Source organism: Danxiaibacter flavus (genome assembly GCF_041060425.1).
In the GTDB taxonomy this organism is placed as follows: domain Bacteria; phylum Bacteroidota; class Bacteroidia; order Chitinophagales; family Chitinophagaceae; genus Danxiaibacter; species Danxiaibacter flavus.
In genome coordinates, this window is the sequence record NZ_JAULBC010000001.1 from 567,485 (window position 1) to 1,028,857 (window position 461,373).

Sequence of the window (461,373 nt, forward strand, 5' to 3'; positions counted from 1 at the left end):
AAATATTACAGCGGTTTTTCAGCAGAGCGTGAAACGTATGATGGCTTATTCAAGCATTGCACAAGCAGGTTTTATGTTATTCGCTCTGTTTAGCCTGAACGATGTTGCCAAGGAAGGATTGCTGTTATATGCAGCAGCTTATAGTCTTGCTTCAATCGGCATATTCGCGATAATGGTCAAGATGAAGGACCACACGTTTGAGGGTTATAACGGCTTGAGTAAAACTCAACCAGTACTGGCCGCAACAAACACAATCTTTCTTTTATCGCTTGCAGGTATTCCTTTAACAGCTGGTTTCTTTGCAAAATATTACATGCTTGCTTCTGTTATGAAAACAAGCGGTTATTTGTGGCTGGTGATTGTAGGCGTTGTTTTCGCTGCAGTGAGCGTTTATTATTATTTCCGTGTAATACAGGCTATGTATTTCAAAGACGGAGAAGCAACTATAACAGAAGAAGTTTCAAAAGGATTTAAAGTAGGCATAATTGTTCTTGCCGGCTTGATTATATTGTTTGGAATATTACCGCAATCGCTGTTGCAATGGTTCTATTTTTAACCACAAAAAAAAATTAAGAAAGGCTGCATCATCGATGTGGCCTTTTTATTAACCCAAAGCTCAAAACCCTTAGCCCGAAAGATGAACCTCGAGAAGTACGACTTGCTTTCCAATGAAAGCAGACGCTCTTATGAATTTTTCAGCGAAGGCCCCAAAGGTCCGATTAAGAAGGTTGTTATGTTCCAGGAAATCTCCGGATACTTATATAATCTCGCTTTTGGAGATTGGGATGATGAAAATGAGTGCATAAACGATTCGGTGCGAACAAACAACCTGGATCGGGATAAAGTACTCGCCTCGGTTGCTTCTGCAGTTCTTGATTTTATAAGCTTTCACAAGGATGCATTGATCTTTGCAAAAGGCAGCACGCCTGAAAAGAACAGATTATACCAAATGAGTATTCGAAGGCATTGGCCGGAGATTAGCCGGTTGTTTGATATTGTTGGCTTTTGCCGCAATCGATGGGAAGATTTCCAGTCAGGAAGGAATTATGAAGCCTTTCTCATAAAACTTAAATAGAAATTGTAAATTCGAAAACAGAAGAAACGATTATGACATCTATCGCAATGAAAAAGAATAAGACTTCAAATATAATTGTTACAAAAAAGATGAAAGACTACAGTCAGGATGCAGTCTTTAAGAAAAAAGCTGATGAGGCCGCCGCATTTCTCACAAAAAATGGGATGCCCAGGAATTTCGCCAGAAAGAGTAAATAATAATTTAATGTGCTAATAAGATTGGAAGAACAGCTCAGAAAATATTCATGAGCTGTTTTTATTTGGTAAGCTCACCTTCTGCACTGAAAAATCTCCCTTCATCTTTTTTTATTCTATTCCATTGCCAAGAATGTTATCTTTAAGGCAGCCATTGCAGCAAGCCTAAGCGAAGCAATTCCAAATATTCGTTATGACATTAAGCGATTCGTTTTCTCTCGCATACAGGACAGTTCGCAGCAACAAGTTGCGCACAGGGATAACTGTTGCTATTATCGCATTTGGAATTATGGCCTTAATCGGGATTATTACGGCCATAGATGCCATGAATGGCAGCCTGCGCGAGAGTTTCTCCACAATGGGAGCAAATGGTTTTAGTATCGCCTATAAAGAACGTTTTCGTTTTGACGATAACAGGGAAGTCAGGAAGGAAAAACGCGGAAAAAAACAAAAGAAATCAAATTTAGATAAGCCTATTCAATTGTCAGAAGCTGAAGCTTTTAAGGCTTCTTTCAAAATGCCCGGGCTGGTAACCATACAGTTAAATGGAATGGGGGGAAATGAGATCCGGTACAAAGACAAGAAAACCAATCCAAATGTAAATATTCGCGGAGGTGATGAAAACTTTCTCCAGGTAAATGGTTTTACGGTTGAAGCAGGCCGAAATCTCAACAAACTGGATGTAGAAAGCGGCCGGAATGTTTGCCTGGTAGGTAGCGACGTTGCTTCAAAACTATTTGGATCTAACAATGCGGCTCGTGGCGTGGATAAAATAATTGTTGTGGGAGCCGTGCCTTACCGGGTAATCGGCGTGCTTAAAAGCAAGGGTTCCAGTGCTTTGATGAGAGCCGACAACGTGATTATTACCTCTTACAACAATGTCAGAAGGCTCCAAAATTCATCCCCTTCTTTTATATTGGGAATTATGGCTGGTGACGTGCAGCAAATGGACTTAACTGTGTCTGAGAGTACAGCGCTTTTCAGGTCTATTCGCAAACTTCATCCCACCGAGGAAGATAATTTTGTGATTGAAAAAAGTGACAAGCTTGCAGCTACTTTTATCGGACTCCTGGGCAGTATTCAGGGAGCTGCAGGAGCAATCGGTCTGATCACACTGATCGGAGCTGCAATTGGATTGATGAATATTATGCTGGTTGCAGTAAATGAACGCACCAGAGAAGTGGGGCTCATTAAAGCAATAGGAGGGAAGCGTAAAAATATCCGCGCACAGTTTTTGTTTGAATCCACCATTATTAGCCTTGCGGGCGCTTTGTTCGGTATCATCCTCGGCGTATTGGTAGGTAACCTGTTTTCAATGTTTTTGGGCACCGGCTTCGTCGTTCCCTGGGCCTGGGTGGTTTTGGGTATCGTAATATGCAGCGGTGTAGGACTACTCGCCGGATTATGGCCCGCTATCAAAGCTTCAAGATTAAACCCGATCGTGGCCCTTCGATACGAATAGACAGCCAGGTAGTAAGTACGAATTACGAAGTACGAAGTACCCAATTTTCGTCATGTGCACAGGGCCGGGTCAACATTCTAAACAAGTACGATTTACGAAGTACGAAGTACTCAATTTAATCAGGCTTACTATTCATATCCGGTACCTGTACATCCGCACATCTACATATTCGCACATTCGCTCATTCGCACATTTGCTCATTCGCACATTCCCTAATTCCTCATCATCAACTGATAAAAGAAGATCATTCTTTGTAAATCGGCAAAAGGTAATCTTTCGTCGACACCATGGTACCCTTGGGGATCAATGGCTGGAAGAAAGCGTATGGTTGCATCCGTTACTGGCTCATAAAAACGCGAATCGGTCGCGCCAATCATAAGAAATGGAGTCGGTACAATATTATCAAGAATTTTATAAGCAGACGCTATCGCCTTTTTATAAGCTTCGCTCTCTAAAGAAGTTGGTTTGCCAGGTTCCGAGGCAAACTGTCCTCGGTTTAAATGTATTCTATCGTCGTTGATAGCCGTCTTTATAAATGCCTCCACACTGGCAGATGTTTCGCCTGGCATAATTCTGCAGTTAACAGTAGCTTTTGCAAAAGAGGGAATTACATTGTCTTTCATACCCGCTGAAAGAATTGTGGGAACGATGGTTGTATGTATTGATGCATTGGTTCCTTTTGTTTTTTCAAACTGACTTACAAGCATAGGCTCGAAAAGCCAGCGATTGGCAAGCGCCATGCGTGTTGTGAAATTAAGCCCCGGGCCAATTTTATCCAACATAACATTTGTGGGCTCAGCGAATCGTACTTTAGTAGGATGCTGTTTAAGCCTGTTTAAGGCTGCAATAAGAATGTCAATCGCCGTTTCCTTTTCAGGCATCGACGAATGTCCGCCAGCCTTTTCAACAGACAGCTCGAATGTCGCGTATCCTTTTTCCGTTACTCCCAGTAACGCAATCGGTCTGTTAAGTTCTTTAAAATTTTCCTTTGTTATAATACCGCCTTCATCCAGTACCAGTGCTGCTTTTATATTGCGTTCTTTAAACCATTGAACAATCTTTTGGGCACCATATATGCCCCCAAGTTCCTCATCATGTCCGAAGCAGAGATAAATATCCCTCTCTGGTTGATAGTTTTGTGTCAGCAATACCTGAACAGCTTCCATCAATGCAATCACTGAACATTTGTCATCGGTAGCTCCTCTTCCCCAAACAGCACTGTCTTTTATAGTACCTGCGAATGGTTCTACATGCCACAAATGAGCAGATGAGTCTTCAACAGGAACCACATCCGTATGTGCGAGAAAAAGGTAGGGGGCAAGTTGACTGTTTTTTCCTTTCCAATGATAGATGTAGCTAAAGCTGTCTATGACTGTTTTCTGTAGTTTTTGCTGAATGACCGGATAAGCAGAATCGAGGAATGATCTGAATGCAAAAAACGAACTGCTGTCTTTTGGGTGATCACCGGCAAGCGACACCGTTTTAATACGGATCGCATTACTTAAATGGACTATAGCCATATTATCCAATGCCGGTACCTGCGCTGCTGAAGTTGCCGGAATTTGCCGGGAGTAAATAAAGGTCTTTGTGAGAACGAAAGCGAAAAGCAATATTATGATGACAATCAGGGATAAAAAGAATCTTTTGATCATTCGGAGGGCGGTTATTTATGAACAAAATATTAATAAAACAGAAAAATAATCAGAAAAAATAAAATAGCGGGAAATACTAATCTATATCACATCATAAGCCAGCGCCTTTCGTAAGAATTGGCGCAGAACATAATGGTCATAAGGGTTTTATGAAAAAGCATTTTTGTATAATTGACAATAAAAAATAAGGGGATGCTTGTTTGGATTGAATAAAATTTCTACTTTAGGTGGCTTATTTGAAAATTTATAGAGAAATACTTGTTTTTTTAAAACGATTTTTTCTTAGAATTGCCAAACATTTTCTAAACCATTAGTTTTATTTAAAATTTAAAATTCATTGCATCATGGCAGAAACAAGACCGACTGCAACAGCAGCAGTAGCAAAGAGCGCACAAACATCTGTTCAACCAAAAAGAAGCGGTAACTCGATTTCGTGGATTGCACCCTTGACATGTATTATTCTTGGATACATTATCTGGCGTTTTGTTATTGGTAATCCGGCAAACTTTACTAAACCAGATCCAGCTGGTGGATTCTGGCCTAAACACGAAGGTCCTATCGGAACTTTCACTAAAATGTATCTTGGTGGTATCATCGTGCCTATCCTGATCGGTACATTCTTAACTGTAGTATGTTTCGTTATTGAAAGATTCCTTACAGTAACTAAAGCTACAGGTACCGGTAACATTGCTGAGTTCATCCGCAAAGTACAGTTCCACCTTGCAAACAAAGATGTTGACAAAGCTTTAGCTGAGTGCGACAAACAAAAAGGTTCTGTAGGCAATGTAATGAAAGCTGGCTTACGCAAATACAAAGAAATGATCGGTAACACTGAGTTGGATACTGAACAGAAAGTATTAAGCATCCAGAAAGAAATTGAAGAAGCAACAGCTCTTGAATTACCAATGTTGGAAAAGAACCTGGTGTTCTTATCTACTATCGCATCAGTAGCAACCTTGTTAGGTCTGTTAGGTACGGTAATGGGTATGATCCGTTCATTCTCTGCTTTGGGTGAAAGCGGTGGTGGTGAAGCTGCTCAGGCGTTATCTCAAGGTATCTCTGAGGCCCTTTATAACACTGCATTAGGTATCGGTACTTCTGCTATTGCGATCATTTGCTATAACATATTCACTACCAAAATCGATGGTATCACATTTGGTATTGATGAGTCTGGTTTTACTTTAACTCAAAGCTTTGCTGCTAACTACAAATAGTAGTGGCCGGCTTATGGAAAGTTGAAGTAATTGCATCTATTAAAAGAACAGACTTAAAAATTGTATAATGGCCAGACCTAAAATTGCTCGAAAGAGCACTTCGGTAGATATGACGGCTATGTGTGACGTGGCTTTTCTTTTGTTGTCCTTCTTTATCCTGACAACTAAATTTAAACCGTCTGAAGCCGTTCCGGTGAACACACCAAGCTCAGTGGCAGCTAAAGTTGCTCCTGAAAAGGACCTGGTTATGATTTCTCTGAATAAAGATGGTAAAGTGTTTCTTTCTGTAGGGGACGGTAAAGAGGACCTGGTAAAGAAACAAACCATTTTGGAAACAGTTAATCAGAACAGAAACCTTGGCCTTACGCCTGCTGAGATCTCAGCTTTAGTAAAGGCTCCTTTTATCGGTGTTCCTCTTGCTCAGTTAAAACAGCAGGCGGCACTGGATACTAAACAAATGACAGGTGAGGCGCTCCCCGGTATTACCGTAAAAGACAGTACCAACAATGAAATGATGGACTGGATGAGCGCAGTTGCTTCTGCCTATGCAGGTGCTTCTAAGAACAACTTCAACCTGTTACTGAAAGGTGATAATGTTGCAAAGTATCCTGCTTTCAAGAACATTATCGCTTCTTTCAAGAAAAATGATTTCTTTAAATTCCAGATGGTTACCAATCCGGAAAGCGTTCCATCAGGCTCAGAATTGTGGAAAGCTAACCAGAAAGGTATTAAACAGGAAGACCTGTAACACGGAACAATATTTTTAAAATTAAAACCTATTTGCCATGGCAGAAATGGATACCTCGTCAGGTGGTGGTCATAAGAAAGGCCCGGGCGTCAAAAAAGGTAAAAAACTTTCAACCAGGGTTGACCTTACACCGATGGTGGACTTAGGGTTCCTGTTGATCACGTTCTTTATTTTTACTACCACGATGAGTCAACCGACGGCAATGAAGTTGTTCCTGCCAAAGGACACTGATAAGCCAGAGGAACAAAACAAAGCCAAAGAATCAGGCGCATTGACTATAATGCTGGGTGCTAGAGATCACGTATATTATTACGAGGGTATTTTAGATCCGGCTGGGGCTAACTTTAAATCCGCAAACTTCAAAGAAATCCGTAATGTGATCATCAATAAAAAGAAGGCCACAGATGAGAAAGACTTTGTAGTGGTTATTAAACCAAGCGAAGAAAGTACCTACAAAAACGTAATTGATATTCTGGATGAAATGGCCATCAACGTAGTAAAAAAATACGCATTGGTTGATATTTCACCGGCTGAAGCTCAATTCGTGAAATTGTCTGATCAAAGCAACCAATAAAAATCTACCGGATTTTTATGGAAAAAATCTGAATGAGCATCATATTTAAAAAACATTCTCAAAATGGATGTAAACAAAATTTTAAGCGCCGATTTTTTGGATATACTCTTCGACGGTAGAAACAAAGAATATGGTGCATACGAACTGCGCAAAACCTACAATAAGCGTATTGTAACAGCTGTGATAGGTATGCTTGCCTTGTGTTTGTTGTTGTTTTTAGGCTCCTTGCTGGCGAACGCAACAAAAAAGAAAACAGAGGCAAAGATCATTGTACAGGACGTTGAATTGGCAGACGTGCGTGAGGAGAAGAAGCCAGATGTGCCGCCTCCACCACCACCTCCTAAAGTTGAACCTCCTAAAGTTGAGATCACCAAGTTTACTCCTCCCAAAATCGTAAAAGACGAAGAGGTTAAACCTGAAGAAGAAATCAAAGAACAGGAAAAACTGGAAGACACCAGAATTGGTACCATTAACCAGGAAGGTATTAAAGCCGACGTAGTTGCACCTCCGGTTGAGGAAAAAGGTACTGGTGTGGTTGAAGCTCCCAAAGCAAAAGAAGAAGATTACGACAAGGAGTTTAAAACTGTACAAATTCAGGCTAAATTCCCTGGTGGAAATGAGGCATGGACTAAATATTTAACTCGTAACCTGCGTGCAGATGTTGCGGTTGAAAATGGTGCCCCAACAGGTCGTTATACAGTTGTAGTTTCTTTCCTTGTGGACAAAGAAGGTAACATTTCTGAAGTAAAAGCAGAAAACGATCCTGGTTACGGTACTGCTGATGAAGCTACGCGCGTAATTAAAAGAGGTCCTAAATGGGTTCCTGCAGAACAAAATGGTAGAAAAGTAATTTATCGTCAGAGACAAAGTGTAACATTCGAAGTATCTGAAGGTTAATCATAATTTTATCTTACTTGAAAAAGTCCCTGGCAGTCACTGTCAGGGACTTTTTCTTTTACAGAACGGCAAACTCGTAATACTTTTGAGTTTAAACTATCGGGAGGAACGGCATATCTCAGTGTTTTTCCGCATGTTTCTCTACGTTAATGATAAATTGAACAGAATGCTAGGAAAACTACAAGGATGGTCAGACACAATAGCCGCACTTGCGACTCCGCAGGGTATTGGCGCTATTGGTGTAATAAGAGTAAGTGGTAAGGAGGCAATAAATATTGTAAATGACTTGTTTCCGTCAAAGGATCTGGAAAAGCAACCCTCTCATACACTTCATGTGGGTTATTTGAAAGATGGCGATAAAACCATTGATGAAGTGGTGATTTCTCTGTTCGTGGCGCCAAAATCATATACAGGCGAAAATGTTATCGAAATATCCTGTCACGGTTCTCACTATGTTCAACAGCAAATAATGCACGCGCTGAGCAATCATGGAGCAAGACTGGCCAAGCCGGGGGAATTTACGCAAAGAGCTTTCTTAAACGGAAAGCTGGATCTGGCTCAGGCCGAGGCCGTAGCAGACTTAATTGCAAGTAATACCGAAGCCAGCAAGAGAACTGCTCTAAAGCATATGCGCGGAGGATTTAGCGGTATTCTAAAAGAGTTGCGTGACCAGTTGATCAAGTTCTCAGCGCTGATAGAATTGGAATTGGATTTTTCGCAAGAAGATGTTGAGTTTGCCGACAGAATAGGACTACTGACTCTTCTTGAAAGCATCGAAAAACAGGTAACGCAATTACTGCAGTCATTTGCCTTAGGTAATGTGATTAAAAATGGCGTGCAGGTGGCAATCATAGGAAAACCCAATGCTGGTAAGTCGACTCTGTTAAATACGCTTTTAAATGAGGAAAGAGCAATTGTCAGCGACATTGCCGGAACGACGCGTGATACGATTGAAGAGACATTGAACATTGATGGCATTCTTTTCCGCCTGATAGACACAGCGGGAATACGGGAACATACAAGTGACATTATCGAAAGTATTGGTGTGGAACGCAGTCTCGAAAAGATGCGCGAGGCGGATGTAGTTGTTTATTTGTTTGATGTTAACGAGACATCGCCAGAAGATCTGAAAAGCATTGTGGAGGAGTTTGAAAATAAGCATATAAAATATCTTCTTATAGGCAACAAAGCCGATTTGCAACCCCTGGAAACCTATGCCTCAAAATTCAATGAGATCCCACGTATTATTTTTATTTCTGCAAGAGAAAATCGTGGTATTGACTCCCTAAAACGCCAGCTGTTTGTTCATGCCATCGGCAATAATAATTTGATGGATGATACGGTGGTTACAAACGCCCGTCACGTAGAGGCACTTGAAAAGATCAGGCAATCGTTACAGGATATTATTGAGGGATTGAATAATAAAATTCCAGGGGATTTGCTTGCGCTGGACATCAGGCGTTGTTTGCATTATTTAGGTGAGATTACAGGTGAGATAACGAATGAGGATCAGCTGGATTATATATTTAGTAAGTTTTGTATTGGAAAGTAATACTTTTTAGATACAGTGTAGATCGTTAGTGATAATTATCATTTACCGTGAGAATAAACCCATATTATATTTGAAATAAATTAATATATATGGATACAAAGGGAGAGATTCTTATTTATAAAGCTCCTGATGGCGAAGCCAGGTTAGATGTTAGGCTTGAAGATGAGACAGTTTGGCTCACCCAGTCACAAATGGTGGATTTATTTGAAAGAGACAGAACAGTTATCACAAAGCATATCAATAATATATTTAAAGAAGGAGAGCTTGTAGAAAAAAGCAATGTGCATTTTTTGCACATTGCAAATTCGGACAGACCGGTTAAGTTATACAATCTCGATGTTATCATTTCCGTCGGCTATCGCATAAAATCACAGCGCGGTACACAATTCCGCATCTGGGCTAATAAAATTCTTAAAGATTACCTGGTAAAAGGGTATTCAGTAAATGAAAAGAGACTACAGGAACAATCACGCCAATTAGAAGAACTTAAGCATACCGTAAAGTTGCTGGCTAATGTAATGGCAAATAAAGATCTTAACTCCGATGAAGCCACCGGCCTATTGAACGTAATTACCGATTACACGTATGCACTTGATGTATTGGATAAGTATGATCATCAAATTCTGGAAATCCGCGACACTACATCAAGGGAGTTATTTAAGATAACCTACGCCGAGGCAATAAAAGCCATAAATGGTCTGCGCGATAAATTTGGAGGAAGCACTCTTTTCGGAAACGAGAAAGATGAAAGTTTTCAAAGTTCATTAGGGGCTATTTATCAAACTTTCGACGGAAATGACGTATATCCAAGCATCGAAGAAAAGGCTGCAAATCTGTTATACTTCGTGGTGAAGAATCATTCTTTTTCTGATGGAAATAAACGTATTGCCGCATTCCTCTTTGTCTGGTTTCTAGAGAAAAATAAAATTCTTTACGGCGCCGATGGCTCGAAACGGATTGGTGACAATGCCCTTGTTGCACTAACGCTAATGATAGCAGAAAGTAAACCTGATCAAAAAGATATGATAGTAAAAGTGGTTGTCAACTTGATCAATCAAAAAAACTAAATCACAGCATTACATAGGTTGGATAATAAACCAAAATAGCCGGCTCGCACCGGCTATTTTCCTTTGCATCATAACCATTCTACATTTTCTAATTCCAACCACCACCCAATGCCTGGTAAATATTCACCATCGCATTTAGTTGTTGTTTTTTTGTTTCTATCAGCTCAAACTTCGATTCCAGTGCGTCGCGCTGGGTCATTAATACTTCCATGTAATCCGCGCGGGCAGATTTAAACAGATCATTGGAAATATCGATAGACTGCGTAAGTGCCAGCACTTGTTTTGACTTCAGGTCATAACTCTTTGCAAGGTTGTCCATTTTATTCATCTGATTAACAACCTCAACATAAGCATTCAGGATTGTTCGCTCATAGTTGTAAACCGCCTGGACCTGTTTAGCATTGGCGTTAAAATAAGACGCTTTTATTGCGTTTCTGTTTATCAAAGGAGAAAGCAGCTCACCTGCGAGTGAATAGATCAACGAAGCAGGTGTTGTAAATAAATAGGCCGGATTAAATGCCTGATAGCCAACTGATGCGGATATGGCCAGCTGCGGATAAAATTTCGCTTTTGCCACTTTTACATCCAGCTTTAATGCAGCCAGCTCTTGTTCCGCCTGTCGAATGTCAGGGCGATTGGTGAGCAGTTGAGAAGGGATACCCGCCTGAATTACTCCCGGCATTCCATTTTCAAAAGCCTTATCATCTCTGTCAATATGCTGCGGATATCTGCCTAAGAGAAAATTGATGCGGTTTTCCGTTTCGGTGATCTGCTGACGAATCCCGAATTGAAGGCTGCGTGTATTTAAAACTTCTGCCTCAAATTTTCGCACTGCAAGTTCTGTAACCCGTGTAGCCTCCTTCTGTGCCTTTACTATTTGCAGCGCATTATTTTGAATGTCAATATTCTTATTTACGATTTCAAGCTGGTTGTCAAGGGCGAGTAATTCGTAGTAAGAATTGGCAATTTCAGCGATCAGATTGGTGATTACGAAATTGCGGCCTTCGATTGTTGCCAGGTACCTGTTTACAGCAGCTTTTTTTGCATTGTGAAGCTTGTGCCATATATCTGCCTCCCATGTTGCATAGGCGGCAATTTGAAGATCCGGCATTGGGTCAGGCATTTCTTTTCCTTCTTTGATATCGGTATTCGCCTCCATCGCACCAATGTTCGTGTATCTGCCTGCTTTATCTACGCCTGCACCTACTTTTACACCCACAAAAGGCAGGTATTCACCTTTTCGTGCTTTTATTTCGTTACGTGCTATTTCGATTTCCTGCAAAGCGATGCTAAGCTCCTGGTTGTTTTTTAAAGCGGTATCGATCAGTGCATCAAGATATTTATCTGTAAAATATTCCTTCCATTTCACCACCGATTTCGCCGCAGAATCCTGCGATGCGGTAAAATATCCGGGAACTGTTTTGTTCTCAGTTTTGCTGGTCACAGCCGGTATTTTACAAGCCACATAGGTTAGTGAAATAAAAATGATCCCCGTATATAAATACAACTTGTTTTTACTCATGATTTCCATTTTTAGCCTGTAATAAATTTTCCCTTTCTGATTTGAAAAGAAAGAATTTGCGTTTCTTTTTCTTTTTGCCGGTATTGTGCATGAAGTCCTCTGTTAAAGGAACTTCATCTTCATCTCTGATGAGATGACGGCCTTCAGCCATCTTGCCAAATATGTAGTATAGCCCCGGAACTACAATTACTCCGAAAACAGTTCCAAGCAACATACCTCCGGCAGAAGATGCACCGATAGTACGGTTACCTATGGCACCCGGTCCGGTTGCAAAAAGCAAAGGAATTAACCCGGCTATGAATGCAAAAGATGTCATCAGGATAGGACGGAAACGTACTTTGGCGCCTTCAATTGCTGCCTCAGCTATAGTGGCCCCCTGCTGATGCTTTTGCACGGCGAATTCCACAATCAACACAGCGTTCTTGCCCAGCAATCCAACAAGCATTACAAGACCTACCTGCGCATAGATGTCATTTGATAAACCCATTAGCTTAATCAATAGAAATGCGCCAAAGACACCTACAGGTAATGAAAGAATAACGGCCAGTGGGATGATGAAGCTTTCATATTGTGCTGCAAGAACCATGTACACAAATGCCAGTACGATAAGGAAGATGTACAATGCTTCATTGCCGCGTCCCACTTCATCTTTAGAAAGACCGAGCCAATCTATGCCATAACCACGCGGCAGGGATTTGGCAACTTCCTGAATGGCTTCAATGGCTTCACCGCTACTGTAACCAGGCGCCGGAGCTCCATTAATAGCAGAAGATGTGTACATATTGTAACGCGTGATCTCATTCAGGCCCTGGCCCTTTTTAATTTTCATAAAGGCCGAGTAGGGAACCATTTCATCCCTGTTGTTTTTCACGTAAAGCTTTAAAACGTCATCGGGTAACTGCCTGTATTCAGGTGCGGCCTGAACATATACTTTAAAGAAGTTTCCGAACCTGATAAATCCAAGTTCATAGGTACTGCCTATCAGGATAGAAAGATTGTCCAGCGCTTTTCCGACAGAAACACCTTTTTGCATCGCTGCCTGGTTATCTATCTCCAACTCATACTGCGGATAATTAGATGCAAAAAAGGTAAAGAGCCCGGTAAGTTCCTTGCGCTTTTTAAGCGCAGCCATAAACTCATCGTTTACTTTGCCGAATTCCTTGTAATCTCCTGAGTTTGTTTTATCCAGCAAACGAAGCGAGAACCCGCCAGCTGCTCCATAACCTGGTACGGCTGGCGGCTGGAAAAACTCGATAGCCGCGCCTGGAATGTCTTTGGATTTTTCTTCCAGCTCTTCAATTATTTCAACGGCAGAATGCTTGCGCTCTGACCAGTCTTTTAAGTTGATAAGACATGTACCGGCATTGGAACCACGGCCCTCGGTAAGAACTTCATAGCCCGCCAAAGAAGAAACCGACTGGACGCCTTCCACACCTTTGGCAATTTGCTGCAATTTTTTTGCAATATCATTGGTCCTTTCCAGCGTAGATCCCGGAGGCGTCTGAACAATTGCATAGATCATTCCCTGGTCCTCATTGGGAATAAAGCCAGACGGCAGTGTTTTAGACGTGGCCCAGATCCCTGCACAAAAGGCAAAGAGCAATCCGAATGTAACAACCCTGCGGCTTACGATCACCCTTAGAAGAGAAGCATATTTTCCTGTTACTTTATCAAACCAGTTATTAAATCCATCAATTAGCCTGTTCATAACCGTTTTCTTCCTGGGCTGCCCATGCGTATTTTTCAGGATCATGGCACAGAGCACCGGTGTTAACGTAAGTGCAACGAACCCGGAAATTACAATGGATGTTGCCATAGTAATAGAGAACTGCCTGTAAAACACACCTACGGGGCCGGTCATAAATGCAACCGGAATAAACACAGCAGTCATCAAAAGCGTGATAGCAATAATGGCCCCGCTTATTTCTTTAAGCACTTTCTTTACCGCTTTGTACGGTGAAAGATGTTCTTCTGCCATTTTGGTGTGCACTGCCTCTACTACAACAATGGCATTATCCACCACAATGCCGATTGCCAGTACGAGCGCAAACAAAGTGATCAGGTTGATGGTAAGGCCGAACATTTGCATAAACACAAATGCGCCAATCAACGATACAGGCACCGCAAGCGTTGGAATAAGTGTGGAGCGCCAGTCGCCAAGAAATATAAAAACTACCAAAGCCACCAAAATAAAGGCCTCAGCGAGCGTGTGAATTACTTTTTCTATTGAGGCATCAAGAAAACTTGATACATCATAACTGATCTGGTAATCCATCCCCGGAGGGAAAGAACTTGCTTTAATTTCTTCCAGCTTAGCCTTTACCTCCTTAATAACATCACTGGCATTGCTGCCATAGGTTTGCTTTAATGTAATGGCTGCAGACGGATGGCCGTCCATGTTGGAGTAGATATCGTAAAACTCACTTCCTAACTCTACATCGGCAATGTCTTTCAGGTAAAGCATTTCACCATTTGCTTTCGCCCTGATAATTACATTCTGATATTGATCCGGCGTATTATACCTTCCCTGGTAGGTTAACACATATTCAAGCGATTGTGACCGCTTACCGGTAGCCTGGCCTATTCTCCCCGGCGAACCTATCACACTTTGCTGGGCAAGAGCTTCCATTACCTCGTCTGTAGAGACATTATAAGCCCTCATCCTGTCTGGCTTCAACCAGATACGCATGGCATACTGGCGGCTACCGAGAATTTTGGCGCTACCTACGCCATTGAGGCGACTGATCTCAGGAATAATATTTACACCGGCAAAGTTGTAAAGGAACTTTTCATCTGCCTTTGGGTCTTTGCTGTAAAGATTCACATACATCAACATGTTTGGAGAAGTATAACTTACTACCAAACCCTCGCGTTGTACCAGTTCCGGCAGTCTGTTCGTTACCTGCTCTATACGGGTCTTGATATTAACCATTGCCTGGTTGGGGTCTGTACCCAGATCAAATACAATCTGTATAGTAGCTTCACCTGCACTTGTTGCATCAGAAGTCATGTACTTCATTCCCGGGGTGCCATTGATGGCTTTTTCCATCGGGATAAGCACTGAATTTACCAACACGTTAGCGCTGGCGCCCGGGTAAGCCACGTTTACAACAACCATCGGCGGTGCAATGGAAGGAAACTGTGATACGGGCAGTGTTTTTATAGCCAGGACCCCCATAAAGATTATCACCACGGATAATACAATGGCAAGAACCGGCCGTTTTATAAACTTATTAAACATTGTTTTTCGTTTTAAATTCTCAAATTATTCGGCCGGTACTTTCAGGCTGGCAATTACTTTTCCAGGCTGTTCAAAATCGTAAGAGATCTTATCATTTTCTTTTACTTTACGTAAACCTTCCAGAAGAATTTTATCGTTTTCTTCCAGACCTTTGGATACCACATATAAGTCCTCCATTTCCGCTGCTACAGTTATTTCCTGCGTTTTTACTTTGTTGTCTTTGTCAATTACATACACGTATTTCTTGTCGAGCGTTTCGAAAGTTGCTTTCTGTGGAATGATCAGAGAGTTCTTTATTGGTACAAGCATTTGAATATTACCTGTTTCGCCATGTCGCAGTAAGCCATCAGGATTGGGGAAAGTTGCTCTGAAAGGAATGTTTCCCGTTTCATTATCAAAATCGGCTTCAATGGTTTCTACGTTACCGGTATGATTGAAGAGTTTATTATTCGCCATCAGCAAGCTTACTGATTGATTGTTGTTATGGGCTTTGGATTTATAATCAAGGTACTCTGCTTCTGGAACGTTGAAATACACCCACATTTTGCTGTTGTCAGAAAGTGTAGTCAAAAGATCTCCTTCTCCCAAAAGACTACCAACCCTTACCTGGAAACGATCGACAATACCATCGAAGGGCGCCCTTATTTCTGTAAACTGAAGATGGACCTGGTTAAGAGAAGATTCTGCTTTGGCTTTGGCAAGCTTGGCTTTGGCCATTGCCAGCTCATTCTGCGAAACGATATTTTTATCTGCCAGCGACTTTGTGTTCTGTACTTCGATCTCTGCAAAATTTACCTCTGCCTGCGCCTTTTCTAATTCTGCCTGGTACAGGTTAGGCATAATTTGAAATAAGAGCTGCCCTTTTTTTACGAATTGACCTTCATCAACAAATATCTTTTGTAAATAACCGCGTTCCTGCGCCCTCAATTCTATATGATGGATTGCATGGATCTGGCATACATAATTACTAACGATTGAAGTGTCCATTTTTGCAGGAGTCGTTACAAGGAATTTTGTTTGTTCTTCCTTTTCTTCAACCGGCTTGTTTTTACAGCTTGTATTGCACAACAAGGCGCACAAGCCCGCGAGCATGAGAATTTTGTTCATGGTGTTTTATGGATTATTGATTCAGATTTTCCTGATATTTCTTTTGAATAGTGCATAGCATGCCTTAACCTCAGGTCATTAAAAAAATGGAGGCAAGACAATGAATAAGAATTGAAAAATGTGTAGACGATTGACAGTCTACGTGCATTTAAAAAATCAAATTCTTATAACGCGATGTATGATAAACTTGTAGCTGGAAACGTAAGAAAAGTGTTCACAAAATGGCAGCGGGTTTTCAAGAGAAGACAGTATGTGGCTCTGTATGTGAGCAAGTAAGAAAGTATTTGAATAGTAATTGTTGTCTAAGAGTTTCCGCAAAGGCTCTGATTCATCATCATCTTCAATCTCAATAGCCTTTATCCGCTCATACATTTTTTTTGCATTGGGAGAAGCTATGCCGTCAATATATGTATCGTCGCTTTGTTTAGAAGCAAGATCATTTTGTAGAGAATTACTGAAGCCGGTTTTAAGCGCATACGAAGAGTGATGGCCATGCAACAGTGCATATCCACCAACCACAATAAAACACAGTGAAAGCCATAATCTAAATAACCATTTCATGATCTCGCTTCAAAAATAATATGAAGTTGAATAAACAGGTGCAATTAGAAATTGTTAAATGTGGTTAGCATATTAGTCAATGTCCAGTTGGCCCGGTGATTTTCTGTTTAAAGTGAGGGTTGGTATTTACTCGTTCAACACACCCGATAAAGGTTCTCTGCAGCTACAAAAAAATAAAGCTTTCCTTAACTGGAAAGCCATCGTGTTACATTGCCAGTTCAATCAAATCATTTCGTTGATGATTTGTGTATGACGGCAAGAGTCGTAAAGTTAACGGTATGCATGTAACCTGCAAACTATTTTTTTTGAATCAAAATATGCAACATCAAATCATGGCGAAGTTGATCACCTGTTTGTTGTCGGCTGCTCCATAGCTTATTGTAAATATTCTCTTTACATCTTTGGTCAGATTTAGTCGTTCTGCATGCGTCAATAAAAAACATCCAAGTGTTTTTAGATAGAAGCTTTGTTTGAAGATGCCGCTGATCTTATTGTACGAATGATCAAGACGGTCAAAAGACGTGTGTTGAGCGATGTTATTGTTCCAGTCAATGATGCCGTTTATAAAATCTGTCAATGCATCAAACAGTCCGGGATTGCTCCTGATCACGCCTTCGAAGCTGTCACCAAATGTCCAGTTGGACGAATTGGTTTCAAACGCTGAAAGGTTGTCAGGATTGCCTTTTTCATCTATAACCGAAGCAATAATGTCTGCGTATTGACCCCGGTCTAATTCGTGATTTTGTATAAAAGTCTTCCATGCACCGGCGTATGTGTTTTGACGTTCCTGTTTGCTTGCCCTAAGAACGAAATCCGGCAAATAACTCATTGAAGCCGCCATGGCAAAGCAGAATGTATCTATGTTAATATTACTCCAGCCGATTATATCAATTTGCTGGAGGATCAATTTCAAGGTGTTATCGGGAAAGATCAATTTGTGTTCTATCCATACTTCCTGTCCAATAATTTCAGAGCCTGCGTATTTATTTGCAAACGCGTTTGCATCTTCCTGTTTCATTATACTCCACAGCACTGCTGTATCCAGGTAAGATTTAAAATCGTTCAGCGACATTTTGTTGTCTTTCTGAATCATATTCAGTGTCAGGCTAAAATCAAATTCATCGGCTGTAGGAATAACCTGTTTTGAGAAATTTGCCATAGTGCCGCATAATTCGCCCATCCAGGACCCCTGTGCTTTGCCGAGCGACCATGTATAGCCGGCTGTATTATCAATAAGGACCTGTTTGTTTTGTGTGAGATTTGTGCGGATAAAGCGCTTCCTTGTTGAGTAATCTTTGCTTGAAATAATTGACATGTTAAACAACTTCAGGCCAAATCCGAAAGATCTTTCCACGACAAGCTTTTGCTCGTTTAAATAAGTATTCAATATGAACGGAATTGTGTTTTTCCGCATGTCCTGTAACAGGTTACCTGTCCTGAAACGCAAAAGATCTTTATGATAGTTTTTTAGCACTGCTGTTGGTAATGAAACGGATAGCAACTCCGTATTTTCTTCTATTCTGCTGTATTCAACTTTAAAAGAAAAAGTGATGTTCGCAAGTGCAATCTTCTGGAGATTTCCTTTGATATCTTTTTCAAAATCGTGTAGTTTGCTGACAAGCAACTGAAGATTTTCAGGAATATTCTGCAGTCCGAACAGACCCAGCAATTTTGCTATCAAAACTTTTTTTGTCGGATCGGCTGATGCACTTTCTATGTTCGCGATCACCTGTTCGACTTCGGTTGCAGTACTCGCGGTAAGTGACTGTATTACTTTATTGTACAGATCAAACAGCTGCGTTTGAAGAACATCCGGCTGCGCAAAACTTATTCCTATGGAAGCTCCAATATTTCCGGATGCTACAGAACTTTTGGCTTTTCTAACGGAAACAAGGCAATTGTCTTTGTCAATCTTTTTGATGAAATAAAAGAAATCATCCTTGATACTTACATTGAATGCCGCGGTAAGTTGTGGGCCGATATTGATATCCAGCGTAAGTGGTGTCTTTAACTGATTGGTCAATGCACTGAGGCTTTGAGAAAAAATATTGCTCCAGCTAACAGACAAGCCGGCATTTAATGTTCCATTCACCAGCAGTGCCAGTGCATTATTTACTTCAAGATTCTCTACATCTTCAAAACGAAAAATGGTTTTGAAATGGCTGATATCAAAAAGAAAAGCTTTGTTGATAGATTCTGTATTGTTGTGTCCGCTGTAATACAAATGCTTTGCTCCACCTGTAACAGAGAAGTCTGCATTAAAACCAAGGTTTTCCAACGATACCTGGCCAGAAGCCTTGGCCGTTATTGCACCTCTGTATTTAAGATAAGCAGTATTTGCCGTGTCAAATGTTATTGGTTTGTCCTTAGTAGCCAGGAAATTGTCTTCGTCATTATCATTCTCGTCATTAAACAGTTTAACATCCAGTGATGCATTTGCGCCTATAGAGAATACCACATCACCGGTTTCGATGGGATACGATTTTCCGGCAGATAATGGGGCCGGATTGTCGTTTGCCATCAGATCCTTATCTTTCAAAAGTTTTGTGGTAAGTAATAATTCTCCCGTAGGTATAAACAGTTCGCTTAAATTCTCCATAACAGCAGGTCTTTGTTGATGAATGATTGTACTCCTAATATCAAAAGATTACCTCAATAATACAATGGATATTTTATTGAACCCTATACAAACTAGTGAATAGTGAATGGTCAATGGTGAAGGGCACAAACTGGTTGATTAAATGTATGTTGCTGTGGTTATTATTATCCCTGGTCGTAACTTCTTATACGCCCTTATATGCCTTCGATACAACTGGTGAACAGTGAATGGTCAATGGTGAAGGGTGCAAACTGGTAGATTAAATCTATGCTGTACTAGTTATTAATATCCTCTGGCGTAATTTCTTATACGCCCTTATATCCCTTATACGGTTCAAAAAACTTCGCTTCGATCAGATCTTGATCCTGCGCTTTAAATCAGTTGTTAATTGCCGAAACATTTGGCCGCAGCCGATCTCTAACTTATATGGTTTAAATTTCAAACTGTCTTCTTGAAAATTACCTTCATGTTAAAAATGAGGAAGAAGATACGAAAATCGGCAATGCCTGCACATCATATTCAATGTACATTCAAACCTTTAAGCCATTACTGAGGAAGAATGAATGATTGCTTGTCCCGGAAACATAAAGGTGGACACGTTAGGTTGCTACTGATTGAGAAATTTCCATGCACCAAATGGGAGGATTGCCGGAATGATGGCTGCCAAATAAGCATACTATACCTGATCATTCAATATTTAAAACAACACTTATGAAGCGATTGTTTCAATCACTTGCTTTTCTTGTCCTGATGGGATCATCAACTTCTGCAATGTCTCAGCAAAAACTAGGCAGTGAAACGGCAGCAGAAAAAACCGAACGTATGAAATGGTGGACCGACGCACGTTTCGGTATGTTTATTCACTGGGGATTGTATGCATTGCCTGCCAGGCACGAATGGGTTAAGAACCGTGAACGTATTACGAATGAAACTTACCAGAAATATTTTGATCAGTTTGATCCGGATCATTTTGAACCTAAGAAATGGGCAAAAGAGGCAAAGGCTGCCGGCATGAAGTACGCAGTGCTCACAACAAAACATCATGAAGGCTTTTGTTTGTTTGATAGCAAGTATACCGATTATAAATCCACAAAAACTGCAGCTAAAAGAGATCTCGTAAAAGAATACGTGGATGCATTCAGAGCCGAAGGAATTAAAATTGGATTCTATTATTCTTTGATTGACTGGCACCATCCTGATTTTCCGATTGACCGTGTTCATCCGCAACGTCCGCTTAAGGATAGCGATACTGCCTATGAGCGCCTGAACAAAGGAAAAGATATGGCAAAATATCGCCAGTATTTGTATAACCAGGTTACGGAACTTTTAACCAACTATGGTAAGGTTGATATTTTGTGGCTTGATTTTTCTTATCCCGGTAAATATGGTAAAGGAAAAGACGATTGGGGATCTATTGATCTGTTGAAACAAATCAGAAAACTTCAACCGGGAATTATTGTAGATAACCGTTTGGACTTAAATGATTACGAAGATGGTTACGACTTTGTTACTCCTGAACAGGTGAGTACCAAAGAACTTGAGAAATATAAAGGAAAGACATGGGAAACCTGCCAGACGTTTTCCGGTTCATGGGGATATTATCGCGATGAACACTCCTGGAAAACACACAGACAATTGCTCGACCTGTTGATTACATCTACGGCCAATGGTGGAAACCTGATTTTAAATGTCGGTCCTACAGCGCGTGGTGAATTTGATTATCGTGCAAATAATGCGTTAGACAGTCTGAGTTATTGGATGCACGGAAATGATCAATCAATTTACAACTGCACTTTCGCGCCTGATACTTACAAGGCTCCGGCAGGCAGCAAGCTAACATACAACGTTGCCACAAAGAAACTCTACGTGCACCTGTTTGAATATCCGCTGTACAGCTCAGTTACACTGGAAGGGTATAAGGGCAAGATAAAATATGCGCAGTTTTTACATGATAATTCTGAACTGCTGTATAAAGAGCAGGGGGATGATATTATTGTAACCGTTCCGGCTCAAAAACCGCCTTATGAAATTCCGGTAATTGAGTTGTCTTTGAATTAAATAAGAGGGGACCACAAAGTCACGAAGTACACAAAGCAGCACAAAGAGAATGATCGCAATTTTTAAAAAGCTTTGTGAAATGCGTAGCATCTTTTCTTTAAAGACTACAAAGGCAAAGGTATTCAATAAGAAAGTCCAGTCAGCTGGATATTTTACGAAAAAGCCTTAGTGCTGCTTTATGTACTTTGTGACTTAGTGATTCAAAAAGGTTCTTAGCTGATATTGCGTTCTGGAAATTTTTAAGCATCTCAATAACTTCTGCTGCATAATACCCCTGTTTTTGTTTAACTTGTACAATCAAAACTGCATTATGAAGAAGATTGCTTTGTTTGCCTTTATTAGTTTTTTGATCTGCTCTTCAGCTTACCCGCAAAACATGGTAGCAGCCGCAAAAGGCTTTATCAGTACACTTACGAAAGAACAACAAGCCAAGACCATTTATCCATTTGATATCGATGAAAGATATAATTTTCATTTTTTTCCGATTGAGGACAGGAAAGGGATTTCCTTTAATGAACTGAATGAACAACAACAAAAAGCCGCATTCGATCTGCTGAAAACCTGTTTGAGTGAAGGCTCAATGAAAAAGGTAAAACAGATCATGCAGATGGAAGTGTTGTTGAAGGCTATTGAAAAAAGAAAACCTGAAGATCATTTCCGGGATCCGGGAAAATACAATGTAACCATCTTTGGCATTCCAGGTGACAGTACAATTTGGGGTTGGCGTTTTGAAGGTCATCATATTTGCTATAATTTTTCAGCTAACAAAAAAGAGCTGGTTGGTGGTACTCCCGGCTTCTTTGGTGCGAACCCGGGCATAGTTTTAGATGGTCCATCCAAAGGATTGGAAGTTTTAAAAGATGAGACCAATGAAGGATTTGATTTGTTACATGCGCTAACTGGCACACAATTGAAGACTGCGTTAATTGATTCTGTTGCTCCAAAAGAGATCATCACTTTTATTAACAGGAAAGCGATGATCGAACATCCTGCAGGAATATCATATAGTGGCATGACCGTTAAACAGCAGCAGCAATTTTTACAACTGATCAGGCTGTATGTAAACCGTTATACAAAGATCTTTGCCGATGATATGCTGAAGACCATCCAGCAGGCAGGTTTGGAGAATCTTAAATTTGCCTGGGCCGGATCTCAGCAAAAGGTATTTGGTAACCCTTACTATTATCGCATCCAGGGACCCACTATTATAATTGAATACGACAACACCCAAAACAATGCGAACCACGTTCATACGATAGTGCGTGATCTTAAAAATGATTTCGGCGGAGATCTTTTGCTGCAACATTATAAAGAATCACATCAATCAAATTAGAAAAGACGTATAACAAAATTGCTGGCGCGTAGTCTTGCTAAACAAAAACTGATGTATGAGATTGTTATTATTGGCAATTGCCGTAGGCATAAATATAATTTCGTTCTCTCAGACGCGCAGCGGCAACATAAATGCAACCCCGTTATCTGTGTCCAAAAGCAGCGACTTTGAAGTCAACGGAAAAGGAGATAATAATGAGTGGGATAAATGCGCGTGGAATGTGATAACAAAACTGGATAGCGGCGGACAGGCTTACAATACGAAATTTAAAATGCTGTATAGCGAGAAAGGCATTTATGTTTTGTTTAAAGGTGCAGATGATCATATCACCACCAGCTCAACCAAAGATTTTGACGCACTGTTTAAAGGAGATGTTTTCGAAGTATTCTTCCAAACAGATACTGCAACTTCCATCTATCTCGAATACGAAATCAATCACCTGAACAAAGAACTTGTTTTGCTGGTGCCTAACTTTAACGGCAGGGCTTTCGGATGGCAGCCTTTTGCTTATGTCAACAATCGAAAAGTTCAAAAAGCTGTTTCAATAGAAGGCGGTAAAGCAGAGGTTAACACCGCCATAACCGGCTGGGCGGCGGAAGTATTTTTTCCTTATGCTTTATTTAGCCCCTTATTAAATGTGCCTCCAAAAGCCGGTACTGTTTGGCGTGCTAATTTTTACCGACTTGATTATGATAGCGGCCAAATGATCAAATGGGCATGGTCGCCTATTGAGAAAAATTTTCATGAATACAAAAAATTCGGCACCATCATCTTTAAATAAAAAAGCACTATCGTTAACTCCGATAGTGCTTCCGTTTGCTTCAATCATTATCAATTATCAACTGTCCCCGCCTGAATGACTTCTGTCGGGCAGGAATTTTCAATTGAACAACTATTTCAGCGGCTTAACCATTATATCTTTAAAATATACTTTGCTTTTTGGATCGTGGCCCTGTAAAGCAAATGTTCCGTTTGAGATCAATCTGCCTTTCATTCCTTCAGGACGTTCCGGATTTTCAGGCTCAGTATAATCAACAACTGTTTTGTCGTTTATTTTAATGATAACATGTTTGCCTTCTACCTTAATGTATTCTTCGTACCATACGCTGTCTTTTACATACACATCTTTTACATCCTGAATGGCATATAAGCTACCGGTTCTTCTCCAGTCAGTGTGCGAGTTGTTCACCTGTACTTCGTAACCTTTTGCAGGCCATCCGGATTCCTGGTATTCTGTATGAAAATAAATACCGGAATTAGAACCAGGCATGGTCATCACCTTAGCTTTAAATTCAAAATTTTTAAAATCGTGATTGTTTACATCGCCTTCATAAAATAAGTGAGCAGTTTTACCATTTACGACTATAGCTCCGTCTTCAACTTTGAAGGTTTCGGCATTTTTCCCAACTTTCCATCCGTTCAGGGTTTTTCCGTCGAACAATGATTTCCAACCACCACGGCGGGCAAATGCATGCGTACTGGTGGCGCAGATAAGCAAGGTTAGTGCAATCGTGAAGAGAGAAGTGAAGCGTTTCATATTTTTTTGGTAATTAGTGAAAAAACGATTTTGCAAGCATGAATGTAGTGGTTTTTAATGCACAAATGGCCCTTTTCTTTTAAAAAAATAATGTATATTGATAGGGCCGCGAAAAAATAACAGAACCAAAATCACTATCCTTGTTTATGGCAGGAAATTTGGCGGTGATCTGGATTATTATTTCGGTAAATCACTCATAAAGTATAGTTATGTTAGCTGTAGGAACCAGGGCGCCTGAATTCACACTGCATTCTACGCCCGATCAAAAAGTGTCTCTTAGTGAATTAAAAGGAAAGAAAGTAATACTTGCTTTTTATCCTGCAGACTGGAGTCCGGTATGTGGAGATCAGATGGCATTGTATAATGAAACGTTGAAACTGTTTCATAAACACAATGCTGAAGTTGTTGGTATTTCAGTTGATGGTAAATGGTGTCATGCTGCTTTCAGGGAAAATCGCAAACTGCATTTCTCTCTGTTGGCAGACTTTGAGCCCAAGGGTGCTGTTTCCAGAATGTATGAAGCTTATGATGAAACAAAGGGATCTTCGCTGCGCGCTTTGTATGTATTGGATGAGGACGGCGTTATCCGCTGGAACTATCTTTCTCCTACCGGCGTTAATCCCGGGGCCGACGGCATTCTCGATGCGTTGGAAGAATTAGATAACGCAAAAATCAAACAATAGTATGGCACTAAAACCAGCAGTTGGTGAGAACGATCATGTCCAGGGAAATGAAGACGCCTCTGTCGAACTTGTGGAATATGGAGATTACGAATGTCCACATTGTGGAAGAGCTTACCCTATTATTAAGAACATTCAGGAAAAAATGGGCGATAAGCTGAAATTTGTTTTCAGGAATTTTCCGCTGGCAGAAATTCATCCCAATGCCATTACAGCCGCAATTGCAACAGAAGCCGCTGCATTACAGGGTAAGTTCTGGGAAATGCACGATATAGTTTTTGAGCACCAGAAATCATTGTCAGTCGAGCGCTTATTGGATTATGCAGCGGAACTGGGACTGGATATGCACCGGTTTTCAAAAGATTTTTCGGACAAACAATCGCTGGCTAAAGTGGAGGAAGATTTTGAAAGTGGAATACGAAGCGGCGTAAACGGCACACCCTCTTTTTTTATCAACGGAAATAAATACGAAGGAGACTGGAGCGAGGAAATGTTGTTGGAGGTGTTGGTGGAAAAAACGAAGTGATGTTAAGTACGAAGTACGATTTACGAAGTACGAAATGGGCTGTCTGGCGAAGGAGAGCTGTGTGATGTAAGATGTTAGATGTACGGTGTACGATGTGAGGATGGACTGACTTGCGAGGGTGAGCTGAGTATAATGTACGATGTTAGATGTACGATGTTAGATGTACGGTGTACGATGTTAAGTACTAAGTATGATTTACGAAGTACGAAATGGACTGTCTGGCGAGGGTGAGCTGTTTGATGTACGATGTTTGATGTAAGATGTACGATGTAAGTGCCAAGTACGAAATGAGTTGTCTTACGAGGATGAGTTTCCTGATGTACGGTGTACGATATGGAATGTATGTGATGTGCAATATGCATAAAGGCAGGGATATGGGATGGGGATTGAAACCTGACACCCGAAACCTGATACCTCAAATCTAATGCCTCTAGCTGAAAGCTAATAGCTGATAGCTCGCAGCTTTTAGCTCACAGCTTATAGCTGTTAACAAATATGGAATTTCGCCGAATTCATGCACGCATTTGTTTGGCTGCGCTTAACTTGTGAAGATAACTTTTGAATAGTTAATAAAATTGAACACATGGAATATAGAAAACTAGGAACGTCAGATTTGGAAGTGTCGGCTATTACCTTTGGTGCCTGGGCCGCAGGAGGTTGGATGTGGGGTGGAACGGAAAGAAAAGACGCAGTGGAAGCCATCAGGGCGTCGTACGATCTGGGAGTAACTTCGATAGATACAGCACCGATTTATGGACAGGGGTTAAGCGAAGAAATAGTAGGGGAAGCAATTAAGGAATTGCCAAGGGATAAAGTGCAAATCCTGACCAAGTTCGGCATGCGTTGGGATCTCGCTAAAGGCGATTTTGGCTTTGCCAGCAAAAACAATGACGGTACAGAAATAAACATTTATAAATACGCCGGCAAAGAAAGCATTATAAAAGAATGCGAAGACAGTTTACGAAGACTCGGCACTGATTATATTGATCTTTACCAGATACACTGGCCCGATTCAACCACGCCCATCCAGGAAACGATGGAAGCGGTTGCGCAGTTAATTAAACAAGGCAAGGTCCGTTATGCCGGAGTATGCAATTACAATGTGGCTCAAATGAAAGAGGCTGCAAAATATATTGATCTTGTTTCTGACCAGGTGCCATATAGTATGGTAAAGCGTGATATTGAAAAAGAATTGGTTCCGTATTGCCTGGATCACGACAAATCAATATTGGCGTACAGCCCATTGGAGAGAGGTTTGTTGACAGGCAAAATGGCGCCTGGTTACAAATTCTCAGAAGGCGATCACCGTGCATCATTGTATTTTTTCACTGACGAAAATTTGAAAAGAACAAATGCATTCCTCAAAAAAATTCAACCATTAGCGGAAGAGAAAGATGCCACCGTTGGTCAGTTGGTTCTTCGCTGGACCATAGAACAACCGGGAATTACCATAGGTCTTGTTGGCGCGCGCAATGCAGAACAGGCCATTCAAAATGCAGAAGCTATAAAGATCGATCTTACCAACGATGAGATCGATATTATTAATGACGCGTTGGATGAATTAGAACTGGTTAAGTAGTCTATCTCTCATCGAAATAAAAAAAGCACAGAATTAACTACTCTGTGCTTTTTGCGTTATTTGGAACTATGTTGAGTTATATATTTCAACTCAACTTAAGCCTTTAGTCTCAATCATTGTCAGTTCAAGTCGTATAGTTAAGCAGGCATCGTCAACTTTGGGAGATGTCTCCTATCGTCGACATGACGATCCAGGCTTATCAGAAAAAGTAGTCTCAGTAGCACCAGTAACAAGTGCATAATAATGTGCAAGTCTGGAACCGCATCGTCACGACGATGGGAGAGGTCTCCCGAATATCGATCTGATCGTTACACTTAATAAGCGTTGGATATCGACAACTCAAAGCTAAATGACCTATCATTGCCAATTTTCCCCGCCTGAATGACTTCCGTCGGGCAGGAACTCTCCATTCTCCATTACTCAAAAACTTCCACCACCTTAGTATTAGGCACACTCGCATTGCGAATAGCGATATTTCTGATAGTTGTTGAGGCAAACTCTTCAAAAGCTTGTTTGCTTATGGGATCATCGCCGACCATTGCTGGGTATCCTTTGTCGCCACCTTCGCGTATGCTTTGTACGATAGGAATTTGGCCAAGGAAAGCCAGGTCATATTCATCAGCCAGTTTCTTGCCGCCCTCTTTGCCGAAAATGTAATATTTGTTTTCAGGCAATTCAGCAGGGGTAAAGTAGCTCATGTTTTCTACCAGTCCGATGATTGGCACATTGATCTGCGCCTGCCCGAACATCGCAATTCCTTTTTTAGCATCGGCCAGTGCAACATCCTGCGGTGTAGTTACAATTACCACACCCGTTACAGGTACTGTTTGCATTAACGTAAGATGTATATCACCCGTTCCGGGAGGCATGTCGATCACCAGGTAGTCCAGCTCACCCCATTCAACATCTGTAACAAATTGCCTGATAGCGCTGCTGGCCATAGGGCCGCGCCATACCACAGCATTTTTTTCATCTACCAGCAAGCCAATACTCATCAATTTGATGCCGAAGCGATCCAGTGGAATTATAAAGCCTTTTCCGTTAACATCTTTCATCATGGGTCTTTCGCCACGAACGCCAAACATCATCGGTACACTTGGTCCGTAAATGTCGGCATCCATAAGTCCAACTTTTGCGCCACCCTGGGCAAACGCAAGTGCCAGGTTTGCAGCCACGGTGCTTTTTCCAACGCCACCTTTACCACTTACCACTGCGATAATATTTTTTACGCCGGGCAGTATTTGGGCTACATCTTTTCTTGTAGTGTTTGTATTGGAAGTGAAGTTTACATGAACGTTGGCCTGTTTGTTTACCAATAGTTTAACGGCATTTACACAAGCCCTTTGTATCATGTCTTTCAGCGGGCAGGCCGGCGTTGTTAGAACAACAGTAAAAGAAACATCGTCACCACTTATCTTAATGTCTTTCACCATGTTAAGTGTTACTATGTCCTTTCCGAGATCAGGTTCCTCTACGTTGCTGAGTGCCTTAAGAATGTCAGATTCAGTCATCACACATATTTTTGTTAAAAAAGAAAATCCCGGACAAAGTTAACTGCTCAGGAGGTTATTTTGTTGTTATGTAGGCAAAGTAATTGCGTATTTAGTAAATTGTAGTGCCAATTGGTTGTTCTAAAAAGGTATTTTGAATGAGGAAATTTTTACAATACTGCCTGGTCCTTTTAGCAATATTATTTTCTGCAAAATCATTTTCTCAAAGCGCGCAGAAAGATTCTGTTGTCCAGTTGTTTGGTATAGTTATGACAGCCGATAGCTTGCAGGCGATTCCTGCAGCGAGTGTTATCGTGGAAGGAAAGGGCAGGGGCACACTAACCAATGAACAAGGGGTATTCTCCATAGTTGTATTAAAGGGGGATAAGATCAGGTTTTCCTGTGTCGGATTTAAAGATCAGGTAGTTGTTATTCCGAGGTCACTGGAAGGCGATCAGCATAGTATGATCAAATTAATGATCAATGATACGGCGTATCTGCCTGCTACGATCTTAAAGCCAAGGCCTACAAGAGAACAATTTGAACGGGATTTTGTGTCAACACCGGTTCCGGACGACCAGATTGAAATAGCCCGTCAGAATCTTGACGAACAAAAACGCCGCGTCTTGATGGCAACATTACCGCCTGATGGCCGTGAAGCGATCAACATGCAATTCCGCCAGCAGGCAGCTAAATATTATTATCAGGGTCAACAACCACCAATCAACCTGTTTAACCCCGCCGCCTGGGCAGACTTCATTAAGGCATGGAAGCGAGGGGATTTTAAGAAGAAAGACTATTAGGAGCTGAGAGCTTAAAGCCTAAAGCTTAAAACTAAGTTTTGTGGCACACTCAAATTATTTCATTCGATATAGCATAAATAGGTTATGAAATAATATCCATTTGGAGGAGTATTTAAAATTAGATCTTAGGCTGCGACATTATTAAAAAACAAGAAACATTATCCGGAAACAGTACTGGCTTTAAGCTTTGGGCTTTAGGCTTTGAGCTTAACAACCTCATACACCGGGCTAAACAAATAAATCAACCCGGTTTTTAGTTCCTCACACCTGTAACGTTTACGCAATTTATCACCGCGGCGAAATATCCTGCCATCATTTGTTTTAAAAAGATCGCCTTCGGACAGGTCTTCAATAAGCGTTATGCCATCTTTGTGTGGATCGTATTTTCTCAGCACGCGCATCAGATCTTCTTCGGCGCAACTGCTTGCAGCCGGGTTATGCAAAGATTTTTTTAGCGCCAGCGTAATATCATGCGGAAAAATATCTTTTAAAATAAAGTCTGCGAGCAAACTGCTGTAAATCGTCTTCCACTCCTTACCGTGCGCGGCGACCTTATGCTTGTATTGTTCATAAGTGAGTAAATGCGCCAGTTCATGAAGAAGAGTAATAAGGAAGGCGTATTTATTCAGATTACTGTTTACACTGATTCGATGATTTTTTCCGTGAACCGCATTCCGGTAGTCCCCCAAGACACTTTTTCGTGCACGCGTAACAGTAAGGTGCACCTGGTATTTGTGGAGGTAATCCACAACAAGATCAAAAGTTCCGTCCGGGATAAATGCGGCCAGTGCCTGCATTGGATGCTCAGTTGCCGCCATGCGTGTTTTTCTTGTTAAGAGAAGAAGTGCTTTTCACCTCTATTGCCGTGTAAATAATATAAAGTGCCATGCATATGAGTATGCCTGCGATGTTTTTTTGCTGTCCCATCAAAAAAAGATAGATAATAACTGCGGCAGCAATTACAAACAGTTTCATTACCATGGCGCCCATAACGCTGCGAACGAATGCGTTAGGATTGGGATCTTTCAGGGCTTTTGCATGCATAAATGAGGAAACTATAGTGAGCAGGAACAACAGTATATTTCCTCCCAGCACAACATTTGTGTCAATGCTTTTTTGGGCAAGGGTAGATTTGAAAATAATGCAAATAGCGGTAACAATAATGAAAATCAGGATAGCTGGAACCGGGATAGAAACGCTTCTTTCTTGCTTAGTGTTCATATTATTTTTTCTTTGACGTGTCCTTAACCACTTTATAAAATGTAGCGGCCAATATCAGCAAAGGTAAAATCCAGATCAATAAGGGAGTCTTCAGATTCCATTTTTCATCCAGCCATTTTCCGGCATACAAAGCAAGGGCGAGGCTAATTAATAATTGAAAGCCTAAACCAAGATATCTTAATAAAAGTGAATAATTACTTTGCTTTTGCTTGTCGTTCATTGGTTTCATACGTTATCTCAACCACCTGCGTGCCACTGCTCATGGAACATTTTCCGTTAAAGTAAACTGTAGGTTCTATAGAGATTTTCTGCGCGTTAATGTTGCCGTACAATTCAGCTTTTTCACGCATGTTCAACAAATCCCCTACAGTTATGTTCCCATTGATCTTTCCTGTGGTATCAACCTGCTGGGCAGTAATATTGCCCTCTACATAACCTTCAGGTCCGATCACAACTTTTGCACTGCTGGAAATATTGCCGATAAGTGTGCCGTCAATACGGATATCGGCGTCTGTAATAACTTCTCCGGTAATTTTAAGACCTGCGGCAATAATGCTGGTATTGCCAGAAACGGAACCCGCTCCGTTCAATTTTTGTTTGGGGCTAAACATAAAAAATGGATTTTTAGTCGTTGGATATTTCCGGTTTTGGAATATTCAATGTTGTCGTGTCGCGATTCAAGGTTGTTGAACCTCCGAGCACTTTTTTAATATTATCCAGGTATTGGTCTTTTTGTTGCAGTGCCTGTTCAAGAGAGTCCGTTCTTATTTTTAGCTCCTGCAATTCTTTCCTTCCCTGAAGAGAACCATATCCAGGTACGTAGTATTTTAACGGGGTTAAGGTTAGCAAGGCCACGGTTAAACCAACCAGTAAAACAAAAACAGAACAAAGGCCAATATAAACGCTCATCCTGGAAAGTTTAAATGTTGTAACCTCTTCATAGGTGTCATCATTCATAACAACCAATCTGTACCGATTTCTTAATCGCCTGAAACTCGTATTTTCTGTTTCCTTACTCATTTTTTTAACCGAAGCGTGGTAAAGGTAAAAAACTAAATACATCCTTACTACCCTGACGGAAAATTACTTGTATTTTTAAAAATAAAATAATCAGCTTTGCAGTTATTGCGGTAACTGTTCAACAATGCAAAGGCGAGGAAATTGAATAGGCTGCCTGATGATCCCGAAGCGTTGAATATAGCTGATTTTTAATACATAAGTACACAACCCTGATTAACTTTGTTGTAAGTTTCCGGATATTCTTAGTAATAATAAGGCTATGTTCCGGCAAAGCAACGCTCATAAAGACATTTGCATGAATAGCAGAATACTAAAATTGTTATGTTGTATAGTTTTCACATTTGTTACCGGTATCACTTTTGCCCAGCCATATTCTTCAATTGACCTTGATAAGCAGAAACCTAAGAAATATGAAAACAGGAAGCTTGCTTCAGAAAAAACGAGCGAGCAGAAATATACTTTCACCAGGAGGGTTTTCCAAAATACATTTTCTCATTTCAACTACTATTTCAACGCAAATAATAACCTGACTGATCTTGTCTCAAATGCAAAAGCGGCTTTCAAAGACGATTTTACCCAGCCTGTTATACCTTTTTATAACTATTCTCTCGATGTAACCGCACAGGACAAACGCAACATAGATTCTATAATGTACCATTGCACAGCGGGAATTTTGTTGCACGATTTACGAACAAACTGGGTGGATAATTTATATATGCTCATTGGGAAGGCTTATTTTTTTAGCAAGCGGTTCGATTCGGCGATGGCAACTTTTAGTTATATCAACTATGCATTCGCTCCTAAAGATGAAGGATATGATATTCCGATAGGAAGCAACGAGAGTAATACCAACGGTGAATTTACGGTAGCGACAAAAGAGAAGAAAAATATTATAGCCCATAAACCCAGCCGCAATGAGGCATTATTGTGGATGACCAGGACGCTGATTGACAGTGGTGAAACAAGTGGGGCCAGCGGACTTATTCAAATATTGAGAAATGACCCCAATTTTCCGTCCCGCCTGAAAACAAGCCTCAACGAAGTAATTGCTTATTGGTTCTATACTGACAAGAGGTATGATAGTGCGGCTTTTTATCTAACCAAGGCACTCGACAATGCTTCGGGAAAGTTGGAAAGAGCCAGGTGGGAGTTTCTGATAGGCCAGCTATATGAGCGTGCGGCAAACAATGAACAGGCAATAAAATGGTATGGTAAATCTGCATCGACTACGCCCGATCCGATTATGGAAGTGTACGCTACATTAAATTCTGTAAAGCTCAATAAAGCTGAAGGTGCTGATGTGGCCCAGGAGAAAATTAACAGCCTGACTAAACTGGCCAAAAAGGAAAAATATTATTTCTATCGTGATATCATTTACTATGTAGCAGCCCAGGCAGAGCTGGAAAGAGCCAGCAAAAAAGGCGCAATGCAGTTTTTGGAGAAAAGTGTAAAGTACGCGGAGCCATCATCTCCACAAAAAAGCCTGTCATTTCTGCTGGCAGCTGATATTAGCTATGGCAGCAAGCAATTTGATCTCGCAAATGCATTGTACGACAGTATAGATGTAAATAACCTATTAAAACCCGAAGATAAAGACAGGGTGGAGGCCCGGAAAGGTGCTCTGCGTATAATAAATGAAAATGACCACATTGTAAAACGGGAAGACAGTCTGCAAAATGTTGCTCGTATGCCTGCGGCAGAACGCGATGCTGTGATAAACAAAATAGTTAAACAGCAGCGTAAAGCTTTAGGAATAAAAGAACAATCATCCGGCGGAGAAAACAGCAATCCTGCCGTTCAGCAGAATGCCAACGCAGGGACCTTATTTAATGCAGACAACAAAAGTGAATGGTATTTTAATAATAATTCATTGCGGTCCAGCGGTTTTACCGAGTTCAAGCAAAAATGGGGGGACAGGCCGAATGTTGATAACTGGCGCAGGGCATCGGATCTGAACAAAATCTCATCGCTGAGAAAAGAAACGGCAATTTCAGATAGTGCGAATCTTGAAAGGGCGACAGGCGACTCCGCAAAAGAAGAGGAGGTGAGTTATGAGTCGTTGCTGAATAGTCTTCCGCTTACTCCGGATAAAATTCAGAAATCGAATGACGCCATTGCAAAAGCGCTGTTTACAATAGGAAAAACTTTCCAGGATAAACTGGAAGAATATCCCGATGCCATTCATAATTACGAAACGCTGAATCATCGTTTTGCAACTTATCCTAACAAAGAAGAAACACTCTTCAACTTATATTATTGCTACAATAAAATAGGGCAGAAGTATAGCGCCGATTCCTCGAGACAGGCGCTTGAACGGGAATATAAGGACAGCAAATTTGTAGAATCGCTCAACAAACCTGCCGAAGTTGTGAGTGAGACGAGCAACAAAAATCCTGCAACAAAAAAATACGATGACATTTACCGGTTGTTCATAGAAGGCGATTTTGAAAGAGCCGAGGCAGAAAAGCGGGCGGCAGACAGTGTTTACGGTAAAACTTATTGGTCTCCTCAATTATTGTATATAGAAGCGGTATACCATGTGTCGCGTAGAGAAGATAGTTCTGCGATACACAATTTGAATGATTTGGTGGACAATTACGCGTCATCTCCCCTGGCGGATAAAGCCCGGACAATGATTGATGTACTGGGCCGCAGATCACAGATCGAAGACTATCTTACCAACCTTAACATCAAAAGAAATGAGGATGAAGGATCGCAGGTAGTGAATCTTGAAGAATCCAAAGTGGTTAAGAAAGTTGAGATTCCAAAGGCGGATTCCATCGTTACCAAACCTGCAGAAAAACCTGTTGCAATTAAAATAGATACCGTTAAAACAGCGCCTGTTCCCACGGAAAAACACTTTACATTTAATGTGAATGATAAGCAGTTTGTGTTGCTGCTATTAGATAAAGTAGCGCCTGTATTTGTTAATGAGGCAAAAAATGCATTTACAAGGTTTAACAGGGATAAATACAGCGGCGAAAAATTGGAAATAACTTCTGTTAAGCTGGATGACCGCTTTAATCTAATGCTGATCGGGCCATTCTCTGATGCAGCGGTTGCCATGGATTATGTAGATAAAACGCGACCGTTTACACAAGGAAGGATCTTGCCCTGGCTCACGCCTGATAAGTATAGTTATATGATGATCAGCCAGTCCAATCTCGATCTGCTGAATGAAAATAAAGATGTTGAAGGCTATCGCAAGGTGTTGCAGGCCGCTATCCCGAATAAATTCTAGTGAAGCTTAAAGCCTAAAGCTCAAGCTTAAAACTGACCGTTGCGAAGGCATTTCACGCGGCGGACGCAACGAGGCGGCGCAGCAGCGATAAAAAGCTTAAAGCCTAAAGCTCAAAGCTTAAACCTGACCATTGCGGAGACATTTCACGCGGCGGACGCAACGAGGCAGCGACGCAGCGGCGATAAAGAGCTTAAAGCCTAAAGCCCAAAGCCTAAAACTGATGGTTCGCGCGAGTTAGAATTGTTTCACGCAGTAAAACGCAAGGGAGCGGCGACTCATCGGTTAAAAATTATTACGCAAAGGGACAACAGTTACCGGCTTTGTGTTTGCACCGTTTAATTACTCGCTTAGATTAGTTCTGGGCTTTACGCTTTAGGCTTTAAGCTGGCATTCCCTCCGCGCCGCCGCTTCTCCGCGTCCGCTGCGTGAAACCAACTTCGCTACAATCAGTTTTAGGCTTTACGCTTTAGGCTTTAAGCTGGCATTCCCTCCGCGCCGCCGCTTCTCCGCGTCCGCTGCGTGAAACCAACTTCGCTACAATCAGTTTTACGCTTTGGGCTTTAGGCTTTAAGCTTGTTCTTTACCTGTAATCCCCTATCTTCGCTTCTCAAATTTTTATTCAATGAACCTTCACGAATATCAAGCTAAAGAGTTACTGAAGAAATACAATGTCCCTGTACAGGATGGCATTGCAGTAGAATCTGTTATGGCCGCGGAAGAAGCGTATCGCCAGATAAAAACTCAAACAAATAACAATTTTGCAGTTGTAAAGGCGCAGATTCATGCTGGCGGCCGTGGTAAAGGAAAAATTCAGGAAACCGGCGTTAATGGAGTGAAGGTGGGTAAAAGCATGGAAGAGATCAGTGACTTTGCCAAAGGCATTTTGGGCGGTACACTGGTTACCATTCAGACTGGTCCTGCCGGTAAAAAAGTAAACAAAGTGCTTGTTGCACAGGATGTTTACTATCCAGGTCCAAATCAAGTAAAAGAATTTTATTTATCTATATTATTAGACAGGAGCAAAGGCCAGAACGTTATCATGTACAGCACCGAAGGTGGTATGGACATTGAGGAAGTTGCACACAACACTCCTGACAAAATATTTAAAGAGTGGGTTCACCCATCAGGTGGATTGTTACCATTCCAGGCTAAGAAAATTGCGTTCAACCTGGGACTTACCGGTGAAGCATTTAAAAACTGCACAAAATTCGTTACCAACCTGTACAACGCATATGTTGGATTAGAGTGCAGCATGCTTGAAATCAACCCGCTGTTCAAGACAAGTGATGACAAGATCATTGCTGTTGACTGTAAAATGAACCTGGATGAAAACGCTTTGATGCGTCATCCGGACCTGGCAGCTTTAAGAGATATCACTGAAGAAGATCCTACAGAAGTAGAAGCAGGCCGTTATAATCTGAACTTTGTTAAGCTGGACGGTAACGTAGGCTGTATGGTTAACGGTGCCGGATTGGCGATGGCTACCATGGATATGATCAAATTAAGTGGCGGTGAGCCTGCAAACTTCCTGGACGTAGGCGGTACTGCAAATGCCCAGACAGTTGAAGCTGGTTTCCGCATCATCATGAAAGACCCGAATGTAAAAGCTATCCTTATCAACATCTTCGGCGGTATCGTACGTTGCGACCGTGTTGCTGCGGGTGTTATTGAAGCTTACAACAAACTTGGAAACATTAATATTCCAATCATTGTTCGTCTGCAAGGAACCAACGCGGAAGAAGCTAAGAAGCTGATCGATGAAAGCGGCCTGAAGGTACAGTCAGCGATCCAGTTAAGTGAAGCGGCTGAATTGGTTAAAGCAGCCGTAGCATAATTTATAGCAAAACGTTTTTTATACAAAGCTCCTGGAAATCTCCGGGAGCTTTTTTATTTATCGTAAAAAAATAACCCGCTCTCCGGTTATTTAAGAAATCCTTTATATCAGCTAGCATAGTTTTTGCGTTCTGGTGTCAATCGCAAACTTATCCTTGAATACATGAAAAAAATACTGATCGCTGGTTTGGTTGTAGTCCTTTCGTCATTTACTTTCCTGAGCAATAAACCTGTACCTGAAAAAGCTGAAGCAAAGGCAGCGTTTGAATTAATCAATGCAATGCGTCATAATCCCCGTGCATTTTCAAAAGCACTCGGTGTAAGCCTGAACAATGTTAAAGCAATGCCAGCCCTTGTGTGGAACGATACGCTGGCTAAAGTTGCAGAGGCCAAGGCGATTGATATGTGTTCAAGAAATTATTTCGGGCATGTAAACCCGGAAGGCTTCGGCATGAATTATTACATTAACAAAGCTGGCTACAAGTTAAATGCTTACTGGCTGAAACAAAAATCAGCAAACTACTTCGAGTCGATCCAGGCCGGAGCCTCTAACGGAGAAGATGCCGTAGGCTACCTGGTCGTCGATGAAAATATCCCAAGTCTTGGTCACAGAAAACATCTGCTCGGAATTGGTGACTGGAATGCATCTTTGACAGACATCGGTATAGGCTTCGTTAAAAACCCCAACCCAAACTCGATGTATAAATCGTTTATGTGCGTGCTTATTGCGAGACATGAATAGGGAAACTGATTAAGTACGAATTACGAAGTACGAAGTACCTGGTTCGAACAGGTCTGTTTTTATTGGACGGCACAAATAGAGGGAGTGATTAAGTATGTGTTACGAAGTACGAAGTACCTGGTTCGAACAGGTCTGTTTTTATTGGACGGCACAAATAGACAGAGTAATTAAGTACGAGTTACGAAGTACGAAGTACCTGGTTCGAGCAGGCTCTATTTTCTTTGGACGGCATAAATAGAGGGAGTGATTAAGTACGAGTTACGAAGTACGAAGTACCTGGTTCGAACAGGTCTGTTTTTATTGGACGGCACAAATAGAGGGAGTGATTAAGTACGAATTACGAAGTACGAAGTACCTGGTTCGAACAGGTCTGTTTTTATTGGATGGCATAAATAGAGGGAGTGATTAAGTACGAGTTACGAAGTACGAAGTACCTGGTTCGAGCAGGCTCTATTTTCTTTGGACGGCATAAATAGAGGGAGTTATTAAGTACGAGTTACGAAGTACGAAGTACTCCTGGTTCAACACCGTCATTTTTTTTTCAACATCTTCCTTTCGATTCAGTTATCTTAAGATGTTGAAAAGAAATTAACCAGCTCAAGATTGAGTACTTCGTACTTCGTACTTTGTAATTCGTACTTCTTACTTGCCCCGGCCTTCCTTACATTTGTTATCTAAACATTCAGGCCATGAATCAAACGATTGCAGTAATAGGAGCCGGAACAATGGGGAATGGTATTGCGCACGTTTTTGCACAGGCAGGTTTCCAGGTTTCCTTAATAGATCTGAATCACGACCAGCTTACAAAGGCGCTGGCTCAAATACAGAAAAACTTTGACAGGCAAATAAGTAAAGGCACTGCTACCGAAGAGCAGAAAAAACATTCTCTTTCAAATATCAGTATTCATACCAACCTGATATCAGGAATTGGAAATGCAGGATTAATCATCGAAGCAGCCACAGAAAATACGGACACAAAGCTGGAGATTTTCAAAAAGTTGGATGCAATAGCGGCGACGGATGCAATTCTCGCGTCTAATACATCATCCATTTCTATTACAAAAATTGCCGCCGCAACTTCACGTCCTCAGCAGGTGATTGGAATGCATTTTATGAACCCGGTTCCGGTAATGAAGCTGGTAGAAATCATCAACGGGTATGCAACTTCTGCAGAAGTTACCAAAACAATAACTGAACTCACCCTTCAATTGAATAAGGTTCCCTGTGTTGTAAACGACTATCCCGGCTTTATTGCCAACAGGATACTTATGCCGATGATTAATGAAGCTATATATAGCTTGTATGAGGGCGTGGCTGGTGTTGAAGAGATTGATACTGTCATGAAGCTCGGTATGGCACATCCAATGGGACCGCTGCAATTAGCTGATTTTATTGGTTTGGACGTCTGCCACAGTATTTTGAAAGTGCTGCAGGATGGTTTTGGCAATCCTAAATATGCGCCTTGCCCACTCCTCGTTAATATGGTAACTGCCGGAAAGCTTGGCGTAAAAAATGGTGAAGGATTTTACAGTTATTCATCGGGAAGCAAGGAACTGGTTGTGAGCGACAGGTTTAGGAAAGCGGCAAAGTGAATGGTGAACGGTGAAGAGTGAATGGTGAATAGTGAATAGTGAAAGACAGCAGCAGTTATACTTATTTCAAAAAGTGACAATTGCGGAAAGGGTAGGGACTCTCTGTGAAACTCAGTGTCTCCTCCGTGCCCCGCCGTGTAACCACTCTCACACAAAACAGCAGAAAACCATAAAACGCAATGATACAAAAACGTACAACGTATAACGTACAACTCATCACTGTTTTACCTCTCCTACATCAATCCCCCTCAAATCCTTCAGTATTTTAACCAGCTCGCCCAAACGGCTTTTTGGGGCGTTGATTTTAATTGAGCAAAAAAGCTGCATCTCCTGTTCAATCACTTCGCAGTTAAATGCCTTGACCCAACGCATTACTTCGTTCATCTGGGTGTAATCAAAGCTGATCTGAAGCTTAACGGTCACCGGTTTAGGTACAATCGGCATCAGCTGAAGCGCCATGGTGGTAGCTGTTTTGTACGCATTGATCAAACCCGGAACACCCAGTAGTGTACCACCAAAATAGCGCACAACAACAACGAGTACATTGGTTAAACCCTTACTGTCGATTTGCCCGAGAATAGGTTTCCCCGCGGTTCCTGACGGCTCCCCGTCATCACTTGACCGAAAGTTGTTATTATCCAGTCCCAGCCTGTATGCGAAGCAATGGTGCACCGCTTTGGGATGTTCTTTTTTTAGTGCCTGTAATTTTTCTTTGAAATCGTTAGTGGTTTCAATAGGATACGCGTAGGCAATAAAACGGCTGCCCCTGTCTTTAAATTCAGCCATTGAAGGCTGGCTGATCGTATTGTAAAATTCCTGTTCGCTCATTTAAATTATCGTGTTTTCCGGAAAGTTGCAGCTCTAAATTTTTGGCTATTTCCTGAAGTAATCAATCCGGTCATTGAAGACCTGTTCCGTAAAAACATGGTGCCCTGTCACAGCCGGAGCCGGCAGTCCTGTCTCTACAAATAAATGCTCATTTGTAATAATACGCGTTTCATCCCAATACCCCTCATCAATAAAAGATTGCAGCAATTTGGCACCGCCTTCCACAAGAATGCTTTGAATATTTAATTGATAGCATGCTGTAACGATCTGGTGTACCAGGCTACTGTCATTGCTAACCCGGTAGTATGCAACTTCATCATTTTGCAGGCTGTTTGCTTTGCTGTTTACTTCCAATGAATGCATGTGTAAATTAAAAATGATGGTGTGTTGTTTTTTGTTATAAATGTTTAAAGATTCCGGCAGCCTAAGGTCCATATCAATAACCATACGAATAGGTTGCACATCATTCCAAAACCGATTATTCAGCGAAGGGTTATCCAGCAACGCGGTATTTGTACCAACGAGAATTGCAGCTTCTTCACTTCTCCATTTATGCACTTTCCTGTTTGAATAGTCATTTGAAATAAGCAATCTTTCCGCAGACTCTGAAGCAATTTTACCGTTCATGCTTTGCGCCCATTTTAATACAATATAGGGACGATGCTGGGTGTGGAAGGTAAAGAAACGCTTATTCAGATCAAGACAAGCTTTTTCCTTAACGCCGGTGATTACCTGAATGCCTGCTTTTTCTAATTTCTCAATCCCTTTTCCATTTACTTCATTAAAAGGGTCGCGGCATCCCACTACAACAACTGGAATATTGTTCCTGATGATAAGATCAGCACACGGTGGTGTTTTACCATAATGTGCGCAAGGCTCCAGGGATACATAAAGGGTAGATCCGTTAATCAGGTGCACATCCTCCCTTGCAACGCTGTTTATGCAATTAACTTCTGCATGCGCCTGGCCATAAAGCTGATGGTATCCTTCACCAATGATCCTGTCATTGTGTACGAGTACAGAACCCACCATTGGGTTAGGCGCTACATGACCCGCGCCAAGCCTGGCCAGTTCAATGCAGCGGAGCATGTATTTGTCGTGTTGCGTCATTCGTTTACAGAAAATGGACATGATATGCCTTATCGGCTGTATCAATTTGCAAATGTAACAGAAATGGTGCTATCATTGCAGTATGACTGTCCAGAATGCTTATTTGCAGCAGGTTACAACGCTCTCCACAGTGTACGAACAAAGAGAGGCTGCAACCATTGCCGGCTGGGTGATGGAAAATGTCACCGGCATGAGGCGTGTAGACCGGCTTATTCACAAGGACCGGCTGTTAACTGCAGCCGAGCTTGACCAATTGAATTCTTACACTCAAAGATTATTGCAGCATGAGCCCGTACAATATGTGTTGAACGAAGCGTGGTTTGCAGGGATGAAATTTTATGTGGACAACAATGTGCTGATCCCTAGACCGGAAACAGAAGAACTGGTCGAATGGATTCTGCAGTATGTAGCAGCCACTCATGGACCTGAAACCAGAGTATCAATAATTGACATAGGAACAGGCAGTGGTTGCATACCCGTTTCTTTAAAAAATGAACTGCCTTTCTCAACTGTTTATGCCGTGGATGTATCTGAAGGGGCATTAACGGTGGCCCGTAAGAATGCAGACTCCCTGAACACTGCTATCGTTTTTTTGCAACAGGATATTCTTGAAGTAGATCTATGGCAAAATATTCCGGAGGCAGATATCATTGTAAGCAATCCTCCTTATATAAAAGAAAGTGAAGCAGAGCAGATGCATAAAAATGTATTGCAGCATGAACCGCATCTGGCATTGTTTGTGCCAAATGAAGACGCGCTGATCTTTTACAGGAAAATTGCTGATATGGCTTTGCAGAGGCTAAAACCTCAAGGTGCGCTGTTTTTTGAGATCAATGAAGCGCTGGGCAGGGAGGTTTGTGAAATGTTGACACAGAAGGGATTCACCAAAGTTGAGCTAAGGAAGGATCTGCAACAAAAAGACAGAATGGTAACGGCTTTGTTGCCACTTAGAAACTAAAATGATCAGGAATGAAAATAATTGGATTAATCGGAGGCATTAGTTGGATCTCAACCGTAGAATATTATAAACTTATTAATGAAGGGATAAACCAGGAGCTGGGCGGATTAAATTTTTCAAACTGCATTATTTATTCGTTTAATTATGCTGATATAAAGCGTAACAATGATAAAAATGACTGGGAAAGCACATTGAACATGCTGAGTTCGGCTGCGCTGCACCTGCAAAATTCGGGGGCTGACTGTATATTGCTTTGTGCGAATACAATGCACATGATAGCAGATGCTCTGCAGGAAAGAATCGATGTGCCGCTTATCCATATAGCTGATGAAACAGCAAAAGTGATTGAACAATGCGGTTTAAAAAGAGTTATATTGTTAGGGACGAAGTTTACAATGGAGAATAGCTTTTTTAAAGACAGGCTATTACAAAAAGGGATTGAAGCAATAGTACCAAACGATGAAGACAGGGCATTTATACATTATACAATTTTTGAAGAATTGGGGCGGGGATTGCAGAAAGAGGAAACCAAAGAAAAATACCTGTCTGTTATTAACGAAATGATAGGCAAAGGTGCAGAGGGCGTAATATTGGGTTGTACCGAAATTCCTTTATTAATAAAGAAAGAGGATGTGGATGTTCCGGTATTTGATACAACTGCAATACACGCAGATGCCGCTGTGAGATTCTCATTAGGGAAAGGTTGAACAGAATAGCCGGACTCGTGTTATTGCTATACAAAGCGCTTGCTAAAATGATTATTTTGCAATAAAATCAAGGTGCATGTTTTCAGTTAAGGTCACCCGTTGCATCACGAAGGTGTTCTTTTTATTCACCGCGTTTTTATTAACGCTGCAGGTTTATTCACAAAAGAAACAAAAAGAAAAACCAAAGGAAAAACAGCCGCAGGTAAACTTTGTAGATACTTCATTAGCCAACAAACATTTGAGTGATACCGTAAAAGAACAGTTAGCGGATACTATTTTGCCGAAGATTGCCAATAAACTCGAAACATACTCACTCGAGTTAAGCAGGTATTCCAACTTCTTTAAAAGACGCGTCGACACCATGCAGATATCTTCGGCACTCCCCTCCATGGAAAAAGCAATGTTTTTCTTTAAGGGAAGGCTCGAAAAGAATGATGCTCAGATGAATCTGCGAACATTGAATACCTATACCATATTGTTACAGGAGGCTTTGCAGGAACTAACTCACTGGGAAGGCGTTCTGGAGGATTATGGAGATAGACTTAATAAGAGCAATAGTGCAGTGCAGCATATTCTTGTGGATCCTTACCTGCATACAGAACTGGATGATACTGCCTTAAATTCTCAAATTAAAAGTTTGATAAAACGCGCGGTACAAATTGATTCCTTGCAGTTAATTACGCTGGCAAAGGTTAACAAGTGGCGCAATAGAATATCTGTCAACAGTCTGCTTGCAACAGATATGCTAGCCGATCTTGGCTATCGCACCATTAATGCAAAGGCGGCGATGTGGGGCAGGGAACAACCCGCGCTGTATAATGCGCGGGCAACAGATTATAAACAAACATTGTGGCAAAGTATTCTTGTTACGGGAAAGCGTTCCTTCAAAGTGCAGGCTATTTACATTATGATGACCTGGGATCAAAGGGCCATCAATCTTTTCATTTTTGGAGTTTTCACTATCTGGTGTTTCATTAATTACAGAAAGGTCAAAAGATCTGATGCTGCATTGGACGAACTTGCTCCGCTGCATTTTATGAATCGTTCCGTATTGCTATCCTGTATTGTTGCAGTATTATGTATTACACCTTACTTGTATGCGAACCCGCCGATGGTATATATGCACTTCAATGAGTTGGTGCGGACCTTAGGTGTTAGTATCTTGTTGTGGCCCTATCTTACCCGAACCTGCAAACGGTACTGGAGTATCATGTTCGTCATATGGACATGTTTTGCAATCGATGATCTTTTCCTGGAAACATCTTTTGGTGAACGCTGGTTGTTGCTGCTTCTCCCTCTTGCAGGAGGTATAATAGCTGCCATAATCCTGCGTAAAAAACCGAAGCTGTTTTCCGGTTTGGAAGAGTCCCCGGTAACCAGGTCTCTCGCAATCTTTACTGTTTTTTTCTGTTTAGTTTCCGTTTTGTTTAATGTCTTTGGAAGAATAACCCTTGCCAAACTGTTTGGCATGTCTGCCGTTCAGGGATTTGTGTATGCAATGACGTTAAAGGCGTTCAGCAGTATTATACTTGAAGCTGTTTACCTGCAATCCGAAGCGTATAAGAATAGCAGCTTTTCTGCTTTTTTAAATTATGATGAGCTTAAAATAAAACTGCGAAGAATGTTGTGGGTTGTCACAACAATACTTTGGCTGATTGCCCTGACCAAAAGCCTTACCATTTATGATTTTCTGCTGAGAACTGTGGAGCAATTCTTTAATAAAAAGCGCAGTATTGGTAATATGCAGTTCAGCTTTATGAGTGTGGCCATTTTTGTTTTCGTTATCTGGATATCAACGATTATATCCCAGTTCATCAGTTTCTTTTTTGGTTCCAAAATGTCAGAAAATACCAATAAAAGAAGCAATATGGGTTCCGTTATGTTGTTGGTAAGACTTGCTGTGTGGGCAATAGGTTTCCTGATAGCTATTGCAGCAGCGGGTATTCCACTGGATAAAATTTCTTTGATGATCGGCGCACTCGGAGTGGGTATCGGTTTTGGCCTGCAGAACATTGTAAACAACCTGGTGTCAGGTATCATATTGGCTTTTGAACGGCCGATACAGGTGGGAGACCTCATTGAAGTAGGCGGGAAAACCGGAACCGTAAAAGAGATTGGCGTGCGCTCCAGCAAAATAAGTAATTATGAAGGAGCTGATATTATCGTTCCTAACGGGGATCTATTGTCGCAGCACTTAATCAACTGGACATTACACAACAGGAACAGGCGTATTGAAATTGTAGTTGGAATTTCCTATTCCGCTGATCTCAGGAAAGCGAAAGAAATCATCGAAAACATTCTGCGGGATGAAGCGAACGTAATGCAGGTGCCGGCTCCCCTGGTTTGGGTAAATAATTTTGGTGACAATTCTGTTGATTTCAGGATCTTATTTTGGACCTATGATCTTGGTGACGCCGGAACGTTGCGCAGTGACATGATGATATTGATATTTGAAAACTTTGCAAAAGAGGGTATTGAGATCCCGTATCCCCAAAGGGATATTTATATAAAGAATATGGATGAGGCTTTGTTGAAGATGAAAGAAAAAGAAGGAGTGAATGGTGAATAGTGAATTGTGAATAGTCAATAGTGAAAGTTATAAGCTCGCAACAATTTAGAAGATCAAAATTTCAGATTTCAAATTTCAAATCCAAATCTTTGATCCTTTTTCATTCTTTTAAGCATCATTTGATCTCCATTAGGGAGTGGTTGCGCACAAATACAGGAGCGTGGAATAATGAATTGCAAAGGAAACTGCTGACGATAGGTTCATCGCAACTTGACTTGTATACCGGGCAACTATCTGTGGCATCGATAGAAGGTTTTGTGACAAATTTTCTTCAACAAAAAAATCTTTTGGATAAACAGGCTTATAAGAACTGGATCTATGAAGAGTCCGATTATAAAATGATTTCCCTGCCTGATGACTCAAACTGGACATTGCGTTTTCTTGATGAGGAGCAATTTGCTCACCTTCATCCTTCAAGATATTCGCTGAATACTATTCGCGTAAAAGCCAATGTGCTTAAGAGTTGTCTTTGCGTGTTGCTGTTTGAGAAGGAGGATGAAATTAATAATGCCGTCATTAATCACTATCGTAAAAAATATTTGCAATTGCCTCCGGTTAATGAAAAGTTTACTCATGCAGAAATAGAAAAAGTATTGCGCCTTCTTGCCGCTGCATAACATGTCTGCGACAAGGCCTTCAATTACCGTTGGATCTTTTGTGTAACTTACCGTTTTATTGCGTATTTATGGACGATAAATCTTTGTTCAGGAAGGTGAAAGTGTTACAGGTGATTAGCGAAACGGGCGACACAAAAACATTTGTACTTAAACCTCTTGATTGGCAACCGGATTATAAAGCAGGTCAGTTTATTACATTTGTCTTTTTGCACAGAGGTAAAGAGTTCCGGAGATCATATTCCTTCTCATCGTCACCGTTGCTGAATGAACCGTTGAGTGTAACTATCAAGCGGGTTGAGAACGGCGAATTTTCCAGGTTTATGTTGTCCCATGTAAAGGAAGGCGACGAGCTGATCACTTCCGGTGTCTCAGGATATTTTCAATTGCCTGAGGATTTAACCAACATTGGGCAACTAATATTTTTTGCTGCAGGTAGCGGTATTACGCCTGAATATTCTTTGATAAAGACAGCTTTGGCAACAACCTCGCTACCGGTCACTTTAATTTATAGCAACAAGTCCGTTACCGACACCATTTTTTTTGAAGAGATCATTCGTTTGCAGGAACAATATTCCGGGCGTCTACACACCGAGTTTCTTTACAGTACCAATATTGATATTAAACACCGGAGACTAAGCAACTGGTTGCTTCCCCAATTGTTGTATCCTTCCCTAAAAGTCCCTTTGCAACGCTGTATGTTCTATTTGTGCGGTCCTTTCGATTATATGCAAATGATCACCATTACTTTACTCACTGAAGGTGTAGATGCAAAGAACATTAAAAAGGAAAATTTCAATACGTTGCAGCCGGTAAGAAAAGCAACGCCGCCCGATAAAGAACCACACAAGGTTGCTATTCATATCAACGGCAATGATTATTCATTAACTGTTCAATATCCTGATTCCATACTTGCGCAGGCAAAGAAAGAAGGAATAGAACTGCCTTACAGTTGCGAAGCCGGCCGGTGCGGAAGCTGTTCGGCTACCTGCATAAAAGGAAAAGTCTGGATGGCTTATAACGAAGTGTTACTCGACGATGAAATAGCCAAAGGCCGTGTTCTCACCTGCCAGGGATTTCCCGTTTGGGGAGATGTGGAGTTGGAGTTCTGAAGCTGTTAGCTGTGGGCTATTAGCTATTAGCTGCCAGGAAGGGTATCAGGTATCAGGTGTCAGGTGTCAGGTTTGAGGCGTAAGGCATAAGATAAAAGCCTGGCAGTGTGATATATCCCGGTGGATAATAAGATTAAAAAATCAACGTCACTAAATCAACATCAGCTATTCATTAGTCGTTAATTACTATATGCGATATTAAACTTTCTTTTTATGCCTTATACCTCACACCTTAAACCTGATACCTTATACCTGACGCCTGATACCTCACCGCATTGTTCTATCTTCGCCGCCATATTAGGAAAGAAAAATGAAGCAAAAGCCTATTCATCCTGCATTAGAGCCATTTCTTGAAGGTAAAGTTCTGCTGATTAACAAGCCTTTAGACTGGACGTCTTTTGATGCAGTAAAAAAAATCAGAATACTTACACGCATTTCTAAAATAGGACACGCCGGCACGCTTGATCCGTTGGCTACAGGATTATTGATCATCTGTACGGGAAAGTTTACTAAAAAGATCAATGAATACATGGGGATGGAAAAGGAGTACACCGGCACGTTTACGCTGGGAGCTGTAACACCAACCTATGATCTTGAAAGCGAACCTGAGAATGAGCAGGACACAAGCCACTTAACTGCTGATATGATCAGGAACGCGACCGCAGCATTTACCGGAGAAATAATGCAGGTTCCCCCAATCCATTCTGCTATAAAAAAGGATGGCAAGCCGGTATATATAATGGCGCGTAAAGGGCATGACGTTGTGCTGGAGCCAAGACCAATTACCATTCACTCCTTCGAAATTACCCATATTGAAATGCCTGTTGTTCATTTCAGAGTGAGATGTTCTACAGGTACCTACATACGTAGTCTTGCAAATGATTTTGGAAAGGCATTAGGAGTAGGGGGGCATTTGAGCAAACTCTGCAGAACCCGCATTGGTGAATTTTTACTGGAAGATGCCATTTCGCTTGATGAATTCGAACAGGAGGTCATCAATATCAAAAAAAGTTACGACGAGCCCAATCCCTCAGAAGTAGCTGAAAATTTTTAATACTTTAATCTATCCGCATAAAAAAGCCTCCTGCTGTAAAAACCGGAGGCCTTTTTTATTTTAGAACTTATCTATTTAAGCTGTTCAATCCAGGATACCTGCTCAAAATTAGGTACTTCGTACCCGCCTGAATGTATTCATAACGGGCAGGCTTCGTAAATCGTACTTGTTCCGGTTTCTCCTTCTACTTGATCTCGTACCCCGCAAGCTCAGATGTAATCGTAATATCTGCTGTGCCGAGAGAATCGATCAGATCCTGGTATTGGCTCAGGTCTTGTCCGAGTGCCTCCAGTTGATCAAACAGCGCTTTTAATGTGCCAGTCGTTACTTTGGTATCAATCTTAATGATACCTACACCCTGGGCAACATATACATCATAGGTTAAAAGCGTAATGGTCTGCAAAACCACAGTGAAACCTGCAGTTACCTGTGAGTGAATTACGTTGGTATAAGTTTTACCCTGAACATCTTTTGTAATGTTTTTTTCCAGGATCTTACCATTAAATGTCAGCGGCAAGCCAGATATGTTTCCCCCGCTATAAGTCCAGGTGTACCCGGCATTTTGTTTGGTGTTGGTGTAAAGAATTTCCAGTGTGTTTGCTCCCAACGCGGTGTCACTTATGTCAGAAAGCAGGTACATATTGCCATCGCCATCAGTGCGCATATAACTTTCAGAAGCACTTCCTGTTCCGTCGAGTGAGCCGCTGAAAATATCATAAGTATGACCGTTGAAATCTTTTGTATTTCCGGTTGCCCTCAGCGTATCAGCGCTGGTGGTGTCAGAATCAGTGCTGGTTGATTTATAAGCCCAGTAAGAATCTTTTGTTGCCGGTTGAAAACTGGTGTCTTTGCTGGTTGGCGGATTGGTTGTAGTGTCTGGTCCGCCGCCCGGAGTGGGGCCTGAGCCGTTGCTAACTTCTTTCTGACAACTGATGAAAAGCAACGATGCAAATAATGAAGCAGTAAGTAGTTTATACATGGATTTAAGATGAATTAACCGTTAAAACAAAAGTAAATTATTCTACGTAATATCACCCTTAAGATTTAAGATACGCAAAACGCATTTCCCGCTGCTTTTAGATGCCATATTGTAATAATACGAAACAAAATCTGCTTACATTTATCCATACAAACAGCCATCAATATGAAAATATCAAAACTAATGCCTTGCTTAGGCCTGCTGCTGCTCATGTTCGGTAGCTCCTATGCCCAATCTAACGGAAAAGTGATTGAGGAAAAACGCTTGAAAAGTTCGGTTCTCGGAAAGGATGTACGTTATACTATTTATCTGCCGGCAGATTATGACCGTTCCAGCCGCACTTATCCCGTAGTTTACCTTTTACATGGTTATACGGACGATAACACCGGATGGTTGCAATTTGGGGAAATAAACCGGTACGCAGATAAAGCTATTTCCGAGGGAACCATTCCTCCGATGATTATTGTAATGCCAAATGGTGATTCGAGCTTCTACATCAATTCTTATGATGGTAAAGAAAAGTATGAGGATTTTTTTATCAATGAATTTATGCCTGCAATTGAAAAAGAATATAGAATTAAAGCAGAAAAAAGATATCGGGGTTTAGCCGGTCTTTCGATGGGAGGTTACGGTACATTGATTTATTCCCTGAAACATCCTGAATTGTTTGCGGCGGCTGCCCCATTCAGTGCAGCGGTCTGGGATGATTCTACAATCGCAAAAATGCCGCAGGAAAACTGGGACAGAACTATGGGGCAGCTTTTTGGAAGGAATCTCAAAGGATCTGACAGGTTGGGTAAAGCGTGGCATGACAATTCTCCCCTTAAAATCGTAGATACAAAAACTGCAGATGAGTTAAAACAGGTGCGTTACTGGATTGATTGCGGTGATGATGACTTTCTTACAAGAGGCAACTGTTTGCTCCATATAGCACTCACTGAAAAACGTGTACCTCATGAATACCGCGTTCGTGATGGCGGCCACACATGGACATATTGGAGAACAGGGATAACAGACGCTTTGCAATTCATAGGACAAAGTTTTCATCAGTAAAAAGCTTAAAGCTTAAAGCCCAAAGCCCAAAGCCTAAAGCCTAAAGCCCAAAGCTTAAAGCCTAAAGCCTAAAGCCTAAAGCCTAAAGCTTAAAACTTAGGCGAACGGATGATCTCTGGTAAATTAGTATAATTATCCTGGTGTTTTTTTTCAGTTTTAGGCTTTAAGCTTTGAGCTTTCAGCTTTGCTTCGAAAACTATACCTTCATAAAAAAAATAATATGAACTTCATTTCCTATTGGTGGCTCCTGGTTGTGCTGATTATCGTATTCAGCGGCCTGTTTACAGTAACACAGGGCACCGTCGCTGTTATTACCCGGTTGGGTAAATATCAGCGGATCCTTAGACCCGGTCTTAACTTTAAAATCCCGCTCATTGAGCAGATATACAGGCGCATCAGTATCCAAAACCGTTCTGTGGAGCTTGAGTTTCAGGCGGTTACACAGGACCAGGCAAATGTTTACTTTAAAAGTATGTTGCTGTATGCGGTAATGAATGCTGAGGAAGAAACCATAAAAAAAGTAGCCTTCAAATTTATCAGTGATAAGGACCTTATGCAGGCGCTTGTGCGTACCATCGAGGGGAATATCAGGTCATTTGTAGCAACAAAACGTCAGGCTGAAATTCTTGGTCTTAGAAAAGAAATTGTGGAAAGTGTTAAGCTTGAAGTGGATCATGTACTGGAAGATTGGGGCTATCATCTGCTTGATTTGCAGATCAATGACATTACGTTTGATAAGCAGATCATGGACAGCATGAGCAAAGTTGTAGCAAGTAACAACCTGAAAGCTGCAGCAGAAAACGAGGGCCAGGCGTTATTGATCACCAAAACAAAAGCTGCAGAAGCGGAGGGTAATGCCATAAAAATTGCCGCGGAAGCAGAGAGGGAGGCAGCAAGACTCCGCGGACAGGGGGTTGCGTTGTTCCGCGCGGAGGTAGCACACGGTATGACACAGGCTGCTGAGCAAATGAAACAAGCCAACCTGGATACCAATGTGATCCTTTTCAGCATGTGGACAGAAGCCGTAAAGAATTTTGCCGAAGCCGGCAAAGGCAATATCATCTTCCTTGACGGAAGCAGTGAAGGTATGCAACGAACCATGAAACAGATCATGGCTCTAATGCAGATGGATAAGCAATAGCTATCAGCTGTCAGCTATTAGCTTTCAGCTTATCGATCCGGGTTTGAAAAATTATCGTTTTGCGCCAGTCTTTTTATAAGGCTGGCGTATTTTTTTGCATTTTATGGATAAACAGGGCTGAAAAGCTGCCAAATCTTTGTAAAATCTTTGATAAAATCAGCGCTGCCCGTAATTTATTCACAGGGTGCGCGTTGTTTTGCAATAGAACATACTTTAGCTTTTTTAAACCAACCAACAATGGGTATTTTACTACAGATTGACAGTGCTAAAATGATAAATGCGGCAGCAGCTGCAGTCCAGGCCCCTGAAAAAATGAACCTGTGGAGCTTACTGGATAAAGGGGGATGGTTGATGTATCCGCTGTATTTTTTGTTTGCTGCAACCATTTTCGTGTTTTTTGAACGTTTTATAGCTATAAACAAGGCATCTAAAATTGATGGCAATTTCATGAGCATTATCCGGGATAACATTATCACCGGAAATATTTCTGCTGCCAGAAGTCTTGCGCGCAACAATTCGAGTCCTGTTGCCCGGATGATCGATAAAGGCATTCAGCGCATTGGCAAGCCCATTGATGCAATTGAGAAAAGCATGGAAAATGTCGGCAAGCTGGAAATGTATAAAATGGAGCGTAATCTTTCCATTTTGTCATTGATAGCAGGCGTTGCACCAATGTTCGGATTCCTTGGTACCATTATCGGGATGGTTCAGCTGTTTTACAATATCAATAGCACCGGTAACTTCGAACTAAGCGTTATTGCAGGTGGTATATATGTAAAGATGATCACTTCTGCCAGTGGGCTTATTACAGGTTTGATTGCTTATGTGGCACATAATTTCCTTACCACCCAGGTTGATAAAACTGCCAACAGAATGGAAGCCGCCAGTGCCGAATTCATTGATATTTTGCAGGAGCCGACAAGGTAATTTATCCATTTAACCAGTACTCGAAACAAATAAGTTGCAGGAATGAACATAAGAAGAAGATTAAGGTCAAACACAGAAATGCACACGGGAGCATTAAACGATATATTATTTATATTGTTGCTATTCTTTCTTATTGTATCAACACTGGCCAATCCTAATGTGATTAAGGTGAACAATCCTTCCGGTAAAAAAGATACCAAGGCCAAACAAAATATTGTTGTTTCAATCGATAAAGAACAAAAGATCTACATAGGTCAAAAACCGGTGGATATTAACCTGCTGGACACATTGCTGAAGCAGGAGGTGATGAAAGCAAAAGCTACCATTGATACACCATCTGTAGTAATCAACGCGGATACTATTTCTTATTATGGCGAAGTCTTCCGGATCATGCAGGCTGCTAAACGGGCAGGCGCAAAAGTGGTTGCCAACGTTAAATAGGCTGAACCGACGCGATATAACTACTGATGTGACAGCCGAAAAATATTAACCGGTTTATTGCATACAACTTTTTTAAATTCGCATTGCGTTGCTGTGATCAACCAAATTGGAACAGGCTAAACGTACCGTGAAATGCGATCGGCACACCTTTGGTATCTGTTTATTTCCGGAAAGACAGCATGGACTTCCCTTACAAATTTTAGAAAGCATTATGTCAAAAGCGATAAAAATACTGTGGCGGATATTCTTCATTGGAGTAGGAGCGGTGATACTCATCGTTCTCCTGGCTAACTGGGGCGTATTCGGAAAAATGCCTTCCATCGAAGAACTTGAAAACCCTTCGGCATCGCTTGCCAGCCAGGTATATGCCGATGACGGTACACTGATGGGAAAGTATTACCTCGAAGACAGGGTAAATGTGAAATACAAGGATATCAGTCCTAATATCATTCACGCCTTAGTAGCTACGGAGGACGAACGTTTTTATGAGCACAGCGGTATTGATATGCGTTCACTGGGGCGCGCTGTAACTTCTCTCGGGCGCGACGGTGGAGCAAGTACTATTACCATGCAGACTGCCAAAAACCTGTTTACCGAGAACTGGGACACCCGCAATTTTCTGCTTCGTGTATTGCAGAAAGTAAAGGAGTGTATTATAGCAGTTAAACTGGAAAGAAATTTTACCAAAGAAGAAATTGTAACGCTTTACCTGAACACTGTTGCCTTTAGTGACAATGTATTCGGGATAAGAAATGCGGCTAAGACTTTTTTCCAGAAAGAGCCTGACAGGGTTAGTGTGGAAGAAGCTGCCGTTTTGATCGGCATGCTAAAAGGCGCTACGATATACAACCCTAAGCGCAACCCGAAACTAGCGCTTGACAGAAGGAACACTGTACTTAATCAAATGGTGAGAAACAATTTCCTGGCAAGCAGTGAGGCAGATGTTTTAAAAAGAAAACCAATTGAGCTGAATTATAAGAAGCTTGATGAAACCGCCGGTCTGGCACCATATTTTAGAATGGTGCTTGGCGAAGAAATGAAAAGATGGTGTAAGGAGCACAAGAATCCAACAACCGGTGAGTCTTACAACTTATATAAGGATGGTTTAAAGATCTACACCACGCTTAGTCCGCGTATGCAACTATATGCAGAAGAAGCAGTAGGTAAGCATATCAGCTACATGCAGAAGATCCTGAATTCACAGGATAACATAAAAAATGGCTCTGTGTGGAAAGGATACGAAAATGTTGTAGAGGCTGCTATGAAACAGAGCGATCGCTGGAAGAACATGAAGAAAGATGGCGTCAGCGAAGCGGATATAAAAAAGTCATTTCATGCTAAAGTCCCCATGAAGGTTTTTGCATGGAACAACAAACGTGAAAAAGATACTGTGATGACGCCTTATGATAGTATTAAATATTCACGCCAGATGTTGCAGGCCGGCTTTATGGCAATGGATCCGATGAGTGGTGAAGTAAAGGCCTGGGTAGGTGGTATCGACTTTAAAACCTACAAATATGACCACGTAAATGTAAATACAAAAAGGCAGGTGGGTTCAACCATTAAGCCATTGTTGTATAGCCTGGCGATAGAAGATGCCGGGTTCACGCCTAATACACCGGTTGATGATATTCAGCAAAGCTTCGGTACTTACGGAATGGTTCCCGCCACCGGCGCATCGTGTACTGGCGAAACCATGCCGATGGCCCAGGCATTGGCTATGTCTCGCAACTGTGCTACAGCATACATTATGAAACAACTTGGCCCTAAAGGAAATGACGGAGCCAAGCGGTTTGCTGACTTTTTGAAGAACTGCAATATCTCATCCAAAATAGAGCCTTATCCTTCTATCGCATTGGGTAGTGCTGAAATATCATTGATTGAAATGATGCAGGCCTATAGCATGTTCCCGGGCCTGGGCTTTAATGTAAAGCCGATGTACATTACCCGCATCGAAGATCGTAATGGTAATGTGTTACAGACCTTCCTTCCTCAACGCAAAGAGGTGATCAGTGATGTTACGGCCTATTCTGTTATCAGCATGATGCAGGGTGTAATGAAATATGGAACCGGCCGCCGTATGTGGAGCTATGGCATTGATGCCGATGTTGCTGGCAAAACCGGTACTACAAACGATAACAGTGATGCCTGGTTCATGGGCTATACACCGCAGTTGCTTTGCGGCGTATGGACCGGTTGTGATGACAGATTCATCCGTTTTAACAGCACATCAGTTGGTCAGGGTTCTTCTGTGGCATTACCCATCTGGGCTTACTTCTTTGATAAATGTGTAAGTGATAAAAACATTGTTCTTGATAATAACGCTCATTTTGTCAAACCTGAAGTAATGAGCAACGATATTATCTACGACTGGATCAACAATGTACCTGTTCAGTTAGGAGCAGAAGGCGCAGACGTAGGTAATGGCAGCCGTGCCGATTATGGTGACATTCCTGCGGATGCAAAACCGGAAGAAATAGCACCGGAAAGCGAAATCATTCCAGACACTAACAAACAAAAGCCTGTACGCAAGGAGCAACAGAATCCACCGGCTGCGCCCGTCACCCCGGGCCAGCACCCGACGCCAAAAGCGGTAATGCCAAAGAAACAATAATATTAAACCACGGAGACAGTGCGACACAAAGCTTCACAGCGATGCTTTGTGTCGTTTTGTTTCTGTGGTTTTTAGTTTAAATCTCCGCGTTGGAGGAATGTTGTAAGTAAACTTACATTTCGTGTCGTCGTGACTCTGTGGTTTTGAAAACCATCGTCGTGTCTCTCCGTGTCATTGTGCCTCCGTGGTTTAAAACGGTAGGTTGATCCCTAATTGGAACGCATAGTTATTCCTGTTAATCGTGCGTCCATTCGCGTCTTTTATCAGGAATTCTTTATTCCGCCACGTGAAGTCACTCAACTGCATCCATCCGTTGTTTTCCAGCCTGGCAGGATCCTTCCATTTAATACCAAAATCAAGGCGGATCAGAAAATAGGTGAAGTCAAATCGAAGACCGGTTCCAAGACCGATCGCAATATCTTTTCCCAGCCTGCTAATATCAAATTCAGAACTAGGCAACGCTGAGTCTTTTTTAATATTCCACACGTTACCTACGTCAGCAAATAGGGCGCTACCTACTTTTACGCCGGCTATCGTCATCAATTGAAAGCGATACTCCATGTTCGCTTCCAACTGCATGTCGCCGTAGCGGTCGCGGTAAGTTGCGCTCGTATCACTCGCCAAAGACGATCCAAGTCCCAGTTGCCGCAATGTCCAGGCACGCATACTGTTTGGTCCGCCGCCGACAAACTGCTTGTAAAAAGGAAGTGTTTGTCCAAGAGCGCTGTTGCCATAATTGTAGCCAATGCCCGCAAATGCGCGGAACGCAAGGGATGTGCTGTTATGTAATGGTATATTTTTCCGGTACTCGGCTTCGCCCTTGATATATTGGAATATGTTTTTTTGCAGCCCCGGAAACCGGCCAAAAATGGCGCCGGCTTCTTCTACGGCGAACCGCAGATAGTTGGTGTTTTTCTTGTTTTTGCCGGGGAAAGTGGTAGTAGCACTCAATGTCATGCTGATCACATTGCCGGTATTGAATGCTGTTTTTAGGAAAGGGTTGGTATGAATGGCTTCTTTCAATCCATTAAGAGAGTCAAGTCCGTAAAACTCCAGGTTCACCGGTTTAAACTGCCACAATATTTTCTTGCGCGTCACCCATTCATAGCCAAAACCTGTTACGAATGAGCGCAACCTGAAAAAGTCGGTACGTTCTGAATATGCTGCATTTAATCCCACAATGGTCTTAACTCCATCAAGGCGTCCAACTCTTTTAGGTTTGATAGGAGAAATAAATCTTGGTATGCTGTAATTATGCCCGAATGAAGTATAAAATGTTTGCAGCGGCGGCCTATCCTTTTCAAGCGTAAACTCTATCCCTGTACGTACGTTAGTGAAAGATTGAATGGCTCTCTTCCATACGTTACGGTCACGGTATGTAACATTCAATGCCAGGCCGAATAGGTTGCCGGAGCTGAGGAAGTCGCCAGTATTGCGGCTTGTCTCAACATCAAAAGTCACGTTTTGCTTGGGATATGGCACAAGGAACAAGTGCATGTCAACCGTATCGGCACGAAGTACGGGACGGGCATCAACCTGCCGCCATGCGCCAATTTGCGAAAGATTATTGATGGTCTTAAAATATAAATTTTCGTTATATGGGCTACCGCGGCGCATATAGGTATGTTCACGTAATGGTTTAACTACAAACTTGCCATCCTTGTCAAGCATATAGTAATTGTTGAATGTGGATGAGTACCGCTGAACCCGGAATGACTCGTGTGCGTTTATAAGACTGTCAAATATGTCAAACGATGAAGTTTCCGGATAATAATAAATATCGCCTATATAGTATTTCCTTAATGCGGATGAATCAACCAGCGAAGAGTCTGCATTTCGCCTTTCCATGATGCTTACTGTTGCCTTCGGGTTTTCCTGTCTTTTCTTAAGTGCATTTGCAGCAAGTTCCGCCTGTAAAAACGGGTCAGTTGTTATTTGCAGCAAGCTGACATCAGTTGTGTCGACTTCCGCGATTACATTGTCTCTCGACATCTTCAGATAACCTCTAACCTTAAATGTGTCCACTATGCGATCCAGTTCGCCCGCTATCACCTGCTTTGCAAAATGAGTAGCACCTGGTTTGATCAGTGATTGTTTTGCACCGTTTTGGGTGAGTTGTTGCAATGAAGTATCCGCAAAATTGTAGGCAACAGAGTCAAGAATTGTTGCTTTTCCCGGGTCTATGGTCATAGTGATATAAGCCCGTTGCTGATTATTATGTTTCTTGATATAAAAAGTGTCTGAAAAAGAAGGATAATAATATCCCTGTGATTTTAGGTATCCTCTCATCAGGTTCTTCGACCTTCCAATATTGACCGTATCAAACGTCGGTGGATTGCGAAGCCTGTAGAAGAGCACCAACTGCTGAACTTTGCGCGTGGATAAGCTGTCATCCCAATAATTGGGTAATTCGGCCTGGAGCTTTTTCTTGTCCTCGTGCGTAATATTGGTTTTTTTTATGATAACCTTATTTTCGTAGACGAAGGGTTTGTTCGGGAATTCCTGCTTTCCGCACGCGGAAAGAATGCAAACCATTATCAGAAAAAGTACCGGTATATTTGCTGGTTTGCTGCTCAAATTCATGATTATGATTAGTAAAAACGAGATCAAATATATTCAAAGTTTATACCATAAAAAAAATCGCGACATTGAAAACACGTTTATCGCAGAAGGTGCAAAAATCGTGGATGAAATATTGCAACAGTCATATCATGTAAAGAAAATTTTTGCAACAGAAGGATGGAGTAACGCCGATCTGAAACAAACAGCATTTGCGCAAATAGCAGAACACGAGTTACAAAAGATTTCACAGCTTCAAACCCCTAACCATGTGTTGGCTCTGGTGGAGAAAAAGAAGTTGCCGGAGAGTCCTGACTTAAACAACAAACTCACGCTGGTTTTAGACGGCATCCAGGATCCGGGTAATTTAGGAACGATTATCCGCATTGCTGATTGGTTTAATATCACACAGATTGTCGCCGCCCCTGATACGGTAGATGTATATAATAGTAAGGTAATACAATCCACGATGGCCAGCTTTATGCGGGTGAATGTGTGGTATAAGGATCTTCCGGGTTTCCTGGCCGGTTGTAAACTTCCGGTTTACGGAGCCATGCTTGACGGAGAAAATGTGTATTCAAAAAAAATTAAGGAAGGGTTGTTGGTGATAGGCAATGAATCAAAGGGGATAAGGACAGAAATTCAATCTTTCATTCAACATAAATTGACCATTCCGAAAATTGGCGCGGCTGAATCTTTAAATGCTGCCGTTGCAACCGGAATAATATTGTCACACATTTTGTAACCAAATGAAACAGGCCGGATAAGCATCCGGCCTGTTTTTTAATTTCTTTTAAAGCGCTATTCTTTGATTTCTCCTTTGTTGGCTTTTTCTTTCATTTTGTCATCAGCATAAACGCCAATTTCCACCCTGCGGTTTTTTACGCGGTTGGCTTCACTATCGTTCGGAAACTTGGGCTGTGTTTCGCCATACCATTTTTTGATAAGTCTGGCCGTATCAACGCCCTGAGTAGCGAGATAGTCGGCTACAGATTCGGCTCTCTTTTTAGACAGGTCCATATTAAAATCATCAGGACCTGTATCATCGGTATGACCTTCCAGCAAAATTTTGGTGTCGGGATATTTGTTGAATACGCCCGCTACTTTAGTAAGATCCTGTTTTGCGCTGTCGCTTAAATTAGCTGAGTTGATTTTGAATAGTAAGCCAGAATTAAAAGTCAGGTTGATGCCTTCTCCCACTCTTTCTACTTCAGCGTTGGGTACTGCTTGTTTCAATTCTTTGGATTGCTTGTCCATATCCTTGCCAATAAAATAACCAGCCGTTCCGCCAACAGCCGCGCCCACAAGTGCACCTACAACGCTGTTCTTTGCCACCAATGCGCCAATGGCCGCACCGCCCGCAGCGCCAATTCCAGTGCCTTTCTGCGTATTATTCATGCTTTTGCAACTGCCTAAAACAATGATGGTTATTGGAATGCTCCAGAATATTTTTTTCATATTTGATGTTTTATTATTTACAAATCATTGCAGCAAAAAAATCAAGCTGCATATTTTTCATGCCAAGTTCGTTTGCTTTATTCAGCTCTTTGCAGATAAGCGATTTATCATTCGAACTCATCTTGGATGCAAGTTCATTTGCATTGGTTGTATTGTATTTGCCCTGCATCTGTCTTATTCGCGTGTTGGTTCTGATCTGGTACATGGATACATCATTTTTCCCAAGAGAAACTGCGGTGTCATAGTTGGTAAAAGCCTCATCATAGTTTTTTTCTTTTGCATATATATCGCCCTTCAGAACGTAGAAGTCCGGGTTCTTGCTGTCAAGTTGTATGGCAGTTGCTACATTGTTCTTTGCATCTTCAAACATGCCATCCTGAAGATCCATATTAGCCATGTCTGCAAACATGGTGGCCCTGGCTTTTACATTTTTATTTTTGGCTGTCAGTTCTGTCACTTTTTGCAGATCGGCTTTGGCTTCATCCTCCTGGCCAAGTTTTCTATAAGCATAACTTCTGTTGTAGTATGCCATTACATTGGTGCTTTTACTTACAGTGATAGCGTTGGAAGAAGCTTCAACTGCTTCGTTATAGCGTTGCAGCCCGTTTAGGGCTCTGGCTTTTCCAACCTGTCCCTGTTCTTTGGCGTCCTTGGTGGTACAGTTGGCCAGCACATCGGTGAATATGGTAAGGGCATCATCGAACCTGGTGCTATCGAGCAGTTGGTTGCCTTTCTTTACCTTGTCGTAGCATTTGTTTGACATGGTAAATAACTGCGCGGATACCATCAGCGGGGCCATAAAAAAGAAAAAGATAACTGGTAGAGGTTTTGGTTTCATGAATGAAGGTTTTATTGCTATCAGTATTAACAAGTTGAGCCCTTGTTTGTTTTGGCGGAGAAAGAAAAAAAGAAGCCAAAGTACGAAGTACAGAATATAAGTACGAAGTACGAATTACGAAGTACGAATGTGCAACTGCGAAATTTTAATGAGGCAGGATGATGGTGCGGTTAATATCCAAGGATAAGATCGATTTATTCGAATTAAATTTCTATTGATATTAACTGTGCTGCTGGAAAGAGAAGCAGGTAGGAAATACGACATTTTTGAAGGATGTGCTGGCTCGCGTGTAGATCTGTCCTACACTTTCAAAGTGTAGGACAGATCTACCCGGGGAAGTACACGTCGACCAAATTCCAGAATTCTCCCGTATCCTTGCCCGTAGGGCATTAAGCTCAATAGAAATAAATGATTAGCTTAATATTATTGTCCGTAGGACATTAACAGTATTAGTTCTCTCTACCTGAACTGAATCGCCTTCACCGGCGAAATGTTCTTTACAAAAAGCGTTGGTAACAGCAACGATAAATGCAGACAAACAAGGTTGCAATACACACCAGCAACACCTGCCACCAGATAATATCAACCGGCGCGGAACGGACATAATATGCACTTTCATCCAATTTTATAAAGCCGGTGTATTGTTGCAGCAAACAAATGCCCAGGCCAAAAAGCAACCCAATGCCAATGCCTCTCACGGCAATAATAGCCGAGTTATAAAGTGTAAATCTGTCCTACACTTTCAAAGTGTAGGACAGATTTACACGGGAAATACACGTCGGCCAGATTCCAGAATTCTCCCGTATCCTTGCCCGTAGGGCATTAAGCTCAATAGAAATAAATGATTAGCTTAATATTATTGTCCGTAGGACATTAACAGTATTAGTTCTCTTTACCTGAACTGAATCGCCTTCACCGGCGAAATATTCTTTACAAAAAGCGTTGGTAACAGCAACGATAAAATGCAGACAAACAGGGTTGCAATACACACCAGCAACACCTGCCACCAGATAATATCAACCGGCGCGGAACGGACATAATATGCACTTTCATCCAATTTTATAAAGCCGGTGTATTGCTGAAGCAGGCAAATGCCCAGGCCAAAAAGCAACCCAATGCCAATGCCTCTCATGGCAATAATAGCCGAGTTATAAAGGAATATTTTCTGAATGGTCCAATCTCTTGCGCCCACCGCTTTTAAAACGCCGATCATCCTTGTTCTCTCCAGCACAAGGATCAACAAGCAGGTGATAAGATTAATAATGGCCACAACGGACATTACTGTAAATATTACATCCCTGTTTACGTCCTGTATATTCAGCCAGTCAAAAATATTGGGGTAGATCTCCTTAATTGTTTTACTGATCCAGGCATCCGGTAGCTTGTTAAACAACATGGAATTTACTGTGTCCAGCTTTTTGTAATCTTTTATAAAGATCTCATAGCCGCCGATCTCGTCAGGCTGCCAGTTGTTAATCCGTCTTATCAAACGGATATCTGCCAGCGCAAAAAGTTTGTCGTACTCTTCAATGCCACTTTTAAATATGCCACTTACTACAAGCTTTCTAAATGTGCTTTTACCCTCGGAGGGAGAAATAAAATGCACGATAACCGAATCACCCATTTTAATCTGTAATTCGTTAGCAATTGGTTGGGATATAATAATATTCCGGCTATACAGACTATCACCGAAATTCAACCACCAGCCTTCCTGCATAAACGATTCAAAATTGGTGGAATCGTATGCCTGGTCAATTCCCTTTATCAGCACTCCTTCAATTTCCTTGTTCTTTTCAATTACGGCAGACTTTGTTGCAAAAGGCTGAACGGACCGGATCTCGGGTATTTGTTTTAAGATATGAATAACGGAGTCATTTTCTTTGAGGGCCGTCTCCTCAGCAACAATGGCCTTGGCAGGCTCATACTGCTGAACACGGATATGTCCCCAGAAATTAAACACCTTGCCGCTTACTTTTTGCTGAAAGCCATTCACAAAAGCCAGTGTAATGATCATAGCGGCGACGCTCAGCGCTGTGGCTGCTGTTGCCAGTTTTATTATAAATGCTGAAAATGACTTCTGGCCCTTAAATGCTATGCGGTTTGCTATAAATGAGGCAATGTTCATAAAGGGTAAAAGTAATGAAATGGGCGGATGTGCAAATGTGTAAATGTGCGGATGTGCGAATGTGCAAATTTGCGAATTTGAGAGAATTGACAATTGACAGGTGATAATTGAAAATGAAAGTGCGAAGCGGGTTTCTTACACCTCATGCGAAATCTGCATACCTGCTTCATAATGCGTAAAGCTGATCGCATATTGACCACCAGGATTACCGGACGTTGAAGTGAGTGACACAACGGACGATGATAGTAGCAGTGCTGCTGATGAATAAGAAAAAATGAAGATTTGATCTATCTACGGGATGAGGTTTTGTATGATTGTTGCATACAAATAACCACTCAATTGGCGTTGATTATAATTATATTAGCGGCATGAACGCCCTGCAGTCTTTTACTGCCTGGCTTGTTGCTGGCAGCAGGAAGCTGCAGTATGTTAAAAATCTTGAGATGAAAACAGTAAGAAAGTTAGCAGTATTGTTGATATTCTTTTTGCCATTTGCAGGTAAAGCTCAGTTAAGGGATAGTACTTATATGCCCAATGTGCGGGGGATAAAACTTTTTGTGACCGGCGATCAAATGACATATCCCATTATGAGCCTGGGAGCGTTGAATACACTTGAATTGCATTTTGATGATGCCGATAACTATGTGAAAAATTTCAGCTACACATACCAGCTTTGTAACGCGGATTGGAAACCGGTGACGCTTGGCGCGCTGGATTTTATTCAGGGTTTTACGCAAAACAGGATAAGTGAGTACAGGCAATCTTCCATCGCCAAGGTTCCTTATGTACACTATGTAGCCCGCCTGCCGGAAAGAAGTTGTGTGCCTACCAAAAGCGGCAACTATATTTTAAAGGTTTTTTTGAATGGAGATACAACAAAACTGGCTTTTACAAGGCGCCTGCTGATCTTTGAAACTTTAACGGCAGTCTCGTCGCAGATAGTGCAACCTTACAATAGCGACCTGTTTCAGACGCATCAGAAGATCCAGTTTTTTGTTGATAAATCCAGGCTGAACCTCATAAATCCGCTGGACCAGCTAAAAGTGGTAGTGATGCAAAACTATCGTTGGGACAACGCGTCGTATATGTCGCAGCCTACCTTTATGCGCAATAATCTTTTTGAATACAGCAACGAAACAAATTGTGTTTTTCCGGCAGGGAAGGAATTTCGCTGGGTTGACCTGAGGAGTTTTCGCTTTCAGAGCGAACGTATTAACAGTGTAGATAAAAATGCGACACCCTTTTCTGTAGTGTTGAAACCGGATGGCGACAGGGCTCAGTCAAGATTTCTTACCTATCGCGACCTGAATGGATTTTGGGAAATCAGCACGTCCGATCTGATAAATCCGTGGTGGCAGGGAGATTATGCTAACGTTCGTTTTATCTACCGGCCAACGAGCGGTCAACCATATGATGGAAAGGATGTGTATATCATTGGACAGTTCACCAGCTATAAATTAAATGATTCAACAAAAATGACATTTAACGCGGCCGATGGCGTATATGAAAAAACTATGTTATTAAAACAGGGCTACTATACATACACTTACGCAACAGCCAACACTGCGGACAAAAATAAGGTGGCGGATGTTTCGTTAACAGATGGTAATTATTGGGAAACAGAAAACGATTATACTGTACTCGTTTATTTTAGAGACCTGAGCGGAAGACATGACAGGTTGATTTGTGTTTCAACGATCAACTCAAAGGCTACACGGGTTGGTTTTTAGCTATCAAAGCATCATTAGAAGGTACACAGTGTTGTTAAAAGTTTTATTTGATTGATGTGAAAAGCCCTGAAAATCAGGTGTAGCGCGGGATTTGTAAAATAATTTTTAGCGCGAACAAAAAAAAATGAAAAAAAACGGATGAAAAAAGTGCCAACCCTTATCTTTGCGCCGGCAGGTCTTACACGACCAGCTCCTGCTGAACCCTCCCAGGGCAGGAATGCAGCAAGAGTAGGCGGTTGTAGCGGTGCGATGTAATCAGCCTGCCATTTTTTCCCCTTTCTTAAGAAGGGGTTTGTTCTTTCATAGCAGATGAGATCATATTGATCATATTCATTGCCTAAAGGCGTTAAAACTAACTATCATGAAATTTTTTATCGACACGGGTAATCTCTCTCAAATTCAAGAAGCTCACGATCTGGGTATATTAGACGGTGTTACTACCAACCCATCTTTAATGGCAAAAGAAGGCATTAAAGGTGAAGAAGCTATTACTAATCACTATAAGGCTATTTGCGATATAGTTGATGGCGATGTAAGTGCTGAGGTGCTTTCTACTGATTTCAATTCTATTATTGAAGAAGGTAAAAAACTGGCTGCGATCCATCCGAACATTGTTGTTAAAGTTCCGATGATCAAAGACGGCGTTAAAGCTATCAAATGGTTTACTGATAACGGTATCAAAACAAACTGTACACTGGTATTCTCTGCTGGTCAGGCAATCCTGGCTGCAAAAGCGGGCGCTAAATATGTTTCTCCATTTGTTGGCCGTATTGACGACAGTGGTTGGGACGGTATGGAACTGATCGGTCAGATTTCACACATTTACCAGTTACAGGGCTTTACTACGCAAATCCTGGCGGCATCTATCCGTAGCGCTTTGCACATTGTGAAAGCAGCTGAGCTGGGTGCAAATGTTTGTACTTGTCCATTAGAGTCAATCTTAGGATTATTAAAACATCCGTTGACTGATATCGGTCTTGCAAAATTCCTGGAAGACGCAAAAAAATTATAATCAAAACAAATTTGTTATAGTAAGAAGACGCCCGTTGATCGGGCGTTTTTTTATTCCAGCTATTAGCTGTCAGCTATTAGCTTTTGGATTCGAGGCAAGAGTTAATCGTTAGTTGTCAATGAAGTATCGTGTTGGCATGCTCTGTGGTTCTCCTTGTGTTCTCTGTACGCCTCTGTAACTGTATTTAATTTGTTTATAAAAAGCTGCCCACGTCGTAGGATAATGTTTTATTTTTAGTCATGCATTTACTTAATGCACCCTGTATGAATAAGGTTACGGTACCGGATTTATGTTACTTAATACCTACATACCAGCTCCACAATTAAGACCATTCATTAAATCTTTCCTGGTTATTGAAAGTTCTGATGATCTGGTGAACAGAATATTGCCCGGTACTTCAATGGCTATTGCTTTTCGTTATAAAGGACAGGTGAATTATTTGAAGGATGATGCATATGATCATCTACCTGTTTCAACCATTACAGGGTTAAGAAAATCAGTCCGGTTAATTAACTATCAAAAAGATTCAGCAAACATTATCGTCGTGTTTAAAGAAGCAGGTGCAAGTGCTTTTTTCAGAGAGCCACTGAATGAACTGTTTGAAGAAAGTATTTCGTTGGATAATTTGATTCCGCGACAGGAAATTCTGGATATAGAGGATCGGTTAGCGACCGCATTCGATACGCCACAACGGATTGCCATTGTTGAAGCTTTTTTATCGTCAAAATTGAAAGCGCAGGAGACTGATAAACTCGTGCAGACTGCTGTAGAAAAGATTTACAATACTGCAGGAATTATCAGGATGAAAGAACTAGCTGATATTCTCTACATCAGTAAAGATGCTTTTGAAAAGCGATTCAGGAAAACTGTAGGCGCTTCGCCAAAACTCTTTTCTTCTGTTGTAAGAATGAACGCTGCAATTCATCACCACAAGCCTATACATACTATGCTTGATATTGCACTCGATGCCGGTTATTACGATCAGGCGCATTTTAATAAAGCGTTTAAGCTTTTCACCGGACAAACACCGCTAGACTTTTTCAAATCTCCTCCTTCCTGGTAAATCACTGATTTTTTACAATGATCCGGTTCTCTTGTTTTTGATCTTTGTTCAAGAATACAAGACAATCAGTGTACTGCCAATCGTTGTGATTCAAATATTCGTTTCTTAAGATTTTAAGAAGATGAACTTTGTTAACAATGTTGGATCTAATCTCTGTGCAACTCAGTGCCTTCTTCGTGCATCTCTGTGTAACTGTATTTTTAAACAATCATTAAATAATTCATTATGAAAGAATTTATGTTGTTGGTAAGAGTGCCATTAAGTTACTCATCTGAATTAGCAAAAGCAGTCGGTCCGAAATGGGACAAAGTTCTTGAAAACTGGAAAGCAAATGATGTTTATGTCACAAGCTTCCCTTTTCCTCCTGAAGGCTTCTCTATTACCGGTATCGAGCGGACTATTAAGAAAGAATGGATAATTGCAGACGATCGGAAAGTTGTGAGTGCTATTGTCCTCCGCGCGGCCACATTTGAAGCTGCGTTGGAATTAGCTAAAGATTGCCCTATTCTTGATCATGACGGATCAGTTGAGGTAAGAGAAATAATGCCAAGAGTAGTGACGGTTAAAAATTGAACCGACTTAATTGGTTTTGTACATTTTCTTTTTAAGTTTCGGATGCAAGATGAAGATGTCCCTAATGGAGGAGGTTTCGTTCGATTTCAGACAGAAATTGTTCGTTTGCGGACATCTTTTTAAGACAAACTTCCTCAACTTCCTTATCCCTATTGTGTTATAATATTGGCATAAGCCTTGAGGATTTATAATACAGCCAGTTATTTTGGTAGTGCTACACTCGTCGCATTTGTCCCAACACCTACGTGACTTTGTGCTTTCCAAACTGAAGAATTATGCTCAAAAACTATTTTACAATTGCCTGGCGCAATATTGTGAAGAATAAGACATTTAGCCTGATCAATATTGTAGGTCTCGCCGTAAGCATGTCCGTCTGTTTTTTAATCATGCTCATCATTGCCGATCAAAAAGGATATGACCAGTTTCATGCTAACAGAGACCGTATTTATAGAATTGAAACGGCCGGTAAAAATGGCAATGAAATGAAAACAGCCACATCGGCAATGCCATTGGCTGATGCATTGCAAAAGGATTATACGGGTATAGAGGCCAGTGCGAGATTGGTCAAAAACATAGGTGGAGATGTTTTGTATAAAGATAAAATAGCATCCGGCGGCGGTTATTTTGCTGATGGCAACCTGTTTAAAGTAATGGATTTTAAATTAAAGCAGGGAGATGTTCAGTCTGCACTGGAAAATCCGTATTCGATGGTCATATCAGAAGAAATGGCTGCCCAGTTGTTTCCAAATGAAAATCCTTTAGGCAAAACGATAAAATTTAATGATACCGGCATTAACCCGGGCGGCCCTGAAACCGGCAATAAAGAAACTCCTTACGGAACGTTTAACATAACCGGCGTATTAGCTTCAAATCCTGGCAAAACAACTTTGCCATTTAAGCTGCTGGCTTCATTAAGTACGCTGAATGGCCTGGCAAGAGATTCTATCTTAAATTATGCATCAAATGACTGGAACAATGTGTGGGCAAACTATACATATGTTTTATTGCAAAAGGGGCGGTCTAAGGCAGATCTGCAAAATACTCTCGACCGCATTTCCCAAAGACAATATCCTAAAGGAAACGACAATCAGTTTGCGTATAAGGCAAGGTCGATAACAGATATTACCCCAGGCGATTTAATCAGCAATCCTACAAATACTGCGGTGCCTAAAATGGTGCTGATTGTTCTAAGTGTTTTGTGCACGATAGTAATGCTTTCTGCCTGTCTCAATTATACCAATCTTTCTATCGCCAGGTTGTTGACAAGAGCTAAGGAGGTAGGTGTACGTAAAGTTTCGGGTGCCACACGTAAGCAGATATTTACACAGTTTATAACAGAAGCTGTTGTTGTTGCATTGGTGTCATTGGTTCTTTCGTTGTTTATTCTGCTACTGCTGCAGCAATTGTTCTCCGGCTTATGGCTTAACACGATCTTCAATATTTCATTTAACCACAGTCCGAAGCTTTACCTGGCATTTATCGGCTTTAGTATTTTGGTTGGGATTATTGCAGGATTATTGCCTTCTATTTATGTATCACTGTTTAAGCCGGCAGATATCTTTAAAAAATTAAACAACATTGTTCTTTTCAAGCGCCTCACGCTGCGAAAAGTACTGCTGACTATTCAGTTTTGTGTTTCCTTAATTTTCATCATAACCACAAGTCTGATTTATCTGCAGGGCAAGCATGTGCTGAATTTTGATTATGGATTTAATAAAGAGAATGTCGTAAATATTAAACTATTTAAAAGCGGGAATTACAGCAGGTTTGCGCAGGCGGTTTCAGCCGAAAAGAATATTCTTACTGTTTCGGCATGTGCTTCTTTGCCTTCTGCCGGCGCTCAGAATTCGACGATTGTGTACAAAAGTGAGAACCTCAAGGATAGCATAAGGTCAAATTATTTAGATATTGATGCCGGTTGTCTGAATGTGTGGGGACTGCAATTGATTGCAGGTAAAAACCTTCCAGCTATTCCAACCGAAGCGACAGATCACTATGTACTGATCAATGAAAAAATGGTGAGTGATTTTGGCTATGCGTCTGCTCAGCAGGCAGTCGGTAATCATATGTTGCTTGATGGTAACGATGTAGAAATTGTTGGCGTTGTAAAAGATTTTCAGTTTTTAGATGTGAGCCGGGCAATTGCGCCGCTCATGCTGCGTAATCGTCAGGGTCAGTTTGGTTATGCGACGGTACGGATCAGCGGTAGCAATATTCCATCCTCGGTTGCTTTTCTTCAAAGCGCATGGAAAAAAGTAAATCCGGACACGAAATTTGAATACCAGTTTTTTGATGAGCAATTGTCGGCTACATATTCTCTGCTTGGCGATGCTGCGTCTATAATTAGCATGTTGTCTTTCCTGGCCGTATTGATTTCCTGCATGGGATTATTGGGCATGGCAACCTATACGGCCGAAACACGGCAAAAAGAAATAGGCATCCGCAAAGTGCTTGGCTCCAGCGTTACGCAAGTGATTGTGTTGCTGTCAAAAAGTTATTTGATCTTGCTTGCCATTGCTGTGGTAATCGCAGTTCCTATTGCTTTTATAATAAATACTGTGTGGTTGCAGGCATTTGCGTCAAGAGTAACAATAAGCCCCTTGTTGTTGCTGATAAATGTTCTGTTGTTAACTGTAATTAGTTTGGCTATCGTTTTATCGCAGGCATGGCGCGTGTCCGTAGCAAACCCAGTGAAAAGTTTGAGAACGGAATAAAGCTGCGGTTGCAGTCTTGTTTTTCACCGGTCGGCAGCGTTATATTTTAAGTACGAAGTACGATTTACGAAGTACCTGGTCGATGTATGATGTACGGTGTTAGATGTACGATATAGGAGAATTCGTTTACTTCTCGTAGTCTCTTATGTTGATAGATTGATTAGCGCTCGAATCGCTATCCATTAAATCAGCGATCTCCAAATCAGCCATCGGACATCACACATCCGGCTTCCGTCAAATCAGCGATCCTCAAATCAGACATCAGACATCAACCACATCTGCCTCACCAGGCATTTGCATATCCGCACATTCACACATCTGCATATTTGCACATTCACACATTTGCACATTCTCATTATCTTCGCACGCTATGACACAAGAACAAATCAAAGTTTTAAGGGACCGCGTTAGTGTCCTAAGGAGGTTTCTTTGACGTCAATAACCGCACTCAAAAAGTAGAGAACGACCGTCAGCTTTCAGTTTCGCCCGGCTTTTGGGACGACAACACCCGGGCTACCGGGATTATGAAAGAGATAAAAATCAATGAATATTGGCTGAAGCTTTATAAAGAAGTTGAAACGGCAGTAGAGGATTTTGCCGTGCTGTTCGATTTCTGGAAGGGAGGAGATGCTACGGAAGACGAAACCAAACAGTCTTATGACCGTGCTTTGCAGTTAATAGAAGATGCTGAATTCAAGAGTACATTGAATAAGCCGGAAGACGAGCTTCCTGCCGTTCTGCAGATCAACCCGGGCGCCGGTGGTACCGAAAGCCAGGATTGGGCAGAAATGTTGCTGCGTATGTACCGCATGTATGGCGACAAGCAAGGCTGGAAAGTTACCGAACTGGACTACCAGGAAGGTGATGGGGCAGGTATAAAAACCGCAACGTTGCAGTTTGATGGTCCTTTTGCTTATGGCTTCCTCAAAGCAGAGAGTGGGGTTCACCGCCTGGTTCGTATTTCTCCGTTCGACAGCAACGCCCGCAGGCATACCTCTTTCGCCAGTGTGTTTGTATATCCATTGATTGATGACAGCATCGAAATAGAGGTAAACAACGCCGATCTGGAATGGGAATTCTATCGCAGTGGCGGTAAAGGCGGACAGAACGTAAACAAGGTGGAAACAGCGGTGCGTTTAAAACACATCCCCAGCGGAATTATTGTTGAATGTCAGCAGAGCCGTACACAAGGGGAGAACAGGGAACTGGCGCTAAAGATGCTGAAAAGCCGCTTGTATGAAGAAGAATTGCGCAGGAGGGAAGAGGCCAAGAATGCGACCAACGCCAACAAGAAGAAAATAGAGTGGGGCAGCCAGATCCGCAGTTATGTTTTCCATCCTTACAAAATGATCAAGGATCATAGAACCGATTTTGAAGTGGGTAATGTTCAACCGGTGATGGATGGCGAGCTGGATGGGTTTATAAAGGCATACTTGATGGCTAATGTTGAGAGTAATTGACAATTGAAAATGGATAATTGAAAATGAAGGAGGATTTGCGAATGAGGAGATGTGCAAATATGCGAATGAGTGGGAGAGATGTCTGATTTATTGATCCCTGATTTGAACGAGGAAACTGGTAGGGAAAAGATTTTTTGAAAAAGTTTCAAAAAAGTTTTGTTTCGAAAAAACAATTCCCCTTATATTTGCACTCCCAAACGATACAGCGGTAACGTTGAAAACGGAAAAAGGGAAGAATAAATAACTGGTTAATAGCTAATTAAATATTCTAAAAAGTTCTTGGATCGGTAGTTCAGTTGGTTAGAATGCCGCCCTGTCACGGCGGAGGTCGCGGGTTCGAGTCCCGTCCGGTCCGCAAAGAGCCTCACAGAAATGTGAGGCTTTTTCGTTATCCTAAACCTCAAACCCTTCTCCCATGTTTTACGTCTACATTATCCGAAGCGAAATTGATAATTCGTTCTACAAAGGTTACTCTGAAAATCCAGCCCAGAGACTTATTCAACACAATAACAAAGAATCACATTATACCTCTTCAAAAGTTCCATGGAGACTAGTGTATGTTGAATTGATGTCGTCCAAACGGGAGGCATTGATCAGAGAGAGAAATCTGAAGAAAGCAACCCGTGAAAGATTACGAGCTTTAATTGCGGGTCCTAAAAATATTGTCGGGCAATTTCTATAATTGTAAGAATGCCCCAACAGTACTGTTGGGACGGTCCTCCCCACAATACTGTGGGGACTCACAGAAATGTGAGGCTTTTTCATGTAATAGTATTACCCTTCAAACCCAACCCCATGTTTTACATCTACATTATCCAAAGCGAAATTGATAATTCGTTCTACAAAGGTTACTCTGAAAATCCAGCCCAGAGACTTATTCAACACAATAACAAAGAATCACATTATACCTCTTCAAAAGTTCCATGGAGACTAGTGTATGTTGAATTGATGTCGTCCAAACGGGAGGCATTGATCAGAGAGAGAAATCTGAAGAAAGCAACCCGTGAAAGATTACGAGCTTTAATTGCGGGTCCTAAAAATATTGTCGGGCAATTTCTGTGATTGTAAGAATGCCCCCACAGTACTGTTGGGACGGTCCTCCCCACAATACTGTGGGGACTCACAGAAATGTGAGGCTTTTTCATGTAATAGTATTACCCTTCAAACCCAACCCCATGTTTTACATCTACATTATCCAAAGCGAAATTGATAATTCGTTCTACAAAGGTTATTCTGAAAATCCAGCCCAGAGACTTATTCAACACAATAACAAAGAATCACATTATACCTCTTCAAAAGTTCCATGGAGACTAGTGTATGTTGAATTGATGCCGTCCAAACGGGAGGCATTGATCAGAGAGAGAAATCTGAAGAAAGCAACCCGTGAAAGATTACGAGCTTTAATCGTGGGTCCTAAAAATATTGTCGGGCAATTTCTGTGATTGTAAGAATGCCCCCAACAGCATTGTTGGAACGGTCCTCCCCACAATACTGTGGGGACTCACAGAAATGTGGGGCTTTTTCGTGTAATATTATTACCCTTTAAACCCAGCCCCATGTTTAACGTCTACATTATCCAAAGCGAGATTGATAATTCGTTCTACAAAGGTTATTCTGAAAATCCAGCCCAGAGACTTACTCAACACAATAACAAAGAATCACATTATACCTCTTCAAAAGTTCCATGGAGACTAGTGTATGTTGAATTGATGTCGTCCAAACGGGAGGCATTGATCAGAGAGAGAAATCTGAAGAAAGCAACCCTTGAAAGATTACGAACTTTAATCGTGGGTCCTAAAAATATTGTCGGGCAATTTCTATGATTGTAAGAATGCCCCCAACAGCATTGTTGGGACGGTCCTCCCCACAATACTGTGGGGACTCACAGAAATGTGGGGCTTTTTCGTGTCTGTTATTATCTTTTAAATCGGATCAAGTTGAAAATCTGGGATCAAGTCAAATTTATGTCTCCAAACCTGCAATAATGGAATAATGTGTCACCAAGCCGGGTCGTATCACTGGCCGGTGTAATTGTAAAAGGTGTTATGAACTTAAGCTCTACAAAATCATCCTTTTTATGTGGAGGAGTACAGCTAACAATAATAAGTGCGATAACCGCTATCAAATACTTTGTCATGAACAACTTTTAAAGCTGGGTTGTTAAGCTTCTACTTTACAACAAAAGTATATGTGGCTTCTTTCTCGTAATTATATTCATCGTTAAAAGCGGGGGGATTATAAATACTTCCAACTTTTGTATGTTGTTCATACAGACAAAAATTGGTATTGCCGTCATTGATTATATTCCAGATGTTATTTAGATAGGCAATTTTCTTGCCTCCTTTATCAGACGGGCCGAGATGGATATTCTCAAGTCCTACTCCTTTACCAAGGAGTCCATACAAAAAACTTATTGCATGAATACCCCTTTTCTTTGGAACAATCTTTATCCGTAGTTTATAATGGCTATCCTGGTATACATATCTAACAAAGCCCCAAGAGCCAGCGTTTACGATCTTACCGACCTCATTAAAAATATTAAAATCGTTTATGTTCCAAAGTTGGTCAGTAATACACTTACTTGAATCAACCAATTCACGAAAAATTACTGTTTCATTAAAATCAAAATTTTCCAGCCTGTAGTATTTTCCACTCAAAATGTCCTTCACAGAATCTGAAAAGTTTGCTCCGAGCGTTAATGTGTCGCCAAGCTGAATTGTGTCACTTGCCGGTGTAATAGTAAAAGGCGTTATGAATTTAAGCTCTATAAAATGATCTTTCTTGTGCGGTGGAGTACAGCCAACGGTAATCAGTGCGGCAATTGTAATAAAATACTTTGTCATAAACAAGTTTTAAGGCTGCGTTTGCAGCTTTGAATAGTTAGTACCGATAAGAAGATACAAGTTGGTTAACCTGTGTGGACTGCACGTTTCCATTATTTGACAAAACAGCTGATCTAAAATCCTGTACGGATGACACAGAAATTGTCATTCCATTATACAATTGCCTGATGGTAAAATTTGAAGCATTGTCTATCACTCCTGTTGCCAATGGCTCTCCGTTATCCATCATATCGTGAAACATACCTGCTGGAATCCATCCACGTGAGGTGTTATCACTATTGAGAATAAAATCAACATTGTCAACAGGTGTTTCGAATTCCAATTGTTTAGTAAAGGCATCAGCACTTGAATTCCAATTTAACGCTCTATATTTTCTCGCTGCATATGTATTTCCAATAAAATATGCCCAAGCTTCCGATATGGCTATCCTTCCGGATCCGCTTGTCGTTTTTTCACCATATCCATTATTAAGGACAACATAGGTAATGTATTTATTCCAGAAGTCTGTTCCTGCCTGGCGGTAGTGCACACTGTGAGCCAGTTCATGAAATAGTACATTGTTTACTTCCTGACTGCTTTGTGTTAATCCGTTACTGGTAGTATACCTATATGTAACATCGGGCAAAATACTTTGTACTATTTTCTTTATTTCTGTAGTGACCTGAAAGCGTGCATTTGAGAAAAACCTGTCGACGACTTGTGTAACCAATGACGGCGCTCCTATATATCCTAACATTGGGGTAGAGGCATTGTTTGTAACAGCAGATGAAAGCCAGATGGAAAGACGAGCCGGTGGAACGGCTATGCCATCTGCCTGGCAATATTGATACATATCCCAAAGACTATTCATTGCAGAGGCGCCAGCCCAAGTCATAGCCTCAGTGCTACCAGCGTTGCTGTTATAGCTGAACGTATATGAAATATTTTCCATGCCGGTTGAACTGTACAGGCCGATGTTCTTTTTTATTGGGAAGACGTACTGCCATACTTTTAAAGCGCCGTTAATGCCCCTTACTGATGCAGCGCCGCTTTTCATCTTAACCAATACTGTAGCCTTTTTACGATAGCTTCTATTAACCTGAAAACGTCCGTTTGCATCTGTAGTTGTATTAACCAGGTTGAACCAACGGCGAGTTTTTACGGTTACTCCACGCAATGGTAAATCCATTCCTATAGTATTATCCTGTACTCTTATAATTCCCGCCGGTTTGTACTTTCTGCTATTTGTAATTACTTCTTGTGTTAATGTTTCGTCCTCATTACCTGTTATACGCATAGCTTCATTATACAAATCGAACGGGCTTATGCCAGCATGTTTCAAATTTTCGGTTGCCTTGCGTATGGCGCTGTTAACCTTTCTATAGTTAAGTCCGCAATCATATGGCATTCCACTAGCATCATAACACGGGCCAGTATATCTATCCCATGGATTCGGATCAGGCTCCCACGGATCAGCGTCCTGCGTATCACCGTCATAAGTATCTGTGTTTTCTTCTGTAAATAAATACAGATCTGCCAGCTTAGTAACCATTATGCCATTGGGTAATGGTTCGTCTATAGGCAAAACGGTATATAAGTAGGTTGGTTGGTCAGCAGGTATTGCAGGATCCTGGTACCAGTCGCCCAGATATTCGATTTCAGAGTCAAACGGCACATCCGAGAGTTCGTATCCCAATAATTCTAGCCTTGTTACATCTTCGGTAGAAGCGGGTTTAAAGCGCAGGTATTTGTGCGTTGCAGTAATTACGCTATTTGCGACGACTGCATTTGTTCTGGAGCCATTTGATTTTGATTGAAGGCTAACAACTGCGCGACGAATATTTTCAACTGTGTATGGATTCTCCATTTTATTACCTAAGATGGTTGCAGTACCTGCATTAGATGGCTCTTGGGTAACAGAGGCATGGTCGGGTTGTGGGATTTGCTCATTTGACATTTTGTTACAGCTATTTATCATTGCTGTAAATAGCAACAGTGCAGCGATCCTCACCAGTGAAGTTTTGGGAGTCATGTTTAAGGATTTAAAGATTAAGCATGGAAGGTAGAGAGGCGAATTTTTATTTGGTTGTCGAGCCAATCAAAAAAATAGCCCGAAAAATGTGCCTTGCGAAGGTGTTATATTAATAATTTCCGGTGGTTCGTGTATGCAATAATATCATCTATTCATTTTAGACAAAAAATCGCTTTCGTTATTGTTCTGGATGTTTGGCAGGGGATGTCGAATTAATGATGAAGCGATGTTAATCCCAATATATGTAGGTCTTGTAAAGCATGTTATATCTGGCCGTTTCAAAGGCAGCTTTTAGTTGGCAGCAGTAAAAATGACAAAGAGAGAGGCGGAATAATGCTTGTCAAAGGCAGCTAGAGCTAGTAGAAGAAAGATCGACTAACATTGATGACGGATTGCAAATGTTACTCAGAAAATCGTGTTCACAGACTTATTCAACACAATAACAAAGAATCACATTATACCTCTTCAAAAGTTCCATGGGGACTAGTAATTTCTCAAAAAAAATTTTTGAGAAATGAATATTAATTGTCAAATTTACAATTGAATGCTTGCCGGTTGTGTTTTGCGCTGCAAAATTTTCGATTTGCTGGCTGTAGCTTTTATGCGCATTGATTTTTGATGCATTCTTTAAAACGAGCTGTTGTGTGGGCTTATTCACTTCATGTTTAATGGCGAAGGGTAATTGGATACAATTAGGCAGAACATGCAAAGCACTGCGAAGGCTTGATGGGGGAGCAACAGATTTGGAGACGTGATAGCGAAATTTTATAGCACAGTGTTAAACATTCGCAGTTTTGTTGTTCTACTGGTTCGGCTTATGCGAGACATTTATACAAGCCTGAATATTCTGCAGAATGATTCCGCGAATTTTCATTCTGCGGTTAAAATTTATATTGATGCACTTGAGTGGGGAGTATCGGTTTGATAAAATCAGGCACAAGCTGGTGATCACGTAATATTTTAAACCAAACACATAGCATATATATGAAAAGGCTACTCTTTTATATTTTCGCTTTGCTTTATTGTGCAGGAGCCCTGCATGCACAGGATGTTATTCAACAGGCTCCAACAGGCTTTGATACACTGCGTGCAAATATTTCGCATGGAACAATAGACACTATCACCTACGATTCCAAAACGGTTGGTGTTAAGCGCAGGGCAATTATTTATACGCCTCCCGGCTTTTCAAAAAAAAATAAATATCCTGTGTTGTACCTGTTGCATGGCATAGGTGGCGATGAGAAAGAATGGCTGAATGGCGGCACGCCGCAAATAATACTGGATAATCTTTATGCAGAGGGTAAGATAGAACCCATGATTGTAGTAATGCCCAATGGACGCGCCATGAAAGACGACCGTGCCGTTGGCAATATTTTCGATAAAGACAAAGTGGAAGCATTCACCACTTTTGAAAAAGATCTGCTGCACGATCTGATACCGTATATTCAAAAGAAATATCCCGTATTTACAGACCGCGAGCACCGCGCTATTGCGGGCCTGTCTATGGGGGGCGGGCAATCGTTGAATTTTGGATTGGGTAACCTGGACGTATTTGCGTGGATAGGCGGTTTTTCTTCTGCGCCCAATACCAAACCTCCGCAGGAGTTATTACCTGATGCAGAAGCCGCCAAACAAAAATTGAAGCTGCTCTTTATATCCTGTGGAGCGAGTGATGGCTTGATCAATTTCAGCAAGCGTACGCATGATTATTTGCAAAAGAATAGTGTACCGCACATATACTATGTAGAGCCTGGTGTACACGATTTCAAAGTATGGAAGAATGGCTTGTATATGTTTTCCCAACTCATCTTTAAACCTGTTGATACATCAACCTTTTCCAAATATCCTGTCGTAGGTGCGCCTGCCGCAACCAATGTGCGTAATGCAAAATACCCGCAGATATTACCGGACAGTCGCGTTATCTTCCGCATTAAAGCGCCGGAAGCCAAAAATGTGCAGGTTGATCTGGGTAGGAAATATGATATGGTAAAAGATACAGGTGACACCTGGACGGTAACAACAGATTCCATCAGTGAAGGCTTTCACTATTATTCACTACTTATTGACGGCATTGCTGTTGCAGACCCTGCCAGCGAAACCTTTTACGGGATGGGGCGCATGGCCAGTGGCATTGAAATACCCTTTGCCGGTGGCGCTTATTATGCACTGCGCGATGTACCACATGGCGATATACGTATAAAGAAATATTTTTCAAAAGTTACCAATTCATGGCGGCAACTGTATATATACACGCCTCCCGGTTATGACTCTGCGATAAACAATAAGTATCCTGTACTCTATATTTTGCATGGCGGTGGAGAAGATGAACGTGGATGGGCTACGCAGGGCAAGACAGACCTGATACTGGACAATCTTATTGCTGCAAAGAAAGCAACCCCTATGATTATTGTAATGCCCGACGCAAATATTGGAATGGGAGGCTTTAACGCAAACGGCATCGAAACCTCATTGAAAATTTTTGAGAGGGAAATGAAAGAAAGCCTGATTCCTTTTGTGGAGAAAAATTTCCGTGCATTGCAAGATGCTAAAAGCAGGGCATTGGCAGGACTATCGCTGGGAGGTATGCACACACTTTATACCGGCATTAAGAATACCGATATGTTTTCTTACCTCGGTGTGTTCAGTTCGGGATGGATTATACCAATGATGAGCACACTTGCTGATGCTCAATATGCATTCATAAAAGATAATGCAGATAAAATCAATGGTAATCTAAAACAACTTTGGATTGCCATGGGAGGCAAAGAAGACATTGCCTATAAAAATTGCCAGTTGATGTTGGGCAGGCTGAAAGACCTTAATATCAAATATACGTACAGCGAATATCCCGGAGGTCACACATGGCCTGTTTGGCGCAACAACCTGTACAATTTTGCGCCTCTGTTGTTCAGATAAACCTTGTGCTATGAAATAAAATACATGTACTTGATTATAAAAGAAACACATTTTACGATAAGCGGGCAGACTCAGCTGTCTAAGATTGACAGTTAGATGTTTTAGAAATAATTCCGAAAAAGCCAACCATGATTCGAATCTATTCTCCACTATTGATCCCGGTTGTATCCTTTATCAAATGGACCGGACAGAGCCTGTTTTATTTTTTTAGATCGATAGCTGGGCTGTTCTTTCTTTCATCAATGTTTAGCGTTGCGCATGCACAAACAGCGCATAACCCTATCATATTCGCGGATGTTCCGGATATGTCCATGATTCGCGTGAACAATACTTACTACATGAGTAGTACGACGATGCACATGAGTCCCGGCGTGCCCATAATGAAATCAAAAGATCTTGTCAACTGGCATATTGTTTCTTACGCCTGTAATGTTTTGGACGGCACTGATGAATTAAACCTTGAAAACGGTAAAACTGCTTATGGAAAAGGTTCCTGGGCCAGCAGTCTGCGTTTTCATAATGGTACTTTTTATGTCAGCACGTTCTCCGGCACTACCGGTAAAACCTATATTTTTTCAACAAAAAATATTGAAAAAGGGCCCTGGCAGAAAGTTAGTTTCAAACCGGTTCTGCATGATCACTCTCTTTTTTTCGACGATGATGGCAGGGTGTATATGGTATATGGCAGTGGCAGGATAATGCTTGCAGAGCTGGCAGATGACCTCTCCGGTATTAAGCCCGGTACAACAAGCCAGACACTTATAGAGAATGCAAGTAAACCAGCAGGCTCTAATATAGGGCTCCCGGCGGAAGGCTCGCAGTTGTTTAAAGTCAACGGGAAATATTACCTCTTCAACATTTGCTGGCCTAAGGGTGGTATGCGCACTGTAACCATACACCGGGCAAACAACCTCGCGGGGCCATGGGAAGGAAGGGTGGCTCTGCAGGACCGGGGAATTGCGCAGGGCGGACTGATAAGTACCCAGACTGGAGAGTGGTATGCTTATCTGTTCCGCGATTTTGGATCGGTAGGACGTATTCCTTACCTGGTACCTGTAAATTGGATAGATGGTTGGCCTGTCCTGGGCATCGATGGTATTGTGCCGGATACACTTCCTCTGCCTGCCAGCCATGGCCTTAATCCGGGTATTGTCATCTCCGATGAGTTTAGCCGTAACGCTTCTAAAGCAACACTGCCGGCCGCCTGGCAATGGAATCATAATCCGGACAATGAACACTGGTCGCTGTCTCAAAGGCCAGGTTTTTTACGACTTACTACCAGCAGGGTTGATACTTCTGTGCTTCTGACCCGGAATACGCTAACGCAACGCACCTACGGGCCGGCATGCACAGGCGAGACAGCTATCGATATCTCCAACATGAAGGACGGCGACTGCGCAGGCCTTATACTGTTGCAAAAAAAATTCGGATGGGTAGGGGTAAAAGCAGAAAATGGGAAAAAGAATATCGTTATGGTTAGTGCTGAATCAGGAGATCCCAAAGAGATTGCACGTGTGCCTCTCGAACAACAAACAATTTGGCTAAAGGCGACATGCAATTTTGAAAACCAGGAAGACCGGGCCCTGTTCTATTACAGCACGGATGGTAAAGCGTGGAAGGCCATCGGTCAGCCGCTTCATATGTCCTATACATTGCCTCATTTTATGGGGTACAGGTTCGGCCTTTTCAATTATGCAACAGATCAGCCGGGAGGTTATGTGGATTTTGATTTTTTTCATACGTTTCACGGTATTTCAGAAAAGTAATTAACTGCGCTTTGCTCAAAATGTAAACATTATATTTGTCGCAACATAACCTACAATTATGGCACAACAAACTACACACCTGGGCGAAAAAATAAAGCGCGTAAGAGAAATGATGGGAGTGAAACAAGATGCCCTGGCAATAGAACTGGGTGACGATTGGAATCAGAAAAAAGTATCGATGCTGGAAGCCAAAGCTGAAATAGATCCCGCATTGTTAGAACAGGTTGCAAACGCTCTTAAAGTACCCAAAGAAGTAATAGAGAATTTTGATACGGAAAAGGTGTTTAATGTTTTTTCCAACCACAACACCTATAACGATGCCTCTTTCATCGTAAATGGAACTAATAATTATGCGGCCAATGACTATTTGGATAAAATAATTGAGTTGCATAAAGAGAAAGAAGCATTATTTGAAAGAATGCTGAAAGAAAAAGATGAGATGATTGCGAGGTTAGAACGGATGATGGAAAATAAATAGTCCTGATAGAGGAATACATACAGATCTACAAATAGACATCCCACTATGCGCCTTTAAAAATCGTATGATGCATAAGACTTGTTGTAAGTTTTACCATCACCATCGTTGTCATTATTGATGCCAATACTTTTTTGCGCATAATCGCATTTTATTATTTTTGGCAAATATTAATTATGAACAGAAATACCTGTCCTCCGCCGGCAGAATTTTAATTCTTCTTCCCATCATCAAAGAAGAGAACGTGTAGCGGTGATATCTCATCGGCACGTTATACTATGCTTTAAATTTTCAACTTTTTTAATTGCGGTTAAATTTTGCTTCCTTAGAAATGGAGTTCATTCTTTATGAAAAAATCATATTTTCTATTGCATACTGCTGTGCTATTTCTTGGGCTTTCTCCCGTGTTTGGTAAAATTATCTCGCTTAATGAGGGATTGCTTACCTGGTACAGAGTATGTTTCTCTGCGGTTATTCTGTTTCTAGTTTTGAAGCTATTTAAGGTAAATACCCTTATCAGTTTTCGGGAGAAGTTTGATATTGCAAAAATTGGAATGCTCCTTACCTTATCCTGGGTATTCTTTTATGCGGGTATCAAATACTCCAACATTTCTATTGGCGTGGTTTGTTATTGCGCGGCGAGTTTCATTACGGCTGTATTAGAGCCTTTGATTAATAGACAAAAATTCAGGTTGTCGGAGTTTTTGTTGAGTGCCTTAACAATAGTAGGTATTGGTTTGATTTTCCATTTCGACACCTCTTACCGGTTGGGAATTGCATTGGGTGTGATTTCCCCAATATTTTATGCGCTTTATTCGATTTACAACAAACGGCTGGCCGGACGCTATGACAGTAAACTCATCAGCTATTATCAAATGGTTGGAGGAACGGTTGGTTTGGGAATTTTGCTCCCGGTTTACCTGTTTTTCTTTCCTACAGAAACCGTTATTCCCGATTTGAAGAATACTGTTTATCTGCTTTTATTATCATTGTTCTGCACGGTGCTTGTTTATGTTTGTCTTACAGAAGCACTTAAAAAGATCTCAGCATTTACGGCAAATCTTAGTATGAACCTGGAACCGGTTTATGCGATTATTGTGGCGTTTTTATTCTTTGGAGAAAGCAAAGAAGTGAACTTTTCATTTTATGCCGGATTGTTTTTTATAGTTCTTTCCGTTGTTTTGCAAACGCTTATTTCTGCCCGGAAGGTCAAATAAAAGTTGCAAAGAAGGCACAGGTTTTACGCTTGTGCTTTCTTTGCAGTTCATGTGGGATTATGCTTTCGTTTCAAGCTTTTTGATTCAATGAAGATGTTAACCTGGAATGGCTATTGTTTGTTTAGAAAAGGCTGTGAGCTCGCGAATAGTGAATCAACTTCAATCTAGGAGCAGGTCTGTCATCGATTTTAATCTATAAATCTTTTGTAATATTTTGATTTTAAATCTTCGCATTGTACCTTATCAAAAAACTCTTATGAACAAAAGCATCTTAGGTTACGCCCTAGCCCTAATTGTGACCCTGAGTAGTACAAGTTGTAAAAAACTAATAGATTTTGTAAATCATCCGCCTAGTCAGGCCGGCACTAGCGGGTGTAAGGTTGTTAGTACAACGGAAATGGTTAGGTTTTACATCTTTGAGAATGGCGCCGCTTGTGGCTATGGGCCTGATTGTGTTAAAGACATTGTCGCGCTACCGGTTGTTTATAAAGTTTATTACAATGCACAGGGAAATCCCGACAGTATAACATGGAAGCCATTTGGGGTAGATACTGTGGCTCAGGCCCAGCCTCAAAATCACGGTGGCTTTAGAAACCGGTATTTTAAGTACGACGCGCAGGGAAGACTCATTGCCTATGTAACGAAAGGCAGTTATAGTACCGCTCCCATTAGTTCTTTAAATTGGGAAAATTATACATATCCTGATGCGCATACGATGAAAGTTAATGGCACCGGAACGATTAAGTTAGATGATTCAATGCGGGTAATTTCTGATGTCACTAGAACATTTGAGTATGATAGTAATGGCAACTTAGAACTCAACCCTGCTAATGAGTTCCAAAGCAACGAGTATATGTCTCAAGTCTGGGGTGACAATCAGCGCCTGACTTATTCTTTAGATAAAAAAACACCAAGGCAGCTTAATTGGGTGTTTATGTTTATAGACCGGGATTTTAGTAAGAACGCTTCCAATGAATTATGGTTCAATTTTAATTCAAACGGCTATCCGGAGGAAATGGATGGAGACGGACCTAATGCAAATTATCTGCCCGGTTACCAAGAAATACTTTTTGGCGCTTATTCAAATATTTTGTCTTACGAGGAACTTATGGGCCATCATAGTATTCAATATGCATGCACAGAAACGCCTCCTTCAAAGAAGTAAGAACAATGTTTCTGACAACTGATTTTGTTAAACCCACCTCTTTATACAGGTGGGTTTATTTTTATAATTGCATGTGTTGCTGGACGTATCCTTTGCCCAGATTAATATCAGACAATCATCTATAAACCGCTACAAAGCGAGAAGCAAATATGTTTTATGAACAGGCATATCGTATGTGTAAACTGGAATATACACTGGCAAAAAATTAAATCTTTTCCCCAAAAAAAGACCTCACCTATAAAGATGAGGCCAACTCTAAATCATATTTCCTAAATCCTTTTTTGTTTGATCGCTTTACTGCTTAACTATTTTCTTTGTTTCTTTTATTGATCCAATTTGCGTTTGTACCAAGTAAACCCCTGCAATATAAATGAAAGAGGAAAAATGCAAATTAAAATTTAAGCCCAACATAAAAATGTCAGGCTTCACCAAACTGACTGCCGGGAGATAAACTGCAAGTTGTATTTTTCCGTAACAAAGAATATAGTGCAGTCGCCACGCAAAGCTGTCGCTAAGCCCAAACTGCTGTACCAGTTCAATTTAACAAGACGCTCTCTTTACAATAATCACTACGTATTTTCAAAACTCAGTACCTCTACTTAGAAAAGCCCGTGCCGGTGCGGATAGTTTTGCTGCATAATAAAACTACTATGATCAGAAAAAAATCAACACGACTTATGCTGGCTATGTCGTGCATAACTATTCTGCTTCTTTCTGCTGCCTGTAGAAAGCACAATGACCTTGAAACAAATAAAAGCCCGTATCAGAATTTTCCGTCAAGCCCTATACCCGATGAGCTCGAAGACGTCTTATGGTTTTGGGGCGGTCTGGGCCCTATTGAATATTATGACCGCGATGGACATGAGGTAGGCAACGGCACCGAATCTGCCCGCCAGTATAGTTTTACAGAAGTAGGAGGACAGGGTAGATTGGAATTCACCCAATACCTTGGACTGCGTAATGCCTCTGATTGCGTAACAGAGATTTATACAACGAAGAAGGCGACTGTGAAATTTGAAGGCAATGATAAGTTCACCTTCTATCCCGTGGAAGGCAATTTTAAGACAGTGAAGAAAGGGTATTCAGATAACGGCACTACCACACGCAAAGCTGAAGGCGATGATCTGAAAGCAGAAACGTATTTGTGGGAAGTAAAAAGCTTTGATGGTCTTCCGCTGCTTTATATCTACAATGAAACTGACGTCGCTAAGCTCGATCCCGTCTTTGTGTACGATTTTACGAGATAAAATTTCTTGCAATCAAATTAGTATAACATGAAAAAGATTATTTTCCTGCTTGTTATTGCCTTGCCTGTTGCAGGCTTTGCGCAATCAGGACTGCTAAGTAAACTCAAGCAAAAAGTAAAAGACCGTATAGAGCAGCGCACCGATGAAGGGATGGATAAAGCCATCGATAAAACGGAAGAGGGCGTAAAGAAAACAACAACTGCAAAATCGAAAGACGCGAACAAAGACGAACCAACAGCAACAACAGAGGCAACATCCACAGACCCGCAGTCATCATTTGCAAGTTATTCGCATTACGATTTTATTCCGGGCGATAATATTGTGTATGCAGAAGATTTCTCTCAGGATGTGATTGGCGAGTTTCCATTGAAGTGGGCCACTAGCAGCCGTGGCGAAACCGTTACCATCAAAGGAACTGAAGGGAAATGGCTGCGCATGTTTCAAAATGGATTGTTTCTTTCACCTTACATTAAAAACCTTCCTGAAAATTTTACCGCCGAGTTTGATCTTGTATCTCAATGTTAGTGAAGCCACGGAGAGTGATGTTTTTCCTGAAATAGATGTATTCCTGCTGAATGACGCTGCGGGTGATGAAAAAGGGAAAAACTTTTTCAGCTCGCAATCGGGGATCAGCGGTAATTTGAGATAACATATTAATAAATTTTGGTAGCATACCGGTAATTTCGGGCGGACTACAGTTAGAAAACAGGGTTGTTTAAGTTTTACCGCTTTTAGATAGATGCTTAGCGCTATGCCTGACGTAATCAGCGGCTGAACCGAGTCGCTCCAAAGGTAAAGCCACTCATTTTTTTGCACACTGGCATTTGTTTGTAAAAGTCACTATTCACATGGATCACAGGATTTGCATATAATCTGGTATATAGTTTCGTTGTTCCCGAAAGTATAGAATCAGAAGCATTTTCGAGCGCAAGAGCTACAACTAAAACAGAGTCAGACTGCCATGTGTTTTCGAATTTCCAATAATCATACTGATTATTTCTATAATAAACAGAATTGTAAGATGTTGCCGGCATGTGTTGATAGTATATATATTTTGACGCTGCCTGATAAGAGTCAAGGAAATAAACAGGATATCCTTTTGCTTTTTCTTTTATTTGAGCAGTTCGCATTTCATTGCCGTGCAGTTCCCCGTTAAGGCCTATTTTATCACTAACAAAATCCCAGATAAAAGCCGCGCGTATCAACAATATTAATCCCAATGAAAGCGGAAATAATTTATATAAGATTCTTTCAAGCTTATAATTTTTATCCAGGTAGTTATGTAATAACAGCATCCCGGGGATCAGTGCGATAGATGTCCAGTAAGGTTCTATGCGTCCTTTAAACGACGAAAGAAAAAAGAAACCTAATGTGCCCAATACGATATACTTCAAAGTACGTAACCATACGTCACCGGTTGCTTGCCGTTTGTATGCGGCAAGTAAAACCATCCAGCCAGTCAAAGGTCCAAATATAAACAGTTGCCCAAGCATGTAATCGGTCGTGTAAGATAAATGATAGTCCTTCGGATAACGTTCTATAAGATGATATACAAGAGAAGGAAATCCGTACTTGTATTGCCAATACAGATGAGGAAGAAATAATACCAACCCCAACAAGGATGCTATCCAAAATTTCTTATCGGCCAGCAACTGAAAATTTGCCAGTACAGTAAAACCTATAAGCAATATGCCGTGATATTTGCTATACATTAAAGCAGCCATGCAAATACCCAGAAGAAAAGTATTTCGCCATGTTTTACTTTGCAAAAACGAGCGGTATACCCATAAAAACAGCGTAGAAAATAAAACCAGGAAAACATCCGGAACTGCTAATACGGCTCCAATTTGTATGAGCCCGGTCGACAGTATTAAAATAATCAGCCTGTTAGGCTGGTAGCTTTTTTGTAAAGCGTACATTACCATCGTACAAACAAAAAAGGCAAGTACGGAAAACAAACGTATCCCGAGTGTCCTGTGAAAAATGAAACTTCCTAGTTTTATCATTAAAGCTACCATTGGCGGATGGTCATAATATCCCCAATCCAAATGTTGTGAATACATCCAGTAATAGGCTTCATCATCAAGTAATTCAGTAAATCCTGCCTGTATCAGATTCAACACCATTAAGGAGACCATCACGATAATATAAGTACGTTTTTCTTTCATTTTCTCGCGTCCAATGAAAAAAGAACGTAATGATTGAAGTTTTTTATCGATGTTTAGTTCTAACACAGCGTTTGGTGATTCCTTTTTGAGCGCTTTGATTCCTTTAAAGATAACTTGTTCCAACTACTTTTTATAACTGTAATTATCACCATTGCATGCCCCGCGTATTTGGCCAGCGGGTTTTCGATAAGTGATCTGCAAGATTCCGGTTCACGGATTATAAACCAATTAAAAATATTGATTAAAAAGCCGGCTGCATATTAACTATCCCACCCTCAAAAGCATTCCAAATAGAAGCGATTTTAAGAGAAAATATACTTTTGTAATGCTAACGTTGAGCTGAATAAAACAGAATAAAGTATGGCGTTTTTGCCAATCAATTATAAACTTCTGAAAATCTGCAAGATACATGGCCGTTGACACAAAAAAACTCACAGTATTGTTGGCCTTTTGTGTCATGTCATTATACGATGGTATCGCTTTTTAAGGTAAGCAGCGATTAATGGCATTTGCAACGAAATTTTCTTCTCGCAAGACCGTCCGCTAAATCTCCTCCCAAACCTTGTAAGACAGGCAGAGACTTTGCATGCAAAATTAAAGAAGCTTAATTTCAATAAAATTTAAGATTATAGCATTCTCTCCTCCTACAACTCACTCCTCTGCATATGCTTCATCGCCACATATTCCGATGGCGTCATACTAAATTGCCTGTGAAAATCACGGCCAAAGTTTGATTGATGTGCATAGCCAACAAGGTCCGCCACTTCATAAATTTTGTAATCTTTTTCTGCAAGCAATGCTGCGGCTTTTTTTAACCGGGCCAGGTTAATCAGCTCATTGGGTGACATATTTGAAAGCCCCTTTATTTTCCTGTACAATGTCGCTTTGCTCATATGCATCAGCTTTGCGAGTTGTTCAACATCAAGGCTGGTATTCTCAATATTCTGCAGAATGATATCATTTAAATGATCGAGGAAATGTTCATCTGCTTTTGAATAGGCGATGCTTTTTATGTGGGCTAATGGAGATTTGGCAAAATACTCTCTTATCTTGTTCCTGTTGTTTAAAAGACTTTGGATCTGTGCCTGCAAATGATGTTGGGAGAAGGGTTTTTCGATATATGCATCGGCGCCCAGTTCCAGTCCTTCGATCTTTGATTGCAGTGTATTTCTTGCGGTGAGCAGAATTACGGGTGTATGACTGAATTCAAAGCTGGTTTTTATTTTCTTACACAGATCAAAGCCATCCATCACCGGCATCATTACATCACTTATTACCAGTTGAATATTTTCAGCCTCCAGGATCCGCAACGCTTCTTTGCCATTATGCGCTTTGGTAACGGTATACTGATCGTTTAGTTCTTTAGCTATGAAATCAAGGATCTCTTTATGGTCCTCAACAAGCAGTATAGTTGGTTTTGTTGATGTTGTATGCGCTTCTTTGTATTGCTCAGCTACGGCTTCTTCTTTGTCTTCATTTACTTCTTCGTATAACTGGAATTCTTTTTCCTGGTGAATGGGCAACACCAGCACAAACAGGTTTTGCAAAGCATCTGTTATGTTAAGGCTTAGCGTGCCGTTATGTAATTCCGCAAGCGAACGCGATAGGGGCAAACCGATCCCTGTTCCCGGTTGCTTTTCCGTCTCTTTCATTCGATAGAACGGTTCGAATATTTTTTCTTTCATCTCTGCAGGAATAATGAAGCCGTCATTTTTTACCTCAATACTAAAGTGTGTGTCCTCGCTGTTGAAAGGCATTAGACGTAAGTGTACAGTTGTATCAGCATACTTAATGGCATTGTTTAACAGATTGCTGATGATCTTGGTGAACGCTTCTTTGTCGATATATGCATGAAGGTGAATACCCGGTAATTGTAATTTGAATGACAGCTCTTTTTGTTCGGCAGCAGGACGAAAGCGGCTGAATATTTCTTCCAGCATTTCAGATATGTCTGCCTTGACAAAGCTTAAGCTAAATCCGTTGGTTTCAGTTTTCCGAAAATCAAGCAGTTGATTCGTTAGATCAACAAGCCGGTTGGTATTCTTTTCCATAATCTTCAGGTTTTCTTTTATTTCCGGTAAGTGGGTTGCTTTTTCAATTGTTTTTTCAAGTGGCAATTTTATCAGCGTAAGAGGTGTTCTTATTTCGTGCGCCACATTGGTAAAGAACTCAATTTTGGCGTGATAGATTTCTTTTTCTTTTTCATTCTCCAGCAATTCAATTTTTCTCCTGTTCTTTTCTTCAACTTTTTTATGGTAGTTTCTAAGCAATACAAAGGCAAGGAGTGTTCCACTCAGAAAATAAATTAAATAAGCCCAGTCGCTAGCCCACCATGGTGGCAATATTTCTATTTGGAGTATTGTGGGAACGTCGTTCCAGATTCCACTGCTATTGGACGCCTTTACTTTAAATGTATATTTTCCTGGTGACAGCTTTGTGAAATAAACTTTGCGGTTCGTTTTTAAATATACCCAGTCTTTGTCAAGTCCTTCCATTTTGTAAGCATATTCAGCCATTTCCGGCGCCGTATAACTTAATGCTGCAAAGTCAAAACTAAACGATGACTGATCGTGCTGTAAGATGATCTTGTTTGTATAAGAGACAGATTTTTTTAATGGTGAATTGTTTTTGTTTACCGGCAGTTCTTTATTAAATACCTGTATGCCTGTTAAGTAAACAGTGGGGACGTAGGTGTTTCTCGTAAAGTCGGCAGGATTAAAGCAGATCAAGCCTTTTAATGACCCGAAATATAATTTTCCACTTTTATCCTTATAAGCTGAATTGTAATTGAACTGGTCTGTGAGTAACCCGTTTGCCTTTGTATAGATCTTCACGGCTTCAGTAATCGGATCAAAACATACCAATCCTTTAGATGTGGTGATCCACAAATCTCCTTTGTTATCTTCCAGTATGGAATAAGTGACATTGCTTGGTAAGCCATTTGCCGTGCTGTATCTTTTAAAATTATTTTTGTCCATATTGTACCGGCAAAAGCCATTCTCGGTAGTGATCCAGATGATGTGGCGGCTGTCTTCAAATATATTATTGATGGTATTGTTGCTCAGGCTGGCATCATCATTCAAATTGTATCTGAACATGCCATTTTTTTTGGTTGCCGTATTATAGTAATAAAGACCTTCTCTGTAAGTGCCAGCCCAGATGGTGCCATTCTTATCTTCCAGAATGGTTTGCACCAGAGATATGTCAGGTACTTGCGGCACCGGCATAAAGCCACTATCCGTCATGTTATAAGTAAATAACCCTCTGGCAGTGCCGACAAGAATCTCTCCATTGTTTTTTTTATAAAAGCATTCTATAAAGTTGCTCTTAAAAGTATTGTGTTGCGTATCTGCGTTATAATGCTTGATCACCTGCCGGCTTTTTATACGCATGATGTCAAGCCCATGTTCGAATGTGCCTATAAATAATGTGTCGCCCAATGCAAGCAAACCATGAATATTCGAGTGAGAAATGCTGCCGGAGCCTGAAGGTTTGTAGGTTTGAAAAATGCCGGTTTTAATATCAAGTCTGTTGAGTCCGGCATCTTCGGTGCCAATCCACAAATGGCCATAGTTGTCAGCGCAGATTTCGCGCACAGACGTTCCACTGATGGAACTTGTACCGAACTGCGGAAAATATTTTTGAAAGAAAGTGTACTGTTTAGGCAGATAGTTGATACCGCCGAAATAAGTTCCGCACCAGGTGCCGCCTTCTTTATCTTTTAACAGTGTGTAAGTAGCATTGTCGCTTAATGAAGAAGGATTATTGTACTCTTTGATAAGATGCCTGCACTTTTTTGTTTTTACATTGTAAACGTATAAGCCGGATTCTGTCGCGGTCCAAAACTCGTCATCATTACTTTGTATAAAGTCTCTTGCAAAAATTTCGGTGTTATCGTCATTGTATGTAAACACATCTTCATAGATCAATGTTTTTGTGTTAAACATTTTTACTCCCTGCGTTGATGTGCCAATGAGGATCATATTTTTGCCGAATGGTCTTATTTTTTCAATCCATTTTGCTTTAGGTATTTTTGAATGCGAAAAGACATCGTAGCTGTCAAAGCTCCTATGGGTCGCGTTATAAGCCATAATGCTTCCTGTAACATTCGCAATCCAAAGCCTGCCATCAGGTGCAATGCACAATGATCCCGCGTCAATGCCTGGCTTGTCAAACGCTGTCAGCGATTTAGTTAGGATGTTATATTCATACAGTACCAGGCCGGCAATAAACCAAAGGTGCTGATTGTCGTCCATAACAATATCTCTTACTTCCATTTCCGGTACATGAGCAATACGATTGAAGTCCTCACTGGATGGGTTATATCTGAACAAGCCGCGATCGGTACCCACCCACAGGTTCTCGTTTTTGTCTTCATAAAGTGAATGTATAAAGTTGCTGCCAATGCTCAGGGAATCACGGGGTATATTCCGGAAAATCTTAAATGAGTAGCCATCAAACCTGTTGAGGCCGTCTTTTGTTCCAAACCACATGAAGCCTTTTTTATCCTGCAGGCTGCAGATAACAGAGTTGTTGGACAGGCCATGCTCTACCTGGTAATGCCTGAAATAAAACGATTGTGCATCAAGCACCTTTGACATAAGCACGCACAGTAGTATGGTTACTATCTTTTTCAATGACTTTCAATCATGGATGAACTTACAACTATCCCGGAATATTCAGGCGTATTTTTTATAAGTGGTGACTAATATTGTTGTCAACATCGAAATTGAATCAGTTTGATAAACTTGTGATACGTAATGATAAATGCCTTGCTTATGGATGAACGTACTTTGTAGCCGGGTTCTTATAGCCGTAAATCCGAATGGTTGCTGCTGCAAGAAACTATCACCATTACATCATCAAACTGATTGACTGCCATGAAAGTTATTAAACACTTTTTGAAGGCAATGTTATATGCATTCCCTTCACAGGCAATGAGAAAAGCGACATTGCTTCCCCTCATTCTTATCTCCTCATTTGGTTCCGTTTTTAGCCAGACAACAACTAAAGTTTCGGGCACCGTTGCAGATAGTAGCGGAAGTGTTCTTTCAAATGTAACCGTAACAGAGAAAGGTTCATCCACAAGGGCTGAGACAGCAGTTAACGGAGCATTTACCATTAGCATAAGTAACCCTAACGCCGTGCTTGTTTTCTCATTACTTGGCTATGCGCCAAAGGAAGTAAGCGTAGCAGGGCAAACGATGATCAACGTTTCACTGCAACAGGTTTCAAATAGCCTGCAGGATGTAGTAGTTGTAGGTTATGGAACGCAGAAAAAGTCGAGTCTCACAGGTGCTGTTTCAGTTGTAAGGCCTGAAGAAATTCAAAAGCGGCAGGCCACTACCGTTGGGGAAGCGTTACAGGGGCTTGCCACCGGCGTAAATGTACGGGGAGGAGGGCAACCAGGATCAGAAGCAAGCATCCAGATCCGCGGGCTGAAAAACATGTCTAACGCAAATCCACTCTATGTTATTGATGGCATGATCACCACTGCCAACCGCGATTTTAATCCGGATGATATTGAAAGCCTGCAAATATTAAAAGATGCATCTGCTGCTGCTATCTATGGTTCGCGTGCGGCAAACGGCGTAATCATTATCACGACTAAAAAAGGAAAGTCAGGGCCAATGCGCATTGATTTTTCCGGTAAGGCGAGCGTGCAACAAACGCCAAAATATAGCCTCACTGCAACCCCTGCTTTTGTTAAGCTGAATGATACTGCATATTCCAATGCTGGCATTCCGCAATCAAACTGGCAAAAACATAATCTAAATAACAATACTGACTGGCAGGATGCTGCTTTTCAAACCGGAAACATGCAGGACTATAACCTGAGCTTTTCAGGAGGAGGGAACAGTGGTAGTTACCTGGTGTCTGCAAACTATTTTGACAACAAAGGAACAGTGATCAGTACAGGATTTAAGCGCATTGGCCTGCGTGTGAACACCCAGGGGACGAAGGGTATTTTTAGTATCGGAGAAAATGTAGCCATTACCAACGCGCAATCAGATGAAATGAGTGGTAACCCATATGTTGATGTTGTGCGCATGCTTCCAACTATTTCTATTTATAATCCAAATAATCCCGGTGGATATGGTTATGGCAATGAAGACAGCGCCCGCACGTTCGGTACCAATCCGGTTGCACATGCTGATCTCGAAGATCAAAAGAATGAGAACTTCAGGGTGAGAGGCAATGTATGGTCCGAGTTAAAATTTCTTCCTTATCTGAAATACAGGCTTAACCTTGGTTATGAAACCAGCAACGATCACTATAACTATTTTAGAAAAAAAGGAAGCTGGACATTGAACCAGCCCGATGATCCCTCCATTGCGAACGAGAACCGTGCAAGGTTTCAGTCATCTCTGATCGAAAACACGTTGAACTTTAATAAAACCTTTGGAAAACACAGTGTGGCGGCAGTTGTGGGGCAGACTTATCAGCATGACTATTACGAGCAGATCTGGGGCAACAAACGCAATATGTTATATAACCCCACCACCAATACCTACTATAAAGTGCTGGATCAGGGTAATACGCCAACTACCGGCGGTTATATTAATGAGGCAGTCTTGCTTTCTTACCTGGGTCGTGTAGAATATAGTTATGATGATAAGTATTTGTTGAACGGCGTAATAAGACGCGATGGCACTTCCCGTCTTGGTGCGGCGAATCGCTGGGGTAACTTTCCTTCTGTTTCAGCCGCATGGCGCATAAGCCGTGAGAAATTTTTTAACGTGTCGTGGATTGATGATCTTAAGCTGCGCGCAAGCTACGGTACACTTGGTAGCAGTAACATCGGTTACTGGGATTATATACCTGTTATTAATACAAACTCCACAATGGTGGTTGGTACAGATCAGCATCTGGAAGCCGGCGCTACACAGGTAAAACTTGTAAACTCAGACCTGCGTTGGGAACAGCTCGTTCAACAGAACTACGGATTTGACGCGGTGTTTTTGCAAAACCGGTTAAGTGTAACTGCGGAATATTTTATTGCCGAAACAAAGGATGTATTAACGCCAATGCCTATACTGCTCACTACTGGCAATGACGGAGGTAACCCCTATGTAAATGCGGTAACGCTCAGAAACAAAGGCTTCGAGTTTTCTGCAACATATCGTGAAAACAGAACGCCGGTTAAATACTTTGGAACTGTTAATGTTACAACGCTTCGCAATAAAGTCTCCGACCTTGGCTATAACAGGAGCCGTTTGTTTGATGGTAATACAGTAACTGCGATTGGCAATCCGATTGGTATGTGGTATCTGCTACAAACCGATGGACTATTTCAAAATCAGGCGGAAATTGATGCTTATAAAAACAAGGACGGCAAAGTAATTCAGCCGGATGCAAAGCCCGGCGATATACGCTTTTTAGACAATAACGGCGATGGACAGATAACCAACGATGACAAGGCCATTGTTGGAAGTCCGTGGCCCAAATGGGAGATGGGGCTTAACCTGGGGGTTTCCTACAAAAACTTTGATCTTACAATGAACTGGTTCGGTTCTTTCGGAGCCAAGGTGTACAACGGATATCACAGCGTGGTTGACAGGTTTGATGACAATTCGAATTACAGGAGTGATGTAAGTCCATGGTCTCCAACAAACACGAATACAAGTTTTCCAAGAATTGTATATGCTACCACACTCAATTCAAGGGGTGACACAGAAAGATGGCTTGAAGATGGAAGTTTCTTCCGAATGAAATACATCAGTCTTGGTTATACAATTCCTGCAAGGGCGCTTAAAACGATCGGCTTCTCAAGTGCACAGATCTCGTTGTCTGCTCAGAACCTGATTACGTTTACAAAGTACCAGGGATTAGATCCGGAGTTTGTGAATACCAACATTTTTCAGAAAGGGTTCGACAATTTCGCTTTTCCTAACCTAAAAACATATACCGTGAGTTTACAATTTGGATTCTAGTGGTGGTAAGAATGTGTCCTACACTTTTGGACACATTCTTACCAATTTGAAATCTAACGGTAACGGTTTTATGTAAGTAGAGTCGCGATGCATCGCATTTCTACAATTCAAAACGACAATTATTATGAAAAATATGCTCACCAAAATAACATGTTCCTTTATTGCGCTTTCCGCGGTATTGATTTCATGTAAAAAGGATACACTGAATATTGATAATCCCAATACACTCACCGCAACACAATTCTGGAAGACCGAAGCAGATGCTCAATCGGGGCTAAATGCAGCGTACACAATGTTTTATAAGCCAGGTATCTGGAGCAGATGGATCTATTTCAGGCTTGATCTTACTTCTGATGAAGGCTGGAGCCAAAGTCCATGGATTGAGCTCGGTGACTGGACCCGTTTTCAATATGTAAATTATGATTTTTGGGAAGGAAATGTAAACACGTTCAGGGATACTTATAAAGCTGTGTTCAGATGTAACCAGGTACTTGATAACATTGAAAATATTCCCTTTGCTGATAACAACAAGAAAGAGCAGATAAAGGCGCAGGCGAAATTTTTACGCGCATTGCATTATTACTATGCGGCGTTGCTTTGGGAAAATGTTCCGTTGGTTTTGGTTACATCTAAAGCTGATGATATGCCCCAGCAAAATACTTTGCAGGAAGTGTGGGCCCAGGTAGAAAAAGATCTTACAGAGGCAGCGCAGGCATTACCGGCGAAATGGGATGATGCAAGTGTGGGCCGCCCAACAAAAGGAGCTGTTATGGGTTTTCTTGCAAGAACCTACATGCAGCAGCATAAGTGGACAGAGGCAAAAAATGCATTGGATTATTTTTTTACAGGTGATGGGCGTGGCATGTATAGTTTGGTCCCCAGCTTTAAAGACAACTTTACACACTACAATGAAAACAACAGCGAGTCTGTATTTGAAATACAATTCTCTGATGCAAATATAGGTGGTGGCGATGGTGATGATCCCAACCAGGGAATGGGTAACAACCGTGAACAGTTCTTTGCACCGCGCGGAATAGGCTGGTCAGACGGACAGGCGAGACACTGGATGGTCGACGAATTTAAAAAGGAAAAAACAATTGATGGTAAGCTTGATCCGCGTTTACAAAGTACATTGTTCTATAAAGAAATTACCCAGGATTTTGGTGATAAGATCTATGGTCGCGACTGGCAGTGGGGAGATGATGAAGCCTGGTTCAGAAAGTACCAGCGCGATTATTACCGCACTACAGAGGATTATTATGCACAGGTAAATAACCGGTTGATCCGCTATGCAGATATTTTGTTGTTGTATGCTGAAGTGTTGAACGAACTGGGACAAACGGCCAGTGCATATCAATATGTTGATCAGGTGCGTGCGCGTGCAACGTTAAACAAGCTTGAAGTTACACATCCTGAAATAGGAAATGATAAGGCCAAATTTAAAGAACGCCTGAAAATGGAACGAGAGCTTGAACTATGCGGTGAAAGTGTGCGTTGGGCAGATCTGAAACGTTGGGGTGATCTTGATAGCCAGGCTGCGGTGGATAAAGTGGCGCAGCGTGATCCTGATTTTAAAAACTTTGTTGTTGGTAAGCATATAAGGTTGCCTCTTCCGCAGCAGGAAGTAAATAATAATACGAACCTTAAACAAAACCCCGGTTATTGATCAAAGAAATTAAGCGCCTGTAATAAGGCGCTTATTATCGCTCATTTTAAAACTACGTGAATGAAATTGCTGAAATTTTCTTTGGTTGTTTTGGTTGGATATTGCCTGTTACAAAGTTGTGCATCGCACAAAAAGCAAGAAGAAAGTAAACGCGATATCTGGACCGGAAAAACGGCAGAAGACTGGTATAAAAAACAAGGATGGCTTGTGGGCGCCAATTTTATTCCGAGCAATGCTATTAATCAGCTCGAGATGTGGCAGGCCGAAACTTTCGATACTGCAACCATTGACAAGGAATTATCATGGGCAGAAAGTTTGGGAATGAATACTGTTCGTGTTTTTTTACATGACCTGCTGTATGCGCAGGATTCAGCAGGCTTTATTCAAAGAATCAACACATTCCTTCAAATAGCAAACAGGCATAAGATCAAGCCATTGTTTGTATTATTTGATTCTTGTTGGGATCCTTTTCCAAAACTGGGGAAGCAGAGAGAGCCAAAGCCTTTTGTACATAATTCGGGATGGGTGCAAAGTCCGGGTTACGATGCATTGAAAGATTCTGCTCAGTATCCCCGGCTTGAAAAGTATGTGAAAGGAATAGTGAGCCACTTTGCTGGCGATGACCGCATTCTTGGATGGGACATTTGGAATGAGCCTGACAATCCTACGGGAGCATCTTATGGCAAGGTAGATCTTCCTAATAAGGTGCATTATGTGTTACCCCTGCTTAAAAAAGCTTTCGAATGGGCTCGTCAGGGCAATCCTTCGCAACCACTTACCTCTGGAATTTGGGTTGGCAACTGGGTGGCGCAAGACAGTATGAAGCCCATTGAAAAATTGCAGATCGAAGAATCAGATGTTATCTCATTTCACAACTATGATGATCCCGGTACATTTGAGCAAAAAATCCTCCAGTTACAACGTTACGGTAAACCCATTTTGTGCACTGAATATATGGCAAGGCCAAACGGCAGTACTTTTCAGGGCTTTCTTCCCGTTGCAAAAAAATACAACGTGGCCATGTATAACTGGGGCTTTGTAAATGGCAAAACGCAAACTATTTATCCCTGGGATAGTTGGACAAAAAGGTACACAGCCGAGCCTCCCTTATGGTTTCATGATATATTTAAAAAAGATGGTACACCTTATCGCACACAAGAAACAGATTCGATAAAATTGCTTATCGGAAAAAAGTAAATGAGTTAATGTAAGTCGTACAATGGACTGCTTCCAGGCGACAAACTGATTTAAGAATAAGCGATAGATCTGTATTTAGCAGTTTTTACTTTTGACTTTACCTGGCTTATGTTAAAGAATATCATTTTTACTGTTGCTCTTATTGCAAGTGTTCAGCATGTAACATCTCAAAAGATCAATAACCCGGTGCTGCCAGGTGTTGCGGATGCTGGTGTAATAAAATTCAACGGCGAATATTATGTTGGAGGTGTTTTTACCAAAGGCAGTTTTTACAGATCGAAAGATTTGGTAAACTGGAGCGGACCGCAGCATGTGTTCAGTATGAATAATGATTGGGCGACCAAATTCGGGATCGGTGATGAGCAGATCCATGCCAATGACATTAACTATATCAACGGCCTGTTTCACATGTACTGGTCAGTAAACTATTGGGGAAAGGACAGAAATGTGATCCATATCGGGCATGCTGTTTCACCAAATATTACAGGCCCTTTTGCTGAGCCCGACAAAACTAGCTGGCTTGATAACCGCATAGATCCAAAACTTTTTATAGACGATGACGGGAAGCTTTATTTATACATGGTAAAGTTTACTGAGGGGAATACAATATGGGTACGGCCAATGAAAGATCCGCAGACATTTGAAGGCGAACCAAGTTATGTCTTCTCTTCCTTACCCAATACCTGGGAGACTTTAGATAACAGGGTGGAAGAAGGGCCATGGGTCATGAAATACAGAAACCGTTATTACCTCATGTATAACACCAACCATACAGCAACTGAATGGGGTAATTACGCATTAGGCGTTGCTGAAGCGGCTTCTCCACTGGGATTTAATCATGGAAATAAATATCCATATCCTGTAGTACAATCCAATCAGTGGGATCTCGATGAAAAGTATGTTGATCTACTGAAGTTTCAGAATAACGGCGACTACCTCTATGTTACAGAAAAGCCTGGTGAAAAATGGAACGGTAAAAATTTTAATGCAGCTGACTGGCAGAGCGGAAAAGCTGGTTTTGGCAACCTTGTTATACCCAATTCAACCACCCGGAAGGTACAGACGCTCTGGCAGTCAGACAATTTATGGATAAGGAAAACATTTGTCTTTAATATGTCCGCTGCAGGTAATTTGGCCTTGCGCATACACCACGACGGACCTACGAAAGTATATATTAACGGACAGGCGATTTATGAGAGTGACAGCAACAATTATGCAATGATCCCGCTTGATCAAAACACAAAACAATCTTTGAATAATGGCGAGAATGTACTGGCGATTAGTTGTATTAAAGGAAGGCATTCTGCTTTTTTGGATGTATCTCTTTTTGATATGAAGGGTGATGTTACTGACGATATTTTAATAACACCCGGTCAGCCAAATATTGTTCACGGTCCGAATGGCTTCGATTGGTGGCTGGTTTATATGGCAAACAAAAACAAAGAGCGGAGAGGGCAATTTATTAACCAGGTACATTTCTTTGATAAAACGATGTATGTGGACGGGGTTACCTCCGGCAATACAATAGGTTATCATGCGGCGCCGTCAATGCCTACGTTTGGCGATTTGTTTGATGATAGCCTTTCGTTGCGAAAAAAATGGCAGGTGGAATCGGGTAGCTGGCAGATAATGGGCGGCGAATTGCAGCAACTGAATAACACATCGTCTCGTAGTTTTATTAAAAGTACTGCGGCTGTCAATTATTTATTTGAAGTAAATATTAAAATAGGGGGGGGTAATTCTGCAAAGGTCGGAATTTATGCCTATTACAAGAGTAAACAAGATTGGCTCAAAATATCATTGAATCGGCAAACAATGTCATGTCAGTATGAACTGATGCAAAATGGTAAAAGTCAGACGCGATCTTTTTCGCTTCCAAAAGGTTTTAATTTCAAGGCTTATCATAAAATAAGCTCGTATAAAAATGCAGCGGGTTTTACGGTTAGGATAGATGATCTTCCTGCACCCGGCAGTGATGTTATAAAAACCGGATTTGCACAAGCGGGATTGCCCGGCATCTTTACAGAAAATGCAAAAGCATTTTTTGATGGCATTATCTACACCATAGGTTGGGATGAGTTTGATGGGACAATAACAGGCTGGCAATCAACTACGAAAGGGAAAAATAGCTGGAGTGTTTCTTCACAAGGGTTGAATCAATCGAACGCAACTGGAGAACAGAAAGTTTTTAAAGGCGACAATCTTTTGGCTTATGACTTTAATGTTCAGATAAAAAACAATTCGGATCAGGGAAGCGCTGGTATGTATGCGATGTATGCAGGTGAAGGCGATTATATTAAGGCGGGTTTTGATTATCAAAGAAAATCGCTTGTTATATCCGGCATGATAAATAATAAGGCGATTGAGGAAAAAGTCATCAGTCTTGAAACTATGCAACCTGTATATGCAGACATGACCTACAGCGATTTTCTTGAAAAGCATTTTTCCTTTAAAGTACCCGTGTATCTAAATGCACTAAAACTCAATAAGAATGGCTATTTGAAAAAGGATACACTCATAGATAAGATATACGATAAGGTGGATATCTGGTATCATGATCACGACAAATGGCTTCCATTAAAATACAAATTGGCGGAATCGGATCATCCCTTATTTGATAAAATAGTATTTGATCAGATCAAAGCAGATGAGCTGAAGTTTACGAACAAACAGGCAAGTGACCATAACATTTATATTTATAAGTTGTGGGCAAACGAAGTGTTTAAGCAATCATATAATTTAAGAGTTGTAAAGATGGGTACACGTATTTTGTTTTTTGTAGATGGCAAACATGTATACGAATTAAAACAAACAATGCCGGCATCGGGAGTTGGATTATATACCAATAATTCAACAGCGAGTTTTAACGGAATTACGCTGCATGATTTGAAATAACTTCAACTATTGAATGGGTTCCTTTGAATAAGATGCGTTTAGAACCCTGGGAGACAATAATTGCAGTTGAATTTCCAATGAACAAATCCCTTCGGGCAATGTCATTAAGTTAAGGACATTTAATGCTCCAGCGGAGCTTCCTGTTTGTAGAAAATCAGGATTTTAATATCATCCGACTCCAGCGGAGTCTCCTGTAAAGCTTGACAGGTAGCTCCTAACGGAGCTTGAACGATCTATTTTTTTTCTTTCTACAAACGGGATGCTCTTACGGAGCAACACCTGCGAATCATCCTTGACTTAATGACATTGCCCTTCGGGATTGCATGGGAATAGCTCACTATTCTTGATTAAATTAAATTGCCTAACGTTACTATTGTCGATAGTTTTTATCAATGCAAACATTGTCCAACATGAAATTAAAAGCTGTTCTATTGATTGCCATTATAGCAATCAATACAGGCGCATTTTCCCAGTCGCAAACAATAATCAACTGGAATCAACAAGTGCTTATTAATAACATTCCTGTTTTCACAGATTCAGGTAAGGTTTCTGAAGCTGGCGGTACCAATGGAAGAAAGCATGGCTTGTACGGATCGCAATATGCACGCTTGTTGCATCTTACAAATGGTAAGTGGCTTGCTGCTTACACAGTCTCAAGAAACAATGGTTATGCAAAAGATCCGGACGGTGGCCTTGAGCTTGAAGTTGCCCAAAGCGGTGACAATGGTCAGCATTGGGAGCCGGTCGCAGTTATTACAGATCATGGTCGCGATCTTGATAATGCGGAAATGATACAGAGCAAAGATGGATCGATCCTGCTCGCCTGCCGTTCCGTTAGATGGCAGGAGTCTTATCTTTTACCCGTATACAAAAGCAGCGATGCAGGCAAAACATGGAGACGGATTAGCATAATTGACAAAAACGAAGGCAAGCGGGGTGAGTTGGGTAAACCGGATAAAGGCGTTTATGAACCACATTTGTACTTGCTGGATAATGGTAAATTATCAGTGATGTATGCCAACGAAATTCATGTCACAGAAAATCCCTCTTACAGCCAGATCATTTCTCAGAAGATATCTGATGATGGCGGCGCTACCTGGGGCAAAGAGATTTGGGTTGCGTATGAAAAAGGTCATAATGCTTCCAGGCCAGGAATGCCTGTCTGGACAAAAATGAAGAATGGAAAATTTATAGTGGTCTATGAAATTTGTGGTCCTGAAAAATGCAATATTTATTACAAGATCAGTAACGACGGCATCAACTGGCCGGAAGGATTGGGCAATGTTATTCCTGACCAGCTGGGCGGACCTTATATTTTAAGTTGCTCAAATGGTAGCCTGATCGTTACATCTAACTCAAGCAATATGTCAGTAAGCGATGATTATGGGGTGCATTGGCGCAAAGTTCAAAGCGCCTGGCCTAAAACGCTTTGGCCTTCTCTGTACGAATTTGATGAAATGAAGGTTGGGGCTGTTAATTCCGTTCCAAGGACAGAGGGCGGTAATAATATACAGGTTAGATTTGGAGAGATAGCACAGAGCAAGTAATCCGCAGTTCGGGATGTTCCGCAGGGTATTCCGAACTACAGATAAATAGGGATGTTAATCCCGTTAAATGTTGATGTGCGATTAAAGTAAAAATGACCGTAAGTCCTGATAAAGAAATTGGAAATCCATTTAGTCTCTGGTTCGACATGTGATGCGCTAAAATACCGAATAGCCTGTGCTTCTTGCGTTAACTCCAAATGTTCTAGCTTTACATCCGAAAACGCAATAAAATCTCTCACTCATGGATCGCAGATCAACACTTGGGCAAAACGGTTCGTTCCTGCAAATATTGACGGTTTGTTTTAACGAAAAACAAAGGGCCGATCTGCTGTTCGATGATAATGGTCTCACCAGGGCGAGCGGATATATACGGTTGATCAACGGCACCGCCAACGCGCCATATCTGGAAATGGAGGATGGTCAAAAGATCAGCATAAGGAGCATAGTTGCCGTGAACGGAACGTTTTCTGATAACTATTGTGAATGTTAATGAGGGCATTCAACCAATAACTTTTTGCACACGTTAATGCTCCGGTCAATTGGCCATTGGGATGTATTACGGCACATAAACAGCTTTCCACAGTCAGTTCATTACCCGAAAGATCAGCAAATAAATCAGGGGACAAACGATACGTCCGTTCACTACTTTGTAGCGATGGATGGCCCTGGCAATTTGCTATTTATTGTTCCGAATAGCATGCCATAGTAGTAAGGTGGAAAATACCTTATGTCGCTATTGATTAATAGTCAATTTGATTTATAGTTCGACATGCGCTACGCCAAAAGGTCGAACAGCTTTAGGGATTAAATAACATGATCCCTTGGGAGCATCATTAACTTTGGAATATTTACATGTGCGGGTTGCCGTATAATAAATTGAACAGCATCCACGATATCTGCCGTGGTTAATGGTTCTTTGATATTCATGCTGTCTTTGGGATGCACAGGCCAATTCTTATGTAATTCGGTTACCACTAAGCCGGGTTCAATACATGATACACGAACTGCCGTGCCAGCTAATTCCATGCGAAGCGCTTCTGACAATGCTTCCATTGCAAACTTCGAAGCAGCATATGCTCCTGCAGTGGGCCTCACCTTTGTTCCAAGTACACTGCTGAAATTAATAACGTGTCCCAAACCTTGTTTTTTGAATATTTTCAAAAAAGCGTACGTTAATCTGAAGGTGGCTTCTACATTCAGGCGGATCATTGCGACCATTTTCTCGATATCAATTTCTTCAATAGAGCCAACTTCAATAGAGCCGGCACAGTTGAACAAGTAATGACACTCACCATACTTCTCCATTATATGTTTTTCAAGATCATGCTGAAATTCAGGCAACATAATGTCGCCTGCGATAATGTCAACATTCTCTGATTTTAAAGCATTCAGGCGATCGATCCGGCGTGCAGTAACAACCAGCTGATAGGCATCATCATTTTTAAGTGATTCTGCAATTGCATGCCCGATACCGCTACTAGCACCCGTGATAAGGCATATCTTTTTTGACCTCGTCATATAGTTTTTTGAATTTGCTTTAGTGTAAAGAACTTAACAAAGATTGACGGAAGATAACAAGATTAAGTCACGTTTTCCTTCTCAGCATTCTTCGCTGGCCAGGAACTTTCATTCAAAATATACTCAAAAGCTTTGTTGTATTAATCAGGTGCTTTATAGATCTCACCGATTCGTTCAGGATGCTATATGCCGGAATTTTTTTTGAAAATCAAAGCGCATTGCTAATGTGGCACAACCCATAAATGGACCGGCATTCAACTGTCAACGTTATTTATATTAGCCAGGTTGCTTTACTGCCGTGCCCCAGGTGTAAACTCTTTTTATTGAAGGATTTTTTTTCAGGTTGGCCACGGCCACATCTGTTATTTTAGTTTTATTTAAGTTAACGGCTTCGAGGTGCTTAAGTAATTCGAGATTATTACTCACATCATCTGTAACCGGGTTATTTTCTATCCGTAATTTTTCAAGATTAACGAATGACTTTAAAATGTGCAGATCGCTATCCGTAAAGTTATTGCCGGACAGGTTTAGCCAGATAACATTTTTGGCCAACGCCATCAGATCGTTGCTGATCTCTGACATTTTCACGCCCGAATTGGCCGGAAGTGTAATGTCCAGCATCACCGGCTTATTTAACATCAACCTTACCATTAATCCTTTTGTTCTTAAGCGCGCCATCGCCAAAGTGTCTGTCTGCATTGGGATATCAGGATTGACAGCCTGAGTACTCATTTCGTCGTTACTGGTTCCATTATCAGGTTGATGAAAGCCCAGGTAGGTGCCTACCTGCATTTGTATAGAGTCCGGGTTTTTTAACTGTGCCATCGTTTTACCTTCCACTGCACCGGCCTTCTCTATCCACCATTTAATTATCTCGATCTCATTTTTTGAAAGCGGTGGTTTGCCGTCTGCGGGCATATAATCTTTGTGCTCAGGATCGAGGGTGACACGCTTATATAGTTCGCTTTCGGCTAATTTTCCGGGAACGATCGCCGGGCCACTCTTGCCACCCTTTAATAATGCTTGCAGGTTATCGACCGATAATTTTCCCTTCCGTTTGCCACCCTGGTGACACTGGGCACATTTATTCTGTAATATAGGCTCGACAACATCTTCAAATATCATGGCGCTTTGAACGCTTGCCGGCTTTTCACGCACCTGCTGCATTAGTGTACGCATACTGATGTACTCGTTACCGTGCGTAAGGCTTGCGCCCTGATGACCACTATAGCTCATAAGCGCTATAAGACTGATCAGTAAAACGGAGAATAGTTTTCGCGGAATGTGTACCTCAAGCATCACTTTTTCCGTAGACAAATAATATAACACACCTGAAATAATTGCAAGGGCAATACCAGACAACTTATGGTTGATTAATACAGTCTTGTCATAATCGCCGGATATGGATAATATGTAACCCAATAAACAGGCTAGCACTGCTGATACAAATCCAATAAATAATGTTACTGATACGGCTGGCTTTAAATTCTCGTATTTTTTCCTGTAGGATAAAAGGTTGAGAATTGCTGCCAGTATTATAAAACCAATTGGCAGATGCACAACAAGCGGATGCAAATGGCCCGAAAATGTAGTGATGTTGCCTAGCGTCATATCAATGTGGTTCAGTTAAGAGTTGTCGATTTCAAACGTTATAAAATATAATTGTCGCAAAAGCTCTGTGGTACTCTGTGTCTTCTCTGGCTGTTTCTCCGTGTAACAAATTTCCTGCTCGAACTTTCCATGAATCTCTGTTATAGTATCAACTTAATATATCCTTTACAACTTTTCCCTCCACATCTGTAAGTCTGAAACGCCTGCCCTGAAATTTGTAGGTAAGCCGTTCATGATCTATACCCATGAGGTGCAGGAGTGTGGCCTGGAAATCGTGTACATGCACCGGGTCTTTTATAATGTTATAGCTAAAGTCATCCGTTTCGCCATAGGTTACACCAGGCTTAACTCCCGCGCCCGCCATCCACATGGTAAAACAACGCGGATGGTGGTCACGGCCGTAATCATTTGGTGTAAGCTTGCCTTGTGAATACACGGTACGGCCAAATTCGCCGCCCCATATCACCAGTGTATCTTCCAATAACCCCCGTTGTTTAAGATCTTTAATTAGCGCCGCGGTCGCCTGGTCTGTTGCCTTACATTGCGCTGCTATGCCTGATGGAAGACTGGTGTGCTGATCCCAGCCCTGGTGATACAGCTGCACAAATTTTACGTCTTTTTCCAACAGCTTACGTGCAAGTAAACAGTTGGCTGCATAGGTGCCGGAATCCCTGCTATCCGGGCCGTACATTTCAAATATCTCGTTTGGTTCATCTGCTGTGCTCAACACGTCCGGTACGGAGGTTTGCATACGATAGGCCATCTCATATTGCGCTATACGGGCATCCACTTCCGGATCGCCGTAAGCAGCGTTTTGCAGCTGATTTAGTTTTGACAGATAATCCAGCATTTCTTTACGGTCCTCACCATCGTATCCATCAGGGTTATTGAGAAATAACACCGGATCTTTCCCCGCTCTAAACTGCACTCCCTGGAACTTAGATGGCAGGAAACCGTTACCCCATAGCCGCGAATAAAGCGGCTGATCTTTCTGTCCGTTTTTGGAAACAAGCACAATAAAAGTTGGCAGGTTATTGTTATCAGACCCAAGCCCATAACTTACCCAGGATCCAATGGAAGGCCTGCCGGGTAACTGATTACCCGTTTGAAAAAAAGTAATAGCAGGATCATGATTGATGGCCTCTGAATGCATCGATTTTACGATACATAGCTCATCAACAACTTCTGCTGTAAACGGCATCAACTCGCTCATCCATGTGCCGGTTTGGCCATGCTGGTTAAATTTATAGTATGATGGTACTACAGGTAATGCACTTTGATTGGCGCTCATACCGGTAAGCCGTTGCCCTTTCCGCACCGAATCCGGTAGGTTTTGACCCATCATTTTGGCAAGCATGGGTTTGTAATCGAAGGTTTCAAATTGCGATGGACCGCCGCTTTGAAACAAATAAACCACCCTTTTTGCTTTTGGTGCAAAGTGAGGCAAGGCCCTTAATATATCGGCCTCCAGGTCGCCGGTAGCAGCAACTTCCGCTTTGGAGGCGCCGCCAAATAAACTGTTGCCGAACAATGAACCCAGCGCCAACGCCCCAATACCTAATGAGGTCCTGGTTAAAAAATTCCTTCGGTCGAGCCTTTTATTGAGCTCGTTAAATTCTGGTGTATTGAGCCTAAACTCATCATCATGATGAAAATCAGACATACAATTATCTTTTAGTTAGTGATGCATCTGAATTAATGATAGTACTGGCAACCACCGAGTTGGCGGCAATCATAGAGCTATCCAGCGTTTTATCTGTTTTATATTGCCCTGCATTAAGCCAGCCGGCCTGCTTTTCAGGATGCAGCCTGAACTTTTTAAGCTCAGCCTGTTGCATGGTTAAGAGCAGATTTATTTCGTTTGGCATAGGCCTTCTCCCGGTAAGCTTACGGTAAGTTGTAATGATGGCTTCGCGGCTGTCGGGGATCCGGGTCATTTGCTCACCCATTACCTTGGCCGCTTCCACAAAGGTTGGATCATTAAGGGTTACCAATGCCTGAAGGGGCGTGTTGGTTTTTTGCCTCCGCATGATGCAGTAACTGCGTGCCGTGGCATCAAAGGTTGCCAATGTTGGGTTGGGCACCGAACGCTTAATGATCACGTATAAGCTGCGCCGGTAAACAGATCTGCCGGTGTCTGCGCTATACGTAGTATTGTTAATCTCCCAAAGGCCTTCAGGCTGATAGGGTTTCACACTTTTGCCGCCTATTTCTGCGTTAAGTAATCCACTTGCAAAAAGCGCATTGTCGCGGATCATTTCGGCCTGCATGCGATAAGCCGGGCCATGTGAAAGGAAACGGTTGTCTGGGTCTTTTTCTACGGACTTTTTGCTTGCGCGGGAATCCTGACGGTACGTGGCTGACATCACAATCATTTTATTGAGCTTCTTTACGTCCCAGCCCGATTCAATAAAGGTTGTAGCCAGCCAATCCAGCAGCTCGGGATGACTTGGCATTTCGCCCTGGTTGCCAAAATCCTCAGCAGTTTTTACTATACCCGTTCCGAAAAAGTTTTGCCAAAAACGGTTTACAGCAACCCTTGCAGCCAGTGGATTATTGGGGTTGGTTGCCCATTGTGCCAGGCCATACCTGTTTTTAGGCAAGTGTTTATCAAAAGGTAAAATAGCCTCCGGCGTATTTGGATAAACCTGCTCCCCGGGCATATCATAATTGCCCCGTTTTAGCAAGAATGTTTTTTTAGGTTGGGCCATTTCCCGCATCACCATTACTTCATCAATATTCTCTGTCGAATCTGATAGTTGGGTCCGCAATGCGGTTAATTTTTGTTCCTCGGATTGTACATTTGGGTCGATGGCTGAAACATAATAAGCCCTTAAATTATTTAAATCATCAGGCGATAATGCCGCTTTATTCTTGAATGTAATTTCCGACCAGTTTGCTTTTTGAGCTAATATCTTAATTTCATATGGAGTTAATGCCCGGTTATAAACGGTAATGTCATCAACCTTGCCATCCTTAAAGCCACGGCCACGCCACCAGGCGCCTATTTGCAGGCCCGGGCCGCCTCCGTTAAAGAGGATGTCTTTGGTAAGCTCATCCATCGTGGTCTCCATGGGTAATTCAAGGCCATCCATATATAATTTAAGACCGGCAGCCTTTGACGAACCATCGTAAGTAACAGTGAGCTGTATCCATTTATCGCGCGCTACATCATTAATACTCACTCTGGTAATAGCATTTGACGGGGCCGTATGCGCCATATTCAGCTCCAGTTTGTTGTTCTTCAAATAAAGATGGTATCCTTTAAAATTATACAAACGCTCGGCGGTGCTTTTATGAAAAATAACGCCCTCGGTAAGCTGCTTTGGAATGTTTACCCATAAGCCTATGGTAAAAGGCTGCGACCGCCTGAAAATGCCGGTCTTGTTCAGATCAAGCCAGGTGTCACCATTAAGTACAATGGCTTTGCCGCTACCCCGCTCCTCAAGCACTGCTTTATCTCCCGGTTGACCGGTTTCGCGTTTCATTGAGGCTATATCTTTGGGATTAATGCTATTGACCAGGCTTCCTTTATCAAAGGTGTAAAAAGCCTGTATACCGGTACGCGGAACTTTATCTTCAGATAGTTTTTTGTAGCCTCCGTCATTCATCCATTTATCAAAGCCTATGGTAGCGTTGCGTTCGGTTGCAGCAAGTTTTTTAAGCTCATTGTTGATGTTGTTATTGATGAACAGGAGGAGCTTTTCTTTTTCTGCAGTCGGCAGCAGCAATGTTGGTGTAGGCAGGGCGTCGTCAAAAGAGATCTGGCCGGCTTCTTTTATATTGTTGAAAAAACTGAACAGCTCATAGTAATTCTTCTGGGATATCGGATCGAATTTATGATCGTGACATTTAGCGCATCCTACAGACATGCCCAGTATTGCATTGCCAAACGTATTTGTTCTGTCTACAACATATTCGGTTTGGAATTCCTCCTCAATAATACCTCCCTCCATGTTTTGCGGATGGTTGCGATTAAACGCTGTGGCTATTATCATATCGCGGGTTGGGTGGGGCATCAGATCGCCGGCCAGTTGCCATTGGATAAACTTATCATAGCTCATATTGGTATTGAAGGCCTTGATTACCCAGTCGCGGTACGGTGACATGTCTCTGACCCTGTCAACAGTATATCCATGTGAATCGGCATATCTCGCGACATCCAGCCAGTCAACTGCCATTTTTTCTCCATAGTGTTGGGATGCGAGCAATCTGTCGACCTGTTTTTCATAAGCATTAGGAGCATTGTCATTTACAAAATTATCTATCTCGGACAGGGTAGGCGGTAGCCCTGTAAGATCAAGTGTAACACGGCGCAGCAGTAATTCCTTGTCTGCTTCTTTTGACGGTTCCAGCTTTTGCTGTTTTAACCTGGCTAATACAAAATTATCGATGGGGTTGATTATAATGCCATCTGCTTCCGGTATCTCAGGCTTTACGGGTTTTACAAAAGCCCAATGGGGTTTGTAAACCGCACCATCTTCAATCCATTTGATCAGCACCGCTTTTTCCTGTGCTGTAAGGGTATGGTGCGATTCGGGTGAAGGCATCATATACTTCGGATCATTTGACAAGATACGGTGAAAAACTTCGCTGCCTTCTAAGTTTCCGGGATCTATTGCCACTTTGCCCGGGTCCTCCGGTAAACTGCCATAAGCGAACTTGTCGATATCCAACCGCAGACCTGCCTGTTGTTTAGCTTTATCGGGCCCATGGCAGGCAAAACATTTATCAGACAGAATAGGTTTTACGTCCATGTTATAATCTGGTGAAGCAGGTAAAGCATTGTATGCTTCCTTTACATCAGGAAGTAAATCAATGGCTGTTGAATAATGGTAGAAGCCGGCAAACAACAATAAGGCAACAAGCAATATAGATATAAGCCTTCTCATGAAGCAATGTTCTTGTTTATAATTTAATTTATTACATATTGCGCAAATACCCCTGATATAGTGTATTGCTAATCAAAATCTATCCTGTTGCCAACGCGTAAAGCAGGAAAACTCCTGTGCTAAAGGTGAAAAATCTGTCCTGAATTCTTATGGCAAAAAGCTCAGCAGATTGCCTGCTAAACTATATGTTCTTATGTATAAACATACGAAAAGTTTACAATTGCAATTCAATGCCGTTTAGTTATGCAAGCATTGCCAACTTTAGGAGATTGTTCCTGAGGTGTCGATGAAGGATTTGAAGCTTAATTCATTGCCGTCTGCTTTAGCTGACGGGAAACGAAACTAATTGAATATGGCTTTAGCCCGCAATCCATTTTTTAGGCTAAAGCCCGGTTTAAAAGATAAGCCACTGTCCGTCAGCTAAAGCATAATGTCGTTTAGTTAAGATGCTTTAGTGGTGTTGCTCCGTAGGAGCATCCTGTTTGTAGAAAGAAAAAAAAGATCGACCAGCTCCGGTAGGAGCTACCGGTTAAGCATTACAGGAGACTCTGCCGGAGTCTGATGACATTTAAAAATTCTGATTTTCTACAAACAGGGAGCTCCGCCGGAGTGGCACATAGCAGACACACAGAATCCCAGAGACTATACGATGCCTGCTTAGCTAAGCGACATTGATTATTTAATCTTAAATAATTTATCTCTAAACCAGAGATATTGGTATCTTTTGCCTTTTTGAGAAGACAAATAAATATACTGTTCACTACCTTTTTGACAACCACTCAATCATGAATAAAAACTTTCTTCGCTCTGCATTCACCTTACTTTACATTGCTCTCAATTGTACTGGTCCATTTGCCCAGACAGCAGTTTTGCCAACGCAATGGACAAAAGCTGCGATGGATGCTACGGTGCCTTTTTCAGAATATCCAAGACCACAATTGCAGCGCGACGATTGGATGTGCCTGAATGGCAAATGGGATTATAGAGGGGGAAAAAATGTTGCCAACGCACTGGATCCAAAAGAAGCGATAACATTTGATAGCGAAGCGGAACAGATCCTGGTTCCTTATTGTCCCGAGTCTGTATTGTCCGGTATTCAACGTCCCCAGGAGATCAACATGTGGTATCGCCGCAGTTTTGAAATTCCTTCCGCATGGAAAAGCAAGCAGGTCATTATTCACTTCGAAGCAGTGGCTTATCAGGCAACACTTTTTGTAAACGGACATAAAGCAGGCACTCACGCCGGTAGTTATGATGCTTTTAGTTTTGATATAACACAATATTTAGTGAATGGTAAGAATACATTGGTAGTAGCAGTTCTGGATCTCAATGATGGGCGTGTTCCATCTGGCAAAAGCGGGCCAAGAGGTGATTATACTTTCTGTTCAGGCATATGGCAAACCGTGTGGTTAGAGCCGGTAAACAAAACATATATTGAAAACATCCGTCTGCTGCCTGATCTTGCTAATAGTCGCCTGAAAGTGCAAGTAGCCACTAAGGGTGAGGGAAAAGTATCAGCAATAGCACTCGATGGAAACAACGTTGTTTCGCAAGCGGAATCAACAAGCGGCAACTATTTTTATCTGCCGGTGAAAACACCAAAGCTTTGGTCGCCGGATAACCCTTTTTTATATGACCTTACGATCAGCTTAAAAGATGCGAAGGGAAATGTTGATAAGGTAAAAAGCTATTTCGGCATGCGCGATATTAAGTTAGGCAAGGTTAATGGCGTCGTACGGCCGTTGATCAATGGCAGTTTTATGATGCAGCTTGGCTTGCTTGACCAGGGTTATTGGCCGGATGGTATATTGACCGCGCCGACGGAAGAAGCACTTAAGTTTGATGTTGAATTTACCAAAAAGGCCGGGTTTAACCTGATCCGCAAGCATATGAAAACCGAGCCGCAGCGTTTTTATTACTGGGCCGACAAACTGGGATTATTCGTTTGGCAGGATATGCCTGCGATATGGTATCAGCATGAAGATTCTGCCGCAACAAGAACTGAATTTCGTAAAGAGTTAAAACTGTTGATTGACGAACATTACAATTCACCATCCATTATCACTTGGGTGCCTTTCAACGAAAACTGGGGAGCGTTTGATGTGAAGGAGATTACAGATTGGGTGAAGCAATATGATCCGTCAAGACTTGTGAATGGTAACTCCGGTTTCAATAATAATCCTTCTTATCAAAAAGCTTATGGCGATCCCGGGAATGGAGATTATGTTGATACGCATATTTATGTGGGGCCGTATAAGGCCTCGGTGCCGGATGAACACCGGGCTGCATCGTTAGGCGAATTTGGAGGCGTAGGTTTATTTGTTCGTGATCATATGTGGCCCGTTGAGAATAATGCATATGCCTATGAACCGACAAAGCAACGGCTAACGGAACGGTACGTCTTTTTATTAGATCAGGTAGAGCAGTTAATGAAATACAAAGGCCTGAGCGTGGCTATTTATACGCAGACAACAGACGTAGAGCACGAGGTGAATGGTTTGCTTACTTATGACAGGGCTTTTGAAAAAATGGAGATAGAAAAAGTTAAAGCGGTGAATGAAGCTGTGATTAAAGCAAGCTATAAATTGAAGCCTTAGGCGAATAGAAAATCGTTTCGTGAAAAGCCTCGCGGAAATGCGGAGCTTTGCATTTCCCCAAAATTAATTTCCATTTCCCGCTGTCCGGGATGTTCCGCAGGGCATCCCGGACTACAGATATAAAGGGATATTAATCCCCCTGCAACACTGATGCGTGGCTGGTAAAAAATATTTATAGCTTGATTAAGGATTGAAATTCCATTTAATCTGGTGTTCGACATGCGTTGCGCTAACATGTCGAACGGCATGAAGCATATCGAACACCATGAATTTCATCAACAAAAAAGCCTCATTCAGGAATGAACAAGGCGAGTTAAACCAAAAAACATGTATCTGTTCAAGCTTTTAGTAACACTTAACTTCTTTCGAGCACACTCTGCAATAGTTGTCTTGCAAAAAAAATGCGACTTTTTATTGTTCCCATTGGCTCATCCAGCAAACTTGCAATCTCTGCATATTTATAGCCCTCCATGTGTAATAGGAAGGGCGTTTTAAACTTGTCCGGCAATTTGTCAATTTGAGATGAAATAGTGCCGGAGTAAGTATCTATATAATAGCTTTTATCCAATCTGTTTGCCAGTTGCAGATTTTCTATTTGTGTATAGAGTGGTTGAAATGACTTCTTTTTGCGCCGGTAGATATTGATAAATATATTTCGCATAATGACGTAAAGCCAGGGGCGAAGATCTATTCCGTTTTTGTAGTTGTCCCGGTACTCCAGGGCTTTGCAGAGCGTTTCCTGTTGAAGGTCATCTGCATCCTGTGCATTTCGGGTAAACTTCAATGCTTGTGTTTTAAGGAATGTTGCATTTTGCAACAATAATTCGGAAAATTGTATTTTTTCCATAACCAGAATTTAGGCTATCAAAAGTTATAAAATTTAAGCAATAATGTGTTGGTTTAACCGTAAAGCGGAAGAAGATAAAATATTGTATTGGTAATCCTCATCAAAAACGGATGAGGCATTCAACCTGCAGAAAATAGTCGCGGTATTTGTATAATGCATCGCCCAAACGGCCGATATGATCAACAAATTTTAGAGATGATGTGCTACACGATGAAGGATACGCAACAAAATTTTGCTTTGCTGGAAGATGGAATAAACTATCACCAATTTTAAGAGTTGCAAAAATTTCGTTTGGACAGAAGTGAACAACTGGAATACATCTCGCTATGGGTAAAATAATGAAAGGGATAAAGTAACTCCGCGAAGCCGGATCTTCGCGGAGATGAATTTGTTAGTAATCTTCATTGTTGATTGAGATCACTAAAATATCGATGTCAATGCCAGGGTTGTTTTTAATTCATTGCCGTTGTGCTTCTGATCTGAGATTTTGATTTCTCTCCTCACTAAAGAGGAATGGCAATGAAAAAATGTTCTTATTGATTGCAGCTATTTCCACTTAGAGATTATGCGCATAGTATTCGCTTTCAAATCCTCCGTCTTCGTATAACTTCAAAATAGAAAAGCCTGGTGGCGTTTCAAAATAATACCCTGGTCCTGCCGAATCTTTGTCACCCTGTCCCCACCAAAATCCGCTCATCGCACCATTGCAGCAATACCAAACGTTATTGTAAAACGTTTTGTCGTATAAATGATTGTGTCCGCTGAGAGAGGCACGTACTTTGTCTTTATGTTTGTAAAAAAGGTCTTTCAGCTTTTTATGGTCACTGTGATTGCCACCCACGAGTGTTGGTGTTGCTCCAAATGTTGGAAAGTGAGACATTATCAGGGTAGGCGTATTCTCCGGCGTACTGGCAAGATCAGCCTCTAACCATTTGAATTGTTCTTCGTCCAGTGAGATGTCGTGTGTGTTGTTCCCATCCAATACAATAAAATGCCAACCAGTGCGGGTGAAACTATAATACCGGTGCGGAATCTTCAGGCGCTTTACTACATAGTCTTTCCCATACATTTCATCTTTTGTATCAGGTGCTGCCCACCAGGGATCGTGATTGCCGATGCAACTATAGATGTCATACCCCTTTATCTGTTTGAGGCAATCATCCCAGATCTGCCACTGCTCTGTAACGCTTTCTCTTTTTACATTGCTGTACGATGCGTCGTTGATGGAATCGCCGGTGTTTAAAAAGAAGTCAATTTTTAGCCCCTTTATTTTGTTCAGGCAATCCTTAAACCGTTGTGGTGCATTGTCTCCGGGACGTATATGCACATCGGTAATGTGTGCTAATGTTAGAGCAGGTTTTTTGGGGTTTAGGGCTGAACTGTTATTCGCGCCAACAGACAACGGCAACGTTGCTAAGGCCGGCAGGCTTGTCAAAAATTTTTTTCTATCCATAATGTGGAATTATATAAAGAAGCGTTTCAATAGTTAGAGAAAGTCAGCGCAATAGTGCATGTCAAAAACTAATCCATTGAAACGACTTCCTGATATTGTTATGTTGATTAATGTTTGTTATTCCCAGCCAAAAGGTTGCTTTAATTTCGGGTTTTGAGTTATTTCCAAAACCGGTATGGGCAAATAATAATACTTAGGTGCTACAAAGTTTCTTGGTGCAAGCCCTGTTACAATTGCGCCACCATTCTCTCCATTTTGGAGATAAACCGTTACGCCCTGATCTCCGAAGGATCCTGCTTTGTAATAGATCAGCGTTTGCCCTAGTGAATTTTGCAGTTTGTCGGCTTCTGCCGGTATCGCATCAGATTTTTTTATTAGAATAATGTCCGCAATGCCATCTCCGGTAAGGTCATACTGGCCAAGACCGGGGAAATAAAGACCTTGTGCGTATGGTGCAAAACAAGTTGCTCCTGCGTTCCAACGTAGCAGGTCGTTGTAGCGTTGGCCTTCCAGTGCAAACTCCACTCTTTTTTCTCTTCTGATCTCCAGGATTAGTCCCTTGTTTGCTCCGGAAACATCAGGATATTTGGCCGCTAAAACTGCGTCCGGGCTGGCGTTTGCCGCTGCCATGTTCAATGCAGGCATGCCGGCACGTGTTCTTAGCAAGCCTATTGTTTGATCAATATCCGCCTGTGTTACTGTTCCTAACTCGGCACTAGCCTCGGCATAAGTCAGTAACACTTCTGCATAGCGAATGGCTGCCACGTCAACGCTGCTGACAATTGTGCCGTCTGTGCTATTATTATTAAATCCTTTCAACTGATGGTACCCTGTAAAATTGTTGTTTAGTTTCTGCACATAAGGTTTGGTGCCCGGTATTACTGCTAACCCCGGGTATATATATGTAGCATACAAACGTAAATCCCTGTTTTGAAATTCTTCAACAAATTGTTTTTTCTGATAGTTAGGAATGTCCGTATATCTCGTTCCATCTTTCATTAAATAGGTCTGCACTAAATCTTTTGAAGGGGATTGCTCGTAATCCAGTAATCCAAAATTTCCGGAACTGGATACACCTTTTGCAACATCATACGCAGTATTTAAAATCACTTCCTTATTTCCGCTGAGGTCTGCAGTGTTAAACAGATCGGCATAGTTAGCAGTCAGCGTAAATTTTCCGGAGGCCATAATATCACCTGCCTGTTTCTGCGCCATTTGCAAAAATCTGGCAGCAGTGCTTTGCAGGTTCAATTCAGCGTGATATTTACGGTAGGTTCCTTCAAACAACGCCATACGTGCGTACATCGCTTTTACAGCCCAAAGACCGGGAGTGCCTGCAGGAACTTTCTCCATTACATTGTTGGCAGCAAAATCCAGGTCCGCAAAAATGCTGTCCACTACAGCGGTGCGCGGATCGCTGGCCTTGTATAATTGAGCGGAGTCAGATGGGTTAATGGTGTAGCTATACCACGGAACATCCGAATAGTTTTTTACTTTGTCTAGATAGAACTTTGCACGATAATAACGGGCCAAACCCGCGTAGTGATTTTTGGTATTTTCCGGCACATTGGCTTTTGCATAATTGTCCAGAAAATAGTTAATGGATCTCAATCTGCCCCATGTCCAGTTATTAGGTGTATTCTGAGAACTCACGTTACCACCCATCAGGTTTTTCATGGTTACGTTGCCCGTTGTTGCATAATCATCTGTTGCCTGTTCATTTCCATTTACGAAGAGGGATGACCCGGGGTGATCCAGAAGTCCATTAATATAAAGTGATAAGTCACTTTCTGTATTAAAATAGAGTTGAGGTGAAATAATGGTTTGTGGATAGCGATCCAAAAAATCCTTCTTGCAAGAACTCAACAATACAAACGTGGTGATGATTGTTATGTACTTTTTCATCTGTTTATTATTTCTAATGATCTGATATGCCTGGCCAAATAATTTTTTTAAGTGAATTATTCTTAAGGCCCATTTCATTTATATGTTTTTTAATGACCGGTAATTAAAAGTCAAGATTTACACCAACTGAATATTTTCTCTGGTATGGATATGCCCAGCCATAGCCATCGACAATAGCTTCAGGATCGACGTATTTTTTAATCTTTGAAAATTCAAACAGGTTTTCCCCGGTGAAAAATATCCTGAGTTTTTGCATGCCTAATCGCCTGATCACATTATGTGGCAAACTGTATCCTACAGTTAAATTTTTGACTCTCAGATATGCGGCGCTTAACATGTACTTTGTTTGCGGAATATCAAGGCCTGAACCATAGTTGTTATCTGCAAGCCATGCCTGCAACACGGGGTAATATGAGTTTGTATTTGCATTCGACAGGCCCGCTGCATTGTATGAATTGGAGTAGGTTGCTTTTTCTGCATCCGTTGCCGCTGTCTCTCTGTAAAAATCAAGGTTCCAGGGATAAATATTCGCATAAGGTTGTTGGTAAGGTCCCCAGAATAAATAATGATGAGGGTAATAATCCATTTTAGCAACACCCTGTAAGAATACCGACACATCGATATTGTTCCATGCCATGCTTACATTGAATGAATAACGATACCTGGGTCTTGAATTACCAATAATGCGTAAATCACCAGGATCTTTATCACTCGTGCCTTTTGTGATTTTCTGATCGCCATTTTGATCTATGTACCTGGGCCATCCGGGTACAATATTTAGTGCTCCCCACGGAACGATGGCGCTCTCATCCAGCTTGGCTATTTCATTCGTATTTTTAAAGAATCCATCGCTTACCAAACCCCACATTTCCCCGATAGTTTGTCCCTGGCGATATGGAGCTGAAAACAATCCCAGGGGATTATCATATTTGGTGATTACACTTTTATCATCCCAAACCTGCGCTTTCAGATTTAATGAAAAAGGTTTAGCAGCTACCGTGAACGTGGTATTATATGCGGCTGAAAATTCCCAACCTTTGGTAGACATATCTGCTGCATTTTGTTGTGGAGCTGAAGTACCTAAAACGGCCGGAAGAACTTTCGATGGTACTAACATTCCTGTTGTATTGCGCACATAGTAGTCAAACGTAACGTTAAGATGATTGTTGAGAAATCCTAAATCCGCTCCAAAATTGCGAACACCAACACTTTCCCATGTGTAATTGTCTGGATCCACATTCAGGCCAGGCACAGTGGTAATGGGTTGCTGACCAGCACCGTTGATCAAATATCCTGAAGTGCCTAATCCAAGCCCCTGGATGTATCCATAATAGCTTACCGACTGATTTCCCTGCTTTGCGTAAGAAGCGCGTAGTTTAAAGGTAGAAACTGCTGGAGCTATGGGATCCCAGAAACGCTCTTTGTTTACTACCCAGGCACCGGAAACGCCGGGTGAAAATGCCCAACGTCCATTAGACGGAAATCTTGATGAGCCATCTTTACGACCTGTGAAAGTAGCAATGTAGCGGTCTTTAAATGTGTAATCTGCCCGTCCAAAATAACTTCTGATAGCATAATCATAATAAGAAGATCCAAAACCTGATTGTGTAATACCTGGATTAGTGCCCAGCGTAAGACCTATATATGGAAGGCTGGAAGAAATTAACTGGTTTCTGCTTACAGATAGTGGATTCCATTGATAATACTCCTGGTTGTAGCCGGCGGTAACTTTAATATTATGAGATCCGAATGTCTTATTATAATTCGCAAATACGTCATAAATGTCCTGTTTTACAGTTCCATTGACATTGGTAATAGAGCCCGGCGCATTAACGGATCTTACATCATTAGGTCCATATCCAACCTGTACGGGAAGATAGGAGTAATAGCCATTCCAAAGTTCCCGTTTATTGCTGGCAGTTCCGGTGATCGTTAAGTCGCCGTTCAATAATATTACTGTTCCTCTTAAAATATTATTGAAGCCAAAACGCGTTTCTTTATTTCTTCCCCCATCAACTAATTCTGCTGCAAGAATACCCGCAGTATTATTTCCCCAGGAGCCATCAGGGTTTTTAGGCACGTTAACCGGTTGCGTATAATATACATCGGTTACATTGTAGGAAGGCATATCCTTCACCAATTGATAAACACTCATATTGTCTTCTATCTTCAGCCATGATAAAGGGTTGATGCCGATATTAGACCTCAGGCCATACCTGTTCCAGTCGTTTTTTGTGAGTTTGATCAGACCGTTTTCGTTGGTATAGTCAGCCGATAATAAATAATTAATCGGTGTTTTTCCCGCAGAAGAGCCGCTGAAAGAAAGTGTGTGATATTGTGAGAAGTTACTGTTACTAAAGAAATAGTTATTAAAGTTGTAATTACCCATATATGCCCATTGTGTAGGATTATCAGGATTTGGCATTACTTCTGGTGCTGACGATGGGTCATCTGACCGTTGCTTGGCCCAGGTTTGTTCCCATGGGGTAAAGCTGGCATAATCCCACGGAGTATTTTGGGTAGCGGTTTTCATCACCTTTTTATAAATAAACGGATCAGTTATGGGTTCAGGCATCACTGTTCTTTTCGATATAGCGAAATAATCGTTGTAGGAAACAGTTTGACGGCCACCCGATTTTCCTTTCTTGGTAACGATCATGAGCACGCCGAATGCTGAACGGGCTCCATATATAGCGGCAGATGCACCATCACGTAATGTAGTGATGGATTCTACATCTGATGGGTTTATTCTTAATAGATCATCCGTCTGGGCAGCAACGCCATCGATCAATATTAAAGGAGACCCGCCTCCTCCATTGATGGATCCAAGTCCACGAATGTTAATGTTGGGAACGCTTCCCGGTGTACCGCCTGAATAAGTAATATTTAAACCTGCGCTAAGCCCCTGCAATCCTTGCAGTATATTGGCAACCGGACGTTCTGCAATTACGCGTCCTGCGATCTGATCAACAGCTCCGGTAATCTCATTTTTTTTACGGGTTCCGTAACCAACATTTACTACTACATCCTGCAACTGATCACTGCTTCCATTCAATTGCAGGTATACGTTTGCCACATTGTTTCCATTCACCCGGAGCTCTTTTAACTCATATCCTAATGAGTTAAATATAAGGGTGGCATTCTTTTGACAGGAAATCGAATAGGTTCCGGATTCATTGGTGGTGACACCGTTACTCGTGCCTTTTATTGTAACAGCAACTCCCTGTAGTAAGCTGCTATCCTTGGCTGACCGCACTACGCCGGTAATTTTTACGTTCTGAGCGCTGGCATAAATACACAACACGTAAAACAGAATCGCAAAAGACAGTTTTTGCATTGTTTAATTTTTAGAGATTTACGATAGTTTTTAAATTTTGAAAGAATAAGCAGATTATTTGTTTATGGTATTTCACTATCTACATATTACTTCACTATAGCCAGCGCATCATGTAAACAGAATGCAAAAATGAGTGTTTTGGGTATGTTCGAACATTAATAAATCATTAATTAGTTTGATTGAACGTTCATTTAATAAAAAAATACGGGAAAGCCCTTTAGATTGCAGAAAAAAACATGTAACGGGTAGCTGCCAGTAGAAAAATGAAGGTCTGGAAAACGTCTGCCTGAAGGTTGAAATACTCAAAAAATGATCACCCAATCTTAGGTTTTAATTGGCTTATCAGTTAAAAAACATTATTTAAACATTAAACTTGAGTTAATTAGTAAGATTCTGTATTTTCATCCAAAACCAGGATCGTCGTAATCAACGATGTTAAGAGACTTAATATGGGAAGAAAAAGCTTAAAGGAACCAAGGCAAAAAGAAATTATAAAAGCCTTTTATAAAGTAGCGAAGAAAGAGGGACTGGAAGAAACCTCCATAGCGAAAATAGCGGAAGTAATGAACGTAAACCCCAGCCTCATTGTGCATTATTTCAAAAACAAGCAGGAATTAGTGTATGCCCTGGTGACCTACATATTAGACAAGTATATGCTTATTTACAATGTGGACAACACAAATACGCCCACTTTACAGGACCTTAAGAAACTGATTGATAATTTATTTTCAAAAAAATGGAATAACCTGTTTGATGACGGATTATTTTATAGTTGTTATGCACTCTCCTTCAGAGATAAAAAAGTCAGGCAAATGTATTACAATATCGGCAGCACGCTTCGCAGCAAACTGGCTGCCTTTATTGAATTGTGTACCGCTGAAAAAATATTATCTGTGAAAAATATTGAAGAAGTGGCTGATAAACTCTTTGTGCTGGTTGATGGCTCCTATTTTTATGTAAGTATTATTCCTGAGAGAAAAGAATATGAAAAAATAATAGAGCGACATAAAGCTGCCGCCTACAATTTACTTGGAATTTCCTGATCCATTTTGTTTTTAAAATATTTGATGATCCCCACAATGGCAATAAGGCCCCATAAACTGTTTGCTGAGCTGTTTGGTCCGTCGTGAAGGTTGTAAGCTTTAATTGCCAGGCCTGCACCGCCGATAAGATTGAGCAACTGAAAAAGCCATCCATCAAAAGGGATGCATCGAAAGTTTAATAATAAATAGGCGAGCGTGCAACAACTAAACCCTATCCAGCCAATGTAATCAATCAGCATAAATTTTTTTTGCTAAAAATAGAGTTTTATTTAAAAAATCGTCAGGTTGCTCCCGGCGTGTTGACATAGACCTTGGATATATTTTGCTGAGTATTTCCATGATTTTTTAAGAGGAATCCGTCCGATAATTTGAACGCATATATAATCAACGAACAGAGTGGAGAACGCTTGCCTTTTACTTAAGAAAGGTCAACCTTAATTCCGGATCCGGATTGGACATATTTATTGTCTCGTGAATTGCATAGCTGGTATTTTTTATTAAGCCCATTCTGAAAGGCTCTAAAATCCACTGTTTTGTAGAATTGGTTCAAATTTTAAAGCCTGATTGAGATCGCGCTTTTTGGTTTCTATTGGTTGAAAAGATCTTATTTCTTTTATGGATAACAATTGATAACGATTTGAAAAACTTATTCAGCGTAGCCAGCCTTAAGTTGTTCTGTTTTGTCTGACAATAGAGGAGCGATGGGCGGTTTGGATTTTTTGTGCGGGTAAAATAATCAAACGTTTGCGTAATTTTTTAGCGCCGCCGGCACCCGGAGGTTGGAATCGTTTTCAATTACAGGTAGAAAATATTGAGTCGGTGGTAGAAGATCTTAAGAAACATGGCGCCACATTCAGAAACAAAATTGTACAGGGTGTTCGAGGCAAACAGATACTTCTTGAAGATCCTTCAAAGAACGTAATTGAATTATTTGAATTTCCTTCCTGATAAGATCAACGATCCGGGACATTTTATTTCACCATTATTCATTCATCGTATTAAGACGACTTTATCATAGGGTGAACATTTTACACACAACAAATATTCCAATCATCATTTGATGATTAGCTGCCGGATTGTTTTTTATTCCTGAGAGCGTTCAAAAACTACTTTGAGGCCTGGATCCGTTTCTCATGAACCATTACAGATGAATGCGATTTGACTTTTATGCCTGCCCTTTAGTATCTTCGGTTTCTTCATTCCCTGTTAATTTATCCCATAGCTTTTTGGCGCCTTCTTTAATGTCGTCCAGTTTTTCTTCTATTTCCTCTTTAATGTGACCTGATTTAACATCTTCCCAAACTTCTTCTGCTTTTTCTTTGATATCACCGGCTATTTCCGTTGCTTTTTCTTTAACGTCGCCGGCCAGATCTGCAGCCTTGTTTTTCCATTCGTCAAAAGTGCTTTCAGCTTTATCGGCGGCCTCTCCGGCCACATTTTCGGCCTTGTCTTTGGCATCGCCGGCAGCGTCCTTTACCTTTTCTTTCATTTCATTAAATGTATCGGCGGCTTTTTCGTTGGATTTATCTTCCGGGAAAGTTGCGTTAGTGTCTTGCATAAAATTTGTTTTTAATTGTTGATCATAAAAAGTACAATTTGCAAACAAAAATGTCAAGTAGTTGTTCACTGTTTTTAATTATTTAACGGGTATTACCGCTGCCGGGTAGGGTGAAGGATGTTTAAAGACCGTATTGCAACATCAATTGAATGTTTGCTACCTTTAACCGCTATTTTCCAGCATATTGCATAAAAATTTGTTTCATGCCGAACGCCAGTGTTTTAATTATTGATGATGAGGACAAATTGAGGGGACTATTAAAACGTATCATTACACTTGAAGGTTATACTGTTTTGGAGGCACCTACACTTAAGCTTGCACATAAAATATTAGAAAAAGAACCTGTTGACGTTATTCTGTGTGATGTAAAATTACCGGATGGTAACGGGGTAGACTTTGTGCAGCAGATAAAACCTCAGTACCCGTTAATAGAAACTATTCTGCTTACAGCCTACGGAAATATTCACGACGGGGTGCAGGCTATCAAAAACGGCGCATTTGACTATATAACTAAAGGTGATGACAATGAAAAAATCATTCCCTTGCTGGCCCGTGCGACAGAAAAGGCGCAATTGCAAAAACGCATTCAGCAACTGGAGAAACAAGTTGGCCGCAAATACAGCTTCGATACCATCCTGGGGAATTCGTCTTCCATAAAACAAGCGATTGCGATGGCGCAAAAAGTAAGTGCTACAGACGCGACCGTATTGCTGATGGGTGAAACTGGCAGCGGGAAAGAAGTATTTGCACAGGCCATTCATTTTAACAGCAAACGGACGAAAGGGAATTTCGTCGCGATTAACTGTAGCGCATTTACGAAAGATCTTTTGGAAAGCGAAATCTTCGGACATAAAGCCGGCGCATTTACCGGTGCCGTAAAAGATAAAAAGGGGTTGATTGAAGAGGCAGATAATGGTACACTCTTTTTGGATGAGATGGGGGAAATGCCGCTGGAGTTGCAGGCGAAATTGTTGCGGGTACTTGAGAACAATGAATACATCAAAGTGGGTGACACAAAAACGCTGAAGGCAAATGTGCGCATAATAGCTGCCACCAACCGAAACCTGGAAGAGGAGGTGAACAACGGACATTTCAGGGAAGATCTTTTTTACAGATTAAATGTGTTTACCATCACCCTGCCGTCGCTGAATGAACGAAAGGAAGATATTCCGCTCTTCGCAACTTTTTACGTAAAAATGTTCAGCGACAAGTTGGGTAAGAATATAAAAGGTATCGACAAAGAAGCTCTGCAATTATTGAAGAACCATAATTGGAAGGGCAATATCCGTGAATTAAAGAATATCATTGAAAGGGCGTGTATTTTGGCTGACGGGCACCAACTTATCGTAAATGATCTGCCAATTGATTTCCAGGAAGTTCATGAACCCAGGTTTCTTTCGGCCTTCGACCTTGCTGCCGTTGAGAAACTACATATACAACGCGTATTAAATCATACCGGCGGAAATAAAACTGAAGCCGCCAGGCTGATGAATATCGGTTTGACGACGCTGTACAGGAAGATAGAGGAGTATGGAATTAGGTAAGACGTGTAAGACGTGTAAGACAGTAAGATAGTAAGACCGTAAGACAGTAAGATAGTAAGATAGTAAGATGGTAAGATGGTAAGATGGTAATAGGTATAAGATAATAAAAGACTGATCAGCCCGAAGCATATTGACGCTCACACCTGATACCTGATACCTCACACCTGATACCTGATCGCTGACAGCTGACAGCTCTGTGTCAGCGGCAAAAGCTGCTTCTATCCATCACCTCCATACACGCACGGGAGTTGTGATAGGGACATTTCCAAAAGCCGGCTTTGTCGGCGTTTACCAGGCTATTGTCTTCTTTTCTGCCCCAGAACCATTCGCCATTTTGAAGATCAAGTATTTTCTCTTTTACAAACGACCAGGTTTTTAATGACTGATGCAGGTATTTTTCATCGCAGGTTAACTGATAGGCATTTATGTAGCCGACCATTCCCTCCGCTTGTGGCCACCAATCCCGTTGTTTATTTATTTTTCCGGTGGCAGGGTTATACTCATACCAAATGCTGCCATCACTGCCAATGCCCACGTGTACGGCGTCGGCAATTTTTACCGCATAATCTTTGAAAACATCTATCCAGTGCGCATCATTGATCACCTGTGCACATTGCAATAACAGCCATGCGGATTCTATGTCGTGACCGTAAGATATTACATCTGGCTGTTCCTTCCAGTTCTCATCAAAGAACAGGCGGTTAAAATACTTGTTGTGATCAATAAAGTAAAGATCAAATACTTCCAGTAAACCTGCAATTCTTTGCTTTAATGTTTCGTCCGGCCAAACTTTATACAAACTGGCATAAGCTTCAATCAGGTGCAAATGCGTATTCATTGTTTTCTTTTGCTTGGCATTTTTTGCTATGGAGCTGGCATTGTCAATATCTTTCCAATCGCGGGTAAAAACTTCCATATAGCCTTTCTTCACAGAATCATAACTGTACTTCTCAATGAGTGAAAACAGGTCTTTGGCAAAGTTCAATGCAGCTTCATTTTTTGACGCTGCATAATAGGCGCTCATGCCATACAGGCAAAAAGCCACACCATATATTTGTTTGCGGCTGTCCAGCATATTGCCTTTTGCATCTACGCTCCAGTAAACACCGCCATGTTCGTTATCTTTAAAGTATGCCATTATATAGTCATAGGCACGTTGCGCCATTTCAAGATATTCCTTTTTTGCTTCGCGGCTATAGGCAGTTGAAAATGTCCATAAAATACGCCCATGTAACACAATGCCTTTTTCTGCTCCAGGTTTTGGCTGGTTATTATTATTCACGCTGCCGTAAAAACCACCATCCGTTTTGTCTATGGTATATTTCATCCAGTAATTGAGAATACGATGCAATTCGGCCGATACTTCTTCTGAATATTGTTGCAGAAAATTCTTCATGGCAAGCTGGTTGTTTTAGGTGTTTGACAAGACAACGATGTTTATAAATGTAATTATTTTTTTGCTGTGAAACATCAATGAGATTCATCAAAAAATACTTGCATTAAATAGCTTTATGCGCTTGCAAATCTCATTTTATTTTTTGTACATTTGGTTAGATAAGTCACACAATTACAAGTGAATCACTTGACGAATCAGAGCTAACAGAACGGAAAAATCAACTGCCATTTTTATCCCTCCCAATGATTATTCTCTACAATTAATCATTTATTAAACTGGTTTGTATGAAAAAAATTCAACTACTGTATTATGTCCTTTTTGTCGGAATTGTTATCTCCTCATGTAAAAAAGATATGGATAAGGTTGACTGGCGTTTGCCAAGTACAACCTCCGGCCTTAAACATGATCGTGGCTTTATCGTAATCGCAAAAGAAGGGGCAAAACTTGAAAACATTGCTGCAAGCCTCACTAATCTTGGATGTAAAAAATTTGTTTTAAAAGAATCCATTAAAGAGTTAAGTCTTATTCATGTACAAACACCTGATCCTACTTTCCCGGAAAAAGCAAGGGCTGTTGCTGATGTGCAGTCTGTAGTAGTAGACGTGGTTGCTCAATGGCATTTGCCAACCCGTTTGAAGAGTTCAGGTTATTCTGTATCTAACACTCCCGCTTCAGAATATACGGATAAGCTGAACCGCAATCCCTGGAGCTTTTTACAATGGGATCTTCAGGCGGCTAAAGTAGCAAACGCATGGAATAAAGGTTATGAAGGAGCCGGGGCCAAGGTTGCAGTTCTGGATGGAGGCTTTCAAACTAAAAACCCGGACATAGCGGACAATATTATTCTTAAGCAAAATTTTATTGACGGCGAAACTATAGATTACAAAGGTTCTGAAGGTTTTAGTCACGGAACAAATGTTGCGGGAATAATAGCAGGCATTGACAACAATTTAGGCATAGTAGGCGTGGCGCCTAAAGCCAAGCTTATATTGGTTAAAGTGTTAGATGACGCAGGTAGCGGACCTTTCAGTGCATTGATCAACGGTATTTATTTTGCTGCAACACATGGCGCCAATATAATAAACATGAGCCTTGGTGCTGAGTTGCCGCTTAAGGCCTATAAAGACGATAACGGAACCCCGGATGACCCTTCTGATGATTTTATTGTTCGCCCCGACAAAGATGTTCGCGATCTTATAATTGCGCTTAACAGGGCAACTGTATTTGCAAATAACGTTGGCGCTACGCTGATAGCTGCTGCTGGCAACGACGGTGTAAATTATGACCAGGAAAAGAACTTTATTACTTATCCTGCAAACTGCATCGGTGTATTGGCTGTTTCAGCTACAGGGCCTATTGGCTGGGCAAAAAATCACAACACATTCCTGTATGTGCCGGCATCATTTAGCAATACGGGAAAGAACTTTATTTCTTTCGCCGCATCAGGCGGTTCTTATCCTGAGCATCTGGACGTAAGTAATGTAACTGTTGGACCGGTAACCGCCCCGGCTTATGTATTTGACTGGGTGTTTGGTTTAGGTTTTGAAGACAATGGCGATTTCCTTGTTGGCTGGGTTGCGGGTACAAGCCAGGCCACTCCACATGTTAGTGCTATAGCCGCAATGATCTATGGTAAATACAAACAGCTGTCATCTCCTCATTTGATTGCTGATATTCTCCGTCGGAGTTCAATAGATCTTGGTCCTAAGAACAGGGATGCAGATTATGGATATGGAGAAGTTGATGCCGGCAAGGCCATTACTTACTAATCAAACTCAAAGGCAGTATGAGAAATTAAGTGAGACAAAGTTGATGTTAACTCGGTTTTGATAACAATGAGCCGCTGTAATTAAAACAGCGGCTTATTTATTTCTTGAAAAAAGTATAAGCATAACCCACGAGTATTGTTGCAGCGCCAACATTGTTCTTGCCGTTTTCTGCTCCCTTCTGAATATTAAAGAATCCGTAGTTACCACCTATTTCAAAGAATACAAGATTTTGGTGTGATATTTTATAAGAAATACCTGCGTGCCCGTCAATGCCTCCGTTAAATGAATGTAACTGGCTTTTTATATCCTCTGTATTGTCGAATGATTGCGAACCAACGGGGAGGGGTTGTTGATGTCCTTCGTCAAGATAGATCTTGCTGTTGCCGGTTGTAACTTGTTTTGCGGATAACAGAAAGCTTACAAAAGGTCCTGCGCTGAGGAAAAAAGCAAATTTGGATTTTGAGTGATTGAAGGGCCAGGTAAACTTTGCGAGCATAGGTACCATCAGGTAATTGATTTTTGCCTGGCTTTTGAAGTTTGCATATAAATATTGCGGAACCTGGCCCGGCGGAAACATTGCTGCCCATTCCGGCGTAACCGGAAAAGCCTGGTAACCCTTTTTCTGGCCGCCCTGCGCTGAATACGCTATCGCAGGTTGTATGGAAAATACATCAGTAAGTTTAAACTCGGCAAAAATTCCGGCGTCAGGCCCGGTGCTGGACTTATATCCCGTATTTATCGGGTTTTTATAAGCAGTTCCGGTAGTTAAATTGGGAATGCTTATACCGCCTCTTACACCCAGCGAAACAAACTGCGCCCTGCTCGTTAAACAACACACAGCTACGCAACCGGCCAATAGTACTTTTTTCGTGATCATTGATTTATGAATTAACTGATTTGCTCAAAAAAATTCACAGCAAGGATATCAACACTTATAAGCAGGAATGGTTGTTCCCGTAATACTTCAACTATTTGCAGGAGTTACTCTTCAGCAGGCTTCTATCTGCACAGCGCCGTATTTTATTCGCCGGTCTGTTTTAATGATCTGTTGTACAGTAAAGTTATTAATACGTAAGTATTTATGCAAGGAAATGACGCAGGTATTCAATGAGAAGGTTAACAATAAATAAAAGCGTGTGGCATCTTTTATATTAAGCCTGTTTTAGAAAATCGCGAAACCAGTATCCGGAATTCTTTATTGTTCTTAGTTGTGTTTTGAAATCTACATGAATTAAGCCGAACCTGGCTTTATATCCTTCAGCCCATTCGAAGTTGTCAGTCAGCGTCCACGCATAATAACCTTTTATGTTCACGCCTTCATGTTTGGCTCTTAACGCTGCTTGCAGGTGCTGCTTAAAATAATCAACTCGTTGCTCATCGTTAACCACAGCATTTTTAACTTCATCCTTGTAGGCTGCACCATTTTCAGTTATCAGAATCTCTTTCACTGTTCCGTACAGCCAGAATCTTTTGATGATCCTGTAGAAGCTTTCTGCATTCACTTCCCAGCCAAGGCCGGTATGAGGCACCTTCCTTGTTGCGGCTTTAACTTCAGATGCATGAATGTGCGGAATGATGGAGTTGTGCCGCACCACAACAGGAAAATAATTCTGCAAGCCAATAAAGTCAAATTTAAAGTGCATGCGGTCTGTATACTTCCAGGCTTTATTGTGTATCTCCAGTCGCTCTATCAGTTTAAAATCGTCCTGCGGATAACCCCTTCCCAGTGCGGGTTCTATAAATAACCGGTTCAGAATTACATCAACTCTTTTTGCGGCCAAAACATCTTCTTCTTTTGTTGAAAATGGCAGGACTTCAGAACAGGAAAAAGTTGTGCCGATATAGGATTTGTGAACCAGCGCACGAAGGATCTCACCTCCATCAGCCTGGGCCAGAACAGCCTGGTGAATTGCGGAGAAATAGTTGGTAAGCCCCGTTTTGCCAGGTGCATGTTTGCCCAGCATGTAGCCAAGTGACGTAAAGCTTGCAGGCTCGTTCAGCACTATCCAGTTTTTAACTCTGTCACCAAACTCCTCGGCACAAACCGTCGCAAAACGCGCAAACCAGCGTTGCATCCTGTAGCTCGTCCAACCGCCTTCTTTTTCCAGTGGTTGTGGCAGATCCCAATGGTACAGCGTTACAAGGGGTGTTAAACCCAATTCAAGGCATTCATCAATCAGTTTGTTGTAGAACGCTATACCTTCCTTATTTACGCGGCCAATGCCTTCGGGCAATATTCTTGGCCAGGAGATAGAAAATCTGAAAGAGTTAAAACCGAGCGCTTTTGCCAATAGCAGGTCTTCTTTATAACGATGATAAAAATCGCAGCTGACTAAAGGGTTTGTGCCGCCTTTAATTTTTCCGTTCCTGCGGGAAAAAACATCCCATATACTTACACCTCTGCCCCCAACATTGTGCCCTCCCTCATTTTGTTGGGCAGCTATTGCTACTCCCCATAAAAAATTATCGCCAAATGCTTTCGCAGACAAACGGGCCGATTGAAATGGATTCATAAACTCCCTTTTGGACTTTAGATAACAATAATGTTGATCTGTTGTTTTTTAATGTATGAAGATGAACTTTCCCGCGCTAAATAAATATTAGCATAATATTACTATTTGGTTATTAATTTAATGATCATTTTTGAAATCAGACTTTATTAAAAGATCTAAATGTTGAATTGCAGGCATTATAAACCGGTTTTAAATATGAAAAAAGCAGTCTTATCTGTTTGCGCGCTGTTCAGCTTAAGTGTTTTGTTTGGGCAGAAATATGACAATATTTATTTTCATCTTTATACTGACAGCGTAAAAAAAGGTGTGTATAATTATATTAACGTAGATGGAAAGTTGGCGAATGGAAAGTATCTTCCTTTGGGAAGTGATGAGGTGCAATTTTCGTCAAGCTACGGTAAATGGGATGGTAACAGCCTTATTATCGATTCATCCTACACACGTGATTCGGTGGTGGTTTCAGCTTATCTGAAGTCAAAGCCATCTCTCAGATTAACTACAACTATCTATATTAAAAAGAAACCGGATGATGAGCTTCCATTGCCTTCAGATGTCCAGTTAAACCGTCCCGCGAAAAGAAAGAGCAAGAATTAAAAAAAATGAAACATAATTTTATTTTAAAATAATATTGTATTTTGCCGGTCTAAGTCAGAATAACGAGAAAAACTTTTACTATAAGGTACCCAATGTTCACTGCAGCAGTGGGTCGCCTTATCAGCATAACTCTGTGGATGAACGCCCTAATAGTAACAGAACCTTAAAATTTCATCCATATGCAAATTCATGTTAGCAATCAGTCCTTTCCTGGATTTGACCAACCCGCATCAAACCTGTCGGCGTTTTTGTTTTGCCTTGACACATTTATTATTTCCTTGCGAGGAGGCAGTATCGTCAAATTTTCAACCAGCAATGTTTCGGAATTCAAACAATGGCTCATTGAGAACAAAGTGAGGGAAGTTGCCACAGAATCCCGGCGGTAGCTAACCATGCCAATACTAAAAGCCTGTTCGTCGTATTAGCGTATCAGAAAAGCAGGGATAAGCCTCTCTTCATTTACAAAAAATAATCCGCAAGACAGGCTTTTTTGTGCCCTTAAGTCTGTAAAAAGAGGATGAAATATTTTGAACAACCCAATGCCTGCTTTTCTCGTATAATCTTGTATGTGGAAAAAACTATCCAGGAATATTTCAGGGAACATTTTACAGCAAATAATTAACCTGCTTTCAGGAATCGCAATTTTTTATATTCTTTCAAGAAATATGGATAAGACCAGTTTTGGAGAGCTTAACTGGTGCCTGGCCTTTTTGTTAACCGGCTTTTCGGTTTTGTCGTTTGGATTGGATCAGCTTACCGTGAAAAAAATTGCAGCCGGCGAAGATTCTTTCCGGGTAATTCCTCTTTTTGTTTTTCACACGGTCAGCACCGGTTTATTATTCTGTCTTTCTATATTAGCTGCATGTATCCTGGCACCGGGAAATAACTGGCTGATCACATTGTTTCTGCTTGGTACGGGAAAACTGATGATCTATTTTTCTCTTCCCTTTAAGCAGGCGGCCGCAGGATTCGAAAAGTTTACCTTGCTTGCACGGATGTCTGTTGTTTCAAATATCATTAAGAGTGTTGCTTTAATTTATTTCAGTTCGGTGCACATGCTCTCAAATGACCTGATCATTGGCATTTTTATAGCAGGCGATTTTTTGGAATTCCTTGTGTCAATTTATCTGTTCCGGCAAGCTTTTAAACATGCCGGACGTAAATTCATTAACAGGCAAGGATACCTGTCGTTGCTAAAAGAAACACTTCCTCAGATCGGCGTAGTTGTGTGTACTGCCGTCATGTCGCGATTCGACTGGATCTTTATAGGGTTGGTATTATCAGCATCTAAGCTTGCGGAATACAGTTTTGCTTATAAAGTATATGAAATATCCACGGTTCCACTGCTTGTAATCGCACCATTGCTGGTGCCCCGTTTTGTGAAATTCTTTCAGAAACAAAATGATTTAACCAGCGTATATGCCATCGTAAAACTTGAAATGATCATTTGCTCGTTCGTAATCCTGATGCTGAATATTTTATGGGCACCACTAACAGATGCCATTACCGTTAATAAATACGGCGCGGTAAATAGCTATACCATTTTCATACTTACCCTTTGTACGCCCCTGCTTTATGTAAACAATGTTTTGTGGGCTATTGCTTTTGCACAGGGAAAGCTTAAAAGTGTATTCAGGGTAATACTTATTACCTGCTGCGTGAATATTGTTGGGGATTGCATTTTAATTCCCTTGTTCGGGAATGAAGGTGCGTCAATTGCCTGTTTGCTGGCATTGATTGCGCAAACGGCTTTGTATCTAAAGCAGGATGTGCACTTTGTTTTTTCGAGAATAATCCAGTCATTGATTGGTTACCCCCTGTGTGCAATAGGTTGTATTTACGTGGCCGGCTATGCTGGTGATTATGTTGTATATAAAGTGCTTGCTGGAGCGGGCCTTTACCTTGTCCTGGTTGTTGCCACAAACAGGTTTATAAAGAAAGACGTGCATTCAGGACTGCGAATGCTGGTTCCGGATTTTTAAAGGCCCGCAAGCAACCTTTCAGCTATGTCAACGTATTCATTAATGAATAACATTCAGATAGTTGTATGAACAACGCGATTAAGGCGGCCTCCAGGAAATTTGTAAATTCCATAGACTGGAAATTATTGGTGTTCTTATTGCTTTTTCTGAATGTAAAGCTCATCGTCAAGCTGGCCGCCGTTATCCTCGCATATGTTTTCAGGCCGGGTTTTTCACTTGGGATAAAGAAAACAGATCGCGCAATTCCCCTCTTTTATTTTTTACTTATTGTAATAGCATGTTTTAATTTTCTGCTGTTTAAAGATTTTACCAATCTGCATTATGATATTGTATTTATAACCGGCATTGGCTTCTGGCTCCTTTGTCTGCTTGCAGTTAACCAGGTGCGCATTGCTGCCATGCAAAATCCCCCCGAAAAAACGCACAATACCTTGCTTGTCTTTTTTATTACCAATTGCGTTGCTTCTTTTATCCGGCTCGCAACTATCATTTTGGATGCCGGTGCATTAAACCCCTACCGTTACCAGGGCATGTATCAGAAGTATTTTATTGGAACAGGAGATTTGATCAGGGGCATTACATTCGATACTTCAACAACCAACGCCGTGATCTGTGCTGCAGGTGTGGTTTATTTTCTGTGCAGAAAACAGGCGTTGATGACGCTGCTTTGCATGGCAACACTGTTACTAACTGGCAGTAATTTCACCAACCTGGCATTAATTGCTGTAATGATATACCTGTTTGCATTCCGGAGCGACCGGCTGCAAAAAAGCCTGATGGTTATTTGCTGTATGTTGCTGGTTGTTTTTATGGCGAAGATTTCGCCACAGAATGATACTTATGCAACCGGCATTATAAAAAAACTGTTTTCTAAAAATAATTATCCGGGGCTATCAGCATCAAATACTTCAAAGCAAATAACCGCAGAACCTACGGATCCTGAAGCTGAGAAAAAAGCATTTGCCAAACATTATCTTGATAGCATAAGCATGTTGTTGGCGAAGCTGGAAGCCAAATCGGCGCAATCACCCGATGAAGTTGCTGTTGGCGGAACAGTACCGGTGTTTTCGGAGAGACCTGAAATTCCGCAACCCAGTATTCATTCCCAACCTTTTCAACGGAAAAAAGATACACTGACCGAACAGCGGGTATTGATCAATTATATTCAGCATTCAGAACCTGCAAACAACAAAGTGTCAGCGTTTCCTGAAAAGTATCCGGGTAAGCTGATCTCATTTATACAAACCGGTAATTACTTTAAACTACATCCGGGCAAAATGCTTACAGGTAACGGGATGGGCAAATTTTCATCCAAACTTGCTTTCAGGGCGACGGCCTTAAATATCAGTGGTGGCTATCCGTCCCGCTTTTCTTATGTAAACAATGACTTCAGGGATAACCATCTTGCCACATTTCTCAATTTCTTCAGCAAAGATGCTGAAATGCATTCCGTCGTTAATACACCTAATTCCGTTTACAATCAATTGATGGGCGAATATGGATTGATGGGTATCGCTGCTTTTGTTTTTGCATACATTTTCTATTGGATTGGCCGGTTTAAAAAAGGAGGTTTCGGATTTCCCTTGCTGTTGTTGCTGTGTGCAATATTTTTTGTTGATTATTGGTTTGAGCAACTCTCCATAGTTGTGTTATTTGAGTTGATGATGTTCCTCGATATAAAAGAAGAAAAGACCGCGCAACGCACTAAAGCTATGACATGGAAAGACCAGGTGTTACAGTACTGATGCCGGCTTATAATGCTGGTTGTTATATTGCTGAAGCAATAGAGTCCGTACTGTGCCAGACAATGAAGAATTTTGAATTGTTGATAATAAATGATGGCTCAACCGATAATACGGAAGAAGTGATCCGCTCCCTTGATGATAGTCGCATAACTGTAATATCACAGAAACATAAAGGCGTGGCCCAGGCCCTGAATGCCGGCTTGCACCACGCAAAAGGAGAATACATTGCGCGTTTTGATGCGGATGATATTTGCTTTCCTGAAAGATTGGAAAAACAGAAACATTTTCTTGACGTCAATCCGGACTACGTTATCACCGGCGGTGACGCGGTGTATATTTCTGAAATGGGTGATTATCTATGCCATTACACATGTCCTTCCCATGATGATGAGCAGTTAAAGGCATCTTTATTAACAATATGTCCGTTTATTCATTCAAGTGTGATGTACAGGAAAGCTGTAGTTATGCTATGTGGTGGCTATAACGAGCTGGCGCACAACATGGAGGATCATTTGCTTTGGGTGCAATTAAGCAGGAAAGGTAAGTTCTGCAATTTTGCTGAACCGTTGATCAAAGTTCGTTTTAATCCTGCTTCGGTAACAATAGATGAGCGATGGCGCGGCAAATACTTCAGATCATTAAAGTACGATATCTTGAAAAAAGGCTTTATCACAGAGTCTGAAGGTTATGCTTTGTGGAACATTATACACAGGCAGGATAACCAAAAAATTAAAAAGGGTGCCTACTATGCACTGTGTGGCAAAAAGTATCTCATCAACAATCATCAGCCGAAAAATGCAAGGGTGTATATCAAAAAGGCTATAAAGATCTCGCCATTGCGGTTGGATAATTATGCATTGCTGGTAGCTAGCTTTTTTCCCCCTGCATTGATAAAATGGCTGCACCAAAAGATCAATTAACATGCATAACGACGCCATACATATGATGGAGATAAGCGTGGCATTAATTGGCCGGGCAACCTTGTACGAGGCACCTGGCGGAGATACTGTGCAGATAATGCAGACAGCAGATTTTCTTAACAGGATTGGTGTAAAAGCTGAAGTTAGACTTACCGATGAAAAAATAGATTACGAAGCCTATGATCTGCTGCACTTTTTTAACATTACAAGGCCGGCGGACATCTTGTTTCATATAAAGAAATCAAACAAAAGATTTGTTGTTTCAACTATTCATATTGATTATTCAGCGTATGATAAAACACATCGCCGGGGCTTGTCCGGTATGCTGCTTAAGTATTTGTCCCCCGATAGCTGCGAATACCTGAAAACCATTTTTCGCTGGATTAAAGGGAAAGACAAACTTATCAGCTATTCTTACTTATGGAAAGGGCAATCCGAAAGTATACAGGAAGTGCTTGCTAAGTCGTCTCTCATATTGCCGAATTCCGCATCTGAATATAGCAGGTTGAAGAAAGTTTATGGAGCATTGCCGGGCTATAGAATTATTAACAATGGAATTGATCCCGGGTTGTTTTCTTCTTCGGGTAATGATATGCGCAGCCCTGACCTGGTTATTTGCGTAGCCAGAATTGAGGGAATAAAAAACCAGCTTAATCTGATTAAAGCACTGAACAATACCCGCTATAAATTATTGCTGATTGGATCTCCGGCGCCTAATCAATTCGCCTATTATACAAAATGTAAAAAATTAGCTGCGCAGAATATTCTATTTATTGATCATCTTCCACAGCAGGAATTACTGTATTATTATAAACGGGCAAGCATTCACATCCTACCGAGTTTCTTTGAAACAACGGGGTTAAGTTCTCTGGAGGCGGCAGCAATGGGTTGCAAAATAGTTATTACGGATAAGGGTGATGCCGGAGATTATTTTGGGGACATGGCAGACTACTGTGATCCGCATTCGCCAGAAAGTATTTACGATGCAGTAGTACGTGCGGGCATAAGACAATATGATGAAAGCTTGCAGCAGAAAATATTGGACTGCTATACATGGTACGAAGCAACTAAAAACACTAAACGTGCGTATAAAGAAGTAATACAATTATATGAAACTACGCATCGGAATTTTGGGTACGCGTGGAATCCCTAATAATTATGGAGGTTTTGAGCAAATATCCGCCTACCTGGCGCAGGGTCTTGTGCAGCGCGGACATGAAGTAACTGTGTACAACGGCCATAAACATCCGTATCAACTCACCACATGGAGAGGTATTAACATTGTGCATTGCCATAATCCCGAGCATTGGATGGGCATGTCGGGGCAGTTTGTTTACGATCTAAATTGTATTCTTGATGCGAGAAAACGGTCTTTTGACGCAATCCTGATAATGGGATATACGAGTAGCTCCGTCTGGGGAAAATTGTATCCGCGTGATTCTGTAATTATTTCAAACATGGATGGCCTTGAATGGATGCGCACCAAATACTCAAAGCCGGTGCAGCGGTTCTTGCAATTTGCAGAGAAGCTTGCAGTAAAATTCAGTGATAATTATATAGCAGATTCACTGGCGATTCAAAAATATTTAAGAGATAAATACGACATCTCGCCGGCATACATTCCATATGCGGCCGAGATTATGCCATTTACGGATGATCGTATTTGCAACGAATTCAGGCTTATTAAGCACAACTACATGTTGTTGATAGCCCGCATGGAACCAGAAAATAATATTGATACAATTCTGTCAGGTTTTACAAAAAGCAGTACATCACAACATATGGTGGTTGTAGGAGATACAGCCAACAAACATGGCAGACATCTGGTAAATATATTCAGGAATGATAAGCGGATCTTATTTGCCGGGCCGGTATTTGATACACAAAAGCTTCATTCATTAAGAAGTTTTTCAAGTCTTTATTTTCACGGTCATAGTGTTGGGGGAACCAATCCGTCACTGCTTGAGGCGATGGCGAGCAAAGTATATGTTGTGGCGCATGATAACGCATTTAACAGGCAAATACTGGAAAAGGATGCGAGCTATTTTAACACAGCGCTGGATATAAAGAAAATCATAGAAGAGGATATTCCCGCCGTTAAAAAGGAAACGGCCATTGAGGATAACTTTAATAAGATCATACACAGGTATAACTGGGACAGGATAGTTGCAAAGTATGAACAATTCATTCTCTCATGTTGTAATTCCGCAACCGTTGAAGAACATATTTATCATCCGGGATACATTGGCAAATAAGATCAGTTACTATCATCTGTTACTGTTTCTTGTAAGCCTGCCGTTCGACAGATTTTATTCCGAACTGGTGCTGATCAGCTTCAGCATGCATACACTGCTGCACCTGAGACGCCTTCGTTTTCCTTTTCTTCCTGTACGGAAGTTATTACTTGTTCTCTCACTGTTTTTGATAACGCTGTTTACTGTGCTGTACACTTCAGAAAACGAAGAAGGGCTCAGTAAAGCCGGCCGTCAACTGGCGCTGATAATTTTTCCTGTGATGTTCGTGTGCACAAAACTGGATCTCAATAAGTATAAACATCAGCTTTTCCTGGCTTTTTCCCTCACGATAACGCTTACTGTTATATACTTGTACTATGACGCGTTGCACACGATTGTTTATAATAAACTGCTTGTCGCAACCTTGTTCACTCCGGCATTTATCAATCAGAATTTCACTGCGCCAATTGAACTACATGCCACATATATGGCGATGTATGTTTGTTTTTCTCTCTTATTTATGATCTATTGCGCTTTACATTCAGCAATCCGGGTCCGTAAGGTACTGTATTTATCAGCCGCTGTGCTTTTAACCGGTGCACTTGTTCAGCTTGGATCAAGATCAGTGTTGGTCGCCGCAATCATAGGGGCTAATTGCATTCTGCCGATCACCATAAGTTCAGTTAAGCGAAAGATCATTTACCTGTCTGCAACCATCACAGGTTCTGCAATTGTAGTTATCGGAATTACAACGGCGCCGGTATTAAAAAGCCGGTATATTTCAGGTTTCAGACAGGATATTACGGCAAATATTGCCATCCCAACAATACCGGAACCCCGTATGGCGAGATGGGAATCGGCACTCCATGTAATCAATCAACACCCTTTGTTGGGTTATGGAGCTGGTGCGGAAATTCCTGTTTTAAAACAGCAATATTTTAAGGATGGTTTATACATTTCTTACTACAATGAGTTGAATGCCCACAATCAATATTTAAGTATGGCAGTAACATCGGGCTATGTTGGGTTGGCTGTGTTTATGCTTATACTGTTGGAATGTTTCAGGCTGGCGCTGAAAAACAGGGATGTAATGTTTTTAAGTTTTCTGGTAATTATAGCAGTAGCTTCTTTTTCGGAAAATATTCTCGATTTAAATAAAGGGATTTTTTTTATCGCGTTTTTTCTGTCGTTCTTCCTGCTGTCTGATTTCAGCGACAATTTTAAGGTCGTCAATGAACTGCCAGGCAGGGCAACCTTTGAACGCGCCTGATCGTTTATATTAAAGAAATAAATGTTTGATCCTGTAACGTTTTTTTTACTTCAATTTGTTATTCGTGCGCGATTTAGAAAAGGACATACTGGCAACGCTTACGTACTTTGATAACTTCAGGTATCCGCTTACGCAGAAGGAAATTTATTCATTCCTGCAGGAGCGTTGTACAAGGGACGTTGTTGGTGCCAGCCTGCAGAAGATGGTTTGCAACAACACCGTTTACCGCATGCAGGACTATTACAGTCTGAATAATGATATTGATTACGTAGTAAGACGAAAAAAAGGATACGAGCAGGCCTTGAAATTAATTTCGAAAGGAGAGAAGATCGCTTCTTTTATCAGTCATTTTCCATTTGTACGTGGCATCGCAATATCCGGCTCGTTATCGAAATATTTTGCTGATGAAAATGCTGATATAGATTTCTTTATCATTACTTCCACCAACAGGGTTTGGATTGCGCGTTCATTTACCCATTTGCTAAAGAAGTTAAGTTTTCTCTTTGGAAAACAGCACTTGTTGTGTATGAACTATTACATTGACGAAAGCAAGCCAGAAATTATTGAGAAGAATATTTTTACGGCGACGGAAGTTGTTACGCTGATTCCTGTTAAAGGCGTTAGTGCTTTTGATAACTTTTTTGAAGCCAACAACTGGACTGCTGAATACCTGCCCAACTTTTTTATGCCGCTCAGGCGCAATGCTGAAATGAGCACAAATGTTGTGAAACGGTTGGTAGAACTGCTGTTAAAAGGTAAAGCCGGCAATGCACTAGATACATGGTTGATGCACATGACAGATCATAGATGGCAAAGAAAAAAAATGGCAAAAAAAATGAACGGGCATGGAAATATTATGAGCATGGCGGTACATAAACATTGCTCCAAGCCCGATCCATCCATCTTTCAGCGCCAACTTCTTGAAACTTATGAAAAAAAGCTCTCGGAGATTTTAAAGATAAATGAACAAGTTTCCCTGTCTGCCGTTAAATAATAAAAGGACCCCGGGCATGTTAGATATTTCCATAGTGATCATTGCCAAAAATGAAGCAAGCGATATTGCCGAATGTATAAAAAGTGCGAGGACAATCAGCAATGATATTGTTGTAACAGATACCGGGAGCATAGATTGCACCACGCGCATTGCAAAAGAATGCGGTGCACATGTTGTTAATGCTACCTGGATTAACTATGGTGTGGCAAGAAATGTTGGGGCTGCAATGGCAAAACATGACTGGATAATTGCCCTGGATGCTGACGAACGCATTACGCCAGACCTGGCGGAAGCTATAAGAAGAATCGATTGTGATGATCCTGATCTTGCTTTTGGATTTGAGCGTAAAAATTATTTCAGAAAAAAGCGAATACGTTTTGGTGATTGGGGTCATGATATCGTTTACAGGTTGTACAATCGTACCTGTAGCAAGTGGCAAAATGTTCCCGTTCATGAAATTTTACAAGGAGATAACTTAGTAAAAAGGAAAATTCAGGGCCGTTTGCTTCACTATACAGTAGCAAGTATGCATGAATACACCAATAAGATTGCCCGATATGCTTTTTTAAGTGCAGGCAAATACATGGAGCAAAAACGCAGACCTAATTTTTTCAAAAAAATTTTTTCCGCTCCGGTGAACTTTATGGCTTGTTACTTTCTCCGGCTTGGTTTTCTTGATGGTAAAGAGGGGTTTATTATTGCTGTGTATACGGCATGGTATAGCTATCTTAAATACCATTATTTTTCTGAGATGTACAAAAAAACTCATGATCTTAACCTGGGAAGAGCGCTGTCAAAATCAATAGTGAGTAGATGACAGGAGTGTAAGTTCAGGTGAATTAATCATCCGTTTTTCTTTAGTACAATAATATAGTAGTCTCCTATGCAGTTCCATGGCCAGCATCGCTTCAGCTTGTTTTCTGCATTTTTAAGAAAAGCAAAAGAACCGGAATGGTTTTCTGCGAAATGCTCTACATAAGATGGCGGTACCAGTGTGCACAGCCCTTCCTGAGCCACAACAGAAAATTTGTTTTTCAATACTCTTTTGACAAAGTTGGCGTTGTAATACCAACAGGTAAAATAAGTGTCTTCTACCCTTGCTTTAGCTCCGTTGCTCTTGAAGAATCGGCGGGTGGCGGTTTTGAATTTTCCTTTTAGAACAAGTAGTGTTTCCCACAGGCAGAATTTGGGTAAAATTACCAGGCATGCAATTCCACGAGGTTTAAGTAGTTCATCAAAAGATGATAGTACTTTATCCAGTTCTCCGGTACAATTCAATCCTCCAAAATTGCTAAAGATGGCATCATATTTTTCCTGGCTGGCAAGTTGATTCAGGGAAGTAAAGGAGCGTTGTTCTGTTGAGATTTTGTCGGCAAGATTATGCTGTCGGATTTTTACGGATAGTTTGTTCAGCATGCCTTCTGCAATATCTGTTGCGTGAACAAAGTATCCTTTTTTTGCAAAGTAGATGGCGTCTTCACCCGTGCCGCAATTCAGCTCCAGCATTTTTTGTCCGGGTTGTACGTATTGCTCAACTACGGATCTCACCCGGTCTCTTTTGTATTGAACAATGGTGTTGTTGATATACAATTCATCAAATACTTCAGCCTGTTTGCTAAACGCGGATGCCGCAAGCTGCTCATTATTGTTTTGCAATACTACGTTCATGCCTGTACGTTTTGCAGGGTGAAGAGTTTTATTTTGTCAATAAAGGTTACCGGCATATAGTAGAATACGGATAACGCTTTTTTGATATCGCTGATGCTAACGGCGCCGGGTTGACTGATCATTTCACGCAGTCTTGTAACGGCAATCCTGCATTTATAATTGTTATGGACAAAGCGGTGTAACTGTTTATAGAATGAGGGCGCGTAAGTATTTCGAAACATCAGGGCCAGTTCACCGGAATCGGTCCAGTTGGTTTTTTCCCGCATGGCCTCCTTTACTTTTTCATAAAAGCCAGTACCGGGCAGCGGATAAGAAACGGATATGCCTATTTCATGCGGTAGCAACTCGTTGATCATTTTGATAGTGAGTTTAATGTCCTCTTTTGTTTCTCCGAGGTAACCAAACTGGATGAATAGGGAAGGCTTTATGTTGTGTTTCTTTAGCAGATTTGTTGCCTGGTGGATCTGTTCAATGGTAATCCCTTTATCCATTGCATTTAGAATTTTTTGAGAACCGCTTTCCGCACCCATCCACGCATTATCACAACCGGCCTGTTGCAGCGATTGAACGTAAGCAGGTTGTAGCAGAAGATCGGCCCGCGATTGGATCTTAAACCTGAACCTGAGATTTTCTTTGTTTACAAGTGCCGCAAATTCCTGTACCCAGCCGGGCTTTAGACCGAAAATGTCGTCGCAGAACCATACGTGATCAAAGCCATAAGTCCTCATTAAATACTTTAATTCAGTAACTACATTTTCGGGCGAACGCGAATTGTAGCGATTGCCGTAAATAGGCTTTGCGCACCAGTTGCATTTAAACGGGCATCCCCGTGTTGTGGCAATGTTTATGGAGAAATACCCTTCGTGTTTTAGCCAGGTGCTTTTGTATTTATTCATGTCTGCCAGATCCCACGCAGCCATTGGCAATGTGTCAAGTTCTTTCAGTACATTTCGCTTAATAGTTTTTATAGTATTGTTGCCATCAAGAAACACAATGCCGGGTACGTTATAAAGATCGTTTGCTCCGGAAGTAATAGTGTTGATCAGTTCCAGGAGTGTTAATTCTCCTTCGCCAACCAAAACAAAGTCAGCGCCTGCTTGCAGGTATTTTTCAAAATGATCCGTTGCGTCCGAGCTGGAAATGATGATTTTGCAGTTAAATGCAGACGCCAGTTCAATCATACGAACGGCAGCCTCACGCATATTTGTAAGACACATTTTTGTGAGGTAGTTAAATCCATCATCATAAATAACAAGAAAATCGGGAGATGAATTTTTTAAACTGTGAGTAATTTCATCCGGGGATTGAGCGAACATCGTATCAAATAATGAAACTTCATACCCATTGGCTCTCATTAATGCTGCTGCACACAAAGTACCCAACGGAGCATAAGGCCTGCCAATGTTCTCCTGCTTTTTATCAAAATGCAAAAAATAAGAATGTGTGAATAAAATCTTCTTCATAGCTGGGAGTTTGTTTAATTGGCAGCAGGATTTACCCCTGGCGGAAGATTGAGTGAACAAACGCATCGTTTGCATACCGGATTCTCACAAGTATTCAGATCTTTTCTGAAATGGATAGCTTTTTCGCTGTTGAGGATCTGATCAAACGTGTTATTTTTAATGTTTCCAATGACGTTATGAAAGAAACATGGTTTAACAGAACCATCCGCCTCAACTACAGCAGAAACCCAGGGTGCGTTACATTTCCTGTAAGGAAAATCATTTAACCCGGCAAACGCCGCATAGTACTCGTAGATCTTCCATATTTTTTCGGGAGTCTCTTTTATATAACCCCTTGCAAAATCGCCGGAGTTATATTCTATCAGCTCTTCAACAATCTTCTTAAGTTCTGGTAACTGTGATTCGTTTATGAGAAGCTGATTTTTAACCGCATCATCCCATCCCTCCGCATGGTTAAATGCTGTACTCGTAACATCTGCAGGCAGGAAACTGATGCTGTCCAGTTTCATTTCTTTTGCGGCTTCAACAATTTTCGGCCATATCCTAAAGTTGAGTTGATGGATAACTGTGCGGCCGGAGATCTTGTATCCTGGCTTTAGAGACTTTATCAGGTGAACGCTTTCTTTGGTTTTGGCAAAAGCGTTCTCCACGTTACGAATGCTGTTGTGAACAGGTTCGTCACCATCAAGCGAAATAATTATATCATCCACATATTTAACCAGCATTTCAGCGTGGCGTTTAATGGCATGTCCGCTCGTAAGCAAAGTTATTTTGAGATGATGTTTTTTCAGAATGCCGCACAGCGTGAAAAAATTGGGATGAAGAATCGCTTCTCCTCCGGACATTACAACCTGCACAGTCCTGAGTTTTTTTAAGGAACGCATCAAGCCCGCAACATCAGTCTCGGTCAGTTGCTTCAGGTTTTTGTTGCCTTTCCATATATCGCACATCACACAACGGCAATTACATGCACTGTGCGGCATTAATATTACAATAGGCAATGCTGTTATAATATCGGTTTGCAATGTTCTGTACCGCTGATATGTTTGATATAAAGACTGTCTTCTCATTGTTAAATCCTTAATCGATTAGCTTTGTTTGATGAGGCTGCTGCCTCTGTGCAACTCTGTGTATTCTCCGTGAAACTCTGTGTAATTGCATTTTTTTATTACACAGAGAAAAGGCAGAAGTAGACACAGAGTTGCACAGAGAATAAATCCAGATGTTCAAAACCCCTGTATTTCCGGTTGCCTGTATTTCCATACACGCTGCAACAGCTTAATTTCATACGGATACTGATAGATATTAACCTTGTAACGCATTGCAGCCAGCAACTTAATAGCAGCTTTTCTTATTCCACTTAGCCGTATATCCGTAACCGTAGGGTAGTATCCGTTCAAAACGGTTTCAAAATTCCTGATCTTGTCTACCATTGCAGGCGTTAGCCAGGGTGTGAGTGGATTTTTTCGCAGATCGAAATTTGCCCAGTGTGGACTAATCCAATCATCAAGCGTCTGCGGAAATTGAAAACCCTTTGCCTGTGCTTCAGCAAACAAGCCCGATCCTTCCGTTGGGACCGGGGTGTATATATAAATAACAATTTCAGTTGAAGGATTTATCCTCTTTATTTTTTTGATAAAGGCAATGTCGAAATCTATTTGCTCATCCACCTGCCCAGCTGTTGCGGCCGGAGTTCCCAATACGAAAGAGTATTCAGGAATGATATCGAACTTTTTCATGCGGGCTGCAAATGCTGCAATCTGTTCTCCGCTTTGTGTTCCGCCTTTGTCCATCTGTTTCAACACTGCATCATTGCCACTCTCTGCGCCGAAGAAAATAATTTTGCAGCCGGACTCTCTGATCAATTGTAATGATGCATCCGAGAACTTTGTCATGGTATCAATGCGCGCCATTCCCCACCACGTCATCTTTTCCGGCTTAATAAGTTTGGCAAATTCTACCGCACGCTTTTCTGAAACAAAAAAATTGTTATCATGAAACTCAATGGCGTCGGCGCCCCATTTGTCCTTCACATATTTTACATCTTCATAAACTTTTTGAGCAGATTTGGCCTTCCAGCGTGCTTCATAGATAGGTACAACGGAGCAGAATGCACATGTAAATGGACATCCGATGCTGGAATGGTAGGCAAAGGTCTTTTTCCCGAGGTAGGTCTTGCCGAGGTATTTTTCCATGCCATACATCGTATCCAGTTTATCGTAGGGCAAAGAAGGCAATGTATCCTGCTCAATAAGATCTTCTTTTGCTGTTTTTACAATATCATCTCCGGATTTGTAAATAATGTTTTTGATCAGTTCGTAAGGCGTATTGTTTTCTAACGCGTCAATCAGCCGCGGAAAGCAATGGTCGCCAGGGCCATTTACAACAAAGTCAACGTAGCCAGATTGCAACACTGCCTTGTATTGCTGAGAAGGAAAATAGCCGCCCCATATCATAACGGTGTCCGGATTGTTGATCTTGATATGGTTTGCTATAGCAACAGCCTGCTTTAATTGAGGGCCCGGCATTACAGTAAATCCGATGTATTTGTATTCACCGGTTCTTAAATAGCTGCTGATTTTTTCAGCGGGATCATTCTCCCTGTTCCCATCCACAATAACCCAATCATACATGCCTTCTATGGATGCGGCAATGTTTAAAATCGAATTTGGAACACGGTATTTAAAATTTGCGCTCCGGGGGTTAAAAAGCAATACTTTATTTCTGGCGGGCATAATCCTGCATTTGATACCGCTAATAAATACGGAATCAAAAAGGAAAAGTTGCCTGCATTTAGGCTCTGCGGCCACATACTTTCAAAATATCTGTTGTGGTTGCCAAACGGAGGCAACTCTTATGGGCTTTGGCCGTACTATTTTAAATGAGCATTCGGGGTAAATGTTCAATAAAGGCGCGGAGGGGTACGAAGCAAGCCACAGTTCAAAGGGGAATACCTGCTTCCGGTTCTCTTCCTGCGCCTTTGCCAATTAGTTTTTTGCAATGGAGTCTTGTCAGAAATAAAGAAATCATGCGTGTCTTAAGTTATTTTAAGCAGTTACTTACACATGGTCCCGTTGAAAAGGCGCCCGAAAAAGCCTATGATCTATGGGCGGCATCCTATGATATGCAGCCTGGAAACCTGATGCTGGACCTTGATGAAATAGTTTTCACCAATATGCTGAGAAACGTTTCTCTTTCTCATAAAAAGGTTGCTGATATAGGCTGCGGCACGGGCAGGCATTGGAATCGCCTGAGACAGCAGAACCCTGCCTTGCTTTATGGTTTCGATGTCTCTTCTCAAATGCTTCAGCGTCTGAAAGAAAAATTCCCCGAAGCTGTAACGCAAAAAATATCCGGGAGTAAATACAGCAATATCCCCGCAGGCTTTTTTGATGTAATTGTGAGTACGCTTACCATCGCACACATGCCGCATATTCTGGATGTGATCTCAGAATGGGAGCGGATTTTAAAACCCGGGGGAGATATTCTGCTGACAGATTATCATCCCGACGCGCTGGCAAGGGGTGGCAAGCGGACCTTTCAATATCACAATCACCTTATCAGTATCAAGAACTTCATTTACCCGGTTGAGTTAATTATTCGCCTGGGGCAACAGAAAAATCTACAGGCGATGGATCTGCAACAGATCAATGTATCCGGGGAACACCGGCACTATTATGAGCAGAAAAATGCGTTGCATGTTTATGAAAAATTCACAGGTACTCCAATTGTTTATGGGATCCATTTAAAAAAATCAGATGCAGTTGCGTAATGTGTTTATAGAAAATCAGTGTGATCTTTTCGATATAGAGATATCAGGAGATTGTATTGCTTCGATAAAACCTGCAATGCAACGACAAGTTCCTGCAACGGGAGAAATTTACCTCAACAACGCAATAGCAATTCCTGGTTTGATCAATTCGCATGATCATCTTGACTTTAACCTGTTTCCCGCGTTGGGTGACCGGTATTATAAAGATTACCGCGAATGGGCGCAACATATACACAGTGCATATAAAGCAGAAATAGATAAAGTACTTGCCGTGCCCGTGGAAATGCGTGTGCAGTGGGGGATGTATAAAAATTTATTGTGCGGTGTTACAACTGTTGTTAATCATGGACTGCCTCTTTTTTGTGCGTCTGATATCGTAGATGTTTTTCAACATTGCCAGTCATTGCATTCTGTTGGGTTTGAAAAAATGTGGCGGTTGAAATTGAACAACCCGCTGCGTTTGCGTAAGTCAGTGGCAATACATGTGGGAGAAGGAATAAATGGCCTCGCTGAACGGGAGATCAATAAACTTCTGGCGGCGAATGTGCTGGGGCGCGAGCTTATTGCTGTGCACGGTGTTGCAATGAATGCTTTACAGGCACGAAAGTTTAAGGCACTGGTCTGGTGTCCGGCTTCCAACTATTTTATGTTTAACAAGACGGCTGATATAAACAATTTGAAGCACGGAACTGTTATTCTTTTTGGAAGCGATTCTGTACTAACGGCAGACTGGAGTATGCTTCGCCATATTCATCTGGCCAGGCGTTTAGGTGTACTATCGGATGAAGAACTTTTGCAATCACTAACAACATCGCCCGCTGCAATATGGGAGTTGGATAGGCTGGGAAAAATTCAGGAGAGTTATTATGCGGATATTGTGGTGGCTGATCAAAGAAATAAAAAAGGACTCGATGCCGCGCTTTCAATCACTTCGAAAGATATTTTGCTGGTGATAAAAAAGGGTAGGGTTCAGTTGTTTGATGAAACGCTGGTAAATCAAATACTATCATCTAAGCTTGATGTGGAGGATTTTAACTGCATTGTTGTAGAGGGGCAGGTAAAATACGTACGTGGAAATATTTCGCAGTTGATAGATCGTATTAGGTCTTATTATCCTGAAGCATCTCTTCCTGTAAAAAAGTTAAAACCTAAAGAACAAATAAATGCTTACGCTTCTTGACATTACATTTTTTTCAAACCATGAATTTAAGACCGGTAGCGAGTTAATCAGGTCACAAGCTTCCGCATTGGGCTATCTTGACTTTATCGGGCAGCAGATGCATGTTGAAGTGATAAAGCATATACGTTCTGAAGAACATTTGGAAGTAAATAATATTCCCTTTCATTTTTTTAAAACAACTAACCGGTTTTTTAGTGTACCATTTAAAACCTTGCAGTACGTAAGGAAGATAAAGCCGGATGTGGTACTAGTACAAGGCCTTATCTTTCCTTTTCAGGTTATGCTTTTAAAAGCTGTTCTGGGAAAACGGACTATTATACTTGCGCAGCATCATGGAGAGCAGGCCAACAAATCAATCCTTCGTAACTTCTTTAATAAGCTGGCTGATAAATGTATAACAGCCTACCTGTTCAATACTCCTGCTTATGCTGAAAAAAGATTGCTGCAGAAAACAATAGCCCATAGCAGAAAAATAAAGCAGCTGCCGGAAGGTTCTAATTCCTTCACCCAAAAAAATAAACAGCAGGCAAGAGTTGAGCTGAACATTGACGCAAAAGGACCTGTTTTTTTATGGGTTGGCAGGCTAAATGAAAATAAGGACCCGCTTACTATTTTAAAAGCTTTTGAGTTATACTCATTTCTTGTGCCCGGTGCCCGGCTTTATATGATCTATCAGACCGATAATTTATTGAGGCAGATAAGAACTGTGCTAGGACAAGATAGCCAGCTGCAGGAACGCGTCCATTTGGTTGGGAAAGTTGACCATGAGGAATTGGAATCCTGGTACAATGCGGCCGATTTTTTTCTGAGTGGCAGCCATTCTGAATACGGAGGATTTGCTGTGTTGGAAGCTATGGCTTGTGGGTGTATTCCGGTTACTACCAATATCCCTACCATGCAACAATATTTGCAACACGGAAAACTGGGATTTCTTTTTGCTCCTGGCGATGTTGCAGCGTTAGCTAACGTATTACTTGACCTCGAAAACTATGATATTGAAAAAATGTCAAAGGATATTGCGGCACATTTCAGACATACATATTCCTTTGAGAAAATTGCAGATGGATTGAAAGAAATATGTTTCGGCTTATACTTCGAACAGGTTCAGCACTTCCCGCACGGTGTCGTGAATGCTGTAAGTGCAAACGGGTGAGTGATCCAGGGATTCATCTTTTAAAATCTGTATCGCATGTTCGGCCATTTCCTCCGTAGAACTAACTATTGTCCAATGATTAAAATCCTTTCGCATCGGCTTGCAAAAGCTGATAACATATGCCCCGGCCCGTAATGCTTCTGAACAAACGGTACTAAATCCTTCATATGAAGATGTGTGCAGAAAAACTTTGGTTTGCTGCATTAATAAAAGCGCGGATCCGTGCGATACTTCTCCTGCTACATTTATGTCATTTTGCAATCCGTATTGGTCAATCAGTTCATACAAATGGTCCCGTTCCGGGCCTTCTCCGCAAAGAACCACATTTATAGAACCCAGTTTGCTTTTCACTGCCCGGACAACATCTATAAACAGGTCGTATTTTTTTAAAGGAATGAGTGATCCTGCACCCATTATATCAATCGTTCTTTCGCTCTGCATCGTTCTGAAAAGACTCCCATCCATACCTATTGGAATTACTGACGGAATTTGTATGCCGTAACTTTCATAGAAGGTTTTTGCAACAGCGTCGGATATTGCTATCAGTTCTTCGGGCAGGGTATTCATCAAATATTTGTAGCGGTTATTCTTCTTCGCGTCCTGGCCCAGCAGCCATGTGTAATGTTTTACGCCGTACCGTCTTCCGAATTTTTTACCAATCAATGCACATTCGCCAAGCCATAAGCTTAAAATGCCAATGACATGGTTTTGCCTGTTCAATGTTTTTAAAGTTTGCCAAACCTGCATCCACACCCATAATCTGTTTATTTTTCCTTTGTTGGAGCCACCGAGACCAATTACCTGGATGTTGTGCCACTTGTATTTTTTTGCAATAAAAGGGTATTGAAAACTGATAATAACAATATTCAGCAGGGGGCGTTCTTTTTGAAGATTTTTTACAAATACCTGTATGGAAGGCAGGCAAGAAGTGTCTGCTTCGTTTACCGGGAAGCCAGGAGTAAGGATGATGAATGTTTTTCTATCAGCCAATTTCAATTGTTTTATTGCAATATGCCAGACTTTTTTTGTTGTGTGTGATGAGCAGGATGATTTTTCCCTGTGCCGCCAGCGACTGGAAATATGTTAACAGTGCAGCTTCTGACGCTGTATCGAGCTCTTTAAATGGTTCGTCAAGAATAATCAGATCTGCATTTTTATAAAGTGCTCTGGCAATCGTTATTCGTTGCCGTTGCCCTCCACTTAGGTTTTTACCCGAATCCGAAATGCCGGCGGTGGTTGCAGTAGCGGTGTTTTCAATTATTTGTTGCATGCCGGTTGCCGAAATAATGTGCTCGACTTTGGTTGTGGCCTCCTGTTCCTGTCCAAACGTGATATTGTTCAATATTGAATCCCTGAATATAAAAGGCTGTTGTTTTACATAGGCGATAAGATCGCCAGCCTGTTGGCGCTCCTGTGATGAAGTGTTTCTGCCGTTTATTTTTATGCTGCCTGAAGATGGGGAGAGGAAGCCTAACAACAAATGCACGGCCGTTGTTTTGCCTTTGCCCGACAGGCCATGAATGCCTGCCATGTCTCCGCTTTCAAGATACATGTTCATGTTATTGAGAATAGGTTTGGAGCTGTATCCAAAAGAAACCTCTTTAAATTCAATGCTATTTATTTGGCCTGGTAATTGGATTGTGGCTGTTTTAATAGCGTCAGAATTTCTTGAGGAGATCGGGTGAATGGAATATGCATATGCCTTAATTAAACCTGAGGCATTCAGTATTTTTACAATGCCAGGTATTATTTTGTATGCCGCAGCAAGAAATGCACCGAGCATAACAATTTGTACGTGCGTAGTTCCGGAAAGGAATTTGTTCAGTGCAATAAGTACAAACAGTCCGGCAACAGCAAATACTTCCATAAATCCGGTAGGCATGGATTGAATGCTTTGTTGTTCGGCCAGGCTATAGTTCATTTTTTGTTGGTAGCGGGCAAACCGGTTTACAAAGAAGGGCTGCGCATTGTACAGATTGGCTTCAACAAAGCCCGCTAATGCCTCGTGTAAATGTTGCAACGATTTCTCACTGCTTTGCTTTACTGACAGTTTGAGGCGGCTTGCCTTTTTTTTAATGATAGAAGCACATAAAACAACCGGCGGCGCCAGTACTGCAAATAGCAATAAGAACATTGCGGGGCTGTATGTAAGTATCGCGCCAACAGTAATTATCAGCAGCAAAACCTGTCCCGTTATTTGTTGAAGGCTTCGTAAAACATAGTAAGCAAATTCAATTGGTTCCTGCGAAATTTTTCTTGAGTAAACTGCTGAGTCAGTTTGAACATAATCTGTATAATCTGATTTGAAATAGTTGGCAAGATTTTCAGCGGAAATTCGTAAGGCTACATCGTAAACAAAATGATACTGTTTTTTGAGCGTGATTGCCGTGAAAAAGTTTTTCATTACAAACAGAAGTAACAGTATAAAGACCGGTAGTAAGGATCCGTCGTTAAAATAACTATTGCCGGTAAATTGACTGGCTCCGGAATAAATGCTGGTTAACCATACCAATGCCGCCATAAATCCAACATCAGCGATGCTTAGCAGCACGTCAAAAAAAGTAATGGTAAGAAATTGCCTTTTCTCATGTGTTGTCAATGCCTGGAAAATATGTTGTGCGATGCGTTTCACGGATTTTACAAGGGAATTTGTTAACGGAAAAGATTGATGAATGTCCGAAGTATAATAGTCATATCCATTTTTAATGACCAGTGATAAATATAGTGCAGATCCATGTCCAGTCTGGCTTTAAGCATATTGGCGTCTTCTGTAAAACCATAATGTCCCAGCGATTGCGCGAGGCCCGTAATGCCAGGCTTTACATCATGCCGGAGTTTGTATGATGCAATCAGTGTTTCATTTCTCCGGTTCTCGGCTATCATATACGGGCGAGGACCCACAAAGGACATTTCACCTCTCAACACATTAAAAAACTGTGGCAGCTCATCCAAATGTGTTTTGCGAAAGAAATTGCCAACTGATGTTATTCTTTGATCATTTTTATAAGCACCCTTTCTGTCTGCATCAGCATTTACCACCATGGTTCTGAATTTAATGCAGTTGAAAACCTCGCCATTTTTCTTATTTCGCTTTTGCACGAAGAATACCGGACCTTTTGAATTTAGTTTGATAATACATGCAATTAAAGGAACCAGCCATGATAATATAAATAGAACGGCTGCAGAAGATACAATGATGTCGAACGCTCGTTTCAAAAAAACATTGTATTGCTTTTGTAATGGCAATAAAGGTTTCTCAAGTACCAATAGTGCCGGTGTATCATCTGTTTTATGGAGAACCGGCTCGATTATTTCATTGTAAATTTCAACGCGACCATTCATACCTGTAGTCTTAAAGTTTGCAGCCGTAAACACGTAGTTTGACAATACGATGCTGACCGGATAGTAATTGTAAGATGATAGAAGTAAGAAGAGTTAATGTTTTATCCACACAATGCAACAGCTTCATTGCTTTTTTTTATAATTTTTTGTAGCAGTACGCGGGCCTTTGAAAGGTTGGACTTGGAGGTACCTTCTGAAATACCCAGGCGGGCCGCAATTTCCTGGTGCGTAAATCCGTCAATTACAAACATGTTAAACACTGCCCTGTAACCGGGGGGAAGCTTCCTTATTTCACCAACAAGCTCTTTGTAAAGGCATGACTGGTCCGATGTCATACTGCTTGTTTCTGCGGCCCAAACGGCATCGAAATTTCCTCCTATTTCCGGAATGAATTCATGTTTACGTAAATGATCAATTGCCGTATTAACCATAATAGTGCGCATCCATCCCATCAGCATTCTTTCCACATGCTCGGTGTCGCTATTCGAAAATTTATCAAAGTGTCTGAAAACTTTTACATAACCGTCATTCACAATGTCCACTGCTTTTTCATAGCGATATACATACCGGAAAACGATTTTCAAACAATAGCCATAGTATTTGTTGTATAACAGTTTTTGATCGCGGGGATTGTTATGGATACAACCGGCTATTATTTGTTGAATATTTTCCAACGGACACTCGTATTTATACCCAATGAATACGATGAGTTTAAAAAATGGTTGCCTGTTTGTAGAATAATTTTATGCAGTTTATGCATAGTATTTTTCTGTCGGTTGCGTCATAAATCCGACATAGTTAGATGACTACTTCTTTTGCCATTCGGATAATTATTATTTCTCTTAATAATTGATTAAATTAGTCACACAAAATTGCACCGTGAGATCCGTCCGCTTCCGGTATATTATTCTTTTAATCCTCGTATTTGTTGTGTGTGTAGTTGTGTATAAACTATCCACCCGGAACGCACAAAAAAAACTATATAGCTCCGCTTTTGATTCAGTTAAATCTTCTGCAAGCGGTATTCACTGGCACGCGCCGGATACAAGTCTGATACCGGATACAGAAGACGGAAAGATGATAAAGTATGGCCGAGAGCTGATTTTAAATACAGCTTATTATCTCGGTCCGAAAGGAAAGGTTGCGAAAGTATCCAACGGCATGAACTGCCAGAACTGTCATATTGATGCGGGCACAAAACCTTTTGGAAATTGTTTCTCAGCAGTGGCTTCTGTTTACCCGGTATTCAGACCCAGAAGCGGCATTGTAGAATCAATTGAATATCGTGTGAACGACTGCATGCAAAGGAGTCTTAACGGAACAACGATCGATACAACAAGCAGAGAAATGAAAGCCATGGTGGCTTACTTAAAATGGGTGGGAAAGGATGTTCCCAGGGGCGTGAAACCTGCAGGTGCCAATATTGAAGAGCTTGCTTTTTTAGACAGGCCGGCTGACGTAGCCAAAGGTAAGATTGTGTACACGGCGCAGTGTGTCCGCTGTCATGGAACTAACGGACAGGGGCTTGTGTCGGCAGATTCCGCAGGATATGTATATCCTCCTTTATGGGGAGTACACAGCTACAATACCGGTGCCGGGTTGTATCGCTTAAGCAGGTTCGCCGGTTATGTAAAAAATAATATGCCTTTTGGTACAAGTCATGAGAAGCCGGTCCTCACGAATGAAGAAGCCTGGGATGTTGCTGCTTATGTCAACTCTCAGTCAAGGCCACAAAGATCTTTTCCCAAAGACTGGCCAAACCTTAAGCTAAAAGCTATTGACCAGCCTTTCGGTCCTTATGCAGATTCGTTCTCGCAACAACAACACAAATACGGACCATTTGGGCCGATAAAGCGTGCGAGAGAGAAAGCTAATGCTACAGCTACCGCCGTGAAGTAGCTGGTAATATTCAATATTTTTTATTTCCACTAGCCTGCGAAGCAATAAGCGCATCCGTGTTCCTGAGCGCGGCCTACAGCCCATACGCCAGATGGCACAACCTGTATGTTGGGTAATACACCTGCAGTCCATTCTTTTTTAATAGCGACGGCATCGCCATTCATTCCCATCGCTGCCATGCCGCTGTAAACAGTAAGTGCCATATCGCATACGCAGAACATAACACCACTTTTCTGCAGGTCTTCAATACCGATTTGGATTTCACCAACGCCCGGTATTTTATCTGCAGGTCTTTGTAAAAAAGGATTGGATGTAGCAGCTGCTTTTGTTTGAGGGTCTTCTACCTTAAACATTTCACCGAATTTGTATTTCTGCCACAAATCGTTATTCATTGCGTAACCGATTGCCGAATGACGCAACACTACAACTGCCGAGCACATGTTTTCCGGCGTGCCGGTGGCAGCGTTCGTTACCAGGTAAACTTTAGTCCATGCGAAAGGAAAAATTTCGTGTGGCTGTGTTACATCAAATACAATACGATGTTTGCCCTTTATGGTGTTGAACCAGGCATCAGCGTCTGCAGGACTGCCTGCTATCCCGGTTTCGGCATTCAGTTGAAACGGATTAACAAGAGAAGCCATTCCTAATGTGGCAGCTCCTGTTGCAATAGAACCAATAAATGCACGGCGGGGCGTTTTTGAAGAGGTACTTTGGTTAGACATATGTGCTTTTTTTAGTGAGAGATATTTTGGCAAGAGTCAACAAAAAGTAATAAAAAATAATGATTCTTAAAAGCAAAATGAAATCTATTTATCATTAGGTGAAAAGTTTAGAAAATGAATGTCTCATAGTCTTAGGGCCAATTTTTCCGTGATTGCAGACGAGGTGATACCTATAAAAAATTGTTTGTTCCGATCAGAAGACGGAATTGATAATCAACGGCATATTTTGTATATTTTATGTCTGTTAAAGTCTTCAGCTATGAAATATTACCTTGTATTATTTGTAGTTGCCCTGTTGTCAATACAAATCGCAGTTGCTCAGTCCCGTCCGTACAACGTGGTATTCGACCTTACAACAAAAGATTCTGTTAGCCAACAGTCTGTAATTCGCTGGATAAATTTGATTTCAAAAAACAATGCCGACGCAAAACTCGAAGTAGTGATGTATGGTCAGGGGTTGGATCTTGTTACGAAAGGAAAATCAATTGTAGCCGATGATGTTACAAAGCTGGCTCAAAACAAGAATGTATCTTTTGCAGTTTGTGATATTGCCATGAAGCATCAGAATGTTGACAAAAGCCAGTTATTACCGGGAGTTACAACGGTTCCTGATGGAATTTATGAGATCATTACCAAACAAGGCGAAGGGTGGGGTTATATAAAAGTTACGCACTAACAGCTTTTCTGCGTTTGCGGGATAAAAACTTCCAGGTGTAGTCTATAAGAATAACCCAAAACTTGCACCGCTGGTGCAAGAAATTGGGTCGGGCCAATAATGTGCTCATTATGGAAAAATGTAAAGACAAGAGAATTTCGTTTCCAAATGAATAAATAAATTGATAACTGGATTATTCGCAGGGGGATGTTATTTTGTAATGGTTTTGAAATGATCGCATCATCAAAAAAGGATTACAAACATTGTAATCCTTTTGCCAATCCGAGGACTCGTATGCTTTGTCCTCAATAAAAAAATTGCTCTGAAATTATTTTTCCGTCTTTCACTTCATATAACATAATCTGGTCAATTCTAACTCTGCCAAAACCGTTGACGTCGATGTCCGTCGTTCTCCCTACCGCAAAGTGATTGCCGGTTACAATCGGGCCTGAAGTTTTAAGTTCATGTGCTGCTGTAACATGCTTTAAAAACTCCTCGCCCTTTGCACGTATTGCAGTTTTACCCTCGGCATTTTTGAAATAGGGAGATGCTGGCGGCTCAATGCTTTTTGCATCATCAGCAAAAAGTTCATCCTGTATCTCAAACCATTTTTCCTGCTGCGCAAGTTCATTGAACCGATCGGCAACCTCTTGCGTTGTTTGTATGATGTTTAATGTGTCGTTCACAGTGTTTTTATTTTTTAATTTTAACTTTTGAATTGCTAGTTTCCGCCATTCATTCTTGCATCAATTTCTCTTTGAAATTTATTCGCCTCTTTTTTGTTGGGCTCGCCTTTGCCGGTGGTAACCAGCTTGTAAAGGCTGTTTCTGATATAGTTGGTCCAGCTGTCTTTACATACGTCAAAACACTCATATTCCGGAACCAGGCCCTGGTGTGTAAAGCGGAGTTCTGTTTTATTGTCTTTTTCAGAAATGTCGAAAATTACATAGGTATCCGTCCATTCGCTTTTGTCTTCCGTAAAGTTGAAATAGTTCTCTAAAACATGCCATACTACTTTCTTGCCAGGTACTACTTCTGTTAATTTTATGCGACAGCTATGAACATCTTTATAATGATAGTCGAACTCGTCATTGAGTTTTTCAGTGCCGCCTTCAATTTCTTCAGACCACCAACCGCGAACATTGGTGACTGCTTTGAAAACTACTTCCGGAGATTGATCTACCACAATTGAGGTAGTAAAACTTTGGTTGTCCATAACCCTTTGTTTTTGTTTGTTAATTGTTAATAGTTGTTGGCTGCGATGCTTGTGTTCAGCGCATTTAAGTGAGTGGTCAAAAGTCACATGCACCGGGCAGAGATAGATATGGAACAAGCGCTGATTTTAATTGCTCTCAACTGCAGCTTTAACTTTGTAAGGCTGACCTTTTCCTGTCGTGATGAAGCTGTACAAACTATTGGATATATAATCCTGCCAGGCGTTAGAGCAATCAGTGTAGCATTGAATTTTAGGAGCAAGCCCGATATGTGTAAAACGCACCTCCGTTTGGTTTTCCTTTTTTGTAATGTCGAAGCTTATTTTTGTTCCGTTCCATTCCTGCTTGTCCTGCAAAAAATTAAGTTGACTGTCTGTTATAAGCCATACAATTTTAGATGAAGGAACAGACTCAATTAATTTTTGTTTGGAATAATGTATGTCAGCAAAGCGGACTGCAAATTCATCATTCAACTTTTCTGAATTGCCTTCAATCTCATCTATCCACCATCCTCTTACATTATTGATAGCATTGAAGACTTCTTCCGGAGTTTTATCTACGAGGAAGTTAACTGTAAAATCTTGTGTAGCCATTGTTATGTGTTTTTGATTGTGAAAATTGCTTGGTAAAAGTATTGTCTAAATATGGCTTGAACAGGGTGGGTATTGGACTTTGTTGCGGGGCAATCTGGCCAGATTGTTTTAGTATTCAAATTGTATCTGACAGCAGATGTCGCATCCGGCTTTGAAAGGTCGGCCGGAAAGAAAAATATTCGCACCTTCCTTTATAAAGGCCTTGACAGTGGGGCTGTCCACGGTGTTATCGCCGTAAATAAGGCCTGCTTTGTTTTCGGGCTTTTGCATTTGTTTTTAGTTTTTGGTAAGTTTTTGTGTTACGGATTTCAAAGCTATTGTCTTGGCCCCAAAAAAGTCGGGTGTGAAATAGACTTTCTGTTGGGTTGATTTGGCCATTGCTTTTTTATACATTTAGGTAAATTTTACTTATGAAATACGTTACGATAGTTGTGCCGGACTGTGAGTTGAACCTGAATAGTATAGCTGGTGCGTATGAGATCCTGACAAGGGCTAATGACTATTGGCAAAAGATCGGAAACCGGTCACGGCTTGATGTACGGATTGCCGGGTTCGTTTCGGAAAGCAAAATCAATGGCGGGTATTTTACAGTTCATCCGACAGATATAGGCCAGATTAAAAAGACGGATCTTTTGATCATTCCATCCATATTTGGTGATTATGCGAAAACGGTTAAAAAGAATGACGGCCTCATCGATTGGATCGGCGATCAGTACAAAAGAGGTGCTGAAATAGCCAGTATGTGCTCAGGCGCATTTTTGCTTGCGGCAACAGGACTTCTTGAAGGTAAAACCTGCTCCACTCATTGGAATGCGATAGAAAAGTTCAGAGAAATGTATCCTAACGTTAAGATCGCTGAGGATAAAATTATCACCGATGAAAACGGGATCTACACTAACGGAGGAGGCTATTCGTTCCTGAACCTGATGCTTTATTTGGTGGAAAAAATTTTTGACAGGGCCGCGGCTGTTTTTTGTTCAAAAGTTTTTCAGATTGATATTGAAAGGACAACGCAATCACAGTTCACAATCTTTCACATTCAAAAAGGACATGGTGATGATGTGATCAACAGAGCACAGATGTACATTGAAGAGAATATTGATGCAAAAATATCTTTTGAAAAACTGGCATCACAACTTGCGGTCAGCAGGCGCAACTTCGACAGGCGGTTTGTGAAGGCAACGGGGAATACGCCGGTGGAATATCTTCAACGCGTAAAGGTTGAAGCTGCAAAGAAAGAACTGGAGAAAGGTCGCAAATCAGTATTCGAAATTATGAATGACGTCGGTTACGCCGATGATAAAGCTTTCAGGGAAGTTTTTAAAAAAGTAACAGGCTTATCGCCTTTAGATTATAAAAACAAGTATAGTAAGGTGGAACTTGCATCCTGATATGTAATATCAATCATCCTTATTTTAAATGCACGCCGCTTAGTGCTGCACATAGTTCAAAAAAACGGTCCTGCACTTGCATATCCGCGGCTGCGGCAAGAAAATTTTTCATTCGTTGGTGGTAAAAGTAGTTGCCTGTAACCAATGCATTGCTATCTGAACTTACAGCCAACCAGCATTGCGTAATAGCGCCTTCTTCAAGGTTGTCGGGAGCGGATTGGCCGCCCATTTTGGTAGCAACCCATCCGGGTTCAACGGCATTTGAGTAAACATCTGGCCATAGTCTTGCCACAGCCTGCGAAAGTATAAGGTCATGCAATTTTGAATCAGAATAAGCCTGGAAGCCATTCCAGTGACGTTTCTCCCACGTTATATCCTGCAGGCTGGTATCACCTTGTGTATGTAAACCAGAACTAAGATAGATCAGGCGCTTAGGTTTGTTAATTAATGCGGTCAGCAGATAGGGTGCCATGCTGTTAACTGCAAACACGTCCGGCAATCCATCTACCGTTACTTTACGTTTGGGCTCTCTGTAACCCATTGCGGCATTATGTATAATAGCATCAAACGCGCCCAACGAGTTAATTTTTTCCGCCAGTTGTATGGTCTCTTTAACAGACGAAAGATCGGCCGCAATAGCTGTCTCTGCGCCGGGCAAAGCTGCTAACGCATCGTGTATTCTTTTTTCATTCCTGGCATGTAATACTACCTGGTGCCCTTCTTTTATTAAATTTCTTGCCGCCATTTGTCCAAGTCCATCAGGAGAGCCTGTGATAAAAATTCTTGCCATAATTTTTGTTTTCTACAAAATTGAATTTCAATAGCTGAACAACCCTTGCCAATTGGTAAATCTACCTGCTACAACGGTAAATTAAATCATGATGGCTAATTGTGCTGCATTTATTTATGAACTAAATTGATTGTTGACGGCGAGCCTGGTTGAGTTAGGTGAAGGGGAATATGTATTGATAGGTGGCTTAACGCCGAAATTTCTTACTCATAAATGATGAAGGGTTCTCTTTTCAAAATAAAAAGGTGCATATTGCGCAGATTGTAAAGCAGAATTTTGCCAGAATTAAATTTCGGCTTTACAAACCCTTACAAGTAAACAATATGCGAACATCCAACAAATCCGCCATAGGCTTTATATTCATTACCTTATTGATCGATGTAATGGGCTGGGGTTTGATCATCCCTGTGATGGCTGATCTTATCGCCCAGCTGAAAGGTATCCCTGTTAATGAGGCCAGTACATATGGGGCGTTGCTTTTGTCAGTGTTTGCAGTAACTCAATTTTTGTTCGCGCCAGTTGTCGGCAATCTAAGTGACCAATATGGACGCCGGCCGGTATTGTTATTTTCCCTGTTGGGTTTTGGTATTGACTACATTGTTCTTGCACTGGCACCAGCTTATGGATGGCTGTTTGTAGGCCGCGTTGTTGCCGGTATTACAGGTGCAAGTTTTACAACGGCTTCTGCATATATCGCAGACGTAAGTACAAATGAAACGAGAGCAAAAAATTTTGGATTGATCGGAGCGGCGTTTGGTTTAGGTTTTGTCTTAGGTCCTGCGCTCGGTGCCTTGCTGGCTACCTGGGGTATACGTGCACCCTTTTACGCAGCAGCAGGGCTTTGTTTGTTAAACTGTTTGTACGGATATTTTTTATTACCTGAATCTTTGGATAAAGACAAGAGAAGAAAGTTTGAATGGAAGAGGGCCAATCCCTTTGGCTCGTTGAAATTTCTTACAAAACATCCTGAAATTGGCGGCCTCGCAATTTGCTTTTTCCTGATTTATCTGGGCGCCCAGTCGGTGCAGGGCAATTGGAATTTCTTTACTATTTACCGGTTTAAATGGAGCGAGAAAATGGTAGGCATTTCGCTCGCTGTGGTGGGCGTGCTGGTGGGTGCCGTGCAGGGTGGCCTGACACGCGTGATCAATCCAAAAATCGGAAATGAAAAAAGTATCTATCTGGGGCTTTCGTTATATACACTTGGTTTAATCCTGTTTGCTTTTGCCACACAGGGGTGGATGATGTTTGCTTTTCTTATTCCGTATTGCCTGGGTGGTATTTGTGGACCTTCTTTGCAATCAGTAATATCCGGGCATGTACCCACCAATCAGCAGGGCGAATTGCAAGGCGCGCTTACAAGCCTGATGAGTCTTACCACCATCATCGGTCCGTTGATCATGAACAACACTTTTGCATATTTTACTTCTGACAAAGCTCCTTTCTATTTCCCGGGGATCCATTTCCTTATCGGAGCAACCTGCATGTTATTGAGTGTGATTATCGCAAATAAAGTTTTAAGCCGTGAGAAGAAAGAACATCCCGAACTAATAAGTGTAATTGAAGGGAAAGGAGAGAGTGGTCAGTTTAATGCGCATTAATGCCTCAAACTACTTCACAATTAATGATAGCTCAAATTCTCCTGTATTAGAAACAGCGATAAAATGTATGCAGCGATTTTCATCTGACCATTATTTGGGAGTAAGTTATGAAATGGATAACAGTAATTAATCCCGAACTTAATTTATTGCATAAAAATATTTTTGAATGTGATTTGATATTTATCTTTGCCGGTATCCTAAACGCTTAAATATGCCAGTACAAGAAGTTCCTATTGAAGGTCTGCAAGTGATCCGCAGCATACAAAGTCGCATTTACGAAATAAGAGGGTTTAAAGTAATGTTAGATAGAGATTGGCTGCACTCTACCAGGTTCCAACGAAATCCTTAAACCTTTCAGTTAAAAGGAATTTAAGGCGATTTCCGGATGATTTTATGTTTCAGTTGACTAAAGAGGAAGCAAACATCTTAGAATCACAGATCGTTAATAACTCATATTCTTTGAGGTTTCAATTTGAAACCTCAAATCGTAGGGGTGGGGCGAGGTATCTGCCGTATGCTTTTACCGAACAAGGCATAGCTATGCTCAGCGGAATTTTAAACAGCGATAAGGCTATTGCTATGAATATAGCCATCATGCGCGCTTTTGTTGAAATAAGAAAGATCGTACTAGCAAAAGAAGATGTTAGGGAGCAATTGCGGCTGATACAACAGCGGATTTGCGAACACGATACACAGCTTTCAGCCATTTATGATGCAATTGAAAACCTGCTGGATGACAAGGCCGCTGAACGTAAATGGGAGGAAAGGGCGCGAATAGGTTTTGTGAAATAGTCCAAATACTTTTATGCTTCGCGATAGTTTATTCATAGCGTGGTGCCCGTTAAGAAATGCAGCAGCTGCTTATGCTTGTGCATGGGGCTCGTGAAAAGCCACGTGTTTCCAGATTAGAAAACATACAATTAGACCGCGCCATTGGTGTCTGCAATAAACTTAAACAAGCCATTAATGGAAATATATGGCTGTAAATCAGCAAGAAGACACACATAGTGAAATCAGCAATCACCAAATCAGACACCAGACATTTTACAAATGCTTACAATCCCATAAACTTGAACGCGGGCGTGTTTACAAAAGAGTTTACGGCATTGCCCGCATAAGTTTGGTTGGGAATTGTTTGATGGATGGGTAGAGACGTTGCATTGCAACGTCTCGGTTGTTGAAACGCAACGTCTCGGTTGTTGAAACGCAATATTTTGATTGTTGAAACGCAACATTTTGATTGTTGAAATACAACGTCCGGATTGTGGAAATAAAAAATGTTGCAATGCAACATTTTATGATGTTACGTTGCAACATTTTTGTTTATAACATGATAGAGACGTTGCAATGCAACGTCTCTACCCACCATTATTCAATCATCACCTTTTCTTCAAAAACACCATCCTTGCAAATTACCTGTATAAAATAAATTCCGGACGATGCGCCCGATACATTTACTGGTATTGTTTGCATTTTGCTAAATCCCTTCAATATTTTGTCCATAACCATTCTACCGTTCGCGTCTGTAACGCGGATCCTTGCATCTGCTGTATTAACGTTGTTCAGCCTGATTGAAAATGCGCCTTTATTCGGATTGGGAAATACACTGATCTTTTGATCATTATTCAAATAGTTGCCAATAGCCAAAGCTGCAGCATTTACAGTTCCCTTCACTGCAAGATTTTTTGTTGATGCGCCCGGAGAGCTTAATGTGATGTTGCTATTGTATGTGCCCGCGGCATCTGATGCTTTCAACCGTACATATATTATTTTGGATGCGACTTCCTTACCTGTTGGTGCAAATGCCAGGCTCGGACCATAGCCACCTCCTGATGTTAACGATATCTCATAACCTGCGGGTGCTGTTACTGTTGCGTTGCTTGTTAAGTATAGTCCGCTAACAGAGAATGATTGCGCCGCTGAAGCAGTTCCTGATGTTGTAGTGAAAGTCTTTAATACTGGTACTGACATCTTGCGGATGCGATTGTTATTCGCGTCAGCAACATAAATATTTCCTGTTGCATCAACTACAAGACCCTTAGGCTGATTAAATTTTGAAAGCGTTCCAATGCTGTCTTTAAAGCCTGCTGTAGTTCCTGCCAGTGTTGTAACCACACCCAGCGGTGATATTTTACGAATGCGGTTATTGCCGGCATCTGCCACAAATACATTGCCGGATACGTCAATGGCCACTCCGTTAGGTTGATTAAACTGTGCTGAAGCACCGGTTCCATCCGCGAAGCCCTTTGTACTGCCTGCCAGGGTTGTTACTACGCCTGTAGGTGAAATTTTCCGGATAACGTGGTTGTCAATGTCTGCAACATAAATATTGCCACCTGGGTCAACTACTGCACCAACTGGTCTTCTGAACTGGGCGTTTCCTCCCGTATCATTTACAAGACCCGCTACACTGCTGCCCGCAAATGTGGAAACTGCAGCCGCCTGAGTAATTTTGCGTATCCGGTTATTCAGGCCATCCGCCACATAAATATTGCCGGATGTATCTGTTCCCACACCTTGCAATGCATTGAACTTGGCTACACTGCCTACGCCGTTTGCAAAGCCTTTGCTGCTACCGGCAAAAGTGGTTACAACGGCAGCCGGAGTAATCTTGCGTACTACATTGTTGGCATTGTCCGCAACATAAGTATTGTTTGCTGCGTCGGTAGCTACTCCCATCGGCTGGTTGAATTGTGCCGCTGTTCCGGTAGCATTCACCAATCCCGGTGTTCCACTACCTGCAAACGTTGTAACTACGCCTGCTGTTGTTACTTTGCGGATGCGGTTGTTACCCTGGTCTGCCACGAGGATGGTGCCTGTTGTATTGATGCCTATTCCTCGCGGACCGCTAAACTGTGCAGCAGCACCTGTTCCATCAGCAAAGCCAATTGTGCTTCCTGCAAGCGTGGTAACAGCTATCGGATCAAATCTTAGTACCGGCCCAAATGTAAATCCCGCTACAGGTAACATTTTTGTTGTAGCCCCCGTGCTGCTTAAGCTGATATTGCCGTTGTGCAGGCCGGCGCCCGATGAGCTTTTTAGTCGTATGTAGATAGTAACAGAAGGACGTTCTCCAGACATTGGTGCTAGCGATAAGCTATTTACGTAACCTCCTCCGGGCGATAAGGATACTTCATAACCAGCAGGTGGAGTGACTGATATATTAGCTGTTAAATTATTTCCGCTCACACGAAATGACTGGCGGGCAGAAGCAAGCCCGGTTGATGTGATAAATGGATTTAACTTAACAACACTTAGCTTTCTGATACGATGCTGATCTGCTATGTAATAGTTGCCGTTTTTATCTGCTGTAATGCCATTCAGGTTAAAGAAATGCGCGGCAGGTCCCACACCGTCAGCAAAGGTGGGATCGGTGCCACCGCTGCCTGCAAGCCTGCTCGCAACCCTTAATGGTGTAATCTTCCGGATAATATTATCTCCCGAGGAAGAAGCAACATCTACAGTTAAGTGGATGTTATTGAGTGAGTCGATCGTTATTCCGATCGGAAACCCGAAAATATCTGACCCACCTTCCGAAGTTGTTTCCAGGCTGGTTAGCACAATGGATGTAACCGTAGTATCCGGTGTAATCTTTCGCATGGGCCCATAATATTCCAGCACATATAAGTTTCCTGTTTTATCAGCCATTATATCGTGTGCCGACCCGAAGCCTGAGTGCGTTCCTTTTCCATCGTATGAATCTGTTCCTCCATCACCTGCAAATGTGCTTACTGCGCCGGCTGGTGTAATCTTCCGTATGCGATAGTTATACCGGTCTACAGCAAAAATATTTCCCGCGGCATTGATGGTAATTCCTACCAGTCCGTCAAACCTCGCGGCAGCTCCTGTGGCATTTACATAACCGGACGCAGCAGCCCCTGCAAGTGTTGAAACAGTGCCGCCTGGTGTTATTTTGCGAATGCGTGTGCCGCCGTCTGCAACATATACATTACCGCTATTGTCAACAGTTATTCCTGTTGGTGAAGAAAACCTGGCGGATGCGGCGGCGCCATCCAGATATCCGGCAACTCCGGTTCCTGCATAAGTAGTTACAACGCCATCTGTTGTCATCTTTCTTATGCGATTGTTGTTGCGGTCGCATATGAAAATATTTCCAGAGATTTTATCGAATATCATATTGGCGGGAAGATTAAATCTTGCAGCCAGGCCTGTGCCGTTGGCAAATCCAGACGCCGAATCGCCTGCAATTGTTACTACTGAATTTGCGTCAAAGTTGACCACCGTTTGTGCGCTGCTTTGTAGCTGAAAGAACAATAATAAAAAAGGAAAAATAATTATCCCTAAAACACTACGGAAGGCAGATTCTGCAGCTCTGCCAACTTTAATCGTATGTTGACAAAACCGATAAGGTATTTGTAGTCGTCGTTTCATTTTTTGTTTGTTTAAGCAATTGAAAAGAATTGATTAATAACAAGATTCAATACAAATTGATCTTACTACAGTAACCGGATGTTCTGTTATAGATTTAGGGAGCCTCTCAGGAGAAGCCACTATTGCGATAACCCGGTATGAAGAATATATCAGCGCGCATTATTGAGGTAGTAACTAACATTAAAATTCAGGATGGATTTAAATGCAAAAAATTCCGGCAAGCAGTATCAAACTTTTGTCCAGACAAGAGATGATTTTGTATCAGGCAATGAAAAAACGGAAAATGCTCTGCTGATTCCATTCTCCACAGATGATGTTATACTAACAGCGCAGCTTCTCCAGTCGCTTTCGCTTAATGTAATGAGGAACGGGGCAGTTAACATTGTTTATGAGGTTACAATATGATTTATTCATTGCGAACAGGTTTGTGTTTACTTATTTGACAGGCTTTTCGGGGGACGTTGGAGTGCTGAAGTAAAGGGGATTTGCGCGTACAAGGGAATTGATACAATATTAAAAATGTTTAGGCAAAAAGGCCAGAGCACAGCACATGACGCGGCCTTTTTAATTTTTCTTTAATGGATGTTGTTATACATGGTAGAGACGTTGCATTGCAACGTCTCTACGTTTTGCAACGTCTCCCCGTTTTGTGCCGTTTGAATATTAAGAGGTGTTTCATTGCAACGAAATATGACGAGACGTTGCGTTGCAACGTCCCTACCATTTTTTTGCTGTATCCCATTGAATTTGAAGGTAAAAAGGTTAAAAGTTAGGGTTCTCTTGAACTTTTATCAACTCCGCATGTTGTATAATATTCAGCCGAATGTTTTGTGTGTACGGCAGTTCTGTTAAACAAACAAGCAATTGCCTGCTTATGGGACAGGTATTCTGTGTTCGTGCCGTGCTGTTAAAAGCAATTCTTTTCCGTTCGCCTTCCATTATTGAAAACTGCAACCGCATCTTTTAAAACAAAAAAACACTCATTATGGTAGCATGCACCATCCTGCGCAAAACGCTAGTAGTATCAGCTCTTGCGGCGTTTACAATCAATGCCGGACTGGCTCAAAAGAAACCCAATATTCTTGTCATTTTTGGTGATGATATCGGTATTCCTCAAATCAGTGCATACACTAAAGGGTTAATGGGGTATCAAACGCCTAATATCGATCGTATTGCAAATGAAGGATGCCTTTTCACTGATTCATACGGGCAGCAAAGCTGTACGGCTGGCCGCGCATCTTTTATTCTTGGTGAAGAACCTTTCCGTACAGGGTTATTGACCATTGGAATGCCCGGAGATCCTCACGGAATTACTTCGTGGATGCCAACCATTGCAGACATCATGAAAACGCAGGGTTATGCAACAGGTCAGTTCGGAAAAAATCACCTGGGCGATCGTGATGAACATCTGCCAACCAAGCATGGGTTTGATGAGTTCTTTGGTAATCTCTATCACCTGAATGCGGAAGAAGAGCCGGAAGGATACTTCTACCCCAAAGATCCTGATTTTAAGAAAAAATATGGACCACGCGGCGTTATTCATTCTACCGCTGATGGTAAAGTGGAAGATACTGGCCCCCTGACTTCAAAACGTATGGAAACTGTGGATGAAGAATTTTTGGGTGCAGCGAAGAAATTCATCGATAAATCAGCTAAAGCCGACAAGCCCTTCTTTGTATGGTTCAACAGTACGCGTATGCACGTGTTTACACACCTGAAGGCAGAATCGATGGGTAAAACAGGTAAGGGAATTCATGCAGATGGTATGGTAGAACACGATGGAATGGTTGGCGAATTGCTGAAACAATTGGATGATTTGAAAATTGCTGATAATACTATAGTAGTTTATACCACAGATAACGGCGCTGAAATTGCGCTATGGCCAGACGGCGCCATGACTATGTTCCGCGGTGAAAAAGGAACTACATGGGAGGGAGGTTTCCGCATTCCTATGATGGTTAGATGGCCCGGCGTTATTAAACCAGGAACAGTAAGCAACGAAGTTATTTCGCTGATAGACTGGTTCCCAACTTTATGCGCTGCCGCAGGCGCTCCTGATATCAAAGAAAAACTCGCTGCGGGCTTTTCTGCCAATGGCAAAAACTTTAAGGTTCATCTCGATGGATACAATTTCCTTCCTTATCTGCAAGGCAAGGAAAAAACTGGTCCGCGCGACGCCATCTATTATTTTGACCAGGCTGGCAATCTGAACGCCATCAGATGGAATGACTGGAAAGTGAGCTTTGCTATTAACTCACGCGGAAATATTGCAACCTCAACAAGAGAGGTGACTGCATGGGCTACGATCACTAATCTGCGAATGGACCCTTACGAGCGCGGGATGGAAGAAGGGGGAGAATCTGTAAAGTTTTTTGGTCAGCAGATGTGGTTATTGGTACCGATCCAGGGAAAGATCAAAAGCTTTTTCAGTGATTTTGATAAGTATCCTTATCAAACTGGCAGCACATTAAATGCAAGTAATATCAATTATGGTTTGTTGCGACAGCAGGACGCGCTTAAACGGCTGAAGGAATTAGAAAATATGTCTGCGCCGAATAATTAAATGATTCATTAGTAACGATTTTTTCAAACCACAAACATTTAAAATGTAATTATGAAAAGAAAAGGACTACAGGGTAGATACTATCTGCTGCTAACGATAGTATGCCTCATGAGCAGTGTTTCATTTGCTCAAAACAAACCCAATATTCTGGTAATTTTTGGCGATGACGTTGGGCTCACCAATATCAGCGCATATGGCCAGGGAGTTGTAGGCTACATGACTCCTAATCTCGACAAGCTGGCTCATTCCGGGCTTATGTTCACAGACTATTATGCAGAAAATAGTTGTACCGCCGGGCGCTCTACTTTTATAACAGGACAGTGTGCTAAACGTACAGGAATGTCCAAGGTTGGTATTCCTGGTGCTCCTGTTGGATTGCAGGACAGGGATATTACTATCGCGCAGGCATTGAAACCACTTGGTTACGCAACAGCGCAATTCGGTAAAAATCACCTGGGAGACAGGGATGAATTTTTACCCACAAGGCATGGCTTTGATGAATTCTTTGGTAATCTGTATCATCTGAATGCGGAAGAGGAACCAGAGCATCCTACATGGCCAAAAGATGATCCTGCATTTACGAAGGCTAACTCCCCACGCGGTGTGATTCATTCAACAGCCGATGGTAAAGTGGAAGATACTGGTCCGCTTACAATCAAAAGAATGGAAACCATTGACGATGAAACTACCTCGGCCTGTATGGAGTTTATTAAAAAACAGGCACAGAATGGCAAGCCATTTTTTACCTGGATGAATTTTACACGCATGCATTTTAAAACGCACGTTCGTCCTTCCATGCTTAACAGAGCCGGAATGCCCGGTAATTTTTATGCAGATGGCATGCTGGAACTGGATGATAATGTTGGCAAACTAATGAAGCTATTGGATGATCTTAAATTAACAGATAATACTATCGTTGTATTTACAACCGATAATGGTCCTAACCAATTCAGCTGGCCCGATGCAGCTACAACTCCTTTCCGCAGTGAGAAGAATACCAATTGGGAAGGTGCTTACCGTGTACCTGCATTCGTACGCTGGCCAGGACATATACAGCCCGGTGGACTGACCAATCAAATGTTTTCCGGAATGGATTGGTTCCCTACACTACTGGCTGCAGCAGGCAATGCCAATATTAAAGACGAGTTGTTGAATGGTAAAAATGTAGGCGGAAAAACCTTTAAAGTTCACCTGGATGGTTATAATCAACTTGATTTCATTACTGGTAAGACCGATAAGAGCGCAAGAACTGAGTTTCCTTATTTTAATGACGATGCGCAATTAGTTGCATTCAGGTACCAGGACTGGAAAATGGTTGTTCGTGAACAACCCAAGGTCGGGGGCTTTGAAGTCTGGTCGTATCCTTTTACCACATACCGGGTTCCTAAGGTATTTAATTTGAGAATGGATCCGTTTGAGCGGGCTGATCTTGTTTCTGACAATTATTATCAATGGCTGGTAGACAATGATTACAAAATAGGACAGATAAGTACGCATGCTGTTGGTTTTCTTGAAACCTTCATTAAATATCCACCTTCGCAATTGCCGGCTTCATTCTCGGTTGACGGAGTGGAGGAAGATATTAACAAAGCCACGGAGTCAAATATGAAACATCCCTCAATGGTTACGCAGCCGGATAAAAAATAACATAACTACAAAAAGCTACATTCTGAAGTATCCCGGATGTAGCTTTTTTTATAGGCTTCTAATCCCTGACTATAAACAATTCCAATAAATATATTATTACGATATGAAAGGTATTCTTGGTGCATCTATACCTGCTTTGATTTTGGCTGCCTGCAGCCAGTCCGGTGAAGAAAGATCTTGCAAAAGAACCTTCGGTTGATCTGTATCTCGGACCTAAAGCGCCTGCGGGAAAAGAAAAGCAATGGATTAAAACCATCCCCGGAAAAGGCTGGTTTGTGTATATAAGAATTTATGGTCCGGAGCAGGCAGCTTTTGACGGAAGCTGGAAGCCGGGAGATTTTGAAGAAGTCAGGTAAGTGAATGGTGAATAGTCGGTCCATGTCGTTTCCTTAAGAATAAGTGTCATTCATCAAGTACGATTTACGAAGTACGAAGTACGTGATTTTGGGCTTGCTTTGTTTTTCCTGACCTCTTAAGGAAACGACGTTGAATAGTCAATAGTGAAAAGTGGATCAGCACTGCTTTTTGGGGTAGTGATTACTGTTTGAATAAGAAGAATAACTGAGAATGCCAGCCATAGCCATTAGGAGCTTAAAGATTAAAAGAAAAGCAAGCAATACTATTTTCCTATTGTCCGTAGGATATTAACCTATCTGTCATCTCATTTTTGATTAAATGCACGTAGTGAATAGTCAATAGTGAACTAAGACTGTTCCATTATGAACAATGATGAATCAATCGAGCCTGTTCGAGATTAAGTACTTCGTACTTCAAACTTCTTACTTGGCGTCGTTCTGACAACAATATTTTTTATAATCAAAATAAATGATCCGCATATGAAGCATCTCTTAGTGTTTGCGGTAACAATACAGGTATTTGCAGCATGTAATTCTTCCGGAACCACTTCCGGCAGTGCGCCGGCTTCGGATACAGCGCAGACTGCAACGTTTAAGCCTGCTAACGTGAATGAGCAAGTGTTATATAACCGCGCATTCAATGCTGTTATCTGGGGTATGCCTGCTGTTAATTCAGAGCTTATGCACGAAAGTTTGTTACAGGCGAAAGGTGATTATAACCAGATTGTGTATTGGTCAGACCTGGTTAATTCAAAGAATCAGACGCTTACTCCCAATCCTGATGTCATTTATGTAAATCCGTTTTATGATACACGTAAAGGACCTGTTGTATTGGAGATTCCTCCGGCTGAAGGTTGGTCATCCATCACGGGTTCGCTTGACGATGCATGGCAAACCGCAATAGAAGATGTTGGTCCTGCCGGCGTTGACAAAGGTAAAGGTGGTAAGTATCTGATAACTCCTCCGGGTTACAAGGATAAGGTCCCGGCAGGTTATATATCCATGCCATCCTCAACCTATACAGGTTTTGCTATTTTGCGTTCAAATATTGGCGCCGGTACCAAAGAAGATATTGCAAAAGCTGTTGAATATGGCAAAAGAGTTAAGATCTATCCTTACGCGCAGGCAGCCAATCCACCTCAATCTGTAATGGTAGATTTGATGCAAACACCTTTCGGAAATATCATTCCCTATAACATACATTTCTTTGAATCACTTAACAGTTTTGTGCAAAGAGAGCCCTGGCTGACCCGCGATATGGTGATGGTTGAACAGTTAAAGACAATTGGAATTGAAAAGGGGAAAAACTTTACCCCTGATGCCCGCACAAAAGAAGTGCTTACCGCTGCTATAGCTGACGCGCATAAATGGCTGGACGGGCAATATGAAATGGTTTTTAAGCCTCCGTTTTATGATGGCACAAATTGGGCCTTGCCTGCAAACCCTCAAACACTGAAAGCGATAACTGAAAATTATACAGATGCAAATAATTATCCGGTTGATGGAAGAGCTATTGCATATTCAATAGCTTATTTCAGCGCAAAACATCTTGGATCGGGACAGTTTTATCTGATGAGCATAAAGGATAAGGATAAAAAAACTTTTGATGGCTCCGCTTTATACAAGTTGCATTTGCCTGCCAATGTACCTGTTAAATTATATTGGTCGGTGACTGCATATGACCGCGAAACGCATGCACTGATTGAGGGACTGCCGCACGCAAGCAGGGCTTCCACATCGCCCGGTCTTCAAAAGAATGCCGACGGATCAGTTGATGTTTACATTGGAGCAAAGGCTCCTGCAGGTAAAGAAGCTAACTGGATCCCCACTGATGCTAAAAGCGGATTTGAACTGATGGCTCGTTTTTATGGTCCGGAAAAAGAATTCTTTGAGAAGAAATGGACAATGGGGGATGCAGAGAAGGTAAAAGAATAAGAAGCACTTTTTGTAAGTGCGCAGCTGCTCCTTAAGCTGCAGCACCCCGGCGCAATTTTTGCCGTGCAGGTGGTGCCTAAATCAGCTTTTGTGAAAGTTATCATCATAGCAGGCATTTTACAATATTGCAAGACCTGATTATGTAGGAAACTGGCAGGCAGTGTTTCAATTACGGGTGATTTTTTAGTGGAATTGTGCAAGCGTAACAGCAGTCATAATCTGGAGCTTTGTTTTGCAGCGATTGACTTTGCACCCGGACTGAATAACCGGACTTGTGTTGTTGCAACAATTTTGGGTGCATTGTTGTTGTTGTTGTTGTTGAAAGTTGTTGTACCCGTAGTTAAGAAATCTACTTTACGTAATTTACTTTCTTCAACAATTGCAGCATATCGTAAACAGTTAAAAAATACCATATGAATTACAAATCGCTGCTGCTCCAAATAACAATGATTGTCACATTGTTAGCATGCCAGAATAAACATGAGGCACATGAAGTGAATGACGCTGACGAGGTTAAAGTGAACAAGGTGATGATATTGGCTGATAGCGTATTAACAGCTGATCAGCAGGCAAAACTTACACCTGATGAAATTATTGCTCTGCTAAAAAAAGGGAATGATGAGTTTGTATCCGATAGCTTAACGGTAAGGAATAATAGCGCAAAAGTGCGCAGGGCTGCACTTGGCCAATATCCAAAAGCTGTTATCTTGTCCTGCCTGGATTCGCGGGTACCTGTTGAAGATGTATTTCATCGGGGTATAGGCGATGTATTCGTGGCCCGTATTGCAGGGAATTTTGTAAATGAGGATATACTGGGCAGCATGGAGTTCGGTTGCAAAGTGGCTGGCGCCAAGGTAATTCTTGTATTAGGGCACGAGTACTGCGGTGCAATTAAATCAGCTATTGATGATGTAAAGCTCGGTAACATAACTGCAATGCTTTCCAAAATAAGGCCCGCTGTAACAAGCCTGACATCCTTTACAGGAGATAAGACTTCTAAGAACAATGATTTTGTTCATGCAGTTTGCGAGCAGAATGTCAAGCTGACCATGCAGCAGATCACTGCAAAAAGCCCTATGCTAAAAGAGTTGGTGGATAAGAATCAGCTTAAGGTGGTAGGTGCTATTTATAACATGAATACAGGTAAGGTCGATTTCCTTTAATAGTAGTAATAAAACTCTGTGGTTCTCCATGTATCCTCTGTATTTTTCTCTGTGTAACGGTTCTTAAATTAAATTATTATTACACAGAGCAACACTGAGAGCACACAGAGTTCCACAGAGACTTTATGCTGTCTTCATTTTCAATTATCCCCGCCTGAATGACGTCAGTCGGGCAGGCACTATCAATTATCCATTGAATTACTCCGTCCTCAAACTGTTTACCGGATTTGCAATGGCAGCTTTAATCGCAGAATAGCCCACTGTCAGCCACGCTATCATAATTGAACAAATAAGTGTTATAATAAAGAACCCTAAACCAATATCTATTCTGAAACTATATTGTTCCAGCCAATGATGCATGAAATACCATGCGACGGGTGCTGCTATTAAAAACGCTACAGCAATAAGTAAGGTAAACTCGCGCGACAAAAGCAAAAGAATATTGCCAAGTGAAGCGCCCAATACTTTGCGAATACCAATCTCTTTTCTTTTTCTTTGCGCCATAAAGCTCACAAGCCCATATAGACCGAGACATGAAATAAAGATGGCAATGCCTGAAAAGATCTTATATAGTTGACTAAGCTGCTTTTCCTGTTTGTAATAATCCGCAATGGACTGGTCTATAAAGTCGTATTCGAAAACATAGTCCGGAAACACTTTGTTCCATGTAGCTTCCATCCCGGCAAGCACCTGTTTTGTTTTGCCTGGTTTTATCCTGACGTTAGCTACTCCAAAGCTCCCTTTGGCTGACATCATTACAACAGGGTCTATCGGGTCTTTTAATGAATGCATGTGGAAGTCTTTTACTACGCCGACAATTGGACTCAGCTTGCCCGCTACATTTATTTGCTTTCCGATCGCATCCTGTGGGGTGCCAAAACCAAGCGCTTTTACCAGCGTCTCGTTCACTACAAACTCACCTGCCGTATCCGAAGGGTAGTACACGCGGCCCGCTGCCATTTTAAAATTATAAAGACTGAAATAGCCGGTATCTGCCGGTTTCATATTAACAATCAGGTCAGCTTTCTTTGTGTTGTTCGAAGCCAGTCTGAGATCTGTTGCCCAGCCACCGTTGGCCGCGGGCGTAAATGTGCTGAAGCTTAGTTCAGCAACGCCCGGTATGCTGCTGAGTTCATCACGTAACCGCACATACTTAGTGCGGCTTGCACTGTCGCGCGGCAGACTCGCATTCACGATCGCTTCTTTGCTGAAACCCATGTCTGCATTGCTGAAATAATTCATTTGCGCCACTACCACCAGGGTGCCAATGATAAGCGTTTGCGCTATCACAAACTGGAATACCACCAATCCTCTTCTGAGCGTAATGCCTTTGCCTGCTTCAGAAGTTAGCTTGCCTTTTAACACATTTATAGGGTTGAAACCGGCAAGAATAAGTGCCGGATAAAAACCTGATAAAATTGTAACTATAACTAATGAGAGCAGTATGAATAATATTGTTGACGGTGTGAATAAACTACCTGCCGTTAGATTGATTTCAAGCAGCCTGTTTAAGAACGGAAGAAAGATAACAGACACTATTATCGCCCCGATCATTGCAATAATACAAGCGGCACCGGTTTCGCTGAAAAATTGCACTACCAGTTGCTTGCGTGTGCCTCCTAACACTTTTCTCACACCCACTTCTTTCGACCTGATGACAGCATTGGCAGTAGAAAGATTGATGAAGTTTACGCAGGCTATAATCAGGAGGAACATTCCTATAAGTGTAAGCGCAGTTACCATTTGTTTGCTGAATGTGCGACCGTTGAAATTGCCCAGCCGTTCATCAAAGTGCATTTCTTTTAAAGGTTGAAGCTGCAATTTGTAACCGGCATGTTCCGGAGGTATATGCCTGGTGATAAAAGCCGGTAACAAGGCGCTCATTTGCGCTGCAGAATAGTTGGGTGGCAATTGTATAAAACAATAGTTGTTATCTTCAATGCTAACCCAGTCGTTCATGTTGGCATCCATAGTGGGATAAGAAATCACCATCCCCAGCGGAAAATCTGTATTGACCGGAGGATTTTCCAGAATGCCGGTGACTTTTAAATTGAGCCCGTAAGCTTTTACCACTTTACCTAAAGCTGTATGCCAGTCCCCAAAATATTTTGTTGCAAATTTCTTTGAAAGCAAGATTGTATTAGGTTCAGTAATAGCATTGTTTGCATTGCCTTCCACGATCTTGAAATCGAACATGTTGAAAAAGCGTTGTTCCGCAATGAATATACCGCTGGCTTCCTTGAATTTCTTGACAGTCTCGCCATTGTTGCCTGGAATAGTTACCTGCACATTGTTGTCCGACATTATAGCGGCGGCATTTTTTAATTGGGGATAATCCAGTCTTAAGCCATTGGTAACTGGAAAAGGAACGCCGGTTCTGTAGTCGCGGTCATCGCCCGTTTTGCCGGCCCTTACAACACGGTAAATATTTTTTTTGTTTGAATGGAAATCGTCAAAGCTGCTTTCGTATGATATCACAAGAAATATCAGTAAAAATGCGCTGAACCCTACAATGAGTCCTGTAATGTTGACGATCGCATGCACTTTATTGCGCAGCAAATTTCTAAAGGCTGTTTTCAAATAGTTTTTGAACATGGCTGATGGTTTTGACCGGTCGAAGTAGGACGGACTTTTAGCTTCCAGAACGGTGCCAGTCATATTAATTTATTTTAATCACATTATTATATATGAGGATATAATTCATGTGTTCGTTTTTGATACGCCGGCTGTCCGGTTATAATCGCTGACCGGAGCCATATTGCAAACAAAAGAAGAAAAAGACGCAGTGATTTAAAGAGATATTATGGCAATCCGGATTTTGTTCAAATATTAAATCGCTCAAACAATTTCAAAAATGCATTGTTGTTTTTTACGTGATTAAACGATGGATGATTTGATTTTTTCTTTTCATAAAAATGCCTTCATGAATAAAGTACTATTTATTTTCTGCTTTCTTTTTTTGATTGCTTCATGCGGCTCAGATAATGGACAAGGCAATAATGCTTCGTCTTCAAATGAAGTTGATACATCTGTTGTTCAAACTGCCAGGCAGGCATACATATTTTCTGTGCCACTTGCGTTAATGGATATCACACGCAGAAAGATGACGGATGGAAAAAATAAAGACGCGGCAGCCATCAATACATTCGCACACAAATCAGCATTTCCTGATGCAGATTTCCGGGATGTTGTGAGGCCCAATGCTGACACATACTATTCTACTGCAACGCTGGACTTAAGTCAGGGAGCCCTTGTATTATCAGTTCCTGATACAAAGGGCCGCTATTACATGATGCCGATGCTGGATGCATACACCAATGTATTTGCCTCGCCGGGAAGCAGAACTACCGGAACAAAAGCCGGCAACTTTTTGATCACGGGACCAGGTTGGACAGGAACAGTTCCTGCTAACATGCCGCAACTGAAATCGCCAACAAGCCTGGTATGGATAATTGGCCGTACGCAGGTTAACAGTAAAGAAGATGGAAATAAAATTGTTGTTCCCATTCAGCATCAATATAAACTTACGCCTTTGAATGAATGGGGTAAAGCGTATACTCCTCCCGGGCCCATGCCAGATAACAACCTTTCAAAATTAAACCCGAATGAGATTGTTAAAACTATGCCCATCGATGAATTCTTTAATTACACGAATAATTTAATGATAAAAAATCCGCCGGCAGAGGCAGATAAACCTGTAATGGAAAAATTTGCATTATTAGGCATTAAACCTGGTGGAAAGTTTGCATTGGATAGTTTTAATGCGGCAACCCAGGAGGCCTTAAAGAAAATACCTGCTGAGTTCTTTGCATCTGCAAGTAGTTTTTTTGCTAAGCCCAAAGAGCTCGTAAACGGATGGGTGCCTATGCACAACACCGGTGCTTATGGCACGGATTATCAATCCAGAGCGCTTGTTGCTTATGGTGGTTTGGGCGCCAACCTTCCTGAGGATGCAATTTATCCTTCTGCTGCGTTTGATGAAAGTGGAAATGCTTTGAATGGAGCAAACAATTATGTTATTCATTTCGCTAAAGGTGAAACACCACCAGCCAATGCATTTTGGTCGCTCACTATGTACGATCCTGAAGGTTTTATGATAAAGAATCCCATTAATCGCAATGCAATAGGCGATAGAAGTAATCTAAAGACAAATGCAGACGGTTCTACAGATATATTCATTCAACACAATTCGCCGGGTAAAGACAAAGAAAGTAACTGGCTGCCTGCGCCGGAAGGAGCATTCAATGTTTTGATGAGAGTTTACTGGCCAAAGCAAGAGATATTAAGCGGCGCTTGGAAAGCACCGGGAATAATGAAAGCAAAATAGCAAAACTGACAGGTGTTTTTAATATACTGAAACACAGATTTTTTATTGTATTTAGCTCATTGATTATCTAAAATAAAATCAGGAATGATGAAAAGTTTAGACAAAAAAATTGCCATTGTTACCGGTGCAGGATCTGGTATTGGTCGTGCTATATCATTGCTCTATGCATCCGAAGGAGCCAAAATAGTGGTGTCTGATATTAGTGAAGCGGGAGGGAATGAAACTGTAAAGGAAATTGAATCAAAAGGGGGAAAAGCCCTTTTTGTAAAAGCAGATACATCAAAACCTGGCGACAGTGAGCAATTAGTGAATGAAGCTGTAAAACATTTCGGAGCGCTGCATATAGCTGTGAACAATGCGGGTATTGGCGGCCCAATAAGTTCAGTGGGCGAATATCCGGTCGACGGATGGGATAAGGTGATCTCAATTAATTTGTCCGGTGTTTTTTATGGTCTGCGTTATCAAATACCTGCGATCATTGCGGCAGGCGGAGGAAGCATCGTAAACATGGCATCTATTTTAGGTAAAGTAGGAACAAAGGGTTCAGCCGCCTATGTTGCAGCGAAGCACGGTGTTATCGGACTTACCGAGACTGCTGCACTGGAATATGGGGATAAAAACATTAGAATAAACGCTATTGGACCAGGGTATATTGTAACACCATTGCTAAGTGGAATGGATGAGGCAGCAAGAAAAGCATTGATCAGCCTTCACCCGATGGGTAGACTTGGAACAGCCGAAGAAGTTGCTGAACTGGCATTGTGGCTCAATTCTGATAAAGCATCTTTTGTTACCGGTGCATATTATAATGTTGATGGCGGCTATCTCGCGCAATAATGTTTTATCATGTTGCTGTGGCCTGCATCTGTCTGAAACAGGATACTGCAAATAAATAAAGAATCAACAGCGGGCATCGAACTATAAAATCAGATATCAGTGCAGGATTCAGCTCTCTGTGCTCCTCGGTGTCTTCTCGGTATTTTTCTCTGTGAAAGAATTTCCTGTCTTCTAAACTTTCAAAATCGCATTCAGTATAAAAAATAAACAAATCAGCCCTGCAATATATTGAAGAAGAAAGTATGCAACTGTTTGCAGGTTTCCGAACCTGATCTTCGTAAAATCTATTTTGAATGAAAAAAAGATGAAGGATGTGTAAAGGAAAACAAGGCTGGCATGCCGTACGTAATTTTTGTTTTCAAATGCGTCTTCCATTTTATCGATAATAGAACTTACAGGATAAATCAGTTGAAGGCGTTGCCATGTAAATAAATTAATGAAGAAAAAAATCAACAGTAATATCAGGCTGATCCAGATAACCCTTCCTTTGTTATAACCATAGTTCCACCATGTGCGGTTTACAAAATTCAACGTCTTTTCAACGATGCCGCCCCTGGATGCCAATTGATTTCTATAGTCAATGTCTACTTGTTTGTAAGATTCCGTTTTTGCTTCCCCTTTAAGTTTTTCTAACAAAGAAACATACACGTTATTAATGTCATCAGTTCCCTCATTATCGTCAAAAAATAAATGCAGGCCTGCAGGATACTTAAAGTTTGAAGCCGTAATATCGGTGCGGACAATTTTTAAATAACAATCCTTATTGTTAGGGATAGGAGAGAAGGCTATGCCGGATGGTAGTTTGCCACAATCTTCCAGTATTAATGTGTCAAAACGTAAATCAGCCAGTGAAGCCGATGGACCAAATTTGCAGGAGACAAAATATAAATTCTGGATCCTGGAACCTTTGCAATTGAAGCTTCCGTTAATAAAACATTTATTAAAGAAAATAGATTTGACGATGGACGCAGCATCTTTTGATGTGAAAATAGAATCGATAAAAGTAGCATTAAGTGTGTCTTCTACAAATGTAATATCATTAAGACCGGAGTTGCTAAATGTAATGCCATTCAGGTTTGAATGCTCTATAAGGATGGAGGATGTGTCTTTTAGCGAGCGGATATTTTCAAACCAGAGAGAACCAGTGGATGAACTGTCTGAAAACTCCGGCAAATTTGAAAGGAACACAAAGTCAGTGGTGTCATTTTTAAAGGACATATTTCCCGTGCAACCGGAAATAGATAAGGTGTCGAGATAGCTGTTGTTAATATTCAGTCCCAAAAAACTACTGAAAGCATTGTTCATTAACGTAAATGAATATGGCTTGTGTTTAGGGCCTGAATTATTGAATGCTTCGATAGTTATAGAAGAACTAAAAAAAGTGTTTCTGAAGTATGGAGGATCAGGATTCGGACTATTGTAAAAATTACAATGGTCAATAAAAAGGCTGTCTGCGAACCACACATTTCCGGTAGCTGAATAAAGCTTTTCAAAGATTTTGTCATAGGGCAAAACACTTAAGAGAAAATCCTTGCCGTTGACATACGGAATGAGCTTGTCCGTTATTTTTCTTAGAACCGGTTGGGAGTTGTCCGGCGGATTGTCGTTATTAATTGCCAGTTTGTTTCCAAACATTATTGGGTGGATGGTGTCGTTCTGGGCATAAATACTATTTAACAAAAGCAAAAGCAGGGCCGTTAGACGGAGTTGTTTCATATAACCCAATTTACTAAACTCGTTTGCGAATTGCAATAGGGTGTTGAAGAAGCGTGGTATCTGTTTATTTCACAGCCAGGTATTTTAACCACGGAAGTAAAAGAGTTTGGTTCACCGGGTTTCACGGAAGAATACAAGATACTTGTTTCAGTAGAAACGTTCCCGGGCGACTCTGTGAGATAAACCCCTTTGCCTCTGTGGTTAATGTGCTTTCGTATCTGCCTTGCGAGGCCATTTGATGCTTTTAAATCACCTGGATATTTGCTAACTTAGTAGACGGGTTCCATTCCCTGCGACTATGTTTGCTGCGGCCGTTTTGATCACCCGCACCACTTGTTTAACGGACCTTTCCATTCAATTGATGTCTTCTGTATCGGGTAAACTATTTGCCGCCAGCCAGCAAACTATTGCTGCACCTTCCTAATCGATTTCATAAAGCTTACCTATGAGCAAAAAAAAGATTAAGCAATTGCGAAAAATAGCAGAAACAAGAAAAGCTGTTTCACTTTCACGCTTGTCGGTCAGGGTAGATAAATCATCACGTCACCCTGCCCGGAATATACTTTTTAAACTGTTGCTCCCTGTGCTGGTAATAATGATTTTGATAATCTCTATTCCTTACCTGCGTGACTATTTCTTCAAATCAAAAAGACAAATGGCATTTGAACAGTATCATCGTATCGGATTGACTATTCCCAAAGAAGTTCAGGTAAATCAGGGTGTGATACAATTAAAGCTGGGTAAGGGGGATGGGGAAAGCCTGCCTGTCTCGAAGCTTAAAGAGGGATTTTATGTCAATGGAAAAATTTCTTCTGCCTGCTCTAATGATCCTTATAAGATCTATCTGAAGCTGGAAGATCAAAAAGTTTTTATTTCGGCACAGATTAAGTCGTTTGATGGAAAATTGATAGGAGAGATCCGCAATAATAAATGGGTGTTAAAAGATGAACAGATTTTGGACTATCATGGAGATGGCTCTACCTATTTTGAAGTAATGGATAAAAATAAAAGAATACCGCTAAGCATAACCAGCAACGGAACAGAAATATTGTTGAGCGGTTTTTTTATTGATAAGGACTGCTTTGTTGTATTGGGTGAGGATGCACTTGTGACAAAAGATTTAAATGAAGCGCAAATCAAAGCTGCAGCCATTACACCTTATATGGTTTTTGATAGTGTTGTTGAAAATTAACGGGGTCGCTTTGATGCAAACAACAATGCGTTTAATGCTTTGTGCCTGTACTGCATTAAACGCATTTTGTTTCGTGATCGAGGTTCTGTTATGCTGTGTCAGGGCTGCTGAATATCAGCTTGTTCACATGTTCAATCTCATCCTGAACAATTGTATGCCCCATATTAGGATAAATTTTTTCAGTCACATCAGCTCCCATTTCTCTTAAAATGTTGCTGGTTGCATAAACCCTTTGAACCGGAACGTGAAAATCAGGATCACTTGTGCCTATAAAAACGGGCGTATTATCGAAATTGCCGGCATAGTTCTCTCTGTAGATATGATCTCCTATAAGGCCTCCGGTGAACGCCGCAATTCCACCCCATCTAGTTGCATTGCGTGTTGCAAATTCCAGTGTAAGGCAGGCTCCCTGGGAAAAGCCCATCATATAAATATTGCTTTTGTCAATGCCAGCCGTAACAATATCCTGTACTATGTCCTTCAATAGATCAATTGCTGAACTGAGCCATGGCTCGTTCTGTTGCACAGGTGCGATGAACGAAAAAGGATACCATGTGTTATTTGTTGCCTGCGGTGCGAGCAGTGCAAAGTCCGTAAGTTTAAAATACTGAGCCAGGGATAAAATATCAGAAGCGCTTGCTCCCCGTCCGTGCAGCAGGATCAATGCTTTTGATGCTTCAGACAATGGCTTGCCCGAAGTGGTTATATTTTTTTGATGCATATCATTATTTATAATTATCAGCAAGAAAAGAAACCGGGTCCACTACGTTTTCAATCTCTTTTCTCATTGGTTCATATTGTGGTGGAAGTTTTAAAGCTTCACCCAAATGTGCTGGTTCTTCATCTACCGCAAATCCCGGTCCTGATGTGGCTATTTCAAATAATACACCTCCGGGCTCTCTGAAATAAATGGATGTAAAATATTGTCTGTCCAACACAGGTGTGGGATTAAGCATGCGTGCGGAAATTTTCTGCCTGGCTTCCAACTGTGTTTCTGCATTGGGCGTTGCAAAAGCAATATGGTGAACGGTTCCGTTGCCTCCCAAACCTCGCAGCCTGTCAGGCATGCAAAGAATGTCCACATAATTTCCGGGTTTATCGTTTGCGGCGAAACGGAAGCGGTTTCCTTCCTCTGCTATCAGCGTGTGATCCATTTGTTCAGTAAGTAAAGCCGCGGTCCGCTCATAACCTTCTTCCCATATTTCCACATTATAAAAACCTTTGATAGCATGTTCTTCCGGTATGTGTCCGTAACTGAATCCGGGCCTGCTGTCTTTGTCAGTAAAAATCAACTCAAGTCCCAACCCGTCATGATCCTCAAAGTAAATAAAAGCCTCGGTTTTAAGTCTTTCCTGCACAGGCTTTTGTTTTATATCATATTTGGTTAATCGTTCCTGCCAGTATCCAATGCTATTGTACGGAACAGAAAAGCTGGTTGTATTAAGCATGCCCTTGCCATGTCTGCCGCTTTGAATGTGGCCATAAGGGAAAAATGTGAGTATGCTTCCTGGTGAACCCTGTTCGTCGCCGTAATAAAAATGATAGACTTCCGGTGCATCAAAGTTTACGGTTTTCTTCACAAGTCTCAGTCCGAGGATACCAGCGTAAAAATCAATGTTCTTCTGCGATTTGCCTGCAATGGCTGTTACATGGTGAATACCGGTGATTAATTGGCTCATATAATTGATTGATAAAAAATGATTGGTAAGTAGCTTGCTGGCCCGCACAGCTGTTCGAGGGCAAAATAATTATCTTTTCAAAAAAAATCAAATACCAGCATTGATTCCTGCAACAATTGCCAGCATTTGTACGATAAAAAGTTTGTTTGCCCGAGTATAAGTATGCCAGGCAACAAGTTTGTTTGGATTTTTAAAATTCGTATCGCAACAAGCGGAGCATGTTGTTGAACGGCGGCATTGTTGTCATGAGGCCATAGAGTAAGCGGTATCCTAACGGAAGTTCCTTTATGTAGGGAGATTGGAATACAGACAGACCGGAAATTCTTGTAAGTCTTAGGTCCAGTTGGTCTAGATCAGTAAGGTCGTTCACTGCCCATTTATGAATAGCGCCTGTTGTTGCTTTCAATTTCTTTTGCCCCGACCGGATGGCAAAGGAACTCATCACATCAAAGATCAATTGTCCGTGCGGAAAAAAAGTTATTAGCCTGTTTAGTAATATTCTAACCTCTTCTTCTGTTAGGTATTCAAGCAGGCCTTCAGCTATTATTATCGCGGGGCGATCTGTTGGCAATTGTTTCATCCAGCTAAGCGCGGTTACAGGAGAAGCAATCATCGTATAGCCATTCCTGTCTTCGAAAAAGTTCTGTCTTAGTTGGATAACTTCCGGGTAGTCCAGGTCAAACCAACGGATATTCATTGGTGGATTAATTCTTGCAATCCTCGAGTCCAATCCACAACCAAGGTTAAGTACAACTGCGTTGGGGTTGTTTGCCAGGTATTCTTTCAGCCATTCGTCATATTGCCTGGCTCTTACAACGATAATATTGTTGTTGGCAAGGCTTGTTAATTTATTGAAATCGTAATTGATCTGTTGCGCAATAGCTTCGGCGGTTTTGTCACAAAGTATAGAGCGTGACGAACGACTGTCGAGTGCTTTGGCATACAAAGTAATAAGTAAGGTTTCTTTCTCCTCTGTGAGAAGAATTTGACTTGTCTTTGGCATGGACAATCACTTTAAATCTGGTCTTTGTAGATAACGGTACCGGATTTATGTCAAGCTTCTGTGGGTAAGAATAAGTGATTCAGATAATATGAAAGATAGTAATTTTTGTAGTTATTTCAAGATGATTATGGTTAAAAATATCCTTTTGTGAAGAATGTTTAGCGATTGATCATGATGATATGTGCGTGCATATGTTATTTATTCAATCTGTAGTGAAACCTTGTATAAGGAATATAAAATCCCAATTTGGAAAAGCCTTCATAAGCTGCTTTGTTCTTCGTTGTATCTGGTAATTCAATGTCTGCGACAAATAATCTTGCGCCCCCTTTTATTCCTTCATTGATAGCTTTCCGCCAAATGGCAAAGTCCGGCGCGTGATCATCTGTCATTACACCGGGTACAGGCGCATCTACCCCTGAAAAGACGGTTTTTTCACTTGTCGTGAAAAACGAACGGCAGGCAACTATTTTGTTGTCACGTTAGGCTACATAAAGCCTCCATCCGTTACGAAGCGCAAAGGCGCGCGGCCATTCGTAAAAATTGAATTTATACGTGTTAATAAGGAAGTTTACCCAGTCGTTTTTTAAAGACCCATCTACCTGTTTTACAATGATAGGATCAGAAGTATTTACTATCGGCCTGTTATTCCTCACAAATTTTCATATAATGTTCTTTTTCTTTCTTGTCAAATTTTTCGATGGAGTTCCGCAGCATTGTTCTGGGCATCGTTGCGGCATGTTTATCCAAAAAGGCACGAAGGCCCTTGGGGTCTTTATCTCCGGCGAAGCGCAGCATCCAACCAGCAGCCTTGTGAATCAGGTCTTCTTTGTCGAGCAACAGGATCTCTGCAATTTTGAAAGTATCTGCAGTCTCACCTTTTTTTATAAAATAGCAGGTGCCAAGGATGGAAGTTCTCCGCTCCCAGATATTTTTTGATTTAGCCAGTCGGTATAAAATCTTTCTTGGTTTATCAATAAGATAACTGCCTACCATATGTAAACAACCGAGATCTACAAGATCCCAGTTGTTTACGCGATCGTGTCTGTTCATGTAAAGGTCATACAGTTCTTTGAGGCGCGGTCCGGTGATTGTTTTATCGCGCGATGCTTTATCCATAATACTCAGCGCACCGGCTCGAACTTCATGGATCGGACTCTCGAGTAACTTTTCGATTTCTTTTGCCGGCATGGCAATGACCGTTTTCGCCAGTTCAAAAAGCTGGCCCATTTTCACGCCGATGAACTGATCTCCTTCACCGTATGAACCGGCTTCTGATTTAAAATAACGCTGAATTTTTTTAAGTTCATCATCGGATTGCAGCGCAGTGAGTCTGATGATGAACTGGCGAGCCGTTAGATCTTTTGTTGCAGCAAGGGATTTTGGCATCGTGATTATTTTGACTGAAGTTATTTAGGCATCTTGCTGAGATCCATGTAAAGCATGTTCCATTTGTGCCCATCGGGATCGCTGAAAGCAAATCCGTACATCCATCCCTGGTTTAATTGTGGTTTGGAGTAAATGTTTCCTCCTGCCTTTTCAACTTTTGCAGCCATTTCATCCACTTCCTGCTGACTTTCGGCACTGAATGAAATTAATACTTCAGAATTATCGGTGCCGGTGATCACATTGTTTGATGTAAAGCTTTTGAATATGTGTTCTGCGAAAAGCATTACCGCAACATTTTTTTCACTCATCATCAGGCAAGCGGAATTAACTCCGTCAGCATGTTGTGCGTTGAATGTAAAACCAAGATCAGTGAAAAATGTTTGGGCCCTTTTTACATCTTTTACAGGAAGATTGAGCCATACGTCTTTAACCATAAGAGTTGTTTTTTTTGTGTTTGAATTTTTATAATGAAATTATTTTGCCAGCAGATCATCAAGCCGGCTAAAGCCTTCGCTAAGTCCTTTCTCCATGCCAGATTGAACAAGACCGTCCCTGTCTGCCACTGAGCGAAACACAGAATGAATGGTTACTTTGGTTCTGTTGTCCGGCAATGCTTCAAAGAAGGCGCTGTCCAGGCTAACATGTCCTCTTTCAGGCAAGCCTTCAAACTCAAAAGTCTGAATAACCCTTTCAGGTGCAGTAACTTCATGCACCGCACCATTAAAGGCATAGTCATTTCCATTCTTATCGGAATGAATGTACCTGTAGGAGCCGCCTGTTCTGCAGTCGTATTTTTCAATTCTCATTGCCAGATCTTTTGGACCAAGCCATTGAATAACAAGATCCGGATCTGTGTAGGCTTTAAACACCAGCTCTCTCGGAGCATCGAACTCTCTTGTGATGTGCAGTTCCTGTTTACCTGGTTCGGCGGTTACTTTTGTCTGATTTTTAGATGCCATGATTATTTGTTTTTTCTTTTTTTCGAAGATTGCATTTGTGCCAGCAGATCGTCCATTTTGTTAAACCGGTCTTCCCATGCCTGGCGGAATGGTTCAAGCCAGTCCGCAACTGCGGCAAGGTTATTAAGCTGAGCTTCGCAATAACGTTCCCTGCCTTGTTGTTTGATGGTGATCAAACCACATTCATGTAAAATTTTGATATGCTGGGAAATGGCCGGCCTGCTAACGTTAAAATTTTCGGCAATAGCATTCAGGTTCATTGACTGAAACGCTATAAGCGCAATGATAGCGCGCCGTGTTGGATCGGCTATTGCCTGGAAAACATCTCTTCTTGCCTGTGATCTCATAAAATATGTAAGTATTCGCTTACTAAATTAAATGTAAGTATTCACTTACGCAAGTTTTTTTGGGGGAAAATTTTGAAAAAGGTATCAGGTGTCAGGTATCAGGTATCAGGTATCAGGTATCAGGTATCAGGTATCAGGTGTCAGGTATCAGGTGTCAGGTTTGAGGTATAAGGTCTGAGGTATAAGGCCTGAGGCATGAGGCTTGAGGAGTAGGGGTGAGAAGAAGGTTTTATTGGTTATTTCATATTGAAACTTGTATTCTCTTTATTGGGTTTTGGCGAAAATGAGAACTTTTTTCGCAATTGGTTTTCGTGATTATAGACTGATTTTTTTTGTAAAAGATATCCTATACACGTGTGCAAATAAACTTATTTCACGGCTGGCTTATAAAAGTTTAAGGTCAAACCACAAACACAAGGTTTTCGATCAAAAATTAAACAGCTCCTTCTTCTCTCACGACTTTAAACCTCATTGAGACCTTATACCTCAAACCTGAAACCTGATACCTGACACCTTTCTTCACTCCCCCTTATACCACTCAATCACAAATTCACCAATAGCTTCCGCCAGTTCTTTGTTATCGCCATGTTGAAATGTCCACATTTTGTTATCGCACTGTAGAAGGCCAATTGATTTGTCTTCTATTACAACATTGAATTGCTTGGGGTAATCTTTATCATTGTCTCCAATAGGTATCAGCGTTCCCGAAATAGTGTCAAGATTTGCTGTTACAACAAAGTCAAAGGGGTCATATTTCATGATTTTACTTTTATACATAGGGCCACAAAAAAAACGCCAGAATAAAATTGTAAAAAGCATCAGGCATGGCAGAAGTCCTGTTCAACTATTTTCAAACCAATACGATTGATTGTTTAAGAATATTTCTGATTAAGGCTGAAAGCTGGATCTTTTAATTTTATTTTTGGCCGGTAAAAATGCGCGAAGGGCACATAATGACGGATTTCGCGCCAAATTAATTTTAAATAGATACTTTTCTGAATGAAAGAACAGTTAATTACATTGGTCGGTAGATTAAAAGACAATTCACTTACGTTTAAGGAGGTGATTGAATTTATTGAAGCGAGTTATCAACATCAGCCCACTGCATTCAAAAACGGAGAGACGTACAATGAAGCAACGCAAAACCAGGGGAGCGCGAAAGTTTTTGCGTTTGCCCAACTAAATAATCTAAGTAAAGAAGACACGCTTTACCTGTTTGCAGAACATTATCAGTCGGTATTAAATAATCCCAGTGGTATGGATCATCAGAATATCAGGCAATTTATGGCGCACGGATGGGACGGTATAGCTTTTGAGGGGCAGGCGCTGCTTCCCAAATAATTGAAATTATTAAAGGCTATCAATCATCGATAGCCTTTAGTTTTAATCATGATAGCAATTCACTCTCTGATGGTCGTTTTGTCATCAAGTGTCATCCTTGCGATTTCGTCTTTTCGTTTGAACGATACACCTTTATGTTGCTGTATATATCTTATTAGTTCGTTGGTGGTTTTTACCATTTGCGGAGTGCCTCCAATGCGGTCGTGAAAGCTGATGGACATCAGTCTGCGGCGGTTTTCAGACTCGGGATATAGCTGGTCAAATTCCATTTTAACCTGGTTAAAGAACTGATCTGTTGAAAAGTTTTTTCCTTCAATCAAAAGAATATCATTGTTGCGGAGCGTATAAGGCACAACTGCAAAATCTTTATTGTTCACTTTAATAATAAAGGGCTCGTCCCGACTCAAATCATCAATGTGATAAATAAACCCGAGTTCTTGTAAAATGTTTAATGTGTTGGCACCACGCCTTAACCAGTTGGCATTGTACCCAACGGGTTTTACTCCTGTGATTTTTTCGATAGCATCCGCACCATCTTTTTCGAATTTTTTTTCTTCTTCGTAATTCATGTTGTATTGGGTTGCCCAGTTCATTCCATGTGCCGCAGCTTCATGTCCACGCTCAACTATTTCTTTAGCGAGAAATGGATTTTTAAGTACTGCTGCGCTTACCATATGCGATGTGACTTTAATGCCAAGCCTTTCCCAATTGTCCAGCATACGGGGAATACCCTCCTTATAACCATATTCAAACCATGTTGCGCCGGGAAGGTCAGTGTAGCCTTTTTGCATGTTTTTCGGGAAAGGGCTTTCTGCATTATCAGGCTGTCCACCTGCTTCAAATTGCATAGATATGGAGACTACCAGTCGAGATCCATCCGGCCAGTATGTTTTTTCTTTTGACTGCATAGATTGTTTGTTTTGTGAGATACTTTTTCCTGTGAAGGATTGAACTGTACTCGTTAAAGCCAGTATGCCGCTTTGTTTAATAAATTTTCTTCTGCTGCTCATCAGGTACTATTTTTTAAACAATATATTATCGATTGCTAACGTGTTATAGCCAGATGCGTTGATCAGTGCAGCAAATATGGCTACATGTATTAACTGTGAAGGCAGTGCATCCCAATTTTCAATCAATGCCGTGCCGGTTATAAGCATGATCATGACAATAGATCCGGCAATTAATGCAGGTCTCGTAAATAAACCGAGCATAATAAGGAGACCAATAGTGAACTCCGCAACAGGCAATACATAGCTGAACGGCAATACCAGTCCGTTAGGCAGCATCGATTTTTCAAAATTGCCTGTCATCCACTTACTAAAGGTTTGTAATTTGGGTAAGCGTACAAGTCCGTGCCCCAGCATACTTGCGCCAATGGCCAATCTGAGTAATAAAAATGACGTTGTGTTCATGTTATCTTTTATTTATGATGTAAAATTCGGGACCACTAACTGCTTTCGCTTGTATTTAGGAAGGATTGATTTGTATTTTTGCAGGAATGGAGATTAGAAATATTTATCAGCCTTTTGAACTGGATGTTCTCGAAATAAATGAATACGCTGCGAAAATCCATAAGAATACTTTCTTTGAAATGATCTTTGTATTAGAAGGTGAAGGTGTTCAGATCGTCAATGATCACCGGTTACCTTACAGTCCTGATAAATTATTTCTGATCTTTCCCAGTGACCGTCATGGCTTCGAAGTAAGTAAGCCAACCACGTTTTTGTTCATCAGGTTTAATAATAATTACCTTAAAACGCAGAGCAGAGAGTGGGTGCAGAAAGTGGAGTATATTTTTCATAATCACAATCATTTACCTGGCTGCATTCTCTCAAATGTTTCCGATAAGCCGTTGGTGAGGGCACTTGCAGAAGCTATTATTCTTGAAAATGAAAGTCGCTTTCCAAACAGGGGAGAAGTGATCAGCCAGTTTATCAATACGATCATAACCATCGCCGCCCGTAATATTTCTGTAAAAGAACCGGCCATTGCTGCAGACCCAACAAACGAGGCCCTGGCGTTGATAAATTATGTACACAGAAATATTTTTTTGCCGGACAAGCTAAGAGCTGATATTGTTGCTGCGCATTTTCATGTTTCCCAGAATTATATAGGTGAATATTTTAAAAAGAATACTGGTGAAAACATGCAGCAATATATAGCCTTGTACAAAATGAAATTGATAGAAACGCGGCTGAAGTATACCAATATGCGCCTTAAAGAGATTAGCGATGAATTTGGTTTTACTGATCTGAGCCATCTCAACCGGATCTTCAAAAAATACAACGGCCTTAGCCCCACAGAATTCCGTAGAAATCATTTGGTTACAGAAGATTGATTTTTTTCTTTGTTAAAGAGATAAAATAAATTTTGTAAAATAATACCAATCGGTATAATTTTGTGTGATAATTCTTTCCTGTTATGACAAAGGCGGAAAAAACCAGACAGTACATTATCGAAAAAACTGCTCCCATTTTTAATGTGAAAGGTTATTCGGGCACGTCTATGTCTGATATTACAGATGCCACAGGTCTTACAAAGGGTAGCATTTACGGTAATTTTGAGAATAAGGATGCCGTTGCATTGGCGGCATTTGAATGTAACCTGGAAAAGATCAACTCTTACGTAAAACAGGAGATCAGCAAAAGAAAAACCTACAAAGACAAATTGCTGGTGTATGTTACTTTCTATGAGAATTTTTTTAAATCTCCATTTCCGGAAGGTGGTTGTCCAATCCTTAATACAGCCATCGAATCTGATGATACGCATCCTCAATTAAAAGAAAAAGCCAGTGATGCAATTGTATCATGGAAGAATAGTCTTTCTGCAATTATAAAAAAAGGTATTGAGGCAAAGGAGTTCAGGACTGATGTTGTTCCTGAGCAGTCTGCTATAGCTTTAATTGCATTGATAGAGGGTGGAATAATGATATCAAAGCTTACAAACAAGCTCAATTTCAGGAAAATGATCATGGAGTCTGTTGAAAAAATGATCAACGATCTCACTTAAATTTTTTTGCTTTAAAATATACCAATCGGTATATTATAAGAGTAATCACATTAAATAAACAAAAAATGAAAACTTCAGGAAACACAGTACTTGTAACAGGCGGAAGCGCAGGTATTGGATTTGCAATTGCAAAACAATTTTCAGAAAATGGTAATAAAGTAATTATTACGGGCAGAAATCGCCAGAAGCTGGAGCAGGCAGCAGCATCATTGAAAAATACCGTTGCAATTGTCAGTGATATTACAAAAGACGCGGACGTTGACGGGCTCGTTAAGCAGATCTCAAAAGAATACCCTGGGCTGAACGTAATTGTGAACAACGCCGGCTTTGCCGCAGCCTATAAACTTTCTGCAGAAGCAGGGGCTTACGAAAAGGCAAGTGCTGAGATGTTGACTAATTACCTGGCTATTGTTCGCATTACTGAAAAGTTATTGCCTGTATTACATTCAAATGCTAATGCGGCAATTGTAAATGTTACGTCTATTGTAGCGTTTTCGCCCAATCATTTTATTTCTACGTATGCTGCGAGCAAAGCGGCATTACATTCTTATACGCAATCATTACGTATAACGCTTGCGCAAACAGGGCATATCAAAGTATTTGAACTGATGCCGCCGCTTGTTAATACAGATTTTTCACAGTCAATTGGTGGTGAGAAGGGGATACCTGCGTCACAGGTTGCCGATGAGCTTTTCGATGCATTAAACAGTGATGTTTATGAGATACATGTAGGAGGAACTGCTGATCTTTACAGGTTGTTTCTTTCCTCTCCGGCAGAAGCATTGAAAGCGATGAATAACTAAGAATGAGTTCCTTAAAGATGATGAAAACAATAAAGGCGGGTATAATGAATACCGCCTTTATTGAAGTTGCTGACGGGTCTTTATCTGTCGATCACGCTGCTGATGATTGGTGAAGTGGATAATCGGTATAACCATGTTCAGCTCCGCCATAGTGCAGATGCCGTTCTGGTGGAGTTAAAGGCCAATCGTTCCTTAGCCGGTCCGCAAGGTCCGGATTGGCAATAAAAGGCTCGCCAAATCCGGCAAGATCAATGATTCCGGCAGACAGGTATTCGTCTGATTTCTTCTTATCCATTCCGCCTGCCAATATGACGATTCCCTTGTACCATGATTTGAAGCGTGACATAAATCCTTCAGGTAGTGCAAAACTTCCGCGGGATTTTTGATCCATGATATGAACGTACGCAATCTGTCTTTCACTTAACTCTTCCGCCAAATACTTGTATGTTGCTTCAATCTCATCATAATGCGGAAGTTCGTGCAGGCCCCCGTAAGGCGTTAAACGTATAGCGACTTTTTCAGCGCCAATTGCATCAACGCAGGCATCAATAACTTCAAGGAGAAAACGGCTGCGGTTAACGATATCGCCTCCGTATTCATCCATTCTGTTGTTTACAAAAGGATTTAGAAATTGCTCAATTAAATAACCGTTGGCTCCATGTATCTCAATACCGTCAAAGCCGGCTTTAACTGCGTTGGCTGCTGCTTTCGCAAAATCATGTACAATATCCTTGACCTCAGAGGTTGCTAACGGACGTGGTTTTGTGCAGGGGACAAAATTTTCTTTACCATTTTCATCGTAACCCCACGCAAAAGATTTTATAGCCTGGATATCTGAGCTGCTCACCGGTGCAATGCCGCCGGGCTGGTTAGTAACATGCGATACACGGCCAACATGCCACAGCTGGGTGAATATTTTGCTACCTTCTTCATGAACGGCCTGTGTTACAAGTTTCCAGCCTTCCACCTGTTCATCTGTATACAATCCCGGGATATGCAACACGCCCATTGAAGTTGGTGATATAGCTGTGCCTTCAGTAATGATCAGGCCAGCACCAGCGCGTTGTTTGTAGTATAAGGCATTCAACTTATTGGGTATGCCATTTGGGTTACGTGCCCTGGTCATTGGTGCCATTACAATCCTGTTTTTTAATTGTAAGCCTTTATCGTTAAAAGGTTTAAATAAACTCATACGATTAATTTTTATAAAATGGATAATCTGTATAACCAATGTCACTGCCACCAAAAAACTTCTTTCCGTCAGGTGAGTTTAATGGTAGATTGTTCAGCAAACGATAAGGCAGATCGGGGTTGGCAATAAACGGTCTGCCAAATGCGATTAGATCCGCCCAACCATTCGCAATCGCCTCTTCGGCTCTTTGTTTAGTGTATTTGCCGGCATAGATTAGCGTTCCCGAGAATGCCTTGCGATAGGCTTCTTTAAATTCGGCCGGCATTATAGGTGCATTTTCCCAGTCTGCTTCTGCAATATGGATGTAAGCAACTCCAATCTCATTCAGCATTTTTGCAGCAGCCAGGTATGTTTCTTCAGGATTATCATCAATCGCACCCATCAATGTAGTTAAAGGCGCCTGTCTTATACCAACTTTTTCTTTGCCCACAGCGTTTACTACGGCGGTGGCAACTTCTTTTAAAAATCTCAAGCGGTTTTCAAGTGATCCGCCATATTCATCAGTTCGCTTGTTTGTTTGCGAATCGGTGAATTGTTCTAAAAGATATCCATTTGCGCCATGTAGTTCAACGCCGTCAAATCCTGCCGCTATTGCATTTTTGGCTGCTTGTGCATAGTCATTCACGATGGCTTTTATTTCATCTTTTGTTAATTCCCTGGGCATGGAATGCTGCAGCATTTCTCCTGCACCAGCCGAAGGACCTTTTCCTTCCGGATCAACAAATACTTTTACACCGTCCGCAAGAATTGCGGAAGGCGCAACAGGAGACTGTTGATTTTCCTGGAGCGATGTATGAGAAACCCGGCCTACGTGCCAGAGTTGCGCGAATATTATTCCGCCTTGTTTGTGCACAGCGTCGGTTACTTTTTTCCAGCCATCGATCTGTTCTTTTGTATAGATGCCGGGCGTCCACGCATAACCCTGGCCCTGCCGGCTGATTTGTGTTCCTTCGGAAATAATAAGCCCCGCAGTTGCGCGTTGGCTGTAGTATTCAGCCATCAGATCTGTAGCTACATCTCCGTTTGCAGCACGGGAACGCGTCATGGGGGGCATGATGATCCTGTTTTTTAGCAGATGATCACCAAGCTGGTATGTTGTGAAAAGCATGTCAAATTCAGTTTAATTGTTGAATAAAAAATGCGTTAGTTAATGAGGGAAAGTTCTTTGTTGATAAAGGCCATTTCTTCCGGAGTAATATCAATGTCCATTGATTGTGCATTGCTGACGGCTTGTTCCGCATTTCTCGCACCTGCCAAAACAACGGTAATGCCTTTTTGTAAGGTGGTCCATCTAAGCACCAGTTGCGCAAGCGTAGCATTTGTGCCTTTGGCTATCGGTGTGATCTTTGCCAGGAAATCCGCTACTTTATCCAACTGAAATTGTTCGAAGTAGCCATTGCGGTGGTCATCGTTCTTTAATTTGCTGTCCTTAAAATATTTGCCGGTGAGTAATCCTCTTTCCATTGGGCTGTATGCAATGATGCTGATATTTCTTTCAATAGAGTAGGGCAAAACATCTTTTTCTATGGCACGGTTTAACATGCTGTATGAAACCTGGTTAGATGCAAGACCGATTGTATTTTCTGCTTCGTGCAGTTGCTGAAGATTATAATTAGATACGCCTGCAGCTTTTATCTTGCCCTGTTGAATCAGCCGGTTCAGCGTATCCATTGTTTCATCAACCGGCGTTGTATTATCCGGCCAGTGTAATTGAAGCAAATCAACATAATCAGTTTTCAGGCGACGAAGACTTTCTTCCAGTTCCTTAACAATATTGGCTTTTGCCCCGTACTTGTAGACAGGAATATTGCGGCCATTGTCTTGAGCATCAAAAAAGTATTCACCATTTCCGCTATTGCTGCCGTCCCAGACAAGGCCGAATTTCGTTAGTAACTGTACTTTAGTTCTGTCTTTTCCTTTCAAAGCTTCTCCAATCATCTCTTCGCTTAGTCCAAAACCATAAAATGGTGCTGTATCAATTGTTGTGACACCATTATCAAGAGAGGCGTGTATAGATGCAATGGAGTCTTTCTTTTCGTTTCCGCCCCACATGTTTCCGCCAATAGCAAAGGCTCCGTATGTTATTGCTGATAATTGCAGTTCAGTGTTTCCTAGTCTTCTGTATTCCATCATTTATTTTTTTTGTCAGGGCAAAATTCACTCAAAACATATTATTATCATAATAACTTAAGTTTTACATTTGTATCATAAAAATGATAGATAAAAATGCTCAATCTGGAATGGCTACGAACATTTAAAGCGATTTATGAAACCGGTACACTTACAGGCGCTGCGCAGGCCCTGTATATCTCCCAGCCGGGAGTGAGTCTTCATCTGAACTCACTGGAAGCATATACAGGATATAAATTATTTGACCGTTCGGCAAAAAAGATGGTACCAACAGAGCGGGGAAAAGTATTGTACAATTTTATACTTGAGCCGATTAATAAACTGGGTACTGCAGAACAATTGTTTCATAAGAGTACGAAAGAGGACAGGGCAACCATCAGTATTGGAATGTGTTTTGAAACGTTTCAGTTCACACTGGAAAAGCATATTTCTTCACTACCTTTTAATGTAATCATCAAGTTTGGCGAGTATCCGCAAATGCTGCAGGATCTTGATAAGGGGCTGCTGGATCTGATCATCACTCCTCAAAAGGGTGAACAGAAAAATCTTGAATACAAAGCTTTTTCCAAAGAGCGGATTGTATTGGTTTGCGGGGCTAAAACAGATGTAAAGCAGTTAACCTCACTACTTAAGAAAGATAAAATTAAAGAAGCCATTCAATGGCTTAAGCAACAGATCTGGTACAGCACTGCAGCTGATATGGAGCATTTGAAAAAATTCTGGCAAATGAACTTCAAGACAAATATTGATTTTAAGCCTAATTACATTGTGCCAAATATTAGCTCCATCGTGCGTTGCTTAAGTGGCGAAGAAGGCTTCTCGGTAGTGCCGGATTTTTTATGCCGCGGAGAAATTGCATCAGGTAGTTTGAAGCTTGCGTGGGAAGGCAACAATATCATTGAAAATACATTGTATTTCGGCACAAGAAAGAAAACGATGTACGAGAATGAAATCAATCGTGTGAAGGAAATATTCGAGAAACAAAAGCTTTAAAGAAATGTCTGATGTCTGATGTCTGATGTCTGATTTTCCGATCTCTGATTTCGGACACGATAATATTTCGTCAATTGTTGAAAATAAGAAGTGCTAAGTGTGATTTTTTGATGTCTGATCTGGACGCGATGATTACTTATGTCTGATGTCTGATTTTCCGATCTCTGATTTCGGACACGATAATGTTTTGTCAATTGTTGAAAATAAGAAGTGCCAAATGTGATTTCGGTGTTGCACATAAAGAAATCAGACATCAGCGATCAAAAAATCAGCGATCAAAAATCAGCATGTTAAATTTCATAAAGCTCCAACGGTAGCCCATCCGGATCGGTGAAAAATGTAAAGCGTTTTCGGGTGTATGGGTCTATTCTTATAGGTTCGGAGATAACATTTTTTGAAGCTAGTTCTTTAACTGCAATATCTATGTTGTTCACCTGGAAAGCGAGATGCCTTAAGCCGCAGGCTTCCGGCCTGGATGGTCTTGGTGGCGGCGCGGGAAAAGAAAATAATTCAATCACGTAATTGGATCCCAGTGCCAGGTCAAGTTTGTAGGACTGCCTTTCTGTGCGATAAACTTCCCGCACAATAGTCATGTTCAGTACTTCTGTATAAAATTTTTTTGATCGTTCGTAATCCGAACAGATAATCGCTATATGATGTATGCCTGATAACTCAAGACTCATGTGGAAATTGTTTGAGAGCGAAATTACAGGATGATATTGGTTTTTATGTGGGTGTTAGTTTTTCTTTGCTTAGAGCCGGACTAAAATGCATAAATATGGTGGGCGTTATTTCTTCTATTTTGAATGGGTTAATTTCCACATTTTATATCGCTCTTTCAGGCAATGTCCGCATGGCCGGTAACCAGCCAAAATGGCTTCCTCTTCATTGGAGAAAAATATCCTGTTCTTAGCTTTCATTCTTTTGCCGGATGAACAGGATAGTCTTCCGTAGATTTTTCCGGGTATATAACCTGCGTATTGAATTGTCCCCTGCCTGATGAGTTTGCGAAGCTGCTTTTTCTGGCTGGCTTCATCAACGCCTGCGTCAATTTGCCTGATCATATAATAGTCCGGAATGTGAGGTTAATTCTGCCTTCAGTTATTTTGGGTTCTTTAGGGATGCTGTGTAGCCAATGGTGTTGCGTTGCGCCCTTCATTAACAAGAAGCTGCCACTATTGAGTGTTGCTTTTTGAGTAGGCGTTTTTTCTTTTGCGTGTTTGAAGCAAAATGTTCTGTCGGAGCCAAAGCTTACTGACCCAATTACCGGGTTAATGCCCAATTCCTTTTCATTGTCTTTGTGCCAGCCCATGCTATCATAACCGTTGCGATAAAAGTTAAGTAGTGCACTGGTGAAAATATGGTTAGCAACGCTTTCAATTCTGTGTTTTATTTCAAGAAGTTCTTTTGACCAGGGATGCGGATGCATTGTAATGCCTGAATAGCTGTACGGTTTTTGCTCGTCGCCGTACCATGCAGTTAATCTTGGTTGCATTATTTGCTTACCGAAAATAACAATGGGTTCCTGTTTCCATTGAATGCTTTCTGCAAGCAGATCATATAATTTGCTGCTTTCCTCCTTAGTAAACAATGCCGGAAATAAATATACTTCTCCATCAAAAGGCAATAAGTTCTTCGGTTTGGTCATCGAATGTTGTTTTAAATCTATTATTTATGCCATGGTGGGCAATTCAATGTCGTTTGTTAACAATATCAAATGCTCATAAAATATCACAATCAGCTCAAGATTCGGGAGACCTCTCCTGTCGTCGACATGACGATGCGGGTGCAGATTTCCTTATCATTACGGACCAGGCGTTTGTGCTGCAGCATCTATTTTTTCTGATGAGCCAGGATCGTCATGTCGACGTCAGGAGACATCTCCCAAAATTGACGATGTATGCTTTAAATATCCTACATTAAACTAAAGGATGAATCTAAGATGCTTCAGCATGAATTACACCTTTCGCAGCTTCCCATCCAATCATTGCAGACTTGCGTGTGCTTCCCCAATGGTATTGTCCAATTTCTCCGGTTGATCTGATCACTCTGTGACAAGGTATGAGGAATGCCACCGGATTGCCGGCAACTGCTGTACCTACCGCCCGGGATGCGCCTGCATACCCTGCCTGCTCAGCCAATCCCGAATATGTGGTAAGTGAGCCAAGCGGAATCTTTAGCAGCGTTTCCCAGATTTTAATTTGAAAAGGCGAACCCTTTAGGTGTAGTTTGATTTGCCCGAGCTTACTCCAGTCCTGGCCAAAAATAAACAATGCGTTTTGTTGAATGCTGTCCACTATTTGCGTGTACTGTGCATTGGGGAATTTTTGTTTAAGATCCCCTAAAGCCATATCTGCTTTCTCGTCCGCAAAAGCCATGTGGCATATTCCTTTTGATGTGGAAGCAACGATGATGTTGCCAAACGGACTTTCGGCAAAGCTATAATTGATATGCAGCAGTTCACCTCCGTTTTTGTATTCACCTGGCGTCATGCCTTCCACTTTGATAAACAGGTCATGTAATCTTCCTGTTCCGGATAATCCTGTTTCAAAAGCTGCATCAAAAAGGGTAGCTCCGTTATTTTTTAACATCTGCTTTGCATGCTCAATACTTAAATATTGGAGGAATTGTTTGGGACTTACCCCTGCCCAATCCTTAAACATCCGTTGAAAATGAAAAGGGCTTAGATGTATATGTTCTGCAGCCTCTTCAAGGCTTGGCTGATTTTTAAAATTGTTTTTTAAATAATCAATGGATGCAGCTATTCTTTTGTAATCTGTTTCCTGTTGCGTTTCCATGTTAAAATATTTCATCTGTTAAAGAATATTTCCTGCAGGTTTGTAAAACAAAGTTATCATTATGTGTGCGGGCTTTAAACCCGTTTCTTGCTAAGATTATTTGCGCGGGTTACATTGTTATTAATGTGATTTCTTTTGCAAATATTAGGAAAGTGCATCGTGAAAAATAATGCCCAGTGTGTGTCTGTTGCCGCTATGTACCGGGCTTACTCCATGTTTCACGGTTGCACGGTAATAACCCTTTGAACCCTTTACAGGCCGGAAGTTTGTCGTAAACAATAACATGTCTCCTTTTTTGGGTTGAATTACGCTGGCCCTGGATTGCGCCCGCGGCACAGATTCAGTCAAAACAAATTCGCCGCCCGTATAATCTTCTCCGGGTTCGTTAAGTAATAAAACCAGCTGAAAGGGAAACCAAACCTCGCCATAAAGATCCTGATGTAGTGTGTTAAAACCATTCTCCCCGTATTTTAGGATAAGGACGGTTGGCTTGTCCTGACCGTGGTCGTAACAAATCTGTTTAAATGCGTCATGCGTTGATGGATATTCTTTGTCAATTTGCAGTGCTTTCATCCACCTGTTTGCCACGGGAGCAAGATAAGCGTAAACAGTTTCCCTGATAGCTGTAATGAGTTGCGGCAATGGATATTTGAAATATTTGTACTCACCGCTGCCAAAACGATAGCGTTCCATTACAATTGTTTTGCGATATAAATCCTCTTCATTGTACCGGGCAATAGATTGTTCGCATTCTGAAGGGGTTAATACATTTTCTACAACGGAGTACCCGTTATGTGTAAGGTTCTCTCCAGCGCTTATCCAATCTTTGCCGTCAAGTCTGTCTTTTATACTTACCATAATAAAATTTTGTAAGACAAAGTTACCTGTGGTTATTGCCGTTGAAGAACCCGATTCTTGCGGTGTTTGGTCATTGAAAAATAGCTGCGGAAGTGGCGTGCATTTTGATTTGACGATATACTGCCTTTGCTGTATCTGTTGAAAAATAAAATGTATTTTATGCCGGCAACAAAAACTGCAAAAAAGAAAACTGCAAAAACAAGCAAACGCAAGTGGTCTGCACGGGTTATGCAAACCAGTGACGCGCTTGATCTCGAAAAATCCATTTTTAAATCAGATGATCCTAAGAAAATAGCATCATCGTTGAAGCGTTCAGCAAAAAAGAGTCATCGCAGAAAAGGAACGCCCTTTCAATCCGCCATGTCTATGCTTAATTTTTATATCAATCGTGCAGGTCATAATTTATCGGCTTCTCATAAAAAGGTATTGGAAGATGCCAAAAATGAGTTGCGCATTGCGTTTGACAGACCAGCTAAGTGACGTCGTAAGTTGTACGTTGTAAGTTGTACGTTATACGTTCGGGTTATATGGAGTGAGTGTGTGCCTCTCCGAAAGATATTGCCAGTGCCGGACTGTCGTGTGAATTTTATTCCGCGCCGAACATTTTCAATTGTCCCCGCCTGAACGGCTTCAGTCGGGCAGGAATTTTTACTTGTCAATTGAAAAAATCGCTATTGCATAAGTGCAAAATAATGACCATTTTTATTGTAGCATCTATAATAATCAAAGCTGCTAAGCCGATACGTTTTGCTTAAGCTGTTATCGCGATGAGATATGCCTGAATTCAGGTGCTTCGTAAATCGTACTTCGTACTTAATACAGGTGCGGCTTTGCCAGGCTGATGTTCTTTTTTCAGCCGGTGTTTATTTAAATACACTAATATGGCAACCAGTAAAAAACTAAGCAGGTTATTGAGGGGATATTCATTAGATCCCGGCTTTTCCACGAGGCTGGATACAATGTCCATCAACGAAATGGTTTATGAAATAAGATGGGAGGATGTAAGTAAAGGTCCTATAGGCGAATATTTCGAAGTGATCGATTATGATCCTGCCAGTAATTGTTTTTATGATCCTGTTGAACTTAATTCGGTTGAAGTGCTTGCGCAGAACGGCCTTCCTCCAAGTGAGGGTAATCCGGCTTTTCATCAGCAGTTTGTTTACACTATAGCGATGCAAACGCTGGAACATTTTGAAAAGTCACTGGGACGCCGTGTTATTTGGTCGCCGCGCATAGTAGTAACCGGAAAGAATGAAGGACAACGCGAGCGCCTCGCTGTTAAGCAGGAATACGTTCCTAAATTGCGTTTGTATCCGCATGCATTCCGCGAAGCAAATGCTTATTACGATCCTGAAAAGAAAGCTGTTCTATTCGGCTATTTTGAAGCCGCTGCAACTGCAAGAGGAAGCAATCTTCCGGGCGGGGTAATATTTTCTTGTCTTTCGCCAGACATTATTTCGCACGAGCTTACACATGCACTTCTTGATAGTATCCATCCGAGATTTATTGAAAATACAAATGTTGATGCACCAGCTTTTCACGAAGCCTTTGCCGATATTGTAGCGTTGCTTCAACGTTTTTCGGTGCCTTCTTTACTGGAGTATTCTATTGCTTCAACAAAAGGTAATCTGGGTGAATACAGTTTTCTGGGAGAGCTGGCCACGCAGTTTGGTACCGCTTTGGAAAATGGAAGAGGGGCTTTGCGCGGAGCCATAGGAAAAGTGGATGAAAAAACAGGAAAATGGCAGAAATATAAGCCTGATCCTTCTTTGTACCATACAGTGTTTGAGCCGCATGAGCGGGGATCGGTTCTTGTGGCTGTTATTTTTGATGCATTCATCAGGTTGTATAATGTGAAGACTGCAGATCTGCTCCGCATCGCCACTAACGGTTCCGGCATTTTGCAGCCGGGGGCCATTCACCCGGATCTTGTGAAACGCCTCGCCAGGGAAGCTGCAGAAATAGCCGCGCATCTTTTACATGTTTGTATAAGAGCACTTGATTATTGTCCGCCGGTTGATATTACCTATGGCGATTATCTGCGCGCATTGATAACTGCGGATGTTGATACTGCTCCAAAAGATGAGAGTGGCTATCGCATCGCATTGATTGAGGCATTCAGAAGCTGGGGTATATTTCCTGACCGTGTGAATACATTATCTGTTGAAAGTTTATGCTGGTCCAAACAGGATAATCTTACCCAGGCAGAAAAGAAAGCGGTTGCTTATATAGCCCGCCAGCTAAAAGAATGGGTTGCACCAATTGTTGAATTGAGTTATACTGATGGTGTTGACAGAAAAGAAATTTATATGGCATCTCAAAAAGTGCAAAAAGACCTGCATGATCTGTTGGTGCAGAAAAAAGTGAACATCATTAATAGTGGAGACTGGTCTTCTTTAATGAAAAAATTTGGATTGGCAGACGGGCGCGTTGCATTCAGGTATGATGATGAAACCATTACTTCAGATGCAATGCCTCCTATTGAGGTACATAAAGTGCGGCCCGTTTACCGTGTTGGCAGGGAGGGTGTTGTCGTCGATCAGGTGATTGTTACCTTAAGTCAGACTGTGCGCATTAACAAAGGAAATCTGAAAGGTTCAAAGTTTAGAGGCGGCTGTACTTTCATTCTTAATATATCAAAGGGGTATGATCTTGAATATGTCATTTATAAAAATGTAGCAAGCCAGCAAAGATTTAAAAGACAAATGGATTACCAGATGGGCAAAACAGAAGAGTTTGTTGCACTTTCTGAATCGATGTATGAAGAGGAGTCTGGCTTTAAGAATATCAGTTTTGCCAAACTACATCTTCATTAAAAATAATATTATGGCAAAAGATCTGACAGCAAATGTAAGAATGTACCAGGTAGGCGAGCTGGGTGATTGTTTTTTGCTCACTTTTATTGAAGATGCGGATGAAGTAAACGTGCTGATCGATTGTGGTTCGTTTCGCAATTCTTCAAAATCGCAGGAGCGTTTAAGTGCAATCGTAAAAAACATCAAGAGTAAATTAAACGGCAAAAAACTGGATGTTGTTGTAGGTACACATCAGCACAATGATCATGTGTCCGGTTTTGTTCATTGTAAGGAATTGTTTAAAAATAATATTAAGCAAGTGTGGCTGTCCTGGCTGGATGATCCTAAAAGTGCTCTTGCAAGGAGGGTGAATGATGATCAGAAGAAATTACTCGGACAGTTACAGGCCATTCATGCACAGATAGCGCGTTTAAATGTAAAGGGCGACTATTCTCCTGTTAAAGATATACTTGGATTTTACGGTGTTGATGCGCCCGGATCAGCCGTGCCTGCAGAAGGTATTGCCAATCTGAAAATACTTGGTGATGAGAAAGTTGATTATCTGACGCCTGGTGAAATAAAACGGTTACCCGGCATTGGTGTTAACGTGTATGTTTTGGGACCTCCGAGAAATATGCGATTGCTTTTTGACAAAGATCCTGATAAGGATGAGACATATGATCCTGCGCTGGCTCTGGCCAATAAAGATGCTGAAAAGTTGCTTTCTGCGCTGCGGGCCAAAGTGGGATCGGCGGACAAGCAGGAAGAGCAGTTTCCTTTCAATAAAGTTTACAAAAAAACAGAAAGCAAAGCAGATCAGGAGATTGTCAGGGTGTATAACAATCATCTGAATAGCTGGCAAAAGATCGATGCGGACTGGCTTAACCAGGCAAACAGGCTGGCTTTGTTTCTGGATTCATTTACCAATAATGGAAGTCTTGCGCTGGCATTCGAATTGGTGAAATCGGGCAAGGTGTTGCTTTTTGCTGCCGATGCGCAAGTGGGCAACTGGCTGTCGTGGCAGGATATTAAATGGCCGGTGAAAAATATGACGACAAATGATTTGCTGACCAACACTGTTTTGTATAAAGTTGGGCATCATGCCAGTCATAATGGCACACTAAAGAAAGCATTGGAAACGATGAAGCATGAAGAACTGGTAGCAATGATACCGGTTGATAAAAGCGACCCTAACATTACCAAGAAGAATGGCTGGAAAATGCCGGCCAAAAACCTCTTTCAGCGTCTGAAAGAAAAGACACATTTTCGTGTGCTTACTATGGACGACGGATTTGCAGACGGTTGTAATCCTGTAAAAGACAAACCAAAAAGCAAATGGAACGAGCTGCCCTTCAAACCAAAGATTGATAAAAAGAATTTTTTTGTTGAATACAAAATTCAAGGGTAGTGCAATTGATAATGGATAGTTGATGATTGAAAATGAGGGGGGCGAATGTGCAAATTTGAGAATGTGCGGATGTGCGAATGCGTTGCGAAGTTAAACTTGTTGAAATTTGTGTAAGTAATTTATGCCACATCAAATTCCAATGATTAAGTAAATTACGCCCGAATGCCATTCATCTGCACATTTTCATATTTGCTCGTCTGCATATTTTCACATTTGCACATCTGCACATTCGCAAATTTGCACATTCGCACATCTGCACATCCGCACATTGTCAATTACCTCCAAGCCACAGCAGGCTGTTAATAATTAACTGGTTCTGTGTTTCGTTGGCAAATGTGAAAGATAATTCCTTGTTTGTTTTATGTTCATAGTCAATATCGTTGTGGCCCATGTTCATGTAAACCATTTTATACTTTTTATTTGTCCATACAACAGGATAGTAGCCGTTGTGCCATATTTCATGCTGCTTTGGGCCCGTGCCTAATGGGAAGCTTGTAGAGTCTATTGACAATAAAATCGTGATATCCGGATTTTTTCTTAGATCGTTGGACCATCTGTACCATTCGTTGGGAGAGGACTTGAATGTTACGGGTAATCCTTTCGTTATGACATTATCTGGCTGCTCAACGCGCAGTACAGCTGACGTTGGCCGCCATGTGTTGCTTACATAAGATCCGGACCCGAGAAACTCATTGTGATACCAATCCCAGTTTTGAGGAAAGTCAGAGGGCGTAAGCGCAAAACCCGAAAAATGAAAACCCATCCATGCACCGCCATTTTCCATATACTTTTTAAATGCCTCGCGTTGCGCTGGATCGTCCGGGCGTGTGTCAAGAAATAAAACCACTTTGTAGTTAGCAAGAAAAGTTGCATTCAGATTATTCCAGTCGTTGGTAGAGTCATAAGAAAAATTATACTTACGCGCCATTTCAGGAAACCATTTATTTGCTTCATGAACAAAACTGATATGTGCCTGGTCATTTCTGGCCGTATAAAATGCGATCACTTTAAATTTAGTCTGCGCAAAAGATTCAAATGTGGTTAAGCAAATCAGGCATGCAATAATGGAACAAAGAAACAACCTGGTTACACGGTTAACTGAATGCATCGATATAGTTTGTTTTACGGGATTAATAGTTATTAAAACTAAATGTTTTAATAACAGGATGCAAGAATTTATAAGAGTGTGAAATGTTCAGCGTAAAAAAACTTCGGGACGAATTTCATCCCGAAGTAGTGTGAATATATTATAGCATATAGCAAAGCCGGAGCGGTTGGTATGCTATCTCTGAATCACCATTTTCTTGGTATCTACAAGTTTGTTGTCAATATACAGGGAGTAGTTATAAATACCTGATGCAAGCAGGTTGGCATCAACATTTATATTGCCTCTGCCGCTGCCACTCAGGCTCATTGTCTTTAGTACTTTACCGCTTTGGTCAGTCAGTACCATTTGCGCTTTTGAAAAAGTTTGCGGTAATGAATAAGTGATGGTTGTGTTCCCTCTGAATGGATTAGGAGAGTTTTGTTCCAGTAACCCGTTGGTAAGAGATACAGCGCCGGTAGAAGGCAGCTTTAAAGCAGCTTCAATCTTTGCGATACGTGCTTCAAGATTGGCATTTTCTACTTTCAGACTATCATTCTGTAGGCTGAGTTGTTGTACCGCTTTAACAAGAGGCACAACAAAATCTGAATAACGGAGGCCGTAAAAATCCTTATCATTTTTTGGTGCATCAACACCACTAAAATCATAGTGGATCCTCTTTGCTACCGCTTCAACTTCCTGGGCTACAAATCCAGTGTATACCACTTTGCTCTTTTCTGATGCAGCCTCTTTTTCTGCTGCCATTGCCTTTTGTTGAACTGCAGGGTCATCATCTGTCTTAGGTCTTGCTGTATAAGACTGTAATGTTGAAGTAATGCCTGCTGCATCAAGATTGTAGGTGATGGGGCGAAGTGCATTGATAAATTCAAGGCCAGGTACATCTTCCTTTATATTCTTTTTAAAACGGCCATCGGAGAAAGAAGTAAAGCCTACTGCGCCTCCTATGCTTGTTACATTAGCGTCACCAAGCCTTACCTGGTTAGACGCAGTGGTGGGAGCGTGATAACCAACAGCAGTACTGTTTATAGGAGTAAAGGTTGCCCCATAGGTATCCCATCCAAGAAATGTACAGTTGTTGCTGGCATAATATCCTGCGTATGCTCCAAAACCCGAGTTGTAAGAACCTGTGTTAGAATAAAGCGAATAGGTTCCTGCTGCTGTGTTGCTTGTTCCCGCTGTGTTGGTATAGAGTGAATAGGTTCCGAAAGAGCTGTTGTAAGAGCCTGTAGTATTACTGTAAGATGCACGTGAACCGGTTGATGTATTGTACAGGCCTGATGTGTTGGCGTATGAAGCTTTGCTACCCACTGCTACGTTAAATCCGGCAGTAGTTGAGTTGAAGTACAATGCAGAGTCTCCAACTGCAACAGTGTTAGTTGCGCCAGTGCTGCTGAATAGCGCGTGTGAACCAATGGCAACATTGCTGAAGCCTCCTGAATTGTAATAATTAGCATAATATCCGCTCGCTACATTATCGTTCCCGCTTTTGTTTTGTTGTAGCGCATATACACCGTCAGCTACATTGTTGCTTCCTGTCGTGTTGTTTAATAATGCCCAAACGCCGTTGGCAGTATTGCGTGAGCCGCTTGTAGTATAGTATAATGCCTGGAAGCCTATACCGGTGTTGTCGTATGCGCTGCCGGTGGTTGCAAATAATGCCTGGTATCCTACGCCTGTATTGTAACCGCTTGTGGTGTTAGAATATAATGCCTGGTAACCTACAGCCACATTGTAATATCCTGTTGTGTTTTTGTACAATGCCTTGCTGCCTATACCTGTGTTTTGATAAGCGCTGGTACTGTTAAGTAATGCGGAGTCGCCAACAGCCACGGAGTTGCTTCCTGTCTGGTTCTTGCTAAGCGCCATAATGCCAACAGCAACATTTGAATGTCCCGTAGTGTTTGCTTTAAGCGCATAGTATCCAACCCCAACATTTGAAGAGCCAACTGTGTTGCCAAATAAAGATAAAAAGCCAACTGCGGTGTTGTTTGCTCCTGTCGTGTTTGAAAAGAGTGTCTTAAAGCCAGTGCCCGTGTTGTTTGATCCGGTTGTGTTTGAATACAAGGCAGATTGCCCTAAAGCCGCATTGTTACTTCCTGAAGTTATTTTAGCCAGGGAGTAGGCGCCAAAACCCGAGTTGTAGCTTCCTGTAAGCGCGGTGGTGCCTGCATTAGCTCCCGTGAAAATGTTGCCCGTACCTGTTGCGTGCAATGTTAATGCCGTGTTTACGTACACGCGGCCACCGAGGTAAATATATCTCCAGGCTTTGGTGGATGTACCAAGGTCTAACGTGTTGTTGGCATTTGGAGTAAGTGTTTTGTTAATTGATGTGGTTACAAGATTGGAAAGTGCAGTGTTGGCTTGTTCAAAACTTTGTGTGCAAAAAACACCTGACGTAATTGCAGCAGCCATCAGCATGTAGAATTTTTTTTTCATACAAGTTAAATTTTTTGTGTGAAGCGATAGCAGATAAAGGAGATATGTATGCCGCGGAGTTATTAACCGGACAATGCTTCTTAAATATTAATTTCGACTTTTATACCCTTACTAGTGCTTGTGCAAAATGCCAGTCTTATGCAGTACGGATTATGTTGCCAGGTATACAGTAAATATTGTTCCGGTTAATAAGGCCGTTCCATTGGGGAGCCAAATAAGACAAACCATGAGGATCGATAACAAAATAGAAAGAAAAAATAGTAGTTGCAAGAGGTATTTTCTCAACATTTTTCAATGATTGAACGTTTAGATTATTATTGTGAAGCTCTTGTCTGATGCTGGTTCCAATAAAATTAAACAAGCCTGTTGTGCGGAAAAAAATATAAACTGCCAGCATAAACAAGAACGTGTAATAGTTTTGCTGACTAAATATTTATACTGTAATAAAAAGCGTTATGAGAAAGTCCTTGTTATTGCTGCTATTTTGCGCGGGCATTCAGCTATGCCTTTTCTCTCAAAATAGTATTCTTGTTTTTCAGAGTGATTTTGGTTTAAAAGATGGAGCCGTTTCTGCTATGAAGGGCGTGGCAATGGGGGTTTCACCTCAACTGAAAATATTTGATCTTACGCATGAAATCCCGGCATTCAATATCTGGGAGGCTGCTTACCGCCTGCAACAAACAGCCCAGTATTGGCCTGTGGGTACTGTATTTGTTTCCGTTGTGGATCCTGGTGTAGGGTCTGAAAGGAAATCGGTGGTGCTTAAAACAAAATCGGGACATTTTTTTGTAACGCCCGATAATGGTACGCTTACGCTTATCGCGCAGCATCTTGGTATTGACAGTGTAAGAGAGATTGATGAGGTCAAAAACAGGTTGAAAAATTCAAATGCGTCATACACATTTCACGGCCGGGATGTGTATGCTTACACAGGTGCCAGGCTGGCATCGGGAACGATTCGGTTTGATGAGGTTGGTGGTGTGCTGCCAGCGCAGGTGGTTACAATCGATTTTCAGCAGCCGGTATTTGAGAATGGTGTGGTAAAAGGAAACATTCCAATTCTTGATATACAATACGGAAACGTGTGGACGAATATAGATAAGGAGACATTTAATAAGCTTGAACCTAAATACGGCGACAAATTGAATGTTCAGATCTTCCATAATCAAAAACTGGTATATAAAGGTGTGTTGCCTTACGAGACTACATTCTCAGGCGTGCCAAATGGTAAGCCGCTGTGCTATCTGAATAGTTTATTAAATGTGTCGTTTGCTTTAAACCAGGGAAATTTCTCACGGGTAAATAAAATCTTTAGTGGTCCGGACTGGAGTGTGACTATTTCAAAATAATTAAACGTAACAGCTGTTTGTTACTTAATGCTGAAGAATCGTTTTCATAAAACGATTCTACGATTTTCAAAATCTTAAAACCTGGAAAATGAAATCATTACAACTGCTTATTGTTATGTGCGTCATATATTGTGTACCTGTTTATGCACAAAATGTTGCTGCGGGTAAAGTATTGGATGCTCATACAGGAAAGGCTTTGGCTGGTGCGATAGTGCAGACGCAAAATGGTAATAAATCCGTTATAACCGACAATGAAGGAAATTTCAAGATCAATGTGCCCATAGGCCAAATGCTGCAGGCAAGTCACCTGGGCTTTACAACACTTGCCTTCCAGGCTGAAACTTATAGTGAAGTGCGGCTATCTGAAAATGTAAATGATCTTTCGGCTGTAACAGTTGTGGGAAGCAGGAATTTGAAAAGGTCAATTGACAATTCACCTGTGCCGGTTGATGTAATTGAATTGAAGTCTGCAACTAAAACACTACCACAGGTAGATTTGAATCAAATGCTTAACTACCTTGCCCCGTCCTTTAACTCAGCCAGGCAATCTTCATCTGACGGAACTGAGCACATTGATCCTGCGTCCTTGCGCGGACTGGGACCGGATCAGACACTGGTGCTTATTAACGGCAAGAGGAGGCATACTACTTCACTTTTAAACAACCAGGGAACTTTCGGAAATGGTTCAGTGGGCACAGATTTGAATGCAATTCCTGTTTCAGCAATCGATCACATTGAAATACTGCGTGATGGTGCTTCGGCCCAATATGGTTCGGACGCCATAGCCGGCGTTATAAATATTGTTCTGAAAAAGAATACCAGGACATTTCAGGCCGGCGTTACGGGCGGTGTTACTTCACGCGGAGATGGCGGTACAAGTAATGTGAACCTTAACTGGGGTGGCACACTGGGTAAGAATGGCGGCTTTATCAATCTCACCGGTGATTTTTTATACAGGGGAAAAACAACAAGAACCCAGGAGCACAACCTTACCATCTTCAACCAGTTTGCATTGCCTGAAGATGCAGCCAACGGTGGTGCATTTACGTACGATTTTAGTGCAGATCCTGCTGCGTTGCGTGCTTATGATGACAGCGTTCTGAAAGCCAGGAACCTTAAAAGAGCTGATTTTAACTTCCAGATAGGCGATGCGAAAATTTTGAATTCAGGCGTTTTCTATAACCTGAGTCTTCCCTTTAAAAATAATAAGGCAGAATTCTATTCTTTTGGCGGATTCAATTATCGCGATGGGATGGGTTTTGGTTTCCGCAGATTGCCGAGTGAGGAATGGAACATGGTATATTCAATTTTTCCTAATGGGTATCAACCCAATACTGAGTCGCATATTTATGACGAGTCAGTCGCAGTTGGGTTAAAATGGAAATATGGCAAATGGAACATGGATCTCAGCAACAATATTGGCAATAACCGATTTGATTACATCGTAAACAATACGGTAAATGCTTCAATGAAAGAAAATAGCCCCACTACCTTTAAAGCAGGTGGTCACGCTTTTTTGCAGAACACGGTTAACCTCGATGCGAGCCGCTATTTTGAAACAGTTGCACAGGGATTGAACCTTGGCCTGGGGGCGGAGTTCCGGTACGAAAAATATACCATTCGTGAGGGTGAAGAGGCATCATGGAAAAATTACGGATTATACACCCAGCCTGACGGAACAACTATAGATACCTTGGGTCTGTCCGGCGGGTCTCAATCATTCGGAGGTTTTACACCATACAACGCCGGAACACACGACCGGAGCAATATTTCTGTTTATGCAGATGCCGAGCTGGATGTAACGAAATCATTCACCCTGGCAGGATCTGCGCGGTTTGAGCATTACAGTGATTTTGGAAGTACTATAAACGGAAAGCTTGCTGCACGGTATGCCATCAATAAAGTGTTCGCTTTGCGGGGGGCAATCAGCACAGGTTTCCGCGCACCGTCACTTCAACAGCAATTTTTTAGTTATGTAAGTACAGATCTTGTAAATGGCAAAATCGGGCAATCGGGTTTCTTTCCAACAAATAGCGACGTTGCAGCGTTTATCGGAATTCCGAAATTGAAAGAAGAGACTTCAGTTAACGCAAGTGCAGGCTTCACTGTTTCGCCCGGTAAAAATCTGCGGATCACTGTTGACGGTTATTATATTAAGGTGAATGACAGAATAACACTTACCGGAAACTTCGGGCAGGATGCCTACGGCAATGTGGACTCCGTTATTGCTGATTACCTGATTCCTTATGGAGCCAATACCGCACGGTTCTTTGTGAATTCAGTTGACACAAAAACACTGGGGGTTGATCTTGTTACTACCTACACCTATCGCATTAACAACAATAACAAGCTCGATTTTACGCTTGCCGCCAATTATAATAATAATGAGGTTGTGCAGGTAAACAGCATTCCTGAAAAACTGGCTTCCCAGCCGGATGTATATTTTAGCCCGGCGGAAAGAGCATTGATAGAGACGATCAATCCGAGAACGAAGGTCAACTTTACGATCAATTATAAAGTGCGCAATCTTACCGTGCTGCTGCGTAATGAGTATTTTGGTGAGGTGACAAAAAATGGTTTTCCATTTGGTGAAGTGCAGCTACATAAAGGCAAAACTGTTACCGATATTGCACTGAGCTACGACTTTTCCAAACACTTCACATTATCCGCCGGAGCCAATAATATTTTCGATATTTTTCCTGACAGGCAGGTGTATAGCAACAGCTACTTTGGTGTATTTAAATATGCACCGGTGCAAATGGGTACTACCGGCACTTTTTATTTTGTAAGACTGCTTGTAAGTGTGGCGGGAAAAGCCAAATAAGGAAATCTAATGCCTTAGCATTTTCCTTGTTTAATAAATGATTACGAAATAGTATAAAAAAAATATGTTTTCCCAATAGTAAATCTCTCCGCTTTTTTTCTCCTGTAGTAAATAACCATTCAATCCTGTTTCCCTGGCCTGTCGATAACCAGGAGGTTGTCTAAAGCCAGGTACTTCGTACTTCGTAACTCGTACTTGACGTGTGACAATTTATAAAGAACAGGCATTGGATCGTGATATCAACTTTATGGACTATTTACTATACGAACCGGAAGACTTTGCTTCAGACGAATCTTATCTCAGGTATTATTTTAAACTGAATAAGAAGGATATCGCGTTTTGGGAAAGCTGGATAAGCAATCACCCGGAAAAACTGGATGTGATCGTTAATGCCGATGAACTGATCAGTTTACTTTCTTTTCATGTGTCTGAAGATGCTGTGGAGAAGGAATTGGGCCGGCTGATGAGTGATATCAAAGCTGGTGCCATCAAAATCACTCCGGATAAAACTAATGCAGCTAAGAAAGTTTCCGCAAAGGCAAGGCCGTTAAGATATCTTAAGATCGTTTCTTTTACGCTTGCAGCCGCAGTGGTTCTGGTATTTCTGGCAAGGATAACAATTCTTGCGCCGTCAGCAGTAGTAGATGCGGAAACACCCGGTATGACCGCAAGCATCACAAAAACAAATAACGGTGCCGGCACTATGCTGCTGACGCTGGAAGATAGTTCTGTTGTGACCCTGAAACCCGGAAGTTCCGTAACCTACGCCGCTCATTTTGCTCCTGATAAACGTGAAATAATGCTGGATGGTGAAGCCTTTTTCCAGGTTTCTAAAAATCCTGCGCGACCATTCTTTGTGTATTACGGCAACCTTGTAACACATGTGCTGGGGACAAGCTTCAATGTGAAGATTGATAAGGTACAGAAGAAAATTGAAGTGGCCGTCCGTACAGGCAGGGTAGAGGTGTATGAAAAAAATAATAAAGGAACAAGTAAGCAAAATACGCCCCAAAAGGAAAAAGGAGTGGTGCTCACGCCAAACCAAAAAGTCATCTACACAATAGATACAAAAAGCTTTGAGGCAACACTGGTTGACAAACCTATGCCTCTGCTTGCCCATCACGACAATGTTGACACCGTTACCACGGTCTACAACATCAGTAAAGAAACTTTTGTATTTAAATCAGAACGACTGGCCGATATAATAAAGGTATTGGAAGATGTTTACGGAATTGACATACAGGTTGAAAACGACCATTTGAACAACTGCCATTTTTCCGGCGATCTCACGAGGATGGACCTGTATGGTAAGCTCGATATTATTTGTAAAACGGTGGGGGCGTCTTATAAAATAACAGGAACCAGTATACTTATAAAGGGAAAAAATTTGCAGTAATGCAGCCAGGGTATTGTTTTCAGTATACCTGATATCGCCGTTTCTTAATTCTACCTGAGAAAAAGATTGCTATTATTTAATCACTAAAACCATTGCCATTATGAGAAGATCCGCTGTAAAAAACACTTAACAACCAACAGCCGGAGCATAAAAAAACCGGTAATGTTCCAGCATTACCGGCTTAAGGCTATGCGCCCGGTTTTATCCGCGTACACATTTATTAACGAACAAAACCATGCTAATTTATGGAAAAAAAGCAATTGATTGCTTCAATACTGCTTGTAATGAAAGTAACCATTCTACAAATTGCGCTGGCGGCTATATGTTGTTTCTCGGTATATGCCAACAAGGGGGAAGCGCAAGTTTTACTAAATAAAACTGTCACCATATCTGCAAAGGAAAATACGCTTGCAGAAGTTTTGGTGACAATTCAAAAACAAACCGGTGTTAAATTCATTTTTAGTGCCGAAGGAATACAGGTTGACCGCAAAGTGAATTTTGTGGTAAAGAATAAAAAACTGCTGACCATTCTTTCAGAAGATCTGAAAGCGCTTGGCATCGGCTACAGTATTGTGGATGACCAGGTGCTGTTGTTTGCACTCGACAAGGATGACGATAAAACGGCAGAATTGCTAAGCTATTTTAATGCCGCGCGTCAGCGAAAGATAACGATAACCGGCCATGTGCTGGATGACCGGAATATGGCACTCCCAAACGTAAGCATACAGGAGAAGGGTACTTCAAACGGCGTAACATCTAAAGAAGACGGCTCATTTGAAATTGACGTTGAAGGCAATAGCTCCGTGTTGATTTTTAGTTTTGTCGGTTTTTTGCCGCAGGAGGTTGCTGTTGCCTCTCGCCATGATATAACAGTCAATCTTCAAAACGAAGCTTCCAAACTTGGGGAAGTAGTTGTGATCGGTTACGGAACACAAAAGAAGGCAACGTTAACCGGATCTGTGTCAAGTATAACAGCCAAGGAACTAAAGACTGCAACCAATGCCAACGTGGCCAATATGCTGGCAGGCAAGTTGCCGGGCTTCAGGGTAACACAGCGCAATAGTGAGCCGGGTAGTTATGCTACAGACTTTGATATCCGTGGGTTTGGCAGTCCGCTGATGATTATTGATGGTGTGCCCCGCGACAATTTTACCCGGCTTGATCCAAATGAAATTGAAAGTGTTTCCATTCTGAAAGATGCATCTGCCGCGGTTTATGGGGTAAAGGCTGCCAATGGTGTGTTGCTGATTACTACCAAACGTGGTAAAAGCGGCAAGACTGATCTTACCTATTCCGGTACATTCGGATGGGCGAGCATTGCCAACTCTCCGGATGTAATGAATGCTTATGAGTATGCAACTCTTATCAATGAATCTGACTTTAATACCGGAAAAACAACGCCCACCTATTCACAGGATGCCTTACAAAAGTTTAAGGACGGAACAACGCCAGGCACTGACTGGTACGGCCTGGTTGTACGTGACAGGGCTCCGCAAATGCAGCACAATTTAAGTGCAAGCGGCGGTACAGATAAGATTAAGTACTTCATGTCTTTAGGGTATTATGATGAACAGGGTATCTGGAAGTCCGGTGATCTCAATTACAAACGTTATAACTTCCGCTCCAATATCAATGCGCAGATCACAAAGAATCTTGATGCTGAATTGTTGATCAATGGCATTTCGGATAAGAAGATGGAACCGGGTGAACCAACCTGGGTTGTCTTTAAATCCATGTGGATGCAAATCCCTACCATTCCTGTATATGCTAACAACAATCCAGCATACCTGAGCAATGTTGCCGATGGTACACATCCGCTTGCAGTTACCAATGCAGATATCTCAGGTTACAATCAAACATCAACAAGAACTTTCCAGGGAACATTTGCGCTTAATTATAAAATACCTTTTGTTGATGGCCTAAAGGCAAGAGGATTGTTTAGTTATGACAGCAAATACATGTTCACCAAGAACTGGAGAAAACAATTTGCATTGTATGACTACGATAATGCAACAGATCAATACAGGCCAACTTATTCTCACAGTCCTTCCAATATGTCAGAAGGTTTTGATCAGGTGGATTTTACAACATTACAGGCTTCTCTTAACTATGATAAACGTTTTGGAAAACATAACGTCAAGGGCTTGCTGTTGTTTGAAAAGCTGAATCAAAAGGTTAACAATTTCAACGCTTCACGTGAGTTTTCGCTCGATGCCATTGATCAATTGTATGCCGGTAATGATAACAATACGCAGGCAAGCTCAAGCTCGCAGTCTCCTGGGTTTAGCGGTAACGGACCATTGTTTGATTATGTGCGTGAGGGTATTGTCGGTAGATTCAATTATGATTATGAAGGCAAATATTTAGTAGAAGGAAGTTTCCGTTATGACGGTTCCTCAAAGTTTGCCGAAGGGCATCGTTGGGGATTCTTTCCTGCTGTATCCGGTGGTTGGAGAATATCTGAAGAAGAATTCTTCCGCAATCTGCTGCCGGTTGTCAATAACCTGAAATTACGTGCATCCTACGGTAAGCTTGGTGATGATGCTTCTTCAGCGTTTCAATATCTAACAGGCTACAATTACCCAGGTGGTTCTTACTACATGTTCGGTAGTTCATTGATTGCGAACTTAACGCCGCGCGGTATGGCCAATCCCAATCTTACATGGTATACTTCTCAGCTAACCGATATAGGTCTGGATATGGATTTCTTTCACGGAAAGTTACATGCTGAGTTTGATGTTTTTAAAAGAAAGAGAGAAGGTTTGCTCGCAACACGCGTGCTAAGTCTGCCTGGAACAGTTGGCGCAGGATTGCCCCAGGAAAATTTGAACAGCGATATGCAGCATGGCTTTGAATTATTGTTAAGTCATAGTAATAAAATAGGCGGTGTGCTGTATAATGTATCGGGAAATGTTTCTTTTACCCGTTCTAAAAACCTGTATGTTGAACGTGCTGCATCCAACAATAGCTATCGCAACTGGCGCGATAACAATAATGACAGATGGTCTGATACTTATTGGGGATATCATGTGTTGGGTCAGTTCGGGTCAATGGATGAAATAAAGAATTCGCCTGTACAGGATGGTGATGGTAACAGGAAATTATTGCCCGGTGATTTGAAATATGAAGATGTAAACAAAGATGGCATTATTGACGATAATGATGTTAAGCCCATTGGTCGCAACAGTACTACTCCTGAAATAAATTTTGGTTTTACACTGGGTGCTCAATGGCGCGGTTTTGATATTAATATGCTTTTCCAGGGCGCTGGAAATTTCACAGTTGACTATCTTGGTTCTGATCAGTTGGCGAAACCATTACCCTGGGGCCGCAACGGTCTTGCAATTTTCACTGACAGATGGCATAAGGCTGATATGTTTGATACAAAAAGCGACGCATGGATCCCCGGCAAATACCCTTCAACAAGACCTAATGGCTCAGCTCCATGGAATTACCTTACTTCTGATTTCTGGCTTCATGACGCAACTTACCTGCGTTTGAAAAGTGTTGAAATTGGTTATACAATACCGGCAAAACTGCTGAACAGGATTGGTATTAAGGCATTTCGCGTATATGCGAACGGATTTAACCTGTTTACGTGGAGCGGTCTTAACAGCGTGGTGGATCCTGAGCATACCAAAGACACATACGGGTATCAATATCCTATCACCAAGAATTATAACATTGGGTTAAACATCACGTTCTAAAAACGTGATGAAATGTTGAACATGTTAAAACCGAAAAGAATGAAGAAAGTAAATTCCTATATAATGTTCCTTGTCCTTTCGCTTGTTATATTCAACTCATGCGATAAGGATCTGAATGTTCCTCCTCAGAATATATTGCAGGATGATGACCTGTATTCCAATGAATCTGCGGTTACCGCCTATTTTGCTACATTGTATAACGATCTGCCTGTTGAAGATTTTAATTTCAGCAAGAACGGATTCAATACATGGGCTGATGGCGGAGGTTTTCTGCACGATTTGAGTGACGAATCCATCACAAACCAGACCGATAATAAAAGCAGCATTGGTGATGGAACCTGGCTACAATACTGGGCATACGGCTCTGTTAGAAATGTAAATGATTTTATTGCCAAGCTGCCAACATCCAGCTTTACTGATGATAAAAAGAAGCAATGGATGGGTGAGGCGAGATTTATTCGTGCGTACTATTATTTTGGGATGGTTAAACGTTACGGAGGTGTTCCTTTGATTACGGTTGTGCAAAACTACACAGGCAATAATCTGCAGGAATTGCAAGTGCCCCGTAATACCGAAAAGGAATTGTATGATTTTGTTGCGGCTGAACTGGACAGTGCTGCCAACTTACTTCCTGATGCGGGTGGCCAGGGCGCCGATCAGTTGGGTAAAGTAAATAAATATACAGCACTTGCTTTAAAATCACGGGCCATGCTTTATGCAGCATCTATTGCGCAATACGGCACTGTTCAGTTGAATGGCCTGGTAGGCATACCTTCGGCAGAGGCACCCAAATACTGGCAGGCTGCCTACGATGCTGCAAAAAAAGTGATCGACGCAGGCCATTATTCTTTATACAATAAGAACCCGGACAAGACACAGAACTTTACTGCGTTGTTTCTTGATGCATCCAGCAGCGAAAACATTTTTATCAAGCAATTCAGCTATCCTAAAAAAACACACAGTTATGACAACTGGAATCTGCCTTATTCCGTTCGTGGTACTGCTGGTTACGGAAGCCGCACCAATCCAACGCTGGAACTTGCTGAACAATATGAATACATCGATGGATCAGATGGTAAGCTGCAGTTAAATGATGCTTCCGGTAATCCCAAACAATATGCTTCTCCTACAGATCTTTTCAGGAATAAAGATCCCCGTTTCGGAGCTACTTATATCTATCCGTTTGCAGATTGGAAAGGGACGACTATTGATATACAGGCTGGTATTATAGATAATGGCCAGGTAATCACGTCAGGCCGGTTTGATGATCTTTATAATGGCAAACATATCATCGGCGCAAATGGCATTGGTGGCGGTGGTGGAGAGGTTTCTCAAACAGGCTTCTATATCCGTAAATATCTCAATTCAGCCTATGACCGTTCTAAGGTTGCTCCATGGACATCAGCCCAGGCTTTTATTGACATGAGATATGCTGAAGTGTTATTGAACTTTGCGGAAGCTGCAATAGAGTTGCATAATGTGACTGATGCCAAATGGGCCTTGAATCAGTTGCGTGACAGGGCCGGCATTGCTTTGCTGGCTGATAACCAGGTAACGCGTGAAAAAGTGCGCCATGAAAGGCAGGTGGAACTTGCGTTTGAAAGTCACCGCTATTGGGATATCAGGAGATGGCGTATTGCAGATAAAATACTCAACAATAGCAAAACATCTGCACTGTTGCCATATCTCGTGCTCAGCAATAATTCATACATCTTTAAAACATCACCGGTGGGATTTCCCAAAACATTTACTACCAATCTGTACTATGAACGTGTAGATCCGAACGAAATATCAAAGAATCCTAAGCTGGTGCAGAACCCGGGCTATTAGGGTATGTATGATTATGAGCCAATCATTAAATGCGTTTTTACAATCAAATTGATTAAGAATGAAAAAAGTAAATATACAATTGGTTATTATCTGCATGCTGGCATCGCTTTGTGCCTGCACCAAGCAGGATAACTATAGTGCACCTTCAGCAACAGTTATGGGAAGCGTGATAGACGCCACTACCGGAAAGCCAATACAGACCGAACAACCCAACGGAATAAAAATGCGCTTGCTTGAAGAGAAGTATGGCGCAAATGTTAGTCCGTTAGATTACTGGATAAAAGCAGATGGCACTTTTGATATTGCAAATGTTTTTTCCGGGCAATACAAAGTTGTTCCGATAGAAGGCGCCTTCTTTCCTGCAGATACGGCTGTTGTGGATATCGAAGGTGTAAAAGAAGTGAGTTTTACAGTTACCCCTTTTTTAACCTTAACCACAAGCGCAACAGTTTCAGGCACAGATGTAATTGTTAATTACAAGTTGTCGAGAGCTAAGGTTGCAGATAAGATCCTCGATTGCAAATCATTGCTTTCTGCGTATCCAACAGTAAGTTATGCTATCAATGAGATGTCTGTAACTCATGATCTGACGCTTGTTCCTGACGAAACTGCGTTAAGTACATCTTACGCGGACACATTGCATAACGTTGGCGCCGGTACTTATTATGTAAGGGCTGCAGCAAGAACCAACAATGCCAACAATAAATACAATTATTCAGAAGTGATTGAAGTGAAGGTGCAGTAAGATTTTTTCTCTCATCCTTATTCAGAACAGGGTTATCCTGCATGGTTTACCTTAAGCCGTATAGCTAAATGCTGTGCGGCTTTTTTATGTTGTTCCTGCAGCGGTGTGGAAAGGGCACCAATAACCGGTTTAGGTCTTCAATGATCCCCGAAAACCGCAAAGCACAATATTTATTGATTGACGAACAAAGCCACCAGGAGAAGAAGCATCAAAAGAATAAGATCTTGAAATATTTCCTCAAAATGTTTAGAGAGGTATAAACCTGGTTATAAACCGTGCGTGGTGTTGTTTTGGTTATTGCGGCAATTTCATCGTAAGATTTGTCTTCAAAAAATTTCATTTCTATTATTTCAAGTTGCCGGGGAGAAAGTTTGCTTATGGCTCGTTTTACTTTGTCCTTGTTTTCTTCATCAGTTTGTGCCTGGATAAGTAATTGCTCGTACGAAAGTTGAAAGTGCGATCTTTCACTTTCTTCTGAATGACCTGTAGTGGTTTGCTGTTGCCTGATCTGTTTGTTGATGCTGTTTCTCAGGCAGGTTTTAAGATAAGCCGGGATTTGCTGAATGTGAAGATCATGTCGTCTGTTCCATAGCTCAAGAAATGTTTCGTGAATGCAATCCTTGGTAACATTAATATCCCGGCTCAGTTTCAATCCATACCGGAAAAGCATGGCATAATTTTCCCTGTACATTTCCGTAAATGCATCAAGGTTGTCATGTTGAATGGATGTCCACTGGCTGCTGGTCTCTTTGTTCATTGTTAGTTCACATGGTTGCACTCAGTTTGCTTAAGCATAAAGCAGTATGGCAATAGCACCGGTCTGATGTATGTAGCAAGTTAAAAAGAAAGTAGAAGAATATACTTCCTTTCCCACAATTTTTCTTAAAAAAACGCAAGAGTTGCTTATCTTATAAGAATTGAAAACACCGGGAAATATTATGGAAAATCCGGCGCTTACAATCTCATTAAGTTTAAAAGTTTCAGCATGCGCAAAACCATTCAACTAACGTTGGCTTGCATGATTCTATTGCTCCAGCTAAGCCAGGCTCAAAACAACAGTCAGTCATTACAGATAAAAAATAAAATATTATGGGACACATATGGGGTACCACATGTGTATGCCGGCTCCGTTGCCGGAATGTATTATGGTTTTGGCTGGTCGCAAATGCATAGCCATGCCAGCCTTTTGTTGCAATTATACGGCGAGGCAAGGGGTAAGGCGGCTGAATATTGGGGCGAACGATATCTTATGCTCGATAAAAAGATTCTTTCTTTTGATGTTCCTTCTATTGCAGATAAGATGTACACCAAACAAAATGCTTTTTACAAAACTTATCTTGATGCTTTTGCAAAGGGTATTAATGATTATGCCGCAGCACATCCTGAAGATATTGATACTGTTTACAGACAGGTACTTCCGGTTAAGCCGCAGGATGTGCTGGCGCATGGTGTGCGTGTTTGCTACCTTGAATTTTTAGCGCCCAACGATATTGGTGACGTTTCCCATATGATTATGGCAGGTTCAAATGCCTATGCGGTTGCTCCCTCCAGGTCTGCTAACGGTCATGCCTTGTTGTTGGCAAATCCGCACCTGCCCTGGGAAGATCTGTTTATTTTTTATGAAGCGCATTTAAAGGCGCCGGGATTTAATGCTTACGGTGCAACGCTTATTGGTTTTCCAATGCTGGCAATTGCTTTTAATGAACATCTTGGCTGGACACACACTGTAAATACGATTGATGGTTCGGATAAATATGAGCTTACGTTAAAAGATGACGGTTATTTGCTGGATGGGAAAAAAGAAATGTTCAGCGATAAACCTATAATGATCCGTGTTAAAAAAGATGATGGTGGTTTTCGTGAAGAATCATTTATTATAAGGAGTTCCAAACACGGCTCGGTATTGGGAACGAAGAATGGGAAAGCTTATGCTGTGCGAATTGCAGGAATTGATCATCCAGATATTTTCTATGAATGGCACCGCATGGCAGCAGCTACCAGCCGGAAAGATTTTGAATCGGCATTGCGGATGATGCAACTGCCTATGTTTAATGTGGTATATGCGGATGATAAAGGCAATATAGCCTACAATTTTGCGGGCAATGTTCCGGTGAGAGATACGGGAGACTGGAGGCTCTGGCACAGCAATATTGATGGGACCAGATCAAAATTTATTTGGAACGCCTTCCACTCTTATGAGCAATTACCCCGGTTGGTAAATCCGGCAACGGGATTTTTACAAAATGCAAATGATCCGCCGTGGACATGCACTTACCCCACTGTGTTAAAACCCGACAACTATCCGGCCTATATGTCGCCACTGGAGATGGACCTTCGCCCACAGCGGGCTGTGAATATGATCAAAGACCAAAAGGCCATCACTTTGCAGCAGTTGATCGATGACAAATTCAATACAGGAATGGAAGCTGCAGACAGGCTGGTTCCGCTATTGATTGAGGCTGCAGGAAAGTATGGCGATTCTCTTGCACAAAAAGCAGCTGAAGTGTTAAAGCAATGGGACAGAAAAACAGATAGCAGCAGTTCCGGTGCTTTGCTGTTCATGCGTTGGGCCGAACGGAATGGCAGAGATCCGTTTGCTGAACCGTGGAATTTTAAACATCCGGTGGAAACACCATCAGGCCTGAAGGATCCACAACAGGCTGTTGCAGCCTTAGACTCCGCGGCAAGAGACCTTATCAGGTTTGTTGGTCGTATGGACATTCCTTATGGCCAGGTGTTCCGGCTGCGGTCCGAGCATTTTGATTACGCCGGGAATGGTGGGCCCGGTACCTTTGGTATTTTCCGCACACTGCATTATAAGCCCGACAAGGACGGCCGATTCAAAGCAATTGCCGGCGACAGCTACATTGCCGCCGTTGAATTTGGCAGCCAGGTAAAAGCGAAAGTGTTGCTTAATTATAGCAATTCATCCCAGAAGGGCAGTAAACATTCTGAAGATCAGTTAAAGCTGGTATCGCAAAAGCAACTTCGGGATGCATGGTTTACTGATGAAGAAATTAGTCAACACACAGAAGCCGAAGAAGTGTTGAAGTTTTGAGAAAAGATACGTTCTGTGGGTAATAAGAAAAGTTACACTGAGTTGCACGGAGGAGACACAGAGTTGCACAGAGTTTTTGTTAAAAAAATAACTCACTAATAAAAATCCATTGATTAGCCCTTCTTCTCTTGCGAATGTTAAATAAAATTCCAATCTTGTTGGCAACAACCTAAATCAATTAAAATATGGCTAAATCCGTAAACACGGGCGGTATAGTGCCCGGCGTTACCCTGCTAAAACGCATTGGCTACTCCAATATCAATACACTTGAAAATAACAACAGCGCTTTCTTCTATGAAGCAGGCATGATGATAGACGCTGACGGAGCCTATCATGCTTATCACCCCGATAATAAATCAGGACTGGATTATTTAGGTAATGCGGGTGTTCCCGGTAACTGGTGGGCGTTGGTGACCAATAATGGAAAACCGTCGGGTACCCCCGTTGTTCAAAAAAGCACAGATCCTGCTCCGGGATTTTATATCTCCACCACCTCGTTGCAGGACGCATCAAAAAATGCAACCGATGCAAGCCGTTATGTTGATTCTGAGTCAATCAACTTTATTGTATTGCCAGGTGGTTTAGGGTTGTCGCAAAAGCTGGGCGACTTTGCAATTGTAATTAATCCTGCAACAGGCGCATACGAATATGCGGTTTATGCGGATGGTGGTCCGGCAAATAAAATAGGTGAAGCTTCCATAGCGCTGGCAAAAGCTTTGGGTGTTCCATTCAGTCCCAAGAATGGAGGTGTGGCCAGTGGTATAGTGTACATTGTTTTTCCCAACAGTAAAGCTGGCTGGCCGTTAACACAGGTAGACATAGATCACCATGCTTCTGCTTTGTTCAGTGGGTGGGGAGGTATAGATCAGGCAAAAAAAGTATTTCCGTTTATGAACTGGGGAGTGTGAAGATTTGAGATTTGAAATTTGAGATTTGAACTTCCAGGTCGTTGCGCCGCCGCTTCTTTGCGTTCTCCGCGTGAAATAATGAAATGCCATGTCTTGCGCCGTTGCCTCTTTGCGCGCTTTGCGTGAAACCCAATTCGGGTAGGCTTCGTTTGCAGTCGTTCTTAATCAAACAGTATTTGATTTGAATTTCGAGGTCGCTGCGTCGCCGCTTCTTTGCGTTCGCCGCGTGAAACAATGAAATGCCATGTCTTGCGCCGTTGCCTCTTTGCGCGCTTTGCGTGAAACCCAATTCGGGTAGGCTTTGTTTGCAGTCGTTCTTAATCGAATAGTATTTGATTTGCACTTCCAGGTCGCTGCGTCGCCGCTTCTTTGCGTTCGCCGCGTGAAACAATGAAATGTAATGTCTTTGCGCCGTTGCTTCTTTGCGCGCTTTGCGTGAAACCCAATTCGGCCAGGCTTCGTTTGCAGTCGTTCTCAATTAAGCAGTATTTGATTTGCACTTCCAGGTCGTTGCGCCGCCGCTTCTTTGCGTTCGCCGCGTGAAACAATAAAATGCCATGTCTTTGTGCCGTTGCCTCTTTTCGCGCTTTGCGTGAGACCCAATTCGGGTAGGCTTCGTTTGCAGTCGTTCTTAATCAAATAATATTTGATTTGCACTTCCAGGTCGTTGCGCCGCCGCTTCTTTGCGTTCGCCGCGTGAAACAATAAAATGTAATGTCTTTGCGCCGTTGCTTCTTTGCGCGCTTTGCGTGAAGCCCTCCCGCGGAAAAAAACAATACCTGCCTGAAGCAGCCTTCTGCATTTTTTGTATCTTTATTGCTCACCAAAAAAAAGGAGGTATTCATGAAATCTACAGATCAATCATGGAAGCCTTCGGTTATTATCGCGTAACCGGGCGAATACCATAGAAATAATCTGCCGGCAGGATTTGCCGGGAAGCCGCTGGAAACAGTGGCTTTTTTATGGATACTATCGTTGATATAGCTCTATAAAACCATTATGCGCTCAACCGTCCAATAGGCGGCGATCATCGCGATAATTACTGAAAGCGGGTAAACAATTCTTTTCCTGTAAAAATATTTTTTCCCAAAAGGCAGGATGATCAGTCCGAAAACAAGTAGTATTACGATGATCTGCCCTGCTTCCACCCCAAGGTTAAATGATAGTACTGAAGTAAAAAATTGATTGCGCGGCAACCCTACACCGTTAAGTGCGCTCGCAAACCCCATCCCGTGTATTAATCCAAACATAAATACGACAAGTATGCGCCAGGCCTTTAATTCATTCAATACAATATTTTCTATCGCCACAAAAACAATGGATAAAGAAATGACAGGTTCTACAACAGCTCCCGGCGCCACCAGTATATTCTTCATGCTCAGTGCAAGGGTAACGGAGTGCGCCACTGTGAAAGCTGTTGCCTGCCAAAAGATGGTCCTGATCTTGTTGCTGAGCAGGCAAAGGCTGATAATAAACAAAATGTGATCAAATCCTTCCGGAATAATATGTGTAACGCCCATTCTGAAATAATAACCAATCACCTCATGTGCCGGCGCTTTCTCCATTGCATAGTTTATAATGGTGTGGCCCCACACTGCACTGGCAATACAGACGGCGATCAGGAGGAGTACTATGTGTTTGGTTCCAGGCATCAGGTATCAGGTATCAGGTGTAAGGTATTAGGTTTGAGGCATCAGCTGCGATGACACATTCGCACATTTGCACATTTGCACATTCGCACATTTCCATTGTCAACTTTCAATTTTCAATTATTCCTTGCCAGTTCCGACTTCGATTGTATCAACTGCGCCCTGTGTAACAGTGTCGGATTTTTACTGTTGGTCTTTAACGCCGTTTTTAAATAGGGCAAAGCCTTGTCGTATTCTCCTCTGTTATAATAAACCCATGCAACAGCCTCATTAACATCTATGTTGTCGGGGCGCCTGTTGTATTCCAGCAATGCATGCTCCAGCGCCTTGTTATAGTCATGTATGTTCAGGTAAGCGTATGCAAGTTCGCGATCAACATAGTGTCCAATGTTTTCATCGGTATTGCCGCTTAATGCTTCTTTGTTCATTTCATTAATAATACTGTTTTCAAGTGTAGCAGCTTTGTCCGGCTGGCTGGCGAGACGGTATGCGTCGCTAAGTCCTTCCTGTATTGAAAAATCGGTAACCTGTGTATTCGCGTCTGTGTAATACTTAATGGCTGTTTTATAATCTTTCTGCGCTACAGCAAGACGGGCAAATCCGGCGAGCGCGTAAGCATACCCCGGTCTTTCATTGAGTGCTATGGTGTACTGCATTTTTGCATTTTGAAGGTCACCGGTATTTTCATATAAATGCCCCAGTTGTATTCTGGCCCATTCAGTAGTTTCATCACCCGGAGGGCCTGCATCTACCGCAAGTTTCATTGCTTCAATGGCTCCGGCATAGTCGCCGTATATTTCCCGCAAATAAGATACACGTGAATAAGAACGGAGATCCGGTCTGAGGTCAATCATTCTTTCAGCGCTGCTTACGGCGGAATCATAATAACCCATTTCAACATTGCCGTCAACGATCAAGCCGTACACATACGAACTGTATGGATTTTTGATAAGTATTTTTTTTGCTGTTTGTAATCCTTCTGCAAAATGATGCTGAGAAAGATAGATTACGGATTCCGTTACAGACGCTTCAAAATTGTCGGGCTCCAGTTTAAGAGCGTCTTTTGCATATTTCAAAGCAGCTTTGTCATAGTAGGCATAGTTTCCTGTTATTCTTCCTTCCTGAATGTATAGCTGTGCCAGGGATATCAATGATTTTTTGTCGTTGGCGTCGGCGGCAATGCTTCTTAATAATGCGGCTGCCTTTAATCTTGTGTTCTTCCACTCTTCTGTTGTTGCTGCAACCCCCTTTCTTGGAAGCAATACATAAACTGAACTGTTCTCCTTATAGAGGTTTTTTTTGTATTTAATCAATACAACAGCAAGTATACTAACACATGCCAACGATGCAATTATATATAAGGTAGCTTTTTTCATCATTCAATTTTTATGGCTGCAAATCTTTTCAGATCACAAAAGAAAAATAAGCCCGGCAAAGCCGGACTTATTTTAGCACACAAGCCACTATTCCTTTAGTATGCGTACGCTTTGTTTCAGGCTCCCGTTTATAATAGCACTAACATAATAAACGCCTTTTGCTATTTTACTGCTATTCCAGTCGATTGAGTAAGTTCCGGCATCCTGCTGTTTATTTACCAGCACATTTAATTGTTTGCCTGTTGCGTCATAAACTGCAATCATAACTTTTGAAGGAACTGCAACATGGTATTTAACAGTGTTTGTACTGATTGCAGGATTAGGGTACGCTGTAAGAAATACTTCCGGAGACGTAAGTGCCAGTTTGTCCATCGGCTGGTTAATGTCCGCTACAGGGACATCGTTTTCCTGTCTTGACCGGTTCATGTTGGAAGCCTCATCACAGGTGCAATGACTTGTTCCGGCCCATGGAAGTTGTTCGTAAGGAAAATGCCTTTTAAACGTTGTGTCATTTTCGTTTACGCCTGTGCTGTACGTAAGAACATTTATCAAGTCCTGAGTAACCGGACTCTTACTGGGCACAAAATCATCATACCATAATCCCAGGGCGGCAAGAACCATACCGCTAACGGCTTGTAATTCTATGCGGGTAACATCGTCTTCCAGTCTTCTTCCGTTGGGAAATCCATCCATGTTAGGAATCCACTGAATGTTTTTTGTTTTGTTGTAAGCAGTGTCAGTAAGACCAAGAACTGCAGCCTGTATCAAGCCAAGAGAACTAAATTTAGGGTCATCTCTCTTGGTCGGGTTAACGGCCATATTTAAGCGCAGCATGTCTCCTCCATTAGGTAAAAAATTGCTGACGAAAGGTTTGCCGGGTGCAAGTGGATTTCCGGCCTTACCGGTTGCCAGTTGATAAGGAGGAAGATTAGGGACGCCTGTATTGAAGATTGGCCATAAGTCAACAGATCTTGGGGACTTTGGTGCTGGTAACAACAATTTCCCAAAAGCATCTTCGGCAAGGGCAGTACCATTAAGTGCTGATGATCCCTTCAAGCTAAACAAACCGTCCTGCTGATTGCCAAAGCCGAATGCGCCCAGTGAATTGCGTTGAATGCGAAGTTGCTTCAAAGCGGGTATAGCGCCGCCGAAAAAAGTATCATCCATGTACAAGGCCAGCTCGGGATTATAAAAGTATTTGCCGAAAATGTTGAGGTATGTCAGATCCTGGTAAGGAGTTAATGAGTTCCAGAAATCTTTCCATCCGATAGGAATCACGGCTTCGTTGGTTAACGGCATACCCAGTCTGGAAACCTGTACCCATTTACCGGAATGCGTTTCTGTACCATCTCCGTTTAATACACGCATGCTTCTTCTGCTGGCTGATGCCCATACACCAATTACATAATCCGGGTCGAGAATGTTCTTCGCCTTTCTTAATCCAACATGATTTTTTTGTAAAGTTTCAATGTCAATTTGTAATGCAATGGTTGATACGTTTTTACATTTTAATGCGTCAGAAGAAGGGAGCGTATTCCGTGTAGTACGCGGCGCATCTCCCAGGTCAAAAATGCCTCCGAGATCAACAAAGAAGGGATCATCAACGGGGCCGGCAAATACCTGTTCTCCGGTGGTTGCCGTAGTAATAGCTGAAGCATATAACGTTCCATAGTCATGCGCATTTAAACCTACCGGTGAACTTATGGATCTTGGACCAATATTGTACGGCGGAACAACGCCATCCTGTACAATGGTTTGAAAGCTGGAGCCGCCATTCATGCTTCTTTCAAGTGTGTAAGTAGTTTTGAGATTTTGTTTCCCTAACCTGATGTTGAAGAATGTTGTTGGATCTTCGTTTGCTTTTTTGAATGTAAAGCGATACACAATGTCATCACCGGGTGTACTTACATTGTTGTCAACGTGGATTTCATAACGGATGTTTTCTCCAAACTGATAGTAATTGGGCCCGCCATTGGGTAATTGTCCCGGATAATAATTGGCGATGATCGTTATTTTATCCTGTTTGTCAACACTTCTAAAAACGTAAAGGTCAGTGTTATCAGCCTGCGGATCATTGGCTATCAATGGTGCTTCCCTGTGGCTGGAAGACATTAGGAATGCAGCAATACCCGCAAGGCAGCCTACGGCCCACAGCCGTTTGCCTGCATTTAAATGTTTTTTCATAAACATGTTTTTTACGGAATACAGAAAATGAAGTAGCAGTAAATGAGAAGGGGTCGAATTCTGTTTTACGTCATTTAAAGTTTCGTAAAAATCTACGAGAAACGCAATGGCATAGATTTCAAAAGGCAAAAAAGATTTCCGCATCTTTTCCGGATTTTTATAAGGCGGTGTTCGAATCCCGCGCCCGCCATTCATTTACTAATCCAAAAATTAGCATATCTGCACATTGTGCATTCGCACATTCGCATATTTGGATACTTCTTTTGAGTAAATTGTACCTCATTAAACTTAGACATATGTTTTCTGTGAAAAGGGTTTATGCTTCAGGCATCAGGTCTGCACTGCTTCTTACAGCTTTTTTGTTCATGGTGAATTGCCTGAATGCTCAACAATTGCTGAGAGTTGCGGTAGCTGGCCTTACGCATGATCATGTACATAACATAATGAATCAGTATAAAAGAAAGGAAGTGGTCATTCTTGGTATCGCGGAGTCTGATCCGCAGTTAGTAGCACGTTATAAAAAAAGCTATCAGCTGCCTGATTCTCTTTTCTACACAAATCTTGATGACTTATTGCGTCATGTAAAACCAGATGCAGTACTGGCCTATAATGCCATTTCCGAACATTTAGCTGTGATTGAAGCCTGTGCACCTAAAGGCATCTCCGTTATGGTAGAGAAGCCATTGACCACCACAGTTAAAGATGCAGAACGGGTTGCGGAACTTGCAAAAAAATACAATATACATGTGCTGACTAACTATGAAACCACATGGTATAACAGCAATCAGCAGATTAAAGATATTGTTGCACAGCAGTCAATAGGGGATATCCGGAAAATGATCGTTCACTCTGGCCACCAGGGGCCAAAAGAGATCGGATGCAGCAAAGACTTTCTGCAATGGCTTACTGATCCTGTAAAGAATGGAGGCGGAGCCATTCGGGATTTTGGTTGCTATGGCGCTAACCTTATGACATGGCTTATGAATGGAAAAGCACCCATCGCAGTTACTGCCGTAACACATCGCATTAAACCAAACGTTTATCCAAAGGTGGATGATGATGCAACTATTTTACTTGAATACGCAGATGCAACCGGAATAGTCGAAGCTTCATGGAACTGGCCATTTGGAATAAAAGATATGGAAGTGTTTGGGGTAACAGGGTATTTGCATGCATTGAACGGCAACACACTCCAGCAGAGAATGAAAGATAAATATGAAGACCTGCCGGTAAAGCAAGCTGCCTATAAGGATAACCTGCCTTATCTTGCCGATGTGCTCAGTGGAAAGATCAAGCCAGGCAATGATCTTTCTTCGCTCGAAAACAATATTATTGTCGTTCGCATTTTAGAAGCTGCAAGCAAATCTGCCAGGGAAGGGAAAAGGATTGTTCTCTAGGTATCATTAATGACATAACGTTGCCAGATTTATGTACATGAATCTGGCAACGTTATTTATTTATAATTGGTTGAGAATACAAAACTTAACATAGAATCGTTGGCTGAATATTAAATTTATATTACCTTTTCGTTAAGCAAACACAATAATTTATGTCTAAAGCAATCAGCACGGTTAAAGCTGCAGTTCCTACAAAAAAAGAAGCCCGCAAACTAATCTCCGAAAAAATTGAACAAGCACTGCCCGAATTGAAAACTGCTCTTGGTGATAAAAAATTTCAACATCGCTTAAAGAAAGCCGTTAAAATATTGAGTGAGGATTTTACAGCAGTATCCGCATCCGCATCGGCGCCAAAAGTAAACGAAACTCCTTCTTCAGCCGAGCCAGCTAAACAAAATGTGCCTGTAAAAAAAGCAGCCAACGCAAAACCTGTGCCCAGCGCCAAAGCTAAAAGCGTTAAGCCCAAGGCGGCAAAGGCGGCGAAATAGGATATAAATGGGCGAATGTGCGTATGTGCAAATGATTTCCATAAGTGAATTTAATGGGGTTGGAACTGGCGGTGAATAGCTGACAGCTTATAGCTTATCTTTGCCGCGGCATTGAAAATTAATGATGACGCATGAAATTTGAGCAGTATAACATTTCCCCGGAAATAAAAAGAAGTCTTTCAGAATTAGGTTTTAAAAGGCCTACAGATATTCAGTTTAAAGCAATTCCCTCCATTTTAAAAGGTGATGATGTGCTTGCAGTTGCTCAGACAGGAACCGGGAAAACTGCCGCTTTTGCTATTCCTGTCCTGGATATTCTTCAACAGCAAAAAAAACGCTTTAAAGCAGACAAACACGTCAGATGCCTTGTAATGGTGCCGACACGTGAGCTCGCGATACAGATTTCAGACGTGTTTAAGCAGGTTGGTAAACATACAAAAGTGAGCATTCTTGGGTTGTATGGTGGGGTTGAGCAGGAACCTCAAATCAAAAAGCTTGAAAAAGGCGTTGATGTTTTGATAGCTACTCCGGGAAGAATGTTTGACCTGGTTAATCAAAAACACCTGGATCTAAGCGGGGTTGATATCCTGATTTTGGATGAAGCAGATCATATGCTTGATCTTGGCTTTATAAAAGACATCCGCGATGTGATCAGGTTTCTTCCTAAAAATCACCAGACCTTATTTTTTTCTGCTACGATAGATAAAACGATCAAAGATCTCGCCTATTCGGTGTTGAATACGCGTAATCCCATACGCATCCAGATCTCCCCGCAGGATCCTGTTTCAAAAAATGTAACACATTCGGTTGCGTTCGTTGAAATGGATGACAAGCGTTTTTTTCTTGAGCGACTGATAAAAGAATATCCGGAAAATAAAATATTGGTATTCGTTCGTACGAAAGTGCGTGCGGAACGCGTGTTTAATGCTATGCAGCGTGTTGGTATTCAAACCCTAACAATGCACGGCGGAAAGGAGCAGGATGACAGGCTTACAGTAATGGATAAATTTAAAGATGGCAATGTAAAAGTATTGATTACAACAGACGTTAATGCAAGGGGAATAGATATTCCCAACGTTGAATATGTTGTGAACTACGATTTGCCGGACGAGCCTGAAAACTATGTTCACCGTGTGGGACGCACCGGTCGTGGCGTTCAGAAGGGAAGAGCAGTATCTTTTTGCAGCCCTGAGGAAAAACCTGTGCTTGACAAGATCCAAAAATACCTGGGCAAGGAAATCACTGAAATGAAAATTGATAAGGCTGATTACCGCGAAACGCTTGCCTTTACGGAAGATACGCCTAACGACAACTGGCGTTTGCTTTTGGAGCAGGAGGAGAAAAGTAAGTTGAAGAAGAGGAAGAAGAAGTAGTTTTAAGCTTAAAGCCTAAAGCCTAAAGCTTAGAACTGGTTGTAAGTTATACGTTATACGTTTATTGAAGCGAAGGATGGAATTTTGGCCTCAAAATTCAAAACGCCGAAGTAGTTGTAAGTTTTAAGTCAATAAAAAAGTCCAAAGTTTATTGCCCTTGCTTTAAACTTTGGACTTTCTGTTTTTTCGGTTTTAGGCTTTACCCCTTACACCTCATGCCTCACACCTTACTCCTTTATAAATATCTCTGTCTTAAATCCTGTCTTGCTCTTGACTGAAACTGCATATGATCCGGATGGCAATTGCAGGTTGCTGAATTTCTTGTGATAGTGGCCGCTGAAATTACTTAAGCTTTCCGTATAGTAAGTACGGCCATCGGCAATGCCAACAATTCTTAATGTCATATCCTGTTTGTCGGCAACACTAAAATCAACAGTAATAATGTTGCTGGTTGGATTAGGATATACTTTCAAAGCTGTTGGCGCTGCGACATCCGCTGTTGCGTTATTGACGGCTCTTGCTGAATCGGTTGCCGCTATACGGGCACTGGTTTTATTGATGATGATCTTTGATTTGTCGAACACCGCGGTTGTCTGTTTTGTGCTGTTATGACTATTCACTGCAAACCCAACATAAACACTTTTTCCATTCAAGCCCATTCCAGGCAAGTAGATTGGCCTTATAAGAAGTGACCATGTAACACTGTCCGGTGAAATATAAGCACTGTAAGTATCTCCTTTTTTAACTATGCGCAGATAATAAGGCGCTTTTATGCCACTCACATATTTAACGGATGTGGATGCGCCGTTTTCGGCCCTGTATTGATAAAATGCACCCATTCCGCTGGTGACTCCTATAAAAAAGTTTCTTGACTCCGGTGCAAGAGATTCTCTGAACATAAGGCCGGCCTCGTTACCTGCATTGACTTTGTCCTGGGATGCAACTCTTGTATCAATTTGGCCGTCGCCGGCAAATGGCCTGTAAACGTAGCGGAAGTTGTCGGCAAATTTAATGGCATCGTCTCCTGAGCCTGTTACTTTGTAGCTGTCTTTAGACTTGATGAAGCATACTGATCCAGCCTGAGCAACATTGCCAATATCCAGCGTGTTTATACCATACATTAAAGGAGAGCAGGTAGTATCAACCGGTGGCATTATAATAGTATCTTTTGGCACCAGGCTGAACTCATTAAATATAACTGTTGACGTTTTTGAATTGTTGTGGCTGGTTACTGCCAGGCCTGCATAGATCGGATAATCACCGCCGCCAAAGTTGGGTATTTTAATTGATCCAAGCTGTGTCCAGTTTATACTGTCCTTTGAAATATATGCTGTGTAGGTTGTATTTTCTTTTGCAAGGGCCAGGTAGCATGGTGCCTTAAAGCCCGGTATAAGAGCGTTTGTGCTGGTAGCTCTTGTAACATATCTGTACTGGAACGTAACACCGCTGCCACTTGTAATGCCAACAAACGCAAAGCGTGAGGTTGCATCCAGTGATTCCCTGAACATAATGCCTGCTTTATTCAAAAGATCTGCATCATCCTGGCTGGTTACTTTTACAACCAACCTGGTGCTTCCGCTGACCGTTTTGTATGCATACCTGAATGCGTCACCGTTATTTCCTATATCGACACCCGATCCTTTAATAGTAAATGATGTTTTAGGCGCGTCGTAACAGGCTTGTCCGCCTATCGCAATATCGCCAATATCATTTGTGTAGAACCTGGTTGGTAAAAGTCCGCAATCTGTGCATGTCAGTGTATTGAAGCTGGCTTCTTCCGAGTAGCTGCTTACGCCGGTTTTGGCACAGCTTGATTGAACCCTGTAGCTGTAGTAGTTGCCACATGTTAATCCGGTGATCACCAACGAATCACTTTTGGTTGTGAAGGTTTGCCATTTGGAGCTGGACTGCGGTTTAATCTGCACATAGTAAGAAGGTGAGTTGGTATAGTTCCACCGGATGGTAGCTCCCGTGGCAGTGATATGGTTCACCGTTACCCCGTTTGGCGTAATGCATCCCTGTATAGGGTTCCCGAATACTTTCATTTCAAGAACAGAATATCCGCCGGCAGTAGCTTTTGCTGTGCAATACAAGCGGACATACCGGCCAAGTGTCAATGCATCAAAACTATTATTTTGCGTGTTGTTGTTGGTAACAGTTGCAATGGATTTCCATGAAGCGGCATCATTAGATACCTGCACCTGGAAGTCTTTAGCGTAACTGGCGTTCCAGTTAATGGTTACATTACATATCGAATCAATCTCTCCCAGATCTACATAAAGCCACTCTGGCGTACTATTGTTTGCACTGGCCCATCTTGTTGTATTATTTCCATCAAAAGCCAGCCCGGGTAATAAGGTTGTGTTTTCATTTGAGGATGAATAAGCCGGCTTAGCAAGTGCCACGTTTGTACTGGAGTTGCACACGGGCTTTTGTGGAGTAGTATCAATAATGCCATACACGTTAAGTTGATTGCTGAAAGTAGCAAGGTAAACTTTTCCGTTAGCAATAGTGGGAGAGGAGAATTTAGCATAAAAACCAACCCCATCGCGATTAGCGTTTTGATTGGAATTCCAGAGCTCATTTGTTACATCATTGGCGTCAAATGCACGCAGAATGCCCGGTCTTAAAGATTGGTTGGCGTCGCCGTTAGCCGAATAGCTTGTCCATACTATGCCGCTTCCGTCTTTTGAGTTGTTGGACGATGTGCTTATCATAGCGCCATTTGCCCCGACAGGGCCTTGCGGACTGGCGGAGACAACATTGTCAACATCCAGCGTATTGCTTGTTCTATCGAAAGGATAAGCTTTAAGCTGCGAGTTTTCGCTCCACACATAAACAAATTCGTTTGTGCTGCTTTTGTAGTAAGATGGCTGGCACCTCATTGTAGCGTTATTTCCTAAAATGATCGTCTGCGCCACATTGTTATAAGTGCTGTTAAAACCACCGAGATTATCAGTGTTTAGTACATATAGATTACCGTCTTTACAGCCGGTAACATATCTTTTGGCCCCGGGAATAAGAAAGGCTGCCATACTACCGTAATCAAGGTCGGCCATTTCAAGTGTTATGAAGTTTTTTGGTGTAAAAAAGCTTGTTACAGCCAGCGTGTTGTTGGTTGGTTTGAGCTTGATGGCACTTTCTCCTCTATTTGAAAGGTCATTCACATCTTTGTTGGTACCAACAGCGCCGTTACCCGTAACCAGGTACATAAATCCTGCTTCATCTATTGCAGGTCCGCCGCCGCTCTGCCAAAGACCGGCTTCATAACCATTTGCGGTTGCGTTATATACATATTTTAAAGCAAGCGTTTGGGCATCATATCCCAATACCCATCCATGATAGGGCTGCCAGTCGCAATGCGAAGAAAAGGTAACATACACAATACCGTTATGTAATGTAAGCGCCTGTCGCTGGTTGTTTTTCTGAGGGTCAAAACTAATCACACCATTTACATTTCCAGATCCGACGCCATTTGAAGTAGCTATTATTTCAAGCGGACTATTTGCTCTTTCGTTGCCCGTTGTTACATCAAGCGCATGAAAATATTGCGTATAGGTTCCGGTGGTACCGGTAGTGGTTCTCGTTACAAAATAAATTGTTTTGGAAACGGAATCTATTACAGGCGTACCCAGGATGCCCATGTTGCCGAAAACATCTTTGTAGTTTCCGCCACAGGCGCCTGTCATGTCTGTGTTGCGTGGAGGTCTTTGTCCTGCAGGTGTAAAATTCTTGTTCCAGTAAAGAGTGCCATTGTCAGCGTCGGCTGCATAAACGCTGTTGTTGGTTGTAGCAAGAAATACAACATTGTGTTTGCCATTGGCAATGTTCAGATTTGAAAGCACCAACGGCTGAGCATACAACTGGTCGTCAACCTGTACTTTAAAAATCTTCCCGAATTGTTTTACGTTAACATTGCCTGGGTTTAAAACAGTTTCGTTGTTGTTCCAGCCTGTCCGGGCGAGGTCATTGTGCTGGGTTACAACTGAAACCTGGCCGCTAGCTATAATGAACGGCACAACTGACATAAGCAGAAAACTGATTTTCCTTACCATAAATGCGTTTTTGGTATTAGTTCATGGGCTGTAAAAAGTATGTGAGGTACCGGTTTTTCAGGAGATGGAGAAAATAGTCAATCAAGGAATATTAGTAATTACGGGGCGTTTAAAACGCAATTCGAATATAAAAAAAAGTTTGAAAATTTTAATCGTCTGCAGCCGGTAAAATTAGCATAAAGGCAGCCGGGGATTACTATGCCTCCTGTGTTTTTAAAAAATCACTCGTCCCTTTTTTGTTTAGAATGATTAAACACAGTCAAACGATTGCGTGTATTAACAGGCCATTTTCTTAATAATATTGTCCTTATTCACTTATGAAATCTTGCACAATGAAACTACGGTACTTGCTACTATTAGGTTTTCAGGTAATGTTTGCCAGAGTAGCCTTTACTCAGAAGGGTACAGCTTCCCAATCCCAAAATCTTGTGGTCATTACATTTGATGGCGTTAGATGGCACGAGATATTTAAAGGCGCCGATTTGTCTTTGTTGAAGGATAAAAAATTTAATTCATCGGACTCCTTGTTAAGAATTGAAAAATACTGGTCGGACGAACCTGGTGAGCGCAGAAGTAAACTAATGCCTTTTTTGTGGAACTATATCGTAAAGAATGGTCAGTTATATGGAAACCGCGATGCCGGCAATTTCGTCAATGTAAAAAATCCATATTGGTTTTCTTACCCGGGAAGAAGTGAAAGCTTTTGTGGCTATGTGGATACAGCTGTTAATTCTAACGATTTTCCGGATAACCCAAACACCAATGTGTTTGAATTTATCAACCAGCAACCATTATACAAAGGCAAGGTAGCCGGTTTTGCCAGTTGGAATGTTGTAGCGCATGCACTCAACAGAAACCGCAGCGGTATGTATGTAAATGTGGCGTATGAAGAAATAAAGGGGGATAAACTAACTCCGCTTGAACAGTTTGCAAATGAAACGCAGCGCTACGAACCAACAATATTCGGCGCTTCTGAACGTGTGGATGCTTCAACTTTTATGCTGACGAAAGCTTATATACAGGCAAAGCATCCGAAAGTGATCTATATTGATCTGGGTGATACTGATGAATATGCTCATGAAGGTCATTACGACAAATATCTTGATGCAATACACAACTGCGATGCAATGATCAGCAGTCTGTGGAACTACATGCAAGGCGATGCCTTTTATAAGAACAATACAAGTTTTGTGGTAGTTCCAGATCATGGAAGGGGTGAAGGTGATAAATGGACCGATCACGGCTCAAAAACACCACATTCTAATGATACATGGATATTGACTTTCGGTGCCGGTATTAAGCACTCAGGTGAAATAAAAGCCAAAGGTCAACTATACAATGAACAGTTTGCTCAAACCATCGCCGGATTATTAGGACTCAGGTTTAACGCCACGCACCCTGTTGCTCCGGCCATTGATGGTATTATAAAATAAGACGTTGACGTAATATCTTGCAGTTTCATTCCAAATGCAATATCTTATTGACATTTGGAATGAAACTTTTTTTATCTATGCCACAACCGATGCTTATGAGGTTTAGAACTTTTTTTGTTTGCACTCTAGGTGTGTTCAGTCCGCTCGTTATGCTTGCGCAGGATGCTCATTATTGGTCCACAGATTATAGTGCCGGTGGCTTTTTCCTGCCGGGAGCAGCGATTGCAAACAATAAAGACAGCGGCGTTTATTTTTATAATCCGGCTTTGATCGGGGTGTCTCCAAAATCAACCATTTCTATCAATGCCAGCTTATACCAGTATGAATCAATTAAAATAAAAAATGGAGCTGGTACAGGCTACGATTTGAAATCTGGTGTTGCAAGCTCTGTTCCTCAAATGCTTTCCGGAAGTTTTGCGTTTAAAGGGAAAAAGCCTGTAACTATTGCGTACGCTTTAATCCGCTCGCCTAATCTTAGCTATCAGGCAACACAAAGAAGGGATGAGAAATTTAATGTATTAGATGATAGTTATAGTCCGGGAAGTGAATATTTCATTGGACAATATGTTACGCAAAATCTTGTGAGTGAAACGTCTGGCCAGATCAGCACCGGATTCAAGTTAGATAAACATTGGTCTGTGGGGATTACGATGGATGGCAACCTTCACAAACAGAATTACAACGTTACTTATAATGCCCGTGCACTTGTAAATCCAGGTGGTGATACCACTTTCCCAATTGTAAGTAACGACCTTTATTACTTAGCTAACTACAATAATGTTGGATTGCGTTTTAAGGCCGGCGTTGCGTATGATGCGGGAAAACATCACCTTGGAATGATTGTCAATACCCCGCTCATTCATATAGCAGGCAGTGGCCTTATAGTAAGTGATTATGTACTTAATAACATGAAAACCGGCGATGGAGATTATGTGAGCCTGCTTGCAAATAGCCGGCAGGAAAATCTTCCGGTAAAATGGAAAGTGCCAATGAGTGTTGGTCTTGGATATAATTACGACTACAGAAAAGGACAGATTTATTTTGCAGCGGAATATTTTAATAAAGTAGATGAATATAATATCATAACACCCAGAAATGATTATTTTCTGCGGCCGGATACCGGCGACAATAATGCCATTACATCTTCCTTATTGCGTTTGAAAGATGTAAGAAAAAGTGTGCTGAATGTTGCTGTTGGTGCCAGTTATGCACTGATGCCTGATATAACCGGGTATATCGCATTGCGTACTGATTTTGCTTATACAAGTCCCGGTCTGTTTTTTAGCCTGGAAGGCTTCGAACCTTATACATGTTATTGGAATAATTACCATCTTCAAATAGGTTCAAATATTAAACGCCAGAAATACAATCTGCGCGCAGGCTTTTCCTTTGCATACGGATCTTCAAGGAATTATTTACAGGAGGTGAACTTCGATCATCCCAATGAAGATAACTTTCTCCTGGGCGACGCGGGCCAAACAAAAGCAACGCATTTTTCTATGGGATTTATTTTGTCGTATATACATAATTTGTAGGAGGAGCTATCAGCTGTCAGCTATTAGCTATCAGCCGCGGGGGGCAGGTTTCAGGTTTCAGGTTTCAGGTATAAGGCATGAGGCATGAGGTATGAGGTGTACGGTAATGGCCTAAGGAATAACTCAAAGAGAATATGATTTGAGAATATCGTATCGGGAGTGTGAGTACCCACATCGTACACCGTACACCGTACACCGTACATCACTTCACATCGTATATTTTTCTCAGACAGTTCATTTCGTACTTCTTACCTCGTACTTCGTACTTGCTTAATCGTATTTTGGCAGCGAATACTCCTTCTGCTTTTTATTATACTGCTTAATATATTTTTTGCTGCTTTTTATTCCTACGCTCGACATAATTCCGTGTAAAGTAGTTTTTATCCAATAGTTAAATACAAACTTCTCCTGGTCGCGTTCAAAATAGGCTACTGCGTATTTGTCATTTTTCTTGCGTAGGATGACGTTGTTTGCAAGCCAGTTTTTTACGTTGAGCATCATGGTTGTTTTGGAGGTGTCGTTAGGATTTAAAAGTTTTACCTTGAGATCACTGTAATAAAAATTCATATGGCCTGCGGCTGCATATTTGTTGCCGGTAAAACGGGCAAACAATGTATCTGATTCACCATCGGAAACACGCACAGCAGCGAGAGGGGTGGTTATATTGCTTAGCGGCAATAATTGTTTGGGAGATGCGTTTACGCTTAGCCTGAAATACGAAAGAGAATCATTGTAAGACTCCTGGTAGTGCATGTTCCTGATGCGCTTGTCAAATAATTCAGCATTTGCAGAAATAGTCAGACTATCATTGCCATTATCTGTATTCCGGATGTTTGTTATTACAGCATTAATATTGGTGAGTGGAATAATACCTTCTTTCTTTGTTGTTGCTGAAATCTCGTGTATGGTCACACTGCTTTGTTTTAACGTGAGTGAGTCGATTTGCATCGGGTAAGAGATGTTTTCGATCAGCTTTGTGGGCATGGGCTTAACGGAGCCGTGGTTGAATGGAACGTTCTTGTCTCTGCTTGTTTCCAGTGCAATGCTATACAACGAAATATTGCGGATGTTCAACAAGGAGTCTCCGTTATGCCTGTTGAATTTCACTCCTGCCATAGTTGCCGAATCGCCACGGATGGTCATATAATCAGCTTGCCATTGTGCGTTTTTAAAAGCTTCATCACGTGAAATATTTGGATGCATGCTAAACGTTCCGATACTTAGCTTTTCTGCTGCCGGATTCCATTTAATACTTGCGGCTTTTAGTGTTGATCCGGGTGTTTTGTAGTAGAAGCCTGTTTCATTAATGGTAGTTTTGGGTAGTAATTTTTCAAGTGTATTGTTCTGATAACGCTGTAGGGAAAAATCTTTGTCTTCAAAGCTTCCTGTCGCGTTATTTAGCGTAAGCCGGGAACCAGAACGGTTTTGAGAAATGTATATTCCGTTAAACCACCTGATAAACAACCCGGTATTCAATGTAAACGTGTTGCCCGGCTCTTTCACTATTTTCCCTTTGGTAAGTGTAATTGATCCAGTGGGAAGAGACAGGTACATATTTTTTTTGGTAAATCGAAAATCATTAACAGTAAGTGCTGCTGTATCATACATGAAGCCGGCAGCTGATTCTTTTTGACTGTTGAACTGTCTTATATGGAAATTGACGTTGGCATTTAAGGATGTAGTGTCATGTTCGTTTTGGGCAATATACCGGACGTTTGTATTGTTCAGCAGCATATGTTCTATCTTAATGTTTGCGGGAAACGCCGGCGTTTTGCTATGATCCGGGTTGTTTTCACTTCTTGTTAGCATGGTAAGGGAAGCTCCGTTTGTAGCAAATGAATGCAAACGAATATCAGACATGTCAGTGGAATGAATGCTGGTTCTTGTCTTCAGAAATGGAATATCCAATGACATAGAAGTACTATTCCTGTTTGTGTAAACTGAAGCTTCATGAATTGTCACTTCATCCTTGCTGTTTAAATTGATCCGTTTAATGATAGCCTGCAAACCCTTATTGTTAAGATGTATATTGTTGAGCTGACCTTCAGTGTTCCCCCAGTTGAAAAATTGTTTTTGCGTATGAATATGATCCACGCACAAATTCTCTGCATTGAAATTCAGTGATAATTTTTGTGCAGAGTGTTTATAAAAAAGAAGATCATCTATATCAAGCCTGGCGACGTTTATTGGCGGAAGGTATTTTGTGTCGCTGTTAACAGTTGGACTATTTTTGTCGGTTGTATTCACGGTCAATTGATGTACTTTCAATGCATCGATTTGTATAATTCTGCGTTGCGCCCAAAGATCCCAGTCAAGTATCTCCCAATACACATTGTCTGCGTTTACAGAAATGCCGTTGTTAATGGTGAGTTGAGCATTGCCAATTGAATTGTGCCTTCTGAAACCATCAAATTGGTAGTTGTTCACCACCAGATTGATTTTGGGAGAATTTAGTTTAGCCTCCTTTATCAAAAGCATCGGCAACGAGCGCTTGATATCTATCAGTGAATCGCTGGTTAAAAAGTGGTCAAGCAAAATATCTGCATTCAGGCCTTTAACTTGCAGATGCACGGGAGATTCTCCTGTTGAATTGTAACGTAAATTACCATTGATAACACGAAAATCTTTTACATTGATTAGCTCACGGAGTCCGTGCAACGTCTCATAAAATTTGTTAACTTTTCCTGATGAGTCCGCTGCTATTGTTGTAGAAGATTTACTTTTCTTCGTATATACTATAATTTCTGGTCTTGTAAGTTCTGCGCTATCCGCCACCAGTTTCTTCCTGATCAGGTTTTCAATACTGATGTTTTTTAAATAAAGCAAAGGTGTATTGAACGTAAATCCTTTATCAGGATGGTTTTTTAAGGTTGGAGTAAACGATGCGTTCCGGAAAAAAATATCATTATTGTGGAGCGTAAATTCATCAATCGTCATTTGGAAAAGACTATCAGGTGTAACAAATGTTATTTGTTTGAGGTTCAACTGAACACTGTCTGCACCTATTTCTTGACTGCTGTCTGGTGATAAGCCCAGGTTATACAACTTTAGATTTGTTCTTTGAGTTATGTATGAACTTGCGCCCTGGTTGTTTGCGTTGAATATGATTTGACCTTCCTGAATATCAATATATTTAAAGTTCATTGACTTAAACAGTCTTTTTACGGATTCTGTGATAGCAGCAGATGTGTCATGCACGCTTGTCTTTGGGGCATTCAGCCCAAGAACAGGTCTTATGCAAATGAGCGTATCAAGAATCAATTTTTCCTGTTCGTAAATAGCCGGCAGATGTTTTGATTTGAAGAAGAGTTTTTCTGCGCTGAATGTAAGCCCGTTGTTTGTTTCGTTGGGCAGAATGGTCAGCTTGGAGGAGTCTATTTCAAAATAACCGTTTTTCCCGGAGAAGTGCAGCTTCGAAAAGGCTACTTCATGATAACCGTCCGGCAACATCCAGTTTTGATCAGTGAGGGAAAGATCAATGTCCTCAGACGAAAGAACATAATTTGATGACTTCTCCTTTTTTGAAAAATTACGTATCAGCAGGTTGATGTGATTGCTAAAAAATGGATGACTCTTGTGAAGGCTGCTATAGGCAAAGGTGCCGTTCTGTAAAGTGAATGATCTTACATTTAAGTGATTGATGACCCTGCCAAGTATATTAACAATTTCTGTTGTCTGAAAACTTACCTGTGTGTTCTTTTTAGTCTGCTCATGTGCATGTGTTCTCAATTCTGGTAAAATAATCGCGAGACTGTCTACTGAAACACGTTTATGAAATACAAGATCTTTCCATGAATTGATCGCAAGGTATATTCGCGGAATTTTTACGTCGTGGTGAGGATCTGTGTGTAAAGTGTCATGACACGATAACACAGCATTGTTAACAACCAATGTCTTGTGCCAGAGAGATACATCAATATCAGAGGCGTTAAATGAATAATTCTTTTTGGATTCCCTGCTGACAACAAACTGCACAATGTCTTTAAATCGATATACAATTATATAATATGCAATACCTCCAAGTATAAAGCGTGCGACGATCAAGACAAGGATTCTTTTCAGCCATTTTCTTTGGCGGGAGGAAATCTTCATATTGTAAAAGATATACCTGCAATGAATTATCCCTTACAATATACGGTCGGAACTGTTAAAATAAAATACTGTATTTACTTTTCCATTGTTTGTTTTGGTTACTTCTTTCCTGGTGTTAGAGGTGTAACTTTGTTGACAATGTCAAGGGAATAAAGATAGCCGTCTGCACTGCCAAAATAGATAGTTGAGTCTCTTATAACCGGAGAAGAAACGATCGGTCCCAGCGTATAAAATTCATCCATTACTTTTTTGTTCGGGGCGTAAAAAGACAGATCCGCGTTTTGGGCTTTATACATAAAATTAAGTGTGTCATTCTTTAGAACGGTACCAGCTTTATGTAGCCTGGCACTTGTGTTGAATTCTGCTGCACGTGCCGTTGTGTCTGCCAAACTCAATCCGTAAAATTTGCCCGTAAAATCTCCGAAGAATGCTGTGTTGCCAGCAATAACGGGTGATGAATAAACATATCCGCAGGTTTTGAATTTCCTCTTTTCCTGGCCTGTCCTGGCATCCAATGCCAGCATAAGGAAAGTGTCAGACGTGCCGACATATATCACGCCATCTTGCGCCGCAGCTGTGCTTAATATCCAGGAACCATCGGCCGGATATTTCCATACTACTTCTCCTGATGTTGCGTTTAAGGCGTAGAAGAAAGCGTCTCTTGCGCCAAAATAGATCAGGTCATTATAAACAGTTGCGGATGCCTGTATACCGCTCATCGGCATCTTGTCGCCGGTTTTAAATTTCCATTTTGCTTTTCCGGAGCTTGCATCTATCGCATACATATAGGTATCCCAGCTTCCAATATAGATCGTGTTTTTGTATAACAGTGGAGATGTGTGTATTACGCCGTTGGTTGCAAATTTCCATTTTAATGTGCCGTCTTTTGCGTTAACAGCATATACATTTCCGTCGCTGCTTCCAAAATAAATTGTTTCATTCTGAACGTTATTGTCAGATAACGGTGATGAAATAAAAAAGTCCCAGAGATCCTCTGTATAAAGGTCATCAGGCTTAAGGCCAAAATATCCTTTTCCGCCAATCCATTTTTCTCCGCCTGTTTTAAACTTCCATTTCATTTTTCCGGAAGTAATATCTACTGCATAAAAATTGCCATCAAAGCTTCCGAAATATACGGTTCCATTAGATACCGCAGGTGATGAATGGACAGCTCCGCCTGTTTTGAATTTCCATTTTAGCTGTCCTGTTTCTTGAACGGCGTAGAGGTTCCCGTCTTCACTCCCAATAAAAATGCAGTCTTTGTAGATGGCAGGTGAAGAGAATATTCTTCCGCCTGTTTTGAATTTCCAATGTTCTGTAAATCCAATTGCGGAAGCCGGGTTAAAGTGGCCAATACTTCTGTTTTTGTCCTGAAACATAGAGGTGGTAACCGTTGTGCCTTGCTGTGCCTGGGCTGCGATTGACAAGGTTACCGCTGCTGCCAGCAGTACGTTTTTCTTCATGGCGGTTTGATTAGTTTAAAGGGAACGTTGACAGGAAATTTTATTCGCCGGTGAAATAGTTTGTAAAGCCGTGTAGTTTATAGGATATGTCTGCAAATTCAACCGTGCACTGTGGTCCTTTTGGTGATTGGGCATAAAAGCCCAGTCGCATATTCGTTTTGTCGTATGCAAACGTTCTTAAAATATTCCATTGTTTTCCGTCTGCTGAGTAATAAAAACAAAAAACGTTTCCGGCTGTAGCTGCCTTAATATAGACCTGCCTGGTTGTAAGTGCAGCATGGTAACTGTCGTCTGTAATTTTATTTTTAATCACAGAAGAGCTTACATGAATGGTTCGCTCGTCGCTTCGCTCAAACAAGAGTTTTGCCCAGTTAGATGAATCGCTGTAGATGATGATGGCGCCTGCATCGTAAACACTGTCAAACGTTGTAGACAGGCGGGCTGAGAAAATGAAATTGGAATCGGGTGTGAAGAGCAATTTTGGTGCGTTATTAATATAATAACTTCCGTCAAGGGCTACATACTGATCCGTTTTGGCCTGTGCGACAATTTTAATACTGTTGCCGGACGTTACAGTGAAGCTTTTTGGACTATTGATCCATGTAAATGCATGCGGAACGGCGGATAACTTAACATCTTTTTGTTGCTGTGCAAAACTGAAATAATGTGCCGATAAAAAAATCAAAGTAGTAAGCAATGCAGGTTTCATGTTGATTTTTAGTTTGCCCCGTCAGGTTTGTTAGTAATGGTATAGTATTCAAACTTACTGCAAACAATATTTTATGCTATTAAAAAATGATTAGAGGCAAATAAAACATGCAGTTGGTAACGTCAATCCTCAATTCATCAGCGGTTTTCCGCAATTCAACAGAAAAGTATCCTGTTTGTGAAATTTCACATTCCACAAGGGTTGCAGGCTGTGTTTCTTTGCATTCATAAATATCAACTATGCATGGTTGGTATAGGTTATCAACCCAATCCCTGCTTTAAGGCAGCGTAAATTCCATGTTCTGTCCCGTGTAAACCGCTAAACCCGATTAAGTATTTTTAACGTAATGTAAAAATGAAACCCTTCCCTTATCTAACGGTAATCGTTATTGCTGTCTGCTTATTTTTTGCATCCGCTACCTATGCAAATGACAGCCTGAGCAGTTTTAATAATTATAAAATTGCTTTCGTTGAAAAGGCGCTGGCGCACAAAACAACGCTTGGTATCAGCAAAAACGGCAAAGCTATTGAAGGCTTTTACTTTCCCGGAAAAACAGGTAAAAAAGCGCTTGTAATAGCAGGTGTGCATGGCTCGGAATTGTCCGGTATTGAAGTTGCAAGACAACTGGTAAACGAACTGATGCAAGACACCGTCCGGGACTATAGCACGCTCGTTATTCCCTGCTTGTTTGTAGATAATGCGCTCATGGCTATGGGAGCACCTGCGCAAATTGGCAGCGTAAAAAATCTAGGGCGTTATACCGCTTCCGGTGCGGTTGATCCAAACAGGCAAATGCCTTCTCCGGGAAAAGCCTACAACCCTGCAACGGGGCTGGATCATTTGCATCGTTCAATTGAGAAGGAGAATGGATTGTTGTTGCAGATTATCGCTGCATTCAAACCTGACCGCATAGTTAGCATTCATGCTATCAGAGATACATCACGGGCCGGCATTTATGCAGATCCCCGTACTGATGCAAGGGGTTATGCACTTGGCTTTGAAAGAGACAGTACACTGGCTATAAAAATGGCCGCCCATATTTCTGCAAACGGGGGAGTAGTTCCCGGGAACTTGTTAACGCTACGGACCAATGCAAAATATCCGAGTGATCCTGCCATTGCGAATGCCGGTGAAAAGCAACCACGGGCGTCCTGCGGATCATCGCTTCCGGGGAATGTTGGCTGCGGCATTTCTTTAGGTACATGGGCAACTACCGCAGTTGTGGACGATGATGATCCAACCAATAACAGGGATGCGATAACGCTTATCACAATGGAATTCCCGGGCTCAAAACGTACTGTTGATTACGACATAGCTGCTGATGTCGAAGCTTGCAAAAAGAATGTACACGCTTATGCGGGATGCATAAAAGAGGTGTTTTTGAAAAATTAGATTTGTTTGAAAGAATGGCTTTTTTAAATTTGAAAAATACAGTTACACATAGCTGCCCGGAGGCGGCACAGAGAATAGGCCCCGGGCCCAACAGACATTCAGCGATGCTTATAGGTCCAGGCCGCACTGAGTCATAAAATCATTGCAGAACACTTTTCTTGTTTGTTCGTCCAGCAATTGTTTTCTGCACTGCAGCCATTTATTAACGTTGGCTTCTCCATACATATTTTTGAGCCGTTGCGGGGTAAGATTAAAATTGATCTTGCCCCAATGGAGGGTATAGGGAATGTTCAGCTCTTCAAGCCTGTCCCATACTTTCTGGAAGAAGTCGCGGGTTACTTTTGCCTCAACTCCATCCAATTCCAGCACACAGGTTGACGGGTATCTTGTAAAGCCGAGCAGCGCATTTGTTCCTTTTACAAAACGCAAAGCCAAAGCGCCGGGGAAAGGTGTTTCTTTATTTACGTCAATAATAACGTCAATTACTTTTGATGCATCGGCCCTGTTTACCGCAATAGCTCCGCTGGCTGCTTTGCCGCGGAATTTTGTATTGCTGAATGTTTCCCCCAAAGTACCAAATGCCGGCGGTACGGCTTTAAAAGCGAGTGGCATTAGCTTGTTTACGAGAGGAGGAACCAACAAAGTTGAGATGGTAGATCCCAGGGTGTCAAGTATTGTCTGCACAAGACCAAGTGTTGTTTCGCCGTAAGTGTGTCCTTCGGAATCTCTTACACGCCTGGGGTAATCTTTTGTGTAAGGCATCTTGTACAGAACTTTAAAGAATACGCCTTTGGCTGCATTCCCGGGCTCAAAATTGTGCGGGTTTAATAGTACTTCAAAATGGTATAACGATTTGTCCGGTCCGTCAACGGGGTATGGCAGTAGTGTACTTATTCCGTCGAAGATAGTATTGTTAATGGCATTTACCAGCGCATCGTTGTAAGTGATCTGATCGCTTCTTCTTTCTTCCAACAAAAAAAGCGGTTCTGTCTCTATCAATACACCATGAATAAAACCGAAGCTGCCAAAACTAACAACAGCAGAATTAAACATGTCATCATCACTTATTTTTTCCGCGCCAAGCCATTTAATGAATTCGTCGGAAGCAACGGGGTTGGATTGGCGCTGAAGGAATACATGCTTGTCGGGGCCGCTAATTATATGCAAGCCAACAATTGTATCATGCACAGCGCCCACGCGATATGCTGAGCCATGTGTTCCGGTAGATGTAGCTCCTGCCAGGGATTGCATGTTGCTGGCGCCCGAAGCTTTGGGTGATCGGCCACGTTGCTGAAGGATGTCTTCCAGTTGCATAACGCTCATGCCGCACTGCACAAAAAAGAGATCATCGCTGTGTTTACCACTCTGCAAATATTCAGGTGCTACGAAGGAATTATTTAACGCAAAGGAAAGCCGGAGTGACTTCGTATCTACTACGCCACCGGGACAAACAGCTACTTCCGAAAATGACCATCCGTTACCCATGGCGCGCATGGACAGATTATTATCAATGGCATATTTCACCAGCCACATAAAATTGGAGGTAGTGGCTTTATATTGTTCTTCTTCGTCTGTAATGGATGAAGGAAGCACCAGTTTAAAAGATGCGTCTTTTTGAAATTTGCACGTAAAGTTTTCGTGTCCATTGGTCCACTCGTCAATTTCCCAAAGTTGAATTCCTTCCGGATAGGTTAGTGCCATAGGTCAAACATTTTACATTGAGAATATGATTTCAATCAACAGAAGTTTTCATCTGCAATTTCTGGTTTCTCTCCATGTTAGTTTGTCCCGAGAATTTTTGTCTTTGGCTCAGGCGGAGCACAGCACCATTCAACTTTTTGTGGTATTACAATGCCAAGTGTTGCTACCGTAATCAATGCATAACCAAAATTATTCTTGACAGTCACGCCATTCAAATGGTTAAAAGAAGCATCACATTTGGGATCAACATCTTTTGGCTGTACCAGTCCCCAGGCAAACGACCATGTAGTTTTGCTATACGCCGGATTGTTGGCAACTGTATTGCAATCATATTTGGTAACAACATGCGTGGTACTGCAACTATATAATAAAACGATAATGACAAACAAGCTTGCAGTTTTCGACAAACGATCGGAGTATTTCATTGTCTAAGGTTTTGAGGAGTATAAAAAGGAAAGCCATAATAAAAATAGAAAAAAGCGTGGTGGATTGCAATGGGGAAAAACACAGGGAGATGTGTGATGTTAGATGCCCGCCCGTACCGACGGCACGTTCGGGCGGGTACGGTGTACGATGTGAGGTGTCAGGTATCAGGTGTGAGGTTTTAAAGTACGAATTACGAAGTACGAAGTACGTTGGGTGCAGCACGTTAAGAGAATGTAAGATGTACGGTTCTAGGTTATGCCCATACTGACGGTGCGTTTGGCCAGGTACGATGTGATTGGCAAATTCAAAATTCTAAAGTTAAAAATATTACAAGGGCTTCGTTTATTATAAAAAAGGATCGAAAAGAGAATCAATGACTACGTCTTTGGCTCATAGCTGAAAGCTGATAGCTCACAGCTACTTGTGTGTTACCACATTTCCTTCTCCATCCAGCTCCACAAAAGGATTGTATACAATTTCCCAATAATTGTTTTCAATATCGGCAATGTAACCCGCATAGCCGCCCCAGAAAATTTTCTGTGGCTCTTTAACAACGGATACGCCTTTGCTTATCAGTTGGGCAAAAATGTCGTCAACCTCTTTTTCGGAAGAAAGATTAATAGCAAGTGTAAATTGTTTAAAGCCCTGCCCGTCATGATGAATGCCGATATCTTCGGCCAGCTCATCGGCCGGAAACAACGCCAGTATAAAAGAATTCATCTTGAAGAAAACAATTCCGTTTTCATCTTTTACCGGCTTCCATTCAAAAACATCTATATAAAATTGTTTCAGTTTCTCAAGGTTCTCCGCGCCAATCGTAATAAAGCTGATGGCTTGTTTCATATGCAAATTTTTTTGGAAAGAAAAAGGCAGTCTCTTCAGAACTGCCTTATTATTTTATGCTGTCAGTAACCACCTGGTTACGGTTATGTTTGTAGATTTTTGTGCTAAAGTATTATGTGTCTCAATTCCTCTCACGCTGCTACACCTAACGTACTTCGTACCTCGTAATTCGTACTTGGCCACATTCATCAGGATCGTGCCCACGTCGTACACCGTACCCGCCCGAACGTGCCGTCGGTACGTTCGGGCGGGCATCTAACACCGTACATTCCTAGTCCCAAATCTCTTCCTTGCCTTCAAGCCACAACTTAACTGACTTGGTAGTGACGCTCTTTGGTCTTTCGAGCGGAAGTCCCAGGGCTCTGTCCCAGCAAAGGCTTGCAAGCACGCCAAGTGCGCGGCTAACACCAAACAATACGGTGTAAAATTCATATTCAACCAGGCCGTAGTGTACAAGCAACGCACCGCTATGCGCATCTACATTTGGCCAGGGGTTTTTAATTTTTCCAAGCGACTGCAAAATCGGTGGAACCATTTCATAAATGTTCCATACCGTGCGGCAGAGTTTGTCCTGAGGCATGTGCTTTTTACCAAACTCCATTTGTGCTGTAAAGCGGGGATCGGTTTTGCGAAGTACAGCGTGGCCATAGCCTGGCACTACTTTTCCGGCTGCAAGTGTCTTTTTGGTATATTCAGCTATCTCTTCACGTGCAGGAAGGTCGGTACCGAGTTCTTGCTGCATTTCATATATCCATTTGATTACTTCCTGGTTAGCAAGACCGTGAAGAGGGCCCGCCAGGCCGTTCATGCCGGCAGCAAAGCTCAAATACGGATCGCTCAATGCAGAGCCAACAAGGTGTGTAGTGTGTGCAGATACGTTTCCTCCTTCGTGGTCGGCATGAATGGTCATGTATAAGCGCATGAGTTCTTTAAAGTCTTCGCTTTCATAGCCAAGCATATGTGCAAAGTTTCCAGCCCAATCCAGCATACCGTCAGGATGTATATGATCGCTATTTTTATATTTCCGGCGATAGATGTAAGCTGCGATGCGTGGCAGCCTGGCTATCAGGTTCAACACATCTTCAAATGTTGCATGCCAGTAGTCTTTTTTATTCATCCCCTTGGCATATTCACGTGAAAAAACACTCTCTGTTTGAAGAGCCATTACGCCGGTAACAAACATTGTCATAGGATGTGAAGTCAATGGCAATGCATCTATCATGTCAAATACGTGATTGGGCACATGTGAGCGTCTTTGTAGCGTAGAAGTAACAAATTCAACTTGCTCTTCATTAGGCAGCTCATCCATTAACATTAAATAGAATAAGCCTTCAGGTAATGGTTCGTTTCCGTCTTTTGCTTTAGGAAGTTTTTCCTGCAGTTCCGGAATGGAATATCCTCTGAAACGAATACCTTCCTGTGCATCGAGCAATGAAGTTTCCGAAACAAGGCCGGTGATGCCACGCATACCCTGGTAAACCTGAGCAAGGGATACCTCACCAATTTTTTTGGTGCCATGTTCTTTCAATAAATCTTTGATTTCGGCATTGGCTGCATCGGCCTTCGCCTTAAACCGTTCTTTTAATAATTCCATAAACTCAAAATTTTTTTCACCGGCTTACAAAGAAATGAAGGGTATGTTGTGCCGATGGGTAAAGGTAATTGAAGTTGCTTTTGAGAACAAAAAAGAAAGGAACAAATGTTGAAAAGCTTGTGAATAGTGATTGAGAGACGATTAGCAGATGATTAAAAGTCAGTCATGAAAGGCCCTGCAATCCAATAACAGCCGGTAGGAGTCTTTATATTATTGAAGGCTAATGATTGATAGTTAATTATTTGATAACAAGAAAAATATCTGCTTGCATAAATGCGGTAACCGTTGCAGCTTGATGCAACTATCCAAAATCAATTGCGCGTTTCTTTAACTAAACGGATGATGCGGGAAGGACATACTGATATTATTTAGGTGCTTTGCGGTAGAAATAATAAGCTACAAACGAAAATATTATGTTGGGAAGCCATGCTGCAATAAGCGGAGGAAAGTTTCCTTTTACCGAAAACATACTTGAAAAACGGTCGGTAATAATAAATGCAGCAGCAGTAAGAAAGCCCAAAGCCAGGTGCGCGCCGCTGCCTCCACGCACTTTACGCGCGGCCAGAACGGCTCCTATTATGGTAAGGATGATCACCGCGACAGGCGTTGCATCTCTGCGGTACTTTTCTATTTTCAATGCGTTGATCGTCTCAGAACCTCGCAATTCTTCCAGTTGAATAAAGCGGTTTAGCTGAGGTGAAGTCATTTTATCTTTAGTGAACTCATCCTGGCTAAGGTCAAACGGAATGAAATTAAAACGCATGTGTGTATCGGGAGTAATGCCTACTGTTTCTTTAAGTCCGTTTACCGTGCGCTGAAAAACATTTCTCATTTCCCAGCTTCTCTTTGCAGTATCCCACATGATCCTTTCTGCACGCAGGTTGTAGACTAACTGATTGCCCTTAATACGGTATAACGAAGCTGGCCCGCCCGTTTTCCCTGCCGTATCATAATAATGAATGCTCGCGTAGGTAAAAGAATCAAGCCTGAAATATTTATTCACCTGCTTTTGAAGCAAAGGATTATAACTTGAATTGGCATTAACATAATTAGTTTCAAAATATGTTCTCTTTACTTCAGCACGCGGAATAACATACTGGTTCGCGAACCACAATATTGTTGCAAGAAAAATTCCGCCGAGCCAGTAAGGAACAAGAAACCTTTTGAAACTGGTTCCGCTGGCCAGAATTGCGATCACCTCGCTTTTGCCTGCCATTTTAGAGGTAAAGAAAATCACCGCAATAAACACGAACAAAGGAAACAGCAGTGCAATGATATGCGGTATAAATGCGAGAAAGTAGTCGGTAACAATCTTATAAAAACTCCATCCGCTTTTTACAAAGTCATCAGTTTTTTCACTGGTGTCAATCACCACTGAAATAATGGTAAACAGGAATATCGAAAAGAAGAAAGTGGTTAAAAATTTCTTTAGTATGTACCAGTCTAATTTCTTCATTTAGTGGATGCTCGTTTGTCAATGGACAAAAGTAATGGAAAACTTGTTGCGGAGGTGTGAAATAGCTGTCAGCTTTTAGCTATCAGCTATCAGCTTGGGGTGTCAGGTATCAGGTATCAGGTTTCAGGCATAAGGTGTAAGGTGTAAGGTGTTAGGTATAAGGTGTTAGGTATAAGATATAAGGGCGTAAGGTATAAGGTGCATTAATCTCTCGTATTAAATATTTTCCGCCCAACAGAAAAATCCTGCCAATCTCCTAATCCCATAAATCTTGGTCCAGACAAAATCCCGGTCCTAATCAGAGGCGTTGTTTCAATCTCAGCACCATCCCGTTTTTCCAGGCTCTGAAATCGCCGGCTATTATATGTTTCCGCGCTTCACCGACCAGCCAGAGGTAGAAAGTAAGATTCTGAAGGCTTGCCAGCTCCAGCGCCAGAATTTCGTTGGCTACGAAAAGGTGGCGCAAATAAGCCTTTGTGTAGTAATTGCTGGTTTCGCAATCAATGCCATCGTCAATAGGAGTGAAATCGGTGGCCCATTTTTTATTGCGGATATTTATTACACCTTTTGAAGTGAAAAGCATGCCATTGCGGCCATTACGCGTTGGCATTACGCAGTCGAACATATCAATACCAAGACTAATACATTCAAGTATATTCCACGGAGTACCTACGCCCATTAAGTATCTCGGCTTTTCGGAGGGTAAATGGCCACAGCATAGCTCGGTAAATTCATACATCATTTCTTCCGGTTCGCCCACGCTTAAACCGCCAATGGCATTGCCCACGGCTCCCTTCGAAGCAATGTATTCACATGATGCCACACGCAGATCCTTGTAAATGCTGCCCTGAACAATTGGAAAGAGATTTTGCGAGTAGCCATATTTGTCCGGCGTGTCGTAAAAGTGCTTGAAACCTCTGTCCAGCCAGCGATGTGTAAGCTCCATGCTTTTTTTAGCATAAGCATATTCGCAGGGGTAAGGTGTGCATTCATCAAACGCCATAACGATGTCAGCACCTATGCTGCGCTGTATATCCATCACGTTTTCAGGAGTGAACAAATGACGACTACCATCTATATGACTTTGAAAAAGTGCTCCTTCTTCTTTTAACTTTCTGTTTTCGGCCAGGGAAAATACCTGGTAACCGCCGCTATCTGTCAAAATTGGCCTGTTCCATCCATTGAATTTATGCAAGCCACCGGCTTCTTCCAGTATGTTAGTTCCCGGTCTTAAATAAAGGTGATACGTATTTCCAAGAATGATCTGGGCCTTTATGTCACGCTCAAGCTGCTGTTGATTTACAGCTTTCACACTGCCTGCAGTGCCAACGGGCATAAAGATCGGCGTTAATATTTCGCCGTGATCCGTTGTCATTTTTCCCGCCCGGGCCTTGCTGTTGTTGTCTGTATGCTGTAATTCGAACGCTAAAGCTGCCATAGCGCGCAAAGATAAGAGAAGAAGACCGTAAGATTGTAAGAGCGTAAGACAGTAAGACAGTAAGACCGTAAGACGTGTAAGACCGTAAGACAGTAAGAACGTAAGAGAGTAAGAGGGTAATCGTCGTGTTTCGCCTTGTCGTAAGTGGCTTCGTGGTTCAAAACCTTTGTGCTTCTTTCCGTCTTTGCGACTTTGTGGCAAAAAACGCCGTGTATCGTATTGTCGCGGTGTCTCCGTGGTTCAAAACCTTTCCACTTCCTGTGGAAAATCTTCGCCCAAATCTGTCAATGTTAAATTACTTTTGCGCCTATGGACTTTATTTTTGCCCTGGCCTGGTGGCAACATTTAATCTTTATTGCTTTCTGTGTTATTATAATTATACAGCTTTTCTATTACCTCCGTTACTTTAGAAAGCTGGCCAATTATGCTGCCCCCAAAAAAGAGCAGTCGCAGGAATATCCCGTTTCGGTGATCATTTGTGCGAGAGATGAAGCGCCAAATTTAATTAAGAATCTTCCGGGCATCCTGGTCCAGAATTATAAGACAACGCATGAAATAATTGTCGTGAATGACAATAGCGTGGATGATACAAAATACCTGTTGGACGAATTTCGCAAGTCATTCAAGAATCTCACACCCATCGCATTAACACAGGAAGCCAAATTGATCCCGGGCAAAAAGTTTCCGCTTTCAATGGGAATCAAGTCTGCTAAATATGAGATTGTACTGCTGACAGATGCGGATTGCGTACCTGCTTCGGAATACTGGATCCAGCAAATGCAGGACGGATATCACAATGGGATAGAAGTAGTATTGGGTTACGGCTCCTATTACAAAATGCCCGGACTGCTTAACAAGATCATCCGTTTCGAAACATTTCATACAGCGCTTCAATACTTGTCGTTCGCACTTGCCGGAAAAGCATACATGGGTGTAGGACGAAATCTTTCCTATAAAAAAGATGTGTTCTTCAGAAACAAAGGTTTTTCTGCGATCAACATGATTCCAAGCGGAGATGACGACCTGTTTATTAATATGGTCGCAAACAAACACAATACCGCTATCGTAATAGATCAGGATGCGCATACATTGAGTGAACCGAAGAAAACATGGACAGAGTGGTGGCGACAAAAAAGCAGGCATTACACAACTGCTAAATATTATAAAAAGAATCACAAGTTTTTGTTGGGATTGTATTCGCTGTCCCACGCTTTGGTTTATCCGTTGTTAATTGCGTCAATCATCTTTTTTAACTGGTGGCTGGCGCTAAGTGTGTTTACTGTGCGTTTGGTTGTACTCGCCGTTATTTGGAAAAAGGCTATGAAGAAACTCAACGAAGAAGATTTATGGCCAATGTTCCTGCTTTTTGATATCTGGATGTTTATCTACTATACCTTGTTTACGCCAACGCTGGTGAAGAAGCCGGGTAAGAATTGGAAATAGTGAACGGTTCGCTCTTTCGGAATAGAAATACGATCAACTTAATTCAAGCTTTTAATGGACATCATACTTAAGTATTTTTCTGATTTCACAGAGACACAAACAAAACAGTTTGCCGCTCTGGGTGAATTGTATAGCGATTGGAACAGCAAGATCAACGTGATCTCGAGGAAAGATATTGAGGGTTTGTACGAAAAGCATGTATTACATTCATTAAGCATTGCTGCTGTAATTGAATTTAAACCAGGTACTCAGATCATTGATATTGGTACCGGCGGTGGTTTTCCAGGTATTCCGCTGGCCATCATGTTTCCTGAAGTGCAATTTCATTTGGTAGACAGTATCGCCAAAAAACTAAAAGTTGTTCAGGGTGTGGCTGACGGTGTCGGCTTGACGAACGTGACCGTTCAGCATACAAGAGCGGAAGAAATAAAAAACAGGAAGTTTGATTTTGTTGTGTCGCGTGCCGTTGCTCCGCTGAAAGAGTTATGGACATGGGGCAAGCCGCTGATCAAAAAAGGCAACACGCAGGAATTACCCAATGGTTTAATCTGCCTCAAGGGCGGAGATCTTGCCCAGGAAATCTTCGAAAGCGGTCTTCGTCCCCGCATGGTCCCCATCGATCAAATCTTTAAGGAAGAATATTTTAAGGAGAAGTTTTTGTTGCACGTAACGGCGTAGCCGTTGAAGTCAAAATTCAAAAGTAAAAATTCAAAACTTTAGTTTTGACCTTGTTATCTTTTTGCGGCTACTGAATGTCGTTAAAAAAATAAGCAACAGTTTGACCTGCGTTTTTGAGTTTTAAATTTTAACCTGTAATAGTTCTCTAAACCTGCCGCACCTATTTTTTGATTTTTACTTTTGAATTTTGACTTTATTTCTCAATCCTGCTCACACTCGCCAACACCGTCGTACAAAATCCTAACAAAGCGATTAATGAAAACGACCACCTGAGGTTGGAGGCTTCGGCAACGAAACCGATGAGTGGCGGACCAAATAAGAATCCGAAATAACCAATTGTGGAAGTTGCCGCAATTGCAACGCCTGCGGGCATTGTAGATGATTTGCCGGCAGTGGCATACACAAGCGGAACGACAGAAGAAACGCCAAGACCCACCAATAAGAATCCGATGGTGGCCGGAACCAGGAAGGGAAAAATTACCGACACCAATAAGCCTACTGCAATAACAAGACCGCTGCATTGGATCATTGTTTTCTTGCCGAGTTTTTCGCTTAACCAATCACCGGCAAAACGTCCGCCTGCCATGGTACACATAAATGCAGTGTAGCCAAGTGTTACCATTTCTTTTGGAGGCATCACAACTTTCCTGAAATAAATACCACTCCAGTCAAACATCGTTCCTTCGCAGATCATACAACAAAAAGCAATCAATCCGAGTTTTAGTAAGAACTTGTCCGGCTTTGCAAAAAGGGGATGTTCGCCTTCGTGTTGGGTGTCTTCTTTTAAGGTATACCTGTAGAAAATTAAAACAGTTAAGAGTTCTGCTGCAGTAATAATACAGAAATGAACAAATGGCGTAATGTTATGCGACACCATAAATGTTCCGATCAATGCCCCGGTGAAACCGGCTATGCTCCAGACACCGTGAAACGAAGCCATGATAGATCTTTCATAGATCATTTCAATACCAACAGCCTGCGTGTTGATGGAGATATTCATAATGTTTCCTGCAAAGCCATAAGAGAAAAGAATGGCGCAAAGCTGCCAAACATTAGTAGCCAGGCCAAGCAATGGAAGAATACATGCATATAAACATGCGGAAATAATTACCATGCGACGGCTGCCGAAACGTGCAACCAAAATACCGGAAAAGGGAAGGCTCACCATAAGTCCAATTGGTAATGCCAATAATATTCCGCCCCAGGCAGCTTCATTCAATTGAAGTTTTTGTTGAATGTTTGGAATGCGCGAAGCCCAGCTTGCGAAACAGAGGCCGGCGAGGAAAAAAAATACACTTACTGCTATACGGGTTCTTCTTTGTGAGACATTTTCAGCCAGTTTAGCCATTGTTTTGGTTTCGTTCTTTAAAGTGGCAAAATTAATTCAATTGAGGTTAAAAGCATTAGGAAACAATTATCAAAAAATATTAAGTTTGACCTGTATCAATCGGAAACGTTTCCATTCACGTTCAAGAAACAACAGGCAGTCAATACCAGTAACCGGTACCATCATTAGTCATCCGTAAAATAAATTTTATGGCAAAAGCAACTGCATCCTCAAAAAAAGAAACAAAGCCCATCAAATACGCAGATAAGTCTGAAGGCCAGCCTGAACTCGTGCCGGTCTTTAATAAACTTGTAGAACTGCTGAGTCCTTACGAAAAAGGGTCTATCATTAAGGTTGGCGGTAAAGAGGGGCAGATCTCCCTTATCAGTAAAAAAGAAATAGAAGTAGCCGGACGTAAGCGGCCTGAACAGTATTTCGCCTCTGCATTGGTGCAAAAAGGTTACGTCGGGTTTTATTTTATGCCTGTTTATTCAGATACTGATATTAAAGAAGTATTTAAACCTGAATTGCTAAAACTTCTGAAAGGAAAGAGTTGCTTCCACATTAAAAAAGCGGATGAAGAAATCTACAAGCAAATAAAAGATGCTTTGAAGATGGGATATAAGATATATAAGGATAGGAAGTGGATTGACTGACGATGTACGATGTTAGATGCCTTCCCGTACCGGCGGCACGCTCGGGCGGGTACGATGTTGGAAGATGTCTGATGTCGGATTTTTTGATGTCTGATTTGTTCTGGTGCGGGCTGCGTAACTAAACACTATTAGCTTCAAAATTTAGATAAGTCAGGATCGAATTTTTTATTCTTCCATAGGCCTCAAACCTCAAACCTCACGCCTAAAGCCTGATACCTGCTCGCTGATAGCCGATAGCTAATAGCTAATAGCTGACAGCTGACCGCTCACAGCTAATTTAATTCTCAATCAATACTTTTCTTTCGTATTTTCAGCCTGCACTAAAAAATGCTGCCATGCCTATGTATATTCTTTCTAACGATGAAGTGCAGACATTCCACAACGATGGATATGTGATTGTCCGGAATTTATTTTCTGCAGAAGAGATAAATAAATTATATAGTCTGGCCACAGGTGATGATGTTGTAAAAAACAATGCTTTTGATCTGAATGATCAGACCGGTAAAAAAACAAAACTGACGCTCTGGTTTAAGCCGGGTAACGATTTATATAGTTTACTGATCAGAAGTGAACGCATGGTGTATTCTGCAGCCAAACTGCTGGACAGTGAAGCACCGGTTTGTCATTTTCATACCAAGCTCATGCAAAAAGAACCGAAAGTCGGAGGCGCATGGGAGTGGCACCAGGATTATGGTTATTGGTACAAGAACCAATTCCTGTTTCCGGATCAGCTGATAAGCATAATGGTTGCACTTACTGAAGCAAACAAAGAGAATGGTTGTTTACAGGTGATCAAAGGCTCACATAAACTCGGCCGCGTTAACCATGGATTTGCCGGAGAACAGGTAGGTGCAGATATGGTAATGGTAAATCATTGTTTAGATACAATGGAACATGTTTATGTAGAACTGCAACCGGGCGATGCATTATTTTTTCACAGCAACCTGTTGCATAGATCCGAAGCGAACTTAAGCGACAGACCACGATGGTCACTGATCTCCTGTTATAACTCACTCTCAAATCCTGCTTATAATGATGACTCCACAGCCTGGAAAGAACCGGTGCAGGTTGTACCGGATGAAATGCTGATGCAGTCAGAAGCCGTGGGAGCAAGCAATGAAGGAGATTTTTTAAGAAAAGAAAATGATCCTGCATTGAAGGAAAGTGGTTGGGAGAAGGAGGTGGAAACGAAGCTGTGAGCTATTAGCTTTCAGCTATGAGCCTTTGACTTAGTTGCATAGCCATTATAATATTATTCTCTTTAAAATAAAAAGCAACCTCGCCTCGCGATCTGTTGCACCAAAGCTAACCTGTTTGAATTATAAGCTAATAGCTGATAGCTAATAGCTGATAGCTAATAGCTGACAGCTATAAAAACACCAATCATGAATCTATCCATACGCACCAGGCTTTCTGCTATGATGTTTTTAGAGTTCTTTATTTGGGGCTCGTGGTATGTAACAATGGGCACTTACTTGGATAAAGTGCTTTCTGCAACCGGAGATCAGATAGGGGATGCCTATAGTGCAATGGCAATTGCTACAATCATTTCTCCGTTTTTTGTCGGTATGGTAGCCGATCGTTTTTTCAATGCGGAAAGGGTTTTGGGTGTGCTTCACTTAGCCGGAGCCGCGTTGCTTTGGTATATAACAACTATCACCAACCCCAATTTCTTTTACTGGCCCATGCTGTTGTATTCGCTCATGTATGCGCCTACAATGGCACTGGCGAACTCCGTAGCTTTCCGCCAGATGAGCGATCCGGGGAAAGAGTTCGCATCTGTCCGGGTGCTGGGCTCCATCGGCTGGATTGCAACGGGTTGGCTGATTGATAAAGTCTTCAAAGTATCAACCGATCAACTGGTGTTCACTTTCAAAATGGCCGCTGTTGCTTCCGTAGCATTGGGATTACTTAGTTTCTTCCTTCCTTCAACGCCGCCAAAGGCAAAAGGTACAAAAGCTTCCTTCGCGCAAACACTGGGCGCTGACGCATTCGTGTTGTTTAAGGACAGATCATTTACTATCTTTTTCATCTCATCTATATTGATCTGTATTCCGCTTGCATTTTATTACAGCCTGGCTAATCTGTACCTAACGGAAGCCGGCCTGCCGGACCCGACAAGTAAAATGACATTAGGTCAGTTTTCAGAAGCTTTCTTCATATTGCTCATTCCGTTTTTCTTTAAAAGATTTGGCGTAAAATGGATGATTGCCATTGGCATGATTGCCTGGGTGTTGAGATTCATGTGCTTTGGATTTGGTGACAGCAGTTCAGGAATCTGGATGTTGTATGCAGGAATTATTCTGCATGGCGTCTGCTTTGACTTCTTCTTTGTAACAGGTCAGATCTATACTGACAGCAAAGCTGGAATAAAGATTCAAAGCTCTGCACAAGGTATGATCACGATGGCGACCTACGGAGTAGGTATGTGGATCGGTTCGTTATTGTCTGGTTATGTGAAGAGTTTCTATTCCGCTGGAGATATTGTTCATTGGAAAAGCATCTGGATGGTGCCGGCAGGCATCGCGTTAGCTGTGTTCGTATTATTCCAATTGTTCTTTAAAGATAACAAGAGAACGGCAGTGCAGGCGGAAGCGGTGGGAATGGTGTAGAGGGGTAAAAAAGTGAATGGTGAATGGTCAATAGTGAAAGGTGCGGCACGTCGCTGTTTGTATTAGCAGATTTAGGATTGATTGCCTGATGCAATAATTTCGTGTAGGCATATAGCTATATTAATGGACGGATACGCTCAAAGTAAAAAGTCAAAAAAATGCAGGAAGATAGATGACTCTTTTAATTCCGGCGATAGAAGGGGGGAATAGCCTACTGCCTTTCAAAATATAACGAGTAGAGCCTGGTTGAAAAAAGGAACAAAGCTGCACTTTGGAGAGGCGTGGGCGGCAAAACGGCCGGAGGCATTCGTGTTTGCCTTGATCTTTTGGTTCTTTTGGATCAAGCCAAAAGAACATGAAAAAAGAGTTTCTGCTTTCACACTTTAATGGCATCGTTAATGAATTCGTCATTCTATTTTCCCCAAGATGCCTTAACTTGCTCAATCATCATCTAACGAAAAAAACACGTACAACGTATAACTTATAACTTAAAGACATTGTCATGAAAAAAATTGCTATGCTCGGCGCCGGATTCATCGGCCGTTTTTACGCAGATGCTTTACAGGGTTTAAGAAGCAGGGATAAAGTAGTATGCATTTATGCAAGACGGGAGGAAAGTGCAAAAAAGTTTGCTGCCGATTATAATTGCGAGCACTGGACTACGAGTATGGAAGAAGCTGTTGCTAATCCGGATGTTGAAGTAGTTTGTATCGCGTTGCCCAACAACCTGCATGAAGAAGCTGTGATGCTTTGCTGCAAGCACAAAAAAGCTGTTATTACAACAAAGCCGCTTGGCCGCAATGCCGAGGAAGCAAAACGCATGTTGCTTGCTGTGGAAGAGGCCGGCATTTTCAATGGATACCTTGAAGACCTGGTATATACACCCAAATTCATCAAAGCGCATGAAAGTGTGAAGAACGGTGCTGTTGGCCGTGTGCTGTGGGCGAAGAGCCGCGAAACACATCCTGGCCCGCACAGCGAATGGTTCTGGAATATTGAACAGGCAGGCGGTGGATGTATCCTCGATTTGGGCTGTCACTGCATTGAGATTGGCAGAAGCTACATTGGAAAAGATATTAAACCTGTTGAAGTAATGTGTTGGGCGGATACACAGGTAAAACCCATCGATGCAGAAGACCATGCTATCGGTTTAGTGAAATATGAAAACGGGGCCATCGGTCAGTTTGAAGTAAGCTGGACATTCCGCGGTGGTATGGATCTGCGGGATGAAGTAATGGGAAGCGAGGGAACAATCTGGATCAACAGTTTTTTACGTACCGGATTTGAAATGTTTACTACAGGCAAGGGCGCTGACTATGTTGCTGAAAAAGCAGAAAGCAATACCGGCTGGCTTTTTCCTGTCGGTGACGAAGTAAATGAACTGGGTTATAATCATATGTTCATGGACATGTTCAACAGCATGGAAAAAGGCGTGGATCCCAGGGAAACATTTTATGACGGATATGTTGTTAATGCCATCATTGATGCTGCTTACAAATCAGCCAAAACTAAATTGTGGGAGCCTGTGAAACTGGATATCTGGCGTGGTAAAGAAGGTCTTACAAAAGACAGCCACCTTGTTGAATACGATGCAGATAACTATCTGATCAAAGAAGAAATGACACATTACGGAGCAAAAAAAGTGATCGTTAAAAATAAACATACAGGAAAGATTGAGGAAAAAGAAGTGAAGTAGTGAAGCCGTGAATGGTGAAAAGTGAATAGTGAAAGGTGGGACAGCTTTTAATTCTTTGAGCAGCTTAATTGTAGAAAGTACGAAGTACGAATTACGAAGTACTTAGGTTCAGGCGGGTTTATTTTTCTCAATTCCTTTCAACGATTATGAAGATCGAAATTGATAAACTTGTTAGCACTTAAGTACTTCGTACTTCGTAACTCGTACTTACAGGAATGTGAAGACTGAAAACAGTAAACTTGTTCGAGCCAGGTACTTCGTACTTCGTAACTCGTACTTGACCATGGTTCATGTTTAGTTAATAATACACCGGAGCTTGGTGAATAGCTAAAAGCTCATAGCTCATAGCTTACAGCTCCCCAACATCTAACGAATGAAGCAAGCATTGAGAAGCCAGAACTGGTTTGGTAAAAAAGGTAAAGACGGTTTTATATATCGTGCGTGGATGAAAAAGCAAGGCATCCCGGGGCATGAATTTGACGGCAGGCCTGTCATAGGCATTTGTAACACCTGGAGCGAATTAACGCCTTGCAACGGACATTTCAGGGAACTGGCGGAATGTGTTAAGCGCGGCGTGTATGAAGCAGGCGGATTCCCGGTTGAATTTCCGGTAATGTCATTAGGTGAGACGCTGATGAAACCTACGGCAATGCTCTTCCGTAATCTTGTGAGTATGGATGTGGAAGAATCTATCCGGGGCAATCCTATCGACGGCGTTGTATTGCTATGCGGTTGCGATAAAACTACGCCGGCATTATTGATGGGTGCATGCAGTGTTGATATCCCTTCAATTATTGTTTCAGGCGGTCCCATGTTAACTGGTAAGCATCGCGGTCAGAGTATCAGCACCAGTGATATCTGGCGTTTTAGCGAAGCGGTTCGTTCTGGTAAAATGACCAACGAAGAATTGCTGCTTGCTGAGGCTGGCATGTGTCGTAGCGATGGGCATTGTGCTGTTATGGGTACCGCATCTACGATGGCTTGTATGGCTGAATCTTTGGGAATGACATTGCCGGGCAACGCAGCTATTCCTGCTCCTGATGCAGCAAGAAAAGTGCTGGCACATATGTCAGGAACAGAGATCGTAAAGATGGTAAAAGAAGATCGCAAACCTTCTGATATTCTCACAAGACAGGCATTTGAAAATGCAATCATGGTGAACGCTGCTATAGGCGGATCAACCAATTTTGTGATCCATTTGTTGGCGATAGCCGGGAGGGTAGGCATTGATCTTACTTTGGAAGACTTCGATAAATATTCAAAGGATATTCCACTGATCGCAAATTTGCAACCTTCCGGTCAATACTTTATGGAAGATATGTACTATGCCGGCGGACTTCCTGCTGTGATCAAAGGTCTGCTGGATACACTGAACAGTGATGCTGTTACAGTAAATGGAAAAAGTATAAAAGATAACTATGCAGGTTCGGTCAGCTACAATGAAGAAGTTATCTCTGGTGTGGACAAACCATTCAATCCAACATCCGGCATCATTGTGCTGAAAGGAAATCTTTGTGAAACAGGCGCTGTTATTAAACCCTCCGCAGCAAGTGAACACCTGATGAAACACAAAGGCCGGGCCGTTGTGTTTGACAATATTGAAGATTACAAGGCAAGGGTAGATGATCCTAACCTGGATGTGGATGAAACCTGTGTGATGGTATTAAAGAATGTTGGTCCTAAAGGTTATCCCGGTATGCCGGAAGTTGGCAATATGGGATTACCTCAAAAAATACTGGCAAAAGGAGTGAAGGATATGGTCCGCATTTCCGATGGACGAATGAGTGGCACCGGTTTCGGAACAGTTGTATTGCATGCTACGCCGGAAGCAACGGAAGGCGGCAATTTTGCGCTCGTGCAGAATGGAGATATCATTGAATTAGATGTTCGCGCAAGACTTCTTCAGTTGCATGTTTCCGATGAAGAGTTGGCCGCAAGAAGACAACAATGGAAAGCGCCGGCTCCTCATGTTGAAAGAGGTTATGTAGGGCAATACATCAAACACGTCGAGCAAGCCAATCAGGGCGCCGATCTTGATTTTCTGAAAGGAAAATCCGGCAGTGAGGTAACGCGGGATTCTCATTAAGCTATCAGCTATCAGCCATCAGCTATCTGATCAATTTTGATTAGCGTTAAATTATTCAAACGGTCAATACCTGACATCTGATACCTGACGCCTGATACTTCATACCTCATTCCTCACCTTTTATTCACTGGGCTGAAAGCTAATAGCTGACAGCTGAAAGCTTAAAACATGTCTAACGATTTTTCTCAAAAGGTTGCTATTGTTACCGGTGCCGGACAGGGCATCGGTTTTGAAATTTGTTGCCAGCTTGCCAAAAATGGCGCAAAGGTTTTATTGAATGATATTGATCAGCAGTTAACGGATCATGCTGTTTCGGAGATAAATGCCAAATATCCGGATTCCTGTATTGGCCTTAGTGGTGATTGCGCAGATATCAATTTTATCCGCGAAATGGTCAAAACGGCTGTAAATAAATTCGGTCAGCTGAATATGGTAATGGCTAACGCAGGTATTACTTTGTTTGGAGACTTCCTTACCTATTCACCGGATGCGTTTTACAAAGTATTGCATACCAATCTTGGCGGCAGTTTCTTCCTGGCGCAGGAAGCCTCTAAACAAATGATCAGCCAGGGAAATGGCGGAAGCATTCTTTTTATGTCATCCGTAACTGGCCACCAGGCACATAAAAATCTCGCGGCTTATGGAATGACCAAGGCCGCTCTTGAAATGCTTGCAAAAAACCTGGTGATTGAAGTGTCTCAATACAAGATCACAGTAAATGCTATCGCGCCTGGTGCTACCGCTACTGAACGCACGCTGGAGGACAAAGATTATAACAAGGTATGGTCAACAATTACCCCAATGGGGCGACCAGCTAAAACCTCGGATATTGCCAATGCAGCGCTATTCTTCCTTTCTCCCTCTTCAGGCCATATTACAGGTCAAAGTTTAGTGATTGATGGTGGATGGACATCTGTAAGCCCTTCTCCATATGATTGATTTATAAATTTTAAGGTGAAAATAGTTTAATAAAGGGCCAATTTTCAGGGCCCTTATTTTACCAATACTCCACATTTGTTAACTAAAAGTTATTCAAGAAATTTCTCAATTCCTTAGCTATTATTCAACACCTTTCACAGAAAATTGGAAAATATTAGTTGTTTAAATAACTAATTTCGGCGCCGTTAAAGAGAGATGAATTCATGCAGACTATTACGCTTGCAATCCATGGCGGGGCAGGGACAATTTTGAAGGAGGACATGACACCCGAACTAGAGCAGGCTTATTATAACGGACTGCAGGAAGCATTGAACGGAGGATATGCTGTTTTGGAAGAAGGTGGTTCGGCAGTCAATGCCATAAAGGCGGCCATCGTTATTTTGGAAGACAACATGTTGTTCAACGCGGGAAGGGGATCTGTCTTTACAAAAAAGGGTGTGCAGGAAATGGATGCAGCCATCATGGATGGAAAAACATTAGATGCCGGTGCAGTAACCGGCGTGAGAAATGTTCGAAATCCGATTGAGCTGGCGACGGAAGTGATGCGAAACAGCAACCACGTGTTTTTGAGCGGAAAAGGTGCTACTGATTTCGCGATCAAACAAGGTATAAAGCTGGAGCCGGATGAATACTTTTTCTCGCAGTTCCGCTATGATCAATGGAAGGCCATCAGGGATTCTGATAATTATTCTTTAGATCATACGCATCAACACCTGGAAGAACTGATGAAGGATAAAAAGTTCGGTACAGTTGGTGCAGTTGCGCTGGATGCAGAAGGAAATATCGCTGCAGCTACAAGCACCGGTGGCATGACGAACAAGAAGTATGGCAGGATAGGAGATAGTCCAATTATAGGTTCAGGAACTTACGCCAACAACAAAACATGCGGCATTAGCTGCACCGGTCACGGAGAAATGTTCATCAGATCTGTAGCCGCTTACGACGTAAGTTGTTTGATGGAATACAAAGGAATGAGTTTGAAAGATGCAATGGAAGTGGTGGTGAATGAGAAACTGGTAAAAATGGGCGGCGAAGGCGGAATGATCGGAGTGGATGCCCGGGGGAATGCTGTGATGGTTTTGAATAGCGCCGGAATGTACCGCGCAGGACGCAGCAGTAATGGATGGAATGAACTAGCTATTTATAAATGAACCCATCGTGGGTAGTCACATGAGAACAAACCCCGTTCTGTTTAATTACAGGCGGGGTTTTTATTTTGGAGAACCACGGCGGCACGGCGACAAAGCGGAACACGGAGTTTATTAATTGAAAATTGAAAGGTGACAATTGAAAATGATTGCCAATAAAAAAGCATGAGCCGTTTTGATGAAGACTCATGCTTTTAAAAAAATACATTGTTACACAGAGAAAAATACAGAGGATACACAGAATTTCACAGAGCAACGTCTGTTCATTTGCACATTCGCACATTTCCTCATTTGCACATCTGCACATTCCCCATCATTTTCAATTTTCAATTCTCCATTATCAATTACTTCACCTCTACCGGTATAAAGATCAGCGGCGTTGGTAAGCATGAAGCTCCCGGAGGAGAATAAGTCAGATGTATGGTCTGCTCTTCGCCATTGGCTGCCGGTTTAAAGACCTGTACCAATATCGCCTCAGGTGCTTTTCTTGTAATCAGTGTATTGGAAGGAAGCTGAATAACACCTTCTTTGAATTTGCCCCCACTAACAACCATTGTATTCGCCATTCCGCTGCACCATTGGTTGTTATCGCTGCGCGAGTTCCAGGTTACAAGTGCCAGTCCTTTGCCGTCGCTGCTCTTCCATTTAATCTCCATATTATACATTACACCATAGTTACCGTCAAGTCTTGCCACTTCCGCGGTAGAGCTTTCTTTGCCAAGCACCCAGGGATCTTTGTCGCCGTCGGCCACTATTATTTGAGACACACCATTTTTTGTATCCAGCACAGTGTCATTAAACAACCTGTAGTTGCTAACGCCAAACACACCTCTGCCAGCGCCGCTGTGCGATTTTGTAGGTATCACAGTTTTGATGCGTTCCATCGCAACGGGAGCAGGCGTTTTAGGATCAGTTTGTACAATACTGATCTCGCCTGGCTGATCAATCACAAATTCATACAATCCATGAACAAGCTCATCATACTTCACTACAAACTTTTCCTGGGCCGGGTCAATAGCAACGGCTTCGCCAGCTTTAATCGTGCGGATATTATTGTCTCCTTTAGAAGCAAAATAATCAGCAAGTCCTTGTTTACCTATCTGGAAATAATTAGCGCTTGGGCGCTGTGAGGAATATTTCAACATGCGCAGGTGCATTGGCGCTTTCCCGGTATTCCTGATCACAGCAGTTATCTTGCGGTCGATCTTCGCAGGCTCTTTTATTCCGTTTACATTATATACATACAGGCGGACTGTCCCCGGCTGCACAGGCTCTCTGAATGCAATGGCTTCAGGAACGCGGATATACTCCGGATCATCGGAGATCAGGAATTGTGGCCCGGGCTGTACTATTTTCTGATAGCTGATCAATGGCAATTTTTCAGTCAGAAATCCCGGTAGTTCTACAATATGACCCTGAGGAGTATTTAGCAATGTTTTTGTCTGCTCTTCAGTTATTTGTTGTGAGAAAGACGAAAGGCTACAGCTAATAGTGAAGCCAAGCAAAATTGTCCTGGAGGTTAGTTTCAGGTTAATTCTTTTCATGGGAGAAAGTTTGCCTAATTAAGAAAATAATTTCGTTATCAGACAAACTTAATAATTTATTTTATAAACTAAGTTTATTTTATACTCAATTTTTAATAATAAGGGCTACTTTTCAATCAATCCACCGGAAAGTAATTTGTTTCTTGCAAGCAAACAGCCGCCAATTACCCCTGCTTTTTCGTGTAGTTTTGACATGCGTAGCTGTGTATCATTATTTACAAGGCTTAGCGAGTATTTATTAAGGGCGCTGCGTATGGGCAATCGTATATAATCGCCGGTTTCTGCAAGTGTGCCGCCTAATATTACCAGTTCGGGGTTGAAGATATTTATCAATACGGATATACCGCGTCCGATCTTTTCACCAAGTTCAGCAATCAACTCTATACACAGAACGTCTTCATTATTGGTTGCCTCAATAATATCTGCCAATCGCAAGTCTGCCGGCAACGATTTGTTCTTTAATAATACAGAGGTAGAGCCATGTTCTATTCTATCTTTAAATAATCTTATGAGTGCCTGTCCTGAAGCTTCTGTTTCCAGGCAACCTTTCTTTCCGCAATGGCAAATGATCTCATTGGTAAATAAAGGAATGTGGCCAAACTCTCCGCCAAAGCCTGACTTGCCACGGTAAATATGACCATCTATCATAATGCCTAAACCAATGCCATAGTCAAGGTTTACAAACAGAACATTCTTCTCATCATGTACATTACCAGTATGAAATTCGCCATACGCCATGGCGCGCGAATCATTCTCAAGAAAAGCCGGAATGCCTATAGTTCTTTCAACAACTTTGCTTAACGGCTCTTCATTAAAGTGGAAAAAGCTATAGCTGTAGCCACTTTCGCTATTGACGCGCCCGGAAAGATTGAGACAGATGGCGAGTATTTTTTTACGGTTGACTGAAAGTCCACCGATAAAAGTCTGTATAATGTGAATCAACTGGTCGAACGATTCGTTTGTATTCGCTAACTTAAAAGGCACATGCATTTGTGAAGTGACCATGTTCTTCTTAAAGTCCAGGAGACCAAGGTTGATATAGAAATTCTTGATATCAACACCCACAAAAAATCCGGATTCAGCAACGAGCCCATACATGCTTGCCCTTCTGCCACCCTTCGAATCTACTTTGCCGTAATCCTTTACCAGGCCAGCAGTGATCAATTCGTTGATCAGGCTCGTCGTCTTCGGAACACTTATGTTTAATGCTGTTGCAAGGTCTGTAATAGTGGAGTCACCGGTATCATCAAGATAATTGATAATGGCTCTTTTCAGCGACTTGTTTTTAAAGGCTACCCCGGCAATATTATCGTCAGAAAATATCTCGAGTATACTATGTTGAACTGACATGAATAGATACAGTTATTAAATGTGACTCTTTAAAAATATAAACTTCCCCACGAAAAAAGACAAAATTATTCTATTAAAATAATTTTTTTTATCAAGATTGATTTTTAAATAAAAATTATTATAAATTTACCGTCGAAAGTAAAAAAAATTAGAAAGATACATGCAGATCGTAGAAGCTAAAGCTAATGGACAGTCAAGAGTGGACATTACCTCCTATGCAGAACTATATAAAAATGAGTTGCTCCACAATGTGCTTCCGTTTTGGGAAAAGCACAGTCGCGACGAAGTGAACGGCGGTTTTTTTACCTGCCTCAACCGTGAGGGTAAAGTTTATGATACCGACAAATTTATGTGGTTGCAGGGACGGCAGGTTTGGTGCTTCAGTTATATGTATCATAATATAGAATGGAGGAAAGAATGGATGGATATGGCATTGCTGGGTGCCGGGTTCATGGAAAAACATGGAAGGGATGAAAATGGCAACTGGTATTTTTCAACAACTGCGGAGGGTAAACCGCTGATACAGCCGTATAACATTTTTAGTGACTGCTTTGCTGCGATGGGATTTGCTGCGTTGGATAAAATATTGCCAACAGACAGGTACAAGGAGATTGCCGTGAACACGTTTGAAAATATTCTTCGCCGCCAGAACAACTGGAAAGGCAAATACAACAAAAGCTTCGAAGGAACGCGTTCGCTTAAGAGTTTTAGCCTGCCGATGATTCTCTGTAATCTTTCTATAGAGCTGGAACATTTACTGGGAACACAAAGAGTGAACTCATTTATACCCACAGTGATCCATGAAGTAATGGATGTTTTTTACCAGCAGGACCATGGTTTGATATTGGAGAATGTGTATGCCGACGGCAGTTTCTGCAACAGCTTTGAAGGCAGGTTATTAAATCCTGGTCATGCAATTGAGGCGATGTGGTTCATTATGGATCTGGGTAAAAGGCTGAATGATCAGGCGCTGATCCAAAAGGCATGCGACATTATGCTACATACGCTTGAGCATGGATGGGACAAAACATTTGGTGGCATCTTCTACTTTATGGATGTGCTGAACAACCCACCACTACAATTAGAGTGGGATCAAAAATTATGGTGGGTGCATGTGGAAGCGCTGGTTGCACTGGCTAAAGGCTATGCACTAACCGGTGATGACCGTTGTTTGCGTTGGTTTGAAAAAGTACACGACTATAGCTGGAAACATTTTAGAGATGAAGCATATGGAGAATGGTTTGGTTACCTGGATAGAAGAGGAGATGTGTTACTGAATGCCAAAGGCGGTAAATGGAAAGGTTGCTTTCATATTCCCCGTGCCCTGTACCAGGTTTGGAAAACATTTGAAAACATAGATTAAGGACCGTTAGATCAAACATCCCTTTCTGCCGTCGGGCAGAAGGCGGATGTTGAATACGATTGCCTGTAGACCGGAAATGCCTAGAGCGTAGTGTGTGCCATAGTTCTTATTGTATAACTAACGATTTGCGCCCAATGAACAATGGAATTTGTCTTCGATGCCAATTGTCATTTGATTACTGCATACATCAGATGCGTATGACAAAAACAAATGTGGTAATGACAGTTAAAAAAAATGTATTGCTGCTGCTTTTGCTGCTTATTAGTACTTCTTTTTTGCAGGCTCAGCAATCAATCAAAACAAACATATTGGTAGTTGGTGGTGGCGCCAGTGGCAGCGCTGCGGCTATACAGGCTGCAGGCATGGGTGTGAATACTTTGGTGGTTGAAGAAACAGCCTGGCTTGGCGGTATGCTTACATCTGCCGGTGTATCTGCAATTGATGGCGATCATAAAATGCCTTCCGGGATCTGGGGCGAGTTCAGGCAACAATTATATAGTTACTACGGCGGTCCAAATGCAGTAGCAACGGGATGGGTTAGTAATACCTTGTTTGAGCCGCATGTAGGTAATGCAGTACTGCAAAAAATGGTTGCTGCGGAAAATAAAGTACAGGTATGGTTCAACACAAAGTGGAAGTCCGTTAGGAAGACAGCCAGTGGTTGGGATGTTATTGTTGAAAGAAATAAAAAGCAGCAAACAATAGCCACAGATATTTTAGTTGATGCCACTGAACTGGGCGATGTAATGGCCGCCGCCGGTGTGCATTATACTATTGGCATGGACAGCAAATATGATACCGGTGAAGAGCAGGCGCCCGAAAAGGCTAACAACATTGTACAGGATCTCACTTATGTTGCTGTGCTCAAAGATTTTGGCAAGAATGCCGATAAAACAATCAGGAAACCGGAAGGGTACGATCCTGCTGAATTTTCCTGCAGTTGCGATGTGTCAGATCCTGCATCTTTTGACAGCCCGGATAACAACTGCCACAAGATGATGCAATACGGCCGTTTGCCGAACAACAAATACATGATCAACTGGCCGAAGTGCGGCAACGACTATTACTTAAATATTATTGAGAAGACACCCGGACAACGTGAAGATGCTTTGCGTGAAGCCAAACTGCATACGCTTAGGTTTGTGTATTATCTGCAAACTGTACTGGGATATAAAAATCTTGGTTTAGCTGATGATGAGTTTCCTACGGCCGATAAACTACCGATGATACCATATCACCGTGAATCACGAAGAATGGATGGCCTTGTACGTTTATCACTTCCTTATGTTGCCACTCCTTACGACAATGCACAACCGTTATACAGAACTGGCATCGCAGTAGGCGATTACCCAATAGATCATCACCATGAAAAAAATAAGGATGGCCGTTTGATTGACTTTGTAAAGATCAGGGTGCCTTCCTATAACGTGCCAATGGGCAGCCTTATTCCTAAGGGTATAGATGGATTGATCGTCGCAGAAAAAAGCATTAGTGTTACCAATATCGTCAATGGTGCAACCAGGTTGCAGCCAGTTGTGCTGCAGATCGGACAAGCCGCCGGAGCTATGGCTGCTTTGTGTGTGCAACAGCATGTTCAACCCAAAGAACTGGATGTGCGCCAGGTACAACAACAGCTGCTAAAAGCAAATGGCTACGTTATGCCTTTTGTAGATGTTAATCCGGCTGATCCTCAATTTGAAATTATTCAAAAGATTGGTGCTACAGGCATCTTGCGTGGAGCCGGTGTGCCTTATCAGTGGGCCAACCAAACATGGTTCTACCCTGAGCAGCCGGTAAGTGGTTACGAGCTTGTAAAAGGTTTAAGACCATATTATACTTCATTAAAAAATTATTGGGCAGCATCCGGTGAAATGCTTACCGCAGAAGCGCTTGCGGTGATATTGAAAGCAATAGGGATAAGTGTATCTGCATCACAATTACAGAATGACATAAAAGAAGCAGGCATTACTAATAGCGACAAGTACCTGAGCCGAAGGGCAATTGCAGTACTGCTGGATAAATACGCGCATCCTTTTGAAAGAAAGATAAGTATTACAGGTGAGTTGCAATAGCTGACGATTAGGTTCCTGGCGGGAAATTATTCAATAGTAGTTCTGCTACCGTTTACATGAATTAAGATTCGAAACAATATTATATAACCTCCAATTTAAACCAATACAATGTATATGAGACAATCATGGTATCAAGTATATGATTGGCGAAGGATATGGTCGTTGATCATATTCCTCACATTTCATACTTTATCATTTGCCCAGACAAAAACTGTGTCCGGTACTGTTTCCGGCACCGATGGAAAACCTTTAGAAGGTGTTTCTATTCTTGTAAGAGGAACTACAAGAGGCATTGCTTCTGATGTAAATGGTCACTTTAGTTTGGCTGTTCCATCAGATAATGTAACACTGATCGTTTCTATGTCAGGCTACAAAACCATCAACGTTGATGCAAAAGCCGGCGAGCCGGTAAGCATCACACTTGCAGAAAATCCCAAAGATCTTGATGAGGTAGTTGTAGTAGGTTACGGCAAACAGCGTAAGGCAAACGTCATTGGTTCTGTTTCGCAGATCAATTCAGAACAATTGAAACAGATGCCGACAATGAACGTAACCAATGCACTGGCTGGCCGTATGCCCGGTTTGACTACGTTGCAGCAATCCGGTCGACCTGGTGCTGATGATGCAACATTGCGTATCAGGGGAGTCGGAACTTACGGCGCAAGCCAGGGGCCGTTGATCATCATTGACAATGTGCAACGTCCTTCCTTTAGTAATTTGGATCCTGAAGAAATTGAGAGTATAACAATATTGAAAGATGCAGTTTCTACTGCTGTATATGGGTTGCAAGCGGCGAATGGTATTATACTTATTACTACCAAACGCGGCAAAACGCAAAAAGCAACTGTTACCTATGATGGTGGCGTTACGCTTAGCCAGAATACGCGTTTCCCCAAATTTCTGAATGGTCCTGATTACATGACCTGGTACAATAAGGGAACGGACATGGATAATGATTATCTCTCGCATACCGGTGCAGATCCTGTTCCTTATGTGTACACACAGGATCAGATAGATGCCGTTAAGAACGGCACAAATACCAATCCGTTATTAGGTAATACAGATTGGATCGGTCAGCTGATCGGAAGAAATGCTATGTCGCAACAACACAATATCAGCGTGCGTGGCGGTACTGATAAAATGAAATACTTCACTTCAATCGGTATGCTGGACCAGGATGGTGTGGTAAAAAATACAGGCTTCAAGCGCTATAACGTGCGTACGAACCTGGATGCAGAATTAAATAAAGTGCTTTCAGTTTCTGTTGATCTTGGTGCGCGCCAGCAGCTCACTAACACACCGGGTATTTCTCCGGATAACACAGCCTACATGAACCCTTTTTACCAGGCTGTTCGTATGTTGCCTAACATGCCAATGTATGCGCCGAATGGATTGCCAACCGGCTATTACAGCAATGCAGGCTGGGTTAACCCGATTGCTTCTGTTGATCAATCCGGTTACCAGAACGGTATTACTGATGTGTTCCAGGGGAATGTTACGTTCAATGTAAAGATTCCTTGGGTTAAGGGACTGGAAGCAAAATTGCTTACTGCCTACGACAAGAGCTCAACAGAGAATAAAGGATGGTTAACGCCTTATACTTTAATGGGCCGCCAGCGTGACCAGGTGACAGGTGATTATGTTGAAATAAACACTTTACCTGGTATTACCAAAACATCTCTGCGCCAATCATACAGCAAATACGACAGAAAAACATTCCAGCCAAGTATTACTTATAATGGGCGGTTTGGTGATCATTCAGTTTCTGCTCTTGCATTGTATGAATGGTCTCAGCAAAAATCAAACGTGTTCTCAACAGGCGCCAGTAATTTCCCGCTGAAAGATCTGCAGGAAATCGATTATGGAAGTCCTGCCGCAATAGATCAGATCGCTCCAACCGGATCAAGCAATATTGATGATTCAAGAGCGGGTTATGTTGTTCGTTTGAACTACTCATACAAAGACAAATACTTGTTGGAAGTTGCAAGCAGATATGATGCATCTGTAAACTTCCTTCCTGCCAACCGTTGGGGTTTGTTCCCTGCTGCGGCTTTAGGCTGGGTAGTAAGTAAAGAAAAGTTTTTTGACGGGATCAGCACTACGCTTAATTATCTTAAGCTAAAAGGTTCTGTTGGTAAACTGGGTAACGATGTTGCCAGTCGTTTTGCCTACATGCAGACTTATGCACTTACCAGTGATCCTGTTGTTGTTATTGGTGGCAAACCGGTATCAGCATTGTATACAAGCGCTCCGCCAAATGTGAACATTCACTGGGAAACATCTGTGTTGACAAACGTTGGCTTTGAATCTGTTTTCTGGAGAGGATTACTTGGCGTTGACTTTGAGTGGTTCTACAAGAACACAAAAGACATCCTCGACAATCCGGGTACATTATACCCAATGTCGCTTGGTGGTTATGCGCCTGCCAGCATCAACTACGGTATAGTTGATAACAGGGGCTTTGATCTGCAGGTAAGGCATCGCAATAAAATAGGTAAGATTAACTATAGCGTTACAGCTAACGTTAACTGGGCAAAAAACAAGATCATCCGTTTAAATGAAAGCCCGGGATTACCACAATGGCAGCGCCGCGTAGGCAGAAGTATTGGCGATAAGATGGGCTTTATTGTAGATGGTATGTACCAGACATGGGATGAAGCTTCCAACGGAACATCACCCAGCAACGGCGTTGTTGCCCCGGGCTTTTTCAAATACCGCGATCTGAATGGCGATGGCCGCTTAACACGTGAAGATGATATGACTTTCGTTGGGCATAGCAATCTTCCACAGTTAATGTATGGTTTGAACCTGGATTTCAGCTATGCAGGATTTGATTTCTCTGCATTGTTCCAGGGTGCTGCTATCAGCAACGTAAATCTTGCCGGTACTTATGAAGGTTCAAGCGGAACAAGTGGTATTGATGACAATACGCCATTTACTAAAACTTTCTATGGTTACGGTAATTCACCTTACTTCCTGGTGGAAGATTCATGGACGCCGGATAATCCCAATGCGAAATTCCCCCGTCTTACTGCTTACAAAGCATCACTTTCTTCCAACAATGCGCACTCTAACTCAGGCTGGATCAGAGATGGTTCTTACCTGAGATTGAAATCAGTTCAGTTGGGATATACGTTGCCAGCAAAAGTGTTAAGCAGCATGAAGTTGCAACAGATCCGGTTTTATGTATCCGGCTTCAACCTGGTAACATGGGATAAACTGAAATACATGGACCCTGAAATGCCTAACGTAAACAATGGATTTTATCCGCAGCAACGTTTGTACTCTGCCGGTGTAAATGTCACATTCTAAAATCAACATGTTTATGAACACTATATCATCTATTATAAAAAAGACATTTTTTGCTGCAGGCATCTTCATGATTGTAAATGGCTGTAAGGTTGATATATCACCCACTGACCGTTATACGGAAGACGCTGTATGGAGCAATCCTGCTAACATGGAACTGTACATAAATGGTATGTACAGTGAATTTTCAACATTCAAATTCGGCGCCTTTCCGATAGGTTATGACAATGCTACGGATGCGCTTTCTGATATTGAAAAATATACGTCAACGCTCGCTGGTAATGGTACGGTGAATATTCTTGCCACCGATGCGTCAAGGGTAAACGCCGCAGGCCCACAGTTGAACTACTGGCAGGCTGGCTATACCCGCATCCGCAGGCTCAATGAATTTTTAGATGGCCTGGCCAACTATGCCAAGGTTGATGAAACAGCTAAAAAGCAATATGAGGCGGAAGCCCGTTTCATAAGAGGTTATGTTTATTTCTGGCTGGTAAAGCTGCACGGAAGCGTGATATTGCTGGATAATATTGGTGAATACAATACCAAGTCGCACGAGCGATCCAGTGAAGAAGATTGTTACAAGTTTATTGCCGCAGACTTTTCTTTTGCCGCAGAGAACTTACCTAAAGTTTGGGATGCAGAGCGTTCCGGACGTGCGACCAAAGGCGCGGCTTACGGAATGCTGGCCCGTACATGGTTGTATGCGGCATCTATTGCTGAATATGACAAGAAGCAGTTCAACAAAGATCCTTTAACAGGCGTTTCTGCAAGCAATGCAAGTGCTTATTACAAAAATGCATCCGACGCAGCTGAAGCTGTTATTGCACTTTCTAAAGAAGGGTATTACGAATTGGAATCTGATTTCGCTAACATTTTCACCAATAAAAATACCTCAGAAGCCATCTTTAAGATCGATTTTGTAGCACCACAGATCACGCACAACCTTGATCTTGGTTTTGCTCCTGCCGCTGATGCGCCCGGTCAATGTCTTGTGTATGGTGTGCCAACAGCCGAACTGGTGAATGAATTTGAAATGAGTGATGGTTCTAAATTTTCCTGGAGCAATGCTACACAAGCCGCTAATCCATATGAAAACAGGGAGCAGCGTTTTTATGGTTCAGTGCTTTACAACGGCGCAAGCTGGAAGGGGCGCACGATCAACACAACGCCTGATGATCCCATTGAAGGATTTTCAGAGTATGGTGTGAATACAGATCCACACAGAACCGTTACAGGATATTATATAAGGAAAGGGATTAACCCGACCGTGAATGATTTTGTGGTGAATAAAAGCACCCAAAGCTGGATTGAATTGCGTTACGCAGAAATACTGTTGATTGAAGCCGAAGCAAAAGCGAAACTGAATGATATCGGTAATGCTCAAATGGCATTGAATACGCTCCGCAACAAAAGAGGCTTGCCTAACACTGCAGCAAGCACTGTGCCCCAATTAATGGATGCAGTGGAACACGAACGTAAAGTTGAACTGGCTTTTGAAGGACAACGGTACTGGGATCTACGTCGTTGGCGCAAAGCCCACACCGTTCTGAACAATGTTCGTTTTACCGGACATAAAGTAACACCAACAGGCAGCGGATTTAAATATGAGGTTGTTAATTGCGACAATATGAATCGCCAGTTTACACCTGCTTTATATTATATCCCGATCCCTGTATCTGAGCTGCAGAACAATCCGGGGCTTACACAAATCCAGGGATGGTAATCTCTGGTCAGAAGGTGCAATTTGGCCGGTATGTGAATGTGTAAAGCTGCCGGCTTTATAAAAATTAATGACTCAAACTAAAAATACTGGCATGAAAAAAATGCTGTTTTTGTCACTGGTATCGGCTTTAATGCTGGCATCGATCAGTTCCTGCCGCAAAGCCGATGCTGTTATCCGCAAGGAGCAAAGCGCTCTGAGCGATATTTACCTTACTACTGAAGGAAAGGGCGGCGAACGCTTATTTGATCCCCGCTACAGCGCAAATAATGATACCGTTTATTTTGATGTTCCGTGGTATTACCCGGTTGATTCGGACAACGAAGTTGATCTTACCAAAATGATTATAAGGTCAACGATACCAACCGATGCGAAAATGGCGCCAACATTAGGCACTGTTATGGATCTTACAAAACCTGTTACGTTAACTGTAACTGCAGGTAATGGCAAACAAAATACTTATGTGGTGGTGGCTAAGAAAGTAGGTGACGTCTCTATTACTTCTGCCGCTATTGCTTATGAAGCTGAAGGTGCTACGCAAAACCTGGAAGGTGTTATACAGCAGAATGAAATTTTGTTTTATGTACTGCCGGGAACAGATGTAACTAAATCAACTTTTACTTATGAGATCAACAAACATTCAAAAGGCTCAATTGCTTCAGGTACCGTGATTGATCTGACCAACCCCGTGCCGTTTACTGTAACCGGGGTTGATAATGTTCCTAAAACATATACACTCAGGGCAACCGAGCCGGTAAAGCTGGCTTATGGTGTTGGTATTAACCGAAAGCTCTTTACTAAAACAGCGGCTGAATTATCATTCGGTGCCAATATGGAAACAAGCATTGCTGTGAGTGGGGATTATCTTGTTCTGGTAAGAAGAACATCTCCTTCAAAGTACAGCGTGTACAACAGGTTTACAGGTGCATATGTGCAGGAAATGATGAATCCGTTTGGTTCTACACTTTCATTCCAGATGGTAGAAGATAGTACGGGTAATTTACTCGCAGCTTCATGGGCGCCAAAGAATGCCAACTTTACGTTGTATAAATTCAAGAGTCCGCTGGATGCAAGTCCTGTGAAAGTACTGGAGTGGACAAACAATAATCCGGCCGGAATCACGGCTGACGGTGGTGTTGGCAGAAGAGTGAATGTGTACGGTGATCTGAATAAAGATGCGATCATTATGGCCCCTGCCGGATTGTCTGATGTAATATACAGGTGGAGAATCGTAGGTGGTCAGGTTGTTAGCAACACACCTGAAGTGATTAAATACAAATCAATTGCCGGAGGTTCTTCTTCTTTCCTCGGTTATTATGCAGAAGCGCAGCCTGTTTCTGCCGATGCAAACGCCAACTATTTTATCAACTACCAGTTTGAAGTGGCATTGGTAAATGGTTCTACGCACGAACGTATCACCGCGCTTAATTTAGGCTGGCCTGTTGTGTTTACCATGCCTACAGCCTATGCACGTTTTAACAACGCCAATTACCTCGCCATTGTTAAGTACCTGAATACATATGATCTTAACCAGGTACAGACGAGCCTGTATGATGTAACACAGCAATCAAAAATATCAATGGATCCAGCAAGTGATGATTACAGTTCTTTCAATGTGTATAATTCCACTTTGCTTACAGGTACTACCAACGGTAATGGTACTGCTGACATTTGTATAGGATTCTCCAATAACAAGGAAAGAATGCAGGTGTACACGCTGCTCACTAACGGTGGCATATCTGCACAGGAGTTCACGAATTACGCTAAATAAAATAAACATCCGGCCGTGTTGCAATGGCATGGCCGGATGCTTGCTAACTACTTCCTCACCTTACAACAATAAATGATGAAGCGCTTATTAGTTGCATGCTGTTTGCTGGCTGCCTTGAGCTCAGTCTCAATGACAGCCTGTAAAAAGACCAGTGATAACCCAACGCCACCGACGCCAGGCCCGGGAACCGATACAACCGAAACGCCGGTGACAGGGCGGAACGTGCTTGCATGGGTTGATTCCCGGTCCAATGTGTTCGGGACGTACGGAAGATTAAATGACACGGCACAAATAAAAACAGTACTCGACACGCTCAAAATGGTTGGTGTAACCGGCCTGGTAATTGACGTAAAGGGAAGCAGTGGCTATACCATGTATCCCAGTGCTTACGCCAAACAGGTTACAAGTCTTGATGGTAAATCGCTGCCCGCGGGTGTTGATTATGTTGGTTTCATGATTAAGGAGGCGAAGAAACGTTCATTTAAGATCTATACATCTATTGTAACATTTGTGGAGGGCGAAGGTGGTACGAACCGGGGAACAGTGTTTGATGATCCGTCTTTTAAAAGTAAGTATGAATCCATTGTATGCGATGTAAATGGCAACCGTGTGCCTATTACAACAACCGGGCGCAATGCATTTGTAAATCCTGCAATGCCTGAAATGCAGGAAAGAGCATTGAACATTATCAAGGAAATTGTTCAGAAATATGATATAGATGGCTTTATACTGGATTATGCGCGCTATAGCGATATTGATGCTGATTTTTCTGATTTCAGCAAAAACAAGTTTATCGACTTTTTGAAAGAAAAGTACAGCGATAATGATGCTTCGGCGATGAAATTCCCAACTGACATCGTTGCATCCTGGAAAAACAGCAGTGGACAAATAGTGCCTGACGGTACCGGTAAGTATTACAAAAAATGGTTATTGTACAGGGCCTCTGTTATTCATGACTTTTTCAAGAAAGCAAGAGAGGCAGTGAAAAGCGTCAAGTCTTCCGTTTCGTTTGGCGTGTATGTTGGTGCATGGTATTCGTCTTATTACCAGGTAGGTGTTAACTGGGCCAGCCAGGATTATGATCCTTTTAATGATCAGGCCATCCGTTTCGACTGGGCATACCCCGGCTACAACCAGACAGGTTATGCCGAGCAATTGGATGTTTTGATGACCGGAAATTATTTTACACAACTTATGCTGGCCGATAATCCTGCCACTGCATCCCTGACTTATCACTGGTGGAGCGTGGAAGGTTCTTTGAATGGAATAAAGTATGTAACAAAGAATAAAGTGCCATTGTACGGAAGTATTGATATGGGAAATGTGGATTGGCCGGGTAAAGCCGATATTTCAAAAACAATTAAATATATTCTGAATAACACTTCGGGTGGTGTGATGCTGTTTGACGTGGTGCATGCTTACGCACCGCAATACAACAGGTTAAAACAACCATTGTGGGATGCTATTAAAGAAGGTACAAAACAATAACAGCAAACATGAATTGCGTAAAAAATATCATTCTGTTTTTGTTTTTGCTCCAGCAGTCGTTATATCCGCTGCATACGCTTGCGCAGCGGAATAACGGCTTTGTTCACATTATTGTAAAAGGCAAGGTGAAAGATTCTAACGGACGTCCCTTGACGAATGTTCCGGTAACTGATGGTACTAATATTATCTATACAAATGCGGCCGGAGAATACCAACTCCAAACTACGAACGAAGCCACATTTGTGTACCTGACTGTTCCATCCGGTTATGAAATCCCGGTAAAAGAGAACATGGCTTCTTTCTACAAAGAGATAAAAGCGGTTAATGGATTATTTTCTGCAGATTTTACATTAAAAAAGCTGGAAAAAGATGATACGCGCCACTTTGCAATTGTTTGGGCCGATCCGCAGATTAACAATGAAGATGATGCTGCGCAATTGATGACCACAGCTGTTAAAGACACAAAAGCTTTTGCAGCGGAATTGTCTAAGCAAGCGCCGGTTCACGGTCTCGCAGCAGGCGATCTTTCCTGGGATTCACAAGCCATTATTCCTGCCTATAAAAAAGCCATCAAAGAAACAGGCGTTCCATTTTTCCAGGTACTAGGCAATCACGATATGGATTACAATGTAAGGAGCGACGAACAGTCTGATCATACTTTCAGGAAAAATATGGGGCCAGCTTGGTATTCTTTTAATCGCGGGAAAGCGCATTACATCGTACTGGACAACGTTTTTTATTATTCTGACGGATATAATTACATGGGCTATATCACAGAAAAGCAATTCAGGTGGCTGGAGCAGGATTTGCGTAGCGTCAAGCCCGGTTCGTTGGTGTTTGTCTCCATGCATATTTCAGCTTACACAAATGAAAGACAGCGTAACAGTGCAAAGGAAGATCATCCGGGCGCTGTTACAGTCAACAGGCGTTTTCTGTATGATTTACTGAAGCCTTACCAGACACATTTACTGACCGGTCATACGCATTATAATGAGAATGTAATTGGCAATGGTGTCTATGAACATATTCAGGCAGCAGTTTGCGGCACATGGTGGACTTCTTCATTGTGTTGTGACGGAACTCCAGCTGGTTATGGTGTTTATGAAATAAATGGTGACAGCCTTAGTTGGTACTACAAATCAATAGGGAAGGATAAAAACTACCAATTCAGTATCCATAATAAAGGAAGTTATAAAAACCGGCCCAATGATGTCGGTGTAAACATCTGGAACTGGGACAGCTCATGGAAAGTTGTTTGGTATGAAGACGATGTATTAAAGGGTGAAATGCTGCAGCAAACCGATTATGATGCAGATGTTGTATCATTCCTCAATGGAAAAAATAAGCCTGCACGTTGTTCATGGGCTGCGCCCTTGCTTACAGATCATTTATTTTTTGCAGCACCTTCCTTAGTGGCAAAGAAAATCCGGATTGAAGCAACAGATCGTTTTGGAAATGTTTATCGTGAGACGGTTGAGGTTAATAATTAATAAAGAGGTATAAGCAGTAATGAAAATTGTTCAACAAAGGAATAAAAGTCTTGATGCGTTAAGAGGAATGGCAATACTCGCGATGGTGCTTTCGAGTAGCATTGCGTTCGGTATTCTGCCGGAATGGATGTATCATGCGCAGGAGCCTCCTCCATTTCATGCATTCAATCCGCAGCTTCCCGGAATTACCTGGGTTGACCTGGTATTTCCTTTTTTTCTTTTCAGCATGGGAGCTGCAATTCCGCTCGCGTTGAATAAGAAGTTAAAAGAAGGTGCGTCGTTTCTGTCAATACTTTCTATTGCCGGAAGAAGATATTTGCTACTTGTGTTTTTCGCTCTGTTTACAATGCATATCAGATCCGTAGTGCAGGGTGTAGAGCCTCAGTCTTCAAAACAACTGTTACCATTACTTGGATTTGTATTGCTGTTTTTTCAATTGTATAAACCTGCCGGCGACAAAAAAGCCACGCTGTTTTCAACCCTGAAAATAATTGCATATGCAGGTTCTGTAGCTCTGTTGTTTGTGCTGCCGTATAAAGATGGTCAGCAGTTTTCATTGTATAACAGTGATATCATCATTATTGTACTCGCCAACATGGCCCTCTTCGGAACAATTGTTTGGTGGCTCACAAGAAATAATCTACTCCTTCGGTTAGGCATTCTTCCGTTCGTGATGGCTATTCTGTTGACGTCGAAAGAGGCGGGAAGCTGGAACGAAGGGCTGTTTAACTGGACTTCCGCAGCATGGATGTACAAGTTCTACTATCTTAAATATCTCTTCATCATTGTTCCAGGCACTATAGCGGGCGAGTGGTTATTACAAGACGGTATTCAAAGCTCCGAAAATACTAAACAGGAGAAAGGCAATGCTTTGGTGGCGCTCGGGTGCTTTTTGATCATACTCTCAAATGTTATTCTGCTTTTTGCAAGGTACACGGCCTTAAATCTGTTCATAACTGTCACCCTATGTGTTTGTATATATCTTATACTGTCAAGAAGAGAGCGCGAAAATAAATTGACGGATCGTTTTTTTAAAGCCGGCGCTTACTTGCTGTTGCTCGGCCTTTTCTTTGAAGCATTTGAAGGTGGTATTAAGAAAGATCCTTCTACTTTCAGCTACTATTTTGTGACGGGTGGACTGGCGTTTTTGTTACTAATTATTTTAAATGTGTTACAACACGTAAAGGCTGGTACCGTAATAATCAACTATTTTAGCACGAATGGGAAAAATCCGATGGTTGCTTATGTGGCAGGAAACCTGGTGCTGCTTCCATTGTTAAAATTTTCTGGCGCAGTTAAAATATATTCGGCAATGCAGCAAAGCCAGTTTTCCGGGTTTCTAAGTGGTGTGCTGTTTACTGCATTGGTGTCAGTAATTACCATATTCTTCACGAAGAGAGGTTGGTTCTGGAAAACATGATCTACATCTTTTGTGAAATTTCTTTTCAATTCACCCTTAGCAAGCTTTAAAATTTTGAGTATGCAATTGAAGCGTTCAACTGTGAAGATGATCAAACAAAAAATATTGTTAGCTGGGATAACTATCGCGTCCGCGTTGCCAGCGCGGGCTCAGCAGGTTGACAGCTCGTTTCACAATTACCTGTATGATAGCCGGCTGGCCTACTTCAATCAGCTACCGGTAGTGGATAATACAATTATTTTCTGGGGAGACAGTATTACCCATTGGGGCGATTGGGCAGAGTTGCTTGGTTTTAAAAAGGTGCTGAACAGGGGAATTGCAGGCGACAATACTTATGGCTTACGTGGCCGCATTGATGAAGTGTTGCGGCACAAACCAAAAAAGTTATTCATTTTGATCGGAACAAACGACCTTAATAAAAAGATCCCCGTTTCATACATCATAGATAATTATAAAAAGATGATCGCTGAAATAAAACAGCGTTCGTCTTCAACAGCCATCTACGTTCAAAGTGTTTTCCCGATTAATGATAGTCTTATTGGCAGGCAATATTATTCCGCCACCAATGAGCAGATTTCAGAACTGAACAACGCATTGCAAAAAATGTCAGCGGAACAGAATGTTCCTTATCTGAACATTCATGATGCATTGATGGACGATAAACGTCAAATGGCCGCCTCTTACACATACGACGGTCTGCACCTTTCAGGCAAAGGCTACCTCGCCTGGATTGGCTATCTGAAGCGTAATAAATTTTTATAAATAATTCAGTTAGCACCAAATAGAGCTGACTGATCCTTTGACTATTCACTATTCACCATTGACTATAAGTTTTACCCCTGATGAATCTATCAACAATCGACATTTTAATCATCCTCGCTTACCTGGTCATCATCATTGGCCTCGGTTTCTGGATCTCCAAAAAGGCTTCCAAGAACATTCAGTCTTACTTTCTTGGTGACAACAATATCAAATGGTATTGGCTCGGGTTCAGCAACAGCAGCGGCATGTTTGATGTAAGCGGCACCGCGTTTTATGTAGCGCTGTTGTTTATTTACGGCTTTAAGGCTGCATGGCTACCATGGCTTTGGCCCATCTGGAACCAGATCTTTGTGATGGTTTTTCTTGCCATTTGGATCCGGCGAAGCAAGGCTATTACCGGCGCTGACTGGATCATTAAACGATTCGGCGACGACAAGGGTGGACGGTTAGCGCACATGATTGTTGTGCTGTTCGCTATTATCAGTGTGATTGGTTTTATCGGCTATGTGTTTGTTGGTATCGGAAAATTTGCTGCAAACATTCTTCCATGGGATCTTTCAAACAATGTTTTCACCAATCAGCAGATGTACGCCTTTATCATTATCGCATTAACTACGATGTATACTATTAAAGGCGGTATGTATAGCGTTGTTGCTACCGAAGTGCTTCAATATGGCATATTGGTGGTCAGCTGTATTCTTGTGGTGACGTATGCTGTGCGGGACGTGGATTACACTACTTTGCATCAGCACCTGCCAAATGGCTGGGCTTCTTTCTGGCCGGATTGGAAACTGAATATCAATTGGGGTAGCACTTTTCCCCAGGCTAATCAAAAAATTGAAGAAGACGGATTTATGTGGTTTGGTGCGCTTGTATTGATGATGACGGCAAAAGGAATCTTTTCAAGCCTTGCAGGTCCTGTGCCAGGCTTCGATATGCAGCGTATCCTCAGCGCCAAGAAACCATCGGAAGCGGCATTGCTAACAGGGTTCACCAATCTTGTGTTGTATATCCCGCTGTTTATGATGGTTAGTGCGCTTACTTTAATAGGATTCACTTATTTTATGTCTGATCTTCAATCGCAGGCACGGCCTGATTTTGAGATGGTGTTAAGTCGTGTTGTGGGAAGTTATTTGCCCGCAGGTATAAGAGGCGTTGTGCTGGCGGGTTTGCTGGCTTCTTTTATGAGCACGTTCTCGGCATTTGTAAATGCTGCTCCGGCATATCTTGTAAATGACTTTTATAAAAAATATTTCAAACCTTCCGAGTCGCCTAAGCACTATGTGAAATGCAGCTACTTTGTATCCATAGGCATTATCCTGATAGGCTGTATTTTCGGACTATTCGCAAATTCTCTAAGTTCTCTGACATTGTGGATCTCGTCAGCATTGTATGGCGGTTACGCGGCAGCCAACGTGCTTAAATGGATCTGGTGGCGCTTTAATGGCTATGGTTATTTTGCAGGAATGCTGGCCGGGCTTATCGCTGCCACATTTGTTCCAAATCTTATGGCATGGTTAAGTGCCAATTATTTTACAGAATATAAGGACTTGTTCGGAAGCGGAATAGGAACGCTGATCTCCTTCTTTATAATCCTTGTGTTGTCACTCTCTGCAAGTATTGTCGGTTGTTTGTTAACACCCCATGCAGACAGGCGTACGCTGGAAAATTTTTATGCCAGCACTAAGCCATGGGGATGGTGGAAGCCTGTATTGCGTTGGGTGAAGAAAATTGATCCCGCATTTGAGCCCAATAAACAGTTTAAATGGGATATGCTGAATGTGCTTGTTGGCATTTGCTGGCAGATGAGCATGGTGTCTATGCCAATGTTCTTTGTATTTGGCTATGTGCAATATGGGTTTATCGCTATGTCCGTTTGGTTAATCTGTATGATCACTTTAAAATTCACCTGGTACAACCGTCTGAAAATTACTGCGCATGAAACAATTGAACTGGCTAACTATAGCCATGCTGACGCTTTGCATTAAGAGTAATGCGCAGGATCCGGCATCGCCTGATACCAGTTATGCCAATGGTTATTACATGGCAAGGGTTCATTTTTTTGAAAAGCTTCATCCTGCACCTAAACCGATCGTGTTTTTGGGTAATAGCATAACTGAAGCCGGAGCATGGAGTGAAGTGTTGCCGGGTAGAAATGTTGTTAACCGGGGAATCAGCGGCGACAATTCTTATGGTGTATTAGCAAGACTGGACCAGGTGCTTGCAGCACATCCTTCAAAGATTTTTTTGCTGATTGGCATCAACGATTTGAAGAGAGGTACATCGCCAGTATTCATTGCCGGAAATTATGTAAAGATTGTTGAGAAGATTAAAAAGACATCTCCCAAAACAAAACTTTTCTTACAAAGTGTTTTGCCGGTAAATGAAGGTATGTTGCCGTCGATCTATTCAAAGATCAATAATGAGATAGTCCGGAATTTAAATGATAGTCTTAGCGCAATCGCTAACCGCTACAAGGTTCCGTTTATCGATCTGCATGAAATTTTTGAAGACGATAACCATCAGTTAAAAAAGGAGTTTTCGACGGATGGATTGCACCTGAAACCAGACGCTTATATTCTGTGGGCCGAATATCTGACACGCAAAAAATATTTATAAATAAGTTCAAACTCAAAGTACAATGAGATCATTGTTGATTTGTTTTTTTCTCCTCACGTCAGTATCTCTGATTGCTCAAAAAGTTCCGGGCAAAATTGACAGTAGCTATAACAATACGTATTACCAGGGGCGTATGGAGCTCTTTAATAATCTCCCCATAACTAAAAATGCTATTGTGTTTCTTGGGAACAGTATAACTGAACGAGGTGCATGGAATGAGTTGTTGCCCGGCAAAAAAATAATGAACCGGGGCATAGGCGGTGATAATACTTTTGGTGTTTTGGCAAGGCTGGATGGCATTGTAAAAGCACAACCGAAAAAGATCTTTCTGTTGATCGGGATCAATGATCTCAGCAGGGGATTGCCATTGGATGAGATTGCAAATAACTATCAGAGAATTCTTGATTATTTTAAAACGTATTCTCCCAAAACAAGGATCTATGTGCAAAGCGTATTGCCGTTGAACGAGGCTGTAGTTACGGCGGATTATCTTAAGAATAAAAAGGATAGCATTCTTCAATTGAACATCCGGATCAAAGAGATTGCCGGCAAGTACAATTTGCCGTATCTCAACCTGCATGAAATATTTGCGGATCAGAATGGTGACTTGAAAAAGGAACTTACTGCTGATGGTATACACCTTAAACCCGCTGCGTATGTTATGTGGGTTAAATATTTGCAAGAGCATAAATACCTGTAAGTATGAAGAAGATTGCCTATGGCCTGTTGCTGATGCTGTTGCCGGTTTGTGTAAAAGCACAACAGGCAGAAAGAATGGTATACAGTATTAAGGACGCCGATACACTTTGGATTGATCACTACAAGCCAACTGCTTCAGCCAACGGAATGTCTGTATTGTTTGTTCACGGTGGTGCATTTACTGGCGGAGATCCGTCAAACCAAACACCGTTAGCGGAAGGATTGAATAAACTGGGCTACCGGGTTTTTGTAATGAAATACAGATTGTATTTAAAAGGTAAAAGTTTTGGTTGTGAAACAGCTACTCCCGAAAAATTGAAAGCCATACGCATTGCTATAGAGGATGCTGAAAATGCAACGGCTTATCTCGCAACTCATTTTAAAGATCTTGACGTTGATACGACAAAGCTCTTCCTTACCGGTAGTAGTGCTGGTGCAGAAACAGTTTTAAACCTTGTATGGAATCCCTTCAAGCCAAAGAAAGATACATCTTCACCAAAATTCAAATATGCCGGCGTGCTATCGTTTTCAGGGGCGTTGCTGGATCTGACTCGACTGAAAAATGCGCCCGTAACTCCGCTGTTAATGATGCACGGAACCAATGACCAGCTTGTTCCGTTTGGTACAGATGCACACAGATTTTGCAATGCATCAGACAACGGATGGTTAATGATGTTTGGATCTTCTACCATTTACCAGGAAATGCGAAAAAAACAGTTGCCGGTTATTTTATACACCTACGAGGGATTGGGACATGAAGTAAGCAATTTTATGTTCAGGAGATTTGCCGAGATGGATACTTTTATGAAAGCGGCTGTCAATAGAAATGTGGAATCAAAATCTATTGTTATCGCAAAACAAGCTAAAGACTAGAATGAAAAAGTATTTTCCGTTTCTAAGTTGTGTAATGGTTGCCGCATTTGTGTTTAATTCATTGAATGCGCAATATGATAGCTCCTTTCAAACCACCTATTACGGTCAAAAAGTAACTCAGTTCAGACTGATTGCTGATACGGAGGAAGATGAAATCATCTTTCTTGGCGACAGCATTACTGATATTGCCGAATGGGCGGATCTTTTTAAAAACTATAAAATAAAAAACCGCGGCATCAATGGCGACAAAACTTTCGGTGTACTTAACCGGCTGGATGAAGTAACCAAAAGGAAACCCTCTAAAGTGTTCATCATGATCGGCGTTAATGATATCGCATCCAATGTGCCAGATAGCTTCATTCTGCGTAATTACGCATCCATCGTTAAAAGAATAAAGCAGGAGTCGCCGGCTACTTCTATTTGTATTCAAAGCATTCTTCCTACAAACGACGCTTTTACTGAATTTAAGCGTCACCAGGGAAAGGATGAGCATATTCGCTCGGTAAACAAAGGGTTGAAGCAACTTGCCTTGGAACAGCATTGCACTTATCTCGATCTGTATTCATTGATGTTGGATACAGAAGGCAAGCTGGACAGAAAATATACCAACGACGGGCTGCATCTGACAGGTGAAGGATACATGGTTTGGAAGAAGGCATTGTTAGATAATAAGCTTCTTTAAGAAGTGTACGTGTTCACTTTATTAATAAAGAATTTTAATAAGACAAAATGAAGATCACTGGAACTTTCCTGGATGAAATAAGTCACGACATCCCTCATCAAAACTGGGGCCCAAAAGAATGGCGGAGGGATTTTGAATACATGAAAGCCGTAGGAATTGATACGGTAATATTGATCCGCAGTGGTTACAGAAGGTTCATTACATATCCGTCAACATACCTGGTAAATGAACATGGTTGTTATACCCCCCCGGTAGATCTTGTTGAGCTGTTTCTCTCACTTGCCGACGAACTAGGTATGCAATTTTATTTCGGATTGTATGACAGCGGTAAATATTGGGATACTGGCAACATGCAGCATGAGATAGATAGCAACCGGTTTGTTATTGATGAAGTATGGCAGCAATATGGTCATCACAAGAGTTTTAAAGGCTGGTACCTGAGCATGGAGATCAGCCGTAAAACAAAAGGCGCAGCGGGAGCTTTTCGCACATTGGGTTTGCAGTGTAAGGACGTGAGCAACGGACTGCCGACATTTATTTCGCCATGGATTGATGGCCGCAAAGCTGTAATGGCAGCTTCCGGTGCGCTTACAAAAGATGATGCGGTGTCTTTAAAAGAACACGAAGAGGAGTGGAGTGAAATATTCAGCGGTATTCAGGGCGCCGTAGATGCCGTAGCTTTTCAGGATGGCCACATCGATTATCATGAGCTGGATGATTTTTTCCGGATCAACAAAAAGATGGCTGACCAGTTTGGTTTGCAATGCTGGACCAACGCCGAGAGCTTTGATCGTGATATGCCCATTAAATTTCTTCCTGTAAAATTTGAAAAATTACGTTTGAAACTGGAGGCAGCGCGTCGTGCAGGTTACAATAAAGCAATAACATTTGAATTTTCCCATTTTATGAGCCCGCAGTCTGCCTATCTGCAGGCCGGTCATTTATACAACCGGTACCAGGAGTACCTGCAGGAACTTGAAAGTAAAGATTTTAAATAGCTGTGTCACGTCGATGAGACGTAACTCAATTTTGGTTTGAAAAAACACGCCCCGCCTGTCCAGGCGGGGTTTATTTTGAAGATATTTAGCCACAGAAGCACAGAAGTACAGAAGCTTAGAGGTGAATTTCTGTGTTTCAGTGCTTCTGTGGCTAAATCAACTCTTTCGCTTCGATCAACGTACCACGTATTACTTATCACGTACAACTTCCAAAAACTTTGCCTGTTGCTTCCGTTTTTTATCTTTCTTTGACGAATGAAAAAATATGCGGTAATAGTAGCCGGCGGCTCCGGTGTAAGAATGGGGAATAGTGTTCCGAAGCAGTTTTTGTTGTTGCACGGAAAGCCGCTCCTATGGTATACGCTGCATTCTTTTTTGCGTTCTTACCCGGATCTGCAGATCATCCTGGTATTACCGGAAGATCATATGCCAAAAGGCCGGGAGGTTATTAATATGCTGGACGCCTCTGACCGCATAACCGTTACTTCCGGCGGCAAAACAAGATATCACTCAGTCCGCAACGGATTACAACTCGTGCCGGATGACAGCGTTGTTTTCGTTCATGATGGCGTTAGATGCCTGATTTCAGTTCCTTTGATCCACCGTTGCTATAAACAGGCTGTAGAAAAAGGTAGCGCTATTCCTGCTGTGGCTGCGACGGATAGCATCCGCATTGCATCAGGCGAGGAACATCATGTAGCTGACAGGCAGCAGGTGCGTATTATTCAAACCCCCCAGACTTTTTTAAGTAATATTATCAAACCAGCTTTTGAACAGGAGTATAGCGATGATTTTACAGATGAAGCAACTGTGGTGGAAGCTTTTGGAACAAAAGTGTTTCTTACCGAAGGTGACTACGATAATATCAAAATAACGCGCCCCGTGGATATGATGATCGCCGAGAGAATTATTGAAGAAAGGCTGGCGCTACGCCAGGCGTGATCGGTGAACCACGGAGACACGACGACACGGCGAAACACGGCGGGTTACTACTATAATAAACAGATGAACAGGATGACTTTCCTGATATTTTCGTTGTGATTCTTTATGTCGTAATGTCTCCGTGGTTCAAAACCTAGTTTGAGCCCGTCAGGGCTTTCATCGGGGTTTTGCGTTTGCCATCTTTCGTATCGTCTGTTTCCGGGGCGGCGACTCCCTTCACATTCACCTTATACCGCATAATTACCCGGTCGTTGTACACCACATTCAGCCATTCGGTTTGCGGTTCAATAACGAACACGGCGCTTACTTTGCTGCCGGAAGATGGCCTTTCAAGGTATTCCCAACAATCAAACTGAAATAGTGAAGAGCTATCCAGGTACGGATCGCTGGAGATCCAAAGCCGTTTAATCCTGTCAGTACTTTCTACTTCAAATAGTATACTGTCACCTGGTGAAGCTTCAACCAGGCCTTTTTCGGGTTTAAATGAAAGAATGGTAGAATGGCTGAATTCGCTTGTCTTGAATGGTGTGCGATTGTATTCAGCAAGAGATGGTGGTTCCGGCAAAAGCGCCCATTTCACATCTTCAGGATAGTGATCCCAGATAAATGTTTTAGGAGAAGGCAGAAAATAGTTAGCATCATACTGTCTTTCAAACTCATTATGACCATTAATGTAACCCGCAGCCCAAGTGGCATCCAGCAGATACCAGTTGCTATCGATCATAACGGCGTTCCATTTGTGATTGCTGATAAATCGCTGACCAACACGGTTCATATTGGTTTTTGCGTAACCTGTTATTACCTCACTTGTAATTCCTGCATGCTCGCAAAGTGTTTTGAAGAGCCTTGCGTAGCCATCGCATACTGCAACCTTTCTTTTGAGGACAAGCCGGGAAACACGTTCGTCAAGAGATGGCAGGACAGAACTCGTGTCATATTCTTCCTCATCCTTGTTGCCTTTTCTTACATAGCGATTCTGGTAAAATACGTTTGTATTGTAATCGATGTTATTTACGATCCAGAAAAAGATAGCTCTAACCTTTTCCATTTCAGTCTTTGCGTCGGCGGTGAGAAGTTGAGAGAGTGTATCTGTTGATGTTGTAGCATAGGCGGTATTATCTACGATATAGTTAGCTAATCGTACCTGGGCATTTGTTACAGAAACAAGGAAAAATAAAGCAACAGCCAGCAAGCCTTTCATAATCACAATGTGCAGTTATGCGCACTTTCTAAAGTTCCGAAAAACCGCGAATAAAAAGAAATGGCAGGGATTTTTTAATCAGATGAGAATAGTGTTGTGACTGGTTTTGATAGCCGATCAAACTTGTCCTACACTTTCAAAGTGTAGGACAAGTTTGATCCGGATCGTTTTATTGGAAAGTTTGTTGATTTGGTTCAGATAAATAAGATCGAATCCCACGATAGGAGGGGGCTCCTGAATAAGAATCTGATTGCGATAGTTTACGGACATAAAAAAAGCAGCGAAATTTCATCTATCCCGCTGCCTTTTTTGTCTTTTGCTTTTGAATTTTTACTTAACGCCTTACGCCTCAAACCTCAAACCTCAAGCCTTTTCTCTTCCTCTCTATCCCTTCGCCACCGCTGCATTTATCTTGTCCAGTATCTGGTGCGCCACTTCCATGGCAATAAATCCGTCTATTTCACTTACAACGGTGGGGGTATTGTTGTTGATGGCGTCAACAAAAGCTGTTAATTCTTCTTTTATAGCGTTAACAACATGCGTTTCGGGATTGGAAATGGCGATGGTTTTGGTGCCATAAGGCGTTTCCAGGTCGAAAGTAAAAGCGTCTTTGTCTTCATCAGTTTTTAGCTTAATGATCTCGCTTTTCTTTTCCAGGAAGTCGATGCCGATATATGCATCTTTCTGGAACAGGCGCATTTTACGCATTTTCTTCATGCTGATCCTGCTGCTGGTAAGGTTGGCAACGCAGCCATTATTGAACTCAATACGTACGTTGGCAATATCCGGTGTGTCGGTCATAACCGCAACGCCGCTGGCTGAAATATGCTTTACATCGCTGTGTACAATGCTGAGAATGATATCAATGTCATGGATCATCAGGTCCAGGATAACACTTACTTCAGTTCCCCGGGGGTTAAACTGTGCCAGCCTGTGCACCTCAATAAACATTGGCTGGAGCTTCAGGTGTTTTACCGACTGGTAGGCCGGGTTAAACCTTTCCACATGGCCAACCTGCACTTTAACGTTGGCCTCGCGGGCCATTTCCACAATCTGCTTTCCTTCTTCGATGGTATTGGCCAGCGGTTTTTCTACAAACACGTGCTTGCCACGGCGAATAGCTTTTTCACACAATTCAAAATGAAAGTTTGTGGGAGCAATAATATCAACAGCATCAACCAGTTTCAGTAGTTCGTCGGGAGTGTTAAACCGCTTCAATCCATATTTTTCAACAACTTCTTTTGCAGTGCTGTCATTAGGGTCGAAAAATCCAACAAGTTCTACGTTTTCAATTTCTTTCCAGTTATTCAAATGAAATTTTCCAAGATGTCCAACGCCAAATATTCCAACTTTCAGCATAGCAAATTATTTAAGGCGGTAAAGATAGAGTAATTGAAAATTGAAAGTTGAAAATTGATAATGAGGGACAGCTTTCGATTTCCGGTAAGAATGCAGGACTAAAAAAGGCAACAGAAAAAACTGTTGCCTCCATATACTAAAAGTGTTAACTAATTCTTCTACCCGATCATTTTCAATTTTCAACTGTCAATAGAAAAAAGCCTTTACAAGAGAATAGTTTTATTTAATCACTCGCTCATGTCGTTGTCAATTTTCAACTATCAATTGTCAATTACTTAGAGGACAGGATCTTGTGCCCCAGCTTATCTCTCTTTGTAGTCAGATACTTTTCATTGTGTGGATTGGGTATCACTTCAATCGGTACAATTTCAGTGATTTCAAGGCCGTAACCGCTGAGCCCGGCGCGTTTGCGCGGATTGTTGCTCATCAGTTTTAACTTGGTGATATTAAGCTTGCGGAGGATTTGCGCGCCTACACCATAATCTCTTTCATCCATTCCAAAGCCCAGGTGAAGGTTGGCTTCAACAGTGTCCATACCCTGTTCCTGAAGTTTGTAAGCTTTCAGTTTATTCATTAATCCAATACCGCGACCTTCCTGGTTCATGTAAAGAATCACGCCTTTTCCTTCTTTGTCAACCATTTGCATGGCTTTGTGAAGCTGTTCGCCACAATCGCAACGGAAGCTTCCAAGGATATCACCTGTGAAGCAGCTGGAGTGTACGCGGGTAAGTACAGGCTCATCTTTCTCCCATTCGCCTTTAATTAGTGCCAGGTGTTCACCTCCTGTAAGTTTTTCCTTGAATGCAACCAGCGTAAAATCGCCATATTTAGTAGGCATATTAACGCGAACAACCTCATCTATAAGAGAGTCGATTTTTAACCTGTATTCAATTAGGTCCTTGATGGAAATAATCTTCAGGTCAAATTTTTCGGCAATTATCTTCAGCTCAGGCAATCTTGCCATTGAACCATCTTCATTCATAATCTCAACCAAAACGCCTGCCGGTTCAAAACCTGCCAGTCTTGCCAAATCAACTGTAGCTTCAGTATGTCCCGTTCTTCTCAAAACGCCACCTTCTTTCGCCCTTAAAGGAAAAATGTGGCCGGGTCTTCCCAGGTCTTCCGGTTTTATATTCGGATCAATCAATGCCTGCACGGTTTTAGCCCTGTCGTGAGCGCTAATTCCGGTAGTGCAACCGTGTCCCAGTAAATCGATGCTAACGGTAAAAGGAGTAGCGTGCAGTGCGGTGTTGTTGTTGACCATCAGGTTCAACTCCAGTTCATCCGCTTTTTTTTCTGTGATAGGAGCGCAGATCAAACCGCGGCCTTCCTTACTCATAAAATTGATGATCTCGGGGGTAACATTTTTTGCTGCAGTAACAAAATCACCTTCATTCTCACGGTCTTCATCGTCCACAACAATAACCAGTTTTCCTTGTTTTATATCCTCAATAGCACTTTCAATCGAATTCAACATAATCTATAAATATGCTGCAAAATTACGACAACCACGTTAATAGACCGCAACATTTAGGTGTCAGCAGCGAGTGGGGACATTAAAATTCTGCTTTTCATAAAATTTATCGTTGAAAGTTAATAAATTGTTAACCGTGGCAGGCATTGTATATTACTGTTAATGGCTTTTTTTAATACTGAAATGTTTAATTCTATGCGACTTGTCAGGCTGTTGTATATGTTTGCGGGCTTAGTGTTTCCGGCGCTGCTGCTATCTCAGGTAACTACGAGTAACATGAGCGGGCTGGTTAAAAATCTTAAAGGAGACCCTTTATCCGGCGCATCAGTTACAATTACGCACCAACCTACAGGAACGGTGTATTCAACCAGTACAACCTCCCGGGGACATTTTAGTGTAAGCAATATGCAGGCGGGTGGGCCTTATTCCGTCGAAGTTTCTTATATCGGTTATGAAAAGCAAAAGAAAGATGATATCTACCTGAATCTGGGCGAAACCGGAGATGTGGATCTTGTACTCACCGAAACGGCGCAGGAGTTAGCAGCGGTGACCGTTAGTGGTGCAAGAAAGAGCGCTGATCCTGCCGGAAAAGGCGGAGCGGAAACAATTATCGGAAGAGATAAAATGACAAATCTGCCAACTGTAGGCAGAACCCTGGGGGATTACCTGCGTGCAGTTCCGCAGGCAAAACTGACCACAGCCGATGGAGGTATTACTATTGCCGGGCAAAATAACCGTTATAATTCTTTTTATATAGACGGTGCGGTAAATAATGATGTGTATGGTTTGTCAAATTCCGGAACCAATGGCGGGCAGGCGGGGATTACGCCTATTTCTATTGATGCCATTGATCAGTTCCAGGTAGTTGTGTCTCCTTACGATGCATCTATCGGCAATTTTGTTGGCGGAGGTATCAATGCGATAACACGTGCCGGAACCAATACTACACAAGCTTCTGTATATGGCTTTTACCGCAACCAGGCGCTGGCGGGTAAAACGCCCACTGGTCCAAAAGACCAGGCGACAAAGCTGAATAGTTTTACCAACAAAACATATGGGTTCAGAGTAGGCGGTGCGCTTGTTAAAAACAAACTTTTTTATTTTATTAATATAGAACAACAACGGGATGTAAGGCCGCAACCTTTTGACGTTAGTGCATACCAGGGCAACACAAGTATTACAGACATTAATGCACTTTCAGCTTATTTGAAAAATACCTATGGATACGATGCAGGCGGTTATGTTAGCAACGATGAAAAGGTTAAGGCTGATAGAATAGCTGCAAGAATAGACTGGAACATCGATACCAAAAACAAACTCACTGTAAGCTATCGTTATCTTAACGGAGAGCGGAATAATGTAACCGCAAGCAGTACAACAGCAATTAACTTTTATAATAACGGATATGTGTTTCCCACAAAAACAAATTCCATATCAGCAGAATTAAAAAGTAATACAGGAACACGAACAAACAACAAATTACTCTTCACTTTTACGAATGTTACAGATGACAGAAACCCAATAGGGCAGGCTTTTCCGCGTGTTCAGATCTTTGACGGAACAGGAACAAGCTCTGGTCAGGGCATTATTTTTGGGCCGGATAACAGCTCTACCCAAAACAAGCTGGTGCAAAAGAATTTCAGTCTTTTTGATGCCTTTAAATGGAGCATGGGCAGACACAATTTTACCTTTGGAACAGATGATGAGATCAATGATGTGTACAATGTATTTATACAGAATACTTTTGGAAATTATCAATACAAAAGCCTGCAGGCGTTCTATAATAATGATACCGTGAATCAATACTCGGTTGGTTATCCTTTGGTGGATAACAGGCTGGATGATAACACTGCAGCTGCTGCTAAGTTTAAAACTATGCGCCTTGCTTTTTTTGTGAATGATGAGTTCAAAGTGTCTGAAAATCTAACGTTGAATTTTGGTCTGAGAGCTGATTATACCCGTTTTCTTACGAAGCCTGCAACTGATGCCTTTACTAACGATAGTGCCTTGACGAAGTTTGCCCGGTACTATGATCTTGAAGGTGCGAGATCTGGTCTGCGACCTGAGATCCCCGTCGCCGTTTCTCCAAGGCTGGGTATTACCTATAAAATTCCGGAAGAGAACCTTATTATACGTGGTGGAATAGGTTTGTTTACGGGCCGCATTCCATTGGTTTGGCCAGGCGGTATATACAATAATAACGGTATAAACCAGGGTGGCTTTACCGTAAGTAACAGTCAGAACAAGGCGGCACTTGGTCTCATTAAATTCCGCGATGACCCTTACGGACAATGGCGGGCAAATGAAGTTGGCATAACGTTAAGTAAAGGTGCATTGAACCTGATCTCTGAAAAATTCAAAATGCCTAAGTTGTTGCGCACATCGGTGGCCATTGAAAAAAGACTACCTAAAGGCTGGTCCGTTATCGGAGAGGGAATTGTCAGTTATAATATTAACGAGATCTATTATACCAACATAAATTTGTTGCCGCCGGTTGATAAAATAAACAGTCCTGATAACCGTAATGTATATCCTTCGCCGGTTACCATTCCAATAACTGCCGATGGAAAAAATCCTTACGACAATGCTATCTTGTTGTCCAATGCAAAAGGCAACAAGGGCTTTGCTTACAACTTCACGCTCACTGTAAACAAAACAAACAACAAAGGTTGGGGCTTTAACTTCAATTACAGTTTCGGCGATTCGTATATAACCAATGAAGGTACAAGCTCGGTAAACTTTAGTCAGTGGCGGTTTATGGAAACAGTAAATGGCCGCAACTATATAACCAGGTCAAGATCGGATTTTAGTGCGGGCCATAGAATATTTGCATACGCAAGTAAAAAGTTTACGTATGCAAAGAACAAGCTGGCTACCACAGTTTCACTGGTATATATTGGTCAGTCAGGTGCGCCATTCAGCTACGTGTATTCGGGCGCGCTGGTGAGAGATGATGCATCCGGAGGTAATGATTTGTTATACGTCCCCACTTCGGAAGAAGTCAATGGAATGGAATTTCTGAGCAATACTGTCGGCTCGGGTTCTAATGCGGTTACTTATACACCTGATGAACAACGGGCCGCATTCAACCGGTATATTGATAACGATAAATATCTAAGCAAAAGAAGAGGTGAGTATGTTGAAAGAAACGGCAGCAGGCTACCTTTTACGAACATTGTTGACCTGAAGATTGCGCAGGATTTTAATGTGAAGATTGGCAAAAACAAGTACCAGTTTCAGTTGACTTATGACATGTTCAACTTTACCAATTTCCTGAACAGGAACTGGGGAAGAATGTATTTTTTAAGCAATGATCAATATGCGCTGGTCGGCTTTGCGGGGTATAAATCTGCTGCGGACTTCACTCCAACCTATAAATTTAATCCGCAGAACAACACAAGAACACCCTGGGGAGTAAGCACCAGCAATGTTCCGCAATACAGTGCCAGGTGGGTTAGTCAGATTGGGTTAAGAATTAGTATGAATTAGAACAGATAGCCTACCGCGGTTTGAGGATCGCTACAAGCGATAGAGAAAGCCTGCGAAGCCAGGAGGCATAGCAGAGCGGAGCGGAGGTTAACGTTCGGTGCCGCTTCAAAGCTGTGTGGCCTTACGTTGCGGCTTTCAGCGCGTTGCTGTAAGAACTTTTCTTTTCCATTATAAAATCTTAAATTTCACATTATTTAAACCCCAAAAATCAACTCATGAACTTTTTTACACGTCTGTCTAATGGATGGACACTCGCAAAAACCAGCTTCCAGGTTTTAAGCAATAACAAGCAACTGATTGCTTTCCCCATCTTGTCCGGCATTTCACTTATCCTGCTTATCGGATCGTTTATCGGAGCCATGTTCGGGTTTGGCGTTTTCGGAGAAAATTTCTTTGAAGAACAGGCGCAAAACAAATTGTTTGTTTATGGCGTTACATTCCTGTTTTATGTGGTCAACTATTTTGTGATCGTCTTCTTTAACATGGCGCTCATTCATTGCGCTGACCTGTATTTTAAAGGAGAACAAAATATTACAGTTCGGCAGGGACTCGCATTTAGCGTAAGCCGTATCGGCGCAATATTCGCCTGGGCATTGTTCGCAGGAACCGTCGGTGCTTTGTTGAAAATAATTCAGGAGAACTCCGGTCTGCTGGGTAAAATAATTACAGGCATTATCGGCGTTGTCTGGAACGTTGCTACATTTTTTGTTGTTCCGGTCATTGCATACGAAAATGTAAATCCGGTAGATGCAGTTAAGCGTTCATCTTCCATAATGAAAGAAAAATGGGGCGAAAGCATTGCTGCTAACTTTAGTTTTGGGCTGGTGCAGTTTCTCCTGATATTGGCAGCGTTGGCAATCGGATTTGTTTTGGCCGCCGCTATTCACCCTATTGCAGGCATCGCCGCAGGAGCTGTCCTTGTTTTTCTTGTCATGGCTATTGTCAGTGCCACACAAACTATTTTCATTAGCGCAGTTTACCGCAATATTAATGGAACACTGGATGATCACTTTAATCAGCAAATGATAGACGACCTGTTTCAGAAAAAATGATAATGTCGTCTGGAATTCAGCGCAGCTTTTAATTCAAGCTTTCAGCCACATATTTCGTTTTCGGATTATGTGGCTGAAAATTTATAGGCTCGTAGCCGTTTAGGGTTTATATCGCTACAAGTGATAGCGTAGGCCTGCGAAGCCAGGAGGCTTAGCAGAGCGTGAAGAGCGTGACCAGCCAGGCCTTCGCTAAGATCTTCGCTTAATAGCTGATAGCTGATAGCTGATAGCTGATAGCTGATAGCTGATAGCTGATAGCTGATAGCTGATAGCTGATAGCTGATTGCTTTTTCCTCCCATTCCGCTAATTTTATAGCCTTCATTTCTAAAACAAACAATTTATGAGCTATACACCAGCAGCCAGCCGGTACGAAACAATGAAATATAACAGGACAGGAAGAAGCGGATTATTATTGCCTGCTGTATCACTCGGCCTGTGGCACAATTTCGGATCGGTTGATGTATTTGATAACGGGCGTGCCATTGTGCGCCGCGCATTTGATCGTGGTATTACACACTTCGATCTTGCCAATAACTATGGCCCTGAGCCCGGCAGCGCAGAAGAAAATTTTGGTAAGATCCTTCAGAAAGATTTCGGTGGCAATTTGCGCGATGAGCTGATCATTTCATCCAAGGCGGGCTATTTAATGTGGCCTGGTCCTTATGGTGAATGGGGCTCCAGGAAATATTTGATCGCAAGCTGTAACCAGAGCTTAAAAAGGATGGGACTTGATTATGTAGATATATTTTATTCCCATCGGCCTGACCCAAACACACCACTTGAAGAAACCATGATGGCATTGGATTCGATTGTAAGGCAGGGGAAAGCGCTTTATGTCGGCATTTCAAACTATAGGCCCGACGAGGCAATGAGAGCCATTGAAATTTTGCAGGAGTTAGGTACGCCCTGTTTAATACATCAACCTAAGTATTCCATGTTTGAAAGATGGGTGGAAGAAGGGTTGCTGGATGTGCTGGAAGGGCATGGCGTTGGATGTATTCCTTTCTCACCTTTGGCCCAGGGTATGTTAACTGACAGATATCTGAAAGGCATTCCTTCAGATTCCAGGGCTGCAAAATCGCATGGTTATTTAAAAACTGAAGAGATTACAGAAAACAGGTTAAAACAGATTTCCCAACTCAATGATATAGCCGCTAGCCGCGGGCAATCTTTAGCTCAAATGGCGCTGTCATGGTTGCTCAAAGATCATCGCATTACGTCCGTTCTGATTGGCGCAAGTTCAGTAGCCCAGTTGGATAATAATATTGACGCAATAAGCAATCTTGAGTATGCTCCTGATGAACTGGAAGCAATCGAGAAGGTATTGAAGATTTCATAGATAAGCAGACAGTACATCATAAACAAATCTGTCCTACACCTCGCAGGTGTAGGACAGATTTGTTTAGCGAAAACTTGCTATTCAAACAACTGTGCCCTCCGTGAAAAAACTCCCTGTCCTCTGTGGTTAAATATTAGCTCTTTAATGGCCAAAATCTTTTCTATAGCACAAAACCTTCGCTACCATCATTTTCCCCCGCCTGACTGACGCAGTCGGGCAGGAATTCTCCATTTTCAATTATTTTACAAACTGCAACAACCACTCCCTCGCCTCCTTATCATCCGTAAAGGACTTCATGGGTATAGGTGGCGGCTTTAGCTTGAACAATATCTTCATGATAAATTGCGCCAGGCCGGGTTTTGAAACCATGGCCATCGCAGAATAAATATTGGGCAATTGCTCCGTTGAAAATTTCCTTGTTGCTTTATCAGGCACCGGAGAATTTTTCAGGTAAATCAGCAACGGCACTTTTTTATTGCCGGTTATCCTTTTTACTAATTCTACGTTATTAGAAATATTTTCAACCGTTCTAAGTACACTTTTAGAATAGGAATACAATATCCCTTCTTTATCAAGATAGTAATCTGCAATCTCGCCGGGAATAAGCTGAATTTCGGATGGAGGATTCATGAAGTTTATTTGTTGTGAAGGCAAGATACCGAAGAATGAACTACCGGGCAGGTGAAACTTATCTGTCCTACTTTCAAAGTGTAGGACAGATAAGTTTCTGCAGGAATGCGATACATGCCGCGTGGATGCTGGCTGAAACTTGTCCTGCACTTTCAAAGGGTAGGACAAGTTTCAGCTATCTCTTTCCGGCGCGAATACGGACACAAACCGTATCAAAACCGTACAGTTTTTTCCAAAGATGTTTATTAACCAATTGATTTTCAAGTCGCTGACCGTCTGGCATTTTCTTAGTTGCGCATCGGCAGTGTAGTGGCATTTGCTAAAAAGTAAGCTTACGGACCTGTCACTATGCAAAAATTAAAACGTATAACGAGCAACGTATAACTTACATCTAACTTGGCTAGCTATGTTCAGGAATTATTTCAAAATTGCATGGAGAAATTTGTTCAGGAACAAAGGATTCTCAATAACAAATATTTCGGGCCTTACAATTGGTATGACCTGTACCATTTTTATCATGCTGTGGGTGCAGGATGAGCTAGGCTACGATAAATTTCACGCCAACTACGGAAATATTTTCCAGGTGATGGCCAACCGCGATTTTAACAACCAGGTATTTACCGATCCTAATATGGTACTACCACTTGCGGCTTCATTGGAAAAAGATGTTCCGCAGGTAAAACGTGCCGCCGTTGTAACCCACCGATATCCTACTGTTTTCACCAACGGGGATGTGATGCTAAAAAAAGATGGCTACACGGTTAGTGAACATTTTTTTGATATGTTCACCTGGAAGTTTATCAAAGGAAATGCGGCATCTGCTCTGACTGATCCTTCCTCAATTGTGCTTACACAATCCACTGCCAGGGCTTTATTCGGAGATGCAGATCCGATGGGTAAGATGCTTAAGATAGACAATAACTCCAATGCAAAAGTTACTGCCGTTGTGGCTGATGTGCCGGGCAATTCAACTTTTCAGTTTGATTATATAAGACCATTCAATTACTCTTCAGACGATGTTAAGAGAGCAATGGCCAACTGGCAAAGCTCTTCATGGGAAGTGTATGTGCAAACTGACCCGGGAGTGAATATTGCCACACTGGAGCAAAATATCAATAAGGTTGAAAAGTCACACAATCCCAATGACAAGGTGAGTACGTACTTCACTTTTGCCATGAATAAATGGAGACTTTACAGCGATTTTAAAAATGGCAAAAATGTTGGCGGGATGATAGAATATGTGCGATTGTTCTCCATCATCGCCGTAATTATTCTGTTGATAGCCTGCGTAAATTTCATGAATCTTTCTACCGCCCGTTCTGAGAAGAGAGCAAAAGAAGTTGGGGTTAGAAAAACATTGGGATCGGATAAAAGGCAATTAATTATCCAGTTCTTTTTTGAATCAATGATCCTGGCGCTGATCGCATTTATTTTTTCCATCATTGCAGTATTTGTGCTATTGCCCGCGTTTAATACAATGGTAGATAAACGTCTTGTGTTAGATCTCACTCAACCTTTGTTCTGGGCAGGTTCTGTATTAATTATTCTGATCACAGGCATTGTCGCAGGAAGTTATCCCGCATTGTACCTTTCTTCATTTAATCCTGCAAGGGTGCTTAAAGGAACTTTTCTTCCCGGCAAACAGGCTGTATTGCCAAGGCGCGTGCTTGTAGTAACGCAGTTTGTGATCTCAATTTTACTGATCTCAGCTACGATTATTGTTTACCAGCAAATTCAACATATAAAGGACAGGAATATTGGTTACAATCCCAATAACCTTATTATGATATCGACTACTGATGATGTGCAAAAGAACTATGAGGTAATAAAACAGGAGCTGACCCAAACTGGTATGGTGAGCGCTGTTACGCGCACATTGTCTCCGATTACTGATATCTGGTGGAGATCTCCGGGACCTGACTACAGCGGAAAACCTGCTGATGCCAATATTATATTTGCCGGCGAAAACACTGATGTTGATTTCACCAAAACAATGGGCATTAAAATGTTGCAGGGGCATGACTTCGCAGGTGTTCCGTCTGACTCTGGTGCTGTGCTTCTTAATAAGGCAGCAGTTGAAGCCATGAACATAAAAGATCCGGTGGGCATGCAGTTGCGTTATGGCAAGAATTATACGGTTATCGGCGTCGCGGATAATGTAATTATGGGCTCACCGTTTGAACCGGTTGATCCGATGATGATATTCTATAACCCTGCCGGTACAGCATCTTTAAGCATCAGGCTGAATGAGTCTGCGCAATTATCCAAAGCTTTACCCGCTATTGAAAATATCTTCAAAAAGTATAATCCTGCAAATCCATTTGAATACCGGTTTGCCGATAAAGAATTCGCTAAGAAATTTATTACCGAAGATCTGATCAGTAAGATCACCAACATTTTTGCGGGACTGGCCATATTTATCTGTTGTATCGGCCTGGCGGGACTGGCATCATTCACTATAGAAAAACGCATCCGCGAAATTGGCATCCGCAAAGTATTAGGTGCCAGTGTGCAACAATTGTTAATGCTGATCTCAAGAGAATTTTTGAAACTGGTATTGATTGCGTTCGTCATTGCCGCACCGTTAACCTGGTGGTTGATGAATAACTGGCTTGAAAAATACACGTTCCGCATTAATATAAATGTCTGGCTGCTGGGTATTGTAGGCTTGCTGGTATTGTTACTTACATTGGTTGTGGTAAGTCTTAATACTTTGAGAGCGGCGGTAGCGAATCCGGTTAAAAGCTTGCGGACAGAATAATTGACAATTGACAATTGAAAATGGACAATGAATTTGGCAGTTAAAGATCGATGAGCGTGCCAGCATTAGCGTACTTCGTACTTCGTAATTCGTACTTGGAAAGTCCCAACTTACCAATAAAAATTATTGATAAGTAAAATTGAATTTTATGTTGAAGAACTATTTAAAAATTGCCTGGAGAAATCTGCTAAAGAATAAGGCATTTTCTTTCATTAACATAATGGGACTGGCCATTGGTATTTCTGTGTGTTTTATCATTATGCTTTTTGTGCAGAATGAGCTGAGTTACGACCGGTTTAATGAGAAGGCCGACAGAATGTTCAGGATTGTTTTCAAAGCGGATATTAACGGCGGTAAGATAAATGAAAGCAATGTGATGCCTCCCGTTGCCGGGGCTTTGATAAATGATTATCCTGAAGTTGAGCAGGTAACAAGGCTGCAGGCAAGTGGTCAGCCAAAAGTTACTTATAATGATAAGGTCTTTAAAGAAGGACAACTGGCATTGGTTGATGCCAATTTCTTCAATGTGTTTACCATTCCGTTTGTAAAGGGCGATCTCAAAACGGCGTTGACTGAACCTAATACAGTTGTGATTACAAAAGCGTTTTCGCACAAATATTTTGGTAATGAGGAGCCTTTGGGAAAATTGATCAGCATTAATAACAATAATACGCTGTGCAAAGTAACCGGGGTTATTGATCAGATTCCGGTTAATTCACATTTTCATTTTGATCTCTTTGTTTCAATGGCAAGTTTACCGTCGGCTAAATCTCAAAGCTGGATGGAGTCGGGCTTCTTTACTTACCTGGTGCTGAAGAAGGATTATGATTACAAAAAGCTGGAAGCAAAGTTGCCCAATATGGTTGAAAAATATATGGGGCCGCAAATTCAACAGGCAATGGGCTTGAGTCTTGCGCAGTTCCGGACTAAGGGAAATCAATTAGGTTTTGAGTTACAGCCACTAACGGACATCCATTTGCATTCTCACAGCAATTTTGAATTTGAACCGGGAGGAGATATACGATACATCTACATTTTCGGCGTAGTAGCCATTTTCATGTTGCTTATTGCCTGCATTAATTTTATCAATCTCTCTACTGCAAGCGCTTCAAAAAGAGCGAAAGAAGTTGGCGTAAGAAAAGTCATGGGCTCAGACAGATGGGATCTGATAAAACAATTCTTGTTAGAGTCCGCGTTGATCACATTTTTGGCGCTGATAATTTCTGTTGTACTTGTGCGCCTTGCTTTACCGGTATTCAATACACTATCTGGTAAAGACTTAACATTGGGGTTCAGCTTGCAACGCCTTGCCGGTATTGTTGGCATCGGTCTGGGTGTAAGCGTTTTGGCGGGCATGTATCCAGCGTTTTTTCTTTCTTCATTCAGACCCATAGCTACGCTTAAGGGTAAACTGAGTGCAAGCACAAATACGTATGGGTTAAGAAGCGGTCTGGTAGTATTTCAGTTCTTTATTTCAGTTTGCCTGATCACAGGCACAATCGTGGTGTATCAGCAAATGAAATATATCCAAAACAAAAAACTTGGTTACGATAAGGATCAGTTACTGGTGCTTTCAAATAGCCAGGTATTAGGAAAAAATGAAACTGTTTTCAGGGATCAGTTGCTGCGCGATTCGCGTGTAGCGGATGCGACGATTTCAGGTTACAAACCCGCTGGGCCAAGCTATAATAATAATGCGCTTGCCTATCCGGAAGGAAAGGATAATGCAATAATGAAAACGCTGGAATACAAGATCGACGAACACTATATTCCAACCTTCGGTATGAAGATGGCGGCTGGCAGAAATTTCTCGCCTGAGTTTGGGACAGACTCAGCGGCCATGATCATTAATGAAACCGCCGCAAAAGCATTTGGTTGGGGAAATGATGCCATAGGCAAGCGGATCATTCGTGAAAACAGCGACCATGGAAAAAACTTTGCTTATACAGTAGTAGGCGTTGTGAAGGATTTTCATTTTAAATCTCTTCATGAGGCAATAACGCCATTGTTGATGGTGCTCCATCCTGAATCCGGAATTGTAGTGAAAGTGAAAACAAAAGATATTCCTGGATTACTTGCTGCAATGAAAACGCAGTGGGCCGCTTTTGGTCCGGAAGAACCTCTTGCCTATGATTTTATGGATGAATTGTATAGTGCCACATATACTGCTGAACAAAAGACAGGCCGGATCCTTAACATATTTGCAGTGCTTACCGTATTTGTCGCATGCATGGGATTGTTTGGCCTGGTTACATACACTGCAGAACAGCGCGCAAAAGAAATAGGCATCAGAAAAATACTGGGTGCAAGTGTAACACAGGTAACAACCATGCTGTCAAAGGAGTTTTTAAGATTGGTGTTGATCAGTTGCATAGTGGCATTCCCGTTATCCTACTGGGCCATGACGAAATGGTTGCAGGACTTTGCATACAGGATCCATATTTCCTGGCTGGTATTTGTTATTGCAGGATTGGCAGCAATTATGATAGCTCTGGTTACGATAAGTTTTCAGGCTATCAAAGCGGCGATTGCAAATCCGGTAAAAAGCCTGCGCACTGAATAACATACGATAAAAAGCAATGCAAATGAAACTGGAAAAAAGCATTACGATCCTTTATTCAAGAAACATATCCTCCAGTATTGCTTATTATACGGATAAGCTTGGCTTTACAGATAAATGGGAATGGGACAGCCCTGCAACATTCGGAGGAATATCGCGGGATGACGTGGAAATATTTTTCTGCAAGGAAGGACAAGGACATCCCGGAACATGGCTTGCAATTGTAGTGGATAGCGTTGATGAGTATTATGAAAGTATCAGGGATAAGGGGGCAAAGATCATTGCCCTGCCAGAAGATAAAGAATGGAATATGAGAGAAATGTTGATTGAAGATCCTGATGGGCATATAATCCGGATTGGTAACCGTATTAACTGTGATTAAAATATTATTTGTATTGTTGAAAACATTAAATGCATCTCATGTTAATTTCTTTTTTTAAGACAACATTCCGAAACCTGCGCAAAAATAAAATATACAGCATTCTGAATATTTTGGGATTGGCTATAGGTATTGCGTGTGCGGCACTCATTTTTTTATGGGTAGAGGATGAAGTGAACTGGGATAACGTACATCTGAAAAAAGACAACATTTACTATGTAAGAGAAAATCAAAAATACGATTCCTATACAGCAACTTTCAGTTCTACACCGGGCCTGCTTGGTCCGGCAATTCAGGAAGAAATTCCAGGTATTGAAAATACCTGCCGCACCCTGGAAGATACGAGATCACTGCTTTTTACAGTTAACGATAAGCCGGTTTATGCGAGCGGAAAATATGTAGAAGCTTCATTCTTCGATATGTTTACGTTCCCTTTTGTTGAGGGTAATGCAAAAACAGCATTCTCTCAGTTGTATTCATTGGTGATTACGGAGAAAGCTGCTAAGAAATTTTTTGGTGAGGATCATAATGTTGTGGGGAAGACAATACGCGTTGACAATAAACAGGATTATGTTGTAAGCGGTGTGTTGAAGGACATTCCTGAAAATTCTTCCCTGCAGTTTGAATGGTTATCGCCTTTCAAAATTTATTTTGATCAAAGTCCGTGGCTTAAGGAATGGAACAGTAACTCATTAAGCACTTATGTACAGCTTAAGCCGGGCGTGGATACTGCATCCGTAAATAAACAGCTGTATAATTTTATTCAAAAAAGAGAACCGTTGGCAATTGCACGACCCTTCTTGTTTAGTATGAAAGATTGGAAATTGCGCGACGAATTTGATGGAGGTAAACAAACAGGCGGTGGCGGTATTGTGTATGTTCGCTTGTTCTCTATCATTGCCTGGATCATTTTGTTCATTGCTTGTATCAACTTTATGAACCTTGCCACAGCAAGAAGTGAAAAACGTGCAAGAGAAGTAGGTGTAAAGAAAGTGCTTGGTGCGGGAAAGAGAAGATTGGTGCTGCAATTTATTGGTGAAGCTGTTTTTATGGCGATGATTGCTGCAGTCTTTGCATTGATAATTATCTCTCTGGCTTTGCCTGCCTTCAACACACTTGTGCAGAAAAATTTGTCGCCCGGGTTTGATAATGTGTACCACATAATCATCCTCTTGTTAATAACACTGGTCTGCGGACTTGTTGCAGGTAGTTACCCCTCCTTGTATTTGTCATCATTCAATCCGGTTGCTGTACTAAAGGGTTTTAAATTGAAGAACAGTAGCGCCGCATATATCCGTAAAGGGCTTGTGATTGTACAATTCAGTGTGAGTATTATTCTCATTATAAGTACCATAATCATTTACCAGCAGATCCAGCATGTAAAAAGCCGCGACCTTGGGTTCAATAAGAACAACCTGATTGCGATAGATGTGGTTGGCGATATGGCGAAGAACTACAGCGTGATTAAAGAAGATTTAATGACTTCGGGTTTGATACAGGATGTCGCCTTGTCAGATCATCCAACAATTTATGGCGGCAATAATACCAATGGTTTTGCATGGGAAGGAAAATCCAGGGATAATAAGATCCTTATTTCTAACCGCGGTGTAAGCCCGGGATTTTTTTCAACCTCCGGGATGACAATGCTGGAAGGAAGAGATTTTCGTGAGACAGATTCCATGAACCTGGATAGCAGGAAAATTGTTACAAATGTTATCATAACTGAATCTATGGCCCACCTGATGGGTAAAGGAAGCGCCATTGGAAAAATAATTTACAACCAGGATGATACAACGTTGCATGCAACGGTAATCGGCGTAGTGAAGGATTATGTGTATGGTTATATGTACGGCAAGCCGGACCCTGTTGCTTTTTTCTGTACACCACCGCGGGGCGAATCCGTTATGTATGTTCGTATTAAGCGGCAAAGTGGTTCTGGTACTGCACTACGCAAGATAGAGTCTGTAATGAAAAAGTATAATCCGGCTTATCCTTTCAGCTACACATTTGTTGATGATCAATTCAACAACCTGTTTTTGAATGAGGCGTTGATTAGCAAGTTATCCCGCGTATTTGCAACGCTTGCAATTATTATTTCCTGCCTCGGCCTGTTTGGTCTTGCTGCCTACACTGCTGAAAGACGAACAAAAGAAATTGGCGTTCGAAAAGTGCTTGGCGCAAGCGTGTCCGGTATAGCTGGGTTGTTATCAAAAGAGTTTATTAAGCTGGTAGTGCTTTCCTGCCTGGTGGCTTTTCCGCTTGCCTGGTGGATCATGCATAGTTGGCTGCAAAACTATCCGTATAGAATAGAAATAGACTTATGGGTATTTGCTGTTGCCGGTATAGCAGCTATTGTTATATCTCTGGCCACTATTAGCTTCCAGGCGGTAAAGGCCGCGATAGCGAATCCGGTGAAAAGCCTGAGGACGGAATAATTGAAAATGTGCGAATGTGCGAATGTGCGAGTGTGCAAATGTGCAAATGTGTAAATGTGCGAATGGGGAAATGTGTGGTGATTGTAAAATATTAAACTGGTTAAAATTAAAGAGATCAGCGATCAAAAAATCAGACATCAGACATAAAAGGCGTTATGACCTGAAACCTGATACCTGATACCCATCGCCTCCACAATGCAAAACTCTACTGTATGTTTAAAAGTTATGCTGTTACTGCAATTAGATCGTTATGGAAGAATAGAATATTCGCCATGATCAATATAATTGGTCTGGCCATAGGAATAAGCGCCTCGTTGGTTATTTATTTGCTTGCTCATTATCATTTTAACTTTGATAAGTTTGAAAAAGATAGCGATCGGGTTTATAGGGTGGTCTCCAACTTTAGTTTTTCAAATGAAGTCTATCATAATTCCGGTGTCACCGATCCTATGGCAGCGGCAGTGCGCAAAGACATAACTGGTCTGGAATCGGTTGTGCCCTTTCGCACGTGGAACGGCGATGTAAAAGTTGGTGTTCCTGGCGCAGCCGGAAAAGAAAATACAATTTTTAAGCATGAAGAGCATGTAGTCTTCGCCGACAGCAATTATTTTTCACTTATTTCTTATCGCTGGCTTGCCGGTTCGCCAAAAACATCTTTACGGAACCCCTATCAAACAGTACTAACGGAGTCTAATGCTAAACTTTATTTTCCTGGCTTAAACGTTTCAGCGGTTATCGGAAAAGAGATCTATCTAAACGATACAATAGTAGCAACGATCGCCGGAGTAGTAGAGGATATAAAAGAAAATACTGATTTTTCATTCAAAACCTTTATTGCTTATTCTACCTTAGAAAGTACTTCCTTAAAGCCCTCTAACTGGGATCAATGGAGTAGCACAAACGGTGCGCAGCAATTGTACGTAAAATTATATCCGGGGGTAAAACCAACGCAGATCCAAAAACAGATTGATCAGTTATATAAAAAATATAAGCCGAATGATCCCAGCGATCACAGTACCAGCTGGTATCTGTTGCAACCTTTAAGTGATGTGCACTTTAACGCCGATTATGGCACGTATGGCAAGCCCCTCGCAAATAAGCCAACATTGTATGGTCTTCTGGCGGTGGCTGCTTTTTTGTTGTTACTTGGTTGTATCAATTTTATCAACCTCACTACGGCGCATGCTTCGCAGCGGGCAAAAGAGATAGGCATTCGTAAAACAATGGGTAGTTCGCGAAAGCAATTGATTGTGCAATTTCTTTCAGAAACATTTATACTTACAGCTATCGCTACGTTGCTATCAGTGGGTTTAACGCCGTTAATTCTAAAAGCTTTCTCCGGATTTATTCCAAAGGATCTTCATTTTAACCTTGTTGCACATCCCGGCATTCTTGTTTTTCTTTTATTACTAATGATGCTTGTTACGCTTTTGTCAGGTTTTTATCCGGCTATTGTACTTTCTGGTTATAAGCCAGTGCTTGTTTTAAAAAATCAGGCTTACTCCGGTACAAGTAAAACAAGGGCTTCATGGTTGCGCAAATCCTTAACTGTTTCGCAGTTTGTTATTGCGCAGATCTTCATTATGGCCACAATACTTGTGAGCAAACAGATCAATTATTCGCTCAACAAGGATATGGGTTTTAAAAAAGATGCCATTCTGTACGTGCAAACGAATTTTTATGATACGGTGCGCAGCAATAAAGCTGTATTCATGAATAAGCTCAGAGAGATTCCTGAAATAGCAATGCTGAGCATGTGTACCAATCCGCCATCATCCAACAGTACATGGAGCGGCACGATCACATACAAGGATGGAAAGAAAGAGATAGAATCTGATGTGCAACAAAAATATGGTGACAGTAATTATATCAGGTTGTATCATCTGCAATTACTTGCCGGCAAAAATATTCAGACTACCGATACAGCTGTTGCGTTGTTGATCAACGAAACGTATGCGCATATTCTTGGTTTCAATAAACCGGCGGAGGCGGTTGGTAAATATCTGCAGTTTAACGATAAGCAAATGCCGATAGTTGGTGTTGTTGCAGATTTTAACCAAATGTCTTTGCATCAGCCGGTGAAGCCGCTGGTTATCGCAAGCTGGTCAACTAACGAACGTAACATCAGTATAGCGCTTCATCCACAAAACGAATCCGGAACAGTCTGGAAAACAGCCATCAGCAAAATCGAAAAAGCGTGGAAAGAAGTTTATCCGAACGATGATTTTGAATATCATTTTTTTGATGAAGACATTGCCAAATACTACACTCAGGAACAAAATATGTCAGGCTTGCTGAAGTGGGCAACCGGTCTTGCTATTTTTATCAGTTGTCTTGGCTTGCTCGGTCTTGTAATATTTACTACCACCCAACGTACCAAGGAAATTGGTGTGCGCAAAGTATTGGGTGCATCGGTTGCTCAAATTATATCAATGATCTCAAAGGATTTCCTTGTCCTGGTAGTCCTTGCATTTGTAATTGCAGCGCCGTTGGCCTGGTTAGGAATGAATAAGTGGCTGGAGAATTTTGCCTATCGTACAAGTGTAAGCTGGTGGATATTTTTAGTAAGCGGAACTATAATGATAGTAATAGCCTTACTAACCCTGGGCATTCAAACAGTGAAAGCTGCAACGGCAAATCCGGTGAAAAGCCTTAGGACGGAGTAATTGAGAATGTGTAGATGTGCGAATATGCAAATGTGAAAATGAGAGCCAGGTATATGAACGCAAAATGTGAAAACGTACAACGTATAACTTATAACGTACAACTACAAAGCTATGTTTAAAAACTATTTTAAAACCGCGTGGCGCAACGTAATGAAAAGTAAAACCTTTTCTGCGATTAACGTGCTGGGACTTGCGATAGGAATTGCAGCATTCTTGTTGATTGTAAATTACCTGCGCTTTGAATATAGTTTTGATAATTTTCATGTAAATAAAGAGCGGATCTATCGTGTGCCAATGGTGGTAACTGAGACCGGAGGCAAGCCGCAGAAGTTTGCTTTTAACTATCCTGCCCTGGCGCCGGCGATGAAAGCCGACTTTCCTGAGGTGCAGGAAGCAATCCGTTTTAGAAAAAGATGGGGTGTAGTTCAGCATGGTGATCAAAGAATTATTGAAGATGGTATGATCTATTATGTGGATCCGGCTGTGTTCAATGTTTTTTCTTTTGGTTTTGAAAAAGGAACGGCGGCTACTGCTTTGGTAGAGTTAAATGATGCAGCTATCACACATTCAACTGCGGTAAAATATTTCGGCACGGCCGATGTTGTTGGTAAAACACTGCATTATGATAATGAGGATTTTGTTGTTAAGGCTGTTATGAGTGATATTCCTGCAAATTCGCATATCAATTTTCATATTCTTCTTAACTACAATAAATATATCCAGATTACAAAAAACGATGCCAATACAAGTTGGGGATGGAGTGATTTTTATACATATCTGTTGCTTAAGCCGGGCGTTAACATAAGCGCCTTGCAAGCAAAAATGCCAGCGTTTGCGCAAAAATATATGGGTGATCTTATGAAGAAGAATGGCTTCGATAACTCATTTATTTTGGAGCCATTAAAGGATATTCACGCAAAATCTGATTATGATTACGAGTTTCCCGGCAATGGAAACTTATATTATCTCAGGTACCTTGGTATAGCAGCGGTACTTATTTTATTGATCGCGCTTATCAATTATGTAAATCTATCTACGGCGCGTTCTTTGGAACGTTCAAAAGAAGTTGGTGTTCGAAAGGTGATAGGCGCTACTAAAATTCAATTGGTAAGGCAGTTTATCTCCGAAACGTTTTTATTAAACGCACTTGGTATTGTTATTGGTTTTTGCCTTTTCAGGCTGGCGCTTCCCGGGTTTGCGAAACTGATCGGTCATGATGTTGTTGATCTGCAAACAAGCGGTTGGCTCTTCTGGGCAGGTACATTTGCCATTTTTGCTTTTAGCACATTGGTAGCAGGTTTTTATCCTGCTTTTGTGTTGTCTTCTTTTCAGCCGGCACAAACATTAAAATCTGTGACAGGTTTCACCGGTATAAAAGCCGGTCGCAATTACCTCAGGAAATTTTTAGTGATTGTACAATTTGCTACGGCTATAATCCTGATAGGAGGGGCGATAGGTTTTTATCGCCAGCTGCAATTCATGAGCAACAAGAGCCTCGGGATTGATATTGATCAAACACTTGTGTTAAAGCAAACAATAGGCCTGGATAGTACAAAGAAAAGTTCAGTAGAGGGCGTTATTAATGATTTGCAGAAGATTCCGGGAGTGGAATATGTAACTGTTTCGAGCAATGTGCCGGGTAATGAGGTGGGCGGTTCTTCCGGCTTCACGTTGCTTAATTCAAAGAATGATAAAAGGTGCCGGACATTTGCTATAGATGAGAATTTTGTACCTCATTTTGGTCTCACCATGATTGCCGGTAGAAACTTCGATAAAGACAGGCCGTTTAGTAACGATTCCACGCAAATTGTAAATATAATCATTAATGAAACCGCAGCTAAGATTTTTGGATTTAATAAGCCCGCGGATGCAATTAATCAATTGTTAACCAGTGCAGGTACGAAATGTAAAATAATTGGCGTGATGAATGACTATCACCAGGAATCGCTGCAATACAATTTTGACCCGGTTGTTTACTATCCGGAGCATCGGTATAATATGGACAATTTTTGTCTGAAACTCAAAACAAACAATCTTGCCCGGGTGGTGGATCAGGCAAAGAAAACATGGGCTGCAGCATTTCCGGAGAGCCCTTTGCAATATTTCTTTTTAGATGAATACTTTGACAGGCAGTATAAAAATGATCAGTTATTTTCTGCCATACTTTGGTGGTTTACGCTGCTCGCTATTATTATTGCCAGTCTCGGTTTGCTGGGCCTTTCCTTATATACCGTCGCAAAAAGAACAAAAGAAATAGGCGTGCGCAAAGTGCTCGGCGCAACTGTTTGGCAGATCACTACGCTTATCACAAAAGATTATATAAAACTTGTTCTGCTCGCGGGTATCGTTGCTGTGCCGGTTGCTTATTTTTTGCTGCAAAACTGGTTGGAAGATTATGCATTTCATATCAACATTGGTATCTGGTTTTTCTTCCTGCCACTATTGTTGATAGCTGTAATTGCGCTGGCAACAGTATTACTTCAATCTGTAAAAGCGGCTATGTCCAATCCGGTGAAAAGTTTAAGAACGGAATAGCAATCTAATTGACAATTGATAGGTGATAATTGAAAATGTGCGAATGTGCAAATATGAAAATGTGCAAATATGAAAATGTGCGAATGAATAAAGGTGGAAAACGTACAACGTAAAACTTATAACGTACAACGTATAACTCGAAAACGAATGCTTAAAAACTATTTTAAAACAGCATGGCGGAGCCTTAGCAGACAAAAAGCTTACAGTCTTATTAATGTGCTTGGCCTTACATTGGGTATAGCCTGCAGTATCGTGATCTTTCTGGTGGTTCAGTATGAACTTGCGTATGACCGGTTTCACACAAAAGCTGACCGTATTTACAGGGTCACGTTAAATGCTATCGATTTTAATCCGAGTGTGTCTATGGCCATAGCACCGAAGATTCGCAATGATTTTCCTGAGTTGAAAGCAGTAACGCAGGTCTGGTTTCATCAATCTGCGGTAATGACCTTAGGTGATACAAAGTACGAGGAGAAAAATCTTGCATTGGTCGATCAATATTTTACTTCTGTTTTTGACTATAAATGGCTGGAAGGCAACGCTAAAACTGCATTAAATGAGCCCAACACAATTGTGTTGACAGAAACAATGGCTCACAAGTATTTTGGCGATAAAGAAGCGATGGGGAAGGTTGTTCGACTTGATGATAAATTAGATTTGAAAGTCACCGGCGTAATTGAAGATGTGCCTGGCAACACGCACTTGCCTTTTAATTTTTTAGTGTCTTTTGAAACGGTGAGAAAAGACATGGAGAAGAGAGGTGCCATGTCAGAGTTCTATTGGATAAACAATGGTGCCTTTACTTACATTGTATTGCCGGAGAATTATCCGGTTAAGAATGTGCAAAGCAGGATACACAGTTTTGTTGAAAAGAATTGGAGCAAACAGCTGGCTGACGAAGCAAGATTGCCTTTGCAACCGTTGACTGATATTCATTTTGATCAGCGTTATCTCAACAATACGATCAGCTATACCACTTCCCGTGAAACTTATTACGCTTTGATAGCGGTTGCTGTACTGATCATTATTGTTGCCTGTATTAATTTCATCAACCTGGCTACTGCACAGGCTATTCGCCGCGCTAAAGAAGTGGGTGTGCGCAAGGTGTTAGGTGTACGGCGTAGCCAGTTGATATTTCAATTTTTGGGCGAAACCACCATTATGGTGTTTGCCGCATTGCTGCTTGCCTTGTTGGTGACTTGCCTTTTTTTACCGCAGCTATCAAAATGGCTGGATATCAAAATTTATTTCGGTCAGCTTGCAACGTTGCAAACCATTTCGCTGATTCTCGCAGGGACCGTTGCCATCATTGTTTTGGCTGGTTGTTATCCCGCGTTCGTACAATCTGCATTTAAGCCGGCACTGTCTCTAAAAAATAAGGCAGATATTTCTTCCGGTAAATTAACACTTCGTAAAAGCCTCGTCGCAATGCAGTTTGCGATTTCACAGGTAATGATTGTAGGAACGCTTGTGGTGGCCTATCAAATGGACTTCTTCCAGAATCGCGACCTTGGGTTTAATAAAGACGCCGTAATTTCTTTAGGTATACCCGATGCAAAGAAGGCTGCCACATTAAAACAGGAGTTGTTAAGAAACCCCGGTGTAAAAGCGCTAAGCTTTTCATCCGGCGGTCCTGTTTATGGAAATTTCTTCTGTCCTTTCAGATCGCCAGAGCTTGGAGTAGCAAAGGATGACGTTACCGAAATGAAATTTATCGATGAAACATATACAGACATGTTTCAGCTGAAAATGCTTGCAGGAGAAAAAATAGTTCGCACCGCAGCAACGGAAAAAGATACTACTTATAATGTTGTGGTGAATGAGGCGATGATCCATAAACTCGGTATTCAGAATCCGCGGGACGCAATAGGCAAGCCTGTTATCCTGAATGGTAACTGGTATTGCACCATCCAGGGAGTTGTGCAGGATTTTCAGAGTGAGTCGAAACATAAAAAGATCCGGCCATGTGCATTGTTGTATCGCGAAGATGTTTTTTTTAATGCCAGTGTAAAAATTTATCCCGCAAACATGGATAAAACACTCGCCGCAATTAACAAAACCTGGTCCGGTTTGTTTCCTGATAAAGTATTCAAATACGAATTTTTAGATGATCATATAGCCGCATGGTACAGGCAGGAGCAAAAGGAGTACACTGCTTTCAAGATGTTTGCGGGGATCGCCATTGTGATTGGATGTCTTGGATTGTATGGCCTTGTGGCATTTGCCGCAGCGCAACGCACAAAAGAGGTGGGTGTAAGAAAGGTGTTAGGCGCGTCGCTGACTGATATTGTTTTCCTGTTTTCAAAAGAATTTATCTGGTTAATTGCCATAGCATTTCTAATCGCTGCGCCGATTGCCTATTACGTAATGAGTAACTGGTTGCAAGGTTTCGCCTATCATATAAATATTGGTGCGGAAATATTTGTAATCGCCATTTTGTCGTCGATTGTTATTGCTGCCTGTACGATTGCCTACCAGGCGATAAAAGCCGCAGTGGCAAATCCGGTGATGGCGCTGAGGAGCGAGTAAGTTAATTGATAATGGAGAATTGAAAATTGACAATGGAATGTCTTTTAGTTAAGATTTGATCATATTCAACGCGTATAAAGTATCACGATCTGGTCAATATTTGGGAGAGCTCTCCTGGCGTGCCAATGACAGATTTTTTAGCAGCTACTATTTTTCCCGTAGGGAATTAAGCTCAATAGAAATGAGCGAATCGGGGACCTCATAGTCCTTTAGGACTTTAACCGAATAAAAGGGTTAATGTCCTACGGACAAGAAGGCCTTGTATGTTTTGGGTTTCTATTAAACTTAAAGTCCTACGGACTATCGGCGAAAAGTGTACTGTCATTCTATTTTTGATTGTGGTAAACCAAATTTCCCAGTCGAGGTAACGACGGGGTTCCAGATTTGCACATTATTACGTACTTGCTATAAGTGCTGTTGTGATTGCTTTCCTGATAAGCCAGGATCGTCATGTCGACAATAGGAGACATCTCCCAAAGTTGACGATGCCTGCTTAACTAAACGACGTTGAAGTGACAATGAATGTTTTTGCTACAAGCTGAAGGCTGATAGCTGACAGCTCAAAGCTCTCCTTTTTCACAAGCTAAAGGCTGATAGCTGATAGCTCAAAGCTAAATCTATGTTTGAGAATTATTTCAAGATTGCCTGGAGAAATTTGTGGAGGAATAAGCTATTCTCCGTTATAAAAATCCTTGGCCTGAGCATTGGTCTTACTGTATGTATGCTCATTTTGCTGTATACAAAAGATGAGCTGAGCTATGATCAGTTCAATGAAAATAAAGCACAGATCTTTCGCATCATTCAAACCTGGCAAATAGGGAAGGAGCAGTCACAGGTTATCGGCACGACAAACAGTATCATGGGCGAGACCTTTGCAAAGGAAATTCCGGAAATTCAACAATACATAAGGGTTAGCGGAGCCAATGTAACAGTTAAAAAGGACGATGAAGTGGTAACAGAAAGCCCCTTATGTGTCGATGAGAATTTTCTGTCTGTATTTACTTTTCCATTATTAAGAGGCAGCACGAGAACCGCGTTGAAAGACCCGCATTCTGTTGTTTTGTCAAAAGATATGGCGAAGAAATATTTCGGCACTACTGATGTGGTTGGCGAAACGATGCAGCTTAAAATAGACAATGAGTTTGAAAATTTCACCGTAGCTGCGGTTGCGGAAAATTTCCCGGAAAATTCATCACTTAAAGCGGGTATGTTGCTGCCGTATAAATGGTATGAAAAATTCAATAATAATGTTGATTGGGTTGGTGGCAGCATCAACGGCTTTGTGTTGATCTCTCCGCAGGAGAATATTAAAACAATTGTCGGTAAAATGCAGGCTGTGTTTGATAAGAACACGAAAGACCACTTGCTTGAACTGAAACAAAAACAAGATCTGACAATTAATATTAAACTGGATCTGCAACCACTTTTGGATATTCATCTCAGCACAAAAGCAGGTCCCGGGAACGGTATGTCAGATGGCAGCAAGCCGGTTTATTCTTATGTGCTCACCTGTATTGCTATTTTTATCCTGATCATTGCATGCATCAACTTTATAAACCTGGCAGTGGCGCAATCACTCAAAAGAAGCAAGGAGATCGGCATCCGGAAAGTGGTGGGGAGCACCAGGAAACAATTGGTAAAACAGTTTCTTGTTGAGTCATTTGTTGTCGCACTTGTTGCCTTTGCTCTGGCAATTGTGCTAACAATAATACTGTTGCCATTCTTCAATCAGCTTGCCAACAAGAAATTAAGTCTCTCATATCTTTCAGATGGTTATTTGTATGCGGGTTATTTTCTGTTGTTGATGCTAACTGCTTTTGTTTCCGGTTTCTACCCTTCCCTTGTGTTGTCAGCTTTTCAGCCGGTTAAGGTATTATACAGCAGGCAGAAGTTAACGGGCCGGAATTATCTTACAAAAGGATTGATCGTATTACAGTTTACGCTCGCCATCTTTCTGATCATCGGCACATTAACCGTCAATAGTCAGTTAGATTTCCTGTTACACAAAGACCTCGGATTTGATAGTAAGGGAATGGTTCGTTTGAATATCCCTGTAAATAATTCAAGTAACAATTTACCGGATCTTTTCAAAAATGAGTTACTAAACAAACACAACATAATAGCGGTAGCTGCAAAAAATGGTGGACGGAGTATTTCAAGCATGAAGGCAAATGGCAAAAAGTTGACTATTGAGAACAACCGGGTAGATGATCAGTATTTTCCCGCATTTAAAATACCGTTTGTAGCCGGAAGAAACTTCTCTGCAGACTATCCTTCCGACATAAGTGCATCTGTTATCGTGAATGAAGCTTTTGCAAAAGAAGCCGGTTGGAAAGCCGGTGAAGCTGTAGGTAAGGTTGTATATAATCATGATGATAAAAACAACCCGGTGACAATAATTGGCGTAGTGAAAGATTATCATTTTCTTTCTCTGAAGGAAAAAATTTCTCCTGCATTTTTTACGATGGATACCACTTTCAACTACGGAGAAATTTGGGTGAAGATTGGCTCGCAGGACGTTCCTAAAACGCTCGCATTGCTGCAAAATACATTCAGTAAGTTGGTGCCTTATTATCCCTATTCCTATCAGTTTATGGATGACCTGAACGCAAAGAATTATGAAGTGGAAACCAAATGGAAGCAGATCATCAGCATTGCTTCCGGGTTGTTCATTTTCATTTCTTGTATTGGATTATTGGGACTGGTTATTTTATCCATAGAACAGCGAACCAAAGAAATTGGTATTCGTAAAGTGCTCGGCGCGGCAGTTTCAAAAATCCTCATTTTAATTTCACGGGAATTTGTCGTTCTGATCTCCATAGCATTTTTAATTGCTGTTCCTGTCGGTTATTATTTCACTGACAAATGGTTACAGGCCTTTGCCTACAGGATCAATGTTGGTTGGTGGATCTTCGCAATAGCAGGTTTGGGAACGTTGCTCATTGCTTTGCTTACGCTAAGTTTCCAGGCAATTAAAGCAGCAACGGCGAATCCCGTTAAAAGTCTCAGAACTGAGTAAATACAAATAATTGACAATGGATAATTGACAATTGAGAATGATGGACCAGAAGGTTTAGAGGACGGATACCCTTAGTAACTGACAATTTTTATTGTGCGGTGACATGGCTGATAGCTAATAGCTGACAGCTGATAGCTCCCGCCCCTGCTCGCTTCCGCACACGAAGTGTTCGTTTTCGTACACCTGCTGATGGTGAACCACACTCAAATCCCTTATAAATAAGGGTTTCAGATATTGGCATACGTGTTGGATAATTTTACCGGCGAATTGTGCGCTGCCCAAAATTGTGTGAAAAGGATAGACTTAGTCAATTAAAATTTACAACATGTTCAGGAATTACCTTAGGACCACGTGGAGATCGTTGCAGAAGAACCGGATTTTCAGTTTTATCAATATTGTTGGTCTGGCCATTGGGATTGCTTGCGCGGCATTCATCTTTCTTTGGGTCGAAGATGAGGTCACTTACAATCATTATTTTAATAAAAGGGATAATCTCTATAAAATTAAAGATCGTCAAACCTATGACGGTAAGACCTTTACATTTGACGCAACCCCGGGTCCGTTAGCGGAAGGTATTAAGCGTGAAATTCCGGGTATAAAGAATACCGCCCGTTCAAGCTGGGGCGATCGTGTGCTGTTTTCACTAAATGAAAAAAATACCTACGAACAGGGCGCTTATGTGGACTCTTCTTTCTTTTCCATGTTTCAACTGGACTTCATAAAGGGAAACCCGGCGCATGTGTTTGATCAGTTGTATGCTGTTGTATTGTCCGAAACCCTCGCAAAAAAATATTTTAACTCAGCCGATGTTATCGGTAAAACGCTGAAGATAAATAATGATCAGGAGTATATTGTTACAGGGGTTATCAAAGATCTTCCCAAAAACGTTTCGTTCAAATTTGACTGGCTTTCTCCTTTTCAGATTGTTTTAAACAAAACCTCCTGGTTAAAAGATTGGGGAAGTAATGGTATTGTAACATACGTAGAAACCGAGCCCAATGCCAGTGTTGATGCGATAAATAAAAAATTGTACGGGTATATACAAACAAAAGGTAAGGACCTGAATGCAAGAATGTCCATTTACCCCATGAGCAGGTGGCGTTTATACGATAGTTACGAGGATGGTAAAGAAGTTCCCGGCAGAGTAAAATATGTGAAGCTGTTTAGCCTGATAGCATGGATCATTCTCCTGATAGCCTGCATCAACTTTATGAATCTTTCAACTGCGCGCTCAGAAAAACGCGCACGGGAAGTAGGTGTTAGAAAGGCGCTTGGAGCGAACAGGCCAGGCCTCATACTACAGTTTATAGCCGAGTCTCTGATCATGAGCTTTATCTCAGTGTTGCTCGCTATTACAATCATCTATCTTGCTTTACCTGCCTTTAACAACCTGGTAGATAAGCAACTTACCGTTCAGCTTTTCAAACCGGTACATATCACTGCATTGTTTGTTATTACCGTTCTTTGCGGATTGATCGCCGGTAGTTATCCTGCCTTTTATCTGTCATCCTTCCATCCGGTAACAGTGCTGAAAGGGCTCAACCTGAAACTCGGTAACAGTGCGGGTTTCATTAGAAAGGGACTTGTTATAGCACAGTTTGCCGTATCGGTGATTTTCATTATCAGTACAATTATTATTTACAGACAAATTCAACATGTTAAGAGCCGTGATATAGGTTATAATAAAAGTGACCTGGTTTATATGAACCTTACAGGCAACATGAAGCAGAATTTCGATGTGATAAAAAATGATCTTCTGCAGACCGGTCTTGTAGAAAATGCGTGTTTAAGTCATAACCTGGTATTGAATCTCGGTAGTAATTCGGGAAATTTTAGCTGGGAAGGAAAAGATCCCAGCAAGGAAATTTTGATCACAATCGAAGCTGCAAGCCCCGAATACGTCTCAACCCTGGGTATGCAGATTAGAGATGGACGGGATTTCTATGCCGATGTAAAATCTGATAGTAATAACATCATCATCAATGAGTCGCTTGCAAGGATCATCAATAAGAAAAATATTGTCGGGTCTGTTATCTCCAGGGGTGATGGCAGCCGTTATACCGTTGTTGGAGTGGTGAAGGACTTTCTTTATAATGACATGTATTCGTCGCCCGCACCACTGATCTTGTTTTCAGATAAAACAAAATATGTAAACGAACTCACTGTTCGCCTGAAGCCCCGGACAGACCTGAAATCTGCATTGGCAAAAATGGAGGATGTGGTAAAAAAAGATAATCCGGGCTATCCGGTTGAATACAAGTTTGTGGATGATACATTCAGCAAAATGTTTCAATCAGAAAGCCTGATCGGAACTTTAGCCGGCTTGTTTGCAGTGCTTGCAATTCTTATCTCTTGTCTTGGATTGTTCGGATTGGCTGCATTTACCGCTGAGCAACGCAAAAAGGAAATCGGTATCAGAAAAGTGTTGGGTGCCAGCGTGCAGGGAATGGCTGCATTGCTTTCAAAAGAGTTTCTGCAGTTAGTGGGTATAGCTTGCCTGGTCGCATTCCCGATAGCCTGGTGGATGATGCATAATTGGCTGCAGGGCTACAACTACAGGGTTGAGATCAGCTGGTGGATATTTGTTGCCGCAGGCGTGCTTTCAGTATTGATTGCATTACTTACCGTTTGTTTCCAGGCAATTAAGGCAGCTATTGCTAATCCCGTGAAGAGCCTTAGAACTGAATAATGTGCAAATGTGCAAATATGCAAATGTGCAAATATGCAAATGTGTGAATATGCAAATGTGTGAATATGCAAATGTGCGAATATGCAAATGAGTATATCTGGAATGTTTGATGCTGAGGATGAGACAAGAACAATATAACATACACAAGCTGAAAGCTGATAGCTGATAGCTCAAAGCAGATCTATGTATTTCAAAACTATTTGGAGACGCCTGATACGCAATAAAGCCTTTTCGTTCATTAATATTTTTGGACTGGCAATAGGCTTAACATCCTGTCTGCTCATCGTTATGTACATACTGGATGAAAGCAGCTATGACCAACACCATAAAGATGGCGACAGGTTATTTCGCATTGCATTAGTAAGCAATAAGGTAGAAACATGGGCGGCCGCGGCTGCGCCACTTGCTTTTACAGTAAAAAGCAATTTGCCGGAAATTGAACAATCTGCCAGGTTGATGACTTTTCCTGATATCGCTAAAATGCTTATCCGCAACAAGAATACGAGCGATCAAAAACAATTTTTTGAAACCAATGGCTATTATGTCGATTCAACTTTCTTTCAGCTTTTTACCTACAACTTTGTTTATGGAAACGGTATGGCGGCACTGAATGCGCCTAATACAATGGTCATTTCCAAAGAAATGTCCGAACGTTTTTTTGGAAAAGAGAATCCTGTCAACAAGCCGCTTTCCGTTAATACACCATTCGGTGAATTCAATTACACAGTAAAAGCTGTTTTTGACAACTCAACTTACAAGTCACACATTCCTGCGAACTATTTTCTTTCCATGCGCAACCAGGACATGTGGAACTGGGTAACACAGCAAACAAACCTGGTTAGCAACAACGTATTTTATACCTATATAAAACTGAAGTCACAGGTTGATGCAAAACAATTCGGGACGAAGCTGAATACATTCTTTGATAAACAAGCAGGTGAGGAAATGAAGACGTTCGGTTTTAAAAACACACTTTTTTTGCAGCCTGTTAAAGATATCTATCTGCATTCAGCTATAGGTAATGAGATTAGGCCCAATGGTGCCATTACTTATTTATATATACTCGGATCAATAGCCGCATTCATATTGGTTATTGCCTGTATTAATTTTATGAATCTTTCAACTGCCCGTTCTGAAAAACGCGCCAGGGAAGTAGCTGTGAAGAAAGTGATAGGGGCAGGCAGACGTTTATTGGTCTGGCAATTGTTGGGTGAGTCTTTTATTATGTGCATTGCAGCCCTGGTGATTGCGATAGCCTTTACAAGCATCTTGCTGCCTTATTTCAATGCGCTTACACATAAAAATATCCGGTTGGCAGATGAACCGCGTCTGATCGTTTGGATTGCCATCATTACACTGGCTACAGGTTTGTTTGCCGGCATTTATCCGGCATTTTATCTGTCCTCTTTTAAGCCGGTTCAAATTCTAAAAGGTAAAATCATTAACAGCTTTTCGGCAACGGCTTTGCGGAAAGGATTGGTAGTTTTTCAGTTTGCTATTTCTGTTTGCCTGGTGATTGCTGCTGTTGTTATCTGGAAGCAGTTGAACTACCTGGATCACCAGCAACTTGGTTTTAATACAGAACAGAAATTGGTGCTGCCGTTGCAGGATGGCTATCTGAATAGTGAAAGCAATTACACTGCTTTAAAAAATGAACTGTTACAACAGCCTGAAGTGAAAGCCGTAACATGTGGTTCGGCATATCCGGGAATTGTTAATCTGAATGATATGCTTTTCTTTGCGGAAGGCAAAGCAAAAGATGATAATGTTGATGTGCATACAGCTTCCATCGGTGAGAATTATATTGAAACGATGGGCTTTCAATTGCTGAGTGGCAGGTCATTTTCAAAAGATTTTACTGCTGATTCTTTAAGCATTATTTTAAATGAAACAGCGGTAAAACAGCTCGGTTACACTGCAGAAAACGCTATTGGCAGAAAAGCAAATTATAATATTGGAAAATATCATGGTGCCTTACAAATAGTCGGCGTTGTTAAAGATTTCAATTTCGAAAGCCTGCACAATCACATTGAACCTTACGGTTTTACTACAACTACTTTTGGCAGCAGGTTTGGTTACCTGATCGCCAATCTCAATACAAAAGATTATGCCCGTGCGATCAATAAAATTGAGCACGTATGGACCAAACTAAACCCTACAGTGCCGTTTCGCTATTCTTTTGTAGATAAGGATTTTCAGCACAATTATGAAAAGGAGCAGCTAACGTCAAGACTCGTAACATACTTTACCATCATTGCAATTCTGATCGCCTGCCTTGGATTATTTGGCCTTTCAATATTTGCCGCTGAGCAAAAAAGAAAAGAAGTCGGGATCAGAAAAGTACTCGGTGCTTCTGCAGGACAAATCTCATTGCTCTTGTCGAAAGAGTTTATCACATTGGTTGTTGTCGGTGTGGTCATAGCATCGCCTGTGGCATGGCTCATTATGAATAAATGGCTGCAGGGATTTGCTTATCGTACAAGTATAAGCTGGTGGATGTTCGCCGTTGCGGGCTTGTCCGCAGTTTGTATTGCTTTTTTTACCATCAGTTTTCAATCGATAAAAGCGGCGTTGGCGAACCCGGTGAAGAGTTTGAGGACGGAGTAATGCAATGAATGTGCGAATGTGTAGATGTGCAAATGTGCGAATAAGGAGATGGAAATCAATGTTAACAGGAACGAGGTACAATTATAATAACCAGGCTGAAAGCTGATAGCTGACAGCTCATAGCTAAATCTATGCTTAAGAACTATCTGTTACTTGCTGTAAAGAATTTCCGGAAACAGAAAATGTTTTCGTTGATTAATGTGCTGGGTTTAACCGTTGGTATAACCTGCTGCTTAATGATCTTTCTGTTTATTACCAATGAATTCAGTTATGATAAGTTTCATAAGAACGGAAACAACATCTATCGAATAATGCGCGTTGGCAATATAGATGGCGTTGTAAAGAATATTCCTTGGGTATCTCCTATGTATGGTCCTACATTAGCGAGCGATTATCCTGATATGGTGCAAAAAACAACGCGCGTCTCTCCCGATAATGACCTGGTGACCTATAATAACATTTCTTTTAATGAAAAGAAAATTTACCTGGTTGACAGTAACTTCTTTCAGTTCTTCAGCTTCAAATTATTAAAGGGAAATCCGGCAGGCGTGTTGAGTGAGCCTGGCAGCATTGTAATGACAGCCTCCGCAGCAAAAAAATATTTTGGCAATGATGATCCCATTGGAAAAACGGTTGAGCTAAATAAGAAGCTGCGCTTGAAAGTAACCGGTATTGCGGAAGATGTTCCGGTGAATTCTCATCTTGAATTTGACATGGTTGTGCCAATTGCTAACTGGAAGAATGAAGGTTGGATGAATCAATGGCCCGGCAACAACCTGTTTGTTTATCTCCAGTTAAATCCTGCGGTAAAGCCTGAGCAATTAATTAGCCGCTTTCCCGCGTTTATGGATAAATACCTGGGTAAGTTTTATAGAGAAAATGGTTTCAAGATGGATCTAACGATGCATCCGCTAAAGGATATTTATTTTGAAGGCGAATCGCCCTGGGATAATGTTAAGCACGGCAGCAAAAAGATGGTGTATGTTTTTATGAGTATCGCCGCGTTGATTTTGATTATTGCCTGCATCAATTTTATGAACCTCGCAACTGCGCGTGCAACAGACAGGTCTAAGGAAGTGGGGCTGCGCAAAGTAATGGGTGCAGTTCGGCGTCAACTGGCATTACAGTTTATTTTTGAATCACTGTTGTTCGCTACACTGGCTTCTGTTCTCGCACTTGTTTTATTGCAACTCATTATGCCGGCTTACACTAATTTCCTTGGTTATAAATTACCTTCTTATTGGAATGATCCCAGGGTATACCTGTTTCTTCTTGGTGTGATTGTAGTAGTCGGTTTACTTGCCGGAAGTTATCCTGCATTATTGATGTCTTCTTTTTCTCCTATTGAATCACTGAAAGGAAAACTGAGAACAGGAAAAGGAGGTGCATTTTTTAGAAAGACATTGGTTGTTTTCCAATTCGGTATTTCTGTATTGCTCATTATTAGTGTTACCATTGTAATGAAGCAAATGCATTACCTGCGTACCTCTGACATGGGCTTTGATAAAGAACAATCCATGATCGTCAGGTTAGACAACCACGACATCTGGGAGAAAAAGATCCAGTTTAAAAACCAATTGCAGGCTGATCCTTCCGTGGCGAATGTTTCGGTGATGACGGGCGAACCGGGAGGCTTTCATGACAGTTATGGATTTGACGTGCAAGGCAAGCCCGGTGAACGAATGATGTTTAATACGGAGTTTGCCGATTTTGAATATGTTCCAACGCTTGGATTGAGAATTATTGCAGGAAGAAATTTTTCTTCACAGTTTCCAACCGATTCAACTAACGCTGCCATCATTAACCGTGCAGCGGCGATTAAGATGGGTTATACACCGGAGCAGGCTATTGGTAAGTGGATCAAGAATTTAAGCCAGGATAGTTTGCCAAGAACAATTGTTGGCGTTGTAGAAGATTATCATTTTGCATCATTAAAGCAAGTGATAGGGCCACTGGTTATTTCAACAAAAAAAGATGATAGAAGGCTCGTGGTCATCAAACTTAAGTTGACAAATCTTCCTCAGGCAATTGATCGCATCAGAAAGATCTACACATCAGAGGTGCCGGATTATCCTTTTGAATACACATTTCTTGATGAGCGTTTCAATAAGTTGTATAAATCCGAAGCAAGCCAGGAAACGCTATTGAGTGTATTCTCCATTATAGCGATTTGTATTGCCTGTCTTGGATTATTCGGGCTTGCATCTTATACAGCCATAAAAAGAACAAAAGAGATCGGTGTTAGAAAAGTGCTGGGCTCATCCGTTGAAAATATTGTATTGTTGTTGTCTAAAGATTTGTTGAAGCCTGTTTTGTTGGGAACACTTATCGCTGTTCCTTTGGGATATTTCGTGATGCAAAAATGGTTGCAGAGCTTTGCTTACAAGGTGGATATTCATTGGTGGATGTTTGCTATTGCTGCAATGATCGCAGTAATGATAGCTTTGTTCACCGTGAGCGTTCAGGCTGTTAAAGCGGCGCTGGCAAACCCGGTGAAAAGTCTGAGAACGGAATAAGGGTTAGGAATTGGCTAATGTCGTTTCGTTAAGAAAAATGTTTTAAATGCTGATTGTATTTGTTGCGTTGCTGGTCATTGAATGTCATGTCGGGGATAGGAGACATCTCTCAACGTTCAACGGATTTGTGTTCGGGAGACCTCTCGTGTCGCGTCAATGACAGAGTAAGGCTGTTTTTCATTGCCGTCTGCTTTAGCTGACGGAGAATCAAACTAATTGAATATGGCTTTAGCCACACAATCCAATTTTTGGGGCTAAAGTCGGGCTTTAAAGATCAACCACTGTCCGTCAGCAAAAGCAGACGGCAATGAATCGAAGGCTATTAAGTAATAAACGAGAATTTGAGAATGCTACAGAACTATTTTAAAGTTGCTATCAGAAACCTGTTGAAAAATAAAACTGCGTCGGCCATCAATATTTTTGGCTTGACGATAGGGTTGACATGTTGTTTGTTGATCAGTCTCTACATCCGTCATGAAGTGAGTTTTGATGACTTTCAAAAGAATGGAGACCGCATCGCCCGTGTCATTATGGAATATAGTTTTGATGGTGGTAGCGCATCTGGAAAAGGCAACTATACAAGTGTGCGCGTGGCACCGGTATTGCAACGGACTTTTCCCGAAGTTGAATCAGCGGTCCGGATGACTGCTTACGAAAAAGTGGTCTATTATAACGATAAAATGATCAGCGAAAAACATTTTATGTATGCTGATCCTTCTTTCTTTAAAATCTTTTCATTCAGGCTTAAAGATGGAGACGCCAACCAGGCGCTCAATGCGCCTTATGATGTTGTTCTTACTGAGTCTGCTGCAAAGAAATATTTTGGTGAACAAAATCCAATTGGAAAAGCTTTCCGGGTTGGCAATGACAGCAACTTATATCATGTTACAGGAGTAATGCAGGATCTTCCTGATAACTCACAGGTCCGTTTCGATTTTCTTGCCTCATTTTCGTCGCTTGGTATTAGACCTGAGTCTGAAAATACTTACTGGAATGCCAACTACACAACTTATTTGTTGCTTAATAACAATCGGTCGATAGCCGGGCTGCAGGCTAAACTTCCTGCTTTCATGAAAAAAGAAATGCAGGGGGCAAACGCAACCATTAACTTTTACCTGGAGCAATTCAATAAGATACATTTGTATTCGCCGTATGACAGTTTCGTTCCCAACAACAGTATCTCCTACATGTTTATACTTGGTGCCGTTGCATTGCTTATTCTCATTATCGCCTGTTCAACTTATATTAACCTGAGTACTGCCCGGTCGCTGGAAAGAGCAAAAGAAGTGGGAGTGAGAAAAGTGATCGGTGCAGGGAAAAACCAGTTGTTCTGGCAGTTTATTGGCGAATCTGTTTTGGTTTGTCTTGCAGCGGTTGTATTAAGTTTGTTAGTAGCTTCTGCGTTGCTGCCCTTCTTTAATAAGCTTACAAATGCAACACTGGACGGCGCTTCATTGCTTTCGTTGCCATTCATTTCATTCCTGTTGGTGCTGGTTGTACTTGTTAGTTTATTGGCAGGGGCTTATCCTTCTTTTATACTGGCAGATTTCCGGCCGGTAACCGTTCTTAAAGGTTCCTTCAAAAACACCGGAAAAGGACAAACACTAAGAAGATCTCTCATTGTATTCCAGTTTGCTATTTCCGTATTTCTCATCATATCAACTTTCATTGTTCAGCGGCAGTTGTATTTTATTCAGCATGCCAAGCTTGGATATGATCGTGAACATATAGTGGTGCTGCCAATGGATGGCAAAATGGTTCAAAGCATTCCGCTGATGAAGCAACAGCTCAAAAGCAATTCAAATGTGCTGAATGTTTCTTATTGCTATAGAACACCGGTAGAAGGCGGCGGTGGATACAATATGCGCTCTGCGTCCATGCCGCAAACACAACAGATTGCTGTTACTGCAAATCCGATAGATGAAGACTTTGTTCCTACTGTCGGAATGCAAATTATTGCAGGTGAGAATATCTCATTGCAGGATGTAAAGGATGCTTCACTGGATTCAAATGCACGCTTTCATTTTATTTTGAATGAATCTGCGGCCCGCCAGTTGGGCTGGTCCGCACAGGATGCTGTCGGTAAAAGAATGTTCCTTGATGACACTCGCCCCGGTATCGTGAAAGCTGTTGTAAAAGACTTTCATTTCAGGTCTATGCGTGAGCCTATCAAACCATTTGTACTTTTTCCTGAAGCCAGCGGCCGCGAGATAATGGTGAAGATTAATGGTGCATACCTCACTCAAACCATTGCTTTTATTGAATCAAAATGGAAAGAGCTCGTGCCGCATCGTCCGTTTGAATATCATTTTATGGACGAAGATTACAACGAATTGTATAGTGCCGAATTAAGATTAGGTAAGGTGATGGATCTGTTTGCGGGTATCGCCATCGTGTTGGCGTGCCTTGGTCTGCTTGGCCTTTCTGCATATTCTGCACAACAACGCATAAAAGAAATAGGTGTGCGCAAAGTGTTGGGCGCTTCCGTAAGCAGTATTGTAATTGCATTGTCCAAAGACTTTATCCGCCTTACAGTAATTGCTATAGTAATTGCTTTTCCTGTGGCATGGTGGGCAACCACAAAATGGCTGGAAGATTTCTCTTACAGGACAGATATTTCGTGGACCATCTATCTCATCGCAGCAATACTAACTATTGTGTTGGCGGTTTTAACAGTGAGCCTGCAAACAGTAAAAGCAGCAATGAGTAATCCGGTTAAGAGTTTGAGAACGGAATAATTGAAAATTGAAAGTTGAAAATTGACAATGAATGATGATTTGCGAATGAGGAAAAGTGCGAATGTGCGAATGTGCAAATGTGTAAATGTGCGAATGTGAAATAACACAATATTGAAATGATATAGTAATGCTAAAAAGAGTAAAAAAGAGAACAATAGTGGGCAGCTCTCTGTGTAACTCAGTGTCTTCTCCTTGTGACTCTGTGTAACTTTTTATCGCCCTTTTTGGTTTTCAAACATAGGAACTAAAAAATAGCAGCATGTTTAGAAACTACAGTTTATTAGCAGTCAGAAATATCCTGCGTAAAAAGTTTTATTCAGCCATTAACCTCGCCGGGCTTAGCATTGCAAGCGCATTTTGTATTTTGGTATACCTGTATGTTAAGCATGAACAGTCCTTTGATAAATTTCATGCAAATGTTTCTCAGTTATACAGGCTGGAGCAGAATGATCTGTGGCAGTCAGATGAAAAGAAAAAGAGCAGTCTTTTTTCTTTCATGCTGAAAGATGAACAAGCTGCTGTTATACAACATCCGGCAATCTTGTCCGGCGAGCTGGAAAAAGTATTTCCCGAAATAGCGCAAACAGTCAGGGTGCAGCAATCTTACCAGGCAAAAGTTAGAGTAGGTACGCAGAGTTTTGAGGAGAAAAAAAACATTGCGTATGTTGATAAAAATTTTTTCACAGTATTCAGCTTTCCATTGTTGCGCGGTAATCCCGCAACCGCACTTGCTGAAAAGAACAACATTGTTATTAGTGAAAATGTTGCCTTCAAATATTTTGGCAATGCTGATCCAGTCGGCCGCACAATTCTTCTGCCGAATGATGATAGTACAGTGTGTATTGTAAGTGCTGTTGCTAAAAATTTTCCCGCCAATTCCAGTTATCGTTTTGATCTGTTGATGCCCAGAACATCAACTGCTGATTATGCAGAAAAGATGAGTACGGGTCTTAATACGTCAAGCGATCAGATCATCATTCAATTGAAAAAAGGAGTAGACGCTATAAATTTTGAAAAAAGGCTTGATGCGTTTACAAGAAAATATTATGAATCAGCGCTAAAAGAGTGGGCCGCTTTCCCCGGAAGCACCATCAAAACAGATAACTTTCATGTGCACATTCGTCCATTTGCAGATGCGCATTATTCCGCTGGTTCTGGTTGGGGACATTACACTGATCTGAAAAATATCTATCAGTTGATTAGCCTGGCAATTGTTATCCTGATCATAGCCTGTTTAAATTACATTCTGCTTACGTTAACCGGTACCGTATCGCGCTCACAGGAAGTAGGTATCCGTAAGACAATAGGCGCGGAAAGAAAACAGCTCGTGTTGCAGTTTTATATCGAAACACAGATGCTGGCGTTTATTTCAGTAGTCGTTGGCCTTGTGCTTGCCATTATTTGTTTGCCATTCTTTAACGGTCTTACAGGATCAGAAATAAGCATACAGTTTTTCTCAGCAGGTAATATAATCCTTTTGTTGGGCTCTCTGGCAGTAGTATTGGGTATTATTGCCGGCGTATATCCTGCATTAGTAATGTCCGGCTTAAAGCCACTCAATATGTTGCGTAAATTTTCTGCATACAGACTCAACCCCTATTTGTCGAAAATTTTGGTTACAACGCAGTTCGCTGTTTGCATCATTCTCATAATTTCAACGCTTGCCATTAATAAGCAGATAGCATTTATCAATCATAAGTATTTGGGTTTTGATAAGGAGCAGATCATCACGTTGAATAATCCTTTTAATAATGCTAACGACACGCGTCTGCTAAAGGAACGGCTGGAGAATTTTGCTGCAACAGATCCTTCAATAGCTGACTTTAGCAATACTTATCTTGGCTATAACAACACCAATAACTATCGCATCAATGATCAGAAGACAATGGCAGAAGTTTTTGATGTGGATTATAATTATTTTTCCTTCTTCAAAATTCCGATTGTAAAAGGCAGAAATTTTTCCCGCTTCATTCCGGAGGATAGCGCAAAAATTCAGCTTGCAGAAGGTCAATACATGAAAGGTGCATCAGCCACAAGGCAGGCTGTTATCGTAAATGAAACATTGTATAAAATGCTGGGAAGCCCCGAGCTCAATACGATCAATGCCTCACTTGGCGGAAGGATCATTGGTGTATGTAAAGATTATTATCCCGACGATCTTACCAAAACGATTTCGCCTTCATTGCACAGGATAGAAAAATGGTACGGAAGTTCATTTTCATTCAGGATCAGGCCCAATCAAAACATGCCGCAAGTGTTAGACAGACTTCATGCAAGCTGGAACAAACTAACTGGCGGAGAGCCTTTTTCGTATTCTTTTTTGGATGAAACTGTCGCTCAAAATTATGAAGCATATCTCCGCTGGATGAAGACTGTTACAGCCGCATGTATACTGGCCATATGTATTGCTTGCATGGGATTGTTTGGCTTATCTGGTTTGTCAACAACTGCACGCGTAAAAGAGATAGGTATTCGAAAAGTGTTGGGTGCCTCTGTGAGTGATCTGTTTTTACTCTTGAACAGGGGAATGCTTATCACTGCGTTTGTTGCATTTGTAATCGCAATTCCAATAGCCTTGTTATTGGTGAATGCGTGGCTTCAAAACTTCGCGTACCGGATAACGCCGGATTGGTCGTTGTTCGCCGGTGCAGGAATTATTAGCCTGGTAACAGCAATTATAGCCGTAAGTTATCACACAATAAAAACGGCGATTGCAAATCCGGTGAACAGCCTGAGGACTGAATAATTGAAAATGGAAAATTGACAATTGAAAATGAAGGATGAGTTGCGAATGTGCAAATGTGTGTATGTGCAAATTGTGAAATAGATCGGATAGTAATGATAGAAAGAATGAAAAGAACAAGAATAGTAAACAGCTCTCTGTGCAGCTCAGTGTCTTCTCCGTGAAACTCTGTGTAACTGTATTTTCATTTCAACGTTATATGTCATATTGATCTAAACCGTCCTATATGTTTAAGAACTATCTCAAAACCGCCGTGCGTGGTTTATTGAAAAACAAATTTTCCGCCTTCATTAACGTGAGTGGACTTGCCGTTGGAATGGCTGTATCAATGTTAATCGGGTTATGGATCTGGAATGAAATATCGTTTGATAAATACTTTCAGCATTACGACCGCATTTCGCAGGTAATGCAAAACCAGTCCTTCAATGGTGAAGTAAGTACAGGGCCGGGTAATGTAATTCCGTTAGCGGCAGAGCTGAGAAGAAGTTATGGGGACGACTTTAAATATGTTGTCCTGTCTTCCTGGAACATGAACAGTCTTATCGCAGCAGGAGAGAAGAAGCTTAGCTTACAGGGTAGTTATATGGAATCCGGTGCGCCGGAAATGCTTTCCCTCAATATGGTCGCCGGCACACGAAAAGCATTCAATGAACCCGCATCTGTTTTGTTATCACAATCAACTGCAAAAGCGCTGTTCGGGAATGATGATCCCGTGGGAAAGATTGTTAAGATAGATGGTGATCTGCAGGAAAAAGTCGCCGGTGTTTATGAAGACTTCCCTTTAAATACCAGCTTTAAAGACGTGGCATTTATTGCTCCGTTTTTTGATTTGAAAAGCTGGGTAAGCGGCAATGAGAACAACTGGTATAATTCATCTTTTCAATTGTTTGTAGAGCTTTCGGATAAGGCTGACAGGGAAAGGGTTTCAGCTAAAATAAAAGATATCAAACTGAATAAGATAGACGCTAAGACTGCACAGCTTCAAAAGCCACAGATGTTTCTGTTCCCAATGAGTAAGTGGCACTTGTATTCCGATTTTAAGAATGGCATAAGTGTGGGAGGAAGGATACAATATGTGTGGATGTTTGCGATAATAGGCGTGTTTGTTTTGTTGCTCGCTTGCATCAACTTTATGAACCTGAGCACCGCGCGAAGTGAGAAGCGTGCTAAGGAGGTGGGCATTCGTAAGGCAGTTGGTTCACTCCGTTCACAACTGGTAATGCAGTTTTTCTGTGAGTCGTTGGTAGTTGCTTTGTGCGGCTTTGTTTTATCAATATTGTTAGTATTATTCATTCTTCCCTTTTTCAACCAGGTAACCGAAAAAAATATTCATCTGCCTTGGAGCAATGCGTATTTCTGGATGATGATTATTGGATTTACACTGCTGACAGGATTGATCGCCGGTATTTATCCCGCATTGTATCTTTCCTCATTCCGGCCGGTAAAAGTATTGAAGGGCGTTTTTAAAGGCGGCCGGTATGCTGCGACTCCCAGGAAAGTTTTAGTCGTTGTTCAATTCACTGTTTCCGTTATTCTGATCATCAGTACAGTTACTGTTTTCAGACAGGTGCAGTTCGCTAAAAGCCGGCCGATTGGCTACACGCGCGAAGGATTGATCACCATTATCATGAAGACATACAATTACCACAACAGTATGTCCGCAATGCGTAATGATCTGCTGCAACAAGGTGCTATTACCGATATGGCTGAGTCGAATACACCGGTTACAGAAAACGATCATTTTGATGATAGTTTTAACTGGAAGGATAAAGATCCGCAAAGCTCCATAAAGTTTAATACTGTTGGTATAGCGGGGCAATATGGTAAAACGATCGGCTGGCAATTTGTGAATGGAAGAGATTTTTCCCCGCAAATGGCAACCGATTCTTCTGCAATTGTAATCAATGAAACAGCCGCAAAATATATGGGCTTTAAAAACCCGGTAGGAGAGGCTGTGAAATGGCAGAATAAGTCTTACACAATAATAGGTGTGATAAAAGATATGATAATGGAATCTCCCTATTCGCCAACAAAACAAACTGTATTCTATTTGGATTCAAGCATCGGCGGAATAGTAAATATCCGGCTCAGCCCAAACAGGTCAACTGCTTCATCTCTCGCGATGATTGAAGCTGTCTGTAAGAAATATTCACCAGAAGAGCCGTTTGATTACAAATTTGCGGATGAGGATTATGCAAGAAAGTTTGCGGATGAAGAACGTGTTGGAAAACTTGCCGGGTTCTTTGCAATACTGGCAATCTTCATCAGTTGCCTTGGTTTATTCGGTATGGCGTCATTTGTTGCAGAGCAACGTACTAAGGAAATTGGCGTAAGAAAAGTATTGGGCGCTTCAGTCTTAAGTCTTTGGGAATTGATGTCGAAGGAATTTGTTACGCTGGCTGTAATTGCATTCCTGATCGCTTCGCCTGTTGCATATTATTTCATGCATAACTGGTTGCAGAATTACGAATACAGGGCGCCATTGTCCTGGTGGATTTTCGCCGCTACAGGTATTGGTTCTCTCGTTATCACCTTACTTACCGTAAGCTACCAGTCAATTAAAGCGGCGCTTGCAAATCCTGTAAAAAGCCTTAGAACAGAATAATGGATAATTGAAAGTTGATAATTGAAAATGATGGGGAATGGGTGAATGAGCGAATGTGCAAATGAGCGAATGTGCAAATGTGCGAATGTATGAACTGCAACTTTGGGACTGTGCAAGTAAATGGTCAAAATTTTTGAACATTAAATTTTACTTCGCGTGCCGTTGCGTTTCGCCGCCCCTCTGCGTTCTTTGCGTGAAACCCATCCGCCGTGTGCAAAAAAGGCCCCGCTTTAGCGGAGCCCTTATTATTTCTATCTTCCACGAAATCTTCGCTTCAGATTTTTTACTTTGGAATTTTGACCTAATCTTACTTCACTTCCTCAAACTCTGCATCCTGAACATCTTCCGGACCTTTTGCTTCAGCTCCGGCCTGTTGTGCACCAGCACCAGCTTGTTCGGTACCGTTACCACCTGCAGCCTGCTGAGCCTTGTAGATCTCTTCGCTTGCAGCTGTCCATGCATTGTTCATTTCAGCCAGGGCCTTATCAATTGCATCAGCATCCTGGTTTTTGTGTGCTTCTTTCAGCTTAGTCAAAGCATCTTCAATAGGTGCTTTTTTATCAGCAGGGATCTTATCTCCAAATTCTTTCAATTGCTTTTCAGTCTGGAAGATTAAGCTATCCGCCTGGTTCAGTTTTTCAACTTTTTCACGGGCAGCTTTATCAGTTGCTTCGTTGGCTTTAGCTTCATTCTTCATTTTTTCGATCTCATCCTTGCTTAAACCGCTACCTGCTTCAATACGGATCTTCTGTTCTTTGCCGGTTCCTTTATCTTTCGCGTTAACGTGTAAGATACCGTTAGCATCGATGTCAAAAGTAACTTCAATCTGAGGAACACCTCTTGGAGCTGGTGGTATACCATCCAGGTTAAATACGCCCAGGCTCTTGTTATCTTTCGCCATACTTCTTTCACCCTGCAATACATGGATCTGTACGCCTGGTTGATTATCGCTGGCTGTAGAGAATGTTTCCGTTTTCTTTGTAGGAATGGTTGTGTTAGAAGAGATCATTGTAGTCATTACACCACCATAAGTTTCAATACCCAGGCTTAACGGGGTAACATCCAACAACAATACATCTTTCACTTCACCGGTTAACACCGCACCCTGAATAGCAGCACCAACAGCAACTACCTCATCAGGGTTAACACCACGGTTTGGTTTTTTGCCGAAGAATTTTTCTACTATTTCCTGTACTTTAGGGATACGTGTACTACCACCTACCAGGATCACTTCATCAATTTGTGAAGCAGAGTAACCAGCATCTTTCAATGCAGCCTCACAAGGCTTCAAACATCTTTCAAATAATTTGTCAGCCAGTTGTTCAAATTTGGCTCTTGTAAGTTTTATTACAAGGTGTTTAGGAACACCGTCAACTGCAGTAATGTAAGGCAGGTTAATCTCTGTTTCAGAAGAAGAAGACAATTCAATCTTAGCTTTTTCAGCTGCTTCTTTCAAACGCTGAAGCGCCATTGGATCTTTGCGCAGGTCAACTGCTTCCTGGCTTTTGAATTCATCAGCCAACCAGTCCATGATCACTTTATCAAAGTCATCACCACCTAAGTGTGTATCACCGTTGGTGCTTTTTACTTCAAAAACGCCATCGCCCAGTTCAAGAACTGAGATATCGAATGTACCACCACCCAGGTCAAATACTGCTATTTTCTGGTCAGCGTGTTTTTTATCCAAACCATAAGCCAGTGCCGCAGCAGTAGGCTCGTTCACAATACGGCGTACGTTTAAACCAGCGATTTCACCAGCCTCTTTGGTAGCCTGGCGCTGAGCATCGTTGAAGTAGGCAGGAACGGTAATAACCGCTTCTGTAACTTCCTGTCCCAGGTAATCTTCAGCAGTTTTTTTCATTTTCTGCAGAATCATGGCGGAGATTTCCTGTGGAGTATATAATCTGCCATCAATGTCCACACGAACAGTATTATTGTCACCTTTTGCTACTTTATAGCTCCAGTGGCTTATTTCTTCGGTCACTTCGTCAAATCTGCGACCCATAAAACGCTTAACACTCATTATGGTGTTATGCGGGTTAGTAATGGCCTGACGTTTAGCGGGATCACCTACTTTACGTTCGCCATTTTTTAAGAAGGCTACAACTGAAGGCGTTGTACGGCGGCCTTCATCGTTGGCGATTACCACCGGTTCGTTACCTTCCATTACAGCTACGCAACTGTTAGTTGTGCCTAAGTCAATACCTATTATCTTTCCCATATCATTTAAATCCTTTAAGGTTTGTATTAGAATGTCTCTTTTCTTAGTCAATGATTATGCCATCGACTGACAAAATGAAAAATTGGCAGATGCAAGCTTAAAGCTTAAAACCCAAAGCCTAAAGCAAGGGCCTAAAGCGTAATGCCTAAAGCTTAAAGCCTTGTCTTTCGGCATCCCTGAGTTTTACCGCAGTTATTGAAGTTTGCTTCCAGAAAGTTTTCGACCTGCCTAACAAATTCTGAAGAAAGTAAACGTCTCGAACACTCAACTGCAAGTTTTAGGCTTTACGCTTTAGGCTTTAAGCTTGCCTCGCCTTGGCTTCAATCTTGTACTCCTTTCCCTAAAGGCCTCATATGGTAAAAAAATATTTACCTGTTTTGACAGTGATTTTGATGTTTTCCTGCCAAAATCAGCATAAAAATACCACGGAAACCCCGGCTGACACCGTTCAAACGGCCATAAAACCGGTTGATCTTCCTGAACCATTTGCTACCAAATCCACTTCAAAATTTTGTAATGTCATTGGTTGGCAAGATTCAATTATACCAAAAGCTCCTGACGGATTCGTTGTGACCAGGTTCGCTTCGGGACTCAATAATCCGAGGTGGATTTATCAGGCACCTAACGGAGATATTTTTGTTTCCCAGGCATCCACCAATCCGGGCGCAATAAAAAAACTGGAAGCGCAGGTTTCCGGGAAGGCGAAGTCTCAAAACATGGGCAACAGCGCCAATTCGGTGATTTTGTTTAAAGATGCCAATAATGATGGCGTGGCGGATACATCAGAGGTGTTTTTGTCCGGCCTTGACCAGCCGTTTGGGATGCTTGTTTTGGGTAATTTCTTCTACGTGGCAAATACAGATGCGTTGCTCAGGTTTCCCTATCAACCAGGGCAGACGAGCATTAAAGCTGCTCCGCAAGAAATTTTGACACTTCCCAAAGGCGGATACAACAATCACTGGACGAGAAACCTGCTTGCAAACAGCGATAACTCAAAGATCTTCATTTCCGTAGGTTCAGGTTCCAATAACGCAGAACACGGTATGGATAATGAAATCAGACGGGCTGACATATTAGAGATCAATCCCGACGGATCTGGAGAAAAAATATATGCCTGGGGTTTGAGAAATCCGGTAGGAATGGGTTGGGCGCCCGGAACCAATACTTTATGGACAGCAGTAAATGAACGGGATGAATTGGGAGACGGCCTGGTTCCTGACTATCTTACTTCGGTAAAAGAAGGTGGATTTTATGGTTGGCCCTACAGTTATTTCGGACAGCATAAAGATCCGCGAATGAAAGGCGAACGCCCCGATCTTGTTGCAAAAGCTATCGTTCCCGATGTGTCTTTGGGTTCGCACACAGCTTCGTTAGGACTGGCGTTTTATGACAAGAACGAGTTTCCTTCAAAATACCAGGGTGGTGCGTTTATTGGTCAGCATGGTTCGTGGAATTCTTCCAAATTGGTTGGATATAAAGTTGTTTTTGTTCCTTTTAAAAACGGCAGGCCGATAGGAGAGCCGGAAGATTTTTTAACCGGCTTCATTGCAGATGAAGCCAGTGGTAAGGTTTATGGCAGGCCCGTAGGTGTGGCTGTTTTAAGTAACGGCGCGCTCCTTGTTGCGGATGATGCATCGAATACAATTTGGTGTGTGAGGAAGAAGGGATAAGCGTAAGCTTAGAGCTAAAAGCCTAAAGCTTAAAGCTTGTGTTGGCACACCTGAAACATCCTTGTATAAATGAAAAGCGTTCAAAACAGATGTTTGTTTTGGACGCTTTTTATAAATAACATTTTACGCCTTGGTTCGTGTCTCACGAACCAAATTGTTCATTTATGTTATGATGTCTCGTGGGGCACGAGCCATGGCTTTAGGAAGTGATAAGCTTAGAGCCTAAAGCTTAAAGCCAGGGTTGGCGCGCTTGAAGCAATTCCGACTAAACGAAAAGAGTCCAAAATCAGATAGTTGTTTTGGACTCTTTTCATGACTAATATTTTAATTACCGCGCCGTGGTTCGTGTCTTACGAAACACTTATAAATAAGGGTCTCGTGGGATAAGAGCCACGGCTTCAAATGCGAAAGGCAAATTTGATATTGAGGTCTCAGTTCTAAGCTTTGGGCTTTAGGCTTTAAGCTTCTCTCTAATAATACAAATTAGACAACACATTCTTCGGGTCGTTTGTAGAAGGTTTAAGCCCCAAAAAACTGGTGAGTTGTGTTGGTGAAATAAGCCCGCCAAGCTTTGTTTTTAATCCGTTGAACAGGGATGTGAACTTGGTATTGTAAGAGCCGGCATCTGTTTGTTGTAATGGTAATATTTTTGATTTCTGCGTCAGGAAATCTGTTATAGCACTCGTAACCCCGGGTTTCTGGGTATCGGTTAGTGACAAGGCCGGCACAAGTTTTCCCATGATGCTTTTTGTAAGGCTTTTTACATTAAATCCTGAAGAGGCTGCGCTTGTAAGATCGCCCGGAACTGTTTGCGCATGAACAGTTGTTATTATTAAGATGGCAGCAGCGAACAGGAAAAATAATTTTTTCATGGTAATGTGTTTAAAATGAATAGGAGTAAGGTAATAACAATTTTTGGGACGTAAAGTTCAGGCCCGATTAAAAATGAAATCGTTACCGACAACGTTTGCGTAAAAAAATCTTGTTTTTGCGCTTGTTTGCATTAAATATAGTTATAGACTTGTCATAATAGTTGTCTTTTTTAGTAGCTGTCGCTCTGAAATTTGCCACATGAAAAAAGAGTCTTTCTTCTCTGCATGTTCAATTGAATAGCACTCCAGGAGATCTTAATGATGGTTTTTTCAGCATAGCCAATTTTATTTATATACCTAAAAATGGAATATGCGAAAATTTTTGGATGAAAACTTTCTTTTGCAATCAAACACTGCACAACGGCTTTATCATGAGTTCGCAAAGGATATGCCTATCATTGACTATCATTGCCACTTGCCCCCCGCACAAATAGCAAAGAACTACCAGTTTAAAAATCTTACGGAAATCTGGCTATATGGCGATCATTATAAGTGGAGGGCCATGCGGACCAATGGTGTTGATGAAAGATACTGCACCGGTGATGCAACTGATTATGAGAAGTTTGAACAATGGGCGGCAACTGTTCCATATACACTACGTAACCCGTTGCATCACTGGACGCACCTTGAGTTGCAACGGTACTTCAATGTTAACGATATTCTGGAGCCCTCAAGCGCCAAAGACATATATGATACCTGTACTGCATTGTTGCAAACACCGGAATATACCGTTCAGAATCTTTTAAGAAAGATGAATGTTGTACAGGTTTGTACGACCGATGATCCTGTAGATACATTGTGTGATCATAAACAATTGAAGAAAGACGGTTTTGAGATTCCGGTTAATCCTGCTTTCAGGCCTGATGCCGCAATGAATGTGGATGATCCTGTTGTATTTAACGCCTATCTGAAAAAGCTGGAGACGGCCACGGGTATTGATATCACATCATTCAATCAGTTCCTTGATGCGATAAAGGACAGGCATGATTACTTTGCCGCCAATGGGTGTACCGTTTCTGATCACGGTTTGGAAGAAATGTATGCAGATGATTTTACTGAAAAGGAGATCATACTTATATTTAACCGCGTTCGTAACGGAGAGGTATTGTCGCTGAAGGAAAGAAGACAGTTTAAGTCGGCCATGTTAATATATTTTGCAGAGCTGGATTGGGAAAAAGGCTGGGTGCAGCAATATCACCTGGGAGCATTGCGCAATAACAATAAACGGCTGTTGCAAAAGCTCGGCCCGGATACAGGCTGGGATTCTATGGGCGACTTTTCCCAGGCAAGGAGCCTTGCCCGCTTCCTGTCAAGAATGGACAGTGATGATAAGCTGGCAAAAACAATACTGTATAACCTGAATCCTGCTGATAACGAAGTAATGGCGACAATGATCGGGAACTTTAATGATGGCTCGGTTGCAGGTAAAATACAATATGGTTCTGCATGGTGGTTCCTCGATCAGAAAGATGGAATGATCAGGCAGATCAATACGCTGTCCAATATGGGATTGATCAGCAGGTTTATTGGCATGCTGACAGATTCCAGAAGCTTTCTTTCTTTTCCCCGTCATGAATATTTCAGGCGTATTGTTTGTAATTTGTTCGGCGCAGAGGTCGAGAACGGTGAATTGCCCAATGATATAAACTGGATCGGAAAAGTTGTTCAGGATATTTGTTACTATAACGCGAAGAATTATTTTAATTTTTAAAATCAATATCTTCCAGCAGTAAACAAGTAAAATAAAATCCAAAAAGCCGGTGTAAAGATGTGGGAGGATGATCAAAACGCAGCCTTTGCTGATACCTGATACCTGACACCTGATACCTGGCGTTTTATACCAATGAAGAAAGTTTTATGTTTTGGAGAGTTGTTGTTACGCATGTCTCCGCAGTTGCACGGCAAATGGATGCATGATAACGTGATGTCCGTTTATGTAGGTGGTGCTGAATTGAACGTGGCTACTGCGTTAACAAAATGGGAGCTACCCGTTGGTTATTGTACGGCGTTGCCGCATAACTACCTTGCGACAGAAATAGTAGAAGAATTAAAGCAAAAGAAAATAGATACATCTTCCATCCATTTTGGCGGAGAAAGGATCGGGTTATATTACCTGCCACAAGGCGCAGACCTGAAACATGCAGGTGTTATATATGACAGGGCTTATTCATCTTTCGGAGAACTAACAACCGGCGTAATAGACTGGGATACAGTTTTAAATGATGTAAGCTGGTTTCATTTTTCGGCAATAAGTCCGGCTTTGAGTAGAAGAGCAGCTGATGTTTGTAAGGAAGCACTGGAGGTGGCGCATAAGAAAGGGATTTTCATATCTGTTGATCTTAATTACCGCTCAAAGCTTTGGCAATACGGAGAAAAGCCCGTTTCCGTTATGCGTGAACTGGTTGAATATTGCGATATGGTGATGGGAAATATCTGGGCTGCAAACACTTTACTGGGAATTGAAATTGATCATGACATTCACCAGAAGGGAACAAAAGAAGCCTACCTGGCGCACGCCGAAAAAACATCAAAGGCCATTGAAGAGACCTTTCACAAATGCCACACCGTTGCCAATACATTCAGATTTGATAATGGTGAAGAGGGTATCAGGTATTACACAACATTATTCACGAATAAAGCGCAACATTTTTCCGCAGAATATGTTGCCGACAGTATAACGGACAAAGTTGGAAGTGGCGATTGTTTTATGGCTGGCTTAATCTACGGGCTGTATCATAAACACCCGCCGCAGGAGGTAATAGATTTTGCAACTGCTGCGGCCTTTGGTAAGCTAAGTGAGACAGGAGATGCAACCAATCAGACAATTGAAGATGTACGTCAAAAAATAATTCATCATGGATAAGAAATCAGCTATACTGGATGTGATCCCTCAGCAAGGAATGTTGCCACTGTTTTTTCATGAAGATGCAGAAGTGAGTGCAAATGTTTTGCGTGCGTTGTATGCGGCAGGAATAAGGGCGGTTGAATATACCAACAGAGGATCGGCGGCACTGAAGAATTTTTCTGTGCTTAGAAACCTTTGTGATTCAGAATTAAAAGACATGTACCTGGGGATAGGTACCATTAAAAATGAACATGCAGCTGTATCATTTATTAATGCCGGCGCGGATTTTATAATTAGCCCGGGTATTATTGACGAAGTTGCCGAAGCTGCAAAATCACTAAGAATGCTTTGGGTTCCGGGTTGTATGACGCCAACGGAAATTATCCGTGCTGAAAATATGGGCGCGACTTTTATTAAATTGTTCCCAGGAAATTTGTTGGGCCCGCAATTTGTACAATCCATCAAAGAATTATTCCCCACATTGTTTTTTATGCCTACCGGCGGAGTTGAATTAGATAAGGAGAATCTTGAAGCCTGGTTTAAATCCGGCGTTTGCGCCGTAGGGATGGGAAGCAAACTGATCACAAAAAATTTATTACAGCAAAAAGACTATTCAAGCATAACTACACTAACGAAAGAAGCATTGGAAATTATTAATGCCATCAAAAAATAACGATTGATGTATACAACGAGCACGCCTCCTGCCATTGAAAAAATTGCCATCGGAAAATACCGATGGACCATTTGTGCACTGATATTTTTTGCCACGACCATCAACTACCTGGACAGACAGGTGATCAGCCTGTTAAAATCAACGCTTGAAAAAGAGTTTACGTGGAGTGAAACAGATTATGCTAACCTTGTAACCTGCTTTCAGCTGTGTTATGCTTTAGGAATGATAGGTGCAGGTAGATTAATAGACAAGCTGGGTACAAAGATCGGTTATGCACTAGCTACAGCTTTGTGGAGCATTGCTGCATTGGGTCATGGTCTTGTAACAAGCACGCTCGGATTCTTTGTTGCAAGAGGTTTCTTAGGTGTAACAGAATCCGGCAACTTTCCTGCAGCTATCAAAACAGTGGCTGAATGGTTTCCTAAAAAGGAACGTGCGCTGGCTACCGGTATATTTAATTCTGGCACAAATATCGGCGCCATAGTGGCACCGCTTTCTGTACCGTTTATTGCTCAAAAAATGGGTTGGAAAGCAGCTTTTGTAATTACCGGGCTAATCGGTTTTATCTGGCTTATTTTCTGGTTTCTGCTGTATGAAGTGCCCAAAAAACAAAAGAGATTAAGCAAGTCTGAATACGATTATATCCACAGCGACAAAGACGAACTACAGGAAACAACAGAAGTAAAACATGAAAAAGTATCCTGGGGTACATTGCTTAAATACAGACAAACCTGGGCCTTTGCAATAGGTAAAGGATTAACAGATCCTATGTGGTGGTTCTTTTTATTCTGGCTTCCTGATATTCTGGAAAAACAATACGGTCTGAGTTCAACTGAAAAGGCATTCCCGGTTGCTGTTGCTTACACCATTGCAACCCTTGGTAGCATAGGTGGCGGATGGTTGCCTTTGCGATTGATCAAAAATGGAATGCCTGTTTTTTCTGCACGTAAAAAGTCCATGCTCATCTATGCATGTTGTGCATTACCGGTAATAACGGCTCAGTACTTTGGTGGTTCTAACATGTGGCTGGCAGTGTGTATTATCAGTCTTGCAATGGCTGCGCACCAGGCATGGAGCGCGAATATCTTTACAACTGCAAGCGATATGTTTCCCAAACATACGCTGGGCTCCATCACCGGTATTGGCGGCATGTTCGGCGCAGTAGGCGGAATTATGATTGCCAAGCTGGCTGGTGCATTGTTTGATCATTATAAAGCTTTGGGACATATTCAAACCGGCTACACTATTATGTTTGTTGTATGTGGCTCTGCTTATCTTGTCACCTGGACGATCATGCATTTGTTAGTGCCGAAAATGAGGCGTGTGGAAATATAATACCTCTCAATGATTGTATAAAATCATTATTGTCCGACTAAAAGTGTGAAACTGGAATTTAATTGTCAATAGTAGTGTTAACCTATTATGATTTATAAATAGAGAAGATTGAGCTCAACGTAGGCAATCCCGAAGGGATGAAATTATTATAGAAGTGCGTAAATTATTTATTAAAACCCGAAGGGTTGACATTACATTATAGAATGTCAACCCTTCGGGTTTTAAATACAGGTGCGTATATTCTTCTATAATAATTTCATCCCTTCGGGATTGGATGGACCTGTTCTAAAATGTTTCTCTTTACAATTATTATTACCTTGGTTGTACGAAAAATAAACGGCTGTTGCATGGAAGGCGCTAAACTGATTCAGACAACTTAAGAAGACCGATTTGTTGATACATCTTCAAAAAATCAAAACTGTTCCATGCTTCTTTGATTTTTCCATGTTCGCATTTTGCCCAGCAGATGCCGGAAAAATTGACCTCCTTGTTAGTCGGAATATGCAAGGCGTGCACCGTGCATCTCACGGCTTCAATGCCATCTTCTTTGATGGCATCTTCCATCTGAATGTCGATGTTTGTGAAATCCTTTTTGAAGTTTGCGTAAAATGTTCTGAATCCCTCCGGGCCTGGCAGATTGGAGTCAATATCTCCAAGGCCATGCCTTGTGGCGTTTTCATGCATCAGGCTTTCTGCGATATCAATGTTTCCTTTGTTCCAGACCTCATTCAGCCATTTGTACACCAGGGTTTGTTCCAGGTTAGGCATTGTAGTAAGTTTTTAGGATTAAAAAATAGACACATAAATTAATCGATTTTAAATTGATTTGCAAATCGGTTAAGCTACCGGTATTCGCGTGTTATTGTTATACATCTTTAAGCTCATTTATTTGGGTCAGATGTTGAATGCGAGTGTCTTTACAAAGGATGCAATCACTATATTGAAGAAGAAGGCCAAAAAATCAGATCAACATACAAGATAATTTCGCTTCCGGCAATTGAAGGGGCTTGCAGTCATCTGTCTTTCCAAATTAATGAGTAGCGCCTGTTGCATAGATAAAACAAAGCCGCACTTTGGAGAGGCGCGGGAGGGCAAAACGGCCGGAGGCATCCGTGTTTGCCTTGATTTTTTGGTTCTTTTGGATCAAGCCAAAAGAACATAAAAGAGAAAACGGTTCCAATATGCTATGTAAAGACATTTTTCCCACCGCTGTTGAATCAAATCTCATACACTACCTCGCGCCATCCAAAAAATAAAGCTTTATATTTATCCCTCTGACAAAACTGCTTTCAAAAAAATCATTAATTCATTCCTCATGATTGCTTATAAGAAAGGCTTATTGCTCTGCTTAATATTGATTTTTGCAACACAGCGTTTAATTGCTCAATCAATCGAAAAAGTTGATGTATGCATTTATGGAGGAACCTCTGCCGGTGTTATCGCTGCCTATACTGCCAGGAAGTTACACAAGACTGTATTATTGATAGAACCCGGTAACAGATTGGGCGGACTGACAACAGGTGGTCTCGGATATACAGATATCGGCAACAAATATGCCATTACGGGTTTGGCAAGAGATTATTATCGCCGTATCGGTAAACACTATGGCCGCTTTGAGCAATGGATCTTTGAACCCAAAGTTGCACTGCAGATTTTTCAGCAATACATTGATGACGCCCAATTGAATATCCGTCTTCAGCACCGATTGGCGAGTGTAAAAAAGGTGAATGGCTCAATTACTGAAATAGAAGTAACGAACTTAAACAGCGGAAAAAATATACAGGTTAAAGCCGGCATGTTCATTGATTGCTCATATGAAGGAGACCTGATGGCAAAGGCCGGTGTCTCATACATGGTAGGTCGTGAAGCCAATGCGGATTACAATGAAACATACAACGGAATACAACTTCGTGAAAAACATCAATTCCCTGATAGCATTAATCCTTACAAAGAACCGGGCAAACCCGGAAGTGGACTTTTGTGGGGCATAAGTCCTGAACCGTTAGGGACAATTGGAGCCGGTGACAAAAAAGTACAGACGTACAATTTCAGGATATGCCTGACAAATGATCCCACTAATCGCATAGAGATCACCAGGCCTGAAGATTATGATCCTGCACGTTATGAATTATTATTGCGAGTGCTGGAGAAAAGACCTGCTAAAGATCTTAATGGTATTATGAAGGTAGACCTGATGCCAAATCATAAAACCGATATCAATAACAATGGGGCATTTTCAACAGATATGATCGGTGAGAACTATAATTATCCTGAAGGCGATGCTGCGATAAGAAAAGCCATCATTAAAAAGCATGAGAACTATACCAAAGGTTTTTTGTATTTCGTGGGTCATGATAGCCGTATGCCGCAGCATTTGCGTGATATGATGTTGCAATGGGGGTATCCGAAAGATGAATACACAGATAATGGCAACTGGACACCTCAATTATACATTAGAGAAGCCCGCAGAATGAAGGGCGCCTATATAATGACACAAGCGAATTGCGAAGCGCGCGAGACCGTTACCGATGGTATTGGGATGGCAGCTTATACAATGGATTCCCATAATTGCCAGCGCATTGTTGTAAACGGCATGGTAAAGAATGAGGGGGATGTGCAAATAGGGGGCTTTGGTCCTTATCCTATATCTTACAGATCTATTATTCCCAAAGCCGATGAATGTAAAAATCTTTTTGTACCGGTTTGCCTGTCTGCCACTCATATTGCATATGGTTCCATAAGAATGGAGCCGGTATTTATGGAGCTTGGACAGTCGGCCGCAGTAGCTGCAGTGGAAGCGCTTAACACGGGAACAACTGTGCAGAATGTAGATATTAAAAAAGTACAGCAATCATTACTAGATAATCCGTTGGTTAACGGAAAAATACAGGAAGTGCTTGTGGATAATGACGATACAAAGCATGTTGTTGTTACCGGCAATTGGAAAAAACAAAAAGGAGGTTCTTACGGACCATCCCTTTATGCAAATGATAGTAAGGGGGGAGAAGCGGGCTCCGTTCGTTTTAACGTTGACATACCAAAGGACGGGAAATATCGTGTCTACAGCTATTTACCTAAGCTGGAAAATGCAGCGTTACATACGCATTTCACCATTTTTGACGGGAACAACAAGCATGACCATGCAGTTGATGCATCAGCTATAAAGGTCGAAGGGCAAACGTCCGGTGAATGGATTGACCTTGGTGCATACAGTTTCAAAAAAGAGGGCAAAGCTTATGTTGAAATAAATAACGAAAAAGCAGATGGAGTAGTAGTGGCTGATGCAATCCTGTTCATACCTGAGTAATAAGCTGCTTTTTTTCTAAAGTTCGCCAGGGAAGCGAGTATTTTTGTATCTGTTACATCGTTTTTAATGCAATAATGCGTTGACTAACTATGGAGGTTTAATAGTAATTCTGACCGTAGATCTATCATTTGCTATCTTAAGGTTATTGGTACGCAAACAATATAAAGTTGCGCACCAATAACCAAAAAATACCGATGTTTTTTGAAAGCCTAGTTCAATTTAACAAGATGCTGTTCTTGTTCTTTTGATAATTGATCCTTCTCAATAATCTGAAGTGATGCATTTGCAGATTTTGTTTTCATCGTTTCAAAAATACCGTGATTATCCAGCTTGTACATTGCGCCTGTAGCAGGATCGATGATCAGCATTCCAATAACGCCACCCAAAAGAATGTTACCAAAATACCATCCGTTCAGTTTGCATTCAACCGTCATTTTTTTAGTTTCAAATCCACTTTTTGTCAAAGTAATTGTATAGGATTCCTTTGCAAAAAAAGAGGATCCGGACTTTAACTTGAACGCAGCCGGAGAAGTTCCTTTGTAAACTTCAATACCTTTTCTATTGGTCACTGAAATTTCAGCACCTGCCGGGTTGGTGTCAACTGAAAAAGGCCAATTAGATTTACTTACGATGGATGCACATCCTGTAGATAACATGGCAAATGCAACTGCAATTGCAGAGAGCCTGGTACGAGACATAGTTTTTCGTTTTAAGGATTAAGATTTTAAAATCCCTGATTAAAAAATAGGGCGCAAAAATAAAAGAATGTTTAACTCAAAAAAATATTTCTATTATTGATGAAGTCAGCTTGTTATTACAAACATGCTCATTTCGTGCTACAAGTAAATTGAATTATTTGCAGGTAGGTTGCGATACGCTTTTCGTTAGCGTTCTGCCAGAACGGTGAGCCATGGTAACTTGGCTCTAACGGCAAGGCATCTTATTTGTTGCTCTTTAGCGCTGATCATATTTGTTTTGGTCTTTTATGTTGAAGAATACAGGAGTCCTGCTTTTCAGATGAACGCAGATGTAAATGAACGCAAGAAAGGTGAAGTTTTCGGAGATGATACATCCACCGGTGCTCAGATTTTCACCCGAAAAACGCTTTGATGCAGAAAAAGAAAAATGAGAATTACTTCTGTTATATTCCAACTGATTAATATTTCTTTTGGCTTACTGTTTAAATCCACAGTTAAATAGCTTCCCGCTTCAATTGCTGATTGGCTGAATGTATATAATAGATTCAATAAAAATAAATGCATTTACGCTATTGCATAAATAAAAAAAAGTTGTTAATTTTTGTTCTTATTATCGCTTGTCATTACTGTCCACGCCATACTTCACTGTCCGGTATCCTCTGCAATAAAACCACGAGCAACACAATTTGTAAGTAACCGATGTAGTGCTGGTTTCGATAATGAAGCGTTGTCGCCACGGGTGATAGTGTGTATTCTAGTAATTAGAATTTTTCATTTGGATTCAAGCGTACACTATTATGTATTGTTATACCCCTTTAAAGAACAAAGAATGTTCCTTATCCCGGAAGCTAACTTTCAATACACGGTTTAAATTCTTAACCCGGCCCGTCAATTCTTGTATTCATACCTTTCTCTGCATAACAACTATTCTTTTCGTGAGGCATATTCGTTTGCGAAGATGGGCATAATATCTTTCATATTATGCCCTTTTAAATACCCTTTTCAAAATCAAATCCGCCCTATACACCATTCCTGTTTAATGTGTGTAGGGGCTATCTATTACCTCAACTATAATAAAACCGTGATCTATGTTTACTCCTCATAAAAGAAAAATTCATATCCCTTTTTTAGGGGGGCGATGTAACGAAATAAGTCGCTTCTTTAAAAAAGTAGTCCCGCTTTTGCTTACCGCCATATTACTTTATTCCTATCAGTCATATGCGCAATTGGCGCCCGTTTATCCGCCTGCCGGAGGATTTCGCATTGACGGTGGTTTAAAAGCCAACACACCTACTGCTAACCAGGGTGACTGGGTAGCAGGGCCTGGAGGCACCGGTGGCTTTGTGCTGACAGACTCTGGCGTTGCCGTTGTTGGCGCCACTACGGGCCTTAAACGTGATGCATATAACAGTAACCTGGACTTTATCTTTACAACAGGAAGTAAGTTTGACGACAGTATACCCGCTTTACATTGGACCCAATCTACTGCGCCGAATAAGAATGATATTAATAACGCGATGTACCACGTATCAAGAGACACTTCCAATAATAACCAGTGGATCATAATTGGTGGTGACCGTCTTTCTACAAGTGGGACAAGCTACATAGATTTTGAATTTTTGCAGAATACGCTGGCTAGAAATCCATCAGGTGGCGGCTTCACTGGTGGCGGTCCTAACGGCGGCAGAACCATCAATGACCTGGTTATTTCAATGGAATACACTAACGGCGGTGTTGCGGCCAATGTATTCTTTTATCAATGGAAAGCCAAGGCTGGTGGCGGTTACGAGTTTGTTCAATTTACTCCGCCCGCCGGTACTGCTTTTGCATTAACCAATGGTGTTAATGAATCCGTTCCTTTTGGGGCTTTTGGTTCTACCACATATCAACCATTTGCATTTGTTGAAGCAGCTATTAATATCACAAAACTGTTGGCTGCAACAGGAGATGCCTGTGCCGGCCTGAGCGTTAAAACGCTTTGGATAAAAACAAAAGCGTCAGCGTCTTCAACTGCTGCGCTGAAAGATTTTGTTGAACCAATACCTGTCTCCTTCACTTTTGGTTCGGCCAGCATCAAATATGCCGGACCGTTCTGCGCAAAAGGTACGGCTTCTGTTGACTTAACCGGTATTACCGGAGGTACATTCTCTGCGCCTGCAGGTCTTAGCATTAATGCCAGTACCGGGTTAATAGATCTTGCAGCTAGTACACCAGGAACTTATGAGATTACGTATACCTTCAATAGTGGCAATGGTTGTATTAAAACTGCAAAAGCAACAGTGGTAATCAATCCATTCCCGTCATGTAGTATTACCGGGCCGGACGGACCACTTTGTCCGGGGACAACAGGAAACACCTACACCGGATCCGGAGGTGTTAAATTCAAATGGACCATATCAGGTAATGGCTCTATTGTTGGCAGCGACAGCAGTTCGTCTGTAACTGTTACAGCCGGCAATAATTGTAACGCATCATTTACATTAGGATTAACAACTACCAACTCCAGTGGCTGTTCAAGCACCTGCAGTAAAGATGTAGTTGTTAAGGACACAATAAAGCCAGTGATTAATTGTCCGGGAAATAAACAACTCGAATGCGGTGCGGCTTCTGATACTTCCAAAACAGGAAAAGCAACCGCTACCGATAACTGCGGCGGAACTGTAACAATTAGTTACACAGATGCTGCAACAGCTGCGGGTTGTAACGGAAAAGCAGGAATTGACAGGACATGGAAAGCTATAGACGCTTGTGGTAACTTCAGTACTTGTGTACAGCACATTACGTTCATTGATACAACCAAGCCTGTGATCACATGTCCTGGTAACAAACAATTGACATGTGGCGCACCAACTGACACAGTACACACAGGAAAAGCAACTGCAACTGATAATTGCGGCGGTACAGTAATAATAACTCATACCGATGCAGCTACTGCAGCTTCTTGTGCAGGAATACCAGGTATTGACCGTACATGGAGAGCTACAGATGCATGCGGTAACTTTAGCACTTGTGTACAGCACATTACATTCATAGACACAACTGCTCCTTCAATTACCTGTCCTGCTCCGGTAACTGTAGAATGTGCTGGAGACGTGCCAACTCCAGATCCGAAGTCAGTAACCACTTCTGATAATTGTAGTGGTTCAGTTACAGTTGAATTTGTAAAAGACGAAGCTTCAGGCAGCTGTCCTAAGATTATTACCCGCACATATAAGGCAACAGACGCCTGCGGTAATACTAATACTTGTACACAAACAATTACAGTGAAGGACGTAACTCCGCCAACTATTGCTTGTGTGCCTGATGTTAAAGTTGAATGTGGAGATGCTACAGATACTACGGCTACAGGTACACCTGTTGCTACTGATAACTGCGGCAAACCTACGCTCACACATAAGGATGTAAACAGTTCTCAAAATTGCTACACACTAATCACACGCACATGGACTGCTACTGACGGTTGTGGCAATACAACAACCTGTGTACAGCATATTACTGTAACAGATCGAACAGCGCCAATTGTTAGTTGTCCGTCAGATAAAGTATTGTCATGTGGTGAATCAACTGATCCGTCTAACACCGGAACAGCTACAGCTTCAGACAATTGCTCTTCTGCAGCAGAAATCAATATATTCTATACTGATGCTCCGGTTGCAGGTTCAGCATGCCCTGGCAGCACAAATATAGATCGTACATGGACTGCTATAGACGGTGCGGGTAACATTGGTACTTGTGTACAGCACATTACTTTCGTTCAGAATGTTGCTCCTCTTACAAAAGTGAAAACAGCATCTGTTCAAAAACCTGTAAGGGCTACAACACAAAAGAGCACTACTCAGGCCAGTGTGAATAAGGATAAGAAAGTTGCTTCCGCAAGCAAAAACAGCAGCGGCTTACAAGTGACAGCTTATCCCAATCCATTCCAGAAAAAAGTAAACTTTAGAATTGTTTCTGCAACTTCCGGTAAGGCAGTTTTGGAAGTTTACAATATCTCTGGTCAAAAACTGGGAAATGCTTTTGAAGGTAAACTTGATGCAGGTGTTGCAAGGGATGTTCAGTACACGCTTCCTTTTGCATCAAATTCAATGCTGATTTATAAATTGTCTGTAGGTGGTAAATCAGCAAGCGGAAAAATTCAATCGCTCGAATAGTATTAAGTAAGTTTAGCTGAAATAGGGGCCGAAAAAAAGAGGGGTAGTATCATTTACTTGATACTACCCCTTCTTATTGGGTAGTTTATAATCCGGTTTTGCACTGCCAGCTGAAAGCTCTAAGCTGGCAGCCAATAGCTCATATATCATTTATTTGATACTACCCTTTCTTATTGAGTATTTACAAGTAAGTCTTTAGATAAAGCCATTGACAATCAATGCCCCGCGACGTTTGTAATTAAACTTTGCGGCTTGATCTAATAGCTAATTGCTGATGCAATGTCGTTTAGTTAAGAGTTTGTAGTATTTAACACGCATAAGGTATCACGATCAGATCAATATTCGGGAGACCTCTCCTGTCGTCGAGGTGACGATGCGGTTCAAGAATTCAACATGATCATGTACTTGTTACCAGTGCTGTTGTGATTAGTTTTTCCGACAAGCCCGGATCGTCATGTCGACGATAGGCGACATCTCCCAAAGTTGACGATGCCTGCTTAACTAAACGACATTGAATTGCTAATAGCTGATAGCTGATAGCTGATAGCTCTAAGACTTGGCAACCTTTGTTTTGAATGAAAAATAAGTCTGGCTGATATAACTGAAGATCACCACAAACACAGTAGTAACAATTTTTGCTATCGTAGGATACCAACCCATGTGATCCACGAAAAGTTTGAGAAAAACGTAATTAAGAAAGATGCAGCCAATAATTACAAGAAAATAACGGAACAATTGGATATGTCCTTTTAATCCCGATTCCTGGAATATTACATACCGGCTGAGATAAAAACCAAAAGGAAACGTAACACAAAATGACATGAAGAATGAGGCGATGTGCGGACTCAGTGTTACAATTCCAAGATCGACATTTTGTTTGTGCAGGATGAAATTATAGCTAACCGAAAACAGAATGATATCTAAAAGTGTGTTTGTTCCACCGCAGGCAGCATAGCGAAAAGTTTGCAGAGGAATAAACTTTTTAAACGGCGGGTAGAAAAAATCTACCAGCGCCAGAATTTTTTTTCTTATAGAATGGTGCAGTTTCTTCATTGCGGCGGCGAAGATAATAACTCAAAATAAGGCAACATTGTTAATAATAAAAACAATGCCATATTATATTTTAATAAAACTAACGTGTGTTAACCAGGGAGACCTGAGCCGACTTACGACCCTGAAACAGAAGGCTTAATATAATTACAGCTAAGGCTCCCACCACGTTCAGCCACAAAAATCCGAAGCCAATTATGCCTTTTTTGTCGAGAATAAACAGGGCTATTATCAGTATTTCGCCCAAAACAGCGGCCCAAAACACGGCGTTGGCGCCGATTCTTTTCATGTAAAAAGCAACAAGGAAGATTCCCAGGATTACACCATAAAACAACGAACCCAATACATTTACAGCTTCTATCAGGCTGCCCATCCGGTTACTGAACTGCGCCACCACGATACAAAACACGCCCCATCCCAACGTAAACCATCGCGAGAGATGGTATTGCCTGCGCTCGTTTTCTATTATGTCCTTTCGATGACTATTGAATCTGCAATAGAAATCAATCATGGTACAGGAGGCAAGCGCGTTTAATGCCGCTGCTATTGAGCCCCAGGCTGCAAGAAAAATTATGGCCACAAGTAGACCTACCAGACCCTTTGGAAGGTTGTCGATCACAAAGCGTAAAAAGATATAATTTGTGTCATTCGTATCAATTGTACTGTCCGCCTTGCTTAAGTAAGTTTTATAATCAGTCCTGATAATATTTAAATGATTATTGAAATAAGCCAGACTGTCGCGGTACAAACCGGTTTGGGTTTCGTTGTTGCTTTTTTCAGCCGCAGCATATGCCGTAACCAATTTCTGCTGATGCTGGCTTGCAAGATCAAAGTCCCGTTCAATTTTTCTTAATGTGTCGCCATAAGCGGTTTGGTATACTTTTTCGCTGACGCCACTGTTGAAGAAAACCGGGCCGCTTTTGAACTGATAAAAAGTAAATAAAAGCGCCCCAATTAGCAGTATCAGAAACTGCATCGGCACTTTTATAAGTCCATTCATCAATAATCCCAGCCTGCTTTCTGTCGTATCTTTTGCTGTTAAGTAACGCCCAACCTGGCTCTGATCCGTACCAAAATAACTGAGCGCCAGGAAAAATCCACCGATTATGCCGCTGATAAGGTTGTAGCGATCCTTCCATTCAAAGCCATTTTCTGTAAAGCCGGTAGTGATAACATTCAATTTTCCACTTGCGCCGCTTACTTTCAAAGCATCAACAAAACCTATCCCGTCAGGCAGTTTATGCACGATAAAATAGCCGGCAATGAACATTCCGGCGAAAATAATAATGAGCTGCAATTGCTGTGTGTACGCAACTGCTTTTGCGCCACCGGTTACTGTATAAATGATCAATAAACCACCCATTACGATGTTGGTCCAGTAGATGTCCCATCCGAACAGCGCCGATAAAATGATAGAAGGCGCATATATACTAATTCCTGTAGAAAGTCCCCTTGACAGTAAAAAAAGTGCTGATGTAAAGGTTCGTGTTTTTACATCAAATCTTGTTTCGAGAAACTCGTATGCGGTAAAGACTTTTAATTTATTGAAGATTGGAACGAAAGTAATACATAGCAAAACCATTGCTATGGGCAACCCGAAATAGTACTGAACGAAACGCATCCCATCAGTAAAAGCCTGTCCGGGGGCAGATAAAAAAGTGACTGCACTGGCTTGCGTGCCCATTATACTTAACAGTATAAGATACCAGGGCATGCTCCTGTTGCTCAGGAAGTAGCCTTCAAGATTTTTGGTAGTACGGCTTTTATACAGACCATAAATAATAATGCCGGCAAGCGTAAGTACTAAGACAATCCAATCGAATTGAGTCATGAAAATTGTTTAGTGAACCAATAGAAGAAAACAATCATTACCAACAATGCTATCAGTACCAGGAGGTACCAGCTTCGCCATTTTTTGAATAAAGGAATGTTTTCTTTCATATGTTGATTTGAGGTGTCAGGTGTTAGGCGTAAGGTATCAGGTGTCAGGTATCAGGTAAAAGGCATGAGGCGTAAGGTTTGAGGCATCAGGCAAATGTTGGATTTCAACTTATTGCCTTACCCCATTCATTCGCCACGGCATCTGCACATTCGCCCATTTGCCCATTTGCCCATTTGCACATTTGCACATTTGCACATTGGCACATTTTCAATTATCTCCGTCTTCTCCTGCCGCTGGCCAGGCCGCCTCCAAGCAATCCGATAATAAGACCGATAAGTAATCCGGCACGGACATTTTTGATCAATAACCCTAAAGCAACCCCAAGCACTATTAAAAACACAATGCCTACTTGTCTCCTGTTTTCCATAATAAGCCGCTAAAATCGGAAAATAATGTTTGTAAACGCAACCGCTGGTAATATTTTTGGCTATTAGCTGTCGGCTGTTAGCTTTTAGCTTGGGTATCAGGCGTCAGGTATCAGGTGTGAGGTGTAAGGTATTAGGTATCAGGTATAGGTGTGAAGTGTAAGGCGTAAGGTTTGAGGCATATTAAATCGAATTTGTTAAAATATCGAATGTCCAAGACTTACTTTACACCCTGAATCTTAATCCTGAATTACAGAGAACTAAAACCTAAAACTTGCTACCTCATATCTGATACTCACTGCTGTCAGCTACCAGCTTTTTGCCATGGAAGGCTGTAGTAAAAAAATAACCAGCCGAACCACGCGTACTTCGTACTTCGTAAATCGTACTTTAAAACATTCTGGTTTGACAATTCCTACACCGTACATCGTACCCGCCCGAACGTGCCGTCGGTACGGGCAGGCATCTAACATCGCACATTCTGACATGGAAAGCTGTAGCCAAAAAATAACCAGCTGAACCATGCGTACTTCGTACTTCGTAAATCGTACTTTAAAACATTCTGGTTTGAAAATACTTACATCGTACACCGTACATCGTACATCGTACATTCTAGTTGTTTTTCGGAAGCCCTATCAAATTTGCCATCAATCTGTACGCGCCGCCAACACCTGCTGGTAGTTCCCGGAAGAACACGATGCCGGTGTATACAAAATTGCCTTTGCCATAGGGCGCGATGATCAGGCTGCCTTTACTCTCGTTACTGTCCCACGAATCTTTCATGGAGAGTGGCGTCTGATAATGTGAATCTATTTGCTCCGCGTGATAAATGCTGCGTTCCTGGATCCAGCCATCAAAATCTTTCGAAGTTATTTTGTTGGGAAAATTTAGTGCTGAGTTATCAGGAAGTGTAATGTTCACTTTGGCATTTTCTTCTGTTACCCTTGTTCTGCTGATAAGGAAAGGGTAGGGGCCGATCCTGGCATCAAACGGTCCGGCAGAGCTGTTGGTATTGTACTGAACAATCAGGTTGCCTCCATTTTTAATGTAGTTCATCAGAACATCATACTTTAATGTGATCCAGGGATACACATTATAAGCACGGACGCCTGTGATAATTGCATCAAACTGTTTCAGGTTTTCGTCTGTAACCTCAGCTTCAGTTAAAATTTTCAGCTCATAACCCATTTGAATGAGTGACTGCGGCACTTTATCTCCGGCACCAACAATATACCCGATCTTTTTGCCTGCCGTTTTTATTTCTTCGTTCACGAGTGTTGTTGCATCACGATAGAAATAATTGATATGCGGAATGTGATCGTACTGAATTGTGCGCAGGTAGTGAGAAAACACCAGTCTCTTTCCATTGATGCCTGCGATAATGTCTACAGTCAGTTTTTTACCGAGATCTTTTTTGGCTATTTCCTTCAACGGCAATAAGGCCGCAAAAGTCTTTCCTTCTTCAAAATTTACAACGGTGTCTTTGCTGTATACGATTGAAGATTCCTGGTTTATTTTAATGGTAACCTTAACGTTCGCTGCATTTATGTTCGATTTGTATTGAACCTTTAGCGTAGGATTCTCTGTAAGAACATTTCCCGGTTTTATATTGGTGAGAACCACAGAGGGTGACATAGAAGTGATAACCGGTGTAATTACCACCAGCGGCTGGTATAGTTCACCTTTTACAGGGTCGGTGTATTTGTATTGCACCGGCCTGTTTACAGAAAGGCGCAGTCCGTTAATGTTAAGCACGAATGTGGCGGTATATGCAGGACCGTTTTCTGCATTGCCTATCAGGAACTGGTTGGCTACATCAAAGCTGCCACCGTTAACCAAAGGTTTTTCAAGCCAGTATGGTTGAGACGGTTCTTTGTGATCAGGAACCTTCATTCTTTTTAAAACAATCACGTTCTTGTTAACCGGAAGATCAACTCTTAATGCTGTATCGAATGCGGAAACAACAATGCTCTCAAGTGTCGCGCGTACGTCGTTTCTTTTATTAGCAAAGAACTGAAGATTTATATCGCTTTCAGGAACTACATACTCACTGCTGCTTGTAACATCAAGAAAAATTCCACTGCATGCAACAATCAGTTGTTGAATCTCCTTTAGCTTTTGCAATATCCACGGACTGTTTACAAACGATGATGTTTGCATTGCCTTATAAAGAGATACAAGACTATCAACAGAATGTTCCGGATGCTCAAAATTGTAATTGCTGATGATATTGTCAATTCTTGATTGAAGTGCGTCGTAGTTGGTGTTTGGTGTTTTCTGTGGATTTGCTGTGGCAATGGCTTTGAATTCCCCGCTGGTTGCCATTGGCTGATTATCGGAGTCACGTTCAGCAAGCCGCTGTGTTGTGGTAACGATCCCTTCCATCAGGTCCTCTTTTGGTGCAGAACCTCCTGTAGTTGTAAAAAACTCGTATGACTCACCACGCTGGCGGGCAACACCAAATCCCTGGCTTTTATGCTGGCTGCGGCTCTCACTAGCAATCTCTCCATAACCTTTGCCCAGAACCGGATTATAAACACCTACATCAATTTTGAACTGATCCGGAGATGTTGTGTTGGTGCCCCCAAAGTTGAAAGTGTTCCAAAGAATGCGTTTAGCTTGCCATGGACGAACACCATAGGTGAACTGTTCCGGGAACTTTGTACTGTCTGCAGCAATTTTGAATGCTTCATTCGCCAACAAGGCCGAAGCCCAGTGATGTCCGTGACCTGCGCGCTCATCGCCGGGGAAGCGGGTAATGATTACGTCGGGGCGGAATTTTCTAATCACCCAAACAACATCGCTTAATATTTTGTCGTGTCCCCAAATTTTCAATGCTTCTTCCGCATTTTTACTAAAGCCGAAATCATAAGCACGGCTAAAGAACTGCTCAGGACCGTCAATTCTGCGTGCTGCCAGTAATTCCTGCGTGCGGATCAACCCTAATTCAATACCCTGCTCGTCGCCAATCAAATTCTGGCCACCATCGCCTCTCGTTAAGCTCAAATATCCCGTGCGGTATTGTTTTTCTTTGGCCAGGTATGCCAGCAGCCTGGTGTTTTCATCATCCGGGTGCGCAGCTATATATAACACGCTCCCAAATACATTTAATTTCTTTAGTTGCTGATAAATTTCCGCGCTGGTATAAGTAACCGGAACCTGCGCAGTCAAATGACTGTATATAAAAGAGGTAAACAATCCAAAAAGCAGGTAAGCTTTGGCAACGGTATTTTTATTCATTAGCATGTTGAATTAAGGTTTACGAAGATAAGTTGATTCGCTGAGAAGTTGAATTGTTGGGAAAAGGGGGATTAATATAATTATTTGATAAAAATTGTATATGAAAAGATGCTGAAGATAAATGCATTCATATTATTTCTCCTGAACGCAAAGTCCCTGCCCTGCTCACATGGCCCTGGGAGGAGACTTTGCGAAATCAGAGAAGGCTCATGCAGTGAGAGGCATCTAATAAGTTTTAGAATGACACATGGCGAATTTGTTTGTTCTCCTAAACGCAAAGTCCCAGGCACACGCACAAAAGCCTTTGTGGAGACTTTGCGAAGAAGGTTCTGGTGAGGGGGGGTATTGTCGAAGTTTTTACTTAGAAAGAAAGGTGGCTCATGCAGTTGAGTATGTCAACTTCTTTATTTCAATAGTACTCCTCCAAAAACGCAAAGTCCCAGGCTTTTTCACAAGGCTTTTAGGGAGACTTTGCGGAGAAGCCTCTTGAAATAATGTTTGTTCTCGCCAGATCCCAGCGGTTTGAACTTCTCCGCAAAGTCTCCTTCCAGACTATGTGCGTTAGGCAGGGACTTTGCGAATTGGAAGAGGCTCGTGTAGTGAGAGGCATCTAATACATTTTAGAGCACATTAAACAGCTACAACAAGTAGCATCTGATTGTAATGCAATCTGTGATGATTTGTGTTATTTGATAGTTCTGCTAAATTTATTTATTCTCCTAAACGCAAAGTCCCAGGCATATGCACAAAAGCCTTTGTGGAGACTTTGCGAAGAAGGTTCTGGCGAGAGTGTTATTGTCGAAGACTTTGCTTAGAAAGAAAGCAATCTGTACTGATTTGTGTTATTTGATAGTTCTACTAAATTTATTTATTCTCCTAAAAGTGAGGAATTTAATCACAATACAAGTTCAAAGCATTCTTTCGCCCTTATTGGTATTGCACACTCACGCTGCCGTCGTTGTTGTGTGTGTCGGGCAGGTAAGTGAGCGAAAGCACACCAACAACAAAGTGTGCCGGTATATACTAATAGTAAACCAAATAGTCCGTTTGTCGAGTGGCTCGTTTGATTTTGCTTCGATATATGCGCTGCTGTTGTATTTTTTTTCTTGCCTCATTCACTGCTGCGGCCATGTTAGCGCAGCGTGTGTCGCCCGGCAGACAAGTGAGGATTTTTATCGTAATAGAAGTGCAAGAACTTCGTGAGATAGGAGGAGATGATGGCAAAAGCACCAATCATAAAAGTCGCTTGAACACCTCAAGCGGCTTTGTAATATTTACGAAACGGGAGTTCATTTGTTTAGAAAAGAACATGCAGTTCATTGACTGCTCGATTATCTAAAATGAGATGAATATCTGGTTGTCTCACTTGTGTTGTTGGTACGCTTTCACACCTTGAACTTCTCCGCAAAGTCTCCTCCCAGACTATGTGCGTTAGGCAGGGACTTTGCGAATTGGAAGAGGCTCGTATAGTGAGAGGCATCTAATACGTTTTAGAGCACATTAAACAGCTACAACAAGTAGCATCTGATTGTAATGCAATCTGTGATGATCTGTGTTATTTGATAGTTCTGCTAAATTTATTTATTCTCCTAAACGCAAAGTCCCAGGCACACGCACAAAAGCCTTTGTGGAGACTTTGCGAAGAAGGTTCTGGCGAGAGTGTTATTGTCGAAGACTTTGCTTAGAAAGAATGCCAATGTGTGTGGGAATGGACTTTGCGAAGAAACCCCTGGAAATAATGTTTTGCCTTCGCCAAATTCCAGCGGTGCAAACTTCTCCGCAAAGTCTCCTCCCAAGCCATGTGCGTTAGGCAGGGAATTTGCGAATCGGAGGAGGCTCACGCAGTGAGACGCATCTAATAAGTTTTAGAATCACACATGGCGAATTTATTTGTTCTTCTAACCGCAAAGTCCCAGGCATACGCGCAAAAGCCTCTATGGAGACTTTGCAAAGAAGGTTCTGGTGAGCGTGTTATTGTCGAAGATTTTGCCTAGAAAATGGGCTTAGAGAGACTTTGCGAAGAAGCCTCTGTAAATAATGCTTTGTTCTGCCATATCCTCACGGTGCGAACTTCTCCGCAAAGTCTCCTCCCAGACTATGTGCGTTAGGCAGGGACTTTGCGAAATCAGAGAGGGTTATTTTCGTCAGGTGTATCTAATCACTTTAAGATGAATCAGGCATCAATAAACTGCAAGCCATTTACTCAATATTATACATTAACTCTATATTTGAAAGTATTAAACATATAGCTCGATGAGTGTAAGAAAGCTCATTCCGGAAACAGATGGGGTTTATTTTATAACATTTACGTGTGCAAGATGGCTGCCTTTATTTAAGATAATAAATGGTTATGATGTTGTGTATAATTGGTTTAACGTCCTGAAGCAAAAAGGACATTTTATTATTGGTTATGTTGTAATGCCTGATCATGTGCATGCTATCATCGCCTTCCGCAACACTGGTAAACAAATAAATAAGACCATTGGTAATGGCAAAAGATTCATGGCATATGAAATTGTGCGGCGTTTAAAAAATCTGGGTTGTGATGAAGTGCTTGAGCAAATGCAAGGTATGGTAAATAATACTCAAAAGTTGCTTAACAAACATCATGAAGTATTTGAACCGTCATTTGATTGGAAAGAATGCAGAACGGAAAAGTTTATCATACAGAAGCTGGATTACATCCATTGGAACCCTTGCAAATCAGAAAACAGACTTGTAGAATTACCAGAGCAATATGAACATAGTTCTGCCAAATATTATATAGCTGCTGAGCAGGGAGCATATGCGATAACCAGTTATATGGAGTTGGAGGACGTAAATCTAACTATTTAACTGTATCATTTTATGTTACCGGGTTACGCCTAACGAATATGTTTGTTCTCCTAAACGCAAAGTCCCAGGCATACGCACAAAAGCTCTTATGGAGACTTTGCGGAGAAGCCTCTGAAAATGATGTTTAGTTCTCGCCAAATCCAAGCGGTTTGAACTTCTCCGCAAAGTCTCCTCCCAATCCATGTGCGTTAGGCAGGGACTTTGCGAATTGGAGGCGGCTCATGAAGTGAGAGGCATCTAATAAGTTTTAGAATGACACATGGTGAATTTGTTTGTTCTTCTGAACGCAAAGTCCCAGGCATACACACAAAAGCCTTTGTGGAGACTTTGCGGAAGGTTCTGGTGAAAGTGTTATTGTTGAAGACTTTGCTTAGAAAAAAGAACATGCAGTTCATTGACTGCTCGATTATCTAAAATGAGATGAATATCTGGTTGTCTCACTTGTGTTGTTGGTACGCTTTCACACCTTTTCTTTGCGGCATACCAACAACGGCGGTCTGCGTAGATGTGCAACAAGATCAATCCGAATTGTGTGTGAAACTAATTTTAGATTTAAATAAATTGACGATCGGGGTTTCCTATTTTTATTCCGTAACACCAACAACGGCTGAGATAAGATTTAATATTGGAGACTTTGCGGAGAAATAAAGCCTACTCAGGTTTAGTTCTTCCAAATAAGAAATAAATAGCATAGAAAAATTAGAAGCAACTCTTCTTAAAAGAAGAGGATTGCTTAACAAAGATAATGCAAAAATAAACATGTGGTCGAATGCGACCACATGTTTATTTTAAAATATTTCCACCTTGGTTTTATAAATGGAAATAGAAAACAAAAAAGAAATTAGAAAGCTATTCGGTGCTTATTTAAAAAAGCACCGAGAGGAAGTACTTAAAGTTTCAAGTATCCGTCAATTATCATTTGACTCCGAATTAGATTCAAGTAAGCTGACAAAAATAGAAAAGGGGCAAATAGATTTTCGATTTGACACCTTGCTGGAGATTGCCAGGACATATAAAATCCACCCAACGAAACTTTTTAATTTCAGATTCGATTTTGACGACTGATGTAGAGTCTCCTCTAAAAGCCAACAAGTGTGGGCAGAGATTTTGCGAATCAAAAAAGCAAAGTCCAGCTACTTACGCAAGGTCTTGAGACTTTGCGAAGAAGTCTATCAAGATCATGTCCGGTAGCATATGTCTATGTATCACTCTAAATCGGTATTGTTGCTGTGATAGCAACAGCTGTCTCGCTCAATTGAAGTTGTTTATCCAGCAAGTCTTTTTGCGCTTCCATCCGCATGTTATAATTCCAATCCGCAAACAAATTGTAAAATTCGACCGTAGCCTGCAATGCACTGGTGTTGAACGAATTTGCACCAATGTACTCGTAGTGCATGTCTTGCAATGCATTCAATGCTACAGGAATTGGTAGGATATTCAGATTGTCTATGCTTTTTAATACTTTAGTCGCGTGGAGTACTTTTAGTTTAAATTGTTCGAATTTGGTTTTCATATTTGTCGCCAATTCAATCGCTTGAGCTTTGGTGTTGTCTTGGCGGAACGCATCGAGCAAAGTCACCATTTCATTAAAGAAGACTAAATTGTCGAGCGAAAGGCGAAGTGCCGTAAAATATTGGGCATAGCAATTCTGAAGCCACGCGCTATTAGCAGGATTGAGGCGAAATGCTTTTTGATGGTAATAATGATATACCGTTTCGTCAGCAAAAACTTGCGCATTTTTCAGTTGCTTTAACGATTTTTCCAGGTCATTTCTAATCATCGTTGCATCATCTCGGCTGTATTTATTTCCATCAAAATCGAAATTGCGGATACCCGATGTTTTGTCTTCTACAAACTTCAGCGCAGCAATATCTTCTTCCATTGCTGCAGTTTTGTTGTTCAAATCTTTGTTTTCGCGCATGTATGCATAGATGTCTGTAAAGCTAACAGGCTTTATCTGTGCCGGATCAAACTCCTCAATGTTTCGATGGTTGTAATACCCATTGTAAGCTTCATTGTAATTATACTTTTCGCGCGCCAGTTTCAACTCCTGCTGAAAAGTTACATCGCAACCGATTTGCAAGTCATCAGGTTGCTCGAATGTTACATTTCGATAGATCAGATCCGTCATCGTTTCTTCCAGTTTTGACAAGTTGCGAAACAAACCGGTGGCAGGCGTATCTACAACTGTGCCAATAATGTTCAATTTTTTGAGCGCATCTTCACGCTGATGACGTGTCGGATGAGATGCCCACTGGTTGTTGATTACTACACGATTAAATTTCTGGTAGACGTTTGTTGCTGCATCATCGAAAACAGGCAGGCTGTTTTTTACCGGCAACAGAGATTCCTTTGCTAGTGCAGTTGCAACCAACTGTTGCTGTGTATATGCATTCTTACCGCGACGGTTTTCCTTTAGCCAACCATTATATTTATCGATCACAAAGTTATAGCAGGCGTCAGCGAAATCGATACGGCGCAACGCGTGAATAGCATTGTTGCTGCCACTTACTTTAGCAGAAATGGCATCCGCATGAAATTCCATTTCCCGAGATAGACCCAGATAATTTTTATTTATTACTTTATAAGCACGTTGTAGTATCCACTGAATGCATTGCACCACTTTTACCGTGATTGCAGCACATGCTGCAAACGTCTGATGTATATTTGCCCAGCTCTGTAAGACCGCGCTGTAACTATTGTTTTCATACAACATGTTGTATATTACCTTATTTACCTGGTACACATAGCTGCCCGCTTTCATACTCTTTTGGGAAAAATGTCCGAATTCATGTGCCAGCACAGCTTTAAACTCACTCAGGTTCAGCATGTTCACCAAACCTATACCTATGGTCAGATTTTTTCGTACCGGAAAAAATAAACTTTTGAAACTGGAATCATACGAAACAAATGCGTTTACCTCTTGTGTAAAATAAATATGCTTGGGAAAGCTGGTGCCTACCTCTTTGCTTACGTTTCGCACAAATGCAAACAGCTCCGGATAGTCGCGTTCTGTTGCTTCAATCTTATCGCCATGGTCTTCTTTTTTCGTTGCAAAAAGAAATTTTACCAGAAAGAAACAGATCATTAAGCCAACGCCCATCAGCCCGATACCAAGCAAAATAAACCAGATGTTGTGGATATTAATCAAAATAAATCCGCCGGCGAAAGCAAAGCAAAAGCCGACAAGAATACCAAGCGCCAATAAAATGAGGTAAAGGAAAAAGAAAGCGACAATACTGGCGACAACAATGCCAACGTTCTTTTTGAAACTATGATTCGGCACGATAAGGTTTTCCGGAATATCGGAAGGAGCAGCAGGGTAAGTATTTGGTTCCAATGTCTGGGTTTTAGAATTAAAGCAACAAATATGGTAAATAATTGGTGTTTTGCAGAGAATTATTTGTAGATCAAAAAAAGCCAGGCGAAAATCTTCCAGCTAACAAAGGAAGATTACCACCTGAATTCATTTTCTTCCCGCCAGTCCCAGCGGTGCGAACTTCCTCGCAGGCCAGGTGTGTCAGGCAGGAACTTTGCGAAATCAAAGGTGTTTTATGTAGTTGCTGCACTCCACGTCTTTTCCTAAATAGATCCTCCGCACAATTTTTGCATTCAAAAAATAATAACGTTAAATTAGTTGAAAATTAAACCAAAATGATAACCAGTACCCACCGCAAATTTGGGGCAACGTTGGTGTTGTCTGCTATATTACTAACAGGCATCTACGGTTGTGGCAACAATGCAGCCACCGAAGAGAAAAAAGCAGACACGACTGTAACACCCGCTGCCGACACAACAATGAAACCAGCTGATACTACTAAAAAGCTCGCGCCGGCAGACGTTGCACAGCCTTCTGATACAGGAAGAGATATTAAAGTACCCCAACCCACGCGCTAATCCAGGCTTTCATATATGATTATATCACTGGACCAGGCATGGCTTCACCTGCACCTTCTTCAGTGATATCTTCCTGATTGGCTTTGACTTCCTCAAAATGTTTGTGATGCTTCAGGTAGTTGTATTCTGCCAGTTTTGTTAGCAACCAGTGTTGTATCTTATGATGCGCCGGTGTAATAATGGCTGCTATGGCAACAAAAATTACGATCTCTATAACGGGCGAATGATGCGATTTTTCTGCAATGAACGGATGGAGCAACAATGTTATGTATTCGAAAAATAAGAGTACTGACACAATGCCCATAAATTCAACCAGGCGCTTGTGCACTTTCCTGCGGCTAATAAGAAGGCTGATTAAAAAGAAAATGGGAATCATAATGCCAATAAAAAGTAACTGCAGCTTTTCTTTCCTGTCTATAATTTGTTCTTGCCGTTGCTGTTCCAGTTCTGCCTGTCTTACCTGCTCAGCTGTGCTCATGTTTTGCAGTTCGCGTATTTTCTCAGTGCTTTCAATAGAATCCTTTAAGGATCCGGCCATTTGGAGGTAGGCATAAGCACTGTCAATGCTATTTTTCTTCTTATAAAGGCGCGATAAGAAATCAATAGCATTAAGGCTCCTTACAATAAACTGGTTATTCGCAGCAATTGAGAATGATTGTTTGCCATACCAAAAGGCTGAATCCTGGTACTGCGGTCCCATGCGTTCAAACACCTGGGCCATACCCAATGCACTTTCGGCATACGTGGAATAATTGTCATTGACTACTATATAAGGAAGACCTGCGCGATAATTTTTGAGGGCCAGCGTATCATTTCGCGACTTTCTATAAATGTTTCCGAGGTTATTAAGAGCAGTTCCGATCAATAATGTGTTATTTGCCTGAATACTGCTGTCAAGGCATTTTTGTGTGTACACAATTGCAGAGTCAAGCATGTTTTTCTTCTCGTAAATATCGCCAATGCTGAGAAGGCAATAAGGTGCGTAGCTATGTAATATCCTGGTAATTGAATCGGGTCTGTTTATGAATGCCTGTTTATCATTGATAATTGAATCTGCTTTTTTGGCGTATGCTAATCCTTTATCAAAGTCTTTTGATTCGGCATACAATGAGGCTATATAGAGATAAGACAGGGTAAGATCTTTCGCAGACTCCTGGGCTTCATCTATCTTTAATTTGGCAATAGAATACTCGAGTGATTTGGTAAAATTGCCCAAACTTTTATAAGCGATCGCCATTTGGCTCAGCGCATAAGATTCTCCCTTTATATCTTTGTTTTTCTTCGATAAAAACCATGCACTTTGCGCGAGTAGTAATGCAGAATCAGGCCTTGAATCCTGGTAAAAAAAACTAAGCGAATTCAATAGGTCTATCTTTTTATGATCTGTTTTTTCAATGCGTAAAAGTGCAGATAAGCTATCTGTTTTGCGGTTTTGAGTAAATGCAAATAGCATGTTTAGCAGGAGTACGAGTGTGAGGTTCAATTTTTTCATTGCGGCCGGCGTATGGTGATGTGGTACCTAAGTTAGCATTAATATTTAGAAGATTGTTGTTGTCTGGGCACTTGTTATCGAGCCGGAATAATCGTATATTGTTTGACGTGAAGCCGGTAGTACATCGTACACCGTACCCGCCCGAACGTGCCGTCGGTACGGGCGGGCATCGTACATCCCCGATGCTTTCTCATTTCCTTTTCGCAAAACAACTTAATACGCCGTTCCTATGCGAATACGTCTTTTGTCATCTTGCTTTTTGCTGCTTTGCCTTTTGTTTGTAAGTAGCCGCGTGTTTCCGCAAGCGCAAGGACCTGCAAAGGGCGAACGATACATGTTTTGCGTGGGCGTGAACAATTACCTGGCCAACGTTAATTATGCTACCTGCCAGATCTGTAAGGACCGCGGGATTAAAAACCTGAACGGATGCCTGAACGACGTAGATACTATTTCGAAATTGTTTATTAAATACTATGATTTTTTACCAGGGAACGTCACCATCTTTCGTGACCAGGAAGCGTCGCGCACAGCGATCATGCAAAAATTCAATCAACTATTAGCTAAATGCAGGAAGGGAGATTACTTTGTATTCTTTTATTCTGGGCATGGGAGCTATGAATATGAATCAGCCAACGACAATCAATTAAGGACAGGCAAAGGATATCGCAACACAATACTGTCTGCAGATATCACGCAGCCCGGCATTTCCGACATTAATAGTGCTGAGCTGAACAAGATCTTTTCTGCTTTTACCGACAAAGGGGTTGTACTGACTGTAATAACCGACTGTTGCCACAGTGCCACCAACACACGTGGCAGCACCATCTTCGAAGCAGATTCAGCAAGAGAAGTTAAGCCTTCGTTAGAGCCGGGGAAATTTATCTCAGCAGGCACTGCTACTACCCGTCGCCTGGATCAATCAGGTGCGCTCACTATTGGTTCATGCCAGGACAATGAAATAGCCAGTGAAGCGCAGGTTGCTGCCAAAACATACTATGGCGCGTTTACCATTAGCTTTTGCAGATCTGTTACAGAATGGAGCCAGGCGCCGATCGATGTATTGCTTGACCGCACTGTTTCAAAGTTGCGCCTGTTGAATAAGCAGCAAACGCCGAATATAGAAGCAGATAAAAGACGCAAACAGAATCTCATAGGTTCGGCGCCGGCACAGGTGAAAAAAGCGACCTATTCGCTTAAGTGTGCCAATTGTTCCGCAAAACAAATGCCTGTAATAGCAGCAGGTTTTACAGATGATATTTTAAACGATGATATTCTTGTGGACACCAGGACCAAAGACAGCATTAAAGTAACCAACGTTGGCCTGACGGAAACAGAAGTGACACTGATGAATCAGAGCGCCAAATGGAAAGCGGCTGACCTGACGACATTGAGCTTTACCGTATTAAAAAAACTGCCGAACCCCGATCCGCCACTGAAAATATATCTCGGAGGCAGTTTGAGCGAGGATGTTTATAGTGGCATCATCGACAAAGCGAAAGCGCTATATCAACAAAATAGTCCGGGATATGAATGGATGAACCCGTCGTATCAGAATTTACCTGATGCAGTGTTTTTTTACAACAATGGCTGGAAACTGAACAGGAATGGTGAGATGGAAACTGTTGCATTTGACAACCCGGATTCAACAGCGGTCAACAACCTAATTACAGCTGCAAAATCGCGCAACGTATATCTGCAATTACCGCCGCCGCAGGCGTTAATCGATCAGCTGAAAACGAAGCTTTCCGCAGAAAGAAACAGAAACATCAAAGTAGTGAACACGCCGTCGGCTGCAGATTATATGCTTGCAGGACATTTCATCAACAACGGTAACAATATTGCGTATGGATGGGAGAAAACGATTCTTGGCAGGGATATCAACAAAGGAAACGGACTCACTGCAGTGACAGATTTTTTTGCCGGAGGCAGCAGTTATCCGGTGGACAGCCTTGTGGAAAGGGTGAGACGGCTTTCGGTACTGGCAAACTGGTTATCCATGACTTCACCTCCGCCTGATAAAACGATGATCTTTCCCTACCACCTCGCCATAAAAAATAGCGGCAATAAGCAGAAAGCAGATGAGAAAACAACGGGTAGATCCGGCATCCAGGACAAGCTTGATATCGGCATTGAAAAAGATGCGGGCTCAACATTGCCGACTGATAAGATAACGCCGTTATTCATCTATGTGATGTCGATCGATCCCAAAGGAAATACCTATCTTTTGTATCCGCAACCAAGAACAAGTATCCTCACTTATCCCAACAGTATTTTGTATGATACCAGCTTTTATCACCTGGCTACGGTGAGACATACCACGCCCGGCACTTATCACTATGTTTTTATTGCATTACGCGAACCCGTTTCCAACCGCGATATTTTTACCCGGCGCGGCGTTGTAAAAGGCGATCAGCCTGAGTTTAGTGATAACCCGCTGGAAGCTTTGCTAAATGAAGAAGGGGCGGGGCAAAGAGGTGATATTAAATCTTTCGATCACTGGATGTTGAAACGTGTTGATATTATTACAGAAGATAAAAAACGATGAACTGTATGTTGTGCGCCAAAACATTTTCTTTGCTGTTTTTGATGACATGCCTCATTAATGCAGGTGCACAATCACCTTCTCTTGTATTACAAAAGGGACATTTGAGAACAGTAAATTCAGCAAGGTTTAGCCCGGATGGCAAACAAATGGTAACAACCAGCGAAGATGGTATTATAAAAATCTGGGATGCGTTTAGCCAAAAACTAATTACAGAACTGGGCGGAAACGGTCTTGTTTATCTCGATGCATCTTTTTCTTCTGACGGGAAAAAAATTACATCCATCGCCCAGCGATCATTGGGCATGCAATCCAATTCCGGAAAGGAGTTTAACAATGTTCCGTTTTATGTATGGGACATAGAAAGCGGCCGTCTTGTGTATGAAAGTGTAAATGGTTATGAAACGTCCACGCTTAGCCCGGACAGTAAATGGGTAGCCGTGCATCCGGATAAAATAAAAAAGTATCAGAACGACGCCACCTGGAAAACAGTAACCGACGGGCCGATCAATATTTACTATGCAGCAACGGGCAAATTATTTAAGCAAATAACCCGGTACGAAGATATAACGACAGAAGCAGAATCATTCATTGCATTTGCGTCGGACAGCACCCTGTTAATTGCCGTATACGCTGCGGTAAACCAGGCCCAGCCATTGTATATAACAAAATTCACGGTTCTTAATTTTATTACAGATACGGAAGTGGCCTCTTGTAGCGATACCAGCAAAACTTACAAGAGCGGCCAGTGGTTGATGAGTCCCGGACACAAATATCTTTTTCACTATAGAGAGGAATATAACTCATTTACAGTGCCTGTAGTTCATTATGATGCATTTACAGAGTTATGGGATGTACTGCGGCTTAAAATGATCTGGAAACAACCGATAGCGCTGGAAAATTGCAGCTTCAGTAAAAACGATTCCTCCATGTTGATAACCTACAACGTGCCCAAACCCCCGGTTGACAGTAACAACTTTGTGCCTTCGGCAAGAAAACTTGTTCACTTTGTTTTGAAAGATACGATGCAGGCAATTTTTCCGGAGGATGAATATGACATGGCTGTCGTTAGCACGAACGGTAATGGACAACTATTTTATGCAACGGCAGAAATGCAATTGCACAATAAAGACACCGTTTGCCGCTTCAATATCTTTAACGATGCGAATAAAATAATCAGCCACTATGAAAGCAAGAACCCCGTAACGGCCATGACATTCAGCCCGAATGATAAGTTTCTCGTTACGGGCCATGCTGACGGTAATTTAAGCCTTTGGGATTTTACAGATACAACAGCAAAAGAGATTGCCAACAGTGGTAATGTGATCGACCCGATCGTCAAAATGCACACCAGCAGTGCATCTTCGAAAGTATGGTACATAACAAGAACCATGTATGGCATGCAGGATGTGAATTCGATCAATAAATTATCGTTTCTCTCTTCCGGCCTGTCAACTGTACAGGATGTTCATTATTTACAAAAAGACAAATACAGCGTTCTGAACCTGGGAGAAGCATATCAGCCGACCGGAACGTTTCTGATCATCAATAATGACACGCCTTCCATCGTAAAGGAAATGCACTTTGATACAAACGGGGGCACAGAGCTTCTTTTAGGCAACAACGCTAATACGCCGGAAAATCCTGGCGAAAATAAAAAGTACATCAAACTTGATTATCCGGGGCTTCAGTCATTTACGGTATATACAACAACTACAGACATTGTGAACCCTAACAGGAACATGTTCATAGAAAGTGCTGTATTGACGTCTGGTGTATTGAAGAGCAGTAAAGGCACCGATACGACATTGCTCATTGCTGATCGGGACAACCTTCAATACAATGACGAATTGAAAAGTTACATTTTTACTTATGATGTACCTTATGCTATAAGGAAAGCCAGGCCAAAGGATATTGTAAATCCGCTTTCTCCTAAAGTCCATAACCTGTTTTTACCGGAGCCGGCTATCAGTGATGATGGCAAATATTTGCTGGGACGTCACTATACAGGCAAGCTCACCGACCCCAATTTTTATTATTGCCAGGACCTGCAAAGCAATCTCGTTTTCAAAACGCCTGTAGAATTTAAAGCAGAAAAAATTGGTAATATAAGCAAGTTCTTTATCAGCCCAAACAAAAAACTGGCTTGCATTTTATCTGATCCGTTATTTGCATTAGGTGCGCATTCAGTAAGAGTGGTGAATGCAAAAAGCGGCGCGCCACTCTATAATTTAAAAATGAATACTGCCGGGGTTGTTAACGGAGCGGTGTATACACCTGATAGCAAGTACGTATATACATGGTGTGAAAGTGGCACACTTACGAAGTGGAACCTCGCAAACGGACAGGAAGTTTTTACGATGGTGTTCTTTAAGGATCATGATTATGCCATCATTTTACCGGAGGGATATTATTTCATTTCTTCGAGAACCGACGCCAAATACCTGAACTTTAAACTCAATAACAAGCTGTATAATTTCAGTCAGTTTGATCTGCAGTTTAACCGGCCGGATAAAGTGTTGCAGGCGATCGGCAGCAACGACAAACGCCTGATAGATGAATATTACAAAGCATGGCAGGGCCGGATAAAGAAAAACGGCTTTACCGAAAAAGATTTTAACAGCAGCACGCTGCACGTGCCTTCTATTTTAGTTAACACGACGAATATTCAGCCTTTTACAGCAACACAACAGCTAACGCTTGCATTTACCATTTCCGACAGCCTCTATAACATACGGAGCTATAATGTTTTTATAAATGACGTGCCATTAAACGGCATTAGCGGCAAGCAACTTGTTAACGCTTCGCATAGCGCCAACATTATACAGACTGTTTTACTAAGCGAAGGCATGAACAAGATTGAAATAAACTGCACGAATGAAAACGCAGTCGTAAGCAGAAAAGAGGCCTTATACGTGACCTACAAGCCGGAAAAACAATCAACCGCAAAGACTTATTTTATCGGCATTGGTATTAACAATTACAGCGCACACTCTTCCTTTGTGGATCTTAGCTACTGTTTGAAGGATATACGGGATTTAAGTGGTGCACTTAAGCAGAAGTATAACGAGAATATGATAACTGATACATTAATGAATGAAGCTGCCACTAAGGAAAATATTCTTGCGCTTAAACAAAAACTCATGAATACCACTGTAGATGACAGGGTGATTATTAGTTTTAGCGGACATGGTATGGTGGATCCGGAACATCCGGATGATTTTTATTTTGTTACCGGCAATACAGATGTACACAATCCGTCAGCAAACGGCATCTCTTATGCACAACTTGAAGAATTGCTGGACAGCATTCCTGCAAGAAAAAAACTGATGTTGTTGGATGCGTGCCATAGCGGAGAATCAGACGGAAGTGCTAATAACAGCGTCAAAAATATACCGGGAACAAAAAAGGGAAGCGATGACAATGATAAAAACAACGCTGGCAGCATTGAAATTTTGGATGTCGTAGAAAACAATGATCCATCGCACAGTTCGTCGACTGATATTTTCAAATTGATGAAAGAAGCATTTGTTGATATCAGGAGAAACAATGGCGCCTATGTGCTCTCGGCTGCACAAAGTAATGAATCTGCCGGTGAAGGTGGTGGCATTACAAATGGCTGGTTTACTTCCTGCATTATCGCGCAGGTACAACAATACAGCAGCATGAGCATTAATGAGCTTAGTACAAAAGTGAATCAATGTGTAAGCGCAAAATCCGGCGGTAGTCAAAATACAGACAACAGGCAGGAGCTGGCAGAGTTTAATTGGTTGTTGTGGTGAGGAAATAAAAAGGGAAGATTACTTTATTGTATGCTGGAATCTGTGTGGCTTTTCCCTGTCGTTTTTTGCTTAAACACCATGAATAGCGGATGGATAGACTGTCTTGAATGGACGCATATACTTTATAAATCGCCGATACAATCGGCTGGAAATTAGTAGACACGAGAGGTCCTTCGGAACTCTCGCGCCAGAGGAGGCGATAAAAAGGGAAGATTACTTTATTGTATGCTGGAATCTGTGTGGCTTTTTCCTGTCGTTTTTTGCTTAAACACCATGAATAGCGGATGGATAGACTGTCTTGAATGGACGCATATACTTTATAAATCGCCGATACAATCGGCTGGAAATTAGTAGACACGGGAGGTCCTTCGGAACTCTCGCGCCAGAGGACCAGAGGATATGTTCGTCGCCCGTCCCGTTTTCAATAGGAAGTTAGTTGCAGACCTGGCTTATTTAAATGTAGCGATTATTGTGTTTTGGTATTGCGTGATCAACCATTTGTCATTTTGTTTGACTATCACCATTGTTGTTATTAGTCTTTCGTCCTGGTGTTTATTATTGCCCCTGTCTATACCATCAGGGAGATAGTACGCGCCTGTTTGCTGACTAAGAACAGTTGCGATCGCAACATCAGGTTTAATGAAGCGAATTGTCATGCTGTCCACCTTTATAGAAACATTCTTCAATAGCGCCTCGTGTACTTTTTTGAACATTGCTGGTGTCTCATTCGTATGTTTTCCATGCAATCCATAAGGATTAATCATATAACAGTCTTCGGTCGTATAGTTGGATATGTCACTATAATCATGTTTATTAAAGCTATTGAACCAGGAATTTGCAACTTGTTTTACCGACTGTTCGTCGGTTTGGTTTTGGGAGATTCCAGCTAAGCTGATGATAAAACCCGCACATAATAAAAATGTCTTCCTCATATATAGCATTTTAGAATGATTGTATTATGGGATTTATAAGTTTGCAGCTTACGTCCGGGCAATGGCGATATGGTATTCCGTGTTTCGTCCTTCCCTGACCGAAGTTGAATAGAATTACTACAATTTGATGATAAGTACTACAGCCGGCTAATATGCGCATAGAATAGCAACTAACCGTTCATAATATTGCCGTCTTTCTGGCGTGAGTGATCTTTAGGGACGGTTGTGCCAGAGAGGATCACATGCATTTTAACTCGCGCGATTGTACAGGAAAGGAAGCAGAAGTTATTATTGTTGCGTGATATCGCTCTTTGTATTCTTATGCCTCCGCTGTAGTCGGATCTATTGTATCATAAATTTTGGAGATTTTGTTGGCTGGAAAACCTCCTTTTTCAGCATGCTCAAGAATGGTTTTTTCGTCAGGTGCAATGTATACACAGTATATTTTGTCGCCGGTTACATAGCTATGTATCCATTGAATTTCAGGTCCCATAACTCTTAATACATCACATGATTTTTGAGACATGCTTGTAAGGTCTTGCTTTGAAGAGTTACCTACTCCGGGTACTTCTCGTTCAATAACAAATTTTGGCATATTCAACGCTTTAAAAATGAGTAATAAGCAGGAATTTAAATTTGAATCATTTTGTGGCCAGTACGGTATTTAATTTCTTGTGCGTTATACGTAAGTCAAATTAATTGATTTGATGGACTTTGTCAATAGGTGAGACTTTATTGAAATGAAGATTTAATGATCATGACTGCTGCAGAAAAGACATGTCTCCGGTTATTTCATCACTTTTTCGTCTGAAGCAACTTTTGGAGTATCTTTTGGTTCTTTAGGTTTTTTGCTGAAAACTTTTTCAAAATCCCTTGAGTAAGAGAGCCCAATTCCCTGGCGGGTTTTGCGTCCGATAGCACTACCTCCGGTTGCAATATCAAGGGAGCTTTTGTTGAAAACAATAAATCGCAACTTACGGTCCTGAGTTATCAGCCATTGTACGGAAATGTCCGGCAACCATTGAAAACTTCCCGTTTGAGTGGTGTTGTTTCCTACACCAAAATCAAGGCCCGTTCCAAATGATAGTATGATACGGTCGTTCAGGATCCGTTGATTTACTTTCAGGTTAATGTTCTGCCTGTCCATGCGGGTTGTTCCTGTAGTGGCCTCGTTCTGTGTAAGAATACTTGAACTGCTGTAGGTAGATGTTGAGATATCAAACTGCAGGCTTTTATCACCTGTAATTTTAAACAATACATCGGACAATATTTTATTGGCCTGATCGGCTATCTTCTGTGAAATCGTGTTGATGCCCAGCGACGCACTTAGACCACCAAAATTGCTGTTGTTCGGTCCGGTGCCTGTTGGATAAAATGAACCGAACACAATAAGCATACTGGCCTGTTTCAGCATTTCGTTCTGATCACTTTCCAGTCTGCGTATGTACATCGCCAGTTCCTGGTTATTCTTAATGGTACTGTAATCCGGAAAGTCTATGGAGAAGTCAATATCCGGCCTGCTTAGTTTTCCCGTCAACTGCGCTATTACATAAACATCACCGCGATAACTCTGCAGGTCAGTCGTTGCGCTTGATAATATGGCAGAGTTGCTGATCAGTTCTTTCAGGCTCACATTGTTTGCAGTATATTTTGCCTCTACATTAAGGCGGGCATCGTAAGGGTCGCCTGTCCATTCAATATAATTACCCGACCCAGCCAATAGCTCAAATGGTTTTCGGATGAATGACTGGAAGTTGAAGTTGTACAAGCCCCGTTCAATATTGTAGCGGCCTTTCATTGTCATATCTCCCTTGGATGGTACATGAATCAGCATGCGGCCATTACCTGTCGCCTGTATTACGTCACCGGTAAGTTCATCAAGAATTACATCTATCTGGGCTTTGTTGTTGGCGGTAAGATCAAGGTCTATATTAAGCCTTGTATTTTCTTTTGCAATTAATTTTTGTTCAGTTCCGTATTGTTTAAACACAATAAAATCAGCTTCAGCACTTTCCTTACTGGTAGTTGTAAGAATGTAGATATGTGTAGTATCATTAACCTCGCCGGTAATGCCCATTTGCATATTATCCTGCGGGCCTTTTAAGCTGAATGCTATTTTTCCGATAGCTCTTCCGTAAAAAGTGCTGTTATCCGCTTTTTTGGTATTTAATACCAGCAGTTTGTTCGACGTAATGTCAAAGTCATATCGCATGTCTTTGAATCCATGTTCATATAGTTTTCCTTTTACGGTAGCTGTTCTTTTTGCATCGTCCTTAATGGTAAACTGGCCAAAATCTATAAGACCTTCGGAAAAATTGAACACAGCAGAGTCTATCGTATAATGCACTTTGGTATAATCAACCGTCAGGCTGCCTTCTCTTAATGCTACTTTGCCAATAAGATCGGGAGCCTGGGGATCGCCTTTTACAATAAGCTTTCCGGATGCTCTTCCTTTTACATCAGAAAATATGCCTTCAAGAAACTGGTTCAGGATGACCACACGTGCATCTTCCAGGTCAAGTGTGGTATTCAATGCATTGCCGGTAGAATCTTTCAGATCATACGAGCCTTCACCTTTTAATTTATATCCGGCATTATCTGAGCTAACGTTGAAATTAATCAGGCCGCTTGCATTGTTTAAATGTCCTTTTACGAACACGGTGCCGATTGAGTCGTTGTTTAACCTGAACTCATCGGCCTTAATATTCGCGTCCGCTTCAAACTTGCCGAAGAAATCTCTCAGATAAACTTCGCCATTTGCAAGACCTTCCAGTGTCGGCTGCTTCATTAATAAAGGCGTAAAGTCTCCTAACACAAGGTTCTTGATCTTTACCACCAGGTTACTTGTATTGCCGCCATCTTCTTCCTGTGTTTCTACAGCAATTTCCTGGAAACCCTGGCTGAATTTTACGTTAGATGCAGAGGCAAAGCTTTTTCGGACAACTATTTCGCCTTCTTTTTCAAGATTCCATTTTTTATCATTGATAATAAATGAGGAAGGCCTGAACTTAACTCTTACACCATCATTGAGCGTGTACACATCTGCATTTAAACTGGCATTGTTTAATGTACTGTTAGCTTTTGTTGTAAGATGTACCACGGAATGGTCTTCAGCCGAAGCAACGGTTAAGTCTGTTCCCGGAAAATAAGTGCTGTCTGAAATATGAATGCTTCCGATATCTCCTGTAAGGGTAAGGTTCTTATAATCGCCGCGCCCGTTTACCCGGGCATTTTCAATTTTGTATTTGTCATATTGAACGAAAGGAATATCCATTCCTACATAGAACCCTGAATCCTCTGTATTTACGCCCCCGGCTATTACCGCATTGTCCAGCCCGGTCAGTTTTGCATCGAGTATAGATGCATATTTGGCGAACTGCCGCGTTTTAAATACAACAATGAATTTTTGATTTTTCGGAACGGTTACGGGATCATTAATTAATGACGGGTAATATTTATGCAGGAAACCCTGGAAGCTGGTTGAAAGGTCAAGAATGTTGTATTGTCCACGAACCAACAGATCAAACTCATTGCTTTGCACATGTAATATCTTTCTGTTAGCTGAATCAACAAATGCATTCAGCGTGAGCGAGTCAAAGCTCAGTTTGCTGCTGTCATGCATAAGGTTGGCGTTCAGTATTTTGGCCGTTCCTAAAAAGGCGTCGATGTTCTTTCCTTTAAAGTTAAGGTCAAATAAGCCTGTCAGCTCGAAGTGATCGTGCGGGGTAAAGTTGAGTTTTTGAAAGTTAGAGTTTACAAGGTCACCCAATACGTTGAAGCTCGGTTGTTCTCCGTTCAGATCTATTGCTATACTACTGGTGAAATTAAAATTGGGATCATTCGATTTGAATTCGCCATTAAACAGTTTTTTCTGGATATTACCGTTGATGATGAGATCAGAATAATTGTACCCGTTAAACTCAAACTGCTTGAATGTTCCATCCAGCACAGTATTCAGACGTGACAGATTAAAACTTCTTCCGTTGATCTTTCCGTCGAAGGTTACTCTTCCAAAAAGATCATTATCAATAAAACGGCCAAGATTAAACTGGCGCGTATTAACGGTTCCGGAATAGGAGGGGTCTCCTTTCCCGGGTAGTTTAATACTGATGTTAGTGTAGGCGCCGCCAAGGCTGCTGGTGATTGTGCCATTCGTTGTAAAATCATGGATGGTACCTTTATAGCTGCCGACAAAACGGATATCGCCAAGTGCCGCCAGATCTGGCGTTTTTATATCCTGCAGCCCTTTATACAGAATAGCAGATTCATTATAATTGGTTTGAATATTGCCATCCGTAAAATTGATCTGTGTTTTATCTATATCTGGCAGGCCGTGCATGCTAAGATGCCCACTAACGTAGGTAGCATTGCCGCTCTTTAAAAAGAGGTTTTTTACATCGAAATGGCTCACGGTTCCGTCAAATCTTCCGCTCATTAATACTTCCTTTTTCCAGTCTTTCATTTCCGGGGCAAAAAAGGCAATATCATCCGAGTGAACCAGCGAATTACGGAAACGTGCAGTCATCGTTACACTGTCAACATACTCATTCATATCCTCATTAAAGTCATCGAACCTCATCGCATAGTAATCGGTAAGGTGACTTTTGTTCGTCCTCAGATCCATCCTGGCAAACTCCATTATTTGTGGAGTAAGCCTGAACTGTGCAGTTAACTTTTTTATTGCCAGGCCACTTCTTTCCTTTGCAGACAATTCAATTTTAGCCTTAATGGTGTCTTTAATGAACGTGAGATTATTGAAGTTGGCGTTGATGTTGCTGATCCAGATGTTGGCCGGCTCAAAATATCCGGGAGTTACTGGCCTCCCGGGCTGTTCGATGGCTATATATCCGTTGGTGAGTTTTAATTTTTTTGCGCTAACAGAAATATCACCTTCATTAAAATACATCCCGGTGTCAATTTGTTTTTTGGGGCGAAGGCTGTCTGGTCTTAATCCTTCAAAATCGTACAGGGCAAAATATGGTTTATCGAGTTCTACTTCGTTAAAGGAGAAAATACTTTTCTCCATGTCCATTTTCTCGGCATCCATTACCATGCTGCCTATTTTAACTAGCATACGTTGCCCTATCCACTTGTCATTATAGAGGAAAGAGACATTCTTTAAGTCAACTTTTTTGATGTCGAAAACGGTGCCTTTGGAAGAATCTGCAGCAGTAGCAGGTTTAGACCCGGTCACCTTAGCAGAAAGCTGGCTTGTATCTTTTCCTGAAAAATGGTCCGCTATAAACTGGTAGTTCCAGGTTTTTGTAGTGCGTTGCAGTTTAATGTTCGCATCTTCCAGCCCTACATATTTAAAGTCTGCAGTTCTCTTAAAAAAGAACCAGTCAGTTATTCTTATCTTAAGCTTGCCGGCGTAAAGAAGCGTGTCTTTTTTTTCATCCCGGATAAGCGTTCCCTCAAGGTTGGCGCGATTAAAAAGCGAAAGGCTTACGTGTTGAACGCTGACTTCCGTATTCAGATCTTTGGATAAACGTTTGGTAACTTTACCTAATATGTAGTTCTGTACTGTTTCGGTTTGAATAAGCAGCCATACCAGCAGTAAAAATGCCAGTAAAATCAAGAGCGAACGACCCAATATCCTCAGAGATTTCTTAACTATTTTCATTCCTCAAAACAGCACACTAATTAAGGTGGCAAGATAATTCTAAAAATTTGAACGGTAAGTTTATTTGTAGAGGTGTTTCAAATATTAGGAAGAGTTTTATGTGAGATAAAAAAGGGCCGCATATTTTGTATGATATGCGGCCGGATATATAATAGAGGAGTCTGTCGTTGATTTGCCAGTTTTTATAAATCGCTTCTATACAACTAGTGAATAGTGAATAGTCAATGGTGAAGGGCACAAACTGGCTGAGTAAATATATGCAGCTCTAGCCATGACGGACCTCCGGCGTAACTTCTTGTACGTCCTTATATACCTTATACGGTTCAAAAAACTTCGCTTCGGTCAGCTTTAGGCTTTAAGCTTTATCAGTTGTTTACAAAGAAACGTTGGCGCGGCCAACATCCTACTTCTATAGTATCTTATTCAAACAGCTTGCCAGTTTTTCCAGATCACCGGGAGTATGCAACGCATTTAACACAATGCGTTGAATTTTTTTTCCGTTCGGATCCGGATAGGCGAAGGATGAGATAATTACTCCTTCTTCGGCCAGTGCCAGCTCATTGACAGACGATGGAAGAATAAAAATGGGAAGCCCGTTTGGAGAGCTGATCCTGGCAGTATCTCCGATCAACGATCGAAAATGCCTGATGTTCTGATCAAGCTTTTTTCGCCGTGACGCATACAACTCCTGTGCGTGTATAAACGCATATAAAAACGCCGGCGAAGGTGCAGTTGCGGCTGTATATTCCGGCATGTCCCTGAGTTTGGAGGCAACTTCTTTTGAGCAGCTTATTGCCCCTGCTATAATATTACAGGCTTTTGACAGGGAATAAGTGATCAGGCCCTTGTCTTTCGCAAATGGAAGGGATGATGCAATTCCTTCACCATTGGCACCCAGCAGGCCAAATCCGTGCGAGTCATCTACAATGTAGAAATCTGTTTGGGGCTTGAAAAAAGAAAAATTATTGACGGTGGCGTCCAGGATATTGACTGAATCTGTTGCAACAATATTTCCTTTTGAGGGCTGTAAATTGCCAAACCTTGGCCTGATTGCCGGATGGGCATTGGCTGGATATTGCAATTGTTGCTGCCAAAGCTCTGTAGAGAGTTTGCCAGCGATAAATCCGGATGACACCAGCACCGTTTCTGCAAAGCCGGTGATGGAAGAAAGCAGCTGTTCGCATTCTTCAAACAAGGCCAGCCTGGTATTGGAAATACGGGAAGAAGGAAAAAGTGGCCCGAATTTGCGCAGCCCTTCCTGGAGTAGTGCATTAAATTCAGGTACATGGCTCATTCCGAGATAGCTGTACCCGGAGAAAAATAAATATTCCTTTCCATTGCTAACGGCTGTGCGGCCGGGCTGTTCTTCAAAAATGAAAGTGTGCATTAGAAATTAAAAATTCAAGGTCAAAAGGTAAAGTGGTGTTAGATCGTATAATCCGCGAGTGGACAGGCTGGCTAATTTAACAGCAATTTGATTTGAGCCAGTGTAATATCCCGGTAGTCGTTGATAATAAGATCGGCTTCTCCCAGGTCTTCACGCGCATGTGTGGTGGAAAGTGCCACAACTCTCATCCCCGCGCCTTTTGCAGCCTTGATACCGGCAATGGCGTCTTCAAAGGCTACACATTTTGCCGGATCTGCTTTTACGAGTTCCGCCGCTTTCAGGTAAATTTCCGGATTGGGTTTACCCCTGGTGATATATGTTGAGTCGACTACTACTTCAAAATAATGCCGCATAGACAACCTGTCGAATGCAAACTGGATATTTACTGGCAGCCCCGATGTAGCTACGGCCATCGGAATGTTTTCTGCCGAAATAGATTGAAGCAGATCCATGAGCCCGGATATGGGTGCAATATGCGGTTCATACAATTTGCGATACAACGATTCTTTTTGATCAATATAATCCGCAAGTTCTTCGGTTGTCAGCTTGCGGCTAAATATGTCTTCAAATATTTCCCTGTTGACTTTCCCATTCATATTTTTTTTGTAGTGCTCCATGGTAAGTTCACGGCCAAGACCCCTGTAAAATTCCTGCCATGCCATAATATGATAGGGATTGTTGTCAATAAGCGTTCCATCCATGTCAAAAATGATTGCTTGCGGTTTCATGGCTATTTTTTAGTTTTTGGAATACTTAATGATTGCCAGTGCTGATCCTTCAGCATTTTGCCAATCATTACTATTTGGCCTACGTGATAGGCATAATGTGCCAGTTGTCTCAAAAATGCATCAAATGCAAATAACGGTTCAGACCTTATGTAGACGGTATTCATCAACTCTTCAGGCTTAATATCTGCAATTGCTTTAAACACGCAGTTCCAACCGGTCTGCCAAAAGTCAAGCAGATCTTTTGTTGTCGTATCTGACGCTTCAAATTCGGCATCGCGCTTCCGCCATTGTTTTTCGCCATCTTCTGTAAGAAAATTGGTAAACCTGCTCATCATGTTGCCGTACATGTGTTGTATAATAATGGCTATGCTGTTGCTCTCTTCTGAAGGCTTGAAGTAGAAGTCATTTTCTTCCAACTGCTTAAACGTTTCGTCGCCCAGGTTTTTGTAAGATCTGAATCTTTTCTCAAGGTCGGTTAGAAAGTTTTGTTCGAATTGCATGGTGGTGTATTTAGCCGTCAGCTATCAGCTTTCAGGCGATGAGTTATTTTATAGTCTAATTAAAAGCCAGTCTTCTAGTTCATATTATATGTCAATCAGTCATTTGAAACATTATGGTCTCCAATATCAGACATCCAAACATCAGACATCAGCGATCTCTGGTTTTCGGCTTTAAGCTTTAAGCTTTGAGCTTTACGCTTTCAGCTCAAAACCCCGCCACACTATCATCGCCTCTTTTATCCGCTGCTGTTTCCAGCTTGCCGCCGTTTATTTTAATGAGTTCTGTCCGGCCAATTGCGCCACGCTGCTCGATCGTATAACCCATTTGTTTCAATGCCTCACTGGTTGATGTTAAAAAAGTCTTTTCAATATATACGACATCAGGCAGCCACTGGTGATGAAATTTTGGTTTGTTTACAGCATCTTCAGCATTCATGGAGAAATCAACCACATTCACAATACTTTGAAAAACTGAAGTAGGAATTGTTGTTCCCCCGGGCGTGCCTACCACAACAAAAGGCTTATTGTCCTTTAGCAGCAAAGTGGGCGTCATGGAACTTAGCATGCGTTTGCCCGGCTGAATGGCGTTCGCTTCTCCGCCTATTGCGCCGTACATATTGGGGACGCCAGGTTTTATACTGAAGTCATCCATTTCATCATTCAGCAAAAAGCCGGCGCCACCAACCACGGTTTTGCTGCCATAGCCATTGTTAAGGGTAGTTGTAACAGCAACCATGTTGCCTTCTGCATCCATAATGCTTAAATGAGTTGTCTCCTCACTTTCTTTCAAAATGCCGTAGCTGATATTGGTGCTTTTTCCCGCTTTATCAACTGCATAGTCCTGCATCCGTTGTGTAAGGTAGGTATCACTCATCAGCATCTTTGCCGGCACTTTCCAAAAATCGGGATCTCCCATGTATTGAGCTCTGTCTGCATAAGCGCGACGTTCAACTTCTACCATTAATTGCACCGCTTTGGGCGATTGAAATCCATATTCATTCAAAGGAAATTTTTCAGCCATTTTCAGCATTTGAGCAAGCAGTATTCCGCCGCTGCTGGGGGGAGCAAAGCTCACAACCTCAACTCCGCGGTAGCTGAATGTTACCGGCTTTCTTTCTTTCGCTGAATAGTCTTTCAGGTCTTGCAAGGTTATTAAGCCATTTCCCCGTTCCATTTCGTTTACAATTAATTCCGCAGTCAGCCCTTCGTAAAAACCTTTTTGGCCATTGTCTCTAATGCGCTTCAACGTTTCGGCAAGATCCTTTTGAATTAAAGTATCTCCGGCTTTCCATTCACCATCTTTAATAAAAGCAGAGCGTTTGGTGCTATACTTAATAAAGTCAGCTTTATTACCGTTCAGGGATCTGGCCTCATGTTCGGTAATTACAAAACCGTACTCAGCAAGATCGATGGCTGGCTGTATCAATGTTTTGAATGGAAGTTTTGCATAAGGAAAGGTTGCAAAAAGTCCTGCGACAGTCCCCGGAACGCCGGAGGACAAATGACCGTTTTGAGAAAGCGTGGTCTGAGCCGTTCCTTCTTTATCAAGATACATATCGCGACTGGCACTGGCAGGTGCTTTCTCACGGTAATCAAGCCCGATCAAATTTCCATCCTTTTTTCTGGCCAATAAAAATCCGCCGCCACCAAGATTACCGGCACCGGGGTAAACAACTGCCAAAGCAAGTTGTGTTGCTATTGCGGCATCAAAGGCATTTCCCCCTTGTTGCATAATTGCAGCCCCAACCATACTGGCTAACGGATGTGCACTTGCGACGGAAGCTTTGTTGAAAGTTGCAGTTTTGGTAATCGTGTATTTATACGGGTCGACTTTATTTCCTGCTCCAACCAGCGGTTGCTGCGCTGTTATTGATTGTAATAAAGTGGTTAGTGAAATTAGTAGTAGCGTGTTCTTCTTCATATGGCAATTTAAAGAAAAGAATGAAGCGAGGTGTCAGGTATCAGGTATCAGGTTTGAGGTTTGAGGTGTGAGGCGTGAGGTATGGGGTATAGACCTCAGGATGAGGGAGCATTGCATGCCTGATTTATGAGGCGCATAATGCAGGTTTTGAAAGTTCCTATCAGAATAGCAGATGAAATAGCTGATCCAGTTTCATTTGCACAGACGAATTATGCCTTTGCCCAAATAATACTCTCAAACCACAAACCACGCACCTCATACCTCAATCCTCACGCCTCACGCCTTCAATCCTCAATCCTCAATCCTCAAACCTGATATCTGACACCTGATACCTGAAACCTGAAACCTGTCTCTCCATTCTCCCCAAATTCTCCTATTTTCACTCTTCTATTTCCACATATTATGAAGAAAATACTTGCGTTGCTACTATTGGCAAATGTTACTAACTGTCTTGTTGCTCAATCGCTTGAGTCTCCCGAGCAATTTTTGCACTATAAGGTGGGAACGAAATTTACACCCCATTATAAATTAATTGAATATTTCAAGAGGATAGCGCAGGCAAAACCGGATATGGTTAAGTATGAGCAATACGGCGCCACCAACGAAGGGCGCGAGCTTGCTTTGGTATATGTAGCACTTCCCGAAAATCTTAAGCAGCTTGAAACCATCCGGCAGAATAATCTGAAGATGGCTGGAATAGGAAAAGACAAATCGGCTACGGGCGCAGTAAAGTCACCCGTTGTTGTTTGGTTGAGCTATAATGTCCATGGAAACGAGCCCGCTTCTTCTGAAGCCGCGATGCTGACCTTATTTGCTTTAGTAGATCCGGCCAATACGCAGACAAAAGAGTGGTTGAAGAATACGGTGATCGTAATGGATCCATGTGTAAATCCTGACGGTCGCGACCGGTATGTAAACTGGTACAACACGGTTGCAGGAACAAACAACAATGTTGATCCGCAATCGCGCGAACACAGTGAGCCCTGGCCGCAAGGCAGGTCCAATCACTATAATTTTGACCTGAATCGTGACTGGGCATGGCAAACACAAATTGAATCCCGGCAGCGCATGAAAAAGTATAATGAGTGGATGCCGCAGGTGCATGTTGATTTTCACGAGCAAGGTTATAATCAACCCTATTATTTCGCACCGGCAGCGGAACCCTATCACGAGGTGATCACTCAATGGCAGCGTGATTTTCAAACCCTGATCGGAAAAAATAACGCAAAATATTTTGATGCAAACGGATGGCTATATTTTACGCGTCAGCGCTTTGATCTGTTTTATCCATCCTACGGTGATACTTATCCAATGTACAATGGTGCTATCGGTATGACGTTTGAGCAGGGTGGGATCCGCGCCGGACTTGGTGTTGTTAACAGTGAAAAAGATACGCTTACGCTGGTTGACAGGGCTACACATCATTACACTACCGGATTATCAACAATTGAGACTTCTTCAAAAAACGCAGACAGATTATTAACCGAGTTTCAAAAATTTTTCGAGAATAACCGCAACGGAACAAGTAACAATTTTAAGACCTATGTGGTTACTTCGCGCAGTTTCAATAATATTAAAGCGGTTGCCGATCTCCTGGATAAGAATGGAATTGAATATGGTTCTGTAACAGCATCCGGCTTCAAAGGCTATAACTATTTTTCAGGAAAGGATGAGGCATTTGTTAATGAAGGTTATCAGCTGGCTGTCTCTGCATATCAGCCGAGAAGCGCAATGGCAAGGGTATTGTTTGAGCCGGTTACCAAATTGAACGATTCTATTACTTATGATATTACAGCATGGTCCCTGCCGTACGTTTATGGTGTAAAAGCTTATGCGGTAAAAGAAAAGCTTGACGTTGGTGCTCTTAAGACTGCTCCCGCATTACAAAAAGTCAGCTCTGATTACGGATTGCTGATTCCTTATAACTCTTTTGACGGTGCAAAACTGTTGGCCGCATTGTTGAAAAGGAAAGTTCGTGTGCGGGTAAGTGACAAGCCTTTTACCTACAACAATAAAGTGTACAAGCAAGGTACTTTGATTGTTTTGAAAGGCAACAACACAGCCAACTGGAGCGATATAGTGAACAATCTTTGTGCAGAATTCAATATTCAGCCTGAAGCAGTAGCTGGCGGATTTGTTGACCAGGGAGCTGATTTTGGTTCGCCGGATATAAGATTTTTAAAGCCTGTGAAAGTGGCGATGCTTACCGGGGAACAAACTTCTTCACTCTCAGCCGGAGAAGTGTGGAACTTTTTTGACCAGGTATTGAACTATCCTCTAACATTATTAAATGCAAATGAACTGGGCAGGATTACACTGAGTAACTATGATGTTTTAATAATGCCTGATGGAAATTACAAAGCTTTTGATGATACCAGGTTAAGTGATAAGCTAAAGAATTTTGTAGCAGACGGAGGTAAGCTGATCGCAATGGAAAATGCCGTTAAACAAATGGCTGCCGGCGATTGGGGAATTAAGCTGAAGGACGATAAAATTGATGACAAAGGAAAGGAAAACAAGGAAGATTCTTTGCTGCTAAAAAGATATTCAGAGCGTGAGCGTGATGAAGTGGCAAACGAAATCCCTGGTGCTATTTATAAAGTCCGGCTGGACAATACGCATCCGCTTGCTTTTGGTTATCCTGATTTCTATTACACTTTAAAGCAGGATGGCAATATGTACGAATACACAAAGAACGGCTGGAATGTTGGTACAATTTCGTCCAAAGATCATGTGGCTGGTTTTGTCGGCAGCAAACTTATGCCGCATTTAAAGAACGGCCTTTTGTTTGGTGAGCAAAACATAGGCTCAGGCTCCGTTATCTATCTTGCCGATGATGTGCTTTTTAGAAATTTCTGGGAGAACGGCAGGCTGATGTTTGTTAATGCGGTTTTCATAGCCGATTAAGCTGTGGTTGAGTTATGGTTGAGTTGTTGTTGAGTTGTACGTTGTAAGTTATACGTTGTACGTTTATCGAAGCGGGTTGAGTTATACGTTGTAAGTTGTACGTGATACGTTTATCATAGCAAAGAAGAGTAGCGCATAGTGCGCACCGGAATAAACATTAGGCTGCACAACCCTTCGCTTTGATCAACGTATAACTTAAAACGTATAACGTACAACTATTTAGTCACCTGGAATTTACCGCTTTCAATAATGCGGCCTGTTTTATCGCGGAGTTGGTAAACATAGATACCACGGAAATACTCGTCCAGTTGAACGGTGATCTTGGCATTGGAGACCGGCATGTCAGCCATTTTTTTACCGGTGAAACTGTAAATCTGGAGCGTGGCCGTTTTTTCAATTGATTTGTCGAACTCAAAATTTACGAACGCCACGGCAGGGTTGGGGTAGCATTTGATAACTTTCGGTTCTTTGTCGTCGGCCATAAAACCTGTGGCATGACCGAACATAACATGGCTGCCGGCCATAAGCAGGACCAGCAAAAAGGCTTTTTTTGTTAAAGATGGTTTCCGGTGTAATAAATGTGCCATATTAACGTTCGCTCTAACAAAGTTAACCGAAAATTTCACCTGACAATGAGTTAGATATACTTTTTACATCTCATTTTAATTTGTTGAACACTGATAGTCATCTTATTCAACTGCAATTTTGTTCAAATGAGATTGTTAAAATTTGAAGAAAGGGCAATAAATGGCTGTCCGCTGTTAGCTATCAGCTATTAGCTTTTGCCCACCATTCCCCATTTTTCTAACTCTTATGATCGCGCTATCATATTCTCTTACCCTCTCAAGAATCATTCTCGCTACATAAAACATACGGTTCATACAACCCATTCGTTGCCCCTCTTACTGTCTTTTAAGCTGTCAGCTATTAGCTATTAGCTATTAGCTATCGGCTGAGCCCGTCTTGCCCAATTATCTAATCCTTGTGGTCGTACTATCGTATTTTCTTACCCTCTCAAAAATCATTCTCGCTACATAAAACATACGGTTCATACATTGCATTCGTTGCCGCCTCTTACGGTCTTTTAAGCTGTCAGCTTTAGCCCCTTTTTGCAAATTTTCTAACATCTCTATAAACATACGGTTAACTCGACCCGTTCGTTGCCCATTCTTACTGTCTTACGATCTTACGCGTCTTACGGTCTTTTAAGCTATCAGCTATTAGCCTGGGCCCGTCTTCCCCCAATTTTCTAACTCTTACAATCATGCTACGTATTTTCTTGCCCTCTCAAAAATCTTTCTCGCCACTTAACACATTCAGTTAATACAACTCATTCGATGCCTATCTTACTATCTTACTATCTTACTGTCTTACGGTCTTACGGTCTTTTAAGCTGTCAGCTTTAAGCTATCAGCTATTAGCCTGGGCCCGTCTTCCCCTAATTTTCTAGCTCTTCCCGTCATGCTATCGTATTTTCTTACCCTCTCAAAAATCTTTCTCGCTACTTAACACATTCAGTTAATACAACTCATTCGTTGCCCTTCTTACGATCTTACTGTCTTACGGTCTTACGGTCTTACATGTCTTACGGTCTTCTTAAACCTTCCACCTCTCCATCCCATACGCGCTATCCCAAAACATCCATTCCATTTTTGTGGTTTTGACAAACGCTTCGGTCATAGCCTGTTGCTGTGTGGGTGTTAGTTGAGCAGCTTTTTCATCAGCGATAGCGATTGCCCTTTTCACGGAAATGGCGAATTCTTCTCCTGCATATGTGTCTATCCATTGCTGGTAAGGATTGTTTTCTTTTTGTTGGTTTGCATAGATATGGTCACCCACTTTTTTGTAGATCCAAAAACAAGGAAGCACGGCGGCAATTGCCACTTCGACGGAGTCCAGGTATGCGCGGCGGAAAAGGTGATCTGTATACAATTGACAGGTCGGCGAGATCTCAGCTATTTCAGAGACCTGCCACGCAGAAAAATAATTTTCATGAAGCGCTCTTTCAACAACAACGGCGCCCTCGGCAAACCGAATGAAATCCAATGACTCTGCTGAAGGTAATTTGGAAGCAATGATGGCAAGCACCTTGCTGAATGCGCTGAGGTAATGCGCATCCTGCATCATATAAAAACGAAAACGCTCAGTAGTTAAGGTTCCTGCCATCAATTCTTTATTAAAGGGCATGTCCAGTATTTTCTCATAGATCTGTTCGATGCTGTTCCATGCGTGTTCACTCCAGTTCATAATTCAATGTAAGATGTTATTTAATGTGCGATGTTAATCAATGTACGATGTTAGATGTACGATGTTAGATGTACGGTGTACGATGTTCTGATGTCTGATGTTTTGATGTCTGGTGTGGTTGCGACTTTTTCAGGGTCGAATATTCATGGCGAAGCTATTTTCACCTCAGGCCTTACGCCTTATTCCTCAAACCTTATTCCTCTTGCCTCTCCTGAAACCTGATACCTCACGCCTCACCCCTCACGCCTTCCTTCCCCAATAACATATTTTTTCATGGCCTTGGGCGCATAAAAATGATTTAATGGTCCATTGCCTTTTCCGGTAAGTACGTCTTTGCCATGATCTATTGCATTGTAAGTGTAGTCATGTGCAAGCTGAATGGACTCGGGAATTGAGTTTTTCATTGCAAGAAAAGCAGCGATGGCTGAGGATAATGTGCAGCCAGTTCCATGTGTATTGTTGGTAGGAATATAAGGTGCTTCAATAATGATTTTTTGTCCCTTTTTGTGCATCCATACATCAAACAGCTGATCAGTTTTAAGATGTCCTCCCTTGATTAAAACAGAGGTACATCCTGATTGTAATATATGTTTACCAGCCTGTTGCATGGTCTCTGTATCATGTATTGAAGATCCGGTAAGAATGGATGCTTCATCCAGGTTGGGTGTTACAACCGCTGCCAGTGGGAACAAATATTCTCTTAAAGCATCAGAGATATTGCCCGACGAAAGTTTGTCGCCACTTGTTGCTATCATAACAGGATCCACAACAATTGGAATGTTGGGATAATTTTTCAAAGTTCTTGCAACTGCCGTTACAAGTGAAGGCGTATGCAACATGCCTATTTTAATGGCAGCGGGCTGAATATCGTCAATAACAGCGGTGATCTGTCCGCGGACAATATCTTCCGGAATGCTATGTATCCCGGAGACGCCCACTGTATTTTGAACGGTAATAGCCGTTATGGCGCTGCAACCGTAACATCCCAATGCGGAGAACGTTTTCAGATCAGCCTGTATGCCCGCACCGCCACCGCTGTCAGAGCCGGCAATGGTCATTACCGGCGCATAAGTAAATTTCTTCTCTGTCATGATCTGCTGTTTTTTTCAATTTCATTACGCAACATAGCAGCTGCTTTTTCCGGATCATCCGCACTGCAGATAGCTGATACTACAGCAACACAATCTGCGCCAGCTTTTATAACATCCGCCACGTTGGTTAGGTTGATGTTGCCTATGGCAACAAGGGGTTTTGTGGTTGCTTTGCGCATCCATCTTATGCCATCAAGTCCCCATTCTCTTACCGTGTCCACCTTTGTGGAAGTGTTAAAAACAGGACTGATGCCAAGATAATCCGAAGGTATTATTTCGGTATTGTTAAGTTGTTCTTCATACTCAATAGAATAACCAAGACAATTGCATTGGGGCCATGCTGCTCTTATTGCAGTCGGTGAAAGATCACTGTTGCCTACATGAACGCCGTATGCATGAATGTATTGAGCAACCTGCCAGCGATCGTTTATGATAAGCGGAATGTTGTTTTTTGAAAGCAGGGATTGCAGTTCGGTTGCCGTATTGGTGAATACTTCTTCAGTGGCGTGCTTGTCCCTGAACTGTACAATATCAACGCCGCCTTTAACAGCTGCAGCAACAACATCCAGTAATTTTTTGCCTTTACAGGCGAGTTCATTTGTTACCAGATAAAGCTTATGTGGAAATGCCATATTATTTGTTTAATTGTCCCAAACGTTGCTCAAATCAATTCCGCCATTGTTAAACAATGTGTACAGTTTCCATAAAAGTTGTTACATCCATTGTATAAAGCGCATCAAGAAAAGCCGTTTGCAATGTTGCTGGTCCGCCTGCTTTTTTCACTGCGACCTCTCCCGCAACTCCCATCATTGCCATTGCTGCGCAGGTGGCCAGGTGCGCATCTGCCTGAACTGCACAAAACGCTCCGGTCAGGGCAGACGCGGTACACCCCATTCCTGTAATCCGGGTCATAAGAGCATGCCCGTTCTTCAAGCCGGTAACCATATCATTGCTGGTGATATAGTCCGTTTCTCCTGAAATGCAAACCACGCATTTAAGTTGATTGCTCAGTTGTTTGGCTGCTTCGATGGCATCATTGCTGGAATGAGTGCTATCCACACCCCTGGTTTTGTTTTCAGCGTTAGCAACAGCAAGTATTTCAGAAGCGTTACCTCTTATAACCGCAGGCCTGTGTATCGCCAGCAATTCCGCGATAACCTGGTTCCGGTAGGCGGTAGCACCTGCACCAACAGGGTCCAGTACCCATGGTTTGTTCTTTGCTTCTGCTGCTTTAATAGCAATTTTCATGCTATTTACCCAGTTGCTGTCCAATGTGCCGATGTTAACTACCAATGCACCGGAAATATTTACCATATCATCCATCTCCTCAGCAGCATGGGCCATTATTGGCGAGGCTCCGGCAGCCAGTAAAGCGTTGGCGTTAAAATTCATTACCACATAGTTCGTAATGCTGTGTACCAGCGGGGATCTTTCTTTAACAGCCACAACCTGCTGCCATAATAATTCTTTTGTCATGAAACTTTTTTTAGCGCGATAGGAGGATGGCCGTGCAAAGAAAGGAACATAGAAAGCCTTTGCTTTTTCCTACGACGGTATTAACCGTATCAGGTACCAAGGGTATCATCTCAGTTCCATAAAAGGAACACCCCTAAAGCGGATGCAAAATAAGGAATTCAGGGGAAAGGTGAAAGCTAAAAGCTTAAAGCCTAAAGCTTAAAGCCTAAGGCGGAGAACCTTAATTTTATGAATGGACAATTGAAAGTTCCTGCCCGACTAACATCGTTCAGGCGGGGAAAATTGACAATGGAATGTGCAAATGAGGGGATATGCAAATGTGCGAATGAGAGAATATGCAAATGAGAGAATATGCAAATGTGCAAATATGGAATGAGTGAAAATGAGATGTGTATGACAACGCTTCCGGTTAGGAAGGCTCATAGCTAAAAGCTGATAGCTGATAGCTAAAATTAAGATCTGGATACGCAAATACAACCCCCGGCGTTAAAAACTAACCTGACACCTGATACCTGATACCTTAAAGCTCAAAGCTGAAAGCTGATAGCTGACAGCTCTACACAAACGTTTGCCTTAATATGCTTTCCCGTGATTTTTATTCGGGTTTATTCAAGAAATTAGCGTTTTACTGTACACACCAAAAAAAGTAGTAATGAAATCTAACCGTAGAAACTTTTTACGCAACATAACTCTTGGTTCAGGAGTACTTGCCGTTGGTTTGCCTTCCATTGGAAAGTCTGCAAATGTTGCAGAAGAAACATTTGATGCAGCACCTCAGAACGGAAAACAACAATTTAACATGAGCGGGTATGCTGCTCCAAAACTGGATAAAGTTCGTATTGGTATTATTGGTCTGGGTATGAGAGGGCCTGGTGCTGTACAAAGAATGTCTTATATAGAAGGTGTTGAAATAAAAGCTTTGTGTGATAAACAGGCTGATCGCGTTGCAAAAGCGCAGAAAATCCTCGAGAAAGCCGGAATTCCGAAAGCAAAGGAATATACCGGTGAAGATGGTTGGAAAGCATTGTGTGAAAGCAATGATATTGATCTTGTGTATATATGCACGCCATGGCATTACCACACGCCAATGGCTGTATATGCAATGAAGAATGGCAAACACGCCTGCACGGAAGTTCCTGCTGCAGTTACAATAGATGAGTGCTGGCAATTGGTGGAGACTTCAGAGAAAACAAAAAAGCATTGTATGATGCTTGAGAATTGTTGCTATGATTTCTTTGAACAACTGACCCTGAACATGGCGCGTAATGGTATGTTCGGTGAATTGATTCATGCAGAAGGCGCTTATTTGCACAACCTGCTTGATCTCAACTTTGATAAGAATGGCTATGCTGATATGTGGAGGCTGAAAGAGAATGCCACAAGAAACGGTAATCTGTATCCAACACATGGTCTTGGACCGATTGCACAATGCATGAACATAAACCGGGGAGACAATTTTGATCACCTGGTTTCTATGTCCAGCAATGATTTTCTAATGGGAGCAGAGGCTAAAAAGAGAGCTGCCAGCGATTCGTTCTACAATCAATTTGTTGGCAAGCCTTACCGTGGTGATATGAATACTACGATCATCCGCACAATTAACGGCAAGACCATTATGCTGCAGCATGATGTTACTTCTCCGCGTCCTTATTCACGTATTCACCTGTTAAGCGGTACAAAAGGCATGGCGAGCAAATGGCCTTCGCCTGAGCGAATTGCACTTGGTGAAGAATGGATGAAAGAAAGTGAATTGAAGGATCTGTACGATAAATACACCACACCATTGGTAAAACATGTTGGCGATATTGCAAAGAAAGTCGGCGGACATGGTGGTATGGATTTCATCATGGACTGGCGCACGATCGATTGTCTGCGTAACGGATTGCCATTAGATCAAAACGTATATGACGCTGCATTGTGGAGCTGTGTTTCTCCGCTTAGTGAAAAATCTGTGGCGAACAGATCTAAGTCCGTTGATGTGCCTGACTTTACGAGAGGAAGCTACAAGACAAACAAGCCTGTGGACCTTACACTTGAAGGTGGTGGTAATACAACGGTTCGCAGTGTAAAATCATAATAGGTTAAAAAGGAAGAAAGCCGGTTGCTTTAGGGCACCGGCTTTTTAATGCCCTGTTGTTATAGAAATTTCAAGAACTATTTTATTTTTTATGAGAAAGATAATTTATACCGCCGTTGCATTGTTAATGGCCAGCGTGGTTATTTATGCGCAGGAGCCCCAAATGCATGTGCCATTAGGTGGAAACACTTTTTTTGACAAGCAAAGCAAAAAGATAAAACTGAATGAAAATGGCATTTCAAACTGGACCGATAATGCCGTTCATCCGGTTGTATATGTGAGGGTAAATAAAACCGGCAGTTTAAAGATTGATCTTAAAGCAAAGTGTAGCTCCGGAAATAGTAAGGTTGGCATTTCCGCCGGAACATCAAAAGCTTCGCTGAACATAACGGATAAAGATTGGAAAGTATATGAAGGGTTTGCATACAACGTTACAGACACCGGTTATATCGCTGTTAAGCTGGAACTATTGAATGGGACTGCGCCCGATATCTCAGATTTAATTATTAGCGGTTCTGCAACAGAAGGGAAAGTGGATTATGTAAGAGATGAGTTTTATTGGGGAAGGAGAGGGCCTTCCGTACATCTCAATTATTTATTGCCGGAAGACAAACAGTTTGAATGGTTTTATAATGAATTAACTATCCCCGTTGGATCGGATCCGCTTGGTTCTTATTTTATGAGCAATGGATTTGGTGAAGGATATTGTGGCATCCAGGTGAATTCGCCTACCGAAAGACGGGTTTTGTTTTCAGTTTGGAGCCCGTTTAAAACAGACGATCCCAAAAGTATTCCTGATTCTGCAAAGATCAAATTGCTTAAACAAGGGGAAGGCGTGCATATTGGCGAGTTTGGCAACGAAGGTTCTGGTGGACAAAGCTATCTCCGTTATAGCTGGAAAGCGGGAAACACTTATAAATTTCTAACGCATGTAAAACCCGACGGCAAAGGAAGAACGGAGTACACTTCTTACTTCTTTGCACCGGAGCAAAATAAATGGATGCTGATAGCTTCTTTTTCACGTCCGCTGACAAATACATACTATAAACACGCGCATTCATTCCTTGAAAATTTTGATCCTGAAATGGGAGCGCACAACCGCAAGGTATTCTGCAACAATCAGTGGGCGATGGACACCAATGGTAACTGGACGGAATTGACGAAAGCGCGTTTTACTGCTGATGCTACAGCAAAAAAAGGTGCACGTTATGATTATGCAGGAGGGGAAGAGAACGGTTCTTTCTACATGACAAATTGCGGGTTCTTTAAAACGTATACGCCGATTAACAGCGTGTTTGAAAGAAAGGCAATGGGTAAACAGCCTGTTATTGATTTTAAAACATTACCGTGATAAGCTTAAAGCCTAAAGCGCAAAGCTTAGAACTGGATCCCGGGGGCAAGCCCGGGATTTTTTTTGAACCATTGAAAGAATTTTTTAAACCATATAAGGCATATAAGAAAATATAAGATGGGACGAAAAACGTACTGGCTCCGAATAGAATGGTTCTTGATACTAGAAAATTTGATTTGTGCTAATGTCTTTCATTCCCTGGTAAACTTTCTGCAACAAGCCCTGAAAGGGCGACCAGCATTAGTCCAGGGCAACGCCCGGGATAATAAATGCAATATCGATTAAGCCCTGAAAGGGCGAAAGCAAAACGAAAAATAGTTTGCATTCCTTTTTATGTTTACGCACTTGAAATGCGTTACAGTTCTTATCCTAAAGATAACCACTGCTCATTTTTAGCATAAAAAACCTATTATTTACGATGGTATAAAAAAGATTGTGGGGAGTTGCTAACGCCCTTTCAGGGCTTGACAAACATTTGTGACCTTGTCCATAGGGCGTTGCCCCATGCTAATGCTCCAAGGCCTTCAGCCTTGGCCATTGAAACTTTTCGCTGTCAGCAATGAACTTTCAACCTTTACATGCAGCCAATGTAGCGAAGTAACCGAAGTAGGTCAATCAAAACCTTTATATCCTTATATGCCTTATGTGCAACTAGTCAATGGTCAATGGTGAAGGTCCGAGCTGGTTAAGTAAATATATTGCCGTTTAAGTGTTATTATTATGATCCCTGGCAAAAGTTCTTATTTGCTCTTATATTTTTTAAATGGTTTAAAAACCTTCGCTTCGGTCAGCTTTAGGCTTTACGCTTTGGGCTTTAAGCTTTCTCAGTTGTTTACGAAGAAACGTTGGCGCGGCCAACACCTTACTTATATGGTTCGATAGTTTTAGCCTTTAAGCTTTGAGCTTTAAGCTTTCACCAGGATCATTAACTTAGCTAATCTTTTAGATGGTTAAATCAAATCAATATGCAACAACCTGAAGTTTGGATGCGTGGTCCCGCAGAGGGTGTGCCATCTTTATTGCAACCCGCGGCACATGCACTTTTACAGGCAAGAGAAGAAGTTAATGAAATAATGAACAACTTTCCGGATAACCTCTTGTGGGAACGGCCGGCAAATGTTGCCTCTCCTGCATTTCATCTGCAACATCTGAGCGGTGTAATTAACCGCCTGCTGACTTATGCAAAAGGAGAAATGCTTAACCAGGAACAATTGGACGCTCTTGCTAAAGAAGGCAAAGAAGACAGCTCCATAACGGTAGCCGGATTGTTGAAACAATTCAACGAACGCATAGACGAAGCAATCAGTCAATTAAAAAATACGGACGAAAAAACACTTACTGATTTTCGAGGCGTGGGCCGCAAACAATTGCCATCAACGGTTCAGGGCTTGTTGTTTCATGCGGCCGAACATACCATGCGGCACCTGGGACAGTTACTGGTAACAGTAAGGATTATCCGAAGTCAGGCAAAACAGCAACGTGGCTTATAAAGACAATCCCTGAAATAAATTACTCCAGGGATTTTTTTATTTGAGTGTATGAAACTGAAACTAAGGTTTGAGTTCTTCCAGTATAATTTCCCTTATTTCTGATTGCTGATTAAAAATATCTGTGAGCTGTAATGTAAGATAGTAAGTCTTCTTTTCTGAAGGCAGGTTGGGAACATGGATGGCTACATTTCTTGCGTCCGGATCGGTGCCTTCCTGCGTTGCGATTGGTTTTCCTGTATGCGCCTGGTTGTCGTACACTGCAATAGTGTAGGAAAGCTGCGGTGCGTTTGAGGTCTTAATTGACCAGTTAACATACATGTTCTTATCATCCTTATCGTAGTAAACACCGGCATCATAAATAGCTGCCGCGTTGATGATGGTTTTTCAATGTTTCATTTAAAAAGGAAGTGATTATCTTTCTTGATGACTTTCACTGCATGATTTTATTTGCAGTCGTTGCAGGCAAAAGGTTTTGCATAAGTTGCTACATCTGGTACAAGTAAATCTGTTGTTAGTAGTTTTTGTAGAAGGTATAATAACTTAAGTATAAATAAATAATATTTTTTTATTAAATAATAAGTTTTATTTATATTAGCAACGTCTAATTAATCTAAAAATATAATATGTCCATACGCCGTTTTTGTAAATTCTGTTTAGGCTATTTAATATTTAAACCAATCTTTAGATAAGTTGCCCTGTGAATTTGCGAAAATTAAGATTAGTTGACATGTCTATTAATTGAAGATGCTAGCGTGTGTTCAATGATCAAAAAATTAAACTTGTGAGCTATATCTATATTGTTTTTTATTGAATAATCATAACTAATTGAGTCCATCACCCCTAAAGCCCATATAATTTGAAAAGTAAATTAGAGTTTCAATCTCTCATATCGGTTGTTGTTCCTTTTTTAAATGAGGAAGATAATGTTGATCTAATGTATAGTGCTCTTTCTGAAGAATTACTATCATCTACCTATGAAATTATTTTTATAGACGACGGTAGTTCTGATAACACTTGGGGGCGAATAATGGGTTGTATCCATTTTGATAAAAAAGTAAAAGGTATAAAACTATCTCGATGTTTTGGGCATCAAAATGCTTTAAAAGCAGGAATTGACATTGCAAAAGGTGATTGTGTAATTACGATCGACGGCGATTTGCAGCAGCCCCCACATGTGATCAATAACTTAATTCAGAAATGGAAAGAAGGGTACAAGATAGTTAACGCAGAAAGAGTATCAAATTCAAATCAAGGTATAATAAAAGGTATTCTTTCTCAATTTTTTTATCTAATATATAAATACCTAAATAAATCTCAGACGCTCAATTGGAATGTTTCTGATTTTCGACTTATGGATCGGCAAGTTGTAAATATTCTAAAAGAAATAAGCGGACAAAATTTATTTATTAGAGGCACCATTCAGTGGATGGGATTTAGGCAATCTTATGTCAAATATCAGCTGCAAAAGAGAGCTTTTGGGCAATCTAAATTTACACTAAAAAAAATGCTTGAATTGGCAAGTATAGGACTAACTTCTGGAGGAATCACGCCTTTGAGATTATCCCTTTTTATGGGATTTATTTTCGCCTTTTTCGCTTTTATTTATTGTCTTTATGCGTTGTATGCGACCATTTTTTTGAAGTCAGTAATGCCGGGATGGGCGTCTGTTATTGCGAGTATATTATTACTATCCGGCGTTCAGCTAATAGTATTAGGGATAATCGGCGAATATATTGGGAAACTTTTTATTCAAAGCAAAAAACATCCTAGTTATATCATCGATGAAATAAGTAAAGATTCATCTGAATTAGTAAAGGATAAGTATTTAGTCAACCCATACAATAATAAAAACAAAAACGAATGAAAAGGACAAAAATCGTCGTTCTAACAGTTTCTATGATTTCTGGATTTATTTTATTTTTTGCTTGTTCAAAAAGAGACAACAAAGACTTATTTGAAGGTTTGAATAGTAACGGGAATCTAGAATATTACCGCAGCATACTCAATTCTAATAAGCTGAGTGGAAAAGAGTTTTATCTGGTGCTTAATAAATATGAAAAACTGGTAAGGGATAGTCTTATACAGGCCTCGAAGTCGGAAAATACACATGAAAATGATAGAGTGCTGGAGAACTCTTTACAGTATGTAACTACGTTAAAATACTGCTCGACGTCCGGAGTCATGACGGGTGCTGGTAATGGTATTTTGCTTCAAACTGGTAGCAACTCAAGTGGATCAATACAGGCTTCAGCATTTGCAATAAGCGGATCGCATGGCACGATCTCTCAAGTTGGAAGTTTGGAGCAAGGAAGTAATTTTCAAGGTGTAAGTACTGTGAGGTTTTACCTTCAAGGGGATTTCAGTACGTCTTCAACTATTAACGGAGGGTATAATACGACTATTGGAACAAGTAACACATCAGTCGGTGCCACCGCTGGGTATTCTTCAACAAGTAGTGGTTATCAATCAAACATCTATGTTGTTACTGCTAATATGCAGAGTGGTTGCCCTGTAGCATTGTCTGCAGTGATTTTGCCGCCCGGTACTTCAATAGAACCTTTGCCTTAAGGCAACTACATTACTTTACAATCGGGGTCGGTGATTAATACTGTTTATCGTTATTATTGTAAGGTTATTTTCGAAAATTAAACAGATAAGACCTGCGCTGAAGTGTCCGCCCTTATCTCGGGCTGTGCTGATTTAAGTAATTCTGTGCAAGATTTTCGGACTAACTCCTTAAAAATTCTTACACTTTCAATACTGCTATATTTTGATTAAAATAGGGATTAATTTATTTTGTATGCTTTGACTAAATCCTATTTTATGCCCGATAGTAGTAGAAATCGATAGATGAGTGCTTAGAATAGCAGCGGCAGGTCTTATTGATGTTTCGTAGGTTTGTTATCATGTATATTACCTCCATAAGTATTTAATCAGTAATGTCAAAAACTGGCACATATTGCGTTTTAAAATACAATGTGCTTGAATGATTATGAACTCCGCCTAAGAACTCAAAGCCACTGATGCCAGGCTATCTATCTATCTATCTATCTTGGTGTTTTATTTTTAGAAAAGATAAAAAAATAAAAATGTCTTTTTATAATCAAAATATTTCGAAATATTTTAGTTGCATTAACTTAGCAATCTTACTTTATTTGTTAATATTCCTTCCAATACTATCGACTAGTTTTATCCCAGATTCGGATGATATTTGGTATGTTGTGGACAATCCGCAATTGGAAAGCTTTCGCTTTAAAGAGGTTTTTTTTAGTTCATATAAGGGGCAATACTCTCCAATGAACACGCTTATTTTATTTTTGATTAAGGAGGCTTTTGGTTTAAAAGCCTTTTATTTCCATTTATATTCCGTTGCATTACATGCTGCTAACACTGTAATTCTCTATAATATCATTTTAATCCTTTTTAGTGGAAAAGAACAATGTAAACATATATCTTTTTTGATCGCATTTTTATTTTTATTCCATCCTCTACAAATAGAGGCAGTGGCCTGGATATCGGCAAGTAAGTGGTTATTGGTTACTTTTTTCATGCTTTTGTCAGTTTTGTTTTATTTACAATACACTATTCACTCAAATTCCGGTTGTTTTGTTTACAGTTTTTTGTTTTTTTTTCTGGCTTTCTTATCAAAAGAAGTAAGCGTAGTTCTCCCCTTATTACTTCTAGTTATTGAAATTTTCTTTTTAAAAAGAGGTTTTTTTGCAATGAGAATTCTACTTCCTTATTTTGGTTTTTCTCTGATTTTCGGAATTGTCACTTTGCAGTTCCCAATTTTTCAACCAGATATGCAGCAGCTAAGAATAGAGGGAACTTTTAATTTTGTGGATAATATTGTTTTTAGCTTCGGTTGTCTAGCTGACTATTTTTTTTACTTGATCATTCCCATTCATAGAGGATGGGCTCTTGGTCTTATTACTGGACAAGAAAATATGCTGCCTACCGCATCAGCAGTCGTGGTAATAATTTTTTGTGTTGGGTTATATTATTTTACAGATGATATCAAGTTGATGGGCTGTTTTTTATTTTTCGTTACTAGTGTCTTTTTTACATTGCCAATTTTTCCCGCAATAAAGACCTGTCTCATTGCTGATAGATATGTTTATTTTGCGGGAATAGGTATATGGAGCAGTCTGATCTATATGCTCCATGACAAAAATAATTATATAAAAGCACTTTTGTATTCGTATATGCTGTACTTGGTAATTTTTGATTTAATCGAAACCGGAAAGTGGTATAATGTATTGTGATTGTACTTCGTGGATTATTTAATTGGTAGCTGACATCAGTAAATTATTTATATAAATGCCAACACACAAAATTAATTGCACCTTTTGCGGTAGCAGCAACACACTCCTGCTTTATAAACATAAGTACCATCCATACATTACTCAACATGGGCCAATCGATTTTTATAAATGCAAATATTGCAAGTCAGGTTTTACTTATCCATTGCCAACATCCACTTCCCTCGCAAATCTATATGCTTCTTTTTGTGACGGTCTAAATCCAAATACTAAAAAGATGAGACTGGAAAGTTCTTTTGATAAGTGGTTTAACCAATGTATTAATAATGCGCTCAATTATAGCCAGAAGAAGTACACTTCGAAAGATTATTTTACATGGATAGATATTGGTGCAGGAGGGGGAGAGCTCTCGAAATTAATGTCAAAAAAATTTCCTAGATCGAAAGGAGTAGCGATCGATTTTCATCCTAGACCAAAATTTCTTGATGATTGTAAAAATCTCGAGTGGCTGCAAGTAGACTTAAATAAAAAAGGATTTGGATCTATTTTTAGATCAAAATTTGATTTAGTATTCTCAATCACAGTTATAGAACATATACTTATACCTAATGTATTTATATCAGACTGCTTGTCTATCATGAAAAATACAGGGACCTTTTACATCACGGCACCAGCATTTGGGAGCTTAGCTTCCAGAATTTTAAAGGGACGTTGGTCGTATTTAATATTTGGTGAACATATAAATATACCATCGAAAAGAGGGATTATATTGCTGATGAGTCAAGAGGCTAACAATAAACAATTTAATAAACCTATTATTTTTTCTCGCTCTATAATTCTGCCATATCCGTTGGTTTACTACTTAAAGCATTTTGGACTTAATAATATCGCAAATTTTTTTTCGGAAAAAATTTGTTTGTCACTTCCTACAGGAATTCTGGAAGCGGGCGTGTGTTTTAAAAATGAACCCCTGACTTCACGATAGCTATATAGTGTTTGAACGAAGCCGAATGATGCTATTCTTTTTTTGTATGATCATAAATAAAGTATCCTACTTGTGTTTTGTCTCCGCCTGTATACCACCTACGGACAACATTTGTATACCATTGTCCTGGCACCCAGCCAAAATCACAATATGAATGCTGGCCGATTCCTTCTCCACCAAATCCATCAAAAGTCATGGGATCTTTATACACAGCGTGGATTTGCACTTTATTCGGAAAATCCAAAATAGAAAAAATGTTGTTCAAGGGAATACTATGCTCACCTTTTCCATTTTTGTTTTGCAAGCCACAGTTGCCGCCGCTTTTGCCGATACCAAACTGTACCGCGCATGTGTATGTATAAGGCGCGTTGCCTTCCGCTGGTGTCATTACATCTGCCATCAACAGATCGGCAGTTGCGCTCGTTTGAAATTTAGCGCCAACATATGGTCTTCATTTTGGGCAGGATTGGGCCTTCAGTTTATCTGCATGGATAACTGACGCAAAAAGCAAGGCGAGTAAAAGAGTTCTTTTCATATTTGTTCATGCTAAAAAGAACTGCATCTTTCGGACGTCGCCGTAAAGATGCAGTTTTGGTTAAGATAATAAGCTTTACTGAAAATGAAGCAGTGAATGCTATCTATGCGTAATGTTTAAAATTTTCAGGTCAATCAGGTATGATCCGGGTACTTGTACACGCATTGGTATTCTTATGGAAAAATCATACCCGGTCATCTTTAAAAGAGCCAAGATAATGTGGGTCAGCTTTGTCCTGGGTAGTAGCCGCCACCAACATTCGCAGCCCATGTTGCTGTACTGTCTATATGAACAAATTTTGTTGGTATGCGATAATACACATTGTATCCATTACCCAATGATGCGATAGGAAATGGAACCAGCGGGAATTTTAAGAACATAGCTGTATCCAGTGCTTTGTAGATATCCGGTGCATAATCCTGTAAGTTTTGTAAAAAAGGCGGCGTTGGATTTAAACCTGAATTCGGGCGTTTTGCAACCTCACCTTTTGCGGGATTGAATACCTGGCCGTTCTTATCAGTTATTCTTACAATTACAACATTTGGTGTATCTGCAAAGCGGGTGATTTTTTCAACAACAAACGGATTGTTGGTTCCGTTAAAAAGCAAATTATTGGTTGGACCGCTTGCAGTATTAGCAAAGCCGGCCCAAGAGTCTACTTCATCAAGGATAGGCAACCTGTTGCGTGCAAAATTCTGCACGTTTACGCCAATCGCGTTGAGCTGTTGCTGCTGAGACTTGTTGATCACTGTTCTTTTCCACGAGAACGTGCATACAACGGACATCGAAAATTTTTTATAACTGATATCATTGGTGAAGCCGCCTGTGAACCTGGGGTTTCGGATTACTATATTTATAATTAATTAAATAATTTATATATTAAATATAAAAATGCAAACGTTTGATTATTAATTATCAAACGTTTGTGTTCTAATTTTAGTTTTAGACATTAAAAGCGGGTTATTAATAGAAGTTATTCTATTTTTATGCAGATCAATTATTGGGGAAATTGGGCTATGTTGATCGGGCATGTGCAGTATGCAGGTGCGAATTTTTCTTTGCGATATGGGTTGATGCGGGATAACGAGTTAAACGATGAGAAAATGTGGCAAATCCCTTTGTAAAAAGAAACCTTTGGCGAATGGGCTAAAATAAAAAATGCCACATCACTCAGATAAATGATGCGGCATTTTTATTTTATTGGAATTGTTTAGTAACCCCAGCTCTTCATTATTTTGAAATCTTCTTTTACAGTATCCAGCGGAGCCATTCCCTGGTAAGATTCCTGTTCAATGATGAATTGAGTTGTTCCACCTGATTTTCTTCCAAGGTCCACAATCTCTTTTACAGGAATAACGCCTTTACCAAGCACAGTGCTCTCATATCCGCCCATTTCACCTTTCTCACTTTTGATCTCGTCTTTTACGTGCATTGACTCAAATCTTCCGGGATATTTTTTCATGATGTCCAATGCTCTTCCGCCAGCGCCATACATATTACCGATATCAAGCTGCTGAACCACCAGTTTGGGATCTGTATTTTGGAGGATCAGATCAAACAGTTTTTCACCACCAAGTTGTGTGCTGAATTCAAAATCGTGGTTATGGTAGCCGAAGCGCATTCCTGATTTTTTACAAAGCTCACCACTCTTGTTAAACACTTCCATATAGCGTTTAAAATCGTTGATGTCTTTGCGCAAGCTTTCATCCAGCCACGGACTGATCACGATTTGCTGGCCAACAGTTGCAGCATCTTCCACAGTGTATTTCCATGCATCGGTAAAGTCTTTTTTACTTTCGTCCCAGTGGTTGCGGGCCATAACAGTATGTCCGCTTGGCATGGAAAGGCCAAGATCGCTCAATACTTTTTTAAATTCTGTTGCTGAATAACCATAAAATTTCCGGTTGATGTAATTAGCGTGCTCAACATTTTTATAACCCATATCAGCCAGCGCTTTTAGTGTGGCCAATGGATCTTTCTTCATATCATCTCTTACAGAATACAACTGAACACCTAATAATTCATTTTTGCTTTTAGCGGCAAACAGTTCGTTGGACAACATGCTGCTTCCGGCAACAAACAGCGCGCTTGTTTTCAAAAAATTTCTGCGGGATTGATGCATATAAGTTTGTTTTGTTTTGGCAAGAAAGGAATAAATATAATTGAAAATGTGCAAATGAGGGAATGTGCAAATGGGAGAATGAAATTGACAATTGAAAGTTGACAATTGAAAATGGGGGATGTGCAAATTAGAGAATGTGCGAATATGCGAATGGAGAAATGTAATTGAAAATTGAAAAGTGACAATTGAAAATGGGAGAGACAGAATGTGCAAATATGAGAATGTGCGAATATGCTAATGGAGGGGAGAGTTGATAATCGATGAAAACCTTATCGAACAGACGCTTTCACCACCGACGTCGTTACCCAGTTATAAAAAATAAATTCAGTGTCACTTCGATAAGTATCTGAAGGGGCGGTGGCAATAGCACAGGGCACCGCCCTGTGGACAAAAATCGAGGCCGAGTAACCCCTGAAAGGGCGAAGGCAAATAAGTCAATTAATTCGGCAATTGTCAAAGCCTGTCCTTCAGACCTTAGACCTCATTCCTTACACCTTACGCCTGCTGAAACCTGATACCTGATACCCGCCCAGCTCATAGCTCAAAGCTGACAGCTCATAGCTAAAATAAGAAGAGAGCTCATTGCTGAACTCTCTTCCCGGTTATTTTTGACAACTGTTGCAGTTGATGATTACCATCTGCTGCCGTTGTTGCTGTAAGAGCGTCTGTTGCCACCGCCACCGTTGTTGCTTTTTTCTTCTCTTGGTTTAGCAACTGTAACGTTGATAGCGCGACCTTCTACGTGCGCACCATTCAATTCTTTGATAGCTTTTTCTGCTGCAGCGTCATCAGTCATTTCAACGAAACCGAAGCCACGGCTGCGCTGAGTAAATTTGTCCATAATAACTTTTGCAGAAGAAACATCACCATACTCTTCGAAAAAACCTCTTAAGTCATCATCTTCAACGTTGAAGCTTAAGTTTGAAACATAAATGTTCATGATAAATAATTAACTTTTTAATTAATATCTGAGAAAAAACAGGGCGTAAAGAAGGCTTTATGGCTAAATGCGAAATGCGTAGCAGATGCGTAGCAGAAAGATCGATCAATTACTAAATACTGTAAAACTCAAATTAACGAGGCGAAGGTAAGCTTAAACTTATAGCGAACAAAATATTTAAAAAAGGCAACATAGATTTAACGTAAAAGAAAACCTATATTTAGTCCTCGTTTTTATACCAAAACAGCCTTAATGCCTGCTGCATTTGGATTTCTGCATTAAAAAACCGGCGGAAGGTCGATTTTTTGCAAAATTTCAATCGGTTGCATTCTGTTAACATTTATATTTGATACGCTCAAAAACAATCAATGAAAAACATTTTACGATTTAGCTTTGCCATTTTAGTGGTAAGTGCCTTGTTGCTTGGCTGTAGCCAGAAAAGGTCGGGAAATCCCAGGATTCTTGTTTTTACAAAAACTGCAGGGTTTCACCATAGTTCCATTCCCGCCGGTGTTAAAGCCATTCAGCAACTGGCTGCGGAAAATAAATTCGATGTTGACACTACTTCCGATGCCGAAATGTTTACAGAAGATACACTTAAAAAGTATTCGGCTGTTGTGTTTTTAAGTACCACCGGAAATTTATTGACTAGCTACCAGGAAGCCGATTTCGAAAGGTATATCCAGGCCGGTGGCGGTTACGTGGGGATTCACGCTGCCTCTGACGCCGAATATGACTGGGGCTGGTACGGCAGACTTGTCGGCGGTTATTTTGATAGTCATCCTGCCCAACAGGAAGCTGTAATAAAAGTGGTTGATGCCAATAATGAGGCAACCAAACACCTGCCGGCAACATGGAAAAGGTTGGACGAATGGTATAATTTCAAAAAGCTGAATCCCGATGTACATGTATTGCTTGCGATTGACGAGAAAAGTTACCAGGGAGGTACAAACGGAGACAATCACCCCATGGCATGGTACCATGATTATGATGGTGGCCGTGCATGGTATACTGAGCTGGGCCATACTGACGAATCTTACAGCGATCCCAATTACCTGAAACATATTTTGGCAGGTATTAAATATGCCATCGGTGAAAACAAAAATCTTGATTATGCAAAAGCTAAGAGCTTGCGCGTACCGGAGGAAGACAGGTTTACAAAAGTGCAGCTGGTTCAGGGTACATTTTTCGAGCCTACCGAGTTAACCGTGCTGCCTAATCTTGACATCCTTGTTTCTCAACGCAGGGGAGAGGTATTGCTTTATAAAAATGACACAAAAACAGTTAAACAGGCGGGCTTCCTGAATGTGTATTATAAAACTGTTCATACGCCAGGTGTAAATGCTGAAGAGGGTTTGCTTGGTATTCAAAAAGATCCTGATTTCGCAAAAAATCACTTCATTTATTTATATTATAGTCCGGTAGATACTTCTGTAAACAGGTTATCACGTTTTACCTTAAATAACGACACAATCGATCCGAAATCGGAGAAAGTGATCCTTCAGCTCTATTCTCAAAGAGAGATCTGTTGTCATACAGGCGGTTCCATCGCCTTTGGTAAGAACAGAGAACTGTTTGTTTCCACCGGAGATAACTCAACGCCGTTTGATGAGCCTAATCAAAAATATGTGAGCCATGGATATGCACCGCTGGACGACAGACCGGGCCATCAGCAATATGACGTTCGTCGCAGCTCCGGCAATACAAATGACCTTCGCGGAAAAATATTACGCATCATCGTAAATGAAGATGGTACATACAGCATTCCTGAAGGAAACCTTTTCCCGAAAGATGAAAAGAAAGCACGTCCCGAAATTTATGTAATGGGTGATCGTAATCCATACCGTATTTCTGTGGATCCTAAAAATAACTATTTGTACTGGGGTGAAGTAGGTCCGGATGCGAATACTGACAGCCTGGATACGCGCGGACCACGTGGTTACGATGAAGTTAACCAGGCAAGGAAAGCCGGTTACTTTGGATGGCCACTGTTTATCGGGAACAACTATCCTTATCATGCATACGATTATGCAACAGGTACAACAGGTGCAGCATTTGATCCTAAAAAGCCGATCAACAATTCAAAGAATAATACAGGTTTAACAGAATTGCCTCCTGCACAGCCGGCATTTATCTGGTATCCTTATGGTGAGTCGAAAGAATTCCCTTCACTTGGTTCTGGCGGAAGAACTGCAATGGCTGGTCCGGTTTATTATTCAGACCTGTATCCTAAGGAAACAAGGTTCCCTGATTATTACAACGGTAAGTTCTTCTTCTATGAATGGATCCGCGGCTTCATTAAACCAGTTACCATGTTACCAAATGGTGATTTTGACAAGATGGAATCGTTTATGCCCGACACGAAATTCAATGCGCCAATTGATATGGACCTTGGCCCCGACGGCAGATTGTATATCCTTGAATATGGTAACGGGTGGTTTACAAAGAATGCGGATGCTGGCCTGGTTCGTATCGACTACAACGGTGGTAACCGCGCGCCAAAAATTGCAGGCATTACTGTTGATAAAACGTCAGGAACACTTCCTTTAACTGTAAATATTGCTGTTGAAGCAAAAGACCCAGAGCGCGATGCACTTACTTATATATGGACGCTTGGTGACGGCACAACAAAGGAAACAAAAGAACCTTCTTTAAAATACACGTTCAATAAAGCCGGTGATTACAATATTTCTGTTGATGTGAAAGATGATAAAAACGCAACGTCAAAAAGCGATATTGTAAATGTATATGCAGGTAATGAAGCGCCGACTGTTAATGTGGCCGTAGAAGGTAATCAAACATTCTATTTTCCCGGCACGCCAGTAAAATATGCTGTTGCAATTGAAGACAAAGACGATACAGCAAAAGTGAAAGATCCGGCTGATCTTGTTGTGACTGCAAACTATATTGAAGGGTCTGATAAAGCAGCCATGCCGCAGGGACACCAGGTAATGAGTGCCGCAGCTAATGGCAAGAACCTGATGCTTTCTTTTGATTGTAAAGCTTGTCATAAGGTAGATGAAAAATCAATCGGACCAGCATTTACAGCTGTTTCCCAGAAATATGCAAAGAATCCGAATGCAATGGCATATCTCACCAATAAGATAACTAAAGGTGGCGGCGGTGTTTGGGGCGAAACTGCCATGTCTGCACATCCTGATATTAAAGAAGGGGACCTGAAACAAATTGTTTCGTGGATCCTTTCACTGGAAGCTAATAAGAATGTAAAATCATTGCCTGCAAGCGGTTCTGTTTCTCCAACAATGAATCAACCATTGAAGGATCGCGGCATACTGTATATTTCTGCTACTTATACTGACAAAGGCGGGGCTAACATTAAACCTTTAAGTGGCAGCGCGACAACGGAACTTCGCAACAGCAAAATGACTTTTGGCCGCATCCAGAAAATGCAGGACTTCTCTAAAAACTTTTTCAACGGGACAGCCTATATGTTGGTTCCAAAAACAACTGGATGGTTTGCTGTTGAAGATATAGATCTGACAGGAATTAAGCAGGCTGCATTAACATTGGGCTGGTTAACTCAGCCGGTTGGCGCGTTCACATTTGAATTGCACCTGGATGCACCTGACGGAAAGAAATTAGGCGAATTAACCTTTAATGGAGCTGCCGGAAAAGATGAGAGCAAGAAACCAAAATCCCAGGTTGTATCAGCAAAAGTAGAGCCTGTTACAGATGGTAAAAAACACACAGTATATGTTGTAAGCAAAGCAAAAGACGCAAGCGGCGGAAATAACATGCTTGCACTTTCTTCACTGGAGTTGATGAATAAATAATCATTTTTGAAACGATATAAAAAGCCCGGAGCAAATTGTTCCGGGCTTTTTTGCAAGTTTTGTAATTGCCCTACACTTCAAAAGTGTAGGACAATTACAAACCTTTGTTCAACCTCTTTCAATGCTGATGATGGAACTGGTTTTCAGGTGTCCTACACTTCAAAAGTGTAGGACACCTGAAACATGCATGATCATTATAGCTTTACGCTTTAGGCTTTACGCTTTAAGCTTGTCCTACTCAAAAATCTTCAAATACCTCTTCACCGAGTAATCAAACTTTTCTTTCGCATCTGTCGGAATATTCATCCATTCAAATGCACCATGAATTTCATCAAAGGGAAGATCTTTTACCTGTTCGTTGATATATAGAATATCTTTCTCGCGAAGTGGCAACATGTTGGGGTAGCTGTACATGAAGCTTAATTGTTTGCGGTCGCGACAAACATAAATGCTGTCGCCGGTCAATAATGTGCCATCACTACCATGATGAGGTAACAGTAATACAGTGCTTCCGGCATAATGGCCGCCTACGTGAATGATCTTTATATCATCCCATAACAGCTTTTCTTTGCCGTCAAATGTTTCGATAGAATCATCCTGTTCCATGATCCACTGGCTGTCATTCTCGTGCAGATAAATTTGGCAGTTAAAGATCCGTGCCCATTCAACCATCAGGCTATAATAATGCGGATGTGAAATAGTAATGGCTTTAAGACCGCCTTTGGACTCAATAAATGATACGGTTTGTTCATCCACAAAGGGCAGGCAGTCCCACAATACATTGCCGCCGGGTGAAACTACAAAATGAGCTTTTTGCCCTATGGCGAAATTTGGAAATAGTCTCAGGTCGTACAAATTCTTCTGCAATTGCGAAAAGCGGATGCCCCTGTTCCTGGCAATGGCATCATAGCTCGTCCAGGCCTGTCCTTCGTCTCCAACATATTGCCGTTCATCATTACAAATAAGGCAACTGTCTACAGGTGTTTTCTCCTTAGTATAACGTGTGCCGCAGGTTGCACAAATATTGGTTACATGGCTATCGGTTATAATTAGTGACATGGTATTTGCTTTTAAACCTGTAGCTAATTTAAACATTAAGCAATGAAGTAAGAAGACGTATGTTGACCCGACTGTGAAAGTTGATGATATAACCGCGACCGGACTTACTTATTGCTGATTCTCCTGTTGCGGGAATTTGAGTAAAGAGATATTTTTGAGGGATGGTACAGTTTAAAGCAGTAATAGAACAATTTGCAGCGCAAGGCGAAAAAACAGGCTGGAGCTATATTAATGTGCCTGCAGAAATTGCCTTGCAACTAAAGCCTGACAATAAAAAAAGTTTTCGCGTAAAGGGGAAACTGGATAATTATACAATTAAAGGCGTTGCGCTACTGCCTATGGGCGGCGGTGATTTTATTATGGCGATCAATGCTGATATGAGAAAGGGTATTGGAAAACGCAAAGGCGCCTCCGTTATGGTGAAGCTGGAAGTGGATAAAGTGATAATGATTGTACCGGATGATTTAATGGAATGCTTTAACGATGAGCCGGGGACTTTTGATCAGTTTCAGACGCTGGCAAAATCGCACCAGGGATATTTCATCAAATGGATCAATGAAGCAAAGACAGAACAGACGCGCACAAAACGTATTGCCCTGACTGTTTCTGCCATGGCGAAAAAGTATGATTACGGAACGATGATAAGGGAGTCGAGGAAGGAGGTCTGAGGCTTAGGGCTGGTTGTAAGTTTTACGTTGTACGTTTATCGGAGCGAAGGTTTGGAAGTTCAAATCGTGATTGCAGTTGTACAGGAAGAATTATGGTTACACAGAGGAGCACGGAGAAGACACGGAGTTGCACGGAGGGTGGGCCGAATCTTCGACAAGTTGCAGTCGGCAATAAGGCTTAAATCGCAAAGCCGAAAGCAGTGTATCGATAGATATTGCGTTTCATCCTTATTGACGGAAAACTTAGCGTGTATCCCAAAAAGGCGCCTGCCAAAAATCCTTCACTATTCACTATTGACTATTCACTAGTACACTTAAAACGCTTGAAAGACTAAAGTTGCATCCAAAAAAAAACCTGCCAAAAACCCTTCACTATTCACTATTGACCATTGACTTGCAGCTACCGTCTGCATTAGTTTTCAGCTTTCAGCTTTGGGCTTTAAGCTTAATTCATGTTTATGATACATCTTCAAATCCTCTAAAAACGCATCTATCTGTTCCTGCTTAACGCCGGGCATGCAGATGATGTGAGCAATATCTTCTTCAGATGCCAGTTGCCATTTGGCAATGATGTCTTCGTGTGGCTTTTTTAGTACGACTGTTATAGCGTTTGGATTTCGCCATGCGGGCCAGCCGGTTTCCTGTAATTTTTTTTCGGTATAAGCTGCAAGATCAAGTGACTCTTGCGCCCGGTATCTGAATCCTTCAATGCCCCATTTCTTGATAGCATACCACAAAAACCAGGGCGTGTGCCCATTGCGTGAACCGGTGATTGTCGTATCAAGCGAGCCAATGTATGGAACCATCTGGCCAATTCTATCTTTATAATTTTTCTTTACAATCACAAGTCCGCATGGAATAGGAGCACCGATAAATTTATGACCACTTATCGCAATACTATCCGCGCCATCAACAAAATCGAACGGATGATGTGGTTCAAGTAAAGCTGTATAAACGCCGGCGAGTGCGGCATCGCTATGAATATAATATTGACGGATAGCCATCTTTTTTACAACGGACTTAATGATGGCTACATTATCTTTTGCTTCTGTCATTGTAGTGCCTATGTTGGCAAATACAATGGCTGGCCGGTGGCGGTGTTGCGAAAGGATCTCTTCAAGATCCTCATAGTTCATTTCCCCTGAAGGCTGAGAGCGGATCACTATCCTGTCCATTTTCAGCAAATGCAGATTCTTTTGGACGCTATAGTGTGTGGCTTCTGAATGATACACCATTGCATTGGGATACAATTCGCGTGCGAGGTACAGGGCATACAAATTGCCTTCAGTTCCGCCGTTGGTAACATAACCCCAGTAATTGTGTTGTGGCGCGCGGAAAAGATTGGCAAAAAAATCGATCACTTCATTTTCTTCCTTTTTAGTGCTGAGTATGCTGGTTGATTCCACACGAGGGTCGCCGACATTATTCAACGGATAACGCATGATCTCATTCAACTCACTATAGTCAAAATCCCTGGATGTCGGATATCCCAGCATTTTATAACTGCTATCTACAATCCTGGCGAAATGTTCTTTGATGAGTGCGCTATCAGCACTGTTCAGTTCGAATTTCATTGGAGCGAAAAATTTGGCGGCAAAAGTAATGGCTTTAAACGGGTTTTGAAAGAAGAAAGTTACTGATTGTTAGTTTTTAACTCAGTATCAATTAATTGAAAATTGACAATTGACAATTGAAAATGAATGTGCGAATGAGTAAATATGCGAATGTGCAAATTTTTATATGCGTCAAACCGAATTCTGGATAGTCATTTTCAAAGCAAATCAGCCATCCTCAAATCAGAAATCAGACATTGCCGGTTACCATTTTCAATTGCCCCCGCCTGATTGACGCAGTCGGGCAGGAATTCTCCATTTTCAATTAAAAAAGCCTAACACCGGTTGCGCGTTGACATCGGTATTAGGCTTTGCGCTTTAGGCTTTAAGCTTTAAGCTACTATTTCATTTTAACTCCAAGCTGTGACCACATTGTGAGCCCGGATTGAATTGAGCGGTGTTCGGTCATCTGGCCGGAACTGTTAAATGTGAAAATGTCTGCGTCTTTATACTTGTATGATTTACCGTTGGCTTTCATGCCCATAAAATCATTTTTAAAAGTACCGCTCCAGTCGCCGATAATCACTACCTGATCGCCTTCAGCAAAAGTCATAAGGTTTTCACCTTTAACATCGGGGAATGATTTCAGGAATGTTTGAATTCCGGCCTTAATGCTGTCTTTTCCTTTTGTAGGCGGCATGCTGCCATCGCCGTAATCTATGGCATCCGCTGTTGCATCTTTCAGAACATCATCAGCGTTGTGATTGTTAAATGCCTGGATAGAAGCGAGTGCAGCTGCCTTGTTTTTTTCGGTCATACTTGTCTTTGATTCCATCGCCGGATTTGTCGACATGGCCGTGTCTTTCATCTTTGTCGAGGACGGATTGTTGCCGCAGGATGTTGCTAACAGCGCGATTAGCGCCAGAGGAATGAACTTTTTCATTTTTGTGAATTTATGAAAGGTTGAGAAAGAGCGAGGGAGTGAGCTGTCAGCTTTTAGCTATGAACTATCAGCTGATCATTCTCACAATTGGTATTAGTACTGGTGAAGACAATATCTGCGATCAATAAATCATTAAATCAGACATCTGCTTCACATCCAGCATCGCGAACGTGCCGTCGGTACGGGCTGGCACCTAACATCGTACAATTATTTTGCTCCTACCTGAGCCCAGAATACAGACATATTTTGCACGCCGCGGTGTTCAATTATTTGTCCGGCATCATTGAACGTATACAAATCTGCATCCTTAAATTTGAATGATTTACCTGTCGGTTTTTTACCCATGAATTCACCCTTGAAAGTGCCGCTCCAGTCCCCAAATACCACCACTTTATTGCCATCAGCTAAAGCCAGCAGATTTTCGCCCTTCATGTCAGGAAATGATGTGAAAAAATCTTTCATTAAAGCCTTAATAGAATCCCTGCCTTTCAAACCAGCGTCAGTGCCATCACCATAGTCAATCATATCAGGTGCAGCATCTTTAAATATCTGATCAACAGAATGTGTATTAAAACCCTGAATGCTGGCAAGTGCAGTTGCTTTATTTTTTTCTTCCATAGCCTCTTTATTGTCTGTTGCATTAGAAGTTGCCGCCGTGGTGTCTTTTTGTGTAGAAGAAGATTGATTACTGGTGCATGATGTTGTTAGTAACAATGCGATTGCAAGAGGAATGATCTGAGCTTTCATTTTTAAGTTTTATGAAGGTTAAATATTATGAGCGGTACTTAATAATGGACGGATATAACAAAGTAATAAATCTAACGTGTGTTTCAAAATCAAATTCGTTAAAGGAATAAATGGTTTGCAACGTGATTGATCTGTGTTTATAAAAAAATGTCATCATAAAGTGTTCGCTTGTTTCATTATCGAACAAAAAAATGTTCGGTATCGAACGCTTTTAAAAAATGACATTTTTTATTGATGTTGATTTTCAATCTGTTATGACTCGTTTTTCAATTGGCATCAACTTGGAATTGTTATATGCATCAAACAAAAAACAACATCTGACAATCTTTAAACTTAATTTATGAAACACCTAATGTTAACCTTCGCATTTATTCTTACTGTTGCTGCCACTTCATTCGCAGCAGAAAATGAAGTAAGCTTTAACATCACTAAGAGCCTTAATAAGAACTTCCCTAAAGCTGAAAATGTTAAATGGACTGTTAAGAAAGAATTTGTAAAAGCCAACTTTACATGGCACGATACAAAGATTGAAGCTTATTATACCCAGGATGGCGACTTGATAGGAATGGGCAGAAGTGTTGATAAAGATCGTTTGCCTCTTGCCTCGCTGAATGTGATTGATCAAAAATACGCTGACTATACAATTACTGACGCTGTAGAGTTTACTTATACAGATAAAGGAACAAGTTATTATGTGGCTGCAAACAATGGCACTGTAAAAGTTATATTGAATATTTCTGTAGAAGGTGAAGTGACCGTTTTCAAGAAAGAAAAACTGTAAACTGAATTACAAAGAGCGTTATGAATAGTTGGACACTTTTATAACGCTCTTACCTTAAATAGAACAAGTGGATACTAGAAAATGGACCAATCCTAACCCTTTTTTACATAAACGTTATTTTAGCGGCAGCAGCCTTATCCATAAAAAGACTAAAGCTGTTATGTTTACGGAGCAGGCTTGCCGGAACATCAGTGCTTATTTCTCCTTCAATCACTTTTTTTACGATCGATGCTTTCTTCTCTCCATTAACCATAAGTATCACATGCCTGGCTTTCATGATGGACGCAATGCCAAGTGTTAACCCGTGAGAAAGCGTTGTTTGTGACTTGAAATATTTCTGTCCCACCTCTTTTGTGACAGGTGCCAGCTCTGAGATGTGAGAATGAAGGAGTGGAGAAGTTCCTGGTTCATTCATGCCTATGTGGCCATTCAAACCGAGGCCCAGAACAATTACATCGATACCTTTATTTGCATTGATAAATTGTTCAACCCGGTGGCATTCATTTTCCTGGTCTGCGGCTCTTCCATCAAAAAAACCGATATGATCTTCTTTTATTTCAAGTGGTGTAAATAAATGCCTATCGAGGTAATTGCGACAACTCCCTTCATCTTCTCCGTTCATGCCACCCCATTCATCTAATCCAACGTAGTACCAGTCGCCTGCATTGATGATCTGTTGTTGATGCCTTTTAACAAGCTCCTTATACAGACCTGTTGGTGTATCGCCGGACGCAGGGCAAAACAATGGATGATCAGATTTGTTAAGATGACTGATCACCTCATCGGCAACTTCTCTTGATAATGCTTCGTAAGAATCCGCAATCGAAATGTTCATAAAGAGGGTTTTAAGGCCGGAAAGGTAAGAAATAGCTATCAGCTATTAGCTGTCAGCTATCAGCTTTTGGGTGTCAGGTGCCAGGTTTCAGGTATCAGGTATCAGGTATCAGGTATTAGGTATGAGGTATGAGGTATAAGGTTTTAGGCCTTACTCCCTGGACTTATATATCTATCCTTCGCACATTCTCGCATCCGCACATTTGCACATTCGCACATTTGCACATCCGCCCATCCGCACATTCGCGCATCCGCACATCCGCACATCCGCACATTTGCACATCCGCACATCCACAATTCATTTTCAACTTTCACCTGTCAATTTTCAATTGAAGTAGTATCGCTGCTCCATCATTTACTCCAACTATTATCTTATTGTTATTAATAACTGCAGCGCTTCTTACATTTCCTTTTAATTGCAATCCGCTTTTGTATTGGGGTGCGTAGCTGAAATTTCCTTTACCGTCACCCAATAATAAAACGCCATGGTTAGCTGTATATCTTCCAAATTTTATTCGTGTCCAGGAGTTGTTACCGGTGAGTAAAATATCTTTTTTACCATCGTTATTGGCATCTGTAATGACAATGCTGTAAACCGGAGCATATTGTGCTTCGACAGGAAGGTTGTGTTGTATAAACCCGTTAGTACCTCTGTTTTCCAGGTAGACGGTCCTCATGTTTTCAGCCTTAAGAAAACCGGCGCTGTTCAACTGTTCAGGAGGAAAAACATCTTTGATGCTTGCAGATGCATATTCGTGGTATTCCAGAAATTTCTTTTTTAACGAGGGAAGCTGATCGGTGAGATCATCTCTTGAATAAACCGGATATGACACGCCGTTGATATAATAGCAAACAATCGGATCTATAGATCCATTTCCATCAAAGTCTTTATAATAAACTGTCACCGGTTTCTTTTCTGAAGCTTTGAATTGTGTGTTGGTCCCGCAGTTGCCGACAATTAGATCAAGATCGCCATCTCCATCCATATCTTCAGCCGTGATCGTATTCCACCAGCCTGTGGACGGAAATTGAATGTAAGCAGACGATGCGTCAGATAAGGCTCCCTTGTTGTTGATGAAAACTTTAACCGGCATCCATTCGCCGGTAACAACCAGGTCAGGCTGTTGATCATTGTTTACATCCAACCATGCAGCACTGGTGACCATGCCAATATTTGCAAGTCCTGGTGCCAGTTTTGCTGTTTGATCGGTAAAAGTTCCTTTGCCGTCGTTTATCAGTAATTTGCTCGGTGGTGTTGAAGGATATTTACCCGGTATAAGCCTTCCGCCTACAAACAGATCCATGTCTCCATCTCCATCTATATCAGCTGCTTTAACGCAACCTTTACTGAAAGTTAATGCAGGAAGTGCATGTTGATTTTTAGTAAAGTTGCCTTTGCCATCATTCATGTATAACCTGTCCTGGAATAAAGGATCGTTCTCATTAAATTCATAACCGCCTGCTGCAACATACAGGTCCGGATCACCATCATTGTCTGCGTCAAAAAACGTAGCTGCCACATCTTCGCTTAGTGAGTCTGCTGCTATTGCAGGTTGATTGGTTTTAGTAAAACTGCCCTGCTTGTTTTGCAGGTAAACAGAAGATGGTTGTTGTTTGGCTCCTCCAACAAAAATGTCATCCAATCCATCTTTATTTATATCGGCAGATATTATGCACGGTCCTTGTCTTGACAAATAATTAGGCAGAAGTGTTTGTATGGTAAAGTCGTTAAACTGATTTTCTTTGTGGCGTATGTTATCCAGTGATGTGGATGAAAAATAACCAACAGGCCGAACCGTATCATATGTCCAGGTATCATGCGCGTCGGTTTGTTTTATTGCTAATGTTTGATTTGTTTTCACTTGTTGCAACTTCTGGTATTGATCATTGGGCCAGATAATGATAATAGAATCGACAATTGAATGCTGACCAAGTCCGAAATTTAATACAGGATCAACTGATGACTGAAAGCCTCTCACCGGCATTTGCTCCTGGTAGTACAAAGTATCCCTGCAATAAACTTTTACTTTCGTGCCGGTTCCGATACTGTTAGTTTTGATACCTGTTAACTGTATTCGCAGAAAATTATTTTTGCTGAGTGCTTCACTGTTATTTTTATATATGCCAGCAAAATCGTTGGTGTTGCAGACGATCATATCAAGGTCACCGTCATTATCAAGATCAGCATAAGCGGCACCTGATGAAACTGATTTATCGCTCATTCCCCAATCGTCTGTTTTCTTTGTAAAAGTTTCATCGCCGTTGTTTTTGAAAATGTAGTTGGCAATCTTATTAGCAGGCATTTTATCAATAAAATCCTTGTTGTTGCCTGTTCTGTTAAGTTGATTGCCCTGGGCGGCACGATCAATGCTGTACTTAATAAAATCCATGTCAGTGTAGTCCTTTACATATCCATTGCTCACAAAGAGATCTTTATTTCCATCATTGTCGTAGTCAGCCATTAATGCACTCCAGCTCCAGTCAGTATTTGATATGCCAGCTAATTGACCAATCTCACTGAATGTCCCGTCGCCGTTGTTTTTTTGCAACATGTTCCGGCTGTATTGATAGAAAAAGCCACGGCTGAAGAGATATTGAAATTTGTCGAAGTTCTCTGCGCCGCTATGCATTTTTTGTGTGAGGTTATCTTCGGGAAGCATGTCCAGAGTAATGATGTCCGGCTTACCGTCGTTGTTGAAATCAGCAACATCCGATCCCATTGAATACAAGGAAACCTGGTCCATGCATTTGTTTAGTGCTTCACTAAAAGTTCCGTTGCGATTGTTGATGAAAAGATAATCGGGTTCGTTAAAATCATTGGATACATATACATCTGGCCAGCCATCATTATTAATGTCCGATACTGCAAGGCCTAAACCAAATGTAAATACGTTGGATGTAATGCCGGCTTGTTCACTAACATTGGTAAAGTGTCCGTTGTCGTTTCTGTATAATTTATTAGCAAAGTCCGGATTGCGTTGATTTCTCAACTCGGGATTTTCTTGTGCTCCTGTAGTATATTTTTGTAGTGAGTGATTGATGATGAAGCAATCCAGATCGCCATCCTTATCATAGTCAAAAAAAGATGCCTGAGTGGAATAACCCTGATCAGCCAAGCCGTATTCTTCCGCTTTTTCTGTAAAGGTCAGGTCTCCGTTATTGATAAAGAGCAGATTCTTCCTTCTTTGAGGATTAACATCCGCGCTTCTGCAGATGTAAATGTCAAGCTTGCCATCACCGTTTACATCAGCCATTGTTGCGCCTGTGCACCATCCCTGCTTATCTGCAACGCCGCTTTTGGCAGTAATATCCTCAAACTCAAAATTCCCTTTGTTTAAGTAAAGCCGGTTTTTAACCATGTTACCCGTAAAAAGTATGTCCTGTAATCCGTCATTGTTAATGTCGCCGATGGCCACTCCGTTACCATTGTAGAAATAAGTATAATTCAATACACTTAAACCTTCTCCTTCAAACAGTGTGTTTTGAAAATGAATGCCTGTTTTGTCTTTGTCAAGTCTTGTAAAAAGGTGAGATGTATCGTTGCTGCAGCTACAAAAAAACAGTACTGAAAAGCAGGATATGGTCAGCCAATTTTTCACAGAAGTAACGATGGTATGCATTAAACTGTTGGTATTAGTAATGGAAAGAAGCTTCATTTAAATATAAAAAGATTCCATCAATTGCTGATGGAATCTTTTGAGTTGTACGTTGTACGTGATAAGTTTTACGTTATAAGTTTTACGTTGTACGTTATACGTTGCAAGTGGTGCAGGCTAATTACTCCATTAACCTGGCGCCTGAAACCTGAAGCTAATAGCTGATAGCTATTGGCTATCAGTTCTTATCCCACCACAACGGCGTAGTAACCTTATCCGGACCATTCAACAACTTAACAGCATCTTCAACAGCTTTACCGTTGGTTTGCGTTTCAGACAGAAGGAAAGGAATTCTTCTGATCCACTGTGTTGTTGTGTTGGTGATGTCCGGATTGTCTGAATTGGCAACGGGATATAATTTAAGTACATGGCTTCTTCTGTAATCTGCCCATGCTTCCATGCCATCAGGGAACAATGCCAGCCATTTTTGTGTAGCGATCTGTTCCTTCTGAATATTAACGTCTGCGGTGTTGAATTTAACCGGAATGGTTGTCATTGGCGCTGACTTCAGGTAATCATTAGGAGCTACTGGAACAGCAGTGCTGTTGATGTAATTATTGATAACAGTGGCGTCAATAATTCCCCATTGGTGAAGAGACTGTGTAATGCCTTTTTCGTACAGATCCTTAGCTGTTCCACCCATGTTCCAACCGAGTAATGCACCTTCAGCGCGTATAAAATATGCCTCCGCAGAGCACATTACGTTTTGCGGTGTGTTCAGGTAGTCGCTTGAACCCAATGAAACGCCATTCTTGTCGGTAACGTTTGGAGATGCCCAGCGTTTACCAACGTGAGAGTTATTGTCAGCTTTATTAATGTCTTCTGTTAATTGTGTTGCTGTTAATCCATTTCTTACGCCTTCATAAGTGCCGGTGTTTTTAGCAGGCACAAAATAGATAGACATTCTCGGATCGGCATAACCTTTCAGAACAGATTCCATTGAAGCGCTCATTCTGAACTCGTTCCAGTCAGACATAATGGATAGACCGTTACCGTCACTGCCTTTGGTACTTCTTGTTACAAGCGCATCATCATCGGGGCTGGTAGCAAGAACGCCTCCGGCGTATGCAGCTTCAGCTTCTGTTTTTGCACGGGCAGGATCAACTTTTGAAATCCTCATAGCCAGGCGTAAACGCAATGTATTGGCAAATAAGATCCATTTGTTTACATTGCCTTTGTAAATAATATCGTAGCTGCCTCCAAAAGCAGTAGTGCTTGTTTGCCCTTTTAAAACATTTACTGCATCAGTCAGGCGCTTAAAGAAATCATCATAGATCTTATCCTGCGGGTCATACGGTACTGAGCTGATAGGTTGACCAATGCTGAAGTAAGGTATAGGTCCCCAATAATCTGTTACTTTATGGAAAGTGTATACCCACCAAACATTGGCAATGGCATTTTCGACAGTTGATGGATCTGTGTTTTGTAAAATTGTCTGTAACTGTGGCATCACATCTGTATACATCGGGTTAAATGCTGCTCCAACCCAGTCCATGCGGATCACCAACCGGTCTGATGGGAAGTACGTTGCTACGCATGCAAAGTATTGCGCATACTGATCAGAGAACAGGTTTTGCGCAACCTGGTAGTTCCATTGGCTGTTGGTGGCCGTTGACTGAGCTTTTGTGAAAAGGAAAGGAATTTCAGCCGGACCTACAGTTGCCACGGAATTTTTATCTGTATTTATTTCGTCGAATTTCTTGGTACATGAAAGCATCATCCCGGTGAGCGTAACACTGAGGAGTGCCAGTTTAACTCGTGTTCCAGAAAATACTTGTATTATTTTCATATCGTAATAAGTTTAAAAATTATAGAGAGATCCTCAGGTTAAAGTTAAATGTGCGTGTTGCCGGAAGAGTTCCATATTCAACACCCTGGTAGTTTCCGTTACCAAGGCTCATATCAGGATCAAACCACATTTTGCGTTTGTCAAGTCCTGGTATATCCAATGTGGAACTACCTCTGTACAGCCAGAGCAGGTTACGCGCAGAAGCTGCTACTTTCAGGCCTTTGATAAAGAATCCCGGTTTAACTGGTATGTCATATCCAAGAGAAAGTTCCCTTACTCTGAAGCTGGTTGCGTCGTACGCAAAGAACTCACCATTACCATAACGTTTACCTGATGCTATCTGCCAGAAATCCTGTGCTTTAATAGTTGCACCTACACTGCTGCCGCTTGAACTAACACCATGCAGGTTCCATCCGCCTTCCCGGTATTTCTCAGTGCCTTCTGTTATGCCGCTAAATGCAAGGTTCATTTCTGTACCGGATACCATTGTACCGCCTACGCGTCCGTCCATAAGAATGCGGAGTGAAAACCTTTTGTAAGTGAACGTATTTGTAAAGCCAATGTTTTCTTTAGGATTAAAGTTGCCGATGTATTCCTGTGCACCAGTGGCAATCGGGCGTCCCAGTGAATCCACAACATAGTTTCCTTTACCGTCTCTTTGCCATTTAAATGCGAGCAGATCGCCATATGCACCACCTTCCTGGGCAATCGGAGTTGCAGAACGTCCGTAACCGCCGCCCAGATAAACGATCTTAAGATCGCTGCTGATCTCTTTTACCTTGCTGCGGTTTAAAGAGAAGTTCACTGTCATATCCCAGCTGAAGTTTGGCGTTTTAACAGGGGTAGCATTTACAATCAACTCAAAGCCCTGGTTTTGAATATTACCTGCGTTGATATATTTGTTAGCATAACCTGTTGCCACAGGAAGACCAATCTGCAGAAGCTGGTTGAAAGAGTTGCTCTTGTACCAGGTTGCACTGAATCCAATTCTGTCTTTAAGAAATCTTGCTTCAACGCCGGCTTCAATGTTCTTAACTATTTCAGGTTTCAAACCCGGAATAGGTAGTGTTGAGCTACGCGTAAGAGAACCGTTGCCTGCTCCCTGGTTGTAAGCGTATGTAGTTTTAAGTAAACCGAACTGACCGCCGTTACCTACTTCAGCATAGTTGATGTTTGCTTTCAGGAAAGAAATGCTTTTTGGCAGTGTAAACAGATCGGATAATACTGCTGATCCACCGACTGAATAATACTGGTAAGAGTACGGAGATGGAAGGCGCGAATCCCAGTCATTACGTATGCTCGCATCAAGGAACAACGCATCTTTAAAAGAGAAACTTGCCTGGCCGAATACGGATTGTGTCTGTACTTCATTTGCACTTGAGATCAATGCCGGGTTTGTTGCAAAGTTCAAACTGAATTTATTAGTCACATTCAAACCGTCAGCCTGTGATCTGTTTGATTCAAATGTAGCATCCTGGTAAATAGCACCTGCGTGATAAGTTACATTCAGGTCTTTGGCAATTTTGTTGTGTCCTTCCAGAATCAAATCATACCACTGTTGTGTCGTAGTAATGTTTGTTTTAGCATAGTAGCCACCGGCCTGTGTTGCCCACAATATGGTTCCCTGTGAGTAAAGTTCTTCAAGCTTGTCTATTCTTCTGTCGATGTTGGCGCGTCCTGTAAGATTAAGCCAGTCGTTGATTTGATATTTAGCTGAAATAAAACCCATGATACGATCCCTGGTTTCATTCAATGCTGTTCTGTTGATCATCCAGTAGGGATTCTGGTAAATAGATGAAAGCGTTGATGGCCATGCTGTAGGAACGGGAATTCCCAGGCTGTTAAACGTTTCTGAGTTTTGAGCGTCTGTAATTGCTACGTTGCGTGGTATCTGGTAAATGTCAATAACAGGGGCGTTTTCTTCACCTGTTCTTGGCTTATTCATGATGTGCTGGTTGATGTAAGTAACTTTTGCATCAGTTGAAAAATGCTTACCTAACTGGTTGCTTACTCTTAATGTAACTGTATTTCTCATCAGGTCATTCTTAGGTATAATGCCCTGAATATTATTGTTGGTGTAAGAAAGATATGTTTGCATCTTGTCGCTACCACCAGATATACCGATTGAGTTATTAAGACTTAATCCATCTCTGAAGAAGTCTTTGATATTATCAGGTTGAGATGAATAAGTACGGCTTTGTCCGAGATAATTTGTGTAAGACTGTCCGGTCATTTTCGCACCCCAGCTTTCGCCTGATGAAGGATCAAGTGTATTACCGTTACCTTGTCCGTAGCTGTTTTGAACTTTTGGCAGAGCGAACGGTGTTTCAATCGCAATGCCGGAGTTAACGTCAACAGCTATGCGATCTTTTCTTCCTTTTTTTGTTGTAATAACCAAAACACCATTACCGGCCTGGCTACCGTACAAAGCTGCGGCAGATGCACCTTTCAATACGGTCATAGATTCAATGTCATCCGGGTTAATGTTTGATGCACCGTCAGACCCTTGTACAGAACCAAAGTCACTGCCTGCGGTGCTGTATGTGTCATTGTTGATAGGAACACCATCAACAACTATCAGGGCGTTATTATCACCCTGTAACGACCTGTTACCTCTCAACACAATCCTCGCACCACTTCCAGGTCCGCCGGAACCTTGTGTAATTACGGCGTTGGCTACTTTACCTTGTAATGAGTTAAGTACGTTATTTGCATCCCTTACTCCTGTTAACTCTGATGGCTTAACGCTTTGCGTGGCGTAAACCAGTGTTTTAGATTGACGGGTGATACCTAATGCAGTAACAACAACTTCATTTGCTACACTTGTAGATTCAGCAAGCACAATATCTGGTACAGTGCTTTCTGAAGCATCTACAGATACTTCTACGTTAGTGTAACCAATAGAAGAGACTACAAGTATTACTTTGCCTGAAGTGCTGAGGGTAAAAGACCCGTCAGTTTCAGTTGCTGTTCCTTTAGATGTTCCCTTAACAAGTACGGATGCGCCGGGGATAGGTTTGTTTGTTGCCGACAAAACTTTCCCTTTAATGGTTCGCGTTTGGGCATGCAATAAAAGCCCTAAAAATAAAAGCGGGATAATGAGTGCCCCTTTTAATTTCCTCATAGCTGGTTTGGTTTAATTATAAAAGAAGTAGACTTTCAGTAGACAAGTAATAGAAGACAGGGTCGGAAATGTTTCGATCATGCACTCATCGTCAAGATGAGTCATCCTGATTTTTGTTTCTCATGTCCTAAGCTTTAGCAGTTTATAAGTAAAAATTACAATAAGCTTTGGGAACTAGCAAATTGTGTTCCATTAGTCAAACGTTTGCGTAAAAAATAAAAAAAGAATTTAATCGATTTTAAATCTTTGATATCTGTACCTTAAAAAAAGATTACAAAAACAAGGCATATTTTTTATGTAATCGGTTTCAAAAAAAGAATCATCAAATGAACGGATGTTTGATCAATGGAAAGATCAGTGTCCTACGCTTTTAAATTGCACAAGGATTTTTGTTTGATTGCGAAACATGGTAAGATATTTTATTTTAGGAGAATGTTTTCAATGATGCTAAGGATATGCATTGTTTTAGTTCTTCTATGTTTCCTGCAATTAGAAATTTAGTTTGTAGTTAAACAAATGTCGTATTCATGTATAAGATGCTTATGGGTAAGAAATACAGGCAAGCGAAAATGGTAAGTTGGTTCGCGCCGAAAATGCTTTTTCAAACCGGGATAAAAGTAGCTATCTCCGGACTCTTTGGAAACTATGCAGACAAACGCGAAATGGAGGCAGCACTGGCTGACAAGGCAACTGATGAAAAGGAGTTAAGCAGTATGGCGGCGGATTATTCACAACGTGATGAGATGTGGATTGATTTTGTAAGTGATACAGGCGATGGATTTAATTCCACATTTTCAATTGCCCGCAGCATTGCTCAACAACAACTGCGCGTTCAGGATCATAACAGTGTACACTTGTTGAAAAGAGGCAAGATCCTTCTGCTTGGAGGAGATCAGATCTATCCTGCGCCAACTGCTGATGCTTATGAAAATAAATTCAGAACGCCTTTTGAAGCAGCCTTTCCTCTTGAAGAAAATGATCATGATCGTCCTCACATGTTTGCTATTCCCGGTAATCATGACTGGTACGACGGTTTAGGAAACTTTTTAAAAGTATTTTGTCAGCAGAGAAACATTGGTAATTGGAAAACACTGCAACGGCGCAGTTATTTTGCTTTGCCATTACCGCATGATCATTGGATCTGGGCAATTGATGTGCAGCTTGATGAGGATATTGATAAGCCACAGTTGGAATATTTTCAACGCATTGCCGACAATCATATGAAACAAGGCGACAAAATTATATTGCTAACTGCCGAGCCTGCATGGATCTATCATGAACTGTACAAGACAGACAAGTCATATAATCGCTTTAATTTCTTTGTGGAGAATTACATAACGGGTAGTGATGACAGGCCGCTTGCAAAATCTTTTTGTTTGTCCGTTGTTTTAACCGGTGATCTTCATCATTACTCGCATTACGAGTCTTTAAGAGAAGGTGCTTGTTGCAAGCATTTTATTGGTTCCGGCGGTGGAGGTGCCTTTCTTCATTTTACACACAATCTTCCTGCAGAATTAACCACATTAAAGGGTGGTGCAAAACTTAAGAGTTGTTTTCCTGATGCAAAAACATCTTATACATTACTGCATGGTGTTTTGCTGTTCTTTTGGAAGAACCCATTGTTCGCCGCACTGCTTAGTGTTGTGTATTGCCTGTTATTGTGGTTTTTGCAAAGTGCCCAACCTAATTATATGCAAACGTTAAGCAGGGTTTCCTTCAGCGGATTTTTATCCGTTACAGGAAGAGCCATATTAGCAACGCCATTTGTGTTTTTGCTCTGCGCATTGATCGTTGCCGGATTTTACAATTTTACAGATAAGAAAAAAGGAATGCGTCGCGTAAAGTGGTTTGGCCTTATTCATGGAATTCTGCAATGTATGTTGCCTTTTTTAAGCTTTTGGTTTGTAGCAAGAACTTATTATCCCGTGTTGATGGAAGAAGTGTTGAAAGTATATTGGTGGCCAATATTTGCATTGATCATAGCCGTCACCGGTTTTATACAGGGCGGAATTTTTATGGGGTTATATCTGTACGTTTCCAATCTTGTTTTTAATAACCATATTGATGAAGCTTCATCGGCACTGGCTTGTGAAGATTATAAAAATTTTCTCAAAGTGCGGCTTAATAAAGATGGTTTGTGTATTTATCCGGTTGGTATTAAAAAGGTTACAAAATCGTGGAAGCAAAAGTATATCCGGGGAAAATTAATTGTTGAAGGTGAACTACCGGAATGTCATCTTATAGAAGATCCTATTGTTATTAAAAATAAATGAAAAAAGGGTGATGAAAGTCTTGTGCAATAGTTGAGGTGATTGATTTTCAGGTAATTTAAGTGGCATTAAACTTGCAGCTAATCCGGCTATAACTAACCGCTTATTGATAGATTGATAAATGAGGTAAAAATTTTTGCTGCAGTGCATACTAGAACGTATTTGCGACCGTTAGATATAATAGATTGTAAAACAGGACGCCCTCAAAGAAGCCATCAGAACCTGTGTTAAATGATAATGGCCTCTGCAAGATTAATTTTATCACTAAGACGTTGCTACAAAAAATATTTATTGTAAATTGATAATATCAATATCTACAATAGTATAAGCTTTTTTATCATACCTATTGAGGGTATATCCGGCTGCTGTTTCTACAGTAGCCTTAATTTTATTACTTAAATATATAAGCACTTATATAGTTAATTACGCCTTCTTGAGGTGCATTGTTTAAATGCCGGGTGTGTCTATTGCAATGATGCGCAGTGATTATCTGGAAAGGAAGTGTTGTCTCTGCACAAGTGCGGTAGACACAAAGCTGAGCCGCATACTTGCGCCAGGAATCTGATTTCCTATCAGCAGGAAGCTCTGTTGGTGCTTTAGATGTTCTTAACTAAATGACGTTGTCCACGATTTTGCTTTTTGCGGTTTGCTAAAGCGCAATGTCATTTAGTTAAGGATGGTTCGCTGGTGTTGCTCCGTAGGAGCATCCGCTTTGTAGAAAGAAAAAAACGCATCGTTCAAGCTCCTTTAGGAGCTACCTGTCAAGCGTTACAGGAGACTCCGCTCGAATCCGGTGATATTTTTAAAATCCTGATTTTCTACAAACAGAAGCTCCGCCGGAGCTATAAATATTCTTAACCAAATGACATTGTGCTAAAGCGGAACGGCAATGAAAAGAACTTGTACATTTGCTTCTCTCTCGTATTCATTTTTAGACAACGATTTAAAAGATACACGATGAAAGCAATCGGATTTAAAAAGTCATTACCTATAGCAGAGCAGGAGAGTTTTATAGAGTTTGAATTGGATAAGCCTGTTCCCGGCGACCGCGATTTGCTGGTTAGAATTAAAGCAATCAGCGTTAACCCTGTTGATTTTAAAGTCAGGCAAAATAGCGCAAAAGAAAACGTTCTTGCTGAACCAAAGATCATTGGCTGGGATGCAGCAGGAATAGTTGAATCGGTTGGGAAGTCTGTTACACTATTTAAACCCGGAGATGAAGTGTATTATGCCGGTGACCTGACCAGGCCCGGGTCAAATGCAGAATATCAGCTCGTAGATGAAAGGATTGTCGGCAGAAAACCTTTAAAACTAAACGATGCCGAGGCTGCTGCGATGCCACTTACTACACTAACTGCATGGGAAGTTTTATTTGATCGTTTTCGCATTGATGACAGGGATAAAGGTAAGTCTGTGCTCGTACTTGGCGGTGCCGGAGGCGTAGGTTCAATTGCGATTCAGCTTGCTAAGAAAATAGCAGGTTTACATGTTATCGCTACCGCCAGTCGCCCGGAAACCGAGGAATGGTGCAGGCAAATGGGAGCAGATGTTGTAGTTAATCATCATCATTTGATAGAAGATCTCGGGAAGGCCGGTTATAAAGAAATTGATTTTATTATTGATCTTGTTGATATTAACAGCTATTGGGATACCGTTGTACAACTTATCAAGCCTCAGGGACATATTGCTTCCATAACAGGTTCAGCTGCTCCGGTTGCATTGAATAAGCTGAAGAATAAAAGTGTAACATTCTCCTGGGAACTTATGTATACGCGTTCAATGTATCAAACCGATGATATGATCGAGCAACATAATATTCTTAATAAGGTAGCCGATCTGCTCGATAATGGGACTATTGTACATACGCTGAATACAACATTCAATGGGTTTACTGTAGATAATTTGAAAGAAGCACATCGCTTGCAGGAATCCGGAAAATCAATTGGCAAAACAGTTATTGTTTTTTAGTGTGAAGTGCTACGTATTAGGCGTGTTTAAAAACCAAAAGCATGAAATTATCAAATAACAAGATCCTTATTACCGGCGGAGCTAGTGGTATTGGATTTGGACTTGCACAAAGATTTGTACAGGAAGGGAATACAGTTATTATTTGCGGGCGCCGTGAATCGGCATTAAAAGAAGCTGCATCAAAGCTGCCTTCTGTTATTACAAAAGTGTGTGACCTGGCAATAGCCCAGGAGAGAGAAGATCTTTATAAATGGATTGAAAAAGAACATAACGATCTAAATGTATTGGTAAACAATGCCGGTATTCAAAATTGGATGTCGTTTGAGGATGAAGATTTTTATGAAAAAGCAAAAACTGAAATCATAACAAATGTTGAAGCACCAGTGCACTTAATTAAACTGTTTTTGGAACTTCCCGGGCTGAATACCATTCTTAACGTTACTTCCGGGCTTTCGTTTGTCCCATTAACAAAGGTGCCCGTTTATTCAGCAACAAAAGCTTTTTTTCATTCCTTTACACTTTCAATGCAGCACCTGTTAAAGCCAAAGGGAATAGAAGTTATAGAAGTAGTGCCGCCTGCATTAAATACAGATCTTGGTGGCAAAGGTATTCATGATTTTGCACCACCGGTTGAAGGCTTTATCGATGCAATATTTGCGCAGTTGAAAGAAGGCAAGACCCAACTTACGTACGGCTTCAGTGAAGCTATGGTAAATGCCGGTCCGGCCGATTTGCAAATGGCATTCGCCCGTATGAATGGAACCGAATAAGTACGAATTACGAACTACGAAGTACTTAAGTGTGACAGGTCTTTTTTTCTCAACACCATAAGAAGACATTATCTGAAACTGTAATTACTGTTGCAAAAAAAATGTTGGTATGTCCAGCCGTTATCAATTCCGGCTTACACACCAACATTTTATAATTCTTTATCCGTTCTTAAAAACTTTCTTTCTAATCTTTTATCCTTCTTACTCTCTTACCCGTCTCACGGTCTTACATGTCTTACGATCTTACATGTCTTACGATCTTACATGTCTTACGGTCTTACATGTCTTACTCTCTTACGGTATTCCTAATCCCCGTCCAGCAAATTCCCCAATCCACCCAATATGCTGCCTTCTTCTTTACGGTTATACGTGCCATATTGTAATATGCGACCGGCGAGACGACTAATCGGAAGACTTTGGATCCAGACTTTACCAGGTCCGCGAAGTGTCGCAAAGAAAACACCCTCACCTCCGAATAAAGTGTTTTTGATGCCACCTACGAACTGGATATCATATTCAACATTAGCTGTGAAAGCGACGATACAGCCGGTGTCAATTTTAATCAGCTCGCCAGGCATCAGTTCCTTTTCTACTACATGTCCGCCGGCGTGCATAAAGGCCATACCGTCGCCATCCAGGCGTTCCATGATAAATCCTTCGCCACCAAACAGACCCGTGCCGAGTTTTCGCTGAAATTCTATTCCGATGCTAACCCCTTTTGCTGCGCAGAGAAAGGCATCTTTCTGGCAAATTATTCTTCCACCCAGGCGAAGAAGGTCAAGCGGAATGATCTTTCCGGGATAAGGCGAGGCAAAGCTTACATGTCTTTTTCCTTGTCCTATGTTTGTAAAGGCTGTCATGAATAGGTTTTCGCCCACAAGTAACCTTTTGCCTGCGCTGAAAAGTTTGCCGAGAAGTCCACCTGATTGTTGCTGGCTGCCATCTCCAAAAATTGTCTGCATCTGTATACCATCGTCCATCATCATAAAAGCGCCAGGCTCGGCAACGGCTGTTTCCCCCGGATCAAGTTCAACTTCTACATATTGCATCTCTTCACCAAAGATCCTGTAGTCAATCTCGTGATTATTGATCATAAAATGAGTTTTAATATTTTAGGTTGAAAGTAGCAAAATGATGAACACGATTTCTGAAGAAAGGGAGATTTTATGCTATTGGTGTGCCAATTATATGAATGGAGAATAGGAGGGAGGATTGTAAGAGCGTTCGGGGTATTCATATTGATTCAATGTCGGTATTAATCGAATTTTATCTTTCTCTTTTTCATTTCCTCTTTTAGCTTGTCAGGAATGTCGCGGCATTTGCAATTCTTCGCATGTTCAAGATGCCATTCAATGCGTTGCTCTGTAGTGGCATTCTTCGGCATTGGGTGAGCAAGGTGCCATTCTTTGTTGAGTTTCATATGAGATTTTTGATTGTCTTATGGATAATTTTTTTCTGATGGTTTGAAATAACTGTTCAGAAACGGATTTAAATCCAACCACATTAATCTCGTTTCATGTATGTCATCTAATGAACCAAGAAAATCAAATCCATTTTTAAGGTAGAAGGTAGTTGCCTTTTTTTTGGCATCTACAATAAGAAATTTACAAGCACATGATTTATTACACTCAATTGCAATGCTGATAATGTAATTGAGTATTTCCTGTCCAATGCCTTTATTATGCAAATTTTTGTCGACGGCCAATCGGCCGATTTTAATCGCGCCGAAACTTTTTAAATGACGCTTTTCATAAGGAATTCCTCTTTTTTTCAAAAAGGCTTTTCGCTGATTTGCCGAAGTAAAGCTAATCTCTTCTACTCTTAAGGAATCATTGAACAGCGAAAAATAAGCAATCATTTTTCGGTGCTGATTTAGTACCATGAAAGTCTTTGCGAGGTGGGCCGACGCATAATTTATTGCATCTTCCTGAAAAAAGTCATTGAGGTCGTCATCTCCACAATCAAAAGCTGGTAATAATGTTTCTCTGGAAATTGGGCGTAGGGTAAAAATGGGCAAGGGATAATTTTTTAATTGATATGGCGTCGAAATTTTTTTGCGCTCTCAAAAATTGCATTCATTCTCTCGATGCTTATGATTTCGTGCTTTTTCTTTTCAATTTTTTTTAAAAAGATTTCAGCATCTCTGCCTTTTAAGTCAGGCGTATTCTTAATTGGTTTGGCCATCAGTATTCTTTGCAAATTATGAAAGCTCAAAAATAATAAAAAAATATCATATTAATATGCCTGTCAATTTAATGAAAACTCAAAGTAAACCGGCAAATGATCAGATATCAATCGTGCTTCACTCACATTCGCAAGTGATCTGTAAAAATGAATAGCGTCAGCCTTTAAATATGAGACCTTTTCCGGTTTAAAGAAGATATTATCAAATTCAGATGCCAGGCATTCCTGATTAGCGCATTTTTGCCTGAGACTGGTCTTTTGATTGGTCAGTGCAGGAATGTATCCCATCTGCTTTAAAGGATTAAAAACAGAATGCGATTGTGGCAAGTTGAAATCACCGCAAAACAGCAAATTCAGATCTGGATATTCATCGGGCAGGAACCTGAAATATTTTATTTCGGTTTGAGGTTGTTTGCTTTTAGTGATGGCGTGAAAATTTGCCAGTGTAAAAGTTTTGCCGTTAAAAGAAAAACTGCAATAAAAAGGTTCGCGGTCTATTTGTCGATGATAAGCTTGCTCCAGCCAGGGTTTAGTGATCCGTTTTAGGAGCCTGGGTTTCCATAAGTATGCATACCGTTCTCTTTTGTAAGAGTTATCGCCGCTTGTAGGTTCACTGATTACATAATCCCATTTTTCGCCTTTCCTGTTGAGTATATCAGCAAGTTTCGCGACAGCTTGTGCGCCACCATAACCAGCAACAACTTCCTGTATCATCAGAATGTCAAAATCTTTTACCGTGTTTGCAATGAAGTTGATAGCAGAATCGGATTTGCTTTTGCCAAAATCCTTGAGATTCCATGAACAAATGGTGATTGAGTTTTTCGCTGTGTATGCAGAAGTTGAAAGCTGGCATAGCACAACAGTAAAAATCATTAGTATCCGATAAGTAATTTTTTTCCAGATCTGCATATGTCTATCTTATTGCTACCTGAACTTTTTGAGATCATCCAGGGAAATTCCTAATGTTCTGAGATTGTTTTTTACAATCATGATCGGGACAGGATCAATATGGTCCTGAAGTACAATCGGTCGCGTAGCCTTTTCATGAATATAGACATAATGACGTTTGTGATGTCTTAGTAGCTGACAGCCGACACGTTCAAGAAATCTCAGGAAGTGTTTTAAGGGGAATATTATTAGGGTTCATTACTTTGCTGCGTTCAAAAGGTCAAATGTATGGGTTTGGATTTTTTCTTGTAATCGTGCTTGTTAATCATCTCAGTGAGGTTGTCGTCTTTTTGAACAAGCCATGAAAAAGTTGGTGGCATAGGAGCGTGCCTGGCTTTGATTTTCCACCCTCTTTTCTGCAAGTCTTCAATAAGGCTGTTATTATTGGCTGTAAAATGCAGGTATTCATCCAAAACCACATCCCAACTCCGTCTGGCGTCAGAGAGCGTGTTGCAATAGCCAACAAGATCAAGGGCCGGACTGTAGACGTAAAAAATTCCATCTTCTTTATATTCAATTACGTCAATTTTTACCGTTACAACCTGATGCTGGTTACTCAATTTGTATGAGTCTATATATTTCCCCGTTGAAGGCATATGCATTTTTCTTCACCTTAAATGTAACTCAGAATATAAACGACCCGGAAAGGAAGTCGCAATTTCTGTAATGTAGTAAATGAATTGCTTGTAATAGGCTCAGGTTCTATTTTGGGTTTACTGTTAAAAAAAGAAAACCCCTGATTTCTCAGAGGTTTTTCGAGTGCCCCAGGCGGGACTTGAACCCGCACTCGCGTTTGCGGCGAACAGGATTTTAAGTCCTGCGTGTCTACCAATTCCACCACCAGGGCGAACCGTTTGTTGATTGATCTTCCAGGAAAATCAACCGAAAAAAAATCCCGCATTTAGCGGGAATCTTTCAGAGCGGAAGACCGGGCTCGAACCGGCCACCCCGACCTTGGCAAGGTCGTGCTCTACCAAATGAGCTACTTCCGCTTGTTTATTTAAAGAACTTTTGTTGGTTGTTTTTGTTTTGGGAGTGCAAAGATAGAAATCTGTTTGAAACTTCAAAATTTTTCTTCAAAAATTTTTTATTTGTATTCAGGAGTATACTTTGTACTGCTCTGAATTTCTACATCAGGCTTTCCCTTATAACGTTGGTTATATAAACGATAGCAACCGCCTAACACAAACGCTAAAACGCAAAATACCTGTACATAAAAAAGAAAACGAGATGAGCTTACCCAGTTGTATCTAAAATCTTTTTCTTTTATATTTTCTGTTTCCTGTGACATAATCTCTTGATTGCGTTGCAAAAATAAGGGAGTACGCAGTAAAAAACGAAAAGAAATCTGATAAATTTTTTTTGATACGCAACATGCATTTAAAATCACATGTTATATATCGTGCTCAAAATGTTGTTGCTATTGCTTCTTATTTGTTTCCAATAATGTCCGAAAATTTTTTCATGTTGTTTACAAAATAGTTCCACACAATTGAGCGGTTGTATACACCTGTTAATGTTGTAAAAGGTCTTTTGGTGTAAGGTGCTTTCAACGAGTGTAGTAGTCTCCATTTCACCACACTTACATGCGCTTTCAAAACTGCTGTAAATGATTTGGGATATCCTGTAAACAAGTTTTTACAGGCAAATAATATATCAAGAAAAAAACGCAAGGGCAATTTCCAGATGCGTTCCTGCCACGGAAGATTTTTACATAACATGATCAGGTTATTGCGGAAATTCAAATATACTTTTCTCTCATTGCCTTTTGGTAACGTTCCTCCGCCAACATGATACACCACGGAAGCCGGACAGCTCATTATTTTATGTCCCTTCAACTGCATTCGCCAGCAGAGATCAATTTCTTCCATGTGCGCAAAAAAGTAGGCGTCAAATCCCCTGCAGTCCTGAAACACCGAAGCCCTCACAAACATAGCTGCGCCGGATGCCCAAAATACCGGAGCCGTTGAATTATATTGCCGAACATCTTTTTCACACACTTCAAATACACGTCCTCGTGAAAAAGGATAACCAAGGTAGTCGATCCATCCGCCGGCACCCCCCGCATATTCAAATAATTCTGGTTCGTGATAGGAGAGTAATTTTGGCTGGCACGCAGCAATAGCTTTGTCAGATTCCATCAACGTGATAATGGGCTCTATCCATCCCCGTGATACTTCCACATCAGAGTTTAGCAACACATAATAGTCGCTTTTAACCTGTTCAAGTGCTTTGTTGTAACCTCCGGCAAATCCATAGTTCCTGTCAAGAATAATAAGTTCAACAGATGGAAAAGATTCCCTCAAAAGTGCCAAAGAGTTATCGGTAGAGGCGTTATCTGCTACAATAACTCTTGCATATTCTGCAGAGCAGGACAGTACGGAAGGCAGAAATTTCTGCAGATAGTGAACACCGTTATAATTCAATATTACGATCGCAACAGTTGGTTGAGTCAAGCGTTTGTTATTTGGCCAAAAATAAAGATAATTAGCTATCAGCTGTCAGCTATCAGCCATCGACCATGTAGGATGTTAGATGCCCGCCCGTACCGGCGGCACGTTCGGGCGGGTACGGTGTACGATGTCAGACGCCGGAAAGGAAAGCATTTCAAGTACGAATTACGAAGTACGAGGTACGCAGGTTTGGTTCTGTTTATTCTTTTTTGCGCATCGCTCAATTTTCAGTCTGCTAATAAAACCCTGTGTTAATCTTATAAATCCACCGATCCGGTAAATCCTGGTTCTGACAAAAAAACTCCGATCAAGTCTGTCCTACTCCTGCCAATCCATCAATCACATAAATCCCGGTCCAGACAAAAGAAGCTATCGGCGATGTATGTACAATGTTAGGTGCACGATGTACTATGTGGGGTGCCGGAAAGGAAGGCACTTCAAGGACGAATTACGAAGTACTAAGTACGCAGGGTTGGTTCTGTTCATTCTTTTTTGAGCATCGCTCAATTTTCAGTCAGCCAGTAAAGCCCTCTGTTAATCCTGCCAATCTTCCAATCCCATAAATCCCGGTCAAGACAAATCCCGGTCTCAACAATAAATCAACTCCCAATCAAAAATCCAGTAAACCATTTAATCCCGTGAATCCCGGTCCAGACAAAAAATCCAAATCATTTTTCAGATTACAGAAACTATTAAATCTTTATTTTTGTTTGATAACTGTATTCCTGGTTATTAAAGGTTATGAAGAAAATAGAACTGGAAATTGTAGCATTATCGCATAGCATTACGCAGACGCATTCTTATGCGGTTGTGTTGGGAGAAGTGAATGGACTACGCCGTTTACCAATAGTAATTGGTGGTTTTGAAGCCCAGGCAATAGCTGTTGCACTTGAGCGGATGCAACCCAGCAGGCCCCTCACGCATGATCTTATGAAAAATTTCATGAATGCCTTTAACGTGGATTTGATGGAAATAGTGATCAATGACCTGCAGGAAGGTATTTTTTACTCCAAGCTTGTTTGCATTAATGAACATGATACGGTAGAAATTGACAGCCGTACAAGCGATGCACTTGCACTGGCTGTTCGTTTCGGATGTCCCATCTACACATACGATCATATTTTGGAAAGCGCTGGTATTTTGATGGAAGATACAGGCAAGAAAAAGAAATCTGAAGTGCCTGTAAATGATCCTTCAACCAGCGTTGGACGTGAAGATCTGTCTAAACTGAGTCTTGAAGAGCTAAATACATTGCTGGTTGAAGTGCTCGATCAGGAAGATTATATACGTGCCATTGCCATCAGGGATGAAATCAACAAAAGAAAGTAGGCACAATGATCGTTTTTCCAAACTGCAAAATCAACCTGGGTTTAAATATTATCAGCAAACGATCAGACGGGTTCCATAACCTGGAGACTGTTTTCTATCCGCTACCATTACGGGATTCCCTGGAAATTATTTCAGACGAATCCGGCGACGTTTCATTTACCAGTTCCGGCATTTCCATTCCCGGAAGCGCGGAGGGAAACCTGTGTATAAAAGCCTACGACCTCCTCAAAAAAGATTTTCCACAACTGCCGGGTATAAAAATGCATTTGCATAAGAGTATACCTATTGGTGCAGGTTTGGGGGGCGGTAGTGCAGACGGCGCTTACACACTTTTATTGCTTAACCGGAAGTTTCAACTGGCTATAAGTGAAGAAAATCTCATTGATTATGCCCTGCAGTTGGGCAGCGACTGCCCTTTTTTTATAATAAATAAACCTTGCTTTGCTACTGGCAGGGGAGAACAGATGGAGCCATTGCCCGTTGATCTGGCTGCATATAAGTTCGTAATCGTTAATCCTCAAATACATATCAATACGGGATGGGCCTTTTCGCAGCTAAGTCCGGCTAAACCAGTGCAATCTGTAAAAGACATTGTTTGTCAGCCGGTAGAAAACTGGAAGGCTTCGCTGTTCAATGATTTTGAGCAACCTGTTGTTAAACAATACCCCGAAATTGCCGGGATAAAGGACACTTTGTATGCCCAGGGGGCTGTTTACGCCTCAATGAGTGGAAGCGGAAGTACCGTGTATGGCCTTTTTCCCGCCCCGGCTACACCTCAATTTGACTTTCCCGCACATTACCTGGCTTTAGACCTGCCCTCGATTTAATGGAAATTTAATATTGATTTCTGCAAATCGTTAGAATGTATCTATTTTTTTGTACATTTTATTGAACGATTTCAAATATTTACCTGCCCAACTGTCGAAAACAGTGATTTGTGTTCATTTATTTCGTAATTTTAGTCGCCTGCCAAATTATTTTTTCCAAAATAAATTTTCGTTTGCCTATGCCTGTACAACACAGACATGAGGGATTATATGACCCCTCCTTTGAACATGACGCTTGTGGAATTGGATTTGTGGCCAACATAAAGGGCAACAAAGGCCACCAGATTATTTCTGATGCGTTAACGGTGCTGGAGAACATGGAGCACCGTGGTGCTTGTGGATGTGAGAATAACACCGGCGATGGAGCAGGTATTATGATCCAAACCCCACATGAATTCTTTTTTGATGAATGCATAAAACTAGGCGTTCATCTGCCGGCTTTTGGAAAGTACGGTGTGGGTGTGATCTTTTTTCCTAAGGAGATCCGCCTGAGAGAAGAGTGTCGCGACATTTTTAACCGCTCTGCTGAAAAGCTCGGTTTGGAAGTGCTGGCTTACCGCAAAATTCCCGTTAACCAGAATGGCATCGGGGCAACGGCCCTTTCCGTAGAGCCGGAAATGGAGCAGGTGTTCGTAGCTTGCCCGGATCATATTAACAATCCGGATGAGTTCGAACGCAAACTTTTTGTACTCCGTAACTACGCCAGCCACACAATTAATAATACTGTTAAGAAAGATGCTGTAGGCTTCTACATCGCATCCCTTTCTTATAAAACGGTGGTTTACAAGGGTCAGCTGATCAGTAGCCAGGTGCGTCATTACTTCCCTGATTTAAGTAATAAAAGGGTGGTGAGTGCATTTGGACTGGTTCACTCACGTTTTGCCACCAATACATTCCCTTCCTGGAATCTCGCTCAACCGTTCCGCTTTATCGCGCACAACGGTGAAATCAATACATTACAAGGTAACCTCAACTGGTTGAAAACCAGTGAAAATGGGTTTGAGTCTTCTTTATTTACAAAAGAAGAGCTTGAAATGATTTTACCTGTTGCCATTTCAGGTCAGAGTGACTCTGCCTGTCTTGACAATATGATTGAGATGCTTACACTTAGCGGCCGCTCATTACCACATGTAATGATGATGCTGATTCCTGAGGCCTGGGATGGCAACGAACACATGAATCCGCTCAAGAAGGCATTCTATGAATATCATGCCTGCTTAATGGAGCCATGGGATGGTCCGGCTTCTATTTCTTTCACTGATGGAAAAATAATTGGCGCAACGCTGGACAGGAATGGTCTTCGTCCTTCACGTTATTGTGTAACGAAGGATGACCGCGTGATCATGGCCTCAGAGTCTGGTGCTTTACCGGTTGATCCTTCTATCATTAAAGAAAAAGGCCGTCTTCAGCCTGGTAAAATGTTCGTTGTGGACATGGAGCAGGGAAGAATTATCAGCGATGAGGAATTGAAACAGGATATCTGTTCTCAAAAACCTTATGCTGAGTGGCTGAATAAATATAAAATACGTCTGGAAGAATTACCTGAGCCAAGAGTGCTGTTTACACACCTTGAAACAGACCAGATCTTTAAATATCAGAAAGCATTCGGTTATTCAACCGAAGACCTGGAAACGATCATCGCACCAATGGCGTTGGACGGTAAAGAGCCAATCGGTTCTATGGGAACTGACGTGCCTTTGGCCGTTTTAAGTAACCAGCCTCAGCATTTAAGCAGCTATTTCAAGCAGTTGTTTGCCCAGGTTACCAATCCACCAATCGATCCGATCCGTGAAAGAATGGTGATGTCACTGGCGACCTTCGTTGGTAACAATGGCAATTTGTTGAAAGAAGATCCGCTGAGCTGCCACTGCGTTGCATTGAAACATCCTGTTCTGAACAATCACGAGCTGGAGAAATTGCGCAGTATTGATACGGGTATTTTCCAGGCAAAAACATTACAGACTTATTTCAGGGCCAGCGGCAAGCCGGGAGCGTTAAAAGCAGGTCTTGACAGACTTTGCCGTTATGCTGTTGATGCTGTTAACGATGGTTTTGAAGTATTAATATTATCAGACAGGGCGATCGATAGTGAGCACGCACCAATTCCGTCTCTGCTGGCCGTTTCAGCTGTTCACCACCACTTGATCCGCAAGGGTTTACGCGGACAGGTAGGATTGGTAGTTGAAGCCGGCGACGTTTGGGAAGTTCACCACTTTGCTTGTTTGATCGGATTTGGTGCAACTGCCATCAATCCTTACCTGGCACTGTCTTCTATCCGTGATATGAAATTGAACGGAAGGCTGGATACTTCACTGGATGTTGAATACCTTAAGAAGAATTACGTTAAAGCTGTTTGTGACGGTTTGCTGAAAGTGTTCTCTAAAATGGGTATCTCTACCTTCCAGTCATACCAGGGTGCACAGATTTTTGAGATCATCGGTTTAAACAGAAGTCTGGTAGATATGTATTTCTCCGGAGCAACTTCCCGTATTGAGGGAATGGGCCTGGATGAAGTTGCAAAAGAAACACTTACCAAACACTTCTTAGGCTTTAGCAGAAAAGATATACCTGTTGACCGTTTACCTGTTGGTGGTTTATACCAATGGAAACGTAAAGGGGAGTTCCACCTGTTCAATCCGCAAACCATTCACTTGTTGCAGTATTCAACAAGAATGAATGATTACAATACTTTCAAAAAGTATTCAAAAACGGTGAATGATCAGGGTGAAAAAGCTGCTACACTCAGAAGCTTGTTCCAATTCAAGAAAAACAGACCTTCTATCTCAATTGATGAAGTAGAACCTGCAGAAAATATATACAAACGCTTTGCTACCGGCGCCATGAGCTTTGGCTCTATTTCATGGGAAGCGCATACAACATTGGCAATTGCAATGAACCGTCTTGGCGGTAAGAGCAATACCGGTGAAGGTGGTGAAGATGATATCAGGTATACACCGTTGGAAAATGGCGACTCAATGCGCTCTTCTATCAAACAGGTAGCTTCTGCACGTTTTGGTGTTACGAGCTACTACTTGACTGAGGCAGATGAGTTGCAAATTAAGATGGCACAGGGTGCAAAACCTGGTGAAGGTGGACAGTTACCTGGTCATAAAGTTGATGACTGGATTGGTAAAACAAGACACTCTACTCCGGGTGTTGGTTTGATCTCTCCTCCACCGCACCACGATATTTATTCAATTGAGGATCTTGCACAATTGATCTTCGATTTGAAGAATGCAAACCGTGCTGCAAGAATCAACGTTAAACTGGTTTCTAAAGCAGGTGTAGGTACAATTGCTGCCGGTGTGGCAAAAGCTAAAGCCGATGTTATCCTGGTATCTGGCCACGATGGTGGTACGGGTGCATCTCCTGTAAGTTCAATTAAACATGCAGGTTTGCCGTGGGAACTTGGTTTGGCAGAAACACATCAGACACTTGTAAGAAATAAATTACGCAGCCGTGTAGTTGTGCAGACAGATGGTCAGTTGAAAACCGGCCGTGATGTGGCAATTGCTACATTGTTAGGTGCTGAAGAATGGGGTGTTGCAACAGCTGCACTGGTTGTAGAAGGTTGTATCATGATGCGTAAGTGTCATTTGAATACCTGTCCCGTTGGTGTGGCTACCCAGGATCCTGATCTGAGAAAACGCTTCAGCGGCAATGCGGACCACGTTGTTAACTTCTTTAAGTTCATTACACAGGAGCTTAGAGAGATAATGGCTGAGCTTGGTTTCAGAACCATCAATGAAATGGTTGGCCAGGTTGATTGCCTTGAAAACCGTGAAGGTGTTTCCCATTGGAAGTACAGCAAACTGGATCTTTCTGCTATCTTATATAAGGAGCCTGCGAGTCCTTATGTAGGTCTTTACAAACAGGAAGAACAGGATCATGGTTTGACTGAAGTGCTTGACTGGAAACTGCTGGAAGCTGCGCAACCTGCATTACAGCGTAAGGAAAAAGTAAAAGCTGAATTTAATATTAAGAATACGGACCGTACAGCGGGAACAATCCTTTCTAACGAGATCACGAAGATCTACAAAGCTGATGGTTTGCCGGAAGATACCCTGCATTACAAATTTACAGGTACTGCCGGTCAGAGCTTTGGCGCCTTCAACACAAATGGTGTTACGTTAGAACTGGAAGGTGATGCAAATGACTATTTTGGAAAAGGACTTAGCGGCGCCAGGTTGGTTGTCTATCCGCCGAAACAAGCGTCATTTGTTCCTGAAGAAAACATCCTGATAGGAAATGTTGCTTTCTATGGTGCTACATCCGGAGAATCATTCATCCGCGGTAAAGCCGGCGAACGTTTTGGCGTGCGCAACTCAGGTGCCCGCGTGGTAGTTGAAGGTGTGGGTGATCATGGTTGTGAGTACATGACGGGAGGTACTGTTGTAATTCTTGGCCCAACAGGAAGAAACTTTGCGGCGGGTATGAGCGGTGGTATTGCTTATGTGTATGATGTTCAGGGTAAGTTCTCATCTATGTGTAATGCAGAGATGGTTGATCTTGATCCTGTAAATGAAGAAGATGCCAGGTTACTGCATACGATGATCAGCAGGCATCTTGATTACACAGGCAGTACTGTAGCAAAATTTGTACTGGATGATTTTGAAAACCAGTTGAAGAATTTTGTGAAAGTCTTCCCAAGAGATTACAAGAAAGTGCTTACAGAAAGAAAACAAAAAGCAGAAGTAAGCAAGTAGAAAACAACATTTAACCAACAACAACCCGGCATGCATAATTGATATGCCGGGTTAACAATAAACATCACAATGGGTAAACCTACAGGATTTTTGGAGTTTACAAGAGAGCTTCCTGCAAAAAGACCCGTAGAGGAGCGTGTAAATGATTACAAAGAGTTTGTTGAAAGATTCGAACCTGAGAAACTCAATCAACAATCTGCACGCTGCATGAATTGCGGTATTCCTTTCTGCCATAGCGGCTGTCCTTTGGGCAACGTTATTCCTGAGTTCAATGATGCGGTTTATCGCAAGAGCTGGGCGGAAGCGTACGACATCTTGAGTTCAACAAACAACTTCCCTGAATTTACGGGACGAATTTGTCCTGCACCATGCGAGAGTGCATGCGTGCTTGGTATCAATCAGCCTGCTGTTACTATTGAAGAAATAGAAAAACACATTATTGAAATAGCTTTTGAAAAGGGATTGGTTAAAGCGCAGAAGCCGAATGTAAGAACAGGTAAGAAGATTGCTGTAGTAGGAAGTGGTCCTGCAGGACTGGCTGCTGCTGCGCAATTGAACTATGCTGGTCATAGTGTTACCGTGTTCGAAAGAGATGATGCTCCCGGTGGTTTGTTGCGTTATGGCATTCCTGATTTCAAACTGGAAAAATGGGTGATTGACAGACGTGTTAACCTGATGGAAGAAGAGGGTGTCGTGTTTAAATGCAATGCGAATGTTGGTGTAAATGTTCCGCTGAATGATATTCTAAGAGAATTTCACGCAGTAGTACTGGCTGGCGGTTCAACTGTTCCGCGCGATCTTCCAATACCCGGAAGGAACCTGGAAGGAGTTTACTTTGCGATGCAATTCCTGAAGCAACAGAATAAACGTGTTGCAGGAAAAGACCCGCTGGCAAATGCTGCCATTGAAAGCAATATCTATTCAAAAGAATTATCAGCAAAAGATAAACATGTTGTTGTTATAGGTGGTGGTGATACCGGTAGTGACTGTGTAGGTACATCTAACCGTCACGGTGCAAAAAGTGTAACACAGTTTGAACTGATGCCTCAGCCACCGTCAAGCCGCACTCCGTTTATGCCCTGGCCAACTTACCCAATGGTATTAAAAACATCATCTTCTCACGAAGAGGGTGTACAACGTCAGTGGGCTATTGCGACTAAGGAATTTATTGGCGATGAAAATGGTAATCTTAAAGAACTGAAGATCGTTGATCTTGAGTGGAAACTTTCTGATGACGGAAGACCTGCTCAGTTTGTAGAGATCAAAGGAAGCGAAAGAGTTATTCCTTGCGATATGGCATTTCTTGCAATGGGATTTGTATCTCCTGAAAAGAAAGGACTTATTGAAGACCTTGATGTTGAACTTGACGACAGAGGAAATGTTAAGGCTACAGAGAAAGAATACCAGACGAGCATTCCAAAGATCTTTGCTTGTGGTGACATGAGAAGAGGTCAGTCTTTGGTTGTTTGGGCAATAAGTGAAGGCCGTGAGTGCGCCCGTAAAGTTGATGAGTTCCTGATGGAATATTCATTGCTTGAGAGCAAAGATCTGGCCTGGGTTACACAGATCTAATCTGGAAATTATATTGTTTCGTAAATACAGGGCCGTTACTTTCATAAAGTAACGGCCTTTGCTTTATGTATGATCGACGATTTTGTTCTTTTATAAACAAATGTTAGTGAGTTTTGAATAGGCAAAATTTCTATGCTAAAAAACTGTTATTTTAAAAAGTGTCTCTATATTTGTTTTAAGTTATTTTTAAGCTAAACCCATTGCAATGAAAAACCATTGCGTAACTGCATAAGCAGAGTTCTCACCTCGGATAACACCACAGATTTTAATTCATTTAATTATTAGTTGCTTTTCTGACTAAACCGGAAAAGGCAGTTATATATTTTTTAGTCAACTAAAACCCAAACATGAATTAATGAAAAAAATGCTACTAATCGTGCTTTGTCTGTGTGTGGCAAAGTGCTGGGCGCAAAGCCGCTCAATTTCCGGTAAAGTTGTAGACTCACTGGACAACCCTATCGCAAAAGCCTCCATTGCTATTAAAGGAAGCAGGGGAGGAACTTACTCAAACGAAGATGGATCATTTACACTAACGGTGCCCGGTACTGCGAAGGCGCTGGTAGTAACGGCTGTTGGGTTTGTGGAGAATGAAGTGCGGATCGGGTCTGGTAATACTCTACAAGTCGTAATGAAGCGAATTGATCACCGGTTAGAAGACATTGTTGTCGTTGCATACGGAACAGCGAGGAAAAGCACTTACACAGGCTCAGCGGTTCAGATAAACGCAGACAAGATAGCTTCGCGGCCCCTCACAAATGTAATAAAGGCCCTGGATGGCCTCGCGCCTGGTGTTCAGGCAAGTTCAGGAACCGGTCAGCCAGGAGAAGCGCCTTCGATAAGAATCCGCGGATTCGGATCTGTAAATGCATCTAATGCTCCACTATATGTCGTAGATGGTGTTCCATACATGGAAGGATTGCAGAATTTAAACTCGGATGATATTGAAAGTATCTCGGTTTTAAAAGATGCTGCTTCCACAGCTATGTACGGAAGTAAGGCCGCCAATGGAGTAATTATTATTACTACAAAAAGAGGTAGAAAAGATCAGAATAAACTTCAGATACGCGTTGTTCAGGGCGTAAGCGAACGCAGTATTCCGGAGTATAACAGGGTTGCTGCGGGAAGTTATTACCCGTTGATGTGGGAAGCACTGCGAAACAATTATATTTCAACAGGTAGTACGACGGATAATGCTAATCAAAAAGCCACCAATAACATTAAAAATTATCTATACTATAATCCTTTTAATGTTCCTGATAATGAAATTGTGGGTGTTGATGGAAAGCTTAATTCGAATGCCAGCCTTATATATGCTAATGATCTGGATTGGTATAGTCCCATTTTGCGTACCGGAAACCGGGGAGACTATGGAATAAGCTACAGTGGCGGCACAGACAAAAACGATTACTTTGTTTCATTAGGCTATTTAAAGGACAATGGATATCTCAAAAAAACTGATTACGAACGGGTAACTGGTCGCATTAGTGCCAATTCGCAAATACGATCGTGGCTAAAGACAGGTCTTAATATTTCAGGAACAATAAGTAAATCTAATTACGCGGCGACTGCAGATAATAGCACTGGATATTCGAATCCTTTTTTCTTTAGCAGGAATATAGGGCCCATATATCCCGTATATGTTCATGATATGAAAACTGGTGACTTTGTCCTTGACGAAAGTGGCAATAGAATCTTTGATTTTGGTAATAACAATGCGGAAATAGCAGGTTATCCGGCGCAACGACCTTCCGGAGCAAGCCCCGGACGTCACATAGTAGCAGAGACTCAATGGAATAATCAGTTATACAAGTCCAACACGCTGAGCGGCAGAACCTATATGGAAATACCTTTCTTGCGGGATTTTAAGTTCACCACGAATCTCAGTGCTGATGTAACATCCTATAATAGTTCGTTTGCAGAAAACAGATTTGTAGGAGACGGCGCGCCTGCAGGCAGATTACAAAAAAGAAACTATTCAAGCACTTCAATTAACTTTAACCAGCTTCTACGCTATTCAAAATCTTTTCATGGACACGCTATAGAAGCGCTTGTCGGTCACGAAAGTTACAAGTATCTATTCAGTAATACGTCGGGGCTTAAACAAAGCATTGGCGTAGATGGAAACGACGAGTTCATTAACTATTCAACCATTAACAGTCTTACGTCTTATTCCAACGAATACCATACCGAGGGTTATTTGGCGCGGGTGGATTATAGTTATCGTAGTAAGTACTTCGGGTCGGCATCGTTTCGAAAAGATGGCTCATCTGTTTTTTATAAACCATGGGGTTCGTTTTGGTCCCTCGGCGCAGGCTGGAGAATGGACCAAGAGGATTTTTTAAAAAGCGTTAAATGGGTTAATCTATTAAAGCTTAGAGCTTCATACGGCGAAACGGGTAACGACTTTATTTTAAATAGTGATGGGTCTCGAAATTACTACGCTTATCAGGAGCTGTCAGAGCTTGGAGTAAATAATGGAAACAATTTTGGCATTCTAAAGACGTCGAAAGAAAATAAGGACCTAACATGGGAGAACAACAAGAGCTTTGACCTAGGGGTTGAATTTAGTGTTTTTGAAAACAGGTTTAATGGTTCAGTTGAATTTTTTAATCGTCAGAGCGATAATTTATTGTTTGCTGTGCGTCTGCCGTTGTCTGGCGGATTGATATCTGAATATCAGAACGTGGGAACGATGAAGAACTACGGAGTAGAAGCTCAGTTAAACGGTGTTGTCATTCAAAATAAGGACTTTAAATGGAGTCTTGGCGCTAACGTGACGTTCCTTAAAAACACCATAACAAAACTTAATGAAGATTCTCGCAAGAACGGTATAATCAATGGCACCAAAAAGCTTTTAGAAGGCCACTCCCTGTATGATTATTGGCTAAGAAGTTGGTATGGAGTGGATGTTGACAATGGTGATGCCTTATGGAAGATGGATCCAGCAGCCAATTTCAATAGTGCGGATTGCAAAATTATAAAAGGGGATACAGTTACATCTAATTACAATAAAGCGTTGTATGAATACAATGGGTCTGCAATTCCCAAATTTTATGGAGGAATAACGAGCTCTTTTAACTACAAAAACTTTGATCTTGCCATTTTGCTCACGTATCAGGTAGGCGGAAAAGTCTATGACGGCAATTACTCCCAGCTAATGCACTCCGGTAATTTTGGAACTGCCTGGGCTTCAGAGATAAACGGACGCTGGCAAAAGTCTGGCGATATCACAAATATACCAAGGCTTGACTATAGCAAGAGATCGGTTTATGATGTCCAAAGTAGCAGATGGTTGGTTGACGGATCTTACCTGAATGTTAAATCAATTTCACTTGGCTATACACTTCCACAAAGGCTTTTAGGAAAGGCCGAAATCTCGTCGCTTCGCGCGTTCGTCAGCGCAGAAAACATTTGGATGTTTACTGCGCATAAAGGGATGAATCCACAGCAAGCATTTACCGGCGTAGCAAGTAATGATTACATACCAGCCCGCATGCTGCAAGTTGGGCTTAATGTTAACTTTTAATTATTACAGATTTTTAAATGAACTATATGCGACTAAGACATTTCCTTACAGGATTAATTTTGGGTTTGCTAACAATTTCCTGTAAAAAAGATTTTTTAAAAACAGCGCCGACAGATGCCACAAACGCCAATCAGGCATATGCAACAACTAAAGGTTGTTATACAGCTTTGGAAGGGATAAATCGACTGATGTATATGCAATCGGACTATAATGGTACATATAATATGGACCAATGTGGCCAGCAGTCAACAAATATTCGAATGGATATGATGGGCGCAGATAACGTGTCTTCGGGGTCAGGAAATGGATGGTATAATGAATCCTACGATTGGACCGGTCATAGAAGTGCAACCGGCAGAGAAACACGATATCTCTATTATTATTATTACCGGATCATCCGAAACGCAAATGGATTAATAGAAAATACAGGCAACGCCACAGGTAGTGAGGGAGAGCGTAAGTCAATTAAAGGCCAAGCATATGTATATCGTGCATGGTCACATTTTATGCTTGTGCAACTGTTCGCCCAGCGGTACGATGCAGCCAAAAGCAACGATCAGCCGGGAGTAGTATATCAAACTTTTTCTCAGGATTTTTCGCCCAAGCCACGAGCAACCGTTGAGAATGTTTATAAACAGATTAATGGCGATCTTGATTCTGCTATAAGCTTGCTATCACCGAACGTTCCTGTTAGAGATGACGTTTCGAATATTGACTTGAGCGTGGCAAAGGGAATAAAGGCTAGAGTAGCGTTGGTAATGCAAGACTGGAATAATGCTGTTAAATATGCTTCCGAAGCATGCGTTGGCTATTCCCTAATGACGAATGCTCAATATTTGTCCGGATTTAATGATTTCACAAATCCGGAATGGATGTGGGGGAGTCGGGTCATAAGTGATCAGAATAACTACTTCTATTCATTCTTTGCATTTATGAGCCCAAATTTCAATTCAACTTTTATCAGGACCAATACTCGCCTCATTAATTCCTCCTTGTATAAAATGATACCAGCGACAGATATTCGAGCTAAATGCTGGGACCCGTCTGGAGAGTACACATTGACGCAGCCTCCAAAGAAGAAGCTGCCATATGTTACAAAAAAATTTCTGGCTCAAGACGCTGGCAGTAGTTTGGGCGATCTTGTCTACATGCGGTCAGCTGAAATGTATCTCATTCAGGCCGAGGCAAAAGCGCGCATGAATGATGATGAAGGCGCCAAAAATGTATTGGAAATTCTTCTGAAAAACAGGAATCCGAGTGGGTATCAAAGGCCAACAGAGATTGGGAATGCCTTGGTTCAATATGTTCTTGCGCAGCGCAGAATAGAACTTTGGGGAGAAGGATTTGCTTTCCTTGATTTGAAACGTTGTAATCTTGCACTGAACAGAACCAGCGCCAATCACGACGCTGCACTATGTAGGATTTTGCAAATGCCATCGGGCGACAAGCAGTGGCAATTTCTCATTCCTCAGGATGAGATTAATGCCACAGGAGGAATCGTCACGCAAAATGAACTTTAATTTCACACGGAGAAAAAAAGACTGGTTCGCCAGTCTTTTTAGTTTAAATGATTGTTTAGTTTAATATTATCTATCATAGTTATTTAGGTCATTGAGAACATAATCGGATAGTTTATCAATTTTTCCGCACATTATTTGGACCATATCCTTTAAATAATATCATTTCATCGAGCCAAATTCATTAGGTCAACAGTGTTGGGTTTGAGTTCAACACATATTTGTATTTATATAATTTATCAGTCTTTTTCATTAAAATAACATTATAAATAAAAATATCCATCTTTGCTTTTTGTTCAATTTATACAAAAGTGTTAATTTCAATTCTAGATATTATATTTAATATTTTATAATCTTTCTGAAAAAACACTTAACATGAGCAGACTCACCACCAAACAAGTACTCCCATTTTTAATCCTGGCAGCTGTTGCATTGGCTGCTATTTTTATTCCCTCCCAAACCCTGTTCGACGGTAGCAAAGTTTACAACAGTGCTGATATAGCCTGGATCATTGTAGCTACCGCGCTGGTGTTTTTGATGACACCTGGTCTGGCATTTTTCTATGGTGGTATGGTTCACCGCAAAAACGTGATCTCAACCATGATCAAAAGCGTGGTTGCAGCAGGTATCGTTAGCGTACTTTGGGTTGTTGTTGGCTTTAGCCTTTGTTTTGGTAAATCCATTGGCGGATTTATCGGCGATCCTACAACATTCCTGTTCTTTAAAAATGTTGCTTCCGGTGCTCCATGGAGCCTCGCCCCAACTATTCCGCTAACGCTGTTTGCTTTGTTTCAGCTGATGTTTGCTATCATCACTCCGGGCCTGGTTGTAGGTGCCGTTGCTGAAAGGATCCGTTTTACTTCTTATGCATTATTTATAGCGCTGTTCAGCTTGCTGGTATATGCGCCAATAGCACACTGGACATGGCATCCTGATGGCTTCCTGTTCAAAATGGGCGTATTAGACTTTGCGGGTGGTACAGTAGTACATATTTCTGCAGGTTGTGCTGCTCTTGCCGGTGCAATGGTATTGAAAAGAAGAAAAGCGCACCTTGAGCACAAAGAAATTCCGCCAGCTAACGTTCCTTATGTACTTATCGGAACCGGTTTGCTTTGGTTCGGTTGGTTTGGTTTCAATGCCGGATCTGCATTAGGTGCAAACTCTTTGTCTGTTGCGGCTTTTGCTACAACTAATACTGCTGCTGCTGCTGCTGGTTTGTCCTGGATGTTCTTCGACATTATGAAAGGTAAAAAACCTTCAGTATTAGGTTTCTGTATTGGAGCGGTTGTTGGTCTTGTGGCTATCACTCCTGCTGCTGGTTTCGTAGCAATTCCTCAAAGTATTTTCATTGGCGTTCTGGCTGCCATCATTTCCAACGTCGCTGTTTACTACAAACAAAAATCAACTTTGGATGATACGTTGGATGTGTTCCCCTGCCACGGTATCGGCGGTATGGTAGGTATGTTAATGACAGGTATTTTCGCTACAAAAACAGTGAATAGCGCCGGTGCCGACGGCCTTTTTTACGGAAATGCAGCTTTCTTCCTTACTCAGTTAAAAGCATTGGCAATAGTTGTTGCATACAGCTTTACGGTATCATTCGCCATCTTCAAATTCATCAATTTTATCCTTCCATTGCGTGTAAGCGAGGCGGATGAAGAAGTTGGTCTGGACGAATCTCAACACAACGAAAAATATCTTCAGGGTACTCTACTGGTACACACTACAAGTACCGAGAATGGTTTATTGACTGAAGAAGAAAAAGAAAAGGTACAGCTTGCTTTATAAGATTTGAACTTCTGGACAAAGTTCAAAAAAGCGCTATACCTTCTCATTTAACACTTAAAACTTACTGCAATGTTACAAAAAATTTTGACTACGGGCGTAGCTGTGGCCACATGTGCCCTGTCTTACGCCCAGGACACGGATTCTACGAAAGAAAAATCGTCGGCCTTTAAGTTATCCGGATCCGCAGACGTGTATTACAGGTATAATTTTTCAAAACCTAAAGACGCTCCCTATAACAACCTGACCAGCTTTACCAATTCCCAAAACTCCTTTGAGTTAGGGATGGCTTCGTTAAAAGCGGAACATACAATTGGTAAAGTTGGAATGGTTGCAGATCTTGGCTTTGGCAAAAGAGCGGAAGACTTTTCGTATAACGACGCCAAATCAACACTAGCCATCAAACAATTGTATTTAACTTATTCTCCATCGGCAGCGTTGAAGTTTACTGCCGGTAGCTGGGCAACACATATTGGATACGAATTGGTTGATGCTTATCTCAACAGAAACTATAGCATGAGCTATATGTTCTCTTACGGTCCATTTTTCCATACCGGTGTTAAAGCTGATATCTCGCTGGGAGGTAAAAGTACTTTAATGGTGGGCGTAGCAAATCCTACCGATTTCAAGAGTGCTTCCACTATGCCCAAGATGATCATTGCGCAATATGCCGTTGCTACCAAGGATGATAAGTTCAAAGCTTACCTGAACTACCAGGGCGGAAAATACAATGATTCTGCAAAGCTGTACCAGGGCGATGTGGTATTGACTTACGCGTTCGGCGACAAATTTAATATGGGTTACAACGGTACCGTACAATCCCGAAATATGAAACAAAACGACAAGTGGGGGTCTTCAAATAGCTGGTGGGGATCAGCATTATACCTTAATGCTGACCCAATTAGCTGGTTTGGTCTGACGCTGCGCGGCGAATATTTCAGTGATAAAAATGATGTATTGGGTATTCACGGCGCAGGTACCACAGGTCTCGGAAATGTTTTTGAAACTACCTTGTCAGCCAACTTTAAAATTGATAACCTGACTATCATTCCAGAATTCAGGTTAGATAATAGTAAAAACGCTGTATTTGTTAATTCTGCTAATGAACTGAAAAAATCTACCGGAACTTTTATTGTGGCCGCAACCTATCATTTCTAATAGGGAATCTACTGACTAAAAGATATTCCTTGTTTGTATGAGGCTAAATACTACTGCTATTGACCCCGCCATGTGCGGGGTTTATCGCGTGTAGCTGTGAGCTATCAGCTATTAGATATGAGGTGTCAGGTATCAGCTATGAAGGTGCGAGGTGTAAGGTATGAGGCCGATCATTCAACTAATAAAGCATTTTCTTATTTTAGGCATGCACATTTTCAATTTTCAATTCATGTCGTTTAGTTAAGAGTTTGTAGTATTTAACATGCATAAAGTATCACGATCAGATCAATATTCTGGAGACCTCTCCTGTCGTCGAGGTGACGATGCGGTTCAAGACTTGAACATTATCATGTACTTATTACCAGTGCTGTTGAGATTACTTTTTCTAATAAGCCCGGATCGTCATGTCGACGATAGGAGACATCTCCCAAAGTTGTCGATGCCCGCTTAACTAAACGACATTGAATTATCCATTTTCCATTCTCCATTTTATCCGCACATTTGCATATTCGCACATTTGCTCATTTGCCAATTCGCTTCAGCGCCTCGCGCTTGCTAAGGGGAGCTAACGCGTTGTTTTGAACGAATTGCTTCACCCAATCGGGATTTGTTTTTGAATATTCACGCAATGCCCATCCGATGGCTTTTTGTATGAAGAATTCTTTGGAGTGTTTGCAGTTAAGAATGTATGCTGATAATAAAGCAGTGTCTGTATCTTTCTTGTAAGCTTTTTGAAACATAATGCTGCTCCGTTGCAGCCACATATTTGGCGATTCGTTCCATTTTTTTATCACAGGTATTTTATTCGGAAAAAGCTTGAAAAATGGACCGGTCCATTCACTTGCAATAGCATCAACACTGTCCCACCAGCTTTTATGCAAGATGCAGTATTCCATTAGTTTTAGGGATGATGTTGTCCAGGATTTTTTATGTGCTGCAAAGAATTCGATTGCAAAATATTGATGTTCCCGCTGTGGTTGCATCCACAATTCTTTCACAATTGCTTCTATCTCTTTAATGTCGGATAGTGGAGTCCGTTTTATGTATGGTTTTGTGATGGATGTTCTGAGTGGCGTTTTTAGTCCGAAAAACTCAAACTGATTTAATAGATAAGCTTTGGCACCAACGGCATTTTCTGCATTGGCGTTTTCCGCAAAAGCATTGTTAACAGGCAGAATATACTTGTGCATGTATTTATGTCTATTTTAGTGCAACAAATTGCAATTAAATGGAAGGGCTGATCATTTTTATAATATCCGCTTCAATATTAGCATTTCTGTTGTTCAGGAAAAAGAAAATTGATCTCAGCGACATTATGTTGCCGGCTGATTACAAAAATATACTAGAGCGATATGTAGCTTATTATCGTGCGTTGCCTGCAGATAAAAAATTGCTTTTTGAAGAACGGGTGAAGCTTTTTCTTTCTTATGTAAGAATTCATGGTGTTAAGAATGATGTTACCGATACAGACAGGTTACTGGTAGCGGCAAGTGCTGTTATACCTATTTTCGGATTTGCGGATTGGCATTACTATAACCTTAAAGATGTGTTGTTGTATAATGATACATTCAATGCAGAAAGTTTTGCGACAGAAGGTGAGGATAGAAATGTGCTCGGAATGGTAGGCAGCGGAACGATGAGTCAAATGATGATCTTATCCAAGGATGCTTTGTACCAGGGATTTCAGAATACAACAGACAAGAGTAATGCGGCTATTCATGAATTTGTTCATCTGATAGATAAAGCAGATGGCAATGCCGATGGTATTCCTGAAGCTTTGATGAGTAATCAATACGTCTTGCCGTGGTTACGTCTGATTCATAATGATATTAAGGCAATCATGCAGCATAATTCTGATATCAATCCTTATGGTGCTACAAATGAAGCGGAGTTTTTTGCAGTTGCAGCAGAATATTTTTTTGAGCAACCAGATCTGTTTCAGCAAAAACATCCGCAGTTATTTGATGCAATGGAAAAAATATTCCGCCAGGAACCCGCAACATCGTCTGGAAAAAATAATGTGAAGTCAGGCTAAGATCAATTACAACTAACGATCATAGCCTGACTAAGTATTTATTCAGTTAGATCAATCACTTTTCTTTCATTGTTGCTTTTGAATGCAGCTTCAATGATTTTGATGATACGTATGCCGTCATCAGCTGTTACCGGAACAGGCTTTCCTGATGTGAATGCCTTGTACAGGTCATCATAATAACCAACATAATTGCCTGCGGGGGCTGCCAGTTTTTCTTTTATATCCGTACCGTTCTTTTCTGCGTGAAGCAAGCCTTCTTCGCTGGCTGGTTCAATTCCCCAGCCTGAGTAAGATGGTTTTTTTCCTGCAATTAGATCGGCTTCCTGAACATCAGCTCTTGACTTAAGGAATGAGCCTTTTGTTCCATGTAAAGAATATGCCGGCAATGGTTCCTTTACGATGTAGCTTGACTTTACTCGTACGCGTAGTGAAGGATAGTATAGCAGCACTTCAAAATAGTCGTCAACCTGGGATTCAGGACGAAGTGTGCGTATGTCGGCAAATACTGCTTCCGGAAAACTAAATAACTGCAGCGCCTGGTCTATCAGATGGGCGCCAAGATCATATAAAACACCCGTGCCAATACCTGGAACTTCTTTGTGTGCCTTTGGGCTAAGTTGTTTGTTGAAGCGATCAAAATGAATTTCTGCTTCAACAATGTCGCCAAGCAGTTTATCATGTACAACCTGTCTCACCAGAGAAAAATCACTGTCGTATCTTCTGTTGTGATAAACACTCAATAATTTGTTTTGCTTTACGCTTAATTCTTTTAATTCTTCTGCTTCAGCAATTGTGTTGGTAAAAGGTTTTTCTACAACAACGTTTTTGCCTGCCAGCAATGCCTTTTTGGTGTAGTCATAGTGCGTTACATTAGGTGTGTTGACAACTACGAGGTCCACGGTTTCATCTTCCAGGATCTCTTCTAGTGACGTGTAACTTTTTACTCCGGGATAAGCCTCCTGGATCAATTTCTTACTTCTTTCCCATGCGCCGGTCAATTTAAAGCCGGGATGCAGATCTATAAATGGTGCATGAAATACCTTGCCGCTCATTCCGAATGAGCAAAGTGCCGTGTTAATTATTTGCATGATTATTTAGTTTGAGAAATAAGCATTGCGTGCTTAAACATGTATTGCCGAAGTTAGATATTTTTAGATAACGGTAGAGACGTTGCAATGCAACGTCTCTACCGTTATCTAAAAATAAAAAAACATTTATTGTACCGGCACAAGCTTATAAACCTTGCCTGCATTGCCGGAAGGGCCTGTATTTCCTGAAACAGTCAGGTAGATCTCGCCATCTGAATCCTGCCCAAAACCTTTGAGATAATATCCTAAATCATTTGGATAAGTTTTTAAAGGAACCAGGTCATAGCTCCATGGTCCGCTGTCACTTGTTTGCGCGATGAACAGTTGTCCGTCAGGGCTTCCGTTTGTTTGTGAGAAGGTTCCAAAAAGATATTTGCCCTCGTAGTTAGGTATAGCTTTGCCACGATAAACATTTCCACCAATGATGGTTGTTGCTTTTCCGCCTTGCGGATTTGCTGCATTATTTACTTCAATTACAGGATCAATTAATTTTTCTCCGAATTTACCTGTGTCCGGGCATGCTGACATTACCTGCAAAGGATTTGCAGCATCAAAGCAGTGTGATCCTTCCTTAACATTCCAGCCGTAGTTTCCACCTTTTTCCACAACATCAATTTCTTCATATAGACTTTGGCCCGCATCGCCCGCAATTAGTTTGCGAGCGCCGCCCATATCAAATGAAAAACGGTAAGGATTGCGAAATCCGTAAGCATAAATTTCATCCAATCCGGTTTTGCCTACAAACGGGTTGTCTGAAGGGACTGCATAGGGTTTAGCTCCGTTAACGTCAATACGGAGGATGTTGCCAAAGAGGTTAGCTTCAATATCCTGGCCATTGCCTCCTGCGTTAGCTGTATACCAGTCATCAACATGTCCGGGTGCAACGTCATTGGCAGCACCTCCATCGCCTATGGCTATATAAAGATATCCGTCTGATCCAAAAGCAATGGTGCCTCCGTTATGATTGGATTGTGGATCATCCAGTTCAAGCAAACGTCTTTCAGAACCCATATCCGCAACATTAGGGTCGCCTGATACTTTATATTCTGCAATCACACTCAGGTTATCCCATGTCGTTCCGCCTGCGGGAGCGCCAGGGCGGGGCGGGGCCGTGTAATAAATGTAAAACAGGCCGTTGGTTTTATAATTGGGGTGAAAAGCCAGCCCGAGTAATCCTCTTTCATCATAGGCAGCGTTCAGGCTAACCATTTTACTGGTGACATCCATAAATGGAGCAGCCATTTTCTTGCCCTGGGCATCCAACAGCCAAATCTTTCCTGATTGATCCAGAACTGCCAATCGTTTTGAATCATCCGGAATTGAAATAACTCCCAACGGCGAAACAAGGCTATCTGCAACCAGTTTCAAATCAACTCCCTTAACAGGAGGAGGTGGTGGTTCATCATGCTTTTTGCAGCTCTGCATAAAAAGCGAAATGCCCAGCAGTACCGCAATACTAAAGCCTGCGGTAGTCATCTTGCTTTTGTTTGATCCTTTCATAAGTGTAACTATTAGTAGTGAAAAAATTACTATTGAAAGAATGTTCGTATAAACGAACGACCTGTCAGGTCTTAAACAAAAGAGTAAGTTGGTTTAATGAGTATAAGTCCCCTGATTAATTAAAACGTCGTAATTGCTTGCCGGTTGCCAGTATGCAATTTTTTAATGCTGAATGTTTTTTGGTGGATCAGAATAATCTCACCAAAAAACATTCCGGCTTACAGATGTTGTTATTGCGACATTGAATGTCACTGGCTATAATCGCTGATACTCAGCCGTTAGTCATTTCTTCTTCCAAATGTAAAAGCATGAGAAATTCTGAAGGAAAATGTATTTGTTGCGTAGCTGGCGAAACAATGTTCATAACGTAGTCCAATATTAAGTTGAACAATTCCACCTGGCTCAAAAAGATAGCCAAAGCCTGCTCCGGCTGTTGGACCACCGGGCTTAGCATCACTATATATGCCATCCTGGTTATGTGTTTGAAGCGTGGTGTAACCGAAACTGTAACCGGCATATGGTTCAACATAAAGGCCGCTGCCGGATTGATTCAGTGTATATCGATAACCGGCAAGGCACGGTATCAGCGCCAATTCTTCATCATTACTTTTAAAATAGCGAACTCCGCCTTCAAGTGTAATGTAATTGACCTCTGCAACAGGGATACTAAAGTTTAAAAAAGCACTAAGCCCGGTAGCTTTAAAGTTTTTTGAAGAGATATGCGAGACTTCTATCTGTGCATAAGAAAATTTCAATCCGATCGTCAACACGACGAATAGCAGCAGTTTTGTTTTCATGAGGATAATGGTTAGAGTTTTGTTTAAAGATGAATTTTAATAGTTTAGGGCGCAAATATATGGAAAACTAATTCATATAGCCTTCTATATCACTAGTGAATAGTGAATGGTCAATGGTGAAGGTTCGAGCTGGCTAAGTAAATGTATCATCGTTTAAATGTTATTATTATCCTGAGCAAAAGTTCTTAGGCGCTCTTATATTTCTTAAATGGTCTAACAACTTCGCTGCGATCCGGCTTTAGGCTTTACGCTTTGGGCTTTAAGCCTTATCAGTTGTTTACAAAAAATATTGGTGCGGCCGACTAAACACAATCAAAATAAAAATCCCCGCTTCAGTTGAAACGGGGATTTTTATTTGCGTTGCTTTCAGGTAAGCTTAGTTAGCTGCTACCTGTCTGCGAATAATATTCAAAGCACCTCCGGCTTTAAACCATTCAATCTGTTGTGCATTGTATGTATGGTTTGCAACTATGGTGTCTGAAGAACCATCTTTATGATGCAATACAATTTCCAACGGTTTGCCTGGTTCAAATGAAGTAAGACCAATTATGTCAACGATGTCATCTTCCTGAATCTTGTCGTAATCATTCTTATCTGCAAAAGTAAGCGCAAGCATACCTTGCTTTTTAAGATTGGTTTCGTGGATACGTGCAAATGATTTGGTAAGTACTACGCGAACGCCAAGGTGACGTGGTTCCATCGCTGCATGCTCACGTGAAGAACCTTCACCATAGTTTTCGTCACCCACAACAATTGATCCTATACCAGCTGCTTTATAAGCACGCTGTGTAGCAGGAACGGGGCCATATTCACCTGTAAGCTGATTCTTGATATTATCAGTTTTATCGTTGTAGAAGTTTACAGCACCAATTAACATGTTATTGGAGATGTTATCCAGGTGACCACGGAATTTCAACCATGGACCAGCCATAGAGATATGGTCAGTTGTACATTTTCCTTTCGCTTTGATCAACAGTTTCAGACCTTTCAGATCAGTACCTTCCCATGCAGCAAACGGATCAAGTAATTGTAAACGGTTAGAAGTAGGAGATACTTCTACTTTTACACCACTACCGTCAGCAGCAGGAGCCTGGTATCCGGGATCATCAACATCAAATCCTTTTGTCGGAAGTTCATCTCCGCTTGGAGGATCAAGTTTCACTTGCTCACCTTTCTCATTTACAAGTGTATCTGTAAGTGGGTTAAAGGTAAGGTCGCCTGCAATGGCTAATGCTGTCACTAATTCAGGAGAAGCAACAAAAGCGTATGTATTTGGGTTGCCATCAGCACGCTTCGCAAAGTTTCTGTTGAAGCTGTGAACGATGGTATTTTTTTCTGCCTTTTCAGCACCAACTCTGTCCCACATACCAATACAAGGTCCGCAGGCATTGGCAAATACTTTTGCACCTATTGTATCAAATACATCCAGGAAGCCATCTCTTTCAATGGTGTAGCGAACTTGCTCAGAACCTGGAGTAATCGTAAATTCTGCTTTTGTTTTCAGGCCTTTTTCTGAAACCTGTTTGGCAAGGCTTACGGCTCTTGAAATATCTTCATAAGAAGAGTTAGTACAGCTACCGATCAAACCCACTTCAATTTTTGTAGGCCATCCATTGGCAACTGCAGTTTCTTTCATTTTTGAGATAGGAGTAGCAAGGTCTGGAGTAAATGGTCCGTTCAGGTGTGGTTCCAGTTCGCTCAGATTGATCTCAATCACCTGGTCGA

The 461,373-nt window shown here is 41.5% G+C and carries 330 protein-coding genes, 3 tRNA genes, 1 other RNA gene, 2 pseudogenes and 1 riboswitch (2 of these 337 only partly in view); of the genes and pseudogenes, 189 read left to right on the top strand and 147 right to left on the bottom strand.

Going from position 1 to position 461,373, the window contains the following annotated elements; genetic code table 11:
* The 4 genes from QTN47_RS02200 to QTN47_RS02215 all read left to right on the top strand — a co-directional run.
* On the top strand, positions 1 to 556 hold the 3' portion of the coding sequence (locus tag QTN47_RS02200; RefSeq protein WP_369327677.1) for an NADH-quinone oxidoreductase subunit N. The gene continues 863 nt to the left of window position 1, outside the view; 556 of the gene's 1,419 nt are visible here — the last part of the coding sequence; its start codon lies beyond the left edge, outside the window; its stop codon occupies positions 554 to 556.
* A gap of 81 nt (positions 557 to 637) precedes the next feature.
* Positions 638 to 1,075 (top strand): DUF6934 family protein, encoded by a 438-nt coding sequence (locus QTN47_RS02205; protein ID WP_369327678.1) that lies wholly within the window; start codon positions 638 to 640, stop codon positions 1,073 to 1,075.
* A 32-nt stretch (positions 1,076 to 1,107) separates the two neighbouring features.
* Complete coding sequence (locus tag QTN47_RS02210; protein ID WP_369327679.1) at positions 1,108 to 1,272, top strand: hypothetical protein; 165 nt, start codon at positions 1,108 to 1,110, stop codon at positions 1,270 to 1,272.
* Positions 1,273 to 1,462: 190 nt separating this feature from the next.
* Entirely contained in the window at positions 1,463 to 2,731 is a 1,269-nt protein-coding gene (locus QTN47_RS02215; RefSeq protein ID WP_369327680.1) for an ABC transporter permease, read from the top strand.
* Between the two features lie 212 nt (positions 2,732 to 2,943).
* Here QTN47_RS02215 and QTN47_RS02220 read toward each other — a convergent pair whose 3' ends face one another.
* Positions 2,944 to 4,383 carry a M20/M25/M40 family metallo-hydrolase gene (locus QTN47_RS02220; RefSeq protein ID WP_369327681.1) on the bottom strand — a complete coding sequence of 480 codons (1,440 nt, stop codon included), beginning with the start codon at positions 4,381 to 4,383 and terminating at the stop codon, positions 2,944 to 2,946.
* Positions 4,384 to 4,727: 344 nt separating this feature from the next.
* Between QTN47_RS02220 and QTN47_RS02225 the strand changes: the two genes are divergently transcribed.
* The 6 genes from QTN47_RS02225 to QTN47_RS02250 all read left to right on the top strand — a co-directional run bounded on the left by QTN47_RS02225 (position 4,728) and on the right by QTN47_RS02250 (position 10,435).
* On the top strand, positions 4,728 to 5,597 hold the full coding sequence (locus QTN47_RS02225) for a MotA/TolQ/ExbB proton channel family protein (RefSeq protein WP_369327682.1): 870 nt from the start codon (positions 4,728 to 4,730) through the stop codon (positions 5,595 to 5,597).
* Between the two features lie 67 nt (positions 5,598 to 5,664).
* Positions 5,665 to 6,345: an ExbD/TolR family protein gene (locus tag QTN47_RS02230; protein WP_369327683.1), complete on the top strand. Its 681-nt coding sequence runs from the start codon at positions 5,665 to 5,667 to the stop codon at positions 6,343 to 6,345.
* A gap of 37 nt (positions 6,346 to 6,382) precedes the next feature.
* The gene (locus tag QTN47_RS02235; protein ID WP_369327684.1) at positions 6,383 to 6,919 is read left to right on the top strand and encodes an ExbD/TolR family protein; all 537 of its coding nucleotides are present in this window, start codon (positions 6,383 to 6,385) and stop codon (positions 6,917 to 6,919) included.
* A gap of 63 nt (positions 6,920 to 6,982) precedes the next feature.
* Positions 6,983 to 7,816, top strand: coding sequence for an energy transducer TonB (locus QTN47_RS02240; protein ID WP_369327685.1), 834 nt, complete (start codon positions 6,983 to 6,985; stop codon positions 7,814 to 7,816).
* Positions 7,817 to 7,982: 166 nt separating this feature from the next.
* Positions 7,983 to 9,368 carry a tRNA uridine-5-carboxymethylaminomethyl(34) synthesis GTPase MnmE gene (gene mnmE, locus QTN47_RS02245; RefSeq protein WP_369327686.1) on the top strand — a complete coding sequence of 462 codons (1,386 nt, stop codon included), beginning with the start codon at positions 7,983 to 7,985 and terminating at the stop codon, positions 9,366 to 9,368.
* Positions 9,369 to 9,457: 89 nt separating this feature from the next.
* Entirely contained in the window at positions 9,458 to 10,435 is a 978-nt protein-coding gene (locus tag QTN47_RS02250; protein WP_369327687.1) for a virulence RhuM family protein/type II toxin-antitoxin system death-on-curing family toxin, read from the top strand.
* A gap of 88 nt (positions 10,436 to 10,523) precedes the next feature.
* Here the strand turns inward: QTN47_RS02250 and QTN47_RS02255 are convergent, their stop codons facing one another.
* From QTN47_RS02255 to QTN47_RS02275, 5 genes are all read right to left on the bottom strand, one after another.
* Positions 10,524 to 11,957, bottom strand: coding sequence for a TolC family protein (locus tag QTN47_RS02255; protein ID WP_369327688.1), 1,434 nt, complete (start codon positions 11,955 to 11,957; stop codon positions 10,524 to 10,526).
* On the bottom strand, positions 11,950 to 15,198 hold the full coding sequence (locus tag QTN47_RS02260) for an efflux RND transporter permease subunit (RefSeq protein ID WP_369327689.1): 3,249 nt from the start codon (positions 15,196 to 15,198) through the stop codon (positions 11,950 to 11,952). The genes QTN47_RS02255 and QTN47_RS02260 overlap by 8 nt, the downstream gene beginning before the upstream one ends.
* Before the next feature lie 24 nt (positions 15,199 to 15,222).
* Positions 15,223 to 16,305: an efflux RND transporter periplasmic adaptor subunit gene (locus QTN47_RS02265; RefSeq protein WP_369327690.1), complete on the bottom strand. Its 1,083-nt coding sequence runs from the start codon at positions 16,303 to 16,305 to the stop codon at positions 15,223 to 15,225.
* 156 nt (positions 16,306 to 16,461) lie between these two features.
* Entirely contained in the window at positions 16,462 to 16,866 is a 405-nt protein-coding gene (locus QTN47_RS02270) for a hypothetical protein (protein WP_369327691.1), read from the bottom strand.
* A gap of 325 nt (positions 16,867 to 17,191) precedes the next feature.
* On the bottom strand, positions 17,192 to 19,465 hold the full coding sequence (locus QTN47_RS02275) for a hypothetical protein (protein ID WP_369327692.1): 2,274 nt from the start codon (positions 19,463 to 19,465) through the stop codon (positions 17,192 to 17,194).
* Positions 19,466 to 20,176: 711 nt separating this feature from the next.
* Between QTN47_RS02275 and QTN47_RS02280 the strand changes: the two genes are divergently transcribed.
* The 3 genes from QTN47_RS02280 to QTN47_RS02290 all read left to right on the top strand — a co-directional run bounded on the left by QTN47_RS02280 (position 20,177) and on the right by QTN47_RS02290 (position 23,637).
* Entirely contained in the window at positions 20,177 to 21,523 is a 1,347-nt protein-coding gene (locus tag QTN47_RS02280; protein ID WP_369327693.1) for an alpha-L-fucosidase, read from the top strand.
* A 310-nt stretch (positions 21,524 to 21,833) separates the two neighbouring features.
* A complete protein-coding gene (locus QTN47_RS02285) occupies positions 21,834 to 22,856 on the top strand; it encodes a DUF3500 domain-containing protein (RefSeq protein WP_369327694.1) in 1,023 nt (340 codons plus the stop codon).
* Positions 22,857 to 22,911: 55 nt separating this feature from the next.
* A complete protein-coding gene (locus QTN47_RS02290; protein WP_369327695.1) occupies positions 22,912 to 23,637 on the top strand; it encodes a carbohydrate-binding family 9-like protein in 726 nt (241 codons plus the stop codon).
* Between the two features lie 111 nt (positions 23,638 to 23,748).
* Here QTN47_RS02290 and QTN47_RS02295 read toward each other — a convergent pair whose 3' ends face one another.
* The gene (locus QTN47_RS02295) at positions 23,749 to 24,393 is read right to left on the bottom strand and encodes a 3-keto-disaccharide hydrolase (RefSeq protein WP_369327696.1); all 645 of its coding nucleotides are present in this window, start codon (positions 24,391 to 24,393) and stop codon (positions 23,749 to 23,751) included.
* Positions 24,394 to 24,602: 209 nt separating this feature from the next.
* Between QTN47_RS02295 and QTN47_RS02300 the strand changes: the two genes are divergently transcribed.
* From QTN47_RS02300 to QTN47_RS02310, 3 genes are all read left to right on the top strand, one after another.
* Positions 24,603 to 25,076: a redoxin domain-containing protein gene (locus tag QTN47_RS02300; protein WP_369327697.1), complete on the top strand. Its 474-nt coding sequence runs from the start codon at positions 24,603 to 24,605 to the stop codon at positions 25,074 to 25,076.
* A 1-nt stretch (position 25,077) separates the two neighbouring features.
* Complete coding sequence (locus tag QTN47_RS02305) at positions 25,078 to 25,599, top strand: DsbA family protein (RefSeq protein WP_369327698.1); 522 nt, start codon at positions 25,078 to 25,080, stop codon at positions 25,597 to 25,599.
* A 583-nt stretch (positions 25,600 to 26,182) separates the two neighbouring features.
* Positions 26,183 to 27,178 (top strand): aldo/keto reductase, encoded by a 996-nt coding sequence (locus QTN47_RS02310; protein ID WP_369327699.1) that lies wholly within the window; start codon positions 26,183 to 26,185, stop codon positions 27,176 to 27,178.
* A gap of 416 nt (positions 27,179 to 27,594) precedes the next feature.
* On the opposite strand, the gene QTN47_RS02315 is transcribed toward QTN47_RS02310, so the two are convergent.
* Complete coding sequence (locus QTN47_RS02315) at positions 27,595 to 28,689, bottom strand: Mrp/NBP35 family ATP-binding protein (RefSeq protein ID WP_369327700.1); 1,095 nt, start codon at positions 28,687 to 28,689, stop codon at positions 27,595 to 27,597.
* 137 nt (positions 28,690 to 28,826) lie between these two features.
* Here QTN47_RS02315 and QTN47_RS02320 point away from each other — a divergent pair, with 137 nt between their 5' ends.
* On the top strand, positions 28,827 to 29,471 hold the full coding sequence (locus tag QTN47_RS02320; RefSeq protein WP_369327701.1) for a carboxypeptidase-like regulatory domain-containing protein: 645 nt from the start codon (positions 28,827 to 28,829) through the stop codon (positions 29,469 to 29,471).
* A 194-nt stretch (positions 29,472 to 29,665) separates the two neighbouring features.
* Here the strand turns inward: QTN47_RS02320 and QTN47_RS02325 are convergent, their stop codons facing one another.
* Genes QTN47_RS02325 through QTN47_RS02345 form a run of 5 tightly spaced genes read right to left on the bottom strand, consistent with a single transcriptional unit; the run spans position 29,666 to position 31,712 of the window.
* Positions 29,666 to 30,289, bottom strand: coding sequence for a SprT-like domain-containing protein (locus QTN47_RS02325; protein ID WP_369327702.1), 624 nt, complete (start codon positions 30,287 to 30,289; stop codon positions 29,666 to 29,668).
* Positions 30,276 to 30,692: a hypothetical protein gene (locus tag QTN47_RS02330; RefSeq protein ID WP_369327703.1), complete on the bottom strand. Its 417-nt coding sequence runs from the start codon at positions 30,690 to 30,692 to the stop codon at positions 30,276 to 30,278. Before QTN47_RS02330 ends, QTN47_RS02325 begins: the two co-directional genes overlap by 14 nt.
* A 1-nt stretch (position 30,693) precedes the next feature.
* On the bottom strand, positions 30,694 to 30,912 hold the full coding sequence (locus QTN47_RS02335; protein WP_369327704.1) for an AtpZ/AtpI family protein: 219 nt from the start codon (positions 30,910 to 30,912) through the stop codon (positions 30,694 to 30,696).
* Positions 30,887 to 31,303, bottom strand: a complete 417-nt coding sequence (locus QTN47_RS02340) for a bactofilin family protein (protein ID WP_369327705.1) — start codon at positions 31,301 to 31,303, stop codon at positions 30,887 to 30,889. The genes QTN47_RS02335 and QTN47_RS02340 overlap by 26 nt, the downstream gene beginning before the upstream one ends.
* Positions 31,304 to 31,316: 13 nt before the next feature.
* Positions 31,317 to 31,712, bottom strand: a complete 396-nt coding sequence (locus QTN47_RS02345) for a hypothetical protein (protein WP_369327706.1) — start codon at positions 31,710 to 31,712, stop codon at positions 31,317 to 31,319.
* A 295-nt stretch (positions 31,713 to 32,007) separates the two neighbouring features.
* Here QTN47_RS02345 and porW point away from each other — a divergent pair, with 295 nt between their 5' ends.
* From porW to QTN47_RS02365, 4 genes are all read left to right on the top strand, one after another.
* Complete coding sequence (gene porW, locus QTN47_RS02350) at positions 32,008 to 34,953, top strand: type IX secretion system periplasmic lipoprotein PorW/SprE (RefSeq protein ID WP_369327707.1); 2,946 nt, start codon at positions 32,008 to 32,010, stop codon at positions 34,951 to 34,953.
* Positions 34,954 to 35,575: 622 nt separating this feature from the next.
* On the top strand, positions 35,576 to 36,787 hold the full coding sequence (gene sucC, locus QTN47_RS02355) for an ADP-forming succinate--CoA ligase subunit beta (protein ID WP_369327708.1): 1,212 nt from the start codon (positions 35,576 to 35,578) through the stop codon (positions 36,785 to 36,787).
* Between the two features lie 162 nt (positions 36,788 to 36,949).
* Entirely contained in the window at positions 36,950 to 37,528 is a 579-nt protein-coding gene (locus QTN47_RS02360; protein WP_369327709.1) for a CAP domain-containing protein, read from the top strand.
* 689 nt (positions 37,529 to 38,217) lie between these two features.
* A complete protein-coding gene (locus QTN47_RS02365) occupies positions 38,218 to 39,120 on the top strand; it encodes a 3-hydroxyacyl-CoA dehydrogenase family protein (RefSeq protein WP_369327710.1) in 903 nt (300 codons plus the stop codon).
* Positions 39,121 to 39,336: 216 nt separating this feature from the next.
* Here the strand turns inward: QTN47_RS02365 and QTN47_RS02370 are convergent, their stop codons facing one another.
* Positions 39,337 to 39,948, bottom strand: coding sequence for an IMPACT family protein (locus QTN47_RS02370; protein WP_369327711.1), 612 nt, complete (start codon positions 39,946 to 39,948; stop codon positions 39,337 to 39,339).
* A gap of 45 nt (positions 39,949 to 39,993) precedes the next feature.
* Entirely contained in the window at positions 39,994 to 41,079 is a 1,086-nt protein-coding gene (gene ribD / locus QTN47_RS02375; protein ID WP_369327712.1) for a bifunctional diaminohydroxyphosphoribosylaminopyrimidine deaminase/5-amino-6-(5-phosphoribosylamino)uracil reductase RibD, read from the bottom strand.
* A gap of 61 nt (positions 41,080 to 41,140) precedes the next feature.
* On the opposite strand from ribD, the gene prmC reads away from it, so the two are divergent.
* The 6 genes from prmC (at position 41,141) to truB (ending at position 48,072) form a co-directional block, all read left to right on the top strand.
* Positions 41,141 to 42,016 (top strand): peptide chain release factor N(5)-glutamine methyltransferase, encoded by an 876-nt coding sequence (prmC, locus tag QTN47_RS02380; protein WP_369327713.1) that lies wholly within the window; start codon positions 41,141 to 41,143, stop codon positions 42,014 to 42,016.
* An 11-nt stretch (positions 42,017 to 42,027) separates the two neighbouring features.
* Complete coding sequence (locus tag QTN47_RS02385; RefSeq protein WP_369327714.1) at positions 42,028 to 42,723, top strand: aspartate/glutamate racemase family protein; 696 nt, start codon at positions 42,028 to 42,030, stop codon at positions 42,721 to 42,723.
* Between the two features lie 76 nt (positions 42,724 to 42,799).
* A complete protein-coding gene (locus QTN47_RS02390; protein WP_369327715.1) occupies positions 42,800 to 45,292 on the top strand; it encodes a mechanosensitive ion channel family protein in 2,493 nt (830 codons plus the stop codon).
* An 89-nt stretch (positions 45,293 to 45,381) separates the two neighbouring features.
* Entirely contained in the window at positions 45,382 to 45,909 is a 528-nt protein-coding gene (locus QTN47_RS02395) for a hypothetical protein (RefSeq protein ID WP_369327716.1), read from the top strand.
* A 68-nt stretch (positions 45,910 to 45,977) separates the two neighbouring features.
* The gene (locus tag QTN47_RS02400) at positions 45,978 to 47,018 is read left to right on the top strand and encodes a flavin reductase family protein (RefSeq protein WP_369327717.1); all 1,041 of its coding nucleotides are present in this window, start codon (positions 45,978 to 45,980) and stop codon (positions 47,016 to 47,018) included.
* 310 nt (positions 47,019 to 47,328) lie between these two features.
* Positions 47,329 to 48,072 (top strand): tRNA pseudouridine(55) synthase TruB, encoded by a 744-nt coding sequence (gene truB / locus QTN47_RS02405; protein WP_369327718.1) that lies wholly within the window; start codon positions 47,329 to 47,331, stop codon positions 48,070 to 48,072.
* 184 nt (positions 48,073 to 48,256) lie between these two features.
* On the opposite strand, the gene QTN47_RS02410 is transcribed toward truB, so the two are convergent.
* Positions 48,257 to 49,051, bottom strand: a complete 795-nt coding sequence (locus tag QTN47_RS02410; protein ID WP_369327719.1) for a hypothetical protein — start codon at positions 49,049 to 49,051, stop codon at positions 48,257 to 48,259.
* A 165-nt stretch (positions 49,052 to 49,216) separates the two neighbouring features.
* On the opposite strand from QTN47_RS02410, the gene QTN47_RS02415 reads away from it, so the two are divergent.
* The 5 genes from QTN47_RS02415 (at position 49,217) to QTN47_RS02435 (ending at position 55,227) form a co-directional block, all read left to right on the top strand.
* Positions 49,217 to 50,104 carry an alpha/beta hydrolase gene (locus tag QTN47_RS02415; RefSeq protein ID WP_369327720.1) on the top strand — a complete coding sequence of 296 codons (888 nt, stop codon included), beginning with the start codon at positions 49,217 to 49,219 and terminating at the stop codon, positions 50,102 to 50,104.
* 220 nt (positions 50,105 to 50,324) lie between these two features.
* Positions 50,325 to 51,245: an SPFH domain-containing protein gene (locus QTN47_RS02420; RefSeq protein WP_369327721.1), complete on the top strand. Its 921-nt coding sequence runs from the start codon at positions 50,325 to 50,327 to the stop codon at positions 51,243 to 51,245.
* 237 nt (positions 51,246 to 51,482) lie between these two features.
* Positions 51,483 to 52,172, top strand: coding sequence for a MotA/TolQ/ExbB proton channel family protein (locus QTN47_RS02425; protein WP_369327722.1), 690 nt, complete (start codon positions 51,483 to 51,485; stop codon positions 52,170 to 52,172).
* A 42-nt stretch (positions 52,173 to 52,214) separates the two neighbouring features.
* Complete coding sequence (locus tag QTN47_RS02430; protein ID WP_369327723.1) at positions 52,215 to 52,613, top strand: ExbD/TolR family protein; 399 nt, start codon at positions 52,215 to 52,217, stop codon at positions 52,611 to 52,613.
* Positions 52,614 to 52,824: 211 nt separating this feature from the next.
* Positions 52,825 to 55,227 carry a transglycosylase domain-containing protein gene (locus tag QTN47_RS02435; RefSeq protein ID WP_369327724.1) on the top strand — a complete coding sequence of 801 codons (2,403 nt, stop codon included), beginning with the start codon at positions 52,825 to 52,827 and terminating at the stop codon, positions 55,225 to 55,227.
* Positions 55,228 to 55,416: 189 nt separating this feature from the next.
* Here QTN47_RS02435 and QTN47_RS02440 read toward each other — a convergent pair whose 3' ends face one another.
* The gene (locus QTN47_RS02440; RefSeq protein ID WP_369327725.1) at positions 55,417 to 57,810 is read right to left on the bottom strand and encodes a BamA/TamA family outer membrane protein; all 2,394 of its coding nucleotides are present in this window, start codon (positions 57,808 to 57,810) and stop codon (positions 55,417 to 55,419) included.
* Positions 57,811 to 57,814: 4 nt separating this feature from the next.
* On the opposite strand from QTN47_RS02440, the gene QTN47_RS02445 reads away from it, so the two are divergent.
* A complete protein-coding gene (locus QTN47_RS02445) occupies positions 57,815 to 58,531 on the top strand; it encodes an RNA methyltransferase (protein WP_369327726.1) in 717 nt (238 codons plus the stop codon).
* A gap of 56 nt (positions 58,532 to 58,587) precedes the next feature.
* Here the strand turns inward: QTN47_RS02445 and QTN47_RS02450 are convergent, their stop codons facing one another.
* The 3 genes from QTN47_RS02450 to QTN47_RS02460 all read right to left on the bottom strand — a co-directional run bounded on the left by QTN47_RS02450 (position 58,588) and on the right by QTN47_RS02460 (position 62,207).
* Entirely contained in the window at positions 58,588 to 59,244 is a 657-nt protein-coding gene (locus tag QTN47_RS02450) for a YiaD family glycine zipper/OmpA-like lipoprotein (protein WP_369327727.1), read from the bottom strand.
* 13 nt (positions 59,245 to 59,257) lie between these two features.
* Positions 59,258 to 60,082, bottom strand: a complete 825-nt coding sequence (locus QTN47_RS02455; protein WP_369327728.1) for a tetratricopeptide repeat protein — start codon at positions 60,080 to 60,082, stop codon at positions 59,258 to 59,260.
* Between the two features lie 892 nt (positions 60,083 to 60,974).
* On the bottom strand, positions 60,975 to 62,207 hold the full coding sequence (locus QTN47_RS02460; RefSeq protein WP_369327729.1) for an ABC transporter permease: 1,233 nt from the start codon (positions 62,205 to 62,207) through the stop codon (positions 60,975 to 60,977).
* A gap of 443 nt (positions 62,208 to 62,650) precedes the next feature.
* Here QTN47_RS02460 and QTN47_RS02465 point away from each other — a divergent pair, with 443 nt between their 5' ends.
* The 12 genes from QTN47_RS02465 (at position 62,651) to QTN47_RS02520 (ending at position 72,582) form a co-directional block, all read left to right on the top strand.
* Positions 62,651 to 63,937, top strand: a complete 1,287-nt coding sequence (locus QTN47_RS02465; RefSeq protein WP_369327730.1) for a type IX secretion system plug protein — start codon at positions 62,651 to 62,653, stop codon at positions 63,935 to 63,937.
* Positions 63,938 to 64,106: 169 nt separating this feature from the next.
* An RNA gene (gene ffs / locus QTN47_RS02470) (signal recognition particle sRNA small type) lies at positions 64,107 to 64,206 on the top strand.
* A 92-nt stretch (positions 64,207 to 64,298) separates the two neighbouring features.
* Entirely contained in the window at positions 64,299 to 64,949 is a 651-nt protein-coding gene (gene fsa, locus QTN47_RS02475; RefSeq protein ID WP_369327731.1) for a fructose-6-phosphate aldolase, read from the top strand.
* Positions 64,950 to 65,238: 289 nt separating this feature from the next.
* A complete protein-coding gene (locus QTN47_RS02480; protein WP_369327732.1) occupies positions 65,239 to 66,012 on the top strand; it encodes a response regulator transcription factor in 774 nt (257 codons plus the stop codon).
* A gap of 225 nt (positions 66,013 to 66,237) precedes the next feature.
* Entirely contained in the window at positions 66,238 to 66,585 is a 348-nt protein-coding gene (locus QTN47_RS02485) for a YciI family protein (RefSeq protein ID WP_369327733.1), read from the top strand.
* Positions 66,586 to 66,860: 275 nt separating this feature from the next.
* Positions 66,861 to 69,299 (top strand): ABC transporter permease, encoded by a 2,439-nt coding sequence (locus QTN47_RS02490; RefSeq protein WP_369327734.1) that lies wholly within the window; start codon positions 66,861 to 66,863, stop codon positions 69,297 to 69,299.
* 370 nt (positions 69,300 to 69,669) lie between these two features.
* A protein-coding gene (gene prfB, locus QTN47_RS02495) for a peptide chain release factor 2 (protein WP_369327735.1) occupies positions 69,670 to 70,759 on the top strand; the annotation gives its coding sequence in 2 pieces (ribosomal slippage) (positions 69,670 to 69,729 and positions 69,731 to 70,759; 1,089 coding nt in all).
* Positions 70,760 to 71,040: 281 nt separating this feature from the next.
* Positions 71,041 to 71,114: transfer RNA gene (locus QTN47_RS02500), tRNA-Asp, on the top strand.
* A gap of 60 nt (positions 71,115 to 71,174) precedes the next feature.
* Positions 71,175 to 71,441, top strand: a complete 267-nt coding sequence (locus QTN47_RS02505) for a GIY-YIG nuclease family protein (protein ID WP_369327736.1) — start codon at positions 71,175 to 71,177, stop codon at positions 71,439 to 71,441.
* A 113-nt stretch (positions 71,442 to 71,554) separates the two neighbouring features.
* Entirely contained in the window at positions 71,555 to 71,821 is a 267-nt protein-coding gene (locus QTN47_RS02510) for a GIY-YIG nuclease family protein (protein ID WP_369327737.1), read from the top strand.
* Between the two features lie 113 nt (positions 71,822 to 71,934).
* Positions 71,935 to 72,201: a GIY-YIG nuclease family protein gene (locus QTN47_RS02515; protein ID WP_369327738.1), complete on the top strand. Its 267-nt coding sequence runs from the start codon at positions 71,935 to 71,937 to the stop codon at positions 72,199 to 72,201.
* A gap of 114 nt (positions 72,202 to 72,315) precedes the next feature.
* Positions 72,316 to 72,582 (top strand): GIY-YIG nuclease family protein, encoded by a 267-nt coding sequence (locus QTN47_RS02520; RefSeq protein WP_369327739.1) that lies wholly within the window; start codon positions 72,316 to 72,318, stop codon positions 72,580 to 72,582.
* A 128-nt stretch (positions 72,583 to 72,710) separates the two neighbouring features.
* On the opposite strand, the gene QTN47_RS02525 is transcribed toward QTN47_RS02520, so the two are convergent.
* The 3 genes from QTN47_RS02525 to QTN47_RS02535 are packed head-to-tail and all read right to left on the bottom strand — an operon-like array spanning position 72,711 to position 75,613.
* Complete coding sequence (locus QTN47_RS02525) at positions 72,711 to 72,896, bottom strand: hypothetical protein (RefSeq protein WP_369327740.1); 186 nt, start codon at positions 72,894 to 72,896, stop codon at positions 72,711 to 72,713.
* Between the two features lie 31 nt (positions 72,897 to 72,927).
* Positions 72,928 to 73,602, bottom strand: coding sequence for a hypothetical protein (locus QTN47_RS02530; protein WP_369327741.1), 675 nt, complete (start codon positions 73,600 to 73,602; stop codon positions 72,928 to 72,930).
* 37 nt (positions 73,603 to 73,639) lie between these two features.
* Positions 73,640 to 75,613 (bottom strand): hypothetical protein, encoded by a 1,974-nt coding sequence (locus QTN47_RS02535; RefSeq protein ID WP_369327742.1) that lies wholly within the window; start codon positions 75,611 to 75,613, stop codon positions 73,640 to 73,642.
* Positions 75,614 to 76,597: 984 nt separating this feature from the next.
* On the opposite strand from QTN47_RS02535, the gene QTN47_RS02540 reads away from it, so the two are divergent.
* The 7 genes from QTN47_RS02540 to QTN47_RS02570 all read left to right on the top strand — a co-directional run bounded on the left by QTN47_RS02540 (position 76,598) and on the right by QTN47_RS02570 (position 84,924).
* Positions 76,598 to 78,529 (top strand): alpha/beta hydrolase-fold protein, encoded by a 1,932-nt coding sequence (locus QTN47_RS02540; RefSeq protein ID WP_369327743.1) that lies wholly within the window; start codon positions 76,598 to 76,600, stop codon positions 78,527 to 78,529.
* Positions 78,530 to 78,657: 128 nt separating this feature from the next.
* Positions 78,658 to 80,295 (top strand): glycoside hydrolase family 43 protein, encoded by a 1,638-nt coding sequence (locus QTN47_RS02545; RefSeq protein WP_369327744.1) that lies wholly within the window; start codon positions 78,658 to 78,660, stop codon positions 80,293 to 80,295.
* 58 nt (positions 80,296 to 80,353) lie between these two features.
* Positions 80,354 to 80,773: a helix-turn-helix domain-containing protein gene (locus QTN47_RS02550; protein ID WP_369327745.1), complete on the top strand. Its 420-nt coding sequence runs from the start codon at positions 80,354 to 80,356 to the stop codon at positions 80,771 to 80,773.
* A gap of 344 nt (positions 80,774 to 81,117) precedes the next feature.
* The gene (locus QTN47_RS02555) at positions 81,118 to 81,987 is read left to right on the top strand and encodes a DMT family transporter (RefSeq protein ID WP_369327746.1); all 870 of its coding nucleotides are present in this window, start codon (positions 81,118 to 81,120) and stop codon (positions 81,985 to 81,987) included.
* 256 nt (positions 81,988 to 82,243) lie between these two features.
* Entirely contained in the window at positions 82,244 to 83,152 is a 909-nt protein-coding gene (locus QTN47_RS02560; protein WP_369327747.1) for a hypothetical protein, read from the top strand.
* 650 nt (positions 83,153 to 83,802) lie between these two features.
* Positions 83,803 to 84,399: a hypothetical protein gene (locus QTN47_RS02565; RefSeq protein WP_369327748.1), complete on the top strand. Its 597-nt coding sequence runs from the start codon at positions 83,803 to 83,805 to the stop codon at positions 84,397 to 84,399.
* A gap of 27 nt (positions 84,400 to 84,426) precedes the next feature.
* The gene (locus tag QTN47_RS02570; protein ID WP_369327749.1) at positions 84,427 to 84,924 is read left to right on the top strand and encodes a hypothetical protein; all 498 of its coding nucleotides are present in this window, start codon (positions 84,427 to 84,429) and stop codon (positions 84,922 to 84,924) included.
* Positions 84,925 to 85,163: 239 nt separating this feature from the next.
* Here QTN47_RS02570 and QTN47_RS02575 read toward each other — a convergent pair whose 3' ends face one another.
* Both QTN47_RS02575 and QTN47_RS02580 read right to left on the bottom strand, forming a co-directional pair.
* The gene (locus tag QTN47_RS02575; protein WP_369327750.1) at positions 85,164 to 86,690 is read right to left on the bottom strand and encodes an ArnT family glycosyltransferase; all 1,527 of its coding nucleotides are present in this window, start codon (positions 86,688 to 86,690) and stop codon (positions 85,164 to 85,166) included.
* Positions 86,691 to 87,211: 521 nt separating this feature from the next.
* Entirely contained in the window at positions 87,212 to 91,168 is a 3,957-nt protein-coding gene (locus QTN47_RS02580; protein WP_369327751.1) for a hybrid sensor histidine kinase/response regulator transcription factor, read from the bottom strand.
* Positions 91,169 to 91,447: 279 nt separating this feature from the next.
* Here QTN47_RS02580 and QTN47_RS02585 point away from each other — a divergent pair, with 279 nt between their 5' ends.
* The 6 genes from QTN47_RS02585 (at position 91,448) to QTN47_RS02610 (ending at position 102,296) form a co-directional block, all read left to right on the top strand.
* Entirely contained in the window at positions 91,448 to 94,501 is a 3,054-nt protein-coding gene (locus QTN47_RS02585; RefSeq protein ID WP_369327752.1) for a SusC/RagA family TonB-linked outer membrane protein, read from the top strand.
* A gap of 124 nt (positions 94,502 to 94,625) precedes the next feature.
* Entirely contained in the window at positions 94,626 to 96,167 is a 1,542-nt protein-coding gene (locus QTN47_RS02590; protein ID WP_369327753.1) for a RagB/SusD family nutrient uptake outer membrane protein, read from the top strand.
* 60 nt (positions 96,168 to 96,227) lie between these two features.
* Positions 96,228 to 97,364 carry a glycoside hydrolase 5 family protein gene (locus QTN47_RS02595; protein WP_369327754.1) on the top strand — a complete coding sequence of 379 codons (1,137 nt, stop codon included), beginning with the start codon at positions 96,228 to 96,230 and terminating at the stop codon, positions 97,362 to 97,364.
* 108 nt (positions 97,365 to 97,472) lie between these two features.
* Entirely contained in the window at positions 97,473 to 100,259 is a 2,787-nt protein-coding gene (locus QTN47_RS02600; RefSeq protein ID WP_369327755.1) for a family 43 glycosylhydrolase, read from the top strand.
* Between the two features lie 410 nt (positions 100,260 to 100,669).
* Positions 100,670 to 101,806, top strand: a complete 1,137-nt coding sequence (locus tag QTN47_RS02605; RefSeq protein ID WP_369327756.1) for a sialidase family protein — start codon at positions 100,670 to 100,672, stop codon at positions 101,804 to 101,806.
* Between the two features lie 241 nt (positions 101,807 to 102,047).
* On the top strand, positions 102,048 to 102,296 hold the full coding sequence (locus QTN47_RS02610) for a hypothetical protein (protein ID WP_369327757.1): 249 nt from the start codon (positions 102,048 to 102,050) through the stop codon (positions 102,294 to 102,296).
* 314 nt (positions 102,297 to 102,610) lie between these two features.
* Here the strand turns inward: QTN47_RS02610 and QTN47_RS02615 are convergent, their stop codons facing one another.
* The 4 genes from QTN47_RS02615 to QTN47_RS02630 all read right to left on the bottom strand — a co-directional run bounded on the left by QTN47_RS02615 (position 102,611) and on the right by QTN47_RS02630 (position 109,827).
* On the bottom strand, positions 102,611 to 103,324 hold the full coding sequence (locus QTN47_RS02615) for an SDR family oxidoreductase (protein ID WP_369327758.1): 714 nt from the start codon (positions 103,322 to 103,324) through the stop codon (positions 102,611 to 102,613).
* Positions 103,325 to 103,600: 276 nt separating this feature from the next.
* The gene (locus QTN47_RS02620; RefSeq protein WP_369327759.1) at positions 103,601 to 104,935 is read right to left on the bottom strand and encodes a c-type cytochrome domain-containing protein; all 1,335 of its coding nucleotides are present in this window, start codon (positions 104,933 to 104,935) and stop codon (positions 103,601 to 103,603) included.
* Between the two features lie 148 nt (positions 104,936 to 105,083).
* Positions 105,084 to 106,598 carry a DUF1501 domain-containing protein gene (locus QTN47_RS02625; RefSeq protein WP_369327760.1) on the bottom strand — a complete coding sequence of 505 codons (1,515 nt, stop codon included), beginning with the start codon at positions 106,596 to 106,598 and terminating at the stop codon, positions 105,084 to 105,086.
* A 4-nt stretch (positions 106,599 to 106,602) separates the two neighbouring features.
* Positions 106,603 to 109,827 (bottom strand): DUF1553 domain-containing protein, encoded by a 3,225-nt coding sequence (locus QTN47_RS02630; RefSeq protein WP_369327761.1) that lies wholly within the window; start codon positions 109,825 to 109,827, stop codon positions 106,603 to 106,605.
* Positions 109,828 to 110,612: 785 nt separating this feature from the next.
* Here QTN47_RS02630 and QTN47_RS02635 point away from each other — a divergent pair.
* A complete protein-coding gene (locus QTN47_RS02635) occupies positions 110,613 to 112,424 on the top strand; it encodes a glycoside hydrolase family 2 protein (RefSeq protein WP_369327762.1) in 1,812 nt (603 codons plus the stop codon).
* A 355-nt stretch (positions 112,425 to 112,779) separates the two neighbouring features.
* Here the strand turns inward: QTN47_RS02635 and QTN47_RS02640 are convergent, their stop codons facing one another.
* The 4 genes from QTN47_RS02640 to QTN47_RS02655 form a co-directional block, all read right to left on the bottom strand.
* The gene (locus QTN47_RS02640) at positions 112,780 to 113,271 is read right to left on the bottom strand and encodes an RNA polymerase sigma factor (RefSeq protein WP_369327763.1); all 492 of its coding nucleotides are present in this window, start codon (positions 113,269 to 113,271) and stop codon (positions 112,780 to 112,782) included.
* A gap of 556 nt (positions 113,272 to 113,827) precedes the next feature.
* Positions 113,828 to 114,724 (bottom strand): metallophosphoesterase family protein, encoded by an 897-nt coding sequence (locus QTN47_RS02645; RefSeq protein WP_369327764.1) that lies wholly within the window; start codon positions 114,722 to 114,724, stop codon positions 113,828 to 113,830.
* A gap of 117 nt (positions 114,725 to 114,841) precedes the next feature.
* On the bottom strand, positions 114,842 to 116,629 hold the full coding sequence (locus QTN47_RS02650; protein WP_369327765.1) for a RagB/SusD family nutrient uptake outer membrane protein: 1,788 nt from the start codon (positions 116,627 to 116,629) through the stop codon (positions 114,842 to 114,844).
* A 103-nt stretch (positions 116,630 to 116,732) separates the two neighbouring features.
* On the bottom strand, positions 116,733 to 119,966 hold the full coding sequence (locus QTN47_RS02655; RefSeq protein ID WP_369327766.1) for a SusC/RagA family TonB-linked outer membrane protein: 3,234 nt from the start codon (positions 119,964 to 119,966) through the stop codon (positions 116,733 to 116,735).
* A gap of 449 nt (positions 119,967 to 120,415) precedes the next feature.
* On the opposite strand from QTN47_RS02655, the gene QTN47_RS02660 reads away from it, so the two are divergent.
* Complete coding sequence (locus QTN47_RS02660; RefSeq protein WP_369327767.1) at positions 120,416 to 121,009, top strand: TetR family transcriptional regulator; 594 nt, start codon at positions 120,416 to 120,418, stop codon at positions 121,007 to 121,009.
* On the opposite strand, the gene QTN47_RS02665 is transcribed toward QTN47_RS02660, so the two are convergent.
* Entirely contained in the window at positions 120,985 to 121,248 is a 264-nt protein-coding gene (locus tag QTN47_RS02665) for a CBU_0592 family membrane protein (protein ID WP_369327768.1), read from the bottom strand. The genes QTN47_RS02660 and QTN47_RS02665 overlap by 25 nt on opposite strands.
* A gap of 505 nt (positions 121,249 to 121,753) precedes the next feature.
* On the opposite strand from QTN47_RS02665, the gene QTN47_RS02670 reads away from it, so the two are divergent.
* A complete protein-coding gene (locus QTN47_RS02670; protein WP_369327769.1) occupies positions 121,754 to 121,957 on the top strand; it encodes a VOC family protein in 204 nt (67 codons plus the stop codon).
* A 217-nt stretch (positions 121,958 to 122,174) separates the two neighbouring features.
* On the opposite strand, the gene QTN47_RS02675 is transcribed toward QTN47_RS02670, so the two are convergent.
* The gene (locus QTN47_RS02675; protein WP_369327770.1) at positions 122,175 to 122,567 is read right to left on the bottom strand and encodes a hypothetical protein; all 393 of its coding nucleotides are present in this window, start codon (positions 122,565 to 122,567) and stop codon (positions 122,175 to 122,177) included.
* 203 nt (positions 122,568 to 122,770) lie between these two features.
* On the opposite strand from QTN47_RS02675, the gene QTN47_RS02680 reads away from it, so the two are divergent.
* The gene (locus QTN47_RS02680; RefSeq protein ID WP_369327771.1) at positions 122,771 to 124,111 is read left to right on the top strand and encodes a sigma-54-dependent transcriptional regulator; all 1,341 of its coding nucleotides are present in this window, start codon (positions 122,771 to 122,773) and stop codon (positions 124,109 to 124,111) included.
* 199 nt (positions 124,112 to 124,310) lie between these two features.
* Here QTN47_RS02680 and QTN47_RS02685 read toward each other — a convergent pair whose 3' ends face one another.
* Positions 124,311 to 125,507: an AGE family epimerase/isomerase gene (locus tag QTN47_RS02685; RefSeq protein ID WP_369327772.1), complete on the bottom strand. Its 1,197-nt coding sequence runs from the start codon at positions 125,505 to 125,507 to the stop codon at positions 124,311 to 124,313.
* Positions 125,508 to 125,791: 284 nt separating this feature from the next.
* Between QTN47_RS02685 and QTN47_RS02690 the strand changes: the two genes are divergently transcribed.
* A complete protein-coding gene (locus QTN47_RS02690) occupies positions 125,792 to 127,276 on the top strand; it encodes a S8 family peptidase (RefSeq protein ID WP_369327773.1) in 1,485 nt (494 codons plus the stop codon).
* 97 nt (positions 127,277 to 127,373) lie between these two features.
* Here QTN47_RS02690 and QTN47_RS02695 read toward each other — a convergent pair whose 3' ends face one another.
* The gene (locus QTN47_RS02695; protein WP_369327774.1) at positions 127,374 to 128,153 is read right to left on the bottom strand and encodes a porin family protein; all 780 of its coding nucleotides are present in this window, start codon (positions 128,151 to 128,153) and stop codon (positions 127,374 to 127,376) included.
* Between the two features lie 274 nt (positions 128,154 to 128,427).
* On the bottom strand, positions 128,428 to 129,789 hold the full coding sequence (locus tag QTN47_RS02700) for a GH1 family beta-glucosidase (RefSeq protein ID WP_369327775.1): 1,362 nt from the start codon (positions 129,787 to 129,789) through the stop codon (positions 128,428 to 128,430).
* A gap of 195 nt (positions 129,790 to 129,984) precedes the next feature.
* On the opposite strand from QTN47_RS02700, the gene QTN47_RS02705 reads away from it, so the two are divergent.
* The 9 genes from QTN47_RS02705 to QTN47_RS02745 all read left to right on the top strand — a co-directional run bounded on the left by QTN47_RS02705 (position 129,985) and on the right by QTN47_RS02745 (position 140,345).
* On the top strand, positions 129,985 to 130,383 hold the full coding sequence (locus QTN47_RS02705) for a hypothetical protein (protein ID WP_369327776.1): 399 nt from the start codon (positions 129,985 to 129,987) through the stop codon (positions 130,381 to 130,383).
* A 566-nt stretch (positions 130,384 to 130,949) separates the two neighbouring features.
* Positions 130,950 to 132,365, top strand: coding sequence for an oligosaccharide flippase family protein (locus tag QTN47_RS02710; protein WP_369327777.1), 1,416 nt, complete (start codon positions 130,950 to 130,952; stop codon positions 132,363 to 132,365).
* 65 nt (positions 132,366 to 132,430) lie between these two features.
* Positions 132,431 to 134,110 (top strand): hypothetical protein, encoded by a 1,680-nt coding sequence (locus QTN47_RS02715; protein WP_369327778.1) that lies wholly within the window; start codon positions 132,431 to 132,433, stop codon positions 134,108 to 134,110.
* Positions 134,083 to 135,030 (top strand): glycosyltransferase, encoded by a 948-nt coding sequence (locus tag QTN47_RS02720; protein ID WP_369327779.1) that lies wholly within the window; start codon positions 134,083 to 134,085, stop codon positions 135,028 to 135,030. The genes QTN47_RS02715 and QTN47_RS02720 overlap by 28 nt, the downstream gene beginning before the upstream one ends.
* A gap of 1 nt (position 135,031) precedes the next feature.
* Entirely contained in the window at positions 135,032 to 136,183 is a 1,152-nt protein-coding gene (locus tag QTN47_RS02725) for a glycosyltransferase family 4 protein (protein ID WP_369327780.1), read from the top strand.
* A complete protein-coding gene (locus QTN47_RS02730) occupies positions 136,140 to 137,285 on the top strand; it encodes a DUF1972 domain-containing protein (RefSeq protein WP_369327781.1) in 1,146 nt (381 codons plus the stop codon). Before QTN47_RS02725 ends, QTN47_RS02730 begins: the two co-directional genes overlap by 44 nt.
* Entirely contained in the window at positions 137,206 to 138,534 is a 1,329-nt protein-coding gene (locus QTN47_RS02735) for an O-antigen ligase family protein (protein WP_369327782.1), read from the top strand. The genes QTN47_RS02730 and QTN47_RS02735 overlap by 80 nt, the downstream gene beginning before the upstream one ends.
* Before the next feature lie 64 nt (positions 138,535 to 138,598).
* Positions 138,599 to 139,528, top strand: a complete 930-nt coding sequence (locus QTN47_RS02740; RefSeq protein WP_369327783.1) for a hypothetical protein — start codon at positions 138,599 to 138,601, stop codon at positions 139,526 to 139,528.
* A gap of 16 nt (positions 139,529 to 139,544) precedes the next feature.
* Complete coding sequence (locus tag QTN47_RS02745; protein WP_369327784.1) at positions 139,545 to 140,345, top strand: glycosyltransferase family 2 protein; 801 nt, start codon at positions 139,545 to 139,547, stop codon at positions 140,343 to 140,345.
* Between the two features lie 26 nt (positions 140,346 to 140,371).
* Here QTN47_RS02745 and QTN47_RS02750 read toward each other — a convergent pair whose 3' ends face one another.
* From QTN47_RS02750 to QTN47_RS02765, 4 genes are all read right to left on the bottom strand, one after another.
* Complete coding sequence (locus QTN47_RS02750) at positions 140,372 to 141,196, bottom strand: class I SAM-dependent methyltransferase (protein ID WP_369327785.1); 825 nt, start codon at positions 141,194 to 141,196, stop codon at positions 140,372 to 140,374.
* A complete protein-coding gene (locus QTN47_RS02755) occupies positions 141,193 to 142,659 on the bottom strand; it encodes a B12-binding domain-containing radical SAM protein (protein WP_369327786.1) in 1,467 nt (488 codons plus the stop codon). The genes QTN47_RS02750 and QTN47_RS02755 overlap by 4 nt, the downstream gene beginning before the upstream one ends.
* 14 nt (positions 142,660 to 142,673) lie before the next feature.
* Positions 142,674 to 143,729 carry a radical SAM protein gene (locus QTN47_RS02760; RefSeq protein WP_369327787.1) on the bottom strand — a complete coding sequence of 352 codons (1,056 nt, stop codon included), beginning with the start codon at positions 143,727 to 143,729 and terminating at the stop codon, positions 142,674 to 142,676.
* A 156-nt stretch (positions 143,730 to 143,885) separates the two neighbouring features.
* Positions 143,886 to 145,394 carry a B12-binding domain-containing radical SAM protein gene (locus QTN47_RS02765; RefSeq protein WP_369327788.1) on the bottom strand — a complete coding sequence of 503 codons (1,509 nt, stop codon included), beginning with the start codon at positions 145,392 to 145,394 and terminating at the stop codon, positions 143,886 to 143,888.
* Between the two features lie 293 nt (positions 145,395 to 145,687).
* Between QTN47_RS02765 and QTN47_RS02770 the strand changes: the two genes are divergently transcribed.
* From QTN47_RS02770 to QTN47_RS02780, 3 genes are read left to right on the top strand one after another with little or no spacing between them, the layout of a single operon-like run.
* Positions 145,688 to 146,431 carry a class I SAM-dependent methyltransferase gene (locus QTN47_RS02770; RefSeq protein ID WP_369327789.1) on the top strand — a complete coding sequence of 248 codons (744 nt, stop codon included), beginning with the start codon at positions 145,688 to 145,690 and terminating at the stop codon, positions 146,429 to 146,431.
* The gene (locus tag QTN47_RS02775) at positions 146,418 to 147,611 is read left to right on the top strand and encodes an amidohydrolase family protein (RefSeq protein ID WP_369327790.1); all 1,194 of its coding nucleotides are present in this window, start codon (positions 146,418 to 146,420) and stop codon (positions 147,609 to 147,611) included. The genes QTN47_RS02770 and QTN47_RS02775 overlap by 14 nt, the downstream gene beginning before the upstream one ends.
* Positions 147,595 to 148,764, top strand: coding sequence for a glycosyltransferase family 4 protein (locus QTN47_RS02780; protein WP_369327791.1), 1,170 nt, complete (start codon positions 147,595 to 147,597; stop codon positions 148,762 to 148,764). The genes QTN47_RS02775 and QTN47_RS02780 overlap by 17 nt, the downstream gene beginning before the upstream one ends.
* On the opposite strand, the gene QTN47_RS02785 is transcribed toward QTN47_RS02780, so the two are convergent.
* From QTN47_RS02785 to QTN47_RS02800, 4 genes are all read right to left on the bottom strand, one after another.
* Positions 148,699 to 149,754 (bottom strand): glycosyltransferase, encoded by a 1,056-nt coding sequence (locus QTN47_RS02785; RefSeq protein WP_369327792.1) that lies wholly within the window; start codon positions 149,752 to 149,754, stop codon positions 148,699 to 148,701. The genes QTN47_RS02780 and QTN47_RS02785 overlap by 66 nt on opposite strands.
* Positions 149,747 to 151,396 carry an ATP-binding cassette domain-containing protein gene (locus tag QTN47_RS02790; RefSeq protein WP_369327793.1) on the bottom strand — a complete coding sequence of 550 codons (1,650 nt, stop codon included), beginning with the start codon at positions 151,394 to 151,396 and terminating at the stop codon, positions 149,747 to 149,749. Before QTN47_RS02790 ends, QTN47_RS02785 begins: the two co-directional genes overlap by 8 nt.
* Before the next feature lie 20 nt (positions 151,397 to 151,416).
* On the bottom strand, positions 151,417 to 152,106 hold the full coding sequence (locus QTN47_RS02795) for a sugar transferase (RefSeq protein WP_369327794.1): 690 nt from the start codon (positions 152,104 to 152,106) through the stop codon (positions 151,417 to 151,419).
* A 101-nt stretch (positions 152,107 to 152,207) separates the two neighbouring features.
* Positions 152,208 to 152,780, bottom strand: coding sequence for an RNA polymerase sigma factor (locus QTN47_RS02800; protein ID WP_369327795.1), 573 nt, complete (start codon positions 152,778 to 152,780; stop codon positions 152,208 to 152,210).
* 205 nt (positions 152,781 to 152,985) lie between these two features.
* Here QTN47_RS02800 and QTN47_RS02805 point away from each other — a divergent pair, with 205 nt between their 5' ends.
* Positions 152,986 to 154,005 carry a c-type cytochrome gene (locus QTN47_RS02805; RefSeq protein ID WP_369327796.1) on the top strand — a complete coding sequence of 340 codons (1,020 nt, stop codon included), beginning with the start codon at positions 152,986 to 152,988 and terminating at the stop codon, positions 154,003 to 154,005.
* Between the two features lie 29 nt (positions 154,006 to 154,034).
* On the opposite strand, the gene QTN47_RS02810 is transcribed toward QTN47_RS02805, so the two are convergent.
* Positions 154,035 to 154,727: a hypothetical protein gene (locus tag QTN47_RS02810; protein WP_369327797.1), complete on the bottom strand. Its 693-nt coding sequence runs from the start codon at positions 154,725 to 154,727 to the stop codon at positions 154,035 to 154,037.
* 259 nt (positions 154,728 to 154,986) lie between these two features.
* On the opposite strand from QTN47_RS02810, the gene QTN47_RS02815 reads away from it, so the two are divergent.
* On the top strand, positions 154,987 to 155,403 hold the full coding sequence (locus QTN47_RS02815) for a DsrE family protein (protein ID WP_369327798.1): 417 nt from the start codon (positions 154,987 to 154,989) through the stop codon (positions 155,401 to 155,403).
* 284 nt (positions 155,404 to 155,687) lie between these two features.
* On the opposite strand, the gene QTN47_RS02820 is transcribed toward QTN47_RS02815, so the two are convergent.
* From QTN47_RS02820 to QTN47_RS02830, 3 genes are all read right to left on the bottom strand, one after another.
* Positions 155,688 to 156,068: a nuclear transport factor 2 family protein gene (locus QTN47_RS02820; protein ID WP_369327799.1), complete on the bottom strand. Its 381-nt coding sequence runs from the start codon at positions 156,066 to 156,068 to the stop codon at positions 155,688 to 155,690.
* Between the two features lie 35 nt (positions 156,069 to 156,103).
* Positions 156,104 to 156,598 (bottom strand): SRPBCC family protein, encoded by a 495-nt coding sequence (locus QTN47_RS02825; RefSeq protein ID WP_369327800.1) that lies wholly within the window; start codon positions 156,596 to 156,598, stop codon positions 156,104 to 156,106.
* Positions 156,599 to 156,724: 126 nt separating this feature from the next.
* Positions 156,725 to 157,189 (bottom strand): SRPBCC family protein, encoded by a 465-nt coding sequence (locus tag QTN47_RS02830; RefSeq protein WP_369327801.1) that lies wholly within the window; start codon positions 157,187 to 157,189, stop codon positions 156,725 to 156,727.
* Between the two features lie 410 nt (positions 157,190 to 157,599).
* On the opposite strand from QTN47_RS02830, the gene QTN47_RS02835 reads away from it, so the two are divergent.
* Complete coding sequence (locus QTN47_RS02835; RefSeq protein ID WP_369327802.1) at positions 157,600 to 158,580, top strand: GlxA family transcriptional regulator; 981 nt, start codon at positions 157,600 to 157,602, stop codon at positions 158,578 to 158,580.
* A gap of 19 nt (positions 158,581 to 158,599) precedes the next feature.
* On the opposite strand, the gene QTN47_RS02840 is transcribed toward QTN47_RS02835, so the two are convergent.
* Positions 158,600 to 159,370 (bottom strand): SDR family NAD(P)-dependent oxidoreductase, encoded by a 771-nt coding sequence (locus tag QTN47_RS02840; protein ID WP_369327803.1) that lies wholly within the window; start codon positions 159,368 to 159,370, stop codon positions 158,600 to 158,602.
* 323 nt (positions 159,371 to 159,693) lie between these two features.
* Between QTN47_RS02840 and QTN47_RS02845 the strand changes: the two genes are divergently transcribed.
* From QTN47_RS02845 to QTN47_RS02860, 4 genes and pseudogenes are all read left to right on the top strand, one after another.
* Positions 159,694 to 160,971: a TCR/Tet family MFS transporter gene (locus QTN47_RS02845; RefSeq protein ID WP_369327804.1), complete on the top strand. Its 1,278-nt coding sequence runs from the start codon at positions 159,694 to 159,696 to the stop codon at positions 160,969 to 160,971.
* 211 nt (positions 160,972 to 161,182) lie between these two features.
* Positions 161,183 to 161,320: a hypothetical protein gene (locus tag QTN47_RS02850; RefSeq protein ID WP_369328384.1), complete on the top strand. Its 138-nt coding sequence runs from the start codon at positions 161,183 to 161,185 to the stop codon at positions 161,318 to 161,320.
* A pseudogene (locus QTN47_RS02855) lies at positions 161,284 to 161,466 on the top strand (ORF6N domain-containing protein); the annotation flags it as partial. The gene QTN47_RS02850 and the pseudogene QTN47_RS02855, both read left to right, overlap by 37 nt.
* Positions 161,467 to 161,511: 45 nt before the next feature.
* Positions 161,512 to 161,763 (top strand): hypothetical protein, encoded by a 252-nt coding sequence (locus QTN47_RS02860; RefSeq protein ID WP_369328380.1) that lies wholly within the window; start codon positions 161,512 to 161,514, stop codon positions 161,761 to 161,763.
* Between the two features lie 576 nt (positions 161,764 to 162,339).
* On the opposite strand, the gene QTN47_RS02865 is transcribed toward QTN47_RS02860, so the two are convergent.
* Positions 162,340 to 165,363 (bottom strand): NHL domain-containing protein, encoded by a 3,024-nt coding sequence (locus tag QTN47_RS02865; protein WP_369327805.1) that lies wholly within the window; start codon positions 165,361 to 165,363, stop codon positions 162,340 to 162,342.
* A gap of 192 nt (positions 165,364 to 165,555) precedes the next feature.
* Between QTN47_RS02865 and QTN47_RS02870 the strand changes: the two genes are divergently transcribed.
* The 6 genes from QTN47_RS02870 (at position 165,556) to QTN47_RS02895 (ending at position 173,027) form a co-directional block, all read left to right on the top strand.
* On the top strand, positions 165,556 to 165,768 hold the full coding sequence (locus tag QTN47_RS02870; RefSeq protein ID WP_369327806.1) for a hypothetical protein: 213 nt from the start codon (positions 165,556 to 165,558) through the stop codon (positions 165,766 to 165,768).
* A gap of 580 nt (positions 165,769 to 166,348) precedes the next feature.
* On the top strand, positions 166,349 to 167,926 hold the full coding sequence (locus QTN47_RS02875) for an arylsulfatase (protein ID WP_369327807.1): 1,578 nt from the start codon (positions 166,349 to 166,351) through the stop codon (positions 167,924 to 167,926).
* 51 nt (positions 167,927 to 167,977) lie between these two features.
* Positions 167,978 to 169,573 carry an arylsulfatase gene (locus QTN47_RS02880; protein ID WP_369327808.1) on the top strand — a complete coding sequence of 532 codons (1,596 nt, stop codon included), beginning with the start codon at positions 167,978 to 167,980 and terminating at the stop codon, positions 169,571 to 169,573.
* A 164-nt stretch (positions 169,574 to 169,737) separates the two neighbouring features.
* Complete coding sequence (locus tag QTN47_RS02885; RefSeq protein ID WP_369327809.1) at positions 169,738 to 169,929, top strand: DUF1214 domain-containing protein; 192 nt, start codon at positions 169,738 to 169,740, stop codon at positions 169,927 to 169,929.
* A gap of 480 nt (positions 169,930 to 170,409) precedes the next feature.
* Positions 170,410 to 171,864: a DUF1254 domain-containing protein gene (locus QTN47_RS02890; protein ID WP_369327810.1), complete on the top strand. Its 1,455-nt coding sequence runs from the start codon at positions 170,410 to 170,412 to the stop codon at positions 171,862 to 171,864.
* Between the two features lie 413 nt (positions 171,865 to 172,277).
* The gene (locus QTN47_RS02895) at positions 172,278 to 173,027 is read left to right on the top strand and encodes a carbonic anhydrase family protein (protein ID WP_369327811.1); all 750 of its coding nucleotides are present in this window, start codon (positions 172,278 to 172,280) and stop codon (positions 173,025 to 173,027) included.
* A 198-nt stretch (positions 173,028 to 173,225) separates the two neighbouring features.
* Here QTN47_RS02895 and QTN47_RS02900 read toward each other — a convergent pair whose 3' ends face one another.
* Entirely contained in the window at positions 173,226 to 175,685 is a 2,460-nt protein-coding gene (locus tag QTN47_RS02900) for an ABC transporter permease (RefSeq protein ID WP_369327812.1), read from the bottom strand.
* 265 nt (positions 175,686 to 175,950) lie between these two features.
* Here QTN47_RS02900 and QTN47_RS02905 point away from each other — a divergent pair, with 265 nt between their 5' ends.
* Together QTN47_RS02905 and QTN47_RS02910 are read left to right on the top strand one after the other, a co-directional pair.
* Positions 175,951 to 177,354 (top strand): DUF1254 domain-containing protein, encoded by a 1,404-nt coding sequence (locus tag QTN47_RS02905; protein ID WP_369327813.1) that lies wholly within the window; start codon positions 175,951 to 175,953, stop codon positions 177,352 to 177,354.
* 84 nt (positions 177,355 to 177,438) lie between these two features.
* Positions 177,439 to 178,191: an SDR family NAD(P)-dependent oxidoreductase gene (locus QTN47_RS02910; RefSeq protein WP_369327814.1), complete on the top strand. Its 753-nt coding sequence runs from the start codon at positions 177,439 to 177,441 to the stop codon at positions 178,189 to 178,191.
* A gap of 171 nt (positions 178,192 to 178,362) precedes the next feature.
* Here QTN47_RS02910 and QTN47_RS02915 read toward each other — a convergent pair whose 3' ends face one another.
* On the bottom strand, positions 178,363 to 179,907 hold the full coding sequence (locus QTN47_RS02915; protein ID WP_369327815.1) for a hypothetical protein: 1,545 nt from the start codon (positions 179,905 to 179,907) through the stop codon (positions 178,363 to 178,365).
* A 445-nt stretch (positions 179,908 to 180,352) separates the two neighbouring features.
* On the opposite strand from QTN47_RS02915, the gene QTN47_RS02920 reads away from it, so the two are divergent.
* Positions 180,353 to 181,099: a hypothetical protein gene (locus tag QTN47_RS02920; protein ID WP_369327816.1), complete on the top strand. Its 747-nt coding sequence runs from the start codon at positions 180,353 to 180,355 to the stop codon at positions 181,097 to 181,099.
* Between the two features lie 88 nt (positions 181,100 to 181,187).
* On the opposite strand, the gene QTN47_RS02925 is transcribed toward QTN47_RS02920, so the two are convergent.
* The 9 genes from QTN47_RS02925 to QTN47_RS02965 all read right to left on the bottom strand — a co-directional run bounded on the left by QTN47_RS02925 (position 181,188) and on the right by QTN47_RS02965 (position 187,232).
* Positions 181,188 to 181,820, bottom strand: coding sequence for an alpha/beta hydrolase (locus QTN47_RS02925; RefSeq protein WP_369327817.1), 633 nt, complete (start codon positions 181,818 to 181,820; stop codon positions 181,188 to 181,190).
* A 4-nt stretch (positions 181,821 to 181,824) separates the two neighbouring features.
* On the bottom strand, positions 181,825 to 182,778 hold the full coding sequence (locus QTN47_RS02930) for a ring-cleaving dioxygenase (RefSeq protein ID WP_369327818.1): 954 nt from the start codon (positions 182,776 to 182,778) through the stop codon (positions 181,825 to 181,827).
* Between the two features lie 190 nt (positions 182,779 to 182,968).
* Positions 182,969 to 183,781, bottom strand: a complete 813-nt coding sequence (locus QTN47_RS02935) for a class I SAM-dependent methyltransferase (RefSeq protein ID WP_369327819.1) — start codon at positions 183,779 to 183,781, stop codon at positions 182,969 to 182,971.
* 194 nt (positions 183,782 to 183,975) lie between these two features.
* The gene (locus QTN47_RS02940) at positions 183,976 to 184,170 is read right to left on the bottom strand and encodes a hypothetical protein (protein WP_369327820.1); all 195 of its coding nucleotides are present in this window, start codon (positions 184,168 to 184,170) and stop codon (positions 183,976 to 183,978) included.
* 253 nt (positions 184,171 to 184,423) lie between these two features.
* Positions 184,424 to 185,167 carry a DNA alkylation repair protein gene (locus QTN47_RS02945; protein WP_369327821.1) on the bottom strand — a complete coding sequence of 248 codons (744 nt, stop codon included), beginning with the start codon at positions 185,165 to 185,167 and terminating at the stop codon, positions 184,424 to 184,426.
* Positions 185,168 to 185,187: 20 nt separating this feature from the next.
* Positions 185,188 to 185,601 (bottom strand): VOC family protein, encoded by a 414-nt coding sequence (locus tag QTN47_RS02950; RefSeq protein WP_369327822.1) that lies wholly within the window; start codon positions 185,599 to 185,601, stop codon positions 185,188 to 185,190.
* Between the two features lie 39 nt (positions 185,602 to 185,640).
* On the bottom strand, positions 185,641 to 186,126 hold the full coding sequence (locus QTN47_RS02955; RefSeq protein WP_369327823.1) for an SRPBCC family protein: 486 nt from the start codon (positions 186,124 to 186,126) through the stop codon (positions 185,641 to 185,643).
* A 2-nt stretch (positions 186,127 to 186,128) separates the two neighbouring features.
* Positions 186,129 to 186,473, bottom strand: a complete 345-nt coding sequence (locus QTN47_RS02960; protein WP_369327824.1) for an ArsR/SmtB family transcription factor — start codon at positions 186,471 to 186,473, stop codon at positions 186,129 to 186,131.
* 519 nt (positions 186,474 to 186,992) lie between these two features.
* Positions 186,993 to 187,232 (bottom strand): hypothetical protein, encoded by a 240-nt coding sequence (locus QTN47_RS02965; RefSeq protein ID WP_369327825.1) that lies wholly within the window; start codon positions 187,230 to 187,232, stop codon positions 186,993 to 186,995.
* A gap of 240 nt (positions 187,233 to 187,472) precedes the next feature.
* Between QTN47_RS02965 and QTN47_RS02970 the strand changes: the two genes are divergently transcribed.
* Positions 187,473 to 187,814, top strand: a complete 342-nt coding sequence (locus tag QTN47_RS02970; RefSeq protein ID WP_369327826.1) for a HopJ type III effector protein — start codon at positions 187,473 to 187,475, stop codon at positions 187,812 to 187,814.
* A 59-nt stretch (positions 187,815 to 187,873) separates the two neighbouring features.
* On the opposite strand, the gene QTN47_RS02975 is transcribed toward QTN47_RS02970, so the two are convergent.
* A complete protein-coding gene (locus tag QTN47_RS02975; RefSeq protein WP_369327827.1) occupies positions 187,874 to 188,824 on the bottom strand; it encodes a polysaccharide deacetylase family protein in 951 nt (316 codons plus the stop codon).
* A gap of 6 nt (positions 188,825 to 188,830) precedes the next feature.
* Positions 188,831 to 189,226, bottom strand: coding sequence for a DoxX family protein (locus tag QTN47_RS02980; protein ID WP_369327828.1), 396 nt, complete (start codon positions 189,224 to 189,226; stop codon positions 188,831 to 188,833).
* Positions 189,227 to 189,312: 86 nt separating this feature from the next.
* Here QTN47_RS02980 and QTN47_RS02985 point away from each other — a divergent pair, with 86 nt between their 5' ends.
* The 3 genes from QTN47_RS02985 (at position 189,313) to QTN47_RS02995 (ending at position 191,626) form a co-directional block, all read left to right on the top strand.
* Positions 189,313 to 190,152, top strand: a complete 840-nt coding sequence (locus tag QTN47_RS02985; protein WP_369327829.1) for an AraC family transcriptional regulator — start codon at positions 189,313 to 189,315, stop codon at positions 190,150 to 190,152.
* Positions 190,153 to 190,235: 83 nt separating this feature from the next.
* Positions 190,236 to 190,823, top strand: a complete 588-nt coding sequence (locus tag QTN47_RS02990; protein WP_369327830.1) for a TetR/AcrR family transcriptional regulator — start codon at positions 190,236 to 190,238, stop codon at positions 190,821 to 190,823.
* Between the two features lie 65 nt (positions 190,824 to 190,888).
* A complete protein-coding gene (locus QTN47_RS02995) occupies positions 190,889 to 191,626 on the top strand; it encodes an SDR family oxidoreductase (RefSeq protein ID WP_369327831.1) in 738 nt (245 codons plus the stop codon).
* 91 nt (positions 191,627 to 191,717) lie between these two features.
* Here the strand turns inward: QTN47_RS02995 and QTN47_RS03000 are convergent, their stop codons facing one another.
* Genes QTN47_RS03000 through QTN47_RS03010 form a run of 3 tightly spaced genes read right to left on the bottom strand, consistent with a single transcriptional unit; the run spans position 191,718 to position 194,948 of the window.
* On the bottom strand, positions 191,718 to 192,818 hold the full coding sequence (locus tag QTN47_RS03000; RefSeq protein ID WP_369327832.1) for an alkene reductase: 1,101 nt from the start codon (positions 192,816 to 192,818) through the stop codon (positions 191,718 to 191,720).
* Between the two features lie 4 nt (positions 192,819 to 192,822).
* The gene (locus tag QTN47_RS03005; protein ID WP_369327833.1) at positions 192,823 to 193,926 is read right to left on the bottom strand and encodes an alkene reductase; all 1,104 of its coding nucleotides are present in this window, start codon (positions 193,924 to 193,926) and stop codon (positions 192,823 to 192,825) included.
* A gap of 35 nt (positions 193,927 to 193,961) precedes the next feature.
* A complete protein-coding gene (locus QTN47_RS03010; RefSeq protein ID WP_369327834.1) occupies positions 193,962 to 194,948 on the bottom strand; it encodes an aldo/keto reductase in 987 nt (328 codons plus the stop codon).
* 96 nt (positions 194,949 to 195,044) lie between these two features.
* Between QTN47_RS03010 and QTN47_RS03015 the strand changes: the two genes are divergently transcribed.
* Positions 195,045 to 195,941, top strand: a complete 897-nt coding sequence (locus tag QTN47_RS03015) for a LysR family transcriptional regulator (protein WP_369327835.1) — start codon at positions 195,045 to 195,047, stop codon at positions 195,939 to 195,941.
* Positions 195,942 to 196,231: 290 nt separating this feature from the next.
* Here QTN47_RS03015 and gloA2 read toward each other — a convergent pair whose 3' ends face one another.
* The 5 genes from gloA2 to QTN47_RS03040 all read right to left on the bottom strand — a co-directional run bounded on the left by gloA2 (position 196,232) and on the right by QTN47_RS03040 (position 199,597).
* Complete coding sequence (gene gloA2, locus QTN47_RS03020; protein WP_369327836.1) at positions 196,232 to 196,624, bottom strand: SMU1112c/YaeR family gloxylase I-like metalloprotein; 393 nt, start codon at positions 196,622 to 196,624, stop codon at positions 196,232 to 196,234.
* 114 nt (positions 196,625 to 196,738) lie between these two features.
* The gene (locus tag QTN47_RS03025; protein ID WP_369327837.1) at positions 196,739 to 197,005 is read right to left on the bottom strand and encodes an Ada metal-binding domain-containing protein; all 267 of its coding nucleotides are present in this window, start codon (positions 197,003 to 197,005) and stop codon (positions 196,739 to 196,741) included.
* Positions 197,002 to 197,589, bottom strand: a complete 588-nt coding sequence (locus QTN47_RS03030) for an alpha-ketoglutarate-dependent dioxygenase AlkB family protein (RefSeq protein ID WP_369327838.1) — start codon at positions 197,587 to 197,589, stop codon at positions 197,002 to 197,004. Before QTN47_RS03030 ends, QTN47_RS03025 begins: the two co-directional genes overlap by 4 nt.
* A 289-nt stretch (positions 197,590 to 197,878) precedes the next feature.
* The gene (locus tag QTN47_RS03035) at positions 197,879 to 198,739 is read right to left on the bottom strand and encodes a methylated-DNA--[protein]-cysteine S-methyltransferase (protein WP_369327839.1); all 861 of its coding nucleotides are present in this window, start codon (positions 198,737 to 198,739) and stop codon (positions 197,879 to 197,881) included.
* A 144-nt stretch (positions 198,740 to 198,883) separates the two neighbouring features.
* Positions 198,884 to 199,597, bottom strand: coding sequence for a 2OG-Fe(II) oxygenase (locus tag QTN47_RS03040; protein WP_369327840.1), 714 nt, complete (start codon positions 199,595 to 199,597; stop codon positions 198,884 to 198,886).
* Positions 199,598 to 199,756: 159 nt separating this feature from the next.
* Here QTN47_RS03040 and QTN47_RS03045 point away from each other — a divergent pair, with 159 nt between their 5' ends.
* The 3 genes from QTN47_RS03045 to QTN47_RS03055 all read left to right on the top strand — a co-directional run bounded on the left by QTN47_RS03045 (position 199,757) and on the right by QTN47_RS03055 (position 203,800).
* Complete coding sequence (locus tag QTN47_RS03045) at positions 199,757 to 200,077, top strand: DUF3175 domain-containing protein (protein WP_369327841.1); 321 nt, start codon at positions 199,757 to 199,759, stop codon at positions 200,075 to 200,077.
* A 401-nt stretch (positions 200,078 to 200,478) separates the two neighbouring features.
* Positions 200,479 to 202,413 carry a gluzincin family metallopeptidase gene (locus tag QTN47_RS03050; protein ID WP_369327842.1) on the top strand — a complete coding sequence of 645 codons (1,935 nt, stop codon included), beginning with the start codon at positions 200,479 to 200,481 and terminating at the stop codon, positions 202,411 to 202,413.
* A 10-nt stretch (positions 202,414 to 202,423) separates the two neighbouring features.
* Positions 202,424 to 203,800 (top strand): MBL fold metallo-hydrolase, encoded by a 1,377-nt coding sequence (locus QTN47_RS03055; protein WP_369327843.1) that lies wholly within the window; start codon positions 202,424 to 202,426, stop codon positions 203,798 to 203,800.
* Positions 203,801 to 204,071: 271 nt separating this feature from the next.
* Here the strand turns inward: QTN47_RS03055 and QTN47_RS03060 are convergent, their stop codons facing one another.
* Together QTN47_RS03060 and QTN47_RS03065 are read right to left on the bottom strand one after the other, a co-directional pair.
* The gene (locus QTN47_RS03060; RefSeq protein WP_369327844.1) at positions 204,072 to 204,908 is read right to left on the bottom strand and encodes a ThuA domain-containing protein; all 837 of its coding nucleotides are present in this window, start codon (positions 204,906 to 204,908) and stop codon (positions 204,072 to 204,074) included.
* Between the two features lie 174 nt (positions 204,909 to 205,082).
* A complete protein-coding gene (locus tag QTN47_RS03065) occupies positions 205,083 to 207,341 on the bottom strand; it encodes a tail fiber domain-containing protein (protein WP_369327845.1) in 2,259 nt (752 codons plus the stop codon).
* A gap of 455 nt (positions 207,342 to 207,796) precedes the next feature.
* Here QTN47_RS03065 and QTN47_RS03070 point away from each other — a divergent pair, with 455 nt between their 5' ends.
* The 6 genes from QTN47_RS03070 to QTN47_RS03095 all read left to right on the top strand — a co-directional run bounded on the left by QTN47_RS03070 (position 207,797) and on the right by QTN47_RS03095 (position 219,192).
* Complete coding sequence (locus QTN47_RS03070) at positions 207,797 to 208,690, top strand: SAM hydrolase/SAM-dependent halogenase family protein (protein ID WP_369327846.1); 894 nt, start codon at positions 207,797 to 207,799, stop codon at positions 208,688 to 208,690.
* A gap of 88 nt (positions 208,691 to 208,778) precedes the next feature.
* A complete protein-coding gene (locus QTN47_RS03075) occupies positions 208,779 to 211,514 on the top strand; it encodes a TonB-dependent receptor (RefSeq protein ID WP_369327847.1) in 2,736 nt (911 codons plus the stop codon).
* Positions 211,515 to 211,716: 202 nt separating this feature from the next.
* Positions 211,717 to 212,910, top strand: a complete 1,194-nt coding sequence (locus tag QTN47_RS03080) for a FecR family protein (protein ID WP_369327848.1) — start codon at positions 211,717 to 211,719, stop codon at positions 212,908 to 212,910.
* A 245-nt stretch (positions 212,911 to 213,155) separates the two neighbouring features.
* A complete protein-coding gene (locus QTN47_RS03085) occupies positions 213,156 to 216,617 on the top strand; it encodes a SusC/RagA family TonB-linked outer membrane protein (protein WP_369327849.1) in 3,462 nt (1,153 codons plus the stop codon).
* Between the two features lie 39 nt (positions 216,618 to 216,656).
* Positions 216,657 to 218,447, top strand: coding sequence for a RagB/SusD family nutrient uptake outer membrane protein (locus tag QTN47_RS03090; RefSeq protein ID WP_369327850.1), 1,791 nt, complete (start codon positions 216,657 to 216,659; stop codon positions 218,445 to 218,447).
* Between the two features lie 58 nt (positions 218,448 to 218,505).
* On the top strand, positions 218,506 to 219,192 hold the full coding sequence (locus QTN47_RS03095; protein ID WP_369327851.1) for a DUF3823 domain-containing protein: 687 nt from the start codon (positions 218,506 to 218,508) through the stop codon (positions 219,190 to 219,192).
* A gap of 208 nt (positions 219,193 to 219,400) precedes the next feature.
* On the opposite strand, the gene QTN47_RS03100 is transcribed toward QTN47_RS03095, so the two are convergent.
* Positions 219,401 to 219,949 carry an RNA polymerase sigma factor gene (locus QTN47_RS03100; RefSeq protein WP_369327852.1) on the bottom strand — a complete coding sequence of 183 codons (549 nt, stop codon included), beginning with the start codon at positions 219,947 to 219,949 and terminating at the stop codon, positions 219,401 to 219,403.
* 228 nt (positions 219,950 to 220,177) lie between these two features.
* Between QTN47_RS03100 and QTN47_RS03105 the strand changes: the two genes are divergently transcribed.
* Both QTN47_RS03105 and QTN47_RS03110 read left to right on the top strand, forming a co-directional pair.
* On the top strand, positions 220,178 to 222,250 hold the full coding sequence (locus QTN47_RS03105; protein WP_369327853.1) for an acylase: 2,073 nt from the start codon (positions 220,178 to 220,180) through the stop codon (positions 222,248 to 222,250).
* Between the two features lie 185 nt (positions 222,251 to 222,435).
* Positions 222,436 to 223,158: a glycoside hydrolase family 75 protein gene (locus QTN47_RS03110; RefSeq protein ID WP_369327854.1), complete on the top strand. Its 723-nt coding sequence runs from the start codon at positions 222,436 to 222,438 to the stop codon at positions 223,156 to 223,158.
* Here the strand turns inward: QTN47_RS03110 and QTN47_RS03115 are convergent.
* The 4 genes from QTN47_RS03115 to QTN47_RS03130 all read right to left on the bottom strand — a co-directional run bounded on the left by QTN47_RS03115 (position 223,139) and on the right by QTN47_RS03130 (position 228,367).
* Entirely contained in the window at positions 223,139 to 223,636 is a 498-nt protein-coding gene (locus tag QTN47_RS03115; RefSeq protein ID WP_369327855.1) for a hypothetical protein, read from the bottom strand. The genes QTN47_RS03110 and QTN47_RS03115 overlap by 20 nt on opposite strands.
* A 508-nt stretch (positions 223,637 to 224,144) precedes the next feature.
* Positions 224,145 to 224,810 carry a HupE/UreJ family protein gene (locus tag QTN47_RS03120; protein WP_369327856.1) on the bottom strand — a complete coding sequence of 222 codons (666 nt, stop codon included), beginning with the start codon at positions 224,808 to 224,810 and terminating at the stop codon, positions 224,145 to 224,147.
* A gap of 113 nt (positions 224,811 to 224,923) precedes the next feature.
* A complete protein-coding gene (locus QTN47_RS03125; RefSeq protein WP_369327857.1) occupies positions 224,924 to 226,183 on the bottom strand; it encodes a tetratricopeptide repeat protein in 1,260 nt (419 codons plus the stop codon).
* An 87-nt stretch (positions 226,184 to 226,270) separates the two neighbouring features.
* A complete protein-coding gene (locus QTN47_RS03130) occupies positions 226,271 to 228,367 on the bottom strand; it encodes a DUF4331 family protein (protein WP_369327858.1) in 2,097 nt (698 codons plus the stop codon).
* A gap of 296 nt (positions 228,368 to 228,663) precedes the next feature.
* Between QTN47_RS03130 and QTN47_RS03135 the strand changes: the two genes are divergently transcribed.
* From QTN47_RS03135 to QTN47_RS03145, 3 genes are all read left to right on the top strand, one after another.
* Complete coding sequence (locus QTN47_RS03135) at positions 228,664 to 229,764, top strand: Gfo/Idh/MocA family protein (protein WP_369327859.1); 1,101 nt, start codon at positions 228,664 to 228,666, stop codon at positions 229,762 to 229,764.
* Between the two features lie 152 nt (positions 229,765 to 229,916).
* Complete coding sequence (locus tag QTN47_RS03140) at positions 229,917 to 230,252, top strand: hypothetical protein (RefSeq protein ID WP_369327860.1); 336 nt, start codon at positions 229,917 to 229,919, stop codon at positions 230,250 to 230,252.
* 131 nt (positions 230,253 to 230,383) lie between these two features.
* Positions 230,384 to 231,625, top strand: coding sequence for a DEAD/DEAH box helicase (locus QTN47_RS03145; RefSeq protein ID WP_369327861.1), 1,242 nt, complete (start codon positions 230,384 to 230,386; stop codon positions 231,623 to 231,625).
* A 227-nt stretch (positions 231,626 to 231,852) separates the two neighbouring features.
* On the opposite strand, the gene QTN47_RS03150 is transcribed toward QTN47_RS03145, so the two are convergent.
* The gene (locus QTN47_RS03150) at positions 231,853 to 235,680 is read right to left on the bottom strand and encodes a discoidin domain-containing protein (protein WP_369327862.1); all 3,828 of its coding nucleotides are present in this window, start codon (positions 235,678 to 235,680) and stop codon (positions 231,853 to 231,855) included.
* 332 nt (positions 235,681 to 236,012) lie between these two features.
* On the opposite strand from QTN47_RS03150, the gene QTN47_RS03155 reads away from it, so the two are divergent.
* Entirely contained in the window at positions 236,013 to 237,113 is a 1,101-nt protein-coding gene (locus tag QTN47_RS03155; protein WP_369327864.1) for an alkaline phosphatase family protein, read from the top strand.
* Positions 237,114 to 237,208: 95 nt separating this feature from the next.
* Entirely contained in the window at positions 237,209 to 238,648 is a 1,440-nt protein-coding gene (locus QTN47_RS03160) for a hypothetical protein (RefSeq protein ID WP_369327865.1), read from the top strand.
* Between the two features lie 270 nt (positions 238,649 to 238,918).
* Here QTN47_RS03160 and QTN47_RS03165 read toward each other — a convergent pair whose 3' ends face one another.
* From QTN47_RS03165 to QTN47_RS03175, 3 genes are all read right to left on the bottom strand, one after another.
* On the bottom strand, positions 238,919 to 242,740 hold the full coding sequence (locus QTN47_RS03165) for an AsmA family protein (protein WP_369327866.1): 3,822 nt from the start codon (positions 242,738 to 242,740) through the stop codon (positions 238,919 to 238,921).
* 98 nt (positions 242,741 to 242,838) lie between these two features.
* The gene (locus QTN47_RS03170) at positions 242,839 to 244,203 is read right to left on the bottom strand and encodes an outer membrane protein assembly factor BamB family protein (RefSeq protein WP_369327867.1); all 1,365 of its coding nucleotides are present in this window, start codon (positions 244,201 to 244,203) and stop codon (positions 242,839 to 242,841) included.
* A 40-nt stretch (positions 244,204 to 244,243) separates the two neighbouring features.
* Positions 244,244 to 244,912: a DUF1349 domain-containing protein gene (locus QTN47_RS03175; protein WP_369327868.1), complete on the bottom strand. Its 669-nt coding sequence runs from the start codon at positions 244,910 to 244,912 to the stop codon at positions 244,244 to 244,246.
* Positions 244,913 to 245,266: 354 nt separating this feature from the next.
* Here QTN47_RS03175 and QTN47_RS03180 point away from each other — a divergent pair, with 354 nt between their 5' ends.
* A complete protein-coding gene (locus QTN47_RS03180; protein ID WP_369327869.1) occupies positions 245,267 to 246,304 on the top strand; it encodes a M14 family metallopeptidase in 1,038 nt (345 codons plus the stop codon).
* A gap of 108 nt (positions 246,305 to 246,412) precedes the next feature.
* Here QTN47_RS03180 and QTN47_RS03185 read toward each other — a convergent pair whose 3' ends face one another.
* From QTN47_RS03185 to tgt, 6 genes are all read right to left on the bottom strand, one after another.
* A complete protein-coding gene (locus tag QTN47_RS03185; RefSeq protein ID WP_369327870.1) occupies positions 246,413 to 248,005 on the bottom strand; it encodes an FAD-binding protein in 1,593 nt (530 codons plus the stop codon).
* 77 nt (positions 248,006 to 248,082) lie between these two features.
* Positions 248,083 to 248,430, bottom strand: a complete 348-nt coding sequence (locus QTN47_RS03190) for a Bor/Iss family lipoprotein (RefSeq protein WP_369327871.1) — start codon at positions 248,428 to 248,430, stop codon at positions 248,083 to 248,085.
* Positions 248,431 to 248,848: 418 nt separating this feature from the next.
* Positions 248,849 to 249,274, bottom strand: coding sequence for a VOC family protein (locus QTN47_RS03195; protein WP_369327872.1), 426 nt, complete (start codon positions 249,272 to 249,274; stop codon positions 248,849 to 248,851).
* 271 nt (positions 249,275 to 249,545) lie between these two features.
* The gene (locus QTN47_RS03200) at positions 249,546 to 250,868 is read right to left on the bottom strand and encodes a citrate (Si)-synthase, eukaryotic (RefSeq protein WP_369327873.1); all 1,323 of its coding nucleotides are present in this window, start codon (positions 250,866 to 250,868) and stop codon (positions 249,546 to 249,548) included.
* A 364-nt stretch (positions 250,869 to 251,232) separates the two neighbouring features.
* Positions 251,233 to 252,324: an LptF/LptG family permease gene (locus QTN47_RS03205; protein ID WP_369327874.1), complete on the bottom strand. Its 1,092-nt coding sequence runs from the start codon at positions 252,322 to 252,324 to the stop codon at positions 251,233 to 251,235.
* Between the two features lie 298 nt (positions 252,325 to 252,622).
* On the bottom strand, positions 252,623 to 253,762 hold the full coding sequence (gene tgt, locus QTN47_RS03210) for a tRNA guanosine(34) transglycosylase Tgt (protein ID WP_369327875.1): 1,140 nt from the start codon (positions 253,760 to 253,762) through the stop codon (positions 252,623 to 252,625).
* Positions 253,763 to 254,071: 309 nt separating this feature from the next.
* Here tgt and QTN47_RS03215 point away from each other — a divergent pair, with 309 nt between their 5' ends.
* Positions 254,072 to 255,205, top strand: a complete 1,134-nt coding sequence (locus tag QTN47_RS03215; RefSeq protein WP_369327876.1) for a glycosyltransferase — start codon at positions 254,072 to 254,074, stop codon at positions 255,203 to 255,205.
* Between the two features lie 54 nt (positions 255,206 to 255,259).
* Complete coding sequence (gene rsmG / locus QTN47_RS03220) at positions 255,260 to 255,883, top strand: 16S rRNA (guanine(527)-N(7))-methyltransferase RsmG (protein WP_369327877.1); 624 nt, start codon at positions 255,260 to 255,262, stop codon at positions 255,881 to 255,883.
* 193 nt (positions 255,884 to 256,076) lie between these two features.
* On the opposite strand, the gene QTN47_RS03225 is transcribed toward rsmG, so the two are convergent.
* Entirely contained in the window at positions 256,077 to 257,231 is a 1,155-nt protein-coding gene (locus QTN47_RS03225) for an MFS transporter (RefSeq protein ID WP_369327878.1), read from the bottom strand.
* Positions 257,232 to 257,419: 188 nt separating this feature from the next.
* Between QTN47_RS03225 and QTN47_RS03230 the strand changes: the two genes are divergently transcribed.
* The 7 genes from QTN47_RS03230 to QTN47_RS03260 all read left to right on the top strand — a co-directional run bounded on the left by QTN47_RS03230 (position 257,420) and on the right by QTN47_RS03260 (position 266,350).
* Complete coding sequence (locus QTN47_RS03230; RefSeq protein ID WP_369327879.1) at positions 257,420 to 257,866, top strand: hypothetical protein; 447 nt, start codon at positions 257,420 to 257,422, stop codon at positions 257,864 to 257,866.
* 335 nt (positions 257,867 to 258,201) lie between these two features.
* Positions 258,202 to 259,065 carry a phytanoyl-CoA dioxygenase family protein gene (locus QTN47_RS03235; RefSeq protein WP_369327880.1) on the top strand — a complete coding sequence of 288 codons (864 nt, stop codon included), beginning with the start codon at positions 258,202 to 258,204 and terminating at the stop codon, positions 259,063 to 259,065.
* Positions 259,066 to 259,251: 186 nt separating this feature from the next.
* The gene (locus QTN47_RS03240; RefSeq protein ID WP_369327881.1) at positions 259,252 to 260,478 is read left to right on the top strand and encodes a nucleoside permease; all 1,227 of its coding nucleotides are present in this window, start codon (positions 259,252 to 259,254) and stop codon (positions 260,476 to 260,478) included.
* 502 nt (positions 260,479 to 260,980) lie between these two features.
* Entirely contained in the window at positions 260,981 to 262,174 is a 1,194-nt protein-coding gene (locus QTN47_RS03245; RefSeq protein ID WP_369327882.1) for a Gfo/Idh/MocA family protein, read from the top strand.
* 373 nt (positions 262,175 to 262,547) lie between these two features.
* Positions 262,548 to 264,260 (top strand): IlvD/Edd family dehydratase, encoded by a 1,713-nt coding sequence (locus QTN47_RS03250; RefSeq protein WP_369327883.1) that lies wholly within the window; start codon positions 262,548 to 262,550, stop codon positions 264,258 to 264,260.
* A 168-nt stretch (positions 264,261 to 264,428) separates the two neighbouring features.
* Entirely contained in the window at positions 264,429 to 265,199 is a 771-nt protein-coding gene (locus QTN47_RS03255; RefSeq protein WP_369327884.1) for an SDR family NAD(P)-dependent oxidoreductase, read from the top strand.
* 203 nt (positions 265,200 to 265,402) lie between these two features.
* A complete protein-coding gene (locus QTN47_RS03260; RefSeq protein WP_369327885.1) occupies positions 265,403 to 266,350 on the top strand; it encodes an isoaspartyl peptidase/L-asparaginase family protein in 948 nt (315 codons plus the stop codon).
* A 341-nt stretch (positions 266,351 to 266,691) separates the two neighbouring features.
* Here QTN47_RS03260 and QTN47_RS03265 read toward each other — a convergent pair whose 3' ends face one another.
* Both QTN47_RS03265 and QTN47_RS03270 read right to left on the bottom strand, forming a co-directional pair.
* Entirely contained in the window at positions 266,692 to 267,891 is a 1,200-nt protein-coding gene (locus QTN47_RS03265; RefSeq protein ID WP_369327886.1) for a copper amine oxidase, read from the bottom strand.
* A gap of 105 nt (positions 267,892 to 267,996) precedes the next feature.
* On the bottom strand, positions 267,997 to 269,241 hold the full coding sequence (locus QTN47_RS03270; protein WP_369327887.1) for an ROK family transcriptional regulator: 1,245 nt from the start codon (positions 269,239 to 269,241) through the stop codon (positions 267,997 to 267,999).
* Positions 269,242 to 269,401: 160 nt separating this feature from the next.
* Here QTN47_RS03270 and QTN47_RS03275 point away from each other — a divergent pair, with 160 nt between their 5' ends.
* The 16 genes from QTN47_RS03275 to QTN47_RS03350 all read left to right on the top strand — a co-directional run bounded on the left by QTN47_RS03275 (position 269,402) and on the right by QTN47_RS03350 (position 291,449).
* Positions 269,402 to 270,604: a n-acyl-d-glucosamine 2-epimerase gene (locus QTN47_RS03275; RefSeq protein ID WP_369327888.1), complete on the top strand. Its 1,203-nt coding sequence runs from the start codon at positions 269,402 to 269,404 to the stop codon at positions 270,602 to 270,604.
* A gap of 218 nt (positions 270,605 to 270,822) precedes the next feature.
* Positions 270,823 to 272,676: an FAD-dependent oxidoreductase gene (locus QTN47_RS03280; protein WP_369327889.1), complete on the top strand. Its 1,854-nt coding sequence runs from the start codon at positions 270,823 to 270,825 to the stop codon at positions 272,674 to 272,676.
* A gap of 114 nt (positions 272,677 to 272,790) precedes the next feature.
* Positions 272,791 to 275,988, top strand: a complete 3,198-nt coding sequence (locus QTN47_RS03285) for a SusC/RagA family TonB-linked outer membrane protein (protein ID WP_369327890.1) — start codon at positions 272,791 to 272,793, stop codon at positions 275,986 to 275,988.
* Positions 275,989 to 276,001: 13 nt separating this feature from the next.
* Positions 276,002 to 277,708 carry a RagB/SusD family nutrient uptake outer membrane protein gene (locus QTN47_RS03290; RefSeq protein WP_369327891.1) on the top strand — a complete coding sequence of 569 codons (1,707 nt, stop codon included), beginning with the start codon at positions 276,002 to 276,004 and terminating at the stop codon, positions 277,706 to 277,708.
* Positions 277,709 to 277,799: 91 nt separating this feature from the next.
* On the top strand, positions 277,800 to 279,476 hold the full coding sequence (locus QTN47_RS03295; protein WP_369327892.1) for a DUF5018 domain-containing protein: 1,677 nt from the start codon (positions 277,800 to 277,802) through the stop codon (positions 279,474 to 279,476).
* A gap of 72 nt (positions 279,477 to 279,548) precedes the next feature.
* Complete coding sequence (locus QTN47_RS03300) at positions 279,549 to 280,964, top strand: family 10 glycosylhydrolase (RefSeq protein WP_369327893.1); 1,416 nt, start codon at positions 279,549 to 279,551, stop codon at positions 280,962 to 280,964.
* A gap of 8 nt (positions 280,965 to 280,972) precedes the next feature.
* Entirely contained in the window at positions 280,973 to 282,454 is a 1,482-nt protein-coding gene (locus QTN47_RS03305) for a calcineurin-like phosphoesterase C-terminal domain-containing protein (protein ID WP_369327894.1), read from the top strand.
* A gap of 19 nt (positions 282,455 to 282,473) precedes the next feature.
* Positions 282,474 to 283,874, top strand: coding sequence for a DUF5009 domain-containing protein (locus tag QTN47_RS03310; protein ID WP_369327895.1), 1,401 nt, complete (start codon positions 282,474 to 282,476; stop codon positions 283,872 to 283,874).
* Between the two features lie 60 nt (positions 283,875 to 283,934).
* A complete protein-coding gene (locus QTN47_RS03315) occupies positions 283,935 to 284,636 on the top strand; it encodes a GDSL-type esterase/lipase family protein (protein ID WP_369327896.1) in 702 nt (233 codons plus the stop codon).
* An 80-nt stretch (positions 284,637 to 284,716) separates the two neighbouring features.
* Positions 284,717 to 286,624, top strand: coding sequence for a sodium:solute symporter family protein (locus tag QTN47_RS03320; RefSeq protein ID WP_369327897.1), 1,908 nt, complete (start codon positions 284,717 to 284,719; stop codon positions 286,622 to 286,624).
* Positions 286,575 to 287,255: a GDSL-type esterase/lipase family protein gene (locus QTN47_RS03325; protein ID WP_369327898.1), complete on the top strand. Its 681-nt coding sequence runs from the start codon at positions 286,575 to 286,577 to the stop codon at positions 287,253 to 287,255. The genes QTN47_RS03320 and QTN47_RS03325 overlap by 50 nt, the downstream gene beginning before the upstream one ends.
* Before the next feature lie 22 nt (positions 287,256 to 287,277).
* Entirely contained in the window at positions 287,278 to 287,955 is a 678-nt protein-coding gene (locus QTN47_RS03330; protein WP_369327899.1) for a GDSL-type esterase/lipase family protein, read from the top strand.
* Positions 287,956 to 287,957: 2 nt separating this feature from the next.
* Positions 287,958 to 288,827, top strand: coding sequence for an alpha/beta hydrolase (locus QTN47_RS03335; RefSeq protein ID WP_369327900.1), 870 nt, complete (start codon positions 287,958 to 287,960; stop codon positions 288,825 to 288,827).
* Position 288,828: 1 nt separating this feature from the next.
* Positions 288,829 to 289,509, top strand: a complete 681-nt coding sequence (locus QTN47_RS03340) for a GDSL-type esterase/lipase family protein (protein ID WP_369327901.1) — start codon at positions 288,829 to 288,831, stop codon at positions 289,507 to 289,509.
* A gap of 47 nt (positions 289,510 to 289,556) precedes the next feature.
* A complete protein-coding gene (locus QTN47_RS03345; protein WP_369327902.1) occupies positions 289,557 to 290,507 on the top strand; it encodes a DUF4434 domain-containing protein in 951 nt (316 codons plus the stop codon).
* A 255-nt stretch (positions 290,508 to 290,762) separates the two neighbouring features.
* Positions 290,763 to 291,449, top strand: coding sequence for a 2-C-methyl-D-erythritol 4-phosphate cytidylyltransferase (locus QTN47_RS03350; protein ID WP_369327903.1), 687 nt, complete (start codon positions 290,763 to 290,765; stop codon positions 291,447 to 291,449).
* A 133-nt stretch (positions 291,450 to 291,582) separates the two neighbouring features.
* On the opposite strand, the gene QTN47_RS03355 is transcribed toward QTN47_RS03350, so the two are convergent.
* From QTN47_RS03355 to QTN47_RS03365, 3 genes are all read right to left on the bottom strand, one after another.
* Positions 291,583 to 292,650 carry a transglutaminase domain-containing protein gene (locus QTN47_RS03355; protein ID WP_369327904.1) on the bottom strand — a complete coding sequence of 356 codons (1,068 nt, stop codon included), beginning with the start codon at positions 292,648 to 292,650 and terminating at the stop codon, positions 291,583 to 291,585.
* A 384-nt stretch (positions 292,651 to 293,034) separates the two neighbouring features.
* Positions 293,035 to 294,009: a Gfo/Idh/MocA family protein gene (locus QTN47_RS03360; protein ID WP_369327905.1), complete on the bottom strand. Its 975-nt coding sequence runs from the start codon at positions 294,007 to 294,009 to the stop codon at positions 293,035 to 293,037.
* Positions 294,010 to 294,280: 271 nt separating this feature from the next.
* Complete coding sequence (locus QTN47_RS03365) at positions 294,281 to 295,486, bottom strand: bifunctional 3,4-dihydroxy-2-butanone-4-phosphate synthase/GTP cyclohydrolase II (protein WP_369327906.1); 1,206 nt, start codon at positions 295,484 to 295,486, stop codon at positions 294,281 to 294,283.
* 159 nt (positions 295,487 to 295,645) lie between these two features.
* Between QTN47_RS03365 and QTN47_RS03370 the strand changes: the two genes are divergently transcribed.
* Both QTN47_RS03370 and QTN47_RS03375 read left to right on the top strand, forming a co-directional pair.
* The gene (locus QTN47_RS03370; RefSeq protein ID WP_369327907.1) at positions 295,646 to 298,972 is read left to right on the top strand and encodes a TonB-dependent receptor; all 3,327 of its coding nucleotides are present in this window, start codon (positions 295,646 to 295,648) and stop codon (positions 298,970 to 298,972) included.
* Between the two features lie 215 nt (positions 298,973 to 299,187).
* On the top strand, positions 299,188 to 300,024 hold the full coding sequence (locus tag QTN47_RS03375) for a DUF6159 family protein (RefSeq protein ID WP_369327908.1): 837 nt from the start codon (positions 299,188 to 299,190) through the stop codon (positions 300,022 to 300,024).
* 65 nt (positions 300,025 to 300,089) lie between these two features.
* Here the strand turns inward: QTN47_RS03375 and QTN47_RS03380 are convergent, their stop codons facing one another.
* Positions 300,090 to 300,347 (bottom strand): hypothetical protein, encoded by a 258-nt coding sequence (locus QTN47_RS03380; RefSeq protein WP_369327909.1) that lies wholly within the window; start codon positions 300,345 to 300,347, stop codon positions 300,090 to 300,092.
* Positions 300,348 to 300,365: 18 nt separating this feature from the next.
* On the opposite strand from QTN47_RS03380, the gene mgrA reads away from it, so the two are divergent.
* Positions 300,366 to 301,364, top strand: a complete 999-nt coding sequence (gene mgrA, locus QTN47_RS03385) for an L-glyceraldehyde 3-phosphate reductase (RefSeq protein WP_369327910.1) — start codon at positions 300,366 to 300,368, stop codon at positions 301,362 to 301,364.
* A 237-nt stretch (positions 301,365 to 301,601) separates the two neighbouring features.
* Here the strand turns inward: mgrA and QTN47_RS03390 are convergent, their stop codons facing one another.
* A complete protein-coding gene (locus tag QTN47_RS03390) occupies positions 301,602 to 301,994 on the bottom strand; it encodes a SpoIIAA family protein (RefSeq protein ID WP_369327911.1) in 393 nt (130 codons plus the stop codon).
* Between the two features lie 406 nt (positions 301,995 to 302,400).
* Between QTN47_RS03390 and QTN47_RS03395 the strand changes: the two genes are divergently transcribed.
* The 14 genes from QTN47_RS03395 (at position 302,401) to QTN47_RS03460 (ending at position 336,776) form a co-directional block, all read left to right on the top strand.
* The gene (locus QTN47_RS03395) at positions 302,401 to 304,755 is read left to right on the top strand and encodes an ABC transporter permease (protein WP_369327912.1); all 2,355 of its coding nucleotides are present in this window, start codon (positions 302,401 to 302,403) and stop codon (positions 304,753 to 304,755) included.
* A 148-nt stretch (positions 304,756 to 304,903) separates the two neighbouring features.
* Positions 304,904 to 307,318 (top strand): ABC transporter permease, encoded by a 2,415-nt coding sequence (locus QTN47_RS03400; protein WP_369327913.1) that lies wholly within the window; start codon positions 304,904 to 304,906, stop codon positions 307,316 to 307,318.
* 22 nt (positions 307,319 to 307,340) lie between these two features.
* Positions 307,341 to 307,697, top strand: coding sequence for a VOC family protein (locus QTN47_RS03405; RefSeq protein ID WP_369327914.1), 357 nt, complete (start codon positions 307,341 to 307,343; stop codon positions 307,695 to 307,697).
* Between the two features lie 38 nt (positions 307,698 to 307,735).
* Positions 307,736 to 310,129 (top strand): ABC transporter permease, encoded by a 2,394-nt coding sequence (locus QTN47_RS03410; RefSeq protein WP_369327915.1) that lies wholly within the window; start codon positions 307,736 to 307,738, stop codon positions 310,127 to 310,129.
* A 212-nt stretch (positions 310,130 to 310,341) separates the two neighbouring features.
* Positions 310,342 to 312,795, top strand: a complete 2,454-nt coding sequence (locus QTN47_RS03415; RefSeq protein WP_369327916.1) for an ABC transporter permease — start codon at positions 310,342 to 310,344, stop codon at positions 312,793 to 312,795.
* A gap of 111 nt (positions 312,796 to 312,906) precedes the next feature.
* Positions 312,907 to 315,330, top strand: a complete 2,424-nt coding sequence (locus QTN47_RS03420; RefSeq protein WP_369327917.1) for an ABC transporter permease — start codon at positions 312,907 to 312,909, stop codon at positions 315,328 to 315,330.
* A gap of 147 nt (positions 315,331 to 315,477) precedes the next feature.
* Positions 315,478 to 317,859: an ABC transporter permease gene (locus QTN47_RS03425; protein ID WP_369327918.1), complete on the top strand. Its 2,382-nt coding sequence runs from the start codon at positions 315,478 to 315,480 to the stop codon at positions 317,857 to 317,859.
* Between the two features lie 619 nt (positions 317,860 to 318,478).
* Positions 318,479 to 320,878 carry an ABC transporter permease gene (locus QTN47_RS03430; protein ID WP_369327919.1) on the top strand — a complete coding sequence of 800 codons (2,400 nt, stop codon included), beginning with the start codon at positions 318,479 to 318,481 and terminating at the stop codon, positions 320,876 to 320,878.
* 325 nt (positions 320,879 to 321,203) lie between these two features.
* Positions 321,204 to 323,567 carry an ABC transporter permease gene (locus QTN47_RS03435; RefSeq protein WP_369327920.1) on the top strand — a complete coding sequence of 788 codons (2,364 nt, stop codon included), beginning with the start codon at positions 321,204 to 321,206 and terminating at the stop codon, positions 323,565 to 323,567.
* A gap of 183 nt (positions 323,568 to 323,750) precedes the next feature.
* The gene (locus QTN47_RS03440; protein ID WP_369327921.1) at positions 323,751 to 326,174 is read left to right on the top strand and encodes an ABC transporter permease; all 2,424 of its coding nucleotides are present in this window, start codon (positions 323,751 to 323,753) and stop codon (positions 326,172 to 326,174) included.
* A 131-nt stretch (positions 326,175 to 326,305) separates the two neighbouring features.
* Positions 326,306 to 328,690 carry an ABC transporter permease gene (locus QTN47_RS03445; protein WP_369327922.1) on the top strand — a complete coding sequence of 795 codons (2,385 nt, stop codon included), beginning with the start codon at positions 326,306 to 326,308 and terminating at the stop codon, positions 328,688 to 328,690.
* A 347-nt stretch (positions 328,691 to 329,037) separates the two neighbouring features.
* A complete protein-coding gene (locus tag QTN47_RS03450; protein ID WP_369327923.1) occupies positions 329,038 to 331,428 on the top strand; it encodes an ABC transporter permease in 2,391 nt (796 codons plus the stop codon).
* Positions 331,429 to 331,687: 259 nt separating this feature from the next.
* Positions 331,688 to 334,174, top strand: a complete 2,487-nt coding sequence (locus QTN47_RS03455) for an ABC transporter permease (protein WP_369327924.1) — start codon at positions 331,688 to 331,690, stop codon at positions 334,172 to 334,174.
* A gap of 223 nt (positions 334,175 to 334,397) precedes the next feature.
* Entirely contained in the window at positions 334,398 to 336,776 is a 2,379-nt protein-coding gene (locus tag QTN47_RS03460) for an ABC transporter permease (protein WP_369327925.1), read from the top strand.
* A gap of 307 nt (positions 336,777 to 337,083) precedes the next feature.
* On the opposite strand, the gene dnaK is transcribed toward QTN47_RS03460, so the two are convergent.
* Complete coding sequence (gene dnaK, locus QTN47_RS03465; protein ID WP_369327926.1) at positions 337,084 to 338,997, bottom strand: molecular chaperone DnaK; 1,914 nt, start codon at positions 338,995 to 338,997, stop codon at positions 337,084 to 337,086.
* 353 nt (positions 338,998 to 339,350) lie between these two features.
* Here dnaK and QTN47_RS03470 point away from each other — a divergent pair, with 353 nt between their 5' ends.
* On the top strand, positions 339,351 to 340,667 hold the full coding sequence (locus tag QTN47_RS03470; RefSeq protein WP_369327927.1) for a PQQ-dependent sugar dehydrogenase: 1,317 nt from the start codon (positions 339,351 to 339,353) through the stop codon (positions 340,665 to 340,667).
* Between the two features lie 470 nt (positions 340,668 to 341,137).
* On the opposite strand, the gene QTN47_RS03475 is transcribed toward QTN47_RS03470, so the two are convergent.
* A complete protein-coding gene (locus QTN47_RS03475) occupies positions 341,138 to 341,539 on the bottom strand; it encodes a hypothetical protein (protein WP_369327928.1) in 402 nt (133 codons plus the stop codon).
* Positions 341,540 to 341,849: 310 nt separating this feature from the next.
* On the opposite strand from QTN47_RS03475, the gene uxaC reads away from it, so the two are divergent.
* From uxaC to QTN47_RS03495, 4 genes are all read left to right on the top strand, one after another.
* On the top strand, positions 341,850 to 343,250 hold the full coding sequence (gene uxaC, locus QTN47_RS03480; protein WP_369327929.1) for a glucuronate isomerase: 1,401 nt from the start codon (positions 341,850 to 341,852) through the stop codon (positions 343,248 to 343,250).
* 132 nt (positions 343,251 to 343,382) lie between these two features.
* On the top strand, positions 343,383 to 344,402 hold the full coding sequence (locus QTN47_RS03485) for a sugar kinase (RefSeq protein WP_369327930.1): 1,020 nt from the start codon (positions 343,383 to 343,385) through the stop codon (positions 344,400 to 344,402).
* Positions 344,395 to 345,057, top strand: coding sequence for a bifunctional 4-hydroxy-2-oxoglutarate aldolase/2-dehydro-3-deoxy-phosphogluconate aldolase (locus QTN47_RS03490; RefSeq protein ID WP_369327931.1), 663 nt, complete (start codon positions 344,395 to 344,397; stop codon positions 345,055 to 345,057). Before QTN47_RS03485 ends, QTN47_RS03490 begins: the two co-directional genes overlap by 8 nt.
* A gap of 6 nt (positions 345,058 to 345,063) precedes the next feature.
* A complete protein-coding gene (locus tag QTN47_RS03495; RefSeq protein WP_369327932.1) occupies positions 345,064 to 346,392 on the top strand; it encodes an MFS transporter in 1,329 nt (442 codons plus the stop codon).
* 357 nt (positions 346,393 to 346,749) lie between these two features.
* On the opposite strand, the gene QTN47_RS03500 is transcribed toward QTN47_RS03495, so the two are convergent.
* Positions 346,750 to 347,160: an ester cyclase gene (locus tag QTN47_RS03500; RefSeq protein WP_369327933.1), complete on the bottom strand. Its 411-nt coding sequence runs from the start codon at positions 347,158 to 347,160 to the stop codon at positions 346,750 to 346,752.
* A 547-nt stretch (positions 347,161 to 347,707) separates the two neighbouring features.
* On the opposite strand from QTN47_RS03500, the gene QTN47_RS03505 reads away from it, so the two are divergent.
* Positions 347,708 to 349,699, top strand: coding sequence for an FAD-dependent oxidoreductase (locus tag QTN47_RS03505; protein ID WP_369327934.1), 1,992 nt, complete (start codon positions 347,708 to 347,710; stop codon positions 349,697 to 349,699).
* Between the two features lie 209 nt (positions 349,700 to 349,908).
* On the opposite strand, the gene QTN47_RS03510 is transcribed toward QTN47_RS03505, so the two are convergent.
* On the bottom strand, positions 349,909 to 350,397 hold the full coding sequence (locus tag QTN47_RS03510) for a peptidase associated/transthyretin-like domain-containing protein (RefSeq protein ID WP_369327935.1): 489 nt from the start codon (positions 350,395 to 350,397) through the stop codon (positions 349,909 to 349,911).
* A 1,088-nt stretch (positions 350,398 to 351,485) separates the two neighbouring features.
* On the opposite strand from QTN47_RS03510, the gene QTN47_RS03515 reads away from it, so the two are divergent.
* The gene (locus QTN47_RS03515; protein ID WP_369327936.1) at positions 351,486 to 354,548 is read left to right on the top strand and encodes an HYR-like domain-containing protein; all 3,063 of its coding nucleotides are present in this window, start codon (positions 351,486 to 351,488) and stop codon (positions 354,546 to 354,548) included.
* A gap of 549 nt (positions 354,549 to 355,097) precedes the next feature.
* On the opposite strand, the gene QTN47_RS03520 is transcribed toward QTN47_RS03515, so the two are convergent.
* The 4 genes from QTN47_RS03520 to QTN47_RS03535 all read right to left on the bottom strand — a co-directional run bounded on the left by QTN47_RS03520 (position 355,098) and on the right by QTN47_RS03535 (position 361,145).
* A complete protein-coding gene (locus tag QTN47_RS03520) occupies positions 355,098 to 355,601 on the bottom strand; it encodes a GtrA family protein (protein ID WP_369327937.1) in 504 nt (167 codons plus the stop codon).
* 79 nt (positions 355,602 to 355,680) lie between these two features.
* A complete protein-coding gene (locus QTN47_RS03525) occupies positions 355,681 to 357,429 on the bottom strand; it encodes a sodium:solute symporter family protein (protein ID WP_369327938.1) in 1,749 nt (582 codons plus the stop codon).
* 322 nt (positions 357,430 to 357,751) lie between these two features.
* Positions 357,752 to 357,907 (bottom strand): hypothetical protein, encoded by a 156-nt coding sequence (locus QTN47_RS03530; protein WP_369327939.1) that lies wholly within the window; start codon positions 357,905 to 357,907, stop codon positions 357,752 to 357,754.
* Between the two features lie 610 nt (positions 357,908 to 358,517).
* Entirely contained in the window at positions 358,518 to 361,145 is a 2,628-nt protein-coding gene (locus tag QTN47_RS03535; RefSeq protein ID WP_369327940.1) for a PIG-L family deacetylase, read from the bottom strand.
* 2,253 nt (positions 361,146 to 363,398) lie between these two features.
* Between QTN47_RS03535 and QTN47_RS03540 the strand changes: the two genes are divergently transcribed.
* Positions 363,399 to 363,980: a transposase gene (locus QTN47_RS03540; RefSeq protein ID WP_369327941.1), complete on the top strand. Its 582-nt coding sequence runs from the start codon at positions 363,399 to 363,401 to the stop codon at positions 363,978 to 363,980.
* Positions 363,981 to 365,190: 1,210 nt separating this feature from the next.
* Here the strand turns inward: QTN47_RS03540 and QTN47_RS03550 are convergent.
* The gene (locus QTN47_RS03550; RefSeq protein WP_369327943.1) at positions 365,191 to 367,320 is read right to left on the bottom strand and encodes a M48 family metalloprotease; all 2,130 of its coding nucleotides are present in this window, start codon (positions 367,318 to 367,320) and stop codon (positions 365,191 to 365,193) included.
* A 314-nt stretch (positions 367,321 to 367,634) separates the two neighbouring features.
* Between QTN47_RS03550 and QTN47_RS03555 the strand changes: the two genes are divergently transcribed.
* Positions 367,635 to 367,877, top strand: coding sequence for a hypothetical protein (locus QTN47_RS03555; RefSeq protein ID WP_369327944.1), 243 nt, complete (start codon positions 367,635 to 367,637; stop codon positions 367,875 to 367,877).
* Positions 367,878 to 367,896: 19 nt separating this feature from the next.
* On the opposite strand, the gene QTN47_RS03560 is transcribed toward QTN47_RS03555, so the two are convergent.
* The gene (locus tag QTN47_RS03560) at positions 367,897 to 369,369 is read right to left on the bottom strand and encodes a tetratricopeptide repeat protein (protein WP_369327945.1); all 1,473 of its coding nucleotides are present in this window, start codon (positions 369,367 to 369,369) and stop codon (positions 367,897 to 367,899) included.
* A 229-nt stretch (positions 369,370 to 369,598) separates the two neighbouring features.
* Between QTN47_RS03560 and QTN47_RS03565 the strand changes: the two genes are divergently transcribed.
* Positions 369,599 to 371,914, top strand: a complete 2,316-nt coding sequence (locus QTN47_RS03565) for a caspase family protein (protein ID WP_369327946.1) — start codon at positions 369,599 to 369,601, stop codon at positions 371,912 to 371,914.
* A 101-nt stretch (positions 371,915 to 372,015) separates the two neighbouring features.
* A complete protein-coding gene (locus tag QTN47_RS03570; protein ID WP_369327947.1) occupies positions 372,016 to 375,693 on the top strand; it encodes a caspase family protein in 3,678 nt (1,225 codons plus the stop codon).
* 449 nt (positions 375,694 to 376,142) lie between these two features.
* Here QTN47_RS03570 and QTN47_RS03575 read toward each other — a convergent pair whose 3' ends face one another.
* The 7 genes from QTN47_RS03575 to ggt all read right to left on the bottom strand — a co-directional run bounded on the left by QTN47_RS03575 (position 376,143) and on the right by ggt (position 386,784).
* On the bottom strand, positions 376,143 to 376,625 hold the full coding sequence (locus tag QTN47_RS03575) for an SgcJ/EcaC family oxidoreductase (RefSeq protein WP_369327948.1): 483 nt from the start codon (positions 376,623 to 376,625) through the stop codon (positions 376,143 to 376,145).
* A 319-nt stretch (positions 376,626 to 376,944) separates the two neighbouring features.
* Positions 376,945 to 377,220, bottom strand: coding sequence for a DUF4242 domain-containing protein (locus QTN47_RS03580; protein ID WP_369327949.1), 276 nt, complete (start codon positions 377,218 to 377,220; stop codon positions 376,945 to 376,947).
* A gap of 192 nt (positions 377,221 to 377,412) precedes the next feature.
* On the bottom strand, positions 377,413 to 382,248 hold the full coding sequence (locus QTN47_RS03585) for a translocation/assembly module TamB domain-containing protein (protein ID WP_369327950.1): 4,836 nt from the start codon (positions 382,246 to 382,248) through the stop codon (positions 377,413 to 377,415).
* A gap of 409 nt (positions 382,249 to 382,657) precedes the next feature.
* Positions 382,658 to 383,635, bottom strand: coding sequence for an aminotransferase class I/II-fold pyridoxal phosphate-dependent enzyme (locus QTN47_RS03590; protein ID WP_369327951.1), 978 nt, complete (start codon positions 383,633 to 383,635; stop codon positions 382,658 to 382,660).
* A 71-nt stretch (positions 383,636 to 383,706) separates the two neighbouring features.
* Positions 383,707 to 384,363: an HAD family hydrolase gene (locus QTN47_RS03595; RefSeq protein ID WP_369327952.1), complete on the bottom strand. Its 657-nt coding sequence runs from the start codon at positions 384,361 to 384,363 to the stop codon at positions 383,707 to 383,709.
* 2 nt (positions 384,364 to 384,365) lie between these two features.
* Positions 384,366 to 384,863 carry a DUF1572 family protein gene (locus QTN47_RS03600; protein ID WP_369327953.1) on the bottom strand — a complete coding sequence of 166 codons (498 nt, stop codon included), beginning with the start codon at positions 384,861 to 384,863 and terminating at the stop codon, positions 384,366 to 384,368.
* Between the two features lie 205 nt (positions 384,864 to 385,068).
* The gene (gene ggt, locus QTN47_RS03605; RefSeq protein WP_369327954.1) at positions 385,069 to 386,784 is read right to left on the bottom strand and encodes a gamma-glutamyltransferase; all 1,716 of its coding nucleotides are present in this window, start codon (positions 386,782 to 386,784) and stop codon (positions 385,069 to 385,071) included.
* A gap of 402 nt (positions 386,785 to 387,186) precedes the next feature.
* Between ggt and QTN47_RS03610 the strand changes: the two genes are divergently transcribed.
* Positions 387,187 to 389,691, top strand: coding sequence for a M14 metallopeptidase family protein (locus QTN47_RS03610; protein WP_369327955.1), 2,505 nt, complete (start codon positions 387,187 to 387,189; stop codon positions 389,689 to 389,691).
* Positions 389,692 to 389,906: 215 nt separating this feature from the next.
* Here the strand turns inward: QTN47_RS03610 and QTN47_RS03615 are convergent, their stop codons facing one another.
* The 5 genes from QTN47_RS03615 to thiM all read right to left on the bottom strand — a co-directional run bounded on the left by QTN47_RS03615 (position 389,907) and on the right by thiM (position 394,505).
* The gene (locus QTN47_RS03615) at positions 389,907 to 390,230 is read right to left on the bottom strand and encodes a T9SS type A sorting domain-containing protein (RefSeq protein WP_369327956.1); all 324 of its coding nucleotides are present in this window, start codon (positions 390,228 to 390,230) and stop codon (positions 389,907 to 389,909) included.
* 1,057 nt (positions 390,231 to 391,287) lie between these two features.
* Positions 391,288 to 391,938 carry a TenA family protein gene (locus tag QTN47_RS03620; RefSeq protein WP_369327957.1) on the bottom strand — a complete coding sequence of 217 codons (651 nt, stop codon included), beginning with the start codon at positions 391,936 to 391,938 and terminating at the stop codon, positions 391,288 to 391,290.
* A gap of 233 nt (positions 391,939 to 392,171) precedes the next feature.
* Positions 392,172 to 393,029 carry a bifunctional hydroxymethylpyrimidine kinase/phosphomethylpyrimidine kinase gene (gene thiD / locus QTN47_RS03625; RefSeq protein ID WP_369327958.1) on the bottom strand — a complete coding sequence of 286 codons (858 nt, stop codon included), beginning with the start codon at positions 393,027 to 393,029 and terminating at the stop codon, positions 392,172 to 392,174.
* On the bottom strand, positions 393,026 to 393,661 hold the full coding sequence (gene thiE / locus QTN47_RS03630) for a thiamine phosphate synthase (RefSeq protein WP_369327959.1): 636 nt from the start codon (positions 393,659 to 393,661) through the stop codon (positions 393,026 to 393,028). The genes thiD and thiE overlap by 4 nt, the downstream gene beginning before the upstream one ends.
* A gap of 49 nt (positions 393,662 to 393,710) precedes the next feature.
* The gene (thiM, locus tag QTN47_RS03635; RefSeq protein ID WP_369327960.1) at positions 393,711 to 394,505 is read right to left on the bottom strand and encodes a hydroxyethylthiazole kinase; all 795 of its coding nucleotides are present in this window, start codon (positions 394,503 to 394,505) and stop codon (positions 393,711 to 393,713) included.
* 49 nt (positions 394,506 to 394,554) lie between these two features.
* Positions 394,555 to 394,650, bottom strand: a riboswitch (TPP riboswitch).
* Positions 394,651 to 395,157: 507 nt separating this feature from the next.
* Between thiM and QTN47_RS03640 the strand changes: the two genes are divergently transcribed.
* The 3 genes from QTN47_RS03640 to QTN47_RS03650 all read left to right on the top strand — a co-directional run bounded on the left by QTN47_RS03640 (position 395,158) and on the right by QTN47_RS03650 (position 399,423).
* Positions 395,158 to 396,582, top strand: coding sequence for a Gfo/Idh/MocA family protein (locus QTN47_RS03640; protein WP_369327961.1), 1,425 nt, complete (start codon positions 395,158 to 395,160; stop codon positions 396,580 to 396,582).
* Positions 396,583 to 396,673: 91 nt separating this feature from the next.
* Positions 396,674 to 397,933, top strand: coding sequence for a DUF3472 domain-containing protein (locus tag QTN47_RS03645; RefSeq protein WP_369327962.1), 1,260 nt, complete (start codon positions 396,674 to 396,676; stop codon positions 397,931 to 397,933).
* A gap of 965 nt (positions 397,934 to 398,898) precedes the next feature.
* Positions 398,899 to 399,423 (top strand): DinB family protein, encoded by a 525-nt coding sequence (locus QTN47_RS03650; RefSeq protein ID WP_369327963.1) that lies wholly within the window; start codon positions 398,899 to 398,901, stop codon positions 399,421 to 399,423.
* A gap of 60 nt (positions 399,424 to 399,483) precedes the next feature.
* Here the strand turns inward: QTN47_RS03650 and QTN47_RS03655 are convergent, their stop codons facing one another.
* Positions 399,484 to 399,741 (bottom strand): hypothetical protein, encoded by a 258-nt coding sequence (locus QTN47_RS03655; RefSeq protein ID WP_369327964.1) that lies wholly within the window; start codon positions 399,739 to 399,741, stop codon positions 399,484 to 399,486.
* 538 nt (positions 399,742 to 400,279) lie between these two features.
* On the opposite strand from QTN47_RS03655, the gene QTN47_RS03660 reads away from it, so the two are divergent.
* The 4 genes from QTN47_RS03660 (at position 400,280) to QTN47_RS03675 (ending at position 404,670) form a co-directional block, all read left to right on the top strand.
* On the top strand, positions 400,280 to 401,287 hold the full coding sequence (locus QTN47_RS03660) for a glycosyltransferase family 2 protein (protein WP_369327965.1): 1,008 nt from the start codon (positions 400,280 to 400,282) through the stop codon (positions 401,285 to 401,287).
* Complete coding sequence (locus tag QTN47_RS03665; protein WP_369327966.1) at positions 401,284 to 401,991, top strand: hypothetical protein; 708 nt, start codon at positions 401,284 to 401,286, stop codon at positions 401,989 to 401,991. The genes QTN47_RS03660 and QTN47_RS03665 overlap by 4 nt, the downstream gene beginning before the upstream one ends.
* 728 nt (positions 401,992 to 402,719) lie before the next feature.
* Positions 402,720 to 403,688 carry a hypothetical protein gene (locus tag QTN47_RS03670; protein ID WP_369327967.1) on the top strand — a complete coding sequence of 323 codons (969 nt, stop codon included), beginning with the start codon at positions 402,720 to 402,722 and terminating at the stop codon, positions 403,686 to 403,688.
* A gap of 55 nt (positions 403,689 to 403,743) precedes the next feature.
* Entirely contained in the window at positions 403,744 to 404,670 is a 927-nt protein-coding gene (locus QTN47_RS03675) for a class I SAM-dependent methyltransferase (protein WP_369327968.1), read from the top strand.
* A 31-nt stretch (positions 404,671 to 404,701) separates the two neighbouring features.
* Here QTN47_RS03675 and QTN47_RS03680 read toward each other — a convergent pair.
* From QTN47_RS03680 to rbp, 4 genes and pseudogenes are all read right to left on the bottom strand, one after another.
* Positions 404,702 to 405,094 (bottom strand): annotated as a pseudogene (locus tag QTN47_RS03680) (DUF3472 domain-containing protein); the annotation flags it as partial.
* A 335-nt stretch (positions 405,095 to 405,429) separates the two neighbouring features.
* Entirely contained in the window at positions 405,430 to 405,990 is a 561-nt protein-coding gene (locus tag QTN47_RS03685) for a hypothetical protein (RefSeq protein ID WP_369327970.1), read from the bottom strand.
* Between the two features lie 425 nt (positions 405,991 to 406,415).
* Positions 406,416 to 407,327 carry a sugar phosphate isomerase/epimerase family protein gene (locus QTN47_RS03690; RefSeq protein WP_369327971.1) on the bottom strand — a complete coding sequence of 304 codons (912 nt, stop codon included), beginning with the start codon at positions 407,325 to 407,327 and terminating at the stop codon, positions 406,416 to 406,418.
* Between the two features lie 631 nt (positions 407,328 to 407,958).
* Complete coding sequence (gene rbp, locus QTN47_RS03695; protein WP_369327972.1) at positions 407,959 to 408,267, bottom strand: RNA-binding regulator; 309 nt, start codon at positions 408,265 to 408,267, stop codon at positions 407,959 to 407,961.
* Between the two features lie 368 nt (positions 408,268 to 408,635).
* Between rbp and QTN47_RS03700 the strand changes: the two genes are divergently transcribed.
* Positions 408,636 to 412,061 (top strand): ThuA domain-containing protein, encoded by a 3,426-nt coding sequence (locus QTN47_RS03700; RefSeq protein ID WP_369327973.1) that lies wholly within the window; start codon positions 408,636 to 408,638, stop codon positions 412,059 to 412,061.
* Positions 412,062 to 412,295: 234 nt separating this feature from the next.
* Here QTN47_RS03700 and QTN47_RS03705 read toward each other — a convergent pair whose 3' ends face one another.
* Positions 412,296 to 413,120, bottom strand: a complete 825-nt coding sequence (locus tag QTN47_RS03705; RefSeq protein ID WP_369327974.1) for an MBL fold metallo-hydrolase — start codon at positions 413,118 to 413,120, stop codon at positions 412,296 to 412,298.
* A gap of 161 nt (positions 413,121 to 413,281) precedes the next feature.
* Here QTN47_RS03705 and QTN47_RS03710 point away from each other — a divergent pair, with 161 nt between their 5' ends.
* Positions 413,282 to 413,788 (top strand): YdeI/OmpD-associated family protein, encoded by a 507-nt coding sequence (locus QTN47_RS03710; protein ID WP_369327975.1) that lies wholly within the window; start codon positions 413,282 to 413,284, stop codon positions 413,786 to 413,788.
* A gap of 419 nt (positions 413,789 to 414,207) precedes the next feature.
* On the opposite strand, the gene QTN47_RS03715 is transcribed toward QTN47_RS03710, so the two are convergent.
* The 3 genes from QTN47_RS03715 to QTN47_RS03725 form a co-directional block, all read right to left on the bottom strand.
* Positions 414,208 to 415,362, bottom strand: a complete 1,155-nt coding sequence (locus tag QTN47_RS03715; protein WP_369327976.1) for a histidine decarboxylase — start codon at positions 415,360 to 415,362, stop codon at positions 414,208 to 414,210.
* Between the two features lie 379 nt (positions 415,363 to 415,741).
* Complete coding sequence (locus tag QTN47_RS03720) at positions 415,742 to 416,284, bottom strand: ester cyclase (protein WP_369327977.1); 543 nt, start codon at positions 416,282 to 416,284, stop codon at positions 415,742 to 415,744.
* 207 nt (positions 416,285 to 416,491) lie between these two features.
* Positions 416,492 to 417,031, bottom strand: coding sequence for an ester cyclase (locus QTN47_RS03725; RefSeq protein WP_369327978.1), 540 nt, complete (start codon positions 417,029 to 417,031; stop codon positions 416,492 to 416,494).
* A gap of 340 nt (positions 417,032 to 417,371) precedes the next feature.
* Between QTN47_RS03725 and QTN47_RS03730 the strand changes: the two genes are divergently transcribed.
* Entirely contained in the window at positions 417,372 to 417,812 is a 441-nt protein-coding gene (locus QTN47_RS03730; protein WP_369327979.1) for a hypothetical protein, read from the top strand.
* A gap of 103 nt (positions 417,813 to 417,915) precedes the next feature.
* Here the strand turns inward: QTN47_RS03730 and QTN47_RS03735 are convergent, their stop codons facing one another.
* The 4 genes from QTN47_RS03735 to QTN47_RS03750 form a co-directional block, all read right to left on the bottom strand.
* Complete coding sequence (locus QTN47_RS03735; RefSeq protein WP_369327980.1) at positions 417,916 to 418,647, bottom strand: glucosamine-6-phosphate deaminase; 732 nt, start codon at positions 418,645 to 418,647, stop codon at positions 417,916 to 417,918.
* 310 nt (positions 418,648 to 418,957) lie between these two features.
* Positions 418,958 to 422,266 (bottom strand): VCBS repeat-containing protein, encoded by a 3,309-nt coding sequence (locus QTN47_RS03740; protein ID WP_369327981.1) that lies wholly within the window; start codon positions 422,264 to 422,266, stop codon positions 418,958 to 418,960.
* Positions 422,267 to 422,480: 214 nt separating this feature from the next.
* Positions 422,481 to 424,091 (bottom strand): SusD/RagB family nutrient-binding outer membrane lipoprotein, encoded by a 1,611-nt coding sequence (locus tag QTN47_RS03745; RefSeq protein WP_369327982.1) that lies wholly within the window; start codon positions 424,089 to 424,091, stop codon positions 422,481 to 422,483.
* A 19-nt stretch (positions 424,092 to 424,110) separates the two neighbouring features.
* A complete protein-coding gene (locus tag QTN47_RS03750) occupies positions 424,111 to 427,215 on the bottom strand; it encodes a SusC/RagA family TonB-linked outer membrane protein (RefSeq protein ID WP_369327983.1) in 3,105 nt (1,034 codons plus the stop codon).
* 527 nt (positions 427,216 to 427,742) lie between these two features.
* On the opposite strand from QTN47_RS03750, the gene QTN47_RS03755 reads away from it, so the two are divergent.
* The 3 genes from QTN47_RS03755 to QTN47_RS03765 all read left to right on the top strand — a co-directional run bounded on the left by QTN47_RS03755 (position 427,743) and on the right by QTN47_RS03765 (position 432,223).
* Complete coding sequence (locus QTN47_RS03755; protein ID WP_369327984.1) at positions 427,743 to 429,488, top strand: metallophosphoesterase; 1,746 nt, start codon at positions 427,743 to 427,745, stop codon at positions 429,486 to 429,488.
* A 954-nt stretch (positions 429,489 to 430,442) separates the two neighbouring features.
* Positions 430,443 to 431,453 carry a zinc-binding alcohol dehydrogenase family protein gene (locus QTN47_RS03760; RefSeq protein ID WP_369327985.1) on the top strand — a complete coding sequence of 337 codons (1,011 nt, stop codon included), beginning with the start codon at positions 430,443 to 430,445 and terminating at the stop codon, positions 431,451 to 431,453.
* Positions 431,454 to 431,494: 41 nt separating this feature from the next.
* Complete coding sequence (locus QTN47_RS03765) at positions 431,495 to 432,223, top strand: SDR family oxidoreductase (RefSeq protein WP_369327986.1); 729 nt, start codon at positions 431,495 to 431,497, stop codon at positions 432,221 to 432,223.
* A gap of 305 nt (positions 432,224 to 432,528) precedes the next feature.
* On the opposite strand, the gene QTN47_RS03770 is transcribed toward QTN47_RS03765, so the two are convergent.
* From QTN47_RS03770 to QTN47_RS03810, 9 genes are all read right to left on the bottom strand, one after another.
* On the bottom strand, positions 432,529 to 433,317 hold the full coding sequence (locus tag QTN47_RS03770; RefSeq protein ID WP_439100174.1) for a TIGR00266 family protein: 789 nt from the start codon (positions 433,315 to 433,317) through the stop codon (positions 432,529 to 432,531).
* Between the two features lie 161 nt (positions 433,318 to 433,478).
* Positions 433,479 to 433,643, bottom strand: a complete 165-nt coding sequence (locus tag QTN47_RS03775) for a hypothetical protein (RefSeq protein WP_369327987.1) — start codon at positions 433,641 to 433,643, stop codon at positions 433,479 to 433,481.
* Positions 433,644 to 433,661: 18 nt separating this feature from the next.
* Positions 433,662 to 434,240 (bottom strand): GNAT family N-acetyltransferase, encoded by a 579-nt coding sequence (locus QTN47_RS03780; RefSeq protein WP_369327988.1) that lies wholly within the window; start codon positions 434,238 to 434,240, stop codon positions 433,662 to 433,664.
* A gap of 230 nt (positions 434,241 to 434,470) precedes the next feature.
* Positions 434,471 to 435,280 (bottom strand): endonuclease/exonuclease/phosphatase family protein, encoded by an 810-nt coding sequence (locus QTN47_RS03785; RefSeq protein ID WP_369327989.1) that lies wholly within the window; start codon positions 435,278 to 435,280, stop codon positions 434,471 to 434,473.
* Between the two features lie 287 nt (positions 435,281 to 435,567).
* Positions 435,568 to 435,951: a hypothetical protein gene (locus tag QTN47_RS03790; RefSeq protein ID WP_369327990.1), complete on the bottom strand. Its 384-nt coding sequence runs from the start codon at positions 435,949 to 435,951 to the stop codon at positions 435,568 to 435,570.
* A 164-nt stretch (positions 435,952 to 436,115) separates the two neighbouring features.
* Positions 436,116 to 436,202, bottom strand: a tRNA-Leu gene (locus QTN47_RS03795).
* A 72-nt stretch (positions 436,203 to 436,274) separates the two neighbouring features.
* A tRNA-Gly gene (locus QTN47_RS03800) sits at positions 436,275 to 436,347 on the bottom strand.
* 95 nt (positions 436,348 to 436,442) lie between these two features.
* Positions 436,443 to 436,646 carry a hypothetical protein gene (locus QTN47_RS03805; RefSeq protein ID WP_369327991.1) on the bottom strand — a complete coding sequence of 68 codons (204 nt, stop codon included), beginning with the start codon at positions 436,644 to 436,646 and terminating at the stop codon, positions 436,443 to 436,445.
* Between the two features lie 139 nt (positions 436,647 to 436,785).
* A complete protein-coding gene (locus QTN47_RS03810) occupies positions 436,786 to 437,811 on the bottom strand; it encodes a glycosyltransferase family 2 protein (protein WP_369327992.1) in 1,026 nt (341 codons plus the stop codon).
* A gap of 738 nt (positions 437,812 to 438,549) precedes the next feature.
* Between QTN47_RS03810 and QTN47_RS03815 the strand changes: the two genes are divergently transcribed.
* From QTN47_RS03815 to QTN47_RS03850, 8 genes are all read left to right on the top strand, one after another.
* The gene (locus QTN47_RS03815) at positions 438,550 to 439,137 is read left to right on the top strand and encodes a bifunctional nuclease family protein (RefSeq protein WP_369327993.1); all 588 of its coding nucleotides are present in this window, start codon (positions 438,550 to 438,552) and stop codon (positions 439,135 to 439,137) included.
* 5 nt (positions 439,138 to 439,142) lie between these two features.
* Positions 439,143 to 439,964, top strand: a complete 822-nt coding sequence (ispE, locus tag QTN47_RS03820; RefSeq protein WP_369327994.1) for a 4-(cytidine 5'-diphospho)-2-C-methyl-D-erythritol kinase — start codon at positions 439,143 to 439,145, stop codon at positions 439,962 to 439,964.
* Positions 439,965 to 440,143: 179 nt separating this feature from the next.
* Entirely contained in the window at positions 440,144 to 444,670 is a 4,527-nt protein-coding gene (gene gltB / locus QTN47_RS03825) for a glutamate synthase large subunit (protein ID WP_369327995.1), read from the top strand.
* A gap of 69 nt (positions 444,671 to 444,739) precedes the next feature.
* Positions 444,740 to 446,242 carry a glutamate synthase subunit beta gene (locus QTN47_RS03830; RefSeq protein ID WP_369327996.1) on the top strand — a complete coding sequence of 501 codons (1,503 nt, stop codon included), beginning with the start codon at positions 444,740 to 444,742 and terminating at the stop codon, positions 446,240 to 446,242.
* A gap of 355 nt (positions 446,243 to 446,597) precedes the next feature.
* On the top strand, positions 446,598 to 449,768 hold the full coding sequence (locus QTN47_RS03835) for a SusC/RagA family TonB-linked outer membrane protein (RefSeq protein ID WP_369327997.1): 3,171 nt from the start codon (positions 446,598 to 446,600) through the stop codon (positions 449,766 to 449,768).
* A 26-nt stretch (positions 449,769 to 449,794) separates the two neighbouring features.
* Positions 449,795 to 451,288: a RagB/SusD family nutrient uptake outer membrane protein gene (locus tag QTN47_RS03840; RefSeq protein WP_369327998.1), complete on the top strand. Its 1,494-nt coding sequence runs from the start codon at positions 449,795 to 449,797 to the stop codon at positions 451,286 to 451,288.
* A gap of 372 nt (positions 451,289 to 451,660) precedes the next feature.
* Complete coding sequence (locus QTN47_RS03845) at positions 451,661 to 453,073, top strand: ammonium transporter (RefSeq protein WP_369327999.1); 1,413 nt, start codon at positions 451,661 to 451,663, stop codon at positions 453,071 to 453,073.
* A gap of 69 nt (positions 453,074 to 453,142) precedes the next feature.
* Positions 453,143 to 454,228 carry a porin gene (locus QTN47_RS03850; RefSeq protein ID WP_369328000.1) on the top strand — a complete coding sequence of 362 codons (1,086 nt, stop codon included), beginning with the start codon at positions 453,143 to 453,145 and terminating at the stop codon, positions 454,226 to 454,228.
* 521 nt (positions 454,229 to 454,749) lie between these two features.
* Here the strand turns inward: QTN47_RS03850 and QTN47_RS03855 are convergent.
* Positions 454,750 to 455,418, bottom strand: coding sequence for a DNA alkylation repair protein (locus QTN47_RS03855; protein ID WP_369328001.1), 669 nt, complete (start codon positions 455,416 to 455,418; stop codon positions 454,750 to 454,752).
* 38 nt (positions 455,419 to 455,456) lie between these two features.
* Here QTN47_RS03855 and QTN47_RS03860 point away from each other — a divergent pair, with 38 nt between their 5' ends.
* Positions 455,457 to 456,263, top strand: a complete 807-nt coding sequence (locus QTN47_RS03860) for a M90 family metallopeptidase (protein WP_369328002.1) — start codon at positions 455,457 to 455,459, stop codon at positions 456,261 to 456,263.
* Positions 456,264 to 456,301: 38 nt separating this feature from the next.
* On the opposite strand, the gene QTN47_RS03865 is transcribed toward QTN47_RS03860, so the two are convergent.
* The 4 genes from QTN47_RS03865 to QTN47_RS03880 form a co-directional block, all read right to left on the bottom strand.
* Complete coding sequence (locus QTN47_RS03865) at positions 456,302 to 457,351, bottom strand: Gfo/Idh/MocA family oxidoreductase (protein ID WP_369328003.1); 1,050 nt, start codon at positions 457,349 to 457,351, stop codon at positions 456,302 to 456,304.
* A gap of 126 nt (positions 457,352 to 457,477) precedes the next feature.
* Positions 457,478 to 458,851, bottom strand: a complete 1,374-nt coding sequence (locus QTN47_RS03870) for a PQQ-dependent sugar dehydrogenase (protein ID WP_369328004.1) — start codon at positions 458,849 to 458,851, stop codon at positions 457,478 to 457,480.
* 278 nt (positions 458,852 to 459,129) lie between these two features.
* A complete protein-coding gene (locus tag QTN47_RS03875) occupies positions 459,130 to 459,648 on the bottom strand; it encodes a hypothetical protein (RefSeq protein WP_369328005.1) in 519 nt (172 codons plus the stop codon).
* Positions 459,649 to 460,024: 376 nt separating this feature from the next.
* A protein-coding gene (locus QTN47_RS03880; RefSeq protein WP_369328006.1) for an aconitate hydratase crosses the window boundary here: on the bottom strand, positions 460,025 to 461,373 show its 3' portion. 922 nt of this gene lie beyond the right edge of the window; 1,349 of the gene's 2,271 nt are visible here — the last part of the coding sequence; its start codon lies off the right edge, out of view; its stop codon occupies positions 460,025 to 460,027.

What these genes read in the sequence shown, in the direction of transcription:
- QTN47_RS02205 (WP_369327678.1), top strand. Translation starts at nt 638, where the DNA reads ATGAACCTCGAGAAGTACGACTTGCTTTCCAATGAAAGCAGACGCTCT.
- QTN47_RS02210 (WP_369327679.1), top strand. Translation starts at nt 1,108, where the DNA reads ATGACATCTATCGCAATGAAAAAGAATAAGACTTCAAATATAATTGTT.
- QTN47_RS02215 (WP_369327680.1), top strand. Translation starts at nt 1,463, where the DNA reads ATGACATTAAGCGATTCGTTTTCTCTCGCATACAGGACAGTTCGCAGC.
- QTN47_RS02220 (WP_369327681.1), bottom strand. Translation starts at nt 4,383, where the DNA reads ATGATCAAAAGATTCTTTTTATCCCTGATTGTCATCATAATATTGCTT.
- QTN47_RS02225 (WP_369327682.1), top strand. Translation starts at nt 4,728, where the DNA reads ATGGCAGAAACAAGACCGACTGCAACAGCAGCAGTAGCAAAGAGCGCA.
- QTN47_RS02230 (WP_369327683.1), top strand. Translation starts at nt 5,665, where the DNA reads ATGGCCAGACCTAAAATTGCTCGAAAGAGCACTTCGGTAGATATGACG.
- QTN47_RS02235 (WP_369327684.1), top strand. Translation starts at nt 6,383, where the DNA reads ATGGCAGAAATGGATACCTCGTCAGGTGGTGGTCATAAGAAAGGCCCG.
- QTN47_RS02240 (WP_369327685.1), top strand. Translation starts at nt 6,983, where the DNA reads ATGGATGTAAACAAAATTTTAAGCGCCGATTTTTTGGATATACTCTTC.
- mnmE (WP_369327686.1), top strand. Translation starts at nt 7,983, where the DNA reads ATGCTAGGAAAACTACAAGGATGGTCAGACACAATAGCCGCACTTGCG.
- QTN47_RS02250 (WP_369327687.1), top strand. Translation starts at nt 9,458, where the DNA reads ATGGATACAAAGGGAGAGATTCTTATTTATAAAGCTCCTGATGGCGAA.
- QTN47_RS02255 (WP_369327688.1), bottom strand. Translation starts at nt 11,957, where the DNA reads ATGAGTAAAAACAAGTTGTATTTATATACGGGGATCATTTTTATTTCA.
- QTN47_RS02260 (WP_369327689.1), bottom strand. Translation starts at nt 15,198, where the DNA reads ATGTTTAATAAGTTTATAAAACGGCCGGTTCTTGCCATTGTATTATCC.
- QTN47_RS02265 (WP_369327690.1), bottom strand. Translation starts at nt 16,305, where the DNA reads ATGAACAAAATTCTCATGCTCGCGGGCTTGTGCGCCTTGTTGTGCAAT.
- QTN47_RS02270 (WP_369327691.1), bottom strand. Translation starts at nt 16,866, where the DNA reads ATGAAATGGTTATTTAGATTATGGCTTTCACTGTGTTTTATTGTGGTT.
- QTN47_RS02275 (WP_369327692.1), bottom strand. Translation starts at nt 19,465, where the DNA reads ATGGAGAATTTAAGCGAACTGTTTATACCTACGGGAGAATTATTACTT.
- QTN47_RS02280 (WP_369327693.1), top strand. Translation starts at nt 20,177, where the DNA reads ATGAAGCGATTGTTTCAATCACTTGCTTTTCTTGTCCTGATGGGATCA.
- QTN47_RS02285 (WP_369327694.1), top strand. Translation starts at nt 21,834, where the DNA reads ATGAAGAAGATTGCTTTGTTTGCCTTTATTAGTTTTTTGATCTGCTCT.
- QTN47_RS02290 (WP_369327695.1), top strand. Translation starts at nt 22,912, where the DNA reads ATGAGATTGTTATTATTGGCAATTGCCGTAGGCATAAATATAATTTCG.
- QTN47_RS02295 (WP_369327696.1), bottom strand. Translation starts at nt 24,393, where the DNA reads ATGAAACGCTTCACTTCTCTCTTCACGATTGCACTAACCTTGCTTATC.
- QTN47_RS02300 (WP_369327697.1), top strand. Translation starts at nt 24,603, where the DNA reads ATGTTAGCTGTAGGAACCAGGGCGCCTGAATTCACACTGCATTCTACG.
- QTN47_RS02305 (WP_369327698.1), top strand. Translation starts at nt 25,078, where the DNA reads ATGGCACTAAAACCAGCAGTTGGTGAGAACGATCATGTCCAGGGAAAT.
- QTN47_RS02310 (WP_369327699.1), top strand. Translation starts at nt 26,183, where the DNA reads ATGGAATATAGAAAACTAGGAACGTCAGATTTGGAAGTGTCGGCTATT.
- QTN47_RS02315 (WP_369327700.1), bottom strand. Translation starts at nt 28,689, where the DNA reads ATGACTGAATCTGACATTCTTAAGGCACTCAGCAACGTAGAGGAACCT.
- QTN47_RS02320 (WP_369327701.1), top strand. Translation starts at nt 28,827, where the DNA reads ATGAGGAAATTTTTACAATACTGCCTGGTCCTTTTAGCAATATTATTT.
- QTN47_RS02325 (WP_369327702.1), bottom strand. Translation starts at nt 30,289, where the DNA reads ATGGCGGCAACTGAGCATCCAATGCAGGCACTGGCCGCATTTATCCCG.
- QTN47_RS02330 (WP_369327703.1), bottom strand. Translation starts at nt 30,692, where the DNA reads ATGAACACTAAGCAAGAAAGAAGCGTTTCTATCCCGGTTCCAGCTATC.
- QTN47_RS02335 (WP_369327704.1), bottom strand. Translation starts at nt 30,912, where the DNA reads ATGAACGACAAGCAAAAGCAAAGTAATTATTCACTTTTATTAAGATAT.
- QTN47_RS02340 (WP_369327705.1), bottom strand. Translation starts at nt 31,303, where the DNA reads ATGTTTAGCCCCAAACAAAAATTGAACGGAGCGGGTTCCGTTTCTGGC.
- QTN47_RS02345 (WP_369327706.1), bottom strand. Translation starts at nt 31,712, where the DNA reads ATGAGTAAGGAAACAGAAAATACGAGTTTCAGGCGATTAAGAAATCGG.
- porW (WP_369327707.1), top strand. Translation starts at nt 32,008, where the DNA reads ATGAATAGCAGAATACTAAAATTGTTATGTTGTATAGTTTTCACATTT.
- sucC (WP_369327708.1), top strand. Translation starts at nt 35,576, where the DNA reads ATGAACCTTCACGAATATCAAGCTAAAGAGTTACTGAAGAAATACAAT.
- QTN47_RS02360 (WP_369327709.1), top strand. Translation starts at nt 36,950, where the DNA reads ATGAAAAAAATACTGATCGCTGGTTTGGTTGTAGTCCTTTCGTCATTT.
- QTN47_RS02365 (WP_369327710.1), top strand. Translation starts at nt 38,218, where the DNA reads ATGAATCAAACGATTGCAGTAATAGGAGCCGGAACAATGGGGAATGGT.
- QTN47_RS02370 (WP_369327711.1), bottom strand. Translation starts at nt 39,948, where the DNA reads ATGAGCGAACAGGAATTTTACAATACGATCAGCCAGCCTTCAATGGCT.
- ribD (WP_369327712.1), bottom strand. Translation starts at nt 41,079, where the DNA reads ATGTCCATTTTCTGTAAACGAATGACGCAACACGACAAATACATGCTC.
- prmC (WP_369327713.1), top strand. Translation starts at nt 41,141, where the DNA reads ATGACTGTCCAGAATGCTTATTTGCAGCAGGTTACAACGCTCTCCACA.
- QTN47_RS02385 (WP_369327714.1), top strand. Translation starts at nt 42,028, where the DNA reads ATGAAAATAATTGGATTAATCGGAGGCATTAGTTGGATCTCAACCGTA.
- QTN47_RS02390 (WP_369327715.1), top strand. Translation starts at nt 42,800, where the DNA reads ATGTTTTCAGTTAAGGTCACCCGTTGCATCACGAAGGTGTTCTTTTTA.
- QTN47_RS02400 (WP_369327717.1), top strand. Translation starts at nt 45,978, where the DNA reads ATGGACGATAAATCTTTGTTCAGGAAGGTGAAAGTGTTACAGGTGATT.
- truB (WP_369327718.1), top strand. Translation starts at nt 47,329, where the DNA reads ATGAAGCAAAAGCCTATTCATCCTGCATTAGAGCCATTTCTTGAAGGT.
- QTN47_RS02410 (WP_369327719.1), bottom strand. Translation starts at nt 49,051, where the DNA reads ATGTATAAACTACTTACTGCTTCATTATTTGCATCGTTGCTTTTCATC.
- QTN47_RS02415 (WP_369327720.1), top strand. Translation starts at nt 49,217, where the DNA reads ATGAAAATATCAAAACTAATGCCTTGCTTAGGCCTGCTGCTGCTCATG.
- QTN47_RS02420 (WP_369327721.1), top strand. Translation starts at nt 50,325, where the DNA reads ATGAACTTCATTTCCTATTGGTGGCTCCTGGTTGTGCTGATTATCGTA.
- QTN47_RS02425 (WP_369327722.1), top strand. Translation starts at nt 51,483, where the DNA reads ATGGGTATTTTACTACAGATTGACAGTGCTAAAATGATAAATGCGGCA.
- QTN47_RS02430 (WP_369327723.1), top strand. Translation starts at nt 52,215, where the DNA reads ATGAACATAAGAAGAAGATTAAGGTCAAACACAGAAATGCACACGGGA.
- QTN47_RS02435 (WP_369327724.1), top strand. Translation starts at nt 52,825, where the DNA reads ATGTCAAAAGCGATAAAAATACTGTGGCGGATATTCTTCATTGGAGTA.
- QTN47_RS02440 (WP_369327725.1), bottom strand. Translation starts at nt 57,810, where the DNA reads ATGAATTTGAGCAGCAAACCAGCAAATATACCGGTACTTTTTCTGATA.
- QTN47_RS02445 (WP_369327726.1), top strand. Translation starts at nt 57,815, where the DNA reads ATGATTAGTAAAAACGAGATCAAATATATTCAAAGTTTATACCATAAA.
- QTN47_RS02450 (WP_369327727.1), bottom strand. Translation starts at nt 59,244, where the DNA reads ATGAAAAAAATATTCTGGAGCATTCCAATAACCATCATTGTTTTAGGC.
- QTN47_RS02455 (WP_369327728.1), bottom strand. Translation starts at nt 60,082, where the DNA reads ATGAAACCAAAACCTCTACCAGTTATCTTTTTCTTTTTTATGGCCCCG.
- QTN47_RS02460 (WP_369327729.1), bottom strand. Translation starts at nt 62,207, where the DNA reads ATGAACATTGCCTCATTTATAGCAAACCGCATAGCATTTAAGGGCCAG.
- QTN47_RS02465 (WP_369327730.1), top strand. Translation starts at nt 62,651, where the DNA reads ATGAAAACAGTAAGAAAGTTAGCAGTATTGTTGATATTCTTTTTGCCA.
- fsa (WP_369327731.1), top strand. Translation starts at nt 64,299, where the DNA reads ATGAAATTTTTTATCGACACGGGTAATCTCTCTCAAATTCAAGAAGCT.
- QTN47_RS02480 (WP_369327732.1), top strand. Translation starts at nt 65,239, where the DNA reads ATGTTACTTAATACCTACATACCAGCTCCACAATTAAGACCATTCATT.
- QTN47_RS02485 (WP_369327733.1), top strand. Translation starts at nt 66,238, where the DNA reads ATGAAAGAATTTATGTTGTTGGTAAGAGTGCCATTAAGTTACTCATCT.
- QTN47_RS02490 (WP_369327734.1), top strand. Translation starts at nt 66,861, where the DNA reads ATGCTCAAAAACTATTTTACAATTGCCTGGCGCAATATTGTGAAGAAT.
- QTN47_RS02505 (WP_369327736.1), top strand. Translation starts at nt 71,175, where the DNA reads ATGTTTTACGTCTACATTATCCGAAGCGAAATTGATAATTCGTTCTAC.
- QTN47_RS02510 (WP_369327737.1), top strand. Translation starts at nt 71,555, where the DNA reads ATGTTTTACATCTACATTATCCAAAGCGAAATTGATAATTCGTTCTAC.
- QTN47_RS02515 (WP_369327738.1), top strand. Translation starts at nt 71,935, where the DNA reads ATGTTTTACATCTACATTATCCAAAGCGAAATTGATAATTCGTTCTAC.
- QTN47_RS02520 (WP_369327739.1), top strand. Translation starts at nt 72,316, where the DNA reads ATGTTTAACGTCTACATTATCCAAAGCGAGATTGATAATTCGTTCTAC.
- QTN47_RS02525 (WP_369327740.1), bottom strand. Translation starts at nt 72,896, where the DNA reads ATGACAAAGTATTTGATAGCGGTTATCGCACTTATTATTGTTAGCTGT.
- QTN47_RS02530 (WP_369327741.1), bottom strand. Translation starts at nt 73,602, where the DNA reads ATGACAAAGTATTTTATTACAATTGCCGCACTGATTACCGTTGGCTGT.
- QTN47_RS02535 (WP_369327742.1), bottom strand. Translation starts at nt 75,613, where the DNA reads ATGACTCCCAAAACTTCACTGGTGAGGATCGCTGCACTGTTGCTATTT.
- QTN47_RS02540 (WP_369327743.1), top strand. Translation starts at nt 76,598, where the DNA reads ATGAAAAGGCTACTCTTTTATATTTTCGCTTTGCTTTATTGTGCAGGA.
- QTN47_RS02545 (WP_369327744.1), top strand. Translation starts at nt 78,658, where the DNA reads ATGATTCGAATCTATTCTCCACTATTGATCCCGGTTGTATCCTTTATC.
- QTN47_RS02550 (WP_369327745.1), top strand. Translation starts at nt 80,354, where the DNA reads ATGGCACAACAAACTACACACCTGGGCGAAAAAATAAAGCGCGTAAGA.
- QTN47_RS02555 (WP_369327746.1), top strand. Translation starts at nt 81,118, where the DNA reads ATGAAAAAATCATATTTTCTATTGCATACTGCTGTGCTATTTCTTGGG.
- QTN47_RS02560 (WP_369327747.1), top strand. Translation starts at nt 82,244, where the DNA reads ATGAACAAAAGCATCTTAGGTTACGCCCTAGCCCTAATTGTGACCCTG.
- QTN47_RS02565 (WP_369327748.1), top strand. Translation starts at nt 83,803, where the DNA reads ATGATCAGAAAAAAATCAACACGACTTATGCTGGCTATGTCGTGCATA.
- QTN47_RS02570 (WP_369327749.1), top strand. Translation starts at nt 84,427, where the DNA reads ATGAAAAAGATTATTTTCCTGCTTGTTATTGCCTTGCCTGTTGCAGGC.
- QTN47_RS02580 (WP_369327751.1), bottom strand. Translation starts at nt 91,168, where the DNA reads ATGTCAAAGGTGCTTGATGCACAATCGTTTTATTTCAGGCATTACCAG.
- QTN47_RS02585 (WP_369327752.1), top strand. Translation starts at nt 91,448, where the DNA reads ATGAAAGTTATTAAACACTTTTTGAAGGCAATGTTATATGCATTCCCT.
- QTN47_RS02590 (WP_369327753.1), top strand. Translation starts at nt 94,626, where the DNA reads ATGAAAAATATGCTCACCAAAATAACATGTTCCTTTATTGCGCTTTCC.
- QTN47_RS02595 (WP_369327754.1), top strand. Translation starts at nt 96,228, where the DNA reads ATGAAATTGCTGAAATTTTCTTTGGTTGTTTTGGTTGGATATTGCCTG.
- QTN47_RS02600 (WP_369327755.1), top strand. Translation starts at nt 97,473, where the DNA reads ATGTTAAAGAATATCATTTTTACTGTTGCTCTTATTGCAAGTGTTCAG.
- QTN47_RS02605 (WP_369327756.1), top strand. Translation starts at nt 100,670, where the DNA reads ATGAAATTAAAAGCTGTTCTATTGATTGCCATTATAGCAATCAATACA.
- QTN47_RS02610 (WP_369327757.1), top strand. Translation starts at nt 102,048, where the DNA reads ATGGATCGCAGATCAACACTTGGGCAAAACGGTTCGTTCCTGCAAATA.
- QTN47_RS02615 (WP_369327758.1), bottom strand. Translation starts at nt 103,324, where the DNA reads ATGACGAGGTCAAAAAAGATATGCCTTATCACGGGTGCTAGTAGCGGT.
- QTN47_RS02620 (WP_369327759.1), bottom strand. Translation starts at nt 104,935, where the DNA reads ATGACGCTAGGCAACATCACTACATTTTCGGGCCATTTGCATCCGCTT.
- QTN47_RS02625 (WP_369327760.1), bottom strand. Translation starts at nt 106,598, where the DNA reads ATGTCTGATTTTCATCATGATGATGAGTTTAGGCTCAATACACCAGAA.
- QTN47_RS02630 (WP_369327761.1), bottom strand. Translation starts at nt 109,827, where the DNA reads ATGAGAAGGCTTATATCTATATTGCTTGTTGCCTTATTGTTGTTTGCC.
- QTN47_RS02635 (WP_369327762.1), top strand. Translation starts at nt 110,613, where the DNA reads ATGAATAAAAACTTTCTTCGCTCTGCATTCACCTTACTTTACATTGCT.
- QTN47_RS02640 (WP_369327763.1), bottom strand. Translation starts at nt 113,271, where the DNA reads ATGGAAAAAATACAATTTTCCGAATTATTGTTGCAAAATGCAACATTC.
- QTN47_RS02645 (WP_369327764.1), bottom strand. Translation starts at nt 114,724, where the DNA reads ATGGATAGAAAAAAATTTTTGACAAGCCTGCCGGCCTTAGCAACGTTG.
- QTN47_RS02650 (WP_369327765.1), bottom strand. Translation starts at nt 116,629, where the DNA reads ATGAAAAAGTACATAACAATCATCACCACGTTTGTATTGTTGAGTTCT.
- QTN47_RS02655 (WP_369327766.1), bottom strand. Translation starts at nt 119,966, where the DNA reads ATGCAAAAACTGTCTTTTGCGATTCTGTTTTACGTGTTGTGTATTTAT.
- QTN47_RS02660 (WP_369327767.1), top strand. Translation starts at nt 120,416, where the DNA reads ATGGGAAGAAAAAGCTTAAAGGAACCAAGGCAAAAAGAAATTATAAAA.
- QTN47_RS02665 (WP_369327768.1), bottom strand. Translation starts at nt 121,248, where the DNA reads ATGCTGATTGATTACATTGGCTGGATAGGGTTTAGTTGTTGCACGCTC.
- QTN47_RS02675 (WP_369327770.1), bottom strand. Translation starts at nt 122,567, where the DNA reads ATGCAAGACACTAACGCAACTTTCCCGGAAGATAAATCCAACGAAAAA.
- QTN47_RS02680 (WP_369327771.1), top strand. Translation starts at nt 122,771, where the DNA reads ATGCCGAACGCCAGTGTTTTAATTATTGATGATGAGGACAAATTGAGG.
- QTN47_RS02685 (WP_369327772.1), bottom strand. Translation starts at nt 125,507, where the DNA reads ATGAAGAATTTTCTGCAACAATATTCAGAAGAAGTATCGGCCGAATTG.
- QTN47_RS02690 (WP_369327773.1), top strand. Translation starts at nt 125,792, where the DNA reads ATGAAAAAAATTCAACTACTGTATTATGTCCTTTTTGTCGGAATTGTT.
- QTN47_RS02695 (WP_369327774.1), bottom strand. Translation starts at nt 128,153, where the DNA reads ATGATCACGAAAAAAGTACTATTGGCCGGTTGCGTAGCTGTGTGTTGT.
- QTN47_RS02700 (WP_369327775.1), bottom strand. Translation starts at nt 129,789, where the DNA reads ATGAATCCATTTCAATCGGCCCGTTTGTCTGCGAAAGCATTTGGCGAT.
- QTN47_RS02705 (WP_369327776.1), top strand. Translation starts at nt 129,985, where the DNA reads ATGAAAAAAGCAGTCTTATCTGTTTGCGCGCTGTTCAGCTTAAGTGTT.
- QTN47_RS02710 (WP_369327777.1), top strand. Translation starts at nt 130,950, where the DNA reads ATGTGGAAAAAACTATCCAGGAATATTTCAGGGAACATTTTACAGCAA.
- QTN47_RS02715 (WP_369327778.1), top strand. Translation starts at nt 132,431, where the DNA reads ATGAACAACGCGATTAAGGCGGCCTCCAGGAAATTTGTAAATTCCATA.
- QTN47_RS02720 (WP_369327779.1), top strand. Translation starts at nt 134,083, where the DNA reads ATGGAAAGACCAGGTGTTACAGTACTGATGCCGGCTTATAATGCTGGT.
- QTN47_RS02725 (WP_369327780.1), top strand. Translation starts at nt 135,032, where the DNA reads ATGCATAACGACGCCATACATATGATGGAGATAAGCGTGGCATTAATT.
- QTN47_RS02730 (WP_369327781.1), top strand. Translation starts at nt 136,140, where the DNA reads ATGAAACTACGCATCGGAATTTTGGGTACGCGTGGAATCCCTAATAAT.
- QTN47_RS02735 (WP_369327782.1), top strand. Translation starts at nt 137,206, where the DNA reads ATGAACAATTCATTCTCTCATGTTGTAATTCCGCAACCGTTGAAGAAC.
- QTN47_RS02745 (WP_369327784.1), top strand. Translation starts at nt 139,545, where the DNA reads ATGTTAGATATTTCCATAGTGATCATTGCCAAAAATGAAGCAAGCGAT.
- QTN47_RS02750 (WP_369327785.1), bottom strand. Translation starts at nt 141,196, where the DNA reads ATGAACGTAGTATTGCAAAACAATAATGAGCAGCTTGCGGCATCCGCG.
- QTN47_RS02755 (WP_369327786.1), bottom strand. Translation starts at nt 142,659, where the DNA reads ATGAAGAAGATTTTATTCACACATTCTTATTTTTTGCATTTTGATAAA.
- QTN47_RS02760 (WP_369327787.1), bottom strand. Translation starts at nt 143,729, where the DNA reads ATGAGAAGACAGTCTTTATATCAAACATATCAGCGGTACAGAACATTG.
- QTN47_RS02765 (WP_369327788.1), bottom strand. Translation starts at nt 145,394, where the DNA reads ATGCCCGCCAGAAATAAAGTATTGCTTTTTAACCCCCGGAGCGCAAAT.
- QTN47_RS02770 (WP_369327789.1), top strand. Translation starts at nt 145,688, where the DNA reads ATGCGTGTCTTAAGTTATTTTAAGCAGTTACTTACACATGGTCCCGTT.
- QTN47_RS02775 (WP_369327790.1), top strand. Translation starts at nt 146,418, where the DNA reads ATGCAGTTGCGTAATGTGTTTATAGAAAATCAGTGTGATCTTTTCGAT.
- QTN47_RS02780 (WP_369327791.1), top strand. Translation starts at nt 147,595, where the DNA reads ATGCTTACGCTTCTTGACATTACATTTTTTTCAAACCATGAATTTAAG.
- QTN47_RS02795 (WP_369327794.1), bottom strand. Translation starts at nt 152,106, where the DNA reads ATGAATGGTCGCGTTGAAATTTACAATGAAATAATCGAGCCGGTTCTC.
- QTN47_RS02810 (WP_369327797.1), bottom strand. Translation starts at nt 154,727, where the DNA reads ATGTCTAACCAAAGTACCTCTTCAAAAACGCCCCGCCGTGCATTTATT.
- QTN47_RS02815 (WP_369327798.1), top strand. Translation starts at nt 154,987, where the DNA reads ATGAAATATTACCTTGTATTATTTGTAGTTGCCCTGTTGTCAATACAA.
- QTN47_RS02825 (WP_369327800.1), bottom strand. Translation starts at nt 156,598, where the DNA reads ATGGACAACCAAAGTTTTACTACCTCAATTGTGGTAGATCAATCTCCG.
- QTN47_RS02830 (WP_369327801.1), bottom strand. Translation starts at nt 157,189, where the DNA reads ATGGCTACACAAGATTTTACAGTTAACTTCCTCGTAGATAAAACTCCG.
- QTN47_RS02835 (WP_369327802.1), top strand. Translation starts at nt 157,600, where the DNA reads ATGAAATACGTTACGATAGTTGTGCCGGACTGTGAGTTGAACCTGAAT.
- QTN47_RS02840 (WP_369327803.1), bottom strand. Translation starts at nt 159,370, where the DNA reads ATGGCAAGAATTTTTATCACAGGCTCTCCTGATGGACTTGGACAAATG.
- QTN47_RS02845 (WP_369327804.1), top strand. Translation starts at nt 159,694, where the DNA reads ATGCGAACATCCAACAAATCCGCCATAGGCTTTATATTCATTACCTTA.
- QTN47_RS02850 (WP_369328384.1), top strand. Translation starts at nt 161,183, where the DNA reads ATGCCAGTACAAGAAGTTCCTATTGAAGGTCTGCAAGTGATCCGCAGC.
- QTN47_RS02860 (WP_369328380.1), top strand. Translation starts at nt 161,512, where the DNA reads ATGCTCAGCGGAATTTTAAACAGCGATAAGGCTATTGCTATGAATATA.
- QTN47_RS02865 (WP_369327805.1), bottom strand. Translation starts at nt 165,363, where the DNA reads ATGAAACGACGACTACAAATACCTTATCGGTTTTGTCAACATACGATT.
- QTN47_RS02870 (WP_369327806.1), top strand. Translation starts at nt 165,556, where the DNA reads ATGGATTTAAATGCAAAAAATTCCGGCAAGCAGTATCAAACTTTTGTC.
- QTN47_RS02875 (WP_369327807.1), top strand. Translation starts at nt 166,349, where the DNA reads ATGGTAGCATGCACCATCCTGCGCAAAACGCTAGTAGTATCAGCTCTT.
- QTN47_RS02880 (WP_369327808.1), top strand. Translation starts at nt 167,978, where the DNA reads ATGAAAAGAAAAGGACTACAGGGTAGATACTATCTGCTGCTAACGATA.
- QTN47_RS02890 (WP_369327810.1), top strand. Translation starts at nt 170,410, where the DNA reads ATGAAGCATCTCTTAGTGTTTGCGGTAACAATACAGGTATTTGCAGCA.
- QTN47_RS02895 (WP_369327811.1), top strand. Translation starts at nt 172,278, where the DNA reads ATGAATTACAAATCGCTGCTGCTCCAAATAACAATGATTGTCACATTG.
- QTN47_RS02900 (WP_369327812.1), bottom strand. Translation starts at nt 175,685, where the DNA reads ATGACTGGCACCGTTCTGGAAGCTAAAAGTCCGTCCTACTTCGACCGG.
- QTN47_RS02905 (WP_369327813.1), top strand. Translation starts at nt 175,951, where the DNA reads ATGAATAAAGTACTATTTATTTTCTGCTTTCTTTTTTTGATTGCTTCA.
- QTN47_RS02910 (WP_369327814.1), top strand. Translation starts at nt 177,439, where the DNA reads ATGATGAAAAGTTTAGACAAAAAAATTGCCATTGTTACCGGTGCAGGA.
- QTN47_RS02915 (WP_369327815.1), bottom strand. Translation starts at nt 179,907, where the DNA reads ATGAAACAACTCCGTCTAACGGCCCTGCTTTTGCTTTTGTTAAATAGT.
- QTN47_RS02920 (WP_369327816.1), top strand. Translation starts at nt 180,353, where the DNA reads ATGAGCAAAAAAAAGATTAAGCAATTGCGAAAAATAGCAGAAACAAGA.
- QTN47_RS02925 (WP_369327817.1), bottom strand. Translation starts at nt 181,820, where the DNA reads ATGCATCAAAAAAATATAACCACTTCGGGCAAGCCATTGTCTGAAGCA.
- QTN47_RS02930 (WP_369327818.1), bottom strand. Translation starts at nt 182,778, where the DNA reads ATGAGCCAATTAATCACCGGTATTCACCATGTAACAGCCATTGCAGGC.
- QTN47_RS02935 (WP_369327819.1), bottom strand. Translation starts at nt 183,781, where the DNA reads ATGCCAAAGACAAGTCAAATTCTTCTCACAGAGGAGAAAGAAACCTTA.
- QTN47_RS02940 (WP_369327820.1), bottom strand. Translation starts at nt 184,170, where the DNA reads ATGACAGATGATCACGCGCCGGACTTTGCCATTTGGCGGAAAGCTATC.
- QTN47_RS02945 (WP_369327821.1), bottom strand. Translation starts at nt 185,167, where the DNA reads ATGCCAAAATCCCTTGCTGCAACAAAAGATCTAACGGCTCGCCAGTTC.
- QTN47_RS02950 (WP_369327822.1), bottom strand. Translation starts at nt 185,601, where the DNA reads ATGGTTAAAGACGTATGGCTCAATCTTCCTGTAAAAGATGTAAAAAGG.
- QTN47_RS02955 (WP_369327823.1), bottom strand. Translation starts at nt 186,126, where the DNA reads ATGGCATCTAAAAATCAGACAAAAGTAACCGCCGAACCAGGTAAACAG.
- QTN47_RS02960 (WP_369327824.1), bottom strand. Translation starts at nt 186,473, where the DNA reads ATGAGATCACAGGCAAGAAGAGATGTTTTCCAGGCAATAGCCGATCCA.
- QTN47_RS02965 (WP_369327825.1), bottom strand. Translation starts at nt 187,232, where the DNA reads ATGAAATATGACCCCTTTGACTTTGTTGTAACAGCAAATCTTGACACT.
- QTN47_RS02970 (WP_369327826.1), top strand. Translation starts at nt 187,473, where the DNA reads ATGAAAGAACAGTTAATTACATTGGTCGGTAGATTAAAAGACAATTCA.
- QTN47_RS02975 (WP_369327827.1), bottom strand. Translation starts at nt 188,824, where the DNA reads ATGAGCAGCAGAAGAAAATTTATTAAACAAAGCGGCATACTGGCTTTA.
- QTN47_RS02980 (WP_369327828.1), bottom strand. Translation starts at nt 189,226, where the DNA reads ATGAACACAACGTCATTTTTATTACTCAGATTGGCCATTGGCGCAAGT.
- QTN47_RS02985 (WP_369327829.1), top strand. Translation starts at nt 189,313, where the DNA reads ATGGAGATTAGAAATATTTATCAGCCTTTTGAACTGGATGTTCTCGAA.
- QTN47_RS02990 (WP_369327830.1), top strand. Translation starts at nt 190,236, where the DNA reads ATGACAAAGGCGGAAAAAACCAGACAGTACATTATCGAAAAAACTGCT.
- QTN47_RS02995 (WP_369327831.1), top strand. Translation starts at nt 190,889, where the DNA reads ATGAAAACTTCAGGAAACACAGTACTTGTAACAGGCGGAAGCGCAGGT.
- QTN47_RS03000 (WP_369327832.1), bottom strand. Translation starts at nt 192,818, where the DNA reads ATGAGTTTATTTAAACCTTTTAACGATAAAGGCTTACAATTAAAAAAC.
- QTN47_RS03005 (WP_369327833.1), bottom strand. Translation starts at nt 193,926, where the DNA reads ATGCTTTTCACAACATACCAGCTTGGTGATCATCTGCTAAAAAACAGG.
- QTN47_RS03010 (WP_369327834.1), bottom strand. Translation starts at nt 194,948, where the DNA reads ATGGAATACAGAAGACTAGGAAACACTGAACTGCAATTATCAGCAATA.
- QTN47_RS03015 (WP_369327835.1), top strand. Translation starts at nt 195,045, where the DNA reads ATGCTCAATCTGGAATGGCTACGAACATTTAAAGCGATTTATGAAACC.
- gloA2 (WP_369327836.1), bottom strand. Translation starts at nt 196,624, where the DNA reads ATGAGTCTTGAGTTATCAGGCATACATCATATAGCGATTATCTGTTCG.
- QTN47_RS03025 (WP_369327837.1), bottom strand. Translation starts at nt 197,005, where the DNA reads ATGATCAGGCAAATTGACGCAGGCGTTGATGAAGCCAGCCAGAAAAAG.
- QTN47_RS03030 (WP_369327838.1), bottom strand. Translation starts at nt 197,589, where the DNA reads ATGACCAAACCGAAGAACTTATTGCCTTTTGATGGAGAAGTATATTTA.
- QTN47_RS03035 (WP_369327839.1), bottom strand. Translation starts at nt 198,739, where the DNA reads ATGGAAACGCAACAGGAAACAGATTACAAAAGAATAGCTGCATCCATT.
- QTN47_RS03040 (WP_369327840.1), bottom strand. Translation starts at nt 199,597, where the DNA reads ATGGTAAGTATAAAAGACAGACTTGACGGCAAAGATTGGATAAGCGCT.
- QTN47_RS03045 (WP_369327841.1), top strand. Translation starts at nt 199,757, where the DNA reads ATGCCGGCAACAAAAACTGCAAAAAAGAAAACTGCAAAAACAAGCAAA.
- QTN47_RS03050 (WP_369327842.1), top strand. Translation starts at nt 200,479, where the DNA reads ATGGCAACCAGTAAAAAACTAAGCAGGTTATTGAGGGGATATTCATTA.
- QTN47_RS03055 (WP_369327843.1), top strand. Translation starts at nt 202,424, where the DNA reads ATGGCAAAAGATCTGACAGCAAATGTAAGAATGTACCAGGTAGGCGAG.
- QTN47_RS03060 (WP_369327844.1), bottom strand. Translation starts at nt 204,908, where the DNA reads ATGCATTCAGTTAACCGTGTAACCAGGTTGTTTCTTTGTTCCATTATT.
- QTN47_RS03065 (WP_369327845.1), bottom strand. Translation starts at nt 207,341, where the DNA reads ATGAAAAAAAAATTCTACATGCTGATGGCTGCTGCAATTACGTCAGGT.
- QTN47_RS03070 (WP_369327846.1), top strand. Translation starts at nt 207,797, where the DNA reads ATGAGAAAGTCCTTGTTATTGCTGCTATTTTGCGCGGGCATTCAGCTA.
- QTN47_RS03075 (WP_369327847.1), top strand. Translation starts at nt 208,779, where the DNA reads ATGAAATCATTACAACTGCTTATTGTTATGTGCGTCATATATTGTGTA.
- QTN47_RS03085 (WP_369327849.1), top strand. Translation starts at nt 213,156, where the DNA reads ATGGAAAAAAAGCAATTGATTGCTTCAATACTGCTTGTAATGAAAGTA.
- QTN47_RS03090 (WP_369327850.1), top strand. Translation starts at nt 216,657, where the DNA reads ATGAAGAAAGTAAATTCCTATATAATGTTCCTTGTCCTTTCGCTTGTT.
- QTN47_RS03095 (WP_369327851.1), top strand. Translation starts at nt 218,506, where the DNA reads ATGAAAAAAGTAAATATACAATTGGTTATTATCTGCATGCTGGCATCG.
- QTN47_RS03100 (WP_369327852.1), bottom strand. Translation starts at nt 219,949, where the DNA reads ATGAACAAAGAGACCAGCAGCCAGTGGACATCCATTCAACATGACAAC.
- QTN47_RS03105 (WP_369327853.1), top strand. Translation starts at nt 220,178, where the DNA reads ATGCGCAAAACCATTCAACTAACGTTGGCTTGCATGATTCTATTGCTC.
- QTN47_RS03110 (WP_369327854.1), top strand. Translation starts at nt 222,436, where the DNA reads ATGGCTAAATCCGTAAACACGGGCGGTATAGTGCCCGGCGTTACCCTG.
- QTN47_RS03120 (WP_369327856.1), bottom strand. Translation starts at nt 224,810, where the DNA reads ATGCCTGGAACCAAACACATAGTACTCCTCCTGATCGCCGTCTGTATT.
- QTN47_RS03125 (WP_369327857.1), bottom strand. Translation starts at nt 226,183, where the DNA reads ATGAAAAAAGCTACCTTATATATAATTGCATCGTTGGCATGTGTTAGT.
- QTN47_RS03130 (WP_369327858.1), bottom strand. Translation starts at nt 228,367, where the DNA reads ATGAAAAAACATTTAAATGCAGGCAAACGGCTGTGGGCCGTAGGCTGC.
- QTN47_RS03135 (WP_369327859.1), top strand. Translation starts at nt 228,664, where the DNA reads ATGTTTTCTGTGAAAAGGGTTTATGCTTCAGGCATCAGGTCTGCACTG.
- QTN47_RS03140 (WP_369327860.1), top strand. Translation starts at nt 229,917, where the DNA reads ATGTCTAAAGCAATCAGCACGGTTAAAGCTGCAGTTCCTACAAAAAAA.
- QTN47_RS03145 (WP_369327861.1), top strand. Translation starts at nt 230,384, where the DNA reads ATGAAATTTGAGCAGTATAACATTTCCCCGGAAATAAAAAGAAGTCTT.
- QTN47_RS03150 (WP_369327862.1), bottom strand. Translation starts at nt 235,680, where the DNA reads ATGGTAAGGAAAATCAGTTTTCTGCTTATGTCAGTTGTGCCGTTCATT.
- QTN47_RS03155 (WP_369327864.1), top strand. Translation starts at nt 236,013, where the DNA reads ATGAAACTACGGTACTTGCTACTATTAGGTTTTCAGGTAATGTTTGCC.
- QTN47_RS03160 (WP_369327865.1), top strand. Translation starts at nt 237,209, where the DNA reads ATGAGGTTTAGAACTTTTTTTGTTTGCACTCTAGGTGTGTTCAGTCCG.
- QTN47_RS03165 (WP_369327866.1), bottom strand. Translation starts at nt 242,740, where the DNA reads ATGAAGATTTCCTCCCGCCAAAGAAAATGGCTGAAAAGAATCCTTGTC.
- QTN47_RS03170 (WP_369327867.1), bottom strand. Translation starts at nt 244,203, where the DNA reads ATGAAGAAAAACGTACTGCTGGCAGCAGCGGTAACCTTGTCAATCGCA.
- QTN47_RS03175 (WP_369327868.1), bottom strand. Translation starts at nt 244,912, where the DNA reads ATGAAACCTGCATTGCTTACTACTTTGATTTTTTTATCGGCACATTAT.
- QTN47_RS03180 (WP_369327869.1), top strand. Translation starts at nt 245,267, where the DNA reads ATGAAACCCTTCCCTTATCTAACGGTAATCGTTATTGCTGTCTGCTTA.
- QTN47_RS03185 (WP_369327870.1), bottom strand. Translation starts at nt 248,005, where the DNA reads ATGGCACTAACCTATCCGGAAGGAATTCAACTTTGGGAAATTGACGAG.
- QTN47_RS03190 (WP_369327871.1), bottom strand. Translation starts at nt 248,430, where the DNA reads ATGAAATACTCCGATCGTTTGTCGAAAACTGCAAGCTTGTTTGTCATT.
- QTN47_RS03195 (WP_369327872.1), bottom strand. Translation starts at nt 249,274, where the DNA reads ATGAAACAAGCCATCAGCTTTATTACGATTGGCGCGGAGAACCTTGAG.
- QTN47_RS03200 (WP_369327873.1), bottom strand. Translation starts at nt 250,868, where the DNA reads ATGGAATTATTAAAAGAACGGTTTAAGGCGAAGGCCGATGCAGCCAAT.
- QTN47_RS03205 (WP_369327874.1), bottom strand. Translation starts at nt 252,324, where the DNA reads ATGAAGAAATTAGACTGGTACATACTAAAGAAATTTTTAACCACTTTC.
- tgt (WP_369327875.1), bottom strand. Translation starts at nt 253,762, where the DNA reads ATGGCAGCTTTAGCGTTCGAATTACAGCATACAGACAACAACAGCAAG.
- QTN47_RS03215 (WP_369327876.1), top strand. Translation starts at nt 254,072, where the DNA reads ATGGACTTTATTTTTGCCCTGGCCTGGTGGCAACATTTAATCTTTATT.
- rsmG (WP_369327877.1), top strand. Translation starts at nt 255,260, where the DNA reads ATGGACATCATACTTAAGTATTTTTCTGATTTCACAGAGACACAAACA.
- QTN47_RS03225 (WP_369327878.1), bottom strand. Translation starts at nt 257,231, where the DNA reads ATGGCTAAACTGGCTGAAAATGTCTCACAAAGAAGAACCCGTATAGCA.
- QTN47_RS03230 (WP_369327879.1), top strand. Translation starts at nt 257,420, where the DNA reads ATGGCAAAAGCAACTGCATCCTCAAAAAAAGAAACAAAGCCCATCAAA.
- QTN47_RS03235 (WP_369327880.1), top strand. Translation starts at nt 258,202, where the DNA reads ATGCCTATGTATATTCTTTCTAACGATGAAGTGCAGACATTCCACAAC.
- QTN47_RS03240 (WP_369327881.1), top strand. Translation starts at nt 259,252, where the DNA reads ATGAATCTATCCATACGCACCAGGCTTTCTGCTATGATGTTTTTAGAG.
- QTN47_RS03245 (WP_369327882.1), top strand. Translation starts at nt 260,981, where the DNA reads ATGAAAAAAATTGCTATGCTCGGCGCCGGATTCATCGGCCGTTTTTAC.
- QTN47_RS03250 (WP_369327883.1), top strand. Translation starts at nt 262,548, where the DNA reads ATGAAGCAAGCATTGAGAAGCCAGAACTGGTTTGGTAAAAAAGGTAAA.
- QTN47_RS03255 (WP_369327884.1), top strand. Translation starts at nt 264,429, where the DNA reads ATGTCTAACGATTTTTCTCAAAAGGTTGCTATTGTTACCGGTGCCGGA.
- QTN47_RS03260 (WP_369327885.1), top strand. Translation starts at nt 265,403, where the DNA reads ATGCAGACTATTACGCTTGCAATCCATGGCGGGGCAGGGACAATTTTG.
- QTN47_RS03265 (WP_369327886.1), bottom strand. Translation starts at nt 267,891, where the DNA reads ATGAAAAGAATTAACCTGAAACTAACCTCCAGGACAATTTTGCTTGGC.
- QTN47_RS03270 (WP_369327887.1), bottom strand. Translation starts at nt 269,241, where the DNA reads ATGTCAGTTCAACATAGTATACTCGAGATATTTTCTGACGATAATATT.
- QTN47_RS03275 (WP_369327888.1), top strand. Translation starts at nt 269,402, where the DNA reads ATGCAGATCGTAGAAGCTAAAGCTAATGGACAGTCAAGAGTGGACATT.
- QTN47_RS03280 (WP_369327889.1), top strand. Translation starts at nt 270,823, where the DNA reads ATGACAGTTAAAAAAAATGTATTGCTGCTGCTTTTGCTGCTTATTAGT.
- QTN47_RS03285 (WP_369327890.1), top strand. Translation starts at nt 272,791, where the DNA reads ATGAGACAATCATGGTATCAAGTATATGATTGGCGAAGGATATGGTCG.
- QTN47_RS03290 (WP_369327891.1), top strand. Translation starts at nt 276,002, where the DNA reads ATGAACACTATATCATCTATTATAAAAAAGACATTTTTTGCTGCAGGC.
- QTN47_RS03295 (WP_369327892.1), top strand. Translation starts at nt 277,800, where the DNA reads ATGAAAAAAATGCTGTTTTTGTCACTGGTATCGGCTTTAATGCTGGCA.
- QTN47_RS03300 (WP_369327893.1), top strand. Translation starts at nt 279,549, where the DNA reads ATGATGAAGCGCTTATTAGTTGCATGCTGTTTGCTGGCTGCCTTGAGC.
- QTN47_RS03305 (WP_369327894.1), top strand. Translation starts at nt 280,973, where the DNA reads ATGAATTGCGTAAAAAATATCATTCTGTTTTTGTTTTTGCTCCAGCAG.
- QTN47_RS03310 (WP_369327895.1), top strand. Translation starts at nt 282,474, where the DNA reads ATGAAAATTGTTCAACAAAGGAATAAAAGTCTTGATGCGTTAAGAGGA.
- QTN47_RS03315 (WP_369327896.1), top strand. Translation starts at nt 283,935, where the DNA reads ATGCAATTGAAGCGTTCAACTGTGAAGATGATCAAACAAAAAATATTG.
- QTN47_RS03320 (WP_369327897.1), top strand. Translation starts at nt 284,717, where the DNA reads ATGAATCTATCAACAATCGACATTTTAATCATCCTCGCTTACCTGGTC.
- QTN47_RS03325 (WP_369327898.1), top strand. Translation starts at nt 286,575, where the DNA reads ATGAAACAATTGAACTGGCTAACTATAGCCATGCTGACGCTTTGCATT.
- QTN47_RS03330 (WP_369327899.1), top strand. Translation starts at nt 287,278, where the DNA reads ATGAGATCATTGTTGATTTGTTTTTTTCTCCTCACGTCAGTATCTCTG.
- QTN47_RS03335 (WP_369327900.1), top strand. Translation starts at nt 287,958, where the DNA reads ATGAAGAAGATTGCCTATGGCCTGTTGCTGATGCTGTTGCCGGTTTGT.
- QTN47_RS03340 (WP_369327901.1), top strand. Translation starts at nt 288,829, where the DNA reads ATGAAAAAGTATTTTCCGTTTCTAAGTTGTGTAATGGTTGCCGCATTT.
- QTN47_RS03345 (WP_369327902.1), top strand. Translation starts at nt 289,557, where the DNA reads ATGAAGATCACTGGAACTTTCCTGGATGAAATAAGTCACGACATCCCT.
- QTN47_RS03350 (WP_369327903.1), top strand. Translation starts at nt 290,763, where the DNA reads ATGAAAAAATATGCGGTAATAGTAGCCGGCGGCTCCGGTGTAAGAATG.
- QTN47_RS03355 (WP_369327904.1), bottom strand. Translation starts at nt 292,650, where the DNA reads ATGAAAGGCTTGCTGGCTGTTGCTTTATTTTTCCTTGTTTCTGTAACA.
- QTN47_RS03360 (WP_369327905.1), bottom strand. Translation starts at nt 294,009, where the DNA reads ATGCTGAAAGTTGGAATATTTGGCGTTGGACATCTTGGAAAATTTCAT.
- QTN47_RS03365 (WP_369327906.1), bottom strand. Translation starts at nt 295,486, where the DNA reads ATGTTGAATTCGATTGAAAGTGCTATTGAGGATATAAAACAAGGAAAA.
- QTN47_RS03370 (WP_369327907.1), top strand. Translation starts at nt 295,646, where the DNA reads ATGGCTTTTTTTAATACTGAAATGTTTAATTCTATGCGACTTGTCAGG.
- QTN47_RS03375 (WP_369327908.1), top strand. Translation starts at nt 299,188, where the DNA reads ATGAACTTTTTTACACGTCTGTCTAATGGATGGACACTCGCAAAAACC.
- QTN47_RS03380 (WP_369327909.1), bottom strand. Translation starts at nt 300,347, where the DNA reads ATGAAGGCTATAAAATTAGCGGAATGGGAGGAAAAAGCAATCAGCTAT.
- mgrA (WP_369327910.1), top strand. Translation starts at nt 300,366, where the DNA reads ATGAGCTATACACCAGCAGCCAGCCGGTACGAAACAATGAAATATAAC.
- QTN47_RS03390 (WP_369327911.1), bottom strand. Translation starts at nt 301,994, where the DNA reads ATGAATCCTCCATCCGAAATTCAGCTTATTCCCGGCGAGATTGCAGAT.
- QTN47_RS03395 (WP_369327912.1), top strand. Translation starts at nt 302,401, where the DNA reads ATGTTCAGGAATTATTTCAAAATTGCATGGAGAAATTTGTTCAGGAAC.
- QTN47_RS03400 (WP_369327913.1), top strand. Translation starts at nt 304,904, where the DNA reads ATGTTGAAGAACTATTTAAAAATTGCCTGGAGAAATCTGCTAAAGAAT.
- QTN47_RS03405 (WP_369327914.1), top strand. Translation starts at nt 307,341, where the DNA reads ATGAAACTGGAAAAAAGCATTACGATCCTTTATTCAAGAAACATATCC.
- QTN47_RS03410 (WP_369327915.1), top strand. Translation starts at nt 307,736, where the DNA reads ATGTTAATTTCTTTTTTTAAGACAACATTCCGAAACCTGCGCAAAAAT.
- QTN47_RS03415 (WP_369327916.1), top strand. Translation starts at nt 310,342, where the DNA reads ATGTTTAAAAGTTATGCTGTTACTGCAATTAGATCGTTATGGAAGAAT.
- QTN47_RS03420 (WP_369327917.1), top strand. Translation starts at nt 312,907, where the DNA reads ATGTTTAAAAACTATTTTAAAACCGCGTGGCGCAACGTAATGAAAAGT.
- QTN47_RS03425 (WP_369327918.1), top strand. Translation starts at nt 315,478, where the DNA reads ATGCTTAAAAACTATTTTAAAACAGCATGGCGGAGCCTTAGCAGACAA.
- QTN47_RS03430 (WP_369327919.1), top strand. Translation starts at nt 318,479, where the DNA reads ATGTTTGAGAATTATTTCAAGATTGCCTGGAGAAATTTGTGGAGGAAT.
- QTN47_RS03435 (WP_369327920.1), top strand. Translation starts at nt 321,204, where the DNA reads ATGTTCAGGAATTACCTTAGGACCACGTGGAGATCGTTGCAGAAGAAC.
- QTN47_RS03440 (WP_369327921.1), top strand. Translation starts at nt 323,751, where the DNA reads ATGTATTTCAAAACTATTTGGAGACGCCTGATACGCAATAAAGCCTTT.
- QTN47_RS03445 (WP_369327922.1), top strand. Translation starts at nt 326,306, where the DNA reads ATGCTTAAGAACTATCTGTTACTTGCTGTAAAGAATTTCCGGAAACAG.
- QTN47_RS03450 (WP_369327923.1), top strand. Translation starts at nt 329,038, where the DNA reads ATGCTACAGAACTATTTTAAAGTTGCTATCAGAAACCTGTTGAAAAAT.
- QTN47_RS03455 (WP_369327924.1), top strand. Translation starts at nt 331,688, where the DNA reads ATGTTTAGAAACTACAGTTTATTAGCAGTCAGAAATATCCTGCGTAAA.
- QTN47_RS03460 (WP_369327925.1), top strand. Translation starts at nt 334,398, where the DNA reads ATGTTTAAGAACTATCTCAAAACCGCCGTGCGTGGTTTATTGAAAAAC.
- dnaK (WP_369327926.1), bottom strand. Translation starts at nt 338,997, where the DNA reads ATGGGAAAGATAATAGGTATTGACTTAGGCACAACTAACAGTTGCGTA.
- QTN47_RS03470 (WP_369327927.1), top strand. Translation starts at nt 339,351, where the DNA reads ATGGTAAAAAAATATTTACCTGTTTTGACAGTGATTTTGATGTTTTCC.
- QTN47_RS03475 (WP_369327928.1), bottom strand. Translation starts at nt 341,539, where the DNA reads ATGAAAAAATTATTTTTCCTGTTCGCTGCTGCCATCTTAATAATAACA.
- uxaC (WP_369327929.1), top strand. Translation starts at nt 341,850, where the DNA reads ATGCGAAAATTTTTGGATGAAAACTTTCTTTTGCAATCAAACACTGCA.
- QTN47_RS03485 (WP_369327930.1), top strand. Translation starts at nt 343,383, where the DNA reads ATGAAGAAAGTTTTATGTTTTGGAGAGTTGTTGTTACGCATGTCTCCG.
- QTN47_RS03490 (WP_369327931.1), top strand. Translation starts at nt 344,395, where the DNA reads ATGGATAAGAAATCAGCTATACTGGATGTGATCCCTCAGCAAGGAATG.
- QTN47_RS03495 (WP_369327932.1), top strand. Translation starts at nt 345,064, where the DNA reads ATGTATACAACGAGCACGCCTCCTGCCATTGAAAAAATTGCCATCGGA.
- QTN47_RS03500 (WP_369327933.1), bottom strand. Translation starts at nt 347,160, where the DNA reads ATGCCTAACCTGGAACAAACCCTGGTGTACAAATGGCTGAATGAGGTC.
- QTN47_RS03505 (WP_369327934.1), top strand. Translation starts at nt 347,708, where the DNA reads ATGATTGCTTATAAGAAAGGCTTATTGCTCTGCTTAATATTGATTTTT.
- QTN47_RS03510 (WP_369327935.1), bottom strand. Translation starts at nt 350,397, where the DNA reads ATGTCTCGTACCAGGCTCTCTGCAATTGCAGTTGCATTTGCCATGTTA.
- QTN47_RS03515 (WP_369327936.1), top strand. Translation starts at nt 351,486, where the DNA reads ATGTTTACTCCTCATAAAAGAAAAATTCATATCCCTTTTTTAGGGGGG.
- QTN47_RS03520 (WP_369327937.1), bottom strand. Translation starts at nt 355,601, where the DNA reads ATGAAGAAACTGCACCATTCTATAAGAAAAAAAATTCTGGCGCTGGTA.
- QTN47_RS03525 (WP_369327938.1), bottom strand. Translation starts at nt 357,429, where the DNA reads ATGACTCAATTCGATTGGATTGTCTTAGTACTTACGCTTGCCGGCATT.
- QTN47_RS03530 (WP_369327939.1), bottom strand. Translation starts at nt 357,907, where the DNA reads ATGGAAAACAGGAGACAAGTAGGCATTGTGTTTTTAATAGTGCTTGGG.
- QTN47_RS03535 (WP_369327940.1), bottom strand. Translation starts at nt 361,145, where the DNA reads ATGAATAAAAATACCGTTGCCAAAGCTTACCTGCTTTTTGGATTGTTT.
- QTN47_RS03540 (WP_369327941.1), top strand. Translation starts at nt 363,399, where the DNA reads ATGAGTGTAAGAAAGCTCATTCCGGAAACAGATGGGGTTTATTTTATA.
- QTN47_RS03555 (WP_369327944.1), top strand. Translation starts at nt 367,635, where the DNA reads ATGATAACCAGTACCCACCGCAAATTTGGGGCAACGTTGGTGTTGTCT.
- QTN47_RS03560 (WP_369327945.1), bottom strand. Translation starts at nt 369,369, where the DNA reads ATGAAAAAATTGAACCTCACACTCGTACTCCTGCTAAACATGCTATTT.
- QTN47_RS03565 (WP_369327946.1), top strand. Translation starts at nt 369,599, where the DNA reads ATGCGAATACGTCTTTTGTCATCTTGCTTTTTGCTGCTTTGCCTTTTG.
- QTN47_RS03575 (WP_369327948.1), bottom strand. Translation starts at nt 376,625, where the DNA reads ATGAGGAAGACATTTTTATTATGTGCGGGTTTTATCATCAGCTTAGCT.
- QTN47_RS03580 (WP_369327949.1), bottom strand. Translation starts at nt 377,220, where the DNA reads ATGCCAAAATTTGTTATTGAACGAGAAGTACCCGGAGTAGGTAACTCT.
- QTN47_RS03585 (WP_369327950.1), bottom strand. Translation starts at nt 382,248, where the DNA reads ATGAAAATAGTTAAGAAATCTCTGAGGATATTGGGTCGTTCGCTCTTG.
- QTN47_RS03590 (WP_369327951.1), bottom strand. Translation starts at nt 383,635, where the DNA reads ATGCACACTTTCATTTTTGAAGAACAGCCCGGCCGCACAGCCGTTAGC.
- QTN47_RS03595 (WP_369327952.1), bottom strand. Translation starts at nt 384,363, where the DNA reads ATGAAACCGCAAGCAATCATTTTTGACATGGATGGAACGCTTATTGAC.
- QTN47_RS03600 (WP_369327953.1), bottom strand. Translation starts at nt 384,863, where the DNA reads ATGCAATTCGAACAAAACTTTCTAACCGACCTTGAGAAAAGATTCAGA.
- ggt (WP_369327954.1), bottom strand. Translation starts at nt 386,784, where the DNA reads ATGAAGAAGAACACGCTACTACTAATTTCACTAACCACTTTATTACAA.
- QTN47_RS03610 (WP_369327955.1), top strand. Translation starts at nt 387,187, where the DNA reads ATGAAGAAAATACTTGCGTTGCTACTATTGGCAAATGTTACTAACTGT.
- QTN47_RS03620 (WP_369327957.1), bottom strand. Translation starts at nt 391,938, where the DNA reads ATGAACTGGAGTGAACACGCATGGAACAGCATCGAACAGATCTATGAG.
- thiD (WP_369327958.1), bottom strand. Translation starts at nt 393,029, where the DNA reads ATGACAGAGAAGAAATTTACTTATGCGCCGGTAATGACCATTGCCGGC.
- thiE (WP_369327959.1), bottom strand. Translation starts at nt 393,661, where the DNA reads ATGGCATTTCCACATAAGCTTTATCTGGTAACAAATGAACTCGCCTGT.
- thiM (WP_369327960.1), bottom strand. Translation starts at nt 394,505, where the DNA reads ATGACAAAAGAATTATTATGGCAGCAGGTTGTGGCTGTTAAAGAAAGA.
- QTN47_RS03640 (WP_369327961.1), top strand. Translation starts at nt 395,158, where the DNA reads ATGAAATCTAACCGTAGAAACTTTTTACGCAACATAACTCTTGGTTCA.
- QTN47_RS03645 (WP_369327962.1), top strand. Translation starts at nt 396,674, where the DNA reads ATGAGAAAGATAATTTATACCGCCGTTGCATTGTTAATGGCCAGCGTG.
- QTN47_RS03650 (WP_369327963.1), top strand. Translation starts at nt 398,899, where the DNA reads ATGCAACAACCTGAAGTTTGGATGCGTGGTCCCGCAGAGGGTGTGCCA.
- QTN47_RS03655 (WP_369327964.1), bottom strand. Translation starts at nt 399,741, where the DNA reads ATGTATGTTAACTGGTCAATTAAGACCTCAAACGCACCGCAGCTTTCC.
- QTN47_RS03665 (WP_369327966.1), top strand. Translation starts at nt 401,284, where the DNA reads ATGAAAAGGACAAAAATCGTCGTTCTAACAGTTTCTATGATTTCTGGA.
- QTN47_RS03670 (WP_369327967.1), top strand. Translation starts at nt 402,720, where the DNA reads ATGAACACGCTTATTTTATTTTTGATTAAGGAGGCTTTTGGTTTAAAA.
- QTN47_RS03675 (WP_369327968.1), top strand. Translation starts at nt 403,744, where the DNA reads ATGCCAACACACAAAATTAATTGCACCTTTTGCGGTAGCAGCAACACA.
- QTN47_RS03685 (WP_369327970.1), bottom strand. Translation starts at nt 405,990, where the DNA reads ATGTCCGTTGTATGCACGTTCTCGTGGAAAAGAACAGTGATCAACAAG.
- QTN47_RS03690 (WP_369327971.1), bottom strand. Translation starts at nt 407,327, where the DNA reads ATGCATCAATCCCGCAGAAATTTTTTGAAAACAAGCGCGCTGTTTGTT.
- rbp (WP_369327972.1), bottom strand. Translation starts at nt 408,267, where the DNA reads ATGAACATTTATGTTTCAAACTTAAGCTTCAACGTTGAAGATGATGAC.
- QTN47_RS03700 (WP_369327973.1), top strand. Translation starts at nt 408,636, where the DNA reads ATGAAAAACATTTTACGATTTAGCTTTGCCATTTTAGTGGTAAGTGCC.
- QTN47_RS03705 (WP_369327974.1), bottom strand. Translation starts at nt 413,120, where the DNA reads ATGTCACTAATTATAACCGATAGCCATGTAACCAATATTTGTGCAACC.
- QTN47_RS03710 (WP_369327975.1), top strand. Translation starts at nt 413,282, where the DNA reads ATGGTACAGTTTAAAGCAGTAATAGAACAATTTGCAGCGCAAGGCGAA.
- QTN47_RS03715 (WP_369327976.1), bottom strand. Translation starts at nt 415,362, where the DNA reads ATGAAATTCGAACTGAACAGTGCTGATAGCGCACTCATCAAAGAACAT.
- QTN47_RS03720 (WP_369327977.1), bottom strand. Translation starts at nt 416,284, where the DNA reads ATGAAAAAGTTCATTCCTCTGGCGCTAATCGCGCTGTTAGCAACATCC.
- QTN47_RS03725 (WP_369327978.1), bottom strand. Translation starts at nt 417,031, where the DNA reads ATGAAAGCTCAGATCATTCCTCTTGCAATCGCATTGTTACTAACAACA.
- QTN47_RS03730 (WP_369327979.1), top strand. Translation starts at nt 417,372, where the DNA reads ATGAAACACCTAATGTTAACCTTCGCATTTATTCTTACTGTTGCTGCC.
- QTN47_RS03735 (WP_369327980.1), bottom strand. Translation starts at nt 418,647, where the DNA reads ATGAACATTTCGATTGCGGATTCTTACGAAGCATTATCAAGAGAAGTT.
- QTN47_RS03740 (WP_369327981.1), bottom strand. Translation starts at nt 422,266, where the DNA reads ATGCATACCATCGTTACTTCTGTGAAAAATTGGCTGACCATATCCTGC.
- QTN47_RS03745 (WP_369327982.1), bottom strand. Translation starts at nt 424,091, where the DNA reads ATGAAAATAATACAAGTATTTTCTGGAACACGAGTTAAACTGGCACTC.
- QTN47_RS03750 (WP_369327983.1), bottom strand. Translation starts at nt 427,215, where the DNA reads ATGAGGAAATTAAAAGGGGCACTCATTATCCCGCTTTTATTTTTAGGG.
- QTN47_RS03755 (WP_369327984.1), top strand. Translation starts at nt 427,743, where the DNA reads ATGTATAAGATGCTTATGGGTAAGAAATACAGGCAAGCGAAAATGGTA.
- QTN47_RS03760 (WP_369327985.1), top strand. Translation starts at nt 430,443, where the DNA reads ATGAAAGCAATCGGATTTAAAAAGTCATTACCTATAGCAGAGCAGGAG.
- QTN47_RS03765 (WP_369327986.1), top strand. Translation starts at nt 431,495, where the DNA reads ATGAAATTATCAAATAACAAGATCCTTATTACCGGCGGAGCTAGTGGT.
- QTN47_RS03770 (WP_439100174.1), bottom strand. Translation starts at nt 433,317, where the DNA reads ATGATCAATAATCACGAGATTGACTACAGGATCTTTGGTGAAGAGATG.
- QTN47_RS03775 (WP_369327987.1), bottom strand. Translation starts at nt 433,643, where the DNA reads ATGAAACTCAACAAAGAATGGCACCTTGCTCACCCAATGCCGAAGAAT.
- QTN47_RS03785 (WP_369327989.1), bottom strand. Translation starts at nt 435,280, where the DNA reads ATGATTTTTACTGTTGTGCTATGCCAGCTTTCAACTTCTGCATACACA.
- QTN47_RS03790 (WP_369327990.1), bottom strand. Translation starts at nt 435,951, where the DNA reads ATGCCTTCAACGGGGAAATATATAGACTCATACAAATTGAGTAACCAG.
- QTN47_RS03805 (WP_369327991.1), bottom strand. Translation starts at nt 436,646, where the DNA reads ATGTCACAGGAAACAGAAAATATAAAAGAAAAAGATTTTAGATACAAC.
- QTN47_RS03815 (WP_369327993.1), top strand. Translation starts at nt 438,550, where the DNA reads ATGAAGAAAATAGAACTGGAAATTGTAGCATTATCGCATAGCATTACG.
- ispE (WP_369327994.1), top strand. Translation starts at nt 439,143, where the DNA reads ATGATCGTTTTTCCAAACTGCAAAATCAACCTGGGTTTAAATATTATC.
- gltB (WP_369327995.1), top strand. Translation starts at nt 440,144, where the DNA reads ATGCCTGTACAACACAGACATGAGGGATTATATGACCCCTCCTTTGAA.
- QTN47_RS03830 (WP_369327996.1), top strand. Translation starts at nt 444,740, where the DNA reads ATGGGTAAACCTACAGGATTTTTGGAGTTTACAAGAGAGCTTCCTGCA.
- QTN47_RS03835 (WP_369327997.1), top strand. Translation starts at nt 446,598, where the DNA reads ATGAAAAAAATGCTACTAATCGTGCTTTGTCTGTGTGTGGCAAAGTGC.
- QTN47_RS03840 (WP_369327998.1), top strand. Translation starts at nt 449,795, where the DNA reads ATGCGACTAAGACATTTCCTTACAGGATTAATTTTGGGTTTGCTAACA.
- QTN47_RS03845 (WP_369327999.1), top strand. Translation starts at nt 451,661, where the DNA reads ATGAGCAGACTCACCACCAAACAAGTACTCCCATTTTTAATCCTGGCA.
- QTN47_RS03850 (WP_369328000.1), top strand. Translation starts at nt 453,143, where the DNA reads ATGTTACAAAAAATTTTGACTACGGGCGTAGCTGTGGCCACATGTGCC.
- QTN47_RS03855 (WP_369328001.1), bottom strand. Translation starts at nt 455,418, where the DNA reads ATGCACAAGTATATTCTGCCTGTTAACAATGCTTTTGCGGAAAACGCC.
- QTN47_RS03860 (WP_369328002.1), top strand. Translation starts at nt 455,457, where the DNA reads ATGGAAGGGCTGATCATTTTTATAATATCCGCTTCAATATTAGCATTT.
- QTN47_RS03865 (WP_369328003.1), bottom strand. Translation starts at nt 457,351, where the DNA reads ATGCAAATAATTAACACGGCACTTTGCTCATTCGGAATGAGCGGCAAG.
- QTN47_RS03870 (WP_369328004.1), bottom strand. Translation starts at nt 458,851, where the DNA reads ATGAAAGGATCAAACAAAAGCAAGATGACTACCGCAGGCTTTAGTATT.
- QTN47_RS03875 (WP_369328005.1), bottom strand. Translation starts at nt 459,648, where the DNA reads ATGAAAACAAAACTGCTGCTATTCGTCGTGTTGACGATCGGATTGAAA.